General features: G+C 68.5%; 428 protein-coding genes, 3 tRNA genes, 7 pseudogenes and 3 riboswitches (2 of these 441 running past the window's edge). Of the genes and pseudogenes, 216 read left to right on the top strand and 222 right to left on the bottom strand.

Features of this window, described 5'->3' with window-relative positions; all coding sequences use genetic code 11:
* The 3 genes from DFJ65_RS03740 to gntA form a co-directional block, all read right to left on the bottom strand.
* Positions 1-839: the 5' portion of a lactonase family protein gene (locus DFJ65_RS03740; RefSeq protein WP_115921873.1), read on the bottom strand. It extends 196 nt beyond the left edge of the window; 839 of the gene's 1035 nt are visible here — the first part of the coding sequence; it begins with the start codon at positions 837-839; its stop codon lies off the left edge, out of view.
* A gap of 80 nt (positions 840-919) precedes the next feature.
* Positions 920-1597 carry a DUF1989 domain-containing protein gene (locus tag DFJ65_RS03735; protein WP_115921872.1) on the bottom strand — a complete coding sequence of 226 codons (678 nt, stop codon included), beginning with the start codon at positions 1595-1597 and terminating at the stop codon, positions 920-922.
* A complete protein-coding gene (gntA, locus tag DFJ65_RS03730; RefSeq protein WP_170143982.1) occupies positions 1594-2256 on the bottom strand; it encodes a guanitoxin biosynthesis heme-dependent pre-guanitoxin N-hydroxylase GntA in 663 nt (220 codons plus the stop codon). The genes DFJ65_RS03735 and gntA overlap by 4 nt, the downstream gene beginning before the upstream one ends.
* Positions 2257-2542: 286 nt before the next feature.
* Here gntA and DFJ65_RS03725 point away from each other — a divergent pair, with 286 nt between their 5' ends.
* From DFJ65_RS03725 to DFJ65_RS03715, 3 genes are all read left to right on the top strand, one after another.
* Positions 2543-3361, top strand: coding sequence for a hypothetical protein (locus tag DFJ65_RS03725; protein WP_115921870.1), 819 nt, complete (start codon positions 2543-2545; stop codon positions 3359-3361).
* Positions 3362-3474: 113 nt separating this feature from the next.
* Positions 3475-3924: a phage holin family protein gene (locus DFJ65_RS03720; protein ID WP_245949979.1), complete on the top strand. Its 450-nt coding sequence runs from the start codon at positions 3475-3477 to the stop codon at positions 3922-3924.
* Positions 3921-4547 (top strand): DUF3618 domain-containing protein, encoded by a 627-nt coding sequence (locus DFJ65_RS03715; RefSeq protein WP_115921868.1) that lies wholly within the window; start codon positions 3921-3923, stop codon positions 4545-4547. The genes DFJ65_RS03720 and DFJ65_RS03715 overlap by 4 nt, the downstream gene beginning before the upstream one ends.
* Positions 4548-4616: 69 nt before the next feature.
* Here DFJ65_RS03715 and DFJ65_RS03710 read toward each other — a convergent pair whose 3' ends face one another.
* Together DFJ65_RS03710 and DFJ65_RS03705 are read right to left on the bottom strand one after the other, a co-directional pair.
* Positions 4617-5852, bottom strand: a complete 1236-nt coding sequence (locus DFJ65_RS03710) for an APC family permease (protein ID WP_115921867.1) — start codon at positions 5850-5852, stop codon at positions 4617-4619.
* Positions 5853-5930: 78 nt separating this feature from the next.
* Entirely contained in the window at positions 5931-6194 is a 264-nt protein-coding gene (locus DFJ65_RS03705; RefSeq protein WP_147301300.1) for a hypothetical protein, read from the bottom strand.
* Positions 6195-6382: 188 nt separating this feature from the next.
* Between DFJ65_RS03705 and DFJ65_RS03700 the strand changes: the two genes are divergently transcribed.
* Positions 6383-7093, top strand: a complete 711-nt coding sequence (locus tag DFJ65_RS03700; protein WP_170143981.1) for an alpha/beta fold hydrolase — start codon at positions 6383-6385, stop codon at positions 7091-7093.
* A 55-nt stretch (positions 7094-7148) separates the two neighbouring features.
* Here DFJ65_RS03700 and DFJ65_RS03695 read toward each other — a convergent pair whose 3' ends face one another.
* Positions 7149-8150 (bottom strand): TIGR03557 family F420-dependent LLM class oxidoreductase, encoded by a 1002-nt coding sequence (locus DFJ65_RS03695; RefSeq protein ID WP_115921864.1) that lies wholly within the window; start codon positions 8148-8150, stop codon positions 7149-7151.
* Between the two features lie 108 nt (positions 8151-8258).
* Between DFJ65_RS03695 and DFJ65_RS03690 the strand changes: the two genes are divergently transcribed.
* Positions 8259-10637 (top strand): ATP-dependent DNA ligase, encoded by a 2379-nt coding sequence (locus DFJ65_RS03690; RefSeq protein ID WP_115921863.1) that lies wholly within the window; start codon positions 8259-8261, stop codon positions 10635-10637.
* Positions 10638-10821: 184 nt separating this feature from the next.
* Here the strand turns inward: DFJ65_RS03690 and DFJ65_RS03685 are convergent, their stop codons facing one another.
* Positions 10822-11505 carry a lysophospholipid acyltransferase family protein gene (locus tag DFJ65_RS03685; protein ID WP_115921862.1) on the bottom strand — a complete coding sequence of 228 codons (684 nt, stop codon included), beginning with the start codon at positions 11503-11505 and terminating at the stop codon, positions 10822-10824.
* A 307-nt stretch (positions 11506-11812) separates the two neighbouring features.
* Here DFJ65_RS03685 and DFJ65_RS03680 point away from each other — a divergent pair, with 307 nt between their 5' ends.
* Positions 11813-13087: an IS256 family transposase gene (locus tag DFJ65_RS03680; RefSeq protein ID WP_211308491.1), complete on the top strand. Its 1275-nt coding sequence runs from the start codon at positions 11813-11815 to the stop codon at positions 13085-13087.
* A 150-nt stretch (positions 13088-13237) separates the two neighbouring features.
* Positions 13238-13630: a phage holin family protein gene (locus tag DFJ65_RS03675; RefSeq protein WP_115921860.1), complete on the top strand. Its 393-nt coding sequence runs from the start codon at positions 13238-13240 to the stop codon at positions 13628-13630.
* Positions 13631-13766: 136 nt separating this feature from the next.
* On the opposite strand, the gene DFJ65_RS17975 is transcribed toward DFJ65_RS03675, so the two are convergent.
* The gene (locus tag DFJ65_RS17975; protein WP_245949977.1) at positions 13767-14603 is read right to left on the bottom strand and encodes an NUDIX hydrolase; all 837 of its coding nucleotides are present in this window, start codon (positions 14601-14603) and stop codon (positions 13767-13769) included.
* Between the two features lie 61 nt (positions 14604-14664).
* Complete coding sequence (gene paaN, locus DFJ65_RS03665) at positions 14665-16356, bottom strand: phenylacetic acid degradation protein PaaN (RefSeq protein WP_245949976.1); 1692 nt, start codon at positions 16354-16356, stop codon at positions 14665-14667.
* 61 nt (positions 16357-16417) lie between these two features.
* Between paaN and DFJ65_RS03660 the strand changes: the two genes are divergently transcribed.
* Positions 16418-16858, top strand: coding sequence for a hotdog fold thioesterase (locus DFJ65_RS03660; protein ID WP_115921858.1), 441 nt, complete (start codon positions 16418-16420; stop codon positions 16856-16858).
* Complete coding sequence (gene paaK, locus DFJ65_RS03655) at positions 16855-18168, top strand: phenylacetate--CoA ligase PaaK (RefSeq protein ID WP_115921857.1); 1314 nt, start codon at positions 16855-16857, stop codon at positions 18166-18168. The genes DFJ65_RS03660 and paaK overlap by 4 nt, the downstream gene beginning before the upstream one ends.
* Here paaK and DFJ65_RS03650 read toward each other — a convergent pair.
* A complete protein-coding gene (locus DFJ65_RS03650; protein ID WP_115921856.1) occupies positions 18165-18728 on the bottom strand; it encodes a DivIVA domain-containing protein in 564 nt (187 codons plus the stop codon). The two genes, paaK and DFJ65_RS03650, sit on opposite strands and share 4 nt — an antisense overlap.
* Positions 18729-18759: 31 nt before the next feature.
* Here DFJ65_RS03650 and galE point away from each other — a divergent pair, with 31 nt between their 5' ends.
* Together galE and DFJ65_RS03640 are read left to right on the top strand one after the other, a co-directional pair.
* A complete protein-coding gene (galE, locus tag DFJ65_RS03645) occupies positions 18760-19776 on the top strand; it encodes a UDP-glucose 4-epimerase GalE (protein WP_115924081.1) in 1017 nt (338 codons plus the stop codon).
* A gap of 91 nt (positions 19777-19867) precedes the next feature.
* The gene (locus DFJ65_RS03640; protein ID WP_115921855.1) at positions 19868-21664 is read left to right on the top strand and encodes an alpha/beta fold hydrolase; all 1797 of its coding nucleotides are present in this window, start codon (positions 19868-19870) and stop codon (positions 21662-21664) included.
* A gap of 103 nt (positions 21665-21767) precedes the next feature.
* Here the strand turns inward: DFJ65_RS03640 and DFJ65_RS03635 are convergent, their stop codons facing one another.
* On the bottom strand, positions 21768-22586 hold the full coding sequence (locus DFJ65_RS03635) for a hypothetical protein (protein WP_115921854.1): 819 nt from the start codon (positions 22584-22586) through the stop codon (positions 21768-21770).
* Between the two features lie 2 nt (positions 22587-22588).
* The gene (gene argS / locus DFJ65_RS03630; RefSeq protein WP_115921853.1) at positions 22589-24343 is read right to left on the bottom strand and encodes an arginine--tRNA ligase; all 1755 of its coding nucleotides are present in this window, start codon (positions 24341-24343) and stop codon (positions 22589-22591) included.
* Between the two features lie 115 nt (positions 24344-24458).
* On the opposite strand from argS, the gene DFJ65_RS03625 reads away from it, so the two are divergent.
* The 4 genes from DFJ65_RS03625 to DFJ65_RS03610 all read left to right on the top strand — a co-directional run bounded on the left by DFJ65_RS03625 (position 24459) and on the right by DFJ65_RS03610 (position 30395).
* Entirely contained in the window at positions 24459-24695 is a 237-nt protein-coding gene (locus tag DFJ65_RS03625; RefSeq protein ID WP_115921852.1) for a ribbon-helix-helix protein, read from the top strand.
* Complete coding sequence (locus tag DFJ65_RS03620; RefSeq protein WP_115921851.1) at positions 24688-25032, top strand: type II toxin-antitoxin system PemK/MazF family toxin; 345 nt, start codon at positions 24688-24690, stop codon at positions 25030-25032. Before DFJ65_RS03625 ends, DFJ65_RS03620 begins: the two co-directional genes overlap by 8 nt.
* Positions 25033-25184: 152 nt before the next feature.
* Positions 25185-29018, top strand: a complete 3834-nt coding sequence (locus tag DFJ65_RS03615) for a Pls/PosA family non-ribosomal peptide synthetase (protein ID WP_115921850.1) — start codon at positions 25185-25187, stop codon at positions 29016-29018.
* Positions 29019-29078: 60 nt separating this feature from the next.
* Positions 29079-30395, top strand: coding sequence for a M1 family metallopeptidase (locus tag DFJ65_RS03610; RefSeq protein WP_115921849.1), 1317 nt, complete (start codon positions 29079-29081; stop codon positions 30393-30395).
* Positions 30396-30456: 61 nt separating this feature from the next.
* Here the strand turns inward: DFJ65_RS03610 and DFJ65_RS18230 are convergent, their stop codons facing one another.
* The 7 genes from DFJ65_RS18230 to DFJ65_RS18325 form a co-directional block, all read right to left on the bottom strand.
* Positions 30457-31194: a LysM peptidoglycan-binding domain-containing protein gene (locus DFJ65_RS18230; RefSeq protein ID WP_281269847.1), complete on the bottom strand. Its 738-nt coding sequence runs from the start codon at positions 31192-31194 to the stop codon at positions 30457-30459.
* Positions 31195-31629: 435 nt separating this feature from the next.
* Positions 31630-33933, bottom strand: a complete 2304-nt coding sequence (locus DFJ65_RS03600; RefSeq protein ID WP_115921848.1) for an MMPL family transporter — start codon at positions 33931-33933, stop codon at positions 31630-31632.
* Between the two features lie 27 nt (positions 33934-33960).
* Complete coding sequence (locus DFJ65_RS03595; protein ID WP_170143980.1) at positions 33961-34593, bottom strand: TetR/AcrR family transcriptional regulator; 633 nt, start codon at positions 34591-34593, stop codon at positions 33961-33963.
* Positions 34594-34691: 98 nt separating this feature from the next.
* The gene (locus tag DFJ65_RS03590; protein WP_245949971.1) at positions 34692-35504 is read right to left on the bottom strand and encodes an ABC transporter permease; all 813 of its coding nucleotides are present in this window, start codon (positions 35502-35504) and stop codon (positions 34692-34694) included.
* Positions 35501-36334 carry an ABC transporter permease gene (locus DFJ65_RS03585; protein ID WP_115921845.1) on the bottom strand — a complete coding sequence of 278 codons (834 nt, stop codon included), beginning with the start codon at positions 36332-36334 and terminating at the stop codon, positions 35501-35503. Before DFJ65_RS03585 ends, DFJ65_RS03590 begins: the two co-directional genes overlap by 4 nt.
* A complete protein-coding gene (locus DFJ65_RS03580; RefSeq protein WP_115924079.1) occupies positions 36334-37248 on the bottom strand; it encodes an ABC transporter ATP-binding protein in 915 nt (304 codons plus the stop codon). Before DFJ65_RS03580 ends, DFJ65_RS03585 begins: the two co-directional genes overlap by 1 nt.
* Before the next feature lie 144 nt (positions 37249-37392).
* Entirely contained in the window at positions 37393-37800 is a 408-nt protein-coding gene (locus tag DFJ65_RS18325) for a fasciclin domain-containing protein (RefSeq protein WP_342767493.1), read from the bottom strand.
* On the opposite strand from DFJ65_RS18325, the gene DFJ65_RS18320 reads away from it, so the two are divergent.
* A complete protein-coding gene (locus tag DFJ65_RS18320; protein WP_342767492.1) occupies positions 37799-38206 on the top strand; it encodes a hypothetical protein in 408 nt (135 codons plus the stop codon). The two genes, DFJ65_RS18325 and DFJ65_RS18320, sit on opposite strands and share 2 nt — an antisense overlap.
* Here the strand turns inward: DFJ65_RS18320 and DFJ65_RS03570 are convergent.
* The 3 genes from DFJ65_RS03570 to sigK are packed head-to-tail and all read right to left on the bottom strand — an operon-like array spanning position 38193 to position 41078.
* The gene (locus tag DFJ65_RS03570) at positions 38193-39686 is read right to left on the bottom strand and encodes a molybdopterin-dependent oxidoreductase (protein WP_115924078.1); all 1494 of its coding nucleotides are present in this window, start codon (positions 39684-39686) and stop codon (positions 38193-38195) included. The genes DFJ65_RS18320 and DFJ65_RS03570 overlap by 14 nt on opposite strands.
* Positions 39687-39738: 52 nt before the next feature.
* Entirely contained in the window at positions 39739-40491 is a 753-nt protein-coding gene (locus DFJ65_RS03565; RefSeq protein WP_115921843.1) for an anti-sigma factor, read from the bottom strand.
* Entirely contained in the window at positions 40488-41078 is a 591-nt protein-coding gene (sigK, locus tag DFJ65_RS03560) for an ECF RNA polymerase sigma factor SigK (protein WP_115921842.1), read from the bottom strand. The genes DFJ65_RS03565 and sigK overlap by 4 nt, the downstream gene beginning before the upstream one ends.
* A gap of 126 nt (positions 41079-41204) precedes the next feature.
* On the opposite strand from sigK, the gene bioB reads away from it, so the two are divergent.
* From bioB to DFJ65_RS03520, 8 genes are all read left to right on the top strand, one after another.
* Complete coding sequence (bioB, locus tag DFJ65_RS03555) at positions 41205-42218, top strand: biotin synthase BioB (RefSeq protein ID WP_115921841.1); 1014 nt, start codon at positions 41205-41207, stop codon at positions 42216-42218.
* Positions 42215-42433 (top strand): biotin synthase auxiliary protein BsaP, encoded by a 219-nt coding sequence (gene bsaP / locus DFJ65_RS18530; RefSeq protein ID WP_115921840.1) that lies wholly within the window; start codon positions 42215-42217, stop codon positions 42431-42433. Before bioB ends, bsaP begins: the two co-directional genes overlap by 4 nt.
* 67 nt (positions 42434-42500) lie before the next feature.
* On the top strand, positions 42501-43205 hold the full coding sequence (locus DFJ65_RS03545) for a DUF4282 domain-containing protein (protein WP_115921839.1): 705 nt from the start codon (positions 42501-42503) through the stop codon (positions 43203-43205).
* A 64-nt stretch (positions 43206-43269) separates the two neighbouring features.
* The gene (locus tag DFJ65_RS03540; protein WP_342767491.1) at positions 43270-44565 is read left to right on the top strand and encodes an adenosylmethionine--8-amino-7-oxononanoate transaminase; all 1296 of its coding nucleotides are present in this window, start codon (positions 43270-43272) and stop codon (positions 44563-44565) included.
* Positions 44562-45680, top strand: a complete 1119-nt coding sequence (locus DFJ65_RS03535; RefSeq protein ID WP_115921838.1) for an aminotransferase class I/II-fold pyridoxal phosphate-dependent enzyme — start codon at positions 44562-44564, stop codon at positions 45678-45680. Before DFJ65_RS03540 ends, DFJ65_RS03535 begins: the two co-directional genes overlap by 4 nt.
* Positions 45681-45692: 12 nt before the next feature.
* Positions 45693-46382, top strand: a complete 690-nt coding sequence (gene bioD / locus DFJ65_RS03530) for a dethiobiotin synthase (protein ID WP_115921837.1) — start codon at positions 45693-45695, stop codon at positions 46380-46382.
* A 187-nt stretch (positions 46383-46569) separates the two neighbouring features.
* Complete coding sequence (locus tag DFJ65_RS03525) at positions 46570-47376, top strand: GNAT family N-acetyltransferase (RefSeq protein ID WP_115921836.1); 807 nt, start codon at positions 46570-46572, stop codon at positions 47374-47376.
* Positions 47373-47870 (top strand): low molecular weight protein-tyrosine-phosphatase, encoded by a 498-nt coding sequence (locus DFJ65_RS03520; RefSeq protein WP_115921835.1) that lies wholly within the window; start codon positions 47373-47375, stop codon positions 47868-47870. Before DFJ65_RS03525 ends, DFJ65_RS03520 begins: the two co-directional genes overlap by 4 nt.
* On the opposite strand, the gene DFJ65_RS03515 is transcribed toward DFJ65_RS03520, so the two are convergent.
* Positions 47864-48286, bottom strand: a complete 423-nt coding sequence (locus tag DFJ65_RS03515; protein ID WP_147301299.1) for a DUF1232 domain-containing protein — start codon at positions 48284-48286, stop codon at positions 47864-47866. The genes DFJ65_RS03520 and DFJ65_RS03515 overlap by 7 nt on opposite strands.
* Positions 48287-48404: 118 nt before the next feature.
* Here DFJ65_RS03515 and DFJ65_RS03510 point away from each other — a divergent pair, with 118 nt between their 5' ends.
* Positions 48405-49178: a VOC family protein gene (locus DFJ65_RS03510; protein ID WP_115921833.1), complete on the top strand. Its 774-nt coding sequence runs from the start codon at positions 48405-48407 to the stop codon at positions 49176-49178.
* A 42-nt stretch (positions 49179-49220) separates the two neighbouring features.
* Complete coding sequence (gene purB, locus DFJ65_RS03505) at positions 49221-50648, top strand: adenylosuccinate lyase (protein ID WP_115921832.1); 1428 nt, start codon at positions 49221-49223, stop codon at positions 50646-50648.
* Positions 50649-50759: 111 nt separating this feature from the next.
* On the opposite strand, the gene DFJ65_RS03500 is transcribed toward purB, so the two are convergent.
* The gene (locus DFJ65_RS03500; protein WP_115921831.1) at positions 50760-52145 is read right to left on the bottom strand and encodes a tryptophan-rich sensory protein; all 1386 of its coding nucleotides are present in this window, start codon (positions 52143-52145) and stop codon (positions 50760-50762) included.
* Positions 52146-52197: 52 nt separating this feature from the next.
* Positions 52198-53091, bottom strand: coding sequence for a MerR family transcriptional regulator (locus DFJ65_RS03495; RefSeq protein WP_147301298.1), 894 nt, complete (start codon positions 53089-53091; stop codon positions 52198-52200).
* Between the two features lie 110 nt (positions 53092-53201).
* Here DFJ65_RS03495 and DFJ65_RS03490 point away from each other — a divergent pair, with 110 nt between their 5' ends.
* From DFJ65_RS03490 to idi, 10 genes are read left to right on the top strand one after another with little or no spacing between them, the layout of a single operon-like run.
* Complete coding sequence (locus DFJ65_RS03490) at positions 53202-54284, top strand: polyprenyl synthetase family protein (RefSeq protein ID WP_115921829.1); 1083 nt, start codon at positions 53202-53204, stop codon at positions 54282-54284.
* Positions 54281-55147, top strand: a complete 867-nt coding sequence (locus DFJ65_RS03485; RefSeq protein WP_115921828.1) for a phytoene/squalene synthase family protein — start codon at positions 54281-54283, stop codon at positions 55145-55147. The genes DFJ65_RS03490 and DFJ65_RS03485 overlap by 4 nt, the downstream gene beginning before the upstream one ends.
* The gene (gene crtI, locus DFJ65_RS03480; protein WP_115921827.1) at positions 55144-56721 is read left to right on the top strand and encodes a phytoene desaturase family protein; all 1578 of its coding nucleotides are present in this window, start codon (positions 55144-55146) and stop codon (positions 56719-56721) included. The genes DFJ65_RS03485 and crtI overlap by 4 nt, the downstream gene beginning before the upstream one ends.
* The gene (locus tag DFJ65_RS03475; RefSeq protein ID WP_115921826.1) at positions 56718-57083 is read left to right on the top strand and encodes a lycopene cyclase domain-containing protein; all 366 of its coding nucleotides are present in this window, start codon (positions 56718-56720) and stop codon (positions 57081-57083) included. The genes crtI and DFJ65_RS03475 overlap by 4 nt, the downstream gene beginning before the upstream one ends.
* Positions 57083-57415 carry a lycopene cyclase domain-containing protein gene (locus tag DFJ65_RS03470; RefSeq protein WP_115921825.1) on the top strand — a complete coding sequence of 111 codons (333 nt, stop codon included), beginning with the start codon at positions 57083-57085 and terminating at the stop codon, positions 57413-57415. Before DFJ65_RS03475 ends, DFJ65_RS03470 begins: the two co-directional genes overlap by 1 nt.
* The gene (locus DFJ65_RS03465) at positions 57412-58791 is read left to right on the top strand and encodes a cytochrome P450 (protein WP_115921824.1); all 1380 of its coding nucleotides are present in this window, start codon (positions 57412-57414) and stop codon (positions 58789-58791) included. The genes DFJ65_RS03470 and DFJ65_RS03465 overlap by 4 nt, the downstream gene beginning before the upstream one ends.
* Positions 58784-59878, top strand: coding sequence for a glycosyltransferase family 2 protein (locus DFJ65_RS03460; protein ID WP_115921823.1), 1095 nt, complete (start codon positions 58784-58786; stop codon positions 59876-59878). Before DFJ65_RS03465 ends, DFJ65_RS03460 begins: the two co-directional genes overlap by 8 nt.
* On the top strand, positions 59878-60360 hold the full coding sequence (locus tag DFJ65_RS03455; protein WP_245950369.1) for a glycosyl-4,4'-diaponeurosporenoate acyltransferase CrtO family protein: 483 nt from the start codon (positions 59878-59880) through the stop codon (positions 60358-60360). Before DFJ65_RS03460 ends, DFJ65_RS03455 begins: the two co-directional genes overlap by 1 nt.
* On the top strand, positions 60357-60698 hold the full coding sequence (locus DFJ65_RS03450; RefSeq protein ID WP_147301297.1) for a hypothetical protein: 342 nt from the start codon (positions 60357-60359) through the stop codon (positions 60696-60698). Before DFJ65_RS03455 ends, DFJ65_RS03450 begins: the two co-directional genes overlap by 4 nt.
* Complete coding sequence (idi, locus tag DFJ65_RS03445) at positions 60695-61237, top strand: isopentenyl-diphosphate Delta-isomerase (RefSeq protein ID WP_115921820.1); 543 nt, start codon at positions 60695-60697, stop codon at positions 61235-61237. Before DFJ65_RS03450 ends, idi begins: the two co-directional genes overlap by 4 nt.
* Positions 61238-61458: 221 nt before the next feature.
* Here the strand turns inward: idi and DFJ65_RS03440 are convergent, their stop codons facing one another.
* From DFJ65_RS03440 to DFJ65_RS03415, 6 genes are all read right to left on the bottom strand, one after another.
* A complete protein-coding gene (locus DFJ65_RS03440) occupies positions 61459-61902 on the bottom strand; it encodes a hypothetical protein (RefSeq protein WP_147301296.1) in 444 nt (147 codons plus the stop codon).
* A gap of 89 nt (positions 61903-61991) precedes the next feature.
* On the bottom strand, positions 61992-62645 hold the full coding sequence (locus tag DFJ65_RS03435) for a VOC family protein (RefSeq protein WP_115921818.1): 654 nt from the start codon (positions 62643-62645) through the stop codon (positions 61992-61994).
* A gap of 94 nt (positions 62646-62739) precedes the next feature.
* Entirely contained in the window at positions 62740-63549 is an 810-nt protein-coding gene (locus tag DFJ65_RS03430; protein WP_115921817.1) for a TrmH family RNA methyltransferase, read from the bottom strand.
* A gap of 103 nt (positions 63550-63652) precedes the next feature.
* A complete protein-coding gene (locus DFJ65_RS03425; protein ID WP_115921816.1) occupies positions 63653-64438 on the bottom strand; it encodes an HAD family hydrolase in 786 nt (261 codons plus the stop codon).
* A gap of 90 nt (positions 64439-64528) precedes the next feature.
* Positions 64529-65569 carry a DUF5336 domain-containing protein gene (locus DFJ65_RS17680; protein WP_211308356.1) on the bottom strand — a complete coding sequence of 347 codons (1041 nt, stop codon included), beginning with the start codon at positions 65567-65569 and terminating at the stop codon, positions 64529-64531.
* A 221-nt stretch (positions 65570-65790) separates the two neighbouring features.
* Positions 65791-67446 (bottom strand): sialidase family protein, encoded by a 1656-nt coding sequence (locus DFJ65_RS03415; protein ID WP_245949969.1) that lies wholly within the window; start codon positions 67444-67446, stop codon positions 65791-65793.
* Positions 67447-67602: 156 nt separating this feature from the next.
* Here DFJ65_RS03415 and DFJ65_RS03410 point away from each other — a divergent pair, with 156 nt between their 5' ends.
* The 3 genes from DFJ65_RS03410 to DFJ65_RS03400 all read left to right on the top strand — a co-directional run bounded on the left by DFJ65_RS03410 (position 67603) and on the right by DFJ65_RS03400 (position 69646).
* The gene (locus tag DFJ65_RS03410; protein ID WP_115921814.1) at positions 67603-67890 is read left to right on the top strand and encodes a PIN domain-containing protein; all 288 of its coding nucleotides are present in this window, start codon (positions 67603-67605) and stop codon (positions 67888-67890) included.
* Between the two features lie 179 nt (positions 67891-68069).
* Entirely contained in the window at positions 68070-68486 is a 417-nt protein-coding gene (locus DFJ65_RS03405; protein ID WP_115921813.1) for a YciI family protein, read from the top strand.
* A gap of 5 nt (positions 68487-68491) precedes the next feature.
* Complete coding sequence (locus DFJ65_RS03400) at positions 68492-69646, top strand: RNA polymerase sigma factor (protein WP_115921812.1); 1155 nt, start codon at positions 68492-68494, stop codon at positions 69644-69646.
* A 43-nt stretch (positions 69647-69689) separates the two neighbouring features.
* Here the strand turns inward: DFJ65_RS03400 and DFJ65_RS03395 are convergent, their stop codons facing one another.
* Positions 69690-70100 (bottom strand): DoxX family protein, encoded by a 411-nt coding sequence (locus DFJ65_RS03395; protein WP_115921811.1) that lies wholly within the window; start codon positions 70098-70100, stop codon positions 69690-69692.
* 220 nt (positions 70101-70320) lie between these two features.
* Between DFJ65_RS03395 and DFJ65_RS03390 the strand changes: the two genes are divergently transcribed.
* Entirely contained in the window at positions 70321-70599 is a 279-nt protein-coding gene (locus tag DFJ65_RS03390) for a DUF7218 family protein (protein ID WP_115921810.1), read from the top strand.
* Between the two features lie 14 nt (positions 70600-70613).
* On the opposite strand, the gene DFJ65_RS03385 is transcribed toward DFJ65_RS03390, so the two are convergent.
* The 3 genes from DFJ65_RS03385 to DFJ65_RS03375 form a co-directional block, all read right to left on the bottom strand.
* Positions 70614-71072 carry a GNAT family N-acetyltransferase gene (locus tag DFJ65_RS03385; protein ID WP_115921809.1) on the bottom strand — a complete coding sequence of 153 codons (459 nt, stop codon included), beginning with the start codon at positions 71070-71072 and terminating at the stop codon, positions 70614-70616.
* A 38-nt stretch (positions 71073-71110) separates the two neighbouring features.
* The gene (locus tag DFJ65_RS03380; RefSeq protein WP_115921808.1) at positions 71111-71710 is read right to left on the bottom strand and encodes a hypothetical protein; all 600 of its coding nucleotides are present in this window, start codon (positions 71708-71710) and stop codon (positions 71111-71113) included.
* Between the two features lie 167 nt (positions 71711-71877).
* On the bottom strand, positions 71878-72558 hold the full coding sequence (locus DFJ65_RS03375) for a DUF4386 domain-containing protein (RefSeq protein ID WP_115921807.1): 681 nt from the start codon (positions 72556-72558) through the stop codon (positions 71878-71880).
* A 102-nt stretch (positions 72559-72660) separates the two neighbouring features.
* Here DFJ65_RS03375 and DFJ65_RS03370 point away from each other — a divergent pair, with 102 nt between their 5' ends.
* Positions 72661-73350: a TetR/AcrR family transcriptional regulator gene (locus DFJ65_RS03370; RefSeq protein WP_245949968.1), complete on the top strand. Its 690-nt coding sequence runs from the start codon at positions 72661-72663 to the stop codon at positions 73348-73350.
* 33 nt (positions 73351-73383) lie between these two features.
* Here DFJ65_RS03370 and DFJ65_RS03365 read toward each other — a convergent pair whose 3' ends face one another.
* A complete protein-coding gene (locus DFJ65_RS03365; RefSeq protein ID WP_147301295.1) occupies positions 73384-74058 on the bottom strand; it encodes a hypothetical protein in 675 nt (224 codons plus the stop codon).
* A gap of 115 nt (positions 74059-74173) precedes the next feature.
* Between DFJ65_RS03365 and DFJ65_RS03360 the strand changes: the two genes are divergently transcribed.
* Together DFJ65_RS03360 and DFJ65_RS03355 are read left to right on the top strand one after the other, a co-directional pair.
* On the top strand, positions 74174-76087 hold the full coding sequence (locus tag DFJ65_RS03360) for a sensor histidine kinase (RefSeq protein ID WP_170143979.1): 1914 nt from the start codon (positions 74174-74176) through the stop codon (positions 76085-76087).
* Positions 76075-76725, top strand: coding sequence for a response regulator transcription factor (locus tag DFJ65_RS03355; RefSeq protein ID WP_115921803.1), 651 nt, complete (start codon positions 76075-76077; stop codon positions 76723-76725). The genes DFJ65_RS03360 and DFJ65_RS03355 overlap by 13 nt, the downstream gene beginning before the upstream one ends.
* A gap of 293 nt (positions 76726-77018) precedes the next feature.
* On the opposite strand, the gene DFJ65_RS03345 is transcribed toward DFJ65_RS03355, so the two are convergent.
* Positions 77019-78464 carry an MFS transporter gene (locus tag DFJ65_RS03345; protein WP_115921802.1) on the bottom strand — a complete coding sequence of 482 codons (1446 nt, stop codon included), beginning with the start codon at positions 78462-78464 and terminating at the stop codon, positions 77019-77021.
* Positions 78465-78559: 95 nt separating this feature from the next.
* Between DFJ65_RS03345 and DFJ65_RS03340 the strand changes: the two genes are divergently transcribed.
* Entirely contained in the window at positions 78560-79276 is a 717-nt protein-coding gene (locus tag DFJ65_RS03340; protein WP_115924076.1) for a TetR/AcrR family transcriptional regulator, read from the top strand.
* Between the two features lie 158 nt (positions 79277-79434).
* Here DFJ65_RS03340 and DFJ65_RS03335 read toward each other — a convergent pair whose 3' ends face one another.
* Complete coding sequence (locus tag DFJ65_RS03335; protein WP_147301293.1) at positions 79435-79884, bottom strand: hypothetical protein; 450 nt, start codon at positions 79882-79884, stop codon at positions 79435-79437.
* Here DFJ65_RS03335 and DFJ65_RS03330 point away from each other — a divergent pair.
* The 3 genes from DFJ65_RS03330 to DFJ65_RS03320 all read left to right on the top strand — a co-directional run bounded on the left by DFJ65_RS03330 (position 79865) and on the right by DFJ65_RS03320 (position 82087).
* A complete protein-coding gene (locus DFJ65_RS03330) occupies positions 79865-80134 on the top strand; it encodes a hypothetical protein (protein WP_147301292.1) in 270 nt (89 codons plus the stop codon). The genes DFJ65_RS03335 and DFJ65_RS03330 overlap by 20 nt on opposite strands.
* Before the next feature lie 174 nt (positions 80135-80308).
* On the top strand, positions 80309-80524 hold the full coding sequence (locus tag DFJ65_RS17960; RefSeq protein ID WP_342767488.1) for a nuclease-related domain-containing protein: 216 nt from the start codon (positions 80309-80311) through the stop codon (positions 80522-80524).
* A 280-nt stretch (positions 80525-80804) separates the two neighbouring features.
* Positions 80805-82087, top strand: a protein-coding gene (locus DFJ65_RS03320; RefSeq protein ID WP_115921799.1) for an IS3 family transposase whose coding sequence is annotated in 2 segments (ribosomal slippage) — positions 80805-81099 and positions 81099-82087 — 1284 coding nt in all. Because the reading frame shifts where the segments join, the coding sequence is not laid out codon by codon here.
* 76 nt (positions 82088-82163) lie between these two features.
* Here DFJ65_RS03320 and DFJ65_RS17140 read toward each other — a convergent pair.
* The gene (locus DFJ65_RS17140; protein ID WP_147301291.1) at positions 82164-82625 is read right to left on the bottom strand and encodes a hypothetical protein; all 462 of its coding nucleotides are present in this window, start codon (positions 82623-82625) and stop codon (positions 82164-82166) included.
* A 110-nt stretch (positions 82626-82735) separates the two neighbouring features.
* Complete coding sequence (locus DFJ65_RS03310) at positions 82736-83842, bottom strand: SMI1/KNR4 family protein (protein WP_115921797.1); 1107 nt, start codon at positions 83840-83842, stop codon at positions 82736-82738.
* A gap of 62 nt (positions 83843-83904) precedes the next feature.
* Between DFJ65_RS03310 and DFJ65_RS18430 the strand changes: the two genes are divergently transcribed.
* On the top strand, positions 83905-84108 hold the full coding sequence (locus tag DFJ65_RS18430; protein WP_425453014.1) for a DUF6994 family protein: 204 nt from the start codon (positions 83905-83907) through the stop codon (positions 84106-84108).
* A 62-nt stretch (positions 84109-84170) separates the two neighbouring features.
* Here the strand turns inward: DFJ65_RS18430 and DFJ65_RS17955 are convergent, their stop codons facing one another.
* A complete protein-coding gene (locus DFJ65_RS17955) occupies positions 84171-85250 on the bottom strand; it encodes a TerD family protein (RefSeq protein WP_245949965.1) in 1080 nt (359 codons plus the stop codon).
* A 258-nt stretch (positions 85251-85508) separates the two neighbouring features.
* Positions 85509-85952, bottom strand: a pseudogene (locus tag DFJ65_RS18425) (exonuclease domain-containing protein); the annotation flags it as partial.
* A 244-nt stretch (positions 85953-86196) separates the two neighbouring features.
* Here DFJ65_RS18425 and DFJ65_RS03300 point away from each other — a divergent pair.
* The 3 genes from DFJ65_RS03300 to DFJ65_RS17135 all read left to right on the top strand — a co-directional run bounded on the left by DFJ65_RS03300 (position 86197) and on the right by DFJ65_RS17135 (position 90544).
* Positions 86197-88047 (top strand): DUF2075 domain-containing protein, encoded by a 1851-nt coding sequence (locus DFJ65_RS03300; protein WP_115921795.1) that lies wholly within the window; start codon positions 86197-86199, stop codon positions 88045-88047.
* 94 nt (positions 88048-88141) lie between these two features.
* Complete coding sequence (locus DFJ65_RS03295) at positions 88142-88996, top strand: HNH endonuclease (protein ID WP_170143978.1); 855 nt, start codon at positions 88142-88144, stop codon at positions 88994-88996.
* A gap of 492 nt (positions 88997-89488) precedes the next feature.
* Positions 89489-90544 carry a DUF6615 family protein gene (locus DFJ65_RS17135; protein ID WP_147301290.1) on the top strand — a complete coding sequence of 352 codons (1056 nt, stop codon included), beginning with the start codon at positions 89489-89491 and terminating at the stop codon, positions 90542-90544.
* Between the two features lie 198 nt (positions 90545-90742).
* On the opposite strand, the gene DFJ65_RS03285 is transcribed toward DFJ65_RS17135, so the two are convergent.
* On the bottom strand, positions 90743-91303 hold the full coding sequence (locus DFJ65_RS03285; RefSeq protein ID WP_115921792.1) for a 5-methylcytosine restriction system specificity protein McrC: 561 nt from the start codon (positions 91301-91303) through the stop codon (positions 90743-90745).
* Positions 91304-92034: 731 nt separating this feature from the next.
* Between DFJ65_RS03285 and DFJ65_RS03275 the strand changes: the two genes are divergently transcribed.
* Positions 92035-92313 (top strand): Rv1352/Rv1906c domain-containing protein, encoded by a 279-nt coding sequence (locus DFJ65_RS03275; protein ID WP_115921790.1) that lies wholly within the window; start codon positions 92035-92037, stop codon positions 92311-92313.
* Positions 92314-92601: 288 nt separating this feature from the next.
* Here the strand turns inward: DFJ65_RS03275 and DFJ65_RS03270 are convergent, their stop codons facing one another.
* Positions 92602-93927 (bottom strand): ATP-binding protein, encoded by a 1326-nt coding sequence (locus DFJ65_RS03270; RefSeq protein WP_211308355.1) that lies wholly within the window; start codon positions 93925-93927, stop codon positions 92602-92604.
* Between the two features lie 30 nt (positions 93928-93957).
* Between DFJ65_RS03270 and DFJ65_RS03265 the strand changes: the two genes are divergently transcribed.
* Complete coding sequence (locus DFJ65_RS03265) at positions 93958-94413, top strand: very short patch repair endonuclease (protein ID WP_115921789.1); 456 nt, start codon at positions 93958-93960, stop codon at positions 94411-94413.
* Here DFJ65_RS03265 and DFJ65_RS03260 read toward each other — a convergent pair.
* The 6 genes from DFJ65_RS03260 to DFJ65_RS03235 all read right to left on the bottom strand — a co-directional run bounded on the left by DFJ65_RS03260 (position 94362) and on the right by DFJ65_RS03235 (position 106164).
* Positions 94362-96314, bottom strand: coding sequence for a DNA cytosine methyltransferase (locus DFJ65_RS03260; protein ID WP_115921788.1), 1953 nt, complete (start codon positions 96312-96314; stop codon positions 94362-94364). The two genes, DFJ65_RS03265 and DFJ65_RS03260, sit on opposite strands and share 52 nt — an antisense overlap.
* Positions 96315-96443: 129 nt before the next feature.
* Positions 96444-98498: a sigma factor-like helix-turn-helix DNA-binding protein gene (locus tag DFJ65_RS03255; protein WP_170143977.1), complete on the bottom strand. Its 2055-nt coding sequence runs from the start codon at positions 98496-98498 to the stop codon at positions 96444-96446.
* Positions 98499-98845: 347 nt separating this feature from the next.
* Positions 98846-100894, bottom strand: coding sequence for an AIPR family protein (locus DFJ65_RS03250; protein WP_115921786.1), 2049 nt, complete (start codon positions 100892-100894; stop codon positions 98846-98848).
* The gene (locus DFJ65_RS03245; RefSeq protein ID WP_115921785.1) at positions 100891-101898 is read right to left on the bottom strand and encodes a PD-(D/E)XK motif protein; all 1008 of its coding nucleotides are present in this window, start codon (positions 101896-101898) and stop codon (positions 100891-100893) included. The genes DFJ65_RS03250 and DFJ65_RS03245 overlap by 4 nt, the downstream gene beginning before the upstream one ends.
* The gene (locus DFJ65_RS03240; RefSeq protein WP_115921784.1) at positions 101879-104692 is read right to left on the bottom strand and encodes a Z1 domain-containing protein; all 2814 of its coding nucleotides are present in this window, start codon (positions 104690-104692) and stop codon (positions 101879-101881) included. The genes DFJ65_RS03245 and DFJ65_RS03240 overlap by 20 nt, the downstream gene beginning before the upstream one ends.
* On the bottom strand, positions 104689-106164 hold the full coding sequence (locus DFJ65_RS03235; protein WP_115921783.1) for an ATP-binding protein: 1476 nt from the start codon (positions 106162-106164) through the stop codon (positions 104689-104691). Before DFJ65_RS03235 ends, DFJ65_RS03240 begins: the two co-directional genes overlap by 4 nt.
* A 171-nt stretch (positions 106165-106335) precedes the next feature.
* Here DFJ65_RS03235 and DFJ65_RS17130 point away from each other — a divergent pair, with 171 nt between their 5' ends.
* Positions 106336-106677, top strand: a complete 342-nt coding sequence (locus DFJ65_RS17130; protein ID WP_147301288.1) for a hypothetical protein — start codon at positions 106336-106338, stop codon at positions 106675-106677.
* Positions 106678-106800: 123 nt separating this feature from the next.
* Here DFJ65_RS17130 and DFJ65_RS03230 read toward each other — a convergent pair whose 3' ends face one another.
* The 7 genes and pseudogenes from DFJ65_RS03230 to DFJ65_RS03205 form a co-directional block, all read right to left on the bottom strand.
* The gene (locus DFJ65_RS03230) at positions 106801-108222 is read right to left on the bottom strand and encodes an IS1380 family transposase (protein ID WP_115921782.1); all 1422 of its coding nucleotides are present in this window, start codon (positions 108220-108222) and stop codon (positions 106801-106803) included.
* Positions 108223-108807: 585 nt separating this feature from the next.
* The gene (locus tag DFJ65_RS03225) at positions 108808-109209 is read right to left on the bottom strand and encodes a hypothetical protein (protein WP_115921781.1); all 402 of its coding nucleotides are present in this window, start codon (positions 109207-109209) and stop codon (positions 108808-108810) included.
* Entirely contained in the window at positions 109206-109805 is a 600-nt protein-coding gene (locus tag DFJ65_RS03220; RefSeq protein ID WP_147301287.1) for a hypothetical protein, read from the bottom strand. The genes DFJ65_RS03225 and DFJ65_RS03220 overlap by 4 nt, the downstream gene beginning before the upstream one ends.
* The gene (locus tag DFJ65_RS17345; RefSeq protein ID WP_170143976.1) at positions 109769-110110 is read right to left on the bottom strand and encodes a protein-tyrosine phosphatase family protein; all 342 of its coding nucleotides are present in this window, start codon (positions 110108-110110) and stop codon (positions 109769-109771) included. Before DFJ65_RS17345 ends, DFJ65_RS03220 begins: the two co-directional genes overlap by 37 nt.
* Before the next feature lie 47 nt (positions 110111-110157).
* Positions 110158-110637: an ADP-ribosylglycohydrolase family protein gene (locus DFJ65_RS18220; protein ID WP_281269841.1), complete on the bottom strand. Its 480-nt coding sequence runs from the start codon at positions 110635-110637 to the stop codon at positions 110158-110160.
* 100 nt (positions 110638-110737) lie between these two features.
* A pseudogene (locus tag DFJ65_RS18420) lies at positions 110738-111025 on the bottom strand (ADP-ribosylglycohydrolase family protein); the annotation flags it as partial.
* Between the two features lie 231 nt (positions 111026-111256).
* Positions 111257-111661, bottom strand: coding sequence for a hypothetical protein (locus DFJ65_RS03205; protein ID WP_115921777.1), 405 nt, complete (start codon positions 111659-111661; stop codon positions 111257-111259).
* 322 nt (positions 111662-111983) lie between these two features.
* Between DFJ65_RS03205 and DFJ65_RS03200 the strand changes: the two genes are divergently transcribed.
* The gene (locus DFJ65_RS03200) at positions 111984-112733 is read left to right on the top strand and encodes an 8-oxoguanine DNA glycosylase OGG fold protein (protein WP_147301286.1); all 750 of its coding nucleotides are present in this window, start codon (positions 111984-111986) and stop codon (positions 112731-112733) included.
* A 190-nt stretch (positions 112734-112923) separates the two neighbouring features.
* On the opposite strand, the gene DFJ65_RS03195 is transcribed toward DFJ65_RS03200, so the two are convergent.
* The 5 genes from DFJ65_RS03195 to DFJ65_RS03180 form a co-directional block, all read right to left on the bottom strand.
* A complete protein-coding gene (locus DFJ65_RS03195; protein WP_115921775.1) occupies positions 112924-113292 on the bottom strand; it encodes a hypothetical protein in 369 nt (122 codons plus the stop codon).
* Positions 113289-114473, bottom strand: a complete 1185-nt coding sequence (locus DFJ65_RS03190; RefSeq protein ID WP_115921774.1) for a TRAFAC clade GTPase domain-containing protein — start codon at positions 114471-114473, stop codon at positions 113289-113291. The genes DFJ65_RS03195 and DFJ65_RS03190 overlap by 4 nt, the downstream gene beginning before the upstream one ends.
* Positions 114474-114620: 147 nt before the next feature.
* Positions 114621-115247: an ADP-ribosylglycohydrolase family protein gene (locus tag DFJ65_RS03185; protein WP_170143974.1), complete on the bottom strand. Its 627-nt coding sequence runs from the start codon at positions 115245-115247 to the stop codon at positions 114621-114623.
* Entirely contained in the window at positions 115244-115591 is a 348-nt protein-coding gene (locus DFJ65_RS17335; protein ID WP_170143973.1) for a hypothetical protein, read from the bottom strand. The genes DFJ65_RS03185 and DFJ65_RS17335 overlap by 4 nt, the downstream gene beginning before the upstream one ends.
* Complete coding sequence (locus DFJ65_RS03180) at positions 115588-117060, bottom strand: ADP-ribosylglycohydrolase family protein (protein WP_115921772.1); 1473 nt, start codon at positions 117058-117060, stop codon at positions 115588-115590. The genes DFJ65_RS17335 and DFJ65_RS03180 overlap by 4 nt, the downstream gene beginning before the upstream one ends.
* A gap of 123 nt (positions 117061-117183) precedes the next feature.
* Here DFJ65_RS03180 and DFJ65_RS03175 point away from each other — a divergent pair, with 123 nt between their 5' ends.
* Both DFJ65_RS03175 and DFJ65_RS03170 read left to right on the top strand, forming a co-directional pair.
* Positions 117184-117597 (top strand): NUDIX hydrolase, encoded by a 414-nt coding sequence (locus tag DFJ65_RS03175; RefSeq protein ID WP_115921771.1) that lies wholly within the window; start codon positions 117184-117186, stop codon positions 117595-117597.
* 26 nt (positions 117598-117623) lie between these two features.
* Positions 117624-118661, top strand: a complete 1038-nt coding sequence (locus tag DFJ65_RS03170) for an alcohol dehydrogenase catalytic domain-containing protein (protein WP_115921770.1) — start codon at positions 117624-117626, stop codon at positions 118659-118661.
* 236 nt (positions 118662-118897) lie between these two features.
* On the opposite strand, the gene DFJ65_RS03165 is transcribed toward DFJ65_RS03170, so the two are convergent.
* Positions 118898-119536 (bottom strand): GntR family transcriptional regulator, encoded by a 639-nt coding sequence (locus tag DFJ65_RS03165; protein WP_115921769.1) that lies wholly within the window; start codon positions 119534-119536, stop codon positions 118898-118900.
* Positions 119537-119711: 175 nt separating this feature from the next.
* Between DFJ65_RS03165 and DFJ65_RS03160 the strand changes: the two genes are divergently transcribed.
* The 3 genes from DFJ65_RS03160 to DFJ65_RS03150 all read left to right on the top strand — a co-directional run bounded on the left by DFJ65_RS03160 (position 119712) and on the right by DFJ65_RS03150 (position 122135).
* On the top strand, positions 119712-121079 hold the full coding sequence (locus DFJ65_RS03160) for a purine-cytosine permease family protein (RefSeq protein WP_115921768.1): 1368 nt from the start codon (positions 119712-119714) through the stop codon (positions 121077-121079).
* A 42-nt stretch (positions 121080-121121) separates the two neighbouring features.
* Complete coding sequence (locus DFJ65_RS03155; protein ID WP_115921767.1) at positions 121122-121778, top strand: flavin reductase family protein; 657 nt, start codon at positions 121122-121124, stop codon at positions 121776-121778.
* Positions 121779-121880: 102 nt separating this feature from the next.
* The gene (locus tag DFJ65_RS03150) at positions 121881-122135 is read left to right on the top strand and encodes a hypothetical protein (RefSeq protein ID WP_115921766.1); all 255 of its coding nucleotides are present in this window, start codon (positions 121881-121883) and stop codon (positions 122133-122135) included.
* Positions 122136-122234: 99 nt separating this feature from the next.
* Here DFJ65_RS03150 and DFJ65_RS03145 read toward each other — a convergent pair whose 3' ends face one another.
* Positions 122235-123500, bottom strand: coding sequence for an MFS transporter (locus tag DFJ65_RS03145; RefSeq protein WP_245949961.1), 1266 nt, complete (start codon positions 123498-123500; stop codon positions 122235-122237).
* Positions 123501-123554: 54 nt separating this feature from the next.
* Here DFJ65_RS03145 and DFJ65_RS03140 point away from each other — a divergent pair, with 54 nt between their 5' ends.
* The 3 genes and pseudogenes from DFJ65_RS03140 to DFJ65_RS03130 all read left to right on the top strand — a co-directional run bounded on the left by DFJ65_RS03140 (position 123555) and on the right by DFJ65_RS03130 (position 125527).
* Complete coding sequence (locus DFJ65_RS03140; RefSeq protein WP_115921765.1) at positions 123555-124208, top strand: GntR family transcriptional regulator; 654 nt, start codon at positions 123555-123557, stop codon at positions 124206-124208.
* Positions 124209-124403: 195 nt separating this feature from the next.
* Positions 124404-124609, top strand: a pseudogene (locus DFJ65_RS03135) (cation efflux transmembrane domain-containing protein); the annotation flags it as partial.
* 117 nt (positions 124610-124726) lie between these two features.
* A complete protein-coding gene (locus DFJ65_RS03130) occupies positions 124727-125527 on the top strand; it encodes an aminoglycoside phosphotransferase (protein ID WP_115921764.1) in 801 nt (266 codons plus the stop codon).
* Positions 125528-125628: 101 nt separating this feature from the next.
* Here the strand turns inward: DFJ65_RS03130 and DFJ65_RS03125 are convergent, their stop codons facing one another.
* The 6 genes from DFJ65_RS03125 to DFJ65_RS03100 all read right to left on the bottom strand — a co-directional run bounded on the left by DFJ65_RS03125 (position 125629) and on the right by DFJ65_RS03100 (position 133325).
* On the bottom strand, positions 125629-126450 hold the full coding sequence (locus tag DFJ65_RS03125) for an SDR family oxidoreductase (RefSeq protein WP_115921763.1): 822 nt from the start codon (positions 126448-126450) through the stop codon (positions 125629-125631).
* Between the two features lie 6 nt (positions 126451-126456).
* Positions 126457-127716, bottom strand: a complete 1260-nt coding sequence (locus DFJ65_RS03120) for a PucR family transcriptional regulator (RefSeq protein ID WP_147301285.1) — start codon at positions 127714-127716, stop codon at positions 126457-126459.
* Positions 127713-129146 carry a phytoene desaturase family protein gene (locus DFJ65_RS03115; protein ID WP_115921761.1) on the bottom strand — a complete coding sequence of 478 codons (1434 nt, stop codon included), beginning with the start codon at positions 129144-129146 and terminating at the stop codon, positions 127713-127715. Before DFJ65_RS03115 ends, DFJ65_RS03120 begins: the two co-directional genes overlap by 4 nt.
* The gene (locus DFJ65_RS03110) at positions 129143-130969 is read right to left on the bottom strand and encodes a DUF3556 domain-containing protein (RefSeq protein WP_115921760.1); all 1827 of its coding nucleotides are present in this window, start codon (positions 130967-130969) and stop codon (positions 129143-129145) included. The genes DFJ65_RS03115 and DFJ65_RS03110 overlap by 4 nt, the downstream gene beginning before the upstream one ends.
* A gap of 1 nt (position 130970) precedes the next feature.
* Positions 130971-132449 (bottom strand): class I adenylate-forming enzyme family protein, encoded by a 1479-nt coding sequence (locus DFJ65_RS03105; RefSeq protein ID WP_245949960.1) that lies wholly within the window; start codon positions 132447-132449, stop codon positions 130971-130973.
* A gap of 237 nt (positions 132450-132686) precedes the next feature.
* A complete protein-coding gene (locus DFJ65_RS03100) occupies positions 132687-133325 on the bottom strand; it encodes an N-acetylmuramic acid 6-phosphate etherase (protein WP_115921758.1) in 639 nt (212 codons plus the stop codon).
* On the opposite strand from DFJ65_RS03100, the gene DFJ65_RS03095 reads away from it, so the two are divergent.
* Together DFJ65_RS03095 and DFJ65_RS03090 are read left to right on the top strand one after the other, a co-directional pair.
* Entirely contained in the window at positions 133289-133729 is a 441-nt protein-coding gene (locus tag DFJ65_RS03095) for a hypothetical protein (RefSeq protein WP_170143933.1), read from the top strand. The two genes, DFJ65_RS03100 and DFJ65_RS03095, sit on opposite strands and share 37 nt — an antisense overlap.
* 103 nt (positions 133730-133832) lie before the next feature.
* Positions 133833-134426, top strand: coding sequence for a sunset domain-containing protein (locus DFJ65_RS03090; protein WP_115921756.1), 594 nt, complete (start codon positions 133833-133835; stop codon positions 134424-134426).
* Between the two features lie 73 nt (positions 134427-134499).
* On the opposite strand, the gene serS is transcribed toward DFJ65_RS03090, so the two are convergent.
* Positions 134500-135810, bottom strand: a complete 1311-nt coding sequence (gene serS, locus DFJ65_RS03085) for a serine--tRNA ligase (RefSeq protein WP_115921755.1) — start codon at positions 135808-135810, stop codon at positions 134500-134502.
* Positions 135811-135893: 83 nt separating this feature from the next.
* Here serS and DFJ65_RS03080 point away from each other — a divergent pair, with 83 nt between their 5' ends.
* Positions 135894-136811, top strand: coding sequence for a diacylglycerol/lipid kinase family protein (locus tag DFJ65_RS03080; RefSeq protein ID WP_115921754.1), 918 nt, complete (start codon positions 135894-135896; stop codon positions 136809-136811).
* Complete coding sequence (locus DFJ65_RS03075) at positions 136808-137296, top strand: SRPBCC family protein (protein ID WP_115921753.1); 489 nt, start codon at positions 136808-136810, stop codon at positions 137294-137296. The genes DFJ65_RS03080 and DFJ65_RS03075 overlap by 4 nt, the downstream gene beginning before the upstream one ends.
* Before the next feature lie 90 nt (positions 137297-137386).
* Here the strand turns inward: DFJ65_RS03075 and DFJ65_RS03070 are convergent, their stop codons facing one another.
* Together DFJ65_RS03070 and DFJ65_RS17330 are read right to left on the bottom strand one after the other, a co-directional pair.
* Positions 137387-137827, bottom strand: a complete 441-nt coding sequence (locus DFJ65_RS03070; protein ID WP_115921752.1) for a hypothetical protein — start codon at positions 137825-137827, stop codon at positions 137387-137389.
* A 194-nt stretch (positions 137828-138021) separates the two neighbouring features.
* Positions 138022-138495 carry a hypothetical protein gene (locus tag DFJ65_RS17330; RefSeq protein WP_170143972.1) on the bottom strand — a complete coding sequence of 158 codons (474 nt, stop codon included), beginning with the start codon at positions 138493-138495 and terminating at the stop codon, positions 138022-138024.
* Between DFJ65_RS17330 and DFJ65_RS17325 the strand changes: the two genes are divergently transcribed.
* The gene (locus DFJ65_RS17325) at positions 138494-138868 is read left to right on the top strand and encodes a class F sortase (RefSeq protein ID WP_170143971.1); all 375 of its coding nucleotides are present in this window, start codon (positions 138494-138496) and stop codon (positions 138866-138868) included. The genes DFJ65_RS17330 and DFJ65_RS17325 overlap by 2 nt on opposite strands.
* 1 nt (position 138869) lies before the next feature.
* Here DFJ65_RS17325 and pheA read toward each other — a convergent pair whose 3' ends face one another.
* Positions 138870-139859 (bottom strand): prephenate dehydratase, encoded by a 990-nt coding sequence (gene pheA / locus DFJ65_RS03060; protein ID WP_115921750.1) that lies wholly within the window; start codon positions 139857-139859, stop codon positions 138870-138872.
* Entirely contained in the window at positions 139852-140328 is a 477-nt protein-coding gene (locus tag DFJ65_RS03055; RefSeq protein WP_115921749.1) for a DUF4446 family protein, read from the bottom strand. Before DFJ65_RS03055 ends, pheA begins: the two co-directional genes overlap by 8 nt.
* A gap of 36 nt (positions 140329-140364) precedes the next feature.
* Between DFJ65_RS03055 and DFJ65_RS03050 the strand changes: the two genes are divergently transcribed.
* The gene (locus DFJ65_RS03050) at positions 140365-140994 is read left to right on the top strand and encodes a TMEM165/GDT1 family protein (protein ID WP_115921748.1); all 630 of its coding nucleotides are present in this window, start codon (positions 140365-140367) and stop codon (positions 140992-140994) included.
* A 2160-nt stretch (positions 140995-143154) separates the two neighbouring features.
* On the opposite strand, the gene DFJ65_RS03045 is transcribed toward DFJ65_RS03050, so the two are convergent.
* A complete protein-coding gene (locus tag DFJ65_RS03045; protein ID WP_170143970.1) occupies positions 143155-144417 on the bottom strand; it encodes a glycosyltransferase 87 family protein in 1263 nt (420 codons plus the stop codon).
* Positions 144418-144580: 163 nt separating this feature from the next.
* On the opposite strand from DFJ65_RS03045, the gene DFJ65_RS03040 reads away from it, so the two are divergent.
* Positions 144581-146593, top strand: coding sequence for a hypothetical protein (locus DFJ65_RS03040; protein ID WP_115921747.1), 2013 nt, complete (start codon positions 144581-144583; stop codon positions 146591-146593).
* Between the two features lie 51 nt (positions 146594-146644).
* Here DFJ65_RS03040 and mptB read toward each other — a convergent pair whose 3' ends face one another.
* Genes mptB through DFJ65_RS03025 form a run of 3 tightly spaced genes read right to left on the bottom strand, consistent with a single transcriptional unit; the run spans position 146645 to position 149669 of the window.
* Positions 146645-148108 carry a polyprenol phosphomannose-dependent alpha 1,6 mannosyltransferase MptB gene (gene mptB / locus DFJ65_RS03035; protein ID WP_115921746.1) on the bottom strand — a complete coding sequence of 488 codons (1464 nt, stop codon included), beginning with the start codon at positions 148106-148108 and terminating at the stop codon, positions 146645-146647.
* A complete protein-coding gene (locus tag DFJ65_RS03030) occupies positions 148105-148794 on the bottom strand; it encodes a glycosyltransferase family 2 protein (protein WP_115921745.1) in 690 nt (229 codons plus the stop codon). The genes mptB and DFJ65_RS03030 overlap by 4 nt, the downstream gene beginning before the upstream one ends.
* Positions 148794-149669, bottom strand: a complete 876-nt coding sequence (locus DFJ65_RS03025) for a DUF5926 family protein (RefSeq protein WP_115921744.1) — start codon at positions 149667-149669, stop codon at positions 148794-148796. The genes DFJ65_RS03030 and DFJ65_RS03025 overlap by 1 nt, the downstream gene beginning before the upstream one ends.
* 223 nt (positions 149670-149892) lie before the next feature.
* Between DFJ65_RS03025 and DFJ65_RS03020 the strand changes: the two genes are divergently transcribed.
* A complete protein-coding gene (locus tag DFJ65_RS03020) occupies positions 149893-151269 on the top strand; it encodes an aspartate aminotransferase family protein (protein ID WP_115921743.1) in 1377 nt (458 codons plus the stop codon).
* A 210-nt stretch (positions 151270-151479) separates the two neighbouring features.
* Here DFJ65_RS03020 and DFJ65_RS03015 read toward each other — a convergent pair whose 3' ends face one another.
* The 7 genes from DFJ65_RS03015 to DFJ65_RS02990 form a co-directional block, all read right to left on the bottom strand.
* A complete protein-coding gene (locus DFJ65_RS03015; protein ID WP_115921742.1) occupies positions 151480-151920 on the bottom strand; it encodes an MmcQ/YjbR family DNA-binding protein in 441 nt (146 codons plus the stop codon).
* 11 nt (positions 151921-151931) lie between these two features.
* Positions 151932-152252 carry a GNAT family N-acetyltransferase gene (locus DFJ65_RS03010; protein WP_115921741.1) on the bottom strand — a complete coding sequence of 107 codons (321 nt, stop codon included), beginning with the start codon at positions 152250-152252 and terminating at the stop codon, positions 151932-151934.
* Positions 152253-152449: 197 nt separating this feature from the next.
* Entirely contained in the window at positions 152450-152608 is a 159-nt protein-coding gene (locus DFJ65_RS17320; protein WP_170143969.1) for a hypothetical protein, read from the bottom strand.
* 147 nt (positions 152609-152755) lie between these two features.
* On the bottom strand, positions 152756-153082 hold the full coding sequence (locus DFJ65_RS03005) for a tetratricopeptide repeat protein (RefSeq protein WP_115921740.1): 327 nt from the start codon (positions 153080-153082) through the stop codon (positions 152756-152758).
* 30 nt (positions 153083-153112) lie between these two features.
* A complete protein-coding gene (locus DFJ65_RS03000; protein ID WP_115921739.1) occupies positions 153113-153727 on the bottom strand; it encodes an FMN reductase in 615 nt (204 codons plus the stop codon).
* 17 nt (positions 153728-153744) lie between these two features.
* A complete protein-coding gene (locus DFJ65_RS02995) occupies positions 153745-154863 on the bottom strand; it encodes an LLM class flavin-dependent oxidoreductase (RefSeq protein ID WP_115921738.1) in 1119 nt (372 codons plus the stop codon).
* A gap of 129 nt (positions 154864-154992) precedes the next feature.
* Positions 154993-156354, bottom strand: coding sequence for a dihydrolipoyl dehydrogenase family protein (locus tag DFJ65_RS02990; RefSeq protein ID WP_115921737.1), 1362 nt, complete (start codon positions 156352-156354; stop codon positions 154993-154995).
* A 64-nt stretch (positions 156355-156418) separates the two neighbouring features.
* On the opposite strand from DFJ65_RS02990, the gene lplAB reads away from it, so the two are divergent.
* Positions 156419-157483, top strand: coding sequence for a lipoate-protein ligase LplAB (gene lplAB / locus DFJ65_RS02985; protein ID WP_115921736.1), 1065 nt, complete (start codon positions 156419-156421; stop codon positions 157481-157483).
* Between the two features lie 79 nt (positions 157484-157562).
* Here the strand turns inward: lplAB and DFJ65_RS02980 are convergent, their stop codons facing one another.
* Positions 157563-158273 carry an LLM class flavin-dependent oxidoreductase gene (locus tag DFJ65_RS02980; protein ID WP_211308352.1) on the bottom strand — a complete coding sequence of 237 codons (711 nt, stop codon included), beginning with the start codon at positions 158271-158273 and terminating at the stop codon, positions 157563-157565.
* A gap of 148 nt (positions 158274-158421) precedes the next feature.
* Here DFJ65_RS02980 and DFJ65_RS02975 point away from each other — a divergent pair.
* Positions 158422-158712, top strand: a pseudogene (locus DFJ65_RS02975) (D-serine/D-alanine/glycine transporter); the annotation flags it as partial.
* 217 nt (positions 158713-158929) lie between these two features.
* On the opposite strand, the gene DFJ65_RS02970 reads toward DFJ65_RS02975, so the two are convergent.
* The gene (locus DFJ65_RS02970) at positions 158930-159937 is read right to left on the bottom strand and encodes an NADP-dependent oxidoreductase (RefSeq protein ID WP_115921734.1); all 1008 of its coding nucleotides are present in this window, start codon (positions 159935-159937) and stop codon (positions 158930-158932) included.
* Between the two features lie 95 nt (positions 159938-160032).
* Here DFJ65_RS02970 and DFJ65_RS02965 point away from each other — a divergent pair, with 95 nt between their 5' ends.
* The 5 genes from DFJ65_RS02965 (at position 160033) to DFJ65_RS02945 (ending at position 165504) form a co-directional block, all read left to right on the top strand.
* Complete coding sequence (locus tag DFJ65_RS02965) at positions 160033-160980, top strand: 1-phosphofructokinase family hexose kinase (protein ID WP_245949955.1); 948 nt, start codon at positions 160033-160035, stop codon at positions 160978-160980.
* A 7-nt stretch (positions 160981-160987) separates the two neighbouring features.
* The gene (gene surE / locus DFJ65_RS02960) at positions 160988-161815 is read left to right on the top strand and encodes a 5'/3'-nucleotidase SurE (protein ID WP_115921732.1); all 828 of its coding nucleotides are present in this window, start codon (positions 160988-160990) and stop codon (positions 161813-161815) included.
* Positions 161816-161862: 47 nt separating this feature from the next.
* A complete protein-coding gene (locus DFJ65_RS02955) occupies positions 161863-162951 on the top strand; it encodes a WD40/YVTN/BNR-like repeat-containing protein (protein WP_115921731.1) in 1089 nt (362 codons plus the stop codon).
* A gap of 80 nt (positions 162952-163031) precedes the next feature.
* Positions 163032-163769: a DUF6891 domain-containing protein gene (locus DFJ65_RS02950; protein ID WP_115921730.1), complete on the top strand. Its 738-nt coding sequence runs from the start codon at positions 163032-163034 to the stop codon at positions 163767-163769.
* Between the two features lie 220 nt (positions 163770-163989).
* Positions 163990-165504, top strand: a complete 1515-nt coding sequence (locus DFJ65_RS02945; protein WP_115921729.1) for a DEAD/DEAH box helicase — start codon at positions 163990-163992, stop codon at positions 165502-165504.
* A gap of 236 nt (positions 165505-165740) precedes the next feature.
* Here the strand turns inward: DFJ65_RS02945 and DFJ65_RS02935 are convergent, their stop codons facing one another.
* Together DFJ65_RS02935 and DFJ65_RS02930 are read right to left on the bottom strand one after the other, a co-directional pair.
* The gene (locus DFJ65_RS02935; protein WP_115921728.1) at positions 165741-166646 is read right to left on the bottom strand and encodes an exodeoxyribonuclease III; all 906 of its coding nucleotides are present in this window, start codon (positions 166644-166646) and stop codon (positions 165741-165743) included.
* 73 nt (positions 166647-166719) lie between these two features.
* Positions 166720-167142 carry an organic hydroperoxide resistance protein gene (locus DFJ65_RS02930; RefSeq protein ID WP_115921727.1) on the bottom strand — a complete coding sequence of 141 codons (423 nt, stop codon included), beginning with the start codon at positions 167140-167142 and terminating at the stop codon, positions 166720-166722.
* Positions 167143-167271: 129 nt separating this feature from the next.
* On the opposite strand from DFJ65_RS02930, the gene gdhA reads away from it, so the two are divergent.
* Positions 167272-168612 (top strand): NADP-specific glutamate dehydrogenase, encoded by a 1341-nt coding sequence (gene gdhA / locus DFJ65_RS02925; RefSeq protein WP_115921726.1) that lies wholly within the window; start codon positions 167272-167274, stop codon positions 168610-168612.
* A 107-nt stretch (positions 168613-168719) separates the two neighbouring features.
* Here gdhA and DFJ65_RS02920 read toward each other — a convergent pair whose 3' ends face one another.
* The 8 genes from DFJ65_RS02920 to DFJ65_RS02885 all read right to left on the bottom strand — a co-directional run bounded on the left by DFJ65_RS02920 (position 168720) and on the right by DFJ65_RS02885 (position 184056).
* Positions 168720-171929 (bottom strand): M6 family metalloprotease domain-containing protein, encoded by a 3210-nt coding sequence (locus DFJ65_RS02920; RefSeq protein ID WP_115921725.1) that lies wholly within the window; start codon positions 171927-171929, stop codon positions 168720-168722.
* 96 nt (positions 171930-172025) lie between these two features.
* Entirely contained in the window at positions 172026-172463 is a 438-nt protein-coding gene (locus DFJ65_RS02915; RefSeq protein ID WP_211308351.1) for a rhodanese-like domain-containing protein, read from the bottom strand.
* Positions 172457-172945 carry a cysteine dioxygenase gene (locus tag DFJ65_RS02910; RefSeq protein WP_170143968.1) on the bottom strand — a complete coding sequence of 163 codons (489 nt, stop codon included), beginning with the start codon at positions 172943-172945 and terminating at the stop codon, positions 172457-172459. The genes DFJ65_RS02915 and DFJ65_RS02910 overlap by 7 nt, the downstream gene beginning before the upstream one ends.
* A 154-nt stretch (positions 172946-173099) precedes the next feature.
* Complete coding sequence (locus DFJ65_RS02905; RefSeq protein ID WP_115921723.1) at positions 173100-173777, bottom strand: NUDIX hydrolase; 678 nt, start codon at positions 173775-173777, stop codon at positions 173100-173102.
* Between the two features lie 34 nt (positions 173778-173811).
* Positions 173812-175596 (bottom strand): exodeoxyribonuclease V subunit alpha, encoded by a 1785-nt coding sequence (gene recD / locus DFJ65_RS02900; protein WP_115921722.1) that lies wholly within the window; start codon positions 175594-175596, stop codon positions 173812-173814.
* Positions 175593-178937, bottom strand: a complete 3345-nt coding sequence (locus DFJ65_RS02895; RefSeq protein WP_115921721.1) for a UvrD-helicase domain-containing protein — start codon at positions 178935-178937, stop codon at positions 175593-175595. Before DFJ65_RS02895 ends, recD begins: the two co-directional genes overlap by 4 nt.
* Complete coding sequence (recC, locus tag DFJ65_RS02890) at positions 178934-182350, bottom strand: exodeoxyribonuclease V subunit gamma (RefSeq protein ID WP_115921720.1); 3417 nt, start codon at positions 182348-182350, stop codon at positions 178934-178936. Before recC ends, DFJ65_RS02895 begins: the two co-directional genes overlap by 4 nt.
* On the bottom strand, positions 182347-184056 hold the full coding sequence (locus tag DFJ65_RS02885) for a ribonuclease H-like domain-containing protein (protein ID WP_170143967.1): 1710 nt from the start codon (positions 184054-184056) through the stop codon (positions 182347-182349). The genes recC and DFJ65_RS02885 overlap by 4 nt, the downstream gene beginning before the upstream one ends.
* Before the next feature lie 205 nt (positions 184057-184261).
* Between DFJ65_RS02885 and DFJ65_RS02880 the strand changes: the two genes are divergently transcribed.
* Entirely contained in the window at positions 184262-185203 is a 942-nt protein-coding gene (locus DFJ65_RS02880) for a plasmid pRiA4b ORF-3 family protein (protein ID WP_147301284.1), read from the top strand.
* On the opposite strand, the gene DFJ65_RS02875 is transcribed toward DFJ65_RS02880, so the two are convergent.
* Positions 185131-186345, bottom strand: a complete 1215-nt coding sequence (locus DFJ65_RS02875) for a hypothetical protein (RefSeq protein WP_115921717.1) — start codon at positions 186343-186345, stop codon at positions 185131-185133. The two genes, DFJ65_RS02880 and DFJ65_RS02875, sit on opposite strands and share 73 nt — an antisense overlap.
* A 267-nt stretch (positions 186346-186612) precedes the next feature.
* Here DFJ65_RS02875 and DFJ65_RS17940 point away from each other — a divergent pair, with 267 nt between their 5' ends.
* Complete coding sequence (locus tag DFJ65_RS17940) at positions 186613-186819, top strand: hypothetical protein (RefSeq protein WP_245949952.1); 207 nt, start codon at positions 186613-186615, stop codon at positions 186817-186819.
* Here DFJ65_RS17940 and DFJ65_RS02865 read toward each other — a convergent pair.
* Together DFJ65_RS02865 and DFJ65_RS02860 are read right to left on the bottom strand one after the other, a co-directional pair.
* Positions 186753-187034, bottom strand: coding sequence for a maltose acetyltransferase domain-containing protein (locus tag DFJ65_RS02865; protein WP_245950362.1), 282 nt, complete (start codon positions 187032-187034; stop codon positions 186753-186755). The genes DFJ65_RS17940 and DFJ65_RS02865 overlap by 67 nt on opposite strands.
* A gap of 72 nt (positions 187035-187106) precedes the next feature.
* A complete protein-coding gene (locus tag DFJ65_RS02860; protein ID WP_115921716.1) occupies positions 187107-187478 on the bottom strand; it encodes a phospholipase A2 in 372 nt (123 codons plus the stop codon).
* Positions 187479-187662: 184 nt separating this feature from the next.
* Between DFJ65_RS02860 and DFJ65_RS02855 the strand changes: the two genes are divergently transcribed.
* Positions 187663-188289: a DUF6318 family protein gene (locus tag DFJ65_RS02855; RefSeq protein WP_281269837.1), complete on the top strand. Its 627-nt coding sequence runs from the start codon at positions 187663-187665 to the stop codon at positions 188287-188289.
* A 209-nt stretch (positions 188290-188498) separates the two neighbouring features.
* The gene (locus tag DFJ65_RS02850; RefSeq protein WP_115921714.1) at positions 188499-189203 is read left to right on the top strand and encodes a hypothetical protein; all 705 of its coding nucleotides are present in this window, start codon (positions 188499-188501) and stop codon (positions 189201-189203) included.
* A gap of 88 nt (positions 189204-189291) precedes the next feature.
* On the opposite strand, the gene DFJ65_RS02845 is transcribed toward DFJ65_RS02850, so the two are convergent.
* On the bottom strand, positions 189292-190224 hold the full coding sequence (locus tag DFJ65_RS02845; protein WP_115921713.1) for an MBL fold metallo-hydrolase: 933 nt from the start codon (positions 190222-190224) through the stop codon (positions 189292-189294).
* A 52-nt stretch (positions 190225-190276) separates the two neighbouring features.
* Here DFJ65_RS02845 and DFJ65_RS02840 point away from each other — a divergent pair, with 52 nt between their 5' ends.
* A complete protein-coding gene (locus DFJ65_RS02840) occupies positions 190277-190609 on the top strand; it encodes a DUF7342 family protein (RefSeq protein WP_245949951.1) in 333 nt (110 codons plus the stop codon).
* Between the two features lie 2 nt (positions 190610-190611).
* Here DFJ65_RS02840 and ppk2 read toward each other — a convergent pair whose 3' ends face one another.
* From ppk2 to DFJ65_RS02825, 3 genes are all read right to left on the bottom strand, one after another.
* Positions 190612-191511, bottom strand: a complete 900-nt coding sequence (gene ppk2 / locus DFJ65_RS02835; RefSeq protein ID WP_115921711.1) for a polyphosphate kinase 2 — start codon at positions 191509-191511, stop codon at positions 190612-190614.
* A 134-nt stretch (positions 191512-191645) separates the two neighbouring features.
* Positions 191646-191984 (bottom strand): hypothetical protein, encoded by a 339-nt coding sequence (locus DFJ65_RS02830; RefSeq protein ID WP_211308349.1) that lies wholly within the window; start codon positions 191982-191984, stop codon positions 191646-191648.
* A gap of 119 nt (positions 191985-192103) precedes the next feature.
* A complete protein-coding gene (locus tag DFJ65_RS02825; RefSeq protein WP_115921710.1) occupies positions 192104-193054 on the bottom strand; it encodes an NADPH:quinone oxidoreductase family protein in 951 nt (316 codons plus the stop codon).
* A gap of 128 nt (positions 193055-193182) precedes the next feature.
* Between DFJ65_RS02825 and DFJ65_RS02820 the strand changes: the two genes are divergently transcribed.
* The 3 genes from DFJ65_RS02820 to DFJ65_RS02810 all read left to right on the top strand — a co-directional run bounded on the left by DFJ65_RS02820 (position 193183) and on the right by DFJ65_RS02810 (position 198563).
* Positions 193183-194010: a CoA transferase gene (locus DFJ65_RS02820; protein WP_115921709.1), complete on the top strand. Its 828-nt coding sequence runs from the start codon at positions 193183-193185 to the stop codon at positions 194008-194010.
* Positions 194011-194044: 34 nt separating this feature from the next.
* Positions 194045-194788 carry a 3-hydroxyacyl-CoA dehydrogenase gene (locus tag DFJ65_RS02815; protein WP_115921708.1) on the top strand — a complete coding sequence of 248 codons (744 nt, stop codon included), beginning with the start codon at positions 194045-194047 and terminating at the stop codon, positions 194786-194788.
* A 241-nt stretch (positions 194789-195029) separates the two neighbouring features.
* Positions 195030-198563 (top strand): indolepyruvate ferredoxin oxidoreductase family protein, encoded by a 3534-nt coding sequence (locus DFJ65_RS02810; RefSeq protein WP_115921707.1) that lies wholly within the window; start codon positions 195030-195032, stop codon positions 198561-198563.
* 73 nt (positions 198564-198636) lie between these two features.
* Here the strand turns inward: DFJ65_RS02810 and DFJ65_RS02805 are convergent, their stop codons facing one another.
* From DFJ65_RS02805 to DFJ65_RS02790, 4 genes are all read right to left on the bottom strand, one after another.
* Positions 198637-198828, bottom strand: a complete 192-nt coding sequence (locus tag DFJ65_RS02805; RefSeq protein WP_245949949.1) for a VOC family protein — start codon at positions 198826-198828, stop codon at positions 198637-198639.
* Positions 198829-198966: 138 nt separating this feature from the next.
* Positions 198967-199383, bottom strand: coding sequence for a TIGR03618 family F420-dependent PPOX class oxidoreductase (locus DFJ65_RS02800; RefSeq protein WP_115921706.1), 417 nt, complete (start codon positions 199381-199383; stop codon positions 198967-198969).
* Between the two features lie 492 nt (positions 199384-199875).
* Positions 199876-199959: transfer RNA gene (locus DFJ65_RS02795), tRNA-Leu, on the bottom strand.
* A gap of 365 nt (positions 199960-200324) precedes the next feature.
* Complete coding sequence (locus DFJ65_RS02790) at positions 200325-202292, bottom strand: acetoacetate--CoA ligase (RefSeq protein ID WP_245949948.1); 1968 nt, start codon at positions 202290-202292, stop codon at positions 200325-200327.
* A gap of 208 nt (positions 202293-202500) precedes the next feature.
* Here DFJ65_RS02790 and DFJ65_RS02785 point away from each other — a divergent pair, with 208 nt between their 5' ends.
* From DFJ65_RS02785 to pknB, 8 genes are all read left to right on the top strand, one after another.
* On the top strand, positions 202501-203637 hold the full coding sequence (locus tag DFJ65_RS02785; protein ID WP_115921704.1) for a DUF2207 domain-containing protein: 1137 nt from the start codon (positions 202501-202503) through the stop codon (positions 203635-203637).
* A gap of 217 nt (positions 203638-203854) precedes the next feature.
* Positions 203855-204799: an FHA domain-containing protein gene (locus DFJ65_RS02780; protein ID WP_115921703.1), complete on the top strand. Its 945-nt coding sequence runs from the start codon at positions 203855-203857 to the stop codon at positions 204797-204799.
* A gap of 91 nt (positions 204800-204890) precedes the next feature.
* Complete coding sequence (locus DFJ65_RS02775) at positions 204891-205352, top strand: FHA domain-containing protein FhaB/FipA (protein WP_115924070.1); 462 nt, start codon at positions 204891-204893, stop codon at positions 205350-205352.
* A 3-nt stretch (positions 205353-205355) separates the two neighbouring features.
* The gene (locus tag DFJ65_RS02770; RefSeq protein ID WP_115921702.1) at positions 205356-206660 is read left to right on the top strand and encodes a PP2C family protein-serine/threonine phosphatase; all 1305 of its coding nucleotides are present in this window, start codon (positions 205356-205358) and stop codon (positions 206658-206660) included.
* Complete coding sequence (locus DFJ65_RS02765) at positions 206648-208024, top strand: FtsW/RodA/SpoVE family cell cycle protein (protein WP_425453012.1); 1377 nt, start codon at positions 206648-206650, stop codon at positions 208022-208024. The genes DFJ65_RS02770 and DFJ65_RS02765 overlap by 13 nt, the downstream gene beginning before the upstream one ends.
* Positions 208025-208082: 58 nt before the next feature.
* Positions 208083-209537, top strand: coding sequence for a peptidoglycan D,D-transpeptidase FtsI family protein (locus DFJ65_RS02760; RefSeq protein ID WP_115921701.1), 1455 nt, complete (start codon positions 208083-208085; stop codon positions 209535-209537).
* A complete protein-coding gene (locus DFJ65_RS02755; RefSeq protein ID WP_115921700.1) occupies positions 209534-210985 on the top strand; it encodes a serine/threonine-protein kinase in 1452 nt (483 codons plus the stop codon). Before DFJ65_RS02760 ends, DFJ65_RS02755 begins: the two co-directional genes overlap by 4 nt.
* A complete protein-coding gene (pknB, locus tag DFJ65_RS02750; RefSeq protein ID WP_115921699.1) occupies positions 210985-212874 on the top strand; it encodes a Stk1 family PASTA domain-containing Ser/Thr kinase in 1890 nt (629 codons plus the stop codon). Before DFJ65_RS02755 ends, pknB begins: the two co-directional genes overlap by 1 nt.
* Before the next feature lie 69 nt (positions 212875-212943).
* On the opposite strand, the gene DFJ65_RS02745 is transcribed toward pknB, so the two are convergent.
* Both DFJ65_RS02745 and DFJ65_RS02740 read right to left on the bottom strand, forming a co-directional pair.
* Positions 212944-213564: an aminodeoxychorismate/anthranilate synthase component II gene (locus tag DFJ65_RS02745; protein WP_115921698.1), complete on the bottom strand. Its 621-nt coding sequence runs from the start codon at positions 213562-213564 to the stop codon at positions 212944-212946.
* Positions 213565-213731: 167 nt separating this feature from the next.
* On the bottom strand, positions 213732-214451 hold the full coding sequence (locus DFJ65_RS02740) for a DUF881 domain-containing protein (RefSeq protein ID WP_115921697.1): 720 nt from the start codon (positions 214449-214451) through the stop codon (positions 213732-213734).
* Positions 214452-214516: 65 nt separating this feature from the next.
* On the opposite strand from DFJ65_RS02740, the gene DFJ65_RS02735 reads away from it, so the two are divergent.
* Positions 214517-214927, top strand: coding sequence for a cell division protein CrgA (locus tag DFJ65_RS02735; RefSeq protein WP_245949943.1), 411 nt, complete (start codon positions 214517-214519; stop codon positions 214925-214927).
* Positions 214928-215333: 406 nt separating this feature from the next.
* Here DFJ65_RS02735 and DFJ65_RS02730 read toward each other — a convergent pair whose 3' ends face one another.
* Positions 215334-216038 carry a rhomboid family intramembrane serine protease gene (locus DFJ65_RS02730; protein WP_245949941.1) on the bottom strand — a complete coding sequence of 235 codons (705 nt, stop codon included), beginning with the start codon at positions 216036-216038 and terminating at the stop codon, positions 215334-215336.
* A 146-nt stretch (positions 216039-216184) separates the two neighbouring features.
* Positions 216185-216700, bottom strand: coding sequence for a peptidylprolyl isomerase (locus tag DFJ65_RS02725; protein WP_115921695.1), 516 nt, complete (start codon positions 216698-216700; stop codon positions 216185-216187).
* A 205-nt stretch (positions 216701-216905) separates the two neighbouring features.
* On the opposite strand from DFJ65_RS02725, the gene DFJ65_RS02720 reads away from it, so the two are divergent.
* From DFJ65_RS02720 to DFJ65_RS02705, 4 genes are all read left to right on the top strand, one after another.
* Entirely contained in the window at positions 216906-217796 is an 891-nt protein-coding gene (locus DFJ65_RS02720; RefSeq protein ID WP_115921694.1) for a hypothetical protein, read from the top strand.
* Positions 217797-218188: 392 nt separating this feature from the next.
* The gene (locus tag DFJ65_RS02715) at positions 218189-219403 is read left to right on the top strand and encodes an ATP-grasp domain-containing protein (RefSeq protein WP_115921693.1); all 1215 of its coding nucleotides are present in this window, start codon (positions 218189-218191) and stop codon (positions 219401-219403) included.
* A 33-nt stretch (positions 219404-219436) separates the two neighbouring features.
* On the top strand, positions 219437-220426 hold the full coding sequence (locus DFJ65_RS02710) for a type 1 glutamine amidotransferase family protein (protein ID WP_115921692.1): 990 nt from the start codon (positions 219437-219439) through the stop codon (positions 220424-220426).
* Entirely contained in the window at positions 220395-221546 is a 1152-nt protein-coding gene (locus DFJ65_RS02705; RefSeq protein WP_245949939.1) for an alpha/beta hydrolase, read from the top strand. The genes DFJ65_RS02710 and DFJ65_RS02705 overlap by 32 nt, the downstream gene beginning before the upstream one ends.
* A gap of 1098 nt (positions 221547-222644) precedes the next feature.
* On the opposite strand, the gene ilvA is transcribed toward DFJ65_RS02705, so the two are convergent.
* From ilvA to DFJ65_RS02685, 4 genes are all read right to left on the bottom strand, one after another.
* Positions 222645-223889, bottom strand: a complete 1245-nt coding sequence (gene ilvA / locus DFJ65_RS02700; protein ID WP_115921690.1) for a threonine ammonia-lyase IlvA — start codon at positions 223887-223889, stop codon at positions 222645-222647.
* Between the two features lie 189 nt (positions 223890-224078).
* A complete protein-coding gene (locus DFJ65_RS02695; RefSeq protein WP_115921689.1) occupies positions 224079-224705 on the bottom strand; it encodes a DUF3618 domain-containing protein in 627 nt (208 codons plus the stop codon).
* Complete coding sequence (locus DFJ65_RS02690; RefSeq protein WP_115921688.1) at positions 224702-225247, bottom strand: phage holin family protein; 546 nt, start codon at positions 225245-225247, stop codon at positions 224702-224704. The genes DFJ65_RS02695 and DFJ65_RS02690 overlap by 4 nt, the downstream gene beginning before the upstream one ends.
* Positions 225247-226029: a hypothetical protein gene (locus tag DFJ65_RS02685; protein ID WP_115921687.1), complete on the bottom strand. Its 783-nt coding sequence runs from the start codon at positions 226027-226029 to the stop codon at positions 225247-225249. Before DFJ65_RS02685 ends, DFJ65_RS02690 begins: the two co-directional genes overlap by 1 nt.
* A gap of 286 nt (positions 226030-226315) precedes the next feature.
* Here DFJ65_RS02685 and DFJ65_RS02680 point away from each other — a divergent pair, with 286 nt between their 5' ends.
* On the top strand, positions 226316-226813 hold the full coding sequence (locus DFJ65_RS02680; RefSeq protein ID WP_115921686.1) for a hemerythrin domain-containing protein: 498 nt from the start codon (positions 226316-226318) through the stop codon (positions 226811-226813).
* Between the two features lie 91 nt (positions 226814-226904).
* On the opposite strand, the gene DFJ65_RS02675 is transcribed toward DFJ65_RS02680, so the two are convergent.
* The 8 genes from DFJ65_RS02675 to DFJ65_RS02640 form a co-directional block, all read right to left on the bottom strand.
* Complete coding sequence (locus DFJ65_RS02675) at positions 226905-227744, bottom strand: Fpg/Nei family DNA glycosylase (RefSeq protein ID WP_115921685.1); 840 nt, start codon at positions 227742-227744, stop codon at positions 226905-226907.
* 95 nt (positions 227745-227839) lie between these two features.
* A complete protein-coding gene (locus DFJ65_RS02670) occupies positions 227840-228520 on the bottom strand; it encodes an N-acetylmannosamine-6-phosphate 2-epimerase (protein WP_115921684.1) in 681 nt (226 codons plus the stop codon).
* Positions 228517-229512, bottom strand: a complete 996-nt coding sequence (locus DFJ65_RS02665) for an ROK family protein (protein ID WP_115921683.1) — start codon at positions 229510-229512, stop codon at positions 228517-228519. The genes DFJ65_RS02670 and DFJ65_RS02665 overlap by 4 nt, the downstream gene beginning before the upstream one ends.
* Entirely contained in the window at positions 229512-230441 is a 930-nt protein-coding gene (locus DFJ65_RS02660) for a dihydrodipicolinate synthase family protein (protein ID WP_115921682.1), read from the bottom strand. Before DFJ65_RS02660 ends, DFJ65_RS02665 begins: the two co-directional genes overlap by 1 nt.
* On the bottom strand, positions 230438-231280 hold the full coding sequence (locus tag DFJ65_RS02655; protein WP_115921681.1) for an ABC transporter ATP-binding protein: 843 nt from the start codon (positions 231278-231280) through the stop codon (positions 230438-230440). Before DFJ65_RS02655 ends, DFJ65_RS02660 begins: the two co-directional genes overlap by 4 nt.
* Positions 231277-233250, bottom strand: coding sequence for a dipeptide/oligopeptide/nickel ABC transporter permease/ATP-binding protein (locus DFJ65_RS02650; RefSeq protein WP_115921680.1), 1974 nt, complete (start codon positions 233248-233250; stop codon positions 231277-231279). Before DFJ65_RS02650 ends, DFJ65_RS02655 begins: the two co-directional genes overlap by 4 nt.
* A 1-nt stretch (position 233251) precedes the next feature.
* Complete coding sequence (locus DFJ65_RS02645; RefSeq protein ID WP_115921679.1) at positions 233252-234217, bottom strand: ABC transporter permease; 966 nt, start codon at positions 234215-234217, stop codon at positions 233252-233254.
* 61 nt (positions 234218-234278) lie between these two features.
* A complete protein-coding gene (locus DFJ65_RS02640; protein ID WP_115924067.1) occupies positions 234279-235889 on the bottom strand; it encodes an ABC transporter substrate-binding protein in 1611 nt (536 codons plus the stop codon).
* Between the two features lie 149 nt (positions 235890-236038).
* On the opposite strand from DFJ65_RS02640, the gene DFJ65_RS02635 reads away from it, so the two are divergent.
* Both DFJ65_RS02635 and nagB read left to right on the top strand, forming a co-directional pair.
* Positions 236039-236758, top strand: coding sequence for a FadR/GntR family transcriptional regulator (locus DFJ65_RS02635; protein ID WP_115921678.1), 720 nt, complete (start codon positions 236039-236041; stop codon positions 236756-236758).
* Positions 236758-237546, top strand: coding sequence for a glucosamine-6-phosphate deaminase (gene nagB, locus DFJ65_RS02630; protein ID WP_115921677.1), 789 nt, complete (start codon positions 236758-236760; stop codon positions 237544-237546). Before DFJ65_RS02635 ends, nagB begins: the two co-directional genes overlap by 1 nt.
* Before the next feature lie 99 nt (positions 237547-237645).
* On the opposite strand, the gene DFJ65_RS02625 is transcribed toward nagB, so the two are convergent.
* Genes DFJ65_RS02625 through DFJ65_RS02610 form a run of 4 tightly spaced genes read right to left on the bottom strand, consistent with a single transcriptional unit; the run spans position 237646 to position 240702 of the window.
* Entirely contained in the window at positions 237646-238008 is a 363-nt protein-coding gene (locus DFJ65_RS02625) for a metal-sensitive transcriptional regulator (RefSeq protein ID WP_115921676.1), read from the bottom strand.
* Positions 238005-240287, bottom strand: coding sequence for a heavy metal translocating P-type ATPase (locus tag DFJ65_RS02620; protein WP_115921675.1), 2283 nt, complete (start codon positions 240285-240287; stop codon positions 238005-238007). Before DFJ65_RS02620 ends, DFJ65_RS02625 begins: the two co-directional genes overlap by 4 nt.
* 14 nt (positions 240288-240301) lie before the next feature.
* Positions 240302-240493, bottom strand: a complete 192-nt coding sequence (locus DFJ65_RS02615) for a hypothetical protein (protein ID WP_115921674.1) — start codon at positions 240491-240493, stop codon at positions 240302-240304.
* Positions 240493-240702, bottom strand: a complete 210-nt coding sequence (locus DFJ65_RS02610) for a heavy-metal-associated domain-containing protein (protein ID WP_115921673.1) — start codon at positions 240700-240702, stop codon at positions 240493-240495. Before DFJ65_RS02610 ends, DFJ65_RS02615 begins: the two co-directional genes overlap by 1 nt.
* Before the next feature lie 291 nt (positions 240703-240993).
* On the opposite strand from DFJ65_RS02610, the gene DFJ65_RS02605 reads away from it, so the two are divergent.
* Together DFJ65_RS02605 and DFJ65_RS02600 are read left to right on the top strand one after the other, a co-directional pair.
* Entirely contained in the window at positions 240994-242385 is a 1392-nt protein-coding gene (locus DFJ65_RS02605) for an IS1380 family transposase (RefSeq protein ID WP_115921556.1), read from the top strand.
* 204 nt (positions 242386-242589) lie between these two features.
* Positions 242590-245046, top strand: a complete 2457-nt coding sequence (locus DFJ65_RS02600) for a phosphoketolase family protein (RefSeq protein ID WP_115921672.1) — start codon at positions 242590-242592, stop codon at positions 245044-245046.
* 234 nt (positions 245047-245280) lie between these two features.
* On the opposite strand, the gene DFJ65_RS02595 is transcribed toward DFJ65_RS02600, so the two are convergent.
* From DFJ65_RS02595 to dnaA, 12 genes are all read right to left on the bottom strand, one after another.
* Positions 245281-245356 (bottom strand) — tRNA-Ala (locus DFJ65_RS02595).
* A gap of 36 nt (positions 245357-245392) precedes the next feature.
* On the bottom strand, positions 245393-245545 hold the full coding sequence (locus tag DFJ65_RS17315) for a DLW-39 family protein (protein ID WP_170143966.1): 153 nt from the start codon (positions 245543-245545) through the stop codon (positions 245393-245395).
* A 29-nt stretch (positions 245546-245574) separates the two neighbouring features.
* A tRNA-Ile gene (locus DFJ65_RS02590) sits at positions 245575-245651 on the bottom strand.
* A gap of 78 nt (positions 245652-245729) precedes the next feature.
* Entirely contained in the window at positions 245730-246278 is a 549-nt protein-coding gene (locus DFJ65_RS02585; protein ID WP_245949937.1) for a DUF3566 domain-containing protein, read from the bottom strand.
* Entirely contained in the window at positions 246275-248947 is a 2673-nt protein-coding gene (gene gyrA / locus DFJ65_RS02580; protein ID WP_115921671.1) for a DNA gyrase subunit A, read from the bottom strand. Before gyrA ends, DFJ65_RS02585 begins: the two co-directional genes overlap by 4 nt.
* 59 nt (positions 248948-249006) lie before the next feature.
* Positions 249007-251064 carry a DNA topoisomerase (ATP-hydrolyzing) subunit B gene (gene gyrB / locus DFJ65_RS02575; RefSeq protein ID WP_115924065.1) on the bottom strand — a complete coding sequence of 686 codons (2058 nt, stop codon included), beginning with the start codon at positions 251062-251064 and terminating at the stop codon, positions 249007-249009.
* A 303-nt stretch (positions 251065-251367) separates the two neighbouring features.
* Positions 251368-252090, bottom strand: coding sequence for a hypothetical protein (locus DFJ65_RS02570; RefSeq protein ID WP_115921670.1), 723 nt, complete (start codon positions 252088-252090; stop codon positions 251368-251370).
* A gap of 88 nt (positions 252091-252178) precedes the next feature.
* On the bottom strand, positions 252179-252760 hold the full coding sequence (locus DFJ65_RS02565; RefSeq protein WP_115921669.1) for a DciA family protein: 582 nt from the start codon (positions 252758-252760) through the stop codon (positions 252179-252181).
* Positions 252761-252793: 33 nt separating this feature from the next.
* Positions 252794-254146 carry a DNA replication/repair protein RecF gene (gene recF, locus DFJ65_RS02560; RefSeq protein WP_115924064.1) on the bottom strand — a complete coding sequence of 451 codons (1353 nt, stop codon included), beginning with the start codon at positions 254144-254146 and terminating at the stop codon, positions 252794-252796.
* A 175-nt stretch (positions 254147-254321) separates the two neighbouring features.
* Entirely contained in the window at positions 254322-255308 is a 987-nt protein-coding gene (gnd, locus tag DFJ65_RS02555) for a phosphogluconate dehydrogenase (NAD(+)-dependent, decarboxylating) (protein WP_115921668.1), read from the bottom strand.
* Positions 255309-255350: 42 nt separating this feature from the next.
* On the bottom strand, positions 255351-256481 hold the full coding sequence (dnaN, locus tag DFJ65_RS02550; RefSeq protein WP_115921667.1) for a DNA polymerase III subunit beta: 1131 nt from the start codon (positions 256479-256481) through the stop codon (positions 255351-255353).
* 671 nt (positions 256482-257152) lie between these two features.
* Positions 257153-258604 (bottom strand): chromosomal replication initiator protein DnaA, encoded by a 1452-nt coding sequence (dnaA, locus tag DFJ65_RS02545; protein WP_170143965.1) that lies wholly within the window; start codon positions 258602-258604, stop codon positions 257153-257155.
* Between the two features lie 467 nt (positions 258605-259071).
* On the opposite strand from dnaA, the gene rpmH reads away from it, so the two are divergent.
* The 8 genes from rpmH to DFJ65_RS02505 all read left to right on the top strand — a co-directional run bounded on the left by rpmH (position 259072) and on the right by DFJ65_RS02505 (position 264709).
* Positions 259072-259209, top strand: a complete 138-nt coding sequence (rpmH, locus tag DFJ65_RS02540; protein WP_115921666.1) for a 50S ribosomal protein L34 — start codon at positions 259072-259074, stop codon at positions 259207-259209.
* Positions 259210-259237: 28 nt separating this feature from the next.
* Positions 259238-259603, top strand: coding sequence for a ribonuclease P protein component (rnpA, locus tag DFJ65_RS02535; protein ID WP_115921665.1), 366 nt, complete (start codon positions 259238-259240; stop codon positions 259601-259603).
* Positions 259600-259872, top strand: coding sequence for a membrane protein insertion efficiency factor YidD (gene yidD, locus DFJ65_RS02530; RefSeq protein ID WP_115921664.1), 273 nt, complete (start codon positions 259600-259602; stop codon positions 259870-259872). Before rnpA ends, yidD begins: the two co-directional genes overlap by 4 nt.
* A 22-nt stretch (positions 259873-259894) precedes the next feature.
* Complete coding sequence (gene yidC / locus DFJ65_RS02525; protein WP_115921663.1) at positions 259895-260923, top strand: membrane protein insertase YidC; 1029 nt, start codon at positions 259895-259897, stop codon at positions 260921-260923.
* A 91-nt stretch (positions 260924-261014) separates the two neighbouring features.
* Complete coding sequence (locus tag DFJ65_RS02520; protein ID WP_245949935.1) at positions 261015-261527, top strand: Jag family protein; 513 nt, start codon at positions 261015-261017, stop codon at positions 261525-261527.
* 23 nt (positions 261528-261550) lie between these two features.
* Positions 261551-262360 (top strand): 16S rRNA (guanine(527)-N(7))-methyltransferase RsmG, encoded by an 810-nt coding sequence (rsmG, locus tag DFJ65_RS02515; protein WP_245949933.1) that lies wholly within the window; start codon positions 261551-261553, stop codon positions 262358-262360.
* Positions 262361-262503: 143 nt separating this feature from the next.
* A complete protein-coding gene (locus DFJ65_RS02510; RefSeq protein ID WP_115924061.1) occupies positions 262504-263550 on the top strand; it encodes an AAA family ATPase in 1047 nt (348 codons plus the stop codon).
* Between the two features lie 160 nt (positions 263551-263710).
* A complete protein-coding gene (locus DFJ65_RS02505; protein ID WP_115921661.1) occupies positions 263711-264709 on the top strand; it encodes a ParB/RepB/Spo0J family partition protein in 999 nt (332 codons plus the stop codon).
* A gap of 157 nt (positions 264710-264866) precedes the next feature.
* On the opposite strand, the gene trxA is transcribed toward DFJ65_RS02505, so the two are convergent.
* From trxA to DFJ65_RS02490, 3 genes are all read right to left on the bottom strand, one after another.
* Positions 264867-265190, bottom strand: coding sequence for a thioredoxin (trxA, locus tag DFJ65_RS02500; RefSeq protein ID WP_115921660.1), 324 nt, complete (start codon positions 265188-265190; stop codon positions 264867-264869).
* 61 nt (positions 265191-265251) lie between these two features.
* Complete coding sequence (gene trxB / locus DFJ65_RS02495; RefSeq protein WP_245949931.1) at positions 265252-266196, bottom strand: thioredoxin-disulfide reductase; 945 nt, start codon at positions 266194-266196, stop codon at positions 265252-265254.
* 147 nt (positions 266197-266343) lie between these two features.
* A complete protein-coding gene (locus tag DFJ65_RS02490) occupies positions 266344-267483 on the bottom strand; it encodes a hypothetical protein (protein ID WP_115921659.1) in 1140 nt (379 codons plus the stop codon).
* A 301-nt stretch (positions 267484-267784) separates the two neighbouring features.
* Between DFJ65_RS02490 and DFJ65_RS02485 the strand changes: the two genes are divergently transcribed.
* On the top strand, positions 267785-269374 hold the full coding sequence (locus tag DFJ65_RS02485; protein ID WP_115921658.1) for a choice-of-anchor I family protein: 1590 nt from the start codon (positions 267785-267787) through the stop codon (positions 269372-269374).
* Positions 269375-269378: 4 nt separating this feature from the next.
* Here the strand turns inward: DFJ65_RS02485 and DFJ65_RS02480 are convergent, their stop codons facing one another.
* From DFJ65_RS02480 to DFJ65_RS02470, 3 genes are read right to left on the bottom strand one after another with little or no spacing between them, the layout of a single operon-like run.
* A complete protein-coding gene (locus DFJ65_RS02480; RefSeq protein WP_115921657.1) occupies positions 269379-269909 on the bottom strand; it encodes a MarR family winged helix-turn-helix transcriptional regulator in 531 nt (176 codons plus the stop codon).
* Positions 269896-270393: a pyridoxamine 5'-phosphate oxidase family protein gene (locus DFJ65_RS02475; protein ID WP_115924059.1), complete on the bottom strand. Its 498-nt coding sequence runs from the start codon at positions 270391-270393 to the stop codon at positions 269896-269898. The genes DFJ65_RS02480 and DFJ65_RS02475 overlap by 14 nt, the downstream gene beginning before the upstream one ends.
* Positions 270394-270428: 35 nt before the next feature.
* Positions 270429-270677: a hypothetical protein gene (locus tag DFJ65_RS02470; RefSeq protein ID WP_115921656.1), complete on the bottom strand. Its 249-nt coding sequence runs from the start codon at positions 270675-270677 to the stop codon at positions 270429-270431.
* Between the two features lie 418 nt (positions 270678-271095).
* On the opposite strand from DFJ65_RS02470, the gene DFJ65_RS02465 reads away from it, so the two are divergent.
* On the top strand, positions 271096-271527 hold the full coding sequence (locus DFJ65_RS02465; protein WP_115924058.1) for an SRPBCC family protein: 432 nt from the start codon (positions 271096-271098) through the stop codon (positions 271525-271527).
* Between the two features lie 13 nt (positions 271528-271540).
* On the opposite strand, the gene DFJ65_RS02460 is transcribed toward DFJ65_RS02465, so the two are convergent.
* The 6 genes from DFJ65_RS02460 to DFJ65_RS02435 form a co-directional block, all read right to left on the bottom strand.
* Positions 271541-273142, bottom strand: a complete 1602-nt coding sequence (locus DFJ65_RS02460; RefSeq protein WP_281269836.1) for a phytoene desaturase family protein — start codon at positions 273140-273142, stop codon at positions 271541-271543.
* A 253-nt stretch (positions 273143-273395) separates the two neighbouring features.
* Positions 273396-273956 (bottom strand): RNA polymerase sigma factor SigM, encoded by a 561-nt coding sequence (gene sigM / locus DFJ65_RS02455; protein ID WP_115921654.1) that lies wholly within the window; start codon positions 273954-273956, stop codon positions 273396-273398.
* Positions 273953-275797 (bottom strand): protein kinase family protein, encoded by a 1845-nt coding sequence (locus tag DFJ65_RS02450; RefSeq protein ID WP_115921653.1) that lies wholly within the window; start codon positions 275795-275797, stop codon positions 273953-273955. Before DFJ65_RS02450 ends, sigM begins: the two co-directional genes overlap by 4 nt.
* Before the next feature lies 1 nt (position 275798).
* Positions 275799-277502, bottom strand: a complete 1704-nt coding sequence (murJ, locus tag DFJ65_RS02445; protein ID WP_115921652.1) for a murein biosynthesis integral membrane protein MurJ — start codon at positions 277500-277502, stop codon at positions 275799-275801.
* The gene (locus tag DFJ65_RS02440; protein WP_147301282.1) at positions 277486-280014 is read right to left on the bottom strand and encodes a DUF6049 family protein; all 2529 of its coding nucleotides are present in this window, start codon (positions 280012-280014) and stop codon (positions 277486-277488) included. The genes murJ and DFJ65_RS02440 overlap by 17 nt, the downstream gene beginning before the upstream one ends.
* 62 nt (positions 280015-280076) lie before the next feature.
* The gene (locus tag DFJ65_RS02435) at positions 280077-280556 is read right to left on the bottom strand and encodes an NUDIX hydrolase (RefSeq protein WP_115921650.1); all 480 of its coding nucleotides are present in this window, start codon (positions 280554-280556) and stop codon (positions 280077-280079) included.
* A 58-nt stretch (positions 280557-280614) separates the two neighbouring features.
* Between DFJ65_RS02435 and DFJ65_RS02430 the strand changes: the two genes are divergently transcribed.
* Together DFJ65_RS02430 and DFJ65_RS02425 are read left to right on the top strand one after the other, a co-directional pair.
* Positions 280615-282114: a CCA tRNA nucleotidyltransferase gene (locus DFJ65_RS02430; protein ID WP_245949929.1), complete on the top strand. Its 1500-nt coding sequence runs from the start codon at positions 280615-280617 to the stop codon at positions 282112-282114.
* Between the two features lie 129 nt (positions 282115-282243).
* Positions 282244-282690, top strand: coding sequence for a hypothetical protein (locus tag DFJ65_RS02425; RefSeq protein ID WP_115921648.1), 447 nt, complete (start codon positions 282244-282246; stop codon positions 282688-282690).
* Positions 282691-282768: 78 nt separating this feature from the next.
* On the opposite strand, the gene DFJ65_RS02420 is transcribed toward DFJ65_RS02425, so the two are convergent.
* Positions 282769-283005 carry a biotin/lipoyl-binding carrier protein gene (locus DFJ65_RS02420; RefSeq protein WP_115921647.1) on the bottom strand — a complete coding sequence of 79 codons (237 nt, stop codon included), beginning with the start codon at positions 283003-283005 and terminating at the stop codon, positions 282769-282771.
* 172 nt (positions 283006-283177) lie between these two features.
* Here DFJ65_RS02420 and DFJ65_RS02415 point away from each other — a divergent pair, with 172 nt between their 5' ends.
* The 5 genes from DFJ65_RS02415 (at position 283178) to DFJ65_RS02395 (ending at position 288102) form a co-directional block, all read left to right on the top strand.
* A complete protein-coding gene (locus DFJ65_RS02415) occupies positions 283178-284182 on the top strand; it encodes a Gfo/Idh/MocA family protein (protein ID WP_115921646.1) in 1005 nt (334 codons plus the stop codon).
* Positions 284179-285063, top strand: a complete 885-nt coding sequence (locus DFJ65_RS02410) for a TIM barrel protein (protein WP_115921645.1) — start codon at positions 284179-284181, stop codon at positions 285061-285063. Before DFJ65_RS02415 ends, DFJ65_RS02410 begins: the two co-directional genes overlap by 4 nt.
* A gap of 154 nt (positions 285064-285217) precedes the next feature.
* Positions 285218-286213: a substrate-binding domain-containing protein gene (locus DFJ65_RS02405; RefSeq protein WP_211308347.1), complete on the top strand. Its 996-nt coding sequence runs from the start codon at positions 285218-285220 to the stop codon at positions 286211-286213.
* A gap of 3 nt (positions 286214-286216) precedes the next feature.
* Entirely contained in the window at positions 286217-287257 is a 1041-nt protein-coding gene (locus DFJ65_RS02400; RefSeq protein WP_115921643.1) for an ABC transporter permease, read from the top strand.
* Positions 287254-288102 carry an ATP-binding cassette domain-containing protein gene (locus tag DFJ65_RS02395; protein WP_115921642.1) on the top strand — a complete coding sequence of 283 codons (849 nt, stop codon included), beginning with the start codon at positions 287254-287256 and terminating at the stop codon, positions 288100-288102. The genes DFJ65_RS02400 and DFJ65_RS02395 overlap by 4 nt, the downstream gene beginning before the upstream one ends.
* An 18-nt stretch (positions 288103-288120) precedes the next feature.
* On the opposite strand, the gene DFJ65_RS02390 is transcribed toward DFJ65_RS02395, so the two are convergent.
* On the bottom strand, positions 288121-289449 hold the full coding sequence (locus DFJ65_RS02390) for a PIG-L family deacetylase (protein WP_170143964.1): 1329 nt from the start codon (positions 289447-289449) through the stop codon (positions 288121-288123).
* The gene (locus DFJ65_RS02385) at positions 289446-290459 is read right to left on the bottom strand and encodes an acyl-CoA dehydrogenase family protein (protein WP_115921640.1); all 1014 of its coding nucleotides are present in this window, start codon (positions 290457-290459) and stop codon (positions 289446-289448) included. Before DFJ65_RS02385 ends, DFJ65_RS02390 begins: the two co-directional genes overlap by 4 nt.
* A gap of 140 nt (positions 290460-290599) precedes the next feature.
* Here DFJ65_RS02385 and DFJ65_RS02380 point away from each other — a divergent pair, with 140 nt between their 5' ends.
* The 3 genes from DFJ65_RS02380 to trhO are packed head-to-tail and all read left to right on the top strand — an operon-like array spanning position 290600 to position 293069.
* A complete protein-coding gene (locus DFJ65_RS02380) occupies positions 290600-291334 on the top strand; it encodes a glycosyltransferase family 2 protein (RefSeq protein WP_115921639.1) in 735 nt (244 codons plus the stop codon).
* A gap of 59 nt (positions 291335-291393) precedes the next feature.
* Complete coding sequence (locus DFJ65_RS02375) at positions 291394-292266, top strand: LLM class flavin-dependent oxidoreductase (RefSeq protein ID WP_115921638.1); 873 nt, start codon at positions 291394-291396, stop codon at positions 292264-292266.
* Between the two features lie 38 nt (positions 292267-292304).
* The gene (gene trhO, locus DFJ65_RS02370; RefSeq protein WP_170143963.1) at positions 292305-293069 is read left to right on the top strand and encodes an oxygen-dependent tRNA uridine(34) hydroxylase TrhO; all 765 of its coding nucleotides are present in this window, start codon (positions 292305-292307) and stop codon (positions 293067-293069) included.
* 93 nt (positions 293070-293162) lie between these two features.
* Here trhO and DFJ65_RS02365 read toward each other — a convergent pair whose 3' ends face one another.
* The gene (locus tag DFJ65_RS02365; protein WP_115921637.1) at positions 293163-294062 is read right to left on the bottom strand and encodes a LysR family transcriptional regulator; all 900 of its coding nucleotides are present in this window, start codon (positions 294060-294062) and stop codon (positions 293163-293165) included.
* An 82-nt stretch (positions 294063-294144) separates the two neighbouring features.
* Here DFJ65_RS02365 and DFJ65_RS02360 point away from each other — a divergent pair, with 82 nt between their 5' ends.
* From DFJ65_RS02360 to DFJ65_RS02315, 11 genes and pseudogenes are all read left to right on the top strand, one after another.
* The gene (locus DFJ65_RS02360) at positions 294145-294333 is read left to right on the top strand and encodes a hypothetical protein (protein WP_115921636.1); all 189 of its coding nucleotides are present in this window, start codon (positions 294145-294147) and stop codon (positions 294331-294333) included.
* A 162-nt stretch (positions 294334-294495) separates the two neighbouring features.
* Complete coding sequence (locus DFJ65_RS02355) at positions 294496-295119, top strand: AIM24 family protein (protein ID WP_115921635.1); 624 nt, start codon at positions 294496-294498, stop codon at positions 295117-295119.
* A gap of 5 nt (positions 295120-295124) precedes the next feature.
* Entirely contained in the window at positions 295125-295814 is a 690-nt protein-coding gene (locus tag DFJ65_RS02350) for an AIM24 family protein (protein ID WP_115924056.1), read from the top strand.
* Positions 295811-296563 (top strand): AIM24 family protein, encoded by a 753-nt coding sequence (locus DFJ65_RS02345; RefSeq protein ID WP_115921634.1) that lies wholly within the window; start codon positions 295811-295813, stop codon positions 296561-296563. The genes DFJ65_RS02350 and DFJ65_RS02345 overlap by 4 nt, the downstream gene beginning before the upstream one ends.
* Positions 296564-296690: 127 nt before the next feature.
* Complete coding sequence (locus tag DFJ65_RS02340) at positions 296691-297719, top strand: metallophosphoesterase (protein WP_115921633.1); 1029 nt, start codon at positions 296691-296693, stop codon at positions 297717-297719.
* Between the two features lie 81 nt (positions 297720-297800).
* A complete protein-coding gene (locus DFJ65_RS02335) occupies positions 297801-299024 on the top strand; it encodes a DUF4185 domain-containing protein (RefSeq protein WP_115921632.1) in 1224 nt (407 codons plus the stop codon).
* A 90-nt stretch (positions 299025-299114) separates the two neighbouring features.
* A pseudogene (locus DFJ65_RS02330) lies at positions 299115-300062 on the top strand (benzoate/H(+) symporter BenE family transporter); the annotation flags it as partial.
* Positions 299978-300274, top strand: a complete 297-nt coding sequence (locus tag DFJ65_RS18315; RefSeq protein WP_342767533.1) for a benzoate/H(+) symporter BenE family transporter — start codon at positions 299978-299980, stop codon at positions 300272-300274. The pseudogene DFJ65_RS02330 and the gene DFJ65_RS18315, both read left to right, overlap by 85 nt.
* Positions 300275-300380: 106 nt before the next feature.
* Positions 300381-301007 (top strand): hypothetical protein, encoded by a 627-nt coding sequence (locus tag DFJ65_RS02325; protein ID WP_147301281.1) that lies wholly within the window; start codon positions 300381-300383, stop codon positions 301005-301007.
* A 62-nt stretch (positions 301008-301069) separates the two neighbouring features.
* Entirely contained in the window at positions 301070-302266 is a 1197-nt protein-coding gene (locus DFJ65_RS02320) for a M20 metallopeptidase family protein (protein ID WP_115921630.1), read from the top strand.
* A gap of 241 nt (positions 302267-302507) precedes the next feature.
* Positions 302508-303164: an alpha/beta hydrolase family protein gene (locus DFJ65_RS02315; RefSeq protein WP_115921629.1), complete on the top strand. Its 657-nt coding sequence runs from the start codon at positions 302508-302510 to the stop codon at positions 303162-303164.
* Between the two features lie 139 nt (positions 303165-303303).
* On the opposite strand, the gene DFJ65_RS02310 is transcribed toward DFJ65_RS02315, so the two are convergent.
* From DFJ65_RS02310 to DFJ65_RS02295, 4 genes are all read right to left on the bottom strand, one after another.
* Positions 303304-304665: a cryptochrome/photolyase family protein gene (locus DFJ65_RS02310; protein ID WP_115921628.1), complete on the bottom strand. Its 1362-nt coding sequence runs from the start codon at positions 304663-304665 to the stop codon at positions 303304-303306.
* A gap of 134 nt (positions 304666-304799) precedes the next feature.
* Positions 304800-306020 carry a glycosyltransferase gene (locus DFJ65_RS02305; RefSeq protein ID WP_115921627.1) on the bottom strand — a complete coding sequence of 407 codons (1221 nt, stop codon included), beginning with the start codon at positions 306018-306020 and terminating at the stop codon, positions 304800-304802.
* Entirely contained in the window at positions 306008-307015 is a 1008-nt protein-coding gene (locus DFJ65_RS02300; protein WP_115921626.1) for a glycosyltransferase family protein, read from the bottom strand. The genes DFJ65_RS02305 and DFJ65_RS02300 overlap by 13 nt, the downstream gene beginning before the upstream one ends.
* A gap of 242 nt (positions 307016-307257) precedes the next feature.
* Complete coding sequence (locus tag DFJ65_RS02295) at positions 307258-307857, bottom strand: CGNR zinc finger domain-containing protein (RefSeq protein ID WP_115924055.1); 600 nt, start codon at positions 307855-307857, stop codon at positions 307258-307260.
* Positions 307858-308467: 610 nt separating this feature from the next.
* On the opposite strand from DFJ65_RS02295, the gene DFJ65_RS02290 reads away from it, so the two are divergent.
* The 12 genes from DFJ65_RS02290 to DFJ65_RS02235 all read left to right on the top strand — a co-directional run bounded on the left by DFJ65_RS02290 (position 308468) and on the right by DFJ65_RS02235 (position 318019).
* Complete coding sequence (locus DFJ65_RS02290; RefSeq protein WP_115921625.1) at positions 308468-309817, top strand: toxic anion resistance protein; 1350 nt, start codon at positions 308468-308470, stop codon at positions 309815-309817.
* Positions 309818-309838: 21 nt separating this feature from the next.
* Entirely contained in the window at positions 309839-310399 is a 561-nt protein-coding gene (locus DFJ65_RS02285) for a hypothetical protein (RefSeq protein WP_147301280.1), read from the top strand.
* A gap of 219 nt (positions 310400-310618) precedes the next feature.
* A complete protein-coding gene (locus tag DFJ65_RS02280; protein ID WP_245949927.1) occupies positions 310619-310855 on the top strand; it encodes a type II toxin-antitoxin system Phd/YefM family antitoxin in 237 nt (78 codons plus the stop codon).
* Positions 310852-311283, top strand: a complete 432-nt coding sequence (locus DFJ65_RS02275; protein ID WP_211308346.1) for a type II toxin-antitoxin system VapC family toxin — start codon at positions 310852-310854, stop codon at positions 311281-311283. The genes DFJ65_RS02280 and DFJ65_RS02275 overlap by 4 nt, the downstream gene beginning before the upstream one ends.
* Positions 311284-311302: 19 nt before the next feature.
* Positions 311303-311857 (top strand): TerD family protein, encoded by a 555-nt coding sequence (locus DFJ65_RS02270; RefSeq protein ID WP_115924052.1) that lies wholly within the window; start codon positions 311303-311305, stop codon positions 311855-311857.
* Complete coding sequence (locus DFJ65_RS02265) at positions 311854-312849, top strand: hypothetical protein (RefSeq protein WP_115921623.1); 996 nt, start codon at positions 311854-311856, stop codon at positions 312847-312849. Before DFJ65_RS02270 ends, DFJ65_RS02265 begins: the two co-directional genes overlap by 4 nt.
* A 68-nt stretch (positions 312850-312917) precedes the next feature.
* Positions 312918-313505 carry a TerD family protein gene (locus DFJ65_RS02260; RefSeq protein WP_115921622.1) on the top strand — a complete coding sequence of 196 codons (588 nt, stop codon included), beginning with the start codon at positions 312918-312920 and terminating at the stop codon, positions 313503-313505.
* Between the two features lie 94 nt (positions 313506-313599).
* A complete protein-coding gene (locus tag DFJ65_RS02255; RefSeq protein ID WP_115921621.1) occupies positions 313600-314721 on the top strand; it encodes a DUF475 domain-containing protein in 1122 nt (373 codons plus the stop codon).
* Positions 314722-314735: 14 nt separating this feature from the next.
* Positions 314736-315326, top strand: coding sequence for a TerD family protein (locus DFJ65_RS02250; RefSeq protein WP_115921620.1), 591 nt, complete (start codon positions 314736-314738; stop codon positions 315324-315326).
* 245 nt (positions 315327-315571) lie between these two features.
* Positions 315572-316264, top strand: coding sequence for an HAD family hydrolase (locus DFJ65_RS02245; RefSeq protein ID WP_115921619.1), 693 nt, complete (start codon positions 315572-315574; stop codon positions 316262-316264).
* 44 nt (positions 316265-316308) lie between these two features.
* Positions 316309-317187 (top strand): phosphoribosyltransferase family protein, encoded by an 879-nt coding sequence (locus tag DFJ65_RS02240; RefSeq protein ID WP_115921618.1) that lies wholly within the window; start codon positions 316309-316311, stop codon positions 317185-317187.
* On the top strand, positions 317180-318019 hold the full coding sequence (locus tag DFJ65_RS02235) for a phosphoribosyltransferase family protein (RefSeq protein ID WP_115921617.1): 840 nt from the start codon (positions 317180-317182) through the stop codon (positions 318017-318019). Before DFJ65_RS02240 ends, DFJ65_RS02235 begins: the two co-directional genes overlap by 8 nt.
* A gap of 124 nt (positions 318020-318143) precedes the next feature.
* Here DFJ65_RS02235 and DFJ65_RS02230 read toward each other — a convergent pair whose 3' ends face one another.
* Genes DFJ65_RS02230 through DFJ65_RS02220 form a run of 3 tightly spaced genes read right to left on the bottom strand, consistent with a single transcriptional unit; the run spans position 318144 to position 320772 of the window.
* Positions 318144-318812 carry a methionine ABC transporter permease gene (locus DFJ65_RS02230; RefSeq protein WP_115921616.1) on the bottom strand — a complete coding sequence of 223 codons (669 nt, stop codon included), beginning with the start codon at positions 318810-318812 and terminating at the stop codon, positions 318144-318146.
* Complete coding sequence (locus DFJ65_RS02225; protein WP_115921615.1) at positions 318812-319834, bottom strand: methionine ABC transporter ATP-binding protein; 1023 nt, start codon at positions 319832-319834, stop codon at positions 318812-318814. The genes DFJ65_RS02230 and DFJ65_RS02225 overlap by 1 nt, the downstream gene beginning before the upstream one ends.
* Positions 319831-320772, bottom strand: coding sequence for a MetQ/NlpA family ABC transporter substrate-binding protein (locus tag DFJ65_RS02220; protein WP_115921614.1), 942 nt, complete (start codon positions 320770-320772; stop codon positions 319831-319833). The genes DFJ65_RS02225 and DFJ65_RS02220 overlap by 4 nt, the downstream gene beginning before the upstream one ends.
* A gap of 195 nt (positions 320773-320967) precedes the next feature.
* Between DFJ65_RS02220 and DFJ65_RS02215 the strand changes: the two genes are divergently transcribed.
* The 4 genes from DFJ65_RS02215 to DFJ65_RS02200 all read left to right on the top strand — a co-directional run bounded on the left by DFJ65_RS02215 (position 320968) and on the right by DFJ65_RS02200 (position 326071).
* A complete protein-coding gene (locus DFJ65_RS02215; protein WP_115921613.1) occupies positions 320968-322395 on the top strand; it encodes an amidase in 1428 nt (475 codons plus the stop codon).
* Positions 322396-322447: 52 nt separating this feature from the next.
* Complete coding sequence (locus tag DFJ65_RS02210) at positions 322448-323206, top strand: cobalt-precorrin-6A reductase (RefSeq protein ID WP_115921612.1); 759 nt, start codon at positions 322448-322450, stop codon at positions 323204-323206.
* A 585-nt stretch (positions 323207-323791) separates the two neighbouring features.
* Entirely contained in the window at positions 323792-324337 is a 546-nt protein-coding gene (locus DFJ65_RS02205; protein ID WP_147301279.1) for a hypothetical protein, read from the top strand.
* Between the two features lie 912 nt (positions 324338-325249).
* On the top strand, positions 325250-326071 hold the full coding sequence (locus DFJ65_RS02200) for a DUF4240 domain-containing protein (protein WP_170143962.1): 822 nt from the start codon (positions 325250-325252) through the stop codon (positions 326069-326071).
* 775 nt (positions 326072-326846) lie between these two features.
* Here the strand turns inward: DFJ65_RS02200 and cbiB are convergent.
* The 7 genes from cbiB to DFJ65_RS02165 all read right to left on the bottom strand — a co-directional run bounded on the left by cbiB (position 326847) and on the right by DFJ65_RS02165 (position 335276).
* Positions 326847-327770 (bottom strand): adenosylcobinamide-phosphate synthase CbiB, encoded by a 924-nt coding sequence (gene cbiB / locus DFJ65_RS17935; RefSeq protein ID WP_245949924.1) that lies wholly within the window; start codon positions 327768-327770, stop codon positions 326847-326849.
* Positions 327767-328300 (bottom strand): bifunctional adenosylcobinamide kinase/adenosylcobinamide-phosphate guanylyltransferase, encoded by a 534-nt coding sequence (locus tag DFJ65_RS17930; protein ID WP_115921609.1) that lies wholly within the window; start codon positions 328298-328300, stop codon positions 327767-327769. Before DFJ65_RS17930 ends, cbiB begins: the two co-directional genes overlap by 4 nt.
* Positions 328297-329088, bottom strand: coding sequence for an adenosylcobinamide-GDP ribazoletransferase (locus tag DFJ65_RS02185; RefSeq protein ID WP_115921608.1), 792 nt, complete (start codon positions 329086-329088; stop codon positions 328297-328299). Before DFJ65_RS02185 ends, DFJ65_RS17930 begins: the two co-directional genes overlap by 4 nt.
* On the bottom strand, positions 329085-330083 hold the full coding sequence (gene cobA / locus DFJ65_RS02180) for a uroporphyrinogen-III C-methyltransferase (RefSeq protein WP_115921607.1): 999 nt from the start codon (positions 330081-330083) through the stop codon (positions 329085-329087). The genes DFJ65_RS02185 and cobA overlap by 4 nt, the downstream gene beginning before the upstream one ends.
* On the bottom strand, positions 330080-332578 hold the full coding sequence (cobBC, locus tag DFJ65_RS02175; protein ID WP_211308344.1) for a bifunctional hydrogenobyrinic acid a,c-diamide synthase/histidinol phosphate aminotransferase CobBC: 2499 nt from the start codon (positions 332576-332578) through the stop codon (positions 330080-330082). Before cobBC ends, cobA begins: the two co-directional genes overlap by 4 nt.
* The gene (gene cobO / locus DFJ65_RS02170) at positions 332572-333186 is read right to left on the bottom strand and encodes a cob(I)yrinic acid a,c-diamide adenosyltransferase (RefSeq protein WP_115921606.1); all 615 of its coding nucleotides are present in this window, start codon (positions 333184-333186) and stop codon (positions 332572-332574) included. The genes cobBC and cobO overlap by 7 nt, the downstream gene beginning before the upstream one ends.
* The gene (locus DFJ65_RS02165) at positions 333186-335276 is read right to left on the bottom strand and encodes a VWA domain-containing protein (protein WP_245949923.1); all 2091 of its coding nucleotides are present in this window, start codon (positions 335274-335276) and stop codon (positions 333186-333188) included. Before DFJ65_RS02165 ends, cobO begins: the two co-directional genes overlap by 1 nt.
* Positions 335276-335487: riboswitch (cobalamin riboswitch) on the bottom strand. It overlaps the preceding gene by 1 nt.
* Here DFJ65_RS02165 and cbiE point away from each other — a divergent pair.
* The 6 genes from cbiE (at position 335484) to DFJ65_RS02135 (ending at position 340157) form a co-directional block, all read left to right on the top strand.
* Positions 335484-336692, top strand: coding sequence for a precorrin-6y C5,15-methyltransferase (decarboxylating) subunit CbiE (gene cbiE, locus DFJ65_RS02160; RefSeq protein ID WP_115921604.1), 1209 nt, complete (start codon positions 335484-335486; stop codon positions 336690-336692). (Overlaps the previous riboswitch by 4 nt.)
* Positions 336689-337441, top strand: coding sequence for a precorrin-4 C(11)-methyltransferase (gene cobM, locus DFJ65_RS02155; RefSeq protein ID WP_170143961.1), 753 nt, complete (start codon positions 336689-336691; stop codon positions 337439-337441). Before cbiE ends, cobM begins: the two co-directional genes overlap by 4 nt.
* A riboswitch (cobalamin riboswitch) is annotated at positions 337418-337558 on the top strand. (Overlaps the previous gene by 24 nt.)
* Positions 337559-337590: 32 nt before the next feature.
* On the top strand, positions 337591-338286 hold the full coding sequence (locus DFJ65_RS02150; protein ID WP_115921603.1) for an energy-coupling factor ABC transporter permease: 696 nt from the start codon (positions 337591-337593) through the stop codon (positions 338284-338286).
* Positions 338279-338563, top strand: a complete 285-nt coding sequence (locus tag DFJ65_RS02145) for an energy-coupling factor ABC transporter substrate-binding protein (protein WP_115921602.1) — start codon at positions 338279-338281, stop codon at positions 338561-338563. The genes DFJ65_RS02150 and DFJ65_RS02145 overlap by 8 nt, the downstream gene beginning before the upstream one ends.
* Complete coding sequence (gene cbiQ / locus DFJ65_RS02140; RefSeq protein WP_170143960.1) at positions 338560-339321, top strand: cobalt ECF transporter T component CbiQ; 762 nt, start codon at positions 338560-338562, stop codon at positions 339319-339321. The genes DFJ65_RS02145 and cbiQ overlap by 4 nt, the downstream gene beginning before the upstream one ends.
* The gene (locus DFJ65_RS02135; RefSeq protein ID WP_115921600.1) at positions 339318-340157 is read left to right on the top strand and encodes an energy-coupling factor ABC transporter ATP-binding protein; all 840 of its coding nucleotides are present in this window, start codon (positions 339318-339320) and stop codon (positions 340155-340157) included. The genes cbiQ and DFJ65_RS02135 overlap by 4 nt, the downstream gene beginning before the upstream one ends.
* A 2-nt stretch (positions 340158-340159) precedes the next feature.
* On the opposite strand, the gene DFJ65_RS02130 is transcribed toward DFJ65_RS02135, so the two are convergent.
* The 3 genes from DFJ65_RS02130 to DFJ65_RS02120 are packed head-to-tail and all read right to left on the bottom strand — an operon-like array spanning position 340160 to position 343474.
* Positions 340160-341701: a precorrin-2 C(20)-methyltransferase gene (locus DFJ65_RS02130; protein WP_115921599.1), complete on the bottom strand. Its 1542-nt coding sequence runs from the start codon at positions 341699-341701 to the stop codon at positions 340160-340162.
* A 1-nt stretch (position 341702) separates the two neighbouring features.
* Positions 341703-342389 carry a precorrin-8X methylmutase gene (locus DFJ65_RS02125; protein WP_115921598.1) on the bottom strand — a complete coding sequence of 229 codons (687 nt, stop codon included), beginning with the start codon at positions 342387-342389 and terminating at the stop codon, positions 341703-341705.
* Positions 342386-343474, bottom strand: coding sequence for a cobalamin biosynthesis protein CobG (locus DFJ65_RS02120; protein WP_245949922.1), 1089 nt, complete (start codon positions 343472-343474; stop codon positions 342386-342388). Before DFJ65_RS02120 ends, DFJ65_RS02125 begins: the two co-directional genes overlap by 4 nt.
* 66 nt (positions 343475-343540) lie before the next feature.
* Positions 343541-343602: riboswitch (cobalamin riboswitch) on the top strand.
* 77 nt (positions 343603-343679) lie between these two features.
* Between DFJ65_RS02120 and cobN the strand changes: the two genes are divergently transcribed.
* Positions 343680-347300, top strand: a complete 3621-nt coding sequence (gene cobN, locus DFJ65_RS02115; protein WP_115921596.1) for a cobaltochelatase subunit CobN — start codon at positions 343680-343682, stop codon at positions 347298-347300.
* Positions 347297-349051: a 5,6-dimethylbenzimidazole synthase gene (bluB, locus tag DFJ65_RS02110; protein WP_115921595.1), complete on the top strand. Its 1755-nt coding sequence runs from the start codon at positions 347297-347299 to the stop codon at positions 349049-349051. The genes cobN and bluB overlap by 4 nt, the downstream gene beginning before the upstream one ends.
* Here the strand turns inward: bluB and cobF are convergent.
* Together cobF and DFJ65_RS02100 are read right to left on the bottom strand one after the other, a co-directional pair.
* Positions 349036-349812, bottom strand: a complete 777-nt coding sequence (cobF, locus tag DFJ65_RS02105) for a precorrin-6A synthase (deacetylating) (protein WP_115921594.1) — start codon at positions 349810-349812, stop codon at positions 349036-349038. The two genes, bluB and cobF, sit on opposite strands and share 16 nt — an antisense overlap.
* Positions 349802-351271, bottom strand: a complete 1470-nt coding sequence (locus tag DFJ65_RS02100; RefSeq protein ID WP_115921593.1) for a cobyric acid synthase — start codon at positions 351269-351271, stop codon at positions 349802-349804. Before DFJ65_RS02100 ends, cobF begins: the two co-directional genes overlap by 11 nt.
* Before the next feature lie 25 nt (positions 351272-351296).
* Between DFJ65_RS02100 and DFJ65_RS02095 the strand changes: the two genes are divergently transcribed.
* Complete coding sequence (locus tag DFJ65_RS02095; RefSeq protein ID WP_115921592.1) at positions 351297-351878, top strand: histidine phosphatase family protein; 582 nt, start codon at positions 351297-351299, stop codon at positions 351876-351878.
* Here the strand turns inward: DFJ65_RS02095 and DFJ65_RS02090 are convergent.
* Positions 351868-353427: an amidohydrolase gene (locus DFJ65_RS02090; RefSeq protein WP_170143959.1), complete on the bottom strand. Its 1560-nt coding sequence runs from the start codon at positions 353425-353427 to the stop codon at positions 351868-351870. The two genes, DFJ65_RS02095 and DFJ65_RS02090, sit on opposite strands and share 11 nt — an antisense overlap.
* Before the next feature lie 134 nt (positions 353428-353561).
* Here DFJ65_RS02090 and DFJ65_RS02085 point away from each other — a divergent pair, with 134 nt between their 5' ends.
* The 7 genes from DFJ65_RS02085 to pucL all read left to right on the top strand — a co-directional run bounded on the left by DFJ65_RS02085 (position 353562) and on the right by pucL (position 358784).
* Positions 353562-353870 (top strand): hypothetical protein, encoded by a 309-nt coding sequence (locus DFJ65_RS02085; RefSeq protein ID WP_147301278.1) that lies wholly within the window; start codon positions 353562-353564, stop codon positions 353868-353870.
* Positions 353867-354034, top strand: a complete 168-nt coding sequence (locus DFJ65_RS17310) for a hypothetical protein (RefSeq protein ID WP_170143958.1) — start codon at positions 353867-353869, stop codon at positions 354032-354034. Before DFJ65_RS02085 ends, DFJ65_RS17310 begins: the two co-directional genes overlap by 4 nt.
* Positions 354031-354822 (top strand): sunset domain-containing protein, encoded by a 792-nt coding sequence (locus DFJ65_RS02080; RefSeq protein WP_115921589.1) that lies wholly within the window; start codon positions 354031-354033, stop codon positions 354820-354822. The genes DFJ65_RS17310 and DFJ65_RS02080 overlap by 4 nt, the downstream gene beginning before the upstream one ends.
* On the top strand, positions 354822-355613 hold the full coding sequence (locus tag DFJ65_RS02075) for a CPBP family intramembrane glutamic endopeptidase (RefSeq protein WP_115921588.1): 792 nt from the start codon (positions 354822-354824) through the stop codon (positions 355611-355613). Before DFJ65_RS02080 ends, DFJ65_RS02075 begins: the two co-directional genes overlap by 1 nt.
* Positions 355614-355706: 93 nt before the next feature.
* Entirely contained in the window at positions 355707-357242 is a 1536-nt protein-coding gene (locus tag DFJ65_RS02070) for a long-chain-fatty-acid--CoA ligase (protein ID WP_115921587.1), read from the top strand.
* The gene (locus DFJ65_RS02065) at positions 357239-357670 is read left to right on the top strand and encodes a MarR family winged helix-turn-helix transcriptional regulator (RefSeq protein WP_115921586.1); all 432 of its coding nucleotides are present in this window, start codon (positions 357239-357241) and stop codon (positions 357668-357670) included. Before DFJ65_RS02070 ends, DFJ65_RS02065 begins: the two co-directional genes overlap by 4 nt.
* A 205-nt stretch (positions 357671-357875) precedes the next feature.
* On the top strand, positions 357876-358784 hold the full coding sequence (pucL, locus tag DFJ65_RS02060; RefSeq protein WP_115921585.1) for a factor-independent urate hydroxylase: 909 nt from the start codon (positions 357876-357878) through the stop codon (positions 358782-358784).
* On the opposite strand, the gene DFJ65_RS02055 is transcribed toward pucL, so the two are convergent.
* The gene (locus DFJ65_RS02055) at positions 358777-360114 is read right to left on the bottom strand and encodes a glycoside hydrolase family 15 protein (RefSeq protein WP_115921584.1); all 1338 of its coding nucleotides are present in this window, start codon (positions 360112-360114) and stop codon (positions 358777-358779) included. The genes pucL and DFJ65_RS02055 overlap by 8 nt on opposite strands.
* A gap of 41 nt (positions 360115-360155) precedes the next feature.
* On the opposite strand from DFJ65_RS02055, the gene DFJ65_RS02050 reads away from it, so the two are divergent.
* Both DFJ65_RS02050 and DFJ65_RS02045 read left to right on the top strand, forming a co-directional pair.
* The gene (locus DFJ65_RS02050; protein WP_115921583.1) at positions 360156-361193 is read left to right on the top strand and encodes an App1 family protein phosphatidate phosphatase; all 1038 of its coding nucleotides are present in this window, start codon (positions 360156-360158) and stop codon (positions 361191-361193) included.
* Entirely contained in the window at positions 361186-362052 is an 867-nt protein-coding gene (locus DFJ65_RS02045; RefSeq protein WP_115921582.1) for an Fpg/Nei family DNA glycosylase, read from the top strand. Before DFJ65_RS02050 ends, DFJ65_RS02045 begins: the two co-directional genes overlap by 8 nt.
* A gap of 111 nt (positions 362053-362163) precedes the next feature.
* On the opposite strand, the gene DFJ65_RS02040 is transcribed toward DFJ65_RS02045, so the two are convergent.
* Positions 362164-362484, bottom strand: a complete 321-nt coding sequence (locus DFJ65_RS02040) for a rhodanese-like domain-containing protein (RefSeq protein ID WP_115921581.1) — start codon at positions 362482-362484, stop codon at positions 362164-362166.
* A gap of 168 nt (positions 362485-362652) precedes the next feature.
* On the opposite strand from DFJ65_RS02040, the gene pdxY reads away from it, so the two are divergent.
* Together pdxY and DFJ65_RS02030 are read left to right on the top strand one after the other, a co-directional pair.
* Entirely contained in the window at positions 362653-363504 is an 852-nt protein-coding gene (pdxY, locus tag DFJ65_RS02035) for a pyridoxal kinase PdxY (RefSeq protein WP_115924049.1), read from the top strand.
* 51 nt (positions 363505-363555) lie between these two features.
* On the top strand, positions 363556-363756 hold the full coding sequence (locus DFJ65_RS02030; protein ID WP_342767532.1) for a GNAT family N-acetyltransferase: 201 nt from the start codon (positions 363556-363558) through the stop codon (positions 363754-363756).
* 178 nt (positions 363757-363934) lie between these two features.
* Here DFJ65_RS02030 and DFJ65_RS02025 read toward each other — a convergent pair whose 3' ends face one another.
* Entirely contained in the window at positions 363935-364978 is a 1044-nt protein-coding gene (locus DFJ65_RS02025) for a GNAT family N-acetyltransferase (RefSeq protein WP_115921579.1), read from the bottom strand.
* Between the two features lie 60 nt (positions 364979-365038).
* A complete protein-coding gene (locus DFJ65_RS02020; RefSeq protein WP_115921578.1) occupies positions 365039-366007 on the bottom strand; it encodes an esterase/lipase family protein in 969 nt (322 codons plus the stop codon).
* Between the two features lie 297 nt (positions 366008-366304).
* Here DFJ65_RS02020 and DFJ65_RS02015 point away from each other — a divergent pair, with 297 nt between their 5' ends.
* Positions 366305-367510, top strand: coding sequence for an ATP-binding protein (locus tag DFJ65_RS02015; protein WP_115921577.1), 1206 nt, complete (start codon positions 366305-366307; stop codon positions 367508-367510).
* A 96-nt stretch (positions 367511-367606) separates the two neighbouring features.
* Here DFJ65_RS02015 and DFJ65_RS18415 read toward each other — a convergent pair whose 3' ends face one another.
* The 3 genes from DFJ65_RS18415 to DFJ65_RS02000 form a co-directional block, all read right to left on the bottom strand.
* A complete protein-coding gene (locus tag DFJ65_RS18415; RefSeq protein ID WP_211308343.1) occupies positions 367607-367801 on the bottom strand; it encodes a nickel-binding protein in 195 nt (64 codons plus the stop codon).
* On the bottom strand, positions 367720-368463 hold the full coding sequence (locus DFJ65_RS18410) for a class I SAM-dependent methyltransferase (protein ID WP_425453011.1): 744 nt from the start codon (positions 368461-368463) through the stop codon (positions 367720-367722). Before DFJ65_RS18410 ends, DFJ65_RS18415 begins: the two co-directional genes overlap by 82 nt.
* 89 nt (positions 368464-368552) lie before the next feature.
* On the bottom strand, positions 368553-369713 hold the full coding sequence (locus DFJ65_RS02000; protein ID WP_115921575.1) for a glycosyltransferase: 1161 nt from the start codon (positions 369711-369713) through the stop codon (positions 368553-368555).
* 79 nt (positions 369714-369792) lie between these two features.
* Between DFJ65_RS02000 and DFJ65_RS01995 the strand changes: the two genes are divergently transcribed.
* Together DFJ65_RS01995 and DFJ65_RS01990 are read left to right on the top strand one after the other, a co-directional pair.
* Complete coding sequence (locus DFJ65_RS01995; protein WP_115921574.1) at positions 369793-370350, top strand: NYN domain-containing protein; 558 nt, start codon at positions 369793-369795, stop codon at positions 370348-370350.
* 362 nt (positions 370351-370712) lie between these two features.
* Positions 370713-371642: a crotonase/enoyl-CoA hydratase family protein gene (locus DFJ65_RS01990; protein WP_115921573.1), complete on the top strand. Its 930-nt coding sequence runs from the start codon at positions 370713-370715 to the stop codon at positions 371640-371642.
* A 330-nt stretch (positions 371643-371972) separates the two neighbouring features.
* Here DFJ65_RS01990 and DFJ65_RS01985 read toward each other — a convergent pair whose 3' ends face one another.
* From DFJ65_RS01985 to DFJ65_RS01970, 4 genes are all read right to left on the bottom strand, one after another.
* Positions 371973-373199 (bottom strand): hypothetical protein, encoded by a 1227-nt coding sequence (locus tag DFJ65_RS01985; protein WP_115921572.1) that lies wholly within the window; start codon positions 373197-373199, stop codon positions 371973-371975.
* 160 nt (positions 373200-373359) lie between these two features.
* On the bottom strand, positions 373360-373590 hold the full coding sequence (locus DFJ65_RS01980; protein ID WP_115921571.1) for a hypothetical protein: 231 nt from the start codon (positions 373588-373590) through the stop codon (positions 373360-373362).
* 48 nt (positions 373591-373638) lie between these two features.
* Positions 373639-373881 carry an Lhr family ATP-dependent helicase gene (locus DFJ65_RS01975; protein ID WP_115921570.1) on the bottom strand — a complete coding sequence of 81 codons (243 nt, stop codon included), beginning with the start codon at positions 373879-373881 and terminating at the stop codon, positions 373639-373641.
* Positions 373878-374780: a DinB family protein gene (locus DFJ65_RS01970; RefSeq protein WP_115921569.1), complete on the bottom strand. Its 903-nt coding sequence runs from the start codon at positions 374778-374780 to the stop codon at positions 373878-373880. Before DFJ65_RS01970 ends, DFJ65_RS01975 begins: the two co-directional genes overlap by 4 nt.
* 55 nt (positions 374781-374835) lie before the next feature.
* On the opposite strand from DFJ65_RS01970, the gene DFJ65_RS01965 reads away from it, so the two are divergent.
* Entirely contained in the window at positions 374836-375816 is a 981-nt protein-coding gene (locus DFJ65_RS01965; protein WP_115921568.1) for a helix-turn-helix transcriptional regulator, read from the top strand.
* On the opposite strand, the gene DFJ65_RS01960 is transcribed toward DFJ65_RS01965, so the two are convergent.
* The 3 genes from DFJ65_RS01960 to DFJ65_RS01950 form a co-directional block, all read right to left on the bottom strand.
* Positions 375775-376809, bottom strand: coding sequence for an AAA family ATPase (locus DFJ65_RS01960; RefSeq protein WP_115924048.1), 1035 nt, complete (start codon positions 376807-376809; stop codon positions 375775-375777). The two genes, DFJ65_RS01965 and DFJ65_RS01960, sit on opposite strands and share 42 nt — an antisense overlap.
* Complete coding sequence (gene pnuC, locus DFJ65_RS01955) at positions 376806-377408, bottom strand: nicotinamide riboside transporter PnuC (protein ID WP_115921567.1); 603 nt, start codon at positions 377406-377408, stop codon at positions 376806-376808. The genes DFJ65_RS01960 and pnuC overlap by 4 nt, the downstream gene beginning before the upstream one ends.
* A 79-nt stretch (positions 377409-377487) precedes the next feature.
* Positions 377488-377853: an alpha/beta hydrolase gene (locus tag DFJ65_RS01950; RefSeq protein WP_115921566.1), complete on the bottom strand. Its 366-nt coding sequence runs from the start codon at positions 377851-377853 to the stop codon at positions 377488-377490.
* 120 nt (positions 377854-377973) lie between these two features.
* Between DFJ65_RS01950 and DFJ65_RS01945 the strand changes: the two genes are divergently transcribed.
* The 5 genes from DFJ65_RS01945 to DFJ65_RS01925 all read left to right on the top strand — a co-directional run bounded on the left by DFJ65_RS01945 (position 377974) and on the right by DFJ65_RS01925 (position 383936).
* A complete protein-coding gene (locus tag DFJ65_RS01945) occupies positions 377974-378177 on the top strand; it encodes a hypothetical protein (RefSeq protein WP_115921565.1) in 204 nt (67 codons plus the stop codon).
* Positions 378178-378565: 388 nt separating this feature from the next.
* Positions 378566-378901: a rhodanese-like domain-containing protein gene (locus tag DFJ65_RS01940; RefSeq protein WP_115921564.1), complete on the top strand. Its 336-nt coding sequence runs from the start codon at positions 378566-378568 to the stop codon at positions 378899-378901.
* 239 nt (positions 378902-379140) lie between these two features.
* The gene (locus tag DFJ65_RS01935) at positions 379141-381036 is read left to right on the top strand and encodes an HNH endonuclease signature motif containing protein (protein ID WP_147301277.1); all 1896 of its coding nucleotides are present in this window, start codon (positions 379141-379143) and stop codon (positions 381034-381036) included.
* Positions 381037-381171: 135 nt separating this feature from the next.
* Positions 381172-382470, top strand: coding sequence for an MFS transporter (locus tag DFJ65_RS01930; RefSeq protein ID WP_115921562.1), 1299 nt, complete (start codon positions 381172-381174; stop codon positions 382468-382470).
* On the top strand, positions 382467-383936 hold the full coding sequence (locus DFJ65_RS01925; protein ID WP_115921561.1) for a pyridoxal phosphate-dependent decarboxylase family protein: 1470 nt from the start codon (positions 382467-382469) through the stop codon (positions 383934-383936). Before DFJ65_RS01930 ends, DFJ65_RS01925 begins: the two co-directional genes overlap by 4 nt.
* Positions 383937-383994: 58 nt before the next feature.
* Here DFJ65_RS01925 and mgrA read toward each other — a convergent pair whose 3' ends face one another.
* On the bottom strand, positions 383995-385038 hold the full coding sequence (gene mgrA, locus DFJ65_RS01920; RefSeq protein WP_115921560.1) for an L-glyceraldehyde 3-phosphate reductase: 1044 nt from the start codon (positions 385036-385038) through the stop codon (positions 383995-383997).
* Between mgrA and thpR the strand changes: the two genes are divergently transcribed.
* Entirely contained in the window at positions 385037-385681 is a 645-nt protein-coding gene (gene thpR, locus DFJ65_RS01915; protein WP_115921559.1) for an RNA 2',3'-cyclic phosphodiesterase, read from the top strand. The two genes, mgrA and thpR, sit on opposite strands and share 2 nt — an antisense overlap.
* On the opposite strand, the gene DFJ65_RS01910 is transcribed toward thpR, so the two are convergent.
* Positions 385642-386127, bottom strand: coding sequence for a tRNA (cytidine(34)-2'-O)-methyltransferase (locus DFJ65_RS01910; protein WP_115924047.1), 486 nt, complete (start codon positions 386125-386127; stop codon positions 385642-385644). The genes thpR and DFJ65_RS01910 overlap by 40 nt on opposite strands.
* Positions 386128-386320: 193 nt before the next feature.
* On the opposite strand from DFJ65_RS01910, the gene DFJ65_RS01905 reads away from it, so the two are divergent.
* Positions 386321-386800, top strand: coding sequence for a hypothetical protein (locus tag DFJ65_RS01905; protein WP_115921558.1), 480 nt, complete (start codon positions 386321-386323; stop codon positions 386798-386800).
* A 78-nt stretch (positions 386801-386878) separates the two neighbouring features.
* Here DFJ65_RS01905 and DFJ65_RS01900 read toward each other — a convergent pair whose 3' ends face one another.
* The 4 genes from DFJ65_RS01900 to DFJ65_RS01885 all read right to left on the bottom strand — a co-directional run bounded on the left by DFJ65_RS01900 (position 386879) and on the right by DFJ65_RS01885 (position 390577).
* Positions 386879-387895: a TerC family protein gene (locus DFJ65_RS01900; protein ID WP_115921557.1), complete on the bottom strand. Its 1017-nt coding sequence runs from the start codon at positions 387893-387895 to the stop codon at positions 386879-386881.
* Positions 387896-388276: 381 nt separating this feature from the next.
* Positions 388277-389668 carry an IS1380 family transposase gene (locus tag DFJ65_RS01895; protein ID WP_115921556.1) on the bottom strand — a complete coding sequence of 464 codons (1392 nt, stop codon included), beginning with the start codon at positions 389666-389668 and terminating at the stop codon, positions 388277-388279.
* Positions 389669-389853: 185 nt separating this feature from the next.
* Complete coding sequence (locus DFJ65_RS01890; RefSeq protein WP_115921555.1) at positions 389854-390390, bottom strand: hypothetical protein; 537 nt, start codon at positions 390388-390390, stop codon at positions 389854-389856.
* 4 nt (positions 390391-390394) lie between these two features.
* Positions 390395-390577: a snapalysin family zinc-dependent metalloprotease gene (locus DFJ65_RS01885; RefSeq protein ID WP_115921554.1), complete on the bottom strand. Its 183-nt coding sequence runs from the start codon at positions 390575-390577 to the stop codon at positions 390395-390397.
* Positions 390578-391051: 474 nt separating this feature from the next.
* Between DFJ65_RS01885 and DFJ65_RS17125 the strand changes: the two genes are divergently transcribed.
* Positions 391052-391678, top strand: a complete 627-nt coding sequence (locus DFJ65_RS17125) for a hypothetical protein (RefSeq protein WP_147301276.1) — start codon at positions 391052-391054, stop codon at positions 391676-391678.
* 125 nt (positions 391679-391803) lie between these two features.
* Here the strand turns inward: DFJ65_RS17125 and DFJ65_RS01870 are convergent, their stop codons facing one another.
* The gene (locus tag DFJ65_RS01870) at positions 391804-392367 is read right to left on the bottom strand and encodes an LOG family protein (protein ID WP_245949921.1); all 564 of its coding nucleotides are present in this window, start codon (positions 392365-392367) and stop codon (positions 391804-391806) included.
* Positions 392364-392546: a hypothetical protein gene (locus DFJ65_RS17120; RefSeq protein WP_147301275.1), complete on the bottom strand. Its 183-nt coding sequence runs from the start codon at positions 392544-392546 to the stop codon at positions 392364-392366. The genes DFJ65_RS01870 and DFJ65_RS17120 overlap by 4 nt, the downstream gene beginning before the upstream one ends.
* Before the next feature lie 83 nt (positions 392547-392629).
* Between DFJ65_RS17120 and DFJ65_RS01865 the strand changes: the two genes are divergently transcribed.
* From DFJ65_RS01865 to DFJ65_RS01845, 5 genes are read left to right on the top strand one after another with little or no spacing between them, the layout of a single operon-like run.
* Complete coding sequence (locus DFJ65_RS01865) at positions 392630-394072, top strand: cytochrome ubiquinol oxidase subunit I (RefSeq protein WP_115921551.1); 1443 nt, start codon at positions 392630-392632, stop codon at positions 394070-394072.
* A gap of 21 nt (positions 394073-394093) precedes the next feature.
* Entirely contained in the window at positions 394094-395170 is a 1077-nt protein-coding gene (gene cydB, locus DFJ65_RS01860) for a cytochrome d ubiquinol oxidase subunit II (RefSeq protein ID WP_115921550.1), read from the top strand.
* Complete coding sequence (gene cydD / locus DFJ65_RS01855; RefSeq protein WP_115921549.1) at positions 395167-396861, top strand: thiol reductant ABC exporter subunit CydD; 1695 nt, start codon at positions 395167-395169, stop codon at positions 396859-396861. Before cydB ends, cydD begins: the two co-directional genes overlap by 4 nt.
* On the top strand, positions 396858-398504 hold the full coding sequence (cydC, locus tag DFJ65_RS01850; protein ID WP_115921548.1) for a thiol reductant ABC exporter subunit CydC: 1647 nt from the start codon (positions 396858-396860) through the stop codon (positions 398502-398504). Before cydD ends, cydC begins: the two co-directional genes overlap by 4 nt.
* Complete coding sequence (locus tag DFJ65_RS01845) at positions 398501-398887, top strand: BlaI/MecI/CopY family transcriptional regulator (RefSeq protein WP_115921547.1); 387 nt, start codon at positions 398501-398503, stop codon at positions 398885-398887. The genes cydC and DFJ65_RS01845 overlap by 4 nt, the downstream gene beginning before the upstream one ends.
* Positions 398888-398903: 16 nt before the next feature.
* Here DFJ65_RS01845 and DFJ65_RS01840 read toward each other — a convergent pair whose 3' ends face one another.
* Positions 398904-399782 (bottom strand): M56 family metallopeptidase, encoded by an 879-nt coding sequence (locus DFJ65_RS01840; protein WP_170143957.1) that lies wholly within the window; start codon positions 399780-399782, stop codon positions 398904-398906.
* Between the two features lie 54 nt (positions 399783-399836).
* Here DFJ65_RS01840 and DFJ65_RS01835 point away from each other — a divergent pair, with 54 nt between their 5' ends.
* The gene (locus DFJ65_RS01835) at positions 399837-401300 is read left to right on the top strand and encodes a UDP-N-acetylmuramoyl-L-alanyl-D-glutamate--2,6-diaminopimelate ligase (protein WP_115921545.1); all 1464 of its coding nucleotides are present in this window, start codon (positions 399837-399839) and stop codon (positions 401298-401300) included.
* 27 nt (positions 401301-401327) lie between these two features.
* On the opposite strand, the gene DFJ65_RS01830 is transcribed toward DFJ65_RS01835, so the two are convergent.
* A complete protein-coding gene (locus DFJ65_RS01830) occupies positions 401328-402320 on the bottom strand; it encodes a 3-hydroxyisobutyryl-CoA hydrolase (RefSeq protein WP_115921544.1) in 993 nt (330 codons plus the stop codon).
* A gap of 102 nt (positions 402321-402422) precedes the next feature.
* Here DFJ65_RS01830 and DFJ65_RS01825 point away from each other — a divergent pair, with 102 nt between their 5' ends.
* Positions 402423-403193, top strand: coding sequence for a glycerophosphodiester phosphodiesterase (locus tag DFJ65_RS01825; protein ID WP_211308342.1), 771 nt, complete (start codon positions 402423-402425; stop codon positions 403191-403193).
* Between the two features lie 49 nt (positions 403194-403242).
* Complete coding sequence (locus DFJ65_RS01820; protein WP_115921543.1) at positions 403243-403671, top strand: ATP-binding protein; 429 nt, start codon at positions 403243-403245, stop codon at positions 403669-403671.
* A gap of 58 nt (positions 403672-403729) precedes the next feature.
* On the opposite strand, the gene fgd is transcribed toward DFJ65_RS01820, so the two are convergent.
* On the bottom strand, positions 403730-404740 hold the full coding sequence (gene fgd, locus DFJ65_RS01815; RefSeq protein ID WP_115921542.1) for a glucose-6-phosphate dehydrogenase (coenzyme-F420): 1011 nt from the start codon (positions 404738-404740) through the stop codon (positions 403730-403732).
* A 50-nt stretch (positions 404741-404790) separates the two neighbouring features.
* Between fgd and DFJ65_RS01810 the strand changes: the two genes are divergently transcribed.
* A complete protein-coding gene (locus DFJ65_RS01810) occupies positions 404791-406026 on the top strand; it encodes a DUF4921 family protein (protein WP_211308341.1) in 1236 nt (411 codons plus the stop codon).
* 338 nt (positions 406027-406364) lie between these two features.
* A complete protein-coding gene (locus tag DFJ65_RS01805; protein WP_115921541.1) occupies positions 406365-408200 on the top strand; it encodes a phosphoenolpyruvate carboxykinase (GTP) in 1836 nt (611 codons plus the stop codon).
* 66 nt (positions 408201-408266) lie between these two features.
* Here the strand turns inward: DFJ65_RS01805 and DFJ65_RS01800 are convergent, their stop codons facing one another.
* Positions 408267-409295 carry an NYN domain-containing protein gene (locus DFJ65_RS01800; RefSeq protein ID WP_115921540.1) on the bottom strand — a complete coding sequence of 343 codons (1029 nt, stop codon included), beginning with the start codon at positions 409293-409295 and terminating at the stop codon, positions 408267-408269.
* Positions 409296-409443: 148 nt separating this feature from the next.
* On the opposite strand from DFJ65_RS01800, the gene DFJ65_RS01795 reads away from it, so the two are divergent.
* Complete coding sequence (locus DFJ65_RS01795) at positions 409444-411567, top strand: MMPL family transporter (RefSeq protein WP_115921539.1); 2124 nt, start codon at positions 409444-409446, stop codon at positions 411565-411567.
* A gap of 85 nt (positions 411568-411652) precedes the next feature.
* Here DFJ65_RS01795 and DFJ65_RS01790 read toward each other — a convergent pair whose 3' ends face one another.
* The gene (locus DFJ65_RS01790) at positions 411653-413776 is read right to left on the bottom strand and encodes a M4 family metallopeptidase (RefSeq protein WP_115921538.1); all 2124 of its coding nucleotides are present in this window, start codon (positions 413774-413776) and stop codon (positions 411653-411655) included.
* 199 nt (positions 413777-413975) lie between these two features.
* A complete protein-coding gene (locus DFJ65_RS01785) occupies positions 413976-414719 on the bottom strand; it encodes an exonuclease domain-containing protein (RefSeq protein ID WP_115921537.1) in 744 nt (247 codons plus the stop codon).
* 122 nt (positions 414720-414841) lie between these two features.
* Between DFJ65_RS01785 and gabT the strand changes: the two genes are divergently transcribed.
* Positions 414842-416215 (top strand): 4-aminobutyrate--2-oxoglutarate transaminase, encoded by a 1374-nt coding sequence (gene gabT / locus DFJ65_RS01780; protein WP_115921536.1) that lies wholly within the window; start codon positions 414842-414844, stop codon positions 416213-416215.
* A gap of 90 nt (positions 416216-416305) precedes the next feature.
* On the opposite strand, the gene DFJ65_RS01775 is transcribed toward gabT, so the two are convergent.
* The 3 genes from DFJ65_RS01775 to DFJ65_RS01765 all read right to left on the bottom strand — a co-directional run bounded on the left by DFJ65_RS01775 (position 416306) and on the right by DFJ65_RS01765 (position 418913).
* A complete protein-coding gene (locus tag DFJ65_RS01775) occupies positions 416306-417787 on the bottom strand; it encodes an SIR2 family protein (RefSeq protein ID WP_115921535.1) in 1482 nt (493 codons plus the stop codon).
* Between the two features lie 28 nt (positions 417788-417815).
* Positions 417816-418253 (bottom strand): ATP-binding cassette domain-containing protein, encoded by a 438-nt coding sequence (locus DFJ65_RS18405; protein ID WP_211308340.1) that lies wholly within the window; start codon positions 418251-418253, stop codon positions 417816-417818.
* Positions 418254-418430: 177 nt separating this feature from the next.
* Complete coding sequence (locus DFJ65_RS01765) at positions 418431-418913, bottom strand: MarR family winged helix-turn-helix transcriptional regulator (RefSeq protein ID WP_115921534.1); 483 nt, start codon at positions 418911-418913, stop codon at positions 418431-418433.
* 118 nt (positions 418914-419031) lie between these two features.
* Between DFJ65_RS01765 and DFJ65_RS01760 the strand changes: the two genes are divergently transcribed.
* Positions 419032-419574 (top strand): YceI family protein, encoded by a 543-nt coding sequence (locus DFJ65_RS01760; RefSeq protein WP_115921533.1) that lies wholly within the window; start codon positions 419032-419034, stop codon positions 419572-419574.
* Positions 419575-419818: 244 nt separating this feature from the next.
* On the opposite strand, the gene DFJ65_RS01755 is transcribed toward DFJ65_RS01760, so the two are convergent.
* Entirely contained in the window at positions 419819-421342 is a 1524-nt protein-coding gene (locus tag DFJ65_RS01755; RefSeq protein ID WP_115921532.1) for a fatty acyl-CoA synthetase, read from the bottom strand.
* Complete coding sequence (locus DFJ65_RS01750; protein WP_115921531.1) at positions 421342-422289, bottom strand: alpha/beta hydrolase; 948 nt, start codon at positions 422287-422289, stop codon at positions 421342-421344. Before DFJ65_RS01750 ends, DFJ65_RS01755 begins: the two co-directional genes overlap by 1 nt.
* A gap of 267 nt (positions 422290-422556) precedes the next feature.
* On the opposite strand from DFJ65_RS01750, the gene DFJ65_RS01745 reads away from it, so the two are divergent.
* Positions 422557-423441, top strand: a complete 885-nt coding sequence (locus tag DFJ65_RS01745; protein WP_115921530.1) for a hypothetical protein — start codon at positions 422557-422559, stop codon at positions 423439-423441.
* 89 nt (positions 423442-423530) lie between these two features.
* Here the strand turns inward: DFJ65_RS01745 and DFJ65_RS01740 are convergent, their stop codons facing one another.
* From DFJ65_RS01740 to DFJ65_RS01720, 5 genes are all read right to left on the bottom strand, one after another.
* The gene (locus DFJ65_RS01740; RefSeq protein ID WP_115921529.1) at positions 423531-424403 is read right to left on the bottom strand and encodes a 5-oxoprolinase subunit C family protein; all 873 of its coding nucleotides are present in this window, start codon (positions 424401-424403) and stop codon (positions 423531-423533) included.
* Positions 424400-425011, bottom strand: a complete 612-nt coding sequence (locus DFJ65_RS01735; RefSeq protein WP_115921528.1) for a 5-oxoprolinase subunit B family protein — start codon at positions 425009-425011, stop codon at positions 424400-424402. The genes DFJ65_RS01740 and DFJ65_RS01735 overlap by 4 nt, the downstream gene beginning before the upstream one ends.
* The gene (locus DFJ65_RS01730; RefSeq protein ID WP_115921527.1) at positions 425008-425784 is read right to left on the bottom strand and encodes a LamB/YcsF family protein; all 777 of its coding nucleotides are present in this window, start codon (positions 425782-425784) and stop codon (positions 425008-425010) included. The genes DFJ65_RS01735 and DFJ65_RS01730 overlap by 4 nt, the downstream gene beginning before the upstream one ends.
* Before the next feature lie 168 nt (positions 425785-425952).
* Positions 425953-427047: an inositol-3-phosphate synthase gene (locus tag DFJ65_RS01725; protein ID WP_115921526.1), complete on the bottom strand. Its 1095-nt coding sequence runs from the start codon at positions 427045-427047 to the stop codon at positions 425953-425955.
* Between the two features lie 67 nt (positions 427048-427114).
* On the bottom strand, positions 427115-427672 hold the full coding sequence (locus DFJ65_RS01720) for a PadR family transcriptional regulator (protein ID WP_115921525.1): 558 nt from the start codon (positions 427670-427672) through the stop codon (positions 427115-427117).
* Positions 427673-427849: 177 nt separating this feature from the next.
* Between DFJ65_RS01720 and DFJ65_RS01715 the strand changes: the two genes are divergently transcribed.
* The 6 genes from DFJ65_RS01715 to rplI all read left to right on the top strand — a co-directional run bounded on the left by DFJ65_RS01715 (position 427850) and on the right by rplI (position 433544).
* The gene (locus DFJ65_RS01715; RefSeq protein WP_115921524.1) at positions 427850-430213 is read left to right on the top strand and encodes a transglycosylase domain-containing protein; all 2364 of its coding nucleotides are present in this window, start codon (positions 427850-427852) and stop codon (positions 430211-430213) included.
* Between the two features lie 37 nt (positions 430214-430250).
* Positions 430251-431639 (top strand): glycosyltransferase 87 family protein, encoded by a 1389-nt coding sequence (locus DFJ65_RS01710; RefSeq protein ID WP_115921523.1) that lies wholly within the window; start codon positions 430251-430253, stop codon positions 431637-431639.
* Positions 431640-431765: 126 nt separating this feature from the next.
* Positions 431766-432053 carry a 30S ribosomal protein S6 gene (gene rpsF, locus DFJ65_RS01705; RefSeq protein ID WP_115921522.1) on the top strand — a complete coding sequence of 96 codons (288 nt, stop codon included), beginning with the start codon at positions 431766-431768 and terminating at the stop codon, positions 432051-432053.
* A 29-nt stretch (positions 432054-432082) separates the two neighbouring features.
* Positions 432083-432688 (top strand): single-stranded DNA-binding protein, encoded by a 606-nt coding sequence (locus DFJ65_RS01700; RefSeq protein ID WP_115921521.1) that lies wholly within the window; start codon positions 432083-432085, stop codon positions 432686-432688.
* Between the two features lie 143 nt (positions 432689-432831).
* Positions 432832-433068 (top strand): 30S ribosomal protein S18, encoded by a 237-nt coding sequence (rpsR, locus tag DFJ65_RS01695; RefSeq protein ID WP_115921520.1) that lies wholly within the window; start codon positions 432832-432834, stop codon positions 433066-433068.
* A 26-nt stretch (positions 433069-433094) separates the two neighbouring features.
* On the top strand, positions 433095-433544 hold the full coding sequence (gene rplI, locus DFJ65_RS01690; protein WP_115921519.1) for a 50S ribosomal protein L9: 450 nt from the start codon (positions 433095-433097) through the stop codon (positions 433542-433544).
* Between the two features lie 107 nt (positions 433545-433651).
* On the opposite strand, the gene DFJ65_RS01685 is transcribed toward rplI, so the two are convergent.
* Positions 433652-435016 carry an MATE family efflux transporter gene (locus DFJ65_RS01685; protein ID WP_245949919.1) on the bottom strand — a complete coding sequence of 455 codons (1365 nt, stop codon included), beginning with the start codon at positions 435014-435016 and terminating at the stop codon, positions 433652-433654.
* A 558-nt stretch (positions 435017-435574) separates the two neighbouring features.
* Between DFJ65_RS01685 and DFJ65_RS01680 the strand changes: the two genes are divergently transcribed.
* From DFJ65_RS01680 to DFJ65_RS01660, 5 genes and pseudogenes are all read left to right on the top strand, one after another.
* A complete protein-coding gene (locus DFJ65_RS01680; RefSeq protein WP_115921518.1) occupies positions 435575-436345 on the top strand; it encodes a C40 family peptidase in 771 nt (256 codons plus the stop codon).
* Positions 436346-437032: 687 nt separating this feature from the next.
* Positions 437033-438382 carry a C40 family peptidase gene (locus DFJ65_RS17660; protein WP_115921517.1) on the top strand — a complete coding sequence of 450 codons (1350 nt, stop codon included), beginning with the start codon at positions 437033-437035 and terminating at the stop codon, positions 438380-438382.
* Positions 438383-438427: 45 nt separating this feature from the next.
* Entirely contained in the window at positions 438428-439624 is a 1197-nt protein-coding gene (locus tag DFJ65_RS01670) for a peptidoglycan DD-metalloendopeptidase family protein (RefSeq protein WP_147301273.1), read from the top strand.
* A 421-nt stretch (positions 439625-440045) separates the two neighbouring features.
* Positions 440046-442673 (top strand): replicative DNA helicase, encoded by a 2628-nt coding sequence (gene dnaB, locus DFJ65_RS01665; RefSeq protein WP_425452943.1) that lies wholly within the window; start codon positions 440046-440048, stop codon positions 442671-442673.
* 226 nt (positions 442674-442899) lie between these two features.
* Positions 442900-443649, top strand: a pseudogene (locus DFJ65_RS01660) (IS481 family transposase); the annotation flags it as partial.
* 116 nt (positions 443650-443765) lie between these two features.
* Here the strand turns inward: DFJ65_RS01660 and DFJ65_RS18310 are convergent.
* The 5 genes from DFJ65_RS18310 to DFJ65_RS01635 all read right to left on the bottom strand — a co-directional run bounded on the left by DFJ65_RS18310 (position 443766) and on the right by DFJ65_RS01635 (position 447037).
* Positions 443766-443834, bottom strand: a complete 69-nt coding sequence (locus DFJ65_RS18310; protein WP_341352647.1) for a cation transporter — start codon at positions 443832-443834, stop codon at positions 443766-443768.
* Between the two features lie 125 nt (positions 443835-443959).
* The gene (locus DFJ65_RS17910; RefSeq protein ID WP_245949917.1) at positions 443960-444100 is read right to left on the bottom strand and encodes a hypothetical protein; all 141 of its coding nucleotides are present in this window, start codon (positions 444098-444100) and stop codon (positions 443960-443962) included.
* Between the two features lie 258 nt (positions 444101-444358).
* The gene (locus tag DFJ65_RS01645) at positions 444359-445270 is read right to left on the bottom strand and encodes a F510_1955 family glycosylhydrolase (RefSeq protein ID WP_115921513.1); all 912 of its coding nucleotides are present in this window, start codon (positions 445268-445270) and stop codon (positions 444359-444361) included.
* Positions 445270-446772, bottom strand: coding sequence for a multicopper oxidase family protein (locus tag DFJ65_RS01640; RefSeq protein ID WP_170143955.1), 1503 nt, complete (start codon positions 446770-446772; stop codon positions 445270-445272). Before DFJ65_RS01640 ends, DFJ65_RS01645 begins: the two co-directional genes overlap by 1 nt.
* Before the next feature lie 25 nt (positions 446773-446797).
* Complete coding sequence (locus DFJ65_RS01635; RefSeq protein WP_115921511.1) at positions 446798-447037, bottom strand: SHOCT domain-containing protein; 240 nt, start codon at positions 447035-447037, stop codon at positions 446798-446800.
* Positions 447038-447266: 229 nt separating this feature from the next.
* Here DFJ65_RS01635 and DFJ65_RS01630 point away from each other — a divergent pair.
* The 4 genes and pseudogenes from DFJ65_RS01630 (at position 447267) to DFJ65_RS01615 (ending at position 450109) form a co-directional block, all read left to right on the top strand.
* Positions 447267-447924 (top strand): annotated as a pseudogene (locus tag DFJ65_RS01630) (winged helix-turn-helix domain-containing protein).
* Positions 447924-449042: a sensor histidine kinase gene (locus DFJ65_RS01625; protein WP_342767486.1), complete on the top strand. Its 1119-nt coding sequence runs from the start codon at positions 447924-447926 to the stop codon at positions 449040-449042. The pseudogene DFJ65_RS01630 and the gene DFJ65_RS01625 overlap by 1 nt, the downstream one beginning before the upstream one ends.
* Positions 449043-449174: 132 nt before the next feature.
* Positions 449175-449507, top strand: coding sequence for a transposase (locus DFJ65_RS01620; protein WP_115921510.1), 333 nt, complete (start codon positions 449175-449177; stop codon positions 449505-449507).
* Positions 449504-450109: an IS3 family transposase gene (locus DFJ65_RS01615; protein ID WP_245949915.1), complete on the top strand. Its 606-nt coding sequence runs from the start codon at positions 449504-449506 to the stop codon at positions 450107-450109. Before DFJ65_RS01620 ends, DFJ65_RS01615 begins: the two co-directional genes overlap by 4 nt.
* A 272-nt stretch (positions 450110-450381) precedes the next feature.
* Here DFJ65_RS01615 and DFJ65_RS01610 read toward each other — a convergent pair whose 3' ends face one another.
* The gene (locus DFJ65_RS01610) at positions 450382-450684 is read right to left on the bottom strand and encodes a hypothetical protein (RefSeq protein ID WP_115924042.1); all 303 of its coding nucleotides are present in this window, start codon (positions 450682-450684) and stop codon (positions 450382-450384) included.
* A 75-nt stretch (positions 450685-450759) separates the two neighbouring features.
* Between DFJ65_RS01610 and DFJ65_RS01605 the strand changes: the two genes are divergently transcribed.
* The 3 genes in view from DFJ65_RS01605 to DFJ65_RS17650 are tightly spaced (at most 48 nt apart) and all read left to right on the top strand, a layout consistent with a single transcriptional unit that may run on beyond the window.
* Positions 450760-451293, top strand: coding sequence for an orotate phosphoribosyltransferase (locus tag DFJ65_RS01605; protein WP_115921508.1), 534 nt, complete (start codon positions 450760-450762; stop codon positions 451291-451293).
* Positions 451294-451341: 48 nt separating this feature from the next.
* A complete protein-coding gene (locus DFJ65_RS01600) occupies positions 451342-452115 on the top strand; it encodes a class I SAM-dependent methyltransferase (RefSeq protein ID WP_115921507.1) in 774 nt (257 codons plus the stop codon).
* Positions 452116-452125: 10 nt separating this feature from the next.
* Positions 452126-452199 carry the 5' portion of a hypothetical protein gene (locus DFJ65_RS17650; protein ID WP_211308338.1) on the top strand. 334 nt of this gene lie beyond the right edge of the window, so 74 of the gene's 408 nt are visible here — the first part of the coding sequence; its start codon is at positions 452126-452128; its stop codon lies beyond the right edge, outside the window.

The following is a 452199-nucleotide window of genomic DNA, read 5'->3' as shown; positions in this document are numbered from 1 at the left end:
ACCTCGCCGAGGTGTCCAGCAGCATCCAGTGCGACCGTCGCGAGGGTGGACGCGCTGCGCTCGGAGCCGATGACCCAGCGACCGGCACGGTGCACGTCCGCTCCCCACACCAGACCCTCCTGCGTGGGATCGGCGCCGAATCGACTGTGTTTCAAGCCTGCTGACGGATCGACGATGCTCACCGACTCCGCCGGTGCGAGCGAGCCGTCGGCGCCGACGTCATGGCGGATGACCTCACCGGAGAACTCGGTGATCAGGTAGGCGTTCTCGTCGTGGATGATCAGATGGCGTGGTCCGCTGCCGTCCGGTTGGGCGATGGTCGCCGGGTCGATCGGGGTGAGCGTTCCGTCCTCACCCAGGTCGTACTGCGCGATCAGATCATCGCCCAGAGAGACGAAGTAGGCGTGTCCGCGATCGGGGACCACGCAGTGCAGGTTCGCAAACTCCACGTGTGCGGTGGCTTCTCCCAGATCACCCTCGTTCCCGACCGGCCACACCTCACCGAAGCCACCGCCGTAGGACGCACCGAGCAGGAATGAACGCGATGCGTCCAAGGCGAGGTAGGTCATCGACGCGTCGACGTCGCGGCGGGAGACCGGGTGCAACTCACCGGTCGTGCGGTCGAGCTTCAACGTGACGATCCCCGCCGGCTCGCCCTTGTACGCGGCGAAGACCAGATCGCGCTCGGCGTCGATCGCGAAGGTACTGCACCCCTGCCCGGCCACCGAGGTCGCGATCATTTCGAGCCGGGGTTCTTCGCGGCGCTCCATCCGCAGGGTCGAGATGGTGCCGTCGCCGGCGTTGGCGATCAGCACGAGATCATGGGCGAGGTCACTCATGTCTCAACCCTAAGCACGAGAGAGTGGCTGTATGCCTGGGGCCTGCGTCCGCGATGACTGGCCCCGCGGGTCCTGACAGGTCAGCAGGGCCGGTCGATGCGGTAGTCGATCGGGGTGCAGTTGCCGTTGTTCGACTTCTCCGCCGAGCATGCGGTCAGGCCCACCACGAGATCCATGTCGGCGCGCAGCGTCAGTCGGTCGCCCGCCGTCGTCGGCGGCGGGTCGATGTGCAGTTCGCCGTCGAGGTCGGTCCATACGTCCATGAACACGTTCAGCGTCGTGGAGATGCGATCGGACGAGATGTCGAACGCGTCGAACGCGCCGACGAGGTTCGCGAAGCAGCTCGGGTGTTCGGCACCCTCGAACTCCGGATAGAGCAGGTCGAACGTGTCCTGGCTGCACGGCGTGAGCGTCATGTCGTGCACACCGACAGTGTCCTCGACGATCGTCGCCATGACCCGAGATCGGTTGCTGTACAACCGATCTCCCGGACCGACGTAGATCGAGTTCTTGTAGTCGGTGGTACGGCCGGTGGAGAACCACTCGTCGTGGTCGTCTGCACCGAAGGCAAAGAAGTCACTCACCTGTTCCCCGCACGGGTCAACGATCGTGAGCATCTCCCCCGCTCGCAGGGCGAATCCGACACCTGTCTGTGGCGCGATGCGCTCGAAGCCGGGCGCCGGGGCGTCCGCCCCTCCGGCATACGAGACGTGCGCGTCAGGGCTCGGGGTGCGCGGGCGAACGTGCTGCGTCGTCATCGGGTCTCCTGGGGGACGAAGGGTGCGTGCCAGTCGGGTTCGACGGCGCGACCGGAGTACTGCCGTGCTTCGGAGGAGTCGCCATGGTCGACCGCCATCGGATTCACCGATCCTTGCAGGGCTCGATCGCGTGCCCTGATCAGGTCACGCATCCGTTCGAAGCCACCCTGCTCGCGAAGCAGCTCGAACTGCTCGTGCAGGTTGAACACCAGACAGGGTTTCGGCGCGCGACGCGCCACTCTCGAGGAGTTCGGGTGCAGTCCTACGACGAAGTACGCCACGCCGGCGTAGGAGAACGCGAAGTGAGCCGCATCCGGGTCGGCTCCGACGCCTCGCGCCCAGGGCAGGTCGTCCCCGTCGTGCAACTGCTGCAGCGTGCGCCAGAGCAGATCCTCGAAGGCACGTTCGTCGTCGATGACCGGTCCGTCGAACGTGGCGATGAAGGACTGGAACGGACCGGTCGGATCCGCCGACCGCCCGTAGACGGCAAGCGCCTTTCCGAGGTCCCGCGCACTGGTGGGGTCTCCCAGTTCGCCGAGGTCGATGCTGGTGACGTTGTCGCGACGGAAGACCGATCTCGCTCCCAGACAGGGATATTCGGGTTGGGCGACCATGTCGGCGAGATCTGACAATCGATCTGATTCGTGGGTCGTGGACATCGTGTGCACCTTCGAATTAACGGGTCGGGCGCACTCGCCCGATCGGTCCGCCAGTCTGTCCCGCGCCACTGGTGTTACGGCCACTTGCATCCACCCTCCGTTGGGGTGAAATTCGCCCGATCGCCGCCTTCCGACAAGCGCCAGCCCGTTTCAACCGCGCTGAGCGCCATACCGTCGAAGACGTTCCGGGTCATGCGTGCGGTCGAGCCTTCCGCACCTCGCTGACACGTCACGGCGAACGCTGCCGTGCGTTCAGGACCCACACTCCTCACAGTCAGGACGAGGTATGTCAGACCACGAACTGCCGGGAAACCCCCAGCACGACATCAAATACACGGAGGGCCGAGCCGATCTCGACCAGCCCAACCCCACCAAGGACGTCGCCTCCGGTGAGGCCAAGTCCGTCGCGCAGGACGCCAAGTCGTCCGCGTCCGATGTTGCAGGCACCGCCCAGCAGCAGGCAGGTGAGGTCCTGCACGAGGCCACCGACCAGTTGAAGACGCTGATCGATCAATTGAAGAGCGAGTTCGGCGGTCAGAGCTCCGGGCAGCAGCAGCGCCTGGCGAGCGGACTCACCTCTCTCGCAGACGAACTCGACGAAATGTCCAAGGGCGGCGAGCAGTCCGGCGTCGCGTCCGACCTGGCCCGTCAGGCGTCGACCCGGGCCCGGGACGCGGCCATCTGGATGGAGAACCGTGAGCCGGGCGACGTCGTCGAGGAGGTCAAGCGCTTCGCTCGTCAGCGTCCGGGCACCTTCCTGGCCGCAGCCGCACTCGTGGGCTTGGTGGCCGGTCGGATGACCCGCGGCATCGCCGATGAGGCGCGCGACGACTCCGGTGACTCCTACGGCCAGGGCGGTCCGGGTCAGAACCGGCATGTCGCCGGTCGCCCGCAGTCGCACCAGCCCACCGGCTACGCACCGCCCGCAGGCCAGTACGGCATCGGCGAGCAGTACGCCGAAAATGTGCAGGACGTCCCGCAGTACGCCGAGTACGTCGAAGGTGTCCCCGGCTACCAGCCGGAGCAGTACGTCGACGGTGTTCGGGTCGAGCCCGGCCAGCAGTTCGGCAATGGCACGCCGCGTCGTCCGGAAGACCTGCGCTGATGTCAGTCGGTCCTGACAACGGCACCGGATCGCACGCCGCCGGCCAGGGTGCCGGCGGGTACGGGAGCGGATACGGAAACGGTCCTGCCGACTCCAACCGTCAGTACGAGAACGTGACTGACGCAATCCCGCCGGCCGAGCCGCTGCGTAGTGCACACGGCACGCATGAGAAAGGCGAGGTCTCCTCGATCGGCGCCATCATCGGCGAGATCACCGAGGATATGTCCACGCTCATGCGGCAGGAGGTCGCGCTCGCCAAGGCCGAAGTCCAGCAGTCCGCGTCTCAGGCCGGCAAGGGCGCGGGAATGCTCGCGGGTGCCGGCGCCGCCGTGCACTACGCGTTGTTCTTCCTGTCGATCGCCCTGTGGTGGGCGCTCGGAGATCTCATGGACAACCTCGGTTGGTCCGCGGTGATCGTCGCCCTCATCTGGGGTGTCATCGCCGCCATCCTCGCCTCGATGGGCAAGGGACAGCTCAAGAACGTCAAAGGAATGCCGCGCACCGTCGACACCGCCAAGCGGGTCCCCGATGCGCTCCAGGGAAATGAGGGGAACAACCGATGAGCAACAACGACCCGGAGCAGCTGCGTCAGGAAATCCAGCAGACGCGCTCCAACCTCAGTCAGAACGTCAACGCCCTTGGTGAGGCCGTGACGCCGGGCAACATCGCCCGCCGCCAGGTCGACAAGGTGACGGGCACCGCCGCCGGATTGAAGGACAAGGTCATGGGCACTGCAGAGGACTTCCGCGACGAGCACACCGGTAACGGTCCGGGCGTGGGCGATCGTGTCTCGAATGTCGGCGACCGCGCCGGTGAGCTGCCCCAGCAGGCAAAGCGCAAGGCCCAGGGCAACCCCCTGGCCGCTGGGCTCATCGCGTTGGGCGCAGGCTGGCTCGTCGGCTCGCTGATGCCGGCGTCGCAGAAGGAACGCGACCTGGCACAGCAGGCCAAGGACAAGGCGCAGCCCGTCGTGTCCGAAGCGCAGTCACTCGCGAAGGAGTCGGCTCAGAACCTCAAAGAGCCGGCGCAGGACGCAGTCGAAAGCGTCAAGCAGACCGCCCAGGACTCTGCCCAGACAGTGAAGTCCGAAGGCCAGCAGGCCGCTACGGACGTCAAAGACAGCGCCCAGGAGTCGAAGGACAACGTTCAACAGCACCAGCAGCGTGACGACACGTCGCTGACCTGATCGAACTCAGCCGAGACCGAGGGCCCGTCACCGCGAGGTGGTGGGCCCTCGGTGTCGTCAGGGCTGCCGTCATGGGCGACGCAGGGCAGCACGTCCGAGCACGCCTCCGGCCAGCACCAGGGCGCCGAGTGCGACCGCTTGCCAGGGCAGCGTGGCAACCAGCACGGCGCAGCCCGCCATGCCGAGGATGTTGAATGCACGCGGCCAACGCCGTTGCTTGCAAGGCTGACGAAAAGCGGATGCGTTGGTCACGAAGTAGTAGGTGAGCACCCCGAACGACGAGAAGCCGATGGCTCCCCGCAGGTCGGCGAGCAGCACCAGCAGCACCACGACGACCCCCACCGCGATCTCCGCGGCGGCAGGGACCTGGTGCCGCTCGTCGACCGTGGCGAAAGGACTCGGAAGATCACGCTCGCGCGCCATCGCAAGCATCGTCCGGGAAACCCCTGCGATCAGCGCGAGAAGCGCTCCCAGGCTGGCGGCAACGGCACCGCACCGCACGATCGGGCCGGCCCACGAGGCGCCGACGGCGTCCACCGCGCTCATCAGCGGAGCATCCGCCGCAGCAAGGGATGACCCGAGCACCTTCACCGACACCACGCCGATCACCGCGTACAACGTGACCGCCACTGAGAGGGCGATGAGGATGGCGCGACCGATCATCTCCGGGCGGCGTACCTCCTCGGCGAGAGTCGCGATCCGCGCGTACCCGGCGAACGCGAAGAACAGCAGACCCGCTGCCTGGAGCACTCCGTAGGGCTCGGCGGACGCAAGGGCGGCGTTCGGCACGACGCTCTCACGGGTACCCACCAGCACCACGAAGAACACAAGCACCAGGACGGTGATGGTCACCAGCACCTTCGCGGCGACCGCAGTCCGGGTGATGCCCCGCAGGTTCAGAGCGGTGAGGGCCACTACGGCTACAGCGGCTGAAAGTCGTTGCAGCACTGAGGTGTCGGGGAAGAGGTAGTACGCGAACGTCATCGCCATCGCGGCACAGGACGCGGTCTTCCCGATGACGAAACCCCACCCTGCGACGAACCCCCACCAAGCCCCCAACACCTCGCGTCCGAACAGGTAGGTGCCGCCCGACGAGGGATACACCGCGGCGAGCTGCGCCGACGCGACGGCGTTGCAGAAGGCGACGAAGGCCGCGATCGCGAGAGCGACCAACAGCAGCGAACCTGCGGACGCGGCCGCGGGCGCGTACGCGGAGAACACACCGGCGCCGAGCATGGCCGACAGTCCGACGACCACCGCATCTGCCGTGCCCAAGCGCCGGGCAAGCGGTGCGGATGCCGTCATCGCACGCCTTCGACGCGATTGGTCCAAGGGACACTCACGGGACGAGGATGACAGAACCCGCGCCGTGGGGCCGCGGAATCACTCCTTGGGACGTGCCCGCTCGACGTCCGGGGTGCCGGCACCCTCGTCGTCCTTGAGCGCGTCGATGTCCTGCGCCACGCGCTTCTTCTCGGCCGAGTCGAGTTCGACACCGGCCTGGTCCAGGCCCTCGTCCAGCTTGTGTTCGATGCGGTCCTTATCGCCGCTGTATTCGTATGACGTCACGTCGTCGACCACGTTCTGCGCTGCATCGGTCGCAGCGTCCTGCTCGGAGTCGTTCGGCTTGCCGGTCTGGTCGGTCATGAGAACCTCCTCGGTAAGGGCGAACGGGAGTCCGCCCGGGTGCGGCCACGTTTGCACGTGGATGGTCACCGCACCACCCCCGATCAGGTGGCTTCCGTGACAGACTCAGGATGATGCCGATCCCATTACCCACCAGGCGAATCCGTGACGACGGGCTGACTCGGCGGCGTGAACCGGTGAATGGCGTCATGACCGCCTGGGTGGAGCGATCCGGTCGACCCCACACGCGTCCGCTGGTATTGATCCCCGGCCTGTCGATGTCGTGGCACGCCTTCCGCTGGTTCCTCGACCGGCACCCACTCGATCGACCGATTCTGGTGATCGATCCGCCCGGTTGCGGACGAAGCGCGCGATTGCCGCACCGGATGGACGCCGACGCGCAGGCTCAGCATGTGGCGGCCTGGCTCGACCACCTCGAGCGCGGTCCGGTCGACGTCGTGGGCCATTCCCTCGGGGCCATCACCGCGGCCCGCCTCGCGGCGCAGCGCGCCGACCTCGTCACTTCGATCATCCTGGTCTCCCCCTCGCCGGATGATCGGTGGCCCAGGATGCGCAACCATGTCGGCGCGTTGGTGAAGGGCGTTCCGGCCGAGGCACCGCGGGTCTTCGCTCAGGCCGCGTTCGACTACCTCCGCTCGAACCCTCGGGTGCTCGCCGGATTCAACACCGAAGCCGGACGCCCGGCGTCCGACGTCATGAACGACGTCCACACACGAGTGCTCGTCGTGCGTGGTTCCGCCGACCGGGTCTCCAGTCGCAGATGGTGCGACGAACTGGCCGCGGCAGCGAACGGCGACGTCGTCACCGTGCCTGACGGCGCGCACGGCCTTCCGCAACAGATGCCAGGCGACCTGGTCGCGATCATCGCCGCGTTCACCGCTCGCCGCGGGCACCTGTGAGAGGCTGGACCGCACACCCAACCGACTCAGGGGGCTTCGGCCATGGGCTCCCCGCCTACTTCTCCTTGTCCTTGGCCGCAGATGCCTTCTTCGGCGAACGCTTCCGGCGCAGTTCGGGCAATACATCGGTGCCGTACGCCTTGATCATCTCTCGATAGTCCGGCCCCATGTTCGCGACGTAGATGTCGTCGAAGCCGGCGTCGACGAACGGCTCGAACGCCTCGACGTGCTCGCGGGCATCGGGACCGAACGCGCCGTTCTCGGCGAACGTCTCCCGAGTCACCAACTCCGCAGCCTGCTCGAAGTGCTTCGGACTCGGCAGCACCTGGGACAACTCCCCCGGCACTGCCGCGTTAGGCCAGATCCCGAAGGCGGCATCGATCGCGGCGTCCCGGTTCTTGCCCCACGCCACCTTGAAGCCCGCCTGCGTCGGCGCCTTCGCGCCCTTTGCCTTCCGGAACTTCTTCACGCTTTCCGCATCGGGCTGCGTGGTGATGAATCCGTCGCCGATGCGGCTCGCGAGCTCGAGCGCCTTCGGACCGAACGCACTCACGTAGATCGGCGGCGGGCTGTCCGGCACGGAATAGATGCGGGCGGTGTCGACCGTGTAGTACGGCCCCTCGTGTGACACCACCTCGCCGGTCCACAACTCGCGGATAAGGCCCACAGCCTCCTCCAGCATGTCCAGCCGGACGTCGGCGTGCGGCCAGACGTCGCCCAGGATGTGCTCGTTGAGCGCCTCGCCACTGCCCACACCGAGGGTGAAGCGCCCGCCGGTGAGCAGGGCACTGGTGGCTGCTGCCTGGGCGATGATCGCGGGATGGATCCGAACCGTCGGGCAGGTGACTGCCGTCGTGATCGGTAGATCACAGACCTGGCTGATGGCACCGATCATCGACCACACGAACGGCGACTCGCCCTGCGCATCGGTCCACGGGTGGAAGTGATCGCTGATCCACAGCGCGTCGAACCCGGCCTCCTGCGCCAGACGCGCCTGCTCGACCAACTGCTCGGGCGAATACTCCTCGCACGAAAGGAAATAGCCGATGCGCTTCATTGCAGATGCCTCCGTCGGTCGTGGTTCGGTGTGAACAGACTGGCACCGCACGGACGTCGGGTGACGGTTTCGTGACCGCCGAGCTTCGCAAGTGGCCAGACTGACGACATGGCCAAGAGCGAACAGACCGCGATCGAGGTCGGCGGTCACGAGATCAAGGTGACCAACCTCGACAAGGTGATGTACCCCGAGACCGGCACGACCAAGGGCGACGTCATCGACTACTACCGCCAGGTGGCCCCGTGGTTCGTCGCGCATGCGTCGCGCCGACCGGCGACACGCAAGCGCTGGGTCGACGGTGTGGGTACAGCTGACGAGCCGAAGGACGCGTTCTTCCACAAGAACCTCGACCCCGCGTCGACGCCGGACTGGGTCGCCACGGTGTCCTTGGAGCATCGCCATCGCGCGTCGACCTACCCACTTGTCGACGACGAAGCCACCTTGGTCTGGCTGGCCCAGCTGGCGAGTCTGGAGATCCACGTCCCGCAGTGGAAGGTCGGTCCGCGCGGCGGGCATCAGAACCCTGACCGGATGATTCTCGACCTCGACCCGGGCGAGGGTGCCGGCATCGCAGAGTGCATCGAGGTCGCCCACCTCTGCAAGGAACTGCTGGACGGAATGAAGCTGACGTCGGTGCCGGTCACCAGCGGCAGCAAGGGTATTCACCTGTACGCCGGATTGGACGGCAAGCACACGGCAGCACAGGTCACCGAGGCGGCCAAGGCGCTCGCCGAGGCTCTGGAGAAAGATCACCCGGATCTGGTGGTCAGCAACATGCGCAAGGACGTTCGCGGCGGCCGGGTGCTCATCGACTGGAGCGAGAACAACGGCAACAAGACAGCTGTCGCGCCGTACTCCTTGCGCGGACGGGATCACCCGTATGTCGCTGTCCCTCGCGAGTGGAACGAACTCACCGCCTCCCTGGAGCAACTCACGCCGACGCAGGTACTGGAGCGTCTTGCCTCCATCGGCGATCCGATGCAAGTGCTGCTGGACAAGGACGAACGCGTCTCGCGCACCGCGAAGGATCGGCTGACGAAGTACCGGAGCATGCGGGATCAGTCCAAGACACCGGAACCGGTGCCCGAGGCGTCCCCCGTTGCCGGCGAAGGACATTCGTTCGTCATCCAGGAGCATCACGCCAGCCGCCTGCACTACGACTTCCGGCTCGAACGGGACGGCGTGCTGGTGTCGTGGGCGGTGCCCAAGGGGCCACCGGACGACCCGAAGGAGAACCACCTCGCGGTCATGACCGAGGACCATCCGCTGGAGTACGGCAGCTTCGAGGGCACGATCCCGCAGGGTCAGTACGGCGGCGGTGAGGTGAAGATCTGGGACGCCGGCACCTACGAGTGCGAGAAGTGGCGCGATGACAAGGAGGTGATCGCTGTCCTGCACGGGCGTCCCGACGGAGGCCTGGGCGGAGAGCCGGCGAAGTTCGCGATCATCCATACCAAGATGGGCGGCGACGACAAGAACTGGCTGATGCACCGCATGGAGCCAGAATCAGCCGACAGCCAGGCCGCGACCGGCACCTCCGATTCCACGACCGACCAGAAGTTGCCGCGCTTCGAGGCGATGCTCGCGAGTGTCGGTTCAGTCGACGACCTCGGCACACGTGACTGGGTGTTCGAGACGAAATGGGACGGCTACCGCGCGATCGCCGAGGTCACCGGCGGTGAGGCGTCGCTGCGCAGCCGCAACGGCAAGGATTTCACCCGTACTTATCCCGAACTCGCCGAACTGGGTTCGCTCCTCGATGGCCACACCGCGGTGCTCGACGGCGAGATCGTCGCGCTCGACGAGGACGGCAGGTCAAATTTCGGCAGCCTGCAGAATCACGGTGCGGGTGGATCGAAGGCGCACTACATGGTGTTCGATCTGCTGTACCTCGACGGCGAATCCCTGCTCCGGACGCCGTACTCGGAGCGTCGAAGGACACTGGAAGCACTCGCGCTGGACGGCGAATACATCCACGTGCCAGTGACTTTGGGTTCGGACGCAGAGGCAGCGTTGAAGGTCAGCAAGGACCTGAAACTCGAAGGGGTGATCGCCAAGACCATCGACGGCGTTTATCAGCAGGGCAAGCGCGCGGGGACGTGGTTGAAGATCAAGAACCAGCGAATGCAGGAGGTGATCGTCGTCGGTTGGAAACCCGGTGCGGGCAGTCGTGCGAACACGATCGGCTCGTTGCTCTTGGCCGTCAACGGGGACGACGGACTCACCTACGTCGGACGTGTCGGCACCGGGTTCGACGCCAAGCAGCTGGCCGAGATCAAGAAGCGCCTGGAGCGACTGGAACGCAAGACTCCCGCGCTCGACGACGTGCCTCGCGCCGACGCCAAGGATGCCAAGTGGGTGCGACCCAGCGAGGTCGGTGAGGTGACTTTCGGCGAGTGGACAGCCACCGACCGGCTGCGCCACCCCGCCTGGCGCGGCTGGCGTCCGGACAAGAACCCGCAGGACGTGGTCAGGGAAGATGGCTGAACTGCACGCAAGCCCGGGCATCAGGTACAGGCCCGAGAGGTCGGTTTCGCGAAGGGGGACGCACCGCAATGGCCGGCCTACGAACCGGACACTCGCAGCGTCATGCGTTTTGTGGACGACTCCGCTGTCGTCCACGACCCCCGATCGGAGGATCGCCGCAGCTGGATGCGACGGGGCTGAACCGCTACCTCTCGTCGTGCCGGACGGCGTGCTGGGCCTTCGCGTTGAGCACCTCGGTGCGGATGGCAGCCATGATCAGGTCGGTCGCTTCACGCGCCGCGTGGTCGTCGGTCCGTCCGGCGAACGCGCTCAGGTCGATCCTCGGCCCGACACTGAAGTGGGCCGAGTGGCGGTGCCAGAGGTGCTCGGTCCCCTGCTTCGGGCCCCAGAGCCCGACCGGGAAGACCGGCGCTTCGGGATGCTTCAATGCGAGCCGCGCAGCGCCTGTTCGGGCCGGGCCCGGCATCCGATCGGGTTCGGTGGTGAGCCGTCCCTCGGGGTAGAGCACCACGACCTGCCCGAGGTCGAGACGGCGCCCGGCCTCGTCTAGAGCTGCGGCGGCGTTCGCGGATCCGCGTGCGGCGGGAATCTGACCGGTCGCCCGGGCGAGCCACCCGACCACCGGCCAGGAGAACACCTCACGCATCGCGAGGAAGTGCGGAAAACGCCTGTGCCCGATCACCATTCCAGCAACGGCGAGTGGCTCACTCATCGTCATGTGGTTCGCGACGATGATCACCGGGCCCTCGCCCGGGATGTCGTCGGACCGGGTGTACCGCACGCGGTGGGCCACTTTCGCGAGCGACCAGACCAGCGCGAACCCCGCCGCGTCCTTGGCGCGCAGCAGCAGCGGCTTCTTCTGTCGCATCACGCCCTCCCAGCCTCATTCATTGCCGAAGAACACCACGACGGCTCGGGTGAACACCGACAGTCCGACGATCAGTAGAACGACACCCGAGACCAACCATGGCGAGAACTTTCTTTCTGGCGTAAGCCCCGCTCCCGCGCCCGCCCGCGAGAACGTGAGGAGAAACACTCCATGGAACACGTTGCCACGCTATCGACGATGGACTTGAGTCGGGACTGTCCGCCAAACGGTGTTTCTGGCCTGACACGCCGGCTCAGCTGGCGGGGAAGGTCATGTGATGACCGAGAAGATCACGAGCGTGAGCTCGATGCCGAAGAAGGTGAAGAAGACGACCTCGCGCAGCGAGGTCGAGCAGGCTGCGGTCCGGGAGCTGGTCAAAGCCGCCCGGGCCCGTGGTGAGGACCTGACCGGCCCGGACGGGCTGCTCAAATCAATCACCGCCACCGTCCTGGAGACAGCGTTGGAAGAGGAGCTGACCGAGCACCTCGGCCACGAGAAGCACCAGGTACCCACCGCGGAGAACGGCAACATCCGCAACGGCACCCGACCCAAGACGGTGCTGACCGACGCCGCCGGAGAGGTGACGATCGCGGTCCCCCGGGACCGGGCCGGCACGTTCGAGCCGGTGATCGTCAAGAAGCGACAGCGGCGCCTCTCGGACGTGGACGCGGTCGCGATCAGCCTGTTCGCCAAGGGCCTGACGACCGGTGAGATCAGCGCGCACTTCCACGAGGTGTACGGCGCCTCCATCAGCAAGGACACGGTCTCGAGGATCACGGACAAGGTGCTCGAGGAGATGGCCGCCTGGTCCTCCCGGCCGCTGCAACCGGTGTACGCGGCCATCTTCATCGACGCGATCTACGTCAAGGTTCGCGACGGGCAGGTCGGCAACCAACCCTTCTACGCCGCGATCGGCGTCGACCTGAACGGCCGGCGAGACGTCCTGGGCCTGTGGGCCGGGCAGGGAGGTGGTGAGTCGGCGAAGTTCTGGATGAACGTGCTGGCGGACCTGAAGAACCGCGGCGTGCGCGACGTGTTCTTCATCGTCTGCGACGGCCTCAAAGGACTGCCCGACAGCGTGAACGCCGTCTTCCCCCAGGCGATCGTGCGGGCCTGCGTGATCCACCTCATCCGGGCGACGCTGCGCTACGCCTCGCGGAAATACTGGGACCAGCTGGCCAAGGACCTGCGCCGCATCTACACCGCACCCTCGGTCGAGGCAGCATGGGCGGCGTTCGAGGAGCTGGAGGAGAAATGGGGCAAGCCCTACCCGGCCATCCCCAAGATGTGGACAGCGGCGTGGGAGGAGTTCATCCCCTTCCTGGCCTACGACGTGGAGATCCGCCGGGTGCTGTTCTCCACCAACGCCATCGAGTCCCTGCACGCCAGGTACCGGCGCGCGGTCACCGTGCGCGGGCACTTTCCGACCGAGCAGGCCGCCCTCAAGTGCCTGTACCTGGTCACCAGGGGCCTGGACCCCAAGGGCACCGGCCAGGCACGATGGACCATGCGGTGGAAGCCCGCGCTCAACGCTTTCGCCGTCACCTTCGCCGACCGCATGCCGGCCGCGGAGAACCTCTGAGATGAACGCCGGAAACACCGTTCATCGGACAGACCCTGTCCTGAGACACCAACTGTTACCGATGTCCTGATGCAGAACTGTCACCGATGTCCTGAGACATCACAGGCGCTTCTGTGGCGTGCTGCGCACACTTTCGCAGACACTGGAGGCATGACGAACTTCCTCATCCGCCTCGTCGTCAACGCCCTCGGTCTGTGGGCCGCGGCCGCCCTCATCGACGGCATCCGCCTCGCCGACGACTCCGCCGACACCAGCACCCGCGTCAAGACGGTGCTGCTGACCGCACTGATCTTCGGCATCATCAACGCGATCCTCAAGCCGATCGCGACCTTCTTGTCGTTCCCGTTGATCATCGTGACGCTCGGACTGTTCATCATCATCGTCAACGCGCTGATGCTGCAGTTCACCTCGTGGTCGGCCGACCAGTTCGGCCTCGCGTTCCACGTCGACCACTTCTTCTGGGACGCCGTGCTCGGTGCGTGTGTGATCGCGGTGGTCGGCATGCTCGCCAACTTCGTGCTGCCGGAGAAGCACGAGGTCTGAGCGGCGCCGCCGCCTGCCCCGCACGCCCAGCGCACGAAGTCGCGTCAGGCGCGAGTTACTCGGCGGTTCCGACGAATACGCCCGAGTAGGTCGCGTCTGACGCGACTTGGTGCGACACGATCCCGGCGCGCGCCGCTCACGCCCGAGGGCGGCCGTCCTCGAGGTAGACCGGCACGTCGGAGGCGAGCGCCTGCTCCACCACGCGGACGGTGTACTCGGCGACGTACTCGCCCAACTCTTCGGGGGCGAGCCAGTGCACCGCGCGAATCTCCCTGGGCTGCAAGGTGTGTGGCGGGCGGTCGAGTTCGACGTCGAAGACGAACAGCGTCGCGTCGTCCCAACCGCGCCACGGTTTCAACCAACTGACCGCCGCCAGGCCACGGACGCGGGCATCGACGTCCAGCTCTTCCTTCAGTTCGCGCACCACGGCGTCGGCGGGAGATTCGTACGGGTCGACGACCCCACCCGGGAGGTCCCAGAACCGCTTGTAGACCAGTTCGCAGACGAGGATGCGCCCCTGGTCATCACGCACGATGGCCTGCGCGATGCATCTCTTGGTCGGCAGGCCGGCGTTGAGCACCGCTGTGAAGGTGGCACGGTCGGTCAGCGGCGGGTCGGTGGCCACCCGGGCCACCTGGATCTCGTCGGCCCCGTGGCCCGCTCCCCCGCGGACGACGCCCTCCCGGCGCAGACCGGCGCGCGAGGCGATGCGCTGGTTGTGTTTGTCGTCGGCGCCGAGGCGGGCCTGCACCCGGTGCAGCCCGAGCTCACCGAACGCGAACTCGATCAACGCGTCGACCCCGAGCACCGCGAGTCGTTCGTCGATGTCGGCGAACTCCCACTGCAGCACCCCGACGTCGTCGACCGAGGCCGAACCGACGACCTGCCCGCCGGACACGATCGCGTACGCGCGCTCGGGCAGGCCGGCGGGCGCGTCCACCGCCGTCCAGGGCTCGATGCTGACCTCGCTCACAGCCCAAACGCTAACGAACCCCTTTCGGTTGGGGTGGGTGCGGGGATGGGTTGGGTGCCGATCAGACGTGCCGGCGCGCGGTGATCACCCGGAAGCGTCCGGCGACGAACGCGCTGTCGGAGTAGGCGGAGTTCGCGGCGGGGTTGGCGCCGGTGCCGTGGTAGTCGCTGAACGCCGCGGTCTGGTTGACGAAGACCTGACCGAGCAAGTTCTCCGACAACGCCACACCCGCGTCGACCGCGGCGTCACGGGCGGCGTCGAGCACGCCCTCGTCCGTGGAGTAGACGGACGCGGTCATCGCACCGTGGCGGCGCACCGTCTCGGCGAAGGTGTCGAGCGACTGCTGCGTGGAGTCGGTGCCGATCAGGAAGGTGACCGGCCCGAACTGCTCGGTGGTGTAGGCGTCGCGCGCGGCGACGTCGACCCCCACCAGACCCGGGGTGCGGACGACCGCGTCGGGGTACTTCGGGTGCGTCACCTCACGCGAGTCGGCGACCACCGAACCGCCTGCATCGGCAGCGATCGACGCCAGCGACCCGGCCCGCGAGCGGACGTCGTCATTAACCGTGGCGCCGAGGATCTCGACGGCCTTCTCGTCGTCGCCGGTGAGGCGACCGATCGCGCCGCCGAGCTTCTGCCCGAACTCCTCGAACGACACGTGCCCTTCGTCGGTGTCGATGCCGCCCTTGGGCAGATAGATGTTCTGCGGGGTGGTGCACATCTGCCCGGTGTAGAGGCTGAGCGAGAAGGCGAGGTTGCCGAGCATCGCCTTGAGGTTGTCGGTGGAGTCGACGACGACGGTGTTGACGCCGGCCTTCTCGGTGTAGACCTGCTGCCCGCGCGCGGCGCCCTCACGCTCGAGCCAGCCACCGAAACCGGGGCCGCCGGTGTAGTCGATGATCTTCACCTCGTCGCGCTCGGCGAGCGTCTTCGCGAGACCTTCGCCGTCGGCCTCCGGCGCGAGCTGCACCAGCTGCGGGTCGAAACCGTTGTCCTGCAACGTCTTCTGCAACGTCTCGACGGTCATCGCCAGCGGCAGGATCGCGCGCGGGTGCGGCTTGACGACCACCGCGTTGCCGGTGGCCAGCGAGGCAAAGATGCCCGGGTAGGCGTTCCAGGTGGGGAAGGTGTTGCAGCCGACGACCAGCGCGACGCCGCGCGGCACGATCCGGTAGTCCTTGCGCATCCGCAGCGGCTCGCCCTTGCCGGGCTTCTCCCAGGTGACGCTCTCGGGCACGCGTGCCTGCTCGGCGTAGGCCGCGGCGACGGCTTCGAGACCGCGGTCCTGTGCCTGCGGGGCACCGGCCTGGAAGGCCATCACGAACGGCTGGCCCGAGGTGTGGTGCACCGCGTTACCGATCTCGAACGACCGCTCGTTCAGCGCATCGAGCGCCTCGACCAGCACAGTCGCCCGCTTGCGAGCACCGGCATCGCGCCAGGCCGGGATCGCTGTCGACGCCGCCTGCATCGCGGCGTCGACGTCGAGGTGGGGGTAGGCAACGCCGAGCGTCGGACCGTACGGCGACACCTCGTCACCGACGGACGAACCGTCGAAGGCACCGGCCAGACCCTCGAACGGCTTGCCGAGGTGGGCTTCGTACGCCGAAAGACCTTCGGGCGCAGCGTTTTCCCCGTACACCCGCGGCGACGGCGACTCGGGATACCGCGAAAAGTAGGAGCGCTCGGCCAGCGCCTTGAGCGCGTCGTCGAGCACCTGGTCAGGGGTCTGGGCGGTCTGGTCCGTGGCAGTCACGTCTCTCATCGTAGACGCCGACGTGTTACAAATCACGTGCAGATATGCAAGGCTCTGTCACATGACTTCGGGTGACCTGGATCATGTCCACGCCATGTGGCGCGACGACCGCGCCTCCGCCGGCATCGGCATCGAACTCGTCGACGTCGGGGTGCGCGACGGGCTCGGCTTCGCCGAAACCACGATGACCGTCTCGCAGAGCCAGGTCAACGGTCACGACATCGCCCACGGCGGCTACCTGTTCACCTTCGCCGACTCCACCTTCGCGCTCGCGTGCAATGCGACCGGGCAGTTCACCGTCGCTTCGGGCGGCGACATCACGTTCGTCACCAGTGCTCGTCTCGGCGACGAACTTCGTTGTGTCGCAACCGAACGCGCGAAGTTCGGTCGCAGCGGCATCACCGACGTGACCGTCACCCGAGTGAGCGACGGCGCCCTCATCGCGGAGTTCCGCGGGCGGTCCCGCTCGATCCCACAACGCGCCAAGGAGAGCGAAAAGTGAGTCTTCCCCGCATCGACGACGACACCTACCTCTGGGACGGCGGGGAGCGCCTCTCGCTCGACGAGCTTCGGGCGCTGCAGCTCACCCGGCTGCAGAACACCGTCCGCCACGCGTACACCAACGTCGACCACTACCGGAAAGCGTTGGATGACAAGGGGGTTCACCCCGACGACATCAAGACCCTCGACGACATCCGACTGCTGCCGTTCACCACGAAGGCCGACCTGCGGGCCAACTACCCGTTCGGGATGTTCGTGGTGCCGCGCGAGCAGGTGGTGCGGGTGCACGCGTCCAGCGGCACCACCGGCAAGCCGACCGTCGTCGGCTACACCGCCCAGGACATCGCGACGTGGTCCGACCTGGTGGCCCGCTCGCTGCGCGCGGCCGGCGTGCGTCCGGGCGACGTGGTGCAGGTGGCCTACGGCTACGGCCTGTTCACCGGCGGACTCGGAGCCCACTACGGCGCAGAACGCTTGGGCTGCACCGTTGTTCCGATCTCGGGCGGGCAGACCGAGAAGCAGATCCAGTTGCTCCAGGACTTCGGCGCGCGGGCGATCATGGTGACCCCGTCGTACTTCCTGTCGGTGCTCGACGAACTCGACAAGCGCGGCGTCGACCCGGCGTCACTGCCGTTGGAGGTCGGGGTCTTCGGGGCCGAGCCGTGGACCAACGCGATGCGCGAGGAGATCGAGCGCCGCGGCGCGATGCACGCCACCGACATCTACGGGCTGTCAGAGGTGATGGGCCCCGGTGTCGCCCAGGAGTCGGTCGAGACCAAGGACGGCCTGAACATCTGGGAAGACCACTTCTACCCCGAGATCGTCAACCCCCTCACCGACGAACCGGTGCCCGACGGTCAGGTCGGCGAACTCGTCTTCACCTCGCTGACCAAGCAGGCCATGCCGATCCTGCGCTACCGCACCCGCGACCTCACCCGGCTGTTGCCCGGCACCGCCCGCCCGGCGATGCGCCGGATGGAGAAGGTCACCGGCCGCACCGACGACCTGATGATCGTGCGCGGCGTCAACGTCTTCCCCACCCAGATCGAGGAGATCCTGCTGGAGGTGCCCGGCCTCACGCCGTACTTCCAGTGCGTGCTGACCCGCCCCGGGCGGATGGACGAGTTGGCGATCAACGTCGAGGGCGAACCCGACCTGTCCGACGACGACCGCCGGACGCTGGCCGCCCAGGTCGCGCACACCGTCAAGGCCCGCATCGGCACCACGGTGACCGTCAACGTCGTCGGTCACGAAGGCATCGAGCGCTCGGTCGGCAAGGCTCGGCGCATCATCGATCAACGCGAGCGCTAACGCAGGATCGGACGCAGCCGCTTCAGGTCGTCGAGGAACTTGTCGACCGCGAGCGCCTCGTACCCCGTGCGGCCGACGCGCGGTGGGAAGAACCGCACGGTGTCGATGTCGGGCAGTTCCTCACCCTTGGTCATCGCGATGAGCACGGTGTCGAGGAAGCTGTCGACCTCGTCCTCGGCGTAGCCGCGCTTGCCCCGGGCGGGGCGGAAGTTCGACTCGCGCACCCAATCCAGTTGTTGCGGAGTCCAGTACATCCGCTTCGGCGCGAGCACCCCGGTCGTCGTCGCCTGGCTGCCGGTGTCTGCGAGCAGGTCGGCCTGCCAGCCGGCGATGTGCGAGAACAGTGCTTCGACGGCGTCCGTCGAGTAGCCCTCACGCCAGGTCGAGCGGCGCAGACCGGTGACGGGGGCGGCCGGCACCTCGCGCCCGGCCCGCATCAGGGCGACGGCGTGCTCCAGATAGCGGTCGACGTCGTCGCACTGGTAGCCGCCACGCTGCTTCGACAACCGCGCCTTGCGCACGGTCGTGACATGGTCCTGGGTCCACGGCACCGAAATCACCCGGCCATCTTGTCACCGTAGGGTGGCCCACATGCATGTCCTCGTCGCCGGTGGTGCCGGCTTCATCGGTTCGCACACGGTCGTCCAGCTGAAGAACGCCGGGCACGACGTCACGATCGTCGACGATTTCGACAACAGCAAGGCCACGGCGGTCGCGCGGGTCGAGGCGTTGACCGACTCGCACATCCCGCTGCACGTGTTCGATCTGTGTGATCCCGACAAGACCGAGGCGCTCTTCGCCGCCGAGCGGTTCGACGCCGTCATCCACTTCGCCGGCCACAAGGCGGTCGGCGAGAGCGTGCAGGAACCGCTGAAGTACTACAAGAACAACCTCGACAGCACGTTCAGCCTGCTGCGCGCGATGGCGACGCACGGCGTCCACCGGTTGGTGTTCTCCTCCTCGGCGACCGTGTACGGCGACGAGTCGCCGCAGCCCTCCCAGGAGACCTACCGTCCGCTGCAGTCGTCGAACCCGTACGGCTGGACGAAGGTGATGAACGAGCAGATCATCGGCGACGTCGCTCGCGCGGACGGTTTCAAGGTGGCACTGCTGCGCTATTTCAACCCGGTGGGGGCGCACGCTTCGGGCACCATCGGCGAAGACCCGCAGGGCATCCCGAACAACCTCATGCCGTTCATCTCCCAGGTGGCCGTCGGACGCCGCGACAAGCTGACCGTGTTCGGCGACGACTACGACACCGCCGACGGCACCTGCGAGCGCGACTACATCCACGTCGAAGACCTGGCCGCCGGCCACCTCGCGGCGCTGGAGCACATCGACGAGATGGTCGAACCGGTGCGCGCGTTCAACCTCGGCACCGGCGTGCCGACCTCCGTGCTCGGCATGATCAAGGCCTTCGAGACGGCGACGGGCGTGCCGATCCCCTACGAGGTCGGCCCGCGTCGAGCCGGTGACCTGCCCGTCACCTTCGCCGACCCGTCCCGCGCCCGCGACGAACTCGGTTGGCAGACAACGAAGTCGATCGAGGACATGTGCGCCGACACCTGGCGCTGGCAGTCGGCGAACCCGCAGGGTTACCCCGGCTGAGCCGTCCGAACCGGCGGCACTCAGGAACCATCCAGGTGTCCCGCGCCGTCTAGGCTCCCGAACAGACACGGCCAACAGGGAGCAGCAGACCATGTCGCAACACTGGGGAATTCGGGCGCTCTCGGCGACCACCGTCCTGTCGCTCGTCGCCACCTTGGCGGCATGCGACAACGAACCGAAGGTGGAGACGAACAACTCCACGTCGACGTCGGCCGCGGCCAACGGGCCGGACGGCAAGACCGGCACACCCGTCGGGCAGCTGGCTCCCGACGGCGTCGACCTGTCGAAGTTCACCGGGCAGCAGGTGCAGTGGAGCAAGGACACCTGCACCAGTGACGTGAAGGAACTGCGCTCGTTCAGCCTGCGCGACCTCGCCGCGATCAACGCTCGCACCGAGTGCGCGAAGGTCAAGGCGCCCAAGGACTATTCCGACCCGGGCAAGGGCGAGATCGACGTCATGGTCACCCGCACCGCCCCGTCCAAGACTCCCGCCGAACAGCGCGTGCTGATGACGAATCCCGGTGGCCCGGGTGCGCCGTCCGGTGCGTTCTCGGTGATCACCGTGGCGCTCTCCCCGCTCGGCACCAGCCACACCGTGATCGGCGTCGACCCGCGCGGCGTGGGCGGCGGCACCCGCGTGACCTGCAAGTCGTACGGCGTGCGCGGCGTCAACGACTACCGCGATCTGTCCGACAGCGACATCTCCAAGCTGCAGCGTGCGGCGAAGAAGACCGTCGACGACTGCGTCTCGGCCAACGGCGACCTGCTGCCCTACATCACCACCGCCAACACCGCGCGCGACCACGAGCTGGTGCGTCAGCTGGTCAAGACCGACAAGGTCGACTACTACGGCGTGAGCGCCGGCACCTGGCTCGGCGCTTACTACTCGACGCTCTTCCCCAACCACGTCGGCCGGTTCGTGCTCGACAGCAACACCGAGTTCACCGGGTCGTTCCAGGACAGCTTCGGCACCCAGCCGATGTCGTTCCAGCGCCGGTTCGCCGACCAGCTGCTGCCGTGGCTGGCCCGCCAGAACTCCACCTACGACCTGGGCACCACCAAGGACGACGTCGGCAAGACGTACGAGGACATCCGCAAGGCCGCCGGTGAGGGCAAGCTCGGTCAGTTCGAGCCGATCATCCTCGACAACATCGTCGCCCACACGCTCTACAGCGACCGCGGTTTCGAGAGCTCCGGCGCCCTGCTCGCGCTGCTGAAGCGGGCGATGAACGGCGACTCCCAGGCGCTCGCGACCGCCGAGGGCGCGGCCGGTGGCGGCGGGTCGCAGCAGGAGCTCGACGACTCCCGCAACCAGAACACCGTGTTCATGGCGATCCGCTGCAACGACACTTCGTGGGACAAGGACCCCAACTCCTACGTGAAGACCGTCAAGGAGAACGGCCCGAAGTACCCGCTGGTCGGCTACTACGACGTCGCGAACGAGTGCGCGTACTGGCCCTACAAGGCGCAGGACATGAAGGTCGACACCTCCAAGGCGCCGCAGATGCTGCTGGTGCAGACCGAGGACGACCCGGCCACCGCGTACGAGGGCGGGCTCAAGGCGCACAAGGCGTCGACCAACACCCGCTTCCTGTCGGTCGACGACCAGGGCAACCACGGCGCGGTGCTCGGCGGCGGCAACCTGTGCGTCGAGCAGCAGGCCTACGGATTCCTGCAGACCGGCAAGCTGATGGACAAGGACGCCGTCTGCCCGGGTGTGGCGCTGCCGAAGGACGGCCAGGTGCATTCCGTCGGGTTCACCCCCGAGGGCGACAAGCTCGCGATGCCGGTCGACCCGACGCCGCAGTGGAAGAAGGCGCTGCTCGCGGTGCTGGGCGCGATCCTCGACGAGTTGATGACGCCGAAGAACACCACGCCGCGCGACTGACACCGTCCGCCTCGGGTCGCTGAGGCAATCCGAAAGCACTGAGGGAACTCCATATCCGGAGTTCCCTCAGTGCTTTGGAGTTGTATCGGTCAACGTTCTGCGCTCAATCGCGACTGGACGCCGCCAAGTGGTCGGCGAGCCAACGCACCGCCCAGAGTGTCTTCGTCGGCAGGCTGATGCTGTGCGGCGATTGCAGAATGCGACGCAACCTGTTCAGCGTCTCGGGCCGCGCCGCCGGCGGCACGTGCAGGCCGGTCGCGGCGAAGTCCGCCTGACACAACTCCAGGTCTTCGAGGAAATCGAGGTAGCTCGCCGAAGCGCCGCCTGGGTCGGCCAGCGACGGCCGCACCGCACGCGCGTCCAGCCAGTGAAGGGCCTCGTCGGCTTCCGACGTCCGTCGCCGGAGGATCCTGCTCAACACGCTGCGCCTACGCCACGCACCCTCCACGACGGTGAGCGGTTGGGACGGCGCCTCAAGCTGTGCCAACACGCGATCGATCAGCGCCCCGTACTGAGCGGCCGAGAACATGTAATCCGGTACCAGTGGCAGTGACTCTGCCGTATTGGCAAAGTCCTCGAAGGCCCAATTACTCCACGTCACCGTGTCGCCGTCGGTCCCGAGCCGACAGGTGAAGGCGCCGCAGTACGGATCTCCGCATGGGCACATCAGCACCGGGATCCGCCCGATGCCCGGCCAGTGCTGCTCAGGGAAGTCGCCGAGCCGCATGACCTTCTCGGCATCGCTTGCCGGCCAGGTGTCGAACACCGATACGAGCTGGGGATGGTCGAGGTGCGGATCCAGCAGTCCGCGTAGCGGCACGTCATCGACCACGAACTCGGTCGTCGACCACACCGTCCGCACAACCTTGCCGAACGTCGTCTCGTGCGACGTTTGCCCGCGCTCGCACCCGAGGACGTTCATGACTACATCTGCTCGGGCGCCTCGATGCCCAGCAACGACAGCCCGCGGGTGAGCACCTCAAGCGTCAGCCGGCACAGCGCGAGACGCGAGTCGCGCACCGCGGGGTCGTCGGCCTTGAGCACCGGGCAGGCCTCGTAGAAGCTGGTGAACGCGGTGGCCAACTCGAAGAGGTACGCGGCGAGCTTGTGCGGCTCGAGGGTCTCGCCCACCTGGTTGACGACTGCGCCGAATTCGAGTGCCTTGAGCGCGAGTTCGCGCTCGGCCGGCTCGGTGAGCACGATCGGTCCGCGCGGGTCGGCGGCGTCGGCCTTGCCCAGGATCGACCGGATGCGGGCCGTCGCGTACTGCAGGTAGGGCCCGGTGTTGCCCTGGAAGGCGACCATCCGGTCGAGGTCGAAGGTGTAGCCGGAGTCGTGGCTGACCGACAGGTCGGCGTACTTGATCGCGGCGACCCCGACCTGGTGGGCGATGGTGGCGCGGGTCTGCTCGTCCAGCTCCGGACGCGACTCGGCAACCACTGTCGCCGCCCGCTCCAGCGCGGCGTCGACCAGCGACTGCAACGACACGAGGTCGCCCGAACGGGTCTTGAGGATCTTGCCGTCGGTGCCGACGACATTGCCGATCTGCACGTGGATCGGCTCGGTGCCCTTGATCCAGCCCGCCTTGTCGGCGGCGGCCCACACCATCCGGAAGTGGAGGTTCTGCGGGGCCCCGACGACGTAGAGCGCCCGGTCGGCGTGCATCTGCAGCGAGCGCCGTCGGATCGTGGCCAGGTCGGTGGTGGCGTAGCCGTAACCGCCGTCCGACTTGCGGATGATCAGCGGCACCGGCTTGTCGTCGCGTCCGGTGAACTCGTCCTGGAAGACGCACAGCGCACCGTCGCTCATCACCGCGAGGCCCTTTTCCTCCATGGTCTGGCACACCTCGGCGAGCTCGTCGTTGTACGACGACTCCCCGGCGATGTCGTCGTCGGTGAGCGTGATGTCGAGTTCGTCGTAGACGCGGCGCAGGTAGCCCTTGGTCAGCTCGAGGATCTCCCGCCACAGCCGCAGGCTCTCGGGGTCGCCGCCCTGCAGGGTCGCGACGCGGGCACGTGCCCGAGTGGCGAAATCGCTGTCGACCTCGCCCTTGTCGGACGCGTCGAACTTCGCCCGCGCGGCCCGGTAGAACGCGTTCGGGTCGGTGAGCAGCAGCTTCGCCTCGTCGCTGCCCTCGCCCACCTCGAGCAGGTGCTCGACGAGCATGCCGAACGCGGTGCCCCAGTCGCCCAGGTGGTTCTGCCGGATGACCTTGTGCCCGAGGAACTCCATCGTGCGGGCGAGGGAGTCGCCGACAACCGTGGTGCGCAGGTGGGCGACGTGCATCTCCTTCGCGGCGTTCGGCGAGGAGTAGTCGATGACGATCGTTTCCTGTTGCGGCGCAGTCATGCCCAACGACGGGTCGCCGATCATCGACGCCGCGGCGGCGGCGATCCACTGCGACTTCAGCGTCACGTTGAGGAAGCCCGGGCCGGCGATCTCGACCGACTCGACGAGGTCGGGCGCGTCGAGGTGGTCGACGATCGCCTGCGCCACCTCGCGCGGCTTGCGGCCGGCCTTCTTCGCCAGCGCCATCGCGGCGTTGACCTGAAGATCGGCGTCCGTCTGCTTCTTGTTGGCCGGACGGATCACCGGGTCTGCCTGCGCGAACTCGGCGCCCAGCCCGGCCGCCATGGCCTGCTGGACGTGTTCGGTCAATGCGACAACGGGATCCACCATGGGGTCAATCGTATGGAGCAGCGCAAATCGGACGAGAGGTGAACCGGGTTCAGCTCGTCCGACGAACCATATGTACAGGTATACCGAACGTATTCGCATCCGCTACCTTGGAGACATGGCCGCCACAACCACGATCAAGCTCAGCCCGAGCACCCGCGACCGCATCAACGCGCGGGCCCGCGAGCGTGGGATGACCCCGGGCGCCCTCGTCGAAGCGCTTCTCGACGCCGACGATCGGGAGCGCCGGTTCGAGACGGTGCGCTTGGCGTACAGCCAACTCGCCGCCGACGACCACGCGTCGCAGACGGCCGAATGGGACGCCACCAACCTCGACGGGCTGGACAATGCCTGACCTCGCATGTGGCGAGGTCGTGTGGGTGAATCTCAACCCGGTCGTCGGATCGGAGCAGGCCGGCCATCGACCGGCCCTGGTCATCGCGAGCGACGACTACCTGGCGAGCGTGCCCAACATCGTCGTGGTGCTGCCGGTCACGACCCGCGACCGAGCACTTCCCAACCACGTGCGACTCAGCGGCGACGTGGGCATTGAGCAGACGTCCTTCGCCATGACCGAGCAACCCCGCACGATCGACCGACGGCGCATCACCAAACGGGTCGGCACCGTCGACGACGCGACGATGATCGACGTGCGCCGCTGGCTGGCCGACTTCCTCGACATCGGCCACTGACCCACCGCCGGCCATCCAGACGTGCGACGCCCCCGGCATCGAGACGCCCGGCGCCAGACCCACGGTGGCATCGTGAGATCACGTTGCCAGCTGTTCATCTGCTTGCGAGACACTGTCCCTCGCATCCCAGCGGACGAAAGTGACAATCACCCGTGACCTTGCTGCGTGGCGACCTCGCACCGTCGCCCCGAACCCTCGTCGACATCCTCACCGAGACGGCGCAGGAGTGTCCGGACGCCGCGGCCATCGACAACGGCCGCGTGGTGCTGACCTACTCCGAGCTGCACGATCAGGTCACCGAGCTCGCCGAAACCCTCGCCGAGGCGGGCATCGGACGCGGCGACCGGGTGGGCGTGCGCATCAAGTCGGGCACCACCGACCTCTACGTCGCGATCCTCGGCATCATCTCGGCCGGCGCGGCCTACGTGCCGGTCGACGCCGACGACCCCGACGAGCGGGCGCGCACGGTGTTCGGCGAGGCCGACGTGGCGGGCGTCCTCGGTGATGACTTGGCGCTGGAACTGCTCGCGGCGCAAGGGCGTTCGCCGCGCGGGCTGGAAGAACCGACGGTCGACGACGACGCCTGGATCATCTTCACCTCGGGATCGACCGGTAAGCCGAAGGGCGTGGCGGTCACCCACCGCAACGCGGCCGCGTTCGTCGACGCCGAGTCGCGGATGTTCCTGCAGGGCGACCCGATCGGCCCCGACGACCGGGTGATGGCGGGCCTGTCTGTCGCGTTCGACGCGTCGTGCGAGGAGATGTGGCTGGCCTGGCGCTACGGCGCCTGCCTCGTGCCCGCGCCGCGTTCGCTGGTGAAGTCGGGCATGGACCTCGGCCCGTGGCTGGTCGCCAACGACATCACGGTCGTCTCGACCGTTCCGACGCTGCTGGCGCTGTGGCCGAGCGAGGCGTTGGCGAAGGTGCGCCTGCTGATCCTCGGCGGTGAGGCCTGCCCGCCCGAGCTCGGCACCCGGTATGCCACCGCCACCCGCGAGATCTGGAACACCTACGGCCCCACCGAGGCCACGGTTGTCGCGTGCGGCGCGCAGTTGACCGGCGAGGGACCGGTGCGCATCGGTCTGCCGCTCGACGGCTGGGACCTCGAGGTCGTCGACACCGACGCAAACCCGGTCGCCGAGGGCGAGACCGGCGAGCTGATCATCGGCGGCGTCGGCCTGGCCCGTTACCTCGACCCGGAGAAGGACGCCGAGAAGTACGCCCCGATGCCGACGCTCGGCTGGGAGCGCGCCTACCGCTCGGGCGACCACGTCGTGAAGGACTCCGCCGGCCTGCTGTTCGCCGGCCGGGCCGACGACCAGATCAAACTCGGCGGACGCCGCATCGAACTGGGCGAGATCGACGCCGCCCTGACGGCCCTGCCGGGCGTCGCCGGCGGAGCGTCCGCGATCAGGGCCACCAGCACCGGCAACAAGATCCTCGTCGGTTACCTGACCACCCAGCCCGACTTCGACCTGTCGACGGCGATGGAGCAACTGCGCGCCGAACTCCCGGCCACGATGGTGCCGCGCCTCGCCGAGGTCGACACGCTGCCCACCCGCACCAGCGGCAAGATCGACCGCGACGCACTCCCTTGGCCGGTGCCGACCCTGCGTCCGGCCGGCCAGCAGGCCGAGGAACTCGACGGCACCGTGAAACTCGTCGCGGATCTGTGGCTCGAAGTGATGGGTGTCGTCGTCGCCTCCCCGAAGGACGACTTCTTCGAGGCGGGCGGTGGCAGCCTCACCGCGGCCCAGCTCGTGTCGCGGCTGCGCGAGACCCACCCCGAGGTCACCGTCGCCGACATCTACGACTACCCGACGGTGGGCGCCCTTGCCGCGCAACTTGATTCGATGTCTGCGCCGGCGAACTTGCGGGAGCGCACCGTCCCACCCACGCCGCTCAAGGCCCAGCTCGGCCAGCACGTCGGACTGCTCGGCACCCGCGCCCTCGCCGGTCTGCGGTGGGTGGCCTGGCTGCTGCTCGGCACCAAGCTGACCGCGTCCGTCGTCGACCGCGACCTGCCCACCGCGCCGTGGTGGCTGATCATCGTCACCGGCCTCGTGATGCTCACGCCGCCCGGACGAATCCTGCTGGCAACAGGCCTGATTCGGCTCACGATGAGCGGCATCGGCCCGGGCAACTACCCGCGCGGCGGCAAGGTGCACATGCGGCTGTGGTTGGCCGAGAAGATCGCCGACGAGTCGGGCGCGACGCAGTTGTCGAGCGCGCCGTGGATGCGCACCTACGCCCGGTTGCTCGGCGCGAAGATCGGCAAGGACGCCGACATGCACACCATCCCGCCGGTCACCGGCCTGCTGCACGTGGGTGCGAACGCGTCGATCGAACCCGAGGTCGACCTCTCCGGTCACTGGCTCGACGGCGACCGACTGCACATCGGCGAGGTGCACATCATGCGCGGCGCCCGCGTCGGCACCCGCTCGACGCTGACGCCCGGCGCGATCGTCGGCCGCGGCAGCGAGGTCGCGCCCGGCTCCGGCGTGTTCGGTCGCATCCCCGACGACGAGTTCTGGAGCGGCGCGCCCGCCACCGAGGTCGCGAAGATCAAGACGCGCGAGATCGAGCGCCCGCCGCACCGTCCGGTCTTCACCTTCGCCTACGGCGCACTGGCGTGGCTCATCGCGGCCCTGCCCGTGATCGCCACTGCCGCAGCCGTTTACGTCGGCGCTCTGGTGCTCGGCGACCGGTCGGCGTGGGCCATGGCGGTGCCGATGGTCGTGGCCGGCGGCGTGGTCGGGATGCTCGTGCTCACCCTGCTCATCTGGCTGCTCGCGCGGATCCTGCAGGCCGGGCTGACCGAGGGCGAGCACCCCGTGCACAGCGGCCAGGCCCTGCGCGCGTGGGGCACGCTGCGACTGATGGACGAGGCCCGCGGCTGGCTCTTCCCGCTCTACTCCAGCGCGCTCACCCCCGCCTGGTTGCGGTCGCTCGGCGCGACGATCGGCAAGGACGTCGAGGCGTCGACCGTGCTGATGATCCCCAAGCTCGTCACCGTGGGAGAGGCGTCGTTCCTCGCCGACGACACCCTCGTCGGGCCCTACGAACTGCACGACGGACGCCTCGTCGTCGGCCGCACCAAGGTCGGCAAGCGCGCCTTCCTCGGCAACTCCGGCATGGCCGCCCCGGGCCGCAAGGTGCCCAAGCGCGGCCTCGTCGCCGTGCTCTCGGCGGCGCCGGCCAAGGCGATGAAGGCGAAATCGGGCACCTCCTGGCTGGGCAGCCCGCCGGTGAAGCTGCGCCGCGAGTCGAGCAAGACCGACGACAGCCGCACCTTCCGCCCGGCCCGCAAGCTGCGCGTCGCCCGCGCCCTGGTGGAGCTGTGTCGCGTCGTGCCGGTGCTGCTCGGCTTCGGGCTGTGCGTCGCGGTGGCGGCCCTGCTGCTGGAGATCCAACGCCGATGGGGCGTCTGGGCGATCTTCGTGCTCGTCGGGCCGGTACTCATGGTCGGCGGCGCGATCGCGTCGGGCCTGGCGACCGCGTCCAAGTGGTTGCTGGTCGGGCGCATCAAGCGCGGCGAGCACCCGCTGTGGAGCTCGTTCGTGTGGCGCAACGAGTTGGCCGACACCTTCGTCGAGATGCTGGCCGCACCCTGGTTGGCCCGCTCCGCGTCGGGCACCCAGGTGCTCAACCTGTGGCTGCGTTCGATGGGCGCCAAGATCGGGCGCGGCGTGTGGTGCGAGACCTACTGGCTGCCCGAGGCCGACCTCATCGACCTGCGCGACGGCGCCACGGTCGGCCGCGGGTGCGTGGTGCAGACCCACCTCTTCCACGACCGGGTGCTGTCGATGGACACCGTGACGCTCAAGGACGGCGCCACCCTCGGCCCACACAGCGTCATCCTGCCCGCCGCCAGCTTGGGTCGGTCGGCTACCGTCGGCCCGGTGTCATTGGTGATGAGAGGCGAATCGGTTCCGGACAAGACGCGCTGGTTGGGCAACCCGATCGGCCCGTGGGTGGAGGACTGACCCGGTGCACCGGTCGCTATTGCAACCACTTTCGTTAACTACGGGTGTAGGAGTTCGCGCGTGAGTACGAACGGCAAGAACGGTTCGAAGAACCTCACCGACCCCTACCTGCCCGGACACGGCGACAGCTCCTACGAGGTCACCCACTACGACCTCGACCTCGACTACGCGATCGAGAACAACAACCTCTCCGGCAAGGCGACCCTGCACGTCCGCGCGCTGAAGAAGACCGACGAACTCGTGGTCGACCTGCACGCACTGAAGGTCGTGAAGATCTCCGGCCTGAAGGTGTCGCGTTACACCCACCGCGACTCGCGGCTGCGGTTGAAGCTGGCCAAGGAGCTCGGCAAGGGCGACGAGGCGAAGCTGACGATCGCCTACCGCGGGGTGCCGACGACGGTGAAGGACAAGGTCGGAGACGCCGGCTGGGAGGAGCTCACCGACGGCGCGATCGTCGCGGCGCAGCCCGGCGGCGCCCCGAGCTGGTTCCCGTGCAACGACCGCGCCTCCAACAAGGCCACCTACACGATCAACGTCGCGACCCACCCCGACTACCTCGTGGTGTGCAACGGGGTGCGCACCGCCTCCCGCCGCCGCGCCGGACGCGTGGTGTGGACCTACCAGGTGTTCGAGCCGATGGCCCCTTACCTGGCCACCGTCCAGATCGGGCGGTACGTCGAGGTGCCGCTGGCCGCGAACGTCCCGATGAGTGCCGCGGTGCCGCCGGCCCGGCGGGCCGCCTTCGAGCGGGCGTTCGCCGACCAGCCGGCGATGTTCGACTTCTTCGTGCGCACCTTCGGGCCCTACCCCTTCCCGGTCTACCGGGTCGTGATCACCGACGATTCGCTGGAGATCCCGCTCGAGGCGCAGTCGCTGTCGATCTTCGGGTCGAACTTCCTCAACCGCGGCTGGGACGCGCAGCGCCTCATCGCCCACGAACTGTCGCACCAGTGGTTCGGCAACGCGGTCACGATGTCGACGCTGAAGGACATCTGGTTGCACGAGGGCTTCGCGTGCTACGCCGAGTGGCTGTGGTCGCAGGAGTCGGGCGGCCCCTCCACCGACGAGCGTGCCCGCGAGCACTACGACGGCCTCGCCCGCAAGCCGCAGGACCTCCTGCTCGGCGACCCCGGTCAGGACGACGTCTTCGACGACCGCGTCTACAAGCGCGGCGCGATGACCCTGCACGCGATCCGGCGGTACATCGGCGACGTGGAGTTCTTCAAGCTGCTGCCGGCCTGGGTGGCCGCCTACACGGGGCGCAACGTGACGACGGCCGACTTCGCGGCATTCGCCCTGCAGCAGACGGGGCACTCGATCGACGAGCTGTTGGACGCGTGGGTGTATGCGCCGCAGCTGCCCGCCTTCCCCGGCTGACCGCACGAGAAAGCCCCCGGACGCGGACGTCCGGGGGCTTCCCCGCGAGATCAGTCGCGAATCACTTCGCGGGAACCTCGAAGACCTGGCCGACGAAGATCAGGTTCGGGTTGTCGATCTTCGCGTGGTTCAGGTTGAACAGCGACTGCCAGCTGTCGAGACCGAGCTTCTGAGCGATCTTGCTGAGGGTGTCGCCCGACTTCACGGTGTAGGAGTCACCGGTCGACTGCACCTTCGGCGCGGCCTGGAAGCTCTCGTGCTTGTGCTGCGTGTACTTCTTCGGCTGAGCCTGCTGCTGCACCGGGGCCTGGGCCTTGTACTGCTTCTTCGGCGCGGCCTGCTGCTGAGCCGGAGCCTGGTACTGCTTCGGCGCGGCCTGGCGGGTGGTGCTGCGCGAGGTCTGCCGCTGCGGGGCAGCCTGCTGGGTGGTGGAGCCCGAAGAGGACGCGCCACCGTTCGAACGGGTCAGGCCCGCCTTCACGGAGCACACCGGCCACGCGCCGGGGCCCTGCACCGCGAGGGTGCGCTGCGCAACGCGGATCTGCTCCGCCTTGCTGGCGTTCTGCGGCGAGCCGGAGCCACCGAAGGCGCTCCAGGTCGACTGGGTGAACTGCAGGCCACCGTAGTAACCGTTGCCGGTGTTGATGCTCCAGTTACCGCCGGACTCACACTGTGCCACGCGGTCCCAAACGCTGGTGTCAGCGCTGGCGTTGCCTGCGGTGACCATCGTCATGGTGGCGGCCGCGGCGGCGCCGGTGGCCGCCATGGTGGTGATTCGGGTCTTGCGGTTGTTCAGCAAATTGCTTCCCTTTCATTGCTGCCTCGCCGGGCACACGCCAAGTCTCCGATCGGGCGACTTGCCGAATGTGTCGGCGCCTCGTCTGGCTCCGGAAGTTCCGGACGCGACGTTCACCTGGGAGGGACGGCGAGTGAACGTGCCAGCTCCCGACCTACCGATCTGGATCCGGTGGTCGGGCGTAACCATCTGGTTCGAGGGACACAACGCGACACCCCGGGTTTGCGTTACGGTTTCGTGATCAACTGTGACAAGCCTCACACCTGTGAAACAGCCCTGAACGACTCCATCAGTCGCTATGAATGCGCGCGATCGCGCGGGTTACAGGTGTTTCACCGCTGCACGACCCGTCTGCGGACGACGTTCCCCGAAATGGAACCGGCGGCCGTGCATCCCCCCGAGGGTGCACGGCCGCCGGCCGTCTTGCGCGAGTGCAGGTCAGGCGTCCTGCAGCTCCGGCTCCTTCTCCAGCTCCGGGTGCATCTCGGCGAGCTTCTCGCCCTCGACGTCGACCGACGGCAGGATCTTGTCGAGCCACTTCGGCAGCCACCAGGCCTTGTCGCCCATGAGGTACATCAGGGCCGGGATGAGCGTCATCCGCACTACGAACGCGTCGAAGAACACCGCGGCGGCGAGCGCGAAGCCCATCGACTGGATCAGCGAGTTGTTCTGCAACATGAACGCGGCGAACACCGAGATCATGATCGCGGCGGCGGCCGACACCACCCGGGCGCCGTGCCGGAAGCCGTCGACCACTGCCTCGCGGGCGGTCATGCCGTGCACGTACGCCTCACGCATCCGGGTGACCAGGAACACCTGGTAGTCCATCGCCAGACCGAACACGAGGCCGATGAGGATGATCGGCATGAAGCTGACCAGCGGGGCGCCCTCGACGAGGCCGAACGTGCCCTTCTGGAAGATCTCGACGGTCGCGCCGAGGGTGGCCAGCACCGACAGCAGGAAGCCGAGGGTCGCGGTCAGCGGCACCAGCAGCGACCGGAACACCAGCATCAACAGGATGAACGCGAGACCGACGACGACCGCGAGGTAGATCGGCAGGGCGCCGGTCAACCGCTCCGAGACGTCGGTCTGGATGGCCGTGATGCCGGTGATGCCCACCTCGGTCTTGGTGGCCGACTCGATGCCCGACTCGCCGTCGCGCAGCGCGCTCAGCAGGTTGTCGGTCGCGGTGTCATCGGCACCCGTGGTCGGGGTGATCAGCACCTGCGCACCGGAGGCGTCCTTGTTGACCGCGATCATCTGAGCGTTGGCGACGCCCTTCTGCTTGGCGGCCCACGCCACGACCTGGCCGTACGCGCCCATCCGCGCCTGCTGCGAACCCAATTGGGTGCCGTCGACGACCGCGATGAACGGCGCCTGACGGCCCTCCCCGAACGCACCGGCGACCAGGTCGGCGGCCTTGCGCTGGGTGGTGGTCTTCGCGGCGGTGGAGTCGCTCGGCAGCGCGAGGTGCATATCGGTCATCGGCACGGCCAGTGCACCGAGCAGCACGACGACGAGAGCGACGACCGCGGCCGGCTTCTTGCCCAGGAAGCGCGCCCAGCGCACCCCGTTGTTGAGCGGGTGACCGTCCTCGTCCAGTGGGTCCTTGTGCTTGCGGACGCGGCCACCGAAGGCCTTCGTCTTCAGCATGCCGAGGATCGCGGGCAGCAGGGTGAGGGCGACCAGCACGGCGAAGAACACGGTGCCGGCGGCGGCCATACCCATCGAGGTGAGGAAGGGGATGCCGACGACCATCAGCGCGGCGAGGGCGATGAGCACGGTCAGACCGGCGAACACCACGGCCGACCCGGCCTTGCCGACGGCGAGTCCGGCGGCGTGCGCGCGGTCGTCGGTGTGCCGCAGTTCGGCGCGGTAGCGGGCCAGGATGAACAGCGTGTAGTCGATGCCGACGGCCAGACCGATCATCGTGGCCAGCATCGGGGTGGTGGTGCCGATGGTGGTGAACGAGGTGGCCAGGTAGATGCCGATCATGCCCGAGCCGACGCCGAACAGCGCGGTGACCAGCGGCAGACCGGCCGCGATGAGCGAGCCGAAGGTGATGATGAGGACGACGGCGGCCACGGCCATACCGATGAGCTCGGCACTACCGCCGGTCTCGGGCATCTGCTGCATTCCCCGACCGTTGACCTCGATCTGCATGCCGCTGCTCTGCGCGTGCTTGTGCAGCATCGCGATCAGGTCGTCCTGGGTCGCCGGCTTCACGTCGGGCACCGACGGCACGTCGAACTCGAAGCTGATCGTGCCGACCCGGCCGTCCTGCGACAACGGCAGCAGAGCCTTCGCGTTCGCCTCGGCGACGGCCTTCGGGGCGCCGTTCTTCATGGCGCCGTCGACGGCCATCTTGTACTGCGCGTCGGACGCCTGCACCGGCGGCGCGATCGGCGTCTTCGGCATCTGCGGCAGGGTCGCGAGGTCCTTGACCAGCGCGCCGGCGGCCTGCTGGTACTTCGCCTCACGCAGGCTGTGACCCTGCGGTGCCGCCATCACGATGTTGACGGTGGCGGCGTTCTCGATGTCCTTCGCCTCGGGGAAGAGCTTCTTCTCCATCTCCTGCGCCTGCAGCGAGGGGATCCCCGGGATGCTGAAGGAGTCGGACATCGGCTTGGAGACGGCCCCGGCGAGGCCGCCGAGGGCGATGACGGCGATCAGCCAGGCGGCCAGGAACGCCCACCACTTGCGGTAGGCGGTACTGCCGAGGCGGTACAGAAGAGTTGCCATGATCTCTTTCTCGAATCTGGTGACAGGTCAGTGGTTTCGGGTGGCCAGGTCACGCAGGGCGCCCTGGTAGGAGTCGAAGATGTCGCCCATCGGACGGCGGTTGTCGGGGGCGATGAAGGTGCGCACCGTCGCCTCGAAGAGCGCGGCGATCGCGGTCAGCGTGATCACGACGCGCGGCGAGTCGGACGGCTCCTGCTCGCGTTCGGCGATCAGCACCAGCAGGTCTTCGCCGACCCCGCGGAAGGTGGTCGCCGTCGCGGCGAGCAGTTTCGGGTTGCGCTCCAGGGCGAGGTGCAAGGTGGCCAGGTCGTCGCGGGCCATCCCCTTCTCCTCGAGCAACTGGCGCCCCACGATGCAGGCGTCGTCGTAGAGGTCGCCCGTCGGTCCGCCGGCGCAGAACTCCTTCAGCAGGGGAAGCACGCCCGCGGGCGGCAGTCCGAGCACGGCTTCCATCTTGCCGTCGAAGTAGTTGAACAGCGTGCGGCGCGAGACCTCGGCGTCGGCAGCGAGGTCATCGAGGGTGAACTCGTCGAAACCCCGGGTCGCGCACAGTCGACGCGCCGCCCGGGTGATCCGCTTGGCGGTCTCGCGGCGCTTGTCGTTCCAGCCGGCGACGCGCGCAGCATCGGCGACGAAGCGAAGATCGGTGGAAGCTGTCACGCGGATAAGAATTGCCCTTTAGGCGGCAAAAGTGCAAATCTTTGAGTCGTGACACCGCTCACATACGCGTCGCCGGGCGGCGCGTCGCAGGCGGTCGCTCAGGTGAGCAGCAGCCTCGACAGCCGGCGGCGCACCAAAACGGTGCCGAGCGCGCCCATCGCGACCAGGTAGAGCACCGAGACGAGCGAGCCCCAGCCGATCGCGCCGGTGGCGAGTTCGCGGCACAGCACGACGCCGCGGTAGAGCGGGGTCGCCTCGACCACCCACTGCAGCCACTGCGGGTAGCGGGTGATCGGGAAGAAGGTGGCCGAGAAGAGAAACAACGGCATCAGGGCGAGCGTGATGTATTCGAAGTCCTGCCAGCTGCGGATCCAGGTGGTCAGCGACATCGCCACCGACGCGAACGCGTAGCCGATGAGCAGCGTGGCCGGCACGGTGAGCAGACCCCACCACGAATGCACCATGCCGAAGCCGGCCATCACCGCGAGGAAGGCCGTCGAGTAGATGCCGCCGCGGATCAGCGCCCAGCCGATCTCGCCGCGAGCCACGTCGCCGACGGTGCGCGGCGTCGCGAGGATCTGGTCGTACAACTTCGCGTACTTCAGCCGGAAGAACACGTTGAAGGTGGCGTCGAAGATCGCACCGTTCATCGCCGACGCGGCGAGCATGCCCGGCGCGACGTAGTCGGCGTACGGCACGTGCTGACCGTTGACCTCGAACCCCGGGATGAGGGTGCCCACGCCGATGCCGATCGACAGCAGGTAGAACACCGGCTCCAGAAAGCCCGTGACGAACACGACCCAGTCGCGCCGGTAGACCAGGTAGTTGCGATGGATGAGGGTTCCGGCGCCCTCCAACGCCGACAACCGGCGTCCCTCGACCTTGACCAATGGCGCACCGACGGAACTCACGGCACCAACTCCTTGCGCATGCCACGGACGGTGAGCAGGTAGCCGGCGCCGGCGAGCACCACCAGGTAGGCGATGTTGTAGAGCGCGACCGGCCAGTGCCATTGGCCGGTGGTGGCCATCCGGGCGAGGTTGACCCCCTGCCACAGCGGCGACACCCGGGCCGCCGCTTCGAGTGCCGACGGCAGCGATGCGATCGGGAAGAACGAGCCGCTGAACAGCGTGAGCGGGATCATCAGCAGCCGGAACACGACCGAGAAGCCCGACTCGCTCTCGGCACGCACCGCGTAGGCGTAGATCGGCAGCGCCGCCGCGAGACCGACGAGCACCTGCACCGCGACGACCACCGGCCCGCTCCACCACCGCTGGAAGATGTCAAAGAAGGACAGCACGACCGTGAAGACAACCGCGGTGGTGAGCACCCGGAACAGGATGAACACGACGTGCGCCTGCAGGATGTCGCTGACCCGCAACGGGGTGGCCAGTTGCGCTTCGTACGTCTTCTCCCACTTGCGCATGCCCATCACCGGGTAGGTGGTCTCGCCGAAACCGACCTGCATCGACTGCGCGCAGATCATGCCGGGCACCACGAACGCGAGGTAACTGGCCGATCCCTCCAGCGTCGCCGGGTCGGCCTGCACGAACCCGCCGAGCAGCACCCCCATCGCCACCACGTAGAACCACGGCGTGACGAACGAGGTGATGACGCTGCCGCGCCAGGTGCGTTTGTAGACCGTGAGCCAGTAGTCGAACAGGTGCATCGGGCTGGAACGGTTACCGGTGCGCACCGCCGTCGCCGCGGTGGCCGTCGCGCCGACCTCGCTCGTCGTCATCAGTCGACCAACGTTCGGCCGGTGAGCCGCAGGAAGACGTCCTCCAGGCTCGATCGACGCACCAGCGACGCGACCGGGTGGAGCCCCGCGCGGGCGACCTCGCCCAGGGTGTGTTCGCCGTTGTCGGTGTAGAGCAGCAGCCGGTCGGGCAGCACCTCGACCCGCTCGGCGATGCCCTCGACCCGGTGCGCCAGCGCCTCGTGCTCGCCGATGCCGAACCGCAGCTCGGCCACCTCGCGGGTGCAGTAGGTGGCGATGAGTTCGCGCGGTGCGCCCTCGGCAGCGATCTTGCCCTTGTCCATCACCACCAGGCGGTCGCACAGTTGCTCCGCCTCGTCCATGTAGTGGGTGGTCAACACCAGGGTGACGCCCTGCTGTTTGAGCCGGAACAGCTTGTCCCACAAGAGATGTCGCGCCTGCGGGTCGAGACCGGTGGTGGGTTCGTCGAGCAGCAGGAGCTCGGGGTCGTTGACCAGCGACCGGGCGATCGTGAGGCGGCGCTTCATGCCGCCCGACATCGCTTCGACGCGTCCGTCGGCCTTGTCGGTGAGCTGGGCGAACTCCAGCAGCTCCTCCGCCTTGGCGCGCACCTGCCGCCGCGGGATGCCGAAGTAGCGGCCGTAGACGATGAGGTTGTCGCGCGGGCTGAGTTCGTTGTCGAGGGTGTCGTCCTGCGGGCAGACGCCGATGCAGGCGCGGATGTCGGGACCGTGCGTCGCGGGATCCATGCCGAGGATCTGCAGGTCTCCCCCGCTGCGCGGCGAGACGGTGGCGATCATCCGCATCGTCGACGACTTGCCGGCGCCGTTGGGGCCGAGGAAGCCGAAGGCCTCGCCGCGGCGCACCTCGAGGTCGATGCCCTGCACCGCCTCGAAGTCGCCGAACGACTTGCGTAGGCCACTGGCCTGGATCATCGCTTTGTCCTCCACGGGAGTGGACGCTACCGCGACCCGGTGTCACCCCACGCACGCCCACGGCCGTCAGCCGACCCTCCGCGAGAGTTCGCACGACTCGGGAGCCAGGCTCGCGAATCTGCAAACTCTCGCGGAGGTGGGTGGTCACTTCATCGGCATCAGCACGGTGTCGACGATGTAGACGGTGGCGTTGGCCGTCTGCACGTTGCCGCAGAGCACCTTCGCGCCCGCCACGTCGAAGTCGGGCGTCGTGCCGGTCACCTTCACCGAGTCGGAGTTGAGGGTCGGGTGGGTGCCGGCCAGCGCGGCGGGTGCCAACCGGCTCGGCACCACGTGGTGGGTGAGCAGGTGGGTCAGCGTCGTCTTGTCGGCCAGCACCTTGTCGAGGTCGGCCTTCGGGATCTTGTCGAAAGCGGCGTTCGACGGCGCGAACACGGTGATGTTCTTGCTGTTGTTGAGCGTGTCGACCAGGCCGGCCTTCTTGACCGCGGTGACGAGGGTGCTCAGCAGTGGGTTGTTGCCGGCGGCGGTGGCGACCGGGTCTTTGGCCATGCCGGCGAACGACCCCTTGCCGTCTGCCGGGACGCTCGCGCAGCCCGGACCTAACCGGGCGTCGGTCATCGCGCCGGAGGATCCCATCGGGCTGCTCGACGACATCGAGTCGCTCGACGCCATCGAGTCGCTCGACGACATGGAGGACGACATCGAGTCGGTCATTGCCGACGAACCCGTCGATCCCGACGAACCCGAGCTGTCGTTGCCGCCGCAGGCAGCCAGGCCCAACGCGAGCGTGGCAGCGAGCGTGACGGTGGTGGTGATGCGCTTCATGAGAGATCTCCTGATCGATGTGCTCGTGGTGCACGGACGCAAGTGGTTCGTCGCGCACTACCGATCGGATGGGTCTGATCTCGATGAAATTCTTTGCAGCACAACGGTTTACCCGTTCAGCGCACGTTGACAACGACCTCGTGGTAGCCGGACGCGCCGTCAGGGAAGGGCTCGGCCCGCACGTCGGTCTGCAAGGTGCCGGACGCGTAGACGCAGCGGGCGCGGAGGCGGTGCTGGCCCGGCTGCGCACTCCACGGCAGCCACCACTGTCGCCAGTAGTCGATGCCGGCGTCGCCACCCATCCGGGCCTGCTGCCACGGGCCGTCGTCGATCTGCACCTGCACCGCGCGCACCCCGAGGTGCTGCGCCCACGCCGTGCCGCCGATGGCGATCGTGCCGGCCTTCAGCGACGCCAGGGGCTGGGGTGTGTCGATGCGGGCGCTCGGCTTGATCGGGCCGCGCTCGGCCCAACCGCGCACCGTCCAGTAGGCCTTGCGGCCGGCGTAGGTGGTGACGGTGAGGCGGGTGACCCACTTGGTGGCGCCGACGTATCCGTAGAGGCCGGGCGTCACGAGGCGGGCCGGGTAGCCGTGGTCGCGCGGCAGCAGTTCGCCGTTCATCCCGATCGCGAGCAGCGCGGCGCGCTGCGGATCGACGAGCGCGGCCAGCGGGGTCGATGAGGTGTAGCCGTCGGTCGAGGTCGACAACACCTGGTCGTTGCCCGGCTTCGGCTTCGCGCGGGCCAGGAGTTCGCGCACCGGCACGCCGGTCCAGCGGGCCCCGCCCGCGTATTCGCCGCCCACCTCGTTGCTGACGCAGCACAGCGTGACGTCGGCCTCCACCATCGGCATCGCGGTGATGTCGGCGTAACTGAACCGCTGCGGCTGCTCCACCTCCCCGTCGATCACCAGCTCCCACGACGACGCATCGACCCGCGGCACGATCAGCGCGGTGTCGACCCGGTAGAAGTCGGAGGCCGGGGTGCGCAGTGCGGTGATGCCCGGCACCGGCAACTCGGCCGGAAGGGCGGGCAACGGACGGGCCGGCTTCGGCAGCGCACCGGCCACCCTGTTGGCCACCGACCCGACCGAGCGGCCGACCGCGGCAGCCACCGCGCCAATGCCGAGGGCCGCCCCCGCGAGCATCACCCCGCGCCGGGACAAACCCTCGTCCGCCGACTCGCCGGCGCCCCGGTGCAGCGCGGTCATCGCGCCGAGTCCGACACCGGCGGTCACCAGCGACGGCACCACCGACAGCAAGTCGGCGCTCGGACGGGCGAGAGCGGCCCACCCGGCGATCGCGACCATTACGCCCAGCAACCCCAGGCCGTACGACAACCGGCGCCGAGCGAGCAGTCCTGCCACCGCCGCGAGCAGCAGCGTCACGATCACCACGCCGCTGAGCAGCACCAGCTTGTCCGCGCTGCCGAAGGTGCGGATCGCCCAGCTCTTCACCGGTTCGGGCGTGGCGTCGACGACCGCCGACCCGACGGCGTACGGCGGTGAGGCGTCGGCCCGCACGAGCACTGCGATGAGGTGGCCGGCTCCGGCGCCGGCGACGGTGGCCGCGATGCCGATGAGGGCGCTGCCCAGGTAGGCACGAGTCTTCATGCTCGGGGGTTCGGTGCCGCTGTAGGTTTCGGATGGCTCGGTCACGACAGCCTCAGAATCCGGCGACCGCCAGCGGCGCACTCGACGGTTTCGTCGACCCACCGGCCGGCTCCATCGTCAGGCCCACACCCACCGCGCGGGTGGCATCGCCGTGCAGCACCATCTGCACCACGCCGCTGGTCGGGCCGGGCAGCACACCCGCCGACACCATCGATCCGTCCGGCTGCTGCAGCCACACCTGGTAGGCGTGACCCGCCGGCGCGGCACCGAGGTCGGACGACCGGAAGACCGCCTTGCCCATCGCCATCGAACGCGTCACCGTGGCCGAGTGGCCGGGCATCGCCAGCTCGTAGGAGCGGGCGTCGGCCGCGGCGCTCACCTGCGCCACCACCGTCTGCTGCGACGGCGGTGCGATCTGCTGCTGGACGGCCACCGTGGTGACGCCGATGACGGCGGCTGCAGCGGCCGCGATGAACCAGGGCTTGCGACGGCGGGCGGCGAGTTCGTCGCGCGGTTGGTCGGTGTGCTTCTTCGCGGCATGCTCGTCCTCGAGCGACGCAGCGGTGGGCTCCTGCGGCGGCAGCGGACGGATCTGGTGGGCCTGTGCCAGCACCGAGTCGCGCAGGCTCGGCGGCGGCGCCACCTGCAGCTCGGCCGACAGTTCGACCACGGTGCGCTGCAGGCTGCGCAGCTCGGGGAGGTGCTCGGGGTGGGCGCGCAGGTAGCGCTCCACTTGCTCCCGCTCCTCGTCGGTGACCGCGTCGACCGCGTACGCGGCGAGCAGTTGGTAGGCGTCGTCGGTCATCGCTCGACTCCCATCGTGTCGCGCAACCGGATGAGTCCGTCCCGGATGCGGGTCTTGGCTGTTCCGAGCGGCAGGTCGAGCAGCCGGGCCACCTCGGCGTGGGTGTAACCACCGAAGTAGGCCAGCTCGACCGCCTCTCGCTGGGTGCTGGTCAGGTGTTGCAACGCACGGCGCACGCGTGCGCTCTCGATGCTCAGTTGGGCTTGCTCGGCGGTGACGTCGTAATCACGCGGACGCGTCTCCCGCTCGAACACCTCGTCGCGTCGCTGGGCCGCGTCGGCACTGCGCACCCGGTCGACGGCGCGCCGGTGCGCGATCGTCAGCAGCCACGACAGCGCATTGCCGCGGGCCGCATCGAATCGCGCACTGGTGCGCCACACCTCGAGGTAGATCTCCTGGGTCACTTCCTCTGCGTGCGCCGGGTTGCGCACCACGCGCAGGGCCAGGCCGTAGGTGCGATGACTGGTGAGGTCGTAGAGCCGCGCGAACGCCGCCTCGTCGCCGCGGGCGCACCGCCGCAGGAGGTCCTCCAACGACGCCGTCGCGGACGTCGTCCGCGTCGCCTGCCCGGGTGGAGGTTCGGCCATACCCGCCATCATCGCCCCACCGGCCCGATCTCGCCGCACGCTTGCATGTCGGTGATTCGGTGCCGGGCCCCGCGCGGATTGGACCGGATGCGCGCCTGTCCGGGCGCTACGGCAGGATCGGCCACTATGACGAGCACCACATCGCAGACCTCGATCCTCGACCGTGCCCGTGAGCGGGTGCTGGTGCACGGCGAGCCCCTCGCCTACGACGACCTCGTGGCGGTGCTGCGCACGCCCGACGAGCTGCTGCCCGACCTGTTGGCGCTGGCCCACGAGGTGCGCCTGAAGTTCAACGGTGAGGAGGTCGAGGTCGAGGGCATCGTGTCGCTCAAGACCGGCGGCTGCCCCGAGGACTGCCACTTCTGTTCGCAGTCGGGCCAGTTCACCTCGCCGGTGCGCAGCGTGTGGCTCAACATCCCCGAGCTGGTGAAGGCCGCCGAGCAGACCGCGGCCACCGGAGCCACCGAGTTCTGCATCGTCGCCGCGGTGCGCGGGCCCGACGAGCGGCTCATGACGCAGATGCGCGACGGCGTGAAGGCGATCAAGGACGCCGTCGACATCCAGGTGGCGGCCTCGCTCGGCATGCTGAGCCAGGAGCAGGTCGACCAGCTGGTCGACATGGGCGTGCACCGGTACAACCACAACCTCGAGGCGGCTCGCTCCTACTTCCCGCAGGTCGTCACCACCCACTCCTACGACGAGCGCTGGGACACCTGCACGATGGTGAAGGCGTCGGGCATGGAGCTGTGCTGCGGCGGCCTCGTCGGCATGGGAGAGACCATCGAGCAGCGCGCCGAACTCGCCTCGCAGCTGGCCGAACTCGAGCCGCACGAGGTGCCGCTCAACTTCCTCAACCCGCGCCCGGGCACCCCGTTCGGCGACATCGAGCCGATGGACGCCAAGGACGCGTTGCGCACCATCGCGGCGTTCCGGTTGGCGCTGCCGCGCACGATCCTGCGTTACGCCGGCGGCCGCCAACTCACCCTCGGCGACCTCGGCACCCGCGACGGACTGCTCGGCGGCATCAACGCCGTCATCGTCGGCAACTACCTGACCACCCTCGGCCGCGACCCGAAGCAGGACCTGCGCCTGCTCGAGGAGTTGCAGATGCCGATCAAGGCCCTCAACGCCAGCCTGTGAGCGCGGTCGACGGCGGGGCGCCGTACTGCGCCCGGTGCGGGGAGGCATCCGCCCAGGGCGGCCATGCGGTGTGCGCACGCTGGCTGGCCGCGGAGGAACCACCCCGCTTCTGTGTGCAGTGCCGCCGCCGGATGAAGGTGCAGGTGACACCCACCCGATGGACCGCCGTCTGCGTACAGCACGGTGAGCTGACGGGTGGGGAACCCACCTCGTGAGCGGTCGGGCCAAGTAGGTTGGTGCGCGAGCGGCCGACCTCGGCCGCACGAAATCAGGAGGAAGCAGATGTCACAGCCGACAGGCGGGTCCTGGAACAACGGACAGGGCGGCTCGCTCGGCCAGAACTGGGGCGGCTCGTCCGAGCAGGACGCACAGGGCCAGGGGTCCCTGGGCCAGAACTGGGGCAGCGGCTCCGAGCAGAGCTCGGGGGGCCAGGGTTCCCCCGGTCAGGGTTGGGACGCGTCGGGCTCGCAGGAGTCGAACGCACAGACCCAGCAGTGGGGCGGCGAGTCGTCCGGCTCGAACGCCGGGCAGCAGTCCGCGTACGGCCAGGGTTCCTACAACCAGGGCGACTACGGCCAGCAATCGCCGGGGCAGTCCGACTACGGTCAGCAGTCGTCGGGCCAGTCCGGCTACGGCGCAACGGCGCATCAGTCGCAGGGCGGCGGCTTCCAGACCCCGAAGGCGGCCGGTGAAGGCATCGGCGCGCTGTTCAGCGACCTGAAGTTCACCCGTTCGCTGACCGAGGGTCTTGCTCAGCTGACCTTCCTCGGTGTGGTGGTCTGGGCGGTGCTGAAGTTCCTGGCGAACACGATCCACAACTTCGGTAGCACCGACTACGGCGGCGCGGACGTCAAGAACATGGGCACCTTCGACGCCATCATGCATCTGTTCGCCGACCTCGTCTGGCTGGTGCTGGTCGTCGCGATCGTGCGCATCTTGTTGGAGCTGGCGATCAACGTCGCGAAGATCGCGAAGAACCGCGACTGACACGCGTACTACGAGGTAGGAGGGTCAGGGCGATGCCCGGGCCCTTCTGCTGTTGGATGGGGCCGTGCTGCCCATCGCCGATCTGCTCGCGTTCGACCGCGACCACCTGTGGCACCCGTACGCGTCGGCGCTGAGCCCCGCTCCCACTCACCTTGTCGAGTCGGCCTCCGGCGTGCGGCTACGCCTGCAGACGGCGGACGGTGACCGGCGCGAGGTGATCGACGGCATGGCCTCGTGGTGGTGCGCCATCCACGGTTACGCCGTGCCCGAGCTCGACGCGGCGGCCCGCAGCCAGCTCGACTCCATGTCGCACGTGATGTTCGGCGGACTCACCCACGAGCCAGCAATCACGTTGGCCGACAAGCTGATCCGCATCGCACCGGGCGACTCGTTGCAGCACGTCTTCTTCGCCGACAGCGGCTCGGTGTCGGTGGAGGTCGCTCTCAAGATGGCCTGGCAGGCGCACGCCGCCGCGGGCCGGCCGCGCACGAAGGCGTTCACGGTGCGCGGCGGATATCACGGCGACACCCTGTCACCGATGAGCGTGTGCGACCCGGTCAACGGCATGCACACGCTGTTCCGTGGGGTGCTGCCCGAGCAGGTCTTCGGACCGCGTCCGCCGGGTGGGCTCGACGCCGACATCAGCGCCTGGGAGGCGCAGACGCGCGGCCTGTTCGAGCAGCACGCGTCCGACATCGCCGCGGTGATCGTGGAGCCGGTGCTGCAGGGCGCCGGCGGAATGTGGATCTACCCGCCGCAGGTGGTGCGGGTGCTCGCGTCGCTGGCCCGCTCCAGCGGTGCGCTGCTGATCTTCGACGAGATCGCCACCGGGTTCGGGCGCACCGGCACGCTCTGGGCCGCCGACCGCTGCGAGGTGACCCCCGACATCCTGTGCGTGGGCAAGGCGCTGACCGGCGGATATCTTTCTCTCGCAGCGGTTTTGTGCACGGCCGACGTGGCAGCCGCGGTGTCGGCCGAGCCCGCCGGCGCCCTCATGCACGGCCCCACCTTCATGGCCAACCCGCTCGCCTGCGCCATCGCGTCGGCATCGATCGACCTGCTCGGCGACGACCTGCTCGACCGGGTGAATGCGCTCGGCGAGGTGCTGAGCGCGGCCATCGAGCCGGCCCGCGACCTGCCCGGCGTGGCCGACGTGCGCTCGGTCGGAGCCGTCGGGGTGATCCAGCTCGACTCGCCGCGTCCGCTCGCTGCAGCATCGGCCGCCGCACTCGACCACGGCGTATGGCTGCGCCCGTTCAACGACCTCGTCTACGCGATGCCGCCGTACGCGTGCACCCCCGACGAGGTGGCGCAGATCGGCGCCGCGATGGTCGCCGCCGCGCGAGCGGTCGCTCCATGAGCGCGTTCGCCGATCACCTCGCCGAGGCCGCCCGCCGCCGCGAGGCCGCCGGACTCACCCGCGTGCTCTCCTGCGACCACCCGCACGGCCTCATCGACCTCGCCGGCAACGACTACCTGTCGCTGCGGCACGACCCCGCGGTGCTCGAGTCGGCCACCCGGGCACTCCAGGCGTACGGCGCGGGAGCAGGCGCCTCACGGCTGGTCACCGGCACCTGGCCGGTGCACGACGAACTCGAGGCCGAGCTCGCGACGCTGACGAACATGCCTGCGGCACTGGTCTTCTCGACCGGCTACCACGTCAATCTGTCGGTGATCACCGCGCTCGCCGACACCGACACCCTCGTCGTGAGCGACGCCCACAACCATGCCTCGCTCATCGACGCCGCCCGCCTGGCCCGCGGACGGGTCGCGGTGGTGCCGCACCTCGACACCGCCGCCGTCGAGCAGGCGCTGCGCGAGCGCACCGAACCGCGCGCACTCGTCGTCGTGGAATCGGTGTTCTCGGTGCTCGGGGACGCCGCCGACCTGGTCGCGCTACATGCGCTGGCCGAGCGCTACGACGCCATGCTCGTGGTCGACGAGGCGCACGGCATCGGCGTGGTCGGCGGACGCGGCGAAGGACTCGCCGCAGCCACCGGACTCACGCCGTCCGAACGGCTCGTGATCACCACCTCGTTGTCGAAATCGCTTGCGACACAAGGCGGTGCGGCGATGTGCACTCCCTTGGTGCGCGAGCACCTGGTCAACACCGCTCGCCCGTTCATCTTCGACACCGGGCTCGCGCCGGCAGCCGCCGGAGCAGCACTCGGTGCGCTGCGCCGGTTCGTCGCCGACCCCGCGATGGTGGCGCGGGTGCGCGACGCCGCCGGGCGCATCGCCGACGCGCTCGGGGTGCAGCGGCCGGCCGGTGCGGTGCTGTCTGCGCCGATGCCCGGACCCAAACAGGCACTGGCCGCGGTGGCCCGCGCAGCGGGCGCCGGGGTGCGCATCGGGTGCTTCCGCCCACCGTCGACTCCCGATGGCGTCTCGCGGCTCCGGTTGACCGCACACGCGGGGCTGAGCGAGGCCGACCTCGAGCACGCCACCGCCGTGCTGCGCACGCTGCGCGCCTGAAATGCTGGCGCCATGAGCGCTCCAGTCCTGGTCATCACCGGCACCGACACCGAGGTCGGCAAGACGATCACCACCGCCGCGATCGCGGCCGCCCTGTCGGCGCGCGGCCAGCGCGTGCTGATGATCAAGCTCGCCCAGACCGGCGTGACCGACGACGAGCCGTGCGACGCGCAGACCGTCGAACGGCTCGCCGGGGTCGACGTCGCCGAGCACGTGCGGCTGCCCGACCCGCTGGCCCCCGACGTCGCGGCGGCGCTGGCCGACGAGACCATCCCGACGGTCGGTGACCACGCGGCGCAGGTGCTGGAGCAGGTCGAGTCTGGCCGTTACGACGTGGTGCTGGTGGAGGGTTCGGGCGGACTGCTGGTGCACCTCGACGCCATCGGATCGACCCTCGCCGACCTGGCAACTCCTCTGGAAGCCAAGGGAGTTCGCGTCGGGTTCGTCGTGGTCGCCCGCGCCGGTCTCGGCACCCTCAACCACACCGCACTCACCCTCGAGGCGCTGCGGGTGCGCGGCCTCGACCTCGTCGGGGTGGTCGTCGGCTCGCAGCCGGCGGAGCCCGGCCTCGCCGAGCGCACCAACGTCGACGAACTCCGCAAGCTCGCCGAGGGCCAGCTGCTCGGTGGCGTGCCCGCCGGAGCCGGCGACCTCGACCCTGAGCAGTTCCGCGCGGCTGCGGGCGACTGGCTCACCCTCTGACGCGTCCGGTTTCCCCGGCCGACCGCGCCGCGGAGTCGGTGCGCATTGGTTGCGTTTGCGGGAGTTGGTTGCGACAGCGGGAGATCCTCCTCCCGCAAGTCCATCCAACTCCCGTTCGCGCACCAACTCGCCGGCGACCCCGGATATCTGGATGCGCCGTCCGTCCGGCAGCCGCGAGGATGAGCCCATGACCGAGCAATCTCCCGAAAACCCCGCTGCGCTGCTGCGCGCGTACGACGAGCAACTGCGCCGCGACGCCGAGGTGGCGGGTGCCGATCAGGTGTCCGAGGACGGACCGCTGGTGCGAGGTGTCTTCAGCTGGGGCGGGTTCGTCAGCTACCGCGACCTGGACGGCGTCGGCGACCTCGACGCGCTCATCGCACGCACCGTCGCCTACTACCGCGACGAGACAGCGGTCGACCAATTCGAGTGGAAAACAAGGGGACACGACCTCCCCGTCGATCTCACCGAGCGCTTGCTCGCGCACGGCTTCGGCGCAGAGGAGATCGAGACGGTCATGGCCGGATCGGTCGAGCGCCTCGTCGCCGAGGTGCCGCTGCCGGACGGCGTCACCATCAAGCAGGCGACCGACCCCGCCGACATCACCCGCGCCGCAGTGCTGCAGTTCGACGTGTTCGGCGACGGCCCCACCCCCGAGCAGGCCGAGGAGCGGCTCGCCCGGTCGAAGGGCTACGGCAGCCTCTGGATGGCGGAATTCGACGGGCAGGCGATCAGCGCCGGACGCCTCGAGATCGTGCCGGGCACCGAGTTCGCCGGGCTGTGGGGCGGTGTCACACAAGCGGATTGGCGCGGCAAGGGCATCTACCGTGGGCTCACCGCGGCCCGCGCCCGGCACGCCCGCGAGCGCGGCGTGCGCTACCTGCACAGCGACAGCCTCGAGACCTCGCGCCCGATCCTCGAGCGGAGCGGCCTGGTGAAGATCACCACCACCACGCCGTACGTCTGGCACCGTCACGCAGAATCGAGGGCATGAGCAAGCCCTATCGCGTCCAGTTCGTCTGCACCGGGAACATCTGCCGCTCCCCCATGGGCGAGGTGATCCTGCGCGACCTTCTCGAGCGGGAAGGCTTGAGCGACAAGGTGATTGTCGACTCCGCCGGCACCGGCTCGTGGCACGTCGGCGAGCCGGCCGACCCGCGCACGGTGCAGGCGCTGCAGCGCGGCGGCTACGACGGACGTGCTCACCGGGCCAAGCAGCTCACCCCGCCCGACCTCGCCGAACGCGACGTGGTGCTGGTGGCCGACCGCGGTCACCTCGACGAGGTGGAGCGCATGGCCCAGCACGTCGAGGGTGCGGCCGAGGTGCGGTTGATGCGCGAGTTCGACCCGACGGCCGACAAGGACGAGGTCGACGACCCCTACTTCGGCGACGACGCGGGCTTCGACCGGTGCCGCGACGAGGTCGAGGCGGCATGCCGTGGCCTGCTCGCCGAACTGCCGAACCTGCTGTCGAATCGCCTTCAGTAGCCGTTCAATTCGTCGACCGGGTGGCCTTCGCCGCCGGCGACCACGCGGGTCACCCAACGCATCACCGCAAGGTCGTCGGCATACCCGTGCGGGCCGCCGTCCGGCACCAGGTCTTGCTCCATCACCAGGTAGTGCAGCCCCGACACGACGAGCCGCAGCCGGGCCTCCCGCGCCGGGTCGAGCGCCTCGAGGCTCTCCTCGCCTTCCAGGAACGCCTCGACCACTGCGGCCGCGATGTCGATGTGCACGGACATCGCTGTGCTGCGCAGAAATTCGGACTCGATCAGCTTCAGCTCGACCTCTGCCAGCAGGGTGCGTAGGTCTTCGGCGCTCGCCACCGTCACGTCAGCCGTTCGGCGACATCGACTGAACGGATCAGACGCGAGCAGGCGCCGGGTCGCGGCATCAGCAGGCATGCACTGAGAGTGACAGATCCGAGCCCCCGACGACGTCGGAACGGCCTAACGGGTTCGGTTGGCAGTGCAACGGATTAGGGTCGGAACAGACGACAAACGTTCGACGAAGGAGCCCACCATGACTGTGCACGACGGAGTGCTGCCCGACGGGTCGCCCTGCTGGGTGGAGTGCGCCTACGAGGAAGCGCACCGCGGGCTGCACCACGCCAAGGACTTCTACGGCCGACTGTTCGGGTGGCACATCGTCGATGCGCCCGCCGAGCAGGGTCACTACACGATCTGTCTCAAGGACGACCGTCCGGCGGCTGCGATCACGGTCGCCCAGGACAAGAACGCCCCGACGGTCTGGACGACCTACCTCGCGTCGTCCGACGTCGACGCCGCCGCGCAGCGGGTCACCGCGGCCGGCGGCACGGTGCTCATGGGTCCGCAGGACGTGCCCGGCGCGGGTCGAGCGGCCTTCTGCGCCGACCCCAGCGGCGGCACCTTCGGCATCTGGCAGGCCGGTGACTTCACCGGTTACGGCCGCTCGGGTGAGGCCGGCGCGATCGCCGCGCACACCCTGCTCACCCGCGACCTCGACGGCGCGAAGAAGTTCTACGCCGAGGTGTTCGGCTACCGCTACGTCGACGAGACCGAGTTCGGTGTGCGGGTCGACCTGCCCGAGGGTTCGATCCCGTGCAACATCCACGCCGCGTCCCAGCTGCCCGACGACGTCAACGCCTCCTGGTTGCCGCATTTCGGTGTGGCAGAACGTGATTCGTCGGCCCAGATGGCGGAGGAGCTCGACGGCTACATCCTGATGAGCTTCGAGACGCCCGCCGGCCGCGAGGCGATCGCCCAGGCCAAGCACGGTGAGCTGTTCGGGTTGCTCGAGGTCGACGACGCCTGACCTGACGCGGCGAGCGCGCCGGGCCGCTGGAAGAATGAGCCCATGCGCTCCCTCGCCGAAGCCCAGCCGCCCATCGCCCTTGGCGCCCTCGACGGTCGTTACCGCGCCGCGGTCGCGGCACTGGTCGACCACCTCTCCGAGGCCGCGCTCAACCGGCAGCGGGTCAACGTCGAGGTCGAGTGGCTGATCCACCTCACCTCCCAGGGTGCGGTGCCCGGCGTCCGCCCGCTCACCGAGGCCGAGCAGCACCAGTTGCGCGCGGTCGTCGAGGACTTCGACCTCGACGACGTCGCCGAGCTCGCCGAGATCGAGCGCGAGACCGTGCACGACGTGAAGGCGGTCGAGTACTACCTCAAGCGGCGCCTCACGGCCGTCGTCGGCGCGGACGACGCCAAGGGCCTGGCCGAGCTCATCCACTTCGCGTGCACCAGCGAAGACATCAACAACCTGTCCTACGCGCTGATGGTGCAGGGCGCCACGCAGCAGGTGTGGTTGCCGCGCGCGACGGCGCTGGTCGAGGCGATCGCCACCATGGCGCGCGACCTCAAGGACGTGCCGCTGCTCGCCCACACCCACGGTCAGCCGGCCACCCCCACCACCATGGGCAAGGAGCTCGCGGTGCTCGCCCACCGCCTCGGCCGCCAGGTGCGCCGCATCGAGCGCGCCGAGTATCTCGGCAAGATCAACGGCGCCACCGGCACGTACGGCGCGCACACCGCCGCCGTCCCCAGCACCGACTGGGTGGCGATCAGCCGCTCGTTCGTCGAGTCGCTCGGGCTCACCTGGAACCCGCTCACCACGCAGATCGAGAGCCACGACTGGCAGGCCGAGCTCTACGCCGACATCGCGCGGTTCAACCGCATCCTGCACAACCTGTGCACCGACGTCTGGACCTACATCTCGATGGGCTACTTCGCCCAGGTGCGCGGCCAGGGCACGGTCGGGTCGTCGACGATGCCGCACAAGGTCAACCCGATCCGTTTCGAGAACGCCGAGGCCAACCTCGAGGTGAGCAACGCGCTGCTCGACGTGCTGGCCTCGACGCTCGTGCAGTCGCGGTTGCAGCGTGACCTCACCGACTCCTCGATGCAGCGCAACATCGGCACGGCGTTCGGCCACTCGCTGCTCGCCATCGACAACGCCGGACGCGGGCTCGCCGGTCTCGACGCCGTGCCGGAGGCGATGGCCGCCGACCTCGACGCCAACTGGGAGGTGCTCGGCGAACCGATCCAGTCGGCGATGCGCGCGCTCGGCGCGCAGGGCGTGCCCGGCATGGAGCAGCCCTACGAGCGGCTCAAGGAACTCACCCGCGGCCGCCGCATCAACCAAGCCGACCTTCAGGAGTTCGTGCGCGGCCTCGGCTTGCCCGAAGAGGTGCAGGCGCGTTTCCTCGAACTCACTCCGGCAAGCTACGTCGGCCTCGCGCCGCAGCTCGTCGCCTACCTGGAGCAGCCGACGGCGCAGCCGTGACCACGCTGCTGTGGCTGCGCTCCGCCTCCGAATCGGCGTGAGTTTGTGGGGTTCGTGCCGCGTCCGAACCCCACAAACTCACGCCGATTCGGCGGCGGGACGGTAGCCCGCTCAGTGGTTGCGCCGAGCGATCTCCCCACTGAGTGCCGTGGCGAAGGTGCACCACGCGGCGTACGACCCGAGCGTCAGCTTGCGCAGAGTGCCCGGCGATGCGCCGGCGCGGCGAGCCAGATCGGCGCTACTGGCCGCCAGTGCACCGGCCACAACCGTGGCAGCGACGGGTCGGTGCGCCCGGAAGAACACGCCGCTCCACCCGGCGTTGAGCACCATGTTGGCCACGAGCGCCGTTTTGAACGAGTTCGCCTGCGGCTCAGGCAGTTCGGCGATGGCGGCTGCCGACGCCACTGTCGTACCTGCGTAGAGCGCGCTCCACACCACCGGGAAGGCCCAGGCCGGCGGCTGCCACGGCGGCAGGTCGAGGCTCTTGTACCAGCGGCTGTTCGGGTCGGTCAGCAACGAACCCACGAGGGCTGTTACCCCCACGATCGCCGCGGAGGTCTTGACCGAACGCGACCACGCGCGGGTGTCGACGTCCTTGGTCGCGCGGTGCACCGACTCCTCGAACCCGGCGAGGCCACCCTCGGGCGGTGACACGTACTCGTCGATGTCGTTCTCCGACGCAACTGCGTCATGCACCAGGCTCCCGGCCAACGGCTTGGCGACCCCTGCCGACACGGGGGTGACGAGCCCGACCCAATGACCGGCGAGGTTCGGCGTGAGCACCGGAACCGTCGCAATCCGCCTTTTTGGCAACCCGATTGCGGACGCATACCGGCGCATCATGTCGGCGTAGGTGAGCACGTCCGGGCCGGCGATGTCGAAGGCGCGGTTCACCTCCTGCGGCAAGTCAGCCGCGCCGACGAGGTAATGGATGACGTCGTCGTCGCAGATCGGCTGGATCTTGCTCTTCAGCCAGCGGGGAGCGATGACCAGCGGCAGTCGCTCGGACAGGTGACGCAGCATCTCGAAGGACGCCGATCCCTCGCCGATCACGGTGCCGGCCTGCAGCACGGCGGTCGGCACACCGGAGTCGAGCAGGATCTTGCCGACCTCCACCCGCGATGCGAGGTGCGGCGACAATTCGCCAGAAGGGTGCAGTCCGCTCAGGTAGACCATCCGGTCGACGCCGGACTTCTTTGCAGCAGAGGCGAATCTGGACGCCATTTCTCGGTCGCGTTCCTCGAAGTCACCCTCGCCGTCCATTGAGTGCAGCAGGTAGTACGCGACGTCGACGTCGGCGAGAGACTTCGCCAGGTCAGCAGGTTCGGAGGCGTCACCCTCGACTGCTTCCACGCGCTCGGCCCATGCCGACGCAAGTGAATCGGGGTGACGACTGAGCACCCGCACGCGGAAACCCGCGTCGAGCAGTGCCGGCACCAAACGGCCGCCGACGTGGCCGGTTGCTCCGGTGACCAGGGCAAGACGGGACGAGTTCATAAGCTTCCTCCGGGGGAATCGTGGTGAACGGACCGGCAGACGCCGGGAGGGTCTACTGACCGGCGGCGGGCCGGCGATATTGATCCCGGGACGTCAGCAGGAATTCGGCTGAGTCTCGGAGGTGTTCGGGCAAGCGGTCGGCACCGATCACGGCGGCGACCGAGGGCGTCGCGCCTCGTCCCCCGATGGCCATCGGCCAGCGTTGCGAGAGCCGACGCAGGGCTCCTGCACGGGCCTCGAAGACGGTGCGCCGGGTGCCCGACATGATGATGAGGTCGGGGTCGAGTCGTTCGCATGCTCCGTAGAGGTCCTTCAGCGGGGTGTTGCTGCCGAGGTAACGCACCCGCCATCCGGCATCGGACATCAGGACGCCGAGGGCGAGCAGCGGGATGTCGTGCAACTCCTTGGGCGGGCAGGCCAGCACCGCGATGGGAGCGTCCGCGTCGTCCACCAGCCTGGCCAGCGCGCCGACCCGTCGACGAACGATATGGCTGACGAAGTGTTCCTGCGCGACGCTGATCCGACCCGCTTCCCATTCCGTGCCCACCTGCTGCAGGTGCGGCATCAGAATGTCGTGAATGGTATCGGCGACACCGAACTCGTCGATAGCGCGGTCGAGCACCGACACGAACGTGAACTCGTCGAATTCACCTGCAGCAGCCTCGAGTTCCCGCCGCAGTTGCAACCCCTGTTCCGCGCTCGCCGAGCGGATCGGCCGGCCCTGGGTGACTGCGGAAACGGCGGCCGAAATCGGCACGCCTTTCTCCCGCAAGGCGAGCACCCGGCGCGCGAGGTCGAGGTCGGCCTCGGAGTACAGGCGGTATCCTCCGGGCGTGCGCTCGGGCTCGAACAGCCCGTACCGGCGCTCCCATACGCGAAGTACATCGCTCGAGACGCCGACGAGTTCGGCGAGGCGCCCGATGCGCATGCTAGGTTCAATAGCCACCGGCTCAATCTAACCTCTTGCGTGCGACAGCAGTGCGAAACCTTGGACAAAGCTTTGACATCTTTATCGCACGGCGGTCAGTCTGAGAAATCCACGACCAAGGAGACTCGATGGCCACTCAGACCGGTACTCGGCCGGCTGCTTGTCATTGGCGCGACACCGCGGCCGCCGACCGGGCCCTTTCGGCGATGCTCGGGGATGGGCGCAGCAGGGCCGCTTTGAGGAGCCCGGACCACACGCGTCTGTGGAATGCACTCGAGGACGCGAGCATCGGAGGAAAGCGATTCCGACCGGCTCTCGTCCGTGCCGCTCACGACACGTTCGACGGCACCGAGCACGAGGCTGTCGCACAGGTCGGTGCGGCGATCGAATTACTGCACACCGCCTTCGTCATCCAGGACGACGTCATCGACGGGGATGACATCCGTCGCGGGCGTCCGAACGTCAGTGGCACCTTCCGCACCTGGGCTCGAGAGCACGGCGCGGACGAGGACGCAGCCGCCGAACTCGCCTTCACCGCAGGTATTCTCGCCGGAGATCTGGCCATGGCCACCGCGTTGCGCGCGATCGCCACCTGCGGCGTCTCCCCCGCCGTCACGAACCGTCTGCTCGACCTGTTCGACACTGCGCTGCAGATCACGACCGCGGGTGAACTGGCCGACGTCCGCCTCTCGCTCGGACTGGAACCGGCATCCACCGACGCCAGCCTGGCGATGGCAGAACACAAGACGAGCGCCTACTCCTTCTCCCTTCCGTTGCAGGCGGGCGCGCTGCTGGCAGGTGCCGGAGCCGACATCGTGCAGGAGTGCGATGTCGTCGGGCGCCACCTCGGCGTCGCCTTCCAGCTCGCCGACGACCTGCTGGGTGTGTTCGGCAATCCGGATCTGACCCTTAAGAGCACGACCTGCGATCTGCGCACCCGCAAGCAGACCCCGCTGCTGAGCCACGCACGTTCCACCGACGAGTGGGACGAGATCGACAGTCATCTCGGACGCGACCTCGGCGACGCCGAGCTGGCAGAAGTGCGCCGACTGCTCACCCGAAACGGCTCACGAGAGTTCGTGACCGGCTTGATGCACGAGCACCTGCGCCTCGCGCACGCGCACATCACGGCGCTCGGCCTGCCCACGGAACTGCCGGCGATCATCACCGACAGCCTCACCCTGCTGCTCGACGACAGCGAAGCGGCATGAGGAGTGTTCACGGCACGAACGAGCTCTACGACTCGGTGGCCCGAGACTGTGCCGACCTGGTGATCCGCCGGTATTCCAGCTCGTTCGGGATGGCATCCCGGCTGCTGCGTGAGCCGGTGCGATGCCACGTCCGCAACGTGTACGCACTGGTCCGGATCGCCGACGAGATCGTCGACAACCCGGATGCGGGCCTGGGCAGCACCGAGCGCTCGGCCATGCTGGACGCGCTCCTCGCCGACGTCCGTCAGTCCCTGGTCACCGGCTACAGCGCAAACCTCATCGTGCACGCCTTCGCGCTGACCGCTCGGGCCTGCGACATCGGCGATGACCTCATCGACCCCTTCTTCGCATCGATGGCGCGTGACCTCGACCCCGCACCGCACACCCTCGAAAGCATCGACCGTTATGTCTACGGGTCGGCGGAGGTCGTCGGGCTGATGTGCCTACGGGTGTTCCTGGCAACCGAGGCGGACCGGTCCGCGCGGTACGACGAACTGGCGCCGGGGGCGCGACGGCTCGGCGCCGCGTTCCAGAACATCAACTTCCTGCGCGACCTTGCCCAGGACACCGATACGCTCGACCGTGGCTACTTCCCCGGGGTCGACCCCGACAACTTCACCGACGCCGATCGCGACCGCATCCTGAACGACATCGACGCCGACCTCGCGGCCGCCCAGAACGCCATCGACCACCTCCCCCCGTCCAGCCGACGAGCCGTCCAGGTCGCACACGACACGTTCGCCGAACTCGGCGTCCGTCTACGCGCCACGCCGGCCGAGCAGATCCGACGCGAACGGGTTCGTGTGCCCGGACACGTCAAGCTGCGCATCGCCGGCAATGCCGTTCGTCAGGACCTGCGATGACGGCGGGTACCGGTTCGCGACGGGTCGTGGTCATCGGTGGTGGGATCGCCGGTCTGGCCACTGCGGGTCTGCTCGCGGCCCAGGGCCACGACGTCGATCTGTTGGAGAAGAACGACGTACTGGGCGGCCGCGTCGGCAGCCTGGAGCGGGACGGTTTCCGGTTCGACACCGGCGCGTCCTGGTACCTGATGCCCGAAGTGTTCGAGCACTTCTTCGAGCTTCTCGGCACCACCGTCGAGAACGAACTCGACCTGGTCCGGCTCGACCCGAGCTATCGAGTGTTCTTCCAGGATCACCCCGGGTCCGTCGACGTCCGTCCGGACCGCGATGTCAACCGGGCCGTCTTCGAGTCGCTGGAGCCGGGCGCGGGCAAGAGCCTGGACGCTTACCTGTCGTCGGCGCAGGACACGTACGACACGGCGATGCGCCGCTTCCTCTACTCCAACTTCGATTCGACGGCGTCGTTCTTCGGCACCGACGTCATCCGGCGCAGTCCGAAACTGTCCCGGTTGCTGACCCAGTCGCTCCAAGGGTTCGTCGCGGATCGCTTCAGCGACAATCGAATTCGTCAGATCCTGGGATACCCGGCGGTCTTCCTCGGTTCTTCACCGGATCGCGCGCCGAGCATGTACCACCTGATGAGCCGGCTCGACATCGCCGGATCGGTGCTCTACCCACAGGGTGGTTTCACCGAACTCATCCGCGTGATCGCGGCGCTTGCCGAGAAGCACGGAGCCCGGTTGCACACAGGCTCGGCTGTCACCCGGATTCTGACCGACGGGTCCACCAAGCCCACCGTGACCGGCGTCGAGCACCTCAGCGCGGATGGCGCAGCGTCCGTGATCGAGGCCGACGTCGTCGTCGGTGCGACCGATCTGCACCACCTGGAGACCACCCTGCTCCCCGAGAAGCAGCAGACCCACCCGGAGAAGGCGTGGACCAAGCGCTCACCCGGGCCCGGTGCGGTGCTCGCCCTCCTCGGTGTGGAAGGTGAGATGCCGCAGCTGCCACATCACTCCTTGTTCTTCACCGCGGACTGGAAACAGAATTTCGGCGACATCTTCGGCAAAGCTGCGCGCGTCCCCGAACCCGCGTCCATTTATGTCTGCAAGCCGTCGGCGACCGACCTGAGCGTGGCCCCCGAGGGGCACGAGAACCTGTTCGTGCTGATTCCTGTCCCTGCCGACACCGAGATCGGCCACGGCGGCCCGGAAGGCACCGGCGACGAGCAGGTCGAGCGAGCCGTCGATGCGGCCCTCGACCAAATTACGCAGTGGGCGGACGTACCCGATCTGCGGGAACGAATCGTGGTGCGGCACACCATCGGTCCGGCCGACTTCGCCGACGACTACAACGCCTGGCGCGGCGGCGCGCTCGGTCTGGAGCACACGCTGCGCCAGAGCGCCTTCCTGCGCCCGTCGAACGTGTCGTCGAAAGTGGACGGGCTCTACTACGCGGGTGCCAGCACGGTGCCGGGCGTCGGACTACCGATGTGCCTGATCAGCGCCGAACTCGTGCTCAAGCGCCTCACCGGCGATCGGTCCAGTTCCCCGACCCTGGTGGACGGTCGATGAGTCTCGAACGCTTCGCCTACCTGGCGATGCTGGTCTTCTGCGTGGGCGCGACGCTGCCGTTGATCCCCGCGTTCGGGCTGGAGTTGGGCCGCAGGTGGCGCCGGCTGCTGCTCACCGTGGTCCTCGCCGGAACTCCTTTCCTGATCTGGGACGTGCTGGTGACCCACGCCGGACACTGGTGGTTCGACGCCGATCAGACCCTGCCCTGGTCTATCGGCGGTCTGCCACCGGAGGAGATCCTCTTCTTCGTCGTAATCCCCATCGTCAGCGTCATCACCTTCGAAGGGGTTCTAACAGTCCGGCGCCACGGCGGTATTCGCGCAACGGTCAGACGTGACCCGGTCGACGGACAGGAACGCTGATGTCGTACACCGTCCTGGCCGTCCTCGGTGTCGTGGCGAGCATCGCTCTCGACCGATGGGGTCTGCGCACCCGGCTGACCACGTCGCGCACGTGGTGGTTGTCGTACGCGATCATCGTGTTCTTCCAGATCCTGACCAACGGTTGGCTGACCGGCCGCCGCATCGTGCAGTACAACCCTGACGTCATCATCGGCGACTCCGAGGTCGTGGCGTTCGGACGTGGACGCCTTCTTTTCGCACCTGTCGAGGACCTCGCCTTCGGATTCGCGTTGGTGCTCACCAGTTGCGCGGTGTGGGTCTGGTCGGGACGCCGGGAGAAGGCGTCGGCATGAACCTCGCTGACCGGCTGCAAGCGCTGCAACCGGCCGATATCGGTGTGCCAGGGCCGAGTTCTGCCGACATGGCGCGCGCCTTCCGGTCCGTCCGTCGTGACCCGCTCACCTTCCTGACCGAGGTGACCGAACGTTTCGGCGACACCGTCGCCTTCCCCGTGCCCGGTGCACCGGCCGTGTTGCTGAACGACCCCGCTCACGTTCGCCAGGTGCTGCAGACCTCGGCTCGCAACTGGAGCAAGCAGACCGTGCAGTACGCCGCGCTGGCACGGGTGACCGGGCCCGGCCTGCTTGCTTGCGCCGAACCGAACTGGATCAAGCACCGACGCCTGGCCGCGCCGGTTTTCCACCGCCGGCGTCTGGAGGCAGTCGGCGAGCAGGTGCGTGACGCCGCCCGCACCGTCCTTGCCGATCACACCCCTGCTGCCCACTCGGGGTCCGTCGTCGACGTCAGTCCGCTGATGCATCGCATCGGCTTGGACGCAGTCGGCCGTGCTCTCTTCTCCAGCGACCTCACCGCCAGCACCGAACGCCTCCTCGGCGCATCCAGCGGTGCCGCCGAGTTCATCGTCCGCCTCGGTCGATCGGTGCTGCCGACCGCACAGTGGGCGCCGACCCGCACGAACCTCCGATTGCGTTCGGTGCGAAGGAAACTCGACGCGGTGGCTACCGACATCATCGCCGCTCGACGCCGGACCGCGGCGCCCTCGACGCCTGACTTTCACGGCGACGATCTGCTCGGTCTGCTCATCGACAGCGAGCTCACCGACGTCGAGATCAGGGACGAACTGATCACGATGGTGATCGCGGGTCACGAGACCGTCGCCGCCGCGCTCAGCTGGACGCTCATGTTGCTGGCCGAGCACACCGAGATTCAGGATCGGATGCGCGCCGAACTCGGCGCGCTCGGTTCGCCGGTTTCCATGTTGACCCCCCGCGAGCAACTGCCGATCACCCGTGCCGCCATCGACGAGGCTCTGCGCTTGTACCCGCCTGCCTGGGCGATCTCCCGGCGTTCACTCGCTGCCGAGCGGGTCGGTGACATCGAGCTCCCGGCAGGCACATTGGCGATCATCAGCCCGTGGCTGTTGCACCGACGAGGCGAATCCTGGCCCGAGCCAACGCAATTCCGGCCGGAGCGATTCATACAGGGCGTTCCGACATCGGGCTACATCCCGTTCGGACAGGGTCCGCGGCTGTGCATCGGACGTGACTTCGCGCTCGGCGAGATGCTCGTGGTGATCGGCGAACTGTTGTCGTCCTACCGGCTCGACACGCCTGCGGGCTGGACGCGGCCGGAGCCGGAGACGCTCGTTGCTGTGCATCCGCGCGGCGGAATGCCCCTGCGACTGACTCCTGCGGATCACCATGCTTGAGGTGCTGTACGCGGTGGTGCTCGTCGCCGCCGTACTCGCCGGCTACGTGCTGATGGTCCGGTTCCGCGTCGTCGCTGCGAGCGGAAGCGCCGCCGGTGACGTGTGCGCGATCGTCCCGGCTCGCAACGAGCAGGCATCCTTGCCGGCCTTACTCGAATCCTTGGACCGGTCGAGCGTCCCGGTGCGCGTGCTCGTCATCGACGACGCATCGACGGATGCGACGGCCGCGCTCGCCCGCGAGGCCGGCGTCGAGGTGATCTCGCCCGGCACCCCTGCGCCGGGGTGGACCGGCAAGGCGTGGGCCTGTCACGTCGGAGCCAACTCCACCGACGCGGAACTACTGCTGTTCCTGGACGCCGACACGGTGCTTGCGTCCGGCGCCCTCGGCGGCATCGTCGACCTGCATCGAAGGTTCGGCGGCCTGATCTCCGTGCAGCCGTATCACCGGGTGCAGCGCACTTATGAGCAACTGTCGGCATACTTCAACGCCGTCGCGGTGATGGCCAGCGGTGTGTTCGCGTCCGGAGTCGGACGACGTCCGATGGCCTTCGGCCCCTGTCTGCTCACCTCCCGAGACGACTACGAGCGCGCGGGCGGGCACGCAGCGGTGCGTGGGGAGATCCTGGACGACGTCGAACTGGCAGCCGCCTACGAAAAGGCCGGGCTGTCGGTGCACTGCGTTGCCGGTGGTTCGCAGATCCGAATGCGCAGCTATCCCAACGGGATCCGACAGCTGGTCGCCGGATGGACCAAGAACATGGCGTCCGGTGCAGCCGCCACTGATCCGCGGGCCGGCCTTGCCACCGGGCTGTGGATCTGCGCCCACCACCTCGTCGCCGTGAACACACTGCTCGCCATGTGGACGGCTGACGAGGCTCTTGACGCAGGCATATGGCTGCTCGCGTGGGTGGTGTTCGCGCTCCAACTCCGGGTCATTCTGCGCCGTGTCGGGTCCTTCCGCTGGTGGACCTGGGCACTGTTCCCGCTGCCCCTGCTGGCCTTCGACCTGTTGTTCGCAATCTCCACCGTGAACACCCTGCGTGGCTCGGTGCGCTGGCGCGGGCGGACCGTGCGGTTGGGGGCGTGATGCTCGACTACGTCATGCCGCAGGGCTGGACCGCGTTGGCCGACATCGCCGCCTGGGGTGTCATCCATGCGGCGACGGGATACGCAGCCCACCGACTCACCCCGCAGTGGCTCGCCCGAGATCACCGGCTGTTGCGCCCGCTCGCCTTCGAGCAGGGCGGACGCTGGTACCGCCGCCGGCTGCGGATCAACCGGTGGAAGGACGCTGTGCCGGAGGCCGGCGCACTGTTCGCCGGCGGGGTCAGCAAACGCCAGCTGCCCGCCCTCGACAAATCCGGTCTGGAACTGTTCGTCCGCGAGACCCGCCGCGCCGAACTCGGCCACTGGTGGGCAATGTTCGCCGGCCCGGTGTTCGTGCTGTGGAACCCGCCCGCGATCGCTGCCGTGCTCATCGGGTACGGAATCGCGATCAACCTGCCGTTCATAGCGATTCAGCGATACAACCGCTTCCGCACTGAGCCACTCCTGCGGCGGGCGCGATGACGAATCCAACCGTGATCCCGACGTCCGAGCCAGAGGTCGAACCAACGCGGCACGGGCCCATTGCCCAGTTGCTGATCGCGCTGTCGCCGCTGTCCCTCATCCTGATCGGGTACGCGCTCACCCACTGGATCACCGCGCCGCTGCTCGACGACCCGACCCACGCCACCAACCGCATCGGCATCGGACTGCAGGTTTCCGGCCCCGCGGACGTCGACCGCAGCTTTTTCGCAGCGGTGCCGACCGTCTGGCTGCAGCCGCACTTCGCGACAGCACCTGTGCCGAGCCCGGCACCGAACGCACTAGTACTCCGTATCCCGAGTTCAGGAGGCAGCAGATGACTGCACAGACCATTGAAGAAGTCGTCCTGCTGGACGAGCACGGCAACGCCGTCGGCACCTGCCCCAAGAGCGAGGTGCACCACCAATCGACACCCCTGCACCTTGCGTTCTCCTGCTACGTCATCGATGAGTCCGGACGCGTGCTGGTGACCAAACGGGCGCTGCGCAAGGAGACCTGGCCCGGTGCGTGGACGAACAGTTGCTGCGGCCACCCTGCTCCTGGCGAGTCGGTCGAGGACGCCGTCCGGCGCCGCACCCGCCAGGAACTCGGCATCGAACTCACCGATCTCCGCCCGGCTCTGCCGGATTTCCGGTATCGCGCGGTGATGGACAATGGAATCGTCGAGAACGAGGTCTGCCCGGTCTACGTCGCCGTTTGCACCGAGCCGGACGACCTGAGCCCCGACCCGGCTGAGGTCGCCGCCATCGAGTGGCACGACTGGGCCGCCTTCCGTTCACAGGTGCTCTCCGGCGAACGCGACGTGAGTCCGTGGTGCGCGTTGCAGGTGTCCGAACTTCCGGAAGAACTCGCTGACTGAGGCCCAGGTCGAGGTCGTGACTTGGTGGCCTACAGCGGAGTTGGTGGCCATGGGCGCAGGTCGAAGTCCGTCAAGGACCACCAACTCACCCGGCGGCCACCAACTCGAGCCGAGACCGTCGTTTGGGGTGTCTCTGGATGTGACTCCCGCTCCTTCCGGCGCCTGACGTGCAGCGCTCGGCAGGGCCGATCATCGACCCATGGCGTGGGAGTCAGGCGAGCTCAGGCCTCCCGGGACCAGGCGGCGTCCATCACGACGTAACCGTCGGGCAGGTCGGGCATCACGTTGTGCATGACCATGCGCAGCTCGTCGTCGCCGAGGCGCAGCGCGATGCGCCACGACCACCCGGGCGCGTAGTCCATCTCGACCGCGATGGTGCCGTCGACGAACCGGCCGAGGAGCACCCCGAGGGTCGGTTGCTGATGCCAGGAGTCGGTCCACGCGACGGTCACCTGCCCGTCGTCGCCTGCCGATCCGATGAGCAGAATGCCCGACTGTGTGCCATCGGCCGGGTGCACCCAGTCGTACTCCAGGGTCCAGCTCTTGCCGCCGGCGTGCAGCGTGCTGGTGGCGCTCGAGCGGCGTTCGGCGAGTTCGTCGTCGGGCATCAGGCGGAAGGCGTTGCTGCCCGACCATTGCGCGGCCGGCGGCGGGAGCGAGTTCACGGTGCCATTGTCCACCGTCCGATCCTCGCCGGATACGACGAAGCGGCCCCACATCGGGAGCAGCTTCGCACGTCGAATCAGATTTCGCCTCAGATTTCGACGGTGCCGTTCTGGGTCTGGAAGACCACCGACATCAGACCGGGCGTGCCGTTGGGGGCGATGAAATCGAAGTCGATCTGCGGCTCCCACTCCTCGCGGTCGACACCGGGCTCGCCGGTGAGACCGAGCCATTCGCGCACCCGCTCGGGCGAGCCGGCGATGCGCATCGCGGTGAGGTCGGCTTCGCTGTTGCCGATCTGCGAGGGGTGCGGCTGGTCGCCACTCCACTCGATGAAGAAGGGCACCTGGGCGTCGGCCATCAGGCCCTTGACGCCGAGCTGCTTCCAGGTGACCTCGGTGCCGTCGGGACGGTGCCGGTTGCCGGGTGCTGCCGGACGGCCGACGAGCTTCTCGGCGGCTGCCATGTCCTTGACCTCGACGACCCAACCGAGCCAGCCGCCGCCCTGCTCGGAGCGGGCGCGCACGGCCTGACCGAACGGCGCCTTGTCGGAGGCCGGGTGGTCGAGCACTTCGACGACCTCGACGAAGCGGTGGTTCGCCAACGGAAGAATCACGTTGCGCGTCCCGAACCTGGGATGAACCCCACTGTCACCGGGCTCGACACCCAGCGCTTCCCCCAGCCGCTTGGCCGTCGGCAGCAGGCCTTCGGCTTCAGCGGCGTACACCACATGGTCGACTCGCATGCCATAGATCGTGCCACTGGCCCACCACCGCGCTGTAATCGGGGTCATCCCCGGGGCGCACTCGCCCGGACGCACCACGCGAAGCCGCCGGAGGTCACCGGGTACCACGCTGGCGCACCGCCTCGTAGAGCACGATCGCGGCTGAGGTCGCGACGTTGAGCGAGTTCGCGCGGCCCACCATCGGGATGCGGATGCGCGAGTCGGCGGCGTCCATCAGCTCGTCGGTGAGGCCGTACTTCTCGGTGCCGACGGCGATCGCGACCGGGCCGGTGAGGTCGACGTCGGTGTGCAGCACGTCGGTGTCCGGCGTCGCCGCGAACAACCGAATTCCGTTGTCGCGCAAATACTTCAACGTGTCGACCGTGGACGCCGACGCGACCGGCACCGAGAAGACGGTGCCCTTCGACCCGCGCACGACGTTGGGGTTGCCCCAGTCGGTGACCGGGTCGGCGGCGAGCACGGCGTCGACACCGGCGGCGTCGGCCGTGCGCAACATCGCGCCGAGGTTGCCGGGCTTCTCGACGCCCTCCGCGACGAGCACGAGCGGGTTGTCCGGCAGCGCGAGATTGTCCAGGCCGTGCCGGACGGCGGGCGCCACCGCGAGGAACCCGTCGGCACCTTCTCGGTAGGCCACCTTCTCGAACGCCGCGCGCGACAGCCGTACGACCTCGACACCGTGAGCGCGCTCGTCGTCGACGAGTTGCTGCTGGTGCTCGGCGTCGAGCATGAGCTCGGGGCAGTGGTAGAGCGTGCGCAGCCGCACGCCGGCTTCGAGCGCGAGCGCGAGTTCGTCGTAGCCCTCGAGCAGCGTGACGCCCTGCTCCTCGCGCGTGCGTCGGCGCCGCAACGACACCAGCTGCTTCAAGCGCGGGTTCGCGGCCGACGTGATCAGCAGGTCGGCCATGCCGCCTCCGGCGTCCGCACCACCGCGAATCCGCGTGAGTTTGTGGGGTTCGCTCGCAGCACGAACCCCACAAACTCACGCGGATTCGAGGGGGCGGGGCGGTTCACAGCGACTCCAGCACCTGCGCCAGGCCGTCTTCTTCGACGGTGCCGGTGACCTCGTCGGCCACGGCCTTCACGTCGTCCGGGGCCTGGCCCATGGCGACGCCGCGGCCGGCCCACCCGAGCATCTCGATGTCGTTGCGGTGGTCGCCCACGGCGACGGTGTCGGCGGCGTCGACGGCGAAGTGCTCGCGCACCTTCTCCAGCGCCGACGCCTTGCTGACGCCCGCCGGGTTGATGTCGAGCCAGGCGCTGTAGCCGACGCCGTAGTTGACCCCGTGCAGGCCCAATCCGGCTGCCAACTCGACGAATTCGGCGGCGGTGCCGGTGGGCGAACGGAAGGTGATGCGGGTGGTCGGCTGGGCGAGTTCGTCCCAGGGCACCACGTGCACCTCACCGAGCAGCTCGCCTTCGGGGAAGTGATCGCTGACCAGGTAGCCCTCGCCGATCACCTCGATCGCGACGAGTCCGTCGGGCCACGCGCCCTTGAGCCGGTCGAGCACCGGACGCGGGTCGAACGTGATGCTGTCGAGCAGCCGGTAACCGTGCGGCTCGCTGCGGTCGATCTGCGCGGTGACGGCACCGTTGGAACACACCACATAGCCCTCGGTGAGCCCGAGCATCTCGATGATCGGCACGGTGCCGGTGATCGAGCGGCCGGTGGCGATCACGACGTGGTGACCCGCCTCCACCACCGCACCGATCGCCTTGCGCACGCGATCGGAGGCGTCACCGTTGTAATGAATGATGGTGCCGTCGACGTCGAGGCCGATCAGGAGTTTCGTCACGTTGCCACTGTACGAGCAGCGGGTTCGCGGGCATGCGAAGGGCGGGGCCACCGCATTGGTGACCCCGCCCGTTACGCGCCTGGAGTTGCGCTACTTCTTGATCGACGACACGACGCCGACCGCGATTGTCACGATGCCGAGGAGCAACGCCATCCAAAGACCCCAGCCGGTGCTGACGCTCGCGGAGCTTCCGGCCGGCAGGCCTGAGGTGTTCTTCAGCTCGTCGACCTTGTCCTGCACATCCGCGAAGTCGAGGATCGCGAGCAGCGTCGCGACCGCCGCAAGTCCGGCAGCGATCCAGCCTGCCCACCGCTTGCGCATTCCGCGCAGCACACCCATCGCCGCCACGCCGACGCCGAGGATCAGGATCGGCAAGCCGAACGGGTCACGACCGTCGCTGCTGCTGTCGTTGCTGTCGGGCTGATCGGCTCCCGGGGGCAGGCCCTCGTAGGAGGTGCCGCCGAACCCGTCGATCTTCATCGTCATGTCGAGGTTGTAAACCCCGCTCGAGATCTTGACGTTGGCATTGGCCCAGGTGCCGAAGCACACGAGCGCGAGCACGACACCGAGCGCCACGAGCACCCAACCGAGGGTCTTGCCGAGGCCGCTCGCCGGCGCGCCAGTGGCGGCACCCGCGTTCGCACCGGCGTACGCCGGCTGGCCGTAACCTGGCTGATTCCACTGATTCTGCTGCGGCTGCTGACCGTACTGACCGGGCTGGTTACCGTACTGCGGCTGACCGCCCTGGCCGTAGCCCTGGTTTCCCGGCTGCTGGCCGTACGGCTGTCCCCCCGGCTGGCCGTACTGACCCTGCTGACCCTGCTGGCCGCCGTACGGCTGGTGCTGCGGCTGGCCGTACTGGCCACCCTGCTGGTTCGGCTGCTGGTGCGACGGCTGGTGCGGCTGCCGGCCGTACTGCTGACCACCCTGGCTGGACTGGCCGTACTGCTGACCGCCGTACTGCTGGCCGCCGTACTGACCACCCTGCTGGTTCGGCTGCTGGTTCGGCTGCTGGTGCGGCTGCTGGCCCTGCTGACCCGGCTGCTGCTGGTTTGCTTGCTGCGCAGCCTGATCACCGACGTTGGGCATCGCGCGGGTGGGTTCGTCCCAGCCGCCTCCGTTGTCGCTCATGTCTGCTCCCTCCCGTGGACTTCCTTCTGCAGCGAGGTTAGTGGGTGGCCCCGACGGGCCGGGACATCCCGCGTCGCGCTTGCGTCGCTGCCGAACCACCTGGCCGGCCTGCCATGTGAAACGGCGCCCACGCTCGAACGTGGACGCCGCCTCCGTACTGAACCCAAGCGGGGGGCCTTGGTCGATCATCCGGATCGGCCCTCTCGCCAAGAACCATACGCCTAGACCACCTGCACGGCTCCGGTTTCCGTGTCGAACCGGTGGGTCGTGCGCCGGTCGACACCACCGGCGGACGCGGTGAACTCGACGACCACTTCGCCGCGCGCGATGTCGGCCGGGGTCACTTGGTACGACGCGTCGAGCACGAACTCCTGCCCCGGTTCGAGCTCGATCTCGGCGGGCACGTCGGGCCCGGTGAGTTCGACGACGAGGGGTTCGTCGCCGGTGTTGCGGACGCGTCCGGCGAAGGTGAGCAGGTCGCCCGCGCGGTAGCCCGGCCGCGGCGGGCCGTAGTTGAGGTCTTGCGCCTCACGCGTTCCGATCACCTGGCCCTCGGCGCCGTACGCCTGGCCGACCTCCTTCCACGCGCGCCGGTCGACGCCCTCGACCGCGGTCGGCACGACGTGGAACTCGCCGACGTGCTGCCAGGTGTCCGGGCGGCCCGGCGTGATCGAGCGCAGTACGAGGTCGAACGCGAAGGGCCGGCGGCCGTCGGCGGGCAGTTCGCCGGCGTCGATCAATTGCTGCGCATCGATCGAGGTGAAGACGATCTCGGTGTATCCCTGCCGTTCGTAGAGCACGCCGATGCGCCCGTCGGGCAGCCGCTGCACCGTGGAGTAGGCCGACGAGCCGGCACAGATCGACAGGGTGTGCGGCCAGGTGCGTCCTTCGTCGGTCGAGAGCCGCAGCACGGTGTTGCGGCGCAGCGCGGTGTCGTGGTTGTGGCTCGCGATGAGCCAGGTGTCGGTCTCGGGGCGGGCGAGATCGAGCTGCGGGAGTCCGTCGAACCGCGCCACCGATCCGTTGTCCGACGGGTCGGGCAGATCGCGGACGGGTGTGGGCGTCGACCAGGTCTCTCCGCCGTCCGTCGAAATAGCCTGCAGGCGAACGGGATACGCGCGGCTGTGCCAGAGCAGTCGCCCGTCGGCGAGGCAGACCACCTTGTTCTCGTTCGGGTCGACACCGTCTGCGCTCGGGCCGATGAGCGACCCGAGCCGCCAGGTGTCGCCGTGGTCGTCGCTCAGCCCGCTGACCGCGCGGATCTTGCCGTCGACCAGCACCACGAACTGCTGCACCAGGCGGCCGGCGAAGGGTCCGGTGTGGATCTGAATTCCCACACCCGATGCCGCGAAGATGCCCGCCATGTTCTCGCCGGTTGAGCCGGGCGTCGCGACCTTGCGAGCAGCCCGCGTCGAAACCCCTCCGGCAGACGAAGCGGCCGCCTTCAACTCCCCCGTGATCCGCCGGTGCTGCCACGTCTGCCCGTCATCGTCGCTCCACGACAGATCGACGTGCTGCGCCTCGTCCGCCGGCTCGACCCCGACGCCCGACTCGAAGAAGCCGGCCTTCGTGCCGGCCGCGTGGAACATGAAGATCCGACCGGTTTCGTTGTCCACCAACAGACTTGGATCGCCGAACCCCTCGAGCCCGACACCCGTCCGCACCACCTGCTGCGGCTGCCAGGTGCGTCCGCCGTCGAAGCTGCGGCGCAGCAACAGGTCGATGGGGTTCGGCAGGTCGTCGAGGTTGGGGCGGCCGTCGTACGCGGCGCTCAGCGTGCCGCGCGGACTCACCGCGAGCGCGGGGATGCGGTACTGCCGGTATCCGTCGTGGCCGCGGGCGGCGACGACTCGTTCGAAGGAGGTGGACCCACTCACCGCACCGACCGTACGCCGCGTCGAGTCGCTGCGCGGATCGGTCTCGGGCCGACCAATGCCGTGATGTGCTGATGCCATCACCGAAGCGCCCATCGATTCCTGGCCGATCGAAGCGCGTGGGCAACCTGCTCGATCACGGAGTCATCACTCATTCGAATGCTGCTCAACCCCGTCATCACGGGCAGCCAACGCGAAGCAGCGGAAGCGTTGGCGGTCATGCGCGGGATGCGCGCCGACTCCCGGTGGACCTTCCTTGTCGACGACACGACACTTACGCGACCGACGGTCGACACCGCGGTGATCATGGGTCATCGCCAGGTCACCGACCTCCATCTGGTCAATCTCGCAGCAGAGTCGGGCGCCGTCCTCGCCACGTTCGATGCCGAAATCGCGGCGTGGCTGAGCCCCCGCGATCGCCAGCACGTACTCCTCATTCCGGCGTAGGACGATCACTCTCACCACTGGTGGCCGGCTCCGGACATCGAGCGCAGGATGAACGAGCTGCGCGAATCACCGGACCGCATCTGACAAAGGTCGAGGACGATGTCAAGAACGGCGATCCGGCTCCGTCTCCACAGTGAGGCGGCCACTGCGGCCGTCCGAGGCTCAGAAGGAGAACGACCATGAAGTACCTGATGCTGAAGCACTACCGCGGCGCTCCGGCCGGCGTGAACGACCACCCGATGGACGAGTGGACGCAGGACGAGATCGACGCCCACATCGCGTACATGAACGACTTCGCGACGAAGCTCACCGGCACCGGCGAGTACGTCGACGGGCAGGCGCTGGCGCCGAAGGGCGCGTGGGTGCAGTACGACGGCGAGGGCAAACCGCCGGTGGTTGACGGGCCGTTCGCGGAGACCAAGGACCTGATCGCCGGTTGGATGATCATCGACGTCGACTCGTGGGACCGCGCGGTCGAGCTCGCCGGCGAACTGTCGGCGGCGCCGGGCAAGGGCGGGCGCCCGATCCACGAGAGGCTCGAGGTGCGGCCGTTCCTCACCTCGGCCCCCGACGACCCGCAGAACTGCCACGGCTGACGTCGATGGACGAGGCCCGGCTGCGGGAGATCGTGCCCGGCGTGATCGGCGTCCTCGAGCGGCGTGGAGTCGACTTCGCGACCGCCGAGGACGCCGTGCAGGACGCCTTGGTGAGCGCCCTGAGCAGTTGGCCGACTGATCCTCCCCGCGACGAATTCGCTTGGCTGGTAACGGCTTCCTGGCGAAAGGTGGTCGACGCGGCGCGGTCTGATCAGGCGCGACGGCGCCGGGAGGAGGCGGTGGAGCGGGAGCCGGCGCCCGAGCTCGTTCCCGATGAGGACGACACTCTGCAGCTGTACTTCCGGTGTGCGCATCCGGCGCTGTCGTCGTCGGCCGCGGTGGCGTTGACGTTGCGCGCGGTGGCCGGACTGACGACGGCGCAGATCGCGCGGGCTCATCTGGTGCCCGAGGCCACGATGGCGCAGCGGATCAGTCGGGCGAAGCGCACGCTGCGCGGCCACCGCCTCGACAGGCCGGGCGACCTCGCGACCGTGCTGCGGGTGCTCTACCTGATCTTCAACGAGGGCTACGGCGGCGACGTCGATCTTGCCGCCGAGGCGATCAGGGTGACGTGCCGACTCGCTTCTCTCACAGACGAACCCGAGGTCGCCGGCCTGCTCGCGTTGATGCTCATCCACGACGCTCGACGGGCCTCGCGCACCGACGCGCAGGGACGGTTGGTACCGCTCGGCGAGCAGGACCGCTCGCTCTGGAACACCTCGCAGATCGCCGAGGGTGTGGAGGCGTTGCAAGCCGCCCTGGCGCGTGATCGGCTCGGGGAGTATCAGGCGCAGGCCGCGATCGCCGCGCTGCACGCCGACGCCCGCACCGCCGACGAGACCGACTGGCCGCAGATCGTCGGTTGGTACGACGAGTTGGTGCGGCTCACCGCGGACAGCGCGGTGGTGCGGCTGAATCGTGCGGTCGCGGTCGGCGAGGCGGACGGTCCAGCACTCTGGTTGCGCGCGTTGTCGGAGGTGCCGGCAGACACGCCGCGATGGCTCGCGGTGTCGGCCTACCTGCACGAGCAGCGAGGCGAGTTCGCTGTGGCTGCAACCGAATACGCGGACGCCGCCGATGCCGCGACAAGCACCGCGGAACGCGACCATCTGCGGCGGTGTGCCGCGCGGGCCCGCGCGGCGAGCTCGCTCGGTGGTTGAGGAGCGCGACGAAGGAGCGCGTCTCGAAACCGCGAGAAATCGCTCAGCCCGCTGCAGCCTCCCCGTCTTCGCGCTCGTCCGGCCCGTGCGTCGACCACAACGCCCAGGCCACCAACAGCGGCTGGAAGGCGAGGCGCACGGCACGTGCGGCGTCGGAGTCGAGACCGAAAGCGTCCTTGTGTTCGAGGAACTGGCTGATGTTGCCGGGGAAGACGGCGACGAAGAACGCGGCGACGACCTTGCCGACCGTCCGCTGGTTCCATCCGCTCACCAAGGCCAAACCCTGGACGATCTCCACCACCCCGGACGCCAACACGACGACGTCCTTGTCGGCGGGGAACCAGTCGGGCACCTGCGCCTGGAACTCCTGGCGGGCGAAGGACAGGTGGCCGGTGCCGGCGAAGGTGAGGAAGGTGCCGAGTGCGACGCGAGCGAGGGTGCGAGTGCTGGGCATGAGCGGCTCCGATCGGCGAGTGACTGATCCATCGTACCTAGCGGTCGAGGAGCGCCGGCACCGCCGTCCCGTGAAGCCTCGACGACTGCGTCCACCATCGTCGCCGTCGAGGTGTGCGAAAGAACGAACGGAACGACCGTCGACGGACACCACCCCATCGGGCGAACCGCCGCGGCGCCGTGCGTGGCATCGTTGAGATGTCCCCGATCAAGGAGCAGCGATGCCTGAGAAGAAGCGCGAAGACCCGGGTCCGTCGGTCAAGGACCCCGAGCTCTACGAGAAGTTGCGCGACGAGGGCGACTCGAAGGAGAAGTCGGCCCGCATCGCCAACGCGGCGGCGAACACCTCACGGGAGGAGGTCGGCCGCAAGGGTGGCGAGTCGGGTTCGTACGACGACATGACCAAGGACGAACTCATGGACCGCGCCCGCAAGGTCGGCATCGACGGCCGGTCGGACATGAACAAGGACGAGTTGATCAAGGCCCTGCGGGACCACTGATCCCGCAGCCCGGCTCAGAGGTCGAGGCGGTGCGGGATCGCACCGTCCCCGTCCCGATACGGCACGAAGCCCATCGCCGCGTAGTAGGCCAGACCGGCCTCGTTGTCGGCGCCGATGGTCGCGTCGATGTGCTGCAGGCCGGCCGCTTTCGCCGCCGCCAGCGACTCGGCGAACAGCTTGCGGCCCAACCCGCCACGGCCGGCGTCGGGGTGGATGTGCGTGCCGATGATCCCCCACCCCTCGGCGACGTCGTAGGGGTTGTCCGGCCACGCCCGCTTGAGCGACTGGAAGCCGATGACCCGGCCGTCCTGCTCGGCCACCGGGCACGCGATCCCGTAGGTCTGGTCGAGGTAGCGCTCACGGATCTGCTCGACGTCGACCGGGGTCGACCGCAGGCCGGCCCGATAGATCGCGTTCTGCACCTCCGCCATGTCGTCGGCGTCGGTCGGTGCGGCGGGGCGGATCACAGTCATGGATCCATCCTGGCCGATCAGCCGCGTCCGGAGCCGTACTACCCGTCGAACCGGGTGACCGACTTGTTGGTGAAGAAGGTCGCGCCGGTCTGGTGGTTCGTGCAGGTGACGCCTTCGATCTGCGAGGTGCAGGTGAGGGTGCCGGTCTGGATCGCGTAGCCGTACGGCAGCACCGCCATGTTGTCCTGCATCGGGAAGCCACGGCCGCGCCACCAGTCCTGCTCCTCGATCTGGGCGACGCCGACGACGTCGCCGCGGCACACCCAGCGGGCGATGTGGTCGACCTGGACGGTGGTCACCGCCGCGCCGGTGTCCACGCCGCAGAACTTCTGCGAGAAGTCCCAGTTGGGCATCTTGCCGCCCTGGCACGCGGCGTACGGCTCGACGCCCTGCTCGGCCGGCTGGTCGGACATCGCGCACAGCAGGTTGCCGGTCGGGCTGACCAACGCGACGTCCATGCCGCGGGCGTTCTTCTTGCCGGTGAGGTCGATGATCTTGATGTCGTTCGGCGTCGTCGACGTCGTGGTGGCGGTCGACGTCGCGGGCGGCAGCGTGTCGTCGGCCGACTGGCAGCCGGTCAACGTCGCTGTCGTGATGAGTGCGGCGGCCGCGACGAGGGCGGTGCGAGTGCGGTTCATGATGGTCTCCTACCGTTCGGCCTCCCCGGTGGAGACTCCGCGGTTGCGATGCCGCCCGGACCCCGGTGGTTGCGCCGCCGGCATGGGCACACCTGCCCATCGTGGTCGCGTGGCCGTGAGCCGACGCCCCCAGGAATGCCGCGATCAGCGGGTCGAAACGGACCGACTCATGCCGGAACCGCGATCGCATCACCTGTGGGAGTCCTTAGCGCCGGTGGCTTGAGACCGCGAACGAAAAGCGTTGCCGCCAAACCGATTTCCCAGGCGAACAGCGGCACCGCGAGCGCCGGCACAGGCTTGATGAGCCCGAACATGACGGCGAGGTTCATCGCAGCGACCACCACCGCGCCGCCGAGGCCGAGCCACGGCACGATGCGTGGCACCAATCGACGGCGCAGCAGCAGTGTGGCTAGCAGCGCGGCGTTGATCGGATTCAGCAGACCGGGGCCGACCAGGAAGGTCCAGTCGTGCATCAGGTGCAGTGCCTGCACGAGGTGCGCATCGAGGCCCGGCGCTGCATCGGTGGCGGGGCGGGCGACGGCGGGCAGGATCGCGACGACGCCGCTGAGGATCACCGTGGCCTCGAGGGTTCGTAGGGCCAGGTAGCCGGCCGCCACACCTTGGCTGAAGGGTCGCAGCAGCGGGTACAACGCGATCGCGGTGCCGACGACTGCCGCCGCGAGCACCACCTCGAGCAGCGCCGCGGTGAGCACCGACGTCCGCCCGGCGAGGGGGGCGTCGGTGCCGAAGGCCGACCCCCCGTAGAGCGGTAGCGCGACGACCGAGGTCACCCAGGTGATCAGGAACAGGCCCGCGGCAGCGCGAGCGGTCGGGGTGGATCTGGACATGGTTCGTCCTCCGGGAACAGGAGGTATACGGCGTACACCTCGATGCCCACAACGGTAGGTGTACGCTGTATACCTGTCAATCCGGACAGCCCGAGGAGATCAGTGCCAGCCGCCACCACACCGTTGAACCGCGACCGCGTGCTGCGCAGCGGGGTGCGTCTCGCCGACGCGGAGGGGCTCGACGCGGTGACGATGCGCCGGCTCGCCGACGAGCTCGGCGTCACGCCGATGGCGCTCTACAAGCACGTGGCCGACAAGGACGACCTGCTGACCGGCATGGTCGACGTGGTCGTCGCCGACATGGCGAGCGATGCGCCGTCCGACCCGAGCGACTGGCAGGGCGGCGTCCGAGCGGCACTGCGCCAAGCCCGGACGGTGCTCGGCCGGCACCCGTGGGCGCGGCGCGCCATCGAGTCGCGCACCGAACGCACCGCAGCCGTGCTCGACCACATGGAACGGCTCAGCGCGGTGTTCATCGGCGCGGGGTTCACGCCCGACCTCACCCACCACGTGATGCACCTGCTCGGCAACCGCATCTGGGGGTTCAGCCCCGAGCTGTTCACCGACCACGACGGACGCAGCCCCTCCGACGCCCGCACACCTCCCGGACGCGGCCGCACCCCCGACCCGGCCGACTATCCCTCGATCCTCGCGATCTCGGCCGACGCCCAGGCGCGTCGACCCGGAGCGGACGGTTGCGACGAGGACTTCGAGATGGAGTTCGCGGTCGATGTGCTCGTCGGCGGGATCGAGCGGCTGAGGGCAGACGGCTGGCAGTCGCCGCGCGGGTGAGGAGGGACCATCCGGCAAGTCGGCCGCCTGGGGTCATCGACGCCGGAGCATCACCATGGCGAAGGCAAGGCCCATCATCAGTGAGGCAACGCTGGGCAACATGTGAAGGCCCAAAGCCAGGCCGCCGATCCGGGCCACTGGGCTGGCAATCAGTGCAGCACCGGCCCAGACCGGATACCTATCGCGCTGGCGAAGCATCGCGACGCCGAGCAGAAGCGGACCCAGCAGGCCACCGATGCCGAAGACGACATAGATCAGGAGCTGCACAGAGGTCGTGTGATTGTCCGCCGCGTCGATGTACGTAGCCGGGTCCCCGCCTGAGTCGACGACTGCCATCATGATCTGTCCCTCGATGACGAGCACCATGCAGGCCACGTAGCCCGAGGCTGCCAGCCAGCCCCCGAGGCCGGCAATGATCGGCGACCGCTCTCGGAGACGGTGGGCCACGGCCCAGATTCCCGGCACCAGCAGAATGACAGCCAGAAGCCCGAGCCCGTCGCTGACCAGCGCCACGGTGCGGTGCGCGTCGATGATCTTCAAGTAGTCGGCTGTCGTCTCGTACGTCTCCTGGGTCAGCATCCAGTTGGCGAGACCGTTGACGAGGGCAAGCACCACGGAACCGCCGACTGCGGCGAAGGTGGCGAACGGTACGGCGTCGCGGATCGGGGGGCGCGCCGGCGCTGAGGCCGGGATGGTCTCGGTTGTCACATCGGCTCCTTGGGCATCGACAGGTCGGACCAGCGACGCTATGAGAGCTCGAGGAGTCAGGCATCGGTGTTCTCGCCTATTCCGCTGGCCGCCTCCGGGCGCCACCATGGGGTGCATGTCATCGGGCTCAGTGCAGTCAAAGACGATGGCCGCGTGCGCCCTTGTCGGCTTCGTCGGGTTGAGCGCCTTCGTTGTGTCACTCACGCTTACGTGGCGGGAAGAGGACTATCACGTGGAAGCGGCGGTGCGCTGGACGATGGCTGCGGCGGGTGCGCTGATCCTGGCTGTCACATCGCGCACCGGGCACAGCGTGGCGTCCGGGTTGGCGTTGTTCGTCCTCGGTACGGGTGTGCTGGCGTACCCCACGCTGTTGGGCCTGGCCGCGGCCGACGTCGGCGGTCGGCCGGTGGCCGTCCTTGCCAGTGCCGGCCATGTGCTGCCGCTGACGATGGTCCAACTTGCGCCGGTGCTGGTCAGCGGGCACGTAACCGGTCGCTCGTGCCGTGGTTGGGCAGGCGTCGTGCTCGCTGTCGCGGCAGTCGGCGCTGTGCTGACCGGTCTGGGCCTATCGGTAGAGCCGTCCGGTGGGCCACTGCTCGCGGTGGCCGGCCTGTTGTGGTTCGGCTCCTTCGCCTTGGCGCCGGTGGCATGTTGGACCGCAGTGCGAGGCACGGCCGGGCATCGGCGTCGTCGCGGGATCATTGCGGGGCTGGCCTCGCTCGTACCCGTCCTGATCATCGTGTGGTGCATAACGCTGGGTGGCCTCGGCTCCGCACTCGCCCTGGGAGGGGACCCCACCATCGCGGCGTTGTTCCTTGGCTTCTCGGTCGCCACCACAGGGTGCGCCCTGCTGTCGGTCGCGGCTCTCAGTGACGACAGTTCGCCCCTTCTGCGCAGCACCGTTGTGGTCGGTCTGATGCGTGCGATGGTCCTCGCAGTCGTCGTCCTGGTCGCATCCGGGGTGGCGCTCGCCACCATCACGCTGCTGCCCACGCGCGAGGCCGCCGTACTCATTGCAGTGGCGTTGACGGTCGTGCTCGGGTGGAGCGCGACGCGAGTCCTGCAATGGGTCGCCGGTGTGGTGGACCCTGTCGCCGAGCTGCGCTTGGAGATTGAGCGGGCGACTGGCTTGCTGGCGGGCCGGCACCGCGGGGTCGCCGAGTCCGTGGTTCGCCGCCTGCTGGGAGACCAGGGTGCCGCGCTGGCGTTCAACGTCGAGGACGGGAGGTGGGTCGACGTAGAAGGCCAGGTCTTGGCCCTGACCCCGAGTGAGAACGTTGTGCTGGCTCGGGAGCAAGACGAGGATGTCGTTCTCCTCGTCTCCGGCGACACTCGGGCTCGGCGCGATGCCGCGGCGTGGGGCGACTGTGGACTTGTCCTGGCTCCGGCATTGATGGAGGCCCGTGAGGCATGGCAGTCGGGCCGGGCCTCGGTCGCCGCCCAGGTGGAGCGGGCACGGCTGCAGCAAGACCTCCATGACGGACTCCAGGGCCGACTGCTCGGCCTTGCCTTGAACCTACAGATGAGCCGTGACTACATTGACGACCCGGTCGCCCGGTTGGCGATCTCCGAGACCGTCAGCGAGCTGAGGGGGGCGGTGCAGGACGTCCGCGCGATGGCTGGCGGGCGGCTGCCGCAAATCCTGGTCGATGACGGGCTTGGGGCGGCCGTGCGCGCGTTCGTCCAGCCCGTACGAGCACGGATCGGAACCCTCGACCTGTCGCCCGACCTGGCCGGCCGGCGACCTTTGGCGTCGGTCGAGGCATGCGCCTACTTCGTCGTGGGGGAAGCCATCAACAACGCGATCAAGCACTCAGGGTGCGACCGCATCGATGTCACGATCGCCATCCACGACGACTCGGTTGTGGTCAGGGTGAGCGACGACGGCATTGGGGGCGCCGACGTGCGTCTCGGGTCCGGGCTGCGCGGCCTGACGGAGCGAGTCCATGCGCATGGCGGGCTCTTGATCGTGTCGGACCGTGAGGAGAACGGCACCTTGGTCGAGGCGGTGCTGCCGTGCGGACGGTGATCGCCGAGGACCAAGTGCTGTTGCGCGATGGTCTCGCGCGGCTGCTTCGCTCGGCCGGGCACGATGTAGTCGCGGAGGTCGGCGATGGCCGCAGCCTCGTGAGCGAGACTGTCCGTCTGCGGCCCGACCTCGTCGTCGCCGACATCCGGATGCCACCGTCGTACGCCGATGAGGGCAGCCGCGCGGTGGTCCTTCTGCGAGACCGGTTCCCCGGACTGGCCGTCATGCTTCTCTCGCAGGCCGTCGACCCGCGAGTGGTCTCCCGGGTGACCCGCGGACGCGCGGCCGGCTTCGGCTATCTGCTCAAAGACCGGGTACTGGATTCCGGCACGTTCCTGAGGCAGCTCGAAGCGGTCGTCTCCGGCGCGACCGTGATCGATCCTGGCGTTCTTCCTGACGCGATGCGCGCCAGTGGGCGACTCCAGTGCCTGACCGAGCGAGAGCGCGAGGTACTCGGCCTCGTCGCGACGGGACGCAGCAACCCTGGCATCGCCACCGACCTTGTCATCAGCCGGCGAACCGTAGACGCCCACCTGCGCTCGATCTTCACCAAGCTGGGGATCGAGTCCGACCCCGACGGCAACCAGCGGGTGTTGGCGGTGCTCAACTGGATTGCGGCGTCTGAGCCGCTCCGGTGAGACGTGATGCGCCTCCGCGAGTGCGTCTGTCGAAGGAGTTACCGACGGTTCCGGTCGAGTGCTTCGTCGCGCCGAGCTCGCCGATCAAGGAGAACGGCCTCCTCTGACCCACCACCCGGCAGCGGGCCCAAAGATCCGTCCGAGCAGGCGGACTGGCCGCACCCGGCGGCGTCCGCACGCCTCCCACTTGATGGACGCGTTGATCTCCGAAGCCGTGGCCCTGCTGGACGAGGGCGGCGAAAGCGCGCTCACCTATCCGTGCAGCAGTTCCATCCGCGCGCCCCGGTGTCCACCTATCTCTCCTCCACCTCACGAGAATCCGTCAGCGTCAACGCACCCCACCCGGTCACCAACCCCACCACCACCGCGAGCGCAGCGAACGTGACCCTCTCGCCGTGGAAGAACGACTGCACGAGGTCGTAGCTCCACGCCCCGTCGGGCAGCACGGCGGTGACGAGCACCGCGATGAGGGTGCCGACGACGGCGGTGCCGATGCTGGTGCCGACCTCCTGCGCGGTGTCGTTGAGGGCGGCGCCGATGGAGGTGCGATTGGCGGGCATGGCGCCGATGAGCGCGACGGCGCAGACGGTCATCACGGTGCGCAGGCCGATGGTCATGACGACCTTCGCGGCGGCAACCGCCCAGTAGCCGTGGTCGACGCCCCAGGCCATGGCGGCGAGGCCGCCGGTGAGCAGGACGGCGGTGGCGATGCGGTGGCCGAAGTGGCGGGCGAGCCCCTCGGACAGCGGGGTCGCCACGATCATCGTGAGGATCATCGGCAGGTTGGCGAGGCCGGCGCGCACCGGGCTCCAGCCGTAGGCGTACTGGAAGTGCAGGATCAACCCGAACATCACCGCGGCCATCGCGATCGAGGTGCCGACCTGGGCGATCGCGGCGCCGCGCACCGTGCCGTCGCGGAAGAGTCGAAGATCGAGCATCGGTGCGGCAGTGCGGTTCTCGTGGATCACGAAGGCGGTGGCCGCAAGCACCGCACCCACCGCGCAGGCAACGGTGACGAGCGCCGTCCAGCGGTGCTCGACGCCCCTGGTGAGGGCGTAGCAGGCGAGCCCGATGGTCGCGATGCTGAACAGCGCGCCGGGCAGGTCGAGGGTGTCGTCGGTGAGGTCTTCGGGACGGTCGGGCGCGACTCCGCGGCGTACGCCGAACCACGCGAGCAGCGCGATCGGTGCGTTGACCACCAGCAGCCATTCCCAGCTGACGTGGGCCAGCGCGGTGCCGCCGAGCAGCGGCCCGAGCACGAACCCGCTCATGCCGACCACGATCATCAGGGTCATCGCGCGCATCCGCAGGTGCTGTTCGTCGAACAGTCGGAAGACGAGCGAGTTCGTGATCGGCGCCATCGCGGCCGCCGCCACGCCGAGCGCGGCGCGCAGGGCGATGAGTTCGCCGGTGCTGTGCACCGCGACGACCGCGAGGCTGATGAGTCCGAAGGCGGCAAGGCCGACAAGCAGCACCCGACGGCGTCCGAACCGGTCGGCCAGTGAGCCGGCGGTGAGCAGCAGCCCACCGAAGGTGAGCGTGTAGGCGCCCGTGACCCATTGCAGCGCAGTCGTATTGCCGCCGAGGTCTCGGCCGATGGTGGGCAGGGCGATGGTCAACAGGGTGTTGTCGACCATCTCGACGAAGAAGGCGAGGCAGAGCGCGGCCAGTGGGATCCAGGAGGCGCGCAGCGAGCCGTAGGTGCGGCTGGTCGCCGCGTCGGCAGTGATGGCGGTCATGGCTCCTCCCTTTATCGAACGTTGTTCTATTCAGACGAGTGCGAGAATAGAACAGTGTTCGATGACGCGCAAGCCGCTGTGATGAAATGGGCGCCATGACCCCTCGCACCACCGGCTCCAGCCGCGCCACGCGCAACCGCGAGCGCCCGCGCGCCTCGCACTCGATGGACGCGGTGATCTCCGAAGCCGTCGCTCTCATGGACGAGGGTGGCGACAGCGCGTTGACCTTCCGGGCGCTCGGCGCACGGCTGGGTGGCGGGGCGACGAGCATCTACTGGTATGTGTCGAACAAGGACGAATTGCGCGACAAAGCAAGCGATTACGTCATCGGCGACGTGCTCGAGCAGACCGAGGAATTCATCGGCGACGCCGACCCGATCGACAACCTGCGCGCGATGGCACTCGTCGCGTTCGACGCGATCGCCGCGCGTCCGTGGCTGGCCGACTACTTCATGCGCAACACGATCAGCCAACCCAACAGCCTGCAGCTCTACGAACGCTTCGGCCAACAGGTGCTGCGCCTCGAGCTCACTCCCCTGCAGAGCTTCCACGCGGTGTCGGCGGTGCTCGGGTTCGTCGTCGGCAGCGCCGCCGACATCGGGCAGCAACCCCCGCAGGAGGTGCTCGACGGCACGATGAGCCGGCAGGAATACTTCGAGCACGCCGTCGCTCAGTGGCGGGCGCTCGACTCGGCCGAGTTCCCGTTCATGCACCACATCCTCGAGGAGTTCGCGGAGCACGAGGATCGCGACCAGTTCGCGGCCGGGCTCGATCTGCTGTTGGCCGGGTTGCGTTTGCAGGCAACGAGTTAGCCGAGATCTGTGACGCTCGGCGAGCCCTTTCTGCGGCTCAGCGACGTACTGTCAGTTGACCCCCTGGACAAGGACCGCCCGGACGCCGTCTACCCGGTCAAGCGCCGACGGCGCCGGCCGCGAGACATGGCTCGCGACCGACCAAGATCACAAGTCCGTCACGACATCACTTGTTGAGCGATCAAGGAGCTAGTCTCCGCTGGGGGCACAAGGGATGGGCCCCACCAAGGGAGAAAAAAAATGAAGCGCCTCAGCATCGTTGCTGCTCTTATTGCTGTGCCCCTTTTCGCGGGCTGCAACTCGACGACCAACGTGTCGTCGTCCTCGTCGACCAGCAGTTCTGCTGAGACCCAGACATCCGAATCCTCGTCGGCCGAGTCGTCGAGCACCGACGGGTCGGCGTCAAGTTCGGAGTCGCCGGCCGCGTCCGAGTCCAGTGAGACCTCGGCTGCGTCGGACGGATCGTCACTTACGAAGCCGTTCGGCTCGACGTTCACCTGGGACGACAAGCTCGCAGTGACGGTGTCGAAGCCCGTGCCGTTCACCCCGTCGGAATACGCGGTTACGGACAGCAAGTTCAAGAAGTTCGTGAAGCTGACCGTGGTCATCAAGAACGGTACCGACAAGGTGTACGAGTCGTTCAACTTCAACGAGAGTGCGACCTCCGGCGATCAGCAGACCGACAAGGTCTTCGACTCCGCCAAAGGCATCGAACTGCCGACGGCGAAGATCCTGCCCGGCAAGTCGCTCACGTACAACGTCGCCTATGGCTACACGCCCGGCCAGGACTTCACCCTGACCGTCAACTCGATGGACCGCTTCGACCGCGCAGACGGCATCTACAGCGGGAAGCTCTGACACCAGACATGTCCAGCCCGGGCTCCACGATCGTGGAGCCCGGGCTTTACATTTCAAAGAGACGCCAGGACCGCGCAAATACGGGTTGCGGGGCGCAGGCTTTGCGACGAGCGAGCTGCCTGGAACTCAAATGCGCCAACCGCGCAGCCGCGCCTATACGGCGCGTCCATAGCGGTGCTGGACGACCGCCGCATTCCCGGCACACGCACCAACATCGACCACCTTGTCGTGACGACTGGTGGGGTGTGGGTCATCGATGCCAAGCGGTACAAGGGGCGAGCCGAGCTGAGGGTCGAAGGCGGAATTCTGCGTCCCGCGTGGAGAGGCTCATCGTGGGACGGCGTGACTGCACCGCACTGGTGGACGGCGCACTCGATGAGGCCGCGGTAGTGAGAGATCTTGTCGGTGACCTGCGCGTGCTCGCCGCAGCTCTTCCTCCGGCGTAAGGAAGGTTAGGAACCGCCTACCGTCGGCGCCGGCTGTCCTTCTTCCTGAGCTCGGACAGCCGAGTACTTAGCGAATTCCGTTGAACCCTTATCGAGATTCAGTGGAGGGTCTATCAGCTCAAGCACCGCCGACTCCAACCCACCCAGTGTGTCCGCGTCATCGACCGGCAGTGTGAATCGCCCCGGCATGTCCGGAGACTCCAGTTGTTGGGAAGGTTGGAGTCATGGCAGGCACTGGTACGAAGAGGTATCCCGCGGAGCTCAAGGAGCGCGCGGTGCGGATGGTGACCGAGCGGCCCTCGGACGAGAGTGAGTGGCCGGCGATCCAGCGGGTCGCTCCTTTGTTGGGGATCGGGTCGGCCGAGACGCTTCGGAAGTGGGTGCGTCAGGCAGAGGCTGACGCCGGCGCTGCTGGCGGTGTCGGCGGGGTCGGGACGGCCGAGTCGGAGGAACTGCGCAGGCTGCGGCGCGAGGTCGCCGAGTTGAAGCGAGCGAACTCGATCCTGAAGGCAGCCTCGGCTTTCTTCGCAGCCGAGCTCGACCGGCCACGCGGCTGATCGTGGACTTCATCAGGGTGCACGCCGATCGGCGTGAACCTGGTGGTCTGCGGTGGGGTGTCGAGCCGATCTGTTCCGTGCTGACCGAGCACGGGATCACGATCGCCCCATCGACCTATTACGAACTCGTGGATCGCCCGATGACCACCTCGGACTGGCGAGAAGCGTTGCTGACCAGAGAGATTCACCGTGTCTACACCGAGAACTACAGCGTGTACGGGGCTCGGAAGGTGTGGTTGCAACTCAACCGCGAAGGCCACCGGGTTGCCCGGTGCACGGTGGAGCGGATCATGCGTGAACGCGGGTGGCGGGGCGCGATCCGCGGCACGGTCAAGCGGACCACGACGCCCGACGCGTCGGCCGCTGATCGGCGTCCGGATGATCTGGTGTGTCGCCGGTTCGCGCCGTTGGCGCCGGACCGGCTGTGGGTCGCCGACTTCACCTATGTCAGCACGTGGTCGGGGTGGGTGTACGTCGCGTTCGTCGTCGACGCCTACGCGCGGCGGATCTTGGGGTGGTCGGTGTCGACGTCGATGACGACGGACTTCGTGTTGCATGCGTTCGAGCAGGCTGTCTGGACCCGAAACCGTTACGGGACAGCCGATTTCAGCGCGTTGGTGCATCACCACGATCGGGGGTCTCAGTACACCTCGATCCGGTTCGGTCAAGCCCTGGCCGAGGCCGGTGTCGCGGATTCCATTGGTAGTACTGGGGATTCGTACGACAACGCGTTAGCGGAGTCGATCAACGGGTTGTACAAGACCGAGTTGATCAAGCGAGCCAAGCCCTGGAAGGGCGCCGATGACGTCGAGATCGCGACCACCGAATGGGTCGACTGGTTCAACCATCGGCGCCTGTACGAGTACTGCGGCGACATCCCACCCGTCGAGCTTGAGGAGGCGTACTACGCTCGCAAAACAGCCCAGCAAACCGCTGCGCTGACCGTTTGAGAAAGTCTCCGGACACTCCGGGGCGATTCAGTGTGATGACTCGCAGGTGATCGTGCATCCACGTGGTCAACGCGGGTCAGAAGTCGACAACGAATCCGACCGCAGACCCCGGCGACCTCTGAGGGCTGACATCCGCCAGTCCAAGCCACCATGAGACGACGTGGCTCAGATTTACGGTCATCGTCGGCATGTTCAATGCCGCACCTTGCAGCGGCATCACAGCGGCCGGCACCAGGTGCATGTGCCCCGGCGTCGGGGGGCAGTTGTCGATGTACTGGAGCATCGGCCGTGCGAGCTCTTCGGGTGCCGGCCCTCTTCGATTGAGCAGAGACTTCACCCCAGATGTCCTGAGAGCCTCGCGTACAGCGGCGCGTCGGGCCTCAAGGGCCCTGCTGCGGGAAGCGGGAATCCCTTGGACGAGACCGGCCGCTGTGAGCAGCGTGACGCGAGGGCACGGCTCACCCCGCTCCGCCTGCGCGATGAGCGTCGCGAGCTCTTGGTTGATGCCCGTGGCAGTGGACCCCGAGTACTCGTGCATGCGGTGATTGTCGCACCCACCGCCATGGTCTGTGCCGCTTTGCCTCCCATGGAGGATTGCGCGGCGACTGGGCTATGACGGGCTCAGCAGCGGCTCGCACCCCCTCAGCGTCAGGCACCGGGGCGTGACGGCAGCTCCTGCCGCCAAGTCCACTCGAACGCATCCACCTGCGGCAGTCCCCAATACCGAAGCAGCGCGTTCACCACGTCGAGCCGCGCCCGACCGTCCTCGACCGCAACGGCCTGCAGTGTCGGGGGCAGTTCGCCTGCGGCAAGGCGCTTTTCGAGCTCCGCAGCCGTCATGCAGGTGACGATGTGGTCGGGAATCGTCATCGGTGGAAGGAAGCCTCGCGGCGTGGGCCGGTCGCCGCGGAAGGCTGCCGCGAGCGAGTCGGCAACCAGTTGCGCACCCACACACTGGTCGCCGGGCAGGAAGATCAACTGGCCGACCGTGCCGCCGTCGCCGGGCACCATGTCGACGCAGTACATGCCGCGCTCGTCGGGATCGCCGACCGGAAGCCAGTGCTCGGACACAACCGCCGGCTGCACACCGACCGGGAAGTGACGCGTTTCGAGGTCGACTCTGGTGCGCCACCACCCAGCCCAGCGTTGCGGATCGCGGGTCTTCACGCTGAGCGGCCCCCACATCCCCGCCCCCACGAACTCCTGCACGAGCGGAGTGTGCGGCACCGCCGGATCGATGCTCGAGTGTCCCGCCGACACCGCCAAATAGGCCCGCGCCTGAGCGGGCAGCGGACCCGATCGGCGCTCCTGTTCCTCGATCGACGCACGCCTCCGTCCGACCTCCTCCGCGTCACCCGGACGGAACAACTTCCGCAGGTAACCGATGTCGCGATCTTCCGGCCCGACGTTCTGTGCGGCCGCGGACGCAACCCGCCCGGGGGGACGAGCGTCCGGGTCACGGACGATCTCCAGCGGTCCCGAGCCCAGGTATCCGAACACGTGCGGCGAGGGGTACTCGGGCACGAACCGCACCGACCCGTCCGCACGAATGGTGAGCTCAAACCCCTCTTTCCCTTCGAACAGCGGCCACACCGCAGGATGCTGCCGCATCGCGACACCGTCCACCCGGATCCGGCGCCGCCACCACCGCTGCGGGTTTCGACCGAGCGACACCCTCACCTGCGAGTGCGCAGGGTCGCTCAGCGCCCACACCTGGGGCACGAGCGCGTGGAGTTCGGTGAGGTCGAAGGGCACGAAATCATGAAAGCACCCACGTCCGATGCACGGGCGACTCCGCTTAACGTTCTGAAGCTGCCCTGGTAAACGAGATTCGCCCCTCGCTCCTCAACCGATTTGCTCGGAGTTACCGAACCATCGGCGGGCACCTCGTGTTTCCTGCCAACCGGATCGGCGGCAAGGTGACGATCAACGGCGCGAAGGGCTTCCACCCGCGCATCAAGGACCGCAGCGACCTGACGCTTGAGTGCATCCGCCGGACAGGCGTGCATGACTTTCGTTGAGGCACGTGGCAACCGGATCGCAGTGTGGGCGACGCAGCATGGCCTCGCCTGACCCTCCGCGGCTACTCCACGTCCTCCTCGATGTCGACCCCGTAGCCGACGGCAAGCCCAGCCAGGCGCCGTTGGTAGCCCTGACCGATCGCTCGGAACCGAAGCGCCCCGCTACGCCAATACACCTCAGCGAGAAGCATGCTCGTTTCGTCGGCGGCCGCATCGAGCGTCGCGCGCGCCAGCAACGAGCCCTCGCTCGATCGCACGCTCAGCTCAATAGCGCCGAGGTCTCCGAACGTGCCATCACCATCGATCGCGGCGGCAAGGGTGATTCGTGAATCGATCGGAAGTGTCCCTGCCCGAACGTCGACGGACGCCTGGTCGGGCGTTGCGAGGTCGAGGTCAACGAGGCCGGTCGGATGGGTCGGTTGGTTGTAGAAACAGAAGTCCTCGTCGCGCGCGACGCTGCCTGTCGGATCCGAGACGAATGCGACGACGTCGACTTCGCCGACCGCCTCGGCAGCGACCCAGGTGGCAATAACGGTGAAGTCGAGGTGCGCGATATCGGTGACGCCACCTCGCGGGAGCGACACCACATCCACCGAATCGAGTTGCTGCGCCTCGTCATTCGCGCTGGGCTGCGAGGCACCGACAGGCTCGAGTGTCACAGGGTCGAGCTCGGTCAGAGCTCGATCCTTGACCTTGGAGATGCGTGCGTCCTTCTCGGCGTCCGCCAGCGCGACAAAGTCCGTCACGGTGACGGTGAGGTTCACCGCGCAGGTGCCACCAACCTCCTGCACACGGGTTCGCACGTCGGCCGCCTCATCGTGCGAGCCGCCGAGGATGATCACGCGCCTGCGCGAGAACCGCCCGGGGGCAGCCACTTTGGCGCGCGGTCTCGGTGGGCTGAGCACGGGCACCGCGTCAGGCATCGTCTGCACGACAACCTGCGCCATCGTTCTCGGGTCACCGGGTTCGACGGAGTCGAGCAGCCCCATGAACTGCTCCTCGGTCATCAGGCTGGTGCCGTGCTTGAGCGCGAGATCCCCCTTGCGCGTGCCGAGTTCGCCGTTCGACACGAGGACGCTGGTGCGTGAACTCACCGAGTTCATCACGTCGAGACCGCACCGGGTTGCCGTCTCGATCAGCATCGCCCGGTCGCGGTGCGTCTGACCGGTGAACACCACCGTCATGCCTTGCCGCAGTGGTTGGCCAGGCACGTGCCGGCCGGGGTACCGCCACATGCAGGGCGTGCGCGGCGCAACCGGCGGGTAACCACCGAGGGGGCGTGGTCGCGCGTAGGGCAACGGCAGTCCCAACCGGTGCGCCAACGCGAGCGAATGACGGGTGAGTTCGACGAGAGCACGCACGTCGTCCTCGGCATCGTGGGCACGGTGTTGCTTGATGCCCCAGTAGTCGCACAGGCTCGCCAACCTGAAATCGGCCACGGGCAGGTCGAACCGCTGCGACAACTGGCAGGTGCACAGTCTGGTGTCGGCCGGAAAGCGGTGCCCGGCTCGGTGCGCTTCGTGGGCAAGGAAGTCCCAGTCGAACCGAGCGTTGTGCGCCACGACCACGCGCCGGCTGAGCATCTCGTGGATCCGCGGAGCGACATCGGCGTACCTGGGTGCCCCGCGCAACCTTGCTCGGGTGATGCCATGGATCTCGACCGGGCCGGGGTCACGCTCGGGATCGATCAGCGTTGACCACTGATCGGTCACGACACCGTTGGGCTCCATCTGGGCGATCGCGATCTGGACGACGCGGTCGCGACTCGCGGTCAGGCCGGTTGTCTCGACGTCAACAAGTGCGTACGGGCGGTCGTAGGTGTTCGCGACGCCGTTCGGCAGCATCACGAGGTCCGGCCCGTCGTCAGGTCGGTGCGCTGTGCGTGCGTTGTCGAGTAGCGAATCATGGTGCCCCTTGTCCCCGGTCGTTCAAAGCAGACGCTATCGGGCACCACTGACCCTTACCGGAGGCGAGGTCATCTCCGAGGAAGTCGTTTGTCATAGAGTTCCACCGTCAACGCGGATCGACGAGCTTCCTTGATGGACACGCTCCCCCGCACGCCTTTGTCGTGCTGCCCGGGAGCCAAGGATGTCGTCGCTGCTGCGCCAGTCTGCTGGCAGCTTCTCCGTCGCTGAGCAATACCTGGAGGAGCGCCTGGCCGAGCAGCTGGCGACGCGAACGGGTCAGTGGCCGTCGCCCGCCGAGCGCAGGTCGTGGAGCCGGAGCCTCCCCGCACTCGCGGCCGATCTCGTGAGCGCTGGTCGGCCTGATGTCGAGATGCTCATCGAGTACCAACTGCCGCTGACCAGCAAGCGGGCCGATGTGGTGCTAGCCGGCGTGGACTCGAACGGCGAACCGACCTACTTGGCGGTCGAACTGAAGCAGTGGACCGACGCCACGATGTTCGAGGACAGCGATGACCTCGTGAGCGTGCCCGGCTACGCCCGACCGGTGAGCCACCCGATCGATCAGGTGCGCGGCTACTGCGAATACCTGACCGACTTCGTGATGACACTGCGCGGCAAGGAGCAGAGCGTCCGCGGAATCGCCTACTTGCACAACGCGACCGACTCCGACGTGCACGATCTCCTTGCGAAGCCGTCCGATGAGTTCGGACGACTCATCACCGGCCAGCGGCGCGGCGAATTCCAGGAGTTGTTGCGTTCGACCTTTGCGCCGACCAGCGGCGCCGAGGCTGCCGACCGGCTGATCGGCAGCGGCATCGCTCCGTCGAAGCAGCTCATGGCCCTTGCTGCCGAAGAGGTGCAGCACCGCGAGCAGTTCGTGTTGCTGGACGAGCAGCTCGACGCCTACAACTACGTGCTCCACTGCGTGAACGACGCGCGCCGCCGCAACACAAAGACCGCAGTGATCGTCTCGGGCGGTCCCGGCAGCGGCAAGAGCGTCATTGCCCTCTCGCTCATGGGCGAACTCGCCCGGCAAGGCCGGACGGTGGTGCACGCCACCGGTTCGCGGTCGTTCACCCAGACGCTGCGCAAGGTGGCCGGTCGGCGAGCGCCTCGCGTGCAGAAGGCGTTCCAGTACTTCAACTCGTTCGTGGCCGCCGAACCCAACGACCTCGACTGCCTCATCCTCGACGAGGCGCACCGCATCCGGCAGACCTCCGCAAACCGGTTCACGAAGGCGCAGTTTCGGACCGGGCGGCCACAGGTCGACGAATTGCTCAGTGCCGCACGGGTTCCGGTGTTTCTCCTCGACCAGTACCAAGTGGTGCGTCCTGGTGAGCTCGGAACCGTCGAGGACATCGAGGACGCTGCGCGCGCTCGTGGCATCGACGTGCTCCGGGTCGATCTCGACGGACAGTTCCGGTCGGGTGGTTCGAAGGAATACATCACCTGGGTGAAGCGCCTGCTCGAGCTTGAGCCGGGCGACGTGCGCTGGCCGGGTACCGACCGGTTCGAGGTGCACGCGATGAAGTCGCCCGAGGAACTCGAAGCGTGGCTGCGGAGCAAGCAGGACGCCGGCTACTCCGCCCGGATCGCCGCCGGCTACTGCTGGCCGTGGAGCGAGCCGCGGCCCGACCAGACCCTCGTGCCCGACGTCCGGATCGGTGATTGGGCACGTCCGTGGAATCTGAAGGGCGACCGCTCAGTCGGTGGCGCACCGGCGGCGGCGCTGTGGGCGACCGACCCGGCCGGCTTCGGCCAGGTCGGCTGCATCTACACCGCGCAGGGTTTCGAGTACGACTACGCCGGCGTGATCATCGGCCCCGACCTCGTGTGGCGGGACGGTCGCTGGGTGACCGTGCGCGCTGCCAACCGTGACCCGGACTTCAAGAACCGCACCCGCGTACCCGATCAGCAGTTCGACCGGTTGGTGCGGCACGTCTACAAGGTGCTGCTCACCCGCGGGTTGCGTGGTGTCGGCATCCACTCCACCGACCCCGCGACCTTGACCTACTTGAAATCGATTGTCTGACAGGTAAATCCATCAACCGCGGATCGACAGGCTTTCGCACCAGGACATGCCTCCCCGCTCTTCTTCGAGGAGCAGCATGTCTTCAGCCTGGATCATGGCCATCGACCGGGAGAACCCCGAGCACTGGCGGATCGCCTGCGAGAACTCGTTCTGGGACATCACGAGACGGCGAGACGTCCGGGCAGGAGACATTGTCTACTTCTGGCAGTCGGGTGAGAGCTTCGTCGGCAGCGTGCGTGTGCTCGACGACCTCTACGAAACCCCGCTGGGTACAGGACTGCCTTGGAACATCGACGACGCGAAACGGAACGACTACAAGTACCGGTTCAACTTCGTGGTCGATCACCCGACCTCAGTGGGACAACCAACCGGCAAGGATGTGAAAGCAAATACCGGTCTTCAGGCATTCCAGACCAAGCCGAGCACGAAGGATCCCGACGCCATTCGCTGGCTCGAGTCGCAGGTCGCAGGCGTCGACCTCCGCGCCGACCCGATGTGGAGCACCGACGAATCCGGACCCTTGTCAATGGAAGACATGGCATCCGACAACCGAGTCCGAGTGCCGGCGGACGTGGTTCGCAGGCAGGGAAGCGGCAAGTTCCGCGAGGACGCGGTGAGGGCCTACGGCCGGCGTTGCGCGGTCACCGGCACCAACGTGCTGCCGATCCTGGAAGCGGCCCACATCATGGAGTACAAGGGGCCGCACACCAACGTGGTAACGAACTCCCTCCTGCTCCGGTCCGACATCCACACACTGTTCGACCTGCACCTGCTGACCATCGACGATGCGTACCGGGTGCACCTTGCGCCTCAGGTGCGGGAGTCGAAGGAATACACCGATCTACACGGCCAACAACTTCGGATGCCGAACGACAAGGCGGCCCATCCGAACGCCGAGTGGCTGCGCGTCCACAATGCCAAGTGCAGCAGTTGGTTCGGCCGCGGATAGTGCGGTGGCAGCATCGGGGTTCCAGGCGGCGTCGACATCGATTCGTTGGCGGCCGCGTCGTCGCGACCGTATCGTCTCCTTCGCGATGTACCGGACGTCGGTGAACTTGATTCGGCTGGATTCACGCCCCGACACGGCGACAAAAGCAAGTCATGTACCAATACCCTGAGTGGCACAAGACCGCTCGTGCACGCACCGCTCGGCCTCGAGCTGGTGGCAAGTGTCGACCAGTCCTCTGCACGGACATAAGGGGGAATCATGAGTGCGCAGGTAGCCGTACTTCCAGACGCACCGGGCCGGGAGATGAACTCGAAGGCTACGTGGCCGCGTGGTTCCAAGCCTCGAGTCACCTCGGGGAGGAGCAGATCATCGACACCGACGGCACCGACTTCCTTGAACTGGACATCGTCGCCAACAGGTTTGAGGGGCTTCGCATACCCTTCCACCAGCCTGAATTGACTCTCCACTTGATAAATCAACCAAGGTGATCAAATGTCTGAGCTGTCATTCTTCCGGTCTCTGCAGAACGCAATGGATGCCCAATCGTCCGATATCTGGAGCATGGTGCGCGACACACGAGTAGACGGATATCGACTTCGCTTTGGGGAGGTCACCGCCACGGAGTTGAGCCTTTACCGCCTTCGTCGCTTCTGGAGTAAGCTCGTGTACATCGATACGAACGAACCGAACGAGTCCGCGACCGGCGCAGACTGGGAATGGCTAATCGGGCACGACGACCAGTGGGTCCAGATTCGTGTGCAGGCAAAGATTGTCAACCGCACTGGCAGCTTCTCGGAACTCGGACATCCGCGGCATGCGCGCCGCCAGCAGATGGACACCCTTATCGACCCACCGGCAGAGGACGTCGCGTGCCGCTGGATGCCTCTGTACGTCTTCTACTCCTCCGAACCCCCCGCTCCGCTCGCCACTCTGCAAACAGACCCGCGCCGGGGATGTAGCGCGCAACTCGCTCGTCATGTACGCGACGTTTATGGCCCCGATCATAATGGCCGGGCAACACTCCTTGCCCATAAACATTTAGCCAACAGTGTGCCATGGTCACAAATCTTTGGCGGCTTGGTCAATCGACTGGCCGCCGGCGAATCACTGTCGTCGATCGTGAAAAGTCTAGCAACCCAGAAGTTTCCCGCTGATGCGCACAATATCGACGATTTTTGGGACCCCCAAGTTTCAGGAGGAATCTGCAGCGGAGAAACTCCTGGATATATCCAAGCGATTACTGACCGGCGGGTAGACGAATTCGAGGAGTCCAGAGTCTCGTCACTGAGAGTCAACACATCTCCCGAAGCAGCCGGGCCCGAAAGCGCGGATTTCACGAACCAAGCCCCACGAGGGGCAGACGCGGGACCAGTTCGAGACACCACTCCTCCACCCCTTGAGGGTCTGCCTTTCATTTACGACGAATTCCCCTCACTCCCATCCCGAAATATTGTAGTAGACAGACCGGCCAGCACGCTGTCACTACCAAATTTCGTCACTCTCGTTGACATCGACAGAATGCCACCGGCCCAAGATGGGCCTCTCTAACGGCGAAGAGCCGCTAACCCCCGTCGCGCGCCCACACCGTCGAACTTGTCCCCGAGATCGCATCGGCAAGCGCGGCGATCTCGTGCTCGACCTGCTCAGGTGAACCTGTCAGGTCGAGTGATCGAAGCACGAGCCTCTTCCCCGCGTTCCTCACTATCACGGTGCTTTGCTCAGAATCTCCCTGGCGACGGCAGTAGATCAACACCCCCTCGGGAGATCGACACTCGGATCCACCCGCGGGACGCGCAACGCGAGTCGGATGGCGGCCCTACGCACCCTGTTCTCTGGCACATCCTCAGAGAACTCGTCGTATGCGCAGCCCACGGGTGTGAGTACGCCGGATCGCTTGAACTGTCCGACGACGTCGGGTCGTCCACGTAGGGCCACCAGCGGGTCGGTGCGGACTTGATAGGAGCGCAGCACTCCCCGTCCGAGAGTGGTCTCGACTGTCCGAGCGAAGAAGGCGATGACCGATGGCAACAAGTCGGAGGTGAGGTCGTAGTCGAACGCTTCCTTCCGCCAGGAGTGTGGCGGTAGACCGGGTTCAAGGAGCAAGAATATATTCTCGGGGTTGATCTTTGGCCGGATCAACAATGCGACCCCATCCACTACGAGTGATCCCACGTAGGACGACGCCGTTACCCGCCAGCGATCACCCATGGCGAGGCTCACATCGACGAAGCCCGTTCGCTGCAAGGCCCCCGCCTGCGAACGCGACAGGTCCAGATAGATCGACTCGTGCTCCGAGAGGACCGGCATTTCTCAGCCCTCGGCCGCGTCGTCGGCGGGTTCTCGCTGATCGACTCCGCGGCGAGGTGCGCGAATCGGGCCCAGACTTGCGCGAACCGGAACTCCTCGATTCTGGCTGCATCACCGAAGAACTGGTCTTCGATAAAGGGCTCGATGTCGTACGTCCAAATGCGCCGGAGCACATCGCGGTCGAGGTTGGGCTTCATGAAGTGCCTCGACCCGAGCTGGAGGTGAGGACCGCCCAGTGCCCGCTTCAACTCGTCATTGACGTGGGCAACCAATTCGCCCACCCAAGCCGGCTCTCCCCATCGTGCGAGCCATCGATCGAGGAGACCCGCCATCAGACCGTGGTGGTCATGGGTTGAACCTTACGACGCTTCCTTCACTTCTACTCGATCTTTCTGATAAGCCCCTTATTAGTGCTTCTCCTGTTCGAATTGCCCATAGGACAGCAAGTCTTGCCACATTGCACGCAACGGGCGTGCCCACACCGAGGCAGACATGTACAACCAGGTCCAGCAGCAACCCCAGGCAAATTCCGCGCCGGCGCGTAAGTCGCGCCGGAACCGTGGCTCAAGTACGGTGGCACCGCCATCGGAGCGTTCGTTCTCGGCATCGCTGCCGGCTCGTCGTCCGGATCGGGTGCCACGACTGCCGCCGACGCATCAACCGTCACCGTTCACGAACCGGCACAGACCGTCTACGAGACGGCAGCGGCTGCACCGGCGGAGACGGTCACCGTGACCGAGTCAGCGGCGCCGGACACGTCGGCCACCACGCAGCACGGCTCGAGCATCCCCGGCGATGGCACGTTCCAGGTCGGCGTGGACGTGCAGCCGGGCACGTACATCTCGACAGCACCGGACAACGGCAACTGCTACTGGGCGCGCCTCAGCGGATCGGACGGGTTCGACAACATCATCGACAACAGCAACAGCTCGGGCCAGTCGCTCGTCACCATCAAGGCGGCCGACAAGTTCTTCGAGTCGCGCGGCTGCAACGCCTGGACGAAGCGGTGAGCTGACCTATGCGACCGAGCAAGCGCAGTCAGTTCACTCCGCACCGCCGGTGCGCTGTCACCGACAAGATCTGCTTCCCCGACCATGCTGCGACGATCCCCGCGCTGTGGAGCGCAGAGCTTGCTCGGACTCGAGCCAATGAGCACGGCTCGGATTGCAGACGGCGCGAGCAGCGCAGCTACAAGTGCCCGCACCGCCGACAGTTGCACCTCACCTCGCAGGCGTAGGGGTGGGGCGGGCGCGTCGTCCGAGCAGGGGGTCGGACGACGCGCTCACCCTCGTGGCCCCTCAGACCTTAAGCGACTTCGCGAGTTCAGGATGCTGCCGGCGCAACGTGCGGAGGACGGATCGATACTGATCTATTCCGCCACTCGTCTCGAGCAGAGCTGACTTGAGGGCAATTCCGACCTCTCGCATCTCCGCAGGCTCACTAGTCCGAGCAGGCGTAGCTGACCGCGGTCCACTGTTCGCGGCGCGGCGATAGACGTCGTCCGCGCGCACACACACCTCGTGGATCGGCCGCTCGAGCATCTTCTTGAGCGACGGTGGGATGGACGTCCGCATCTTCGCCACGTTGATCTGGAATTCCTCGTCGAGCCCCGTCCCGAAGTCGAGACTGGCACGCGCGAGCTTGGTGTGCTCGTCGATCCCGCGGACACCGTTCCAGCCACCGAACTGGACGATGCGGTTTGCACGATAGATATGAAGGCCCTGCTGCCGGTTCCAGTTCAGCGGCCCAGACAGCCGCTCGAACGCCTCTTGGCTGGAGAACTGGTCACGCGGAGGCAGGACGAAACCTTGGAAGCGCACGTCGTGCGCGCCGTGTGCCGTCTCGATCTCGAAGCTCTGCGCATCCAGCACTTGGCGCTCGGCCTCGTCGGGCGCGAAGGGGTTCCAGGGCATCACCTCCTCGCCGTTTACCAGCATCCTGACCTTCGGCGCACCGGGAACTGCGCCTTCGAGGAAGCGGTGGAACACCAAGCCGAGGTGTTCGCTGGTCTTCGCCGCCAGGTGGTTCAGCCTTCGGCGCCCCCACCCGGTGTCGGCGTGGCGATCCGGAACGGCTCGGTCGAGGTCTTCCCACACCACGACGGTTCCGTGCGAACTTCCCAGCATGTCCGTCGCCGCTTCGATGCCTGCGCTCATCTCGTTGGAGGTGACGACCCAGTCGTCCATCCGATCGATTAGGTTCAGGTCGAGGGTCATAGAGGAGAGCGGGCCCTTACCGCGCCGGGTCACCACGGTGAGCCGGCGGCACTGGGAGAAGGTTCCCGTCTTCAGCCCGAGCCCGAACCGCCCGAGGTCTCCATCGTCATAGGTCCGGCGCGTGCCGAAGCGCAGAGCTTCGATCAGCTCGCTCTCGGTCATACCGTTGCCGTCGTCGTGGATCAGCACGTACGAATCACCCGGCGAGAACGTCGCCTCGACAGAGACGGTAGTAGCCCCCGCAGTAACGGAGTTGTCGACCAAATCGGCCACCGCAGTGTGGAAGTCGTAGCCGATGTCACGGAGCGACCCGGTGAGACGAGCAGCCGATGGTGCGATCTGAATTCTGTCCGCGTGCGACACGGCGGTCCTTCCTGGTGACGGTGCGCGACTGGGCATGAAGTTCATCCCGGCCTCCAATGAGCGTATACAGGCGGTATGACTGCATCCGATGTGTCGAAGCGGATGTCCCGGCAAGCGCGCCGCGATACCGTACCCGAGCTGAGGTTACGTCGACGACTCCACGCGGATGGACTCCGATATCGCGTCGACGCGCCACTCCCCGGCATGCCACGACGTCGAGCAGACATCCTCTTCCCGCGAGCCCGGGTGGCCGTCTTCGTTGACGGCTGCTTCTGGCATGCATGCACGGAACACGGGTCTCTTCCCAAGACGAACACGGAGTGGTGGCGTACGAAACTCGCGCAGAATGTCGCCCGCGACCGCCAGACGGACGAGCACCTCGAAGCCCTCGGGTGGACCGTCGTGCGCATCCGTGAGTGCACCGACTTGGACGCCGCGACGGCCGAGGTCGAACGCACAGTTCGACCATCGACCGACCCTCAGGCACCCGTTGGGGAGTCGTCCTTGCGGCCGCGATCAGCTCGCTCGTAGCTGCACCACTCCTCCAACGGGCAGACCCCGCAGTCCGGCCCCTTCGGCGAGCACACCGTCGCTCCGAGCGCGATGAGACCCAAGTGTGCACGCCGGCTGTTGTCGGCGAAGCCGATCAATCGTCCGATCGCCAAACGCCCGTCGGTGTTCCGGTTGGTCAACCACCGCTCGCGCCCAAGTTCGAACCGACCGGCGACACGTAGGGCACCAGCCGTCGCGATGACGGGCTCCTCTCCCTCTGCGTCGACGATCATCGCCAGCTCAGCCGCAACACGGGATACGACCTTTTCAGCCACCAGCTCCGCCAACAGTTCATCGTTGACCGTCCACGGTGTTCCTGACTCCTCCGATCTGCGGGCAGCGAGGATCAACTGCTCGAGGTCGGAGTCCTTCCCGATCCACGAAGCGACCTCACGGGCGGTCTCGCGGTTCACCAGTAGTTCCGGAGGTGAGGAAAGCTTCGCCAGATGCGGCCACACGGACCGGACATTCGCTGCGGTCTCCGTCCCGAGTAGCGTTTCACCGACGATGGCATGCCAACGGTTTCCTGTCCTGAGCCATGGCGCCCACGCGGGGTCGGAGTCAAACCAAGATGCGAGTTTTCCTGCAGTCTCATGTGTTTTCAACGCACGCTGCGGCGGAGCGTTCAGAGTACGAATCACCTGCCGTCCAATGGCCTCCGCGAGGAATGGGGGTACGGCATTTCCGATCTGGCGGAAGGCGGCGGTCGGAGATCCTGCAAATCGGAAGTCATCAGGAAAGGTCTGGATTCTGGCAGCCTCCCTGACCGTGAGAGTCCTGTTCTGCTCGGGATGGATGTACCAGTATCCGTCCTTGGAGATGTGGGCGGTGATCGTCCGGGAGAGGTGGTCGCCGTCCAGCCGCTTGTACTTGTCGTCGAAGATGTCGTCGCGGTAGCGCTTGAGGGATTCCGGGAGCTGCGAGTACCGCATGTTCGTGTCCAGCAACTCAAACGCAGCGAGATCATCGGGGCGGACTGGACGGGTGATGTGGTCGTACACCCGCCCCACGCTGTTGTCCGACACACCTCGGCGCATCGCGCGCTGGAAGTCGGTGCGCGGGCCGTCGTACTCGGCCCAGCCTCGAGCGCCACCCTTTGGCCGCCAGCCACCCTCCACGACCGGGAGGTCAGAGATCGCGTTCATGACGGTGACCTTCTTGGCGACCTCCTGGGGCCAGTCGAATGAGCGACCGTCGCGCATCGCCACGAGGATGAGACGCTGTCGGAACTGAGGCACGCCATATCGCCAAGCTTCCGTAACACGGGCGCGCACGGAGTAACCCATGTGCTCGAGAGTCAGCGCCATCGTCCGAAGAATGAACATCTCACGATCCAGCGCCATCTCAGGCACATTCTCCATGATGACGACCCGCGGCTTCGCCAGTCGGATGACCTCGAGGTAGGACTCCCAAAGATCGCGACGCTTATCATGCGCGTCCCGGATACCTTGCCGGACGAGATGCCTCATGCCCGATCGACCGGCCTTTGAGAACGGCTGACACGGAGGCCCACCCGCCAACACGTCGATTTCAACCGACCGCAGCAACTCGCCGACCTCTGCGACGACGGCAGGATCGCCGAGATCCCAACCCGCGGAGAAGCCGGCGAAGTGGTGCGCGTGGGTCTCCAGAGCGTCGGGGTCGTGGTCGGCACCGAAGACAACCTTCATACCCGCTCGCTCGAGCCCAAGACTCATACCACCAGCACCCGAGAACAGGTCTGCGACCAGCAGCGGCGGTTCAGGGGCGTCTCGGAGGCGCGCACAGAGTTCCCTGAAACTCTCGCCGTCGACTACGTGGTCAGGATGCGGCTCGAACTTGAGGAACGGCCCGCGAACAAGCTTGACGTTCGGTCGTCCCCGAGGCGGTGCGATGGCCATTCCAACATTCTAGGATCCCGGACCGACAGGTCAGCGATGGAAGCCCGAGACCTGTGCGGTCGCTTCGACCGGCGCCGAGTCGAACTCGCCTCCATCCTTGGCAGCTTCGTTGGACGGCTGGTCAGCGACTCATGCCGAGGGTCGACTCGCTGGCGCGGGCAGGCGGGCGACCAAGGAAGCCACTTCGACGTCACCCCGCGCTTCAAGTGCCGCAACTAGGTCCGACGGCGCCGTGCCAACAGATTCAGCGAGCCGAGTGCGGTCTTCCGCCAACGCTCTCGGGAGTGTCGTGAGCCGAACCAAATCATCCACGATATCATCCTCGGTGTGGGGGCTGATGAGTCGCACCTCCAGTGCGTGGTCCACCGGGTGGAACCGGAGGGCCAGTCGATCGTGGATTGAAGCCTCGGCGTGGACCACCAGCTCGCGTATCGATCCGATATGCGGCCCGGAATTGGCTGTCTCGCTCCATGCAACGGGGATTAGACCTACTGCGGTCGACAACTCTGTCCGATCACCCGGTCCGAGGCCAAGGTCCAACGCGATCTCCTGCGGGATGCTCCGCCCGCTGCCTCGGAGTATGTCTTTGTCAACGACAATGCACCACACGATCATAGGAACCCCGGGCTGCCGGTACAGACCACGGACCTTCCACGGCTTGTCTCTCGGCACGTACGGATCGTGTCGAGATCGAAGAGTGATCACCTCCCCCGTCACCTTGAAGGCCGGCGCCGCCGCGTACATGCGAACGGAGGCCGAGGAGATCTCATAGCGTTGCGCAAGTTCGTCCGCCAGCTCGTCTAAGTCCATCGGACCACCGGCCAAGCTCTCTAACATGGCCTCGGCCACTCCCCGGTAGTAGGCACCACCCCACCGTCTCAGACCAATCTTGTTCTTCGTGACTCTCAGCATGCGGGGATCCTCAAGGATCCTGTTGCGCGCTGACCTCGATCCACCCTCGCCGTATGCGGCGGCCACCAACCGATCGATATCCTGGGGTTCGTCGCGGAGCTCGAGAACCGCGATAGCCTTTTCCACGACCGAGCCACCCCACCGAACCAGCTGCCCATCAACCCGTGAAACGCCGGGAATCGAGTTGAGTACGAAGTCGATGTGCTGTTCGAGCACGCCCGAGGAGCGAAGATGCTCGATCAGCTCGTACTCATCCACGACGAACGCAGTCTCAGCCATGGTGGGCAACTCATTGACGCTCGGCAACTTCAGCCCACCACGGACCAATACCGGATCAATGCGGTCGTATCCTGCCAACCGCGCAATGAGTCTCTGTTCCTCTGGACTCCATTTCCATAGAACGTCCGCCAAGACGCGGCTCGGCGCATATGTCCCTGCGTGCGCTACAAGACGTTCCGCCGCCCATCTCACGGTGCGCCATGTTGGCGAAGACGCGAAGTTGGATCGCAGGCGGTCCAAGCCCACCGACTCTATCTGCCGCATTCGTTCACGCGTCAGCCCGAACTCAAGGCCAAGTTCTTGCAAGGTGAGGGGCTCGTTACTCACAAGTCGCGCGAGAAGTACACGCGCCCGTCTTGGGTCATCGGCGAGGAACTCAGCCAGCGGCGACTCGTCGGCCGCCACCGGCAAGGCCACGTCGCGCAACGCTTCCCAAGCTTCTGCAACATCCGCAGGCATGGCTCCTGTAGACGCAGCTAAAGCCTCGCCCCAGGTGGTCGCACCTGCAGCCGCAGCCGCCCACGCGAGGACGATCTCTAGGTTGGCGCGAACCTCTGGATCGGGGCCGCGACTCGACGGGTCCGTCTGAGCACTCGGGTCTGGTAGTGCTACTGGATCATCGTCCCAGGCTGACAAGGCAGACGCCGCGATGGCGAGCCGCTCCAAGTAGTGATAGAGGCGCCGAACCTTGGCTGGCCCGAGTCCACGCACATCGAGAAGGTCGCGGCGGGTGAGGTCGAGCAAGTCGCCAACAACCACGGCACCGGTCTTGGCGAGCCAGCTGTGTGTAAGGTCATCGCCTAGCTCGACCCACGCCGTCGTGAGCAGAGGGTCATCCAGCCGTCTCGTACCGATGAGCGCGAGGCTAGGAAACTCGCGACCCAAGCTGCCCGCTGCAAGCCGGTCGTCGCCTCCGGGGCGTTGTTCAGTTAGCGGCGGATCTTCCCGCTGCGAACTGCGCTCAGCATCGTCCGATCCTTTCTCTGCATCCATATCGGATGTGGTCCCAGACGTCGCAAATGACAAGTGGTCTGTCGCAGCGGATCCTGGCACCTCTGAACCCAGAGCCCGATGGTCCGACGGCATCGCTTCCCGGATCCGATCGAGAAGGTCAATGACTTCGTCGGCATTTTGTGGACCAATGTTCGATAGGGCACAGAGTTCAGATTTCGATAGGCGCGCAGCGCTACCGAACGTCGTGAAACCGTCCTCCTTCAAGAGTTCGAGCAGAGTCCATTCCCGGATCGACTGGCGGAAAGGGGTTATTTCCGGAGCATCGAAGGACAGCGCCTCGCAACAGTCCATGCCCGACGTTTCCTGCAAGTCGTCACTTCCGTCAGTCAACGCGCACCCGCGAAGCCCAACCGCTTGGCCTCTTCTAAAATTAGCGCGCCTTGGTTCGCCTGCTTCCTCGAGGGCGTCCTGCCGTCCTTCACGACTCGACCAAGACTGAAGGCAAGGCTACGTTGCCAAGGCTGCAAGTTCCCAGTCTGCTTCGCCCATTGACTAAGAGCGAACCAGTCGTCAGCAGTAATGGACGTGACCGCCACGACGGCCGCGCGTTCATCGTCGCTCAACATCTCGCCAACACTTGTGTCAGCCGTGGTCCGCGTACGCTGGCCGCTAGTCGTGAGTGACTTTGCCAGATCGTCGGGTAAGGCCCACGGCATCGACAGGATCGCCTTCCAGCAATCCTCCTTTTTCGCCCATTCGCTGATGTTCCTAGTGCCGGCACTCTGCAAAAGTATCTCGTGGATCTGGGGCGCCAGTTCGATGATGGCTTGGGCGAGTGGCTCCGGCAAGTCTTGCGACCGCCAAAGTGCCCTGAGATCCACGCGCTGTTCAGTCTGGTGTGCCAACTTGGCGAGTGTGTAGGCCACGGTCTGTGCCCTATAACCGCCGAGGTTGAGACTTCCGACGAGCTTCTCGGTCGAGCGGAACAGCAACGCCTTGGCGACCAGCAGCTCGAAGTACCCTTGGTCCACCTTGAAGGACGCGCCTCGCCGTTCGATGCGAAGCATGAACTCACGAAAGTTCTTCTCCGCGCCGTAGGACACAATCCACGGCAGCTGATCCCAAGTGTTTTCGAACTTTGCGAGATCGGTCTTGGTGAACTTCTGGCTGAGCGGATGAACAGCCTTGAACTCGCGCTGTTTCGCAGGTGTCCGTTCGCGAGCATGAGCATCCGCGTACTGTCCGCGAGCCCGTTCGTAGAACCAGCGGGTCATCCGCGCTGTACCGCCCTTACCCGGGGCCCAGACCGATCGAGATAGCTTCTCAACCTCGACGTGGAACGCGTCGTTAGCACTGAAATCCGCCATATTGACCTTGTTCTGACTGTTCGCGAACTGACTGATCCGCGGCACAAGATTGTGCAAATAGGTCGGTTCCACAACTGACAACTTGGCTTGGACATAGACCCCCGAAAGGTCCTGTTTAGCCTTCACTTTGGCGTAGTGCAGGGAAGCACTGGTCTGACCTCCATTGACGATTTGGAGGTCATGGATCGTGGAGATCCCCATGCCACCCGTCGGCAGCTCGACCACGTCGACCGCGGCGGCGGTCATTGATATGCCGTTGTTGTAGGCGAGGAAACTTCGAGGCTCATCCTTGATCGTCTCCTGGATTCCACGATTCACCTTGCCTCTAGATTGGAGGAAGGAGCGCACGTTGAGCTCGAGCAATCGCGGCCCGTGCTCCTCGTAAATTTTCGAGATAAACTCTCCGGGCAGCATAGTCAAATATGCCTCGTAACGTCCTGGGTCCCCTTGTGGGCCAAGGCACGGTATTGCCTGTCCCCACAATGCAACGACGTCGACGTGGATCGGCTCTTGGGTGCGTCCGCTCGTCATGAGCTGGTGCAGTCTCGTGGCGTCCCACACTGACACGTGGACCGGCCGCGAATCTATCGGCTCTGGGGCTACAACGTTCGTTCGAAGATCCGAGTTCGTGAGGACCATCAAGCGGATTTCGCCCACCTTCGCCCATGTCTCGGCTATGCGCTGAGCCATGTCCCAAGCCGGTGACGTCTCCTCCAGCTGCCGCCAGAGGCCGCCGGCAGCTTGCTCAAGGAACCCCACCATTCGCCTCACCGCTGCGTCCAACGAGGTCTTCGTGTATGACTCGAGATCCAGACTGCCGCGATAGTCGGTCAGAAACAGCCAGAGCGTCGATTCGTCCTCACTGAAAGTGAACCCCGAGGCCCTAGCCGCTCGGGCCTCGTACATCGCCACATTTGCGCCGTCGATCTCGCCGGCTTCAGTGAGCACGTCAAACATGTACTCCGTGAATGCCTCTGGGATGCTGCGCTCGGCTCCTTCCTGAGACGCCGTGAGCGCCAACTCCTGATGGAGATCAACGATGAACGCCGAGATCTCATTCGTGCTCATTGCTTCGTCCTCAGGTGCGCCACAACTGCATTTCTCTCCGTCAAGTACGGACTCAGTGCGCTTCGCTCAACAAGGTAGCTCACATTGCTGATGCCAGTTGGGAGTTCGCTAGCGACCAGGCGCGGGAATGTGTCCGAGACCAAGAAGAACTCGACGGAGCGAACCTCGTAGCGCTCGGCACGAAACTCCGCATGCGAATCGCGCCAGCCACTGTTCAGGAGCTTTCCTTCAAAGAGGTGCAAAGCATGGTCCGAGTCGCTCAACCGTCGGCGAACATCACCTATCAGTTCGAGAAGCGTGGTGCCGGTGCCGTCTTGGCGCTGATCTAGCGACACGTACGCCACGTAGAGCGCCGTAACGCCGACGTGCTCCAACTGACGCTCGGAGCTGATCCTCATGTGTCCGGCGCCGAGCCCGCGGTAGGTCTTTACCTCCACGGCAAGGTCGGCAAACTGGAAATCCTGAAGTGCGGGGTCCGGACCTGTCCACCCAAACACCGCAGCGGATATGCCCAACACGTCGACGAAGCAGCCTCCCAGAAGTGTCAGTTCGCCGAACAGACCCGCTGCTCGTTCCTCAGAGAACGGTTCACCCCGTCGCGCGTAGAAGTCCTGCCAAGCGAGGACACGTTCGACGACCCGCGTCGCGGCATCGGCGCCGGAGAATGAAGCGAGCGTGCTGACAACATCGGATGCGAGTTCCGTAAAGAGTGGATCCCCGAGCTTCGTCATCGATCGGAGACGCACCTTCGTGCGGTCGGAGGTCGTCGAGTCGACCGTGATTTCCAGCCCTCTGGACTGGCGCCACCGCTTGGGCATGTTAGAGGCCAATCCGAGCACCGATAGTTCGAGCACCCGATTTCTGCTCGGGCGAATCTCGCCGATGAACACGTCATGCGGCAACCCGGGCAACACTCGGCGCAACACCGCGCCTTCATGCAGCGGATCCTCCGCGATCTTCGCCCACAGGGCTGGGTCCAATACGTCACGCATCGTCGTCGTCATCCCATCCGAAGACGTTCTTTAGGAAGACCGGGTTGACCTTGTACTCCAAAGGCTTCGCCCCCACAGAATGCGGGAACGACACCGCGAACCCGACGAACGGTTCGCCGGAAAGACACTCCCCCTCATGGGTTTTCAACCATGACGTGGCCGACAAGGGGTACACGAGCAGCAGGCCGTCGTTAACCGACCGGCGGAATCGTTCCGCCCGCCCGCTGGGCAAGGACGGCGGCTTCGCGCCCGCCTTCTTGTTCGGCCGCAGCTCCCACGCCGCAACGGTCTCTGCAAGAGCGCGGTCCCAGCCGGGCGACCCCGCGGTGAAGTCGACAAGCTCATGCGCAGGGCTCACGACCCGTCGCACGGTATAACGGGCCGTCTCCTTGCCGGCCTGGTTGCTCCGCTCGATGAGGCTGAGCGTGTCCCCGGCCACGTCCCAGTGCTCCAAGCCGTTCTGTCGGCCGGCGATCACGACGGTCCACGAGCCCAGCTCACCCTCCGCTCGACGCGTCTTGATGTACTTGACGAGAGGTTCCGGACGACTCTTCAGCGCTGCCTTGTCCGCCTTGTACTCGGACAAGAACCTGATGACCGTGTCTGCATCCACGTTTCTCCACACGCGACCATCGCCGACCGGCGAGTGGTCATCTCCCAGCGAGACCATTAGCTCAGCAAGTGTCTTAAGGTTCGCCTCGCGCTGGTCCGGCAGGAATGTCACCGTTTCAGAGATTCCTCCGCTGAAGGATATGGAGTAGGTCGCAGCATGCTTAAGCTTTTGCGGCGAGGTCACCAAGAGGCCGTCAGGAAGTTGACGAACGCGGAGACCGAACTGTTGTGGGGTAGACCCGACGGCGGACATTGCCTCGAACTCTGCTTGGAGCTCGGCACTTGCAGCCGTGATCTTTTCATACCAGTTGACCAAGGCAGATGTCGTGTACAGGCGACAGAGGTCCAGATAACCTGGACGGTAGCCAAACCACCTTCCCATCTGCATGAGGGTGTCGTACATACGGCTGGCACGGAGATAGTACGAAACGCAGAGGCCCTCCAATGTAAGGCCGCGCGAGAGCTTGTCCCCACCAATCGCGATTACGCTGATGCCATCGGGATGGTCGACATACTCCAATGCGTCAGCAGACGTACCGTTGACGACGTGGAGTCGAGTCTGACGACCTGCCTCAGCCATCTCGGCCTTTACCTCGTCCAAGGTCGGAATGTCCCCGACCTGTGATGCAAGGTCCTCACGCCGCGAGATGTCCAGACTGGTCGGAAGGAGATCCTCATGCCAGAGACGGTCGATCTGCGCGGCCAGGAGGGGCGACGATCCTTCCCCGAACTCCAGTCTGTCCGTGACGTTCGCCAAATATTCCGCAACTTGATCGGCGACCCGACGCTGCATGACGGTAAAGCGCGTAACGTGGATCAGCATCGAGTGGTGCTTGTGCGCTTGCCCACGTAATCTACGGACAGCTCCTGCCATCAGGAAGAAGACAATCGCGTCCTCGAGGCTGCTCGGCAGCTCACCACCCAATTGGTCGAGAGCCTTGTGCTTGTCCGGAAGCCACTCCTCGTAGTCCGACGTCTCCCTGACAATGTCGAGGGCCTCGACACCTTCCACTGCGTTGGCGTTGTCAGCGTCAAGTCCGAACACACGTTCAGGCCCGATATAGGTGCTCGGGGCCGGAAGGTTGATGATGAAGCTTCGCGGGAACAGATCCTCGCCAACCGTGGAATGATCAGCATCTGGGTCGATGAAGATGTTCGCGAACGGAGTCGCCGTGTACGCGACGTACGCAGTCTGTTCGAACGTGTCGAGAAATTTCCGAATCAAGCGATTGATTTCCGACGGATCGATCTCGCTGTCGTCCTTCGCGAACTTTGTGTTCACCGATGCGTGGTCGGCCTCATCATCGATAACAAGAACCGGCACGTTCTTGACCCTGAACTTCCCCGTCTCTGGATCCGTCGTACCTTTGAGATGCGTCGACCACTTGTAGAGATTATCGAGGATGGACTTGTTCTTCTTGACCACCAGAATGATCGGGTCAGATCCTCCGGGTACCACTCCCATTGCCTGAGCGACATTCAGCCTGAAGTCCCCGGACTCGGAAGACGATGTGAAGGAGCTGACGTGTAGCCATTCACCTGCGAGCTTGCCCACTCCGATGCGGTTGGCGCCGTCTGCCTGCTGGGCTTGGCGGATCGCCCTCGTGTCGAAACCGAGGATTCCTTCGTCGATCCGAGCTTGCGTCTGACTGCGAAGACTGTTATGTACGCCAGCTAGAACGACAATCAGCTTGTAACCGTTATCGATCGCCTTTGTGATTAGGCCCGTGTAGTTTCCCGTTTTGCCGGACTGGACTTGACCAGCCACAAGACCGCGCCGATCCCAGCCTCCCTCGCGCTTCGGGTCCTCCAACCTGCCGAGGATCTCGTCTGTTACCTCATCCAGTCGTGTGATCGACTTCGGTGGCAGCTTGAGCTCGTCCCGCATGAACCGCTTATAGCGATCCCAGAACTTCCACGCCTCCTTGTCTTCGAGGCGTGCATGCAGCCACGGAATATGGTCCGAGTCGTCTGACATCGAGTTCCAGGTGCCGATGTGCACATTGACATCGCCCTCAATCTCCTTTGCGATCTGCTCACGATCGACCATGTCGCCTGGGTCCATCCCCTCCACCACGTCGGCGAAGTTGTCCACCCAAGACCTGATCTGCTCTGGGGTCACAGGCTTGTTCTGCTTGGCGTACTGATCGATTTTCAACATGACTGACCCGCGAACCAAAATTGTGTTGCTCATTTCTGACTCTCCCTGAGGGCTTGAACGACTTGAGGGAACTGCGCGAACGGCTCGATGACAGCGATCTGGTTCAAGGCTTCATCCGCCGAGTAGCCATCCTTGATGAGGTCAGCGAAGACGAATTTAATGATTGGCTTGAGATCTTTGGTCGCACCTCCGAACGGCGTCGGTTGGTGATCCAACGAATCAGCGATACTGACGCCGATGAGCGTGGTCGGGACGGTCTCCTCGATAAAACGGAGCGCCTTCTCTATATCATTCTTTCGTCCAGCATTGGCGTCCATGAGAGCAACGATCACGGGGTGGGACCTGTTGACCCTGTAGCGGATCTCGCCTGCCCGATCCGTGTACTGCTCCCACGCAACGATAAATGGTTGACTGCTCTTGGAGGCCATGATTTTGCCACGAAATCTGTACACCTCCTCGGCTCGCGATCGAGCAACCTTCGCAATACGAAACAGCTCAGTAACCAGCGGTCCTGGAGTACGTGCGGCTGACTTCTTAACGTCAACCTGCCATGCGTGATCAAGGCTGGCAGGGAAGTCGATCGCAATCCGCGCGAGTTTAGTGTGCTCGTCCTTCGTCAAACCAAGCCCTAGCCAGTCGCCTTGGACCAAGAGGCGGTTGGAGCGATAGAGGTAGAAGCCCTGCTGTTGGTTCCAGCCCATCGCGCCGTGGCCACGTTCGACTTCGGCGGGTGAGAGCTTGCTGCGGTGGGGAAGCACGTACGCCTTCACCTTTACCAACTCCCCTTGGAATGGGAGCTCCTCCGAGAACAGCAGCTGAGTCGCGGGGTGATCGGTCAGGAATGGGTCCCATGCTGCGAGCGGCTGACCATTGAGGCTCATCGAGAGCCGGCCTCGCCCGACTAAGAACCGATGGAACGTCGCCTCTAGATGATGTTTGACGCGCCGGATGAGTCCGAGGAAGCGATCGTGGGCCTTTGAGTCGCCCGCGTCGACGTCGCCGACCAACCGATCGCATTTAGTCCAAGTGACGACTGTGCCGCATGGCCGAAGTGGCTGAAGGTCTACCGACTCGGCCAGAGGGCCCGTGCGCAGAAGTCGCCACTCCCCCGTCTTCGCGACGGTGTCGAGGTCCCACCGTCGGATGGCGGTGCCCGCCGGCGTTCGGGACGAGACGGTGAGTTCGCGAGCTTGGGAGAACGACGCAGTCTTCAGCCCGAGCCCGAATCGGCCCAAGTCACCCTTTGAACGGGCATCAAGGGGGCTCATGCTTCCGGGCCGCATCGCGACGTACAGATCACCCTCGGTCATGCCCTTGCCGTCGTCGACGATGGAAACGATCGAATCGCGACCTGCCCAGATCATGTCGATACGTATGGTCTTGGCACCCGCCGAGATGCTGTTATCGACGATGTCAGCGATCGCGGCTTCTGGCGTGTATCCGAACGCTCGGAGCGACTCGATCAGTGCGTCAGCCCGCGGCTCCGCGATGTCCCATTCAGACACGCATCCCCCTCTCGATGAGACTCTTCACCCTTTGCCCGTGAGGTTAGTGGCTGTCCTAGGCAGAAACGCCTGCGGGGCGAAATTTCGAGCGCGATTCCCGACTGGGGCACACACCCGGCGATCCAGCATCCCCGCGGTGCGCCGGCGGATGACTCTTCTTAAGATCTGGTCATGGCTGCTGAACCTACCCCCGAACGGCGCACCTGGCTCCTGATGGCGCTGGCGTCGGCTGATCGGTCGTACGGCGGGAACGACGGGTACGACGACGACATAAGCAAGTTCTACTCGTGGAACAGTCGGGTCCCGAACTTCCGAGCCATCTCGGTGGGCGACCGAGTCGTTCTGTGGGACAAGGTTGGTTTACTGGGCTTCTCCACGGTCGAACGGATCACCACAGGTACAGGGACCGTCGACCGTCGCCTTTGCCCCAGTTGTGGAGCTTCCGACATCAAGTACAGGAAAACTAACCTCGATCTTTCATCGGGCGGACGTGTGCCGTCGTTGACGGCGTGATCGCCGGTTCTGGTGTCGGTTCTGCCTGATGGGTGTGACAAGTCCCCGCGATGTCGTTCGCGGTGGGCGCCGGTTTCCACGTGGCCGGTAGTCGTGCGGGGTCGTCGGGACGGGTGCCGGTGGTCACCCCGGCGCGGTCGCTGCCGGCGCGGGGTCGTGTAGTCGTTTCCAGGCAGTGATCACGAGGTCGGCGTTTGCTGCGGTTTCCTTGATGTGCAACAGGATTCGGCGACTGTGCCGAGCGATAGCGGCCGGGATCGTGAAGACCCGTAACCGTAGTTTCTTTGGTTCCCAGCGGCGTGCCTCGTGCTCGGCGTCGAACCCGATCAGCTGGGTCCAGGCGATCAGGTCGGCCGCGAGCATCACGATGGCGCACCAAATCTGGTTGGCGGTGAACCCTTTCAGCGGCAAGTTCCGCAGCCCGGTGTCCTTCGCGATCCGGATCCGGTCCTCACACCGCGCCCGCCGCCGGTGCCGCAACTCCAGGTTCGCCAGTTGCCCGCGGGTGGTGTTGGTCGCGAACGCGGTCAACCGGTACCCGTCGACGTCGTCGAACCGCAACTGCGCTCCGGGGTGGGGTCGTTCCCGGCGCACGATGACCCGCATCCCTGCCGGCCAGCCGGACAACAGACCGCGGAACGTGAGCAGGCCGGTCAGTTCGACCACGTCCGCGCCTTCGCGGACCTCGCCATCGGCGTTCAGTGCTGCCTGCCACGCCTTGGCCGGGATCAGCCGGTACAGCTCGGGCAGGCACGCGGGCAGGGTGAACCCGACCGAGTACGAAACACCCCGGCGGGCAAGCCACCTGGTGTACTCCTGGGTTCCGCCGCCGCCGTCGGTGCGGATCAGCACCTTGCGGCCCGGCCGGGCCGGGTTGATCCCGGGCAGCTGTTTGAGCGCGTCCCGGGTGACCTGGATGTGGTCGGCGGCGGTGTTGGAGCCGGCGTTACCCGGCCGCAACTGCATCGCCAATGGTTCACCGGTCCCGTCCGGGCCGTGGTCCACGAACGCACACAACGGGTGGAACCCGAAGCCTTTCTTGAACGTGGGCTTGGCTTCTTCCTTGTCCGAGTGCGCGGTGATCAGCGTGGCGTCCAGGTCCACGATCAACGGATCGGTGGCGGTCACACCGTGGGTCGGTGCGCGCTCACCGGCCAGCGCCCACGCGCGGGCACGGGCGGCACGTCGTGCGGCCGCCACCTGCTTCAACACGCGGTGGGCGTCCGCGGCCAACGCGGTAATCGTGCGAGAGATCGTTGCCTCGGATCCAACCGGTCCGTACACGTCGGCCTCGGACCGGATCACTGCCGCGTCCGCCAGGCAGTCACCGCCGAGCGCCAGCGTCACGGCCAGGTCGGTGAGCACCTTGGCCGGGTGATGCACCGCCGCCGGCTTGCGCCACCCATCCAGAGCCCGCGCCATCGCCGGGGACAGACCCGTCACCTCCGCGGCCGTGGTCAGCAACACCCCGCCCGCCGAACCAGCCGCCGACACCGGTGCCGTGTCGACCTGAACAGACGGGTAGAACCCGGTAGTCTTCTTCACCTGGAAGGTGCTCCTCGAACTGGTTCCGATAGTTGCTTCGCAACACCTATCGTCCCAGGTCAGGAGCACTTTTCAGTTCACAACACGGCCGTCGACACCGACACCCGATGAAATCTCGAGGCTAAGTCTCCGGACTGGCGGTGTTTCCACTGCCGCGCCGAGTTCGACGTGGCCGACACGGAGGTTGTTGATGTGACCACGTACCGGGCAGATTATGGGAGTGAATGGGTCGGTGCCCCTGGTGTCCTGACCGCAGCAGAAGTACGACAGTTGGCCATGTCGCCGAAGTCCCAACATGCGATGCGGGAGGCGGATTGGCATCTCGTACGTCACGCCCTGATGTCGAGGGGGCACTAGGCCTGAGTCATCGGGCCGATCAGCCGCAACTGGCTGCCTGCCACGAGCCAGCCGCACTGGCTCCTGCTTGAGCGCAAGGGCGCTCAGACGGGGTGATCGTCGACATTGTCGCTAGTGACCTGCGGCGGCGTCCACGCCGGAAGGCTCGAGGACCATGGCGCGAAGCCTCAGTGGAACTCATTGGCCGACGCATCCGGGGGATCAGTCAGTTCCCGCCTGGCCGCCCCGTCACCACCCCGGATACTGCACCGCCATCTCCATCAACGGCTGGTCCGCCGTCAGGGCCACCACGAACATATCGCGCACCAACACCTCGATATGCCAGGCGTATTCGTGCTTGGCAAACTGCAGGTCCATCCACGGCGTGACACCGGTCGAGGCACCGATCAGCGCACCGGCTACGGCGGCGACGCCGTCCGGATCGGCGGTCTGGCGCGCGAACTCGATCGCGCCGTCGAGGTCGACCTCGCAGGTGGCGAGGTACATCGCGGCGGCGAGCACGCGATGCGCCCGACCGTTCGAACCGACCTCGCGCAGGTGAGCCAGATCGACCTCACCGGCGGCCCTCGTGAAGTACGCGTCGACCTTGGTCACCGGCGCCTCTGCGAACGTGTCGACGATGACATTCACGATCTCCGTGGTGGGTGACGTCGCCAGGCGAGCCAGAAGCACGTTGAACAGGATCGCCGGGTTGGCGACGTAGTCCATGTCGTGGTGAGGCACACAGACAGCGAGATCATCTCGTTCACGTCGTCGGCGGTTGAGTTGAGCGCGCACAACGGTGCGGAGCGCAGCAGCCCGTGCACTCCCTTCGAGGTGCCGCCGAAGTACTTCAGGCCTTCGTTCACCGCCTCGACCGTCGCGCGCGCATTGCCTCGCCGCTTGTGGAACAACGGGTTCGCCGCGAACCAGGGCCGCGGTTCCAATTGCACCGATGTCGGCTCGTCGGTCTTGTAGACGAACGACTGCAGGTCGTTGATCGTGGCTTGAATCAGCGTCGATTCGTTGCGCGACCCTTGCGGGCGCCACGACCGGATCAGCGCGTGCAACTGACGCATCGCCAGGTCGGTGGCCGCGCCGGCAACGAGCGTTTCTCCGTCTGGGCCGAGGCGCGCGTCGCCGAGCACGAGGCCGATCATCATGGCGCGGAACCGCTCCTGCCGCCGCGCGATCTCGCTCATGTCATTGTTCATGCGGATTCCCCTTCCTTGAGTGCGGTCTGCCACAGCAGGCCGTCGAAATTGTTCTGGTCCAGTGCTTTTCGCACCGCGGCAACGGCTTCATCCCGCGAGAGTCCGCCGTGTTTCATCGCGTGCAACAGCGCCACGGACGGCGTGCGGTGGTGGGCGTGCACGCAGTGCAGGAAGACGGTCTCGCCTGCCCACAGCAGTTCCTTCAGCGCGTCGGCGGCGTCGTGCAAGCCGAGCGCAAGGTCGTTGTGCGACGACGGGTCGTCGCTGTCGACGAGCCACGCCTGCACGTGCTTCTCGTTGCCGCGGTCGTCGGCGCGGCAGACGCGCGACAGCGACACGACGGCGGTTGCGTTCGTCGTTGCGAGCGCCGCTTCGTTGCCGATCGTCAGTCGATCCGCGCACCGACCAGTGCACCGGTGATCGCAGCGATAGTGTCGGTGTCGTGCCCGGCGCGCACCGCGGCGATCAGCGCACGTCGCGCATGACCGGACGAACCGTCGTCGTCGGTCGAGGTGATCGCGGCCGAGGTGGCGCGGAGTGCGCCGAACGTGGAGCGATTGGCTTCGATGGACGCGGGAAACGTGCCGGCCGCACTGTCGATCCACTGCTCCCACTGCGCACGTCGTTCCCGCGGAACGAGATCGAGACCCGCACGCAGGTCGAGCCGCCCCTCAAGAACTGCCACCCGGATTGCCTCTGCGTGCAGCACGCACGAGTCGGCAACCAACGGATCGGCGTGGGTCAGCGACGCAACAGCGACCGCCGCCCGTGCCGTCATCTCCCGGTCGTGCAGCCTCGACAGCCCGACGATGCCGCTGCGCATGAGCGCGCCGTTGCCGGCCGACCGCGGATGCTTCGCGGTCAACCGTCGTCCGACTCCTTGCGCCGGCGCATGGCCCACGGGTAGTCGGGCTCGTCGGTGCTGCGGTCGGAGATGCGAGCCCCGAAGTGCGCGTAGGCCTCAGCGGCGCAAGCACCGCAGCGGTCTGGTTTCCGATGTCGCTCGCGCCGTGGCGCCGCCAGTCGACGAACGTCTTCGCGATCTGGTTGAGCGCTGCGTCGGCGGTGACGTCAGCCCCGGTCGCAGCCACCCGAGCGATGCAGACCGCCATCTGGGTGTCGTCGCTCCACTCACCCGGCGCGTACGGGCCGAGCCCGCCGCCGTTCATCACTGGGTCGTCGTACATCGGCGGCGTGCCGAACTCGTACGGAACGCCGGCGGCGCGGTCGCGCTGTGTTGTAGTCAATGTCATCGCTCCACTTGCATATTTTGTTAGGATGACAATTTAAGCGGTCTGCTCAGTTATTGTCAATTCTACCTTTTGGCGAATCACGGGAGACCGCAGATGCCCCTCGGGGCAAGCCGGGAAGTGGAACCGAGAGGCCGCCGAGGTCGGCCGCGGACAGGTCATGGAATTGGCCAGTGTTCGCTGAGAAGCGAGCCTTCGCCTCGCCTGTGCGCCCGTCGCGCTTCTTGTGCACCACTAGGTCGACGAAGCCGTGGTCGCTAGGGCGCAGCTCAAGGAGAACGTCTGCGACAAGCGTCCAGGCTCCGTGCGGTTCGATCGGCTGGCCGACCAGCGGATGCCACTCGAAGCAACAGTCGCGCTGCACCGCCACGATGACGAGCCGACATGCCAACAGGAGAGGCGAAACCAGTCGGTCTCGGCACAGGTGCATCCTGCGGTCTCGGCCACGACCACACCCGACGCGTCGTCGTCTCCGACGAGCCACGCATCCACGAGGTGATTCGGGTCGCCCCGCACCACCTTCAGCTCCGCCGTGCTGAGCGGCGGCTCGTCGAACGAATGGCGATGGGCGGCGACGTTGCGCCCGAACCAGTGCCGATAGGCACTCTCGGGCTGCGCGGCTGAGCCGATGAAGCTCACCGCGAGCCCTGCCGTCGTCGCAAAGCCGTAGGCCCATTGGCAAAGGAGCTGGGCCGCGCCGGCGCCCGTGACAACCCAGACGCGACCCGGCTGGAACCGGGCAACATCGTCGAGCGCTCCGAGGCCGGTTGACCACGACGCGGAGGATCCATAGAAGGCGCAGGGGCCCGAAGAAAGTCAACGATGTGCGTCATAGACGCATCGTGCAACCAACCGCTGACAACCTCGGTGGGTGCCGCATGCTCACGAGCGCGGGGCACCCGCGTGCGTGAATCGCTCGCGAATCGCGCACAGCACGTTCCGCAGCATTAGTCTCGCCCCCATGCGTCGCACACCTACCGCCCCTGACGACCTCGAGCTGCCCGACTACGTGCGCCAAAGCCTCGGACGGCGCCAGAGTTTAGTGCTCGATCACGGCTTCGACGAGGCGACGATCGGCACTACCTGGTGGGACCGAGAACTGACCCGGCACGGAGCTTCGGCGACAGTTCAGATGACTGACCACAAGCTCACCCGCAGCGACCTCTTTCGCCTTGGGCACGACGCTGCTGCCGACCCGACCGACGACGACGCCCTGCTCGCCTTGTTGTGGAACACCCTGGCCTGGGGCACGGGCCGGAGCCAACGCGGCAACCGGCGACGCATCGACGCGGTGCTGGACCCGGAGCGCAGGGAGCACAACGTCGCTCTGTTGCAGACGGCTGCAGCCAGCGCACGCGACGGTCAGCCGGCCGAGGCCTACCGCGCTTTGGTTCGTCGCGGAGGTACAGCCATCCGTGGTCTCGGGCCAGCGTTCTTTACCAAGTTCCTCTACTTCGCATCGGAGGGAACCCCAGGCACGCGCTGCCTGATCCTCGATGCGCGCGTCGCTCACAATCTGGCCCGAGACGCCGGCTGGCGCTCGTTGCCACACCGGGGCAACAACTACTCCTACAACTGGTACACGGACACCTACGTGAGCTACTGCGAGTTGCTCGAGCGGTGGGCCGCAGAGGAGAGCAGCGATCGCGACATCGAGATCTCGCCAGACGAGATCGAGCGAGCCCTGTTTGCGGACGAAGTCCTCGAATAGCCCTCTTCGAGCCGCAGCCGCCGACGGTCTCGGCGGCTCGTGGTCCTGACACCCGGCCGAATGGGCGCCGGCCGACACCTGCAAACGTGTCGGCCGGCGCCACGGCACTCACACCGGAAGCCGCCGCACCAACGCCGCCAGCAACTGCTCGAACGAACGCTCCGCACCGGCCCCGAACCGGTAGATGAGGCTACGTGTCGGCAACCGGTTTGGCCGCGTCCCAGACCCGGTCGTACCACTCTGAGACAAGCGGCCAGACGAGCTCGATTCCGACATCCACTGTCTCGATAGCGAGTCCAAGTTCTTCTGGCACGACGAAATCGTGCGGGATGACGCGTCCAGACGCGTCGCGTCGCTTTTGCGGATCCGGGAAACGGAGAGCCACGGCGCCGGCCACCCGATCACACGCGGCGGGCTCGTCCTGATCAACTCGCTCGAACACTCGCTCGTATTCCGGCAACGGGTCGGGCAGGCCGCCGTCCAAGATGAAGCGGAAACCCCACGACTTGCCTCTGGTCAACCAAATCAGCCCGGCCACGTCGGGAGAAGCGGACGTCACTTCCGGCTCGTCAACAGCAGTCGCTCTTCGACCCCTCGCTCCAAGTCGAGCTTGAACTGCGTGAGGGTTGCAGCGAGCACATCACGATTGGCGCGAGCCTGCTCGTTCGCGTCCTTGAGCGCGTCGCCGGCGAGCCGTGCTGCAGCGACGAGAGCCGGTGATGCGGCTGTTGAGAGCCTGCCCACCCTGGGCACCTTCGCAACAACCTTGGTCAGGAAGCCTCCGGCAACGAGTCCCGCCGCAATTGTCTCGGCGCCGTCAGCAAGGGAGTCGAGCACCTTGCGAGGAATGTTCATGCGAGCCGTCCATTGCACGCGACGCTCGAGCGGCAGGGCGGTTGCGATGGGAAGGACGAGGTCAACACCCATTTGCCGAGTCACGTCGATGCTCTCCGGTGCATTATCGCGATCGGGTGCGAGCTCGAACTTGGCAGACGACAACAAGAGGAAGTCATCTCCGACCGACAGCGCTTCGGGCGTGTCGACGAGCTCCGCAATGGTGCTGCGCAGCCGCTCCACGTCTCCGAGTGCCTTCCAGGTGATCATGTCGCGGAAGGCGTGGACGTCGAGTTCGGGCAGCAGGTCGGCCTTCGAGAGGGCGATGATCCAGATGCGCGGGAACTCGACGATTCGCTCGTCGTCGGCCTGAAGATCGCCCTTGATCCGAAGCAGCCCCTGCCTGAAGTTGGTGAACAAGGTACTGAGGTACCGCTCTTCTTCGCCACGGTGCTCCAGAAGCTTGCGACCATCAACAAGGAACATGGCTACGTCGGAGCGCATGAGAGACCGGAACGTGTCCACCCGCCGACTTTCCTCCGCTGCACTGGACGGTGTCTCCTCAAACCACTCACCCGGGCAGTCATGCCACGCGAGGCGGAGGGTGTCGAACGTACGGTCTTTCGACGCAGTAGCAGTGTCGCCTTTCAGCTTCACCGAGAAGTAGTAGGTCGTCGAATCCGTCCGGGTGGGCGGAGGAGCAGTCGCATGATCCCGCATCCCGACGAAGTTGCGGTTGAGCCTGCTCCCCTGGCCCGTGTCGTCGGCGACGAGGTCCCAAAGGTCGTTCTTGTACGACCCCTGCTGGGTCGGTCCGTAGAAGGATGAGACAAGAACGGTCTTGCCGGAACCTGACTCACCGAAGACGGCGACGTGTTGCTCCCGGACCCTGGGGTACTTAGCCATTGGGTGAATGTACCCACTCCGTCGGGCTCGTTGGTGGAGATACTGCACGAGCGTGGGCGTGCAGTCCCGCCCGCCGGCTGAACCATGCGGGCGTGGTCTGGCGCCGGATCGCCGATCACCTCCGACTGGACCTTCCATTCTTCATCCTCACCACCCCGGGTACCGCACCGCCATCGCCACCAACGGATCGTCCGTCGTCAGCGCCACCACGAACAGATCGCGCACCAACACCTCTATCTGCCAGACGTACTCGTGCTTGGCGAACTGCTCGTCCATCCACGGCGTAACTCCGGTCGACGCACCGATCAGCGCGCCCGCCACGGCGGCAACACCGTCCCCGTCAGCGGTCTCGCCCGCGAAACCCATCGCACCGTCGAGTTCGGCGTCGCAGGTGGCGAGGTACATCCCGGCCGCGAGCACGCGGTGGGCTCGGCCGTTGGCAGCGACCGCCCTCAGGTGGTCGAGGTCGACCTCGCCGCCGGCCGTTGTGAAGTAGTCGTCCACCTTCGTCACCGGCGCCTCGGAGAACAGGTTGACGATGACGTCCAGGCACTCCGTCGTCGGCGAGGTGGCCAGTCGGGCCAGCAACTGGCAGAAGATGATCGCCGGGTGCGCGACGTAGTGCGTGTCGTGCGTGAGGCTCACCGACAGCGACACCATTTCCTTCAGGTCATCGGCCGTAGGGATGAGCGCGAGAGCACATAGCGGCGCTGCTCGCAGCAACCCGTGGACGCCCTTCGACGTGCCACCGAAGTACTTCAGACCGTCGTTCACCGCTTCGACCGTGGCTCGCGGATTGCCCCGCCGCTTTTGGAACAGCGGGTTGGCCGCGAACCACGGGCGCGGCTCCAACTGCACACTCGTCGGCTCGTCGGTGTTGTAGACGAAGACTGCAGGTCGTTGATCGTGGCTTGAGTCAGCGTCGACTCGTTGCGCGAGCCTTGCGGGCGCCACGACCGGATCAGCGCGTGCAACTGACGCATCGCCAGATCGGTGGCCGCGCCGGCAACGAGCGTTTCTCCGTCTGGGCCGAGGCGCGCGTCGCCGAGCGCGAGGCCGATCATCATGGCGCGGAACCGCTCCTGCCTCCGCGCGATCTCGCTCATGTCATTGTTCATGCGGATTCCCCTCCCTTGAGTGCGACGTGCCAGAGCAGGCCGTCGAAATCGTTGTTCCCCAACGCCGTTCGCACGGCGCGCACGGCGTCGCGCTGCCCCAGCCCGCCGAACCGCATCGCGTGCAACAACGCCACGGACGGCGTGCGGTGGTGTGCGTGCACGCAGTGCAGGAAGACCGTCTCGCCTTCGTCGAGCAACTCCTGAACAGCGGACGCGGCGTCGTTCAGCGCGTAGGCGAGGTCGTTGTGCGCGGCCGGATCGTCGTTGTCGACCAGCCACGCCTGCACGTGTTTCTCGGTGGCGCGGTCTTCGAGCCGGCCGATCCGAGACAACGACACCACCGCGGTCGCCTTCGTGGTGGCGAGCGCCGCCTGATTGCCGATGGTCAGCCGGTCTGACCACGACACCGGCACCTCGATCGCCCCGCCCCAACTCTTCTCGTGGTCACGGGCCGGCCAGGTGGTGTCGTCGCACTCGCCGACCGTGCGCAGCGCGAGCTCGATCAGGTCGCGTCCGCGCATGCCCGGCCAGCCGTGTACCCGGCGGCGCCAGGCCGCGGGCAGGCCGGAGACCCCGTACCGTGCGCCGACCAGCGCGCCGGTGATGGCGGCGACCGTGTCGGTGTCGTGACCGGCCCGCGCCGCCGCGATGAGTGCGCGCCGGGCGTGACCCGGCGAACCGTCGTCGGTCGAGGTGATCGCGGCCCAAGCTGCTCGCAGCGCCCCGAAGGTGGAGCCGTTGCCATCGATCGACGCGGGATCTGCGTTCGCCGCGCTGTCGATCCACGCCGTCCACTGCGAATGCCGCTGCGCCGGAATGAGATCGAGCCCGGCACGCAGGTCGAGTCGCCCTTCGATGACCGCCACCCGAACCGCCTCCGCGTGCAGCACGCACGAGTCGGCGACGAGGGGGTCGGCGTGCGTCAGTGACGCCACCGCAGTCGCCGCCCGCGCGGTCGCTTGACGGTCGTGCAGCCTCGTCAGGCCGACGATGCCGTTACGCATCAGCGCGCCGTTGCCGGCCGAGCGTGAGTGGGTCGCGGTGAAGTCGTTCGCCGCCTTCAGCAGGGATGTCGCCCACGGGTAGCCGGGCTCGTCGCCGCTCCGCCCGGAGCCGCACGCATGGTTGCGGGCGTCGACCTCCCCGGCGCCGAGCACCGCGGCCGTCTGGTTGCCGATGTCGCTCGCGCCGTGACGCCGCCAGTCGACGAACGCCCTCGCGATCTCGTCCAGTGCCGCTTCGCCGGTCAAGTCGGCCCCGGTCGCAGCCACCCGGGCGATGCAGATCGCCATCTGGGTGTCGTCGCTCCACTCCCCCGGCGCGTAGGGCCCGAGACCGCCGCCCTTCATCACCGGGTCGTGCTTCATCGGCGGCCGCCCGAACTCGTACGGAACTCCAAGTGCGTCGCCGCAGGCCTGGCCGAGCAGCACGCCGGCGGCGCGGTCGCGTTGTGTGGTGGTCAGCTTCATCGTTCTCCCCGATCTTCAAATATTCTTGTCTCCTCGACAATTTAGGTCCATTCCGCAGTTCTTGTCAACCCGACTTCTTCAAGGAGGCCCGGGGCTGTCGGCACCAGGTGGTGCAATGGCGTCATGGACCGAGAACCCGACGTCGTGCTCGGCGCGTTGCTGCGCGGAGGGCGCGCCTTTCTCGTTCGCCGCAACCCAGCCAAGCGCGCCAACCCCGACATCTGGGATCTGCCCGGCGGCTGCATCGAACACGGCGAGTCGGAGCTCGAGGCGCTGAGTCGCGAGCTGCACGAGGAGCTCGGAGTGCACATCGACACGTCGAGCGCGGCGCACCTCTACCGCCTCACCACCGGGCGGTCCGATGCGCCCGCGATCGCGAGCGCGTGGGCCGTCCGCGAATGGCGCGGTGAGCCGCGCAACTACGCGCCTGAGGAGCACACCGACGTCGGCTGGTTCGAGATCGACGCGCTCCCCACGCCCGCCCATCCACAGATGCGAGCGGCATTCCTCGCGGGAATGGGAGCACTCGACTCATGACCCGGCCGCCCACCTAAGGTGAGCCCATGCGTGCCGTGGTCATCGACGCCGTCCGAGCCCAACCCGAGGTCCGCGAGGTCGCGGAACCCTCGGCCCCCGCCGGCGGCGTGGTCGTCAAGGTGATGGCCACCGGCATGTGCCGCAGCGACTGGCACGCCTGGGCCGGACACGACGACATCGCCTTCCCGCACGTGCCGGGCCACGAGCTCGCCGGAGTGATCGCCGAGGTCGGCGCTGGCGTCACCAAGTGGCGGGTCGGTGACCGGGTGACGGTGCCCTTCGTGTGCGGCTGCGGCGTCTGCGAATGGTGCCGCAGCGGGCAGGCGCAGGTCTGCCCCGACCAGCAACAGCCGGGGTTCACCCACTGGGGCTCGTTCGCCGAATATGTCGCGCTGCACGCCGCCGACACCAACCTCATCGCTCTGCCCGAGCAGGTCGAGTTCGCCACGGCAGCGAGCCTGGGCTGCCGGTTCGCCACCGCCTACCGTGCGCTGGTCGGCCGGGCACGGCTCGCCGCGGGCGAGTGGGTCACCGTCGTCGGAGCCGGCGGCGTGGGCCTGAGCACGGTGATGATCGCCCGCGCTCTCGGTGGCCGAGTGGTCGCGGTCGACCGCAACCCCGAAGCCCTCGCCGCGGCGTCCGCCGCCGGTGCCGAGCACACCGTGCTCGCCGACGCGTCCGACGTGCCCGTCGCCGTCCACGAACTCACCGGCGGCGGCAGCCATGTCTCCGTCGACGCGGTGGGCAGTGAGCAGACCTGCGCCGACGCGATTCTCAGCCTGCGCCGGCGCGGACGGCACGTGCAGGTCGGTCTGCTGCCGCCGGTCGAGGGGCACCCGCGGGTGCCGATGGCGCGGGTGATCGGTTGGGAGCTCGACGTCTTGGGCAGCCACGGCATGGCGGCGGTCGACTACCCCGAGATGATGCGACTGATCGAGGCCGGCGACCTGCAACCGCAGCGGCTCATCGAACGCGTCATCGGACTCGAGGAGGCAGCCGCGCTGCTGCCCACTCTCGACCGGGCGACCGTCGCGGGCATGACGATGGTCGACCCCACCCGCTGACACCCCCGGCTAACACACACTCCGCACTCGAATTCGCCACCCGACGGCAACCCCTTTCTGGGCAGATGTTCCGATGCCGTCATCGGAACGTTTTCCGGCTCATCCCAATCGCAAGCGACCCTGGGTCCGCCGCGACAAAACGCCTACTCGGACGACGCCAGCGCGACCAGCCCCTCATGTATCGCCAGCCAGAGCAAGCACTCGGCGGACCCGCGTCGGGTCAGTCGGCCGGCACGTCACGGACGCAAGGTGCGATACGCAAACTCGACGAGGTAGTCGTTGAGCGCCAACGACGCCTTCTCCGCGGCGTCGGCGTCGCCGTCGAGCACCGCCTGCAAGATCGCGACGTGCAGCTTCGAACCGGCCGCGATCTCGGCGGCGTCGTCTTCGACGCGGCCGAACCAGAACCGGCGCGACAGCCCTTGCAACGGCGCAATCGCATCAGCCAGGTACTCGTTGCGGGCGCCGGCCACCAGCAATTCGTGTGTCTCCTTGATCGTGTCGGCATAGGTCGTCAGGTCGAAGGTCTCCGACTGCAGGCGTGCGATGAGCTGCTGCATCGACTCCCGCACGTCGGGTGTCGACCGTTCCACCGCCAGGCGCACCGCGAGCGCCTCGAGCACTCGCCGCAGCTCCAGCATCCGCAACTGCGACTCCACGGACGCAGGCGGGATGAGCACACCCTTGCTGGGATGAATCTCGACCATGCGGTTTCGCGCGAGCTGCTGCAACGCCTCACGCACCGGCGTGCGCCCGAGACCGGTGCGCTCCATCAGCAACGACTCCGACACGAGCGACCCGGGACCGAGCTGCTGAAAAACGATCATCTGCTCGATGGCGCGATAGGCCTGCGCCGCCTTGCCGTCGCCGATCACGACAACCCCTCTTCCGTGCGTGCGTGCTGCTGACCGAACGATCCTAGGTTCCGCCGGAGAGACCCCAATCACCATTGACCCTTGTGCAACCGATATATCGGCTACATACTGGCTCAGCCAGGTCTTCTGGCGCCCCCGCGCTACGTACGCGCCGACTCCACGAATGAGGTGGGCCTTGAGCAAGAACGCGACCCTTGAGCAACGATCGATCGACCACGTGCCCGACGCCGAACGGCACGGCTCGCCGGTGAGCCTGTTCTTCGTCTGGTTCGCCGCGAACACTTCGATCACCGCTGTCGTCACCGGCGCCCTGTTCGTCGTGTTGGGCAACACCGCGTTCTGGTCGATCCCGGCGATCATCATCGGCAACATCGCCGGCGGATTCTTCACCTCGTTGCACTCGGCGCAGGGTCCGAAACTCGGTGTGCCACAGATGATCCAGAGCCGCGCACAGTTCGGCTACCTCGGTGCCGTGCTGCCCCTCGTGCTCGCTCTGATGATCTTCGTCGGCTTCTACGCCACTGGTCTCGTGCTCGGTGGCCAGGCCCTGGCCAACCTGCTGCACGTGTCGCGCGAGGTGGGCGCCACCGTGTTCGCCGTCGCATCCACCGTCCTGGCCATCTACGGCTATCGCCACATCCATCGCTTCTCCCACCTGGCTGCGGTGCTCAGCGCGGTGGTCTTCCTCTGGCTGTTCGTTCGTGTCGGCACCGATGCTCGCGCCGACACCCTGTTCAGTGAGCACACCTTCGCCGCGGCACCGTTCGTGCTCGGTGTGTCATTGGCCGCGTCGTGGCAGCTGACCTTCGGCCCCTACATCGCCGACTACTCCCGCTACCTGCCGCGGGACACATCCCGCGCGGCGACCATCGGCTGGACCTTCCTCGGCAGCGTGCTCGGCGGGTCGCTCGCGATGGTGCTCGGCGCTCTCGTCGCCGCGATCGGCGGCGCGGCCTTCCTGGCCGATCAGGTCGGCTACCTGGGCGACCTCGGCGGATCGGCCTGGTGGCTGGTGCTCGTCGCGGTGCTCGCGGGCAAACTCACCGGCGACACCCTCAGCGCGTACGGCGGCTACATGTCCGTGGTCACCATCGTCACCACCGTGACGGGTCAGACGAAGGTGGGCCCGCGCGAACGCGCGCTCTACGTCACGCTCATCTCGCTGGTCGCCCTCGTCGTCGCCCTCGCCGCCACCGACAGCTTCCTCACGAGCTTCACCAACTTCCTGCTCTTCCTGCTCTACTTCATGACCCCGTGGTCGGCCATCAACCTTGTCGACTTCTACTGGGTACGCAAGGAGCGTTACGTCATCGACGACCTGTTCGATCCGCGCGGCCAGTACGGGCGCATCAACGTCGGCGCCTTCGCGGCCTACGCCATCGGTGTGCTCATCCAGATCCCGTTCATGAACAGCAGCCTGTATGTCGGCCCCATCGCCGACCGAATGGGTGGCGCAGAGATCGCCTGGGTGCTCGGCCTCGTCGTCTCCGGCGGCCTCTACTACGCCCTCAGCTCCAAGGTGCGCCGCGCCGCCATTGCCTGATCACGCCACCACGAACCGCTCGCAGAACAAGGAGACTCACCCGTGAAGTACAACCCGCCCACCGAGAAGAGCCCGTTGCCCTACACGCCCTTCAAGGCGCTCACCGTGCCCCGCCCGATCGGCTGGCTGTCCAGCATCAGCTCCGACGGTATCGAGAACCTCGCGCCGTACAGCCAATGGCAGAACCTCACCTTCGACCCGCCCATGGTGATGTTCTCCGCGAACCAGTACCCCGACGGACGCCGGAAGGACTCCGTGGTCAACGCCGAGGAGACCGGCTGGTTCGTGTGGAACATGGCCACCTGGGACCTGCGTGACGCGGTCAACATCAGCGCCATGGCGCTGCCGAGCGAGGAGAGCGAGTTCGAGCGCGCCGGCCTGGAGCGCTCGTACGCCGACCTGTCGAACACCCCGATGGTCGCCGCCAGCCCGGCTCACTTCGAATGTCGCTACCACTCCACGCACCGCCTGGTCGGCAACTCGAACGTGGGCACGATCGACGTCGTCTACGCCACCGTCGAGCGCATCCACATCGACGACGAATTCCTCACTGCTGACGGCAAACTCGACATCCCGCGGGTCAAGCCGATCGCCCGCATGGGCTACTACGACTACACGGTCGTCACCGAGACCTTCGAGATGCGTATCCCTGGCGCGTCGGCCGCCGCCGCCGACGGGCTCGAGGGCGCGCCGGCCTGACACCCGACGCCGAAGGGCGCCGGCCGACATCTGCACGTGTGTCGGCCGGCGCCTTCGTGTTCAGGCCGGCAGTCGCCGCTCCAGACGCGCAGAGGGCAGCGCATGTCGGTGCAGAGCACGAGCACCACGGGTGCGGTGATCGACCCGACCGCCATCGTGTCGTTCGCGTCGCGGCGCACCAGCTGGGAGTCCTGGGAGCCGGCGCTCTGCGAGCCGCCGGACGCAGCGGCCGCGGAGGTGCCGGACGCGGCGGTGCCGGACGCGGCGGTCGAGTTGCCCGATGGGCTCGTCGGCGACTTCATCGCGAGCTGCCCGACCAGCCGATCACGAGGAAGACGACCACGACGGTGGCGATGACCGCCGTCCGGCGGCCTCGGCTCGCACCCGGTTGAGCGGCGTGATTCGACACCGTCTCCTCCTGCGTGTGGTTCGTGGGGCTCGTCCGGTCTGTGGGGTTCACGCCCGACTCTGTTTCGTCGCAACGGAATCGCGGTCGCGCGCCCACAGCAGCACCGGCACCAACACCAACGCGAGCACGGCTCCGGCGATGGTGAGCGTCGGGTAGTTCGCGATCGCGACGACCACACCCGAGAGCACCCCGCTGCCCGCGCCGGAGAGGGCGACGAGCACGTCGATGCGGCCCTGCACGAGCGGACGGTTCGCCGGCGCGGTGCCGTCAATGACCAGCGCCGTGCCAGCGATGAGGCCGAAGTTCCAGCCGAGCCCGAGCAGCATGAGCGCCACGATGATCAGGCCGAGCGAGTCGCCGGGAGCGAGCGCGGCCACGACACCCGACGCAGCGAGCACGACGATCGAGGCGACGGCCAGCACGTCGCGTCCGAACCGGTCGGCGATCGCACCGGTGATCGGCGACGGCAGATACATCGCGGCGATGTGCAGCGAGATCACCAGGCCGACCTCGCCGAGGCCGTGGTGGTGGTCGCGCATGTGCACCGGCGTCATGGTCATCAGCCCGACCATCGTGATCTGGGTGAGCACCATCACCGCGGCTCCGGCGTACGCGGTGCGCCCGGTGCGGGACGGGCCGTCGACCTTCCCCGTGGCCGGCTTCTGCGCTTCGATCTTGCGGGCGAGCAGCAACGGATCGGGTTGCAGCAGAAGGAAAAGCGCGAGGCCGGCGGCCGAGTAGGCGACGGCCGCGAGCAGGAACGGACCGGCGAGCGCGGGCAGCCCGAGGCCTGTGGCGAGGGAGCCGAGGGGCTCGACGAGGTTGGGTCCGGCGACGGCGCCCAACGTGGTGGAGACCAGCGCGACGCTCACCGCCCTGCCGCGGGTGGCGGGGGTCGCGAGGTCGGCGCCGGCGTAGCGCGCCTGCAGGTTGGTGGCCGTGCCCGCGCCGTAGACGAACAGCGACACGAACAGCAGCGGAACGCTGTCGAGCGCCGCCGCGACGACCACACCCGCCGCGCCGAGTCCGCCGGCGGCGAACCCCATGCCCAAGCCGATGCGCCGCCCGTGCTGCTGGCTGAAGCGTCCGACCAGGTAGGCCGCCAGCGCCGAGCCGAGCGTGAACAGCGCGGCCGGCAGACCGGCGAGCCCCTTGGTGTCGAGCATCTCCTCGGCGAGCAGCGCGCCGACGGTGACGCCCGCGGCCAGGCCGGCGCCGCCGAGCACCTGCCCGAGCATGACGACGCGCAGCGTGCGCTGTTGCACGCGGTCGCGTTCCGCGTCGCTGATCAGCGCGGTGGTGGTGTCGCTCACTGAAGTCTCCTCACAACTTGTATCCTAGTTGTATCCCACCGTGAGGAGAAGCCGATGTCCGCCCCGTCCGGGCGCGCCGCCGACCGCGCACACGCCTATCTACGCGAGGAGATCCTGCAGGGACGGATCACCCCGGGCACGATGCTCAGCGAGTCGGAGCTCGGCGCGCGGCTGTCGATGAGCCGCACCCCGATCCGCGCCGCGCTCACCCGATTGCAGGACGAGGGCTGGGTGACGATTTACCCGCAACGCGGCGCGCTCGTACGCGAGGTGAGCGAGCAGGAGGTGTGGGAGTCGGCGGTGGTGCGGCACGCACTGGAGTCGGCGGGGGTGCAGCGCAGCACCGCGTCATTGCGGGCGCCACTGGAGGAGTCACTGAAAGCGAACCTCGCCGCGCAGCGGGATGCGCGGGCGGACAACGACTTCGGGGCGTTCACGACGTTGGCGATGCGGTTTCATCGCGGGTTCGTCGAGATGGCCGGCAACGCGGTGATGCTGTCGGTGTACGACCGGCTGCAAGACCAGCAGGCGCTGTCGATCGTGCGCAGCTCGGGCACGATCACCGGCGACCCCGAGCAGGTGCTCGGTGAACACCGTCGGTTGTTGGACGACGCGTTGCGGGGTGACTGGGTGGCGTTCTCGACGCACCTCGATGATCACCAGACGCGCAGTCACGGGTTGGAGACGGGGTCGGTGCGGCGCGGCTGACTCGCCTGATCCGCATCTTGCCAACTGGTGCCCGTCTGGGTGCGCACACGTGGCAAGACGCGTACCCGTTGGCAAGAAGCACCCAGCGTCCAGCGACCGAACAGCCCGCACGAAGACAAGGCGACGATCCCGGCCGCGTTAGCCTCGACGAGGAGGCCGCGACGATCGTCTCGCCGCACCGCCGCGTTGCAGGCGGTCGCCGCGGCCGGAGTGATCGGGTTTGCCGGCAACGGGTCGTCGCGCGCTACCGAATTCGGGTCGGCCGGCAGATCGGATCGGCCGCACTCGTTGCCGACCGCCTTCACGCCCGCACCGACGGATTCACCTCTCTTGCAGTCGTGCTCGGCGCCGCGGGAGTCGCCGTCGGACTCCCCTGGGCCGACCCCGTCATCGGCCTGCTCGATCACCGAGGCGGGCGCGAGCCACGAGTGTCATGAGGTCTGAGATAGGGACACCTCAAACCAGATGACACTCGGCCCGGCCGGCGGGCGGCGTTCCCCCACGTACCCTTGGCCGCGATGAATCCGACCGACCACGTCCTCGACATGTTCGCCGTGCCGGGCGATCTCGAACCCCTCGCCGGCGGCCAGGGGCACAGCGTGCGCGCCGGCGACCTCGTGCTCTCCCCCGGCCGCGATCCCGAGATCCAGAGCCGGCTGAGCCCGATGCTCGCCCGGCTCGCTGTCGAGCTCGACACCCGTCCGTCGCGCCACCCGCTCGACCTGCGCATCGCGATGCCGGTGCCCGCCCGCGACCTGTCCTGGGTCGTCGACGGTTGGGCGGCAAGCAGATTCGAGCCGGGCACGCGTCCGATCACCGACCTGGCGGCCACCCGTGCGGCCGGCGCGGTCTTTCACGCCGAGCTGCAGTGTGCAGGACTCACCTGGACGCAGGTCGGCGACGACCGTTGGCAGGTCGCCGCGCGAATCGCGTTCGGGGAGTTGCCGATTCCCGACGATGCTCCGCCGTTGGTGCGCGCCCTCGCCGAGGAGCGCGACGACACCGACCTCGGACCGAACCAGTTCGTGCACGGCGACCTCACCGGCAACCTGTTGCTCGACGCGAACGGCGCGCCCGTCGTCATCGACGTGGCGCCCTACTGGCGTCCGGCGCTGTGGGCGGAGGCCGTGTGGGTGCTCGACGCCGTGATGTGGTTCGACGCCGATCCATCGGTGATGGACGAGTTCGCCACGGGTGCGCCGCGGCAGGCGATGGTGCGGGCCGCACTGTTCCGTCTGCTCAGCGACCGGCCACCGGACGTCGGCGCGTTCGAGCGGGCGCTCGGCTTGGACACGGCTCGCCCCAAGTTGGATGCGTAATACGTAGTGGGTGGCGAGTTGTGGAGCTCTACCTCCACAACTCGCCACCAAGTACACGGATCACAACCAACCCGGCGGCCCGAACCCGAGGACGGCGGAACTCAGTCGAGGAAGATGTCCTTACCCAACTGCTCCAACGGCGGACCGTACTTCGACAGGTCGGTCACACCCTCCGACTCCAGCACCTCGTCGTCGATGAAGAAGTTGCCTGTGCACGAGCGCGGGTCGCGGGTGAGGATCGCGTAGGCGGCGTCGGCGACGATCTCCGGCGACCGGCTGGTGCGCATCGCCTCGTCGCCACCAAGCAGGTTCTGCACGGCGGCGGTCGCGATGAGGGTGCGCGGCCAGAGGCTGTTGGCGGCGATGCCGGCGTCCTTGAACTCCTCGGCGAGACCGAGGGTCACCAGGCTCATGCCGTACTTCGCGATGGTGTAGCCGAGGTGTTCGCCGGCCCACTTCGGGTTGAGGTTGAGCGGCGGCGAGAGGGTCAGCACGTGTGCGTGGTCCGACTTCAGCAGGTGCGGCAGCGCGGTCTTGGCGAGCAGGTAGGAGCCGCGGCAGTTGATGTCCTGCATGAGGTCGTACTTCTTCATCGCCAGGTCGGGCGTCTTCGACAGGTCGATGGCGCTGGCGTTGTTGACGACGATGTCGATGCCGCCGAACTTCTCGACGGCCTGCTGCACCGCCGAGGCGACCGACGCGTCGTCGCGCACGTCACCGACGACGGCGAGCGCCTTGCCGCCGGCCTCTTCGATGGCGGCCGCGGCGGTGTGCACGGTGCCCTCCAGCCGCGGGTCGGGGGTGTCGGTCTTGGCCAGCAGAGCGACGTTGGCGCCGTCCTGCGCGGCGCGGACGGCGATCGCGAGGCCGATTCCGCGGCTGCCGCCGGACATCAGGATGGTGCGGTTCTTCAGGGAAGTCATCGATCCTCAGCTCTTCTGGTCGGGGGTAAGCAAGCGCTTACCCAGCAGTCTGACGCAATGCAGCGCAAGTTCAAGGTCTATCCGCCTTTCATCGAGATTCCGACCCCGCACCTCGGCCGCACGGGACAGCCGGTAGCGCATCGAATTGCGATGCAGCACAAGGGTCTCGGCGGCGGCGTTGATCGATCCGCCGGCCTGCAGAAAAATCAGCACCGTCTCACGGAGGCGCTCGTTCGTCTCATTGTCGACCGCGAGACCGCCGAGCGCTTCGGCCACCCAGAGCCGCAGTTCGCCGTCGTCGCGGGCCAGCATCGACACCGCGGCGACGCCCTCATCGCCGTAGCCGGTCACCTGGTCAGATCCCGCCAGCGCGATGTCCCGCGCGGCGAGCGCCTGCCGGTGGGTGCGCCGGAAGCCCGCCACCCCGAAGGCCGGCAGCCCAACACTCGCTCGGCCCGACGGCACCGCCGCGAGCGCCCGACGGACGGTGTCGGCCGCGAGCGGTTCGCTGCGGTTGCCGCGCGGCACCCACACCCAGGCGGTGGTGGGGTCGAGCGCGGAGAAGACGACCCGTCCGCTGCCTTGGCGGGAGGCCAGCTCGCGGCTGGCGCGCTGGAGCTCGCGCAGCGACGACTCGGCGTCGTCCGACCACAGCACCAGCCCGACGTGCTGTTGGCCGAGGTGGATGCCGGTCTCCTCGGCGAACCCGGCCGGCGGGTCTTCGCCGGCGAGCACCCGGTGCACCATGACGCTGGCCATATTGCCGGTGGCTTGGTTCCACCGCCGCTCCTCGGCCTGGTGGATCTCCAGGATCGCGACCGTCACCTTGTCGATGTACTGGAAGAAGAGGTCGCTCATGTCGTGCACCACGCGCAGCTTCGCCACCCGCGGCACGTCGAGCTGCTCGACCTCGTCGTAGAGGTAGTGCTTCACCTGGTTCTGGGCGACGAAGTAGGCGCGCACCAGCCGGTCGGCGCTCACCCCGCGCTGCGCGAGCCGTTCGGCGTAGGCCGCGGCGGGCGGCGGCACCACCACCTGCTCGATCGTCACCACCCCGGTGGCGAGCTCCATGATGAGCGAGAGGTTCGCGGCGACGCTCGCACCGAGCATCCGGCGCAACACGTCGTCGTTGGCGATCAGGTCGAGACCGGCGAGGGTTTCGGTGACGGCTTCGCAGATCTCGTTCTCCCGCACGCGCATTCGCGCACCTGCGGCGGCGAGCACCGGCGCCAGGTCGTCGTCCGGAGCCGGCCCGGCAACACTCACCGAGCGGCCCCGATCGCCGCCAACGCCGCCTGCGCCGCGCCGTAGCCGCACATGCCGTGGGCACCCGCGCCCGGCGGCGTGGCTGCCGAGCAGAGATAGACGCCGTCGACCCCGGTGGCGTACGGGTTGAGCGTCGGGCGCGGACGGAACACCAGCTGCAGCGGGTCGTTGGCGCCCGTGACGATGTCGCCGCCGATGAAGTTGGCGTTGTCGGCCGCGATCTGACCGGTGGAACGGGTCGTCATGCCGACCACCCTGTCACGGAAGCCGGGTGCGAAACGCTCGATCTGCGCGATGATCAATTCCGTTGCGTCGCCGTCGTATCCGGCGGGCACATGGGCGTACGCGTCGATCGGGTGCACGTCGCCGCTGGAGCGGGCGGGGTCGGCGAGGTACTGCTGCCCCAGCAGCACGAACGGACGCTTCGGCATCCGTCCGCGGGCGACGTCCTTCTCGGCGGCGGCGATCTGCTCGAAGGTGCCGCCGAGGTGCACGGTGCCCGCGCGCCGGGACGGTTCGTGCTGCCAGGGCACGCCACCTTCGACCGCGAACGCCACCTGGAAGGCTCCGGGCCCGTGCCGGAACCGCTCGAACGCCCGGCGCACGTGCGGCGGCAAGGCGTCGTCGCCGATGATGCGCACCGCCGCGGTGGGCGAGGTGTCGAGCAGCACGATGTCGGCGCCGGTCTCGCGGCGCACCTGCGCCAGCGACCGCACGGTGACGCCGGTCTTGACGGTGCCGCCGTGTTGTTCGAGCACGCGGATCATCGCGGCGCTGATCGCCTGCGACCCGCCGATCGCGACCGGCCAGCCGTACCGGTGTGCGGCGGTGCCGAGCGCGAGACCGATCGCCGACGACGCGAGCGAACCGAGCGGCCGGAAGGCGTGCGCGGCGACACCCGCCCAGAGCGCCTTGGCCTGCGGTGCACGGTAGAGCTTGGCGATCGCGGCGGCCGGCAGGCCCGCCCCGACGCCGAAGCGTCCGAGCGCGAGCGGGTACTTCGGCACGTGCAGCACCGGCTGCAGGAACTCCTGCGCGATGAGGTCGAAACGGTCGTCGAGCGGGCCGAAGATGCGCCGGTAGGTGGCGCCGTCCGCACCCAGCGCGGACGCCGTCCGGTCGACGTCCCGCAGAGCGGCGGCGCCGTCGCCGCCGTCCAACGGGTGCGAGTACTCGACGTCCGGCCAGCCCCAATTCAGGCCCGCCGCAGTCAGATCCACGCTGCGCGAGAACGCGGTGTCGATCGCGAGGGGATGGAAGCCGGAGCACTCGTCGTGCAGCACCCCGGGCACCGTCGCCTCGGTCGAACGGGTGCCGCCGCCGGGAGCGTCCGCGGCCTCGAGCACGGTCACCTGCACGCCGGCGAGGGCGAGGGTGACGGCGCCGGCGAGGCCGTTCGGGCCGCTCCCGACGACGACTGCGGTGGTCATGTCGTCAGACTCCCACGGACGCCCACGGACGCCCGCGGGCCGCGCGCGCCGAGTCCGGTGACGACGTCGTTCGGCACGACATAGCCCTCGCGCTGCCAGGTGACCTGGTGCCGGATCGGTCCGTCGGGCAGCCACGGCAGGGCGTCGGCGGCGTCCTTCGACAGGTAGGTGCCGCGCTCGACCACGCCGAGAGCCGCGTCGATCACCCGGTAGTCGACGTAGTTCTTGTGGATCGCCTGCGACTCGGTGAACGCGACGACCAGGTCGCCCGGCTGGTAGTTGCAGCGCTTCTGCACCGCCGCGATGAGCCGCTCGTCGTGCAGGTGACCGTCGCCGAAGTTCCAGCCGATGAGGCTGTTGCAGACGAACTCCGCCTCACGCACCGTGTAGGTCTCGACGTCGGTGTGCCGGTCGATGAGCGACAGCAGCGCACGACCCTGGGAGTGCATGCTGCGCCAGGCGATGGCCTTGCCGAGGAACATCTCGGCCAGCGGCTCGGGGAAGCCGGCCTTGACCAACTGGTCGATCTGGTTCTTCGAGGCCTTGGTGATGTTCTGGTTGAGACGCTCCTCCTTCTCGCGGTCACGGAAGGCCCAGGTGGCCGAGGCCCAGTTGCCGGCGTACTGCCGCATCGACGGCAGGAACGACACCAGGTCGGGGCGCAGGTTACCGATGATCGGGAAGATCACCGACACCGCGACGATGGCCGCGACGACACCCGGGTTCGCGTCCCAGACACCCCAGCCGTCGCCGGCCGGGTGGGCCCAGAACAGCCAGACCGCGGCGAACATGAAGAACACGTTCCACTCCAGCGGCACGGCCAGCGGGAAGGTGCTGGTGATGAACAGGTGGAAGGCCACCATCGACGCCACCGCGACGATCGTCAGCCACGGCCACGGCGAGAACAACAGGATCAACGGCATGCCGCACTCGGCGAGGGTGCCGGTGACGTGGGCGGCGAAGGTAGCCACCTTCGACGGGCGCAGGTCGTCGGGGTAGTTGCGGTAGAACGTGCGGCGCAACGTTTTCGAGGAGAACCACGGGGTGTTGCTCATCATCGGCGGGATGACGTTGGTGAAGTGCACACCCAGCTTTGAAGCGCTCGCCGCGACCCACACCACGACGATCGCGATCTTCAGCGCGACGATGAGGTCGACCTCGGACAGCACCGTGAACAGGAACATCGGCACGAGGTACTGCTCGGAGCGGGAGGTCAGGTAGACCAGCTTGTCGCGCAGACCACCGAGCAGGATCAGACCGCAGGCGGCGAGCACGGCCCAGGTCGGCAGCAGCCCGCTGGCGGCCGACACCCGATCGGTGGCCACACCCGGCACCGCCATCAGGAAGACCAGGTCGGCGATCAGCAGCCAGTAGACCGCGACGTCCCACCAGGTGCGGTGGTCGCCCGCGGTGCCCGGCACCTTGTTCGGCCATGGCGCGATGCGCAGGGTGTTGCGGCGGCCGAGGTAGAGGAAGCCGCCGATCATCGGGTCGAACTTGAAGGCCAGCGGACCCGAGGAGGAGCCCAGGCCGATGACCTCGAAGAAGACGGTCCAGACCAGCAGCTTCTGGTAGAAGATCGGCTCGGTCCACCACGACGAAAACTCCGACAACGGCCCGAGATCGCTTGTGCCCCAGGCGATGAAGAACCCGCCGACGACGTAGATGATCAGCTTGAAGATGTAAATCAGGTGGAACAGTTTCGGACTGCCGAAGCCCCAGTCGACCCAGTGCTGGGCGAGGAACTTGGTGCGGTCGAAGAACGGCATGGCCATGACCTCGTCCGGCGGAACGTCCGGGAGATCGGGGGTCTTGAGTCCCATGTCAGTTTCCTTGGTTTCCGGCGGCGAGGGCGGCATCGCTCTCGCGCAGGGCGGGTTTGCTGATCTTGCCCACGGGGTTCTTCGGCAAGGCCTCGACGACGTGGACGGCGACAGGCACCTTCACGCGGGCGAGGTGGGTGCGGCAGTGCTCACGAAGGGTCTCCTCGTCGAGCTGCGCGCCGGGGTAGGCGACGACGTACGCCACCGGCACTTCGCCGAGCACGGGGTCGGGTCGGCCGATGACGGCCGCCTCGAGCACTCCGTCGACGGCGGCGAGCACCGATTCGATCTCCTTGGGGTAGATGTTCTCCCCACCGCGGATGATCATGTCCTTGATGCGGTCGACCAGCTTGAGGTAGCCGTCGGCGTCGAGCGAACCGACATCGCCGGTGTGCAACCACCCGTCGATCACCGTCTTCGCGGTGGCCTCGGGGTTGCCCAGGTAGCCGCGCATCACGGTGGGTCCGCTGATCAACACTTCGCCCGGTTCGTCGACGTCGGCGTCGGTGCCGTCGGGGCGCACGATGCGGATCGTCTGTTCGGGCAGGGCCGGGCCGACCGTGCCGAGCTTCTGCACGCCGTCGACCGGGTTGCAGGCCGACGCGCAGGTGCCCTCGGTGAGGCCGTAGCCCTCGATCATGTTGAACCCAAAGCGTTTTGCGCTCGCTTCGAGGATTTCCTTGCTCACCGGCGCGGCGCCGCAGACGACGAACCGCAGCGAGCTGGTGTCGGGCTGCACCTCCGGCGGGAGGGAGACGAGCAGGCTGTAGATCGTGGGCACGGCGGAGAAGTAGGTCGGCCGCGCCTTCTCGACCCGGTCGAAGAAGGTGGACGGCGAGAACTGGCCGGCGATCGTGGCCCGTGCGCCGCGACGCAGCGGGGCGAGCACGCTCACCATGATCGCGTTGACGTGGAACAGCGGCAGGATCAGCAGGCTGTGGTCGTCGGCGGTGAGCTTGATGTGGTCGCCCATGATGCGACTCATCGCGTCGGTGTTGGCGTGGTCGAGCATGACGCCCTTGGGGCGGCCGGTCGATCCGCTGGTGTAGATCAGGAGGGCGAGGTCGTCGGCGCTGACGTCGACCGGCTCGGGCGCGTCGTCGGTCTCGGTGCGCATGTCGTCGACGAGAATCGTCGGCGCTCCCCCGGACGGTGCATCAGGCCCCGTCGTGATCGCGAACTTGGCACCGGAGTCGCCGACCTGGCGGGTCGCCTCGGTCTGCGTGAACGCCGGGTTGACCGGGGTGATCGCGCCGCCGAGCCGCCACGCGGCGAACATCGCCACGACGAGTTCGACCCGGTTGGGCAGGATCACGGCCAGCACGTCGCCGCGTCCGAACCCCAGCTCGCGCAGTTGGGCCGCGAAAGCGCCTACGCGCGAGTCGAGTTCGTTGAAGGTGAACGATCCGTTGTCGTCGGCGATCGCCGGGGCGTCGCCGAACCGCGCGGCCATCGTGTGGGAAAGGTGATCGAAGCTCACCTCGGACCTCCTCGTCCGTTCAGGAATTCCTAGAACGGTAGGAAGAAGTCGGATGGTGGCGTCATGGCCACGAGGTACGAATGTTAGCTACGTCACAGTGCATAGTGCACGAAGGGTGCTGCGATGGTGCACGAGTCGGGGTGGTGCAAACCGCGGATCGGTGGGATTGCGCAGTGCAAACCGCGCGTCATGGAGCGCGGTTTGCCCTACGCCACGCCGCCCAGGGCAGCCCCGAGCTCACCCCACCGCGCGCCGCACCGACCCGTCCGCCTCGCTCAACCGGCGCTCCGCTTCACCGGCGGACGCCCCCGCGAGCAGCATCACCCTCGCCACCTTGGGCCGGTTGCCCGACGCGGTGAGCGCCTCGGCCGCGACGGCCGCTTCGACCCCGGCGGCGGTCGCGACGATGCGCCGCGCCCGGTCGACGAGCTTCTCGTTGGTTGGGCGCACGTCGATCATCAGGTTTTCGTGCACCTTGCCGAGCTGCACCATCGAGGCGGTGGTCAGCATGTTGCAGACCAGCTTCTGCGCGGTGCCGGCTTTGAGCCGGGTCGAGCCGGTGACGACCTCCGGCCCGGTGACCACCTCGATCGCGACGTCGGCCACCTGCCCCACCAATGAGCCTGCGTTGCACGAGATTCCGACCGTCGAGGCACCTCGCTCGCGGGCTCGGCGCAGCGCACCGACGACGTACGGCGTGCGCCCGCTGGCCGCCAGACCCACCACGGTGTCGTGCTCACCTCGTGCACGCTCATCTCGTCGAGGCGCATCGTGCGCTCGTTGCGTTGCTCGGTTGTCAGCTGGTGCAGGTCCATCGTTGAATCCTCCCAGGAGGTTCGATGTCGGCTCTCGTGATCGATCTTGGCAAGACCACATGCCGTGGCGTGTGCGAATCGACCCGTCGCGAGGGTGCGGGCGCGCCGGGGGTGGCCGCACCGGGCGGGGTCGACGAACTCCCGGCCACGGTCACCGACGCCCGCGGGTGCGGACGGTTCGCGCCGTCCGTCGCGCGTGCGGCAGCGGACGGCGACGAGGTGGCGGCCGACATCGTCCGGCGGGCCGGTGCGGCGCTGGCCGACACCGTGCGCGCAGCCCTGCCCCGCGGCGGCCCGCTGGTGGTCGTGGGCGGTCTGCTCAACCTCGGCGATCTGCTGTGGAAACCGTTGCGGGACAACCCGACCATCGAATGGCACGAGCCCCTCGGCGATGCGATGGACGGCGCGCGACTGCTGCTCGACAGCACGTCGACGGTGCACGAACCCGCCGTCCGCCGGGCCTGAGCGCCACCCGTCGGAAAGCGGGCACGGGCACCCCGAAAAGGCCCTATGATCCAGTACATCCGCGGCCGAGGGAGTCGCGGACTCATCATGTCTCGGGGAGAAAATGTCCACCACTGCTGCGCGCCTCGGCGCTGTCACCACCGCCGTCCTCGGCGCCACCCTGCTCGCTGCGCCCGTCGCCGACGCCGCACCGACCGTCACCACCCGCACCGCGAACTTCACCGCGTCGGCCACCACCGTCACCCGCGGCACGGCCGTAACCTTCAAGGGCCAGACCCAGCGCCTGTCCGGCACCCGCTGGGTCGCGCTGCCCAACACCGTCGCCACCGTGTGGTTCGACGCCGACGGCACCGCCCCGAACAAGCTCATGGGCACGGTGCGCAGCAACAGCCTGGCGAACCTCACGGCCAAGCTGACCCCGTCGGCCAGCGGCTACTGGACCATCCGCGTCTCGCAGACCGCCACGCTCAAGCCGTCGGTGACGGTGCGTAAGTACGTGCGCGTGACGACGCCGACGTCGTACCGTCCGGCCGCCGGTTCGTGGAACTGCCCGAGCTGGGCGCCGATCAAGGGCAACCTCTCCAGCCACATCTACCACATGCCGTGGCAGCGCTACTACAGCCGCACCAAGCCGGAGATGTGCTTCGCCACCGAGGCCGCCGCGGTCAAGGCCGGCTACCGCAAGTCGAAGGTCTGATCGACCGCAGCAACAAGGAATCCGCGTGAGTTCGAAGCGAACTCACGCGGATTCTGCTTTGTCAGCCGACTGCTCAGACCGGCTTCAGCACATCGGTGCCCATGAACGGCTGCAACGCCGCCGGAACCTTCACCGAACCGTCCGCCTGCTGGTGGTTCTCCAGCAGCGCCACGATCGGACGGGTGTCGGTGAGCATCGTGCCGTTGAGCGTGGCCGCGATCTCGGGCTTGCCGTCGGCGCCGCGGTATCGCACCCCGAGCCGGCGGGCCTGGTAGGTGGTGCAGTTCGAGGTGGAGGTCAGCTCGCGGTAGGTCTCCTGCGTGGGCACCCATGCCTCGCAGTCGAACTTGCGCGCGGCCGGGCCTCCGAGGTCACCGGCGGCGACGTCGATGATCCGGTACGGCAACTCCAACCCGTCCAGCACCCGCTTCTCGATGGTGAGCAGGCGGTCGTGCTCGGCCTCGGCGTCCTCGGGACGGCAGTAGACGAACATCTCGGTCTTGTTGAACTGGTGCACCCGGAAGATGCCGCGGGTGTCCTTGCCGTACGACCCGGCCTCGCGGCGGTAGCAGGTCGAGGTGGCGGTGTAGCGCAGCGGACCGTTGCTCAGGTCGAGGATCTCGTCGGCGTGGTAGCCGGCGAGCGCGACCTCGGAGGTGCCGGTGAGGAACAGGTCGTCGGCTTCGAGCAGGTAGACCTCGTCGGCGTGGCTGTCGATGAACCCGGCGCCGGCCATCGTGCGGCGCAGCACCAGGTTGGGCACGACGAGACCGGTGAGGCCCTCCTCGCGGGCGATCTGCTGGCAGTAGGCCATCAGCGCCTGCGACAACTGCGCGCCGACACCCTTGAGGTAGTAGAACCGCGAGCCGCTGACCTTCGCGCCGCGCTCCATGTCGATCGCGCCGAGCAACTCGCCGAGCGCGAGGTGGTCGAGCGGTTCGAAGTCGAAGGTCGGCTTGGCGCCGCGCTCCTCGATGGTGCGGAAGTTCTCCTCGCCACCGGCGGGCACACCGTCGACGACGATATTGCCGACCTGGCGCATCAGCTGGTTGAAGGTCTCGCCCTCGGTGTCGGCGGCGGCGTCGAGTTCCTTGACCCGGGCGGCCAGGGCGGCGGCCTCGGTGCGGGCCTGCTCGGCCTCGGCCTCGAGCGCGGTGACGTCCTCGCCGGCCTTCTTCGCCTTGTTGAGGCGACCCATCACGGCGCCGACGTTCTTGCTGACCGACTTCTGCTGCGAGCGCAGCTGCTCGAACTCGCTGAGCGACGACCGGCGGGCCTTGTCGGCGTCCAGGATCTTGTCGACGACCGTTTCGTCCTCGCCGCGCGCACGCTGGCTGGCCTTGACGGCGTCGGGGTTCTCACGCAGGAACTTGATGTCGATCACGCGGGCCAGGCTAGTCGTTGCAGGGGGCCGGTCGCCTCCCGGATTACCGCGCGACCCCACCGGACTGGCACTCTGGGTGCGCTATGAAGCGCGCCGCCGTCGTCGTGAACCCGACGAAGATCAAGAAGATGCCCGAGTTTCGACGACACGTCGAACAGGTCATGCGTAGCTACGGTTGGGCGGCGCCGCTGTGGCTGGAGACGACGGTCGACGACCCGGGCTTCGGCCAGGCGCGGACAGCGGTCGACCAGGGCGTCGACATGGTCGCCGCGCTCGGCGGCGACGGCACGGTGCGCAACGTGGCGTCCGGCTTGTTGGACACCGGCATTCCGCTCGGCATCCTGCCGGCCGGCACCGGCAACCTGCTCGCGCGCAACCTCGGTCTGCCGGTGCGCAACCACTTCGCCGGCCTGCGGGCGGCGATGGCCGGACGCGACCGCGCGATCGACACGTTGTGCGTGCAGATCGACACCACCGGCGACGGCGAACCCGACGAGCAGGCCATCTGCACCGTGATGACCGGGTGCGGGCTCGATGCCGAGATCATGGCCTCGACCTCCGACAAGCTGAAGGACCGCGCCAGCTGGTTGGCCTACCCGATCGCCGGGCTCAAGCACATCAACGCCGGCCGCACCCCGATGCGGATCGCCTACGACGACGGCGACCTGCAGCCGATCCGTCCGCTGACCACGGTGCTCGTGGGCAACTGCGGCGAACTCACCGGCGGCGTCACGCTGATGCCCGACGCCTCGCCGGATGACGGGGCGCTCGACGTCGTCGAACTGTCGGCCAAGGGTGCGACCTGGGCGCGGCTGGTCTCGCAGGTGCTGCGGGCCGCGCGCAAGGAGACCAAGCAGGTGCGGCGCCGGACGGCATACAGCGTGCGGATCGAGTGCGCCGAACCGACCCGGGTCGAGATCGACGGCGAGGTGCACGATCACGCGCTGACCGTGCAGATCGCGGTGAAGCCGAAGTCGTTGCTGGTGCGCGTGCCGCGATGAGTCCGTCGGCCGGTGCCGACCGGTGGAGTCATGCGTACGACCCCACGTCGAAGGTCTTCCGGTTCAGTTCGTGGCATCTGCTGCCCGGCGACCCGGACGCCTTCTATGAGGAGTTGCACGACATCGAGGCATGGCCGTCGTGGTGGCCGCAGGTGCGCTCGGTCGAACCCATCGACGACCGCAGCGGCTACGTCGCCATTCGTTCGTTCTTGCCGATCACGTTGCGGCTCAAGCTGGTTGCGCTGGTCGACGACTCGGTGTCGCGCACGCTGAGGGCTTCCCTGGACGGCGATCTCACCGGCTGGTCGCGGTTCGTGGTGCAGCCCGCCGGCGAGGGCAGCCTCCTGCACTACGACCAGGAGGCGCGGGTCACCAAGCCCGGAGCGGCATCGAGGTTCGCCGGGGCGGCGCGTCCACTGCTCGTCGCCAACCACCGGTCGATGATGCGGACGGGGCTGCGCGCCCTGGTGCGCCGGGCGGGCTGACCCGCCTACACCGCAGCGTGAGTGTCATGAGGTAGGAGGTGTCCCTGGCTCGAACCTCATGACACTCACCTTCTGGGCCGGGCGGACCGATCAGAAGTAGACCTGGCAGTACTTCACCGCCACGGCGTAGGCCCGCTTGTGATGGAGCTCGAGGCGAATCTGCGCCGAGCGCGCGTTCCAGTTGTAGGTCGTGTAGATCGTCTTGGTCGACCAGGGGTTCTGCATGAACGTGACGGGGGTCCACTCCGTGCCCCACGCCCAGTTCTTCTGCAGGACGCTGTAGGCGGGCTTGTAGTAGTAGTTGGACGACTTGTAGTAGATGGGCTTCATGACGACCTTGTCGCGCACAGCCCCGTCGTAGCGGATGGCCTTGAACGACGCGAGCACGGTGCCGTCGGCGCCCTTGATCCGGCAGATCTTCGTCTGGTCTCCGGCGGCTTCGGCGCCCTGAGCGGTGACCACTCCGGCACCGCCGATCAGCCCGGCGACAGCAAGGGCCGCGCCCGCGCGCACCCGCAACTTGTTCTTCATGAGAGTTCCTCCCTGGTGATTTCCTCGCGTGGCGAGGTGTTTGTGAACCGGGAGTGCGACGGGGCTCCCCCGCGAGGAGGTTCCGTCGACTGGGAGATTCCTGACAGTCCGCCCGTCGCCGGTCGATAGACCCGCTCGACTGCACGCCCGGCCGCACCGACACGTAGACTGAGGGTGACCTCCCGGACGATTCGCTAGGACTTCACCATGCGCGCGCCCATCCGACATGCACTCGCCTCCGCCGCCGCGGCCTCGCTGCTCCTGACCGCCTGCTCGAGCGGGTCTGACGACGCCACGAGTCCGACCTCGGCCACCACCGAGGCACCGGCCGGCACTGCCGAACCGTTGGGAACGAGCGCCGACTCGACCACACCTGGATCGACCGCGACCGGCAGTTCCGCGCCGTCCACATCGTCGGCGGGCTCGTCGGCCGTCAATGGGTCGAATGGCTCGAACGGCTCGAACGGCTCGAACGGCTCGTCGGCCAGCGGCGGGGCCGGCAACACCGCCGGCGGGAGCGGCTCAACCGGCGCCAGCCGTCCGACGGTGGTGCCGAACCCGACCGACAACAGCCGTCCGACCTCGATCGCGGGCACCCGCGGCACCGGCTGCGTGCCCACCCGGGTCGACGTGCCGAGCGTCGGCATCTCCGAGCCGATCGTGGCCATGGGCACCAACTCCCAGGGCCAGATCTACCCGCCGCCGCGCACCACCATGTGGTACGACAAGTCACCCCAGCCGGGCGCCAACGGCGTTGCGGTCGTCGCCGGCCACGTCACCTACGACGGCCCCGACGACTTCTACGAACTCGACCGCGTCAAGAACGGCGCCTCGGTGACCGTGCGCTGCAGCAACGGACGCGTGTTGTCGTGGAAGGTGAGCGAGAAGCAGTCGGTGCTCAAGACGGCACTGCAGACCGACCAGCGGGTGTGGGGCGGTTCGTCGACCCCCGTCGTCGCGTTGATCACCTGCGACCGGGCCTCGAAGGTGGTCAACGGGCACCACCTGAACAACTACGTGGTCTGGGTGCGCCCGGCGTAGCTCAGCCCTGGGTGCGCAGCTGCTCCAACCAGTCCCGCGCGTCCGCGAACGACTCGTCGCTCGCGCTCGGCACCACCTCGGCGGGGCGGGCGTCGGCGCGCGGGTACGACCCGAAGAAGCGCACCCGGGCCGCCACGCGATGCAGCGACATCAGCGTCTCGGCCACGCGGGCGTCGTCGAGGTGGCCCTCGAAGTCGATCGAAAAACCGTACGACCCCATCGCCGCCCCGGTCGGACGCGACTCGAGGCGGGTCATGTTGATGCCACGGGCCGCGAACTGCTCCAGCATCTCCAGCAGACCGCCGGCGTGGTCGTCGTGCTGAAAGAGCATGATCGTCGTCTTGTCGGCCCCGGTCGCGGCGGGCAGGTGTCCAGGCCCGGATACGACCACGAACCGGGTCACCGCCGACGCGTTGTCCCCGATGTCCGAGGCGAGCACCTCGAGCCCGAAGGTGTCGGCGGCCATCCGTGCACACACGGCCGCTTGGTAGGTCAGGTCGTCGAGGCCGCTCAGATCCTCCGCCGCAGCAGCCGTCGAGAGAGTCGGAACGTAGTGTGCCGCAGGAAGATTCGCTTCCATCCAACCCCGCACCTGCGCCCAGGCGTGCGAGTGGGAACCGACGGCGCGCACCGACTCGAGGGTCGTGCCCGGTCGCGCGGCCAGCACGAAGGTGATCGGCACCAGTACCTCCGCTCGGATGTACAACTCGTCGCGGGCGTTCAGCGCGTCGAGGGTGGCGGAGACGCCGCCTTCGACGGAGTTCTCGATCGGCACGACGCCGAGATCGATCTCGCCGGCCTGCACCGCATCGAGCACCGCCGTCACCGTCGCGAAAGGCACGGACGCGTCCAATCGGTCTGCAGCGCCGACGGATTCGAGGTGGGCGGCGAGGGCCGCCTGGGTGAAGGTGCCGCGCGGGCCGAAGTAGCCGTACGTCGTCTCGTTGCTCACTTGCTGCCCTTCGGGTGGGGTCGGTCGCGGGTCACGCATTCCGGGAGTCCTTACGGGCGGCGGCGAGGGCCTGCCGCTCCTCGGGGCTGAGGGTGATCTCGCTGCGTCCGTCGATCACACCCTTGGCGTAGGTGCGCGATTCGCCGCGGGCGTGGATCGAGGAGATCACCAGTCCGTCGCCGGAGTCGTCGAGGATCGCGGCCGAGAACGACAGCCGTCCGCCCATGTCGCCGAACGCGTCGTAGCGCACCACCGACACGTGCCGCAGGCCCGCGGCGACGTGGTCGCCGACGGCGTCGACCCGTCCGCCGAGCGCGGTGACGCGATGGTCGAGCGCGGTGATGCGGTCGTGCTCACCGCGCAGCACCGTGGTCACGTCGTGCGGGTCTGACCCGCCCCACAGCACCTCGACATTGCGTTGCACCGCGCGCAACCGCAGCACCGCCACCGCGGCCACGACGAGCGCCACCACGGCGACGACGAGCGCGAGGACGGCGAGTGTGGTCACGAAGGCAGGTTAGTGGGCCGTTAGCCTTGGCCCGCCATGGATCTCGCGCTGACCCTCACCGTCTTCACCACACTCTTCGTCCTCGAACTCCCGGACAAGACCTTCATCGCCACCCTCGTGATGTCGACGAAGTACCGTCCGCTGCTCGTCTGGATCGGTGTGGTCGCCGCATTCCTCGTGCAGACGGTCGTCGCGGTCGCGTTCGGTGGACTGCTCGGCCGACTGCCCGAAGACCCGGTGCACGCCGTCGTCATGGTGCTCTTCCTCGTCGCCGGCATCCTGCTGATCCGCGGCGCCTCCCACGCCAAGGAGGAGGAGGAAGAGGCCGAGGAGGAGTTCGGCGAGAAGGTGACCCGTGAGGCCAAGGGCTGGCACGTCATCACCACCAGCTTCCTGATCCTGTTCCTCGCCGAGTGGGGCGACCTGTCGCAGTTGGCGACCGCCGGATTCGTGGCCCGCGGCGGCAACCCGTTCGCTGTCGGCATCGGCGCCTTCGCGGCCCTCGCCCTCGTCTCCGGGCTCGCCGCGCTGCTCGGCAAGACCCTGCAGGGACGTCTGCCGCTGGCTCTCATCCGCCGCATCGCCGGTGTCATCTGCCTGTTCTTCGCGGTGACGATGGCGCTGCAGTTGGCCGGGGTCGAGATGCCGGGCTGGCTGCCGGTCTGATTCGGGTTCGACTCGGGCTCGCTTCGCGAGCGCGGCTCACGCACGCAAACCCCCGGCTCAACCACCGAGACACGCAGCCCACCCAGCGAACACCCCAACCGACCCGATCACGCCCGTGCGCGCCCGTCCGCAGTTCGTAGGAACACAGGACCGCCACCTACGCTGTCCGAATGCTGCGCCGCTGGATCCTGATCACCGCGTTCACGGTGGTCGCGTATCTCGCGGCGTCCATCGCCTGGTCGGCGGTGCAGGCGCGCCCGCCGGTGCAACCGGTCGGCGACCAGCCCGGCCCGCTGATCGTCGTCTCGGCCCCGGGGCTCACCTTCGACGACACCCCGCAGGCCCGCACGTCCGCGCTGTGGGACCTGGCCCGCGAGGGCGCCGTCGGCGCGATGACCACGCGCGGCCTGTCCGACCACAGCTGCTCCGCGCAGAGCTGGCTGACGTTGTCGGCCGGCGTGCGCACCACCTTGTGGAAGTCGGTGCGGGCGGTGCCCGGGTCGCTGCCCACGCAGGCGTGCCCGGTCGCGCCCGAGCCGACGGCTCTCGGCAGCGGCATGGCCAAGCACCTGCAGTGGACGAAGTGGCGCACGACCACCTTGAGCCGCACCCAGCCGGCCAATATCGGCGCGCTGGCCACCCTGCTCGCGCCGTCCGGCAGTAGTAAGTGTGTCGCCGCGGCCGGACGCGACGCGGCGCTCGGCGCCGCCGACACCAACGGTGTCATCTCCAACTACACGCCCGACCCCTACCAAGTCGACGTCAACCTGTGCGATGTCACGTTCATCAGCCTCGACCGCCCCGACGACGCGTTCCTGCGGCGCATCCTCGACAGCGCCCCGCCCCGGGCCACGATCATCGTGGGGTCGTTCGCCGACGACGCCGGCCCCGAACGCCTGCATCCGGTGGTCGTCGTCGGCCCCGGTGTGCAGCACGGCCTGCTGACCTCGGCCTCGACCCGGCAGCGCGGCATGGTGCAACTGGTCGACCTGTCGGCGTTCATGTTCTCCCGCGCCGGAACGAAGGCGGTCAACCTGCCGGAGGGACGCAACCTGCTGGTGCAGCCGTCCGGTTCGCCGACCGCGCCGGTGCTGCGCAGCGGCGAGATCAGTCACGCGCTGCAGGTGCAGCACGCGGCGGTGGGCCCGTTCCTCATCGGCTTCTACGGCGCCGTGATCATGCTGTTGCTGGTCGGCGTCGCCGGGGCGATCCTCGCCGCGCGGCTGAGCATGGAGAAACAACGCCAGGCCGCCCACCACTTCACCGCGTTCGTCGCGGCCACCGCCGTCGCGATGCCGGTCTCCACCTGGCTGGTGAACCTCTACCCGTGGTGGCGGCACGACGATCCGACGAAGATCCTGTGCTCCGGCATCGTGCTCATCGCGGTGGCGCTCGCGGCGTTCGCCCGGCTCGGGCCGTGGCGGCGCTGGACCGGCGGCTCGACCGCGACGCTCTGCCTGGTCACCGCATCGGTCATCGCGCTCGACGTCACCCACGGCGACGACCTGCAGTTCCTGTCGATCATGGGCCTGCAGCCGGTGTACGGCGGACGCTACTTCGGCATGGGCAACGTCGGGTTCGCGTTCTTCGCGACGTCGGCGCTGATGTTCGCCGCGATCGTCGCCTCACCGCTGGCCCAGGGCGACCGCGGACGCCACGGGCTGGCCGCGCTCACCGTCCTCCTCGTCGGGGCCGCCGCGATCCTCGTCGACGGCTACCCCGGCTGGGGTGCGGAGGCCGGCGGGCCGATCGCGATGCTGCCGGCGTTCGCCTACCTGGCGATCAACGCCGCCGGTTGGCGGCTGACCTGGCTGCGGTTCCTGCTCGTCACGGCCGCGGCGGCGGCGGTCGTCTTCGTCATGGCCGCGCTCGACTACCTGCGCGGACCGAGCCAGCGCACCCACCTCGGCGACTTCTTCGCCCAGGCCGTCGTGCACGGCAACTTCTCCCGCGTCGAACGGGTCTGGCAGGCCAACTGGAACATGATGACCGACAACCCCGCGGCGCTGTTGGTGCCGGCGATCCCGCTGCTGCTGGCCTACGTGCTGCTGCGTCCGCAGTCGCGGTTGGCCCAGCCGCTGCGTCCGATCTTCGACCGGTTGCCGGTGCTGTCGAACGGCATGGCGGCCGTCACCGTGTGCTGGGTGATCGGGTTCGCGGTCAACGATACTGGCGTTGGGATTCCCGCAGCGGGTCTGATGCTTCTGGCTCCACTGGTGCTGATGCAGCGGGCTCGGATCGCTGCCACGCCCCGATCGCAAGTAGCGCCGCAAGAGCCGCGATGACGTAGCTGTTGGCCGGGATCTGCCACAGGTTGATCGGCCATTGGGTGGCCTTGTCGCCGGGCGAGTTCATCGCCCAGAACGCCCACCACGGCCACTTCAACAGGTAGATCAGGAACAGTGCACCCACCGCCGCCAGCCGCTTGCGGTCGCCGTGCGCCAACCGGATCAGCACCGCGAAAACCACCAGCAGCCAGTCGTGGTGGTGGATCCACGAGACCGGCGAGATGAGCACGGCGACCAGTCCGACCGCGGCCACCGCGGTGACCGGCCGGTTCAGTTCGTGGGCCCGCGCGGCGATGCGCATCCCGACGATCAGGACGGCGATCACGAGCACCGCCCAGATCAGCGAACCGAGCGTGTTGTCGCCGCGCAGGCGGTAGATGACGCCGCGGATCGACTGGTTCGAGACGCCCGCGTTGCTGCCGAGTCGCTCGGGATCGAGCAGCGCCCCGAACCAGAAGTCGATCGAGGTCTGGAAGTCGATCGCCGCGGCGAAGAGCGTGAGCCCGGCGGCGGTGCCGACCGACGTCCAGAACGCGCGCCACTGCCGGGTGACCGCGAAGTAGACGATGAAGATCGCCGGGGTCAGCTTGATCGCGGCCGCGAACCCGACCAGCACGCCGTACGGCACCTTGCGCAACGGCCGCCACCGGGTGAGGTCGGCCAGCACCAGGAACACCAGGAACGCGTCGACCTGCCCGAACCGGAAACCGTCGGTCACCGGCAGCATCTGGAAGCCGATCGCCATCGCCAGACCGAAGGTGAGCGGACGCCACCATTCCGGCTTGCGCCACCAGCGCGCCCCCACGATCCAGACGATCGCGATGTTGGTGAGCGCCTGCAGCGCGTACCAGATCCAGCCGACCACATGGAACGGCAACAACGCCAACGGCACCGCCATCATCGACGGGAACGGCGGGTAGGTGAACGGCAGCAGCTGCGGCGGCGGGGTGAGCGACTCGTAGACCGGTCGCCCGATGAGGTGGGAGACGCCGGCGTTGCGGTAGACCTCCAGGTCGACCTGCCAACGCCCGGGCCGGGCGTCGATGAGGTGCAGCCAAACCAGCGGGGCCAGGGAGAGGAGCATCAGCGCGATCCCGCCGACCCAGGCGAGGCGGCGGCGGGTCGAGTCGGTCACCCGCACATTGTGCCTGCATCCCCACCTGGCGAGAGTTTGCAGGGCCGTGCACCTGCGTCGCGTGTCGCGCAAACTTTCGGCGGGAGGGGGCCTGCGAGAGTCTGCAAGGTGGGGCAGTTGCGTCGCGTGTCGCGCAAACTTTCGGCGCATCTACGCTGGGCGCATGACCCGCCGGTACTCCCTCGTTGTGCTGGCGGCCGTGCTGGCGTTCGCTGCACTGCTCGGGTTCGTCAACCTGGTCGACAAGCCGCCGCGCCGCACCCAACTGGCCACCGACCACTCGATCGTGGTCATCGCGGCGCCCGGGTTGCGCTGGGCCGACGTCACCTCAACCGGTTACGCCGACCTGTGGGCCACCCTCGACTACGGCGCGATCGGCTCGGTCATCCCGCGCGGCGGGGTCACCGGCACCTGCTCCAGCGACGCCTGGCTGAGCCTGTCCGCCGGACGCGGGGTGACGGTGCCGTCGTGGTGTGCAAAACCGCCGGCCCCGACGGGCGGCTCCATCGCCGGTTGGTCGAGCCGGCGCACCGACAAGGCCCCGATCGGGTTGCTCGCCGACCGCTACCGGGCGGCCGGCAAGTGCGTCGCCGCGGTCGGTCCGGGCGCGGCGCTGGGCGCGGCCGACTCCGCCGGCAAGGTCGGTCACTACACCGCGAAGGTCGCCGGCGCGTCGTACTCGCAGTGCGCGCTCACCCTCGTCGACGCGTCCGAGGGCTCGGCGCACACCACGATGGCCCAGCTCAACACGGCCTTCTCTGCCATCCCGTCCTCGGCCACCGTCATCATCACCGGGCTGTCCGACGGCCCCGGGGTGAAGGACGCGGGCGACGCGCGGCTGCGCTCGCTGTTCGTGCTCGGCAACAGCGTCAAGCACGGCACCCTCTGGTCGGCGTCGGTGCGCCAGCCGGGCATCGTGCAGTTGCCCGACCTGACCGCCACCCTCCTCTCGGCGCTCGGCCCGGTGCCCGATCAGGTGCAGGGGTCGCCGCTGCAGGTCGCCGCCAACCAGACGCCGTCGGCCACCCTGGTGAAGCAGGCCCGGTCCGCCGACACCCAGTTGCGCGGCGTGTGCGACCTGACCGTGCCGTTCTTCGCCGGCTGGGGGCTGCTCGGCCTGCTGCTCGGGGTGGGTCTGTGGCGATGGCGCGCCGCCGTGCCGACCTGGCTGCCGCCGACCCTCACCTGGTGGACGGCGGTGCCCGCAGCCACCTTCCTCGCCGGGCTCTCGCCGTGGCCGTCGTGGCCCGCGCCGTCGCTCTGGCTGGTGATCTTCACCGCGCTCTACGCCGGGGTGATCACCGGCATCGCCTACGCCGGCCGGTGGCGGCGGACGGTGACCGGCCCGGTGATCGCGGTGGCCGCCGCGACCTGGGTGGTGCTCGCCGTCGACGTGATGCACGGATCGCGGTTGCAGTTCAGCGGATTGCTCGGGCTGCAGCCGATCAACGGCGGGCGCTTCTACGGGATGGGCAATGTCGGGTTCGCGCTGTTTGCGACCAGCGCGGTGGTGGCGGCCGGGCTCGGCGCGGGCGCCCTGCTCGAACGCGGGGAGGCCAGGCTCGCCGCCTGCACCCTCGCGCTGGCCGGGGTCGCCACCGTCGTCATCGACGGCTGGCCGGGGTGGGGCGCCGACTTCGGTGGACCGCCGGCGGTGGTGCTGGCGACGGTCGTGCTTGTGGCGCTCGCCCTCGGGGTGCGGATGCGGTCGCGGTTGGTGCTGCTCGCGGCCCTCGGGGCCTTCCTCGTGGCGGCGCTGCTGGCCTTCGCCGACTGGCTGCGCCCGGCCGAATCTCGCACTCACCTGGGCAAGTTCGTGCAGCAGGTGCTCGACGGCGACGGGCTCGGCGTGGTCGGCGACAAGCTCGGCGCCAACCTGAAGCTGGTCTTCGGCACGCCGTTCAGCCCGCTGGTGCCGATCGCTTTGATCGCGCTGATCTGGATCGTCGCCAAGCCCACGTCGAAGCCCGGCGCGGCGCTCGACGTCGCCCTCCGCAGCGTGCCGTTCGCCCGGGAGACCCTCATCGGGCTGCTGGTGCTCTGGACCGTCGGCTTCGCCATGAACGACTCCGGTCTTGCGCTGCTGCTCAACGGAATCGGGCTCGCGCTGCCGCTCGCGATGACGCTGGCGGCGCACCGGTTGCGCCGCGATCAGGACCACACGATCCACATCTGAGCTACACCCGTAGTAAAGGAAAGTGGTCGCTGTTGCGACCACTTTCCTTTACTACGGGTGTGGAGTCGGCTCGGATGATGACGCGCGGGCGGATGACCGACGCCACGCCACCGCGGCGAGAGCCAGCAGCGAGGCCCAACAGACGTACGGCGTGACGTTGGAGCGGAAGCCGAGCGTCCAGTCCTGCACGGACGGCGCGATGCCGACCGCGCGACCGGGCGCGTAGGCGAGCGTCATGAACAGGTGCCGCACCACGAGGATCGCGTCCCACACGAACGGCACGAGCAGCGGCAGCAACATCCAGGTGACGGCGTCGTACCAGGGCAGCGAGTAGGGCGCCAGCAGCACGTACGCGGTCATCAGCACGAAGGTCAGCGTCACCGCCTCGCGGGTCGCCCCGTCGGTCACCCCGTCGGCCAGACCGAGCCGGTGCACCAGGCCGTAACCCACCCACGCGAAGCCGATCATCAACACTGCCGCGAGCACGAAAACGATGGTGGTCACGCCCCATTCGGGCATGAAGTGGCGCAGCCCGCGGATCACCGGCGACCAAGGCGAGGCGTACGAGAACGACCCGCCGGCCGCCTTCAGTTGGCGCAGCACGTGCGGCCCGGCGATGACGTACGCGGGCACGACCACGAGCGCGAACCCGGCGGCCAGCCGTGCCGCGCGCTGGCCGAACTGCGAGCGGTCGACCGACCGCCACGCCCACAGCACCGCGAGCAGCACCACGCCGTACGTCACCTTGGTGGCGAACGCCGCTCCGACGAAAACTCCTGTCGCCAGCGGGTTTCGGTGCATCGCCCAGAGCGCGGCGAGCACGAACGCGCCGGCCAACAGATCGACGTGGGCGCCGAGCACGAGGGTGGCGAAGACGAGCGGGTTGAAGGTCCAGAGCACGTCGACGCGCCGGCGCAGGTCGCCGGTCGACGCGACCTGCAGCAGCAGCCAGCGCACCGCCAACCAGGCGAGCACGATGAGCCACTGCCACACCCAGACGGTGTCGCGCAGGTTGTCTCCACCGAGCGCCGAGCACAGCGATTGGAACGCCGTGGCGACCGGACCGTAGACGCTGGGGGTGTCCTGCCAGGGGGCCTGCACCGCGCCCGCCACCGGGTCGAGGCCGTCGCGCCACTTGATCGGCGACTCGACGTAGGGGTCGGCGCCGCCCATCGCGATGCGGCCGTACGCGGCGTAGTTGATGTGGTCGGCCGAGCCGATCGGACCGGTGAGCAGGGCCGTCGCGCCGACGAAGGCGACCAGCCCCCAGTGCGCCACGCGCCGCGGTGCCTGCCAGAGTCCGACGAGCACGCCCAGGGCCGCCGCGATGTAGGCGGCGAACAGCAGGGTCGTCACGACCGTCGAGTTCGGGTACCACGCCACCAGCACACCGGGCGAGAAGTCGCCCGACCCGAGCGGCGGTTTCGCCGCCGATGACCGGCCCGCCCCGACCAGCCACATCAGCCCAAAAGCCAACAGCAGCAACGGGATTCGCGAGCGGCGCAGCAGCGTCATCGTCGGCGCCTCAGCGCGAACCACACGTCGCGGAACTGCGCCGCACGGTGCAGCTTCGCGCGCAGGTCGGTGCCGGTGACGCGGTGGTGCAGTTCGACCGGCACCTCCTCGACCCGCAGTCCGGCGTTGAGCACGTCGATCGTCATGCCGACCTCGACGCCCCAGCCCGAGGCGAACGGCAAGGCGGCTTCGAGGGCGGCCGGGTTGAGGCAGCGCTGCCCCGACAACGGTTGTTCGACGCGGCGTCCGGTGGCCTGCTCGATGCCGTCACGGGCCAGGCGCACCACGCGTCCGCTGCCGCCGCCGGCGGTCTTCTGCTTCGGCAGGTTCGCGATCGTGAGGTCGGCAGCACCCTCGAGCACCGGCTCGACGATCGGGGTGATCGCCCCCGCGGAGTCCTCGAGGTCGGCGTCGACGAACAGCACGGGGCTGCGGGCGTAGCCGAGCTGCTGGGCGTACTGCACCCCGGTGGCCATCGCGGTGGCCTTGCCCATGGTGTGCGGGTGCCGGCTGACGTAGGCGCCCGCGTCGGCGGCCAGCGTGGCGGTCTCGTCGGCCGACCCGTCGTCGACCACGATCACCGTCATGGTGTGCGGCAGCGCGGCCACCGCACGCACGGTGGAACTGATCCGTTCGGCCTCGTCCTTGGCCGGGACGATCGCGACGACTCCGTGCCGGACCGGCATCAGCGCAGGGTGATCTGGCGGCTCACGACACCGTTGCGGGCGCGCCGCTCCTCGGGCGTCAGGGGCGTGTCGACGGCGAGCGCGCGCTCGAAGCGCTGCGCGAGTTCGCCCATGGCACAGTCGTGTTCGGCCGCTTCGGTCGCCGCGTCGACCTCCCACACCGGCACCAACAGGCCGTACGCGCGGAACGCGCCGAGCAGGCGTCCGTCGCCCAACCCGCTCTCGCCGGCGGCGTGCAAGCGGGCGAGCGCGTCGGTCGCGCGGTTCTCGTCGGCCTCGAGGATCCACCGCACGTAGGTGCGCTGGCCGATGCGGCACCAGTAGGCCGACGGCACGTCCTTCATCCGGACGGTGGGCGACACCGACTCGTTGGCGCGGTCCATCGACGCGCGGCCTTCTTCGTCGAGCTCGGCCTCGTCGAGCCAGAAGTCGAAACCCTCCTGCACGGTGACCTCGAGCGCGTCGGAACGCACGAGGTCCTGCATCCGGGGGCTGTCGGCGGTGGCCTTCGGCGGGTACTCCAACGGCATGCCGTCGGGCAGGGCCAGGGCCGCACGCACGACCTCGCCGAGGTCGCGGGAGGCGTCGCCCGACCCGGTGAGCGACTGGATCGCGACGAACACGTCGCCGTTGTCACGCTTCATCGCCGGCCACGCCATCGGCAGCACGGTGGCGAGCGTGATGTCGTGGCTCGCGCCGTCGACCTCGACCGTCACCGGAGCGGTGGCCGCCGGCACGATCTCGCGCATCGCGACCCATTGCGCTTCGTCCGGGAGGTCGGCGAACGGTCGACCGACGTACGGAACCGGCTTCACCTTCTGCTGCTTGGTGCCGGCTGCCTTGTTCTCTGCTTTGCGACGCGAGGCCTTGCCCATGATCGGTCAGCGTACCGGCCGGTTCGGGGGCGGCGGCGGGCGCGTTACGGCAAACGGGAGGACCGCCCGTTTCGTGTGCCGACCTTCGAAACCGAAACTCGCCGGAACGCCGTCCGCGCCGCTAGTCTGGTGATCGCGCTCCTGCGCTACCGCTCCGCTGCCAGGCCGGTCGGAGCCGACAACACAGCCGCCGATGCCAGGCCGATCGGCTGGAGAAACTGACATGCCTGTAGAGATCAATCCGCAACGGATCGCCGAACTCACCGAGATCGAGGCGGCCAAGCTCGACAAGAAGACGTCCAAGTCGAAGGACATGTACGAGCGCGCCAGCGTGCACCTGTCCGGCGGTGTCGCGTCGTCCTACCAGCTGCGTGACCCGTGGCCGATCTACCTCGAGGGCGGCCAGGGGCCCAAGGTCTGGGACGTCGACGGCAACGAGATGTGGGACTTCCACAACGGCTTCGGGTCGATGGTGCAGGGTCACGCGCACCCGATCATCGGCAAGGCCATCGCAGAGCGCTACCCCAAGGGCACCCACTTCGCCGCCCCCACCGAAGACGCGATCGTCGTCGGTGACGAGCTGGCCCGCCGCTGGAACCTGCCTAAGTGGCGCTACACCAACTCCGGTTCCGAGTCGACGATGGACGCGATCCGCATCGCCCGCGCCTACGCCGGCCGCGACACCGTGATGAAGATCTTCGGCTCCTACCACGGCCACCACGACACCGTCATGGTCTCGATCGGCGTGCCCTACGGCGAGATCGGCGACAAGGACAACCTGAAGTCGCTGCCCTACGGCGCCGGCATCCCGGACGCCACGGTGCAGATGACCGTCGCGGTGCCGTTCAACGACGCCGAGGCGATGGAGCGCCGCATCATCGCCCTCGACAAGGAGGGCCGCAAGCCCGCCTGCGTGATCATGGAAGCCGCCATGATGAACCTCGGCGTCGTGCTCCCCGAGCCCGGCTACCTCGAGGCCGTCCGCGAGATCACCAAGAAGCACGGCATCGTGCTGATCTTCGACGAGGTCAAGACCGGTCTGCAGGTCGCCGCCGGTGGCGCCACCGAGCGCTTCGGCGTGCTGCCCGACATGGTCACCCTCGCCAAGGGTCTCGGCGCCGGTCTGCCCACCGGTGCGATCGGTGGCTCCGAAGAGGTCATGTCCGTCGTCGAGGACGGCACCGTCTACCAGGTCGGCACCTACAACGGAAACCCCCTCGGTGTCGCCGCGATGCGCGCCAACCTGCTCGAGGTGCTGACCCCCGACGCCTACAAGCACCTCGGCCACCTCAACGACCGCATCGTCGGTGGCTGCCAGGACGTCGTCGACAAGTACGACCTGCCCGGCTACGCCGTCGGCATCGGCTCCAAGGGTTGCGTCACGTTCTCCCCCGAGAAGGTCGTCGACTACGCCAGCTACAAGGCCCACCAGAACGGCCCGCTGGCCGACCTCGCGTGGCTCTACAACATGAACCGCGGCATCTTCATGACCCCGGGTCGTGAGGAGGAATGGACGCTGTCCATTACCCACACCGACGAGGCGATCGACGCGTACGTCTCGGTGTTCGACGAGATGGCCCGCGACCTCACGGTCGGCTGACTCTTCTCAGTTGACGGGGTAGTGCAAACCGCGGATTGGGGCCGCTCGAAGTAGTGCAAACCGCGGATTAGGTCCGCTCGAAGTAGAGCAAACCGCGGTTGGGTCGCTTCCTGTAGTGCAAACCGCGCTCCATAGACCGCGGTTTGCACTACCCGAATCTGCCAATCCGCGGTTTGCACTACCCGACGCCACCCCGATCCCCGGTTGCGGCTACCGCGCGTCGAGCAACGCCACCAGCTTCTTCGGAGCCGTGTTGCAATACGACATGTCGATCAGCTCACCCACCTCGTCCCAGTCGACGCCGTCCGGGTCGTCAGCGCGCAGCTGCGTGCGGCCGGGTTCGCCGAGGTGGTGGGCGAGGTCGAGCACGAGCCACCCGGCGTGGCCGATATACGCCGGCACGTGGAACCGATCGTCCTCGAGCAATGCCGCCCGCTCCTGCTCGTCGGGCAGGAAGCAGAGCGCCCGGTTGAGCCGGGTCGAGTCGTGTTCACCTTTGATGTGCGCCCGCCACGAGGCGAAGGTCTTGCGGTGAAACCAGTTCGGGCTGCCGTGCGACACCCGCTCCTTTGCCTCCGGGAACGTCAGCGCAATCTGCCGCACCCGCGCGAGCAGAGCATCGTCGTCGGCGAACATCGTCGGGTGGGCCATCGAACCGGAGCTCAGTCAGCCGCGGGGGCGGCCTCGCCGTAGACCAGCGGGATGTACTCGGGGTGCTTGGTGATCCACGTCCGCGCGAACGGACACAGCGGCACCACCGCCCGCGAGCCCTCTGCGCGCACCTCGTCCAACGCCTGTCGGACGAGGGTGCTGCCGACACCGTGACCTTCGTACTTCGGTTGCACGACAACGTGTTCCAGCACGACGACGTCCTCGGTGGACGCGTACTCGATGTAGCCGGCCGCGTCGCCGTTGGTCGTGATGGCCTCCCAGCGGTTGCGCACGGGATGGTTGCTGACGGTGACCTCGAGCCGGTCGCTCACGGGGACACTCCTTCTGCGTCGGGTACCTACACCCAACGCTAGATGTGACCGGCGGGTAGGTGGGTCAGGCTACGGATTTGCCACGTCGATTGCGCGGACGCAGCCGGGCGCCGTCGGCACCCGCGTGCAGCCGCATCGAGGTCGGCCCGTCGTCCTGGCAGAACAGGTCGCCGAACTCCAATCGGTGTCGCCGACGCTCACGGCGCCGGCATCGAGCAGCCCCCGTGCTCGACCTTGGAATCGAGCTCGAGGATGACCTGCGCGTCGGGCGCTAGGTCAAGTTGCGCGCCGAGCAGCGGGCCGTAGTGGTCGAGGAAGCACCACGCCCCGACGAGCGACCACCGCTCCCCTCGCAAACACTGCACATGCAAACTGGCACTGCTGCTGCAGCAGCAGTGCCTGTTTCGTGGTGCAGCACCTGCGAGGGGAGGTGCAGTGTTTGCGGACGGTGCGGGGCGAGGTGCTGCGGGGCGGAGATGCCCCGGGACGCCGCGCCTCGACGGTCAGACCGTCGAGATCCCGAACGCCTCGGCGCGTCGCAGATAGCCCTCGGCCTCCTCGTACCGCCGCTGGCGGTAGAGGGTGCGACCGAGCACGACCACGGCGTAAGCATCGGCGGGGTCCTCGGCAATGATCGCGCGAGCGACCGCCTCGGCCTTGGTCAGCTGGGCCGAGTGGTAGAGCGAGCGCAGGTGCAACTCGCGTACGTCGGCGCGCCCCTTACCTTCGTCGGACGCCAGGATCGCTTCGAGTTCCTTGGCTGCCGGCGCGAACCTGCGCTGCTCGAACAACCGCTGTGCGTACTGGAACCTCTCGAACTCATCGACCATGTCGACCTCCTTCGGTCTTTCGATTGTGGCTCAGCCGATGGAACCCAGGAGCTGATCGAACGGGGTGAAATCTGCGAACTCGTCGACCTTCGGCTTGCGGATGCTGTTGCCCGCCAGCACGGTTCGCAGTTCGCCGGCGGCACGCTCGATGCGGCGCTCCAGGGCGGCTGCGCCCTCACCGCCGAAGTCGGAGGTGGCGGCGTAGACACCGGTCGGCAGCGCGAATGCACCCATGTAGGCGAACAGCGGGCGCAGCGCGTGGTCGATGACCAGCGAGTGCCGCTCGGATCCGCCGGTCGCGCCGAGCAGCACCGGGGTGCCGCGCAGCGTGCCCTCCTCGACCAGGTCGAGGAACGACTTGAACAGGCCCGAGAAGGACGCCTGGAAGGTCGGGGTCACGACGACCAGGGCATCGGCCTCGGTCACCGCGCGTAGGTCGTCGGCCAGCGCGCCGGTCGGGAAACCGGTGAGCAATGCGTCGGCGATCGCGTGGGCGTGTTCACGCACCTCGATGTGATGCACCTCGACCTCGCTGACGTCGGCCCCCAGCAGCTGGGTGCGAGCGGCCTGCGCCAACTGGTCGGCCAGCAACCGCGTCGACGAGGGCGAGCGCAGCCCGGCACTGATGACGACGAGCTCGGTCATCTCTGTCCTCCAGTTAGTTAGTCTCTCGATGGAACAATGGTGGGCTCCGAAGCATTCCGCTCCGCGTGGGCCGCAGCCAACAGCGAGGCGTGCGTCGGAGCGTCCGGCACGTCGGCGGGACGCATCGCGGCGAACTCCTTGCGCAGCACCGGCACGACCTCCTCGCCGAGGATGTCGAGCTGCTCGAGCACGGTCTTCAACGGCAGGCCGGCGTGGTCGATGAGGAACAGCTGACGCTGGTAGTCGCCGACGTACTCGCGGAAGCTCAGCGTGCGCTCGATGACCTCCTGCGGCGAACCCACGGTCAGCGGGGTCTCGCGGGTCATGGTCTCCAGCGACGGGCCGCCGCCGTAGACCGGCGCGTGGTCGAAGTACGGCGTGAACTCGCGCTTGGCGTCCTGGCTGTTCTTGCGCATGAACACCTGGCCGCCGAGGCCGACGATGGCCTGGGCCGCGGTGCCGTGTCCGTAGTGCTCGAACCGGCGGCGATAGAGCTGCACCATCTGCTGGGTGTGCTCCTTCGGCCAGAAGATGTGGTTGGCGAATCCGTCGCCGTAGTAGGCGGCCTGCTCGGCGATCTCGGGGCTGCGGATCGAGCCGTGCCACACGAACGGTGCGATGCCGTCGAGCGGACGCGGGGTGGAGGTGAAGCCCTGCAACGGGGTGCGGTGCTTGCCCTGCCAGTTGACCTGCTCCTCGCGCCACAGCTTGTGCAGCAGGGCGTAGTTCTCGACCGCGAGCTCGATGCCGTCGCGGATGTCGCGGCCGAACCACGGGTACACCGGGCCGGTGTTGCCGCGGCCGAGCATGAGGTCCATGCGGCCGTCGCAGAGGTGCTGCAGGTAGGCGTAGTCCTCGGCGAGGCGCACCGGGTCGTTGGTGGTGATCAGCGTCGTCGACGTGGTGAGCACGATGCGCTCGGTCTGCGCGGCGATGTTCGCGAGCAGGACGGTCGGGTTCGCCGGGGCGATGAACGGCGGGTTGTGGTGCTCGCCCGTGGCGAACACGTCGAGTCCGACCTCTTCGGCCTTCTTCGCGATCGCGACCGTCGCCTTGATGCGCTCGTGCTCGGTCGGGGTGCGGCCGGTCACCGGGTCGGTGGTCACGTCGCCGACGGTGAAGATTCCGAACTGCATGTCTCTCGCTCCCTCGTTCGTTGATCTGTCAACCAATGTAGTGGACGTGTCAACTAATTTCCACTCGGCTTCATTCCCGACGCCATCCCCGCACACGCTGCGGTTGCCGGCACACGCTGCGGGGCGGTTTCAACCGGCGAGTTCGCGCATCTCCCGCGGCAGTTCCTCGAGCAACCGCAGCCACAGCTCGGACGCGGTCGGATAGCTGGGCACGGCGTGCCGCAGCGTGGCGACGGGCACGCGTCCGACGATCGCGATGGTGGCGGCGTGCAGCAGCTCGCCGGCCTGCGGACCGACGAAGGTGGCCGCCTGCACGGTGCGGGTGCTGCGATCGACGGCGAGTTGGGCCCAGCCGGTGACGTCGTCGCGCAGCAGCGCCGAGCCGCCGGCGGCGTTGAACGGCACGCGCACGACCTCGGCGTCGGGCAGCGCCGAGGTGAGCGGACCCACCTGTGCCACTTGCGGATCGGTGAAGACGACCTGCGGCACCGGCACGTCGTCGGGCTCCTTCGCCGGCCCGCCGGCGAGCCGCTCGCCGATCACCCGTGCGCGGTACTTGCCCCAGTGGGTCAACGGCGCCTCGCCGCTCGCGTCACCGACCGCCACCAGCCAGTCGGGCCACTTGGCGGGGTCGGTGCCGAGCCCGCGTTCGTCGAGGCCGAGCTCGGCCAGTCGCGGTCGGCGGCCGACAGCGAGCAGGATCTCGTCGGCCTCGACGGTGTCGTCACCGAGCGTCACCGTGACCACGCCGCCGTGCACCCGTCCGAGTCCGGTGTCGCGGGCGTCGGACCGCGCGCAGCCGGTGACCTTCGCCCCGAGGCGCACGTCGACACCGGCGTCCTGCAGCGCCGCCAGCACGACCTCGGACGCGAACGACTCCTGGTTCGCGAGCAGACGGTCGCCGCGCACGAGCATCGTGACGCGGCTGCCGAGCGCGGCCATCCAGGTGGCGGCCTCGCAGGCGACGACCCCGCCGCCGACGATCACGAGGCGCTCGGGCACCTCCTGCACCCCGGTCGCATCTCGCGATCCCCAGGCGGCGACGTCCGCATACTCCGGCGGCACGACCGGCGTGCTGCCGGTGGCCACCACCACCGCACGCCGGGCGCTCAGCGTGCGGTCGCCGACCCGCACCGTCCGCTCACCGGTCAGGCGTCCTGATCCGCGGACGACCGCGAGCCCGGCGCCCTCGGCCCACTTCACCTGGCCGGAGTCGTCGTAGTTCGACACCCAGTAGTCGCGCCGCTTCAACAGGCCGTCGAGGTCGACGCCGGCGTCGGTCACGCCGTCCAGATGCTTTGTGTCGGAGGCGATCTCGATGGGTCGCAGCAGCGCCTTGCTCGGCATGCACGCGTAGTAGGAGCACTCCCCGCCGAGCAGTTCGCTCTCGACGAGCACCGCGGTGAGGCCGGAGTGCTCGGTGGCGTACTGCGCGACGTTCTCGCCGACGGGGCCGGCGCCGATCACGATGAAGTCGTATTCGTCAGTCATGTCTCGACGCTACGGCCAATCGCAGGGGCGGCATAGGCCGAGCGGTGCGCGCGTTGCACCCGACATGCGTGGTGAATACAAGGTGCCGGGCGGCAAGTTGGTCGCCGTCGATCTCCAGGTGCAGGACGGCCGGTTGGCCCAGGTGCACATCTCGGGTGACTTCTTCCTCGAACCCGAGGAGGCGCTGTTCGACATCGACGCGGCGCTCAACGGGATGCCCACCGATGCCGGTGTCGATCAACTGAGTTCGGCGATCAGCGGAGCCGTCGGCAAGGACACCTCGTTCATCGGGTTCTCCCCCGAGGCCGTCGGCATCGCCGTCCGTCGCGCACTCGGCAAGGCGACCGGCTGGCACGACCACACCTTCGACGTCATCCCGGCCCGCACGATGCACCCGGCGATGCACGTCGCGCTCGACGAGGTCATCGGACGCGAGGTGTCGCGCGGCGAGCGGCCGCCGACCCTGCGCTTCTGGGACTGGGACTCCCCGTTGGTCGTCATCGGGTCGTTCCAGTCGGTGAAGAACGAGATCGATCCGGACGGCGCGGCCAAGCACGGCATCGGCGTGGTGCGGCGAGTGTCGGGCGGCGGCGCGATGTTCATGGAGCCGGGCAACTGCATCACCTACTCGCTCGTCGTGCCGACCTCGTTGGTCGAGGGCCTGAGCTTCGAGCGGTCGTACTCCTTCCTGGACGACTGGGTGATCGAGGCGCTGGCGGAGGTAGGTGTCAACGCCCACTTCGTGCCGTTGAACGACATCGCCAGCGACCAGGGCAAGATCGGCGGCGCCGCGCAGAAGCGGTTCGCGCCGGTCGACGGCGGCACCGGTGCGGTGCTGCACCACGTGACGATGAGCTACGACATCGACGCCGACAAGATGCTCGAGGTGCTCCGCATCGGCCGCGAGAAGATGAGCGACAAGGGCCACCGCTCGGCGAACAAGCGGGTCGACCCGATGCGGTCGCAGACCGGCATGACCCGCGAGGCGATCCTCGACTCGTTCCTCGCCACCTTCGAGAAGCGCTACGCGACAACGCGATCCGAGTACTCCCCGGCCGAGCTGGACGCGGCGCAGAAGCTCGTCGACGAGAAGTTCTCCACACCGGAGTGGACGCACCGCGTGCCGTGACACCGGGCTGACGACATGCGGACGGGGCGGGCCCGGGTATCCGGGCTCGCCCCCGTCCGTCACTGTGCGCGGGAGGTAATCAAGCCGCGATCAGCGGCGCCAGCGTCTCACCCAGGAGGCTGACGCGTCCGGGGATGTGGCCGTTGGCGGGCATGTTGGCGGTGAACCCGTCGACGCCGAGGTCGAGCAGCTTGCGGTAGGTGCCGGCGACCTCCTGCGGTCCGCCGACGATCACGCCGCCACGCCGTCCGCCCAGCTCGGGGGTGCGGGCGATCGCGTCCTCGAGTTCCTGTTCGGCTTGCTCCTTGGTCGGCGCGATCACGCAGCTGGTCTGGTAGCTGACGGTGATCTCGCTGCGGTCGCGGCCGAGCGCTGCGCAGTGGTCGTCGAGCGCCTTGAGTTTGCGGGCCACCTCGTCGGGCGCGCAGATGATGTTCGACTCGTCGGCATACTGCGCCACCATCCGCAGCGTCTTCTTCTCGCCACCGCCGCCGATCATCACCGGGATGCGGCTCAGCGGCGCCGGGCTGTTGACCGCCTCGTGCACGCGGTACCACTTGCCCTCGAGTGACGGCTTCTCGCCGCGCAGCATCGGAAGCACAATGTTCAGCGACTCCTCCAACCGCTCGAAGCGGTCGGTGAAGGTGCCGAATTCGTAACCGAGACAGTCGTGTTCGAGCTCGAACCAGCCGGCACCGATGCCGAGCTGGGCACGTCCGTGGCTCACGACGTCCAAGGCAGTGACGACCTTCGCGAGCAGCGTCGGGTTGCGGTAGGTGTTGCCGCTCACCAGCGCCGACAGCTGGGGAAAGCCTGGGAACCGAACCCGGCGGTACGGGGTGCGGTCGGGCCCACACCGCGCCGATGGATAGCCTGCCGAAGTTCGTCCCGCGGTGTGCGCGCCGGCGGAAAGACCGGCTCACGAAGGGGTTTCATCCATGTCGACGACCGAGTCCGAGAACCATCTCGAACGCGGGCTGTCCAACCGTCACATCCAGCTGATCGCCATCGGCGGCACCATCGGCACCGGGCTTTTCATGGGTTCGGGCAACACCATCAGCAAGGCCGGCCCGTCGGTCATCTTCGTCTACATGATCATCGGCGCGATGCTCTACTTCGTGCTCCGCGCGATGGGCGAGCTGCTGCTGTCGAATCTGGAGTACAAGAGCTTCGCCGACTTCGCCGGCGACATCCTCGGGCCCTGGGCGGCCTACTTCACCGGCTGGACCCGCGGGCAGCAGTATCGGCACCGCCTTCGAGATGATCACGACCGTCTCGTCGATCTGCTCCATGTTCGTCTGGACGATCATCGCCCACGCGCGCGTCCAGGATGGACGACCCGCGCTGACCGACTCCGGCGACCAACCCGGCGGCCGGCTCCAGTGAAAGATCGGTGCTGTCAGAGCAACACCGATCTTTCACTGGAGCCCGCGACAAGGGCGTCGGTCAGAGCGTGACGACCATCTTTCCGGTGTTCGCGCCCTCGAGCAGGTCGATGAACGCCTGCGGGGCGTTGTCCAGACCGGCGCGGGTCGTCTCGTCCCAACTGATCGAACCGTCGGCCAGCCAGGGGCCGACGGTCGCGACGAATTCGTCCTTGAGCGAGGCGTACTTGCCCACGATGAACCCGCGCAGGGTGAGGCGCTTGCCGATCGCGAGCGCCAGGTTGCGCGGGGCCGGGGTCGCCTCGGTGGCGTTGTACTGCGAGATCGCGCCGCACATCGCGACCCGGCCGTCGACGTTGAGGCTGGAGATCGCGGCCTCGAGGTGGTCGCCGCCGACATTGTCGAAGTAGACGTCGATGCCGTCGGGCGCCGCCTGCTTCAACAGATTGCGCACCGGGCCGTCGTGGTAGTCGAAGGCGGCGTCGAAACCGAGTTCGAGCAGGCGCGCGACCTTCTCCGGTGAACCGGCCGAACCGATCACCCGCGAGGCGCCCGACAGCTTCGCGATCTGGCCGACCAGCGAACCGACCGCGCCCGCGGCGCCCGACACGTAGACGATGTCGCCCGGCTTGAACTCGGCGGCGGCCATCAACCCGGCGTACGCGGTGAGGCCGGGCATGCCGAGCACGCCCAGGTAGGCGCTGTCGGAGAAGTCGGACCCTTCGATGCGCGTGGCTCGGTCGGCCGGCAGGACGGCGTGCTCACGCCAGCCGAGCCCGTGCAGCACGCGGTCGCCCTCGGCGAATCCTTCTGCCTTGGAGGCGATCACCGTGCCGACGGCCCCACCGTCGAGCGGCTTGTCGACCTGGAAGGGCGGCACGTACGACTTCACGTCGTTCATCCGTCCGCGCATGTACGGGTCGACCGACATGACGGTGTTGGCCACGAGGATCTCGCCGTCCTGCAACGGCGGCAGGTCGACCTCGACGAGCCGGAAGTTGTCGGGCGTCGGTGCGCCGTTGGGTCGGGAAGCCAGGTGGATCTCACGGGTCTTGCTCGGAATGGTCATGCGATCAGCGTAGGCGCGAGGTGTCGACCGCCGATCATCGAACCACCCATCCAGGTGACGCCTTCAGGTGTCCGATTTCGGTAACCATGGGAGACATGCCGAAGATGCCCCGAATCGCCGTCGTCGCCCCCACCCCGCTCGCGGTGGTCGAGGCCACGGCCGCGCTCACCGAGACGACCCGTAGCGAGCACGACGAGTCGGGCGTGCACATCCATCCGGGAGGCCAGGGCCTGTGGATGGCGCGCATGGCGCGCTCGCTCGGCGCCGAGGTGACCGTCATCGGTCCGTTCGGGGGCGAGCTCGGCCCGCTGGTCGTGACGATGCTGCGCGACCTCGATCTCACCGTCCGACCGGTGCCCTACCCGGCGGGCAACGGCGGCTACATCTACGACCTGCGCGCCGGCGAGCGTCACGTGATCGCGCACATGCCACCCCCACCGCTCAGCCGACATGAGTTCGACGACCTCTACGGCGTTGCGCTGGTCGAGGGCATGGACGCCGATCTCACCGTGATCACCGGCTGTGAGCCGGCCGACGTGCTACCCGCAGAGTTCTTCGAGCGGCTCATCCGCGACATCCGGGCGTCGGGCGGACGGGTCGTGGCCGACCTGTCCGGCGACGCCGCGCTGGCTGCGATCCGGGCCGAGGTGGACGTGCTCAAGATCGCCCATGACGAGCTGCTCGACGCCGACCTGGCCGCCGGCGAGAGCATGCCGAAGCTGGTCGCGGGCGCGCGCAAGCTGATCGACGACGGGGTCGGCGCCGTCGTCGTCTCCCGCGCCGAGAAGCCGGCACTCGTGGTCGACGCCGAGGGGGTGCACGAGTTGATCACACCGCCGGTCAGCACGCACGAGCATCGCGGGGCCGGCGACTCCATGACCGCCGGCATCGCTGTCGGCATCGCCCGCGGCGCCGACCTCGTCGATGCGACACGTCTGGGCGCTGCCGCCGGCGCGCTCAACGTCACCCGGGGCGGCCTCGGCACCGGCAACCGCGACACGATCGAGCGCATCGCCGAGCACGTCGAGATCAAGGAGCACTGAGCAGCCGATGCACATTCTCATCACCAACGACGACGGCATCGGGTCGGCCGGGCTCGCAGTGCTCGCACGAGCCGCCCTGCAGCGCGGTCATACCGTGCAGGTGGCGGCCCCGGCGCACGAGTACTCCGGCGCGTCGGCATCCCTTGCCGGCGAGGAAAAGGACGGCAAAATCGTTCTGGTGGAGGCCGATCCGCCCGGCATGCCGCACGACGTCGAATGCGTCGGGGTGCGGGCCGCACCGGGTCTCATCACCTTCCTGGCCTGCTACGGCGCCTTCGGCGACAAACCCGACCTGGTGATGTCGGGGTGCAACCTCGGCGCCAACACCGGCCACGCGACGCTGCATTCGGGCACCGTCGGAGCAGCCCACACCGCGGTGACCCACGACGTGCTGGGGCTGGCCGTCTCGGTCACCTCCGCCGACCCGCAGCACTGGGACACGGTGGAGCGAGTGACCGGCATCGCGCTGGAATGGATCGAGCAGGCCGGATTCAACGGACACGTGCTCAACATCAACGTGCCCGACGTCGCCTGGAAGCAACTGCGCGGACTGCGGGGCGCCCACCTGGCACCGTTCGGCGCCGTGCAGGCCCGCATCGACGACCGGTTCACCGAGGGCCTCGCCGTCACGTACGTCGCCGAGGCGGGCGACGACGAACCCGGCTCCGACCATCACCTGCTCACTCAGGGCTGGGCGACCGCGACCTGGCTACGAGCGCCCGTCGACAACATGCACCTTCCGTTGCCCGAGTTCGTCGGCGCCGCCGACGGATCGGATGTGCAGGAGTACCAACCTGATTCGGCTCGCGTCATGACCACGCGGGAGGCGCAGTGAACCGTCCGACCCTGGACTTACCCGCGCGTTTACGCAACGGTCGGTCAATGCGACGACTCGGACTCGTGACCCTGACCGCCCTCGCCCTCACCGTTCCTCCCTTCGGCGCCACCGCCGATGCCGCGCCGTCCGGCCCGTCGGGCCAGCCGGCCGCCAAGGCGTTCGCGGGCAACTGGAAGCAGAGCGTGCTCGACCCCGACCAGAACTTCCGCGGACTCGCCGCCGTGAGCAGGTCGCAGGCGTGGGTCAGCGGCGAGAGCCTGACCGGGGGCAAGGCCAAGGTCTTCCGCACCACCGACTCGGGCAAGACATGGAAAGACGTCACCCCGCCCGGCACCGAGGGCCTGTCGTTCCGCGACGTCGAGGTCAACGGCAAGGTCGCGCACGTGCTCGCGATCGGGCCCGGCCAGGACTCCCGCATCTACCGCAGCACCGACGGCGGCGCGACCTGGGCCGAGACGTTCCGCAACACCGACGAGGCGGCGTTCTACGACTGCATGGCGTTCTACCCCGGCGGCCAGCGCGGTCTCGCGGTGAGCGACCCGGTCGACGGCAAGCTGCGCATCCTCGCGACCACCGACGCCGGACGCAGCTGGAAGGTGTTGCCCAACGAGGGAATGCCTGCCTCCGACAACGAGTACGGCTTCGCGGCGAGCGGCGACTGCCTGACGACCGTCGGCAACACGGCGTTCCTCATCACCGGCGGGTCGAAGTCGCGCGCGCTGCGCTCCGACGACGGCGGGCTCACCTGGACGGCCAGCGACAACCGCATCCCCGCGGGCGAATCGGCCGGCGGGTTCGCCGGAGACTTCGCCGACCAGCGGCACGGCATCGCCGTCGGCGGCGACTTCGCCGACCCGACCGACGTGCAGGACACCGCCTCCTACACGACCGACGGACGCACCTGGACCGGCGGGATCAGCCTCACCCACGTCGGCGAGGACGTCTCCTTCTTGGGCGGGCCGTGGACGGCGGTCGCGGCCGGCGACTACCGCGGCTCGACCGGCACCAGCCTCACCACCGACGGCGGCCGCACCTGGACGCGGGTGAGCGACCAGGGCTACCACGCGATCGAGTGCCTCCCCGGCGGTGTGTGCTGGGCGGCCGGCAGGAAGGGAGCCGTCGCCCGCGGCTGACGCGGTCGTCAGCGGGAACCATCCGGGGGTAGGCGCCGTCAGCGCCTGTGGACCTCCCCGCACCGAAAGGCAGCTGCACCATGACCGAATGCTCCGACGACGAACTGCGCACCTGCGCGATGGAGCTGGTCCACCCCGGCTTCCTCGACCTCGACGACGCGAAGCAGGCCATCACCGAAATCTGGGAACTGCCCGAGGGTGACCCGCGGGCCACAGCGGTCGTCGACGAGGTGTGGCGCGCCCACTCCGCGACGTTGGCCGCGACTGACAGGCCGAGCCAATACAGCCGGATGGCAGCGGCGTTCAGCGACCTCGGCGAGCGCGGCGTCGTCGCCCGGATGAACTTCACCTGCTGCAACACCTGTGCCGTCAGCGAGATCGATGACGAACGCGAACCGGGCGGCAGCTCGGACTACCCGTTCCAGGAGTGGGGCTATGCCTACTTCCACTCCCAGGACGCCGAGCGACTCGCCGAACTGCCGACGCAGCTCTACATCGGCTTCGGGGTCTTCCCGGGCAGCCCGCAGCTGCCCAAGCCCGAACCCGGGCTCTCCCAGGAGCAGTGGACGCAGCGGCATCTGGCCGCCGATGGCGCGGTGGCACAGCTCGTCGTCGACCGGCTGCGCGCCCACGGGTTGCCGGTCGTCTGGTCGGGCGACCCGCAGCAGAGGATCGTCGTGCCGATCGACGACTGGCGAAAGCCGCTGCCTGACAGCTCCGACTCCTTCGGTGGTGCCGCATTCCAGGATCCCGCCGAAGGTGCGCAGGTTTCGAGCGGGTTCTTCAGCGGCTTGCGCAAGCGCCTGCGCGGGTCGTGACAACCGCGCGTCGGTTTAGCGGTAGGTGGCCGGGCTCACACCGACTCGAATCGTCACAATGACGCCTCTACCCCTAGTATTGATGTAGCGGTCCGCACAGTCTTGCCTCGGTCCGCAGGTGTTTGCGAAGCCCCGAAGCTTCGCCCATACCGCCCCAGCCGGCGCAGACGGTGCGCGCGGGGCGATCCCGGCGAGACGCCGCTCTCGATGGAGATTTTCGTTGTCTGACAACACTTTTGCGCGCTTCGGCGTGCCCACTTCGCTCATCCGTGTCCTGGCTGACCAGGGCATCACCGAGCCCACCCCGATTCAGGCCGCGACGCTGCCCGACTCGCTCGCCGGCCGCGACGTGCTCGGCCGTGGCCGCACCGGCTCCGGCAAGACCTTCGCGTTCCTGCTGCCGGTCGTCGCCCGCCTCGTGGCTTCCCCGACCAAGCGCGCCCCGAAGCGTCCGCGCGCGCTGATCCTCGCCCCGACCCGTGAGCTCGCCGGTCAGATCGAGGCCTCGCTCAAGCCGCTCGCCGCCGTCGCCGGTCTGCGTTCGCACACCGTCTTCGGTGGTGTCGGCCAGAACCCGCAGGCCGCCGCGCTGGCCAAGGGCCTCGACGTGCTCGTCGCCTGCCCCGGCCGCCTGGAAGACCTTGTCTCCCAGGGACTTTGCGACCTCAGCGCGATCGAGATCACCGTGCTCGACGAGGCCGACCACATGGCCGACCTCGGCTTCCTGCCGGTGGTGAAGCGCATCCTCGACAAGACCCCGAAGAACGGTCAGCGACTGCTCTTCTCGGCCACCCTCGACCGTGGCATCGACGTGCTGGTGAAGCGTTACCTGCACGACCCGGTGACCCACCACGCCGACAGCGCGCAGTCGCCGGTCGCCTCGATGGAGCACCACGTGCTGCACGTCGCCAAGGACGACCGCCTGCCGGTGCTCGTCGACCTCACCGCGGCCCCCGGGCGCACGGTCGTCTTCACGCGCACCAAGCACGGCGCGAAGAAGCTCGCGAAGCAGCTTGTCGCACAAGGCGTTCCGGCCGTCGACCTGCACGGCAACCTGAGCCAGAACGCGCGCGTGCGCAACATGGACGCGTTCCACAACGGCACCGTCCGCACGCTGGTCGCGACCGACATCGCGGCCCGCGGCATCCACGTCGACGACGTGTCGCTGGTCGTGCACGCCGACCCGCCGGCCGAGCACAAGGCTTACCTGCACCGTTCGGGCCGCACCGCGCGCGCCGGCGCCGCGGGCACCGTCGTCACGCTGATGCTCGACGAGCAGCGCAAGGACGTCCGCGACCTCACCAAGGCTGCGGGCATCAAGCCGACGACCACCACGGTCGACCCGAAGCACCCGCTGCTGAGCGAGCTCGCCCCCGGCGAGCGCACCTTCGTCGCGCCGAGCGACATCCCGGTCGTCGCCGCCCCGCCGCAGCAGGCGAAGCAGGCCGGCCAGGGCCGTCGCCGCAGTGGCGGCGCGGGCCGGTCGGGTGGCGCGCGATCCGGTGCCGGCGCGCAGAACTCCGGCGGTCAGCGCCAGGGTGGCGGACGCGGACGCGGCGGTTCGTCGAACGGCTCGACCCAGCGTCCGGCCGGTGCCGGGCAGCGTCCGGCCGCCGGCAGCCAGCGCCAGGGCGGACAGCGCCAGGCAGCACAGACCCGCACCCAGCCGGAGGGCCAGGGCGCGCGTCGCTCGCGCGGTCCGCGTCGGGCGAGCAGCCCGGCCACCCGCGGCTGACCGGGTCTTCCGGAAGGCCTGACACCGAGCAAGCACGAATCGGTCCACCCACGCGATGCGCGGGTGGGCCGATTCGTTTGTGTCGGAGTGTTACTCGCCGCAGCGGGCGATGTTGAGATCGCCACCGAGGACGTCCTGATAGAACGTCATCGCGTCGCGGGCGGTGTCCTTGAACGAGATGTACGGGTTCAGTGTGGAGGCCGTACGACAAACGTAGAACTCGACACCGACAACCGCTAGAGGTTCGGGAAGTCGTAGTCGACAATCACCGGAGCGTGGTCACTGATGCGGGCATCGCGCGAGGGTTCGCGGTCGACCCAGGCGGCGGTCGCGGTCTTGGCCAGCTTCGGGGAGGCGAGGTGGTAGTCGATGCGCCAGCCGACGTTCTTGTCGAAGGCCTGACCCATCCACGACCACCACGAATACGGTCCGTCGGTGTCGGGGTGCTTCGCGCGCAGCACGTCGACGAGGGTGCGCGGCGAGATCTGCGCGTCGATCCACGCACGCTCCTCCGGCAGGAAGCCCTCGACCTGGTTGCTGCGCCGCCAGTTGGTGAGGTCGTAGCGGGTGTGGCCGATGTTGAGGTCGCCCATCAACAGGAACTCGCGGCCGCCCGCGAGCGCCTCGCGCCGAGCCCGCGACAGTTGCCGGGCGAACGCATCGAGGAAGCGCATCTTGCGCTCGTACTTCGCTCCGCCGTCCGGCGCCTCGCGCATGCGGCCGGGCTTCTGCAGGTGTGCCGGCAGCCCGCCCTTGGGCAGGTAGAGGGAGGCGACGGTCAGCGGTGCGTCGGCGAGATCGACCTCGACGTAACGGCCTTCGTGGGCGAACTCGCGCATGCCGCGGGCGAGCGTCACCTCGCCGACCGGTGCGGCCTGACCGTCGATGCGCACGTGCCCGCTCCAGGTGCGGACGGCGGCCACCGGCTGCCGCGTCAACACGGCGACGCCGTTGCGCCCCTTGTGCCCGCCCTCGTCGTACGCCACGTGGTAGGCGCCGTACACGCCGTCCGGGATGTCGGCCTGCTGGGCCCGAACCTCTTGCAGCGCAACGACATCCGGGTTGGAAGTGGCGAGCCATTGTTCGAAGCCGCGGCGCTGGGCCGCACGGATCCCGTTGACGTTGTAACTCGCGATGCGCACCGGGAGACCTTAGGACAGCGGAAAAGTGGCCGCGATAGCGACCACTTTCCCTGACTACGGCTGTGGAGCCGGCTCAGTCCTCGACGGCGGTGACCGTCACGGGGATGTTGCCGCGGGTGGCGTTGGAGTAGGGGCACACCTGGTGGGCCTTGTCGGCGAGCTCCTGCGCCTGCGCGAGCTCGACGCCCGGGATGACGACCTCGAGCTCCACGGCGAGACCGAAGCCGCCGCCGTCGACCTTGCCGATGCTGACCTTCGCACCGACGGCGGAGTTGGACAGGTCGGCGCCGGTGCCGGCGGCCACCTTCTTCAGCGCGCCGTGGAAGCAGGCGGCGTAGCCGGCCGCGAAGAGGTCCTCCGGGTTGGCCGCGCCACCGGGGCCGCCCATGCCCTCGGGCACCTTGAGGTCGAGGTCGATGTAGCCGTCGGTGGTCTTGGTGTGACCGTTGCGTCCGTCGCCGGTGGCGAGCGCCTCGGCGGTGTAGAGAGTTTCCATGCGAAGTCCTCCTGGGTTCGGGGTCTTTCCTCCTGCACGCTACGCCCCGGCACCCACCCGGTCGGACCCCGCGTCCGAAGGATGGACCCGAAGCCCGAACCGGAGCGCCGACCTTGGCAGACTGCGGCTATGAGCCAGCTTCACCCGAACATGCAGCCCCACTTCGATGCGGTCGTCGCCCGCAACCCGGGTGAGGAGGAGTTCCACCAGGCCGTCTACGAGGTGATGCACAGCCTCAACCCGATCGCCGGCAAGCGTCCGGAGTATGCGCAGTGGTCGATCCTGAAGCGGGTGTGCGAGCCGGAGCGGCAGATCATCTTCCGGGTGCCGTGGGTGACAGATGCCGGCGAAGTGGAGATCAACCGCGGCTTCCGGGTGGAGTTCAACTCGGCGCTCGGGCCGTACAAGGGCGGGCTCCGGTTCCACCCCAGCGTCAACCTGTCGATCATCAAGTTCCTCGGGTTCGAGCAGATCTTCAAGAACTCCCTCACCGGCATGCCGATCGGCGGCGGCAAGGGCGGCTCCGACTTCGACCCGAAGGGGCGGTCGGACGCGGAGATCATGCGGTTCTGCCAGTCGTTCATGACCGAGCTCTACCGCCACATCGGCGCCGAGACCGACGTGCCCGCCGGTGACATCGGGGTGGGCGGCCGCGAACTCGGCTACCTGTTCGGCCAGTACAAGCGGATCACCAACCGCTACGAGTCGGGCGTGCTCACCGGCAAGGGCCTGTCGTGGGGCGGCTCGCAGGTGCGCACCGAGGCAACCGGTTACGGCACCGTTTTCTTCACCCAGGAGATGCTCAAGACGCGCGGCGAGAGCTTCGACGGCAAGCGCGTCGTGGTGTCGGGGTCGGGCAATGTCGCGCTGTACGCGATCGAGAAGGTGCAGCAGCTCGGCGGCACGGTGGTCGCCTGCTCCGACTCCGACGGCTATCTGATCGACGACAACGGCCTCGACCTGGCGCAGCTGAAGGACCTCAAGGAAGTGCGCCGCGAACGGCTGTCGGCCTACGTCTCCGACACCGCGCAGCACTCGACGGACGGCTCCATCTGGCAGGTGCCGTGCGACGTCGCGTTGCCGTGTGCGACCCAGAACGAACTGAACGAGGACGACGCAAAGGCGTTGATCGAGAACGGTGTTCAAGCGGTGGCGGAGGGCGCGAACATGCCCTGCACGCCGGGGGCCGTCCGGCTGTTGTTGGACGCCTCGGTGCTCTTCGGCCCGGGCAAGGCCTCGAACGCCGGCGGCGTCGCCACCAGTGCGCTGGAGATGCAGCAGAACGCGAGCCGCGACTCGTGGAGCTTCGAGGACACCGAGGCCCGCCTGCAGCAGATCATGGTCGACATCCACGAGCGCTGCGTGTCGACGGCCGACGAGTTCGGGCTGCCCGGCAACTACGTCGCCGGCGCAAACCTCGCCGGTTACATCAAGGTGGCCGACGCGATGGTCGCGCTCGGGGTGATCTGAGCCGGCGCTTCGGCGTCATGGCCTCGTGACCCGAAGTCGCCGACCCCTGAGCGCTTGCGCGGACAAGCCCAGGGGACGGCGGCCGGCTCTTGTGCGGCCGCCGTCGGTCAGGGGGTCCAGTAGGCGGAGGTGTCGACCGTGACCGGGGTTGCCCCCGAGGCGAACACGGTGATCGTGCCGCCGGTGCCGACCTTCACGATCGCACTGTTCGAGATCGACCCACCCGTGGTGTAGTTCAGATTCGACACCACCGGCCGGGCACCGCCCGTCGGATAGACCGTCAGGTACCCCGCCGTCGACGGGTTCGCCGCAGTCACCGTCACCTGCACCGCCTTCGCGTTCGCCGGCACCCCGGCAACCCCAGCAACCTGCACCGTGAACGACCCACCCGAGGCCACCGCACGGTTGGTCACCAACCGCGTCGGTGTGAACGCCACCGCGTCACCGACGGCCGGCACCCAGCCGTCCAGATCGACAATCAACTCCGTCGACGCCGTCGACCGCAACGTGATCTTCCCGCCCGTGCCGAGCTTGACCACACCCATCCCCGCGATCGTCTGATTCGACCGGTACGACACCGACAACGCCGACGGCACCGCCACCCCCGCCGGGAACGCCGTCACCGACCCTGCACCCGCCGGCCCGACCGTCGTGATGTTCACGACCGCCGCCGACGCGTTCGCCGGCACCCCGTTCGCACCACCGATCGTCAACGTCACCGTGCCACCCGCCGGGATCCGCACCTTCGGTGCACCGATCCCGTACCGCGTATCCAACACCCGCACCGGGGTCACCCCGGTGTACGCCGCACCCGCCGGGTAATACCCCGCGACATCCGCAATCAACTGTGTCCGCGCCGCGGTGTACAACGACACCTTGCCGCCCGTACCGACCTTCGTCACGACCAGGTTCGGAACCGTCTGTCCGGGAACGAAATTCAGGTTCGACGCCGTCGGCCGCACCGCGCCCGTCGGCCACACCGTCACATACCCCGACCCCGGACCCGTCGGCGAGACCGCCGTCACGTTCAACACCACAGCCGACGCACCGGCCGGCACACCACCCACGCCCGTGACCTGCAGATCCACCCGACCACCAGCCGGCACCAACATCTTCGGCGCACCAATCCCATACCGCGTATCCAAAATCCGCGACGGAGCCAACGACACGAACTTCGGCGGGGCGACGACGTCGGGGGTGAACGACCAGCCGAGGTTCAGGACGCCGGCCTCCCCCTGGTAGCCGTCGACCGCGATTCGGTAGGTCGTGCCGCCGATGACCTGCTGGTTGCTCACCCGACTGGTGTAGTCACCGGAGGCGACGTCGTCGCTGTAGGCGATCGTCGTCAGCGCGTTGACCGCGCCACCGGTGTAGATGCCGAGCAGCGTGTCGAAGCTCGACCCGGCGGTCGTGACCGTGAGCTTGCCGGTCGACGGAGCCGTCCAGTTGAACCACACCGATGCCCCGCCGGCCCAGGTCGCGTGCGCCGGCTCACCGGCCTCCTTGGTCGCGTTCGCGGTGGTCTGCGTCCAGGTGCCGCCGGTGACGGGGGTCAGGACGCGTCCGTTCACGAAGTTGTCGTTCGCCGGTGCCACAGGCAGTGTGCCGGCGCCGGTCACGGTCGCGGTCATCGTTGCCGCACAGCCGCCGGTCGCCACCATCGACGCCCCCGACCCCGCTCCCGAGTAGAAGTTGGAGTTGGGCACACTCGTCGCGTTGAACTGGGTGTGTCCGGCGACTGCGTGCCACGGGTCGTCCGCGGAGCCGCGGCTACCCGGGTAAGTGTCCATGTCCTGCGGGCCTCCGGCCTCCTCGACGTCGATCAGGCGCCCGGTGGACACTGCGCCCGCGTTGTTCGTGAAGGTCTCCGCCACGTGATAGACGAGCAGCCCGCACCCCGGCAGGGCGGCATCGAGGCCGGTCGGTTGCCGGTTCTCGACGAGGAAGTACTCCCCCGTGCCACCCATCTCGGCGCCACCTGGGTTGACGCCCAACAGCACGGCTTGGCTGCTCGTGGCGGCTGCACTCAACGACACGCTCCGGCCACTCGTGTTCACCACGGTGGGTGTGATCCAACCCTGGAGATACTTGCTGTAGGCATCGGGCAAGGTCGGCGAATTTCCTTGTTGGCCACCGCCACTGGTGCCCCAACTGCCTGACGCCATCAGGCTCCACGCGCCGATGCCTTCGGTGCGGAAACTGGTGTCGTAGAGGTCGGTCCAGCCGAGGTCGTGGCCGAACTCGTGAGCCATGATGCCGATCGTCGCCATATGCGCTCCGGCCGGATTGGACGCGAGGCAGTGCACCTCACCGAACTGGGTGTAGCCCAGGCGACCGACGATCTTGCCGTCGACGGTCGGCGCGCTCGCCACCGCCCACTTGTGACCCCACACGCTCGGGCTGCACGATGAGGTGCCGCCGTACGACGTCTCGTAGCCGGCGACGATCACCGTGATGTGCAGCTCGCCCGGTGCGATGTAGCCGTCGCCGTTCGTGTCGAACGCGGCGTAGTTGATGAACGGGTCGGCCGCCTGGATCGCGGCGGCGGTGAGGTTCTGGTTGACCGTGCTGGTGTTTCCGGCGGTGTTCGGGTGGTTCATCGGCAGGGTCACCCAACCGATCACCCCGTCGTTCGCCGTGCCGCTGGTCTCGGTGGCCGGCACCAGGTCGAGTTGGTTGAAACTGGCGCCCTTGTAGAACGACCGCACACTGCCGGACGCCCCGAAGAAGTTCTGCGACCACTGCGCCGGGGTGGTGCCCCGGGAGGTGAGGTCGAGGAACTGCGCGAGGATGACGACCGTGCGCTGGTTGCCGGTGAACCCGGCGAACGGCGCCCTGTCGTCGACCGGCGCGGCCACGCGGTCCTTGCTCGGCTTGAGGTCGGTCGACGCGCTCGGCGGCGCCTTGCTCGGCCCGGCCGCCACAGCGCTCGCCGCCGGTTGACCGTTCGCGTCGAGGTGGTCGGCGTAGCGCCAGGTGTTCGAGGAATCCTTGACGACGGTGGCGCCCTTGTCGGTGGTCGTCCAACTGCGCAGGCTGTCGCCGTGGTTGACGAGCGTCAACTTGGTGCCGTCGGGCTGAATCGCCGTGTACGGCGCCGGGTTGACCGGAGCGCCACGCACCGCGCGGGTCGTGGTGCCCTCCTTCTTCGGCCCCTTCACCGGCGTCTTGTTGTCGAGCACCGTGGTGGACGACTGTGCCGATGACTTGGCCGCCGGCGTGCTGCCGAGCGCCGGTGGTTGCACAGCGGCCGCCATCGCGGTCGCCGTGGCGAATGCTGTGCCGAGCGCCAGCAGGCGCCGTCCGATCGATCCCATGTCCCCGATGCCCTTCGATCAAGAGGTTCCCTGCTGTGAGGTTCCTCCTGAGAAGGGCTTTTCGCAGGGGTTTGGGGGAAGTTGGTACGACGGCTGTTACGTGTTTGCTTCGACCGTTGTCGGAACGGCCGTCGCGACGCAGGTCGGCTCCTTCTGCACCCGGCCGCCCACGGCAGCGTAAGCCCGGAAACCGCCGACGAGGTCGGTCGCTCGGTGGAACCCGAGCCGCTGCAGGTCGCGCGCCGCCAGCGACGAGGCGTACCCCTCGTTGCAGACCACGATCACCTCGTCGTCGAGACCGGGTCCATCGGGGATCGAGGCGCCGCTGGTCGGGTCGAGACGCCACTCGAGCACCAGTCGGTCGATGACGACGGCTCCGGGAACGTGCCCTTCGACGGTGCGGGTCTCGCTGGGCCGCACGTCGACGACGAACGCCCCGTCGCGTCGGCGGGCCGCAAGCTCGTCCGGTTGCACCCGGGTCAGGCCTTCGCGCGCGTCGGCGAGCAACCGGTCGATGCCGACGCCGGTCACCACTCGCGGGCCTGGGCGCCGTCCGAGCGCTCGATGCGGTCGAGGGTGACGGTGCGGTTGTCCCAGTTGTAGTAATACATCTCGGTGAGGCGGGGGCTGTACGCGTGGATGGTCACGGCCGGCTCGACGACCTCGTTGCGCACGTCGTGGATCTCTCCCGGACGCACCACCTGCACGACGCCGGGCGAGAACTTGCGCGGCATCAGGCGTCCGAGGTCGTCCACCCGGATCTCGGTGATCGTGCCCTGCACCGCGGCGAAGGCGGCGGTGGCGTCGCCGTGACTGTGCAGGTCGGTCGACTGGAAGGTCTGCCAGGAGATGACCCAGACGTCGACGCCCTCGGGCACCTCGATCTTGGCCCAGTGCCGCTGCGCGCCGGTGAAGTCGACGTGCTGCTCCCAGCAGCTGCGATCGGCGGCAACCCGGCGGACGAGGTCGACCAACTCGGTCTCGGACAACGTGCGGACGGCGGTGGTGGCAGTCATGAGCGAAACCATAACCTTATGTTTTGGTTTTGCCAACCATCGGTAATGCTTGTTGGATGCACTCGCCGTAGTCGTCGACCTCCTCGCGGACGATCTCGGCTGAACGTGCCGAGGTAACTCCTTGTCGCCGAAGCGGCGCGGCTCGGCGGGCGGCTCAGCGAGTGAGGGGCGGGTTGAGCCGGGTGGCGTCGCCGACCCGGTAGATCGCCGCGGGCCGCCCGCGACCGCGCCGCTGCTCTCCGGTGTCGACGACGAACCCGTCGGTGCCGATCACCTTGCGATTGAAGTTGGCCGGGTCGAGGCGCACGCCCCAGACCGCCTCGTAGACGCCACGCAGCTCGCTCATGGTGAACTCCGGTGGCAGGAATGCCGTTGCGATCGTGGCGTATTCGAGTTTGCTGCGGGCTCGTTCGATGCCGTCGCGCAGGATCTGCGCGTGGTCGAAGGCCAGTCTGCGGCCGAGGGCCGCCTCGACCGGCACCCATTCGGCCTCGTCGGCGTCGGTGCCGGGCACGGTGTCGGGCAGGTCGGCGGCAAGGGCGAGGTAGGCGATCGAGATCACCCGCTTGGGGTGTTCGGTGTCGCGCTTGGGGGCGGTGTAACTGGCGAGCTGTTCGAGCCGTACGTCGCGCCGCCGCAGCCCGACCTCCTCGGCGAGTTCGCGATAGGCCGCGGCCTCGGCCGACTCACCCTCGAGCAGAAACCCGCCGGGCAGTGCCCACCGTCCGCGGGCGGCGCGCGCCTTGCGCTTCACCAGCGCGACGTGGAGTTCGCCGTCGCGCAGGGTGAGCGCGACGACGTCGGCGGCGATCCAGGCGGTGAGGCGATCCATGACCACCACTATATGTTGCGGTGACCAAAACGAGTCAGCCGTGCAGGCGTTGCCGCAGCCCCGAGGTGCGCCGGGCCGGTGTGGCGACCGCCTGCTCGACGGCGGCCATCGACCCGACGAGCGTGAGCTGCCGTTGCGGGCGGGTGACCGCGGTGTAGACGAGCTCGCGAGTGAGCAGCTTCGACTCGATCGGCGGCACGATCACGACGATCTCGTCGGCCTGGCTGCCCTGCGCCTTGTGCACCGTCATCGCGTGCATGGTCTCGACGTCCGACAGCCGCCACGGCGGGTGCAACTCGGGGCCGCGCCCGGTCTCGATCACCGCGCGCAGCCCGTCGGGGGTGTGCACGACGACGCCGGCGTCGCCGTTGTTGAGTCCGAGCCCGTGATCGTTGCGGGTGACCAGCAGCGGCCGACCGATGTACATGCTGTTCGGGCGCACGTCGGGCACATGCTTGGCGAGCTCCTGCTCGACGAGCCGGTTCCAGTGGGTCGCGCCATGCGGACCGTCCCGGTGAGCGCACAGCAGGCGCAGCCGTCCGAGCCGGTCGAGCGCCCCGGCGAGGTCGCCGCGGGCCGCCGCCTCGCGCAGGGCGAGCGCGTGGTCGAGCACCTGCGGCAGGTCGTCCATCGTCGGCGCATCGGTCTCGATCAGACGGACGCCGGTGCTCGCCTCGGCGATCACCGCACACACCCGCGCCGGCTCACCGGATCGGAAGGCCGCGGCGAGCAGGGCACGGTCGTCACCCATCCGGTAGTCGCGCACGAGGCGCACCACGGCGCCCGAATCGGCCAGCCCCGCAACGACATCGGCGAGCACCGAGCCCGCCTCGACCGACGCCAACTGGTCGGGGTCGCCGACGAGCAGCAGCCGCGCGGTGGCCGGTAACGCCTCGCACAGCCGCGCCATCAGGTTGAGCGACACCATCGACGCCTCGTCGACGACCACCAGGTCGTAGGGCAACGGGTTGCCGGTGCCGTGCTTGAACCGCAGGTTGGTGCCGGGCAGCGGTCCGAGCAACCGGTGCAGGGTGACGCCGGGCCGCACCGTGCCGTCGTCGGTCAACGCCCCGAGTGCCTCGTTCATCCGCGCGGCCGCCTTGCCGGTCGGCGCCGCGAGACCGATGCGCAACGCCCCGCCGGAGGCCCGCGCCATCGTGCGCAGCACCTGCCCGATCGCGTGGGTCTTGCCCATGCCGGGACCACCGGTGAGCACGGTGACCGGCCGGGTGGCCACCGACCGCACCGCCGCCTGCTGCTCGTCGTTGAGTTCGCTGCCGGCGAGGTCGGCATCGACCGCGACCGGGTCGACCGGTGGCAGCTGCGCCGGGTCACGCTCGGTGAGGGCGGCCGCGATGCGCCGCTCGTCGAGCAGGTACCGATCGAGGTAGACGAGGTCGAGGTCGAGATGCAGCACCTGGTCGCGCAACAGTGGACTCGTGGCCAGCGCGCCACGCCATGCCTGGATCTCGGGCAACTCCACCAGATCGGCGACGGTCGCGGGGTCGAGGCTGTCGATCTCCCCGAGGTCGCCTTCACCGAGGTCGCCGCCGTCCTCGTCGGCGGTCTCATCGGCCGTGCTGATCGTTGCCACATCGGCGAGGTCGAGCGCGGTCGACCCTTCCCGCACGGCACGCACCGTGAACGCCAACGCCAGCGCGGCGTCCGACTCGACGCCCTCCCCGACCGTGCCGCAGACCCGCGCGGTGGCGATGCAGTCGCTGCCGTCGAGGATGCCGGCCCGGTTGAGGGTGGCGAGACGTCCAGTGGCGTTACGGCTGACCGCCGCGAGGGTGGTGTCGCTGGTTTCGGTGCTCATCGCCCACCTCCGTCGAGCAGGTCGGACAGTTCGTCGAGCAGCCCCGCGGGCGGTTGCCAGGAGAAGATGCCGCAGCGCCCGCCCTCGACCACCGGGGTGTCGGGCCCGGCCATGCCGCGCAGGTAGAGGTACATGACACCGCCGAAGTGCTCCGCCGGGTCGTAGCCGGGCAGCCGCCAGCGCAGATACCGGTGCAGCACCACGGAATACAGGATCGCCTGCAACGGGTAGGAGGATCCGTTCATCGCCGCGGCGAGCCGCGACGGGGTGTAGTCGGCCAGCGTGAGCGGTTCGCCGGGCAGACCGAGCCAGTTGGTCTTGTAGTCGACGACGTAGTAGCGGCCGTCGTGCCGGAAGGTGAGGTCGACCGAACCGGTGAGGTAGCCCAGGAGGGTCTGTGCGCCGTACGACTCGTCGCGCAGCGCGGCCGCGAAGGGCCGCAGCGGGTCGTCGGCGGCGAGCCGGGCGTCGAGCACGTCGGCCATGTCACCCAGCACCGGGCGTCCGTGCGGTCGGTCGCCACCGGCGAGCGGGAGTTCGAAGTCCATCTCGGCGAAGCGATCGGTGCCGAGGATGTCGGCCAGCCGGGGCGCGTCGTCGTCGACGCCCAACGGCGTGGTGCAGACCGCATGGAGCGCATCGGCGAGCAGTTGGACGCTCACCTCCACCGGCCATTGCACCAACTGTTCGCGCACCTGCTCGGCGAGATGGGCGCGCAGGTCGGACGCCTGCAGGTCGGCATGTTCGAGCACGCCGTGCACCAACGAACCGAAGGTCGCGCCCACGGGTTGATCGGCCATCGGCGACGGCGCGGCGAGCGCCGGGTCGCCGGTCTGCGCGGGTGCGGTGATCGTGACGGCCTCCTCGTCGGCGCGGCCGAGCACGTCGTCCTCGGGCTCGGAGTGGTCGGCGGCCGCGAGTTCGTGCGCGGCCGACAGACCCGAGTAGGACGTGCGGCGCCAGGCTCGGTCGATCACGGACGGGTCGAACGAACGGGCTGCGAGGCGGCTGGTGGCACGCACCACCTCCGCCTTCGCCGGCGCGTCACCAGACCCGATCTCGGCCAGGCTGAAGGTGTCATGGTCGGTCCAGACCTGCAGCGTGCGGTTGATCGACGCGGGCGACGGTTTCGGCAACGGGTCGGGGATGGCGATGGCCGGGGCGAGGTGCGGTCGGTCGGTGCGCTCCTGGAGCAGCGTGTCGAGCGCTTCGGGTGAGTCGGTCTGCCCGAACAGCAGCCGGTGCAGCCCGGCGTTGCGGCTGTCGTAGCTGGGCGCCCACCACAGCACCAGCTGCGACTGGGCCCGGGTCATCGCCACGTAGCTGAGCCGCATGTGTTCGCCGAGGTCGTCGGCTCGCCGCTCGGCACCGCCGAGGTCGGCGGGGTCGAAGGAGAGCACGCGGCGTCCGTCGCGGTGCACGATCACCGCGTGCTCCTTGTCGGACAGCCAGTTGTTGAACAGGAACGGCGCGTAGACGATCGGGTACTGCAGCCCCTTGCTGGAGTGGATCGTCGACAAGGTGACCGCGAGCGCGTCGGAGTCGAGCCGCAGGATGCGCGAGTCGGCGGGGGCGATCGCGTCGTCGGCCGCCTGCTTCATCATCCACGCGACCAGCGACGCGAGCCCGGTCGTGCCACCGAGCACCTGCTCCTGCAGCACCTGGGCGCAGTGCTCGATGTCGGTGAGTTCGCGTTCACCGCCGAGGCGGCCGAGCAAGCGTTGTGCGAGGCCGTGGCTGCGGGCGACGTCGAGCACCCCGGCCACGCCGCCGCGGTGGAACGCACTGATCAGCGAACGGATCTGGGCCGCAACGGTTTCGACGCCGGCTTCGCCCTGCTCGTCGAGCTCGGCCGCGGTGAGGCCGATGAACGGGGTGAGTGCCGCGAGGCGCACGCGTTCGGGGCGGTGCGGCTGCTCCAACGCCATCAGGAGTTCGAGCCAGGCCTCGGCCGCGGGGGTGCGCAGCACCGACTCGTTGGAGCCGAGCACCGAGGGGATCCCCCTGTGCTGCAACTCCTTCCGGATGCCGGCGAGGTCTTTGGTGAAGTGGCACAGCACCGCGATGTCGTGCGGTTGCACGGGTCGGCCGTCGAGGGTTGCGCCGGACGCCAGCAACCGCTGGATGTCGTCGGCGACGTCGGGGTAGATCTGGGCGCGCACATCGCCGATGCCGGGCTGGCGGTCACCGTCGTGCATCGGCCAGGCGCGCAGTCGGATCGGGGTGTTGTCGGGGGCGCCGGCCAGCCGGTGACCCTGGTGGTGGGCGGTGACGGGGTGCACGACGATGCCCTCGGACAGTGCCACACCGTTCATCAGGGTCTGCAGCGAACGCACCAGCGGTTCGTCGCTGCGGAAGTTGGTGGGCAGCGAGGTGCGCCGGTCGGCCGTCGCGGCCGCCTGCAGGTAGGTGTGGATGTCGCCGCCGCGGAAGGCGTAGATCGCCTGCTTGGGGTCGCCGATGAGCAGCAGCGAGATGTCGGGGTGGGCGAAGGCGCGCGAAAACACCTGCCACTGCACCGGATCGGTGTCCTGGAACTCGTCGACGAGCACCACCGACCAGCGGTCGCGCATGCGTTGCCGGGCCGGCCCGTGCTCGTCTTCGAGCGCGGCGGCGAGTTGTTCGAGCAGGTCGTCGTAGGAGAGCACCGACGCCCGCCGTTTGCGTCGCCGGAACTCCTCCAGCACCCGCCGCACCAACGCCAGGCGCGGGCCGAGGGCACCCGCCGCATTGTGCGGGTGCAGCACCGCGCCGGGGTTCGCCAGTGCGTGCCGACTGTCTTTGCGGACGACGTCGTGGGCCGGGGTGCCGGACGGATCGGCGAGGTGGGTGGCGAGGAAGAGGTCGTCGATCACGTCTTCCTGCAGGTCGGCCAGGTCTTCGGCGAGCGTCGCGCCCGGATCGGAGTCGCCCGCGACGCCCAGGCCGCGCAGCACGTAGTGGCAGAACTGGTGGATGGTGGCGATCGTCGCGGTGTCGAAGTCGGCGACCGCCGCGCGCAGACGCCGCACTCGGAGCGCCAATTCATTTGTGTCGCAGTCGCGTAGGTGGGCCACGAGCGGGTCGTCGCTGGGGTCACCCGACTCGAGCAGGGTGAGGGTTTCCTCCAGCCGTGCGCGCACCCGTTCGCGCAGTTCCTGGCTGGCGGCCCGACTGAAAGTGACGACCAACAGCTGGTCGAGCGGCATGCCGCGTTCGGCGACGTAGCGGGTGGCGAGCGCGGCCACCGTCCAGGTCTTGCCGGTGCCGGCGCTGGCCTCTATGAGGGTGACGCCGGACGCCGGCAGGTCGCCGGTGATGTCGAAGGTGTCGGTCACGGGTGGGGTCTGGTTCTGGTTCATGCGTCGTCCAGGTGTTCCAGCAGGGGCAGCCAGATGCGTCGGGCGAACCGGCGCAGCGCGACCGCGATGTCGTCGATCGGCGCGCCCCGGCCGAGGATCTTCACCCAGTAGGGGTCGGCGTTCTCGCCGTCGAAGCGGTCGCCCTCCCAGTCATTGCGCGCGAACTGCAGCAGCAGCGCCTCGGCGGGGTCGCCGCGCAGCAGGCGGATCCGGTTGCCCTTGGTGAAGGCGTAGGCGGTCTTCGGCGGCACCCCCATCGGGTACCGCTGGCCGAGCGCCCGCAGCTGTGCCAGGTCGGCGAGCAACTGCGGCGCGGCCGCCCCCGGCGACCGCAGCCGCATCGTGCCTTTGCGTCCGTTGAGCACGGCGTGGTGGTCGTGATCAGGCTCGGTCGCGGCGACCGCGAGCAGTTGCACCCACGCCGAGATCAGTTGTCGCGCACCGACCCTGGAGAAGGTGTGCTGGCGCAGCTCGTCGCCGTAGAGTCCGCTGACCACACCGGTGAAACGGACGGCGCCGCCGGGCGTGCCGGCTTCGTCGGTCGTCTGCAGGTCGAGCCTGATGTCGACCGAACGCACCGGCGGATCGTCGGGCCGGTGGATGCCCCGGGCCAGCGCGGTGAGGTCGGACTGCACGTCGGCGCGGGCTTTGGCGCCGAGCGACCCGGGCGGGAAGCTGCCGCGCCGGTCTTCCTGCTGCAGCGCGGCGTCGACGGTGGCACCACGCACCACCTGCTGCAGTGCCCGGTCGCCGATCTGCCAGGTCTGCAGCGAGTCGAGCGCGATCGGCACGGAGTCGTCGATCGGGTCGACGTCGCGGGGCACGAAGATGCCGAGTCGGCCGCGCAGGAAGTCGCGGGCGGGGTTGTGCAGAAAGCCGGTGAGCTCGTCGATCGTCACCGTGTCCGAGGGGAGCGGCGCGAGCAGCCCGGGCACGAACGGCGGCGGCGCGGACGGCGACTCCCGGAACCGGCGCAGCGCGAGCGCGCCGTCGAGGCTGGGACGGTCGAAGGTGCCGCCGGGTATCGGCGCATCGTCGGTGAAGTTGCGTTCGTCGAAGGCCTGCAGGGGGTGCTGCCGGACGAACGGCAGCTCGGCTTCGTCCGCCCCGCAGGAAGCCGCGGCGTCGGTGCGCCGGGCCACCGCGATGAGTTCCTGCAACGGCACGGCCGGCGGTCGCCGCGCACCGCTGCGCTCGTCGAACCCGGCGTAGATCGCCACGAAGTACTTCTCGGCGGCCATCACCGCGTCGAGCAGCAACTGCCGGTCTTCGCTGCGCAGGTCGCGCTCACCGACGTGCGGACGGCGGGCGAGCACGTCGTCGCCGTCGATCACCGGCGAGCGCGGGTAGAGGCCGTCGTCGAGGCCGAGCACCACGACCGCCTGGTGCGGCACCGACCGCATGGGCACCATCGAGCAGACCGTGATCGCGCCGGTGCGGAAGTTGGAGCGGCTCGGGCGACCACCCCAGCGCTGCTCGAGCAGCATGCGGATGTCACTGAGTCGCAACGAAACATCGCCGGCGGCCGCCGCCACGGCGTCGAGTTCGCGATCGATCTGGGCGAGCTGCCACCGGTCGTCGAACGGCACGTCGGCGAGGGCGTGCACGGTGTCCTTCAACCACGCCATCCACTGCGTGGTCGGGAAGCTGCCGTCGGCCGATTTGAGCACCTCGCCGCGTCCGCGCACGTCGTCGGCGGCGCGCTTCACGCGCTCGAGCAGTTCGAGGAAGCGGCCGACGAGTTCGACCTCGCGGCTGCCGATGTCGTCGACCGGCGCATGGTCGATGGCGGCCCCGGCCGAGCCCCGGCCGACCGCGACGCCGAGCGCGAGCCGGTCCATCGCCGGGGTCCAGGTGTAGCCCTCGAACCCACGCAGGCCGTACTCAGCGCGGTGGGTGCCGTCGAACCCCCACCGCACGTCGACCTCCTCCACCCAGGTGCCGATGCGGCTGAGCGCGTCGTCGTCGAATCCGAAACGGTGGCGCACCGATTCGTGACCGGCGAGGTCGAGCACCTCGGTGGCGGTGAGGCGTCCGGCGACGATCGCGATGAGGCGCTGGGCGAGGTCGAACAACGGGTTGGTGGCGCCGAGCGCACGGTCGGCCAACTGCAGCCGCAGCTGCTGGCCGGGGTGGGGGTGCACATCGGGGCCGTCGTCGGAGGTGACCGCGGTGAGCCCGAAGGTGGCCTGCAGCAGCGGCGCGAACGCCTCGATGTCGGGGCACATCACGACGATGTCGCGGGGTTGGAGGCCGCCCTGGCCCTCCGCGAGCATCCAGGTGAGCACCTCGCGCAGCACCTCCACCTGGCGCGGTCGGCCGTGGCAGGCGTGCACCTGGAAGGAGAGATCGTCGGCGGCACCCTCGCGGGCTGGGTCAGGGCCTTGGTTGTGTCGGATATCGCTCTGCAGCAACGAAAGACGACTCTCGACAGTTTCCTCGTAAGGGTGCGGAGCCGTGATGGTCGGCTGCATCGACAGGAGGTTCTGCTCGAGCTCGCGCACGTCGCGGGCGAGGGTGGCCAGCAGCGGGTTGCGGGCGGTGAGCGCGCTGGCGTCGTCGACCCGGGCGGGCACGGCATCGGCGGGCCGGACGGCGGCGATGTCGTCCCACAGCGACGGCGAGGGGTGCGGCAGCCACAGGTGCACGTCACGCGTGGTCGCGAGCGCCTGGATGAGTTCGCGATCGGCGCGGGTGAACCGGGTGTATCCGAAGAACGAAACCCGTTGCGGCAGATCGGGATCGATCGAACCGTCGGTGAGACCACGGACGACCCGGTGGTGGCGTTCGGTGACCGACTCGTCGAGCCGGTGACGGTCGAGGGTGAGCTCGACGACGTGCCGCCACAGCGGCGGTTGCCAGGTGAGGTCGGGCGGCAGCGACTGTCCGTAGCCGTCGGTGGCGTCGCCGCGTTCCCACTTGGCGAGCATCTGCGGACGGTCGCGGGCGTAGGCCGCGAACAAGCCGGCGATGCGCCGCGCCACGACGTAGCGGCGCGCCTGACGCGCCTTGCGCTCCCACTCGGCGGCCGGGTCGCCGGTGATCTCCTCCCCCGCTCCGAGGTGGCGGGTGATCGCCTCGAATCCCGGTGTTCCGCAGAGGTCGTCGATCGCGTCGAGGGTGGCCCACACGAGCCGGTCGCTGTGCCACGGGTCGTCGCGGTCGCGCGAGAGCAACAGACCCACCAGCGACGCCGGGGTGAGCACCTGCAGACCGGCACAGATGCCGTCGTCCTTGGCGTCGGAAGCACCGAGGGTGTGCGACAGCCGTTGGCCGAGCCAGCGTTCGACGCCGCGGGCGGGCACGATGACGACCTCGGCGCTGAAGACGTCGGCGGGGGCGTCGCGCAGCATCGCGGCCAGGCCCGCGGCGAGTTGGTCCGGCCGGTCGCTGCGGTGGACGTGGAGGGTCATGCGCCCTCCAGTTCGGTAAGGCTGACGAGGTCGGCGGTGTGGTCGCGGATCCACGCGGTGGCGGCGGTGTCGTCTTCGTTGTAGTCGAGCACCCGCTGCTGCAGCCCGGCGCGCTGCTCGGCGTCGGAGGTGGCGCGCGCCTCGTCGACCCAGAGTTGGCAGTTGCGGCCGCCCGGATCGTCGTCGCGCCACTCGAAGCCGAGTTCGCCCGCGAGCGGCTTGAGGCCGAGGCCGCGGGTGGCGACGAGGTGCTTCTCGGCCCACTGATGGGTGTCGAAGAACGGGATGCCGATGTGCTTGATCGCGCTGGGCCCGAGGATGAGCCGCAGCTTCTGTCGCTCGACGTCGCCGTGGTGGAAGACCATGATCGACTCGCCGGCTGCGGCCGCTGAATCCCGTTGTTCGACAAGCCAGTCGGCGAGGCGTTCGGCGATCGCCCGCTCGTCGCCGAGGGTGAGTTCGTGCCAGTCGACGAAGGCGTGGAAGGCGACGGTGTCGCCCCGCCGCAGCCGCGCGCCCCACAGGAGCACGCGTCCGGCGGTGTCGTTCTCCATGTCGAGGTCGATCTCGACGTCGGCCCTGGGGGCGCGCACGGAGTCGGGGGCACGGAACGCCAAGGTGTGGCCGGCGACGGCGAGCCGCGCCTTCTCGATGGTGAGGCCGAGCCGTTTGCGCCACCCCTGCTTGCCCTCGATCTCGGCGAGGTAGCGCTCGACCCATTCGGGGGTGAGCTCGACGGCCGCGAGTTGTTCGACGGTGGTGATGCCGAGCGTTTGGAGCGCGAGCCACTCGCGCACCCGCGGGCGCCAGGTCTCGAACGACGTGGTCGGGTCGGCGGCGAAGGTGGGCTCGCACCCGGCGTACATCGGGCACCCGTCGCATTCGGAGCTGTAGATCGGCACCACGATAGCGGGCTTGCCGGCCGCGGCGTTCTCGGCGATCGCGACCCGGAAACCGAACTCGTGGTCGTAGCGCTCGAGCGCGGTGCGCTTCTTGGTCGACTCGCTGCGGGAGTAGGTCTCGAAGGCGGGCTCGTCGAGCCGGATCCACGTGCCGTGCACCTCGTCGAGCTGCCAGGTGCCGACCCAGTCGTCGCCGGAAACCAGGAACGCCTCGTGGTGCTCCGGGCCCGGGTGACGCCCCATCGACTCCAACATCCTTGTGTAGTGGGCGAGTTGGAGCGCGTCGTTCTCCAGACGTCCGACCCGCGGACGCGCGTGGTCGAGGGTGCGGCGGGCCTGCGGGTCGGACGCCGGGGCGATCGTGACCGAGTAGGTGTTCCGGGTGTTGGACGCCTTGCCCTCCAGGAAACGGTGCAGCTTCACCTCGCCCGGCAGGTAGGTGGCCGGCAGGTCGTCGCCGTGTCGGACGAGCAGGTCGGGTCGACCGACCCGGTGCCCGTCGACGTCGTCGGGCAGCACGCCGCGCAGGATCACCGGCACCCCGGCGTCCATCGCGTCGAGGGTCTGCTGCACGGTGGCGCGCCGCCCGGAGTCTTGGTCGACCAGGCAGAACCGGTCGGGGCGACTACTCGCGATGTCGTTGAAGAGCGTCTGCTCGAACGCGAGCCCGGCGTCGATCGCCTCCTGGATCGCCGGCGGCTGCTCGGCCGGCATCAGCGTGATGTCGGGGTCGAAGGCGTGATGGGTGCGCACGGGGCACTGGGTGGCCGGGGAGGCGCCCAGCGTCACCGGTCGACCGCCCATCGGTTCACCCCTTTCAGTCCTTCGAGGGGAGGTTACGGGACGCCGCCGACAACCGTCCTCCCCCTCCGCAAATGCTGCACTTCCCAGCACACGCTGTTGTTTCAACAGCAGCGTGTGACGGCAGGTGCAGCGCCTGCGGGGGCTAGGTGCAGCGTTTGCGGGGAGGGCGGAGGCAAATCGGCGCTCGACCTGATTTGCTCGTCGGGTGAACTCCCCCGGTGACCAGCCCGACCTCGACGCCGCGATCCGCGCCATCATGGCCGGCCGCGACCTGTCCGCCCTCGCCGAAGACCTCCGCCGTGACCGCCTGCCCCAGGCAGCGCCCGACGGTTCGCGGTTCGGGATGCACGTGAACAAGCCGATCAAGCTGCCCGAGCCGCCGTACGACCCGATCACGCTCACCGTCCTGGTCGAGCTCGAGGACGCGAACCCCGAGATCTGGCGCCGGCTCGAGCTGCGCGGTGACCAGCGTCTCGACCAACTGCACGAGGTGCTCCAGGCGGCGATGGGGTGGAACAACAGTCACCTGCACCGCTTCAACCGTTCGAGCGAGCGCGACTACTTCCTGACCGAGTTCGACGAACACGAGGGCACCGCCGGCACGCCCGAACGCGAGGTGCGCCTCGACCAGGTGCTGCGCCAGCCGGGTGACAGCCTCAACTACGAGTACGACTTCGGCGACGGCTGGGAGCACGTGCTGCGCGTCACCGATGTGCGCACCTGCGCGACCGACGACCCGGTCGCCCGTTGCGAGGCCGGGGAGCGCGCCTGCCCGCCGGACGACATCGGCGGCATCCACCGCTGGAACGAGCTCGCCGCCCAGCTCTGGCCGGTCGAGGACCTGCGCAACCTCAGGACCAGTACGGCCCCGGGCTCCCCATCGGGATGGATCCGAACCGGTTCGACCTGCACGAGACCAACCAGGCCATCGCCGCGGCACTCGAGCGAGCCCCCGCCGTGTCGAGGTACATCGAGGCACTCGACGGGGCGCCGACGAAGATCGAGCCGTTCGAGGACCTCATCCGCCGCAGATCGCGTTGTTCTTCGGCGTCTGGTCGGACTGAGGTTCGGCCCTCAGGCGTCGCCCGCTCGCCGGGCGGGGTCGAGGAGGAGCCGCGTGAATTCGATGCCCAGCGGGGTGACCTGAACTCCGTCGGGTCGGTCGACCAGCATCCCGGCCTCCTCCCAGAACAGCAGCGCCGAACCCAGCCACCTGATGCTCGTCTTGCGCATGCTCTTCGCCGCGGCGCCGAACTGCTCGAGGTCGCCGAACATGTTCTCCGGCGCCTGCAGCCACCAGCTCTCGATGTCGGCGCGGGTCTTCAGCCGGTCGGTCTGCACACCGAGGACGATGCCCGGCAGCGGATCGCCGAGGAAGAGCCGATGGGTGTGGTGATGCAGCCGGCTCAGAAGGGCGATTTCGTGTGCATGCCTCGCGGCTGGGTCGTCTTGCATTGGCCGCGGCACGTGCACGACGCGGTTGCCCCGGTAGTCGAGCAGCCCGACGTCCTTCGCCGGCGAGAAGAGCAGGCCGAGGCCGAGATGGTCGCCGGCCGAGCGCCAGGGTGACGGTGGGCTGCCGAGCACCCGTTCGACCCATTCGTCGATCTCCAGTGCCGCGATGATCTCCGCCGCGAACTTCGGCCGCAACCAACCGGCAGACGTGACCTCCCGCCCCCGCTCACCGATGGCGTCCAGCAGCCCGTCGAGCCGATGCCGATAGGTCGACCGTGCGACGACGGCGAGCACCTCGGCTGGATCCTGGATCGGCAGGGCGGCCTGCACGTCGATGTCGGTGACGGTGGCGCCCGCTGCGGTGTCGCCGGGCTCTCTGTCGATCCGGTCACCGGACGGCGTAACGCCCTTCGTGCGTCCCGCGGCTGCCGGGCGGGTGCGGTGGGCGCGGTCGGCGCGGCCTGCGGGCATCGACTCCTGCGCGCGACGCGCCTCCGTCGCTAGGTCGGACGGGTCGGCCGACCCCGGCGCGAGCCGTCCGGTCGCACTCAGGAACTGCCAGAACGTGGCGAGCGTGTCGACGAGCGCACCGGTGTCGGACGCCGCCCCTCCGGGCGCGCGGTGGTCGGGCGCCCCTCCGGGCGCGCGGTGTTCCGGCCAGCGCACGGTGATCAGGTGGTCCGCCGAACCCGCCGGCCAGGACGTTCCCGGGGTGCGATCGTGGGTGTCGCGAAGGTTCAGCACCGTGCTCAGCAACGTCGCGTCGAGCGGTCGGCCGGCGTTCTCCGCCCAATGCACGGCGTGCGTCGTGAGCAGTTCGTACGGATCGTTCACCCGTCCATCATCCGTCGCGACTGACCCGGCGTCGGCGCCGCGTCGTCCTGACCGCGTAGGCGAGACGACCCGCGGCGCCTCGACCGGCCGGTTGTAACGTCGGATCCGTCAGCATCAAGCCCCTGGAGATCATCGGTCGCGTCGCGCTCGGCGCCCCGTTCGTCAAGCTCGGCCTCGAAGCCGCACAGAACCCCGGCGCCCGGGTCAAGGCCGCCGAAGGCATCGGCCTGCCGGCCCCGGAAGCGCTGGTGCGGTTCCGGCGCGGCGATGGCGGCCGGCGGTGTCGCGGTCGCGCTCGGCAAATTGCCGCGGACGGCGTCCGCCGGGTTGATCCTGTCGCTGATCCCGACCACGTACGCGGGGCACCAGTTCTGGAACGTCGAGGACCCCGCCGTCCGCAAGGCGCATCAGATCAACTTCCTCAAGAACGTCGCGCTCGCCGGTGCGTTCGCGGTGATCGCTGCCCGCGACTGACCGACCACACTTCCCGCAAACGCTGCACCTACCTTCAGACGCTGCCGCTGCAACCGCAGCCTCTGAAGGCAAGTGCAGCGTTTGCGGGTGGGGCGGCGGCGTAGCCCCGGCTGACGCACCGAGGCCGCGTTGTACGCCTGAACCAGGTCGAGGGCGCGGCTGCTCAGCTCGCCGAGTTCGGGATCGACGGCGATGTAGAGGTCGCCCGCCTCCATCCGTTCGCGCATCGTGCGGTCGTCGCTGCTCATCCAGCCATGCTCGCACGCAGCAGGCGGGCGCCTGCGAGGTCAGTTGTTGAGGCCGCTGCCCTTGTAGTACCACCGGCCGGCGCCGCGGACGGCGTAGTAGTAGGTGGACGCGATCGCCCGACAGGTCGCGCCCTTGCCGGCCGCCGTGCACGCGTTGTTCATGCGGGTGCGGAACGCCTGGTCGCAGGTCAACCGGTTGGTGCGGCTGCCCTTGCTGTAACACGCGTCGTGCCGCACGCACGCGTTGTGGAAGTTCGCCCCGCCCGGCGGGTTCTCGGGCACCAGGCGCCCGATCCAGTTGTTCGGCCCGCACTGGAACTCGGGCGCCGCGTGCGCCTCCGGCACCACCGCGACACTCGCTCCGGCCGCCAGCACGACCCCACACATTGCCGTCAGAACCCTGCTCTTCATGCCCCTGCTCCCCTGCTGAATACGCCTGAATGCACCTGAATCCACCAACTGTGACAGCACGAAAGATCTCGTACGACGGCACGCCTGTCCATGGACTTTGCCAAGTCCTTACCTGTGGAAAACGCCGCGGACGCTGCCTGGAGCGCAAGATGCAAGGGCTGCTCGCAGGTTCAGGGAGGTCCCGATGACAGCACGACCCGGTCGCATCGTTGCGCCGATTCTCGCTCTGGCGCTGGCCGGAGGCGTGCTCACGGGCTGCTCCGGCGGTTCGTCCGAAGCCGAATCCTCGAGTCCGTCGAGCACCTCGACGACAGCGACTTCGTCGACCACTTCGACGGCCGCGACCACGACGACCGCCACCCAGAGCCCGACCAGCAACGCGACGTACGCCGGTGCGCCGGGAGTGCCCGAGGAGGCCAAGTACAAGACGGACGCCGGTGCGATCGCTTTCGCGAAGTACTACCTGGAGACCGTGAACAAGGTCGGCAAGGAGCCGAAGGTCGGGGTGCTCGAGCCGTTGGCGCTGCCGAGCTGTAAGACGTGCGTTCGGCAACGGCAAACCGTCTCGGCGCTTGTTGCCGACAAGCAGCGCTTCTCTGGCGACCAGTTCGTTGTCCTCGACGCGTCAAAGTTGCCAAGCGAAGGCGATGTCATCGTCAGCGTCACCGTTGACCAGCCGGCGACCGACACTGTGGATGCCAAAGGGTCAGTAGTTGAGAAGGGCGAGCCCCTCGGTCGTGCAGCAGCCGTCCTTACGCTGATTTGGACGAGTGGATGGCGGGTGGCCGAGCTTCAGCAAGGAACGCCGTGAGCGCCACTGCGACGGTCCTCATGATCGCTGTAACCAGCCTTGGCGGCCTCATTCAACACCCGGGCACGGTCGCCGGAGGCACTCCGAAGTGCAAAGGGATCGTCTGTACACAGAACACCGGCGGCGGCACGTACGCAGGAAAGACCGAGGCACAAACTCGTGCCCTCCCACCCAGGGGCGAGGCCAAGTACGCCACGGCAGGCAAGCAGGTGACGAAGGTCGTCCCGTACGAGTACGTCACGATCCTCGCCTGCGGCAACAACACGGTGACTTCGACGGTCGAGGTGGGCTGCACGAGTGCGTACCAAACCTGCACCGACGCGAACGCGCCCGGGCCGTACTCGATCATCTTCCGTCGCTTGCTCATTCCGGAGCCTGACGTGACGAAGGTCTGGGAGCGCGTCGGCACCACCTGCTGGCCGAACGCCGTCCCGAACAACACGGCCCGCCCGCAACTGACGATGGCGATGATCAAGTCGCAGTGGGAGCACACGCCGTTCGCGAAGCCCACGGTGGCGACCCAGCCCGTCGGCGGAGCGACGCTGGTGACCCTGCCGGTCTACTTCCAATTGCAGTACCCCGCAGCCGGATTCCAGCCGAACGAGATCAACACGGTCACGCTGCTCGGGCACCAGGTGCGCATCAAGCCGACGTTCAAGCACAACGTGTTCACCTTCGGCGACGGGTCGACGAGCGGCACGACCCAGTCGGGTGGCGGCACCTACCCCGACGGCGACATCAAGCACGCCTACGACAAGCGCGGTCGTTACACGACGAGCGTGGCGACGACGTACGGCGGCCAGTACTCGGTCGACGGCGGCGGCTGGGCCGACATCCCCGGCGCGATCACCGTGTCGGGGCCGACGAGCACGATCGAGGTCGTCACGACCAAGAACGAACTGGTCAACCAGTAGGTCGCCGGCTCCTTCGCCGCTTGATCGACGACCCCGGCGACCGAACGAAACGACCCGAAAACCCTTGTCGTCGTCTTGTTTTCGAACCCTAGACGTGCGTCTTCATCGGGCCGCCTGCCCAGGTGACCGCCTCGGAGAGGGCGGCGACGACGTCCACCTCGCCCACCCCGGCATCGGCGTACGCACGGTGCAGGTTCGGGACGAGCCGCTCGGCGTCGGTCCAAGTCGCGAACTCGCCGAGGTCGGCCGCACGCGCGGCGGTCAGCGGGTCGACGCCGCGTCGGATGCCGTCGGCCGCGACCCCTCGAACGAACTCGTAGTAGGCGCGGTGCTGGGCGATCACCTCGGGGAGTTCGGCCGCGCTGATCACGGGTCCGTGCCCGGGCACCACCTGCGCCGCGCCGAACGACGCGATCCAGTCGAGGCTCCTGTTCGCGCCGTCGACCGAACCCATGAAGACCAGTGGGCTGAGCCCATGGAAGAGCAGGTCGCCGGTGAAGAGCACGCCCTCGCTCGGGATCCACGCGACGGTGTCACCGGTGGTGTGCGCCGGGTGACCGGGATGCCGCAATTCGACTGTGGCGCCGCCGATCTCGACGGTCTGCCGGTCGGTGAAGGAGACCGTCGGAACGCGACGGGTGACCGCACCCCAGTCGGGCACCGGCTGCCACAGCGGCGGGCAGCCGTCGATGATCGGGTCGGTGCGCAACTGCTCGCACATCAACTCGTGGCCGAGCAACGTCGCATCCTCGGGCAGCAGCGAGTTGCCGTAGCAGTGGTCACCGTGGGCGTGGGTGTTGACCGCCCAACGCACGCTCCCGTCGACCGCGCCGGCGACCGCATCGAGAAAGGCCGTCGTACGCGGCTCGGTGGCACACGTGTCGACCACGAAGATCCCGTCGTCGCCGGCCACGACACCCGCATTGTTGAGCCACCAGGTGCCGTCGGGCTGCACCCAGGCCCAGACCCGGTCGGTGAGCTGCTGGAGCCGTCCGGAGAACCGGGAGCTGTTGTCGGTCATGGCGTTTCCTCCGTCTCGGTGGGTCTTCGGTCAGCCTGCCAGGGTGGCGCCCGTGACGCGGTCAAGCCGTCCGGCGACGCACCTGAACGACCACTCGCACGAGGATCACCAGCGCCACCGCCTCGACACCGCGTTCTTCGCCCTCCACGAGGGCGACCGTCCGCAGACCCCGAAGGGTCAGTCGCCGGTCACCGCGAAGTTGGTGCGCGAGGCGTTGCAGCAGTCGACCGAACCGCGCACGGCCGCCGAGATCGCCGACGAGGTGGGCGTCTCCCGGGCCACCGCGCAGCGCTATCTGGCGGCACTCGCCGAGGACGGCAAGGCGCGAATGGCGTTGCGGTACGGCGCGACCGGGCGACCGGAGCACCAGTACGACTGGCTCTGAGGTCAGTCCCTCTTCTTGCCGCCCTTCCCCGGCTGGGCGTCCTTCGCTGCCTTGGCGTCCTTCGCCGACTTGGCTGCCTGCGCGGCTTTGGTCACCTCGGCGGCGTGGTCGGGCACGTAGGTCTGCGAGGTGCGCGGCGGACGCGTGTAGCCAACGGGCGCTGGGCGCTCGGGCACGTCGGGCGTCGGCAACTCCACCGGGTGCCACGGAATGGTCGACAGCAGGTGTGCGATGACGTTGATGCGCGAGGCCCGCTTGTCCTCGGATTCGACGACGTACCAAGGTGATTGGGGCTTGTCGGTGGCGGCGAACATGTGGTCCTTCGCCTGCGAGTAGGCCTCCCAGCGGGTGATCGACTCAAGGTCCATCGGCGACAGCTTCCACCGGCGCATCGGGTCTTCGGACCGCGCTTTGAACCGCGCCTGCTGCTCGACGTCCGACACCGAGAACCAGTACTTGCGCAGCAGGATGCCGTCGTCGATGAGCATCTGCTCGAAGATCGGCGCCTGCACCAGGAAGCGCTCGTACTGCTCCTGGGTGCAGAACCCCATCACCCGCTCGACGCCGGCGCGGTTGTACCAGGACCGGTCGAAGATGACGATCTCGCCGGCGGCCGGGAGATGTTCGACGTAGCGCTGGAAGTACCACTGCGTCTTCTGTCGATCCGAGGGCTTCGGCAGCGCGGCCACGCGTGCAACGCGCGGGTTGAGATATTCGGTGATTCGCTTGATCGCCGAGCCCTTGCCGGCGGCGTCGCGCCCCTCGAAGACGACCACGACACGCGCGCCCGTCTGCTTCACCCACTCCTGCATGGCGACGAGCTCGGTCTGCAATCGCTCGAGCTCGGCCTCGTAGAGCTTCTTGTCCATCCGGACGGTGCCGTTCGCAGTCTTCTTGGCCATTGTCCGATCCTGCCAGGCGGGGCGGCCGGCCGGGAAGGAATCAACCGACGCGACACGACCCGACACGACCCGACACGACCCCGGACGCCGGCGAACCCGCCCGCGGGCTGCGGACGGGTTCGTCGGGGAGGCGGTCAGCGCAGGAAACCGTTGCCGACCTTCCGGCCCCACCACTTACCCAGGCCGAGCTTGTCGCCGGCGAAGGTGTAGGCGAGGACGAGCAGGCAGATCGCCTCGATCCAGTGACTGTCGGTGATCGGGTTGGTGAACCCGTGGTTCGCCTGACCGATCGGGAACTCCGCGAGGTACATCAGACCGAGCAGCAGGGTGCCCGACCACGCGGCGATCTTCAGGCCGGCTCCGGCGAGGACGGCGATGCCGATGCCGGCCAGGCCGATCATGAACAGCCAGTCGGCCCAGGGGCCAGCGATGTTCTTGAAGAAGTCGGCGAACGGGCCCTCGGTGTTCTTCATGAAGCCCTGGGCGGGGGTGCCGCCGTCGATCCAGGCCCGGGCCGCCGGGGTGGCGTAACCGAGACCGAAGGCCTTGTCGAACTACTGGAGATAGGCGACCAGCGGTTCGGCCGAATTCCTCAGGGAACCAGCACGACCTTGCCGGTGACCTTGCGGGTCTCCAACGACTTCAGCGCCTCGGCGGCCTCGGCCAGCGGGTATGTGCCGCCGACGATCGGCTTGAGCACGCCGCTCTCCAAGTGGGGCACCATCGCGTTCCATTCCGTTCCGATGTGCCCCGGGCGCGACATCGCGTAGGCACCCCAGCCCACGCCGACGACCGAAATGTTGTTGAGCAGCAGGCGATTCACCTTCACCTCGGGAATCGAGCCGGCGGTGAACCCGATGACCAGGAGGCGGCCGTCGTCCTTGAGCGTGCGCAGCGAGTCGGTGAACCGGTCGCCACCCACCGGGTCGACGACGATGTCGATCGACTTGCCGACCGCGTCCTTGAACCCGTCGGCGAGCACGTACTCGTCGGCGCCGGCGGCGACCGCTACCTCGCCCTTCTCATCCGTCGACACGACGGCGACGACGCGTCCGGCACCGAACGCCTTCGCCACCTGGATGGACGCCGTGCCGATACCACCCGCGGCGCCCTGCACCAGCACGCTCTCACCCTCGCGCAGGCCGCCGCGCTCGACCAGTGCGAAGTAGGCGGTGCCGTAGTTGAAGATGAACGACGCACCCTCCTCGAAGGTCACCGAGTCAGGCAGCTCGAAGGTGAGGTCGGGGCTGGCGGTGACCACCTCGGCGAAGCCGCCCAACATCGGCAGCGCGGCGACGCGGTCGCCCGCGGCGAACCCACTGCCCTCCGGTGCACTGCGCACGACGCCGGCCACCTCGGCGCCCGGCACGAACGGCAGATCGGGCTTCATCTGGTAGAGCCCGCGGGTCTGCAGCAACTCGGGAAACGCGACACCGGCGGCCTTCACCTCGATGACGACCTGGGAGTCGGACGCGGCGTCGGGCAGGTCGGCGAGCGTGACAGCGTCGGGGCCGTCGAGGGAGGTGATCTGGATGGCGCGCATGGGCAGGCCTCTCTTCGGGGAGGTGAACTCGGGTCGGAGTCCGTCGGCTGACGGCAACGATACGTTTGTACAGTTCGGGTGAGACCCGCGCCACACCTGGTCCAGCACTCGTCAACCTGGAGATCCGCATGACCGACCAACCGAAACCGTTGACCGGGACGACCGTCGTGACCCTCGCGGTCAACCTGCCCGGCCCGCTCGCCGCGTCGCGGCTGGTGGAGTACGGCGCGCGCGTGATCAAGGTCGAGCCGCCGGCCGGCGACCCGCTCGGCCTGATGGTGCCCGACTGGTACGGCGAACTGGCCGCCGGTCAGGAGGTCGTGAAACTCGACCTCAAGGATGCGGCCGACCGCGCCCGGCTCGACGAGATCCTCGCCGAGGCCGACCTGCTGCTGACGTCGTTCCGGCCGTCGGCCAACGAGCGACTCGGCCTGCCGGCCAGCGCCGAGAAGCACGGCCTCGCCTACGTCGAGATCATCGGCTCGGCGTCGCACCCCGATCACTCCGGACACGACCTGACCTACCAGGCGGCGTTCGGCACCGTCGTGCCGCCGGCCATGCCGCCGCTGCCGATCGCCGACCTGCTCGGCGCCGAGCGGGCCACCTCCACCTGCCTCGCGATGCTGCGCGCCCGCGAACTCGGCCGGCCCGCGACCGCCCAGGTGGCGCTCGAGGACGCCGCCCAATGGGCCTCCGGCGCAATGCGATTGACCGGACCGGGCGCGATCCTCAACGGCATCCTGCCCAACTACAACATCTACCCGACCAGCGACGGCTGGGTCGCCGTGGGAGCGCTCGAGCCGCACTTCGCCGCGCGCCTGGCCGAACACGTCGCCCCCGACGACCGGCTGGCCGAGACCTTCAAGACCCGCACCAGCGACGACTGGGAAGCGTTCGGCAACGAACACGACATCCCGCTGGTCGCCGTCCGGCGTAGCCCGCACTCTCCTTCCTGACCACCACAACCTCAGCGAAAAGGGACAGTTAGCAATGGAATTCAAGAACCGCACGTTCATCGTCACCGGCGGCGCCTCCGGCCTCGGCGGCGCCACCACCAAGGCCCTGCTCGAGCGCGGCGCCACCGTCGTCGTCGCCGACCTCAAGGGTGAGGCACCCGAGGGCGCGACCTTCGTGGCCACCGACGTCACCGACGAGCAGCAGGTGCAGCACGCCGTCGACGTCGCCCGCGACCAGGACGCCCCGCTGTCGGGTGTCGTCAACTGCGCCGGCATCGCGATCGCCGCGAAGGTGCTCGGCAAGCAGGGCCCGCACTCGCTCGACTCGTTCATGAAGGTGCTGCAGGTCAACGTCGGCGGCACCTTCAACATGATCCGGCTCGCGGCCGCCGCGATGAAGGAGAACGAGCCCGGTGAGGACGGCGAGCGCGGCGTCATCATCAACACCGCGTCCGTCGCCGCGTACGACGGCCAGATCGGCCAGGCCGCCTACTCCGCCTCCAAGGGCGGCGTCGTCGGTATGACCCTCCCGATCGCCCGCGAACTTGCCCGCGACGGCATCCGCGTCATGACCATCGCCCCCGGCATCTTCTGGACCCCGATGATGGCCGGGCTGCCCGAAGAAGCCCAGAAGTCGCTCGGCGAGCAGGTGCCCTTCCCCTCGCGCCTCGGCGACCCGTCCGAGTACGCCGCGCTCGCGACGCACATCATCGAGAACCGCATGCTCAACGGCGAGGTCATCCGGCTGGACGGCGCCATCCGCATGGCCCCGCGGTAATTCGTCTGGCAAAAACGGGAGTTGGTGCGTCAGCGGGAGTTGGATGGCCCAGCGGGAGCAGCACCTCCCGCCCGCGCAACCAACTCCCGCTGACGCACCAACCCTGGCGTCACCGGCCGGCTGACGAGTGTTCTGTCTTGCAGAATTGTTTGTTCCGCTTCATGTGACCTGCCCCACGGCGACTACGCCCGAGTAGCGGTCCCCCCGTGACAGATACAAGCCCAGGGGTGAGACTCAGCTCATGTCGACCGTCACTCGCGACCAGCAGTCCGCCAGCCCCGGTGACCAGACCGAGCGCCCGCCGCGGCGTGAGGTCTCGCTGACCGATCGCTACGAGAAGCGGTCGGGCCTGGTCTACCTCTCCGGCCTGCAGGCCCTGGTGCGCCTCCCCCTCGACCAGGCGCGCGCCGACCGCGAGGCGGGGAAACGCACCGGCACCCTCATCTCGGGGTACGAAGGTTCACCGCTCGGCGGGCTCGACCTCGAGATCGGCCGCCGCCAGAAGCTGATGGACGAGCACGGCGTGGTGTTCCGGCCGGCGGTCAACGAGGAGTTGGGCTCGAACGCGGTGCAGGGCTCGCAGCTGTCGTCGGTGGTCGGCGAGCAGACCTGCGACGGCGTGGTCGGCATCTGGTACGGCAAGGCGCCTGGCCTCGACCGGTCGACGGACGCGATGCGGCACGGCAATCTCGGCGGCGCGGCACCGACCGGCGGCGTGCTCGCGCTGGTCGGCGACGACTCGACCGCGAAGTCGTCGACGGTGCCGAGCAGTTCGGAGATGGCGATGGCCGAGGTCGGGTTGACGGTGCTCAGCCCGTCCGACGCGCAGGACGTGCTGGTGCTCGGGCGGCACGGCATCGCGCTGTCGCGATTCTGCGGGTTGTGGACCGGCCTGAAGTTGGCGACGAATGTGGTGGACGGCGCGATGACGGTCGATCTCGACGCCACCGCCGTCACCCCGGTGATTCCCGACAACACGATCGACGGGAAGCCCTACCGGCACACCGTCTCGGCCAGCTTCCTGCAGCCGCACCTCGCCGCGCTCGAGGAGTCGCTGATGAACGCGCGTCCCGAGCTCGCCCTGCGCTACGCCCGCGCGAACGGCCTCAACAAGATCGTCGGTGACCGCTCGGCCCGCATCGGTTTCGTCGCCCACGGCGCCACCTACCTCGACACGCTGCGAGCGCTGAGTCGCCTTGGTATCGAAGCCGATTCGCCCGACTCGGGCGTGCGCGTCCTCAAGCTCGGCATGGTGTCGCCGCTCGAACCGACCATCGTGCAGGAGTTCGCCGAGGGGCTCGACGAGATCATCGTGATCGAGGAGAAGCGCCCGTTCGTCGAGCTGTTGGTCAAGGACGTGCTCTACGGACGGCCGGAGGCACCCGCCGTGTACGGCAAGCGTGGGCCGTCGGGCGAGGCGTTGGTGCGTGCGACCGGCGACCTGCCGCCGGAGGTCATCGCAAAGGCCATCTCGCCGCGGATCGAGGCGGTGAGTCCCGGTCTCGTGCAGGTCGATCCGGCCACCCAGCACCGCCGTCCGCCGTCGTTGCCGTTGGTGCCGCTGCTGCCCCGCCTGCCGTACTTCTGCTCCGGCTGCCCGCACAACACCTCGACGCAGGTGCCCGAGGGGTCGATGGTCGGTGGCGGCATCGGCTGCTCCGCACTCGCCTCGTACATGGACGCCGATCGTGTCGGGCAGATGTTGGGCCTGTGCCAGATGGGTGGCGAGGGCGCCGCGTGGACCGGCCTGTCGCCGTTCGTGCGCGAGAACCACATCTTCCAGAACCTCGGCGACGGCACGTTCACCCACTCCGGCAGCCTCGCGGTGCGCGCCGCGATCGCGTCGGGCGTCAACATCACCTACAAGCTGCTCTACAACGGTGCGGTCGCGATGACCGGTGGCCAGCAGGCGGTCGGTGGCATGTCGGTGCCGGAGATCGTGCAGGAACTCCTCGCCGAGGGTGCCGCCAAGATCGTCATCACCACCGAGGACCTCGACGACTACCGCGGCGTGAAACTGCCCGCCGGGGTCGAGGTGCGTGACCGGTCACGCCTGATCGAGACGCAGAACGAACTGGCCGCGGTGCCGGGCGTGACGGTGCTGATCCACGACCAGGAGTGCGCCACCGAGCTGCGCCGCAAACGCAAGCGCGGCAAGGTGGCGGCGCCGACGACGCGGGTGCTCATCAACGAGCGCGTCTGCGAGGGCTGCGGCGACTGCGGAGCGAAGTCGAACTGTCTGTCGGTGCAGCCGGTCGAGACCGAGTTCGGCCGCAAGACCCGCATCCACCAGGCGTCGTGCAATGTCGACTACTCGTGCGTGCAGGGCGACTGCCCCTCGTTCGTCATGGTGGAGCCCGGCACCAAGCGCGCCGCGAAGACCCCGCCGCTGCTCGAAGCGACCGATCTGCCTGCGCCGCAACGCAAGACGCGCGTCGACCACTTCGGCATGCGGATGACCGGCGTCGGCGGCACCGGCATCGTGACGACCGCCCAGGTGATCGCGACCGCGGGTGTCATCGACGGGTTGCACGTGCGCGGCCTCGACCAACTCGGCCTTGCGCAGAAGGGTGGTGCGGTGGTCTCCGACCTGATCTTCACCTACTCCCCCGAGCGCCGTCCGAACAAGGTGGGCGAAGCCGAGTGCGACCTCTACCTCGGCTGTGACCTGTTGGTCGCGGCGTCCGACAGCAACCTCACCACCGTCTCGCCCGAGCGCACGATCGCCGTGCTCTCGACCAGCGAGGTGCCGACCGGGCAGATGGTGACGCACACCAACGTGGGCTTCCCGCCGCAAGACCGGACGGTGGGTGTCATCGCCCGCGCGGCGCGCGAGACGGTGAGCACCGACGCCCGCGACCTGTGCCTGACGCTCTTCGGCGACGACCAGTACGCCAACGTGCTGCTCGTCGGCGTGGCCGTGCAGGCCGGCGCGTTGCCGCTCGCGCCGGACGCCGTCGAGGAGGCGATCACGCTCAACGGCGCGGCCGTGGAGCGCAACCTGCAGGCGTTCCGCCGCGGACGTCAGGTGGTGGCCGACCCCGCCGGTCTGGAGGCGACGCTCACCGCGCTCGCGTCGGCCGCGGCGCCGCTCGACGAACCCGTCGCGAGCGAGCAGGCGCGTGGGATCGCGGGTCAGGTGCGCGGTGGCGCGACGCTGCGCGCACTGGTCGAGCGGCGCGTCGACGAGCTCATCGCCTACCAGGACGTTGCGTACGCCCAGCGTTATGTGGAGACGGTCGAGGAGGTGCGCGGCAAGGCCGAGCGGGCGGGCGTCACCTCGACGGTCGCCGAGGCGGTTGCCGCCAACCTGTTCAAGTTGATGGCGTACAAGGACGAGTACGAGGTGGCCCGCTTGGTGCTCGATCCCGCGATGGAGCAGGCCGTCACCGCGGAGTTCGGCGACGACGCGACCTGGTCGGTGATGCTGCACCCGCCGATGCTGCGGGCGATGGGCATGGCCCGGAAGATCAAGTTCGGTCCGTCGACCCGGCCGGCGTTTCACGCGCTCCGCACGATGCGCAAGCTGCGCGGCACGAAGCTCGACCCGTTCGGCGCGGCGAAGGTGCGCCGGGTGGAGCGGGAGTTGGTGGGCGAGTATGTGGACGGTGTGCGGCAGGCGGTTTCTACGCTCAGCCCGGCCACCGAAGCGGCGGTCGTCGAGCTCGCGCTGCTGCCCGACATGATCCGCGGCTACGAGCAGATCAAGCTCGACAACGTGGCGCGCTACCGCGAGCGCCGGGCGGATATCCTCGCGTCGCTGCGGGAGGGCTGAGGCCTTACCGCGACACCCGCTCCGAGCCGAAGGGCAGCCCGTGACGGGCTGCCCTTCGTCGTTGCTCGCGGCGTCAGTTCATCCACTGCACCAGTTGCCAGACGATGCCGTTGGGGTCGGCGAACTGGCAGTAGCGCTCACCCCACGGTTCGGTCTCCGGTGCGGTGACGACCCTCGCGCCGTCCGCCTCGATGCGCGCGAGTTGGTTGCGAAAGCTGTAGTTGGCTCCGACAAGTGGAGCTCGAGCTCCACCGTCCGCAACCAACTACGTCGCACGCACCCAACTCCCGCGCAAGCCGGCACCCGCGCTCGCTCAGGTCGCCGCCGCAACTGCAGTGCCTGCCGGGAGGTTCAGCGTCTGCGGGGGTTGTGACCCGGCTCCGGCCTGCCGACCGGAGCCGGGTCACTCGGCCGGGATGCCGCGTCCGCCGCGCCAGCCGTGCCAGCGGTCGACCTGCATGATCGCGGAGACCCGCGGGCTGGTGCGATTGCCGTACTGCTCGCCGGTGTAGTGCTTGCTGATCCGGTCGATGTCGACGAGATCGGGGTCGGCGAACTGCTCGACGATCCGGCCGACCATCGACACGTGGGTGTACCAGTTGTCGTCGAGCACGGTGAGGCTGATGCGCGGGTCACGCTCGAGGTGCTTCACGCGCACCCGGGTGTGGTCCATGTTGAGCAGGATGCGGTCGTCGTCCTCGAGCAGGTACCAGGTGGCCACCGACACCGGCGCCCCGTCGCTGCGCAGCGTGGCGACGACGGCGGGGTTGGGCTTGCGCAGCAGTTCGCGCAGTTCGTCGGGGAAGGGCAGTCGGGGCATGGTGGGTCCTCTCGTGCGGTGAGGTGCGGTACGGATCAACACTAGGGCGACCTCCAATCCACGAAACGGCTCATCGCCTCGGGCGACCCGCGGCCCGAACTCCCGCCCTCCTCGCAGCCCGGCCCCCTCCGCAGACGCTGCACTCCCCGACAGACGCTGACCGTCCCGCCGACGCAGCCGCGTGGCTACACACTGCTGGTCGACGGGCAGGCCACCCTCGACGGCGACGACTGCGTGGTCACCCCCAGCGGTGCCGTGCTGCACCGTCCGGCGGCGCACGAGGACGGCCCGCCGGCTAACGCCTTCGCCGGCGACAAGACCGGCTGCGGCAACGACTGCCGTCCGGTGTGATCGCCTGAGCACGCCATGACGTCGACAACGGCGGGACGGCGCGTGCTGCGGATCGGATCGGGAGCGTCGAGGTCTGCGATGACCGACCCCGCACCGAACGAGAAAGCCCCAGATCAGAAGACCTGGGGCTTTCTCTTGCTGTGCGCGAGGGGGGAGTTGAACCCCCACGCCCTTTCGGGCACACGGACCTGAACCGTGCGCGTCTGCCTATTCCGCCACTCGCGCGTGACCGCCATAGTCTGCCCTAGTCTTCCGGCCGATCACAAATCGAGTCGTCACACCGGGCGGAACGGCCCGCCGACGGCACGGTTCGCGGGCACACGATTCGTCCACAAACTCACCTCCACAGCTGTGGAAAGTGGTGTGGATAACTGTGGACAGTGTGTTGAGGATTGCCTCGCGCAGGCGCACACCCGGATCGAGCGCGCTCCGGTGAAGGATTGCTGCTGTCAGGACAGCAGCAATCCTTCACTGGAGACGGCAGACCCGGCCGGACGCGGGTTTCGAGGCTCGCTGCGCTCGCCCCTCCGGCAACCGGGACCTCCTCGGGCCACCGGAGTCGCAAACACCGGAAGCCACCCGCACATCCCTCAGCCGCGAGCCTGCACCGTCCGGAAGCGAGCCTCGGCGATCTCACGAAAGGCCGCCATGTGCTCGGGCACGTCGACGACGTCCGGGTTGACGACCTCCTCGAAGGCGGCGCCCTGGATCATCCGCTTGATCGGCACCTCGAGCTTCTTGCCGGTGCGGGTGTGCGGGATGCCGGCGACCTCGATGATCTCGTCGGGCACGTGCCGCGGCGACGCCTTCTCGCGCACCCGCTGCTTGATAGCCGAGGCGAGCTCGTTGGTCAGCTCAGAGCCCGAGTTGAGCACGACGAACAGCGGCATCCAGTAGTCGCCGTCGGCCTCCTCGGCACCGATCACGAGCGCCTCGGCGACCTCGGGCATCGACTCGACCGCGGAGTAGATGTCTCCCGAACCCATCCGCACGCCGTGCCGGTTGAGCGTGGAGTCGGAGCGGCCGAGCACGAGCACGCTGCCCCGGTCGGTGATCTTGATCCAGTCGCCGTGCCGCCACACACCTCCCTCGTAGTGCTCGAAGTAGGCCTTGCGGTACTTCGCGCCGTCGGGGTCGTTCCAGAACCGGATCGGCATCGACGGCAGCGGTTCGACGCACACCAACTCGCCGACCTGGTTGACGACCGGCTTGCCCTCGTCGTCCCACGCCTCGACCTTGAGGCCGAGCCCGCGCACCGGCAGTTCTCCGCTCCACACCGGTACGTTCGGTGAGCCCATCGCGAACGCGGCCGCGATGTCTGTACCGCCCGACATCGAGAACAACGGGATGTCGCCGACCTCGTCGCGCACGTAACGGAACGCGTGGTCGGGGCACGGCGAGCCGGTGACGCCCGTGATGCGCAGCGCCGACAGGTCGAAGTCGGCGGACGGGTGAATGCCCTGGTCCTGCGACGCACCGAGAAACCCGGGGCTCGTGCCGAAAACCGTCACACCGCAACGCGATACGACGTCCCAACAGGCGGCTGCTGTGGGCGCCATCGGCGCTCCGTCGTAACAGACGATCGCGCCGCCAGCGGTGAGTGCGCCGACGAGGCAGTTCCACATTACCCAGGACGGCGAGGTGTACCACATGAACCGGTCGGTCGACCTGAGGTCCCAGTTGAGCGAGAGCAGGCTCGTCTGCACCGGCAGCACGCCGCCGTGCGAGTGCACGATGCCCTTCGGCAGGCCCGTCGTGCCGGAGGAGAACATCACCCACAGCGGGTGCTCCGAGGGCACCTGCAACGGCTCGTACGCGTGGTCGCCGGCGACCATCTGCTCGAACGGCACCGTGTCGTCCAGCCCCTTGCCGAGCCGGGTGACCCCGACGACGTGCTCGACCGTCGGCAGCCCCGCACGCAACGCGGCGACCGCCTCCCGTTGGTCGCGTTCCTTCGTCGCGAACCAGTGACCGTCGGCGGCCACCAGCACCTTCGGCTCGAGTTGCGCGAACCGGTCGATCGCCGCGGCCGGCGCGTAGTCCTGACCGACGCCCGACCAGATCGCGCCGACCGACATGGTGCCGAGCGCGGCCACGATCGTCTCGGCGACATTGGGCAGGTAGCCGACGACGACGTCCTCGGGGCGGACGCCGAGCGCGCGCAGGTTGTGCGCGAAGTTCGCCACCTGCCTGCGCAGCTGTGCCCAGGTGAGTTCGGCGCGGTCGCCCTGCTCACCGGTGGTGATGATCGCGAGGTCGTCGTCGGCGCCGCGGGTGACGACGTACTCGGCGAGGTTGAGCTCGGCGCCGGTGAACCACTTCGCTCCGGGCATCTGGTGGGAGTCGAGCGCCTGGGTGAAGGTGCCCGGCAGCTCGTAGTACTCCCAGACCGCGGCCCAGAAGTCCTCGAGGTGGTCGACCGACCACTGCCACAGGTCGTTGTAGGCGGTGACGTCGATGCCGTACTTCTCACCGACCCAGACCGAGAAGCGGTGGATGTTCGTCGACTCGACGAACTCGGGAGTGGGTTGCCACATGACTTCAGGGGCGTTCGACACTTGACGACCTCGCAAGGGAGACGGGAGCAGGCAGAGCGGACGGTGTGCTGTCCGTCACTCTACGAACGGTGGTTCGCGGGGCTCACGCAGCCCGAAACCGATCGCACACGCTGCACGTCTTTGCAGAGGCTGCGGGTGCACCCGCAGCCATTGCAAGCAGCCGCAGCGTTTGCTCTGAGGCAGACCCGTCACATGTGAGGATCGATCCATGGAATGGCTCGTGGGGCTCATCGTGCTCGCCGTCGTGGTGATCGTCGGGATGGCGATTCGCACGGCCGTCAGCAACGGTCGCGAACTGACCGCCTTCGACGGGGTCGCGCCGGGCATCATCCCGGCGAACCCCAACGCTCACCCGACGACGAAGGTCAAGGCGAGGGAACTGCTGCCCGACCCGCCGCCGCCACGCTTCAATCCGCCCGAGCTGCTCATGCCGTGGATGGCCGGGTCGGTGCTGCCGCGCGGCATCGGCGGACGCGATGTGGGGGCGCTGCTGGTCGACCTCGCGGTCGCGGGCTACCTGCGCATCGACAAAGATCCGGCGGCGAGCGCGAAGCGCAAGAAGGAGAAGTCGGACTGGATCCTCACCCGCACCGCCAAGCCGGTCAGCCACCTCACCGGGGCGCCCAGCGACATGATGATGCTCGTCTTCCCCCAGGGCCAGCCCGGGGAGGCCACCGGCATGGACGCCGTCCGCCGCCGGGGCAGCGGCACCGCCGGACGCGAGGTGCGCGCCGCGATCCTCACCGACACCACCCAGACGCTCGGGTTCGCACCCACCCAGGACCACGCCGTCCGCACCGCGCTGCGCGCCCAGACGGGGCAGTTCCACCAGTACCTGCGCACCGCCGAGGCGGTACAGATCCGGGTCGACGAGGCGGCGTCGATCTTCAGCCGTTACCTCCCGTGGGCGATCGCGCTGGGTGAGGCCGAGCACTGGGCAGCGGTGTTCCGCGACGTCGCGCAGAGTCTCGGCGACGGTGGGTTCACCGCGACCGACGCGGCCGTGCTCAGCAGCTGGGGCAACGACCTCGCGTGGTTCGGCGGCTTCGACGCGAGCGGGTTCGACGTGGGCGGCTTCGACGCCGGCGCACTCGGGGCCGGCGCGATCGACCTCGGCGGCATCGGCAACCTCGGCACCGACTTCACGTCGTTCTCCGACTCGATCGGATCGTTCGGCGACAGCATCAGCGACGTCGGCTCGTCGTTCGACAGCTTCTCCGGCGACTTCGGCGGATCGAGCGGCGGCGACGGTGGGGGCAGCAGCTGGTCGTGCGGCAGCTCCTCCTCGTGCAGTTCGTCGTGCGGGTCGAGCTGTGGCGGCGGGGGCGGCTGCGGCAGCAGCTGATGCCCACGCCGCGAAAGTTTGCAGCGTCCCGCATCTTCGTCGCGAGTCGCACGAACATTCGCAAGGTGGACGGTGACACCCGCGGAAACCCCGCTACCCGCTCATACGTTGTCGCCCTCGTTACGATGACGTGACTGCCGCGCGGGCTCGTCCCTCAAGCCTCAGCAGTCACAATCGCCACTGACACAACGATCGACGGGACAAGGAGGGCGGAGCGATGGGCCTGTTCGACAAGCTCGAGAAGCGCCTCGAGTCCGGGGTGAACAACGCGTTCGCCAAGGCCTTCCGATCGGAGGTGCAACCGGTCGAGCTCGCCAGCGCCCTGCGCCGCGCGATGGACGACAGGGCCACCTCGGCCGGCAAGAACAAGCGCCCGATCGTGCCCAACCTGTTCGACATCGAGCTGAGCCCGACCGATCACGAGCAGCTCACCGCCCACCGCAAGGCACTCGTCGACGAACTCAAGGCGAGCGCCGCCGAGCACGCCGAGACCCAGCGCTACACCCCCGGCGGCCCGCTGACCATCAACTTCAGCGCCAATGACGGACTCGAGACCGGCGTCTTCAAGGTGCGCCCGTCGATCGCCCGGCAGGCCCAGGCGTCCGTCGAGCTCGAGCCGGCGCCCCAGCCCGAACCACAGCGCAGCGCACCGCCGGCCGGCGGGTTCGCGCTGCCCGGATTCGGCCGCCGCAAGGCCGAGCCCGAACCCCGGTACGACGAGCACGACGACTACGACGACGCCGACGACTACGACGACGACTACGACGACGACTACGACGACGAGCCCTCGGACGGCGGGTACCAGGAGTACGTCGAGCCGGCGCGTCCGATCTCCCCCAGCCCGGCCGCGCCGCGCAGTTACCGACAGCGCCCCTACCTCGACGTCGACGGCGACCACTACCCGCTGATGGGCGCGATCACGATCATCGGACGCGACGACGACGTCGACGTGGTGCTCGACGACTCAGGAGTTTCCAGGCGGCACAGCGAAATTCGCGTCACGAACGACGGCCCCCACCTCGTGGCGAGCCTGTCCGACCTAGGCTCGACCAACGGCACTTTCCTCAATGGTGAACGGATCACCAGCGTGCATCTCGACGACGGCGACCGAATCACCGTGGGCCGCACATCGCTGATCTTCCGGCAAGGTGGACGCCGATGAGCCGCACGTCAGCGGGCTGCTTCGTGCCGGCCTGGGAGGTTTCGACTCGCCCTCCTTCGTCGGGCGGCTCAACCAGCGGAAAGGTCCGCCGATGAGCGAACTCACCGTCACCGCGATCCGCCTCGGGCTGCTCGCCATGCTGTGGGCATTCGTCTTCAGCATCGTCGGGGTGCTGCGCAGCGACCTGTACGGCGCCCGTACGGTCGCCCGCGGCGCGTCCCGTCCGACCCCGGCAGGCGCACCCCGTCCGGCCAAGCGGCGCGGCCCGACCCACCTCGCGGTGGTGGAGGGGCACATGCGCGGCATCACCGTGCCGCTGTCCGAGGCCGGCGTGCTGATCGGGCGTAACCCGGAGTGCAGCCTCGTGCTGTCCGACGAGTTCGCCAGCGGCCGTCACGCCCGCGTCTACCCCGAGGGCGACCAGTGGTTCATCGACGATCTCGGTTCCACGAACGGAACCTTCGTCGGCCCTCAGCGCATCGGTGAACACGTGCCGTTGCACGAAGGTTCCCGCGTCCGGATCGGCACCACGGTGCTGGAAGTCAGGAAGTAACCCATGTCGATCGCCCTGCGCTTCGCAGCTCGCTCCAATCTCGGCCTCGGTTCCAAGACCCGCAACGAGGACTCCGCGTACGCCTCGCCCGACATGCTCGTGCTCGCCGACGGCATGGGCGGACACGCCGCCGGTGACACCGCGAGTTCCACCGTCGTGGCCGAACTGATGGCGCTCGACGGCGAGTCGTGGGGCGCCGACGAGGCCGCCAACCAGTTGCGGGCCGCGGTGCTGCGCGCCAACGACCGGCTGCGCGAGCAGATGGACGCCGACGTCGAGACCGAGGGCATGGGCACCACGCTCATCGCGTTCCTGCGCTCCGGCAACAACCTCGCGATGGCCAACATCGGCGACAGCCGCGCCTACCTGGTGCGCGACGGCGTGTTCAGCCAGCTGACCAAGGACCACTCGTTCGTGCAGGCCCTGCTCGACGAGGGACGCATCACCGCCGAGGAGGCCGAGCACCACCCGCAGCGCTCGATGGTCACCCGGGTGCTCACCGGACGCGAGGACGACCAGCCCGACATCTCTTTGCGTGAGGCGCGGCTCGGCGACCGCTACCTGATCTGTTCCGACGGCCTGTCCGACTACGTCGCGCACTCGACGATCGAGGGCATCGTCACCTCGCAGGGCACGCCCGGCGACATCGCCGACCGGCTGATCGAGATCGCGATCAAGGCGTCGACCCGAGACAACGTCACCGTCGTGGTGGCTGACGTCATCGACGGCAACGAGCGCACCTCGACCACCCCGCAGATCGTCGGCGCAGCCGCCGACCGGGCCATCGGACGCGAGTTCGACGACACCCAGGAGCAGCCGCAGGCGCCGCGCAGCCCGGCCGAGAAGGCCGCCGCGCTGCAGCGCGAGACCTCGGCCCCCACCCCGGTCGAGCAGCCGTACGACGACTACGAGGACGGCGACACCCAAGGCATGCCGCAGCTCGCGGAGGAGAAGCCCTCGCGCGGCAAGTGGCGTTGGTTCGCTCTCGGCATCGTGCTCGTCGCGATGCTCGTCGCCGCCGGCCTGCTCGCGTACAACTGGACCCAGAACCAGTACTTCGTCGGCCAGAAGTCGGGAAAGGTCGCGATCTTCAAGGGTGTGCCGCAGGACCTCGGGCCGATCAGCCTGTCGGGCGTCGACCAGTCGACCGACATCAACGTGGCCGACCTGCCCAGCTTTTACCGCGACAAGGTCAACGACACGATGACCGCCAAGAGCAAGTCCGACGCCACCCGGGTCGTCGCCGACCTGCGCGCACAGATCGAACGCTGCAAGCTCGACACCACCGGGAGCAACTGCGCGTCGTGACCGTCACCGACCAGAAACCCCGCACCCGCCGCGGCACCGAACTGGTGCTGCTGATCTTCGCGATCGCGGTGGTGCTGTTGGCGTACGCCAATGTGGGTCTGGCGATGGAGGGCAGCCTGCCGGTCGACCTGCTGCCGATCGGTGTCGGCTTCGGGGTGATCACGCTGATCTTCCACCTGGTGTTGCGCTGGAAGGCGGCGTACGCCGACCCCACCCTGCTGCCGATCGCGACCCTGCTGAACGGGCTCGGGTTGGTGATGATCCACCGCCTCGACCTGAACAGTTCCAAGACCAACGGACTGCTCGAAGGCTCCGCGCTGCGCCAGCTGATCTGGTCGGCGATCGCGATCGGTGCGGCGATCGCGCTGCTCTTCCTCGTCTCCGACCACCGCCGGCTGCGGCGCTACACCTTCACCTTCGCGCTCGCGGCGATCATCCTGCTGATGATGCCGCTGATGCCGCTGATCGGTAAGAACATCAACGGCAACAGGATCTGGATCGGGCTCGGCCCGTTCACCTTCCAGCCGGGCGAGATCGCCAAGCTGTGCGCGGTCATCTTCTTCGCGTCCTACCTGGTGCAGACCCGCGACGCGCTCAGCCTGGTCGGCAAGCGGGTGCTCGGCTTCCCGTTGCCGCGCGCCCGCGACCTCGGCCCGATCGTCGTCGCCTGGCTCGCCTCGCTGGCGGTGCTGGTGTTCGAGTCGGACCTCGGCACCTCGCTGCTGTTCTTCGGACTCTTCGTCGGGATGCTCTACATCGCCACCGAACGCCGGTCGTGGATCGTCATCGGTCTCGGGATGTTCCTGCTCGGCTGCGTGGTGGCCTACCAGTTGTTCGCCCACTTCCGGGTGCGCGTGCAACTGTGGCTCGACCCGTTCACCGCGGGGTTGTCCGACCAGAACGCCAAGGGACTCATGGGCATGGCCTCGGGCGGCCTGACCGGCACCGGGCTCGGCCAGGGCCACCCAGAGATCACCTACTTCGCCAACTCCGACTTCATCTTCGCCAGCTTCGGCGAGGAACTCGGACTCGTCGGCGTGATGGCGATCCTGTTGCTCTACGGCCTGTTCGTCGAACGCGGTCTGCGCACCGCGCTCGCCGCCCGCGACGGGTTCGGCAAGCTGCTGGCCACCGGCCTCGCCTTCTCGATCGCGCTGCAGTGCTTCGTCGTGATCGGCGGTGTCACCCGGGTGATCCCGCTGACCGGCCAGACCACACCGTTCCTCGCCGCCGGCGGTTCGTCGCTGCTGGCCAACTGGGTGCTGGTCGCACTGCTGCTGCGGATCAGCGACCAGGCGCGCCGGCCGATGTTCGAGTCGGCGAACGTCTCCGACGACATGACCCAGGTGGTGAAGGTCAGATGAACCACCCCACAAAGCTCCTCCCCCGCTTCGCTCCTCCGGATACTTTGCGGGGGCCCCGATGAATACCCCGATCCGCCGGTTGTCCGTGGTGGTGATGGCGATGTTCGCGGCCCTGCTCATCGCCAGCACGATGATCCAGTTCGTGCAGGCGAAGACCTACGACGCCAAGCCCGGCAACCGCCGCACCCTGCTGAAGTCGTACGCCAAGGAGCGCGGCTCGATCCTGGTCGACGGCACCGCCGTCGCCGTCTCCAAGCCGGCCGACGACGACCTGAAGTGGCTGCGCACCTACCCGCAGGGGCCGGAGTACGCCGCCGTCACCGGTTACTTCTCCTTCACCTACGGCACCAGCGGGGTCGAGCGGGGCTACAACGACCTGCTCTCGGGCAGTTCGGACAAGCTGTTCTACCGGCAGCTGCCCGACATCCTCACCGGCAAGGAGCCCCAGGGCGCCAGCGTCGACCTGACGATCAAGGCCAAGGTGCAGGCCGCCGCCCGCAAGGCGCTCGGCAACCAGCGCGGCGCCGTCGTGGCGATGGACCCCAAGACCGGCGCGATCCTCGCGATGGTCACCAGCCCGACGTACGACCCGAACCTGCTGTCGTCGCACGACCTGAACGCCGTGCAGACCAACTGGAAGAACCTCACGACCGCAAACAGCCAGCCGATGGTCAACCGGGCCATCTCGGGCAACCTCTACCCGCCGGGGTCGACCTTCAAGCTGGTCACCGCCGCCGCGGCGCTGCAGTCGGGCGACTACAACCCCGACAGCGAACTCGACGGCCCGGCCGCCCTCAAGCTGCCCGGTGTCACCAAGCCGCTGCCGAACGTCACCGGTCAGGCCTGCGGCCCGAACGACAAGACGACGCTCACCCACGCGCTGGAGATCAGCTGCAACACCGCGTTCGCCGACCTGGGCATGAAGCTCGGGCAGGACGCCGTCCGGCAGCAGGCCAGCAAGTTCGGCTTCGGTCAGCAGCTCACCGTGCCGATGAGTGTGACCCCCTCGACCTTCCCGGCCAACCTGCAGCAGGCGCAGCTGGCGCAGTCGTCGATCGGTCAGTTCGACGTGCGGGTCACCCCGTTGCAGGTCGCGATGATCTCCAGCGCGACCGCCAACGACGGCAAGGTGATGCGCCCCTACCTGGTGCAGACCGTGCGCGACAAGAACCTCGACGTCATCCAGTCGACCGACCCGTCGGTGCTGTCCGAGGCGGTCAGCTCCCAGACCGCCGGCAAGTTGCGGGACATGATGGTCAAGGTCGTGTCGAACGGGACGGGCGTGCGGGCCCAGATCCCCGGAATGGATGTAGCCGGAAAGACCGGAACGGCAGAGACCGCTCCGGGCGTCAACGCAGACGTGTGGTTCACCGGTTTCGCGCCGGCGAACAACCCCAAAGTGGCCGTCGCGGTCGTCGTGGAGGACGGCGGCACGGCCGGACAAGAAGCATCCGGAGGATCGGTGGCAGCACCGATCGCAAGGGCAGTGATGGAAGCGGTGGTCAACCAATGAACCGGACCGGAGACGTCCTCGGCGGACGGTACGAACTCACCGACCGCATCGCCGCGGGCGGCATGGGTGAGGTGTGGAAGGCGACCGACAAGGTGCTCGGCCGAACCGTCGCGCTCAAACTGCTCAAGGACGGGCTGACCGACGAGATCGGCTTCACCGAGCGCTTCCGCAACGAGGCGCGACTGTCGGCGGCGCTGACCCACGGCAACGTGGCGCAGGTCTACGACTACGGCGAGGACGACGGCACGGCCTACCTGGTGATGGAGTACGTGCCGGGCATGCCGCTGTCGAAGATCATCGCGGAGAACGCCCCGATCTCCGCCGCCGACACCGCCGGCCTGTTGGCCCAGGCCGCCGCCGCGCTCAATGCCGCACACCGCAGTGGCCTGATCCACCGCGACGTGAAGCCGGCGAACATGCTGGTCACCGCCGACGGCATCGTGAAGCTCACCGACTTCGGCATCGCCCGGGCGGTGGGTTCGGCGGCGATGACCAAGACCGGTGAGGTGATGGGCACCGCCCAGTACCTCGCCCCCGAGGCCGCCGTCGGACGCGAGGTCACCGGTCTCGCCGACGTCTACGCGCTCGGTGTCATCGCCTACGAGATGGTCGCCGGACGCCGTCCGTTCGAGGCCGACAGCCCGGTCGCCCTGGCATTGGCGCACGTCAACCAGCCGCCGCCGCAGCTGCCGCAGGAGGTGCCGCCGCCGGTGCGCGCGATCATACTCGCAACGCTGGAGAAGGACCCGGCGATGCGCCCGCACTCGGCCGCGGAGTTCTCCCGCGCGCTGCGTCAGGCCGTCACCGACTGCCGCCAGATGGGCTTCGACCCCACCAAGCGCGCCCCCAAGTCGGACGGCGTGCCGCAGGCCGGTGTGTCGGGGCCGCACTCGCCGCAGCCCGGCGGTGCGTCCGGACCCAACTCCGGCCCGAATTCGGGTCCCAACTCCGGTCCCAACTCCGGGCCCAACTCAGGTCCGCACTCCGGCCCGCACGGCGGTGTGGCCGCCGGCCTGCCGGGACGCCACGAGGTGGAACACCACCCGGCACCGACCGGACCGGCCGCTCCGCCGTCCGGCCACCCGGCCGCGGCGAACTTCCAGGGCGATCCCAACGGTCCGAACGCGCCGACGTCCGGGCCGCACGCCGCGACCTCGGGCCCGCACGCGACGTCGAAGTTCGCCTCGACGACGCCGGCCACCCGGCGTGAGCAGCGGGTGCAGACCAGCGGCGGCCAGTCGTCCGTCGGCGGCAACCCCGACGACGACTACCTGGGCCTGGGCATCTCGCAGAAGACGTTCATGTACCTCGTCGGGGGTGTGATCGGATTGATCCTGCTGGTGGTGATCCTCGTGCTGTTGCTCAACGGCAACGGCAAGGTGACCAAGGCGCCCACCTCCTCCGGCCCACAGATCACGCAGCAGTTCGACCGAGGAACACTGAGCTGATGACCGAGTCCCCCCGCCTGCTCGGTGGCCGCTACGAGGTCGGCGAACTCATCGGGCGCGGTGGCATGGCCGAGGTTCACCTCGGACACGACACGCGCCTGGGCCGTCCGGTCGCGATCAAGGTGTTGCGCAGCGATCTCGCCCGCGACTCCACCTTCCTGCGCCGATTCCGCCGCGAGGCGAAGTCGGCCGCCGGGCTCAACCACCACGCGATCGTCGCCGTCTACGACTCCGGTGAGGAGACGCAGATCGAGAGCGGCGGCGCCGAGGTCGCGATCCCGTACATCGTGATGGAGTACGTCGACGGCGAGACGCTGCGCGACATCCTCAACGCCGAGGGGCACCTGTCGCCCGATGAGGCAGCCCGCATCACCCAGGGCATCCTGTCGGCGCTGGAGTACTCCCACAGCCGCGGCATCGTGCACCGCGACATCAAGCCGGCCAACGTCATGCTGACCCGCGGCGGTCAGGTGAAGGTGATGGACTTCGGCATCGCCCGAGCGCTCGCCGACGTCGGCGCCACCATGACCTCGGCCCAGGCCGTCGTCGGCACCGCGCGGTACCTGTCTCCGGAGCAGGCCAAGGGCGACACCGTCGACGAACGCTCCGACCTCTACTCGGCCGGCTGTGTCTTCTACGAACTCCTTTGCGGTCGAACGCCGTTCGTGGGCGAACCGGTGAGCCTGGTCTATCAGCACATCAGCGACCTGCCGGCCCCGCCGTCGGCGTACGAGCCCACCGTGCCCGGCCCGATGGACGCCGTCGCGATGCACTCGCTGGAGAAGCCGCGCGACGACCGCTACCAGACGGCGGCCGACTTCCGCACCGACCTGCAGAACGCACGCACCCGCGCCCCGATCTCCGCGGCCGCCTCCGCGAGCCTGGTCACCGCCGGCGGCGCCGCCGCCGCGGCCGCCCGGGCACCGCAGGCCGCCGACACCCCCAAGCGCGACCACACCCGTGAGATCGACGACCGCGGACGCCGTCCGAACCATGCGGGGTTGTGGGTCGCCGCCACCCTCGCGGCCCTGCTGGCGATCCTGGGCATCGGCTGGTTGGTGATGAACGGCGGCGACAAGGCGAAGCTGGCGACCGTGCCGTCCGTGCGCGGCTTCACCCAGCAGGCGGCCGACCAGACGTTGCGCGACGCGAAGTTCCTGCCGACCTTCCGCAAGGTCACCAGCGATGCGCAGATCGACACGGTCGTCAACCAGTCGCCCGGCGGCGGTCAGCAGGCCGAGGAGGGCACGAGCGTCGTCGTCGAGATCTCCGGCGGGCCCAACACCCGCACGGTGCCGAGCGTGGTCGGTCAGACCGAGCAGCAGGCGCGTCAGACGCTGCGCGACGCCGGCTTCGCGAACGTCGCGGTCGACCCGACCAAGGTCGACGGCACGCAGTACCCCGACGGGCAGGTCACCTCGACCACCCCGGCCGCGAACAACGCGGTCGCGCCGTCGACCACGATCACGCTGAAGATCAGCTCGGGCCGGGTGACCGTGCCGAACAACCTGGTCGGCATGGACATCTCGGCCGCTCAGGACGCGTTGACCAAGGCGCACCTGCGGTGGACGGTGCAGTACCGCCCGACGAGCAACAACAACGAGGTCAACAACGTGCTCGAGGTGCCGGACGCCGACAAGCAGGTGGCCGTCGACTCGCAGGTGACGATCATCGTGGGTTCGCCGGCGGCGCAGACCGTGACGTCGACCGCGACCGTCACCGTGCCGCCGTCCACCTCGTCGACCAGCTCGCCGTCGAGCTCCCCCAGCTCGACGCCGTCGTCGTCACCTAGTTCGTCACCTAGTTCGTCACCGAGTTCGTCACCGACCTCCACGTCGACCTCGGCGCCGCCGTCGTCGACCTCGCCGCAGACACCGCCGCCCAGGTAGGACCCGCGTCGGGTTCTGCCGACGCGGCGGCACCGCGAGGTGGACCGCCGATGAGCGACGTGGACGCGGTCAGTGCACCAGCGGCGCCAACCCCACCGAACGCTGCACGGCGTCGGCGTCGCCGCACACCGCGAGCCAGTTGGCGAGCATCCGGTGGCCGCCTTCGGTGAGCACCGACTCGGGGTGGAACTGCACCCCGTGCAGCGGAAGCTCGCGATGCCGGACGGCCATGACGATGCCGTTCTCGGTGCGGCCGGTGACGATCAGTTCGTCGGGCACGGTGTCCGACTCGATCGCCAGCGAGTGGTAGCGGGTCGCGGTGAACGGCGACGGCAGCCCCTCCAGCACGCCGGTGCCGTCGTGCACGATCTGCGAGGTCTTGCCGTGCAGGAGTTCAGGCGCGCGCGAGACCACGCCGCCGTAGACGACGCCGAGGGCCTGGTGGCCGAGGCACACCCCGAACATCGGCTGCGAGCGCTCGGCGCAGGCCCGGATCATGTCCATCGAGACGCCGGCCTCCTCGGGAGTGCCGGGGCCGGGTGACACGAGCACACCGTCGAACGCAGCCGCCTCGTCGGTCGTCACGGCGTCGTTGCGCCGCACGTCGCACTCGGCGCCGAGCTGCTCGAGGTAGCCGACGATCGTGAAGACGAAACTGTCGTAGTTGTCGACGACGAGGATGCGGGTCATAGCCGAAATGCTACGTCCGGACGCGACGCCGCCCCCTCGCCGTCCCAGCACGACCGTCCAGCACCACCCCACGTCGCAAACGCTGCGCCTGCCTGCACACGCTGCTGCTGCAACTGCAGCGTGTGCAGGCAGGTGCAGCGTCTGCAGGGTGTGCCGTGGCTGAGGGGTCAGCCGGCCTTGGCGTACTTCAGGTCGGTCGTGCCCTCGAACGCCGGGAAGGTCTGCTTGGTGGCGGTCTTCACGTCGTAGCCGAGCCCGACGAGGTCGACGTAGTCGCGGTAGTTGGCGACATCGGGGTCGTCCTGCAGCGCCTTCTTCAGCGTGGCGATGTCGCCCATCGCGGTGATCTTGAAGGGCGGGGAGTAGACGCGGCCCTTGAGGATGAGCGTGTTGCCGACGCACCGGACGGCGGAGGTGCTGATCACCCGCTGGTCCATCAGCATCATCGCCTTCGCGCCGCCGCGCCACAGGGCGTTGACGACCGACTGGACGTCCTGCTGGTGCACGACCATCCAGTTGAGGTTGCCGCCCTCGGGCAAGGTGGACGGGTCGCGCTTGGAGTCGTCGAGGGTGACCGTGACGGTGTCGCCGGTGACCGCGGTGAAGCCGGCCTGCGGCGCGAGCTTGTCGGCCTGCGCGGCGATGCCGGCCACTGTGGTGCCGCCGCCCTGTTGCTTGCTGAGGGCATCGACCTCGCCCTGCAGTTTCTTCGCGGTGGCGGCCTGCCCGGCGACGCGCTGGTTGGCTGCCAACACCACCTGGGACAGGTCACGCTGCCCCGGTCGCAGATCGCTGCCCCGGCTGGTCGAGGCGCTGATGCCGAACAGCAGACCCGCGCTGACGGTCACCGCGGTGACCACAAGCGTCCATGGTTTGCGGCGGGTCATCGGTGGGCCTTCGATCGGGGGTGACTTAGGCTCTAGCCTAACCGCCGTACCGACCGGGAGAAGATGTGAGCAAGTCCAGCAAGCCGTCCGACGAGCCGAAGGACGCGGTCAGCGACGCCGTCGACGAGTCCCTGATCGACCCGGCCGAGACCGCCGAGACCAGCGACACCCTCGGGGTGGCGAAGAAGACCAAGGCGGAGCGCGAGGCCGAGAAGGAAGAGGCCCGCCGCGAGAAGGAGCGCGAGACCCTGCGTCGGCGCACCACTCCGCAGCCGGTGAAGCTCGACGGCGGCAAGAACCCCGGCTGGTGGGTGCCGACGATGCTCGGGTTCATGGTGCTCGGCCTGATCTGGCTGGTCGTCTACTACCTGTCGGGCAGCAAGCAGTACCCCGTGCCCAGCCTCAACCAGTGGAACATGGCCGTCGGCTTCGCCCTGATCATGATCGGGTTCATCATGACGACCCGCTGGAAGTAGCCACCCACTTTTCAGCACCGCGCGCCAACACCGCGCCCCCAAACCCCCACCCGCAAACGCTGCACCTACCGCCACACGCCGCTGCTGCTGCACCCGCAGCGTGTGCCGATAGGTGCAGCGTTTGCTGTGTTGTAGGGAGGGCGTGCACGCGCTCGCGTGCAACAGACGTTCGAAGTTACAACAGTGTGGTTTTCCCCAGCTGTGGAAACCCCTGTGGAAAACGGCAGGGTTATCCCCAGAAGGTGCAAATGTTGTGGAAAACCCGCGTGCTGGAGTTGGCGGTCCAGCGTCGATAGCGCCGGAGGTGGCTCTCACCCGACGACAGCGCAAGGCTCAGCGCGGCGGGACGGCTCACCCTCTGGGCGACGAAGGAACCGGCGGGTGATCGCCGAAGGAGCCGCGAGACTTATACGAAGGCGTGACCGATTTGCGGGCCGGCACCCAGGGTGGCCCAGCCGACCACGACGAGCAGCAGGGCGATGGCGCTGAGGCCGCCCCATTGCACCCGCTTGTCGTTGTGCAGCAGCACGGCCGCGCACGCGGCGCCGGTGACGGCACCGCCGAGGTGGGCCTGCCAGGCGATGCCGGCGATGACCAGCGACAGCACGGCGTTGATCGCGATGACCACGAGCATCGAGGTGATGTCGCGCTTGAGTTTGAGGTTGAGCACGACCACGGCGAGGAAGAGTCCGAACACCGCGCCGGACGCGCCGACGGTGCCTTGGAGCCAGCCGGATCCGACGGAGGGGTAGGCGGCGAGCAGTTCGTAGCCCACCGAACCACCGAGCGCCGACACCAGGTAGAGCGCGAGGAAACGGACGCGTCCGAGCACCGGCTCGAGGTATTGGCCGGTGAGCCACAGCGCGTACATGTTGAACAGCAGGTGCATCGGCGAACCCGGGTCGTGCAGGAACGCCGCGGTCAGGAAGCGCCACGGCTCGGACTCACCGAGCGCGGGAGCGAAGAAGAAGCGGTCGGTGACCGAGCTGTCCATCAGCTGCAGCAACCACATCACGGTGCAGACACCGATGATTCCGAAGCTGACGACCGGCCGCTCCTGACCCGGTCGGACGACGACCGCGCGGGGGTTGGCCTTGGCCTCCTGCTTCACGCAGTCGACACACTGGATGCCGACCGGCGCCGGCCGTTGACAGGCCGGGCAGGTCGGACGATCGCAGCGCTGACAACGCACATAAGCCACCTGCCCCGGGTGACGGGGGCAGGTGGGCTCAGGTGTGTTGCCGGACAAGGACATCGTCAGGAAACGGTGACCTTCTCGATGACGACCGGCTCGACCGGCTTGTCCTGCGCACCGGTGCGGACGCCGGCGATCTGGTCGACGACGTCGCGGCTCTCCTGGTCGGAGACCTCACCGAAGATCGTGTGCTTGCCCTGCAGCCAGGTGGTCGGGGCGACGGTGATGAAGAACTGGGAACCGTTGGTGCCCTTGCCCATCCGCTTGCCCGCGTTGGCCATCGCGAGGATGTACGGGGAGTTGAAGTTGCGGTCGGGCGAGATCTCGTCGTCGAAGGTGTACCCGGGGCCACCGATGCCTTCGCCGAGCGGGCAGCCGCCCTGGATCATGAAGCCGGGGATGATGCGGTGGAAGGTGAGTCCGTCGAAGAAGGGCTGCGGGTTGGTGCGGCCTGCGTCGTCCTTGTAGTCGAGGGTGCCCTGCGCCAGGCCGACGAAGTTCTTCACCGTGTTCGGTGCGTCGTTCTCGAAGAGGGTGACGTTGATGTCGCCGTGGTTGGTGTGCAGCGTTGCGTTCATGTCCCAGAGTCTATGTTCCACCGCCGACGCCGTGCCCACCCCGGGGCGCACCCCGTGCCCACCCCGGGGCGCACCCGAGCCGACCTCGCTCTCCCCGCCCAGTGGGGTGATTCACCCCGGATCGGCCACCAACCGGGACGTCCCGATCGTTAGGGTGGACAGCAGTCCGAGGGCCCCGTCCCTCGCGGGAAAAGGAGACGTTCAAGTGTTGAGGATCAACCCCTCGCCCGCCGAGAAGGCGACCGACAAGGCCAAGGACGGCGTGCAGGACTTCAAGTCCGCCGCGTCCATCGCGCTGTCTGCAGCGCTCGACAAGGCGAACGACGCCGCTGCCGCAGCCGCGCCGAAGCTCGAGGCCGCCAAGGAAGTCGTGGCCCCCAAGGTCGAGGCCGCCAAGGAAGCCGCCGCGCCGAAGCTCGAGGCCGTGAAGGAGGCTGCCGCGCCCAAGGTCGAAGCTGCCAAGGAAGCCGCCGCGCCCAAGGTCGAGGCCGCCAAGGAAGCCGCCGCGCCGAAGCTCGGCGCCGCTGCCGCAACGCTGAAGGACACCCGCAAGGACGCCCGCAAGTCGGCGAAGAAGGCCGCCAAGCAGGCCCGCAAGCAGGCCGCCCCGAAGCTCGACGCCGCCAAGGCCGCCGCAGCCGGCGCCGCCGCGAGCGCCGCCAACTCCGACGCCGCCGAGAAGGTGCAGGAGTTCGCCGGGCTGACCCGCGACCAGGCCCACTCGCTGTTCTCCGAGGAGTGGCTGCCGCGCATCCAGACCGCGATCGCCGGTGCCACCGCCGCCGCACAGCAGGCCGGCCAGCGCGCCGGTGAGGCCGGCACCAACGCCTACCTCGCGCTCCCGCCGCAGGCACAGGACGTCGTCGACAAGGTCGTGCCCGCCGCCGCGAAGAAGCGCAAGAAGAAGGGCAAGGTGCTGATCGTGCTGGGCCTCGCCGGCATCGCCGCCGGTGGCTACCTGGTCTACAGCTCGAAGCAGAAGAAGGAGCAGGCCCGCCAGGCGCAGGCCGCGGCTCGTGCGTCGCAGGCGGCTGCTGCCGACCCGGCGAAGGCGAACCCGATCGCGTCCGAGACGGACGGCGTCTCCCGCCACTGAGCAGTATTTTCTTGCTGCTCCCTCGCGGTTCGGACCCCCAGCACCCTCGCAAGCTCGGTGCTGGGGGTCCGACGCGTTCCGCAGCGTGAGCCTGCCGCTCTGGTCACCCAGGTGCGACCAGCGGCAGACGCACCCTCGCAGGCTCGGTGCTGGGGGTCCGACGCGTTCCGCAGCATGAGCCTGCCGCTGCGGTCACCCAGGTGCCACCAGCGGCAGGGCGGGTTTCGCGGGTCCTCCGCACGTCGTCCCCGCGGCTCCACCCGCACCAAGTCGCGCCGGACGCGACTTACTCGGCGGTATCGCGCCGAACCCGCGAGTAACTCGCGCCTGACGCGAGTTCGTCGGCTCTCATCGGTGGTCGGCCCGGCGTCGCAGCCCCTAGGCTCGCCACTATGAACGTCGTCTTCGTGGAACCGAACTTCCCGCGCAACCAGCGCGAGTTCCCGCGCGCGCTCAAGGCCGTCGGGGCCACCGTCTTCGCGGTCGGCGAGACCCCGTGGGAATGGCTGGACGAGGAACTCCAGAGCTGGATCGACCACTACTACCAGGTGGGGTCGGTCACCGACGTCGACCAACTGTCGGCCGCGGTCTCCCACTTCCAGAGCCTCGCGTGGATCGACGCGCTCGAAGCCACCATCGAGTCGCACACCCTGCCGGCCGCTACCGTCCGCGAGCGCCACGGCATCCCGGGCACCAGCGTCCACACCACCTACCTGTGCCGCGACAAGCCGGCGATGAAGGACGCGTTGCGCCGGGCCGGAGTGCCCACCGCGGCCTCGACCGGGGCGTCGACCGTGGAGGAGATCCGCGAGTTCGTGGCGGCCAACGGCTACCCGATCATCATCAAGCCGCGCGACGGCGCCGGCGCCGCGGGCACCCACAAGATCAGCAACGACACCGAACTGAACGCCGTCCTCGACACGCTCGGGGGCACCGCGTCAGTGGCGGTGGAGGAGTTCATCGAGGGGCACGAGGGTTTCTACGACACGATCAGCGTCGACGGCGACATCAAGCTCGACTTCGCCTGCCACTACTACCCGGGCGTGCTCGAGGCGATGCGCACGCGGTGGATCAGCCCGCAGTACATCTCCACCAACCGCATCGGCGAGGGCGGGCTGTACGCCGAGCTGCGCGACCTCGGCGAGCGGGTCAACCACGCGCTCGGCATCGAGACCTCGGCGACCCACATGGAGTACTTCGTCAGCCCGAAAGGCCTGCGGTTCAGCGAGATCGGCGCTCGCCCGCCGGGTGTCGGCTGCTGGGATCTCTACGCCGCCGGCAACGACATGGACATCTTCCGGGCGTGGGCCGACGCGATCGTTCACCACCAGGTGTGGCACGTGCCGAGTCGGCAGTACGCGGCCGGCATCATCGCGCTGCGCCCCGACCGCGACGGCGTGATCACCCACATCGACGGGCTCGACGACGTGTATCGCCGCTACGGGTCGCTGCTCATCGACCAGCACCTGCCGGTCGGTCAGGGCACCCAGCCGATCGAAGCCGGCTACATGGCGAACGCGTGGATGCGCCTGCGGCACAGGGATTTCGACACCCTGCGCGACGTCCTCGACGACATCGGGCGTACCGTCCAGGTCCGTGCTTCCTAACCACCCTCGCCACCGACCCTGCCGGCGGCGCTCGTGAGCATCGTCCTGCTCGGGCCCCAGCGCCGTCCGTCGCTGGACAAGATCGTCACCGCGCTCGGGCTGCCCGGGCCGTTCGTCACGATCACCGCCGGGTGGCAGGAGCGGGAGAAGGACGACGCCGACCTCGACCGGCACCTGCGGGAGCGCTCGCGCAACCTGCACCTGTGGCACCGCATGCAGCACGTGTTCGAGGTCGACCCGGAGTACGCGCTGGCACACCACGCCCGCCGGGCACAGTTGCTGGAGTTGCAGGGGCTGTATCAACTCGGGCTGTCGCACACGGTGAAGTTCCTGGAGGAGTTGCGCCACCGCACCACCGGGTCGGCGGGCATGCGGGAGCTGGCCGTGCAGGACGCGATCGGGGTGTTCCGCGGCATCGACCGACAGCACATCGCGCGGGTGCGCGAGATCCAGGGACGGTTCTACGCCGAGTACCCGCCGCACGAGCGGCCGGCGATCGTGCAGCACCGGCAGGAGGTCGCCGCGCTGATGGCTGACGCGTCCGCGGTGGTGTTGGCCGGTGGTCACGTGGTGGAGCTGTTGGACGCGTTGCACCTGTTCAACGTGACCGCGACCGGGCTGGGCCGGTTGCCGATCATCGCGTGGTCGGCCGGCGCCATGGCGCTCACCTCGCAGGTGGTGCTTTTCGACGAGCACGCGGTGCGTGGGCCGGGGTGCGCCGAGGTGTTCGACCAAGGGCTCGGGGTGTTGCCCGACCTCGCGCTCTTCCCGGCCGCCCGGCAACGGCTGCGCACCGGCGACAAGCAGAACATGGGCCTGCTCGCCCGCCGGTTCGCGCCGTCCCTCTGCGTGCCGCTCGACCCCGGCGCCCGCGTCGAGATCGGCGACGACGGGTCGCTGCCCCCCGATGCACCGGTGGTCGACTTCGTGGGCACCATGGGTCCGTTGGCGGACGCCGTGGGCGTGCGTGCCGTTTCGGAAGGGGGCGAGCGTGGCCAAGCTGGCGATCAACCGACTGCGTGAGCGCCGTCCGCTCGACGAGGCGCGCATCGACCGGTTCCTGCAGCGCAACCAGGTGCCGATCGTCGAGGGACCCAAGTGCACCTTCCTGTTCCGTGGCAGCGCGCACGATGCTGTCGACGAGGTGTGGGTGTGTCACCGCATCGTCGGGCAACCCGACCGGGTGCCGATGAAACGCATCCAGGGCACCACGCTGTGGTTCACGATCATGGAGCTGCCGGCGGGTTCACGCGTCGAGTACCAGATCGAGGTGCGGCGCGGCGAGCACTACGAGCGGTTCAACGACCCGCTCAACCCGAAGCTGGCGCACAGCCCGGTGGGTTCGTCGTCGGTGTGTCAGGCGTACGGCTACACCGAGCCGGAGTGGGCGAAGTACGACCCGGAGGCGCGGCCGGGCGAACTGTTGGAGATGCGCCACCCGAGCGGAGCGTTGCGGCGCGAATCGCATTGCCGCGTCTACCTGCCCGCGCGTTACCGGTCGACCCGCCGTTACCCGCTGCTGGTGGTGCACGACGGCGACGACTTCCTCAACTTCGCCGCGATGAAAAACGTGCTCGACAACCTCATCCACCGGCGTGACATGGCCGAGACGATCGTCGCCTTCACCAACCCAGGCGACCGCACCCGCGAGTACGCCAACAGCGCGCAGCACGCCCGCTTCCTGCACTCGGAGCTGATCCCCCGGCTCGAGGCCGAGCTCCCGCTGCTCGGCACCCCCGCCGGACGCTGCCTGATGGGCGCGTCGTTCGGCGGCGTCGCCAGCCTCTCGACGGCGTACCGCTACCCCGACTTCTTCGGTTCGCTTCTGCTGCAGTCGGGTTCGTTCGTGTTCACCGACATCGGCGACCACGGCGGCGGACCCGCGTTCGACCCTGTCGTGCGCTTCATGAACCGCTACCGGGCCAAGCCGCAGCGGGTGGTCGACCGGATGTTCATGTCGTGCGGCATCTACGAGCCGCTCATCGTGTCGAACCGGTCGATGGTGCCGGTGTTCGAACAGACCGGCATGGACGTGCGCTACGTCGAGGCGCGCGACGGGCACTCCTGGGAGGACTGGCGCGACCGGTTGCGCGACGGATTGAGTTGGATCTTCCCCGGGGCGTCGCAGTACTACTACGAGTGAACGTCGTCCTTCCGTCATGGTCGCAAGTCGCTACGCGGGCGGCTGCGACCGCACCCCGACGCTGGGAAAGCAGGGTTATGCGGACTAGAGGCTGAGTTTCAGTTCGGCTAGGGCCTCGGTCGGGAACACGTGATTCGGCCACCATGATGCGTACTGAACTTGGTCAATATTGTCGTACGCGTCAACGACGGCACGGACCAAAGCGTCTAACGGAGCGGAAAATTCAACCGCGGCAACGTGGGGTTCGGAATTCTCAATCCTAATCTTTGCTGCACCCGACCGGTTGATGAAGGAAATAATGGATCCTTCCGGCTCCCGAAGCATCGTGGCTACTGCGACATGGCTTTGTCCTGACGCGAACGGGACGAGTTGCCGGGCCAAGCTGCCAGGAAAGTCGCTGAGGTACGAGAACCTTCCCGAATACGTTTGGGAATTCGTCGCCACCCTGAGGTTCCCCAGCCCGACGTCAACCGGTTCCAGCCGAATCAGGAGCTGACACATACTGTCCAGAGCCTGTCCGGTGCCGTGTATGCCGTAACAATTGTCTTGTTCGCCGCATTGAACACGACGTAGCTTGACAATGCCGTCGTCACAGAGAGCCAAGTAATCGCACGATATTGGGGGTCCGACGCCGACCCCAGTCGTCCCTTACTGAGAGTCCGACTTATGCAGGGGATCATGTTCTTGGATGGGGCGTGCCCGGAGGCTGCAATGTGACGAACCGCCCCACAGTTCAGCGTGTATCCCCCGCTGAAAGTCGCGACAATCGCCGAGTTGGGCGCAGCCGGGTAATTGAGGCAATCATCCCAGGTCCAGCCTCCGCCCCCTTCGCAGGTCGCGCAGATCGATCCCGGAATCGCCCTGGACGCGCCGCTGAGGGTCGTGGGGAATCGGGGTGGAACTTGCGCGGTTGCACCCTCCGAACCAGTCAAAACGAACCCGAGAAACACCAATAGTGCGGTAAACACCCTGAAGAGCATCGTCCGCGAATCATGTGCCCATCACCACCTCGCGAGTTGGCCGCACCATGTGGACCGAAGGTGCGGATCCTTGCACCCTATGGCTATTCCCGGGGTGCGACCAGCCCTGAAAGTACCGTCACAGCACGAACCCGAACAGCGGGCTGTCCGGCGGCAGGTGCTCGATGTGCAGCGGCGATGCCTCGATGCGTTTCAGCAGCGGTTCGTAGTCGTCGGCTGACCCGAGTTCGATGGCGACGAGCGCCGGCCCGAACTCGCGGTTGTTCTTCTTGACGTACTCGAACAGCGCGATGTCGTCGTCGGGGCCGAGGATCTCGTTGAGGAAGCGGCGCAGCGCGCCTGGCTCCTGCGAGAACTCCACCATGAAGTAGTGCTTGCGGCCTTCGTAGACCAGGGCGCGTTCGACGACGTCGGCGTAGCGCGACACGTCGTTGTTGCCGCCCGACACCACGCACACGACGGTCTGTCCGGGTTCGATCGTCACGTTCGCGAGAGCGGCGGAGGCGAGCGCCCCGGACGGCTCGGCGATGACGCCCTCCACCTGGTAGAGCGACAGCATCTCGACGCAGATGGCGCCCTCGTCGACGGTGACCACCTGGGGCGCCGCGGCCTGAATGATCGGGAAGGTCACGTCACCGATTCGGCGGACGGCGGTGCCGTCGGCGAACGCGTCGATCACCTCGAGCGTCACCGGTGCGCCGGCGTCCAGGGCGGCGGTGAGGCTGGCGGCGCCGGTGGGTTCGGCGCCGATCACTCGGGTGGGCGAATCGGCCAATGCCGCAACGGTGCCGGCGAGCAGGCCGCCACCGCCGACCGGCACGATGACGACGTCCGGGGCGCTTTTGAGTTCGTCGATGATCTCGGCCATGACGGTGCCCTGGCCGGCGATCACCTGGGCGTTGTCGAAGGCGGGCACGAGGGTGGCTCCGGTGCGCGCGGCGTCGGCCTTGGCGGCCGCGGCGGCGTCGTCGTAGGTCTCGCCGGTGACGACGAGTTCGACGAACTGCTTGCCGAGCGAGGCCACCCGGTCGCGCTTCTGCCGCGGGGTGTTGGTCGGCAGGTAGATGCGGGCGTGCACGCCGAGGTCGGCGCAGGCGAGCGCGACCCCTTGCGCGTGGTTGCCGGCGCTGGCGGCGACGACACCGGCGGCCCGCTGCTCGGCCGAGAGCCGGCTGATCAGGTTGAGTGCGCCGCGAATCTTGTAGGAGCGCACCGGCTGCTGGTCTTCGCGCTTCAGGAGCACGGTCGCGCCGAGCGCGAGCGACCAGCGCTCGCAGTACTGCAGCGGTGTGCGCACCGCCACCTCGTCGATTCGTGCGCGTGCGGCGTCGACGTCTGCACGGGTCACCGAGGTAGCGGGCATGCCGGCCAGGATAGTGGCGCGTCCCGGATCGCGGACAGAGCGTCTGGTATCCGGAACACCGATCGAGGCGCGTAGGTACCTCGGGCAGAGCCGGCACGGGTAGTCCCGTCACTCTGTCAGGTGACGACACTGCTCCCCGGGCTGCGCCCGGGGAGCAGTGTGGAGTGGCCGACGTACGGCGCGCCAGGCTCAGGTCAACGACGTGTCGTCGCGCTGCTGGTGCTGCCGGACGTTGTCCGCGGAGTCCTGGGCACTGTCCTTGACGTCGGTCGCGGCCTGTTGGGCTTCGGACTTGACGGTCTGAGCGGCCTCCTGGGCGGTGTCCTTGACGCTCTGAACAGCGTCCTGGGCCGGCTCCTTGAGATTCTGAGCAGTCTCTTGAGCCATCGACTGCGCCTGCGCGACCAACGGCTGCGCGCTCTGCGTGGCCTGCTGCGCGAGGTCCTGTTCCTTCTGCGAGGCCGGCATCAACGAACCCACCAGCCAGCCGACGCCGAGCGCGATCAGACCTGCGGCCAGAGGATTCCCCTGCGCCTGGCGCCTGGCCTGCTGGGGCAACTGCCCGACCTGCGCACCGACGTCCGACGCGCGATCGCCGATCCCGGGACCGTCACCGGTGTGTTCGTCCCGGAAGTCCTGGGCGGACCCGATGACCTTGTCCTTCAGCCCCGCCGCGGTGCCGGTCACCTTGTCGACCTGGCGACGAGCGATGTTGCCCGGCGTCACGGCCTCGCCGAGCGCGTTGACGTTCTGACTGAGGTTGGAGCGCGTGTGTTCGATCTCTTGACGCAGCTGCTCCGGATCTTTGTTGCTCATCGGTTGTATTCCTCATTTCCTTGGAGCGCGACCGGAACCCGCTTGGCGGAGTCGACGGTGCGCGGAATTCCTTTGACGTTCTTGAGCTGTCCCTTGCCCATGACAGCGAGGACTGCGGCGATGACGCCCCAGATCAGAGCGACGACGACTGCTGACCAGCCGAGGTTGTCGAGCAGGTCACCGAGCGCCCACCAGAGGGCGATCGAGAGGAAGAAGAGTGCGTAATGCACCGCCGCGCCGGCCCCGGCAAGCATGCCTGCACCCTTGCCGGCCTTGCTCGCGGACTCCTGCACCTCCGCCTTGGCGAGTGCGACTTCCTGCCGCATCAGCGTGGACAGGTCCTCGGTGATCTCACCGATGATCGACCCGATGGAGGAGGGCTCGCCCTTCTCGTAGGTGCCGTGCGCCGCGGGCAGCGGCTCGGCCGGTGGGATGGCGTCGGTCACGTGCTCGTACTGCCGGTTGGAGTCGAGCGGGCCCGTCGCCCGTGGCGCGCCGTCCGGCACTGCGGACGCGGAGTTCTCGTTCGCTGCGGTCGACATCAGCGCAGTTCCTGCGGCGGGCGAGGCGACTGGTGCCCGAAGCCCGGGGTGGGTTCGACACCCTGTCCGGCGACGCCCGGCTCCGATCCGTAGCCCGGACCGCTGCCGTCGTACGGCTGGTCTGTGGTCACGTGCTTTGCGTACTGCTCGCCGATTCCGTAATGACCCGCCGGGGACGCGTAACCGCTGGGCTGCTGGAGCTGGACATCCGCCTCCTGCCCGGTGCCGGCGTTCCCGTCGTCCCGAGCCTCGTCGGCGATGCCGCGCGTCACGCGTCCGGCGACCAGGCCGACGACAGCGGCCGCGGCCAGGAAGGCACCGGGACGCCGGCGGGCGAACCGCTTGACCTCCTCGACCACCTCACCCGGCTCACGGTTCTCCATCCAGGTCGCGGCGTCGCGGGTGCGGGTGGACGCCTGACGAGCAAGGTCCGATGCGATCCCGGACTGCTCGCCACCGCGGGCCATCCCGTCCAGCTCGTCGGCGAGCGAACTCAGGCCGGTCGCGAGCCGCTTCTGCTGGTCGGAGCCATGGCCGCCGAGCTCGTTCTTGAGCTGGTCGAACAGCGTCTTCAACTGCTGGGTGGCCTCGTTCACGACATCGCCGACCTGCTCCTGCGCGGTGCCGGCGACGTCGGACGCTGACGACTTCGTGTCCTGCGCCACGGACTTGGCCTCCTGGGAGGCCACCTCCTTTGTGGGAGCCGGCTCGGACACGCCGGCCCCTGCCTGCACGTAGTTGTCGCCGCGCGCGCCCGCGCTCGGCAGATCCTGATCAGACATGTCTCGTCCTATCGTGAGATTCGGTGTAGTGCGGCCCCCCTACGAGGGCGTCCCCGGACAACCTCCGCTGCCTGGCGATTCGTCCCTCCCGGCGCGACCGGACTACTTCGACGGTAGGACGCAGGGCGACCGCGGAAGCCGCAGAGCGCCACGAAAAGGCCGGATCGCGGCGAATTCACCCCCAAGGGGGTGAACCGGGTCTGCTTCATCGCAAGTTCATCCGTACGCGGCCGGTCTCGCCTACGCTGGCGACGACAGCAAAGGGATCTGCTCTGGAGGAGTGCTCATGTCTCGCGACGCCATCGTCATGCTCAAGGAAGATCACAAGGAGATCCGGGCGTGCTTCCGGGAGTTCCAGAAGGCGAGCACCACGCCGGCCCGCAAGGGCAAGCTGGTGGACCAGATCATCGAGTTGCTCACGGTGCACACCTACGTAGAGAACGAGGTCATGTACCCACGCGTCCGGGAGTTGCTACCCGAACTGGAGGACGACGTGCTCGAGTCGTACGAGGAACACCATGTTGCCGACCTGCTCGTGGTCGAATTGGCGCCGATGACGCCCAAGGACGAGCGATTCGAGGCGAAGACGACGGTGCTCATCGAAAACGTCACCCATCACATGCAAGAAGAGGAAGACGACTGGTTCCCCAAGGTGCGTGCGGGGCTGTCGCGCACCCAACTGCAGGACATCGGCGCCGAACTCGCCGAAGCGAAGAAGCGTGCTCCCCGCCGTCCTGAGCAGCCCAGCGCACTGAAGAAGACCATCGACGCAGTGATCAAGTAGTCGGAGGTGCGGTGTGGGCGTCGGCCCGCACGTGATGTCGGACGCCGGGCCGGCGCGCACGGCGTGCTGCCGTCGGCCCGTCGGAGCACTCTCAGGGCCGCACCGTTCGCCGCCGCGAGCGCGGCTGACAGGTGCGACACCAGAACAGGTTGCGCGCGCCGATCTCCTTGCGCGACAAAGGAGTTCCGCAGACCAGGCAGGGTTGGCCCTCGCGTCGGTAGACGTAGACCTCGCCGCCGTGCTTGTCGACGCGCGGTGGCCGGCCCATCGCCTCCGGGGTGTGCTCGGGGTAGACGGTGTCGATCCGTCCGTCGCGCACGCCGAGCGGCATCAGCGTGACGAAGTCGTCCCAGATCGCCTCGAACTCGCTGCGCCGCAGGAACTTCCCGCTCATGAACGGGTCGATGCGATGCCGATAGAGCGCCTCGGCCCGGTAGATGTTGCCGACGCCGGCGAAGATCTTCTGGTCCATGCACAAGACCGCGATCGGTGAAGCCGAGCGGTGGATGCGCGACCACGCCTTCTCCGGGTCGGCGTCGATGCGCAGCGGGTCAGGACCGAGCGCGTCCGTGATCTTGGAAACCTCTGCGGGAGAGCGCAGTTGGCAGACGTTCGGGCCGCGCAGGTCCATCGTGAAGGGTTCGTGGTCGGTGGAGAGCCGCCACCGAATGGCCCCCGTCTCGGGCGGATCGACCTCAGCCGCGAAGAAGAACTTGCCGAGCAGCCCGAGATGGATGTTCACCTGCTCCGGCACGTGCTCGAACCCGACGAACATGTGCTTGCCGAAGGCCTCGGCCCGTTCGAAGACGCGTCCATCGAGCTCGGCCGCGCCGTCGAAGCGGCCCTGGGGCGAGGTGGAGCGCACCGGGTGACCGGCGAACCGGTCGTTCAGGATGCCGGCGATGCGGTGGGTGACATGTCCTTCGGGCACCGCACCAACCTATCGACCGCTTCAGTGAAAGACTGCTGTCGTCATAGCAGCAGCAATCTTTCACTGAAGCTTCGAAGACGAGCTACGAATCCGACTCAGCCGGCGGACAGCGCGTCGACGAACCACCCGGTGATGCTGGCTGGGTGGGTGATGGCGGTGCCGACCACGACGGTGTGGGCCCCACGACGCAACGCCTCGGCGGCCTGGGCCGGGGTGTGCACGCGTCCCTCGACGGCCAGCGGCAGTTCGGCGAAGCCGGCGATCTCCTCGACGAGGGCGAAGTCGGGGCCGTCGGTCTTCGGGCGTTCGCCGGAGTAGCCGGCCAGCGTGGTGCCGAGCAGGTGCACCCCGGCGTCCTGGGCGGCACGGGCATCGTCGGCCGATCCGCAGTCGGCCATCACCAGCGCGGACGGGTGCGACTGCGCCAGCCCGGCGACGACGTCGGCGAGCGACAGACCGTCCGGACGCTCACGGCGGGTGCCGTCGACCGCGACGATCTCGCACCCGGTGTCGGCGACCGCGCGGGCGTCGGCCAGCGTCGGGGTGATGAACACGCCGTCCTTGCCGATCTTGACCAGCCCGATGATCGGCACGTCGATCACCGGACGCATCGCACGCAGGTCGTCGAGCCCCTTGGCACGGATCGCGGCGGCCCCGCCGATGACAGCCGACTGCGCCACCTGGGTCATCGTGCGCGGGTCGAGCATCGGCTCGCCGTCGTAGGCCTGGCACGACACGACGAGACGGCCACGCAGTGCTTCGAGGACGGGGTTCACGAGGGTTCCTCCTGGGGACGAGCGGCAGACAGGTCAAAAGGCGAATCAACGGGCGAAGCAACGGACGAATCAACGGACGCCCCGAAGGGCGGACGGTGCACCAGCGACGCCGCCCCGACGATCGCGGCGTCGGGCCCGAGCACGGCGGGCAGCACGGGCAGGTCGGCGAGCACGTCGACCAGTTCGGCGCGCAGCGCCTGCTCGAAGGCGTCCCACCACAGCGGCCCGGCCGACGCCATGCCGCCACCGACGACGACGAGGTCGGGGTCGACGGTGGTGACGATGCCGGCGATGGTGCGGCCGAGCGACACAGCGGCCTCGCGCACCACCCGCGAGGCGAGCGGGTCACCGGCGACAGCCAGCGCCACGATCGCGCGGGTGTCATCGGCGACACCGCCGAGCGCGACGAACCGGCGGTGGATCGCCGGGCCGGCCGCGATCGCCTCGAGGTGACCGTCGCGGCCGCACGGGCAGCACAGCCCGTCGGCGCCGACGGCCGGGATGTGGGCGATCTCGCCGGCCACGTGGTGGCGTCCGGTGAGTGGGCGACCGTCGACGACCACGCAGCCGCCGACACCGGTGCCCACACCGACCATCAGGAAGCTGCGGGCCGAGGCCGCGGCGCCGGTCCACAACTCGCCGAGCGCATGCGCGTCGACGTCGTTGACCACCCGCACCGGCACGCCGAGTCGCGCGGCGAGCCCGCCGGCGACATCGGTGCCGACCCAGCCGACGAACGAGTCGGTCGCCGACACGATCGTTCCCCGTGAAACGTCGACGACGCCGGCGGTGCCCACCCCGACCGCGGCGAGCGGACGGTCGCCGGCGGCCTCGCGGGCCACCGCGGCGGCGGCGTCCAACACGGCGTCCGGACTCACCAGCGCCGGTGTCGCAGCGGTGGCGATCGGGCCGGAAGCCCCGGACGGATCGACCACCGCTGCAGCGGTTTTGGTGCCGCCGATGTCGATGCCGACGACGACCGGGGAGCTCATCACGCGGAGGCGGTGTCCAGCAGGCCGACCTCGGCGAGGATGCCGTCGATGGCCTTCAGTGCGGAGTCGTCGAGCGGACGCAACGGCGCCGGCATGGTGCCCGAGGAGATGATGCCCAGGCGCGCGACCGCGGCCTTGAACGCGCCGATGCCGCCGGCGTCGCCGCCGAGACCGGCGGGCGTGAAGACGATGTCGAACAGGCGGTTGAGGCGAGCCTGCTCCTTGCGGGCGGCGTCCCAGTCGCCGGCGACCGCGGCGTCCCACATGCGCACGTAGCCGGCGGGGTCGACGTTGGCCAGGCCCGGCACGGCGCCACCGGCACCGAGCAGGAACATGCTGTCGACCATCACCTCGTGCCCGGTGAGCACGTCGAGCGGCTCACCGGCGGCACGGTTGGCGTCGACCAGGCGGCGGAAGCCGACGTCGTCGCCCGAGGAGTCCTTGATGCCCTTGATGACACCTTCGGACGCCAGCTGCATGACCATGTCGATGCCGAGCTTGGTGTTGACCCGCACCGGCACGTCGTAGGCGATGAGCGGCACGTCGACCGACGCGGCGAGCATGCGGTACGACTCGGCGATCTCGGCGATGTCCTGCAGCGCGTACAGCGGGGCGGTCGCGACGATCGCGTCGGCACCGAGCTCGACGGCGCGACGGGCGTGTTCGGCCATCCGGCGGGCGGTGAAGTCGGGCACACCGACGACCACCGGCACGCGTCCGGCGACCCGCTCGACGGTGCGCCGCACCACGTCGTCACGCTCGGCGTCGGTCAGGTAGGCCACCTGGCCCGACGAACCCAGCGGGAAGATGCCGTGCACGCCCGCGTCGAGCAGGTGGTCGATCAGACGGTCGAGGCTGTCGTGGTCGACAGCACCGTCTTGGTGCATCGGGGTGAGCAGCGGCGGCACGATGCCGTGGAGGACGTTCATGGCTTCCCTTGGGTGGTTTCGGGCTTGAGCAGGGTCGGGGTGGCCGCCAGCAGGGTGCGGGTGTAGTCCTGCTGCGGGTTGAGGAAGACCTCGTCGGCGGGCCCGGTCTCGACGATCGAGCCGCGGTTCATCACCGCGATGCGGTCGGAGACGTAGCGCACCGTCGAGATGTCGTGGCTGATGAACACGAGGCCGAGGTTAAGGGCTTCCTTGAGGTCGGTGAGCAGGTTGAGCACCTGCGCGCGCACCGACACATCGAGCGCCGAGGTCGGTTCGTCGGCGACGACGATCGCGGGGTCGAGCGCGAGCGCCCGGGCGATCGCGACACGCTGGCGCTGACCACCGGAGATCTGCCGCGGCAGCACGTCGAGCGCCGACGCCGGCAGACCGACGAGGTCGAGCAGTTCCCGAATGCGCTTCTCGCGCTCGGTCGGCGAACCGACCTTGTGCACCGCGAGCGGGTCGAGCAACTGGTCGCGCACGGTCATCCGCGGGTTGAGCGCGGTGGCCGGATCCTGGAACACCACCGACACGGTGCGGCCGAGGGCGCGGCGCGACGCCGCATCGAAGCTCATCGGCTTGCCCTCGAAGAACACCTCGCCCTCGGTCGGCTTCTGCAGGCCGACGAGCACGCGGGCCAGCGTCGACTTGCCACTGCCCGACTCGCCCACCACGCCGACGGTCTCGCCTCGGCGCACCGAGAAGTCGATGCCGTCGATCGCGCGCACACTGCCCGAGCGGAACAGTCCGCCGGTGCGGGTCTTGTGCACGACGTGCACCCCGCGCAGCTCCATCACCGGGGTGCTGTCAGCGCTCACGGAGTCCTTCTCGAGCTTCATCGCGTGACCTCCATCTCCTGTGCGTTGTCGGCGTCGAAGGCGGCCCACCGGTGGTCGGTGCCGGGCACCGTCTGCATCGGCGGACGCCGGTCGAGACCGACCGTCGGGTGCGACGAACGCGGTGCGAACCGGTCGCCGGCGACGAACTCGCGCGGCGAGGGCACGACGCCGGGCACCTGGTGCAGGCGTCCGACGCCCGACTCGATCGACAGCACCGCGCCGAGCAGGCCGCGGGTGTACTCGTGGCGCGGGTCGGTGAGCAGTTGGCTGGTCTGACCCGACTCGACCACCTGACCGGCGTACATCACCGTGATGCGGTGTGCCACCTGGGGGACGAGCGCCAGGTCGTGCGAGACGAAAACCATTGCGAATCCGAGCTCTTCGCGCAGCTTGTTGAGCAGCGCCACCACCTGCTTCTGCACGGTGACGTCGAGCGCGGTGGTCGGCTCGTCGGCGATCACCAGCTTGGGGTTGCGGGTGAGGGCCATCGCGATGAGCACCCGCTGGCGCTGACCGCCGGACAGCTCGTGCGGGTAGCTCTTGAGGGTGCGCTGCGGGTCGAGGCCGACCAGCTCGAGCAGCTCCTCGGCGGAACGCTTGCCGCCACGCTTGGTCAGCTGCTTCATCTGCGCCGAGATGAGCATCGACGGGTTGAGCGAGCTCAGCGCGTCCTGGTAGATCATCGCGATCTCGTGGCCGCGCAGCGCGTTGTGCTCCTTCGGGCTGAGCGCCAGCAGGTCGCGGCCCTCGTACAGGATCTGCCCGGTGATCTGCGCGTTCGGCGGCAGCAGGCCCATGATCGACATCGAGGTGATCGACTTGCCACAGCCCGACTCACCGACCAGGCCCATCGTCTCCCCCGGCCGCACCGAGAACGACACGTGGTCGACGACGTCGACGTCGCCGTGCTGCTCGGGGAAGCGGATGCAGAGATCCTTCACCTCGAGCACCGGCGGCTCGTCAGTCATGGAGACCAGCCGATCGGTGCGGGCGCTCTCGACCGACCTCAGCGCGGCGAGGCGGTCTTCGAGGGCGATCGTCGGGGTGTTCGCGGCGGCGGCGAGCGCCGCCACGGCCGGCTCCTCGGAGTCCTCGACGGCGTCCTTCAGCTTCACCGGACGCGCCTTGAGCGACACCATCGCGTCGGTCATGCCCTCCGACAGCACGTTCAGCGCGAGCACGGTGATCAGGATCATCAGGCCCGGGAAGAAGGTGGCCCACCAACCACCGTTCAGCAGCAGCTGCTTGCCGTCGGCGAGCACGTTGCCCCACGACGGGTCCGGCGGCTTCACCCCGGCGTTGATGAACGACAGGGACGCCTCGAAGACGATCGCGTCGGCGACCAGCACGGTCGCGAACACCAGGATCGGGGCCAGGCAGTTGCGGGCGACGTGCTTGATGAGGATGCGCGGGGTGCCCGAGCCCATCACCTTCGACGCCGACACGTAGTCCTCGCCGAACTGCGCGAGCACGTTGGCACGCACGACGCGGGTCAGCTGCGGGGTGTAGAGGAACGCGATCGCGAGGATCAGCACCGGGGTCGACGAACCCCAGACCGCCACGAACACGGCGGCGAGCGCGATGCCCGGGAAGCTCATGATGATGTCGAGGATGCGCATCAGCACTTCCGACACCCACTTGCCGGCGGTGGCCGCGATCGAGCCGAGGATCGCGGCGGCCACCAGGGCCAGCCCGGTCGCACACAGGCCGATGAGCAGCGACGCGCGGGCGCCGTACGCCACCCGGCTGAAGATGTCGCGTCCGATCGCGTCGGTGCCGAACCAGTGGTTACCGTCGGGTGACGTGGACGGCGTGCCGGTGGTCAGCGGGCCGTACTGGGTGATCAGCGGGGCGAAGATCGCCATCAGCACGATCAGGGCGACCACGGCCAGCGCGATCTTGGAGCCGAGCTTCAGATTGCCCAGTCGCAGACCGGGGCGGGAGAGCCGTTCGGTGAGTTCGCGGCGCATGTCAGATGCTCCTGATGCGGGGGTTGACCAGGACGTACAGCACGTCCACGAGGATGTTCACGACGATGAACGCGATCGCGACGGTGAGCGTGACGCCCTGCACGAGGTAGACGTCGTTGCGGGTCACGCCGTCGAGGATCAGCTGTCCCATCGCCTGGATGTTGAAGATGATCTCGATGATCACGGCACCACCCATCAGGTAGCCGACGCGCAGACCGAGCACGGTGATCGGGGTGACCAGCGCGTTGCGCAACACGTTGCGTCCGACCACCACGCGCTTGGGGATGCCGGCGCCGATCGCGGTGCGCACGTAGTCCTTGTCCAACTCCTCCACCATCGAGGTGCGGACGACGCGGGTGAGCGAGCCGGCCACCGGCACCGCGAGCGCCACCGCGGGGAGGGTGATGTTGTTCAGCCAGATGCCGGGGTCTTGCGAGAAGGGCACCCACTCCGACACCACGGCCGGGTAGAGACCGGCGCCTCCGGGCACGGTCGACAGCCACTGGATCAGCAGGATCGCCAGCCAGAAGGACGGCGTCGCCAGGCCCGCGATCGACAGCACGCGGATCACCTGGTCGGGCCAGCGGTCGCGGTAGAGGGCGGCGACCACGCCCAGCACCAGCGCGATGACGACCGCGATTATCAACCCGAGAAAGGTCAACTGCAAGGTGATCGGGAACGCCTTCTTGATGAACTCGGTCACCGGGACGTTACCGGCGCTGGTGCCCATGTCGCCGTGCAACAGACCACCCAGGAAGGAGAAGTAGCGCACGATCAACGGGTCGTTGAGGCCGTTCACCTCGCGGTACTTCGCCAGTGCCTCGGGCGACGCCGACTCACCGAGTGCGAGTCGGGCCGGGTCGGCCGGAGAGAACGACATCACCACGAACACCAGCAATGTCACGCCCAGCACCATGATCGGGAAGGCGAGCAACCGGCGTCCGATGAGACGCACAAGGGTGGTCACAGAAAAGCTCCTCGGGTGGGGAGCCCGACGCCGTGGGGGAACGGCGCCGGGCTCCGGTAAATCACTTCGTCGAACCGACGTCCACGAAGGACAGTCCGGTCAACGCGATCGGTGCGAAGCCGGGCAGAGACGCGTCGTCCCAAGCGGTGGTCGCCTTGCGGTGGAACAGTGGGTACAGCGGGATGTTCTGCGAGATCACGTCGAACAGCTCGCCCCACTTGGCCTTCTGCGGCTCACCGTCGAGCTTGGCGGCGGCGTCGAGCAGGGTCTGCACCTGCTTGTAGGAGGACGAACCCTTCCAGTGCATGCGCCGGTCGGTCCAGGTGTCGGCGGCGTACCACCAGCGCATCAGCAGGTCGGCATCCGAACCGAACACCGACGGGTCACCGGGGGCGATGACCATGTCGTACGCGGCCGGCTTGCCGTCGATGGTGTTGTAGACGTCGGCCGACTTCTTCTGGTCGAACTCCACGGTCAGGCCGGCGGCCTCCAGCGACTCCTTGATGATCGGCGTCGCCTTCTTGACCCAGGCGTGGTCGGTGCACAGCATCCGGATCTTCTTCAGACCGGTCTGGCCGAGCAGCTCCTTCGCCTTGGCCTGGTCGTAGGTGTAGACGACCTTCGCCTTCTTGTACGCCGGGTGGCTCTCCTGCACGAAGGAGGTGGCCGGGGTGGCGTTGCCGAGGTAGGCGGTGTCGACGACCTTGTTCATGTCGATCGCGTACATGATCGCCTGGCGGTTGCGGACGTCGTCGAACGGCTTGGAGCCGCAGTTGAACATCGCGAACAGCAGCGCGAAGCCCTGCACCGCTTCGACCTTCGAGGTCGACTCGAGCGACTTGACCGACAGGTCGGGCACGAGGTCCATGGCCTGGATCGCCTTGGAGGTCAACGCGTTCTGACGCGTCGAGTCGTCGGGCATGACCTTCCAGATCATCTTCGCGGCCTTGGCCGGGTGCTGGCCGGTGTAACCGTCGAAGCGCTCGAAGACGATCTGCTTGGAGGTCGAGGAGTTGTCGGTCATCTTGTACGGACCGGTGCCGACCGGGTTGGCGTCGAACGCCTTCGGGTCCTTGCTGGCGGCGGCCTTCGGCACGATCTTGACGACGGCGATGCGCTCGGCGACCAGCGTGAAGGGGTACTTCAGCGAGATGGTGACGGTCTTCGCGTCCTTCTTGGTCACCTTGTCGAGGAAGGCGATGAAGGTCGAGTAGAGCGACTCGGTCTTCGGGTCGAGCACGCGCTCGAAGCTGTAGACGACGTCGTCGGTGGTGACGTCGCTGCCGTCGTGGAACTTCGCACCGTCGCGCAGGGTGACCTCGTAGGTCTTGTCGTCGACCTTCTTCGGCAGGGCCGAACCGAGGGCCGGGAAGACCTCGCGCTTGCCCACCGGGCTGATCTCGGTGAGGCCCTCCATGGTGTGCCAGTTGGCGGCGACGGTGAGCGCAGCGGTCGTGGTCATCGGGTCGAACCCGTTGGTGCCGAGCTCGTAGGAGATACCTGCGGTGATGGTGCCGGACGCGTTGGCCGACGACGGCGACCCGCCGGACGACGTGCGGTCTTCCGGCTTGGTGCCACAGGCCGCGAGCGTGCTGGTGAGCGCGGCCGCCGCGCTCATGGCGCCGACGAGGCCGAGGAAGCTGCGCCGCGTGGGCTGCGCTGCGGGAGTCATGAAATCCATGGCTTCTCCAAATCTGTCTGATGTCAGATGTCCGATGTCTTGGTAGAGTAAGACACGTCACACCCCGCTGCAAGCCCCACCCCCGTCCGACATACCGAGAAATGCTCCACGAACCTCCTCCGACGAAGGACGATCGACCCATGCCACGTCCAGAGACGCCCACCGTCACCAGCGCGATCAAGCAGCTGATCCTCGACCGGCACCTGCGACCGGGTGATCCCATGCCCACCGAGAACGAGCTGGTCGACCTGCTCGGCGTGTCGCGCTCCAGCGTGCGCGAGGCGGTGCGCACCCTCGTCGCGCTCGACATCCTCGAGGTGCGGCACGGACACGGCACCTTCGTCGGCGGCGTGTCGCTGCGTCCGTTGGTCGAGGCCCTGGTGTTCCGCGGGGTGATGTCGCCGGGCGACGACTACCGCACCGTGCGCGAAGTGGTCGAGATGCGCACCAGCCTCGACCTGGCGATGGCCGAGACCGTCGTCGAACGGCTCGCCGGACGCGACGCCCCCGAACTGCGCGAGCTCACCCGGACGATGGTCGCCGCGGCGGCCCGCGGCGAGAGCTTCGCCGAAGCCGACTGCGCCTTCCACGTCGGCCTGGCCGCGCTGCAGGACAACCAGTTGTTCGGGCAGATGGTCGGTGCGCTGTGGGAGATCCACTCCACGATCACCCCCAAGCTCGGACTGCCGACGACCCGCGACATCGAGGACACCGCCAAGGCGCACGTGACGTTGCTCGAGCGCGCGGTCGCGGGCGACCTGGACGGGTATCGCGCCGCCGTCGTCGGCCACTACGCCCCGCTGATGCGGGTGCTCGACAAGGCCAACCCCGCTGTGCCCGCCGAGGAAGCGATCGCCTGATGGAGGTCGTGATCTGCCCGTCGGCCGCGGTCGTCGGTGAACTGGCCGCGGCCAAGGTGGCCCGGGTGTGCCGGGACGTCGGCCCCTCGGTGGTGCTCGGTGTGGCCACCGGTTCGTCGCCGCTGTCGCTCTACGAACACCTCGCCGCCGCGGTCGCCGCCGGCGACCTCGACCTGTCCGCCGCGTCGGCCTTCGCCCTCGACGAGTACGTCGGTCTGCCGCCCGGCCACCCCGAGTCGTATGCGTCGGTCATCGCCCGGACGGTGACCGAACCCCTGCGGCTCGACCCGTCCCGCGTGCGGCTGCCCGACGGCAACGCCGCCGACGTGCCGGCCGCCTGCGCCGACTACGAGCGCGCGATCGCTGCAGCGGGCGGGGTCGACGTGCAGATCCTCGGGGTCGGCGCCAACGGGCACATCGGGTTCAACGAGCCGGGTTCGTCGCTGTCGAGCCGCACCCGCATCAAAACCCTCGCCGAACGCACCCGCGCCGACAACGCGCGCTTCTTCGACTCCCCCGAGCAGGTGCCGACCCACTGCCTCACCCAGGGCCTCGGCACGATCATGGCCGCCCGCGAGGTGGTGCTGGTCGCCCAGGGCGCAAGCAAGGCCGACGCGATCGCGGCCGTCGTCGAAGGGCCCGTCACCGCGAGCTGCCCGGGGTCGGTGCTGCAGTTCCACGAGAAGGCGACGGTGATCGTCGACGAGCAGGCCGCGGCCAAGCTGCGGCTCGCCGACGAGTACCGCCACACCTGGGCCAACAAGCCGTCCTGGCAGTCCTGGCGCTAGGCCGAATACCCGCAAACCCTGCGCTTGCCGGCACCCGCTGCTGTTGCAACAGCAGCGCGTGCACGTAAGCGCAGCGTTTGCGGGTATTGGAGACGGGTGTCAGGAGCGGACGAGCCGGTTGATCGCGTCGGTCGCTTCCTTGATCTTCACCCGAGCCTCCTCGTCGCCCATCCGGGCGGCGTCGACCACGCAGTGCGACAGGTGGTCTTCGAGCAGCCCCGTCGCGACGCCCTGCAACGCACGGGTGAGCGCGCTGACCTGGGTGAGGATGTCGATGCAGTACTTCTCCTCGTCGATCATCTTCGCGATGCCGCGGGCCTGGCCCTCGATGCGCTTCATCCGGCGCAGGTAGGCGTCCTTGTCGGCGATGTAACCGTGGTGGTGCTCGTGCTGCGCCTCCTCATCGGGCTCGACAGGTTCGACGTGCTCGACGGATCGCGTGGTGTCGTCGCTGGTGGTCATCGGGTCGTCCTTTCCTGGTCGGCGAGTGCCTTGAACCCCCGCAGCCGCAGGCTGTTACCCACGACGAACACGCTGGAGAAGGCCATCGCCGCGCCGGCGAGCATCGGGTTGAGCATGCCGAGAGCCGCCAGCGGTATCGCCGCGACGTTGTAGGCGAATGCCCAGAACAGGTTGGTCTTGATCGTGGCGAGTGTCTTGCGCGACAACCGGATTGCGTCGCCCGCGCTGCGCAGATCACCGCGCACGAGCGTGATGTCGGACGCCTCGATCGCGACGTCGGTGCCGGTGCCCATCGCCAAGCCGAGGTCGGCCTGCGCCAGCGCCGGGGCGTCGTTGACGCCGTCACCCACCATCGCGACGACCTTGCCTTCGCCCTGCAGGCCGGCCACGACATCGACCTTGTCTTTGGGCAGCACCTCGGCGATCACCTTGTCGATGCCGACCTCAGCGCCGATCTGTCGGGCGACGGCCTCGTTGTCGCCGGTGAGCAACACGGGCGTGAGGCCGAGGGCCTTGAGCTCCGAAATCGCTTGTGCGCTGGTCGGTTTCACCGTGTCGGCGACCACCAGGATGCCACGGGCCGCGCCGTCCCAACCGGCCACGACGACGGTGCGCCCGGCCTGCTCCTCGGCGAGCTTGCGGGCCACGAGCTCGGATGAGAGATGCTGCGACCAGTCGGCCAGCAAAGACTCGCGCCCGACCACGACCGCGTGCCCGTCGACGACGCCCTGCACGCCCTTGCCCTCGAGGTTCGCGAAGTCTTCCGGGGTGGGCAGCTCGCCGACCTCGGCGGCGGCGCCCTTGGCGACGGCCTGGGCGATCGGGTGCTCCGAGGAGTGCTCGAGCGCACCGGCCAGCCGCAACAGGTCAGTTCGGTCGGTGCCCTGCTCGGCGATCGCGTCGACGAGGCTCATCCGGCCGGTCGTCACGGTGCCGGTCTTGTCGAGCACGATCGTGTCGACCTTGCGGGTCGACTCCAACACCTCCGGGCCCTTGATCAGGATGCCGGTCTGCGCGCCGCGTCCGGTGCCCACCAACAACGCTGTGGGAGTGGCGAGTCCGAGGGCGCACGGGCAGGCGATGACGAGCACCGCGACGGCAGCGGTGAAGGCGGCGGACGCCGGGAACCCGGCCCCCAGCCACGCACCCAGGGTGGCGACGGCGATCGCGATGACGATCGGCACGAACACCCCGGAGATGCGGTCGGCGAGCCGCTGCACCTCGGCCTTGCCGGTCTGGGCGTCCTCGACCAGCTTGGCCATCTGGGCCAGCTGGGTGTCGGAGCCCACGCGGGTCGCCCGCACCACCAGGCGTCCGCCGACGTTGACGGTGGCGCCGGTGACAGCGTCCGTCTCACCGACCTCGACCGGCACCGACTCGCCGGTGAGCATCGACGCGTCGACCGCCGAGGTGCCACTGACCACCACGCCGTCGGTCGCGATCTTCTCCCCCGGCCGCACCACGAACTCGTCGCCGACCCGCAGCTCCTCCACCGGGATCTTCACCTCGGTGCGGGAATCGCCGACACCGCGCAGCACCGAGACGTCCTTCGACCCGAGTTCGAGCAACGCGCGAAGCGCGGCGCCGGCCTGACGCTTCGACCGCTTCTCGAAGTAGCGGCCGGCGAGGATGAACGTAGTGACGCCGGCGGCGACCTCGAGGTAGATGTTCGAGGCCCCGTCGGACGGCGCGATGGTGAGTTCGAAGGCGTGGGTCATGCCGGGCACACCGGCACTGCCGAAGAACAGCGCGTAGAGCGACCAGCCGAAGGCGGCGAGGGTGCCCATCGAGATGAGCGTGTCCATCGTCGCGGCGCCGTGCCGCAGGTTGGTGAAGGCCGCCTTGTGGAACGGCCAGGCCGCCCAGACGATCACCGGTGCGGCGAGGGTGAGCGAGGCCCACTGCCAGTAGGTGAACTGCAACGCAGGAATCATCGCCATCGCGATCACCGGGATGCTCAGCACGGCCGCGCCGATGAGCCGCTGGCGCAGCGAGGTGAGTTCCGGATCTTCCTGTGGCGCAGCGGTGTTCGTGTCACGCTTGGGCGCAGGAAGGGCCGCGGTGTAGCCGGTCTTCTCGACCTCGGCGATCAGCTGCTGCGGGTCGTAGCCCGCGGGGACGACGACCCTCGCCTTCTCGGTGGCGTAGTTGACCGAGGCGACGACGCCGTCGAGCTTGTTGAGCTTGCGCTCGATGCGGTTGGCGCACGACGCACAGGTCATGCCGCCGATCTCGAGTTCGACGTCGGCTCCCCCGGTGGTCGGGGTTGCGGTGCTCACGGTGCTGCCTTCTCTCAATGCGAAGTCGGGTGGGTGGTGGGCGCGGCCGGCGAGTCGGTCTCGGTGTGGGTCACCATCGGCTCGCTGCGTTGCTGCCAGTCGGTGACCACACTCTGCGGCACGACGGCGCGGGCGATCCCGAAGGCGGCACCGAAGACCAGTACGAGTGCGGCCAGGTAGAGACCGATCCGAGCGCCCGCGTTCATCAGGCCCGCACCGCCGAGTAGCCGGCCTCCTCGACCGCGGCCAGCACGGCGGCGTCGTCGATCTCCTGGGCGGAGGTGACGACGAGCTTGCCGGTCTCGTGGCTGACCTCGACGCCCTCGACGCCGGCGATCTCGCCGACTTCCTCACGCACCGACATCTCGCAGTGCCCACAGGTCATCCCGGTCACCTGGTAAGTGTTCGCAGCCATCTCGTTCTCCTTCTCACGGGGACGTTCAACGGTCTCAACTATATACCCTCCGGGGGTATTCCCTATCGAGAGTACGCGTTGACACGGGGGGAACGCGGTGCACGGCGTCCCCTCGGCGGCCGGTGAACATCAGGTGTGTATTGCTGGCCGGTGAGCAGGCAGCCGCCCTAGCCCGGATCGTTCACGGTGCCGCGGAGTGATCGGCGCGTAGAAACACGGAAGTGCCTGCCCAGCAGGGGAAACTTGGACTTGCGACGGTTCAAGATCTTCAGCTTGGAAGGCACTCCGTAGGTGAAGCGTACTTTGTGGTCCAGTGGGTTGTCCGTGTCCGGTGATGGTGTCGGCGTGGTGGCCCACGCGGGGAGTGTCGGACTTCGTCTGTTGGCCGACCGAACCGGCCTGACGGGTGGTCTCGCCGCAGCGATGGCGCGCCACTCGTTCACCCCGGTCCACGACCGTGGCCGGGTCCTGGTCGATGTCGCGGTGATGATCGCTGATGGTGGTGAGGCGATCGCCGACATCGACGTGCTGCGTCACCAGTCGTGCGTGCTCGGTCCGGTCGCCTCGCCACCGACGGTGTGGCGCACCTTGGACGAAGTCACGCCCGGTCGGCTGAAGAAGATCGCCATCGCGCGGGCACGCACCCGCCGCCACGTGTGGGCCCACCTGCCTGGTGGGGTGCCCGCAAGCCAGGTCGCCGGGACCGATCTCGGTGCCACCGTCGTGCTCGACGTGGACGCCACGATCGTGATCACCCACTCCGAGAAACAGAACGCTGCGGCCACGTTCAAACGGACCTTCGGGTTCCACCCGCTCGGCGTATGGTGCGACAACACCAGCGAGTTCCTCGCGGCGAAACTACGGGCCGGGAACGCCGGGTCGAACACGACAGCCGATCACATCGAGGTCCTGACCGAGGCGATGGCCCAGATCCCCGGCACCCACCGTAAGAAGCTGTTGATCCGTTCCGATGGTGCGGGCGCATCCCATGGGCTGCTGGACTGGCTCACCGAACAAGGTCAGATCCGTGGCCGCAGCCTGGAGTACTCGATCGGATTCGCGGTCACCGAGAAGATCCGCGACGCGATCAGGCTGGTCCCGCAGCAGGTGTGGTCGCCCGCGACGAACGCGGACGGCGGGGTGCGCGAGGGTGGTGACGTCGCCGAACTGACCGGGCTGCTGGACCTGAGCGGTTGGCCGGCCGGGATGCGGGTGATCGTGCGCCGTGAACGGCCGCATCCCGGTGCGCAGCTGTCGCTGTTCGAGGAGACCGACGGGTGGCGCTACCAAGCCTTCGTCACCAACACCAGCACCGGGCAGCTCGCGCTCCTCGAAGCGCGGCACCGGGCTCATGCCCGGGTCGAGGACCGGATCCGGCACGCCAAGGACACGGGCCTGGGTCGGTTCCCCTCGCGTGAGTTCGGCATCAACAGCGCGTGGTTGACGTTGACCATGATCGCGGCGGATCTGGTCGCCTGGACCCGCCTGATCGCGTTCACCGCCGACGCCGAGGTCCTGGCTACATGCGAACCGAAAGCGTTGCGGTACAGGCTTCTTCACGTCCCCGCCCGGCTCATCCACGGTCAGCGACGACGACGGTTGAAGATCGCTGAAACGTGGCCCTGGGCGGCCGCAATCGTCGCGGTCTTCGCGAACATCGCCGCCATCCCGTGGCCAGCCTGACCCAACCCGTCCGCCCACGAGATCACCACCCGGAGAACCGCAGACCGGCAGCGCCAGCCGGCACCTCGTCATCCCCACGGACCATCACCGAGCGAACTCACGTAGCAACACCGTCGATCACGACCTCATGAAAGACCGGGGCTAGGGTGACGGTGACGCCGTCTTGTAGGTGTCGACGAAGGCACGCGAAAGGATCTTGCCGCGATGACCGATTCGAACCACCCCTGGACCACCGCCGACGCAGAGGTTTCGGCCGACGACCTCGGCCGCATCGATCGCTGGTGGCGCGCCGCGAACTACCTGTCGGTGGGTCAGATCTACCTGCTCGACAACCCGTTGCTGCGCACCCCGCTGACCCGCGACCACGTGAAGCCGCGGCTGCTCGGACACTGGGGCACGACGCCCGGACTCAACTTCCTCTACGCCCACCTCAACCGGGTGGTGCGCGACCGGCAGCGGCCGACCGTCTTCATCACCGGGCCGGGACACGGCGGGCCGGGCATGGTCGCCAACACCTACCTCGAAGGCACTTACACCGAGGTCTACCCGCACATCGGGCACGACGACGAGGGCCTGCAGAAACTGTTCAAGCAGTTCAGTTTTCCCGGCGGCATCCCCTCGCACGTCGCGCCGGAGACGCCCGGGTCGATCCACGAGGGCGGCGAGCTCGGCTACTCGCTCAGCCACGCGTACGGCGCGGTGTTCGACAACCCCGACCTGCTCGCGTTCACGGTGGTCGGCGACGGTGAGGCCGAGACCGGCCCGCTGGCGACCAGCTGGCACGGCAACAAGTTCGTCAACCCGGTGACGGACGGCGTGGTGCTGCCGGTGCTGCACCTCAACGGGTACAAGATCGCCAACCCGACCGTGCTCGCCCGCATCGACGACGACGAACTCGACGCATTGATGCGCGGCTACGGGCACACGCCGTACATCTTCGTCGCCGGGTTCGACGACGAGTCGCACGAGTCGATCCACGCGCGGTTCGCCCAGTTGCTCGACGAGGTGTTCGACCACCTCGCCCGCATCAAGCAGACCGCCGCCGAGCAGGGCGCCGACGACGCGGAGCGGCCGCGCTGGCCGATGATCGTGTTCCGCACCCCGAAGGGGTGGACGGGTCCAAAGACGATCGACGGACAGGTCACCGAGGGCAGTTGGCGCAGCCACCAGGTGCCGCTGGCCAACGCCCGCGACACCGACGAGCACCTGCACGACCTCGACGCGTGGCTGCGCAGCTACGCGGTCGACGAACTGTTCGACGAGGCGGGGGCGATCGACCCCGAGATCACCGCGCTCGCGCCGTCCGGTGAGTTGCGGATGGGTGCGACGCCGTACGCCAACGGCGGGTTGTTGCGGGTCGACCTGCGGTTGCCCGACTTCCGTCAGCACGGCGTCGAGGTCACCGAACCAGGCGTGACGATCGCCGAGGCCACGAAGGTGCTCGGCCAGTGGCTGACCGAGGTGATGCGTCAGAACCCGGAGAATTTCCGGGTGTTCGGGCCCGACGAGACCGCCTCGAACCGGCTGCAGGCGCTGTACGAGGTGACCGACAAGCAGTGGCTCGCCGGGTACGAACCCAACGACGAGGGCGACCCGATGGCGCGCGTCGGCAAGGTCGCCGAGATGCTGTCGGAGCACCAGTGCCAGGGCTGGCTCGAGGGCTACCTGCTCACTGGACGGCACGGGCTGATGTCGTCGTACGAGGCGTTCATCCACATCGTCGATTCGATGTTCAACCAGCACGCCAAGTGGCTGAAGGTCACCGACCACATCGCCTGGCGGCGTCCGATCGCCTCGCTCAACTACCTGCTCAGCTCGCACGTGTGGCGGCAGGACCACAACGGTTTCAGCCACCAGGACCCCGGCTTCATCGACCACGTCGTCAACAAGAAGGCCGACATCATCCGGGTCTACCTGCCGCCGGACGCGAACACCCTGCTGTCGACCTTCGACCACGTGCTGCGCACCACGCAGTACGTGAACGTGGTCGTGGCCGGCAAGCAGCCCGGGCCGCAGTGGTTGTCGATGGACGACGCGGTGCGGCACTGCGCTCGCGGCCTCGGCATCTGGGACTGGGCCGGGACCGAGGCCGAGGGCGAGCAACCCGACGTCGTGCTCGGCTGCGCCGGCGACATCCCCACCGTCGAGATCATCGCGGCCGCGGCGATCCTGCGCGAACGGGTGCCCGACCTCAAGGTGCGGGTCGTGAACGTGGTCGACCTGATGCGGTTGCAGGACGAACGGGAGCACCCGCACGGGTTGTCGGACAAGGAGTTCGACGCGATCTTCACCACCGATCGTCCGATCGTCTTCGCCTACCACGGCTATCCGACCCTGATCCACCGGCTGACCTACCGGCGCACCGGTCACGCCAACCTGCACGTGCGCGGCTACAAGGAGGAGGGCACCACCACCACGCCGTTCGACATGGTGATGCTCAACGACCTCGACCGCTACCACCTGGTGATCGACGTGATCGACCGCGTGCCCGGCCTCGCAGCACGGGCCGCCGGGTTGCGGCAGGAGATGCAGGACGCGCGGCTCGACGCCCGCGCCTACGCGTACGAACACGGCGAGGACATCCCGGCCGTGGCGGGCTGGCAGTTCGGCGACGGCGGGGACGCGACGACCCTGCAGGACACCGGGGGCGACAACATCTGAGGCTCTTTCACTCACTCCTGACCGATGGTGTGGCCGGTGCGTCGTCGAGCCCGAACTCTCGGGCCTGAACGCACGGTGGCGGGCTCCAGTGAAAGATTGCTGCTGTCAGGGCAGCAGCAATCTTTCACTGGAGAACCCTCGGAGCCGCTTGGAACTGCTCGGAGCTGCTCGGACCGCTCGCAGCCCGGAGACGCCGAGAGGGACCGACGACGCGCGTCGGTCCCTCTCAGAACGTGGTGGAGGTAAGGGGACTCGAACCCCTAACCCCCTGCTTGCAAAGCAGGTGCGCTACCAATTGCGCCATACCCCCGGGGTGGGCCACCCGTGACGAGTGGCCCGGGGACGATCAGCTGGCGGTGCCAGTGGCGTCGAAGCTCTTCTCGCCGGGCTTGTCGGAAGCCTTGGACCACATGTCCTTACCGACCTTGCCCTGCTTGTACTTCTGGCTCGCGAACGCGGCAGCGCCGGCTGCAGCAACGACCATCAGTGCCTTCTTCATACTCACTCCTCGAGTGTTGTTCGAACCGGTGGTGGGCCTAACAGGACTTGAACCTGTGACCTCTTCCTTATCAGGGAAGCGCTCTAACCGACTGAGCTATAGGCCCGTCCGCCGTTCGACGGCCGCCCCAAGGGGCAACGCCGAACGAGATTACCCCATGCAGGCACGGGGCACCAAAACGGGCCTAGTCGTCCGTCAGCGTGAGCTGCAAACCGCCGACCAGGGAGGCACAAATGTTGTACAAGAACGCCATCAGTGTCGCGATCGCCGTCATCAGGATGACGTCGATCACCCCGATCAATACTGACAGAGACAACACCTTGCCGAAGCCGATGTAGTCCATCAGATTGAAGTTGGATCCCTCACGGTCGAGCGTGCGCAGCAACTCGTTGAGGTTGTCGAAGACGCCCATGCCGGCCAGCACCGTCCACAGCACACCGACCATGACCACGGTCGCGATGCCGATGGCGACGGACAGCAGGAAGCTGACCTTGAACACCGAGAACGGGTCGACCCGGGAGACGGTGAGCCGCACCCGGCGTGGGGTCGCCCGGGCCGGACGCTGCCCGGGGCGGGCTGCAGGGCGCTGCCCGGTTGCCGGACGGCGTGCCGCACCGGCGGGTGCCGGACGCCGCTGACCCGAGGTGCTGGGTCGGTTGGCCGGACGGGAAGCGCCGGCGGGCAGCTTGGCCGCCTCCGCCTGGCTCTTGCCGCTGCCGGTGGGGGTGCTCACTCCTGGCCTCCAGGTTCGTCGGTCGGGGTCTCGGTCGCGTCATCCGAGGACTCCACCTGCGCGTCACCGGTCGCATCGTCGGTCGAACGATCGGTCACGGCGTCGGAGGTCTCGTCGGCGGCTGTTTCGGTGGGGAGTGCTTCGGTCGTCGCCGCGGCAGAATCGTCTGCGCCCGGCTCGGTCGAACCTACAACTTCCTCATCGACCTCGTCACTTTCGACGTTCCGCGCAACGGCAACGATCGCATCACCCTTGTCGGGTGTGGCGAACTGCACACCCTGGGTCGAGCGTCCGGTGCGGCGCACCTCGGCCACCCGGGAGCGGACGATCTTGCCCTTCTCCATGACGACCATGACCTCGTCGCCCTCGTCGACGGTCAGCGCGCCGACCAGGTCGCCACCGCGCTCGGAGATCGCGGCGACCTTCACACCGAGGGTCGCTCGACCCTTCACCGGGTACTCCGACGCGGCGGTGCGCTTGGCCAGACCATTGGCGAACACCACGAACAGGTCGGGGTCGGTGCCCTCCTCGACGACCGCGATAGCGAGCAGGTCGTCGCCGTCGCGGAACTTCATGCCGGTGACACCGGAGGTGGACCGGCCCATCGGACGCAGCGTGTCGTCGGTGGCGTGGAAGCGCACCGACTGACCCTTGCGCGACACCATCAGGATGTCGTCCGCGCGGGAGCACAGCCCGGCGCCCACCAGTTCGTCGCCGTCACGCAGGTTGACCGCGATGAGACCGCCGGAGCGCGGCGAGTCGTACTCGGTGAGGCGGGTCTTCTTCACCAGGCCCTTGCGGGTGGCGAGCACGAGGTACTCGGCGGCGTCGTAGTCGGTGAGCGCCATGACACCGGCGATCTTCTCGCCCGGCTGGAAGGCCAGCAGGTTCGCGACGTGCTGACCCTTCGCGTCGCGGCTGCCCTCCGGCAGTTCGTAGGCCTTGGCGCGGTAGACGCGTCCGGTGTTGGTGAAGAACAGCAACCAGTGGTGGGTGGAGGTGACGAAGAAGCTGTCGACCACGTCGTCGCCGCGCAGGTTGGCCCCGCGCACGCCCTTGCCACCGCGCCGCTGCGCGCGGTACTCGCTCACCTTCGTGCGCTTGGCGTAGCCGCCGCGGGTGATGGTGACGACGACGTCTTCCTGCGGGATGAGGTCTTCCATCGACATGTCACCGTCGAAGGGCACGATCTGCGTACGGCGGTCGTCGCCGTACTTGTCGACGATCTCGCCGAGCTCGTCCTTGATGATCTGCCGCTGCCGCTCCGGCTTGGCGAGGATGTCGTTGTAGTCGTCGATCTTGACCTGCAGCTCATCGTGTTCGTCGATGATGCGCTGCCGCTCAAGGGCGGCCAGCTGGCGCAACTGCATGCCCAGGATCGCTCGGGCCTGCTCGTCGTCGACGTCGAGCAACTCCATCAAGCCGACCCGGGCCGCGTCGGCGGACGCCGACCGGCGGATGAGCGCGATGACCTCGTCCAGCATGTCGAGGGCCTTGAGGAAACCGCGCAGGATGTGGATGCGCTTCTCGGCCTCCGCCAGGCGGTGCTTGGTGCGCCGCACGATGACGTCGACCTGGTGCTCGACCCAGTGCCGCACGAACGCCGAGATCGGCAGGGTGCGCGGCACACCGTCGACCAGGGCCACCATGTTGGCGCCGAAGTTGGTCTGCAGCTGGGTGTGCTTGTAGAGGTTGTTGAGCACGACCTTCGCCACGGCATCGCGCTTGAGCACGATCACGAGGCGTTGACCGGTGCGACCCGAGGTCTCGTCGCGCAGGTCGGCAATGCCGCCGATCTTGCCGTCCTTGACCAGCAGCGCGATCTTCTCGGCGAGCGCGTCGGGGTTGACCTGGTAGGGCAGCTCGGTGACCACCAGGCACTGCCGGCCCTGGATCTCCTCGACGTTGACGACGGCCCGCATGATGATCGAGCCGCGGCCGGTGCGGTAGGCCTCCTCGATGCCCTTGCGCCCCATGATGAGCGCGCCGGTCGGGAAGTCGGGCCCGGGCAGGTGGGTGAGCGCGTACTCCAGCAGCTGCTCACGGCTGACCTCGGGGTTGTCGAGGTACCACTGGGCCACTGCCGCGACCTCGCGCAGGTTGTGCGGCGGGATCTGGGTGGCCATTCCGACGGCGATACCGGCCGAACCGTTGACCAGCAGGTTGGGGAAGCGGGCCGGCAGCACGGTGGGCTGCAGCGTCTTGCCGTCGTAGTTGGGCTCGAAGTCGACGGTGTTCTCGTCGATGTCGCGCACCAGCTCCATCGCCAGCGGCGCCATCTTGCACTCGGTGTATCGCGGTGCGGCGGCGCCGTCGTTGCCCGGCGAGCCGAAGTTGCCCTGGCCCTGCACCAGCGGGTAACGCATCGACCACGGCTGCACCAGCCGGACGAGGGCGTCGTAGATCGCCGAGTCGCCGTGCGGGTGGTACTGACCCATCACGTCGCCGACGACGCGCGAGCACTTGTTGAAGCCGCGGTCGGGGCGGTAGCCGCCGTCGAACATCGCGTAGACGATGCGCCGGTGCACCGGCTTCAAACCGTCCCGGACGTCGGGCAGCGCGCGGCTCACGATCACGCTCATCGCGTATTCGATGTAGCTGCGCTGCATCTCGGTGTTGAGGTCGACCGGGTCGATGTGGTCCGTGGTCGGCGGGGTCTGCTCAGTCATGTAGTTCCCTAGTCAGTGTTCGACAGGACGCGTCGGGCCCGGCGCGCGGGCCGCGCGGCTCAGATATCGAGGAAGCGGACGTCCTTGGCGTTGCGCTGGATGAATCCGCGCCGGCTCTCGACGTCTTCGCCCATGAGGATCGCGAAGATCTCGTCGGCCGCGGCCGCGTCGTCGAGGGTGACCTGCAGCAGCGTGCGCTGGTCGGGGTCCATCGTGGTCTCCCACAGCTCGTGGTAGTTCATCTCGCCGAGACCCTTGTAGCGCTGCACCGGGTTGTCCTTGGGCAGGCGGCGGCCCTGGCTCTGGCCGGCCTGGATCAACCCGTCGCGTTCACGGTCGGAGAACGCGAACTCGTGCTCGTGGTTGCTCCACTTGATGCGGTAGAGCGGCGGCTGCGCGAGGTAGACGTAACCGGCCTCGATGAGCGGGCGCATGAACCGGAACAGCAGCGTCAGCAGCAGCGTGCGGATGTGCATGCCGTCGACGTCGGCGTCGGCCATCAGCACGATCTTGTGATAGCGCGCCTTCTCGATGTTGAACTCTTCGCCGATGCCGGTGCCGAACGCCGAGATCAGCGACTGCACCTCGTTGTTGGCGAGCACCTTGTCGATGCGGGCCTTCTCGACGTTCAGGATCTTGCCGCGGATCGGCAGGATGGCCTGGTTGTGCGGGTTGCGCCCCTGGGTGGCCGAACCGCCGGCGGAGTCGCCCTCGACAATGAAGACCTCGGAGATCGTCGGGTCGTTGCTCTGGCAGTCCTTGAGCTTGCCCGGCATCGCGGCGGAGTCGAGCAGGCCCTTGCGGCGGGTGGCCTCACGCGCCTTGCGCGCGGCCATCCGGGCGGCGGCGGCCTGCACCGACTTGCGCACGATCGCCTTGCCCTCGTTCGGGTGCTGGGCCAGCCAGTGCTCGAACTCGTCGCGGACGGCGGCCTGCACGAAACCCTTCACCTCGGAGTTGCCGAGCTTGGTCTTGGTCTGGCCCTCGAACTGCGGTTCGCCGAGCTTCACCGAGATGACGGCGGTGAGACCCTCGCGGATGTCGTCGCCGGTGAGGTTGTCGTCCTTCTCCTTCAGCAGCTTCTGCGCGCGGGCGAAGTTGTTGACCAGCGAGGTGAGCGCGGTGCGGAAGCCCTCCTCGTGGGTGCCGCCCTCATGGGTGTTCACCGCGTTGGCGTAGGTGTGCACCGACTCGCTGTACGCGGTGGTCCACTGCATCGCGACCTCGACCGAGAGCATGCGCTCGGTGTCCTCGGTCTCGAACGCGATGATCTCGTCGTGCACCGGCTCGTTGCGCTTGGAGGAGTTGAGGTGCTTGACGTAGTCGAGCAGACCGTTGTCGTAGCGGTAGGTGACGGTGCGCTTCTTCTGCTCCTTCGCCTTCGCCGCGGCGGCCGCCTCGGCCGAGTCGGCGTCGGACGACTCCTCGCCGATCTCGGACAGGTCGTCGAGACCCTCGTCGTCGTCGGCCTGCACCCGCTCGTCGGTGAGCGAGACGGTCAGACCCTTGTTGAGGAACGCGGTCTGCTGGAAGCGCGACCGGATCGTCTCGAAGTCGTAGGTCGTGGTGTCGAAGATCTCGGGGCTGGCCCAGAAGGTGATGGTGGTGCCGGTCGGCTCGTCGGGCTCCATCGCCCGGACGTCTGCCAGCGGCGCGTCGGGTTCGCCGAGGGTGAACGACATCTCGTGGACGCGGCCGTTCTGGCGCACCTGCGCGGTGAGCCGGCTCGACAGCGCGTTGACGACCGAGGAGCCGACGCCGTGCAGACCACCGGACACCTTGTACCCGCCGCCGCCGAACTTTCCGCCGGCGTGCAACTGGGTGAGCACGAGCTCGACCGTGCTGATGCCGTAGGCGTCGTTCATGCCGGTCGGGATGCCGCGTCCGTGGTCGGTGACCTCGACGCCGCCGTCGGCGCGCAGCGTCACCAGCACCCGGTCGTTGTGGCCGGCGAGCGCCTCGTCGACCGCGTTGTCGACGATCTCCCACACGAGGTGGTGCAGACCGCGCTCACCGGTCGAACCGATGTACATGCCGGGTCGCTTGCGAACCGCTTCGAGCCCTTCCAGCACCTGGATCGCGGAGGCGTCGTAGACGACCTCACCGTCGGCGTTCACCGAAACGGCGGGCGCCTCGGGGGGCGTCCCGTCGTTGTCGTCGTTGCCTTTGCCCTGCTTCGGACTGTCGGTCACAGTGCTCCTCGAATCGACCTGACCCAAACCTTGAAAATTCTACCTTGCCGCGGGCGAGAACCCGCGCTCAGACGCGCTCAACGGTGGACAGGAGCGGCCGCCAGGGGGCGCTGTGAATACCGATACGTCGGACGGGGGTTCAGCGGCGCTGCGAACGATTCGCCGGACGCGGGGCGCGGCTGGGTGAGTCCGGGGTGAGTCCGGGGTGAGTCCGGGGTCAGTTCGGGGTCAGTTCGGCAGCACGTAGACGGTCGGACGGCGTCCGTCGTCGGGCTGCGCGGTGCCCACGCAGGTGATGAACGAGCCGTCCGGGTGGTTGCAGTCGAAGACGTACTGCTTGCCGGTGACGGCCGAGCGGGCGCCGATCTGCTGGCTGCTGCCGGCCTGCACCGCCCGGGCCTGTGCGGCCACCGAGCCGGCGAATTCACACGAGACGTCCGGGCTGGTGGAGAAGATCTCGTTGCCGCACCCGGTGTCGCTGCCGGCCGGGAGGGTGACCGGGGTGCTCGAACTCGAGGTGGTGGACGACGTCGTGCTCGACGTGCTCGAGGAGGTGCTGCTCGAGCCCTCCTGGGTGGACGACGTGGAGTCGGCGCCGGACGACGTGCTGCTCGTGGCCGCGTTGCTCGGGGTGCCGGTGTCCTGCCTGCCGTTGAGGAACATGTAGCCGACGACCGCGAGCACCGCGAGGGAGACACCGAGGATCATCAACGGCACCAGCACCGAACCCTCCCGCTTGGGCTCCGGCTCGTACTGCGGCTCGGGCACATAACCCGCGCCCTGCTCGGGCTGTTGGAAGTACTGCGCACCCGGCGCGCTCGGCGCCTGCTGGGTGGGCTGCTGGGCGTAGGCGCCCGACGGCACACCGGGGTCGGTGATCTCGTCGTCGACCGCCGGGCGGAAGAACTTGTCGAAGGTGTCGTCACGACGGCCCTGGTCGGGGTCGGTCACTGTCGAGGCCCTGCTTTCCGTTCGGTTCGCCGCCGGGTGGCGACGTTCCCCCGTGTGTCCATTCGCTCGAGTTTACGCGGAGAAGGTGTCACCCGTAGGTGTCGCGCGGGCCCCGTCCGCCGTGCACTTTGCGCGGGCCTTTGTTCCAGGACGGTGCCGAAGGCCCGAGAAACCGCAGTTCGCCGACGATGTCGGGCCCGATGGTCTGCTCGATCTGCCCGAGGATCGTCGAACTCATGTAACCGAGCTGGGTGCGCCAGGCGGTCGAGTCGGCCCGGACGGTGAGCACGCCGTCCTCGAACCCGGTCGCCGTCGCGTGCGCGGCGACCTCCGGCCCGACGATCTCGGGCCATTTCGCGAGCACCGAACCCGCCGCGACGTCGACCTTCCAGCCGCGATCGGCGAGCAACCGCTCCATCTGGTCGGACAAGGTTGCCGGGTCACGGCCGTCGTCGCGGCGCGGTTCGCCGGCGCCGAACGCACGCCTGCGGGGCTGCTGGCCGGGGCGCACACCCTTGTCGCGGGCGGCCCGGCGGGCGCGGGACACCGCCTCGCGGGCGGCGATGCGCCAGTCGACCTCATCGGCTTGTGCGCCGCTGGCGTCCGCCGAGCTCCCCGACGAACCTCCCGCTGCGGGCTTGTCCGCAGGGTCGGTGTCGTCGGTGGCCATTGGTTCAGCGTATTGCGGCGGCGGTGCGAGGCACTACTCGCCGACGGCGCGGTCGGACGCGCGGTCGGACGCGCGGTCGGACGCGGGGTCGGACGCGGGGTCGGCGTCTGGGCCCGGGGGTCCGGGCTCCACGGGTTCGGGCTCCACGGGTTCGGGCTGCACCGGTTCGGGCTCAGGGTCTACCGGTTCGATTTCGGCACTGTCCCGATCAACAGTCCCGGGATCCACAGCGTCCGCTTCGTCGCCGTCCGCTGCGACGTGACCGCGGGTCACGTTGAACCGCCGCCCGCTCAACGCCACCGGCACGTCGTCGGCGACCGCCGCCGTGATCAACACCTGCTCGGCGTCGGCAACCATCGCCGCCAGGCGGGAGCGCCGTCCGCCGTCCAACTCGGCGAACACGTCGTCGAGCACGAGCACCGGGTCGGTACCGAGGTCGTGCCGCAGCAGTTGGAACGCCGCCAGCCGTATGCCGAGCGCGAACGACCACGACTCTCCGTGCGATGCGTAACCCTTCGCGGGCAGGTCACCGAGTTGCAGTTGCACCTCGTCGCGGTGCGGCCCGACGAGGGTGACGCCGCGCTCCACCTCGGCGCGGCGCATCTCGGCGAAGGTCTCGTGCATGCCGGCGGTGATGGCGTCCAACTCGGGCACCTCGCCGGCCGCGAGTTCGTCGGCGAGTTTCACGTGCAACGAACTGCGATAGCTCAGCCGCGCATCACCCTGCCCGGCGCTGACCTCGTCGTACGCCTCGGCGATGTACGGACGCAGGTCGCGCAGCAGCCGCAGCCGGGCGTAGGTCAGGTTGGCCCCGACGGTGGCGAGGTGCTCGTTCCACACCGGTAGCGTCGCGTCGAGCGCGCCCCGGTCGTGGCCGGTGCGGGCCGACTTCAACAGGGCGTTGCGCTGCTTGAGGATCTTGTCGTAGTCGCTGCGGGCGCCGGCCCATTTCGGTTGCCGCGCCACCAGCAACTCGTCCAGGAACTGTCGCCGGTTCGACGGGTCGCCCTTCACCAGCGCGAGATCCTCGGGGGCGAACAGCACCGTGCGGATGGTGCCCAGGATGTCGCGCGGACGGGTCGACGCGGCGCGCCCGAGGCGGGCCCGGTTGGCCCGGCCGGGGTTGATCTCGAGTTCGAGTTGCTGCTCGTGCCCTTCACGGACGACCGCCGCCCGCACGTATGCGCGCTCGGCGCCGGCCCGCACCAGCGGCGCGTCGTTGCTGACGCGGTGCGACCCGAGGGTCGCGAGGTAACCGATCGCCTCGACCAGGTTGGTCTTGCCCTGACCGTTCAGCCCCACGAACGTCGTGATGCCCGGAGTCAACGCGACCTCGGCCTCCGGGTACGACCGGAAGTCGACCAGGGACAGGTGGCGGACGAACACCGCCACATCGTAGGTGGCACGCGCGGCCGGGTCGAAGCGCAACAGGCCCAGTCCCGTCGGCGGGCTCCAGTGAAAGATTGCTGCTGCTACAGCAACAGCAATCTTTCACTGGGCAGCGCTTGCGCCTGTCAATGCCACTGGTGGCAACCGACGCCGAAGGAGCCGCGAGAAGATGTCAGTTGTCGGAGGCCTTCGCACCCGGGGTGGCTTCGCCGGAGGTGTCCTTCTTCTCGGCGGCCGGGCTGACCTCGGCCTGGCCCTCCTTGCGCCACGGCTCCTGACCGAACTTCATCACCTCGTGGCCACCGAACTGTCCACGCAGCGCGGCGACGGCCTGCATCTGCGGGGAGTTCTCCTGGCGGGAGGTGAACCGGGCGAACAGCGCGGCGGCGAGCACCGGCATCGGCACAGCGAGGTTGATGGCTTCCTCCAGCGTCCAGCGTCCTTCACCGGAGTCGGTGGAGTATTCGCTGATGCCTTCGAGGTGCGGGGTCTCCTCGAGGGCCTTCACCATGAGGTCGAGCAACCAGGAGCGGACGACGGTGCCGCGGCTCCATGCCCGGAAGCAGCCCTCGACGTCCTTGACGATGTCCTTGGCCTCGAGCAGTTCCCAGCCCTCGGCGTAGGCGTGCATCAGGCCGTACTCGATGCCGTTGTGCACCATCTTCGCGTAGTGACCGGCACCGACCTCGCCGGCGTGCACCCAGCCCTCCTCGCGCGGACCCTCGGGGCGCAGCGCGTCGAAGATCGGCATGAGGCGCTCGACGTTCTTCTCGTCGCCGCCGCACATCAGGCCGTAGCCGTTCTCCTTGCCCCAGACGCCGCCGGAGACACCGCAGTCGACGAACTCGACGCCCTGCTGCTTGAGCAGGTCGGCGTTGGCCTGGTCGTCGGTGAACTTGGAGTTGCCGCCGTCGATCACGAGGTCGCCCTCGTCGAGCAGGTCGGCGAGCTGCTTGATGGTGTCGCGGGTGGGGTCGCCGGCCGGCACCATCACCCACACCGCGCGGGGGGCGTCCAGGCGCGACACCAGGTCGGCGAGGTCCTTCGCGTCGCTGATGTCGGGGTTGCGGTCGTAGCCGACGATGTCGTGACCGGCGGCCTTGAGGCGATCACGCATGTTGCCGCCCATCTTGCCGAGACCGATGAGACCCATCTGCATGTCGTTGGCTCCTTCGAGAGGTGGTGCTTGGGGGGGGAGGGATCAGCTGGCGAAACGCACCGGCATCAGCACGTAGCGGAAGCTCTCGTCGGCGTCGCCGTCCTGCTCGGCCTGGCCCGACATCACGGCCGGACGGCTGGGCTGGGTGAACGACAGACGCACGAATGCGGTGCCGACGGCGCCGAGGCCGTCGAGCAGGAACTGCGGGTTGAAAGCGATGTCGATGTCGGGCCCGGTGAGACTCGACTCGACGGCCTCGCTGGCCTGGGCGTCGTCGCCCTGGCCGGCCTCGATGGTCACCTGACCCTCGGTGAACCGCAGCCGGACGGGGGTGTTGCGTTCGGCGACCAGCGACACACGCTTGACCGCTTCGGCGAGCTCGCCGGTGCTGATCACCGCGGTGGTGTCGACGCTGGTCGGGAAGATCGAGGTGACCTTGGGGTACTCGCCGTCGAGCAGGCGGGTGGTGGTCTGCCGCTTGCCGGCCTCGAAACCGACGAGGCCCTCGCCGCCGGCGGCGGTGCCGACCGCGAGGCTCACCGAACCGGACGCGCCGAGCGCCCGCGCGGTGTCGTGCAGGGTGCGGGCCGGCACCAGTGCGACGTGGGCGGCGTCGGTCGAGGCGGGGTTCCAGGTGAACTCGCGCAGCGCGAGGCGGTAGCGGTCGGTCGCCAACAGGGTGACCTTCTCGCCCTCGATCTCCATCCGCACACCGGTGAGGATCGGCAGGGTGTCGGAGCGGTCGGCGGCGATCGCGACCTGATTGACGGCGGTGGTGAACACGTCGCCCTCGATGGTGCCGGACGGCTCGGGGGCGGTCGGCAGCGTCGGGTAGTCGGCCACCGGCATCTGCGGGAGCGCGAAACGGCTGGTGCCGCAGACGAGCTCGACCTTGTTGCCGTCGGCGGTGACGGTGACGGGCTTGTTCTTCAGCGAGCGCGAGATGTCGCCGAGTAGCTTGCCGGGCACGAGCACGGTGCCGGGCTCGTCGACCGAGGCGGCGACGGTGACCTTGGCGGACACCTCGTAGTCGAAGGCCGACAGCGTCAGACCCTCCGGCGTGGCCTCCAGCAGCACACCGGACAGCACCGGCACCGGCGGGCGCGGCGACAGGCCACGGACGGCCCAGGTAACGGCTTCGGCCAGGACGTCGCGTTCGACCTGCAGCTTCACGTCATTCCTTCGATCGGGGAATCGGCTCGGAGCGCGTGTGTCAACGCCCCACGCCGAACAACTCAGACGACGGTCACATCGTCGCAGGGCGAGACTAGCCGTTCCTCCCCCCACCGGCATCCTCCGCCCTTGTGCTTTTGGCCCACGGACTCGAACGCCGTCCGGACCGCCGCCGGCTTCATCCACACCCGATCTGCAGTTCGCGGTGCACGGATCGATATTGGTGAGTGAGTTGGTGTTCGTAGTAGCAGTTGTGAGTTCTGTGGATGACGCCCGTCTGCGCAGGTCAACCACCGTCCGAGCCTGTCGGAACCGCTGTGGAAAGTCGCTCGGTGAACTCCGCCGCCCTGTGGATCCATGTGGTGCGTCCACACCAGATCGTCCGAATCTGTGGATAACCACCATTGTTCTCCACAGAGAAGTGCAGTTATCCACAGGGTGGGGTGTGGATGAACGCCTACCAGGTCCGGTCGGACCATTGGGCCCTGCGGACGAATTCATCCACAGCTGGGGACGAACCGGTGAATTGTTCCCGGGTGACACCCCGTCCGATGCGCCGTGTTGGGCGGTCGTCAACCCTGGACCGCGCGTCAGGGTGACCCGCCAGTACTCCCAGCTGTGGAAAACAGTGTGGAGAACCGCGGTGCCCGAGGGGACGGGAGAAGGGTGAGTCAGCCGCGGCCGAGCTCGTTGGCGGCCCGGCGCACCCGGGACGTGAGCTCGGTGATCTGGTCGAACAGGTGCGGCTTGCTGCCCATCAGGTCGCGGATCTTGCGGTCGGCGTACATCACCGTGGTGTGGTCGCGGCCGCCGAAGTACTTGCCGATGTGCGGCAACGACTCGTCGGTGAGTTCGCGGCACAGGTACATCGCGATCTGGCGGGCGTTGGCCATCGACCGGGAGCGGGACGGGCCGCACAGGTCGTCGATCGTGACGTCGAAGAACTCCGCCGACTGGTCCATGATCAGCGGAATCGTGATCTGACCTGCGGCATTGCCGACCATGAGGTCCTTGAGCACCTGCGAGGCGCTCTCGACGGTGACCGGCTGCTTCGACACCGACGCGTAGGCGGTGACGCGGATCAGTGCGCCCTCGAGTTCACGGATGTTGGTGGCCACCTTGTCGGCGATCAGCGTGAGCACGTCGGCCGGCAGCTGCATCTTCTCCGAGTCGGCCTTGCGCCGCAGGATCGCGATGCGGGTCTCCAGGTCGGGCGGCGTGACGTCGGTGGTCAGGCCCCACTCGAACCGCGACCGCAACCGGTCCTCGAGTCCGTTGAGCTTCTTCGGCGGCTGGTCGCTCGACAGCACGATCTGCTTCTGGCTGTTGTGCAGCGCGTTGAAGGTGTGGAAGAACTCCTCCTGCGTCGACTCCTTGCCCTGCAGGAACTGCACGTCGTCGATGAGCAGCACGTCGACGTTGTCGCGGTAGCGCTTCTGGAACGAGCGGCCGGCCTCGTCGCGGATGGAGTTGATGAAGTCGTTGGTGAACTCCTCGGAGTTCACGTAGAGCACCCGCAACTGCGGGTAGTAGCTGCGCACGTAGTTGCCGATCGCGTGCAACAGGTGGGTCTTGCCCAACCCGGACTCGCCGTAGACGAACAGCGGGTTGTACGAACGGGCCGGGGTCTCGGCGACCGCCTGGGCCGCGGCGCACGCGAACCGGTTGCCCTGCCCGACGACGAAGCTCTCGAAGGTGTAGCGCGGGTTGAGGCGAGCGTCGTCGAGCTGGTTGACGGTGATCGGGTCACGCGGCGGCGCGGTCGTGACCTGCAACTCGGTCTGTCCGACATGGTCGTCGTCGTGCTCGGCCGCGACCAGCGAGGGGCCGTCGTCGGCGTCGTCGGGTTCGATGCTGGTCAGCGACCCGTCGACGGTCACTGCCAGCCGGACGGGGTGACCCAGCTCGGCGGCGAGCGCGTTGCAGACGGGATCGTTGAGGGTGGTCTCGACGAAGACCTTCGTGTGGTCGTAGGGCACGGCCAACAGCGCGGTCTCGCCGACGATGCCGACCAGACGGGCGATGCGCAGGAACGCGCGATCCCTCGCCGGTGTGCCCGAATCTTCCAGTCCCAGCAGGGTGGCGTGCCACACATGGGCCAGGTCGACCTCAGGTTCGGTCAAGGTCAGGACTCCCCTTCAGGTCAGGCGTCTGGCGATGTCCGAACGCTCGTGTACGAGGTCGGACGTCGTCGGCCCGGTGCGGCCGGCTGCCAATGATACGACGGATATCCACAGGGTTATGCACAGACTGTGAATAGATCCTGACACGGGGTCGGAGCGCCGACGCTAACAAGATCCCCGGCCGCGCCGCAACCCGTGCGGTCGCACTTTCTCGAACCGGTCGGCGTGTCGTCTTGGTGGACGGCCGAACAGGTGCTCGGATGGAGGGTTCCCAGTCGCCCCGACGGGCGTGGTCGCGCCGGTTTGACCCGTCCGCCCACCGGCCCGTATCGTGGATGACTGACCTTTTGTGGCGTTCCCATCATCGCCGGTGCCGGCGATGGCTGACTCATGTCGGTGTGCGACCGAATGCCACACACCAGCCAGTAAGACCGGGCCCCGGCCCGACCATGTGACGGAGTAATGACGTGAGCAAGCGCACCTTCCAGCCGAACACCCGCCGTCGGTCCAAGACCCACGGCTTCCGCCTGCGTATGCGCACCCGCGCCGGCCGCTCGATCCTGGCCAACCGTCGCCGCAAGGGCCGCGAGAAGCTCTCGGCCTGAGCCGCCCGGCCGAACCGGCTGCTCGCTCATGCTGCCGGCCGCGCATCGGATGCGCACCAGCGCCGACTTCTCCACCGTCCTGCGGACGCGTGGCAGCGGTCGCGCCGGCAGCCGGCTGCTGGTCGTGCATGTGCGCACCCCCGGGACCGCTGATGATGCCGACACGGCTGACTGCCGTGTCGGCTTTGTCGTGTCCAAGGCGGTCGGCAACTCGGTGGTCCGCAACCGCACCCAGCGCAAGCTGCGACACCTGATGCGTGACCGACTCGGCGGGTTTCCGCCCGGTTCGCTGGTCGTGGTCCGCGCGCAGCCGTCCGCGGCGTCGGCCACCAGCGCCGAACTCGGCGCCGAACTCGACCGACTGATCCCCCGCGCCCTGGCCGGTGTGCGATGAGTGCCGTCAACAAGGTGCTGTCGTTCCCGCTCGTCGTGCTGGTGGTCATCTACCGCAAGCTGATCTCGCCGCTGCTGCCGCCGAGTTGCCGGTTCACGCCCTCCTGTTCGGAGTACGCGCTCACTGCATTGCAACGATTCGGTCCGATCAAGGGCACCTGGCTGACGATCCGCCGGCTCGGGCGTTGTAACCCCTGGAATCCCGGCGGGGTCGACCACGTGCCCGAACGCCGCACCAAGAACGCCGACGGCGTCCCGCATACTTCATGACATCCGCTGACTGAAGGACATCATGCTCGACACAATCCTCTATCCGCTCGAATGGTTCGTCGCCTTCGTGATGGTGAGCTTCCACAACCTGTTCACCGCCATCGGAATGCGGGCGGAGTCCGGCTGGACCTGGGCGCTGTCCATCGCCGGTCTCGTGGTCGTGCTGCGAATCCTGCTGATTCCACTGTTCGTCAAGCAGATCAAGAGCTCGCGCCGGATGCAGCTCATCCAGCCCGAGCTGCAGAAGATCCAGAAGAAGTACAAGGGCAAGAAGGATCCGGAGTCCCGTCAGAAGATGACGGAAGAGACGATGGAACTGTACAAGCGCACGGGCACCAACCCGTTCAGTTCGTGTATGCCGATCCTGCTGCAGTCGCCGTTCTTCTTCGCGTTGTTCCGCGTGCTCAACAACCTGGACGAGATGGCGGCCGGCAAGCGTGAGCCGATCGGTCTGCTGACCAAGGAACTCGCCAGCCAGGCCGAGACGTCGACGTTGTTCGGCGCGTCCCTGAGCTCGACCTTCCTCGGTTCGGACCAACTGTCGGTGAAGATCCTCACGGTCGTGATGATCATCCTGATGTCGGTGTCGGTGTTCATCACCCAGCACCAGCTGATGCGCCGCAACATGCCGGCGGCTGCCCTCGACAACCCGATGGCGAAGCAGCAGAAGTACCTCATGTACCTCATGCCGATCTTCTTCGCGATCACCGGTGTGAACTTCCCCATCGGTGTCCTCATCTACTGGGTGGTCACCAACCTGTGGACGATGGGCCAGCAGTTCTACGTGATCCGCCGCATGCCCACCCCTGGTTCGGACGCCGAGAAGGCGCTCGAGGAGCGTCGCCGCGCCAAGGGCAAGGAGATCAAGAAGCTCACGATCCCGGGCCTCAACAGCGATGCCGACGACGAGGACGACGCCGACCTCGCCAAGACCCCCGGCACCCCCGGCACGATGACCGCATCCGGCACCCAGGCGGGCAAGACGAGCGGCCAGCGGGTGCAGCCGTCCAGCAACAAACGTGGCAAGAACGCCAAGGGTCGCAAGCGCTGACCCCGGCCGGCCGCGCCCGCGGGCGCGTTGCCGCCGTTCCCTGAACGACACCCAGTGATCGCAGCCGATCACCTGCAGAATGCGAGCAGAGATGACTGAACAGAACACCTCCGAGGACGCTCCGAAGACCTCCGCAGCCGACCTGCTGGAGCGCGAGGGCGAGATCGCCGCCGACTTCCTGGAGAGCCTGCTGGACATCGCCGACCTGGACGGCGACATCGACGTCGACGTCGAGGGTGACCGCGCGATGGTGTCGATCGTCGACTCGGACGAGGGTCGTGTGCCGCGCCGTCTGGTCGGCACCGACGGCAAGGTGCTGGACGCGCTGCAGGAGCTCGCGCGGCTCGCCGTGCAGGCGGAGACCGGCAACCGCAGCCGGCTCATGCTCGACATCGCCGGCTACCGCGCCGAGAAGCGTGAGCAGCTGATCGCCCTCGCCACGGACGCGGTGGCGAAGGCCAAGGAGACCGGTGAGCAGCAGGCGCTGGAGCCGATGAGCGCGTTCGAGCGCAAGGTGGTGCACGACGCCGTCCTGGCCGCCGGGTTGTCCTCGGAGTCCGAGGGCGCCGAGCCGCGCCGATACGTGGTCGTCCTGCCGGCCTGACCCGACACAGACCGACGATTCACGTGAAACCGGATCACTCCGATTGCGTTCCCGAGCCGCTGCCGGACGCCCCGGCGGCGGCCGCGGCGTACCTCGGCGACCGCTTCGGCACGATGGTGCGCTTCGCCGAGCACCTCGCCGACACCGGAGTGAGCCACGGCCTCATCGGCCCGCGTGAGGTGCCGCGGCTGTGGGAACGGCACGTGTTGAACTGCGTCGGTGTGCAGGAACTCATCGAACCCGACGCGCACGTGGCCGACGTCGGCTCGGGTGCCGGGCTGCCCGGCCTCGTGATCGCGATCGCGCGACCCGATCTGCACGTCACGCTGGTCGAGCCGATGCTACGCCGGGTGACCTGGCTGGAGAACGTCAGCGAAGACCTCGGCCTGACGAACGTGAACGTGGTGCGGTCGCGCGCGGAACAGGTGACCGACCTCGAGGTCGACGTCGTGACCTCCCGCGCGGTGGCGCGACTCGACACGCTCTCCCAGTGGTCGTTGCCACTGCTGCGTTCGGGCGGGCGGATGTTGGCCCTCAAGGGCAGCTCGGCCCAGGACGAGGTCGACGAGGCCCGCGCCGCGATCGCGAAGCTCGGCGGCGCGCAAATCGAGGTGCTCACCTGCGGCGGCGAGGTGGTCGACCCACCGACGGCCATCGTGAGCGTTACGGTCGAACAGCGCATCGTGCGCCCCGCCTCCGGACGTGCGGGCGCACGTCGGGCGAAGAAGCCCGGACGCGCGGGCCGCCCGGGTGCCGGTGCGGCGGGCCGGGACGGCAGAGACGGCACGGACGGCGCGAACAGATCCCAGCGCCCGGAACGAAAGCGGAAGTGAAGGTGACGACGGTGCAGACGAGTGTGATCCCGACCGGCTGGCCGGGCGGCAGTGCGCCCGCCTCCCCGACCCCGACCGGTTGGCAGTCCCCGTCGTCTCCCGGTGTCGTTCCGGCGGACGCCTCGAGCGCGGTGCGGGGCGACGTGCGGTCGAGCGCCGGTGCGGTTGCCAACGGTGCGACCGATTCCACTGGCACCGACAGCACCGACAGCACCGACAGCACCGACAGCACCGACAGCACTGGGAAATCGGACGGTACGGACGGCGACGACGCGGGCGCCCACCCGGCGGTCGACGAGACCCCGACGTCGATCGCGTCCGAGGAGTCACCGATTCTCGCGGCGCTGGCCGACCAGTCGACCCGGCGGGCGAAGGTGCTGGCGGCCGAGGTCGCGCGCCCGGCGTCGACCCGCATCATGACGGTCGCCAACCAGAAGGGTGGCGTCGGCAAGACGACCACCACCGTGAACATCGCCGCCGCGCTCGCCCAGAAGGGCCTACGCGTGCTGGTCATCGACATCGACCCGCAGGGCAACGCGAGCACCGCGCTCGGCATCGACCACCACGCCGAGGTGCCGAGCATCTACGACGTCGTGGTCGACGGCGATCCCCTGGCGAAGGTCATCCAGGCGTGCCCCGACGTCGCGAACCTGTGGTGCGCGCCGGCCACCATCGACCTCGCCGGCGCCGAGATCGAACTCGTGTCGCTCGTCGCCCGGGAGAGCCGGCTCAAGACCGCGATCACGGCGCAGCTGCAATCGATGGCCGACGAGGAGCGCTTCGACTACATCCTCATCGACTGCCCGCCGAGCCTCGGCCTGCTGACCGTCAACGCGTTCGTGGCGGCGACCGAGGTGTTCATCCCGATCCAGTGCGAGTACTACGCGCTCGAGGGTTTGTCGCAGTTGCTCAACAACATCGAGCTCATCCGTAAGCACCTCAACCCCGAGTTGGCGGTCAGCACGATCCTGATGACGATGTACGACGCCCGCACCCGCCTGTCCGCGCAGGTCGCCGCTGAGGTGCGCGAGCATTTCCCGAACCAGGTGCTCAAGACGCGCATCCCCCGGTCGGTGCGTATCTCCGAGGCGCCGAGCTTCGGTCAGACCGTCATCACGTACGACCCGTCGTCGTCCGGTGCGCTGTCCTATCTGGAAGCAGCGACCGAGCTGGCAGCAGCTAGCTCGTAGTCCCCTGTTTCACGTGGAACGAGCTCGTTCCATGTCCGCGGGTGTGACTGGGCCAGCCCCACTCGGCACGCAGCTGCGAGGCACTTGTTTCACGTGGAACGCGCCCCGCACAGGTGCCCGCGACGAAGGCATCTCGTAGTGCCCCGTAGAATTGTGCCTCATGAGTGACAAGCGGCAGCGTGGTCTTGGTCGAGGGTTGGGTGCCCTCATTCCGACGAGTGACGGGACGGCGACGGCGCGGCCGTCCGACGTGTTCTACGGGTCTGGTTTCACGGGAAACCAGGCCGCACGGACCCGTACGACCGAGGAACCGGCGGCTGACGAGCCGAGCCTCAAGGCGGTCCCCGGCGCAAGTTTCGCCGAGATCCGCGTCACCGCGATCCGCCCGAACCCGCGTCAGCCGCGCGAGGTCTTCGACGAGGACGACCTGGCCGAGCTCACCCACAGCATCCGTGAGATCGGTGTGCTGCAGCCGATCGTCGTCCGCCCGTTGGCCCAGCCAGAAGGCGACATCACCCACGAACTCATCATGGGTGAGCGCCGACTGCGTGCCTCGAAGGCGGCCGGCAAGGAGGCGATCCCGGCTATCGTCCGCAGCACCGGCGACGACGACCTGCTGCGCGATGCGTTGCTGGAGAACTTGCACCGCAGCCAGCTGAACCCGCTGGAGGAGGCTGCCGCCTACCAGCAGTTGCTGGACGACTTCTCCTGCACCCACGACGAACTCGCCTCGCGCATCGGCCGATCCCGCCCGCAGATCTCGAACACGATCCGCCTGCTGAAGCTCCCCCCGCTGGTGGCGCGCCGGGTTGCCGCCGGCGTGTTGTCCGCCGGGCACGCCCGCGCGCTGTTGGCGCTGCCGGACGCCGCCGCGATGGAGCGGCTTGCCCAGCGCATCGTCGCGGAGGGTCTGTCGGTGCGCAGCACCGAGGAGATCGTCTCCCTCGGCGGTCAGCAGGAGAAGGCGAAGCGGGCGAGCGCGTCGCGCACCACCGTGCCGGAGTACGACGACATCGCCTCCGGGCTTGCGGACAAGCTCGAAACTCGGGTGACGATCACCTCCGGTCGCTCCCGCGGCAAGCTCACGGTCGAGTTCGCCGGATCGGACGATCTGCACCGCATCCTCGACGCCCTCGGCATCCGGACGACCACCAACTGAGGCCGACGTCCAAGGTCAACTCATCCTGGCGACGACGAAGGAGTCGCAGGACGAACGCCGAAGGAGACACTAAACAGAACGGCGCTGAATCCGGTTGGGATTCAGCGCCGTTCGGCGTTTGTCGACCTCTGTTGGTAGCGGGCGACAGCTACGTTCGTCAGCCGAGGAAGTCGGACAGCTCCTTGACGAGCTTCGGCTTCGGCAGCGCGCCGACGAGGGTCTTGACGACCTCGCCGCCGACGTAGACGTTCATCGTCGGGATGCCGGTGATGCCGTACTTCGCCGAGATCTTCGGGTTGTCGTCGGTGTTGAGCTTCACGATGTCGACCGAGTCGTGCTCCTTGGCGAGCTCCTCGAGGATCGGGGCGACCTGGCGGCACGGGCCGCACCAGGGCGCCCAGAAGTCGACGATGACCGGCTTGTCGTTCTTGAGGACGTCGGCCTCGAAGGTGGCGTCCGTGGTCTCCTTGATGGCACCCATGTGTTTCTCCTTGATTCGGGTTGTCAGCGAATGTCGTTGTGGATCAGAGAAATTGGTTCGTTCAGTGTCCGACTTTGTCGGCCAGCCAACGCTCGGCGTCGAGCGCGGCGGAGCAGCCGGAACCGGCGGCGGTGATGGCCTGACGGTAGGTGTGGTCGACCAGGTCACCGCAGGCGAAGACGCCCTCGAGGTTGGTCTTGGTCGAGCGGCCCTGGGTGAGCACGTATCCCTCGCCGTCGAGGTCGACCTGGCCGACGACCAGCTCACTGCGCGGGATGTGACCGATCGCGACGAACAGGCCGCTGGCCTCCAGGTCGCGGGTCGCCCCCGTGACGGTGTCGCGCAGGGTGAGCGATTCGAGCTTGGCGTCGCCGTGGATGCCGACCACCTCGCTGTTCCAGGCGAAGGAGATCTTGTCGTTGGCGGCGGCACGCTCGGCCATGATCTTCGAGGCGCGCAGTTCGTCGCGGCGGTGGATCATCGTGACGGTCTTGCCGAAGCGGGTGAGGAAGGTGGCCTCCTCGACCGCGGAGTCACCGCCGCCGACGACCGCGATGTCCTTGTCGCGAAAGAACGCACCGTCGCAGGTGGCGCACCACGACACGCCGTGACCGGACAGGCGCTTCTCGTCCTCCAACCCCAGCTCACGGTAGGCCGAACCCATCGCCAGGATCACCGCGTGGGCGCGGTGGATATTGCCCTCGCCGTCCGTGACGGTCTTGATGTCGCCGGAAAGTTCCATCGCGGTGACGTCGTCACGCACCAACTCGGCGCCGAACCGCTCGGCCTGGGCGCGCATCTGCTCCATCAGGTCGGGACCCATGATTCCGTCACGGAATCCGGGGAAGTTCTCCACCTCGGTGGTGTTCATCAGCGCGCCGCCGGCGGTGACCGAACCCTCGAAGACCAGTGGCTCGAGGTTGGCCCGCGCGGCGTACACCGCCGCGGTGTAACCGGCGGGACCTGACCCGACGATGATGAGGTTGCGCACCAGGTCGTTACTCACGGAAGAAGGGCCCCTGTCGGATCGGTGTGGACGGCGTTCTGCACAACCGATGGTAGGTGCCGAACATTCCCGCGCGGGCATCGGTTCACCGGTCGACACGGGCGGCCGTCACCCAGGTGACAGGACAGCCGACATGACGGACGGGTGTCAGCTGACGGTGGCGGGTCCGGCGATGGGCGTCTGGGACTTGTCGCAGTCGCGGTTCAGCACCCACACGGTCGAGCTTGCGTCACCTGTGGCCACGACGACGAGCGCCGGCCGACCTTCGTACTGGGCGATGTCGACGGTGATCCGCGACGACCGGTCGAGCACTTCCTGGCCGATGGCCGCGGCACAGGTCAGTGCGCCGTCCTTCGTGGCGACCGAGCCGAGCTTGTTCGCGTCGGCCGGCGCGAGCCCGGTGGCGAGGTCGGCGCGGGCCAGCGAGCCGGCGTCGGTCGACAACGAGGCCCGGGTGTAGTTCTTGTCGGTGCTCGTGACGTAGACCTTGTCGGCGATGCCGCTCGGCGCCTGCGCGGTCGAGGTGACCGCCTGGGTCGGCGGGGCGTCGTCGGAGCCGAGCGACTGGAACGCACCGATCGTGATCACGCCGGCGACGGCCGCCGCGGCGGCTCCACCGACGAAGCGCAGCAGTTTGCCGCTGCGGGCCGGCGTGGCCGACCGGTCGCGGCTGTGCAGCGCGGTCACATTGGATGGCTGCTCACCGCGACGCTCGGACTCGTGCCGCAGCGCGGCGGTGACCCGGGCGGCGACGTCGTCGGGCATGGGCCCGGGGTCGGGCTGGGAACGCAGGAGGTCGCGGGTACCGGTCGGGTCGGCGTCGGCGGCCGCCTCCCGCTCGAGGTCGAGCCGGTGCATGATGCGCTTGCTGACGTGGTCGGGCATCGGCCCCGGGGCGGGTTGCGACCGCAGGAGGTCACGGATGCCGGTCGGGTCGTCGTCGAAGCTCGACTGGTTGACGCCGAACTCGGCGCGGAAGCTGTCGAGCACCTGCGCGGCCACGTGGTGGGGCATCGGCCCGGGGTCGGGCTGGGAACGCAGCAGGTCGCGGATGCCGGTGGGATCATCGTCGACACCATCGCCCGTGCCCCGGGCGGGGTCGATCGGCAGCGAGTACAGACGTCCGGGCGCGCGGTCGGCGGACTCCCGGGCCAGCGCATCGCGGATGCGGTCGGACACATCGGCAGGCATCGGGCCAGGATCAGGCAGACCGCGCAGCAGTTCGCGGACGCCGGCGGGGTCGTCCTCGAACGCGGCGTCGAGCCCCTGAGGTGGCTTCGTGCTCACGCTTGTTCCTTCCGTCTGTCCGTCGGTTCGCATGGTCGGATCGGTCCACGGCGGTGCACCGTGGGCATGTGCTTGTGGTCTGTCAGCGGGTTTGACGTTACGGGCCTCACCCTCGGTTCCACTCGCAACCAACTTTTTTTCCGGCGGTGTCCTGCCCTTCTCGGCCGGTCGGGGACGCAGGTGCATTATCTGCGGGGTTCGTGTGTGCCAGCTGGGAATTCACCGGGACGACACCCAGGAGACACCGCACACCCACCCGGGCGATGCGAGGAGTTGGGTGGGGTGCCCGATGCTGCCCCTCATGCATCCGTCACCCCGCACCCGTCTCACCCGCAGCCTCGCCGTCCTGGTCGCCGGAGCGACCGTTGCCTCGGCCGCAGCGTTCGCGCCGTCCGCGGTGGCGGCTCCCCCTGCCTCCGACGTCACCCTGACCCCGCTCGGTTCCTACTCGACCGGCGCCTTCGCCGAGGGCGGCTCGGAGATCGTCGCGCACGACCCGGTGCGCCAGCGTCTGTTCTCGATCAACGCCCAGGCCGGCACCGTCGACGTGCTGTCGATCGCCGACCCGGCGAAGCCGGTGCGGGTCGCGCAACTGGCCACCCCCGGCGCCAACTCGGTCGCCGTCAGCGGCAACCTCATCGCCGTCGCGCAGCAGGCCGAGCCGAAGGCCGCTCCGGGCAGCGTCACCTTCTTCGACGCGAAGGCCCTGGGCAAGCTGCGCTCGGTCACCGTGGGCGCCCTGCCCGACATGCTCACCTTCACCCCGTCCGGCTCCAGCGTGCTGGTCGCCAACGAGGGCGAGCCCGACGGCTACTGCGCCGGTCAGGTCGACCCGGAGGGCTCGGTGTCGATCATCGACCTCGCCGGTGGCGTCGACAAAGCCACCGTGCGCACCGCCGACTTCAAGCCCTACAACGCCCAGCTCGACGAGCTGCGCGCCAAGGGTGTGCGCATCTTCGGCCCCAACGCGACCGTGGCGCAGGACCTCGAGCCGGAGTACATCACCGTCTCGACCAACTCCCAGACCGCGTGGGTGAGTCTGCAGGAGGCCAACGCGATCGCCACCGTCGACCTCAAGGCGGGCAAGATCACCGCGATCAACCCGCTCGGCACCAAGGACCACTCGCTGCCGGCGAACGCGCTCGACGCCGGCGACAAGGACGGCGAGGTCAACATCACCACCTGGCCGGTGAAGGGCCTGTACATGCCCGACGGCATCGCGTCGTACAAGGTGAAGAACCAGCATTACCTGGTGACCGCGAACGAGGGCGACGCCCGCGACTGGGACTGCTACAACGAGGAGATCCGGGTCAAGGACGCCAAGCTCGACCCGACGGTCTTCCCGAACGCGAAGGCGCTGCAGAAGAACGAGGCCATCGGTCGGCTGAAGATGACCACGACCTCGCCGAAGGGCCCGAACGGCTACACCGAGATCAACTCCTTCGGCGGACGCTCCATCTCGGTGCGCAACGCCGACACCGGCGCGCTGGTCTGGGACTCCGGGGACGCCTTCGAGCGGCTCACCGCGCAGGCCGACCCGACCAACTTCAACGCCAACCACGAGAAGAACGGCGCCGACGACCGCTCCGACGACAAGGGGCCGGAGCCGGAAGGCGTCGACCTGGGCAAGATCGGCGGCCGCACGTACGCCTTCGTCGGCCTGGAGCGCAACAGCGGCGTGGTCGTCGTCGACGTCACCGACCCGGCGCACGGCCGCATCGCCGGCTTCGGCAGCAACCGCAAGGCGGGCGATCCCGGGGCCGGCACCGCCGGTGACCTCGGCCCCGAGGGCGTGCACTTCATCGCGGCCGACCAGTCGCCGAACGGCAAGCCACTGCTTGTCGTCGGCAACGAGGTGTCCGGCACCACCACCGTCTGGCAGGTGGGCTGACGCCTCAGGTCGGGACGGCCGACCCATCGCGCGCAAGCGCGCGGTGGCTGTCGTTGGCAGCACGGACGGCGTCCAGGAGTTCGGCGAGCACGGTGTGCACGGACTCGATCTCGGCGGGGTCGTGTCGCTCCAGGACGGCGTCGATCGCGGCATTGAGGGCGGTGAACCGCTCGCGGCTCTCGCCGACGGCTGTCGCGGTGGGGGCGATGTGTGCCCGGCGACCGTCGTGCGCCGCGCTGCCGCGCACCGCGTGATCGGCCCGCTCCAACCGGCCCAGCAGTGCACTCGTCGCCGGTGGGCTCAGTGCCAAGGTGTCGCCCAGTTGACCGGCACTGAGCCCGCCGTCGCAGGCCTGCAGCACCCCGACGGCGTGCACGTCGGTGGTGCTCAGGCCCATGTCGCGGGCGACGAGGGCGGTGTGGCGGTGCGCTTCCAGCGTGATTCGGCGCAGCAGGTCGCGGATCCGGGCGTGGACCCGTGCTGGGTTCGCCTTCGGGGGCTGCCCGTCAGGGTGGTCCGGGTCAGCGACTGCCATCGGTGGAGCGGAAATCGGTGGTTTCGTTGTCGCCCTCGACGCGCTTGCCGGTCACTGCCGACTTCGCGAGGTTGACCAACTGGATGACGGCGCTGTTGCCCGGTGCGTCCCAGTACTCCGCGGAGTCGGCGGTCACCTCGATGAGGATGTTGTTCGGGTTCTCCGGTCCACCCTCCAGCCAGCTCGAGGTGAACGAACTCCACAGTTGCTTCAGCTTCGCCTCGTCGTCGACGACCCGTGCCGTGCCCGACACGGAGGCCCACGCGCCCTTACCGCTGTATGCGAGGTTCACCTGCGGGTTGGTGGCCAAGTCGCGCACCTTCTCGGTGTCGCGTTCGGCGATGAAGTAGATCGTGCCGTCGAAGTCGGAGTCCTGAGTCGCCATCGGGCGGGACACGAGCTTCCCGCTGCTGTCGATCTGGGTGAGCATCGCCAGGCGGGTGTCCTTGATGATCTCCAGCACCTTGCGTTGTTCGTCGTTCATGACGGTCTCCTTCACGGGTCGGGCGGATTCGGGGTTCAGCGCGACGACGCCTGGCGCACCTGGGGGGTGCCGGCGTTCTCGTCCTTCTTCAGGTGGTCGATCTCCTGGACGAGACGCTTCAGCTCGTCGGCCGGCACGTCGACGCCGGCCTCGCCGAAGCCGTCGAGCAGCTGCGACTCGATGGTGGACGGGTCACCGGAGTACTCGTAGCTGGTGACCTCGTCGACGACGTGCTGGGCCGCCTCGAGCGCCTCGGGCTGGTTGTTGCTTGCTGCGTCGGTCATGACGATTCTCCTGAGCGATAGGTGGGGGACAGACATGTGGCGGACGGTCGTGATTCGGGTGTTGCACCCGAGCCCGGTCGAGCAAGCTGCTGCGGCCACATTCGCCTACAACATCGCTGCGATCGCCCGGCCGCACGCCCTGGTCACCGGGCTGAACGGACAGGTCACCGTCCGGCCGTTCCCCGGGGACAGATCGAAATATTTCGATGGTGGAAATGTAACACCGAAGGACTGCGCGATTTCCGTTGGCAGCCATCGACCATGGCGGGCGACGCGGGTGGAGACTGGACGAAAGGGAACCGCCCCGGTCGGTGACGGTCACGGCGACCGGATCGTGCACGTCGACGGCCAGGGAGCATGGCGCTCGCCCGAACGTCGTGATGGGAACGTGCTGATCTTGGGAGTGGGATGGAAACCGATGAAGCGACGCACGACAGCCTCGCCGGACGATGTATGGGCGGTTGTGGCCGACGGTTGGTCGTATCCGCTGTGGGTGGTGGGAGCCTCGCGGATGCGGGCGGTGTCGGCCGATTGGCCGCAGCCCGGAGCGAAATTGCACCACTCCGTCGGCTCCTGGCCGGGGCTGCTCAACGACGAAACCACCGTGGTCGAGATGGAGCCGGCGCGCCGCCTGCGGTTGAGCGCCCGCGCACGTCCCTTCGGCGAAGCGGTCGTCGACATCACCCTCGAGCCGAGCGGATCGGGCACCGAGATCACGATGGGCGAGGACGTCAGCGCTGGTCCGGCCCGGCTGCTGCCCGGTCTGCTGCGGCAGGTGCCGATCCTGGTGCGCAACCGGGAGTCGCTGCGCCGGCTCGCGCTGGTGGCGGAGCGGCACACCGAGCCCTGAGGCGGCGAGCTCGTCAGCCGATGGACGGCGGGGAGTCGTAGAGGCGGCCGAGCACGCGCAGTCGGGCACTGCGAGTCGGCCTGCCCCACCATCGCTGCTGTCGCAGGGCCGCTCGGGCGGCCATGAAGCCGGCAGCCCCGTGCACCCCGCCACCGGGGTGCACGGCAGCGGAGGCGTGATAGAGCCCGTCGAGGTGGGTGGCAGGTCCACCGAGTCCGGTGACCGGTCGCCAGATCGCTTGCTGGAACAGCTGCATCGTGCCGCCGGCGACGGCGCCGTGCGCGAGATTGTCGTCGGCTTGGTGCAGGTCGTCCGGGCGCTGCACCCAGCGCTGGAGGATCGAGTCGCGCCAGCCCGGGGCGAGCTCGTCGAGCACCTTCTCGGCGTTCTCCGCCACCCGGTCGGCGACCTCGGCCGTCGCGATGCCACGGGGCGCGTGGGTGTAGAGCCAGAGCGCCTCGGTGCCGGCCGGAGACCGGGACGGGTCGATCGTGCTCATCTGCCCCACGAGCGAAAAGGCCCGATCGGGCACCCGGCCCGTCTCCAGGTCGGTGCTCCAGCGGGTGAGTCCCGGGCTCGAATGACCGACGTGCACCACGCCCGCGCCGTGCGCCCGCCGCGCCGACCACGGCATCGGCGTGGACAGCTTGTAGTTGACCTTGACCGTCGGCAGATCCCACGCGAACCGGTCGAGTCGGGCGCGCAGGCCGGGCGGCACCGCGTCGTCCGGTAGCAGGCGCTCGTAGAGCGCAGGGGCACTGGTGTCGGCGACCACAGCCCGACGTGCGGTGATGCTGCGTCCGTCGGCGGTGACCACCCCGGTGGCGCGCCCGCCTCGGACGAGGATCTGGGCCACCGGGGTGTGCACCCGGATGTCGACCCCGGCATGCACGGCACGTCGCTCCAGCGCGGTGGCCAGCATGCGCGTGCCCCCGGCCGGGGAGGAGAAACCGGCGTCCTGGGCGAGCATGCTCATCAGCCACCCGAACATGCCGCTGCCAGGCGCCGTGGGAGGGATGTCGGCGTGCATCGCATTGCCGGCGAACAGATCGCGCGCATCCTGGCCGACGAACAATTCCGTCACCATGCGGTCGAGGGGCAGCAAGGCGAAACGCGCGAAGTCGAGCAGGTCGCCGGCCCCGACCGCCCGCGCCAACCGGGCGGCGCTGGTGGTGGGCGGCCACTGGGTCAGCAACGCGTCGAGCAGCGGGCCCTTCACCCGCGCGTAATGGTTCGCCAGCGTCAGCCAGGTCTCACCGTCGCGGGGGTTCTGCAACCCGGCGGCGGTGTCGGGCGGGGTCGTCTCGATGGCGGCACCGAGCGGATCGTCACCGTTGGCCACGTGGGCGACGGGGCGCGGCGCGTCCGCCCAGCGCAGCCCGAAGTCCTCCAGACCCAGGCGAAGCAGCGCCGGCGACGACTTCGCGAGCGGATGACAAGCGCTGAACTCGTCCATCACCCAGGGGCCGTCGACGACCGACGACACCGCCCCGCCGACCTTGTCGCGAGCTTCGAGCAGAAGCACGTCCCACCCCGCATCGGCGAGCATCGTCGCCGCCACGAGCCCGTGGTGGCCCCCGCCGACGACGACCGCGTCGACAGTCTCGGTGTTCATCCCCTGATCCTGCGAGTCGAGCGCTCCAGGTTCCATATCGCCACACTACGGCCGGGCGCGCAGAAGAACGGGCCGCCGCCGTCCGCGTTTGCAGGCGGGTCGGCCGAGAATGGCGCGGCTGCGCTCGTCGACAGAGGGCTCACCCCGATCGTGCTGGGGGCCGACACCCCGATGGCCGGGATGGCTCATGCGGCTCGCAAGACCCCGTCCAGGAGGTCGCGTCGGTGGCGCCCGCAGCCGGTGAGCAGCAGGTTCAGTGCACGTAACCCTCGCCGTGCTTGTCGACGAGAAGCTCGGCCAGGGCTGCACGGCCCCGGGCGCAACGCGACTTGATCGTGCCCTCGGCCACCTCGAGCACGTCGGCCGCCTCCGCGACCGACATGCCCTGCATGTCGACCAGGGTGAGCGCGAGCCGCTGCGCCTCCGGGATCTTGCCGAGCGCCTCCTGCACATCGAGCCGGACGACGGTGCTGGCGTGCTCGTCGCGGCGGTCGGCCAACTCGTACTCCGGCAGTTCGGAGGTCGGCTTCACCCGGCGCAACCGGTCGAGGCAGGCGTTGACGATGATGCGGTGCAGCCAGGTGGTCACCTGCGCGTCGCCGCGGAAGGAGTCGGCCCGGCGGAACGCCGAGATGAAGCCGTCCTGCACGGCGTCGGCGGCCAGTTCGGGGTCGCGACAGGTGCGCACCGCAACCGCCCACATGCGGTCCTTGTGCCGCTTGAACAGCTCACCGAACGCGTCCTGGTCACCCGCGCAGTGGGCCGCGAGCAAGTCGCGGTCGGTCTGCTGTGAGAGGTCTTCCAGATACGTCATGACAGAACCTGAACCTCTGCGATCTTCTCCCGGTAGCCACCGAGGTTGCCGGCAGCGAGGTTGGTCACCCACAGGATGACGTACCGGCCGGTCGTGGGGGTCTTTGCGGTGACGGTCTGTTCACCGACCCCGTTCATCTCGCCGATCGGCTGCAGCCCGTCGACGCCGTCCTTGCGGTCGGTCACGAAGACCTGGATGGTCGAGGGGTTGCCGGCGGTGGTGATCCTCACCGAGCCGACCTGGGTCGCCTTGCCGAGGTCGAGCAGCAGCCCGGCGCCCTTCTTGCGGCCGCCCTGGTAGTCGGCGCGGCCGTAGATCTGCGACATCCACAACGTGTTGACGTTGCCGTCGATCGCGTTCGGGGCGAGCTCGCTGCGCTCGTCGCCGTCACCCTGCGGGTCGAAGCCGGTGATCGAGGCGACCGTGATCTTCTGGCCGGACGGCTGGGTGGTGGTCGTCGGGGTCGCCGACGTGTTCGCGCTGCCGGTGGGGGTGGTGGGCAACGGACGCTGGGTCTGGGCCGGTTGGTCGCTGCCGCCGCCACTGAAGAGTCCGCGGATGCCGATGATGCCGAGCACCAACGCGGCCACCACGAACGCCGCCACGATCGCCAGCGCCAGCTTGCTGGTGTCGCGGTCGGGGTCGTCCTGGCCGGTGCGCAGCATCGGCAGCGGTGGCTCGAGCTCGGAGAACGACGGGTCGTAGTCGTCGTCCTGCTCCCGGCGGCGTCGCTCGGCGAGCGCGGTGGCGTCGAAGGTGTGGGTCGCGTCGGGGTCGGCCGACGGCGAGTTGAAGAACTGGGTCTCGTCGTCGTCCGCGGCGGTGGCGGTGGTCTCGGCGTCAGCCTTGGTGCCGCTCGTGGCGGTTGCCGCGGCGGTTCCAGCTGTCACAGCTGCCCCTGCTCCGGCGGCACCCGCCGCAGCCGTGCCCGCGCCGGCGGACTTCGACAGGTCGTCGGTGGTCTCCGGCTTGGCCGGTGCGGGGTCTGCCCGCACGACCTCGGACGACCACGGGGCGAGCAGGGTGGCCAGTTCGCCCGGCGTGCGGGGTCCGGCGTCGTCGCCGAGCACCGCGAGGCAGAGCGAGTTGAGGTCGCGCGGCACGCTGCGGCGCAGCGAACTGACCGGCGAGACATCACCGTCGTCGTTGCGGGCGGCCTTGGCCAGACCGGCGACGTCCTCGTCACCGGGCCACTTGCCGGTCAGCGCGGCGTACAGCACCTGCACGAGACGGACGGCGTCCTGGCGGGACGCCTCGGCCGACGGCACGTCGTCGGTGCCGGCGAGCGCGGCCTCGGTGGCCGTGCCGATCACGTACACCGAACCGTCCTGGGCCCGCACGATCTCGTGCGGGGTGAGTGCGAGGTGGTGCAGGCCGCGTCCGGCGGCGGTGTGCAGGCCGGTGGCCGCCTCGCCGACCATGCGGCGGGCTTCCTCGGCCGGCAATGGGTCGAATTGCAGCATCGAGGCGATCGACTCGGCGCCGGTGAACGACTCGGTGACGACGTACGACAGCTCGTCCTGGGTGCCGACGTCGAGCACGCGGGGCAGGTGTCGGTCTTCGACCGCAGCCGCACGGCGGGCGGAGTCGAGCGCCGCCGCGGCGTGCTCACCCGACGCGTCGAAGACCGTGACGGTCACGTCGCGGCTCAGGGTCTCGTCGGTGGCCGTCCAGACCTGCTTCAGATCGGAGGAGGCGACGAGTTGCCGGAGGAGGTAACGACCGGCCAGTTCGTGGCCGGACTCGATGCCCTGCACTGATCGTTCTCCCTCGTTCGTCGACGTCGTGGTCACCCGTTCGGGTCGGCCCACCGACTCCTCCGGACGGGTGGCCCCGTCCATCCTAAGGTTCGCCGCGCCGCACGCCGGTATCCGCCGCTTCCCGGGAGCGGCGTCCGCCGGGCAGACGGGAGGTGACGGGGCTCAACAACTGGTTGATCTCGGCCACGTGCAGGCGGCGGCCGAGCGCGAGGTAGACCAGCAGGAAGAGCCCGCCGGCGACGATCGTGATGACCAGGTTGGGGCCGCGTCCGGTCGACCCGATCTGCGACTCCAGGCCGAAGCGGACGACTGCGGCGACGCCGGTGGCGACGAACGCGGCCAGGGCGAGCCGGACGTAGGTGCGCACCGCACCGGCCACCGGAATGTGCCCGATCCGCCGTTGCAGCAGCCACCAGCCGAGGATCGCCTGCACCAGGTAACTGACCGATTGGGCGAGGGCGACGCCCGGCCCGCGCCACTGCATCGGCAGCACCAGCGCCGCGAGGGTGAGGCCCATCGCGACGATCGTGCAGGCGACCTGCATCCAGAACGGCGTCTTCGCGTCCTCGTAGGCGTAGAACACCCGCTGCACCAGCACACAGATGGTGAAGGGCACGAGACCGAGCATCATCGCGATCGTCATGTCGGCGATCGGACGGCCGTTCTCCTCGCCCCAACCGACGACGACGAGCGGGTGGATCAGCACGACCGACCCGATCGTGACCGCGATGCTCGCCAGGCCGGACAGCCGCAGACCGGTGTCGAGGTCGCGCTTCACAGCGCGAGTGCGTCCCTCGGCGGCGGCGTGCGACAGGCGCGTGTAGAGCGCGGTGACCAGGCTGATCGTGACGATGGAGTGCGGCAGCATGAACAGCAGGAAGGCGTTCTGCTGGGCCGCGGTGCCGCCGTAACCCTTCGGCACCGAGTTGAGCACGTTGGTCGACAGCAGCAGACCGATCTGCTGCACCACGACCGCGCCGAAAGCCCAGATCGCGACGGTCGACGCGGTGCGCAGGCCGACGCCGCGGAAGCTGAAGTTGGGACGGAAGGTGTAACCGCTGCGCCGCAGCGGGATGATCAGCACCAGCGCCTGCGCGACGATGCCGAGCGTGGCGCTGCCGGCGAGGATGGCGACCATCTGCCAGGTCCACCGGTCGGGGTCGGCGACCTGCTCGGGGGTCGTCACCGACCAGAACCACACGAGGCCGGCGATCGAGACGATGTTCGCCAGCACCGGCGACCACATGAACGCGCCGAACCGGCCGCGCGCGTTGAGGGCCTCGCCGAGCAGGGTGTAGATGCCGTAGAAGAGGATCTGCGGCAGGCACAGGTAGGTGAACGCGATACCCAGCGAGGTGGGCGTCGAGCCGCTGACGTCCATCACGTAGTAGGCCAGCGGTGAGGCGATCGTGAAGACGATCGTGACGATCAGCAGGATGGTCAGGGCCAGGGTGAGCAGCCGGTCGGTGTAGCCCTGTCCGCCGTCGTCGTGCTTGAGCGAACGCGCCATCTGCGGCACCAGCACCGCGTTGAGCACGCCGCCTGCGAGCAGGATGTAGATCATGTTCGGCAGCGTGTTCGCGGTGCCGAAGGCGTTCGCCACGCCGCCGGTGGCGCCGAGCACCGATGCCAGCAGCACCGTCCGCACCAGGCCGAGCACGCGCGACACCATCGTGCCGGCGGCCATCACCGCGCTGGAGCGAAGGACCGACGAGCGGGCCGATGGGGTCGTTGACTCGGTGGCCCCCGGAGTGGGGTCGACGGTCTCGTCAGGGCTGCTCGTCATCGGGTGGGGAAGCTTTCGTGGTCGGTGAGTCGTGGGCGCCGGTGGCTGCCGGGTCGTCCTCGGGGTCGTCCGGGTCGAGCTCGGGTCGGTCGGCCTCGCGGGCGGGCGCCGCCGCCACGATCGCGTCGGCCGGGGTCGGACCGGCGTCGTCCGGACCGACGGTGGTCCGGCGCGGGCCCCTGCGCAGACTGCGCATGAGACCGACGACGAGCACCAGCCCGCCCACGATACCCAGCACCCAGTAGATCCACGTGGAGGTCGGGCGGACGTTGACCCTCAACTGGGTCGCGACGTCCGGGCCGCCGAGCGGCACGTCGCCGGGGGCGAACAGGCGGGCGTCGACCGCCACCTCACCGGGCGAGATGGCGGTGACCTCGGTGCGCACCGAGCTGCGGGAGTTGGCGCGCAGGCTGATCGGCTCGGGCTGCTTCTCGATGCGCAATAGGTAGCGGCGCGGCTGCAGGCGCAGCTGCACGTCGTGCACCGGACGGTTGAGGTCGTTGATCACGGTGACGGCCAGGCGTCCGGAGTCGGCGAAGAAGTTGACCGTCGAGGAGTTGACGTTGACCTTCTCCGAGAGTGCGTTGAGCGCCGTCCGGTTGGTGCTGCTCACCGTACGCAACGCGGCGGCGTTGCCGCGCCAGCGGGTGGAGCCGACGACGTCGAGCGCGCGCTGTCGGGCGCTGACGACATCGTCGCTGTCGACCAGGATCGACCCGATCGTCTCGACCCGTTGCCGCTGCCGGTTGAGCGACTGCAGCAGTTTGGGGGTGAGGGCCGAGGTCGACGCCTGCGGGTAGGGGGTGCCCTTGGCCGGGGTCGGCAGCAGGCTGACCGCCGGGGCGGTGGTGCGGGCGGCGTCGTGGTTGAGGGTGCTCGTCCAGCCGGCCGCGGAGACCGCCTTGACGGTCGCCGCGAGCGCCTGCGGGGTGGCGGTGGAGTCGCGGCCGATCGCGATGCTGATCGACCGTTGCGCACCCGGCGACTGCTGGTAGATCGCGATCGACTCGGCGAGCAGCCGCGACGACGCGACGCCCGGGTCGTCGCCGGCCGCCGCGATCGAGCTGAGGCGTTCGTCGTAGAGCACGGCGCCCGCGGTGCCGGAGACCCGGGCGATGCCGGTGGTGGCTGCCGTGCCGGTGGTGGTCGACACTGCCCGGCGGGGCAGCACGACGACCGGAGCCTGCTGGCCGGCGCTCGTCCAGGCCGCGGTGATGCGGCTGAGGTCGGTGGCCCCGACCTCGCCGCTCGGCCAGACCGCACGGGTGGTGCTGATCGCCGACAGCGCCGGGGGCAGCGGGCGGGACAGGTCGCGTTGCAGGAGGGCACGGTCGCGGTCGAGCAGGGTGGTCACGTCGGGGTCGTCGTACGCGGTCCACCACACCTGCTGGCCGGTGCCGAGGGAGCGCAGCTTGCTCAGCAGTTCGGTGACGAGCACGCCGACGGTGTCGGAGGGGATCTGGTCGGAGGTGCCGTCGCCACCGTCGGTGGTTTCGGAGGTCGTGGAGCTGGTGGCGGTGTCGCTGGGGCTCGTCGTGGAGCTCGGGCTGGCAGGGCTCGACGTGGAGCTCGGGCTGGCAGGGCTCGACGTGGAGCTCGGGCTGGTCGAGCTGGGGGCTGAGGTGCTCGAGGACGTGCCCGATGACGGGGTCGTGCCGGTGGTTGAACTCGACGTGGAGCCGGTGGCCGAACCGCTCGTCGACTCGGACGTGCTCGGACTGGGCGCGGGTTCGGTGCTCGTCGCCGGGTCTTCGATGCGGGCGGCCGGGACGTTCTCGTCGGCGCCGACCGGCGGGTCGAGCAGCATCGGGTCGATGAGCCAGGTGACCTGTTGTCCGGCGAGTGAGTCGATCAGCTGTTGCACCCGCGAGCCGCTGCCGATCGCGCGGTTCCAGGCCTCGTCGCGTGCGGTGCCGCTCGGCCCGAACAGCGCCGGATCGGCCGGCAGGGTCAGCGGCACGACCCATCCGATGCGCAGCGGTGTGGTGACGGCGCCGGTCTGCATCTGCAAGGTGGTGCGCACCTGCTGCAGGGTGGCGGCGGACGTGATCGACCCGCCCTCGGTGAGCGTGACGGTCATCGGCAGCGCCGCGAGTTGGTATTTCCAGGGCAGTTTGGCCGCGGGGATCTGCACCCGGAAGGGGCGCGCCGCGCCGTCGGGCACCGCCCCGATCGAGGCGCTCGCTACCGTCGGCGTGCTGATGCCCGACCGCCCCTGCGTCCACCGCTGCAACGCGTTCGCGGTGTCGAGCACGGTGCCGGCGACCCCGACGTGCACGGTGCCGTTGCCGATCGCGTGACCCGAGTCGTTGGTGATCGTGCCCACCACCTCGGCACCGGTGGAGTCGGCGGTGAGGCTGGAGGCGGCCGGGTCGATCGAGAGCGTGACGGTGCCGGCGCCCTTCGCCGACGGCGCGCTCGGCAGCCACAACCCGAGCACCGCCACACAGAACGCGACCAGCAGGGACGTCGTCCGTGCCAGTCGCGTGCGGGCTGAGGTGCGGGGGTGCACGGTCTCCGATCGGTGTCGGTCGGGTTGTCGGTCGGGTTGTCGGTCGGTCAGTCGGCGTTCGGTCAGCCGGCGAGCCGGCGCCACGCCATGTGGGCGATCCGGCGCTCGTTGGCGAAGGTCAGTCGCGAGTCGACCTCGTCCAGGCGGAACCATGCGGCATCGACGGCTTCCTGGTCGGGGTCGTTCTCGACCGTGATCTCACCGTCGAGTGCCTCGAGTAAATAGTGGTGCACCCGCTTGTGAATACGGAAACGCGGCGTGCTGAACCAGTAGTCGATCGTGCCGAGGGTGATGAGCGCGCGTCCGTAGATGCCGGTTTCCTCGGCCACTTCCCGCACCGCGGTCTCGACCAGTGTCTCGCCCGGTTCGACGTGACCCTTCGGCAGGCACCACTCCAGCCGTCCGGCCCGGTTGTAGCGGGCGATGAGGGCCAACCAGGCGATGCCGGAGCGCACGTCGATGACGACGCCACCGGCCGAGGTCTCCTCCAGGGACGGCAGTCGCCGCACGGGGCGACTGGCTCGTGGGACCTGGAGTGTCATTCCGTCACTGTAACCAGGCGATGCGGTCTGGTCGAAGAGTTCGACCTAACCTTTGACGGTGTCAGACCAGCAGTTCACGCCCGATCCCTCGTCGTTGCGCGCTCTTCGTGAGCGCGCTGTCGCCCAACTCGCGCCGCACCTGAGGCTGCTCACCGAGCTGGGCGAGATCTTCACGGCGGCGGGGCACGAGTTGGCCCTGGTCGGCGGTCCGGTGCGCGACGCCTTCCTCGGGCGGCGCAGCAACGACATCGACCTCACGACGTCGGCCTCGCCCGAGCAGACCGAGGCGCTGCTGAAGCCGTGGGCGTCCACCACGTGGGACATCGGCCGCGACTTCGGCACCATCGGTGCCCAGAAGGGCGAGTGGAAGGTGGAGATCACCACCTACCGCGCCGACGCGTACGACGGGGTCACTCGCAAACCGGTCGTGGCGTTCGGCGACAACCTCGACGACGACCTGGTGCGCCGCGACTTCACGGTCAACGCGATGGCGATGCGGCTGCCGACGATGGAGTTCGTCGACCCGTACGACGGGCTCGGTGCGCTCGCTCGTAAGGAACTGATCACCCCGGCCCCGGCGGAGGTGTCGTTCGCCGACGACCCGTTGCGGATGATGCGGGCCGCGCGGTTCGTCGCGCAGTTGGGTTTCACCGCCGCGCCACCCGTGGTCGAGGCGATGACCGAGCGGGCCGCGACGATCGCGATCGTGTCGCCCGAGCGGGTGCACGACGAACTCGTCAAGCTGATGGTGGCGCCCGACCCGCGCGCCGGGCTCGAACTGCTCGTCGACACCGGCCTCGCCGACCACGTGCTGCCCGAACTGCCCGCGCTCAAGCTCGAGATCGACGAACACCACCGGCACAAGGACGTCTACGAGCACTCCCTCACCGTGCTCGACCGGGCGATCGCGCTCGAGGGTCCGCGCGTGGTCGAGGGGCTCGAGGCGCCCGCGGTGGTCGAGGGCCCCGATCTGGTGCTGCGGCTCGCGGCGTTGCTGCACGACATCGGCAAGCCCGCGACGCGACGCTTCGAGCGCGGCGGTGGGGTGTCGTTCCACCACCACGAGATCGTCGGCGCCAAGTTGGCCCGCAAGCGGTTGCGGGAACTGCGCTTCGAGAAGAACGTCGTGCGTGACGTCACCCGGCTGATCGAGCTGCACCTGCGCTTCCACGGCTACGGCGGCGGCGAGTGGACCGACTCCGCGGTGCGCCGTTACGTCACCGACGCCGGCGACCAGCTCGCCCGGCTGCACCTGCTGACCCGTTCCGACTGCACCACCCGTAACAAGCGCAAGGCGGCCGCGCTCGCCGCGACGTACGACGACCTCGAACGGCGCATCGCGCGGTTGATGGAGCAGGAGGAGCTGGGCAAGGTGCGGCCCGAGCTCGACGGCAACCAGATCGGGGAGATCCTCGGCATCGCGCCCGGGCCGGTGCTCGGGCGGGCCTACAAGCACCTGCTGGCGTTCCGGCTCGACGCCGGTCAGGTCGGTGCGGACGCCGTGCGCGCGGAGTTGCTGCGCTGGTGGAGCGAGCAGCCGGAGTCGTCGGGCTCGTAGTCGGTCCGACTGCGCTACTTGTCCGTGAGTGCACTACGTACGGCTAGTGCACTCACGGATAAGTAGCGCAGTGGAGTGCCATCCCTGTGGAAAGCGGCACAGGACGGCTGTAGTTGGCAGGGTCTGCCCATGCTTGAGGACCCCTTGCTGCTGCGCTCGACGTCGCGTGGAGCCACATCGCGCGACGCGCCGATCGCCCGGCTCGTCGCGGCCCTGGCCGACGGGCGTTCGGAGTCGGTGCTCGAATCGCTCAGCCGCGCAGTCATGTTCGAGCAGGGATTCCCCAAGCCCGAACTTCAGGTGCGGTTGGTCGATTCGGACGGCGAGTTCGGACGCGGTGACTTCGGCTGGCCCGGTTTGATCGGCGAGTGCGACGGCGACCTGAAGTATGGGATGGCGCTCAGCGACGGGGACCCGTCCGCCGCGGTTGTCCGGGAGAAGCGCCGCGAGGACCGCATCCGGTTGTTCAGCGACGTCGTCCGCTGGGGTTGGATGGATGCCTTCCGGGTCGACCCGCTGGTGCGCCGGCTGGTGGCGAAGGGGCTACGTCCGGGCGACCAGTCGTCCTGGTTCTGAGTGCACTAGTTGTCCGTGAGTGCACTGGCCGGGCGTAGTGCACTCACGGACAACTAGTGCACTCGAACTGGGCGCGAACTACTCGAGGACGACCATGATGTCGCCCTCCTGGACAACATCGCCGGGCACGACACGGACGTCGGTCACGGTGCCTTCCCATTCGGGAACGACCGGGATCTCCATCTTCATCGACTCCAGCAGCACGAGCTCCTGGCCGGCCTCCACCTTGTCGCCGACGGACACGTGCACCTGCGCCACATTGGCGACGAGGTCGCTGACGATGTCCTGTCGGGCGGGGCGTTTGAACGGAGCCATGAGCGACATCGTGGCACGGCCGCCGGTAAACCCGCTGGTACGCGCCGCCCCTCCCCGAACGTCCAAATGTCCTAACAAATCTTGACAGTGGTGACGTCGCGGGAAAAGCTGGGCGCACAGCTTTGGTTCTCGCGCGCCGACCGGGCGCTCGTTTCGCCTGGAAGGACACCGTATGCGCATCGGCCTGACGGGAGTGGGGCGCATCGGCGCCTTCCACGCCGCCACGCTCGACTCACTCGACGCCGTCGACGAGCTCGTGCTCTACGACTTCGACGCCGCGCGGGCCGGCAAGGTCGCGGCCGAGCTCGGCGCGCGGGCCGTCGGTAGCGAGGAGGAACTCCTCACCGCCGGCATCGACGGGCTGGTCATCGCCACCCCGACCCCGGGCCACGCCCCGATGCTTCGCAAGGCGATCGCCGCGGGCGTCGCGACCTTCTGCGAGAAGCCGGTCGCGGCCACGCTCGGCGAAACCATCGAGCTGACCCGCCTCGCGGAGTCGACCGACACCCCCGTGCACGTCGGTTTCCAGCGCCGCTTCGACCACGGCTACCAACGCGTGCAGCGGGCGGTCGCCGACGGCGAACTCGGGTTCATCCACACCATCCGCAGCCACACCCTCGACCAGAACCCGCCGCACGCCTCGTACATCCCGACGTCCGGCGGCATCTTCCGCGACTGCAACATCCACGACTTCGACGTCGTGCGGTTCGTGTCGGGCCACGAGGTCACCAGCGTCTACGCCACCGGCGGCAACCAGGGTGCCGACTTCTTCAAGGAAGCGGGCGACTACGACACCGGCGGTGCGATGCTCACCCTCGACTCCGGCACCGTCGTGCAGATCTCCTCCACCCGCTACAACGGCCAGGGCCACGACGTGCGCACGGAGGTCTTCGGCAGCCTGGGCAGCATGTGCGTCGGGCTCGACGACACGCTCGCGATGGTGTCGGCCGAGGAGGGCGTCGACTGGCCCCGCGGCCCCGTTCACACCAGCTTCATGGAGCGCTTCCTGCCCGCCTACCGCACCGAACTCAACGCCTTCTTCGAGGTCGTCGCCGGCGAGCGGCCGAGCCCGTGCACCGTCCGCGACGCCCTCGAGGCGTTCCGCATCGCCGAGGCCTGCGAGCTGTCGAAGGCCGGCCGCCGCGTCGTCTCGATGGACGAGGTGGCCACGGCATGAGCGCCCTCGCCTCCCGCATCGCCGGCGCCCCCATCTCGTGGGGCGTGTGCGAAGTGCCGGGGTGGGGCTACCAGCTGCCGGCCGACGTCGTGCTCGAGCAGATGCGCGAACTCGGGCTCAGCGCAACGGAGTTCGGTCCGGACGGCTTCCTGCCCGACGACCCGCAGGAGAAGGTCGACGTGCTCACCGACTACGACCTGCGGGCGGTGGGGCAGTTCGTGCCGGTCGTGTTGCACGACGCCGAGTTCGATCCGTTGCCCGACGTCATCCGGGCCATCGAAGCGCTGACGGTCGCGCAGGCGTCGACGGTCGTGATCGCCGCCGCGACCGGCCTCACCGGTTACGACACCCGTCCGCAGCTCGCCGACGAGCAGTGGGTGACGCTGCTGCGCAATCTCGACCGCATCGACGTCGCGGCCACCGAGTCGGGTCTGCGCGCCACCTTGCACCCGCACGTCGGCACGATGGTCGAGAGCGGCGCCGACGCGCTGCGGGTGATCGAGGGTTCGACGATCGCGCTGTGCCTCGACACCGGCCACCTGCTCATCGGCGGCGGCGACCCGGGCGCCGTCGTGCAGCAGCACGCCGACCGCATCGGCCACGTCCACCTGAAGGACGTGCGCCTCGACCTCGCCCGCCGGGTGCAGCACGGCGAACTCACCTACGCCGAGGCGGTGGGCCAGGGCATGTACGTGCCGCTCGGCACCGGCGACGTGCCGGTCGAGCTCATCGTGCGCGGCCTCGAGGACGCCGGCTATCGCGGCTGGTATGTGCTGGAACAGGACACGATGCTCGCCGACGCGCCGGGCGGCACCGCGCACTCGCCCCTGGACGACGTGAGCAACTCCGTCGCGTATCTGATGTCGGTCGGCACCCGATGAGCGGCTCACCCGTGCGGGCAACGTTCGCGCAACGGTCCGGCAGACGCCGTGTCGATCCGACACACCGAGGCTGCGCTGCTGGGATAGTCACCGGCAGAATCGATTCCATCGCCATCCCCGCATCTGGTGAGGATGCGACCGAAAGGAAGCAGTGATGACCGCTAGGTCCGCAATGAAGCTGGCCGCAATCGGTGCAGCCACCGCGCTCGCCATCACCGGGTGCAGCAGCTCGGGCGGCAAGAAGGCCACCGAGACGTCGTCCTCGTCCGCCGGCGGTGGTGGGGTCAGCACGCCGTCCATGACGGTGGCCCTGGTCACCCACTCCGGTCCGGGCGACACCTTCTGGGACATCGTCCGCAAGGGCGCCGAGACGGCGGCCAAGACCTACAACATCAAGCTGGAGTACTCCGCCGACCCCGACGGCACCAAGCAGGCCGCGCTGGTGCAGGCCGCGGTCGACAAGAAGGTGGCCGGCGTCGCCACCACCCTCGGCAAGCCCGACGCGATGAAGGGCGCGGTGGCCAACGCCGTCAAGGCGAAGATCCCGGTGGTCGGCGTCAACTCGGGCAGCGACAAGGCCAAGGAGTTCGGCCTGATCGGGTTCTTCGGCCAGCCGGAGAAGACCGCGGGAGAGGCCGTCGGCGACCGCATCAAGGCGGCCGGCGCGACCAACCCGCTGTGCATCATCCACGAGCAGGGCAACGTCGGCCTCGAAGATCGCTGCGCGGGCGTGAAGGAGAAGGTGCCGAGCACCCAGATCCTGTACGTCGACGGCAAGAACCTGCCGAACATCGTCACGAACGTGCAGGCCAAGCTCAGCCAGAGCAAGAACATCGACTGGGTCATCGGCCTCAACGCCGACGTCACGCTCAACGCGCTCAAGGGCCGCGACGGCGCCGGGTCGAAGGCGAAGATCGGCACCTTCGACACCAACGGCGACCTGGTCAAGGCGATCCAGGACGGCAAGATCGAGTTCGCGATCGACCAGCAGCCGTGGTTGCAGGGTTACCTCGCGGTCCAGGCGATCTGGCTCTACAAGTACAACGGCAGCACCGTCGGCGGCGGCTCCCCGACGCTCACCGGTCCGGCGTTCATCGACAAGACGAACGTCGACGCGGTCGCGAAGTACGCGGCCGAGGGCATCCGCTGATTCATGAGTTCCGCCCCCACCACGACCAAGGGTGACGACCGGGTTCAGGCCCGGTCGTCGCTCGCCGGTCTGCTGAGCACGCCCGAGGTCGGTGCCCTCATCGGTGCCGTCGCCGTGATGGTGCTGTTCCTGGCCGTCGCCCCGACCTTCCGATCGATGGCCGCGATCGGCACCATCGGCTACCAGGCCTCGACCATCGGGATGATGGCCGTGCCGGTCGCGCTGCTGATGATCGGCGGCGAGTTCGACCTGTCGGCCGGTGTCTCGATGACGACGTCGGCGCTGGTGGCGTCGATGTTCTCGTGGCAGTTCGGCACCAACCTGTGGGTCGGTGTGCTCGTCGCGCTGCTCGTGGCGCTCGCGGTCGGCTTCCTCAACGGGTGGCTGCTGGTGCGCACCAAACTGCCCAGCTTCCTGGTCACCCTCGGCACCTTCTTCATCCTGCAGGGCTTCAACCTGGCGATGACCAAGCGCGTCACCGGCGGTGTCACCTCCCCGCGCATCTCCGACATGGACGGTTTCGACGCGGCCCAGAAGGTGTTCGCCACCGAGGTCAACATCGGGTCGGTCAACCTGAAGGTCACCGTCCTCATCTGGATCCTGCTGACGATCATCGGCGCGATCGTGTTGCGCAAGACGCAGATCGGCAACTGGATCCTCGCGGTCGGTGGCGATCAGGACGCCGCCCGCGCGGTCGGCGTGCCCGTCACCGCCGTGAAGATCGGGCTGTTCATGTTCGTCGGGTTCTGCGCCTGGCTGCTCGGCATGCACACCCTGTTCAACTTTGGCAGCGTGCAGTCGAACATCGGCGTCGGCGACGAGTTCATCTTCATCATCGCGGCCGTCGTCGGCGGCTGCCTGCTCACCGGCGGCTACGGCTCGGTGATCGGTGCCTCGCTCGGCGCATTGATCTACGGCATGACCAACTTGGGCATCACCTACGCCGGGTGGAACCCCGACTGGTTGAAGACCTTCCTCGGCATCATGCTGGTGCTCGCCACCCTGGTGAACACCTACATCCGGCGACAGGCTGAGAAGCGATGAGCGATCTCGGAGCAGCACTCGAGGACAAAACCGTCGACGCCGGCGGTGCACCGATCGTCGAGCTGATCGACATCGGCAAGTCGTACGGCAACGTGCACGCGCTGCGCGGGGTCGATCTGGCGGTGCGTGCCGGTGAGGTCACCTGCGTGCTCGGCGACAACGGCGCCGGCAAGTCGACGCTCATCAAGATCATGGCCGGGCTGCACGACTACACCTCCGGACGCATGCTGGTCGAGGGCGCGCAGACCCACTTCAGGTCGCCGCGCGAGTCGCTCGAGGCGGGCATCGCCACCGTCTACCAGGACCTCGCCCTCGCCCCGCTGATGTCGGTGTGGCGCAACTTCTTCCTGGGCAAGGAGATTCGCGGCGCGCTCGGGCTGATGAAGACCGACGAGATGAAGCGGATCACCGGTGACGAACTGTCGAAGATGGGCATCGTCATCCCCGACCTCGACCGTCCGGTGGGTGCGCTCTCGGGTGGTCAGAAGCAGTGTGTCGCGATCGCCCGCGCCATCTACTTCGGCGCGAAGGTGATCATCCTCGACGAACCGACCGCCGCACTGGGCGTGAAGCAGTCGGGCGTGGTGCTGAAGTACATCGTCAAGGCCCGCGACGCGGGCCTCGGCGTCGTGTTCATCACGCACAACCCGCACCACGCCTACCTCGTCGGCAACCGCTTCCTCGTGTTGAAGCTCGGCGGCGTGGCGCTCGACAAACAGCGCGCCGACCTCACCCTCGACGAACTCACCGCGCAGATGGCCGGCGGTCAGGAGCTCGAGGAGTTGTCGCACGAGTTGCGCGAGCTCGACACCGATCCGCGCAGGCCGGACGCCGACCGGGCCTGACCGGCCGCTCGCAGCGGCCTACGGCTCGATCGGCGTCGGCCCCACGACCTCGGCGCGGATGCTGTCGTCGCGGTACTGCGCCACCACCCGGCGACCTCCGCGGCACAGCTGCTCGAGCGCGGCGCCGTGCACCACCTCGCCGTTCATCGGCCAGCCCTTCGGTTGTGGCAGCCAGTGGCACAGCAGCACCTCGCCGTCGTCGGTGAGGCTCTGCTCGACGCGTGCGAGGAGGGCGGCCCAGTCGCCGGGGCTGAAGAAGTAGCCCACCTCCGAGAGCACCACCAGGTCGAAGCGGTCGGACGGCCATTCGTTCGGGGTGTCCATGACGTGCACGGTCGCGTTCGCGGGCACCCGTGAGCGGGCGGCCTGCACCGCGTGCGCGCTCGAGTCGATGCCGACCACGCGGTCGGCCCGCTGGGCGAGGTCGGCGGTCAGCACGCCGATCGAGCACCCCACCTCGAGCACGGATTCGTAGTGCCGGCGCGGCAGCAGCCCGAGGATGACCGCCCGCTTGCGCTGCTCGTACCAGGAGGATTCGACGTTCCAGGGGTCGCTGTTCGAGCCGTGCAGGGCGTCGAGTGCGTCGTCGTCGGCCGGGGCCTGGGGCAGGAGCACCTCGACGTCGCGGTGGAAATGGCGCACGACGTGGTCGGGCAGCAGCACCTCGTCGCCGGGGTCGTCCGACAACGGCTCGACCTGGCTGGTGTGGGCGGCCAGCGCGGCGACCTTGCGGTCCTGATCATCTTCGCTGAGCGCCGCCGAAACGGCCGATTCCCAAGGGAATTCGTCGACGGAGCTCCAATGCCACGCCCACACCGGGTAGCCCAGGTGATGGGCGTCGGTGCGCGTCGAGGCGAGCGCGCAGGCCTGCGCCGCGGCTTCGTGGTCGGGATGCCGGTCGAGATGCCAGGGCGACAGCAGCAGGGTCGACTCGCCGTCGAGGCCGATCGTCTCCACCACGGCGTCGACCGCGTCGTCGAGATGGTCGGCGAGCGCCCCGTCGGGAAGCGCGAGGGTGCGCACCGACGCCCCTGGGGCGAGCAGTTCGATCGCGTGTCGCACCTCGTGTTCGCGGATGCGACGCAGCGCCTCGGGGGAGTGGGTCGGTGAATCGGGGTGTGACGCGGCACCGTCGGTGAGCACCACGACGTCGACCGTCAGGTCGGCGCGAGCGGCCTGCGCGATGAGACCGCCGACCCCGAGGGTCTCGTCGTCCGGGTGTGCCGACACCACCACCAGCCGCCGCAAGGGCGACAGGTCGAGGCTCGGGAGGGCCTTGGCCCGCAGGGCCTCGCGCCATTCCTGCTCCGGCGTGCCCGGGTCGTCGAGGGAGAAGGTGCGGTTCACAGCAGCGAGGATCCGAGGGCGGCGAGGTCGCGCTCCGCGTGCCACTGCCGCAGGTAGAGGTGCAGGTCGGCCACCCGCGCCGCATGCTCCTCATCCGCCACCAGCGGGCCCGGGCCGAGCGCGTGGTCGACGGTGGTCAGCACGGTCTCTGCGGCCTGTGCCACCACCGTCCGGACGCGTGCGGCCAGGCGGCCGGGATCGTCGACGCAGCCGTCGTCGACCCGGGCGGCCGCCTCGCGCAGGGTGCAGCGGGCCGCGTGCAGGGCGGCGTCGCAGCGTCCGATGTGCATGAGCGCGATCTGGTCGGGCTTGCGCCGGCCGGCTGCCTCGGTCAGCGCGCCTGCCAGCGCGACCGCCGCACCGAACCACACCGCCGCGACACCGATGCCACCCCAGGCGAAGCCCGGGCGGCGCAGGTACCACCCGGCGTCGCCGACGGCTCGCGCCGGCACGTCGGCGAACTCCACCGATTCGCTGGTGACCTGCGGTAGACCCCGGGCGACCCAGGTGCCGCTGGTGGCCGTGACGCCCGACTGCTGCATGTCGACGGCGAACAGTCCGCGCTGCTCGTCATCGACCCAGGCCGTGACCAGTGCGTGGTCGAGCACGGCCGCGAGCGAGCACCACGGCTTGACGCCGGTGAGCGTGCAGTCGGAACCCTGCCCGCTCGCCTCCAGCCGCACACCTGGGCCTTCGGCGGCGAAGACGCCCCAAGTGCCTTCGGGCGCATCGTCGCCGGCCTCGGCGAGGATGGCGCGGGCGTCCAGGTGGGGTTCGATCGCGCGGGCCACGGTGAGGTCGATCATCCCCAGGCGTGCCAATCCCTCCCACAGTTGTGCGGTCGAGCCCGAGCCCGAGCCCGAGCCCGGCAACGGCAACGCGTCGGCGAATCGGCCCGCGAGGACCAGCGCCGCCTGTGGGTCGCCGGCCGCCTCGCGCGCCGCGCGGTACAACGCATCGTGCCCTGCCGATTCGGCGATGCCGGCCGCAACGTTCGCGCCAGTCTTCATTCCAGTTCCCCTCCGGTCCACCCGCCGGGGTGGCCCGGACGGCGTGCTTTGCATGAATATTGGTCTCGTTTGAGCGGCGAGTCCATTCGACCACCAGCGGGTGCGACAGTGGTGTGACCGTAGGGGTGAGAGAGGACGAAATGGGCGATTCCCTGGGCGGCTGCGTCCGCGATGTGCTCGTCGTGGTGCCGGCGCGCAACGAGGAGGATCTGTTGCCCCCCTGCCTCGACTCGCTCGAGGCGGCACGGTCCGCCCTTGCCCGCACCGATCCGCATGTGCGGGTCACGACGGTCGTCGTGCTCGACCGCTGCACTGATGCGTCGGCCGAGTTGGTGGAGGCCCGTTCGTGGGTGCACGCCGTCCGCAGTGACGCCGGACGGGTGGGCGCCGCCCGACGGCTCGGCGTGCAGCAGGCGATCGCCCTCGCCGGCGGTCCCGATCCTGTAGCCACGTGGATCGCGAGCACCGACGCCGACAGCGTGGTGCCGCCGCACTGGCTCAGCCGGCAGCTCGAACTCGCATGTGCCGGAACCGATCTCGTGCTCGGCACGGTTCTTCCTGATGCGAAGGGGGTCGATCCTGGCTTGATCGACGCCTGGCACGCCCGGCACGTGCTCACCGATGGTCACCCGTATGTGCACGGCGCGAACCTGGGCGTCCGGCTCAGCACCTACCTACAGGCCGGTGGCTTTGCGGAGCTGCCCGTGCACGAGGACGTGCGGCTGGTCGAAGCGATCCGACGCGACGGCGGGGCTGTGGTCTCCACCGCGTCCGCCCCGGTCGTCACATCAGGACGGTTCGAGGCGCGCGCGCCCGAAGGGTTCGCGAGCTACCTGCGGGCGCTCGCCGATCCCGATCTCGGGCTGCCGGTCTGAGCCGGCGCCGGCGTCGCCTGCCCGGCTCACCTGTCGCACCCGCGGCATAAGGTCGGCCCATGCGATTCGGCATCACGATCCTGCCCGAGCACCCGTGGTCGCGCGCCCAGGTGCTGTGGCAGCAGGCGGAGGGCTACGGCTTCGACCACGCCTGGACCTACGACCACGTCACCTGGGCCGGCCTGCCCGACAGCCCGTGGTTCTCGGCCACCACCACCCTCACGGCGGCGTCGACGGTCACCGGCCTGATGCGCCTGGGCATGTTCGTGGCCTCGCCCAACTTCCGTCACCCCGGCGCCTTCCTGCGTGAGATCACCGCGCTCGACGACATCTCCGGCGGACGCTTTTTGCTGGGCCTCGGCACCGGCGGCGACCTCGACTCCCGCATCCTCGGTGGCCCCGAGCTCACCGTGAAGCAACGGGTCGACCGGTTCGAGGAGTTCGCCGAGGTGCTCGATGTGCTGCTCACCAACGACAAGGTGACCCACCGGGGCGAGTACTTCACGATCGACGGCTTGGCGACCGCGCCCGGGCCGCGGCAACGGCCCCGCACCCCGTTCATCATGGCCGGCAACGGCCCGCGCTCGATCCGGATGGCGGTGTCGCTCGGCGCGGGCTGGGTCACCACCGGCGTCAAGGGCGAGAGCCAGGACGACTGGTGGGCCTCGCTCGAGCAACTCAGCGGCAGGCTCGACGCCGCTCTCGACAAGGCCGGACGCGACCGCTGGGGCTTCGGGCGCTTCCTCAATCTCGATGCCGGACAACGCTATTCGCTGGAGAGCGCGGCGCTGTTCGAAGACATGGTGGGGCGCGCCGGCGAGCTCGGGTTCACCGACGTCATCACCCATTGGCCCCGCGAGAAGGACGTCTACGTCGGCTCGCTCGACACCCTCGAGCAGGTCGTCGCCGACGTGATCCCGAAGTTCCGCTGATTTGGCGGCGGCGTGATTCGTCGCCGACCATCGATCCCATGTCCGGCACCCACATCGCCTTCTACCGCTTCGTCCGCGTCGACGACGTGGCGGCGGTGTGTGCGCGCCTCACCGAGCTCACCGACGGACTGCTCGGCACGGTGCTGGTGGCCACCGAGGGGGTCAACGGCATGCTCGCCGCGCCGTCCGAGCGCATCGAGGAGTTCGTCAGTGCTGCGGCCTGCGATCCGCTGCTTTCGACGGCTTTCGACGGCATGGTCTACAAGCGCACCGCGTATGAACGAATCCCGTTCTCCCGCACGCTGATCAAGGCGAAGCGCGAGATCGTTCCGCTCGGCGTCGACGGCCTCGACATGCCCGCGCGGGTCGACGACGTCGCGGCCACCGACGTGCCGCCGCACGAGTGGCGCGAGCTGATCCGCCGCGACGACGTGATCGTGCTCGACAACCGCAACTCGTTCGAGTTCGGCGTCGGCCGCTTCAAGGGCGCGGTCGACCCGGGTGTCGTTAACTTCCGCGACTTCCGTGACTACGTCGAACAGCACGCCCCGCAGTGGAGGGCCGAGGGCAAGCAGGTCGCGATGTACTGCACCGGTGGCATCAGGTGTGAGAAGTCGAGCCCCTGGATGCAAGATCTCGGTCTGCAAGTTCACCAGCTGCAGGGAGGAATCCTGAACTACTTCAAGGAGATTCCTGACGCAGACGCCGACTTCGAGGGTGAGTGCTTCGTCTTCGACAACCGGGTCACCCTCGACACCGGCCTGCGGGATGTCGGGCGCGAGCGGTCCGAGATCGACGGCTGAGGTGGTGGTGTTTCCCGAGTTGTCCCCGAGTGTCATGACGTTTGAGGTGACTACCCCTCGAACGCCATGACACTCGCTCGCGAGGGGGGCAATTCACGCCACCGCGGCGCACTTCTTCGTCAGCAACTCGACCACCCGCCGTCCGGCCGGTTTGAGCATCGCCTGTCGGTGCACGAACAGCACGATGCGCCGCTCCGGGGTCGGTGACACGAGCGGACGCTTTACCACAGTCGGTGGGAGGTTGCCGGCGGCCAGTCCGGGCACGATCGTCACGCCGATACCCGCTGCCACGAACGCGATTCCGCCGTGGTGGTCGCCGGCGTACGCGACATAGCGCGGGGTGATGCCCGCGGCCCGAGCGGCCCGCACGACGATCCCTCCGCAGGTGGTCTCGCCCGGGTCGTCGTCGATCCACGGCTCGTCGGCGAGGTCGGCGAACTTCACCTCGCGCTCGCCGGCGAGGCGGTGGCCCGCCGGCAGCAGTACGACGTAGCGGTCGTTGGAGACGACGTGCCGCTCGTACCCGGCCATCCGGGTGGGCCCCTCCTCGGGCACCTCGGTGCGGATGTCGATGTCCGGGGGCGTCGGGGCGGCCGCGACGCCGTTCTCGTTGAGTCGGAAGGTGAAGACCACGTCGGGAAACTCGGCGAGCACCGTCGAGGCCACATCGGGCATCCACTCCTCGGCGGCCGACGCGAAGGTGGAGACCGACAGGGTCTGAGTGCGGCCCGAGCGCAGGTCGTCGATCTCGCCGTCCAATCTCGCGATCGAACTCATCAATTCCTCACTGCGCGAGGCGAGTTCGAGGCCGGCAGCGGTCGGCGCGATGCCGCGTCCGCTCTTCTCGAAGAGCGTCAACCCGGTCTCCTTCGCCAGCGCCGAGAGGTGCTGACTGACGGCGGACGGCGTGTAGCCCAGGTGGGTGGCCGCGGCACCCACCGAGCCGCTCGCGACGACGGCTCGGAACACCCGCAGACGGTTTACATCGACCATGTCTCAACAGTACAGCAAGAGTGAATGGTTGTTAAGAAACATTCGCTTGTGCTTACGAGTCAGTGTGTCGAGAGTTGTACTCATGAACACCTCGATGAACCTCTTCGCCGACCCGATCGACCGCGACGCCCAGCGCGTCTCCCACGACACCGCCGCCGCCCGCGGACGCCGTCCGGCACTGCTCGCCCGCACCGCGCGCCGCGGGTGGACCGAAGTGCTGCGGCAGTGGCATCTGCAGCAAAGGCTGCACGGCAGGGCCCTGCAGATCTGAACCACGACACAGCCCGTAAAGGAGACCGACAACAGGGAGGCGGCCACCGGGGCGCCTCCCTTTCTCATCGGTAAGCCACGGCGGAACGGGAACGATCCGGCAGACTTGCGCGTCAGGAGAACCGGTGCCCGACCGGGCGCCGGGACACACAGGAGGACCGACGTGGGGGAACTCGTTGCGCGCTCATCGCGCATCGTCGAGGCGCGGCTGCAGAAGTCGTCGGTGCGCGCGATCAGCGGCTCGATGGTTTCCTACCAGGGACAGATCCAGTTCAAGAACGCCGGATTCGGCGGCGGCTCAGGCGTTCTGGCCGGTCTCAAGCAGCGCGCAACGGGCGAGGCGCTCAGCCTGATGGAGTGCACCGGCGACGGGTTGGTGCAGTTCGCGGTGCAGGCGCAGTACGTCACCGTGCTCCCGCTCAACAACGAGACCATGCAGGTCGAGAGCCGCCAGATTCTGGCGCTCGCCGGCAACCTGCAGACCAACGTCCAGTTCGCCGGTGTGGGCGGGATGAGCAGCGGCCAGGGCCTGTTCACCACCACGGTCAGCGGCACCGGTCAGGTCGCCCTGCTCAGCGCGGGCGGCCCGCTCATCCATCTCGAGGTCAACCCCAACCTCCCGTTGGTGGTCGACCCCGACGCGTTCGTCGCGGCGAAGGGGCCACTGCAGCAGTCCTTCGTCACCGACGTGTCGTGGCGGTCGGCCATCGGCCAGGGCGGCGGCGAGGCGTTCTCGCTGCGCTGGCAGGGCCAAGGCGTCGTCTCCATCCAGCCGGCGGAACGGTGATCGGGATGTTCGAGAAGGTCAACAGCAAGGTCGTCAAGGTCAACCTGGGGCAATCGGGCCCGGTGATCTCCCGCCGCGGATCGATGCTCTTCTACGCCGGGCAGGTCACCTTCGCGCCGCACCAGATTCCCGGCGCCGGCGGCGCGCCCGGGGGTGGCGGCATGGGCGCGATGGTCGGGTCGATGTTGCGCAGCGAGCACGAGCGGACGATGGTCGCCCAGGGCACCGGGGAGGTGCACTACGGCTTCCACGGTCTCGCCGTCCATGTGATCAACCTGCCGCAGGGCGGCCAGGTGACCGCCGACATGTCCCGGCTGCTCGGCTTCACCGCGGGCATGCAGGCATCGATCGTCTCCACCCAGTCGCAGCAGGCCGGCGGCGGAGGGCTGCGCGGCGCGCTGCGTGGCGCGGCCGCCGGAGCGCTCACCGGCAACGGGATGTTCACCACCCAACTCTCCGGTGTCGGGTCGGTGGTCGTGCTGGCACACGGTGAGGTGATGGAGTTGTCGGTCGGAAACGGCCCCGTCGTTGTCGATCCGCAGGCCTTCGTCGGCACCGTCGGCAACGTGCAGACCCAATTGCAATCGGCGATGAGCTGGCGCGACGCGGTCGGCCGCGGGTCGGGCGAAGCCATGCAGTTGCAGTGTCACGGCCAGGGGGTCGTGCTGGTTCAGGCATCGGAGGACAAGCTGTGAGCAACATTCTGAATCCCGGTGTGCTGCAAGGGAACGACAACATCCCCGGCAACGAGTACGCCTACTACCTGACGCTCGACCATCCCTGGTTCATGAGCAAGGGCGCGATGATCGCCTACTACGGGCAGGCGTCGTTCAACGCGCTCCGGGCCGGCATCTCGGCCAACCTGCAGCAGATGGTCGCCGGCACCTTCAGCGCCCCGATGTACCAGCAGGACTTCGTGGTGGTCGAGGGCCAAGGCACGCTGATCATCGGCGACCGCGGCTATTCCATCAACAGCTACGACCTCGATGACGGCAACCTCACCGTGCGTGCGGCGAACCTGCTCGCGTTCGAACCGGGCATCCAACTCAACCAGTCGATCGTGCCCGGCTTCCTCACCCTCATCGGCACCGGCAAGTTCCTCGCGTCGTCCAACGGCCCGGTGATGTTCGCCGAGCCGCCGCTGCGGGTCGACCCCGACGCGCTCGTCGGCTGGGCCGACTGTCCGTCGCCGTCGCTGCACTACGACCAGAACTGGGTGAACAGTTTCATGGCGGCCGGCGCCTCGATGGTCGGCATCAACTCCGGCGAGGAGCGGCAGTACGACTTCACCGGGCAAGGCACCGTGCTGATCCAGAGCAGTGAGAAGGTCATTCACGACCACCACATCGTGCGCAACATCGAGCAGCAGTTGCCGAACGTGTCGGCCGGCGGCCTGACCGCGCTGCAGGCTCGCATCTCGGCGATGCAGCAGCAGAACCGCTGAGTTCGGACGGCGTCCAGCCGGCTCCCAGCGGAAGTTCGCCGGGCCGTCGACTGGTCGTCGCCCGCCGGTCACGCGCTCGGCGGGACGCTGGGCCGTCCCCTGAAACGCCCCGTCCGAGGAGCCCCCAATGCGCCTGCGCCCCGCACTCGCAGTCCTGCTGTCCGCCACCGCCGCCACGGCGGTCGCCGTCCCCGCCCACGCCGACCAGGGCGGCGTGCCCAACGACAAGTCGCAGTACACCTTCGCGCTGATCGGCGACGTGCCCTACGGCGCCGAGCAGATCGCGAAGTTCCCCACCTGGATCAAGCAGATCAACGCCGACCCGGCGATCAGCTCGGTCGTGCACGTCGGTGACATCAAGAACGGTTCGAGCGTCTGCTCCGACGACTACTTCGCGATGATCAAGCGCGACTTCGACACCTTCGCCAAGCCGTTCGTCTACACCCCCGGCGACAACGAGTGGACCGACTGTCACCGCGCCAACAACGGTGCCTACAACCCGCTCGAGCGCCTCGACGCCGTCCGGCGCACCTTCTTCCCGCAGCCCGGCCGCACCATGGGCCAGAAGCAGATGAACGTCGACTCCCAGGCGTCGATCGGCCTGCCGGAGAACGTCAGCTACCGCATCAAGGACGTCTCGTTCGCCGCCGTGCACGTCGTCGGCTCGAACGACGCCACGCAGCCGTGGACCGGCCTCGGCGAGACCACCGCCAACCCGACCCAGCTGGCTGCCGAGAAGGCCCGCATGAACGGCGCGATCGCGTTGCTGCGCCAGACTTTCGCCGACGCCGCCAAGCGGGGCGACCGGGCGGTCGTCGTGATGCAGCAGGCCGACATGTTCGATCCGACGTACGAGCCGACCGAGGGCGACATCTCGGCGTTCCGGCCCTACGTGCAGGAGCTCGCGCGTCTGTCGAACGCGTTCGCCGGGCAGGTCTACCTGTTCAACGGGGACAGCCACATCTACGACTACGACCAGCCGCTGGCGGCCGGGTCGAAGTGGCTTGCGAAGTACGGCGTGACCGCGCCGGTCACGAACCTGCAGCGGGTCACCTGCGACGGTTCGGGCAACAACAAGGACTGGCTGCGCATCTCGATCACCAAGAAGGGTTCGCCCAACACCCTGAGCTGGACCCGGGTGCCCTACGCGGCCTGACATCGAGCACGTGGTGCGGGGAAGCGGTCGTGCTGACGACCGCTTTCCCGAACACTTCGGCTGTAGTGCGAGACTGCACGCATGGTCGAGCAGGTGGAGCACATGCTGCGCAGGTACGGCGCCGACCATCGCCGTCGCGTCCGGGTGCGCATCTTCGCCGTGGTGGCGCTGATCTGCGTGGCACTCGGCGTCGGGCTGCACCGCATCGACGCGCATCCCTTCGACGACACCGACGACACCCGCACGAGCGCCGCCGCGCGCAGCGGGACGACGCTCGAACCAGCGTGTTCCACCCCGGCCACGCGTCGCACGGTCACCGTCGACGACCTCAACGCCGTCATGGGCGGGGCCGACCTGCCCTACCTCCAGGCCGGCGACGTCGGGGCGAGCGGTCTGTTGTCGGACGACCGGCTGATCTGGGCGTTCGGTGACACGCTGCGCAGGTCGGGGGTGACGCCGAGCATGGTTGCCAACTCGATCGCGATCAGTAGCGGCACCTGCCTGTCGCAGCTCGTCGTCCGCCGTCCGGGCGTCGCTCAACCCGGCCCGGTCATCCCGGATCGCGCCGACGGCGCCGTCTACTGGCCGAGTTCGGTGCAGGTACTGCAGGGGGCTCGCACCGACGTCGTGTTCGTGTTCGCCACCCGCGTCCAGCGGCAGGGAAGCGGCGCACTCAGCTTCAAGGCGCTCGGGTCCGACGTGTTCCGGTTCGAGGTGCCCCGTGGCGGTGTTCCGGCGCTGCGCGAACACATCCAACTCACCCCCGACGGCAGCGGCGCGACGACCTGGGGGTCGGCCGCGACCGTCCACGACGGGCACCTGTACGTCTTCGGCACCCGCGACGCCTACCTCGGCAGCCGTCCGGTGCTGGTGGGGCGAGCGCCGGTGGCGTCGTTGACCGACCGCACGACCTGGCAGTTCTGGAACGGTGCCGCCTGGGTGGACGACCACCGCGCGGCGACGAACGTGCTCGCGTCCGGCGACGGGGTGTCGCAGATGTTCTCGGCCGATGTGATCGACGGACGATTCGTGCTCGTCTCCAAGTGCGGCGGAGACTTCGGCGACACCGTGTGTTCGTGGACCTCGAGCAGTCCGATGGGTCCGTGGACGCGGTCGTCCGGGGTGCGGGTGCCATACCGCACCGGGTCGACCTTCCAGTACGCGCCGATGGCGCACCCGGAGATTCCGCTCGCCGACAAGAAGCTCGCGGTGAGCTACTCCCGCAACACCGACGATCTGAGTGCGCTCACCCGCGATCCCCGGATCGGGCGGCCGACCTTCGTCGCGATCGACTGGCCGGACTGAGCCGACCCTTCTACACCCGTAGTAGAGGAAACTGGTCGCTACTGCGACTACTTTCCGAGGTCTGCGCGCCGCAGTCCTAGGCTTCGCGCCGTGGCGAAGACCATCGGCACCCTGCACACCGTCCTCGCCGGCGTGGTCTGCGGGCTGGTCGGCTTCACCAGCTCGTTCGCAGTGGTGCTCACCGGGCTGCGGGCGGTGGGTGCGTCGGACGCGCAGGCGGCGTCGGGGTTGTTCGCGCTCTGCCTGACGATGGGCCTCGGCTGCGTGCTGTTCAGCTGGCGGCTGCGGATGCCGATCACCATGGCGTGGTCGACCCCGGGCGCCGCGCTGCTGGCGACGGCCGCCGTTCCGAGCGGCGGATTCGCCGCTGCGGTGGGGGCATTCATGATCTGCGGCGTGCTGCTCGCACTCTGCGGCCTGGTGCGACCCCTCGGACGCCTGGTCGAGGCGATCCCTGCCCCGTTGGCGTCGGCGATGCTCGCCGGCGTGCTGCTGCACCTGGTGATCGCGCCGGTCACTGCGGCCCAGGCCGACCCGTGGGCGATCGCTCCGGTGATCGTGGTCTGGCTCGTGCTCACCGCCTTCGCGCGCCGGTGGGCGGTCATCGGTGCGCTGATCGCGGCGGTGGTCGTGATGGCGGCACGCGGGGTCTTCGGACGCCTCCAGCTCGGTCACGCCGCACCCGAACTCACGTTCGTGGCACCGCATTTCGACACCGGTGCGCTCTTCGCGATCGCCGTGCCGCTGTTCATCGTGACCATGACCAGCCAGAACATCCCGGGCATCGCCGTGCTCGGGGCGTACGGCTACAAGCCGGGCCTGCGTGCACCCCTGCTCTACACCGGCGCGGCGTCGGTGGTCGGCGCCCCGGCGGGCGGACACGCGATCAACCTGGCCGCCATCTCCGCGGCGCTCGCCGCCGGCCCGGAGGCCGGACCCGACCCGAAGCGGCGTTGGATCGCCGGCGTCTCCTGCGGTTTCACCTACCTCGCCTTCGGCCCGCTCGCCGGACTCGTCTCGGCCGTCGCCACCGCCGCGCCGACGGGCATCGTCGAGACGATCGCCGGGCTCGCCCTGCTGGCCACCTTCGCCTCCGCCGCTACGCCGCCTTGGGCGAGGAGCGCTCGCGGGAGGCCGGCGCGATCGCACTCGTCGTCGCGGCGTCCGGCATCACCATTGCGGGCGTCGGCTCGGCCTTCTGGGGCCTGGTTGCCGGACTCGTGCTCTACGCGGTGCTGGCGCGCCGATAGCCTGCATTCAGCAGGGGTTGGACTGTGCCGACGCATCGTGCACCAGCCCCAGTGGACCCCTTGTTGAAGACCGCAAGGGCGCGTATCTCGCCAACAGGGAGTAGTTGTGTTCAGGAGAGGAAGCAGCGCGGATCCGCGAAGGGCTCGGGAACATATCGTCCAGACCTGTGTCGTCGGTGGCGGCGACACAGTCGAGACCTCAGGCTCGATCGACCTCGGGTCCGCGGCGACGTTGTGGCTCGATCGTGGCTTCGGGCTCACCGAGCGGGTCGAGGGCGGTTGCGTCCTGATCGAGGATGCAACCGTCGATCTGGACGACGGTGAGTCCGGCACCTTTGTCGGTGCGTGGTCCAACGGGTCACTTGGTGAGTTCCGCAGGGCACCCGAGCCCGGACGCGTACCGATCCTGCTTCGCGCCGACCCATCGCTACCGGTGCGAACGGACCTGACTCAATCGAACTTCCGGGCAGCGTGCGAGCAGGTGGCGGAAGCAACCAACTCGGTCACCCTTTCCTCTGGTGGATACGGAAATCGGTTGTTTGTGAGCGTCGCGAACATCACGCCTGCGATCGCGAAGTGGTGGCCGGCGTATCGGGCCGTACAGGTTGACCTTGTCGTTTCGATTGTTCCAACCAAGCTCTGGGCCGCGGCCGGCAGCGATGTCACGCGGATTGTCGGACGGCCGAGTTCTGATCCGACCAACCCGTTCGAACTCGCGTACGGCCAGGACTGAACGCCCATCCTCTCGCGCAGTGGGAGGCGGGCATCGCTGACCGGCACCGATAGCCTGCGGGCGTGAACCGCACCCTCGAACTTGCCCGCCAGTACAACGACGACCTGCGCGCCCTGCGCCGCGACTTCCACCGCATCCCCGAGATCGGGTTGCACCTCCCGCTGACCAAGGCGCGGCTGCTCGAGGCGCTCGCCGGTCTGCCGATCGAGATCCACGAGAGCGACACCATCGACTCGGTCGTCGGGGTGATCCGCGGTGGTGCCCGCAGCGACGGACCGGTGGTGTTGCTGCGCGGCGACATGGACGCGTTGCCGGTCTTCGAGCTGTACGAATCCGACTACGCGTCGACGCATCCCGGGGTCATGCATGCCTGCGGCCACGACCTGCACATCGCCGGTCTTGTCGGCGCTGCGCGCATCCTGTGCGAGCAGCGCGACCGGCTCGCCGGCGATGTGGTGCTGATGTTCCAGCCCGGCGAGGAGGGTCCGGGTGGGGCGGAGCCCATGCTCGCCGAGGGTCTGCTCGACGTCGCCGGACGTCGGGTGGAGGCCGCGTACGCGCTGCACGTCAGCGCCGCGGCGGTGCCGCCGGGGACCTGGACCGGCAACCGGGGCGCCACGATGGCCGCGGCCGAGGACGTGCTGATCCGGGTCGACGGTGCGGGCGGCCACGGCTCGCAGCCCTGGGATGCGGTCGACCCGGTGCCCGTGGCGTGCGAGATCGCGCTCGCGGTGCAGACCCTGGTCACCCGGAGGTTCAGCCCGTTCGACCCCGTCGTCGCCACCGTCGGACGCGTCGCTGCCGGCACGAAGTCGAACATCATCCCCGACTTCGCCGAGCTCGACATCACGCTGCGCACGCTCTCCCAGGAGAACCGGGTCGCGTTGCGCGACAAGGTGATCCAGCTCGCCGAAGGCATCGCCTCGGCGCACGGGCTCACCGCCTCGACCCGCGTCGCCGAGTCGTACCCGCCCACCATCAACGACCTCGCCGAGTACGACTTCGCACTCCAGGTGATCGGCGACCTGTTCGGGCCGGACGCGTACGCCGAGCGCCCGAACCCGGAGATGGGCGCCGAGGACTTCTCGTTCGTGATGGAGCAGGTGCCCGGCGCCTACCTCTTCCTCGGCTGCTGCCCCACCGACGACCCGGCGACCGCGCCCGACAACCACTCCCCGCGAGCCGGTTTCGACGACGCCCACCTGTGGCAGGCGTCCGCCTGGCTGGCGGAGGTGGCGCTGCGCCGCTGCTCGGCGTAGCTCGTCGAAGCGGAGTTGGTGCGCCTGCGGGAGTTGGATGGCTTAGCGGGAGGAGCAACTCCCGCAACCGCAATCAACTCCCGCTCACGCACCAACTGAGGTCGACCCGTTTGGTGGACATCCTGATCGTCAGGTTCAGGCCTGGCTGGGAAGGATGCACTCATGGGGTGCGAAGGGGAAGAGTGACACCCCGAAGGGTCCGCAGCGCGAGTCGACGTCGCTCGCCTGCGATAGTCGGACAATGCCGGACGACATCGACCTCGACGACGCGATGGACGCGGTCCGCCAGGGACGCGTCCGCGTCACCGGACGCACCCAGGCCATCGCACTCGTGCTCCACGGCGGGCGCGCAACCGAGCCGCAGCCCAAGCGTTTGCGAGATATCTCCTACCTACGGATGCTCCCCTTCGCGTCGGCCGTCCGGCGAGTGTCGAGGGGCCGGGTCGCCCCGGTGCTGGTGCACAACACGCACGGTGGCTGGGTGGCGCAGTCCGGGAGCGGAGTCGTCCAGGCCCGCGAACTCGTCCGCCGGTTGCACGCCCAGTACGACCTGCCGATCGTGCTGCTGGGTCACTCCAGCGGGGGGTGGGCGGCGATCCGCGCCGGACGCGAGAAGTCGGTGATCGGCAGCGTCGCCCTTGCGCCCTGGGTGGCCGACGACGAACACGCAGAACCGTTGCGCGAGAAGATCGTTCGAGTCATCCACGGTGAGAACGACACCGTTTGCTCGCCCGCGAAAGCGCGCCGGTTCGTCGAACGGCTCCAGGCACTAGGGGCAGACGCGACCTACACCGAGGTGCCCGGAGGCGGTCACGCGTTGATCGACAAACCGTGGCGCTGGCACAACCTCGCCGCGAGCGCTGTGACCGAGATCAGCTCGGAACGCAGCTCTCGATAGGCGTGGTCTCGCAGGTGTCCCACGGCCGGTAGCCGGTGACCATCCAACGGCCGCTCTGCCGCCGCGGTCAGACCGATCTGAGCACTACGGTTCATGCTCGACTCACTTTCCTCGGGGGTTGCGGGTGCCGCACCGCGAGCTACCCACGCCCGCGGGCCCGGTCGTACCGACGCAGCGCCTCTTCGCGTTCCTCCGCGTGATCGACGATCCGCTCGGGATAGCCGTGCGCGTAACCGGCGTCATGCTTCCAGGGTTCGTGCGCGGCCTTGCCGTCGAGGTGTCGCAACTCGGGGATCCAGCGGCGCACGTAGTCGCCGTGCGGGTCGAACTTGATGCCCTGGGTGACCGGGTTGAACACGCGGAAGTAGGGGGACGCGTCGGTGCCGGTGCCCGCGACCCACTGCCAGCCATGGTTGTTGGAGGCGAGGTCGCCGTCGATCAGGTGGTCGAGGAAGTGGCGCGCGCCGACCGGCCACCACACGTGCAGGTGTTTGGTCAGGAAGCTGGCGGTGACCATGCGGACGCGGTTGTGCATCCACCCGGTCTCGGCCAGTTGCCGCATCCCGGCGTCCACGAACGGGAAGCCGGTGCGGCCTTCCTGCCAGGCCCGGATGCCGTCGCCGGGCGGGTCGTACTCCATGCCGCGCAGCGAGGTGGTCAGGTCGTGCCACGCACTGGACGGTTCGCGCAGCAGCACGTCGGCGTAGAACTCGCGCCAGGCGAGTTCGGTGATGAAGGTGTCGACGCCCTCGCCGCTGCGGCCGCGCAGGTCGGCCAGCAGGGTGCGCGGGTGGATGGCACCGACCTTGAGGTAGGGGCTGAGGAAGGACGTGCCGGGGATGCTCGGGCGATCGCGAGTGGCGGCGTAGTCGTCGATTCCGCTGTGTAAGAACTCTTTCCAACGATCCAGCGCAGCGACTTCACCCGCGTCAGGGAGGGTGAGAACGTCCTTCAGGGCGTCGTCGACGGCCTTCGTCGCAGCAGCGTCATTGCGGACCTCGCGCCAGTTCGGCTCGACCTGCGGCGCCGGGTCGGGGGTGCCGTGTTCGCGCCAGGTTCGGGCGAACGGCGTGAACACCTTGAACCCGTCACCGCTCTTGTTCCGGATGATCCCCGGGCCGATCGCGTACGGCGTGCCGGCCTCCACCCACTCGATACCGTTGCGCTGCAGCGCTTCTGCGACATCGCGATCGCGGCGGGCGCCGTACGGCGTGGTCTCGCGGGTGACGTGCACCGAGGTTGCGCCGATGCGCTCGGCAACCTGGGGGATCACCTCGCGTGGGTTGCCGTGCAGCAACGCGAGGTGTCCTTCGAAGCTCGCGACGGCGGCCTTGACCGAGGCGGCAAGCCAAGCCCGTCGGACGTCGCCCGCGCCTGCCCACAGCGTGGGGTCGACGACGAACACGGCAGCCACGTCGTCGGCCGTTGCTTCGTGGGCACTGAGCAGGGCCGGCAGGTCGTTGCGGCGCAGGTCTCGGCGCAGCCATAGGAGCGTGGTCACCGACCCATCCTCCCCGGGCCCAGCCCTGCGATTGGCCGCCGGCCGCGTTCAATTCGCCGACACCGCGAGTGTGGTCACCGGGCACGACGTCAGCCAGACACACCTGAGGCGCGCCCGGACGAGGGTGCGATCTGCTACTTGTCCCAGCCACCCCACCGCGACTCGAGGGTGACGCTATCGTCCAGCAGCCGGCCGTCGACAACCGCCGCCGGTGCGTTGTCCGCACCGCGATTGATCATGCGGGTGTGCCGCACCCTCGCCACAATCTCAGTGCCGATTCGGACGTCGAGCCCGCCGTCCGGGATGAGGTGAGGGAGCGGGGCGGACAGCGCGAGCGGTGCATACACATCGACCTGGTATCGGCAGCGCTGCAACACCTGGTTCGACGGTGCTCCGTGGTGCAGCCGGGGGTCGGGCGGAAGTTGGGTCGGCACCCGTGGACGATCGACGAACCAGAGCGCGACGTCGCCACCGGCCAGCCAACTCGAACACGACGCGGCCAGCGGGCCGATGTCGTGGTGTCCATGCACCCGGACGACGGTCGCCGGGTAGGGCCACATGAATCCTGACCCGCGAGCTATCGGGTCGGTGAGGACACGCGCGAGTTGAAGCGTTTCGCGGTCCTTGACGGCGGTGTGTTCGGTGCTCCGGTCGGCGAAGTCGGGTCCGTCGTGCCAGGCCACGGCGTCCGGGACGTGCCGCAGGTCGCAACCGCTCAGCCAACATCTGTTCGCGAGGTCCCAGTCTTCACCGCCGTAACCGACGAAACCGGGGTCGAATCCGCCGGCACGTAGGTATGTTCGACGGGTCATTCCCAGGACGGCGGAAATGACGAAGCGGTAGGAGCGGTCGTCGGCGTATCGCAGGTTATCGGTCGCACGATAACCCTCGCGCAGCCAGGCTGGTTCGGTCAGTGGCGTCGGTGGGGCACCATCACCGCGCAACCAGGCACGCAACCGGGCCGGTTCCCACCCGGTGAGGTCGGCGTGGCGTCTGCGCCCTACGGCGACGACCCCGCAACGTTTGTCGCCCCGACGGATGACGTCAGTCATCGTACGTAAGTAGTCGGGTTCGGGAACGGTGTCGCAATCCAGGAAGCAGATCACCTCGGCATCCGTCGCCCGAGCGCCCAAGTCCCGTGCGGCCGATGCGCGAAATCCCAAATTCTCCTGGCGCACCGCACGTGTCGCGTACGGTCGGTCGCCCAGTACCGCACGAGCGGGCGAACCGTCGTCGGCCACGACCACCTCGAACGCATCGGGGCCGACGGACTGGAGTTCCAAGGCTGTCAGCAGCAGGTCCAGTTGGCTTTGCTGGTCGAAGAACGGGACGACGACAGCAGTCAGTGGTGCCATGAGGCCAAGGCCTTCGCGTAGAGAGCGCCGACGTCGTCGAGCGACGGGCCGAGCGGGACGCCGGGTCTCAGCGTCGTCGACTCGGGGTGGTCGAGTGCGTGTCGGGCGGCGGCGGCGAGATCGTCGTAGATCGTCAGCACGTCGGGACAGCGGGCGTCGAGTTCCTCGACGTACCGCGAACGAGGAACCAGCGGTCGTCGACCGGCTGTAAGCCAGGAGTTGATGGAGCCGGACGCAGACAGGTGCTGATGCGGCGCGACCGGCACCGCAACCCGAGCCAGCACCTCCTGGAGCCGGTCGTCCGGGATGTAACCGGTGACCGTGAATCGTCGGTTGCGTCGGTGCGCTTGGCGCTGCAGTTCCTCGACCAGATGACCATGGCCCGGCGATGGTCGTCCGAGGGCGGTGAGTCCCACGTCCGCGGGGAGTTCGCCGAGGGCACGAAGCGCCTGGGCATGGCCCTTGCCCGGATACAGGAAACCGAACACTGCAAGATCGCGGTGTGTGCCGCCGACCTCGGCGGGGCTGACATACCGGCGGGGACTCTCGATCGGCAGGGGTATGACAGCCCGCGGAACTGCACTCAGACTCCGGCGGTCGGTCAGCTTCAGCACCTCGTCCAGCAGCGTGGACTCATGATGTGAGCTGAGGGCGACCCCGCGGCTGACGGCCAGGATGTCGGCGTATGCCGATGCCCGTTGCCGGTGACGATCCGGGCCGTCCGAAGGCTGCGGCAAGTCGTGCAAGGTGACACTCATCGACGTGGACCGGCCCAGCGCAACGAGCGTGGACGCTGTCTGCGCGGCAGTGTGACCGAACAGGCGATCGGTGACGTGCACATGGACGCAGGCGCGGGCGACCAGACGGACGAGGTCGGTGCCGATCCCGTCCGGCACCCGGATGACCGGGGCGCTTCGCAGCGACGGGGTCGTGCTCAATTCGCGGGCGAGCCGAGTGACCCCGTGCTCGTCGTGACCGACGATCAGGTGCGTCACCGAAGTCGCGCTGGCTCTCGTGTAGCACTCTTGCACGGTGAGGACCGGATGAACGGTCGCGGGCCGGTCGATACTCCCGGGCCTCATCGGGCCAAACCGCTCATCCACATCACGGGGTGACCATACGACGGGGTGCTGACACTCCGCGCCGAAGCACCGCCGGCACGCCGATACCGGCTCCGCGTTCTTGCCGGTCGAACGCAGTGTGCCTCTTGGCGCGGGGGTTGCTACTGGCTCGCCGGCTAAGTGGCCTGCTTTCGCGCTTGCTGGCGGGCGTAGTAGGCGCGGGAGCGGTTGCGGTCGCCGCAGTCGCGGGTGACGCACCAGCGCCGGTTACGGCGGGGTGAGGTGTCGAGATAGACCCAGCCGCAGGTGGCGTCTTCGCACTGGTCCAGGCGGTCGAGATCGTCGCGCTTGAGGAGTTCGATGAGGCCTCGCGTGATGCGGTGGCGGGGCAGGTCTAGGGCCGTCGTCTGGTCTTCCCAGGACCAGCTCGTGCCGTTCTCGCCTCGCACGAGGGTGGCAGCCGCGATTGCCTTGCGGTAGGCGGCCGTAAGGGCGGCCGCGGCCGCAGCGTCACCGTGGAACAGGGCTTCGTAGGTGTTCTCACGCAGGGTGATCACTTTGTCGAGCTCGTTGGCCGCACTGTGGGGGTTCTTCTCGGCCAGGGCGAGCAGCAGTTTCTGCTCCGACGCGTCGATGACGCCCGACTCTTGGCACCAGGTCAGCATCAGGCTGTACGAGGTGAGGTCTTCCTCCCGCTGGGGTCCTCCGAGTCTCCACTCAACCGTGTTGATCAAGTCGAGCATCCGGTCCCCAGAGATGTGGCTGAACTTCGCCATGAACACCTCCTCACAAGTGACCCAAGTGTTGCACGTGAGGTAAACATGGGATCTACTCTCACACGTAAATGCCTAGTCACCTGTGAGATTGGTTCGTTATGGATCCGAGTCTGCGCCTTCTGCTTTCCCGCCCCACCTTCCGGTGGTACTGGGCGGCGCAGTCGATCAGTAGTGCCGGTAGCCAGGTCACGTCCATGCTCACCCGAGCCATCCGCACCCTGACCACACCCGCTCGAAGCACCACCTGACCAGCAAAAGGAGAAGCCTCAATGTCGCTCCGCCGGTCCCTGAAGCGCCCCAGGTTCGACGCCGCATCGTTCTGAGTTTGAGAGATGTCGTTCACGCCGAACAAGGTTGATCGCGCACTGCAGCGACCACCTCTCCCAAGCGAACCTATGGGAAGGTCGTACCCGCTCGGTCCGTTCACGAAGGACAACTCAGAAGTTGACGTCGCCGCACGAGGCCCATGAGCTGACGCCGGGGGCTACTGAGGTTCGGCCACTCGAAGTCCAACCTGACTGAGGGCACCAACCGCCACACGACGTCGTTGCGCCTAGAGTGACGGGCAGTGGGGAAGCCCCTGTCGCAATGCGAAACGGAGAGGCACAACATGTCCGACCTTGACCTCGGCGGCCAGCCGACCAAGCCCACCCAGACCGCAACGAGCGCACCGCCCGCCGGCGGTCTTGTCCTGGAGGCACCCGCCGCGGTGGCCGTGGTGGAGGAGACCCAGGCGGTGCAGGCCGTCCCGGTGTCGACGGAGGCGCAGACCGAACTCGACAAGAAGGCGCAGGCGTACGTCGAGGACCTCACCTCGATGGACATGAAGTCGCCCGCGTTCACCGAGAAGGTCAACTCCATCGTGCTGATGGGTGACAGCGAGATCCGCAAGTCGTCCGAGGTGTCCAACCGGATGCTGCAGCGTCCGGCCGCCCAGGGTGGCAAGGACTCCGCGCAGTCGAAGGTGTCGGGCACGCTGGTCGACCTGCGCCGCACGATCACCGATCTCGACCCCAACCGCGCCGACCTCAAGGGCGCCAAGAAGCTACTGAAGTGGATGCCGGGCGGCAACAAGATCGAGAACTACTTCATGAAGTACCAGTCGGCCCAGACCCACCTCGACGCGATCATCCGGTCGCTCGCCGGCGGTCAGGACGAACTGCGCAAGGACAACGCGTCGATCGACGTCGAGCGCACGAACATGTGGAACGCGATGCAGAAGCTGGGCGAGTACAACCAGCTCGCCACCGCGCTCGACAAGGCCGTCGAAGGCAAGATCGCCGCTCTCGAGGCCGAGGGCCGCACCGAAGATGCCCAGATCATGAAGTCCGACGTGCTGTTCGCGGTGCGTCAGCGTCGGCAGGACATCATGACCCAGATGGCGGTCGCCGTTCAGGGCTACCTGGCCCTCGACCTGGTGCGTAAGAACAACGTCGAGCTGATCCGCGGTGTCGACCGCGCGCAGACCACCACGGTCGCCGCGCTGCGCACCGCCGTCATCGTCAGCCAGGCGCTGTCGCAGCAGAAGATCGTGCTCGACCAGATCACCGCGCTCAACTCCACCACCTCGAGCCTCATCGAGAAGACCAGCGAGCAGTTGAAGACGCAGGGCGCCGAGATCCACCAGCAGGCGGCCTCCAGCACCATCGAGATCGACAAGCTGCAGCGTGCCTTCGACAACGTCTTCCAGACGATGGACGCCATCGACACCTTCCGCTCGCAGGCGACCCAGAACATGGCCCAGACGGTGCAGGCGCTCGAGGGGCAGGTGCAGCGCGCCAAGCCCTACCTGGAGCGGTCGCTGCGCAACTCCGGCATCGACGCCACCACGTCGGCACAGTTCCAGCCGCCGCAGGAGCGCCCCGGTATCCCGGGCTCGGTGCCGCCGCAGAGTCCGCGCCAGGGCGAGCAGCCGCCCTACCCGGGCCAGCAGCCGCCGAACCAGTACCCGAACCAGTAAGGCGTCACCGCTTTGGGTTTGTTGTCACGACTGTTCGAGCCCGGGTCGAACGACCCGGGCCCGGGCGGTCAGGCCGCGCGCGGATCGGTTGCCTCCGACCGCGCTCGGACCCAGGCCCAGCGCGGGCACAGCGGTCCCGGGGCGCGACCGGCTGCTGCACCGCCCAAGCCCGAGGGCGACGACGTCGCATCCCTGCTGCGGCACAACCAGTCGCTGGTGCTGGAGATCAACCAGAGCGCGGCGCACCTGCCCGCGCTGGGTGTGGTGTTGGCGCGGTCGGTCACCGACACCGTCCGCCGGGTGTTGACCTCGCCGGAGGCGAACCTGCTCGACATCTCGGTGCGGGTCGCGATCTTCGGTGTGCTCACCGACTATCTGCCGGGCACCATTCGCACGTACGTCGGTGCGGTGCGCGCCGGGGGCGGTGCCGACGCCGACGACCAGTTGGTCGAGCAACTCACCGCGCTCCGGGGTTCGGTCGAGGAACTCGCCGAAGCCAGCCGTCAGCGCGACGTGCAGGCGCTGCAGGTGCAGGGGCGCTTCCTGGAGTCGAAGTTCGGCGGCACCGACCTCGCGCTGTGAACACCGAAAGTGGTCGCTATAGCAACCACTTTCCCTTACTACGGGTGTAGTAGGTGAATGTGGTTGCTGTAGCGACCACTTTTCGGCTGGATCCCCGATCTGACCTCGCGCCCGCTCGAGCCGATTCACCACGGTGGTCATCTCGTCGGCGCGCGGCACCACCGACCTCCGTGCATTTCTGGCCGGCCACCCCTGTATCACCGGTGATACCCTCGATGTATGGGGAGGGTGACCGTGCGCGATTTGCGCAACAACAGTGCCGAAGTGTTGGCGAGGGTGGCCCACGGTGAATCTCTCACCGTGACCAAAGACGGCGAACCGGTCGCCTCCCTGGCGCCACTGCCGAAGACGGCACTCGGTCGCGCGCAGTTGATCGAGCGTCGCAAGTCGCTGCCGAAGGTCGACAGCGAACAGTTGCGGGCCGACATCGACGACGTACTGGACCCGAGCCTTTGAGCGGAGCGAGTCGCGGACTGCTCGACACGTCCGCGGTGATTGACCTCGGCGAGTTGCTGATCGAGTCCCTTCCCGACGAGCCGTTGATCAGTGCTGTGACGCTCGCCGAACTATCGGTGGGGCCGCTCGTCGCTCGTAACGAGTCGGAGCGGTCTGCGCGCCAGGCCCATCTGCAGCAGGCCGAAGCCGACTTTGACCCGCTTCCGTTCGATGCAGCGTCCGCACGTGCCTTCGGGCGGGTCGCGGCGGCACTGCGTAGTGCCGGTCGCAAGCCTGCGGCGGGAGCGTATGACGCCCTCATCGCGGCAACCGCGATCGCGAACCGGCTTCCCCTCTATACCGCGAACCCGGCCGACTTCGTAGGGATCCCAGAACTCGACGTCCGCACGGTCGTCCGCGCCGAACCAGGGGGCGACGCTCCGGAATAGGGTGGGTGGCGTGAGTCCGATGGCGAAGGGGGCCAATGTTGCCCTCACCCGTGAAGTCCCTGGCCTGAAAGGGGTCGTCGTCGGCGTCGACTGGGACGCCGGCGCCGAACGATTCCTGCACGACAGCCTCACCCTGCTCACCGTGTTGTGCGGCAGCGACCGCAAGGCCATCAGCCAGCGCCACGTCGTCCACTTCAATCAGATGGTGTCCGCCGACCTGTCGACCGGGCAGGTCGAGCAGGCGATGGGCGGCGACGACGAGCAGGTCGAGGTCGACCTCGCCGGGGTGCCCGACGACGTCCAACGCATCGTGTTCGTGCTCTACGTCAACGAGGGCGGCGGCGGACGTCGCACGCTTGGTCAGCTCAAACGACTGGTGGTGCGGGTGCTCGACCTCGACTCCGGCAACTCCCTGGTCAGCACCGACGACCTCGTGCCCGGACTCGGCGGCGAAACCGCGCTCTCGCTCATCGAGCTGTACCGCCACTCCGGCGAATGGAAGCTGCGAGTGCTCGGGGCCGGCTACTCCGACGGTCTCAAGGGAGTCGCGCGCGACTTCGGAGTGAGTCTGTGACCGAGTTCGGTTTCCTGCGCGCCAGGCGGCGGACGCCGGTTGCGCCCGCTCCGGGCCCGGCAGCGCCTTCGGCGCCGGCCACGTCCACCAACTCTGCGGTCAGCGACTTCCTGTCCGGACGGTCGGTGCGGCCCGGTCGTGAACCCTCCGGTGGGTTCGACCCGGGCGCGCTGCGCTCGCCCGGCGGGACCAGCGCGGCGGGCGGAGCCGGGGACCCGCTCGATCTCAGCTCGCCGACGCCGTCCGCGTCGCCTGCTCCGAGCCCATCGACGGGCGGGGGAGGGCACCCGCTCGACCTGAGTTCGCTGACTCCGTCCGCTCCGATCGCTCCGGCCACCAGCGGCACGGCCGACCTGCTCGACCTCAGCTCGCCGACACCGTCCGCATCGCCCGCCCCGAGCACCGGGAGATTCATGCCGCTCACCAACCACGACCTCGGGCTGCCCACGATCGAGGAGGGTGAACGCCGCATCCTCACCGTCGACGACCCGGTCGTGCACCTGACCCGCATGCAATCGAGCGCGGGTGGCCTGGAGATCCAGGCATTCACCCCCGCGCCGAACCAACTGCTGCTCGGATGTGCCTTCGAGACCTCCGACCAGTTGGAGTCGATCGTGCTGCCCGGGCTGCACCCGCAGGGGCCCGACCCGCGCAGTCCGATCTTCCGGTCGACCCCGCAGGGGGTGAGCATCAACCTGCGCGCGGTGAAGCAGATCGCGCGATTCTTCGTGATCGGGCTTCCGCAGACCGGCAACCGGTCGATGCCGGGTGGCACGCTGGTGTTGACGACGTACGGCGGGTCACGGATGGAAGTGGTGCTCGACACCTCGGCCACCTACGGCGCGAAAGCACTGGTGACCGGGTACGTCGTCGAAGGAAGAATCGTGCTGCGAGCGGAACACGACCCGTTCAGTGGAACGTTGCAACAGGTGGCCGGCGTCTACGGCTACGACCAGATGACCTGGCGCGACCCGTTCACGCCATTGTTCTAGACATTGTTCTGAACCAGAACGACACACAGGGAACGGGCCCACCGCGGCCCGGAAGGAAGGAAAGACACATGGCAGTCAGCCTCAGCAAGGGTGGCAACGTCTCGCTCGCCAAGGCGGCACCCGGCATGACCACCGCGATCATCGGTCTCGGATGGAACCCGCGCACCACCGACGGTGCGCAGTTCGACCTCGATGCGTCGGCCCTGCTGTGCGGCGAGAACGGCAAGGTCCGCTCCGACGCCGACTTCATCTTCTACAACAACCTCACCGGCGACAACGGCTCGGTTGTTCACCAGGGTGACAACCGCACCGGTGAGGGCGACGGCGACGACGAGCAGATCGTCGTCGACCTGTCCCGTGTCTCGCCCGACGTCGCCAAGATCGTGGTCGTCGCCTCGATCGACCAGGCCGACCAGCGCGGCCAGAACTTCGGCCAGGTCGCCGACGCCTACATCCGCGTGTTCGACGCCGACGACCCGACCAACAACGACAAGGGCGTCCGCTTCGACCTCGGTGAGGACGCCTCCACCGAGACCGCGCTGATCTTCGGCGAGCTCTACCGCAACGGTGGCGAGTGGAAGTTCCGCGCCATCGCGCAGGGCTACTCCAACGGTCTGGGCGGGGTCATCAACGACTTCGGCCTGTCCGTGGGCTGAGTGGTCCAACCCCGCCTCAACACAGCCGCCCCGACACCCGGGGCGGCTGTGCCGTGCGACAAACGCACACCCCGAAACCGTCACGAAAGCTGAAATGAAAGCCCTTCGCCACTTCACACCAGACCTGATCGTCGCCGCGATCGTCCTGGTTGTCGCCTTCTTCTACGACGGCATGGCCGCCGTCGTCCTCACCGCGATCCTGATCCTCGTCGAGATCGTCTTCTCGTTCGACAACGCCGCGGTCAACGCCAAGTACCTCGTCCGATTGAACGAGTTCTGGCAGAAGATCTTCCTCACCATCGGCGTGCTGATCGCCGTCTTCGGTATGCGGTTGGTCTTCCCGTTCGTCATCGTGTGTCTCTCCGGCAGCATCAACCCGGTCGAGGCACTCCAACTCGCGCTCGAGAAGGGCGACCCGAACACCCCGGGCACTTACGGCTACATCCTCAACGAGGCCCACCCGAGCATCGCCGCCTTCGGTGGCATGTTCCTGCTGCTGCTGTTCCTCGACTTCATGTTCGACGAGGATCGCGAGATCCTGTGGCTGAAGCCGATCGAGCGTCCGTTGCAGAAGCTCGGCAAGCTCGACGTGCTGTCGGTCGTCATCGCCGGCATCCTGCTGCTGGTGGCCGCCGAAACCCTCGTCGACGAGGTGTCGGTGCGCAGCAACGTGCTGTTCTCCGGCCTGCTCGGCATCGTGCTCTACCTCGCGGTCAACGGCCTCTCGTCGATGATGGAAGCCAGCGAGGAGAAGAAGGACCACGAGTTCGAAGAGGCCGACGCCCGCGGCGAGGTCATCAAGCTCGCCGGCAAGGCGGCCTTCTCGATGTTCCTGTTCCTCGAAGTGCTCGACGCCACCTTCAGCTTCGACGGCGTCATCGGCGCCTTCGCGATCACCCCCGACCCGCTGATCATCATGATGGGCCTCGGTGTCGGTGCGCTCTGCGTGCGATCGATGACCATCTACCTGGTGCGTGAAGGCACGCTCGCCGAGTACCGCTACCTCGAGCACGGCGCCCACTGGGCCATCGGCGCCCTCGCGGTCATGCTGATCCTCACCATCAAGTTCCACCTCGGCGAGTTCGTCATCGGCGGCATCGGCATCGCGTTCATCGTCTCGGCGTGGCTGTCGTCGATCGCGGCCAACAAGAAGGAACAAGCCCAGGAAGACAACACGTTGCCGGAGCAGACCGTCACGACCAACAGTCACAACTGAGCAGGGGAGAACACATGAGCATCAACCTGAACAAGGGCCAGAGCGTCAACCTCGCCAAGCAGGACGGCGGCCAGCTGACCCGCGTCCGCATGGGTTTGGGCTGGGACACCAAGATCGTCACCAAGAAGGGTCTGTTCGGTGGCACCAAGCAGGTGCAGCGTGACATCGACCTCGACGCGTCCGCCCTGCTGATCGGTGGCGGTCGTGTGCTCGACACCGTCTACTTCGGCAGCCTGCGCAGCCAGGACGGCTCCGTGCAGCACACCGGTGACAACCTCACCGGTGCGGGCGACGGCGACGACGAGTCGATCATCGTCGACCTGCCGGCCGTGTCGGGCTCGGTCGAGCACATCGTGTTCGTCGTCAACTCCTTCTCCGGCGAGAACTTCACCGAGATCGACAACGCCTTCGTGCGGGTCGTCGACTCCAACGCCAACGACCAGGAGCTGGCCCGCTTCCAGCTGTCCGGTTCGGGCCCGCACACCGCGCTGGTGATGGCGAAGGTGTCGCGCCAGGGCGCCGGCTGGACCTTCACCGCGATCGGTCGCGAGGGTCAGGGCCGCATCGCGCGCGAGCTCGAGCCCCTCGCCCTCGCTGCAATCTGATTTATTCTGGAGCCTCCTTCGCCGTTCGTGCTCGCCGCTCCTTCGTCGCTGCGAGCACGAGGCGTCCCGGCTCCATGAGCCTGCCGGGGTGGTCAGCCACCCCGGCAGGCTCATCTTCTTGAGTTGCTTCGTAGATCGGTGAGCATGAACGTCAAGGCCATCAGCCTCGACAACACCCCACGAAGTTCTCCGCTCGTGCCTCGCTCCGATACTTCGCGGGGGCCCCGTGCTGCAGGAGGTTCAGCATGACCGTCAAAGCCATCAGCCTCGATATTTGGGGCACCTTGCTGCGCAGCGACCCCGCCTTCAAACCGGCCCGCAACGAGATGCTGCGTGCAGTGCTCGCGCCCGAGGTCGCGGCCGACGAGTTCAACCGGGTCATGCGCGAGTGCGACCGGGAGGCCGACGAGATCAGCATGGGGCGCGGCACGGACGTCGGGTTCGCCGAGCGGGTCGAGCTCACCCTGGCGGCGCTCGGTTCAGCCATCGCGCTCACGCCCGCTGACGTCGACCGGCTGATGCACGCGCAGGCCGAGTTGGCCCGCGCGCATCACCCGTTGCCGCTCGACGAACGGCTGCCCGACCTGGTCGCGGAACTGGCCGAGACCCGTCCGGTGGTTTTGACCAGCAACACCGGGATGCTGCCGGGTGTGCTGATGCGCGACCTGCTCGCGCTGGCCGGGTTTCACGGGAAAGTCGGCATGGTCTTCTCCAACGAGGTCGGCTGGGCCAAACCCGACCGGCGGATCTTCGAGACCGCGATCACACTCGTCGAGGGAACCGCGGGGGAACCGATCGCGTCATCCTGCGTTGTACACGTCGGTGACAACGCGGTTGCCGACGAGCAAGGGGCCCGTGCCGCAGGAATGACTACGGCGCTGGTCCGGCCGGACGGTAAGAGCACTGTCGACGCATTGGAACACGCGCGTCGGGGGTGAACCGATCACGTGCGGCGACGCACGCCCTTGGGAGGGGGACGATCATGAGCTCGACCTGCGTGACGACCGCACGGCTGCAGGGCCCGGTCGACGCCGTTCGCACCGTCGACGGCGAACTCTTCGACACCCACACCTACTCGCGGATGAAGCACGGCGACGCCGACGCCGTCGACGCACTCGGCAACCAACTCGCCGAGGCACTCATCGAGCAGTGCCCCTACCTGGTCACCGACGAGGCCGAGCCCACGCTGCCAGTGGCCTACCTCGCCGTGCGGCCGTCGTGCTGGTTCCTCGCCGACGTCGTGCTGCAGCGGTTGAACGCCGACCGCGCCGCGCGCGGGCTGTCAGCCGGACGCATCGTGCAGGTGTTCAAGGACTCCGTGACCCACACCGACTACGCGGCCTCCACCCAGGCCGAACGCGAGGCCGAACTCGCCCGGATCGGGTTCGAACTCGCCGAGCCGATCGACGGCACCAACTGCGTCGTGATCGACGACGTCCGGGTCACGGGTCTGGCCGAACGCACCGTGCTCGCCGCCCTGGAGGCCGCTCGTCCGAAGACGCTTGTCACCGGCTACCTCGCTGTCTGCGAACCCGACCTCGCCGCCTCGCCGCACGTCGAGTCGGCGCTCAACCACGCGGCGATCATCTCGATCCTGCAGCTCGTGCCCGCCGCGCGAGCCGGACGTTTCCGCCTCACCATCCGCTTTCTGAAGCGCGCGCTCGCGTCGCCGGAGTTGCCGCAGTTCGTGGCGCAGGTGCCGCCGGAGCTCGTGCAGGAGATGTACGACGGCGCGGTCGCCACCGGCGAGCAGTTCATGGCGGGCTACCCCGAGGGAATGGCGACGCTGTCCTCGCTGGTCGAGCGGGGCGAGGAAACAGCCCGAGTCGAAACCCCGCAGGAACGGGGCGCCCATGTTTGACCGCATCGCTCTCCACACCCTCGCCGCCGACGCCTGCGGCCTGCCAACCGACGGACTTGTGCCCGCGGCCAATTACAGCCGGTTCAAGTACGGCGACGGTCAGGTCTCGATGACCTTCGGCCGGGCGTTGGCTGATCGGTTCAACGAGATCGTCGACCCCCGACCGGGCGAGCGCATCTTCGTCACGTCGTCCGGTTACGGCGCGGTGCCGCCGGCGGCACGTTCGTTGGTGGCACCGTTCGTCGCCCGGATGCGCTCGCTTGCGCCGTCCGTGCAGTTGCAGCCGTTGCGGGTGCATCGCCTCGGGGTCAGCCCCGGCGACTATGCGGCGATGGATCTCGAAGCTCGCGCGCAGGCCGTGGGCGCGAAATCGATGCACGTCGACCCGCGCATCGACGTGGCCGGAGCCCGAGTCGTCGCGCTCGACGACATCCGCGTCACCGGCACCCACGAACTCGCGATGGACGGATGCCTGAACGAGGCGGGCGCCTCCTGGATCGACCATCTCTACGTGATCGATGCCCATGCGGCGGCCGGGCGCCCCACCTTGGAGTCCGACCTCAACGAGGTGGCCGCTTCGAGCGTGGCCGACCTGCTCGCGATCGCCGACTCGCCCCGATTCGTGCCGAACGCCCGACTCGCCAAGCGCATCGTGTCGTCGTCGGCGCACGAGCAGGAGGCGTTCCTTCGCGGGGTGCCGGTGTCGGTGCGCGCGTGGCTGCTCGACGCCGCCGAGCGTGACGGTCTGGCGCACGTGCCCGCGTACGCCACCGGTTTGCGCCGGCTGCGATTGGTGTCGGCCCGGCTCGACCGGGCGGCGGCGACCGCCTGACACGCCCCCTTCGGCGGCGACAACCAGCGACCACCCACCGCGGACGCTGCAGCAACTGACAGACGCTGCTGTTGCATCAGCAGCGTCTGTCAGTTGCTGCAGCGTCCGCGGGAGGTGCGGGCGGTCAGCGGCGCATGATCCTGCGCGACAGCGCGTTGCCGGTGAACTGCGCGAGCTGCACGATCACGATGATGATCACCACGGCGACGCCGGTGACGGTCCAGTTGAACCGCTGGTAGCCGTACGTGATCGCGAACTGGCCGAGCCCACCGCCACCGATCGCACCGGCGATGGCGGTCATGTCGACCACCGCGACGAGGGCGAAGGTGTAACCGAGCACCAGCGGGCCGAGCGCCTCCGGCACCAGCACCGTCCGGATGATGCGCCAGGGAGATGCGCCCATGGCCTGCGCGGCCTCGATGACGCCGGGGTCGACCGACACGAGGTTCTGTTCGACGATGCGGCTGATACCGAAGGTGGCGGCGAGCGCCAACGGGAAGAGCACGGCGCGGGTGCCGACCGTCGTGCCCATCACCTTCAGCGTCAGCGGACCGACCGCGGTGATGAAGATGATGAACGGGATCGGCCGCACGATGTTGACCAGCACGTTGAGGATCGTGTGCACCGGACGGTTGGCGGTGATGCCACCGGGACGTGTGGTGTGCAGCAGCACGCCGAGCACGAGCCCGAGTGCGCCGCCCACCACCAGCGTGACCGACGCCATGAGCAGGGTCTGCCAGATCGATTCCTGCAGGATCGGGGAGAGCACTCCCCAGTCGGTGTCGCGTCCCATCAGGCGACCTCCTTCACGGTGGCGATCTGTGCGAGTTCGGCCACGACGCCGTCGACGGCATCGGTTGGCCCGGTGAGGTTGAGGGTGAAGGTCGTGAGGTCGTCGTCCTTGATCCGGGTGACTCCGCCGTGCACGAACTCCAGGCCGACCCCCGTCCGGCCGACGTTGCCGAGCACGACCCCGAGGTTCTCGCCCGGGTTGGCCGTGACGGTGACGATGCGGCCGGTGTGTGCGGCTTCGAGCTGCTCGGCCTGCTCCGGGTCGGGCTCGATGTCGAGGGTCGCGCCGACGATGCGGCGCGTCGCGTCGGCCTCGGGTGCGGTGAAGATGTCGCGGACGGTGCCGTGCTCGACCAGGCGTCCGGCGTCGAGCACCGCCACGCGATCGGCCAGCGAGCGCACGACGTCCATCTCGTGGGTGATGACCACGACGGTGGTGCCGAGTTCGTCGTTGGCCTTGCGCAGCAGCGCGAGCACGTCGCGCGTGGTGTCGGGGTCGAGGGCGCTGGTGGCCTCGTCGGCAAGGAGGATCGACGGACGCGTCGCGAGCGCTCGGGCGATGCCGACCCGCTGCTTCTGGCCGCCCGACAGCTCCTCCGGGTAGGCCCAGGCACGCTCGGTGAGTCCGACGAAATGCAGCAACTCGGTGATGCGGTCGTAGATGTCGCGCTTGCTCCAGCCGGCGAGCTCCAGCGGGTAGGCGACGTTGCCGTAGACGGTGCGCGACTGCAGCAGGTTGAATTGCTGGAACACCATGCCGATGTCGCCGCGCAGTTCACGGATCTTCTTGGCGGGCAGGTCGTTCAGCACGTGCCCGTGCACGGTGACCGTGCCCTCGGTCGGTGCCTCGAGTCCGTTGATCAGGCGGACGAGGGTCGACTTGCCGGCGCCCGAGAACCCGATGAACGCGAAGATCTCGCCGGGCTCGATGTCGAGGCTGATGTCGTCGAGTGCGTGAATTTCGGTCTTGCCGCGGCGGAAGGTCTTGCCGACCTTGTCGAAGCGGATGATCGGGTCGCTCATTTCGCCGCGATGTCCTTCTGCAGGCGCGCGAGGATCTGCTCGAGCTGCGCCGCCGGACGGTCGACGATTACCGCGGTGTTCTTGGTCTCCTTCTGCTCGGCTGCGACCACCTCGGGCGAATGCCAGAGCTTCACGACCTTCTGGTAGGTCGCGTTGTTCTTGTCGGCGGCGCGGGCGACGAAGACGTTGATGTAGGGCTCGGCGGTCTTCGACTTCGGGTCGTCCTGGAAGAGAGCCGACTTCGGGTCGAGGTTGGCGTCGAGGGCGAAGTTGTTGTTGACGATCGCGCCGTCGACCGACGGGAGCGAGGCCACGGTCTGCGCGGCGTCGACCGGCACGACGGTGACCTTCGAGGCGGCCTTGTCGATGTCGGCGGGCGTTGAGAGGGCGTTGCCGCCGTCCTTGAGCTTGATGAGTCCGGCGGCCTGCAGCACCAGCAGCGCGCGGGCCTGGTTGGTGGCGTCGTTCGGCACGGTGATCTTGCCGCCGTCCGGGATCTGGCTCAGTGACTTGTGCTTCTTGGAGTACAGGGGAAGTGGCACCACGACGGTCGAACCGATGGGGGTGAGGGTCTGCTTCGCCTCGACGTTGTAGCCGGCGAGGAACTGCAGGTGCTGGAACAGGTTGAGGTCGGTCTGCCCCTGGGCGAGCGCCGGGTTGGCCTGCGTGTAGTCGCTGAAGCTCACGGGCTGGATGTCGAGGCCCTGCTCCTTGCCCAGACGCTCGAGCACCGGCCAGACGTCACTGCCGGCCTCGGTGGTGCCGACCTTCACGATGGTCAGCTTCGCGCCGCCGGCGTCGTCGCCCGCAGTCGCCCGGCCGATGCCGAAACCGGCGGCCAGTGACACCACCGCCGCGCCCGCGATGAGGCCGAGCCATTTGCCGCGATCATGGCCGGGGTACGGCGGGAGCGGGGGGATGTTCTGCGCGGTCGGCACGGCTGCACCTCTTCGGACGTGACCTGGATAACAAAAAGCTATGGACTAACTAACTGAAAGTTAGGGATGTATCCAGGGTCGGTCAAGTCGAGCCGGTCGTGAGTGCCGGGACCCGCGCGCCGCGGCTCGGGACGGCCTGATCAGGCGCCCGCCGAGAGACACCCGAGGCGACTTGTTACTGCATAGTAGGTAGGCATGACGAGCAGCCCGATCCACGCGTTCACCGATGACGTCCTGGCCGATCAAGACGCCGTCGGGGTGGCCCAGGGCATCGCGGCCGGCGAGTTCAGCGCCGCCGAGGCAGTCGACGCCGCGATCGCCCGACTCGTAGGTGTCGACCCGCAACTCGAGGCGATCCGCCGCGACGACTTCGATCGCGCGCGTCGCCGAGCCGGCGCCGTCCGCCGCGGTGGGCTCGCGGGCGTGCCGTCGGCGTTCAAGGACAACATCCCGGTCGGCGGCCTGCCGATGACCGAGGGATCGCAGGCCTTCCCGACCACGCCGAAGGCGAAGAACGGACCGGTGGCCTCCCAGTTCCTCGCCACCGGCCTCATCCCGATCGCCACCACGAACATGCCGGAGTTCGGCTGGACCTGCTCCACCGAGTCGCGCACCTTCACCACGCGCAATCCGTGGAACACCGCCTACTCGGCCGGCGGATCGTCCGGTGGATCGGCCGCTTTGGTTGCCGCCGGGGTCGTGCCGATCGCCCACGGCAACGACGGCGGCGGATCGATTCGCATCCCGGCATCGATCTGCGGGCTGGTCGGCCTCAAGCCCACCCGCGGACGGTTGCGGGCCGGCGACTCGGCCAGGATGCCGGTGCGCATCGTGGCCGACTCCGTGCTCGCCCGCTCGGCGCGTGATGTCGCGACCTTCTACGCCGAGGCCGAGAAGGTGAATCGCAACCGCACCCTGCCCGCGATGGGGTTGGTCGACCGCCCGGTCGAGCGCACGCTGCGGATCGGGCTGATGGTCGATTCGCCGGTGGGCAAACCCACCGACCCTCAGGTGCGCCGGGTGATCGAGCAGTTCGCCGCCCGGCTGGAGGCGCTGGGCCACGACGTGATGCCCTACGAAGCGCCGGTGCCGCGCTTCTTCGTCGACGACTTCTCCGACTACTGGGGTTTCCTTGCCTACATGGGGTCGACCCAGGGCGAGCGGATGTTCGGCAAGGGCTTCGACGCGAGCAGGCTCGAGCCGCTGACCCACGAACTCGCCCGGCGCGGCAAGGCGTCGCTGGCGAAGGCACCGGTCTATCTGCCGCGGCTCGCGGCGTCGAGCATCGGCAGCCGAGTGGCGTTCCGCCGCGGCCCCGACGTGGTGCTGACGCCGGTGCTGTCGGGCACCACGCCGCAGCTCGGTTATCTCGGCCCGGAGGTCGACCCGTCCGTGCACTTCGACCGACTGCTCGACCTCGTCGGATTCACCCCGCTGGCCAACGCGACCGGCAGCCCGGCCATCTCGGTGCCGGCCGGCCTCGACGACCAAGGGCTGCCGGTGGGCGCGATGCTCTCGGCCACTCACGGCGCCGAGCGGTTGCTTCTCGAGCTCGCACTGCAGGTGGAGCAGGCGCATCCGTTCGAGCGGATCCAGGACGCATCGCTGAGCGCCCGGCAGTAGCCGGGCCGGTGCGCTCGCACGGCGCTGCGCACCGACCGGTAGAACTGTCACCGTGACAGTGCTGATTCTCGGCGGGACGGCCGAGGCGAGGGCGCTCGCCGACGGCCTGGTGGCCGCCGGTGTGCCGCTGATCTCCTCGCTCGCCGGACGCGTCCAGCACCCGCGCCTGCCGGCGGGACCAGTGCGTTCGGGCGGGTTCGGCGGGGCCGAGGGGCTCGCCCGTTACCTGCAGAGCGAGCAGATCGAGTTGCTCGTCGACGCCACCCATCCCTACGCCACGGCGATGACGGCCAATGCGGCGCAGGCGTCGCGTCTCGCGGGCGTGCCGGCGGTGCGGTTGGCGCGGCCCGGGTGGGCGCACCACCCTGAAGCCGACTCATGGACGTGGGTCGACGACCACCAGCGGGCCTTGCAGGCAGCAGAAAACCACCTGCGGCATAGGGGCGGCGTGCCGTTCCTCAGCACCGGTCGGCAGACCTTGCCGCACTACGCCGCCTGGCGTGAAATGCCGGTGCTGGTGCGGGTGGTCGAGCCGCTCGACGACGCGCCGCCGGCATGGACGGTGGTGCTCGACCGTGGCCCCTACACGCTCGACTCAGAGCGAGAACTCTTGCAGCGCAACAACATCGGCGTGCTGCTCAGCAAGGACTCCGGCGGTGCCTACACCGCCGCCAAACTCACCGCGGCCCGCGAACTCGGCGTGCGGGTGGTCGTCGTCCGCCGCCCGGACGTGCCGTCGGGGCTGGTCGAGGAGCCGAGCGTCGAGGCCGTGCTCGCGCGCATCGTCGCCGGACGCTCAGCCACGGACTGACCGTCATCGAGTACCCGCGGTGCATTCAACGTGGTCCTTGTTGAGTCATGTGCTCTTATGGCAACAATGGTGGCACCCGGTCGTTCTAGGGAGTTCCGACGTGGAGGTCCACGCGAGCGAGGAACTTGACGGCGGCCCGCATCCTGTTCCGAACCGAATCCGCCACTGCTGCTCTTCCCTTCGGGATCGGTCTCTTGTTCGAAGGCGGTCGGATGGACTTCCTTTCTTTGTGGTCGTCTCTCGGAAGAGGAGAAGGAGAAGTATCGGCTACTCAAGCCGCGTAACCGATGTCCACCAGACGGGGTCAACCCCAGCCGCGCCGTCGGACGAAGATCGACACCCACGGACGCGCCGAAGGTAAGACGCAGGATGCGTGCGGCTTCACAATCTGAGCTTACGGTCTTCCACCTCATCCGACAGGCGAGTACTTTAATCAGCACACACCCTTCACGGTACTTCAGGGGGACAAGTGTTCAAACGATTAACAGTGGTCGGCGCGAGCCTTCTCGACTCGATCAAGCAGGACCCTGCGGTGCGAGTGTCCTACGGGAAGCCTGACATAGCTGCCGTCCAATCAATCGGCGCGTGGATGCAAAGCGGATGCAGCTCTTTGAAGGTTGGATAGCAATGAAACGACTGGGTATCCGACTTTGTACCGCGCTGGCAGGGTTTGTTCTTGTGATGACAGGCTGCTCCGGGCCGACGGGTCCTGAGCCGACGCAGACCGGTGGAACGATCCCGGTTCTCACCCAGTCGACTGCGGGGCAGAAGTACGCCGAACTGCAGAGGAAGCACCCGGCCGTCAACGGTATGTATCAGACCGGCACGACCTCCTTCTTCGTGATCGTCTCCGCTCAGGAACGCGCCGCGATGTCCACGATCAGGGACGAGGGCTTCCTGCCGCGCATCTCCGAGGTTGGGGATCGTGAACTTCGACGCACCCAGCAGGACGTCGAGAAGATTGACCCAGCGGGCCGACAGATCATGGGCGTCGGTGTCGATCTTCGCAATCTGCGCGTGAACGTACGGATCACCACTGCCGCGTCCAAGGGGGAGGTCGGCAAGAAGGTCCGCGCCCTGAACCACGTGAATGTGCAGGTGTCCGACGGAGTGGAGACCGCCGCACAGTAGCCCGCTCCCGATATTACTTGCGCTGCTGTCGAGAAGGTCTTGGGTACGCTCGCTGGGCCGCAGCGCAGAAGTATGCGCTGTCGACTAGCCCGGATCGTTCACGGTGCCGCGGAGTGATGGCGATCGGGAGGAACTGGATAGGTGGACGCAGTCATAGTCGAGACGTGCCGGAATTTGCACCGCAGCCGCAATCGTTTCAGCTGGCTACGCCGTTGCCAACCGTGCAGCCTTGACCAATTTTAGGAGTAGACGAAGTGTCTTTAACTTTGGATGGCGTTAACTTTGCATGGCGTTCTGCGGTCGACATCGACTTCGCCCGGGTTCCTGCTGCACGAAGCGCTCGTTTCAGCCTCCCTCGTACGGCTGCGCGGAGTGGGTATGTTGCAAGAAGGATCGTACGAGGCTCCGGCCAATACCTTGGCCGGACATGGGGATTGTTATCGTGAGATGAAGGGTATCCTGTTAGCACTGGCCGCCACTTGTGAGCGGATTCGGGTATTCCATGAGGAAGTACCAGGCGGAATTCGATCTCGATGGTGGTTCACGGCTGGATTCATGGGAATCCTCAGTTTAATCTGTGTTGGCGGCATTATTCGTGCACGGTCATACCAAGATCTAGGCGTCTCGGCAATTGCAGTGTTTCTGTGTCTTGCACCCATTTTGTGGTCACTCATAGGTGCCGGAATTGCAGAGCAGAAATTACGCGTCTTGGCAGAGAGGATAAAGCGGCAGTAGATTGGATCTGGCTACAAATGGCCCTTCAATTCCTGCGTGTCTAGCCTCGAACGTTTATCACCCCGTCCAGTGACCCGATGAAATTTCGCGGTTAGTCCTCTGAAGTTGGGAATGAATGATGGTATTAAGAGTCCCGTTGGGTAGCCCGGGCTTGTCGTTGTCGCTACCGTGATGGGCGTGAGCTTCCGCGTCCATCACAGCGACCCGTACCAGGGAAAGGACGGCGGCCCGCCGAAGGAGATCAGCCGCCTCATCCAGGCCCGGGCCGCGACCATCAATCAGCACGCAGGTGAGGACGAGGGCTGGGCGGTCTGGAGCGGTCGTCGTAACCGTCGGTTCCAACTGGGCGTGTTCCTTTCGGGTAAGCCCGGGCCGAGCAGCCTGAGTTTTGACCACGACTCGTGGTACGGCGACCTGAACCTGGATGCCGATCACTTCTGCGAGCTTCCGGTAGGCCCGCAGATCGGGCTCCGCCTGGTGGCGATCGTCGAGGCTGTCCTGGAAGTGTTCTCGCGGGCCGTCGGCGACGACCCGCCGACGTCGCTGCGCCGGACCAAGCGGGAGCTGGAATGGCTCGCGGACGGCGGGACCGACCCAGGGCCGGGAACCTTGCCGCCGCTTCGAGTTCGGCGCCCCAGCCCGATGCCGGTCGAGCGGTTCTGGGAGTTGGTCAGCGCGACGGTCGATGAACGGACCGGCGCATTTCTGCTGCCGTGGAAGGAGGCCGACAAGTTCACCGCCCGCATGAGGCTGCTCATCGAAGATCTCGACTCGGCCGACCACGCCGCACACGCCGAGTCGGTCATGGGCTACCTCAGCGCCGACGTGTGGGAGAACGTGCGAGCTTCCGTGGTCAGCCTCGGACGGGAGATGTACGAGCATGTCCGCGCGACACCTGCCGTGCTCGGGGAACTGATCATGACGACCGAAGCCTTCGATGGTGGTGAGCATGACCTCGGTGAGGCGCTGCTCTACCTCGAAGGAAGCGACTCAGACTGAGCAGCCCATGCTGCGCATACCTGTGCAAGTCGCGACGTTGACACCAGACCGATATTCAGATCCGCAGCGTCGACGGCTACGCGGTCAACGACTCGCGTTACGGTGCGGGCGGGCCGGGTCGAACACGGCGCCGATGGCGGCTTGAGGGCTAGGGCCGGTTCAGGGGAGGGCAGATGGTGGGATTTGAAATGCGCGATCCCGTAAACATTCTATGGGTCGGAATAGTTAGGTATGAAACATTAGTTATTGCCCCAATTTCTCTTAGTGCACTAGTGAGTCTTTTTTGGCACCTAAGTCCTGGTGCGGCGGCGTTTGGAATTCTGGGCACGGCATATTCACTAAGGGCACTGCGGGTAGGAGTCTCGGTGGATCACCGAGGGATGTTAATAATTTGGGGTTTTATCGGATCGCGCAGAATCCCATGCGCCTGCGTCCGCGGAATTGAACATGTCCCTGCTGGCCCGTCGGCCGGGGTTGGCTTGAGGGCTCGAACGCTCGTTCTTGAGATTACTTCAGAGTTGGGATCGGAAACTGTAGACGTATCGCAAATAACTTGCAACCCGAAGCAGATGGAGGCAATCTGCTATCGCCTAAAGCATGCTGTCCAAGACACCCCTGTCTGACGACTCTAAGCCGACTGGTCGGCCATTGCACCCGGAATCGATCAACACCCTCGTCCAGGGGTACGGCAGATGAGCGATCGCAGCTCCAGCGAGATCGAAAACAGTGAGGCGTTGTCCCAGCGACCGCCGCAGAGACGGTCCGGGCGTCGCCATCAGCTTCGCAGCGCTGAGACGCCGAGCGACGCGGCGACGCTCATCGCAAGGGCTGCGCCGCACACTCGGCGGTGCAGCCGGACGACGCGCAGCAGATCATCGGGCGCGACGGCCCGTCCGTCGCCGAGCACCCCGCGGTGCTCGACCGCGCCGTGATAACTGTTCGTGCCGCCAAGTCGCACCCCGAGGGCGGCAGCGTACGCCGACTCCACCGGGCCGGCGTTCGGGCTGGGGTGGGCGGGCGCGTCGCGCCGCACGGTCGTGACGATCGCGGGGACGCGGTGGGGCTGCACCAGCATGGTGCACAGCACGCTCACCCGTGCCGCCGGCCAGTTGGCCAGGTCGTCGAGTTTGGCTGCGGCCCAACCGAACTGCTCGTATCGGGGCGTGTGATGGCCGATGATCGCGTCGAGCGTGTTGATCGCGCGATGGGCAAGCAACCCCGGCGTGCCGGCCAACGCACCCCAGAACAGCGGCGCGACGACGGCGTCCGAACCGTTTTCGGCCACCGACTCCACCGCGGCGCGCGCCACCTGGCCCGCGTCGAGGCCGCTGGTGTCGCGACCGACCAGGTTGCGCACCCGCACCCGCGCACCGTCGAGGTCGCCGCGGGCCAGGAGGTCGTGCACCGCGAGCGCCTCACGCTCCAACGACCGTCCGCCGAGCACCGTCCACGTGGCCGCCGCGACCACCACTGTGTGCCGCGGCAGCAATCGTCCGGCGAACGCCACGGCACCGACCAGCAAGCACACGTGCGCCGCTCCGGCCACCCGCGTCGGTCGGTAGGTGAGCTTCTCCAACGCGGCTGCGGTGCAGCCGAATCCGGCCACCGGATGCAACCGCCGCGGATCGCCGAGCACGCGGTCGGCGAGGTAGCCGGCGAGCAGACCAGCGGCACGTCGCGTATAGGGGCGCGTGCTCACTTGATCACCAGCGACTGACCGGCGACCACCAACACCACGCGGTCGCACACGGCTGCCACTCGTTGATTGAGCCGGCCCAGGCTGTCGGCGAAGATGCGCCCCGACCGATGCGGCGCCACCAACCCCAGCCCCACCTCGTTGGTCACGAGCACCGCTGGTTCGCGGCGGGCGGCGAGCGCATCGACCACCGCGTCGAACTCGGTGTCGAGCGCCCCCGCCCACTCGGCGGACGGCGCGTCCCACACCGCGAGCGCGTCGAGGCGGGCGGTGAGCCAGGTGCCGAGGCAGTCGACGAGCAACGCCTCGGTGCGGTCGGCAAGCACGGCGGCCAGGTCGGTGGTCTCGAGCACGGTCCAGTCCGTGGGGCGCCGCGCGCGGTGCTCGGCGATGCGATCGGCCCAGTCGGGGTCGTCGGTGGTGGGTCCGGTGGCCACGTAGACGACGGCGCCGTCGGGCGCCGCAGCCGACATGGCCGCCTCGGCCGCGGCGCTCTTGCCCGAGCGCACCCCGCCGGTGACGAGGGTCTTCATCGCAGTGCGCCCGCTGCCAGCACGAGCAGCGCGATGGTGGTGGCCAGCTCGATGGAGGCGCCCATGACATCGCCGCTCACTCCGCCGAACCGGCGGCAACACACCCGCAGCAGCCACAGCACGCCGAGCGCCGCGAACACCCCCGCCAGCGCTCCCGGCCACCAGGGCAGACCGGCCATCGTGGCCACGCCGGTGAGCAGCGCCACGGAGACCGACTGCACCGCCGCGGCGACCGGCCACGCCACCGTGCCGGCGACCGTCGCACCCATGCCGGTCGGGCGGGCTGACGGGATGCCGCGTAGGCAGGTGAGCACGGTCGAGGCCCGCCCGGCCGTGACTGCAACGGCGACGAGCAGAGCGCCCCACGGCAGCAACGCGAGACTGCCGATGAGGGCCGCCTGTAGACCCAGCGTGAGCACGAGCGCGACGACGCCCATGGGTCCGATGTCGCCGGAGTGCATGATCTCCAGCGCTCGTTCGCGGGTCCATCCGCCGCCGAGGCCGTCGACCGTGTCGGCGAGTCCGTCGAGGTGCATCGCACGGGTGGCGAACGAGGTCGTCGCCACGGCGCACAGGCCCACCGCCAGTGGCGGCAGGTCGAGCCAGGTGCCGGCCCACGCCGCCGCGGCGGCGCCGAGGGCAACCGGCAGCGCGGCGACCGGAGCGAGGGTCATCGCCCACCCTGCGGTGCGGCGGTCGACCGGGCCGATGTCGCCGGTCGGCACCACGGTCAGGGTGCCGACGGCCAGCCGCAGGCCGGCCAGAGCCGGCGAAGGAGTCGCGCTCATCGGGTCGCTGCGAGCCGGTCGACGCATGCAGCGTCGAGCGCATCCACTGTCGCCCCGATGACGGTGACGGCGGGAGCGCGGATGCCGGCGGCTTCGGCGTCGGCCGCGATCGAGGCGAGCGTGCCGCGCACCGACTGCTGACTCGGCAGGCCGCCGTCGCTGATCGACGCGGCAGGGGTGTGCGGGTCGAGCCCCGCAGCGATCAGGCGACGGCAGATCGCGGGCAGGGTCGCCACGCCCATGAGCACCACCAGGGTCAGGCCGCTGCGGGCGATGCCGTCCCAGTCGACGGTGCTACGCGGGTCGTCGGGCGGCACGTGCCCACTGACCACGGCGAAACCCTGGGTGATGTCGCGGTGGGTCACCGGCACACCGGCGAGGGCCGGCGCCGCGAGGGCGCTGCTCACCCCGGGCACGACACGCACCTCGATGCCGGCCGCACGGCAGGCGTTCCACTCCTCACCGCCACGCCCGAACACGAAGTTGTCACCGCCCTTGAGCCGCACCACGTTTCGTCCGCGTTGGGCGTGCTCGACGAGCAGCCGGTTGATCCGTTCCTGCGGGGTGAACTCGCCGCGCGGGATCTTGCCGACGTGCACGATTTCGGCGCTGATGCCGGTCAGCGCACCGAGCGGAGCGAGCCGGTCGCACACGACGACGTCGGCTTCCCGCACGGCGGCGAGTCCGGCGACGGTGAGCAGCTCGGTGGGTCCGGGGCCGCCACCGACGAGGGTCACCCGTCCGGGCCCGGTGCTGCCGGTGGGCGCGTCGGCGCGGCGGACGTCGTCGCGCAGCACCACCGCGTAGTCGTCGAGGTCCGGGTGCGTCACGATCCCGACGAGTCCACGCGACTGCAGGTCGAGCAGCCGGGGGCCGGGTGTCTGCGTCTCGACGTCGACCCGGAAGCCGGCCTCGAGCAGACGGTGCACGGCGTGGTCGGCATCGGTGCCCGGACGGCGCAACAGGGCACGGTCACCCGGTTTCCAGAAGGTCATGCGGGCACCTCTTCGGGTTGGGCTGCAGCGGCGCTACGGGTGATGGCAAGGGCCTCGTCGAGCGCTCTCAGGAAGGTGTCGATGGTGTGCGGGTCGCGCACCGCGATGCGAATCCACCGATCCGACAAGCCGGCGAAGGTATCGCAACGCCGCACTGCGAAACCGCTGTGACGCAACGCTTCCCGCACTCCGTCGCCCACTTCGACGAGCACGAAGGGTGCCACCCCGGGCACCGGACGCAGCCCGCGGCGCTCCAGCGCGCCGACGAGGTGCTCACGGGCGGAGGCGAGGTCACGGGTGGCCTGCGCCGACTCGCGCAGCGCACGGTCGGACGTCGTCGCGAGCATCACGGTGAGCGCTGGCGACGACACCGACCAGTGCGGCTGCTGGCGGCGCAGCAGCTCGACGAGTCGCGGGTCGCCGATCACGTAGCCGGCCCGCAGTCCGGCCACGCCCCAGGTCTTGGTGAGCGAGCGCACCACGAGCACCGAATCCATCTCGGGGCCGATGCATGACTCGGTCTCGCCGAGCACGGCGTCGGCGAACGCCTCGTCGATCACCAGCACGCGTCCGGGGCGGCGCAGCGCGTGCAGGGTGGCGCGTGGGTGGAGCACGCCGGTGGGGTTGGTCGGGTTGCCCACGAACACCAGGTCTGCTGCGGGGTCGAGGGCGGCCGGGTCGAGCACGAACCCGTGGTCGGCGCGCAGCACGAGCCGGTCGGCGGTGCGCCCGGTGGCCGCGAGCGCCTGGGCGGGCTCGGTGAACTGCGGTTCGACGATCAGTGGAGTGCGGCCCTCGATCGCGCGGGCGATGAGGGTGAACGCCTCGGCGCCGCCGGCGGTCGGCAGCACCATCGACGGATCGACCCCGTGTCGGCGGGCGATCGCGTCGCGGGCCGCCGTCGCGTCGGGGTAGGCGCCGAGCCCGGCGATGCCGTCGGCGAGTTCGCGGGCCAACCAGGCGGGCGGCGCGGGCAGGCGCACGTTGACCGCGAGGTCGACGAGGTCGGGACGGTCGCGGATGTCGTCGTCGCCGTGGTGTGCGTCGCTGACGGCCGGCTGCTCGCGCGCATCGGCCACCGGACGCGGGTCGACGGACCAGGTGTCGAGCACCGGCCGAGCATCGGCGACCGGCGTGAACTCGTGCACCGCATCCGCGAACGCCGCCGCGAGCTGCGGCGCTCCAGCCCAGTGCGTGTGCAGGTAGGAGGCGTGCACGGTGGCGCGACCGGTGCGGGCGGGGTCGAGGGCGAAACCTTCGGGACCGCTGGGGAAGTGCCAGGCCGCCGCGGTGCCGTGACCGGGGTCGGTGCGGGTGCGGTGGAACTCGTGACCGCGCACGGTGGTGCCGGCCGGTCCGAGCAGGCTGTCGACGGTGAGTGTGGCGTCGCGGTAGCCGAGGGTGAGGCGCGGCTGCATGGCGGCGCGCGCGGGCAGCACCCCGGCCATCGGCCGGCCGTCGAGCGACTCGCACAGGTAGAGCAGACCGGCGCATTCGGCCACCGTCGGCAGACCCGACGACACTGCGTCGCGCACTTGGGCCAGCAACCGGGTGTTGGTGGCGAGCGCGCCGAGGTGCGCCTCGGGAAACCCGCCGCCGAGGTAGAGCCCGGCGGTGCCGGACGGCAGCTCGCGGTCGGCGGCGGGGTCGAAGCGCACCGGTTCGCAGCCGGCGGCCGCCAACATCTCGGCGGTCTCGGCGTAGTGGAAGGTGAACGCCCGTCCACCCGCGACGGCCACTCGTCGGGCGGGCCGGTCGACGACCGGTGGAGCCCACGGTTCGGCGTCCAACTGCGTTGCGGTGCAAGCGATCTCGAAGACCGCGTCGATGTCGATGTGCTGTGCGGTCTGCTCGGCGAGGCGGTCGAGCGAGGCCTGTGCGTCGTGCCGCTCCGACGCCGGCACCAGCCCGAGGTGGCGCGACGGTGCACTGATACCGGCATCGCGGGGGAGCACCCCGAGCACCGGATATCCCTGCTGCTCGACGGCGCGGCGCACCTCGGCGGCGTGTCGGTCGCTGCCGGCCTTGTTGAGCACCACGCCCGCCACCCGCACCGCCGGGTCGTGGGTCGCGAGGCCGCGCACCAGCGCGCCGACCGTGCGCGCGGCCGAGGAGATGTCGACGACGAGCAGCACGGGCGAGTCGGTGAGCGCCGCGACGTGGGCGGTGGAGGCGAACCCGTCGGCTCCGAGCCGTCCGTCGAACAGCCCCATGACGCCCTCGATCACCGCGACGTCGGCGGGTGTCGGGTGCAGGCACCCGCGCAGGAACAGCGGCGCGACGAGCTCGGGCGAGGTGAGCCACGGGTCGAGGTTGCGGCTCGGCCGACCGGTGGCGAGTTCGTGGTAGCCGGGGTCGATGTAGTCGGGGCCGCACTTGGCGGGGGCGACGGCGTGGCCGTGCGCCCGCAATGCGCCCATGAGGCCGACCGACACGGTCGTCTTGCCCTGGCCTGACGCCGCGGCGGCCACCACCAGCCGCGGCTGGGTCACCATTCGATGCCCTTCTGGCCCTTCTGACCCTGGTCGAACGGGTGCGCGATCTTGGTCATCTCGGTGGCCAGGTCGGCGATCTCGAGAAGTTTCGGGTGGGGGTCGCGTCCGGTGATGACGACGTGCTGAAAACCGTTGCGCTCGTTGAGAGTTCGCACCACGTCGTCGACGTCGACCCACCCCCACTTGAGCACGTACGTGAACTCGTCGAGCACGTACAGGCCGTGGGTCTGCTGCTGCAGTCGCCGCTTGATCTCGGCCCAGCCCTCGCGGGCCGCGGCGGCGTGGTCGTCCTCGCTGCCGGCCTTGCGCGACCACGACCAACCCGAGCCCATCTTGTGCCACTCGATCGGCCCGCCCTCGCCGGTCTCGCGGTGCACCCGGTCGAGCGCTTCGAGCGCGGCCTGCTCGCCGATGCGCCACTTGGCCGACTTCACGAACTGGAACACCCCGATCGACCAACCCTGGTTCCAGCCGCGCAGCGCGAGCCCGAAGGCCGCCGTCGACTTTCCCTTGCCGGCCCCGCTGTGCACGATCACCAGCGGACGGTTGCGCCGCTGCCGGGTGGTGAGGCCGTCGTTGCCCTCGACGGGCGTCTGTCCTTGCACCATCAGGCGGCCTTCCCGGCGCTGGTCGACCGGCGCACCACATCGACGATCTCGGTTGCGGCGACCTGTTCCAGCGGCACGTGTTCGGCGCCCATCCGGGCCGCGAGGTCGACCGCGAGCCCCATCCGGAAGCGTCCCGATTCGCAGTCGACGACCACGGTCTGCAGGCCGAGGGTCGGCCAGCCCGTCGCGATCTCACGCGCGCGGACGAGGGCGTCGGGCCCTGCGGTCGCGCGGCCGTCGGTGAGCACGACCACCAGGGGGCGCCGGTGCGGGTCGCGCAGCCGCTCGACCTGCACCGTGGCGAGGGTGCGCAGCAACCCTTCCGCGAGCGGGGTGCGACCGCCGTGGGGCAGGTCGCTGAGGCAGCGCGCCGCCGCCTCGACCGACCCGGTGGGCGGCAGCACCAGCTCGGCGCCGGCGCCCGCGAAGCTGATCACGCCCACCCGATCGCGACGCTGATAAGCATCGACCAACAGGCTCATCACCGCGGTCTTCACCTCGCTCATCCGCTGTCGCGCACCCATCGACCCGGAGGCGTCGACGGCGAAGAGCACGAGGTTCGACTCCTTGCCCTGGGTGATGCGCAGGCGCACGTCGTCGGTGGCGAACCGCAGCCGACCGTCGCGGCGTCCGCGTTCGTGTTGCCGCGGAGCCGCGGCGGTGATCGTCGCCGGGAGGTGGAGGCGCTGCACACCGTCGGCGCGGCGGGTCGACCCGATGGTGCGACCCGCCGACGTGATGGCGGCGCTGCGGCGTCCGGCCGACCCGGTGCCGATACCGCGCACGGTGAACGTGCGGGCTCGGAACGCCGAGTTCGGAGCGGCGACGCCGACGGCGCTGGGGCGTTCGGTGGGTGCGGCGTTGTCGCTCTTGTCGCCGGCTCGGTCGTCCGTTGCGTGGTCGCTAGGCCCGTCGGAGCTGTCGCCGGCAGGGCCGGACGCGGAGGGCGGTGCCGACCGGTCGTCGGCGGGCTGCCCGGACGAGCCACCGTCGCCGGTGTCTCCGCTCTCGGGAGATTCGTCGGTGGATACGTCGCCGGACCCGTCCGGTTGCGGGCCGTCGGGCTCCGGGCCGTCCGGGTCGGGGTCGGGGTCTTCGTCGAGCAACCGGTCGAGCAGTTCCTCGTCGAGGCCCGGTGCGTCGAAGGGGTTGCGCCGACGCCGGTGCGGCAGCGCCAGCCGGGCGGCCACGCGGATGTCGTCCTTGGTCACCTCGTCGCGCCCGCACCAGGCGGCGTGGGCGCGGGCTGCGCGGGCGGTGACGATGTCGGCGCGCATACCGTCGACGTCGAACCCGGCGCACACCCGGGCGATCGTGGCCAGCGCGCGGTCGCCCAAGCGCACCGTGGCGACCCGGGCCGACGCGTCGTGCAGTCGCTTGCGCAGCACCTGCTGCTCACCGCGGAAGCGGCCGGCGAAGCCGGTCGGGTCGGCGTCGAATGCGAGCCGCCGGCGCACCACCTCCGCGCGGTGCTGCGGGTCGCGGGAGGCGCGCACCTCGACGGTGAGACCGAAGCGGTCGAGCAGCTGCGGACGGAGCTCACCCTCCTCCGGGTTCATCGTGCCGACGAGGGTCACGCGGGCGGCGTGAGAAACCGAAACCCCATCGCGCTCAACGGTGTTGCGGCCCATCGCGGCGGCGTCGAGGAGGAGGTCGACCAGGTGGTCGTGCAGCAGGTTGACCTCGTCGACATACAGCAGGCCGCGATGCGCCTGCGCCAGCAGACCGGGCTCGAAGCTGGTCTCACCGGCCGCGAGCGCCTTGCCCAGATCGAGCGAGCCGACCACGCGGTCCTCGGTCGCGCCGACCGGGAGTTCGACCAGTCGCGCCGGGCGCATCCGGGTGGGCGCGTCGTCATGCGGGCCGTCGGGGCAGCGCTCGTCGCGGCGCGGGTCGCAGCCGAAGCGGCAGCGCTCGACCACCTCGACATCAGGCAGCACCTCGGCGAGGGCGCGCACCATGGTCGACTTCGCGGTGCCCTTCTCGCCGCGCACCAGCACACCACCGACCTCGGGCGAGACGGTGGTGAGCACGAGAGCGAGCGCCATGTCGTCGGCACCGACGATGGCCGCAAAAGGAAACTGCGACAACGAGATCGAACCTCCTGACGAGTTACCACGCTCGTCATAGCGGTGGACCCACGCCGGGTTCGGCCGGGCCGACACCTCGGACGTCCTGGCTTGCTGTCGGTGTTGGCCGACGGCTCACAGTGGCGGGACCGCTCCGGATTTGCACCGGATTCCTCGTTGGTGTCCGGGTCATCATGGCACAGCGACCCTGACCTAGGGTGAGGCCCCATGATCGACGTCGTGGGGGTCACCGATGCGGGTTTCGCCGACCTTCCGCAGCGGTTGCAGCGTCTCGTGAGCGACGCCGCCGTCGTGCTCGGCGGACGCCGCCAGCTGGCTTCCCTGCCCGCCGTCGAAGGCCAGGTCAGACGGGTGTGGCCGTCGCGGCTGCGAGCCGAATTGCCTCGTCTCCTCGACGAATTGCCGTCTGATCGAGTGGTCGCGCTGGCCAGCGGAGATCCCACGCTCTCGGGCATCGGCAGCACCCTGATCGAGCTGCTCGGCGCCGATGCGGTGCGGTTGCATCCGGCCGTCTCGTCGGTGGCGTTGGCCCGGGCGCGGGCCGGCTGGTCGGCCGAGTCGTGCGAGGTGGTGACTGTCGTCGGGCGGTCGCTGCACCGGGTGCGGCGGCGCCTCGCGCCGGGCGCCCGCTTGATCGTGCTCTGTTCCGACGGCACCACTCCGGCGGCGCTCGCCGACCTGCTCGTCGACGCCGGTTGTCCCGATGCGGCGATGACCGCGTGGTGGCATCTCGGTGGCACCGACGAGGGGTGCCGGACGGCGACCGCCGGCCGTTGGGACGGCGAACGCACCCCCGATCTGGTGCTGTGCACGGTGGCGCTGCCGACCGACGCCGCCCTCGACGGGCCGGCGCCGGGGCGCGCCGAGGACTGCTTCGAACACGACGGCCAGATCACCAAACGCGACCTGCGGGCCTCGGCCATCGGCCACCTGCGTCCGACGCCCGGCGCGCTGTTGTGGGATCTCGGTGCCGGTTCGGGCAGCGTCGGCATCGAATGGTGCCTCGCCGGCCGCGACGCCCGGTGCGTCAGCGTCGAGCAGCACCCCGAGCGCGCAGAACGGCTGCGCCGCAACAGTGTTCGCCTCGGCGTCGACGACCTGCTGGAGGTGGTGGAGGCCCGGTCGGCCGACGCACTCGACGAGCTCGAGACGCCCGATGCGATCTTCGTCGGCGGCGGTCTCACCGCCGAACTTCTCGAACGAGCCTGGCGGCGGCTGCGCGGAGGGGGCCGCTTCGTGGCCCACGCGGTCACCCTCGACACCGAGCAGATCCTCGTCGCCGCCGCCGGCAGACACGGCGGCGAACTCACCCGCATCAGCGTCGAACACGCTCGCCCGCTCGGCCGCCACCTGTCGTGGACGCCGGTCCGGCCGGTCGTGCAATGGAGCGCCGCCAAGCCCAAGGAGACCCCATGACCGTCCACTTCATCGGCGCCGGCCCCGGCGCCGCCGACCTCATCACGCTGCGTGCCGCGAACCTGCTCGCGCAGTGCGCGGTGTGCCTGTTCGCCGGCACCTATCTCGACGACGAGGTGCTCTCGCACTGCCCGCCGGATGCCGAGCTGGTCGACACCCAGCACCTCGACCTCGACGACATCATCGCGGTGATGGTGCGGGCGCATGCCGCGGGCAATGACGTCGCGCGGCTGTGTTCGGGCGACCCCACGATCTACTCGGCCGTCGCCGAGCAGACCCGTCGGCTCGATGCGGCCGGGGTGCCTTGGCAGATCACGCCGGGCGTCTCGGCGTACGCCGCAACCGCCGCGCTGGTCGGCCGCGAACTCACCGTGCCCGAGGTGGCGCAGTCGGTGGTGCTGACTCGGGCCCAACGGGATTCGACGAAGATGCCCGAGGGTGAGGCGCTCGCGAACTTCGCCGCGACCGGTGCCACCCTGGTGCTGCACCTCGCGATCCGACACGTGCGCCGGCTGGCCGACGAACTCGTGCCGCACTACGGCGCCGACTGCCCGGTGGTCGTCGGCTCGCAGGTGAGCGGCCCACACGAACTGGTGCTGCGCGGCACGCTCGCCGACATCGCCGACCAGGTGGAAGCCCACGGGCTGCGGCAGGCCGCCGTCATCATCGTCGGGCGGGCGCTCGCCGCGCAGGAGTTCGTCGAGTCGCACCTCTACTCCAGTCGCCGCACCCGACCCGCCGTCGGGTAGCCTCCGAAACGTCCATTGCCGGACGGATCGAGGAACCCCGTGGAAGTCGGGGACGGTCGCGCCACTGTGAGCAGCCAACGCTGCGAGTCAGGAACTCCCCGCCGGCAGTTCTTCGTCGGGACGCGTCATCCCGAGAGAGGTGCGGTGCATTGCACATCGCCGACGGCTTCCTGCCACCCCTTCACTGTCTCGCCTGGACGGCCGCGTCCGCGCCCTTCGTCGTGCACGGCGTCCGCCGGATCAGACAGATCGTCGACGACGACCCCGAATCGAAGCTGCTGCTCGCGGCGTCGGGCGCGTTCACCTTCCTGATGTCGGCGATCAAGCTGCCGTCGGTGACCGGCAGCTCGTCGCACCCCACCGGCACCGGTGTCGGCGCGATCATCTTCCGGCCGCCGGTGATGGCCGCGCTCGGCACGGTCGTGCTGATCTTCCAGGCGCTGCTGCTGTCGCACGGCGGCATCACCACGCTCGGCGCGAACGTCTTCTCGATGGCCATCGCCGGCCCGTGGATGGGTTACCTCTGCTTCCGGGTGCTGCGCCGGGTGCACCCGTGGATCGCGATCTTCACCGGTGTCGCGCTCGCCAACCTGTCGACGTACGTCGTCACCTCGGCGCAGCTCGCGCTGGCCCACCCCGACCCGGGGTCGGGCGTCGTCGGTGCGTTCGGTCGCTTCCTTGCGATCTTCGCGCTCACCCAGGTGCCCCTGGCGGTCATCGAAGGACTCGTGGGCGTGCTGTTGTTCCGGGCGCTGCGCGACTGGGCGCCCGAGCAGCTGCGGACGGTGTTCGCGCCGGCCGCCGAACAGCCCGCGGCCGAGCCGGAGGTGGCGGGTCGTGCGTAAGCATCTGGTGACGGTGGCGATCGTGCTCACCGTGGTGGCGATCTTCGTCGTCGCACTCATGCTCGGAGCCGGCCACGGCGACCAGGGCGGCACCGACGCCGCTGCCGGTGCCGCGATCGAGAGCAGCGGTTACCGACCGTGGTTCGAGCTGCCGTTCCGCATCCCCGGCGGCGAGGTGGAATCGGGGCTGTTCGCGATGCAGGCCGCCCTCGGCGGCATCGTGCTCGGGTTCGTCGTGGGCAAGCTGCACGAGCGGCGCAAGGGCAAACGCGCGTGACGAGGTTCGCCCTCGACGACGCGGCCTGGACCAACCGCTGGCGTGCGCGCTCGGTGGCGGAAAAGGCCGTTTTGTCGGGCGGGCTGCTGCTGGTTGCGGTGTCGGCCACGGCACCCGTCGTGCCGATCGGCATCGGGTTGTTCGCGCTGCTTGCCGCGGTGGCCTGGGCGCGGGTGCCGTGGCGCACCTTCGTGGCGGCCTGGACCGGCCCGCTGATCTTCACCCTCATCGGGCTGGTCGGCGTGGTCGTGTCGGTCGGCACGGTGCCGCACCCGGTGCTCACCGCCGGGCCCTTGGCTGTCGACGAACGCAGCGTGTCGTCGGCCGTGCTCATCGGATCACGCGCATTCGGTTGCAGCGCAGCGGTATTGCTGCTCGCGTCGACCACCCCGATCGTCGACGTCTTCGAATCGTTGCGGCGGTTGCGGGTGCCGGAGGTGATGCTCGATCTGGCCGGCGCGATGTACCGGCTGATCTTCGTGCTCGGGGCCACGCTCACCCGCACCCGAGAGGCGCAGGCGGCCCGACTCGGCTACGCCCGTGGTGCCTGCGCGCGCCGGTCGGTCGCGGCACTGTTCGTGCGCACGCTCGTGCACGGTTGGGACCGCGCCGCACGACTCGAACGCGGCCTGGCCGGTCGCGGCTACAGCGGGTCGCTGCGCATGTTGGCACCCGAACGACCCGTGTCGTGGCCCTTCGTCGGCTCGTCGGTGGCGGTCGTCGCCGTGGCTGCGGCGGCGTCGGTGGTGCTGCGATGAGCGACCGATCGCAGCCGCCGGTGCTGGCGTTGCAGGGGGTCGACGTCGGTTACCCCGGCGCTCCGGAGGTGCTCGACCACGCCACCGTCGAGGTGCGCGCCGGCCGCCGGATCGCGGTGCTCGGTGCCAACGGGTCGGGCAAGACCACGCTGCTGCGCACGCTCGCCGGAGCGCTGCGTCCGACGGCAGGGCAGGTGCTCTGGCACGGAACACCGTTGCAGCACAGCCGATCTCGACTGAACGAGCACCGGCAGCGGGTGCAGTTCGTGGGGCAAGACCCCGACGACCAGTTGGTGAGCGCCGACGTGCGGCGCGACGTCTCCTTCGGCCCGATGAACCTCGGCCTGCCGGTGCCGGAGGTGCGCGCCCGGGTGGAGGAGGCGCTCGCGCTGCTCGACCTGCTGCCGCTCGCCGACCGGCCGGTGCATCACCTGTCCTACGGGCAACGCAAACGGGTGGCGCTCGCCGGGGCGATGGCGATGCGTCCGGCGGTGATGCTGCTCGACGAGCCAACGGCGGGGGTCGACGACGTCGGGGTGCGTGATGCCCTCGACGCACTCGCCCGGCTCGAACGGGCCGGCACCACCGTGGTGGTGTCGACCCACGACAGCGACCTCGCCTGGGCGTGGGCCGACGACGTGGTGCTGCTGCAGCAGGGCGGAATTCGACAGGGTTCGTGCGCCGAGGTGATGTCGGACGCCGACGCCCTCACCGCCTCGCGGGTGGCCGTGCCGGCCGTCGTGCGGGTGGGCGCGGCGCTGGGGCTCGACCTGCTCGCCGTCGACCGTCCGCGCACCGCCGACGACCTGGTCGGGTTGGTGCACGCCCGCGGCTGAACTCACTCCACGTAGCGCGGGGTCCACACGTGTCCGGTGGGCGACACGCGGGTGCTCGAGGAGCCGACGATCACCAGACACTTCATGTCGACGGTGGCGGGGTCGAACTCGCCGAGCGTGGTGACGGTGGCCGACTGCTGCGCCCTGCCGACGTCGCGCGCGACCACGACGACGGTCGACGGGTCTTTCACCTCGAGCAGCACGTCGCGGGCTGCGAACAACTGCTCCGGACGGCTGAGCGAGCGCGGGTTGTAGAGCGCGATGACCAGGTCGACGGACGCCGCGGCGCGCAACCGGTCGGCCACCACCTGCCACGGCTTCAGCCGGTCGGACAGCGACATGATCGCGAAGTCGGCGCCGAGCGGCGCACCCACGAGCGCGGCGGCGGCCTGCGCGGCCGAGACGCCGGGAGACACCTGCACCGGCACCTGGGCGTAGTGCGGGTCGTCGGCCAGCGCGTGCTCGGCGGCCTCGAACACCGCCGACGCCATGCCGAACACCCCGGCGTCGCCGCCGGACACCACGGCCACCTCGTCGCCGCGGGCGGCGAGGTCGAGGGCCAGCCGGCCACGTTCGACCTCAACCGTGTTGCCACTGGCGTGACGGGTGAGGCCCTCGCGTTGCGGCACGCGATCGACGTACGGCGCGTAGCCCACCACGTGGTCGACCCGCCCGAGCAACTCGGCCACCTCAGGAGTGAGCCAGCGGTCGGGGCCGGGGCCGAGACCGACGACGTGCACGGTGCCGGGTGTGGTGCCGGACGCGGGCTCGGCCTGTGCGGTGGCGGCCCGCCCCGCGGAGTCGGCCCGACGGTCGAGCCCGGGCACCAAGATCAGCGACATGTACGGCACGGTCGCCGGGTCGACGTCGGCCACGGGCAACACCCGCTGACCCCCGCGGGAAGCGCGTTCGACGTAGACGGCGCGGTCGAGCACGCCCGCCTGGCGCAGCGCTTCGCGCACTCCGGCGAAGGTGCGGCCGAGCTTCATCACAACGGCTGCGTCGCTGTCGGCCAAGCGGCGCGCAAGCTCCGGCACGGGGAGGGTGCCGGGCAGCACGGTGAGCACATCCTCGTGCCGCGAGATCGCCTCGGCGGCAACGGCAGTCGCGGCGGCGAAGGCGGGAACGCCGGCCACCACCTCGGTCGGGTAGCGGTCGGCCAGCCGCTCGTGCAGGTAGGTGTAGGAGCCGTAGAGCATCGGATCGCCCTCGGCGAGCACGACCACCGACCGACCGGCGTCCAGATGAACAGCGAGGCGCTCGGCGCACTCGTCGTAAAACTCCGCGAGCTGCGCGTGGTAGCCGTCCGGATGGGTGGCCGCGCCGGTGGTGACCGGGTAGCGCAACTCCTCCTCGATCGCGTCGGCCGGGATGAGGTCGGCGGCGATGGCGCGCGCGTTGGAGGTGCGGCCGGTGCCGGCGTGATAGACGACCACCTCGGCCGACGCGATGAGCTCGGCCGCGCGGCGGGTGATGAGTCCGGGGTCGCCCGGCCCGACGCCGACGCCGTACAGGTGGCCGGATTCAGCTGTGGCGGGACGCATGTCAGATCTCCGAGGTCGAGGCGAGGGCGTTGACGGCGGCTGCGGCCATGGCCGATCCGCCCCGATGACCGTGCACAGTGATCCAGGGCACGACGTGACCGTCGGCCAGCCGGTGCTCGGCCAGCGCAACCTTCGACTCGGCCGACCCGACGAACCCGACCGGCATGCCGACGATCGCTGCCGGTCGCGGCCCGCCGTCGTACAGCCACTCGAGCAGATGGAACAACGCTGTCGGCGCATTGCCGATGGCGACGACCGCGCCGTCGAGCCGGTCGCCCCACAGTGACACCGCAGCGGCCGCGCGGGTGGTGCTCCACCGCCCCGCGAGAGCCGGCACCCGCCCGTCACGCAGGGTGCACACCACCTCGTTGTCGGCGGGCAGGCGGGTGCGGGTGATGCCGGAGGCGAGCATCACCGAGTCGGTGAAGATCGGTGCACCCGCGCGTAGCGCGTCACGGGCCGCGCGCACGACGTCGTCGTGGGCGGCCACGCACTCGCTCACCGCGGGGTCACCGGCCGCGTGCACCACCCGCGCGACGACCGGCTCGGTCTGCACCGGGAACGCCGACAGGTCGGCGAGGTCGCGGATCATCGCGAACGACCGGCGGTAGATCTCCGGTCCGTCGGTGAGGTAGTCGTACCGCCGTGTCGGCGGAAGTGACTGCGGCTCAGGCGTATCGGGGTTCACGGCAGGATCTCCTGGACGGTTCGGGGCGCGATCACGAGGCGGTGCTCACCGGCGGGTCGGCCACACGCGCGCTCGCACCCGACCACGTGGGTGCGGGGACTGTCGATCGGCAGTGAGACCGCCGCGGCGGTGGTGAGCTCAACGGTGGGGGTGTCGGTGCGTCGGCACCACGGCGCGCCGACGCACGCGGACAGGGTGGCCCACGGCGAGTGCGCCGCGACCGCGAAACCACCGGCCTCGAATACGTCGAGACCGGTGTCGCCGGTGCGCAGGACGATCGATCGCCACGGCGTTACGACGACTTCGTCGGCGACCCGCCCCAGCAGATCAATCTGCTCGATCGTGAGCATTCCCAGGGGAACTCCGAGCACGAAGGCACCGTGACGTGCGCCGTCCGGCATGTGGCGACCGGGGGTCGGTGGCGGCGCGGCGTCGATGTCCATGGGGGCAAGGGCGGCGAACGCCGGCGACTCGGGCGGCAGGTCGCGCACGTTCCAGTGCGACTCGTCGTCGCGGCCCAGCAGGAAGCACCGAGCGCGGTCGAGCATGGCTGCGACGGCGTCCTCGGGTGCGCAGTCGACGCCCATGCCTCCGACGAGCAGCCGGCCGCTGGTCTCCGACAGCCGCTGGAACGCGACGTCGTAGGGCTCGCCGAGCACCTGCCCCTCGCGACCAGCCACGGCGAACAGCCAGCGCCCGGAAAGCCCGGCGAGCAGCGGGTCGGCGATCAGCGCCGCATCGAGTGCGGCGACCAGTGGCGGCAGCGTCTCGTCGAACGGGTCGGCGATGATGTTGCGCACCCGCTCGTGACTCGCCGACGGCAGCAAGCCGGTCGCTTCGATCTGCGAAATGAGCTGTGGTGTCAGCGGATTCGGCAACGAACGCAACTGCAGGTTGCCTCGTGAGGTGAGCTGCACGAAGGGCGCGCCGTGCTGACTGCTGATGTCGCCGAGCCGGTGCAGCGTGGCGGTCGACAGCCGTCCACCGGGCAGGCGGAGACGCACCAGAGCGCCGTCGTCGGCGAGGTGCGGACGCAGCAGGCCGGGGCAGCGGTCGGCGCCGGAGCGATCGGTGGGCACGGTCACGCGGTGGAGGATACGCAGGTAGACCGCCGCGACCGTCGGGGTAGGGTCGTCCCGGCCCCAGCAGACGGAACCCGGTGCGAATCCGGGACGGTCCCGCCACTGTGAACCCCGAAGGGTGAGTCAGGAACGCCTGCGGAGCCGGCCGATCCGATCGTGATCGGTCCCGATCGTTCCGGGGCGCGGACCCCGCGAAGGAGTTTCGCCGATGGCGCGTATCGCCCTGCTGTCCACGTCCGACACCGATCTGCTGAGCGCGCGCGCCAGCGGCTCCGAGTTCGCCTGGGCCAACCCCGCCCGCACCCCGATCGGCCCCGCGGTCGAGGGCGCCGACATCGTGATCGCCCGCATCCTCGGCAGCCCCGACGACGTCGACGACGAGATCCGTGTGCTCGGCGAACGGGTGCCGCTGATCGTGCTCGGCGGCGAACTCACCCCGAACGCCGCGATGATGCAGCTGTCGCGCCGGGTGCCCGCCGGAGTCGTCAACGAGGTGCACCGCTACCTGGTCAACGGCGGCCCCGGCAACCTCACCAACCTGCACGCGTTCCTGTCCGACACCCTGCTGCTCACCGGCGACGAGTTCGAGCCGCCGCAGGAGCTGCCGACCTGGGGTGTGCTCGATCGCCCTGCAGCACAGGCCAATCCGAGTGCTCCTCGGGTGGGCGTGCTCTTCTACCGGGCGCAGTACGCCGCCGGCAACACCGACTACGCCCACGCCCTCTGCGACGCCATGGACGCCGCGGGCGGGGTGGGGGTGCCGATCCACGCCGCGTCGTTGCGCGACGCACCGGACGACCTGCTCGCCGAGCTCGGCACGCTCGACGCCCTGGTCACGACGGTGCTGGCCGCGGGCGGCACCAAGCCGGCGCACGCCCAGGCGGGCGGCGAGGACGAGACCTGGGACGTGCGTCCGCTGGCCGCTCTCGACATCCCGATCATCCAAGGGCTGTGCCTCACCTGGAGCCGCGAGGTGTGGGCGGCCTCCGACGACGGCATGTCGCCGCTCGACGTCGCCACCCAGGTGGCCGTGCCCGAGTTCGACGGACGCCTGATCACAGTTCCGTTCTCGTTCAAGGAGATCGACGCCGACGGGCTGCCCGCCTATGTCGCCGACCCGGAGCGCTGCGTACGCGTGGCGGGCATCGCGGTGAAGCACGCGCGCCTGCGGCACACGCCACCGGAGCAGCGCCGCATCGCAGTCATGCTGTCGGCCTACCCGACCAAGCACTCCCGCATCGGCAACGCGGTCGGGCTCGACACCCCGGTGTCGACGATCCGGCTGCTGCGGGCCATGCGCGAGGCGGGTTACGACCTCGGCCCGCGCGGCGCGCTGCCCGGGCTCGACGACGTGACCGCGGTGGAGGGCGAGGCGCTCGACACCACCGCCGGCAACGCGCTCATCCACGCGCTGATCGCGGCCGGTGGACAAGACCCCGACTGGCTCACCCAGGAGCAGGTGAGCAGCGCACAGGTGCGCATCCCGGCCGCTCGCTACCGCAGCTGGTTCGAGACGCTTCCGGCCGACCTGCGGGAGTCGATGACGGACACCTGGGGCGAGGCGCCCGGCGAGCTCTACGTCGACACCTCGCGCGACCCCGACGGCGAGATCGTCTGCGCCGCCATCCGGGCGGGCAACGTCGTGCTCATGGTGCAGCCGCCGCGCGGCTTCGGCGAGAACCCGATCGCGATCTACCACGACCCCGACCTGCCGCCGACCCACCACTACCTGGCCACCTACCGCTGGATCGAGCAGGAGTTCGGCGCCCACGCGGTGGTGCACGTGGGCAAGCACGGCAACCTCGAGTGGCTGTCGGGCAAGAACCTCGCGATGTCGGCGTCGTGCGGCACCGACGCCGCGCTCGGCTCGCTGCCGCTGATCTACCCGTTCCTGGTGAACGACCCGGGCGAGGGCACCCAGGCCAAGCGTCGCGCCCACGCCACCGTCGTCGACCATCTCGTGCCGCCGATGGCGCGCGCCGAGAGCTACGGCGACATCGCCCGACTCGAGCAGTTGCTCGACGAATACGGCAACGTGTCGGTGATGGACCCGGCGAAGGCGCCGGCGCTGCGCGGCGAGATCTGGACGCTGCTGCAGGCGGCCCGGATGGACCAGGACCTGGGAGTGAGCGAACGCCCCGACGACGACAGCTTCGACGACTTCGTGATGCACCTCGACGGCTGGCTGTGCGAGATCAAGGACGTGCAGATCCGCGACGGCCTGCACGTGCTCGGACAGGCGCCCGAAGGCGACGAACTGATCAACCTGGTGCTCGCGATCCTGCGCGCCGGCCAGGTCTTCGGCGGACGCGGCGACGGCATCCCCGGTCTTCGGCACGCGCTCGGGCTCACCGACGACGCGACGTCGCAACAGACCGACCGCGTCGAAGAGCTGGCCCGCACGCTCGTCACCCGGGTCGCCGCGGCCGGCTGGAACGCCGCGGACGTCGAGCGGATCGTCGCCGAGGTGACCAGTGAGCCGAACCCGGCGGCGACGGCGTCCCTACGGTTCGGGTGCGAGGAGGTCGTGCCCCGGCTGCAGCAGACGACGCGCGAGATCCCGATGGTGTTGCACGCCCTCGACGGCGGATACGTGCCGGCGGGCCCGTCGGGTTCGCCGCTGCGCGGACTGGTGAACGTGCTGCCCACCGGCCGCAACTTCTACTCGGTCGACCCGAAGGCGATCCCGTCGCGGCTGGCCTACCAGACCGGGTCGGCGATGGCCGAGTCGCTCGTGCGGCGCTACCGGGACGAACACGGCGAGGTGCCCGAATCGGTGGGCCTGTCGGTGTGGGGCACCTCCGCGATGCGCACCAGCGGCGACGACATCGGCGAGGTGCTCGCGCTGCTCGGCGTCGTGCCGGTGTGGGACGAGCAGTCGCGCCGGGTCGTGGGCCTGGAGGCACTGCCGCCGCAGGAACTCGGCCGCCCGCGCATCGACGTCACCGTGCGCATCTCCGGCTTCTTCCGCGACGCCTTCCCGCACGTGATCTCGATGCTCGACGACGCGGTGGCGCTGGTGGCCGGGCTCGACGAACCCCACGACCAGAACTTCGTGCGCAAGCACGCGGCCGCCGATCTCGCCGAGCACGGCGACGAACGTCGTTCTCGCACAAGGATATTCGGCTCGAAGCCGGGCTCCTATGGGGCGGGCATCCTGCAGGTGGTGGAGTCGGGCACTTGGCGCGACGACAAGGACCTCGCCGAGGTCTATGCCACCTGGGGCGGTTACGCCTACGGACGCGGACTCGACGGTGCACCGGCCCGCGGCGACATGGAGCGTAACTACCGGCGCATCCGGGTTGCGGCCAAGAACGTCGACAACCGTGAGTCGGACATCCTCGATTCCGACGACTACTTCCAGTACCACGGCGGCATGGTCGCCACCGTCCGCGCGCTCACCGGCGCCGATCCCGAGGCGTACGTGGGCGATTCGACCTCACCCGACAACGTGCGCACCCGCACGCTGCAGGAGGAGACCAACCGGGTGTTCCGGTCGCGGGTGGTCAACCCGCGTTGGATCAAGGCGATGCAGCGGCACGGTTACAAGGGTGCCTTTGAGCTCGCCGCGACCGTCGACTACCTGTTCGGATTCGACGCCACGGCCTCGGTCGTGTCCGACTGGATGTACGAGTCGGTGGCCACCGAGTACGTGCTCGACGACACCAACCAGGCCTTCATGCGGCATGCCAACCCGTGGGCGTTGCAGTCGATCGTGGAGAAGCTCGCCGAGGCCGCCGATCGCGGGCTGTGGCAGGAGCCCGACCCCGAGCTCATGGCGCAACTGCAGCAGGTCTACCTCGAGGTCGAAGGCGACCTCGAGGAATGAGCGAGCAGTCAGCGCCGCAGCGCCCGGTGCCGCTGGTCGGCGACCCGACCTCGGCGCAGCAGCGCCGCGACGACCCCGCCGGCTGGGCGATGCCGCCCGAGGTGGTCGACGCACTCGCCGCAGTGGTCGGCGGACGGCGCGACATCCGACGGTTTCGACCCGATCCGGTGCCTGACGAACTGCTGCGGCAGGTGCTCGAGGCCGCGCACAGCGCGCCGTCGGTGGGCCACTCGCAGCCTTGGCGCTTCATCGTGGTGCGCTCGCAGACCACCCGTGACCGCGCTGCGCATCTCGCCGACCGGGCCCGGCTCGAGCAGGCGTCCGAGCTGACCTCTGAGCGGGCCGCGCGGCTGCTCGACCTCAAACTCGAAGGGCTGCGCGAGGCACCCGTGGGGGTCGTCGTCACCTGCGACCGGCGTACCCCCGCGGCCGGGGTGCTCGGGCGCGCCACCTTCCCCGACGCCGACCTGTGGTCGTGCGCCTGCGCGGTGCAGAACCTCTGGCTCACCGCCCGCGCGCTCGGCCTCGGCGTGGGCTGGGTGACGCTGTTCGACCAGGCCGAACTCGCCGACCTGCTGCACCTGCCCGACGGCGTGGTGACCCTCGGCTGGCTGTGTGTGGGCTGGCCCGACGAGCGTCCGCCCGCGCCCGGGCTCGAACGCGCGGCGTGGTCGCGCAAGGCCCCGCTCGACGACGTGGTGTTGCAGGAGCGCTGGCCCCACGATTCAGCCCCGCCGGCGCCACCGACCTCGCATCTGCGCGGGCCCGCGCCGGGGCGCCGGGTCGACGGCACCGACGACACCGACCGGCTGCTCAGCCCGCCCGAAGCCCTCGGCGCACTCGATCGCGCGCTCAACCTCGTGCGTGCCGCGGCCGGACCCGACCTCGACACGGGCACGCTCGTGCTCGTCGGCGCCGATCACCCGGTGACCGCCCACGCCGTCAGTGCCTACGACCGGTCGGTGACCCGCGACGTGCTCACCAGTGCGGTCGGGGGAGGTTCGCTGGGCGCCGCTCATGCCCGCGCCGCCGGGCTCGACGTCGTGGTGGTCGACGCCGGGGTGGGTGAGGCACACGTCGAGGGCGCTGTCGACGTGCGGCCGCACGACCCGCGTGGCGACCTGGTGACGACCGACGCTATGTCGGCCGCCGACGTCCGCCGATTGATGGACGCCGGACGCCGGCTCGGCGCCGGTCTCCCCGGACTCGTCGCCCTCGGCGAGGTGGGGGTCGGCAACACGACGGTGGCCGCCGCGCTCACCTGCGCGCTCACCGGCGCTGCCGCGGCCGACGTGGTGGGGCTCGGATCGGGCGCCGACGCCGACATCGTGGCCCGCAAGACGGAAGTGGTGGCCGCGGCGATCGACCGCCTGGGCGACACGGACGACGTGCACCGGATGCTCGCCGCGGTCGGCGGACCGGAGTTCGCGGTGCTGACCGGGGTGGTGCTCGGCGCAGCCGGCGCCGGACGACCGGTTGTGCTCGACGGTCTCGCCACCAGCGTGGCCGCGCTCGCGGCTGTCGGCATCGAACCCTCGGTGCAGGCGTATCTCATTGCGGGACAGCGCAGCCGGGAGAAGGCGCACGGACTCGTGCTGCGGCGGCTCGGCCTCGAACCGTTGCTGCAACTGCGGTTGCGCGCCGGCGAAGGGGTGGGTGCCTGCCTCGCGGCGGGGATGGTGCTGCAGGGCATGGCCGCGCGGCGGACGACGGTGCGAACCAGCGCGCGAACGGCTCAGCGCAACGCGTAGACGTCCATGATCCAGCCGTGCTGCTCGCGCAGCCGGGCGCGAGTGGCTACCAACTCGTCGATGACGTCGGCCAACCGGCCCGAGCGCAGCTCCTGTTGCGGCATTCCCAGGTAGGCGCCCCAGTGGATCTGCAGGTCGGGTGCCCGCTCGACCAGGTCGCGGCAGGCGAGCGCGCCGTCGAGCATCACCACGACGGTGCCGAGGTCGGGCGACCACTCGCCCGCCAGGCGGCGTCCGGTGGTGATGTGCACCGGCTCGCCGATCTCGTGCAGCACGATGTGGTGCGCGGCGGCCAGCTCCTGGATGGCGCTGATTCCGGCAAAAACGCTGACCTGCAACGGCATTCGGGTGGCGACGGCGTCGACCACGCGGATCGTGCTGTCGTAGAATGCCGGGTCGCCCCACACCAGGAAACCGACCACGGTGCCCTCGGGCAACTCGCCCAGCACGGCGGCGTACGCGTCGGCGCGCGCGGCGTGCCAGTCGCGCACCGCGGCGCCGTACTCGTCGCGATCACGGCCGGCGTCGGGGCCGCGCTTCGGGTCGGGCACCGCGACGAACCGGTAGCCGCCGTCGGGCACGAAGCGGTCGAGGATCGCGCGGCGCACCTGCAGCAACTCGTCGGTGGCGGCGCCCTTGTCGGCCACGACGAACACGTCGACGCTGCGCAGGGCGTCGGCGGCGTCGGCGGTGACGTGGCCGGGCGAGCCCGCACCGATGCCGATGATCTTGACCTGCAACGGAATCGGGTCAGTGGTCATGAGATTCCCGTCGGGCGAGGTCGAGCAGTCGGTCGAGATCGAGGTGTTGCTCCACGGCGTCGGCGAGCGTGTCGATCATCGCCGTCCGGCGGTCGGCGAACCCCGGGCCGGGCTGCGGGCTCCAGGTGGAGCCCGCCTGCTGCGCAACCACGGTGAGCCAGGCCCGGCGGAAGGCGTCGTTCTCCAGGGTGCCGTGCCAGATCGTGCCCCACACCGGGCCGCGCACGCTGCCGCCCGGGAACGACCCGTCATCGCCGACCACCTCGTCGACAACGCCCTCGACGATGCCGTGGTGAATCTCGTAGCCGGACACCGCATTTCCCTGCCAGGAGGAGTGCGGCCGGGCGAGCACCTTGTCGGCTGCGAAGTGCACCACACCAGGCAGATGCCCGAGGCCGGGAGTGACGCCGTCGCCGCTTTCCAGCGAGTCGTCGATCGACTCCAGCAACATCTCGTAGCCACCGCAGATGCCGAGCACCGGACGACCCTCGCGCACCCGCTCGTCGACCACCGCGTCGAGCCCGCGCGAACGCAACCAGGCGAGATCGCTGACCGTCGACCGTGAACCCGGCAGCACCAACAGGTCGGCTTCCCGGCACCACGACGGGTCGGTGGTCACGCGCACCTCGACACCGGGTTCGGCGGCCAGCGCGTCGACGTCGGTCGCGTTCGAGGTGCGCGGCAGGCGGACGACCGCCACGGTGAGCGAATGTGCTTGTGCTGCAGCGGGTTTCCAGCGACCGATGGAGAGGGCGTCTTCACCGTCGAGCCACACGTCGTCGAGCCAGGGCAGCACGCCGACACATGGCATGCCGGTGCGTTCGACGATCGTGTCGAGGCCGGGGTCGAGCACCGAGCGGTCACCACGGAACTTGTTGACGCACCACGCCCGCAGCACCGCGCGGTCGGCGTCGTCGAGCAACGCCCAGGTGCCGTAGGTGGCGGCCAGCGCGCCGCCGCGGTCGATGTCGGCCACCAGCAACGCCGGTAGGCCGAACCGCCGTGCCAGACCGAGGTTGACATAGTCGCCCGCGCGCAGGTTGATCTCCGCCGGTGACCCGGCTCCCTCGCACACCACTACGTCGACGGACGCGGCCAACTCCTCGTACGCAGCGAACGCCGCCTCGCGCAGGTGGGCGCGTCCGGTGGCGTACTCGCCCGCCCGCAACTCGCCGGCCGGGCGGCCGCGCACCACCACGAAGGCGCGCCGGTCGGACCCCGGTTTCAGCAGCACCGGGTTGTGCAGCGAGGTGGCCTCGACACCGGCCGCCTCGGCCTGCAGGTATTGCGCGCGGCCGATCTCGCTGCCGTCGGCACAGACCATCGAGTTGTTCGACATGTTCTGCGCCTTGAACGGGGCGACGCGCACCCCGCGGCGGGCCCAGGCACGCAGAATCCCGGTGACCAGCAACGATTTTCCGGCGTCCGAGCTCGTTCCCGTCACCAGCAGCCCCGACATGGGGTACGAGTCTACGATCGTTCTCATGCCCACCGTCCACCTCGTCCGCCATGGCCGGTCGACGTGGAACGAGCAGGGGCGCATTCAGGGGCAGACGCCGCACCCGCCGCTCACCGAGCTCGGCCGCACCCAGGCGCTCGCGGCAGCGCGAACGCTGCGCGCAGCGATCGGCGCGCAGTCGGCGCAGATCGTCAGCAGCGACCTCGTGCGCGCGCAGGAGACGGCCCAGATCATCGGCGCCGCGCTCGATCTGCCGGTGCGCACCGAGGTGCGGCTGCGGGAGCAGGCCCTGGGGGAGATGGAAGGGCGGCTCGCCCGCGAACTGACCGCGCAACCCGCACCCGAAGGCGTGCCGGTCGAGGAGGTGCGCTGGGGCGGGGGCGAGAGCCTGCTCGATGTGCACCGCCGGCTGAGCGCGCTGCTGGCCGAACTGGCGACGGCGCCCGCCGACTACCTCGTGCTCGTCACCCACGGCGACACACTGCGCGTCGCCCTCGCGGTGCTCGCCGGCCGCACGCACCGACAACTCGACTGGCACCTCGCGATCGACAACGGCAGCGTGCACACCACCGAACTCGACCCCGCGGCCGCTGCGCTCAGCGGCTGAACCGCCTCTCGCCGCCGACGACCGTTGTCAGCGCCCGCGCTTCGTGTGCGCGCTCGGGCGTCGCCATGAGATCGGTGTCGACCGCGACGAAGTCGGCGAGCATGCCGGGGGTGAGCGTGCCCACGTCGTCCCAACCGGCTGCGTAGGCGGCCCCGCGCGAGTGGGCGGCCAGCGCCTCGATCATGCTCACCCGCTCGTGCGGCTGCCAGCCGCCGGCGGGAGTGCCGTCGACGCGCTGTCGGGTGACCGCCGCGTGCAGGGCGACGAACGGATTCGGGTCTTCGACGGGAGCGTCCGACCCGAACGCCAGCGGCACCCCGGCGTCGAGCGCCGACCGCCAGCCGTACGACACGATGTCGTGGCCGTCGAGCAACGCATCCACGAGCTGGAAGTCGGTGGTGCAGTGCACCGGCTGCATCGAGGCGACCACACCCAGCCGCGCCATTCGGGCCAGATCGGCCCGGCGCAGGTGCTGGGCGTGTTCGATGCGCAGCCGAAGGTCTGAGCCGGTCGCCCCGAGCACGTGCTCGTACGCGTCGAGCACCTCGGTCGCCGCACGGTCACCGATCGCGTGGGTCGCCACCGCGATGCCGGCTCGCACCGCGAGCTCGGTGTAGACCTTCAGCTGCTCCTGGGTGAGCGTCGGCACGCCATGTCCACCGTCGTGCCCGTCCTCACCGGCGAACGCCTCTGTCATGTGGCAGGTGTGCGAACCGAGCGCGCCGTCGGCGAACAGTTTCAGCGGCCCGACTCGAATCCAGTCGTCGCCTTCGCCGGTGCGGCGCCCCTGCTGCATCGCCAGCGGGAGGTCTTCGTGCCGGATCGCCTTGCTGACCCGCATCTTCAGGGCACCTTGCTCATGCAGCGCGCGCAGCGCCACATGGGCGTCCTCGTGATCGATCTCGGTGATGCCGGTCAGCCCCACCGCGAGCAGGTCGTCGATCGTCTGCGCGATCAGGCCGGGCAGGGCGTCGGCGTCGTCGATCGGCAGGTCGTCGAAGGCGGTGCAGGCCGTCTCCCGCAGCACCCCGGTGAGCTCACCGTCGGCGTCGCGCTCGAGGCGTCCGCCGGCCGGGTCGGTGGTCTCCGGGCCGTAACCCACGAGCCGCAGCGCGGCCGAGTTCGCCCACAGCGAGTGGTAGTCGGCGCTCGCCAACACCACCGGACGCGGCCCCGTCACGACGTCGAGGGTGCGCCGGTGGGGCTGCCGACCACCCCACTGGTTCGCGTCCCACGCGCCGCCCCACACCAGACCGGTGCCCGGATTCGCCGCGAGAAAGCGCGCCACCCGCTCGGCCGCTTCGAACTCGTCGGCACAGCCACGCACGTCGACCTCGGTGCGCACCCGCGCCAGCGACGCGGCATGGATGTGGGCGTCGTGCAGACCCGGCACCACGAGCGCACCCGGCAATGTCTCGATCTGCGAAACGGTCTGTGCGGCAAGGGATTCGGCGTCGCCGCTCGCGACCACGCGTCCGGCCTCGAGCAACACGCCGGTGACGAATTCGGTTCCGGTCCAGATCTTCTCGCCACGCCACAGGGTGCTCACCCGCACAATGTAGTGCGGGCCACCAACCCTGCGGACGGCGCGGGCAGGCGGCCGGCACCGGCGCCGGCGACCGTCCGGACGCTGGTTCACCGGGTAGGTTCGGGACGGCCCGATCCGAACAGGAGCAGCACGAAGTGACATCGACAACCGGCGCGCGCGTGCGCCGCACCCCGGCGCCGTGGTGGATCGCCGCGTTGTTCGGCATCCCGTTGATCTTCGGGTTCGTCGGAGCCCAGGCGAGCAAGGGTGCGATCCAGGACGACCTCACCAAACGCGCCCAGCAGGTGCTGCAGGGCGTGGGGGTCGGCGACGCCACGGTGACCTTCGACGGTCGGGACGCGACGCTGCGCACCCCCGCTGGGGCCGACGCTGCTCCGGCGCGGGACGCCATCGCGAAGATGCCCGGGGTGCGCACGGTCGACGTGCAGGGGAGCGCGCAGTGACCTGGCTGACGATCCAGACCATCGCCTGGTGCCTCGTCGGGTTCGCCGTCGGCGCGCTCGCGGCCTGGCTGCTCGCGGTGATGTTGTACCCGCACGAGAACGAGGTCGTCGCCTCCGCCGGTGAGCCCGCGGCGCCGACCGACGAGGCGGGGGAAGACGCATGACCTGGCTGTTCCCGCACGTGTGGCTGTGGGTGCTGATCAGCGCGCTGCTCGGCTTCGCGATCACCTTCTACGCGATGCTCGGGCCCACCCGCGTCGCCCGAAGTGAGCGTGCCCCGCGCGGCCCGCGTCGAACGAAGACGCCGCCCGCGGCCGAGCCGGTCGGCGAACGCGCCCGTCGCCGCGCCGCGCTCGCGCAGGAGTCGCGGCGCACGAAGGACGGCGCGGCGGTCGACGAGACGGCTGATGACGCGGCTGATGACCTGCCTGATGACACGGTCGTCGCCGACGCGGCCGACCAGAAGGCCCCGGTTGCGTCGTCCGGTGCACCCGTCGCGGTGGCCGCCGGCGGCACCCGCCGCCGGCGGCACTTCGACGTCGACGACGTCGAGGTGAGCAACTGGGAGCCGGGGCAGACCTTCACCGTTGCGCAGGCCGAGCAGGCTGAGCGGGCTGATCAGCCTGAGCCGGCCGAGCAGTCGGCGGGGGCACCGCCGTCCCGGTACGCCGCCGTACGCCCGGGCGACAGCGCCCCCCGATCCGACGAACCGCCCGCCCGGCGGTCGGCAGCACCCGACCCGGCGGTCGCGCTCTTCGGCGAGGGCGCGGCGTCCGCGAACCCCGACGGCAGCGCCCCCGAGGGCTACCCGGTGAAAGCCAGCGGGCGCACGATGACCTTCTTCCCGGCCGGCAGCCCGTCGCACGACGAGGTCGCTGCCGACGTCTGGTTCCGCGACGAGCAATCAGCTGCCGCAGCGGGATTCGCACACTGGGACGCCGACCAGCGCTGATGCGTCTGCCTGTCCGCCTGCCTGCCTACGACGTCCCGGTGACACCGCTGCGGCGGCGGTCGCTGCAGACCGAGACGGCGCTGGTGCTGCTGCTCAGCCTGGGCGCCTCGGCGATCTACTCGGTGCTGTCGATCATGCGCAGCCTGTCGACCGACGTCGCGCTCAACAAGCAGACGACCACGATGAACCGCAGCCAGGCGAGCGCGTCATGGCTCGACCTGCTCTATCAACTGGTCGGCGTCGGGCTCGGTGTCGTGCCGGTGCTGCTGGTGATCCACCTGCTGGGCCGGGAGATGAAATCGGCGACCACCTGGCTCGGGTTCGACGGACGGCGCAAAGGCCACGACCTCGCCCTCGGCGCGGTGCTGGCCGCCGGCATCGGCATTCCCGGCCTGCTGTTCTACCTGGCCACTCGAGCCCTCGGCGCCAACACCAGCCTCGCGACGTCCGGCCTCGGTGACCATTGGTGGACGCTGCCCGTGCTGGTGCTCGCCGCGATCCAGAACGGGGTGCTGGAGGAAGTCGTGATGATCGGCTACCTGTTCACCCGCTGGACCCAGGCCGGATGGTCGTGGGTGCAGGTGCTGATGACCTCGGCGGTCATCCGCGGCACCTACCACCTGTATCAGGGGTTCGGCGGGATGGTCGGCAACATCGTGATGGGGCTGGTGTTCGGACTCGTCTACCGACGCACCCGACGGGTGATGCCGTTGGTGATCGCGCACGCGATCCTCGACATCGTGGCGTTCGTCGGCTACGCGCTGCTCAAGGATCACGTCTCCTGGCTCTAGCCCGCCACGGCGACCCCTCATCCTGGGAGCCGCCTGGGAGAATTCGACAACCTACCCCTCGTCTGTACGCGGCAGTAGAACTACGCTCGGACCATGACGAATCTGGCCACCAACCTGCGCAACACTGCCACCGCGAACCCTGATCAGGTCGCCCTCCGTCTCGGCGAGCACTCGATGACCTATGCCGAGCTCGCCGACGCCGCCGGACGGGTCGCGACGATGCTCACCGAGCGTGGCGTCGGCCCCGGTGACCGCGTCGCGATGTCGCTGCCGAACGTCTTCGACTTCCCGGTGATCTTCTACGGGGCGCTGCAGGTGGGCGCGGCGGTCGTGCCGATGAACCCGCTGTTCCGTCCGCGCGAGGTCGAGTACTACCTGACCGACTCCGGTGCCTCGATCCTGTTCGGCATGGCCGGCGACGCCGCCGCAGGTGCCGAGCACGCCGACGTCCCGTTCGTCGAGGTGCCGATGCCGCAGGGTCTGCGCGCTACGGTCGCCGAGTTCGAGCCGTCGACCGAGCTGGTCGACCGCGCCGACGACGACACCGCCGTCATCCTCTACACCTCGGGCACCACCGGTCGTCCGAAGGGCGCCGAGCTGACCCACTTCTCCCTGGACAAGAACCAGGAAGTGGTCGCTCGCACGCTGATGAGCATCACGTCCGACGACATCATCATGGGCTGCCTGCCGCTCTTCCACGTCTTCGGTCTGACCTGCAGCCTCAACACCGCGGTCGCCCGCGGCGCCACGCTCGTGCTCGTGCCGCGGTTCGAGCCGAACGCCGTGCTGGAGGCGATGGAGCAGCAGCACGTCACGATCTTCGAGGGCGTGCCGACGATGTTCCAGGCGCTGCTGGCCGCCGCCGGCGACCGCGAGTTCGACCTGTCGACGCTGCGGCTGTGCGCCAGTGGCGGTTCGGCGATGCCGGTCGAGGTGATGAAGAGGTTCGAGCAGCGGTTCGGCTGCATGGTGCTCGAGGGTTACGGCCTGTCCGAGACCTCCCCGGTCGCCTCGTTCAACCACCCCGACCGCGAGCGCAAGCCGGGGTCGATCGGCACGCCGTTGGAAGGCGTCGAGATGCGGCTCGCCCAGAGCGACGGGTCAGACAGCCCCGAGGGCGAGATCGGTGAGATCGCGATCCGCGGCCACCTGCTGATGAAGGGCTACTGGAACCGTCCGGACGCCACCGCCGACGCGATCCGCGACGGCTGGTTCTTCTCCGGCGACCTCGCCCGTGTCGACGACGAGGGCTACTTCTTCATCGTCGACCGCAGCAAGGACATGATCATCCGCGGCGGTTACAACGTCTACCCGCGCGAGGTCGAGGAAGCGCTGTACGAGCACCCCGAGATCGCCGAGGTCGCCGTGATCGGTGTGCCGCACGAGCACTACGGCGAGGAGGTCGTCGCCTGCGTCGTGCGCACGCCCGGCTCGCAGCTGACCGAGGACGAGGTCAAGGACTTCGCCAAGGAGCGGGTCGCCGCCTACAAGTACCCGCGGCACGTGCGCTTCATCGACGAGCTGCCCAAGGGTGCGACCGGCAAGATCCTCAAACGTGAACTGCGCGATGCCGACGGCGCTGCCGCCGGTGCTCCGGCGGCGGCCGACACCGCGGAGGCCCAGGGGTGAGTGCACCGAGCAGCAACGAGTTGGGGGCCCAATTGCTTTCCGCGGTCGCGAAATTCAACCGGTGGGCCACCAAGCACTCCGTGCTGCCGATCTCGTCGGCACAGGCCCGGCTGCTGGGCCTGGTCGAGGCGAACGAGGACGCCCGCATCGGCGAACTCGCCGCGGCCGACCACTGCAGTCAGCCGACGATGACCGCCCAGGTGAAGAAGCTCGAGGAGCAGGGGCTGCTCGTGCGCACGCCCGACGAGGACGACGCCCGCGCCAGCCGGATCGCGCTCACCGACGCGGGGCGCGGGGTGCTGCAGGAGGTGCGGCAGGCCCGCACCGACGTGATTGCGCCGGTGTTGGCCGCGCTGTCGCCACAGGACCGCGAGGTGCTGGTGCGGGCCAACGAGCTGTTGCGGCAGATCGCGGCCGACGCCCGCTGACCGCGCCGGCCGGCCGGCCGGCCGGCCGGCCGGAGCTGACGCTCTTGGCAGCGTGGATAGGGGCGGGTGCGAACCCTTGACAGGGAACACACCCGCTCGTACCTTTTCATCAGTCGGTATTTGAATTTCGCGTAGCGAAATGTGACGTCACCCTGAAACAGCAATCGTGCCCTGGCCGCGGAGGGCGCGGCCCAAGGAGCAACCGATGAGCATCTCCCTCGGAGTCAACCAGTACGGCAAGGCGGAGAACCGCGTCGTCCGGATCTATCGCGACACCGATCGCCACTCGATCCGTGACCTCAACGTATCGACCTCGCTGCGAGGCGACTTCACCGCCGCGCACCTCGAGGGCGACCAAGCCGACGTCCTGCCGACCGACACCCAGAAGAACACCTCGTTCGCGTTCGCGAAGAAGGTCGGCGTCGAGTCGCCGGAGCAGTACGGCATCGCGCTCGGCACCCACTTCCTGACCGCCGCCCCGAAGGCGACCGGTTCGCAGATCCGCATCGAGGAGTACGCCTGGGATCGCATCCAGGTCGACGGCGAGGGGCACGACCACTCGTTCGTGCGCCGCGGCACCGAGACCCGCACCGCGATCATCACCGTCGACGGACGCGGCGACGACCAGCGGGTGTCGGTCGTCTCCGGCCTCGAGGACCTCACCGTCCTGAAGTCGACCGGCTCGGAGTTCAAGGGCTTCCTCAAGGACGAGTTCACCACGCTCGAGGAGGCCGACGACCGCATCATGGCGACCAGCCTCACCGCCCGCTGGCGCTACAACAAGACCGACGGCATCAACTTCGACGAGGTCTACGAGGACGTCAAGAAGCTCTGCCTCGCGGCGTTCGCCACCACCTACTCGCGGGCGTTGCAGGAGACGCTGCACGCGATGGGCAAGGCCGTGCTCGAGGCCCACTCGGAGATCGACGAGATCCGCTTCTCGGCTCCCAACAAGCACCACTTCCTCTACGACCTCGACCGCTTCGGCATCGAGAACAAGGGTGAGGTCTTCATTGCCGCCGATCGCCCTTACGGCCTCATCGAGGCCCAGGTCGTGCGCGACGACGCGTCCGACCCCGGCGAGGCCTGGACGGCGGTCCCCAGCTTCATCTGAGCGCGCCGCCCAGTCCCTCGACGGCGAGCAAGGTTGCCGCCGCGGTCCAGGCCAAGGGTGCGACCGCGGCGGCGTCACCGGTTTCGAGCACCTTTTCCGGGTAGGAACCGGCGACGGTGCGGTGCTTGGCCAGCCAGTCGACCAGGTCGGCGGCCCGCTGCACCTGCCCGGTGCGCGCGAACACCGCTGCCACAGTGGCGGTTTCGGGAGTCCAGCTGATGCCGTCCTGGTGCCAGGTGACGCCCGGCGCCAGGCCGCCCGCGGGCCGACCGAGGCGCGGCAGGATCTCGATGAGCCGCTGCAGCGCCGGCTCGTTGACGGCGTCGCGGAAGGGCGGCAGCAGGAAGGCCGCCCCGATGTCGGGGTCGCTGCGCCCGGGATGCCGCGGGAAGCCGTACCGGCCGTACGCCCGCTGGATCGTCCGGTCGAGCCGGGTGAGCGCGTCGGCGACGCGGTCGGCGGGCCGGCCGATGCCCGAGAGCAGCCGCACCGCCGATTCGAGTCCGGCGGCGAGCATCGCGCAGGTCGCGAGGGTGGGCGACCGTTCGCTGACCTCCCAGTAGTCGGGCGTCGCCGGCGGCAGCCCGGACGGCGTCGAAACGGCCTCGACGATGCGGTCGGTGCTGCGCTCGACGAGTTGGGCGAGGTCGGCCAACTCGCCGACACGCGAGGCCGGAAGCTGGGCGCGCACCCGGTCGCACGCCCACAGCGCCCAGCCACAGCCGTCCAGTTGGCGGGGGCGCGAGTCGGGGGAGCGGTCGGTGCCGGGCACGTATCGCGCCTCGAACCACCCGTCCGCAGCCTGGGCGGTTTGCAGGAAGCGCAACACCTTGAGCGCCGCGTCGTACTGACCGGTGAGGGCCTGGGCGACGGCGACGAACGCACAGTCGCGCGGCCAACTGAACCTCCAGTACGGCGTCCACGCCGCCACCGGGCTCGGCAGCCCGTCGGCGAGCACGTGCAGGTCGAGCAGCGCCGACCGGGCCGCGTCGGCGAAACGGGGCGCGCGCGTCCACTCCGGCGCGGCGGCCAACATCGCCCGCTCGCGGGCGAGCAGCAGCTCGACATTCGGCGCGGCCTGCACCACCCGGCTCTGCGGCACGAGCAGGCTCAACTGGTCGGGGCGGATGAGCGTGCGGTCGGTGCCGGGCTCGGGTTCGCCCTCGGGCGACGGACCCATCGCGACGGTGGCGGAATAGAGCGGCACCCGCCGCGGGTAGGTGGTGCGCGGCCAGGCCTGGTAGCCGAGCACCCCGCCGGCCCCGGCCACGGTCACGACGGACGCGGCGACGAACGTGCGCCTGCTCGGTCCTCGGCTGCCGTTCACCACGTGTTCAGCCTAGGCAGAGCGGGTCGCCTAGGCTGACACCCATGGGCCCGATGCACCCCGCCGCACGTGCCGAGGACGCCTTCAACGGCGCTCTCGCCCGCACGCTGTCCTGGCGTGGTTTCCGCACGCGGGTGCTCACCTACTCCGGCTACGGCAGCACCCGTTCGGCGCGCGCCATGGGACGCATCGTCTTGTCGCGGCCCGACGCCGCCGAGCAACCGATCGACGCGATGCACGCGACGGTGTTGCGCGGCATCCGGGTGTTCCTCGCGGCGCCGCAGACGGGACTGCCGGTCGAGATCACTTTCGGCGCGGCGACGGCGAAGGTCAGCTCCGACCGCGGCGGCTACTTCGACGTCGACCTGACCGGGCACGGGCTCGCGCCCGGCTGGCACCACGCGATCGTGCGCTGCGCGGGGGTCGAGGCGCGCGCCCCGATCCAGGTGATCGGCGACGACGTCGGCTTCGGCATCATCAGCGACATCGACGACACCTGCCTGGTCACCTCGCTTCCGCGCATGGTGCTCGCCGCCTACAACACTTTCGTTCTTCCCGAGACGGCTCGCCGCGTGGTGCCCGGCATGTCGGCGCTCTACCGGTCGCTGCTGGCGCACAATCCGGGCTCGCCGGTGATCTACCTGTCGACCGGCGCCTGGAACACCCAGCCGATCATCAACCGCTTCCTGCAGCGGCACGGCTTCCCCGGTGGCGCGCTGCTGATGACCGACTGGGGCGCCACCGAGACGGCCGCGTTCCGCAGCGGACGCGAGCACAAGCGCTCCCAATTGCGCCGTCTGGCAGCCGAACTCCCGAACATCAAGTGGTTGCTCGTGGGCGACGACGGGCAGCACGACCCGGAGATCTACGACGAGTTCGCGGCGGAGCAGCCGGGCCGGGTGCGGGCCATCGCGATCCGCCAGCTCACCGTCGCCCAGCAGGTGCTCTCGCACGGCCACCCGCTCTCGCGCGACGACGGACGCGAGTCGCCCACCTTCAAGGTGGAGGGCGCCGACGGCTACGCGTTGTTCCAACAGTTGGCCGCGCTGCGCACGCTCGACACGGGTGTGAGCCATGCCTGAGCTACCCGAGGTGGAGGCGCTCGCCGGCTTCCTGCGCACGCGGGTGAGCGGCGTGGCCGTGGCCGACGTGGAGTTGGCGTCGTTCAGTGTGTTGAAGACCTATTCGCCTGCCCCGCAGGCACTTTGCGGGCTGTTCGTCACCGACCTCCGGCGCTTCGGCAAGTGGATCGACCTCGACGTCGACGGCCTGCACCTCGTGTTCCACCTGTCTCGTGCCGGGTGGCTGCGGTGGTACGACAAGGCGCCGGCCACCCGGTTGCGGCCGGGCGGCAAGTCGCCGATCGCGCTGCGGGTGTCGTTCGACGACGGCTCCGCGTTCGACCTCACCGAGCAGGGCACCCAGAAGCGGCTCGCTGCCTACATCGTCAAAGACCCGACGACCGAGATCCCGCAGATCGCCTCGCTCGGCCCCGACCCGCTCGCCGACGACTTCACCCTGGAGAAGTTCACCGATCTGTTGCGCGGCCGCCGCGCCCAGATCAAGGGGGTGCTGCGTGACCAGTCGGTGATCGCCGGTGTGGGCAATGCCTACTCCGACGAGGTGCTGAACGTCGCGAAGCTGTCGCCCTACGCGAAGTCGGATTCGCTTGACGACGAGGCGGTTTCGCGGCTCTACACGGCGCTGCGCGAGACGTTGACGTCGGCCGTCGAAGCGTCCGCCGGCAAGCCCGCCGCCGAACTCAAGGACGCCAAGCGGGCCGGCATGCGGGTGCACGGTCGCACCGGCGAGAAGTGCCCGGAGTGCGGCGATGTGGTGCGCGAGGTGTCGTTCGCCGACCGGTCGATGCAGTACTGCGCGACCTGTCAGACCGGCGGCAAACCGCTCGCTGACCGCCGGATGTCGCGTCTGCTCAAGTAGTCGATCTGCCGGTCCGCTGATCCTTCTTCCGCAAACGCTGCGCTTACCCGCAGACGCTGCGGCTGCAACAGCAGCGGGTGCCGGCAACTGCAGCGTCTGCGGTTTCAGGACTCAGATGACCGTCGGCTCGACGTTGTGTTCGCTGACGACCGGCTTGCCCTCGAACGCCCACTGCTTCATGCCACCGGACACGTTGGCGACGTCGAAACCCTGGGCCTTGAGCCAGGCGACGGCGCGGCCCGAGCGGTTGCCCGACCGGCAGATCACCGGCAGCGGGTCGCCCTCGGGGAGCTCGTCGAGACGCTGCGGCACCTCACCGAGCGGGATGTGGACGGCGTTCGGCGCGTGGCCGGCGTCCCACTCGTCCTGCTCGCGCACGTCGAGCACGACGGCGTCGTCGGCGATGGACTTCGGCTGGAGTTCTTCGCTCATGGGGCAAGCGTAGGCAAGCGGGCCGGCGGACGGGTCCGACGGGCCGGGCGGACACCCGCGCTGCGACTCGACCGAGGGCCGCGTCAGAAGTGCCGGATTTCCGCGAACCGACCCGTTCGGGGAGGCGTGACCTGCAGCGCGGGTGTCCGCCTCACTACCATCACCGGAATGAAGATCCTGTCGATCCAGAGCTCGGTCGCCTACGGTCACGCGGGCAACTCCTCCGCCGTCTTCCCCTTGCAGCGGTTGGGGCACGAGGTCTGGCCGGTCTACACGGTGCACTTCTCCAACCACACCGGCTACGGCGAGTGGCGCGGCCCGGTGTTCGAGCCGGAGACCGTGCGCGACGTCATCACCGGCATCGAGGAGCGCGGCGTGCTGCCCGACTGCGACGCGGTGTTGTCGGGCTACATGGGTGCCGACACGATCGGCGACGTCATCCTCGACGCGGTCGCGCGGGTCAAGGAGGCCAACCCGAAGGCGATCTACTGCGCCGACCCGGTGATGGGCGATGTCGGACGCGGGTTCTTCGTGCGCCCCGGCATCCCGGAGTTCATGCGCGACAAGGTGATTGCCGCCGCCGACGTCGTCACCCCGAACCAGTGGGAGCTGCAGTACCTCACCGGCGAACGCGAGATCCACACCGTCGCCGAGTTGCTCGACGCGGCCCGCGCCATCCGCGAGCGCGGACCCGAAACCGTGCTGGTCACCTCGGTGCAGACCGACGAGACGCCGGCCGACTCGGTGCAGCTCGCCGTCGTGAACGGCGAGGGCGCGTGGATCGTCACCACGCCGCTGCTGCCGATGTACGTCGTGGGCGCGGGCGACGCGACCGCCGCGATCTTCCTGGCGCACCTGCTCACCGAGTCGGCCGACGAGGCGCTCGCGGCCACCGCCGACTCGGTCTTCGGAATCATGGAGACCACCCACAACGCGGGCACCCGCGAGATCCAGTTGGTCGGTTCGCAAGACCTCATCGCCAATCCGACAGGCCGCTTCCTGGTGAGCCGGCTCGACTGATCGCCGAGCACTGGCGCGGCCAGTCAACCGGATGCGGACGGCGACCGCGCGCTGACAGGATCGGACCATGCCCACACCGAGGCGGCGACCCGGGTGCTCGAGCACGCGTCGGCGCTGCCTCGGATCGTCGCGGTGACCCACCCGCAGAACCTCCCGTCGCAGCGGGTGACCGCACGGCTCGGGATGCGCAATGAGGGTCTGACCGATCGCTACTACAACCTCGCGATGCGGCTGTTCGTGGTGGAGCGCTGACGCCTCGATGTGGCTCGCTAGCGTTTTCTAATTGATGCGCTAGATTCTGGTAGAGGGCTGCATCGATCGCCCGCCCGGGTGGCGCGGCGCTGGCACCAAGTCGCGTCAGGAGCGAGTTACTCCGGCGTATCGGGCGATTCGACGTCGCAACCCGCGTCAGATTCGACTTCGTGCGAGGTCACGGGGTCGAAACCAGTGACCGAGCCATCGCCACGTCGTCCTCTTCGCCCCAGCTGAACCGCAACCCGCCGGCCACGCGTCCGGTCTCGACGTAGCCGAACTGCTGATAGAACCGCTCCAGCCCGGTGCCGCCGCGGTAGGAGATCTCGCAGATCTCCGCGCCGTCGCGCCGGGCGGTGCCGTGCAGCGCGCCCATCAGGATGCGTCCGTAGTTGCGGCCGCGGTCGGCGGGGTCGGTCATCACGCGCAGCAGGGTGGCGCGGTGCTCGGTCGAGAACCACGTGCCCCGCTGCACGAAACCGAACCCGAGCAGGTCGCCCACGGCGTCCGGGTCGTCCCAGGTGTCGTGGGTGGGTGCGTGCAGGCGGACGAGGGTGCTGCCGGCGGCAGCCAGGTGTCCTTCGAGCACCCGCGCCACCTCGTCCCGCGGTGCGTCGCCCTCCCAGCCGACCGCTCCACCGGCCGCGTTCACCCGGCACCACAGGTCGAGCACCTCGTCGTAGGCCTCGCCGATGCCGAGCCGCGCGGTGGGCGACTCGAAGAGCAGGTTGTCGGGAAGGTGCTCCGGGTCTTGGGGCATCCGGAATGGGCCGAGGTCTTCCATTCCGGCGCGCTCGGCGATGCGCAGGGACGGCTCGTTGGCCGGTGCGATGCGGGTGACGACCGGTCCCGCCGCATAGAACTCCTGCGCGTATGCCGTTGCCGCACAGGCAATTTCGCTGCCGAAGCCGCGGCGCCACGACTGCGGGTCGAGCCGGTAGTAGAGGTTGAGGTGCGGGTGGCTCTGGTAGTTCATCGCGCGCACCCCGCCGATGCCGACCGGCGTGCCCTCGTGCTCGGCGATCCAGTAACTGATGCCGTCGGCGTCCCACGCCTCCCGCCAGGTCTGCAGTGCCTCGACCGCGTCGTCGCGGGTGCGCGGCGCCTCCGACATGAGCTCGTACCCGGCCGGATCGGTGTGCCAGCCGATGATGCGTTCGTCGGTGACGTCGGCGTCGGTGATGGGGCGCAGCGTGAGGTGGGCGGTGTGGATCGTGGTCACCCCGACATCTAATCCGGTCGCCGTCCGAGGCGGCGACCGGATCAGTCTGCAGTCAGGGCGTCAGACGACGGGAAGGTTGGGCAGGCAGGGCACAGAGGCGTTGCCGGCGGGGTCGAGCGCCTTCTTGGTGAGCCCGATCAGGCGCCACGAGTAGATCATCGACAGGTGGTCGCTGAGGTCGACCGCGCAGCCGTCCTGCAGGGTGATGTTGTTGACCGTCGCGCCAGGTCCGGCGGTGAGGAAAGTGCGGGTGTACGGCGTGGTGACCTCGTCGTACTTCGTGCCGATCACCGTGTAGTCGACGCCGGGCACGGTGTCGCCGTTGGCGTTGAGCTCCTGCTGGAACGGCGTGTCGATGGTCTGGTCGACGGCGGCTTGGCCGAGTGCGGCCGGCGTGAGGTTGAGGATGCCGAGCTGATCGGCGAGCGTCGCCAGACCACTGAGGGTGGTGCCGTGGTTGGTCGCGCCGTACTGGATGAGGTTCTTCACCTTGTTGGCGGCGGGATTCGAGGCGTTGGCGCCGCCGTAGAACTGCAGGTAGGAGCGGGCCGCGATGCCACCCTGCGACCAGCCGACCATGTCGACCTGCGCCGCACCCGTGCTGCCGAGCACCTGGTCGACGAACTGCGAGATCTCGGCGCCGGACGGCTTGATCGCGGCAGTTGCGTAGACGCCGGGCAGTTTGCCCGCGACCGAGTCGTTCTCATCGCCGTAGTTGAGGCCGAAGACGCAGTAGCCGGCGCGCTTGAGCTCCGGCGAGATGAGCGCGAACGAGTCGTAGCGGTTGGCCCAGGTGCCGTGCACCAGCACGACCGGCCGCGGGTGCGCGGCGGACGGCTTGCAGTTCCAGTCGTTCATGCCGGGCGCTACGGCGTTGGGGGACAAGGCCGACCATGCGAGGGCGGCGGGGAAAGACAGCTGGGTCGGTCCGACCGGGTCGGTTGCTGCGTCTGCGTCTTGCGGCAGGCAGAGCGAGAGGGCGAGGGTGGCCGTGACTGTGGCACTGACGGACAGGGTGCGCTTGGACATGGCAAGACTTCCTGTTGGGCGGCAGCAGGGGGTCTGCCGGCTGCCCGGAAAGGTCTCCTACTCGCCAGTAACGTGTCAAGGCTCACATCCACGATGCGAACAAACCGGCGCATTGTAAGGGTGCACGCCGGGGACGCCTTTGGCTGGGCGGCCGGGGTGTCGCCGGCGGTCGATGTGGCTGGCTAGGCATCTATTTTCCGAATGCTAGAGAGTGCGAGATTGTCTGATCGAGACCAATCGCCTCAACTCACTAGCGAAATATCTGGCCGTCGGTAGAGATGCGCATACATTCCTCGCATGGACCCGATCCGCAACCCGTACGCACCCGGCGCCGGCCAGCGTCCGCCGGAGTTGGCCGGCCGCGACGAGCAGCTCGAGCAGTTCAAGATCGTCATTCAGCGCATCTCGCGCGGGCGCCCGGAGCGCTCGATCGTGCTCACCGGACTGCGCGGTGTCGGAAAAACGGTGTTGCTCAACGCGCTTCGTTCGGAGGCGGTGCGGGCGAAGTGGGGCACCGGCAAGTTCGAGGCACGGCCCGATCAGCGGTTGCGGCGTCCGCTGTCGAGCGCTCTGCACCAGGCGGTGCGCGAGCTCGGCCACCCGCAGAGCGACGACGTCGACCATGTGCTCGGCGTGATCAAGGCGTTCGCGCAGCGTGACGCCGCGCCGAACGCGAAGCTGCGCGACAAGTGGAACCCGGGCATCGACGCGCCGGCGGTGAGCGGTCGGGCCGACTCCGGCGACATCGAGATCGACCTCGTCGAACTTCTCTCGGACGCAGGCGGATTGGCCGCCGACATGGGGCGCGGCATCGGCATCTTCATCGACGAGATGCAAGACCTGCACCCCGAGGATGTTTCCGCCCTGTGCGCGGCGTGCCACGAGATCAGCCAGACGGGGCTGCCGGTGATCGTCGTCGGCGCGGGTCTGCCGCACCTTCCCGCCGTGCTGTCGGCGTCGAAGTCCTACTCGGAGCGGCTGTTCAAGTACGCCCGCATCGACCGGTTGCCGCGCGAGGCCGCCGAACGCGCGCTGCAGGGGCCGGCGAAGGAGGAGGATGCGGAGTTCGAGCCCGCGGCCCTCGACGCGATGTACGAGGTGACCGGCGGTTACCCGTACTTCATCCAGGCGTACGGCCAAGTGGTGTGGGAGCTCGCGCCGAAGTCGCCGATCACCGCCGCCGACGTGCACGTTGCCGCCCCGCAGGCCGAAGCCGAGCTCGCCGTCGGCTTCTTCGGGTCACGCTACGAACGCGCCACGCCGGGGGAGCGGGAGTACCTGCGTGCGATGGCCGAAGCCGGCGGCCGCCTGCCCGACGCCGAGAAGGACGACGTGGGCTCGGTGCTCACTTCCGACGTCGCCGACGTGCTCGGTCGCAAGCCCCAATCGCTTTCTCCGGCAAGGGATGCGCTGCTGAAGAAGGGTCTTGTCTACTCCAACGAGCGCGGACGCGTCGCGTTCACGGTGCCCCACTTCGGGAAGTACCTGCGTTCGGTCGGATGATGATGCGAGGGCAAGACGGCGCGCGGGCTATCGAGATCTGCGCGCGTCATGAGCTGCGCGGATCTCGATAACCCGCGCAGCTGCGCGACGGGACGATCATGCAGTGACGGTGATCTCGTGAAGCTCGTCGCACGGGTGCTCCGCGCGCTGATGAATGCGCTGCACCGCTTCTTTGCTCAGACCTTCGGACAGGCAGAAGACGTGGCCCGTCACCGGGTCAACCCGCGCCTGCTTGAAGTCGACCGACTCGTCGGCCTGGATCGCGAGATCGGCACGATGAGCCTCGAGCAAAGCTTCGGCGGCGGCCCCTGGGATGTTGGTGTGGCAGGCCGCGGCCGACGGCAGGAGTCACCTTGCGCGGCAGAGGATCTCGCCGTGCAGCAGTGAGAACCAGCCGTCTTCGGCGGCCGCCCAGCGCTGCCATCCCTGGCTGATTCGGTGCAGGTCATCGCGGGTGGCCAGGCCGGAGTCGACCACCTGGCGTGCCATCGCTGACTCGAGGATGCGGTCGGCCCACAACCCTCCCCATCATCGGCGGTCGTCGGGGTGGCGTAGCACCACGTACTCGAACCCGGTGTGACGTCGTCGAACCCCGCCTGTTGCGCCCACGACAGCAGTCGCCGACCCGCGTCGGGTTCGCCGCCGTTGGCTCGTGCCTCTGCCTGGTAGAGCTCCATCCATTCGTCGAGTTCGGGCACCCGTGGCCACCACGCGAACGCCGAGTAGTCGCTGTCGCGCACCGCCACGATGCCGCCCGGCTTGGTTACGCGCCCCATCTCTCGCAGCGCCTGCACCGAGTCGCTCACGTGCTGCAGCACCTGGTGGGCGTGCGTGACGTCGTACGTCGCGTCGGCGAAGTCGAGGGCGTGCACATCGGCCACCGCGAAGTCGATGTTGTCGGTTCCGCGTGACTCGGCGGTGTGCCGCGCCAGGTCGAGTTCAGCAGCGCCCACCTCGGTCGCCGTCACCTGCGCCACCCGGTCGGCCAGGTCGGCGGTCGGTCCCGTCCGGGCCGAGTCTCGCAGGCCTCACCTGCGGCCGGTCACCCGCACAACGCGACGAGTTCGTCCACAGCCTCGGACGGCGGGGGTAGCTCACGGACCGCCGCCGCCACCCGGCGGGCACCGTCGGTGAGCGTCGGATCGGTCATCAGTTGCCGCACCTGGCCGGCCGCGTCGGCGAGCGAGGCGATGCCCATCGGTGTCGTGAGCCCAGCCCCGACGGCGGCGACATGCTCGCCGTTCATCACCTGGTCGGACGTGAACAGCGGCACCGCCAACTGGGGCACGCCGGCGGCCAGCGCACCCATCGTCGTGCCGAACCCGCCGTGCGCCACCATCGCCGACGCGTGCGCGAGCACGTCGCCCTGCGGCAGCCAGTTGAAGACCTTGGCGTTCGCGGGCAGGGGTGCGAGCCCGGACGGGTCGACCGCGCGTCCGACCGTCATCACGACCGCCGCGTCGAGGCCGGCAAGCGCGTCGAGCGCGGCCCGGAACACGCCGGCGAACGGCGGGATCGACCCGGCCACCGAGCCGAAGGTGACGTAGACGAGCGGCCGGTCGAGGTCACCCCACTCCGGCGAGCGCTCGGCCGTGGCAGTGGGCAGCGGCTCGTGGAAGCGACGAATCGCATCCGACCCACCACCGTCCGGGAAGTCGAGCAGCTCCGGCACCACACTGAACGTCGGTTCGTCGGCGAGTGCCGTCGCGAGCCGATCGGCGTCGAGGCCGGCCAGCGTGCTCAGCTCGGACAGTGGCTCGGCGAGCAGGGCGCGAAAGTGCGACGCCATGCCGTGCATACCGATGCACATGTGTGCATGCGGAACACCCGCGCGTTCGGCCGCTGCCAACGACGCCAACTCGCCGGTCTCGCGAACCACGAGGTCGGGCCGCCACCGCTCGATGATCTCGGTGACCCCGGGCAGCCCGGCCTGTGCGGCTAGGCGACCGAACACGTCCTGGATCACGATCGTGTCGGCCTCCAGGGGAGCGACCGACGGCAGTCGGCCCATGACGGGACCGATGATCTCGCCCGGCACGTCGGCGAACGGCTCGTGCTCCAGGCCGAAGCCGGCCAGTGAGCGGGCAAACGACTGCGGCGCAGCGACCCGTGCCTCGTGGCCGAGCCCGGCGAAGGCGCGCACGAGCGGGAGCAGGGGACCGAAGTGGCCCTCGTTGGCTGTCGACGCGAAGAGCACCCGCATCCCTCAACGGTGACAGGCCGGAGGCCGACGCGGAGCCCGATTCGGAGAACCGGTGCGCGGGCACCACTAGCCTGCCTTCATGGCGGAGCAACGAACGACGTACGTGCTGGTCGACGGCGAGAACATCGACGCCACGCTGGGCAACTCGATCATGGGCCGACGGCCCCGCCCCGAGGAGCGCCCCCGCTGGGAGCGGGTGCTGGAGTTCGCGCGCGAGGAGTGGCAGCAGCCCGCCACCGGATTGTTCTTCCTCGCCGCGAACAACGAACTGCCGATGACCTTCGTGCAGGCCCTGCTGGCGATCGGTTTCCGGCCCATCGCGCTCAGCGGGTCGAGCGGGGAGAAGGTCGTCGACATCGCGATCCAGCGCACCCTCGACGAGCTACGCCACCACGACGCCGATGTGCTACTCGTCAGCAACGACGGTGACTTCGTCGAGCAGATGAGGCACCTGCTCGACGGTCGCCGGCTCGGCGTCATCGGGTTCACCGAGTTCCGCAACAACGGCTTCATCGAACTCGCCGCGCAGGGCATGGAGAGCTTCGATCTCGAGTACGACGTGCTGGCCTTCCGGGAGCGGCTGCCGCGCGTTCGGATCATCCCGATCGACGAGTTCGACCCGGCGCAGTTCCTCTGAGCGAGAACCGTTTTTACGCAGCAACCGCGATCTGCACCCTCAAGATGCGCTGAAGAATCATGGCCGGCCACTCCCGCTTCGCGGTCTCGCCGTGCTCGGCCAACCAGGCCGCGGCGCGTTCGTGGGCATGGATCGGGACGTCGAGGCGCAGACCTCGAAATCAGCCATTCACCGAACCTGGACCTGACGGGCCGAGCGGCGCCCTGGTGCGTGGGTCGAGATCACCGGAGGGCGACCGGATCACTGGGATAGCCTGCTGCACGACGCCAGGGACCAGAACCACTCGACCGTCGAAAGAGCAGACTTTCGATCACCGGCCGGCTCGGTGCACTCGCCCCTGTCCAGCGCTGAAGGAGACATCCATGGCATACGAAACCCTCGACCACACCGTCGACGACGGCGTCCTGACCATCACGCTGAACCGTCCCGAGCAGCTCAACTCGTTCACCGTGACGATGGCGCAGGAGCTCGAGCGATCATTCCGCGAGGTCAACGACGACGACTCGGTGCGCGCCGTGATCGTCACCGGTGCCGGACGCGCGTTCTGTGCGGGCATGGACCTGTCGAGCGAGGGCAACGTGTTCGGGCTCGACGAGACGAAGCAGCCGGGCCTGACCGACATGGCCGACCTCGATGCACCCGCGATCGAGCGCGTGCGCGACACCGGTGGACGCGTCACCCTCGCCATCCACGACTGCAAGAAGCCGGTGGTCGCCGCAATCAACGGCGCCGCCGTCGGCATCGGCGCGACGATGACCCTCGCGATGGACGCCCGCCTTGTGTCGACGAAGGCCCGATTCGGGCTGGTGTTCGGCCGACTCGGCATCGTGCCGGAGGCCGCATCGACGTGGTTCCTGCCGCAGATCGTCGGGCTGCCGAAGGCGATCGACCTCGCGCTCAGCGCCGAGATCCTCGACGCCGAGGCCACCGTGGCCGCCGGCCTCGCCGCGAAGGCGTACGAACCCGACGACCTGCTCGCTGCCGCCCGCGAGACCGTCGACCGCTGGACGCAGGGACGTTCCCCGGTCGCCGTGGCCCTCACCCGTCAGATGGTGCGCCGCAACAGCGCCTACGAGCACCCGGCCGACGCGCACCGTGTCGATTCGCTCGCGATGTTCCACGCGAGCATCGGCGACGGTAAGGAGGGCGTCGCGGCTTTCCTGGAGAAGCGAGCCGCACAGTTCACCGGCAAGGCCTCGCAGATGCCCGCGTTCTACGACGAGTGGATCGCCGGCGCGGCTGACCTATTCGCCTGCCGGACAACCGAACCGCCGCGGGGCGACTCAGAGTAGCCCGATGAAGCGAGCGGTCAGTCGGGCACGGTGGTCGACGGCCTCGCTGATCCGCTGGAGTTCGGCGATCCCGCCGCTGGGTGCGTCGTCGAGGGTGGTCCTCGTTCAAGTCTTGCGGCGGGTGTTCACCGGCGCAGCCGGTTCACCGATTCCGGAAAACTACATGGTTGTAGTTTTCTCCACACCTGTGAACAAGCCTGTGGACAAACGATGTTCACGGACGGCGTCCAAAGGTGGATCGTCGTGGTCCTAGACACGACGATCCACCTTTCTGCAACGCGAAGGCCGCGAGGGACTCGAGTCCGCCGCGGCCTTCGGTGTTGAGGTCGACTACTTCGCGTCGGGCGCCACGAGCTGCGGCAGCTTCGCCTCGAACAGCGCGGCGAACGACATCGCCGGCAGGATGCTCGAGGCCGGCTTGCTCGCCAGCGCGAGGTCGCCGGCCCGCTGCGCAGCGCGCAGACGCTGGTTCGGCGTGCCGTGGTGTCCGTCGTTGTCGAAGGCGCAGTCGCCGACGTTGGAGAACGCCGCGGCGTCCTGCAGCACGAGGTGCTTGTTGAGCGCCTGACCCTTCTTGTGGGTCATGAAATAGGCGCCGAAACCGTCGGCCATGAGTTCGGTGCGGCGGGCTGCCTCCGCGCCGGTGAGCGGGGAGTTGAACAGGCCCTTCTCGTACTGCACGTGGTGGCCGAACTCGTGCGCGAGGATCGACCGAGGAGCGGTGCGGCCCAGGCCGATTGCGTCCATGCCCTCGAGCACACCGTCACCCATGATGATGCGATCGCTGATCCCCAACCGGTCCGCGGGTGCCTCGTCTGCCTCGCTGAACGCGAACGCGTTGAAGGTGAAGATCGGGTGGTCGCCGCCGCGCAGCGCCGGGTCGGCAGCCAGCAGCATCGAGAAGACCTCGGCGTAGAGGTCGCCCGTCGCGGCCGGCACGCCGTAGAGCAGCTGCATCGTTTGCGACACGAGCTTGCGGTCTTGGAAGACGGCCGCGCCGTGCATCGGGATGAGCGCGATGTCGTCGCTCTTGATGTCCCAGAAGCCCTGCAGGTCGCGCATCGTGCGGGTGAGTTCGTTGGTGTGGGCTCCGGTGACGCCGAAGCTTGCCTTCTTGGTCTGCTGACCGAAGATCAGGTTTGCGTAGGTCGGGATGTCGAGCGCGCCGAGGTTGTTCAGCATCCGAAGGTTGGTCATGTCGACCGTCGCCAGCCGGCTGTCGAGCCAGCGGCTCACCGGCGTGTTCGGGTCGCAGTCGTACTGGCTCGGGTCGATGGCGCCATTGCGGGCGGCGGTCCACTCGTGCGACACGGCCTTGGTGAGCGACGACTTCGGGGTCAGCCTGAAACCGGCGGGCAACTTCGCGATGAGCGCCTGCACCGTGGCCTTGTCGGCAGCGGACAGCTTCGCGGTCTGCAGATACGACTGCAGGCTCGAGCGCAGGTCGGTGGTGGCCACCGAGGCCGACGCGGGTGCCGGTGCGGCGGAGGCGACTGCGGGGGCGGTGACGGAGACGGCGAACGCGGCGGCGGCAGCCACCGAGACGAGTTTGTGCATGGGGGAGTTCCTCTGGGGTGTGAGGGCGTGCCGGACCGGGCGGTGGTGCGCACTTGGTAACAAGAACAGTAGGGACAATCGCCGTCGGGCGCGATGGTTTTGCGCCGAATTGTCTCAGAACATTTCGGACGGATCGGCGCGGACCGGCCGACCGCTCCGGTCAGTCGGGGAGGCTCACTTCAAGGTCGAGCATCGCTGCGAGTGAACGTATTTCGCGTCCCAAGGACATTTCGAGCGAGTCACTGAACTCGAGGTCTTGGTGGACCGCGTGCACCTCGAGCAGCCGCTCGTCGATCCACCACCGGCCGCGCAACCCCTCGACCGTGGCGAGCGGCCCGGGCGGCTCGACCTCGGTGCGCAGCCCGAGCATCGAGTGGAAGGCCGGACGCATGATGCCCAGCGCACGCAGTTGGCGGCGGGCCCGCTCGGCGAAGGCTTCCTACGTGCCGCGCAACTCGACCAGTGAGCCCGAGTCGACGAGGGCGTCGAGGTCGGACGGCCGGTATCCGGCAATTCGGCTGTGACACAACAGGTCTGCGTTCGGCGCGACGTACGCGGTCATACCCGCCTGCACGCCGTCCAAGTGGGCGAAGACCTCAAGCAGACCGCGGGGCTGCGGTGCCGCGAGCAACTGCGCCTGCACCGCCAGACGTCGCGCGTCTCGGCGGGACAGCTCGATCATCGAGCGGTGAGCACCGCGAGATCACGCAGTGCGAACCGGTGGTGGCACCACTCCTCGTTGAGCACGGTGTGCAGCGACTCCCGCACCGGGAAGCTCTCGCCCGCCGGCGGCCACCCCGGACCGGTCAGTTCCGGTCCGGTGGAGGCGAGTTGCTCCTCGGTCAGACCCTCGACGACCCGGCGCACCGCGCCCATCCGGTCGGCGCGCATCTCAAGCACCTCCGCCAAAGTCGGGCGCGCGTCTCGATCCCACGGCACGCCCTCGGTGGGCGGCATGGAGTCCCACGGCAGCGACAACGGCAGCCACGGCGCCATCTCGCCGAGGGTCGCGCGGTGCACCCAGCACTCCGTGGCGAAGACCAGGTGGCGCAACGTCTGGATGAACGACCATTCGCCGGCCACCGACTCGTGCAGGAGCGACTCGCCGAGGCTGCGCACATCGGAAATGGTTGTGGCCCAGAAGGATTCGACGGCGTCCCAGGCCGTGACGAATCCGGCCGGGTCGTCCGGTTTCATCAGTGCGTACTCCGGGTGGCGCCGGGCCAGTTCGCTCTCGACGAAGGGCGCGACATCGACGCCGTTGACGATCACCTCGCCGAACTCGCCGTCGAGTTGCAGTCGTTCGCCCATCACCCCGGTGAGCACGAGTCCGTCGACGTAGGCGTCACGGACGACGAAGCCGCGCAGGTCGGCGTCGTTGATCTTCGCCTCGCGCAGGCGCACCTCGTGGAACGACGACCCGGACAGGTCGACCAGGTGGAAGGTCGAGCCCACCGCGTGCCGTTCCTCCACCTCGAACGGGTCGTTGCCGGCAGGCACGTCGGCGGGCTTGTCGCCAGCGACGTCGGCCGAGGTTTCGCCGGAGTCAGCGGCTGGCGTTTCGCCGGAGTTGTCGGTCATGTCTGGCACGGTAGAAGCAATCCAGGACGTTCGACTACCGGATGGGGTCCGACCGATGCGTGATGACACGAGCCCGACCTCGCGGGCGTTGCTCACCCTCGAGCTCGTGCAGAACCGTCCGGGCATCACCGGCGACGAGATCGCCGCCCGGCTCGGCGTCACCAGCCGGGCGGCGCGTCGCTACGTCGCGATCCTGCGCGAGGCCGGCATCCCGGTGCAATCGGTGAGCGGTCCGGCGGGTGGCTACCGCCCCGGACGCGGCGTGCGGCCGGGGCCGCTGATGTTCACCGCCGACGAGGCGCTCGGGCTGGTCATGGCGGTGCTCGACGGTCACCACCGACCCGACGACCCGCACCACCCGGTCGGCTCCGCCCTCGGCAAGCTGCTGCGCAGCCTCCCCGAAAGTGTTGCCGCACAGGCGAAGACGGTGCGCAACACGGCCGCGGCGGCCCCCGATACCGGTGCGGCGCGGCCCGACCCGTCCGTCACCGTCGATCTCGTCACCGCCTGCGCCGAACAGGTGCCGGTGCGCATCGACTACCGCACCGAAGCCGGCAACGAGCGTGTCTTCGACGTCGAGCCCTGGGCCGTCGTCGTGCGCCACGGACGCTGGTATCTGCTGTGCCATTCGCGCGAGCAGGAGGCCACGCGTGCCTACCGGGTCGATCGCGTCGCGCGGGTGACCCGCGGGGTCGGACGGGTCGTGCCGCCCGCCGTTCTCGACCCGGTGCGCCTGCTCGAGGAGCACCTCGCGTCGGGCTGGGACTTCGAGGTCGAGATCGAGGTGCACGCGCCGGCCGTCGAGTTGCAGTGGCTGCCGCGCAACCTCGGTCGGCAGGTGCCCGAAGGCGAGATCACCCGCATCGTCGGCACGACCAGCAACGCCCACAGCTACGCCGAGATGCTCGCGCTGCTGCCGGTGCCGTTCGTGGTCATCAAGGGCGAGGAGGTGCGGTCCGCGGTCGAGGCGCTCGGGAGGCGGTTTCTCGAGGCCTCAGCCCAGCGGGTCGGCGAGAGCCCAGCCGCCGGCGAGTAGCTCGTCGACCCGGGCTGTCGCCTCGGCCAGGCGCTGTGCCGGGCTGCCGTGCACCTCGAACCACGGCACACCCGACTGCGCCAGCACCTCGCGAAAGCGCGCCTGCATGTCGTGCCGGATGTGCTCGCCGTCGCGCATGCCGTCCTGCACGAACGGAATCTCGTCGCCGGTCAGCACATACAGAGCCGGGCGCCACGTCGTCGCCCGGGCCAGCACCGACGGCGACGGGCCGCCGACGTACCGCTCGTGCCAGATCGCGGTCGCCAGCACGTCGGTGTCGCTGATCGTCAACGGACGCGGCGTAGCCCTCATCGCCTCCACCTCCTGCCGCTGGTGTTCGATCGCGATCAGATCGAACTCCGCGCTGTGCCAGGGCGATTCGAGGCCGCCCGGGCGAACCTCGCTCCACTCGCGGCCGAACTCCGGCACCCACGGCACCTCGTAGTGCGCGGCGAGCGCGCTGCTGAGCGTGGTGGTGCCGGTCGACTCCGCGCCGATCACCACGACCCTCCGGCTGAACCACTCCCGCACCGGTGCGGGCAGTGCCCACCAGTGCCCGGCGACGTCGGCGCGCACCGCGGTGCCCGACACGGGCATCGCCACCCGTCCCGGGTCGACCCGATGCCAGGTGGCGCCGAGCCGCTCGGCCAGTTCCGCGCCGTACGAGTCGGAGGTGAACACCGCGTCGACCGGCTGGTCGAGAAGGCCCTTGATCACTCGCATGTGCAGCTCCCAGACCGCCGGGTCGTCGTAGTCGATCGGCGCGTCGTCGAGGGCGGTGACCACCCGCGCGGTGGGGTGTTCGCGGCGGATCCACTCGGCGCGCACCTCCATCGGGATCGACTCCACCGAACTGCCCAGCACCTCGACGGTCACCTGCGCGCAGGCGGCCGTGGCGGCGCGGATCAGTTGTTGGTGGCCGGCGTGGAAGGGATAGAACTTGCCGAGCACGAGACCGTGCTGGTGTTGGTGGTCGCGTGCCTGCGCGCTCATGCCGGCACCGCCTCGGCGACGGGGGCGGGCTCCGGACGGCGCACCGCGGTGGCCCACTGCCGCAGCCCGATCACGCACATCGTCAGCAGGCCCACGTAGAGCACCGAGGTGAGGTGGAGGTCCTTGATCCAGTAGAGCCAGATGTAGAGCACGTCGGCGACCATCCACAGTGCCCAGTTGCCGATCCACTTGCGGTTCAACATGATCTGCGCGCCGAGGCTGAGGGCGGTGGTGAAGGCGTCGGCCACCGGCACTGTCGAGTCAGTGTGTGCGGTGAGCAGCGTGTAGATCACCCAGGTGGCCACGCCGACGAAGCCCGCGATGGCCGCCCACCCCCACACCGGCGTCCGGCGCACGACCAGCGCGGTGCGGTTGACGCCGCCGTGCAGCCACATCCACCAGCCACCCACGCCGAGCAGCAGGAAGACCACCTGCAGCCACGCGTCGGCGTAGAGCCCGGCCCGGATGAACAGCACCCAGAAGAAGATGTTGCTGGCGATCCCGATCGGGAAGTTCCAGATGTTGCGGCGCACCACCAGCCACACGCACAGCGCCGTCGTGATGAAGCCGGCGACCTCCGTCCACGTCATCGTCCACATGCTCGTACTCCTTCGTCCATTTGCTGTCAGGGAGACTATATGGACGAACGTACCGCAAATATGGTTCAAGCGACAAAAATTATGGCTGGTATCGGAAACCGGCCAGTGACTTCGACAGCCACGCCATGATCTGCGGCAGGTGCAGCGGGATCTCGTCGACGTTGTGCCCGCCGGACGCCAGCACCAGTGAGGTCACCGCCATCGGCGACCGCACCTGCTTCAGGAACTGCACCATGTAGGGGTACGACTCCGGGTCGTTCTTGCTGGCCATGACCAGCAGCGAGGTGGCCGGCGGACGGGTGTGGGCCAGGAGGCCGAGTTGGTAGGCACGTGCGGCTGCCGGGACGATCTTGAACGGGTTGTAGTTGCTGCCGAACTCCGGTGAGAAATAGCCCATGAGCGACGCGCCGCCGCCGAAGGTGGCCGGGTGTCGCATGGCGAGCATGGCCGCGCACCAGCCGCCGTACGAGTAGCCGACCGCGGCACCCCCGGGTAGCCGGTCATCATCTCCAGCACCGGATACCGCCGCGCCGGATGCGTCGAGTAGCCCTTGGGCAGGATCACGATGACCGATGCATCGACACCGCTCTTGGTGCCGTGCACCGTGTACTGCTGCTCCAGCGAGTTCGGTGTCGGCAACGACGGGAAGGACGAGTGTTCGGTGACCACCGGCGCGATCCGCACGTTCGCGCCCCGGTTGCCCGCGCCGCGGGTCAGTTGCTGCGCCTGCACGTTGCTCGGCCCGAGCAGATCCGACCACGACACGTAGAACAGGTACTGGTTGTTCAACACGAGCCCGGCGCACATGAGCGCGGCCAGATTCATGACGATTGCCTGCCCGGCGCGCACCGCGGTCGCCGCGGTGCGTCGGTGCATGCGGGGCAGGCCGAGGGCGAGCAGCACCAGCAGCACGAGCGCGGCGAGTCCGAGCAGGACGGGAAGTGCGGGGTCGGTGATTTCCATGGCGTCTTCGTGGTCTTCTCCGGGTTGTGTTCGGGCTGTCTTCGGGTGGCTTCGTGGGGGTGTTCTTCGGCGCGTTCTTGGCTGGGCGGGTGGTGCCTGCTCAGCGTGGAACCGCATCCCGGGAGTTCGCTGATCGTTTCCTGGACGTCGGGAGAGCGCCTTTCGGCGGTTACCTGCGGGTTAGGCTCGAATACATGAGCCGTTTCCCCGATGTCCCCGTCACCGACCTGCCCGACGATGCGGTGTTCCTCGACATCCGCGAGCAGCACGAATGGGACGCAGGGCACGCACCCGGTGCCGTCCACATCCCGCTCGGCCAGATCGCCGAGCGCCTCGACGAGATCCGTGACCTCGCGGGCGACCGTCAGTTGATCGTCACCTGCAAGGGCGGCGGGCGCGTGCGCCGCACCCTGCCGTCACTGGCCGAGTACGGCCTCGACGTCGCCAACCTGGAGGGCGGCATGAAGGCGTGGCACGAGGCGGGAAAGGCGATGGAGTCCGCCGACGGCTCCACCCCCACCGTCGCCTGAACCGGGGGCGCTGGTTTGAGCCTCTCCCGTGCCCGCGCGGGCATCGCTGGGTGAGGCGGTCCGGGCGGTAGCGGAGCCCGTTGGTCGGGCGCCCCCGCGGCCTCGCGGAGCGCGCTGATTTGAGCTGCTCGGGGCGCCAATGGACCGCAAGTCGAAACCTGCGAAAACCCTTGAGAAATCAACCGAATTCGCCTGTTGAAACCCTTCCGAACGTGTTCGAACACGTGTATGATAAGTGCATGGAGGGGACACCAGATTTCGAGGCTCGACCGGGCGGTATCGACCCGGCCGAGTTGCTTGAATCTGTGATCTTCGAAGACGGGTTGGACGCCGCGATCGAGTTGGCGTCCCACCCTCATTTGGTGCCGGGTGCGAACCCGGTGACGATCATGCTGATCATCTCCAAGATCCTCAGCGCACACGCCTACGAGTTGCTCGGGCAGGACGACCCGTTCACGGTCGACGAACCCGACGCCCTCCTCGGGTACGACCTGTTCCCCGACACCACAGCCCCTGCTGTCCTGGCGGGATCGGCCTCGTTTACGGCTGCTGCGGGTGGCGGGTCGGCCGGCGACTCGCTGGACACCGACCTCAATGTCGACCTGGGCTCGGAGCTGGGAACGGACCTCGATTCGGGCGCTGGTCTGGATGAGGTGTTGGTGGCGGAGTCTCGGGTGTTCGATCGGATGACGTTGTTCGAGGATGCGACCCGGTTCGCGCATCAAGCGGCGCAGTCGATGGAAGCGGTGCGGGCTCGTTCGATTGCGGAGTTCGCGCGGTGGGAGCACCCCGACGGTCCGCAGGGCACGAGGAAGACGCCGTGGGTGCGGCACGGTGAAGGGTTCACCAGCATGTACTCCGCCGACACCGTCGCCGCGGAGTTGGGGTTGGGGATCCAGGCCGGGATCGGGTTAGTGCAACGCTCCGCCCGGCTGGTCACGAGGACTCCGAACCTGTTGCGGGAAGTCGCTGCCGGCCGGGCGAACTTGGATACGGCGGCGGATATTGCGACGGAGTTGCAGGACGCCTCCCCGGACGTGTGCGAAACGGTCGAGGCGGAGATCCTCGGCCGGGGAGTCCACCAGACCACCAGGGGTCAGGCACGCAAATCGTGCCGGACGTTGGTGGGGAAGCATCAACCCTCCGCAGCTCGAGAGACGGCGCGGAAGACGAGGGCGCAGCAGTGTGGGGTGTTCCAGGATCCGCACCCGACACCGGGGTTGTCGATGCTGACGATCATCGGGGACAACGGGCAGATCACCGCGGTCAAGGACGCGATCGACCAGTTGGCGTTCGCGATGAAACACGGCGACGAGTCCGACAAAACCCTGGGCGAGTACCGGGTCGATGCGTTCTTCGACCTCGCGATGCGCAACGTCACCCTGAACCTCGACATCCAGGTGCTCACCCCGACCTTCGGCACCGCGGGGAACACCTGGACCAAACCCGCCAACCAGGCACCCACCGCTGCTGCCGGTACTGCCGGCCAGGCCAGCAAGGATGGCGACGACAGCAAGAACAGCACCCGTGGCGACGACAGTCACCGTGGGGGCGACGGTGATGCTGAACCGCCGGCCAGTGAGCCGTACGTCGAGCCAGAGACACCGGCAGCGTTTGGTGGACGTACCAGGGGTCGAGGAGACAGTGACGGCCGGGCCTTCGTGTCCGACATGCGTGACCGGGGCGCGACGAGCGTCCACGCCCGCGCCGGTGCGATCGACGCCGACAGCCTGGCCGACCTGGCCAGGTTCGCCGACAAGGTCACCGTGAGTAGCTTCGAGTTCGACCCCGTCACCGGCGAACCCACCGCCAACACCATGGCCAGCGACAGCTACCGGCCGCCACCCACGATGGCCAGGTACGTGAAAACCAGGGACCAGCGGTGTCGGGCACCGGGCTGTGACCGTCCCGCGATCAAGAACGTCGACCTCGACCACGCCGTCGAATGGCCCCAGGGACCTACCGCAACGGTCAACCTCGAATGCCTGTGTCGGCGTCACCACCGGATGAAGCAATCCCAGTGGCGGATCCGGTTGCACCCCACAGGGATCGTCGAGTGGACCTCACCCACCGGTCACACCTACCGCACCACGCCCGGACTGACCGAAACCTGGCGCGACCTCACCGACCCATGAGCTGAGCGGTGGGTCGGCCACCGTCCAACCGCCGTCCTGATGTCGCCGTCGTGGGCAGTGGGATATGACGACCCAGGTCGAGCAGCCCACGTCGAAACCCGACGCCGACTCGGTGAGCCCAGGTAGTTTCCGGGCATGACCGAAGTGCTGCCCCGCAGAGTCCGGGTCGGGTACGGACTCGGATCGGTGGCGACGGGGTCGTTCGGCACCGTGCCGGGGCTGCTGCTGTTGCCCTACCTGACCGACCGACTCGGCATCACCGCCGCGGTGGCGGGCCTGATGGTGTTCCTGCCCAAGGCGTGGGACGTCGTGCTCAACCCGATCGCCGGCCGGATCAGTGACCGCAGCACCTCGCCGGCCGGGCGGCGCCGTCCGTTCCTGGTGCGCGCCGGCCTCGCGCTGGCGGTGCTCTTCGCGATCATGTTCGCCGGCCCGACCTCCCCGACCGTGATCGCCGGCGGATGGGTGCTGCTGTTCTTCCTCGCCTGCGCGAGTGCGTACGCGTTCTTCCAAGTGCCCTACGTCGCAATGCCGGCCGAACTCACCGACGACTACGACGAACGCACCCGCCTGATGACCTGGCGGGTGGCGATCCTGGCACTCGCGATCCTGATCAGTGGTGGACTCTCGCCGGTGATCCGCGACTGGGCCGGCTATCGCGGGGTGGGCATCTTCGTCGGGTTGCTCATCGCGGTCGGCGCGCTCGCCGCGTGGCGGGGCACCGACGGTGCACCGACCCGCGATGTTGTCGGGGCCGGCGGATCGCTGCGTGACCAGTTGCGGGTCGTCTGGGCGAGTCGGCCGTTCCGCCACCTCATCACGACCTTCGTGTTGCAGGCGCTAGCGACCGGTGTGATGCTCGCCGGCGTCGACTACGTCGCGCGAAGTGTGTTGCGCGACAAGGGAATGTCGAGCGTGCTGTTCGTGTGCTTCGTCGGCCCGGCCCTGCTCGTCACCCCGTTGTGGCAGCGCTACGCCGAACGCCGCGACAAACGGCGCGGCTACCTGATCAGCTCGGTGCTGCTCGGTGGCGGGGCGGTGCTCGCCTTCGCCGGCATGCACCTCGGCGCAGTCGTCGCGGCACTCGCCGTCGCCGTGGTCGGGGTGGGCTACGCGGGCGCCCAGATGTTCCCGATGGCGATGCTGCCCGACGTGGCAGCGGCCGATGCCCGCACCAGCGGGGAGAACCGCATCGGCGTCTTCACCGGCGTCTGGACGGCGGGTGAGACCCTCGGCCTGGCGCTCGGGCCGTTCGTCTACGCGGCCGTGCTCGCGCTCGGCGGATACGTGTCGTCGACCGACGGGCTTGCCGCGCAGTCGGATTCGGCAGTCACCGCGATCGGTCTCGGCTTCACCGTACTGCCGGCCGTCATCGTCGCCTGCTCGTTGTTCTTCCTCACCCGCTACCGCCTCGGCCGCCAGGAGCCCGCATGACAGCGCACCACAACGACACCAACACCGACACCAACACCGACACCAACAACGACACCGACACTGATACCGACCTCGACACCTTCCGCACCGAACTGCAGCGGCTGCGCTCGCTCGACGTGCCCACCCACGGCGGCAGCACCTTCGCCTATGTGTACGACTCCGGCCGGCCAGACGTCGACGGGCTCGGTCTGGAGGCGCTGGCGATGTTCGGCGAGTCGAACGGACTCGACCCCACGGCCTTCCCGTCGCTGCTGGCGATGGAACGAGACCTGGTGGCCATGGCAGGCGAATTCACCGGCGCACCAGCCGGATTCGTCGGCACCGTCACCTCCGGCGGCACCGAGTCGATCCTGCTCGCCGTGCAGACCGCCCGGGACGCCCGCCCCGACGTGTCGAACCCGTCGATGGTCATCCCCTCGACCGCGCACGCCGCATTTCACAAGGCCGCGCACTACTTCGGAGTGCGGGCGGTGGTGGTGCCGGTCGGCGCCGACCACCGGGCCGACGTCGACGCGATGGCTGCTGCGATCGACGGCAGCACCGTGCTGCTCGTCGGCTCGGCGCCGTCGTACGCCCACGGTGTGATCGACCCGATCGAGGCACTCGGTCGGTTGGCCCTCGACCGCGGCGTGCGCCTGCATGTCGACGCCTGCATCGGCGGCTGGGTGCTGCCCTTCCTCGACACCGCCGCACCCTGGAATCTCGGTGTCGCCGGCGTCACGAGCCTCAGCGTCGATCTGCACAAGTACGCCTACACGCCCAAGGGTGTGTCGGTGCTGCTGCACCGCGACCCCTCGCTGCGGCTGCCGCAGTTCTTCGCCTGCGCCGACTGGCCGGGCTACACGATGCTCAACTCCACCACCCAGTCGACGCGTTCGGGCGGCCCGCTCGCCGCCGCGTGGGCGGTCACCCGCGCCCACGGTCGCTCCGGCTACGCCGAGTTGGCGCGGCGCGCCCACCGGGCCGCAGTCACCTTCGCGGACGCCGTGCCCGAACCTCTGGAGGTGGTCGCCGCACCGGAGTCGACGCTGGTCGCGGTCGCATCGCGCGACCCGCAGGTCGACGTGCTCGTCGTCGTCGACGAGATGCAAGCCCGCGGGCACTATGTGCAGGCCCAACTGGCGTACGGCGACACCCCGGCCACCATGCACCTGTCGATGAGCGCGGCGAGCCTCGACGTGATCGACGCCGTGATCGCTGCCCTGCGCGAATCCGTCGAGGCGGCACGCGAACTCGGCCCCGTGACGGTCGACCCCGGGCTCGCCGAAGCGGCCCGTTCGCTCGACCCGGCGACCCTCTCCGACGCCGACTTCGACGGACTCATCGCCCTCGCCGGGCTTGCCGCCGACGGCGGTCAGCCGGCCCTACCGACCCGGATGGCCGAGGTCAACGCCCTGCTCTCGGTGGCCACCCCGGCGCTGCGCGAGCGACTGCTCGTCGCGTTCCTCGATCGGCTGACCCGCTGACTCCCCAGCGACCGAGTGTTCTCGGGTGACTTCCAGAGCCGTCCGGCCCGTGTGAACCTCAGCTGTCGCTGGAGGTCTTCCACAGGTTGATGCCGGCCTCGACCGCGTGACCGTCGATGGTCTCGAGTTCGTGGTCGGTGAACTCGAGGTTGTCGAGCGCGCCGAGGCTGTTCTCCAACTGGCTCACGCTCGAGGCACCGACCAGTGCCGAGGTGACCCGCTCGTCGCGCAACACCCACGCCAACGCCATCTGCGCCAGTGACTGCCCGCGCGACGAGGCGATCTCGTTGAGGGCTCGCACGTGCTTGAGGTTCTGCTCCGTCAACAGCTCGGCCGACAACGACTTGCCCTGCGCCGCACGCGAATCGGCGGGCACGCCGTCCAGGTATTTGTTGGTCAGCATGCCCTGGGCGAGCGGCGAGAACGCGATGCAGCCGACACCGGTCTCGCCGAGCACGTCGAGCAGGTCTTCCTCCACCCAGCGGTTCAACATCGAGTACGACGGCTGGTGGATCAGCAGCGGCGTGCCGAGCGACCGCAGGATCTGCACGGCCTCGCGGGTGCGCTCGCCGCTGTAGGAGGAGATGCCGACGTACAACGCCTTGCCCGCGCGCACGATCGAGTCGAGCGCGCCCATCGTCTCCTCCAGCGGGGTGTCCGGGTCGAACCGGTGGCTGTAGAAGATGTCGACGTAGTCGAGGCCCATCCGCTGCAGCGACTGGTCGAGCGAGGAGATGAGGTACTTCCGTCCGCCACCGCCCTGGCCGTACGGACCCGGCCACATGTCGTAACCGGCCTTGCTGGAGATCACCAGCTCGTCGCGATACCGCTTGAAGTCCTGGGCGAAGATCGTGCCGAAGTTGCGTTCGGCGCTGCCGTACGGCGGGCCGTAGTTGTTCGCGAGGTCGAAGTGGGTGACACCGAGGTCGAACGCGCGGCGCAGGGTGGCGCGCTGGCTGTCGAGCGTGAAGTCGTCGCCGAAGTTGTGCCAGAGGCCGAGCGAGATCGCCGGCAGTCGCAGACCGCTGCGGCCGCACCGCCGGTAGGTCATCGAGTCGTAGCGGCCGCGATCCGCCCGGTAGTCGTCAGCGTGCATCGTCATGACCGCCATCTTGCCGTGCCCGCCGCCCCGGGTCGCGGGCTATCGTCGACACCATGATGAACGCAGCTTCGACGAGCACCCCAGCCGGACGGTGACCGCGCACCGAATGTTCGTGGCCGTCGTGCCGCCACCGGAGATCAAGGAAGAACTCGCCGAGTTTCTCGGGCCCCGCCACGGAATGCCGTGGATCGACCCCGAGCAGTGGCACCTCACCCTGGCCTTCCTGCCGTCCGTGCAACCGCACCGGGTCGATGACCTCGTCGAGGCGCTCGAGCGGACGGCGGCCAAGCACGACCCCTTCCAACTCTCCCTGGCCGGCGCCGGCGCCTTCCCCGATGCACTGAGCGCGAAGGTGCTGTGGCTGGCACCCGCCGCCGACCTCGGGGCGCTCGCCGCCGGGGTGCGCGGCACCTGCAACAACGCCGGCGCCACCCCCGACGGGCAACGCTTCGTCGGACACCTCACGCTCGCCCGCCTGCACCGGTCGACGGACGCGCGCAAGTGGCTGCAGGTGCTCGACACCTTCCGGTCGGCGCCGTGGTGGGTCGACGACGTCGAACTCATCGAGTCGCACCTGCGCGAAGGTCCGGCCGGGCGCCCGCGCTACGAGACCGTGGCCGCGCTGTCGTTGGGCACCACGTAGTCGAGTTGCCGCCACGCTTCGTAGACCGCGATCGACGCGGTGTTGCTGAGGTTGAGCGAACGGCGTCCGGGCAGCATCGGCAGCCGCAGTTGGGCGGTGATCCGCGGATGGCCGAGCACCTCGGCGGGCAGGCCGTCGGCCTCGCGCCCGAACAACAACAGGTCGCCCGCGCGGTACTCCACATCGGTGAAGACGACGTCGCCGCGGCCGGTGAACGCGAACGTCCGGGCGTCCGGCAGGGCGTCGAACAGGTGCGTCAGATCGGGGTGGACGGTGACATGTGCCAGGTCGTGGTAATCGAGGCCGGCCCGGCGCAATTGGGTGTCTTCGAGGGAGAAACCGAGCGGCTCCACTAGGTGCAGATGCACCGGAGTGCAGGCGGCCAGGCGAATCGCGTTGCCGGTGTTCGGTGGAATCTGCGGCTCGAAGAACGCGACGTGCAGCAGGGGTGGGGACGGCTGCGGTGCAGGCGAATTGGACACTGACACTCTCTTGCTTCCTCCTGTAGCGATGTTTCGATTTGAATCGAAAAGATATTCCGAATATCCAAGATCCAGAACATTAAAATCTTGGTCAAGAATGGTCGATCGGGCCATTCTCAACTTCTGAGTAGGCCGCCCGATCACTAATCTCGCCGGCATGAACCAGGACCACATCTTCCGTCGGCACGGGCACCTGCCCGCGTCGGAGCTGTTGGCGGCCTGGGTCGACCCCACCATGTTGGCGCAGTGGCTCTGGCCCCACCTCGACGACGCGATCTACGAACCGCCGTTCGGTCGCGGCGACGACTTCCACTTCAGCAGCGAGCGACTGGGGCGCACGATCAGCGGTCGCTGCCTCGACTTCAACCGGTACGGCTTCGACCTCACCTGGCATGTCGACGACGCCAAGGTCGTGCAGGACGGCTACGACATCGTGTCGGTGCGGGCGTTGCCGGCCGAGCGCGGCTGCGAGGTCGCCGTCACCTACGCGGTGCGGTCCAACATCGCCACCCCCTGGGTGCGGTTGTGGGACCCCGCCCTCGACCGCCTGGCGGCGCTGCGCCCCGACTGCACCATGTCGACCGGCCGCGCCAGCCGTCCGCGCCGAGTGTTCTCGCGCCAACTGAACTACGCCTGAGCCGCCCGGTCGGCCCGCTGCGCCGCCGGTCGACGAGCGCGCCGACCAGTTCGAAGGTCGGGGATGCGGCTGCGAGCCTCAGTCGGCGGGTGCCTCGACGGTCCTGTCGGTCTTGTCGGCCCCGTCCGTCTTGTCGTCGTGACGCGATGCCAGCAGGGAGGCGACGACGGTCACGACCAGCACCCCGATGATCACGCCGAGCGACACCGGTGTGGTCAGCTCGATCACGTCGACCGGGTTGCCGTCGTTGATGAACGGCAGCGAGTTCTTGTGCAGCGCGTGCAGCAGCAGCTTCACGCCGATGAACCCGAGGATCACCGCCAGGCCGTACGACAGGTAGACCAACCGGTCGAGCAGTTCGTCGATCAGGAAGTACAGCTGCCGCAGACCCAGCAGCGAGAACGCGGTCGCGGTGAACACGATGTAGGGCTCCTCGGTGAGCCCGTAGATCGCCGGAATCGCGTCGAGCGCGAACAGGATGTCGGTGCCGCCGATGACGATCATCACCAGCAGCATCGGCGTCATCACGCGACGTCCGTCGATGCGGGTGAACAGCTTGTCGCCGTCGTACTCGTCGGAGGCGTTGAACAGCTTCTTGGCGATGCGGCTGACGATGTTGTCGGCGTCGTGTTCGTCGGTGCCCTCGGGCTTGAGCATGTGACCGGCGGTGAGCAGCAGCACGATGCCGAAGAAGTAGAACGTCCAGCTGAACGTGTTGATCATGGCGGCGCCGAGGAAGACGAAGACCGTGCGGGCGACGAGCGCGATGGCGATGCCGACGAGCAGCACCTTCTGCTGGTAGGCGCGGGGCACCTTGAAGCTGCTCATGATCACCAGGAACACGAAGAGGTTGTCGACGCTCAGCGCCTTCTCGGTGATGTAGCCGGCGAAGTAGTCGCCGCCGTGGCCGCTGCCCGCGACGAACCAGAGCCCGACGCCGAACAGCAGGGCGATGCCGACGTACAGCGCCGACCAGGTGGCCGATTCGCGCAGCGTGGGTTCGTGTGCCTTGCGCACGTGGAAGAAGAAGTCGAACAGGAGCAGGCCGACGATCGCGGCGATGGTCAGGGTCCAGGCGAGTGGGGTGACGGTCAACAGGGGTCCTTGGTCGGGGTGGGGCCTCGGGCCGGTCAATTGTCGCAACGAACGGGCCCGCTCGGTCGTCCCCGCCGGTGCCGTGACGGCCGCCACTCACTTTCGAGATCAGCGGGGTACCACCTACGCCTAGGGCACGTTGGGGAGTCGTCTACGAGCAGGCCCCGGGCAGGATTCGACCCCGGATCACTGGCAAAGTGATCGACGTCCAACCTGTACTTCGTTCAAGAGAGGCCCTAGCCCCGGTCTTTCATGAGGTCGTGATCGACGGTGTTGCTACGTGAGTTCGCTCGGTGATGGTCCGTGGGGATGACGAGGTGCCGGCTGGCGCTGCCGGTCTGCGGTTCTCCGGGTGGTGATCTCGTGGGCGGACGGGTTGGGTCAGGCTGGCCACGGGATGGCGGCTATGTTCGCGAAGACCGCGACGATTGCGGCCGCCCAGGGCCACGTTTCAGCGATCTTCAACCGTCGTCGTCGCTGACCGTGGATGAGCCGGGCGGGGACGTGAAGAAGCCTGTACCGCAACGCTTTCGGTTCGCATGTAGCCAGGACCTCGGCGTCGGCGGTGAACGCGATCAGGCGGGTCCAGGCGACCAGATCCGCCGCGATCATGGTCAACGTCAACCACGCGCTGTTGATGCCGAACTCACGCGAGGGGAACCGACCCAGGCCCGTGTCCTTGGCGTGCCGGATCCGGTCCTCGACCCGGGCATGAGCCCGGTGCCGCGCTTCGAGGAGCGCGAGCTGCCCGGTGCTGGTGTTGGTGACGAAGGCTTGGTAGCGCCACCCGTCGGTCTCCTCGAACAGCGACAGCTGCGCACCGGGATGCGGCCGTTCACGGCGCACGATCACCCGCATCCCGGCCGGCCAACCGCTCAGGTCCAGCAGCCCGGTCAGTTCGGCGACGTCACCACCCTCGCGCACCCCGCCGTCCGCGTTCGTCGCGGGCGACCACACCTGCTGCGGGACCAGCCTGATCGCGTCGCGGATCTTCTCGGTGACCGCGAATCCGATCGAGTACTCCAGGCTGCGGCCACGGATCTGACCTTGTTCGGTGAGCCAGTCCAGCAGCCCATGGGATGCGCCCGCACCATCGGAACGGATCAACAGCTTCTTACGGTGGGTGCCGGGGATCTGGGCCATCGCCTCGGTCAGGACCTCGATGTGATCGGCTGTCGTGTTCGACCCGGCGTTCCCGGCCCGTAGTTTCGCCGCGAGGAACTCGCTGGTGTTGTCGCACCATACGCCGAGCGGGTGGAACCCGAAGGTCCGTTTGAACGTGGCCGCAGCGTTCTGTTTCTCGGAGTGGGTGATCACGATCGTGGCGTCCACGTCGAGCACGACGGTGGCACCGAGATCGGTCCCGGCGACCTGGCTTGCGGGCACCCCACCAGGCAGGTGGGCCCACACGTGGCGGCGGGTGCGTGCCCGCGCGATGGCGATCTTCTTCAGCCGACCGGGCGTGACTTCGTCCAAGGTGCGCCACACCGTCGGTGGCGAGGCGACCGGACCGAGCACGCACGACTGGTGACGCAGCACGTCGATGTCGGCGATCGCCTCACCACCATCAGCGATCATCACCGCGACATCGACCAGGACCCGGCCACGGTCGTGGACCGGGGTGAACGAGTGGCGCGCCATCGCTGCGGCGAGACCACCCGTCAGGCCGGTTCGGTCGGCCAACAGACGAAGTCCGACACTCCCCGCGTGGGCCACCACGCCGACACCATCACCGGACACGGACAACCCACTGGACCACAAAGTACGCTTCACCTACGGAGTGCCTTCCAAGCTGAAGATCTTGAACCGTCGCAAGTCCAAGTTTCCCCTGCTGGGCAGGCACTTCCGTGTTTCTACGCGCCGATCACTCCGCGGCACCGTGAACGATCCGGGCTAGACCTGACACAAGCCTGTGATGCCGAGACATCAACCCCCTCGGCATCACAGGCTGAAGATGTCTAGATCGCCGGCTTGTGAACCGCCTTGGGGTTCTTCGCCGATGCCTTCATGGCATTCACCTTGGTGTCGGCGACATCGGAGACGGGGACGTCCCCGTACTTGGACACGACGACCACGGTGTCTGTGCGGGGATCGTACCGGCCCGCGAAGATGTAGGTCTTTCCCTTCACCAGGATGGGGTCGCCGTCCATCAGGATCACTGTGCCATCCGCGTCCTTGCCACCCGTCTGCGAAACGGTCTGGACCTGAAGCTGTGGCCCCTTAATGGTTTCCTTCACTCGGACCTTCCACTGGCCGGCCGGAAGGTCCTTGACCCTGGACTTGCTACCGGTTTTGGCCTCGACCGTGCCGACGAAGATGCGGTCGCTCCATCCTGCGACTGCCCTCTGATCCGTGACGTCGAAACTGTGACTCAAGTGAGCTGTCTTTGTAGGTCCGGATGCCTGATCTTCGCCAGAGCCCTGGGAACAGGCGGAGGCGGTGAGCGACGTGGCCGCAGCAAGGGCGATCACGAGGGTGGTGCGTTGAATGTTCATCTCATCATCCCCAGAGCGAGTAGTAGGTGGCCTGGTCATGGGCATACGGCACAGACGCCTTGCGGGAGTCGGTGTATCCCCACATCACGTCGTAGAGGTAGGTCGAGTAGTGATCGGCCAGTCCTAGGGCGTGACCAAGCTCGTGCGTAGCGACACTCTTCCTCTGCCAGTCCGTATACCCATCCATGTGGGAACGGTTGAAGTTGATCTGATCGGCTCCAACGCGCGGAGACCAATATGCATCCCAGCCTGCAGCTGGATCGCGCACGTCACCGATCTGAAGGTCGGAAACCGTCGACCAAGTGTCAAGCCGAATTGGGATCCTTCCAAGGGCGTTCCAAGAGTTGATGGAGTACGAAAGTACGCTGTCATAAACAGTATAGTTTCGTATCTAATCTCCCCACCGTCTACTGAATCGTTTCCGAGCGGATGGGGCCGATGCTGATGGTGCAGCGCCCAGAAGGAACGCGACTGCTGCCCCGGCCGCAAGTGAACGTTTTGAGATCCTCTTCATTTGGTCCCCCTGACCCTTAGAGAGTGCGAATAACGGGCAACGTACACGCCAGTAGAGACCCTGTCCACAATCGGCAGAGCATGACGGCCTCATCGTCGCGATCTGGAATTTCGCTCAGCGCGAGACGTCTCGGCGGCGATCGAGACGATGGTCGCGGCTGCAAACACGGTTGGGGTTGACGTGTTCGCCTTTGTCGTCACCGGTAACGCGTTCACCGCTGCAGCGAATGGGGAGACCGCCCCCCGGCCGATGAGGCGGACCCGTACGTCATGCGCGCCCACGTCAGACTGGCTCCCCCATCCCGATGCACGAGCTGATCCTGATCGCCGAGTAGACCGGCACCGGCACCGTCGAGCCCGCGCCAACCGCCTCGACGCCGTCGCCACCTACTTCGGCCTCATCGAGGGCGCCACGGCCGACGACGAGCGGCTCGCCGAGCTGGCGACCGCCCTCACTGACAAGGAGTTGCGCGACTGCCTCACAACCGAAGTCAAGGACGGCCGCATGCACGGACCCTCCCACCCGGTCCGCGAGGCTGCCAGCCGCGTCGGCTACCCGGTCATCGTGGACGCGCTGCGCCAAGCGGGTGCACGGATGGCCGCAAGGCACTGGGCACCTTTCTGGACGATGGCATGGATCATCGCTTACCACGCGAACAACACCGTCCCGGCCGCGACCGTGCAGGTCGCCTTGAACGCGGCTCTCACCGACGACCTCGGCTACCGCATGGCCTTCCTCGCCCTGCGAGGCAATCAGCCGAGGACTGCGGTCTAGGCCCATACAGGCCATACGGCCCGGCCCCCGGCTGGGGGTCGGACCGTTCGCTCGGCCGGAGGCCGGGGCGGAGTCGCGGCGGCCCGCGACGCTGCGCTGATCGTGGCGCGGCCGCGGGCCGTCCGCTAGCGCGCCTTGCGGCGCAGATTCTCGACCACTTCGTCCATCGTGGTGCCCACCGCCAGATCGGCCAGCGTGCGGTCGGCGATGAAGTCCTGCGCCACCATCGCCTGCACCGCGGCGAGCGTCGGCTGCCAGAAGTCACCGATGTCGAGCAGCCCGATCGGCTTGTCGTGATAGCCGAGCGTGCGCCACGTCCACACCTCGAAGAACTCCTCGAGCGTGCCGAGCCCGCCCGGCAGCACCAGGAACGCGTCGGCGTACTGCGCCATCAGCGCCTTGCGCTCGTGCATCGTGTCGACGACGTGCAGTTCGGTAATGTCGTGCCGCCCCCACTCGCGGTCGATCATCGACTGGGGGATCACTCCGATGACCTCGCCGCCGGCATCGAGTGCACCGCTGGAGACCGACCCCATCAAGCCACTGCCCCCGCCGCCGTAGACCACCCCGATCCCGTGCGAGGCGAGCCAGTGGCCGGCGTCGTACGCGGCCTTGGTCAGGGCGTCGTCGAGGCCGGGGCGCGAGGCGCAGAAGACCGCGATGCGGTGCAGATCGGTGGACGTGGTCACCCGCCGATCGTCTCAGGTGCGGGCACCCGTTCGGGGATCGCGCTGAGCGCAACGATCGCGATCACCGCGCCGAGCACCGACTCGGCAGCGAGGTCGATCATCAACTGGCCGATCGGCTGGCGGGTGCCGAGCTCGCCCATCACCAGGGCCAGCGGGGAGAGCGGGCAACTATTTGCCACTGGTAGTACGACGGAGAGTAGTATCAACCGCGCGACGCGGGAGAACCCGTGCCGGCCCGTGCACACCTATCAGGAGTCACCGCGTGGATGCGCTCGACCTGGCGAGATGGCAGTTCGCCATCACCACCGTCTACCACTTCCTCTTCGTGCCGATCACCATCGGCATGTCGGCCGTTGTCGCCGGCTTCCACACCGCCTGGCTGCGCACCCGCAACCCGGAGTGGCTGCGGCTGGCGAAGTTCTTCGGCAAGCTCTTCACGATCAACTTCGCGCTGGGCCTGGTCACCGGCATCGTGCAGGAGTTCCAGTTCGGCATGAACTGGTCGGCCTACAGCCGGTTCGTCGGTGACATCTTCGGCGCCCCGCTGGCCTTCGAGGCGTTGCTCGCCTTCTTCATGGAGTCGACCTTCCTCGGCCTCTGGATCTTCGGGTGGGGGCGTATCCCGGAGAAGCTGCACGTCATGTGCATCTGGCTGGTGCACATCGGCACCGTGCTGTCGGCCTACTTCATCCTCGCGGCGAACTCCTTCATGCAGAACCCGGTCGGCTTCTCCTACGACGCCACCAAGAACCGCGCCGTGCTCACCGACTTCGTCGCGGTGCTGATGAACAAGGTGCAGCTGGTCACCTTCCCGCACGTCGTGGCCGCGGCGTACATGACCGGTGGCGCGATGGTGATGGGTGTGGCCCTGTGGAAGCTGATGAAGGGACGTGTCGCAGAGGACCGCAACATGTACCGCAAGGGCGCCCGGGTCGGCGCCTGGGTGACGCTCGTGGCGAGCGTCGCCATCCTGATCACCGGCGACGTGCAGGGCAAGATCATGACCGAGGTGCAGCCGATGAAGATGGCGGCCGCCGAGGCGCTCTACGAGACCGAGCAGCCGGCGAGCTTCTCCGCCTTCACCATCGGATCACTGGACGGTTCGCAGGAGAAGTTCGCGGTCACCGTCCCGCGGGTGCTGTCGTTCCTGGCGACCGGCGACTTCAACGGCAAGGTCGAGGGCATCAACGACCTGCGCCGCGAACTCCCCGCCGCGATCGCGGAGAAGAACAAGGAGTACGGCATCCCGGCGGAGTACATCAGCCCGTCGAGCTATGTGCCGAACATCCCGGGGTCGTACTGGTCGTTCCGCTTCATGATGGGGCTCGGCTTCTTCGCGATGGGCGCCGCCGCCCTGGTGCTCTGGGTGACCCGCAAGGGTGCCACCCCCACCAGCAAGTGGGTGCTCTGGGTGGCCGTACTCGCCCCGTTCTCACCGGTGTTCGCCAACAGCTTCGGGTGGATCTTCACCGAGATCGGACGCCAGCCGTGGCTGGTCTACGGCGTGATGACCACGCAGACCGGCCTGTCGACCGCGGCGTCGGTCACCGAGGTGGCGATCTCGCTGACCGTCTACACGCTGCTCTACGCGGTGCTCGCCGTCATCGAGGTGAAGCTCTACCTCGACTACATCAAGAAGGGCGCCGAACCCTTCGAAGAACCCAAACAGCTCGCGGACGACGACCAGCTGGCGTTCGCCTACTGATCGCGCGAAAGGGATTTTGACATGACTCTCGAAACGCTCTGGTTCATCATCATCGGCGTCCTGTGGACGGGCTACTTCGTGCTCGAAGGGTTCGACTTCGGGGTCGGCATGTCGTTGCCGTTGCTCGGCAAGGGCAAGGACAAGGAAGACACCGACAAGCGACGCCGTGTGCTGCTCAACACCATCGGCCCGTTCTGGGACGGCAACGAGGTGTGGCTGCTCACCGCCGGCGGCGCGACCTTCGCCGCCTTCCCCGCCTGGTACGGCACGATGTTCAGCGGCTTCTACCTGGCGCTGCTGCTCATCCTCGTGGCGCTCATCGTGCGCAACATGGGCTTCGAATACCGCCACAAGCGCGATTCGGACGCGTGGCGCCGCGGATGGGACCTGTGCATCATCATCGGTTCGGTGCTGCCGCCGTTGCTGCTCGGCGTCGCGCTGACCAACATCGTGCACGGTGTGCCGATCACCCGTGATGTGCACAACGAGTACATCTTCACCGGCAACCTGTTCACGTTGCTCAACCCGATCAGCCTGCTCGGAGGCTTCGTGTTCGTCGGCCTCTCGCTGACCCACGGCTTCCACTTCATCGCGCTGAAGACCACCGACGAGATCCGCGCCCGGTCGCGCGCACTGGCCACCCGCGTCGGCCTGGTCACCGCCGTCCTCGCCGTGGTGCTGCTGCTGTGGGTGGGCATCGAGCACGGCAAGGTTTCGTCGTGGATCACCACCGCGATCGCGGCCGTCGCGTTGCTCGCGGCGATCTGGTTCAACCTGAAGGGCAAGGAGGGGCTGGCGTTCATCGGCAGCACCGTCACCTGGGCGATGGCCGTCGCCACCTACTTCCTGGCCCTCTACCCGAACGTGATGCCCAGCAGCACCGACAGCAAGTGGGACCTCACGGTCAGCGAGGCGGCCAGCTCGCACCTCACGTTGCAGATCATGACCGGTGCCGCGGTGGTGTTCACCCCGATCGCGATCGCCTACACCGCGTGGAACTACTGGGTGTTCCGTCGCCGCATCTCGGTCGACCACATCCCGCCGGCGGTCGACCCGCTCAAGGGTGTGCACTCCGGCGAGCAGGTGGAATTGCGATGAAGCCCTTCGACCCCCGGCTGGTCAAGCAGGTGCCGGCAACCCGAGTGCCGGTGCTGGTGCTCGGTGTGCTCGGCGGCCTGTCGGGGGTCGCGGCCATCGCCTCGGCGTTCGCGATCGCGGCGCTGGTGGTGGCCCTGGTGCGCAGCCAGTCGCTCGGTGGGCCGGCGCTCGCGGTGGTCGTCGTGTTCGTGGTGCGGGGCGTGCTCGCCCTGGCCACCGAGCAGGTCGCCTCGTGGGCGGCCACCCGCATCTCCGGCGCCCTGCGCGCCGACTACCTGCGCCGCATGCTGGCGGCCCCGGCCGACCAGCGGCCCGACACCGCATCGCTGATGACGGTGGCCACCCACGGCGCCAGCTCGGTCGAGCCGTACGTCGCGCGCTACCTGCCGTCGCTGGTGGCGGCGGCCGTCGTGCCCCCGCTGGCGGTGCTCTGCCTGCTGTTCGTCGACTGGTCGAGCGCGCTGATCGTGCTGGCGACGCTGCCGTTGCTGCCGGTGTTCGCCGCGCTCATCGGCCGGTTCACCCAGGACGCCACCCAGCGCCGCTGGCAGACCCAGACCCGCCTCGCCGGCCACTTCCTCGACGTCATGCGCGGGCTGCCGACGCTCGTCTCCTACGGACGCGCCGAACACCAGGCCGAGCAGGTCAGCGCCGTCGGCGACCGGCACCGCATCGCCACGGTGCGGACGCTGCGCATCGCCTTCCTGAGCTCGGCCGCGCTGGAACTGCTGGCGACCATCTCGGTTGCTATCGTCGCGGTCTGGACCGGCATGCGGCTGGCCTGGGGCGACCTCGGTCTCGGCGTCGCGCTGACTGCGATTCTGCTTGCGCCCGAGGCGTATTGGCCGATTCGTCGGGTTGGGCAGGAGTTCCACGCGGCCGCCGACGGTGCCGAGGCGATCGAGGCGCTGTTGCCGGCCGACGGGGTAGCCCAAACCGCGGTTGGGGGCGGCGATGTAGTGCAGACCGCGGGCAATACGGCGCGGTTTGCACTACCCGAGGCCCCCGAACCGGGGTTTGCACTACCCGGCGACGCCTCGAGCGACCTGCGCGTCGACCACCTCGGCTACCACTACCCGGGCACCGACCGCGCCGTGATCGACGACCTGTCGTTCACCGTCCGGCCGGGGCTCACTGCGCTCGTCGGACCGTCCGGGTGCGGCAAGACGACCCTGCTCGAACTCATCGCCGGCCTGCGCACACCGTCGGCCGGATCGGTGCCCGCCGTCCGGTCACACCTGGTCACGCAGACCCCGTTCATCGCGCCGATGACCGTGCGGCAGAACCTCCTCTTCGGGGTGTCCGACGACTCCCGATTGGCCGCGGCGCTCGCCGCCACCGGCTTCGACGCCGTGCTGCGCGACCTGCCCGACGGCCTCGAAACATCACTGGGCGACAACGGTTTCGGTCTCTCCGCCGGCCAGCGGGCCAAGCTCGCACTCACCCGCGCCTGGTTGAGCGACGCCGATCTCCTGCTGGTCGACGAGCCCACCGCCCACCTCGATCCGCGCTCGGCGGACGAGTTGCGTGAGGTGATCGTCGCGCTGGCCACCCTGCGTCCGGTGGTCGCGGTCACCCACGACGAAGAGCTCGTCGCACGCGCCGACCATCGCATCGCGCTGCAGCCCAGCGCAGTGACCCCTGGCGCAGTGACCCCCAGCGCACCGAGCAGCCCGGAGGTGGCCCGATGAGACGCGTCCTCGAACCCCGCATCGTGCTGGCCGGCATCATCGGCGGCCTCGCTGTCGGGTGCGGCGTCTTCCTCACCGCCACCTCAGGCTGGCTCATCGTGCAGGCCTCGAAACACCCGGTGATCCTCACCCTGCTGACGGCGGTGGTCGGGGTTCGCGCGTTCGGCATGGGCCGCCCGGTGTTCCGCTACGCCGAGCGGGTGATGTCGCACGATTCGGCGCTGAACACGTTGCGGCACAGGCGAACCGAGGTCTATCGGCGGCTCATCCCGTTGACCCCCGCGCGTCTCGGACGCCGCCGCCGGGCCGACCTGCTCACCGGCGTCGTGCGCGACCTCGACGACGTGGTCGACTTGCAGGTGCGCACGGCCGTGCCGCTCGTCGCGACCCTCGTCGCCTCGACCGCCGCCGTGATCGTGGCCTTCGTCGTCGCGCCGATCGCCGGGGTCGTGCTGGTGGTCTTCTGCGCCGCGGCCGTGCTGGTCGGGTTGCTCGACCTGCTGCTCGAACGACGCGGTCAGCAGCACGTGCTGCAGGCCCGCGGCCTGGTGCAACGCGCTGCTCACCTCGCCGCCGCCAACCCCACCGAGCTGCAAGCGATCGGTGCCTCGGACGAGGCGCTGCGCTGGAACGACGAGGCCCAGCAGGAGCTCGCCCGAGCCACCCGTTCGCAGGCCCGCGGCCGGTCGGTGGGCATCGGAATGTCGTTGTTGCTCACCGGTGTTGCGACCGTCGCGCTGGCCTACCTGCTCTACGACCCGGTGGTCGCGGGAGACCTCGACACGGCAGTCGCCGCGATGCTGGTCTTCATGCCGCTCGCGCTCGGCGACGTGCTCGGCCTGATTCCGGACGCCGTCGGTGCTCTCGCCCGCGGACGTGCGGCACAGAACCGGCTCGGGCAGCTGCTCGACCAGCAATCGGCGGTGCACGGCGGCGCGGCCGACCCGGTCGCCTCCACCGCTCCAAGCCTCGAACTGCAGGGCGTGGGTGCGTCGTGGACCGGCGAGGCGACCCACCTCGAACCCATCGACCTGGCCGTCGCGCCCGGTGAGCACGTCACGATCACCGGACCCAACGGCAGCGGCAAGTCGACCCTGGTCGCGGTGTTCGCCCGCCACCTCGACCCGGCGTCGGGCTCCTACCTGGTTGACGGACGCGAGGTGCGCAGCCTGTCGCTGCACGGCGTCCGGGAGCTGTTCGCGGTGGTCGACGACGAGCCGCACATCTTCGTGGGCACCGTGCGGGCCAACCTGTTGCTGGCCCGTCCGGACGCGTCGGACAAGGACGTGGCGGGCGCGCTGGTGCAGGCCGGCCTCGGCCGCTGGCTCGCGGCGCTGCCCGACGGACTGGACACCGAGATCGGCGACGGGCAGCGGGGGGTCTCCGGCGGCGAGCGGGCACGGCTCGGCATCGCCCGCGCGGTGTTGTCGCAGCGCCCGGTGGTGTTGCTCGACGAACCGGTCGCCCACCTCGACACCCCGACGGCTCGCGCGGTGCTCGACGACCTGCACTCCGCGACCGCCGGACGCACGGTGATCCTGGTTGCGCACCAAGCCGTGGGCACCGCCCGGGCCGACCGGGTCGTAAAGTTGACCAATTACTACAGCTCATCGGAGCACGTAACGACGGGATGGATGTCATGACTCGCGAAATCGCAACCGCCAACGGACTCGGCGACCTCGAGCGCGCGATCATGGAGTGCCTGTGGGCCAGCGACGAACCGCTGGTGGTGCGGCAGATCGCCGAGCAACTCGAGGCCACCGACGGCAAGAAGCGCGCCTACACCACGGTGATGACCGTGGCCGACCGGCTCGCCAAGAAGGGCCTCACCTCGCGCGAACGCGACGGCCGGGCCTGGCGCTACTCCGCCTCGGCCACCCGCGAGGAGCTCACCGCGCAGGCGCTGCGCGAGACCCTCGCCGACTGGGGCGGCGAGGGTCAGGAGTCGGACGCCGTGCTGCACTTCCTGCAGGACATGTCGGCCGGCGACGTCGATCGCATCAAGGCGGCCATCGCCAAGATGTGACCCACCCCGCGGCGCCTCAGCCGACGATGGTCAGGACGGCCAACGCGATCGGTAGTTGCAACACCACCACCGACGCGAGCACCGCGAGCAGGCAGACGCGCAACCGGTGGCGTCCGTCGGCGGCCAGCACCTCGATGCGGATGACCGCGTCGTCGCCCGCGCCGAGTGCCGACGTCGGGTGGCTGCCGCTGGCGAGCGCCAGCATCGCCGTGGCCAGCGGACGGCGTCCGACCACGGTGGCGGCCCACCGGTCGGCCAACAGCTCGATGAGCAGTTTCACCTCGCCCATGCCGGCGGTGCTGCGGATCCAGGTGGGCACGGCGGTGTGCAGCACGGTGAAGAACTCGAGCACCAGGTCGTGCCGCTGCCGCAGGTGTGCCCGCTCGTGAGCGAGGACGGCCGCGACTTGGTCGGCGTCGAGCGCGTCGAGGGTGCCCTTGGTGAGCACGACGCGTTTGCGGGAACCGGGCACGCAGTAGGCGGTCGGTGTCGGGTGGGTGAGTACCTTCACGTGCTCGCCGAGCACGGCGTCGTCGACCCCGATGAGGTCGACGAGTTCGGTGTGTTCCTTGCGGCCGCGGCGCAGATCGGTGCCGACCAGGTGGGCCTTCAGCAGCAGCCGTCCGGCGACGAACGCGGTGACGGCGAGGCCCGCGACGAGCAGCGGAAGGTGCTGACCGGGCTCGGGGTCGTGGCGTCCCGACGTCGCCCGCGCCTGGATGAGCACGGCCAGCGGTGCCGCGAGGAGACCGGCCGCGATCGCGGCGAGCGAGACGCACTGCCACAACAGGGTCGCAGCGGCCGGCGCCGCGCGCAGCGCAGTCACCCGCGGCAGCAGCCGGGGCACGGGCCACGCCAGCAGCACCGCGAGCAGGATCAGCGCCGCGACGTACACGCGCTCATTATTGCCATCGCCGTGCCACGCCGTCGGCCGCGTTAGGCTCGCCGGGTGCCGCTGACATCCGCCGACATCGCCGCTGTGCTGCAAACCGACGTGCCTGTGGAGGGCGAGTTCACCGCCGTCACCAACGCCTCCGACCAGGTCGTGCCCGGTGGGGTGTTCGTCGCGATCAAGGGATTCACCAGTGACGGTGCGAAATACGCCCCCGACGCGATGGCCCGGGGCGCGCGGCTCGTCGTGGCGCAGCAGCCCATCGACGGTGTGCCGACCGCGGTCGTGCCCGACGCCCGGGTGGCCCTGGCGCAGCTGGCCTGCGAGTTCGCCGGCAACCCGTCGCACGACCTGACCGTCTACGGCGTCACCGGCACCAACGGCAAGACCACGAGTTCGTATGTGCTGCACGGCATTCTGAGCACGGCGTACGGCGAACGGTCGACCGGACTGCTGACCACCGCCGAGATCGTGATCGGCACCCACCGGGAGCCTGCCGTCCGCACCACGGGGGAGGCGCCGACGGTGCAGGGCAACCTGCGTCGGATGCTCGACGGCGGCGCGAAGCACGTCGTGCTCGAGACCAGCTCGCACGGCCTCGCCCTGCACCGGGTGCTCGGAACCCGTTACGCGGCAGCCCTTTTCACCAACCTCACCCGCGACCACCTCGACTTTCACCCGGACATGGAGGACTACTACCGCACCAAGCGCACGCTCTTCGAACGCACCGAAGGCCCGAAGCTGGTCAACGTCGATGACGACTACGGACGCCGGATCGTCGCCGAGGTGCCCGGCACGCTCGGCTACGGCGAGGCGTCAGACGCCGACTACCGCGTCGACGACGTGCGGTTCGAGGGTGCAGGCACCAGCTTCACGTTGCACACCCCTGCGGCACAGTCACTTTCGCTGCACACCCCGCTGCTCGGCGACTACAACGTGCACAACGTGGCCGGCGCGTCGGCGGTGCTGCTGGAGATGGGCATGGACGTCGACACGCTCGTCGGCGCGGTGCGCACCATCCCGCAGGTGCCCGGACGGTTCGAGCGGGTGGCCGTGCCCGAGCGGCTCGGGTTCGAGGCCGTTGTCGACTACGCACACACCGACGACGCGCTGCGCGCGCTGCTCGAGGTGGCCCGTGAGGTGACCGATGCGCGGGGCGACGATGCCCGACTGATTGTCGTGTACGGCGCTGCGGGAGAACGCGATCCGGGCAAGCGCGCACCGATGGGCGAGGTCGCCTCGCGGCTCGGCGACGTCAACATCATCACCACCGACGACTCCTACTCCGAGAGCCCCGCAGCCATCGCCGACGAGGTGATGGCCGGCGCCGACCCGGCCGACACCACGATCGTGCTCGACCGGCGCGAAGCGATCCGGCAGGCGCTCGCCCAGGCGCGGCCAGGCGACGTCGTGGTGGTCGCCGGCAAGGGGCACGAACGGGTGCAACACCTGCCCGAGGGCGACGTGGAGTTCCACGACCCGACCGTCGTGGCGGAGTTGGTTGCCGAACTCGGTTCCTGAGACCCCAACCCACCCCACCGGGGTGGTTCAGTCGGCGAAGGCCGCCGCCACCTCGCCGGACGGCACGTCGGCGAGCGACGCGTGCGTCCACCGCGGGGCGTGGTCCTTGTCGACGAGTTGGGCACGCACCCCCTCGGCGAAGTCGGGGTGATGCGTGGTGACCCGGGCCAACCGCAGGTCTTGGGCGAGCACCTCGTCGACGGTCGGCATCGAGGCGGCGCGCCGCAGTGCGGCCAGCGTCACCGACACCGACCAGGGCGAACGCTGCTCGATCAGGCCGGCAGCCGCGCGGGCCGCCGGGTCGCAGTGGGCGCGCAACCGGTCGAGGATCGCCGTCGCGTCGTCGCCGGCGTAACACTCGTCGATCCAGCCCTGGTGATCGGCGAGTTCGCTGGTGGCCGAACGGGATTCGTAGCGTGCCTCGTCGCCGGCGGCGAGCGCCTCGAGCACTCGCGGCCACGCGTCCGCATCGATGACCGCGTCGGACATGCCGGCGTAGACCGCGTCCGCGCCGGTGATCGTGGCACCGGTGAGCGCGAGGTGGGTGCCGAGCTCGCCGGGCGCCGCGGCGAGCAGGTGCATCGCGCCGACGTCGGGGAAGAAACCGATGATCGTCTCGGGCATCGCGAGCTTCGTGCGCTCGGTCGCCAGGCGCACGGTGCAGTGCGCCGACACCCCGACACCGCCACCCAGCACGAAGCCGTCCTGAAACGCGACGACCGGTTTCGGGAAGCTCGCGAACCGTGAGTTCATCGCGTACTCGGTCACGAAGAACTCCTGGCCCTCCTCGCCCGCGAGCACCGCGCGGCGCACCGCGACGACGTCCCCACCGGCACACAGGCCCCGCTCGCCGGCACCCTCGATCGACACCGTGCGCACCGCGTCGTCGTCGGCCCACCGCTGCAATTGCTCGTCGACCGCGGTGACCATCCCCAGCGTCAGCGCGTTGAGCGCTCGCGGCCGGTTCAGCACGATCCGGCCGAGCACGCCCTCGTGCACGAACTCCACTTCGTCGCTCATGGGCGCTCACTCTGTCAGATCGTCGCTCCTCGATCGGACGTCGGTCGAACGGGCCGGCAGGGCTATCGACCGACCGCGATCGCGACCCGCCAGACTTATCCCGTGACCAAACCCCTCGTGATCGCGCACCGCGGATCCAGCGAGCAACACCCCGAGCACACCCTGCGCGCCTACGAGCAGGCGGTGACCGACGGCGCGGACGGCGTGGAGTGCGATGTGCGGCTGTCGGCCGACGGCCACCTCGTCTGTGTGCACGACCGCACCCTCGACCGCACCAGCACCGGCAAAGGCGTTGTGTCGCAGCTGAGTTTGGAGCAATTGCGGGCCTTCGACTGGGGCTCGTGGAAGGGGCAGGAGCACACGGCGGAGGTGCTCACGCTGCGCGCGCTCATCGAGTCGCTGGCGGCCGCCCCACGCAAGGTGCAACTGGTCGTCGAGACCAAGCACCCGGCCCGCCAGTCGGCCGAGATCGAGCGCAGCCTGGCGCGGCTGCTCGCGGAGTACGACCTGCTCGACCCGGCGACCGCTCCGCTGCACGTGCGACTGATGTCGTTCTCGTCGCTGGCCGTCGGCCGGTTCGCCAAACTCATGCCGCAACTGGAGCGGGTGCAACTCATCGAAGGGGTGCAACTGCCGCGATTCCGCAACTCGCTCGCCACCGGCGTGAAGATCGCCGGCCCCGGCATCGCGATCCTGCGCCGCGACCGTGACTTCGTCGCACGCCACCACGCTCACGGCAACCAGGTGCACGTGTGGACGGTCGACTCACCCGAAGACATCGCGCTGTGTCTCGAACTCGGGGTCGACGCGATCATCAGCAACCGGCCGGCCGCCGTCCGCAAAGCCGTCGACGAAGCCGCTGGCGACGCCTGAACCCGCCTGTCTTTGAGCGGAGGGCCGCCGTGATGACACACTGCACCCCATGACCGACGACGCCTCGAACGACTCCTGGGTGCGCACCGTACGCCTCGCCTTCACCAGCGACTCCGTGCCGGAGGTGCGCCAGGTCTTCCGCGACGACCTCTTGGACTCCCTCGTGCCCGACGACGTCGTCGAGGAAACCGAAACCGTCGTCTCCGAACTCGTCGCCAACGCGCTCCTGCACGGGCGGCCGCTGCCCGACGGCACCATTCGCGTGCACTGGAAGGTGCGCCCGCCGCGCATCGAGATCGAGGTCAGCGACGGCGGCGGCGACAACGCCCCCGCCCCCAAGCCGCAGACCCCGTGGGCCAACAGCGGACGCGGCCTGCGCATCGTCCGCTCGCTCGCCCACGAGTGGGGCGTCGCCGACGAAGACTCCCGCACCACCGTGTGGGCCGCGATGGGCGGCCCCTCGCGCCGCCGCGTCTAATCCGCGAAAGTTTGCCGGACAAGCGGCGCGCGCGGGGGACTGCAAACTTCGCGGGGGGTTAATCGCCGAGCCGGCGCAGCGGCTGCGCGAGGTCGCGCTCGAACAACTCCAGGAACCGGCGCTGGTCGTGACCCGGAGCGTGGAAGACCAGGTGGTTGAACCCGGCGTCGACGTAGGGCTTGACCTGCTCGACCACCTCGTCGGGGGTCGAGGCGACGATCCACCGCTTGGCGACCTGCTCGATCGGCAACTCGTCGGCGAGGCGTTCCATCTCGCGCGGTGAGTCGACGCTGTGCTTCTGTTCCGGCGTCAGCGACAGCGGCGCCCAGAAGCGTGTGTTCTCAAGGGCATCGGTCGGGTTGGTGTCGTATGACAGCTTGATCTCGATCATCTTGTCGAGCGCCTCGTAGCTGCCCTTGCCGAGGTCGGCTCCCTCGCGCACGGCCGGCAGCAGCTGGTCGGTGTAGAGCCCCATGCCCTTGCCGGAGGTGCAGATGAAACCGTCGCCCATACGTCCGGCGTACTTGGCGACGGTGGGCCCGCCGGCCGCGACATAGACCGGGATGCCGCCGTCGGGCACGTCGTAGATCGACGCCGACTCGGTGCGGTAGTAGTCGCCCTCGAAGGTGACCTCGTCGCCCTTCCACAACTGGCGCATGAGGCGGACGGCTTCGCGCAGCCGGGCGAACCGCTCCTTGAACTCGGGCCACTCACCCGTGAACCCGGTGGCGATCTCGTTGAGCGCCTCACCGGTGCCGACGCCGAGCACGACGCGTCCGGGGAACATGCACCCCATGGTCGCGAAGGCCTGTGCGACGACGGCCGGGTTGTAGCGAAAGGTCGGGGTCATCACCGACGTGCCGAGCACCAGGTCGGACGTGCGGGCGCCGACAGCCGACATCCAGGAGATCGCGAACGGCGCGTGACCGCCCTCGTGCCGCCACGGCTGGAAGTGGTCGCTCACGAACGCCGACTGCATGCCGTGCTGCTCGGCGGCAACGCCGAGGTCGACGAGTTCGGCCGGACCGAACTGCTCTGCGGATGCCTTGTATCCGAGTCTGATTGTCATGTCACCGAGGTTACGGTCCGTCCTCGGCCGCTGTCCGTAGGCTGGTCACCATGCGGCCGCTCCTGAGACTGCCCGACGGCACGGTGAAGCAGGTCAACCCCTTCTCCGGCACCGAGGTGTGGACGGTGCCGGGGCGCGGCAACCGTCCGCTGCCGTCGGCGATGGGGGAGGTGCGCTCCCTGTCGGAGCACGAGGTGCGGCACCGGTGCGCATTCTGCGAGGGGTGCTACCTGGAGACCACTCCCGAGCGCACGCGGTGGGTCGGGGCGAGCGAGTTCGAGGGTCTGACCGCGCAGGAGGTGGTGGCGGGCCCGGCCGACTTCCGGCGCATCCCGAACCTGTTCGAGATCCTCAGCTACGACTACTGGAACCTCAACCACGGCTACGACGGCGGCCGACCCGCCGCCGACCGCGAGGCGCACTACCTGTCCACCGAACTCGGTCGTGACCACGTGCGGCAGATGGTGCGAACCCGGTTGAAGGCCAAGGGTTTCGAGTCGATCGAGCTGAGTGACGAGATCGTGCGGGCGCAGTCGCGCGGGTTCTTCGCGGGCTGCCACGACGTGATCGTCGCGCGCCGTCACTACGTCGACGGTGCGGCCCGCACCGACCAACTCGCGTCGTCGGGCACGCTCACCCCCGACGAGCACGCGGCCTTCGTCGAGGCGACGATCGCCACCGCGCGCAAGCTCTACGACGACAACCAACACATCGCCTATGTCTCCGTGTTCCAGAACTGGCTCGCGCCCGCCGGGGCGTCGTTCGAGCACCTCCACAAGCAACTCGTCGGCCTCGACCGGCTCGGTCGGCGGATGCGGCGCGAGCTGGCGAAGCTGCGCGACGACCCCGACCTGTATCACCGGCTCGGCCCGGAGCTCGCCCGCGAGCACGGTCTGGTGATCGCCGAGAACGAGCACGCGATCGCGTTCGCCGGCATCGGCCACCGCTACCCGGGCATCGACGTCTTCACCAAGGCGACGGGCGTGCCGTGGGAGCTCGAGCCCGCCGCGATCCGTGGCTGGTCGGACCTGCTGCACGCCTGCCACGCCGCCACCGGTGCCCACGTGCCCTGCAACGAGGAATGGCACCACTCGCCACCGGCGTCCGATGCACCCCCGAGCCCGCTGCGCGCCGTGATCAAGTGGCGCATCAACAACCCGGCCGGATTCGAAGGCGGCACGGGGATTTTCGTCAACACGATCGACCCATGGACGGTGCGCGACCGGGTGTCCGGACGGCTGCGCGAGCTGCGTGCGACAGGCGTGCTCGGCGACGTGCAGCTCTGACGAGGCGGCAAAGGAGATGCCCGCCTCGCAAGGGGTCGAGGCGGGCACCAGTCCTGGGGGAAATGTGTTCCTGAAGATCAGGATGCACCCCTTGAAGCGCGTTGTCCCGGTTTTCGGCGACATTCGCCTGCTCGATTGCGAAGGTGACATGGTCCTACCTTTGTCACCATTGTCTACTCACGGGTAACAACTGCGGGGCGCGTCACCACGCGGTTTCCCGGTATGCCACATTGGTGACCGACACCACTAGGTACGCTAAGTACTAAATCGAGTAGTAGTAGGACGACGGGGTCCGCTCGCGACGTCGCTCGTTCTCACCTTGGAGAGGACAGAACCCGATGGTTGATGTGGCGGCGGCGCTCGAAGCCGGTGGCCTGACGAACCCGAACGTGCGTGAGTACGTCGAGTACTGGGCCGGAATCACCGGGGCTTCCCGGGTCGAGGTGGTGGGGGCGGCCGACGACGCACGCCTGATCGCCGAGGCGCTCGAGGCCGGCGAACTCGACCCGGCGGGTGAGGGCCTCTACTACTCGCGCAGCTACTCCAAGGACACCGCGCGCTCGGAGGAGCGCACGATCGTGGCCACCAACCGCGAGAGCGACAAGGGCGTCTACAACAACTGGCGGCCCGCCGCGGAGATGAAGCCGCTGCTCGTCGAGCGCATGACCGGCGCCTCCGAGGGCAAGACGATGTACGTCGTCCCCTACCTGATGTCGCCCCTCGGCGCCCCGCTGGAGAAGTACGCCGCCGGCATCGAGCTGACCGACTCGCGCACCGTCGTGCTGCACATGATCCGCATGGCCCGCGTCGGTGCGAAGTTCATCAACGAGCTCGCCGAGCCCGACCACTTCGTGCGCGCCGTGCACGTCACCGGCGACCTGGAGAACCTCGGCCAGGGCACCGACGACGACCAGCGTTACTTCGTCACGGTCGCCGACGAGCGCACCATCTTGCACTTCGGCTCCAGCTACGGCGGCAACGCGCTGCTCGGCAAGATCGCCCACGGTCTGCGGCAGTCGGCGTACGACGGTTGGGCCTCGGGTGAGTTCCTGTCGGAGCAGTTCATGCTCATCGGCATCACCGACAAGCAGACCGGCAAGCGCTACCACATCTGCGGTGGCTTCCCGAGCGCCTCGGGCAAGACCAACCTCGCGATGATGCTGCCGCCCGACGCCCTCTGTGAGCGTTACCAGGTCGACTTCTACGGCGACGACATCGCCTGGCTGTGGGTCGGCGACGACGGCAAGTTGTACGGCATGAACCCCGAGTTCGGGGTGTTCGGCGTGGCCAAGGACACCAACGAGGTCACCAACCCGACCGCGCTCGCCTCGGTGGCGCCCGGCACCGGTTCGATCTTCACCAACATCGCCTACAACACCGACACCCACGAGGTGTGGTGGGAGGGCCGCACCCCGGCGCCGCCGGCCGACGTCACCGGCTGGGTCGACTGGAAGGGCACCCCGATCGCCGAGCGCGACGAGGCCGAGAAGGACGCCCCGTGGGCGCACCCGAACAGCCGCTTCACCACCACGCTGGCGAACGTGCCGAACGTCGCCGAAGACTTCGAAGACCCCAAGGGTGTGCCGATCGACGGCATCATCTTCGGCGGCCGTACCCGCGACCGCGAGCCGCTGATCCGCGCGATCAACGACCTCGCCGAGGGTGTGTACGACGGTCTGACCCTGGGCGCCGAGGCGACCGCTGCCGCCGACGGCAAGGAGGGGGTGCTGCGCTACGACCCGATGTCGATGCGTCCGTTCATGTCGTACGGCGAGGGCGACTACGCCGCGCACTGGCTGAAGATCCTCGGCCAGGTCAAGGACCAGCCGATCTTCGCCCACGTCAACTGGTTCCAGCGCAGCCAGGAGGACGGCCACTTCCTGTGGCCGGGCTACCGGGAGAACCTGCGTCCGCTGCTGTGGCTGATGGCGCTGAAGAACGGCGAGGTCGAAGGCGTGCAGACGCCGTCCGGCATCATCCCCAAGGAGTCGGAGCTCAACCTCGACGGCCTGGAGATTCCGCAGGCCGACCTCGACAAGGTGCTCTCGATCGACCTGCCGCGCTGGCGCGAGGAGATGGGCCACCGCGAGAAGCACCTCAAGGGCTTCGAGGGTCTGCCGGAGGAGATCTGGGAGGCGCACAAGCGCGTGGCGAAGGCCTTCGACGAGAGCTGACGGGATCGCGAGAGTTTGCGCGACACGCACCGCAGGTGCACAGTCGCGCAAACTCTCGCGATGGGGTCACTCGTGGGCGGCGGTCTCGGCGGCCTCCCAGAACCTCGTACGCAACCGGAAGCGCACCGGCTCACTGATCTCGTACGCGCCCAGCCGTGTCGACAGGTCGACCAGCAGAGCACGATCGAGCTCGGGCGGGATCGACGGTTTGCGGTGCAGTAGGTGTTCCCGCTCGGACGGCGACGCCGTGCGCATCCAGGTGCGGGCCACCGCGGAGGCGACGGCGCCGATTGCGTGCTCCTCGTCGGCGTCGACCAGCAGCGCCGGGTCGACCTTGTCGAGATCGAACGGCAGGTGGGTGGGTGCCGGGCGGTCGATGCGCTTGGCCGGCATGTTGGCCGGGCTGGGCAGCGCCGCGGGGCCGGCGGGCACCGGTGTCGCAGGTTTCGGAGCAACCGTGGAGGGTGCCGGAGCTCCTTGCGCAGCACCGGTTTCGGCCGCCTCGGCCGCGTTGGTGGCGGGAGTCGGCGGGGTCGGCGCCTGCCGCACGAACACGGTGTCGTCGATCAGCGCCGCGTCGACCAGCTGCACGTCGTCGGCCTCGCGCCACAGGTGCTTCGAGACGCCGTTCGGCTTGCCGTCCTTGTCGGGCACGGCGAACACGATCACCTGAGCGCCGAGGTGCTGGGCCTCCTCGACGGCCTCGGTGAGATCGTCGTCGCCCGACAGCAGATAGACGATGTCGACGATGCGGTTGCGGCTGTGGGTGGCGAGGTCGAGACCGATGCGCAGGTCGACACCCTTCTGCTCACCGCCGTACGACAACCGGCCGAGCCGCAGTTTCACCCGCGGCAGCATCCCGATCTTCTCCTGCTGCTCGTCGGGGTTGCCGCCGGGGCGGCCGCCCGAGTCATACCAATTCACCCGCAGCAGAGGCAGATTGCTCGCCTCCTCGACCTGCTGGATGAGCTTCTCGATGAGTCGTTGGTGGTCAACGATCACCCCCGCCCGCAGCGAACTGCCCGAAACGCGGGTCGCGGTGGCCGCAAGCAGGTAACCGGCATCGACGTACAGGGCGCAATAGGACCGACTCATCCTTCGACCCTAGTAAGGCGGCACCGATGTCGGGCAGACCCGACACGGCGCTGACCTGGAAACGGGAATGCGCACGGCGGCCAACTGGAACACTCTGGTAGATGGACGCAATCGCGCCCGCCATACATCGAAGGGGACGCGATCGGCCATGGACACCGAACTACTCGAATCGCCGCCGCAGCAACGGCCCGTCAAACAGGCGCATCACGCCATTGCGCCGTGGGTGTGCGGCAAACGGACGAAATGGGCGGTGCTGGCCGTCTGGGTGCTCGCCCTCGTCGTGCTCGGACCGCTCGCCGGCAAACTCGCCGACGCCCAGGACAACCAGGCCAGTTCGTGGCTGCCGAGCTCGGCGGACTCCACGAAGGTCATGAAGGAACTCGGCGTCTTCATGGACCCCGACAGCGCCCCCGCGCTCGTCGTCTACGAGCGCGCCTCCGGCATCACCGGTGCCGACCGGCGCAAGGTCGCGGCCGATGTCCGCTTCTTTTCCGGCCTGCAGGGGCTGTCGGGCAAGGTCACCGGACCGATCCCGTCGGCCGACGGCAAGGCGCTGCAGGTGGTCGTGCCGATGCACATCGACCCGAAGACCGGGTGGAACGACCTACCCGACCGGGCCGACGCGATCCGGAAACAGACCGCCCTCGACGCCAACGGCCTCGAGGCCAAACTGGGCGGCGCGGTCGGCTTCAGCGCCGACAACGCCGAGGCCTTCGCCGGCCTCGACAGCACGCTGCTGTTCGCCACGCTCGGCGTCGTCATCGTCATCCGGCTGTTCACCTACCGCAGCCCCGTGCTCTGGTTGCTGCCGATCCTGTGCGCCGGCGCGGCCCTCACTGCAGCACAGGCAGCGATCTACCTCGCCGTCGACCACTCCGGACTCACCGTCAACGGCCAGAGCTACGGCATCCTCACCGTGCTCGTCATCGGTGCCGGCACCGACTACGCGCTGCTGCTCGTCGCCCGATATCGCGAGGAACTGCGCAAACACGAAGACCGGCACGAGGCGATGGCGCTCGCCCTGCACCGCAGCGGTCCGGCGATCCTGGCCAGCGGCTCGACCGTCGTGCTCGGCATGCTGTGCCTGCTCGCCGCCGACATGAACTCCACCAAGGGACTCGGCCCGGTGGCCGCCATGGGCATCGTGTTCTCGCTGCTGGCGATGCTCACCCTGCTGCCGGCGCTGCTGGTGATCTGCGGACGCTGGGTGTTCTGGCCGCGGCGCCCCACCTTCGGCAGCACCGAACCCACCACCACCGGCCTGTGGGCCAAGGTCGGCCGCTGGATCCGTCCGCGTCCGCGCGCTGTGTGGATCGGCACGGCGTTGGCGCTCGCCGTCTGCGCGCTGGGTCTCACCCGGCTCGACGCGAACGGGCTGACCACCCAGGAGAGCTTCACCGGGCACCCCGACTCGGTGGCCGCGGCGCAGATGCTCAACGACCACTACCCGACGAATGCCGGCAACGAGGCCTACATCACGACGTCGGCCGCGCAGGCGACGCAGGTGGTCGCTGCCGCGAAGGGCGCCGGCGCGTCGGTGCAGGCGCCGCCGATCGTCAAGGGTGACCGAGCGCTGGTGCTGGCCAACCTCAAGGGCGACCCGCTCGACAAGGCCTCCTACGACCAGGTCGACGCCGTTCGTGCAGCCGTGCACGCGGTGCCGGGGGCCGACGCGAAGGTCGGCGGCACGTCCGCCACCAACAAGGACGTGCTCGACGCCTCCACCCGCGACAACAAGGTGATCATTCCGCTCACCCTCGCGGTCGTGTTGCTGGTGTTGATGGTGCTGCTGCGGGCCGTGCTCGCACCGGTGCTGCTCATCCTCACCGTGGTGCTGTCGATGGCGGCCGCGCTCGGTCTGTCGGCGCTCATCTTCGAGTTCGGCTTCGGCTTCGGCGGCGCCGACCCGTCGCTCCCGCTGTTCGTGTTCGTCTTCCTCGTCGCCCTCGGTATCGACTACAACATCTTCCTGATGACCCGGGTGCGGGAGGAAGCACTCACCAAGGGGACGCGTCCGGGAGCGCTGATCGCGCTGGCCGCCACCGGCGGCGTGATCACCTCGGCCGGGCTCGTGCTCGCCGCGACCTTCGGGGTGCTGGCGACGATGCCGGTGGTGGCGTTCGTCGAGATCGGGTTCGCGGTGGCGCTCGGCGTGCTCATCGACACGATCGTGGTGCGCGCCGTCCTGGTCACCGCGCTCAACCTCGACGTGGGCCCGAAGATCTGGTGGCCGAGCAAGCTGCAGCACGTGCCCGATCAGGTCGCTGCCTGAGCCGTACCGCCGGGGGTTTCGACCCCCAGGCATGGCGAAAGGGGCCGGTTCCCCCGCGGAGCCGGCCCCTTTCGCGATCGGGGGATCAGGCCTTGATCGACACGTCGTCGAAGACGAAGCTCGTCTGCAACGAGGAGTCCTCGGTGGCCGAGAACTTCAGCGTGATCGTCTTGCCCTTGTAGGCGGTCAGGTCGACCGTGACCTGCTTGTAGCCGGTCGCCTTGTTGAGGTTGGAGTACGACGCGACCGTGCTGGCGCTGCCGCCGGACGGGGTGACGGTGACGGTGGCCTTGTCGTACTGGCTGCTGGTCGTGGTCTCGGCCGAGTCGACGTGCACCCAGTAGGTCAGCGTCGCCGAGGTGGACGTCGACGGGATGGTGACCGACTGGCTCTCGTTCTCGCTGGTGGTCCTGCCGTTGCCGCCGAGCCACATCTTCCAGGTGCCGCCGTGTGCGGCCTGGCCGGAGTTGTTGGTGATCGGGCCGGACGTGCCGGTCCAGCCGGTGGTGCCCGACTCGAACCCGCCGTTGGTCACCAGCTCGCCGCCGGTGGGCGGCGGGGTGGTGCCGCCGGAGCAGGTCGCGGTGCCCTTCGGCGCGGCGATCGCGTCGAACGCCTTCTCGACCGCGGTGCACGTCGCGCTGCTCGCGCCGTACAGCTCGATCGCCGAGTTGATCGCGCCCTCACGCGCCGTCTTGTAGTTGGAGCCCGAGGTCAGCTTGGTGGAAAGCGTGCGGTACCAGACCTTTTCGATGTTGGTGTGGCCCGCGCCGGTGACCGCCGCGGCTCCGCTGCAGGTCGGCGAGTTGTACGACTGACCGTTGATGGTCTTCGCGCCCGAACCCTCGGAGGCCAGGTAGTACCAGTGGTTCAACGGGCCCGAGGAGTAGTGCGGGTCGGCGCTCGAGACGGCGGTCGACCAGCAGTCGTAGGAGCGGCCGTCACGGCTCGGCTTGTCCATGTAGCGCAGCGGGGTGCCGTTGCCGTTGATGTCGATGAGCTCGCCCATGTAGTAGTCGGGCGTGTCGGACGTGAGGTTGGCGTTCCACTCGACGGCGGTGCCGAAGATGTCGGAGGTCGCCTCGTTCAGGCCGCCGGCGTCGCCGGAGTAGTTGAGGTTGGCGGTGTTCTCGGTGACACCGTGGCTCATCTCGTGGGCCGCGACGTCGAGCTCGGTGAGCGGGCTGGCGTTGCCCGAACCGTCGCCGTACGTCATCTGGGTGCCGTCCCAGAACGCGTTGACGTAGCTGTTGCCGTAGTGCACGCGGCTGCGGGCGCCGCTGCCGTTGTTCCAGATACCGTTGCGGCCGAGCAAGTTCTTGTAGTAGCCGAAGGTGGCGTCGGCGCCGTACTGCGCGTCGACGGCGGCCGACTGGCGGTTGCTGTTGGTGCCGGTGCCCCAGACGTCGTCGGCGTCGGTGAACTGGGTGCCGTTGCCCGTCGTCGCCTGGTTGAGGTCGGTCGAGTAGTTGCCGGTCGAGGGGTTCTTCAGCTGGTAGCTGCCGCCCGACGAGGTGGTCGACAGCGACACATTGCCGACGTAGATGCCCTTGCCGCTGCCCGCCTTCACCTTCTGGTCGGAACTGACGACATTGCCGCTGGCGGAGTCGACCCAGACGACGAGGGTGCTGGGGGTCTGGTCGTCGGCGATGCCCTCGGTCTGCACGGCGGTGACCAGGGTCGAGGTGCCGTCTTCGTGCAGGTAGACGGCCTTGGACGTCTTCGTCGCCTTGGCGCCCCGGATCGCGTGGCCGTTCTGCTTCTTGCCCGCGGCGTGCTTCACCGCGTTGGCCTTCGCCTTTGCGTCGTCACCGGCGGCGAGCGAGCCGGCCAGCGAGACCTTCGCATTGACGTTCCAGATCGTGTCGACGATCGTGCCGGCCGCGTCGCGGCGCACGATGAGGTCGCCGCCGATCACCGGGAGGCCACCGTAGGTGCGGTCGTAGCGCGTGTGCGTGGTGCCGTCGCGGTCGGTGATGACCGACTTCACGACCAGCTTCTCCTTCGGTCCGAGACCGATCGCCTTCGCGGTGCCGTCGGCGGCCTTGGCGGCCGACGCCATCTGTCCGGCGTACGTGGCCGGGGCGACGGCCAGGACGCCGTTCGCGGCCGGGGTGGCCGACCGGATGTTGGCGGCGTCAGCCGATGAACCGAGGCCGAGGGTCGCGATCGAGCCGATCGCGACAAGACCGAGCGCAGTGCGCTTCATGTACTCCTCCTACGGAGCGAGACGGGGCAGACGCACGGGGTTGGTGCGCCGGCGATGAGACTGCACCCGCGGCGCGTCCTAGGACAGTGGGTTTGACAAACCTTGACCATTGACAGACCGACTCTTGGTCAAAGGCCCGTCGCTCCTGACCGAATGCATACCTGCACACGGGCGATCCGTGACCCAATCAGTCACTGGCTCAACGATTTTGTCCGTTCACCGGACGCGATTTCGGGCGCTGTCCGTGTCGTGTTCGGCGGGCCTTGTTCAGCCGCTTACGCAGCTTCCACCGCAGCCGCCGCCACCGGCGCCGCACCTTCTTGCGCAGCGGGATGCGGGCGTAGGGATCACGGATCGGCAGCAGCACCCCGGCGCGCTCGGCATCGGCGAGCGCGTGCCGCAACACCTCGACCAGCACCCGCACGTCGTCTTCGGCATCGTGCGGGCGGGCCTGCGGCACACCCCAGTAGCTGCACAGCGCCGCCAGCGAGAAGTTGTCGGACGGTGTCTGCAGCACCCGCGACAACTCCAGCGTGCACAGCCGCTGCCGCGTCGGCAGGGTCGAGCCCACCCGCTTCGCCTCGGCGGCGAGGAACCCCCAGTCGAACGGCGCGTTGTGGGCCACCACGACGCGTCCGGCGACCAACTCGGCCACCCGCTCGGCCAACTGCCCGAAGCTCGGCGCACCCGCCAGCTTCTCCAGGGTCAGACCGTGGACGTCGACCGGGCCCGGGTCGACACCCTCCGCGACGCCCGGGTCGACCAGGCTCGACCACCGCCGCTCCACGCGTCCGTCGACGTCGAGTTGGGTGATCGCGATCTGCAGCACCCGATGGCGGCGCGGATCGAGGCCGGTGGTCTCGACGTCGAGCACCGCATAACGGTGCGGGTAACGACGGCTCACCGCGTACGGCAGGGGTGCCGGAGCGGGTGAGGTGGTCATGGCGACCACTCTAGGAGGCGGGTCCGACAAGCTGAGGAGACAAGCGACCCGTCACGGGCCTACCGTGGGATCGGTTTCGACTTCGAAACGATCCGCCCCCGACACCATGGGAGTTGCAGCAGATGTCCGCCGACACCGCCACGAGCACAGGTACGAGCACAGGGACGAGCACAGGTACCACCGTCCGCCAGTTGAAGACCGCGATCCCCGGGCCGAAGTCCCGCGAACTGCACGCCGCGCGCGAGAAGCAGGTCTCCAGCGGGTTCGGCATCACCTCGCCGATCTTCATCGACCACGTCGAGGGCTCCTTGCTGGTCGACGTCGACGGCAACAAGCTCATCGACTTCGCCTCGGGCATCGCGGTCACCAGCGTCGGCGCCGCTAACCCGACGGTCGCCGAAGCCGTTGCGGCACAGGCGAAGCTGGCCACGCACACCTGCTTCATGGTCACCGAGTACCAAGGCTTCGTCGACGTTTGCGAAAAGCTCAACCAGCTCACCCCTGGCGACTTCGACAAGCGCAGCGCACTGTTCACCAGCGGCGCCGAGGCGATCGAGAACGCGGTGAAGATCGCCCGCGCCTACACCGGCCGTCCGGCGATCGTCGTGCTCGACCACGCCTACCACGGCCGCACCCACCTGACGATGACGATGACCGCGAAGAACGTGCCCTACAAGCAGAGCTTCGGCCCGTTCGCCGGCGAGGTCTACCGCACCCCGAACGCCTACGGCTTCCGCTGGCCGAGCGGGCGCGAGCACGCCGCCGCCGAGGCGCTCGCCGCGCTCAAGGAGATGGTGCTCACCCAGATCGGTGCCGGCAACGTGGCCTGCATCGTGGCCGAGCCGATCGCCGGTGAGGGCGGCTTCATCGCCCCCGAGCCGGGCTTCCTCAAGGGCGTGCAGGACTTCGCCCGCGAGCACGGCATCGTGTTCGTCGCCGACGAGATCCAGACCGGGTTCGCCCGCACCGGCACGCTGTTCGCCTCGGAGTTCGAGGGCATCGAGCCTGACCTGATCACCACCGCGAAGGCGCTCGGTGGCGGCATGCCGATCTCGGCGGTGACCGGCCGCGCCGAGATGATGAACGCCGCACCGGTCGGCGGCATCGGCGGCACCTACGCCGGCAACCCGGTGGCCTGCGCCGCGGCGCTCGCCACGATCGAGGTCATCGAGTCCGAAGACCTCGTCGGCCGCACCAAGCAGATCGAGTCGATCGCGCTGCCGCGCCTGCAGGGGCTCGTCGAGACCTCGCCGTACGTCGGTGAGGCCCGCGGCCGGGGCGCGATGCTGGCCATCGAGTTCGTCACCGACGACGGCATCACCCCCAACCCGGACGCCGCGAAGAAGGTTGCGGCACACGCGAACTCCTCCGGTGTGCTCACCCTGACCTGCGGCACCTTCGGCAACGTCATCCGGCTGCTCCCGCCGCTGGTCATCACCGACGAGGAACTGAACGAGGGCCTCGACGTGATCACCGAAGGCGTCAAGGCCCTCTGACACTGCCGCCCACCCCTCCGGCGAAAGTTTGCAGGGTCGCGCGCCTTCGTCGCGCGTCCTGCAAACGTTCGTGGGGGTGGGGGCGTCCCGTCAGAGGCCGAGGGTGGTCTTGAGCCCCTGCCAGGCGTGTCCGGTCTGCTTCTCGACCTCGCCGGCGATGCTGCGCAGCCGGCGCGCAAGGTCGCGCTCGCGGTCGCTGGCGAGTTGGGTGTCGAAGCGCTCGTCGAGCACGCTGGTCGACGCCGAATACGCGTGCATGGCAACGGCATCGAGCAGAATCTCGAGCACTCGCGGCGACTCGTCGTCGGGGCGTTCGAGGCTCACCCAGTCGAGTTCGCCCGACCACAGTGCGCAGCGGGCGGGTTCGGGGTGCAGCGTGAGCACGGTGCCGAAGTGGTCGCCGAAATCGTCATTGCCGGCGGTCGATACGAGGTAGTCGCGCACCTCGTGCACCAGCCGCAGCACATTGTCGTCGGTGAGCGAGGCGCCCACCACGAGCAGGTGCGAGGTGAGCAGCATCGCCTGGAACAACGCACCCGCCGGCCGGTGCCGTGCGTCGTACGCCGCGAACTGCGAGCGACTGAGCACGATGTCCTCGGGGTGGTCGATGTCGCCGTGCAGCTTCAGCAGCCACGGGCGTCCGTCGGTGCGCCGCTGGTAGGGCAGCACCGCGAGCCGGCGCGCGGGATCGGCCGAGCGCACGGCGCGCTCGTAGAGATCGTCGTAGTTGGTGGTGGCCGACTGTTGCGCGCGTAGCGAGGCGAGCAACAGGTGGGCGAGCCCGGGCTTGGCGGCGTGCTTCACCTGGTCGACGACGGCCTGGGCGAATTTCGGGTCGCGCCGCTGCAGCAACTCGGCCTGGTCGAGCAGTGACAACCGGGAGAACTGCTCGACCGTGAGGGTGTCGGGCAGGGCAGAGGCGCGCACGATCGCGCTCACCAGGCCGGCCCAATCCGGCAGTCCCGCACCGACACTCACGCCGGCGCCGAGGAAGACCGACAGCTCGCCCCGACGGGCTCTGGTGCCCAGACGCTGGGCCAGCGCGAGCGTGGGTTCGTCCCCGCGTCCGGTGTCGGGGATGCCGGGAAACCAGCGCGCCGGGTCGGGCAGCCGGGCGTCCTGCAGCGCCTGGAACCGGCGCTCGTCCTTGGTGGCCAGCAGCACGTCGAGTTGGTGGTGCTCGGCGGCCTTGCGGAGCGCTTCGAGCAGGTCGAGCTGAAGTGCTCCCGACTCCTCGTCCTGCCCGCCCTCGCCGGTGCCGAGCACCGGCAGTGCCACGCGCAACAGCGGGGTGGCGAGCGTCTCGGCGATATCGGCCAAACAGGCGGTGGCGTTGGCGATCAGCGCCGGACGGTCGGGGACGCCGCCCCGGGTGACGTCGACCCACCACAGCTTGCTGTCACCGGCCCGGCCGAAGTGCTGCTCGTCGAACCTCGCGGGACGTTTCGGGTTGGGGGAGAACGGTTTCCACTGTTCGCCCACCGTGAACGTGTGGTCTGTCGGCAGCACCAACACGTCGTACGGCACGTCGACGAGGTCGGCGTGGAGGAGGAAGAGGTGCCCCTTCAGCATGCTGCGATCCTGGCAGATCCGGCGCGGCTCAGGCCGGGATGTCGCGTTGTCGGATGCCGACCGCGGCCACGGCGAGCAGGAACGCCGTGACGATCGAGACGACGATCACCCCGGTGGTGTCGAGCGCGCCTCCGGGCAGCGTGCCCACGTGATCGAACGGGGTCAGCGCGATGACCGCCTTCGGCAACCCGAGCAGCGCGCCGAACTCCCCGAGCAGCAGGAACACCGCGAGCACCGCCCATGCCAGCGCGGCGAGACGGGTGCGGCCACGCAGGTCGTCGAGGGTGCCCGTGCTGACCGTGCGGCCGTCGCGGATGATGCTCACGCGGTCGGCGACGGCTTCCACCTCGGACAACACGTGGCTCGACAGCAGGATCGTGCGGCCGGCGTCGCGCAACCGGCGCACCTCGTCGGTGAAGGCCCGCTCCATCAGTGGGTCGAGCCCGGACGTCGGCTCGTCGAGCACGCAGACCTTCGACCGCGATGACCGAGTCCATACCACCCACTGTGCCACTGCACCGGACGTGCCGCGACCGTCTTCGGGACGACTGTCAGGTGCTCGTCCTCATCAGGCTGAGGCAGCGAAAGTTTGCAACATCGAGCACATCCGTCGCGTGTTGTGCGAACTTTCGCGGTGGGGGCGTCAGGCGGTCGCCGGACGCTGGCTCGCGCAGTCGGTGGCGGCCAGGATGGTGCCGGTCACGCGGCCGAGGGCCTCGAGATCGGCGTCGTCGATGCGGTCGAACATGCACTCACGCACGGTCTCGACATGACCCGGCGCGACCTGCGCCAGGGCCGCGCGGCCGGCGTCGGTGATGCCCACCCAGGCACCACGCCGGTCGTCCTTGCACCCCACACGGTCGACCAGACCGCGGGCTTCCATCCGGCGCACCTGGTGCGAGAGCCGGCTGCGCTCCCACAACATGGTGTCGGCGAGAACGGTCGCGCGCTGGCGTCCGTCGGGGGATTCCTCGAGCGAAACCAGCACCTCGAAGTCGGGCAGTGACAGGCCGCCGTCGGCCTGCAGTTGGCGGGTGATCGCCGCGTTCATCTCTGTCTGTGCACGTAGCCATTGGCGCCAGACCTGCTGCTGGCGATCGTCCAGCCAGCGCGGTGTGTCGGCCATTTCGATTGTTTCCTTCCCTGTAGTTGACATGTCAAGAATACCACTCTAAGATCTAGTTGACGCATCAACCACAAGGCCGCGATGGACAAGCCACCCGGCTGCTCAGAAGGAGATTCGAATGTCCGACCTGAACGCTCTCAACGGTACCTACGTCATCGACCCGGCCCACTCGGAGATCGGCTTCGTGGCCCGCCACGCGATGGTGACCAAGGTCCGCGGCTCGTTCAAGGAGTTCGAGGGCACCGCCACCACGGGTGAGAACCTCGCCGGCGCCACCATCGACCTGACCATCAACGTCGCCTCGGTCGACACCCGCAGCGCCGACCGCGACGGTCACCTCAAGAGCGCCGACTTCTTCGACGTGGAGAAGTACCCGAGCATCACCTTCAAGTCGACCGACATCAAGGCCGACGGCAGCGACCTCGTCGTCACCGGTGACCTCACCATCATGGAGACCACCAAGCCCGTCACCGTCGAGTTCGAGTACAACGGCGCCGCCGTCGACCCGTTCGGCAACGAGCGCATCGGTTTCGAGGGCAAGACCGTCGTCAACCGCAAGGACTTCGGCCTCACCTGGAACGCCGCCCTCGAGGCCGGCGGCGTGCTCGTCTCCGACAAGGTCACCCTGACCTTCGACATCTCTGCGATCAAGCAGAACTGATTGCGGCTCCTGGGGCGTTCGGTCTGCGGCTGCTTCGTCGCTCGCAGACCGAGCCCTCCCGCCGCGTGAGCCTCCCAGCGTGGCTGGGTAGGTGCCACCAGCGGCATTGACAAACCTCGTCGGATCGGCCGCCCCGATCTGCCTGGTCCGACAAACACCGGCCCCGTGCACTCTGGTGCACGGGGCCGGCGTCATCGCTGGGGCCGACTTGCACTACCCGGCGGAGACGGTGGACCGACTCAGCTCAGGCGTCGCGCAACTCGCGCTTGAGGATCTTGCCCGACGCGTTGCGTGGCAGGTCGTCGAGGAACTCGATCCGCTTGGGCACCTTGAAGGCCGCGACCTGGGTGCGCGCGTGGGCGGTCAGCGTCTCGACATCGAGGTCGGTGGCCTCCGGACGGCGCACCACGAACGCCACGATCTTCTCCACCCACTTCTCGTCGGGCACCCCGACGACGGCGACCTCGGCGACGCCCGGGTGGGTGTAGAGCGCGTCTTCGACCTCGCGCGAGGCGACCAGCACGCCACCGGTGTTGATGACGTCCTTGATCCGGTCGACCACGAACATGTAGCCCTCCTCGTCCTGACGCACCAGGTCGCCGGAGTGGAACCAGCCGTCGGCGAAGGCCTCCTCGGTGGCTTTGAAGTTCTCCCAGTAGCCGTCGCACAGCTGCGGCGAGCGGTAGATGATCTCGCCCGATTCACCGACCGGCACATCGTTGCCCGCGGCGTCGACGACCCGCGCCTCGACGAACAGCACCGGCCGACCGGCGCTGTCGGGGCGATCCTCGTGCTCCTCCGGTCGCAGCACGCACGCCAGCGGCGCGATCTCGCTCTGCCCGAAGCAGTTGTAGAAGCCGACGTTCGGCGCCTTCGCCTGCCACTTCTTGAGCACCGGCACCGGCATGATCGACGCGCCGTAGTACGCCTTCTCCAGGCCGTCGAACGACAGCCGGTCGAACTCGGGGTTGTTCGCCATGCCCACCCACAGGGTCGGCGCGGCGAAGAACGACTTGTGACCGTCGGCGGCGAGGCGGCGCAGCACGTCGCCCGGCTCCGGCACCTCCAGGATCGTGTTGGTCTGACCGACCATCAGGCCCGGCAGGATGAACACGTGCATCTGCGCCGAGTGGTACAGCGGCATCACGTGCAGCGGGTTGTCGTCGGCGCCGAGGTCGAGCGCGTGAATGCACGACATGTACTCCGACACCAACGCACGGTGCGACATGATCGCGCCCTTCGGCGCCGACGTCGTGCCCGAGGTGTAGAGCAACTGGACGGTATCGGTGTCGCGGCCGCGCTCTTCGAACTCGGGGGTCGAATCGCCTTGGGCGACAGCGAGAATCGAGTCGTCGGCGTCGCGCAGCGGCAGCACCTGCTCGGGTGCGTGCTCGATGTCGGCCAGGCGCCCCGCGAGATCGGGGTCGGCGAGCACGACCTTGCTGCCGGAGTTGTGGATCAGGTGATCGAGCTCGCGGCCGAGCAGGTTGTAGTTGAGCGGCACGTGGATGTAACCGGCCCGGGCGCACGCGAGGAACGTGATCAGGTAGGCGTCGGAGTTCTTGCCGAGCGTGGCGATGCGGGCGCGCGGCGGGATGCCGAGCGTCTCGCTCAGATGGTGCGCGACGCGGGTGACCGCGGCGTCGAGCTGCCGGTAGGTCCACTCGCGGTCGGCGAAGCGGACGGCGATCTTGTCGCCGAACCGGGCGCCGCTGCGACGGACGATGTCGGAGACGGTGCTGCTGCGGGTCACGGTGGAGTCGATCATCAGGCGACACCCTTCGTCGAGTCGGTCAGGTGTGCGTCGAGCCAGGCGATCACGTCGGCCGTCACCTCGTCGCGGTTGGTTTCGTTGAGCAGTTCGTGGCGCGCTTCGGGGTAGATCGTCGTGGTCACGTCGCGGACGCCGACCTTGCGCAACTGGGCGGCGGCCGCCTGAACGCCCTTGGCGTCCTTGCCGCCAACCGGGTCTGCGCTGCCGGAGACGAACAGCACCGGCAGCTCGGACGGTGTGCCTGACACCTCCGCGTCGTCGTTCACCCGCTCGAGGCCGTCGAGCAGGTCGGCGAAGAAGCCGGCGGTGAACAGTTCCCCGCACTTGGGGTCGGCGACGTACTTGTCGACCTCCTCGGGGTCGCGCGAGAGCCAGTCGAAGTCGGTGCGGTTAGGTTTGAACGCGGCGTTGTACTGCCCGAACGTGAGCTTGTCCATCAGGCCCGAGCGGTGCCTGCGTCCGCGGACGCGTCCCTGCGCGAGGGCGAGCGCGCGGCCGACCTTGCCGAGCGCGCCGGGCGAGCCGGCGGTGCCGGACAGCACCAGCCCGGTGAGCCCGGCGCCGTACTTCGCGGCATAGGCCCGTGACAGGAACGAACCCATCGAGTGGCCGAACAGGAAGACCGGCAGGTCGGGGTGGTCGGTGGTTGCCCGGACGAAGACTTCGTGCAGGTCGTCGACGACGCGGTCGAACCCGGCCTCGTCGGCGAAGTAACCGACCCCGGTCTCGGCCGAGGTGCGGCCGTGGCCGCGGTGGTCGGGGGCGTAGACCTCGTAACCGGACGCCGTCAGCGCCTGCGCGAACCGTTCGTACCGGTCGGAGTGTTCGGCCATCCCGTGCGCGACGAGCACGATCGCGCGCGGGGAATCGTCGGGTGACCAGTGATTGACGAAGATCGATGTGTCGTCGCTGGTCGCGAGCCGGAAGGAGTCGGTGCGCACGGGGGTCCTCGTTCGTTCGACGGCGTCTTTTCGGTGATCCTAGTCACGCGTCGGCGGGGCGATGCGGGCGTCCGTGTGCTGGCCTTGTCGGGCAGGCCCGACAAAGCGGCGGCAGGGCGCCCGACAATCCGGCGTCCGTGACATTCGGCCCATGGGCAGGGGCGCGGCGCCGACGTACCCTGAAAGCCAGGCGCCCGCCTGTGTCGGTATGGCATCGATGCGGTGACGGTGGCGCGACGGACTTCGACGGGACGGGAGGGATCCTCGATGTTGTGGATCGTGCACCCCGTGGCCGCGGTGATGCTGGCGATGTACGCCGGCATCGTCTGGGTGAAGGGCGCCGACGGCAACCGGCGCGCGCTGGTGTTGACGGCGCTGTTGCTCGTGCTGTCCGTGCTCGGTGCCGGCTGGGTGGTGCACCCGGCGGCCGCGATCTCGCTCGCGGCGTTCTTCGTGTTCGCCGGCGGCAACATCGTGAAGCGGCACTCCAACGAAGGGCTTCGGGTGCTCGCCAGCACCGCACTGTTCGGGCTGTTCGGCGCCGCGTGGGTGTTCATCCCGCTCGCCGTCGCCACGGCGATCGCGCTCATGGGCGGCCGCTCGCACTACTCGCACCACTCTCACCGTGGACGGCGAGGCCGGTCGGTCGGACGGCGGGAGTGGCAGTCGAAGCGCACCCAGCTGGTCAATGCCTGGCCGCCGGCACCGGTGGTGCAGCCCACGCCTTCCGCCGAGCAGCAGACGCCCCAGCCGCAGAGCCTCACCGTGCTCGCACAGCACCCCCGACTGCCGGCCGACAGTGCCAAGCGGGCGAAGGCGCTCAACCTGCAGTGCTTCGAGACGCTCGCCTACCTGAACGAGCGGGGCGCCGGCGCGGCGAAGCTGCGCTTCGAGTTGGAGCAGATCCACACCGACTTCGCCGGCGAGGCGATCCGCTCCTACCTCGCGCTGCCGCCGACCACCGCCAACACCTCGGTGTTGCACGACGGAAAGACCGGGCAAGACCTGCTCAACGAGCAACTCGACCTGCTGTCGGAGGGTGTGCACGACGTGCAGGGCCGCGCAGAGGCGCTCGGTGCCGAGCAGATCCTCACCAGCCACCTGTTCGTGCAGGAGAAGTTCGGGCAGCGCGCCCGCGACCTCAAGCTGTAACCGCGGTCCCGCAGCGACCGCGTCCCCCGTTATCGGCAGCGTCCCACGTTATTGCCTGGGACGCTGCCGACAACCTGGGACGGCGCGCGTCACCAGGGCGGCGGCACCGTCCGGAATCGTACGCCGGTGCCCGGCCGCGCCTGCCACAGCTGGTCGAGATCGGCATCGACCACGACGCCGATCACCGGGTAGCCACCGGTCGTGGGGTGGTCGGGTCCGAAGACGATGGGCTGACCTGAAGCGGGCACCTGGATCGCGCCGCGCACCATGCCTTCGCTGGCGAGTTCGCCGGTGCGGGCCCGCTCGATGGTGGGGCCGGTGAGCCGCACGCCGACCCGGTCGGCCTCGGCGCTCACCTCCCACGACGCCCAGGTGAGCTGCTGCAGGGCCGGGCCGGTGAACCAGTCGTCGCGCGGCCCGAGCACCACGCGCACGGTCAACTCCTGCTGGGGCGGGTGCACCGTCGACGTCGGGCTGAAGCCGAGGGTCGGTTCGTCGTCCGCGCTGTCGGCGAGCTCCCACCGATCGCCGGGAGCCAGCGGCGCCGGGCCGAGATCGGCCGTCGGGTTCGTGCTCGCGCTGCCGTAGAGCTGCGCGGCACGCAACCCGCCGCGCACGGCGAGGTAGCTGCGCAGGCCGATCACCGGGGTGCCGATGCGCACCCGGTCGCCGGGGCGGACGGCGAACGACTCACCGAAGGGCACCGGCACGGCGTTCCGCCAGACGGACGACGGGGCGCCGGTCACCGCCAGGATCGCGGCGCTGTCGGTCTGCACCTCCAGGCCGCCGAGGAGCAGTTCGAGCGCGGCGGCGTCGACCGGGTTGCCCACCGCGCGGTTCGCGCTGCGCAGCGCCTCGCGATCGGCCGCGCCGCCGACCGGAACCCCAAGGCCGGCGTGCCCCGGTCGGCCGAGATCCTGCACGGTGGCCTGCGCCCCGACGGCCAGCACGGTGAGCGTCACGCCGACACCGCCTCGAAGCGGACGCGGCGGCCCGGGATCAGCAGCGCGGGGTCGTCGCGGTCGACGTCCCACATGGCCAACTCGGTGTGGCCCAGCAACTGCCAGCCGCCGGGTGAGGCCTTCGGGTAGACCCCGGAGAACTGATCGGCCAGGCCCACCGAGCCGGCCGGGATGCGCGTGCGCGGGGTCTCGCGGCGGGGCACCGTCAGGTTGTCGTCGTCACCGATCAGGTAGCCGAATCCCGGTGCGAAACCGGCGAATTCGACCGTCCAGATCTGGCCGGTGTGCCGGGCGATCACCTCGGCGACGGTGAGGTCGAGCAGCGCGGCGACCTCGGCGAGGTCGGCCCCGTCGTAGATCACCGGGATGGTGAGGTCGTCGACCGATCTGCCGGAGTCGGCGTTGAGCAGCCGCAACTGCCGCAGTTCACCGGCCACCCGGACGAGGTCGCCGGGCTCGGCCCGCACGAGCACGGTGGTGGCCGCCGGCACGTGCTCCAACACGCCGTCGATCGGGGTGCGCCGCAGGGTCGCGTCGAGCCGGCGCCGGGTGTCGGCATCGGGCAGTTCGACCAGAATCGCGCCGTCGCCGCAGGGCAGCAGCCTCACGGCGTAAACGCCCGCACTGCGACCCCCGCGTCGTCCAGTGCCGCCCGCACCTGGCGAGCCATCTCCACCGCGCCCGGGGTGTCACCGTGCAGACAGATCGAATCGGCTTGCACCGCAAGGGTGCTGCCGTCGACCGCGACCAGCTCGCCGGTGGTCACCAGCCGCACCACGCGGGCCGCGATCTGCTGCGGGTCGTGCAACACGGCATCCGGCTCCCGCCGACTGACCAGCGTGCCCGTCGGGGTGTAGGCGCGGTCGGCGAACGCCTCGCGGACGACCGGCAGCCCGGCCTCCTCGGCACGGGCCAGGAACACCGAGCCCGGCAGGCCGAGCACCGGTAGCGGGGTGTCGCCGCTGTAGCGGACGACCGCCTGCACCACGGCGTCGGCCTGCTCCTCGTGGTGCACCACCGTGTTGTAGAGCGCGCCGTGCGGCTTGAGGTACGACACCCGGCCACCGCAGGTGCGGGCCAGACCGTCGAGGGCGGCCAGTTGGTAGAGCACGTCGGCCAGCAGATCGTCGGGCGCGACGTCGATGAACCGGCGTCCGAACCCGGCCAGGTCGTGGTAGCCCACCTGCGCCCCGATGCTCACGCCGTGGCGCACCGCCCCTTCGCAGGTGTCGAGCAGCGTGCGCGGGTCACCGGCGTGGAAACCGCAGGCGACATTGGCCGAGGTCACCAGCGCGAGCATCCCGGCGTCGTCGCCGAGGCGCCACTGGCCGAACGACTCCCCGAGGTCGGCGTTGAGGTCGATGGTTCGGGTGGTGTCCATGATCCAAGGGTGCCCGAAGGGCTTCCGGGATCGGACGTTCACCGTGCCTTACGCAGGGTCTACGCCACGGGCACGACCACAGCGGAAGGCTCACGCGGTCGGGACGACTGACCCCCGTGGCAAGCGAAGCGCCTGCCACGGGGGTCAACGCAGAGACCGTAAGAGAACTCAGCGCTCTTCGGTGCCCTTGATGAACGCCTCGAGCTTGGCGCGGCCCTCGGTGTCCTCGCGCTGCTCCGGCGGCGACTTCATCAGGTACGAAGAAGCCGACAGCAGGGCGCCGCCGATGCCACGGTCCTTGGCGATCTTCGCGGCGCGGATCGCGTCGATGATGATGCCGGCCGAGTTCGGGGAGTCCCAGACCTCGAGCTTGTACTCCAGGTTCAGCGGCACGTCACCGAACGCGCGACCCTCGAGGCGCACGTACGCCCACTTGCGGTCGTCGAGCCAGGCGACGTAGTCGGACGGGCCGATGTGCACGTTGCGGTCGTCGGCGCCGACGCCGGCCAGCGGGCCGTTGAGGTTGGAGGTGACGGCCTGCGTCTTGGAGATCTTCTTCGACTCCAGGCGCTCGCGCTCGAGCATGTTCTTGAAGTCCATGTTGCCGCCGACGTTGAGCTGGTAGGTGCGGTCGAGCACCACGCCACGGTCTTCGAACAGCTTCGCCATCACGCGGTGGGTGATGGTGGCGCCGACCTGACTCTTGATGTCGTCACCGATGATCGGCACGCCTGCGGCCTCGAACTTCGCGGCCCACTCCGGGTCGGACGCGATGAAGACCGGCAGCGCGTTGACGAAGGCGACGCCCGCGTCGATCGCGCACTGCGCGTAGAACTTGTCGGCCTGCTCCGAACCCACCGGCAGGTAGGAGACGAGCACGTCGACCTTGGCGTCCTTGAGCGCCTGCACGACGTCGACCGGCTCGGCGGCCGACTCGTCGATCGTCAGCGCGTAGTACTTGCCGATGCCGTCGAGGGTGTGACCACGCTGCACCTCGACGCCCTTGGTCGGCACGTCGCAGATCTTGATGGTGTTGTTCTCGGAGGCGTTGATCGCCTCGGAGAGGTCCTTGCCGACCTTCTTGTCGTCGACGTCGAACGCGGCGACGAACTCGACGTCGCTGACGTGGTAGTCACCGAACTTGACGTGCATCAGGCCGGGGACGGACGCGGACGCGTCGGCGTCCTTGTAGTACTCGACGCCCTGCACCAGCGAGCTGGCGCAGTTGCCGACGCCGACGATGGCGACGCGGATCGAACCCATGAGTGAATCTCCTTGTTCTACGGGCTTGTTCATGAAATGACGCGCGGGGTGTCTGTGGGTCGACGGATCAGGTCGACCGGTCGTCGCGCGGCGGACCGCCGCGTTCGGTCTCGATGAGCTCGGTCAGCCAGCGCACCTCGCGCTCGGTCGACTCGAGTCCGTGCCGGTGCAGTTCGGCGGTGTAGCGGTCGGTGCGCTCGCGGCGCACCCGCGCCTGCTCCCTGGCGGCGTCGAGCCGCTCCTCCAGGCGCGAGCGGCGACCCTCCAGGATGCGCAGCCGGACGTCGCTGCTGGCCCGGCCGAAGAACGCGAAGTGGACGTCGAAGGTGTCGTCCTCCCAGGTCATCGGGCCGGTGTGCTCCATCAGCGTCTGGAACTGCTCCTTGCCCTCCGCGGTCAGTTCGTAACTGATCCGCGGACGCTTGCCGCCGATCTGCTCCGCGTGCTCGGTGATCCAGCCGCGCGCGACCAGACCCTTCAAGCAGGGGTAGAGCGAGCCGTACGACACGGCACGGAAGGCGCCGAGCACGCCGGCGAGTCGCTTGCGCAACTCGTAGCCGTGCATCGGCTGCTCGTGCAGCAGCCCGAGCACCGCGAGTTCGAGGGTGGCTCCGCGTCGGGACACGGTGGACCTCCTTCGAGTAGCGGTGACAAATGGGCCAAATGCATCGATCAGGTGACAAAGTGATGCTTTGTCTGGTCGATCATAGGGCATCCGATGTATCGGGGCGATACATCGGCGTGTCGCGCATTTGAAAACGACGAACAGCTGGTGAACAGATGTCCGCGTTACGCTCTCCCGGTGACCGACAGCAGCAACGCCAAGGGCGGCAGCAAGCCCGCGCGCACCCCCGCCGGCAGCAGCCGTCCGGCCGGCTCCGGCGGCAAGGGCTCCGGCGGCAAGGGCTCCGGCGGCAAGGGCTCCGCCGCCAAGCGATCGGGCGGCAAGCCGCGCCGCAAGCAGCGACCGCTGTGGCTGAAGGTGCTGCTGCGCACCCTGCTCGGATTCTTCGTGCTCGGTCTCATCGGGTTCATCGCCCTGGTCGTCATCTACCTGCGCACCGACATCCCGCAGCCGAACGCCGATGCCGCCAAGCAGTTGTCGGTCGTCTACTACAGCGACGGCAAGACCGAGCTCGACCGCTTCAGCACGGTCAACCGTGAAGACGTCGAACTCGCGAAGGTGCCCGTCGTCGTGCAGCGGGAGTTCCTCGCCGCCGAGGACCGCAACTTCTACAAGAACAACGGTGTGAGCGTCACCGGCATCGTGCGCGCCTTCTGGACCAACCTGCGCGGCGGCCAGCAACAAGGCGGCTCGACGATCACCCAGCAGTACGTGAAGAACTACTTCCTCACCCAAGACCGCACGGTCAGCCGGAAACTGAAGGAAGTGATGATCTCGATCAAGATCGACCAGAAGTACTCCAAGGACGAGATCCTCAAGAACTACCTCAACAACACCTACTTCGGCCGCAACGCCTACGGCATCCAGGCGGCGTCCAAGGCCTACTTCAACAAGGACGTCTCGAGGCTCAACCCGTCCGAGGGTGCGTTCCTCGCGTCGGTGATCAACGCCCCCGGCCTCTACGACCCAGCCAACGGCGCGCGCGCCAAGGAGGCCGTGCGGGCGCGGATGACGTACGTGCTCGACGGCATGGTGCAGCTGGGCTGGATGGACCAGGCGACCCGTGACCAGCAGCGCTACCCGAACGTCGCCGACCGCAAGGCGCCGACGTACGGCAGCGGCCCGACGGGCTACATCACCGCCTCGGTGCGCAACGAGCTCAAGAGCACGCTGAAGCTGAGCGACGCCGACATCGACCGCGGTGGTCTGCGGATCACGACGACGATCGACAAGACCTCGCAGGACGCCGCGGTGCGCGCGGTCGACGACAACGTCCCGAACGTCGCCTCGACCAAGACGCTGCACGCCGGTCTCATCGCGCAGAAGCCCGACGGCGCGATCGTGGCGATGTACGGCGGACGCGACTACCAGAAGAACAACTACAACGCGGCGACCCAAGCGGCGCCGCAGGGCGGTTCGAGCTTCAAGGCGTTCGGTCTGGTCGCCGCGCTCGAGAACGGATACAGCCTGCGCAGCCGGTTCAGCGGGGCCAGCCCGCTCAAGCTGCCCGGTCTCGACAAGCCGCTGGGCAACAGCGGCGGCGTGTCGTACGGCGACATCAACCTGTCGTACGCCACGGCCCACTCGGTCAACACCGCGTTCCTGCGGCTCAACCTGGAGATGGGTCCGGCGAAGACCCGCGCGGCCGCGATCAAGGCGGGTATCCCGCAGAACAGCCCGGGGCTCGGCGACGACACGACCAACATCCTCGGCACCGCCTCGACCAAGGTCATCGACATGGCCCGCGCCTACAGCACGATCTCGAACGAGGGCAAGCGCGCCGACCCCTACGTCATCGCGAAGGTGACGAGCGTGTCGGGCGACTACGACTACACGGCCAAGCCCAAGACCGAGCAGGTCATCGACAAGGACGTCGCCGCCGACGTCACCACCGCGCTGGCCGGGGTCAACAAGGCCGGCGGCACGGGATACGACTCCCTCCAACGCGCCGGGTTCACCCGTCCGTCGGCCGGCAAGACCGGCACGACCGACGAGTTCAAGGCCGCTTGGTACACCGGTTTCACCCCCGGCCAGCTCACGGCGTCCGTCGGCATGTATGCCGGCGACGGCACCGAGTCGCTCGCTTCGGAGGGGGCCGACTTCTACGGCGGACAGGTGCCGGCGAGCATCTGGGCCGACTTCATGAACGCCGCGCTGCGCGGTCAGCCCGTCGCCCAGTTGCCGCAGCCGGGCAATGTGCAGGGCAAGCAGCCGGCCACCGAGTACGTGCCGCCGCCGGTCACCTCGACCCGTCCGTCGAGCACCAGCACGTCGACCAGCACCACCACGTCGGCCACGACGAGCAGCACGACGAGCAGCACGACGAGCAGCACGACGTCGACGACCACCTCGACGAGCAGCACGACGAGCAGCACCACCTCGACCACGACGGCCCCGCCGTCGAGCACGTCGACCCAGCCGTCGGTGACCCAACCGCCGTCGACCACTGCTGCGCCCTCGTCGACCGCGCCGCCGCCGGGCACCGGGGCAGCACAAACCGCCACCCAGGCGCCGACGGCCACCGCGCCGCCGAACCCGTGACCGGCGTCCGACCGCTTCTGGCCGTATCCTGCGGAGCGTGACCCCCAGCAGCCCCGAGGACAACCTCCGGCTCACCGTGCCGAGCCGCGGCGAGCAGGTGGCCGGCTGGGCGACCCAGGTGATCGGCGGCCCGACCGGCCGGTACGCCGCGGTCGGACGACGCGGCATCTCCTACGCGGTGACGGTGCTGAGTGCGCTGGCATCGGTGATGGTCGCCCTCGGTGTCGGGCAGAAGACCTACTGCGTCAAGAACGGTTGGTCGGCGCCCGATTCGCTGTGGCGCTCCTGCTACTCCGACGTCGCCGTCGGTCTCAACGTCGACGGCGGACCCTGGGCCAAGGGTGGACCGGGGGAGAACCAACCGGTGCTCACCGCGATCCTGCACTGGGTGTTGCGCAAGGTGGTGCCGAGCGGATCGGGCCTTCCCGTGCAGCAGTACTACTTCGCCATCTGCGCAGTGGTCGTCGCGCTGCTCGTCGCTGCGACGGTCATCGCGACCGCCCACCTGCTGCGCGGCACCCCGTGGCTGGCGGCCCACGTCGCCCTCAGCCCGGTGCTCATCACCGCATCGCTGATCTCCCTGGAGATGTTCGGTGTCGCGCTCGCGACCTTCGGGTTCCTGTTCTGGGTGCGTGAACGGCCCGCGCTGGCCGGCATCGCGCTCGGCGCCGCGACGATGGCGCGCTCCTACCCGCTGGTCATCGTCGCGGCGATCGCCCTGGTCGCCCTGCGCGACCGTCGCAGCGAGGCGCTGGCCCGGATGCTGGGCGCCGGCACGGTCACCGCCGTCGCCTGCCTCGCGGTCGCCTACCTGGCCGGCGGCGACCCGTTCACCGTCTACCGCAACTGGAACGCCGCGGGTCCGGGCTACGGCTCGCCGTGGTTCCTGCTCACCCTGCTCAAGGTCGACGTCGACCCGTCCGCGGCCACCTGGCTGGCGGTCTTCGGCTGGTTGCTCGCGCTGCTCGTGGGCGCCTACCTGGTGCGGCGTCCGGCTCATCTGACACCGCTCGCGCCGCTGGCGCTGACGATGCTGGTCATCGTGTGCGTCACCGGCAAGTCGTTCCCGGTGCAGCAGGCGCTGTGGATCCTGCCCTTCCTGGCGCTCACCGCGTTCCGGTGGCGCGAGCACCTCGTGTGGGCCGGCGTCGAGATCGTCACCTTCGTCATCACGATGCTGTTCATCGCGACCCGCACCGGCGGCGTCAAGGGTGTGGCGTGGCAGACCTACCTGATCTTCGTGGTCACCCGACTCGTCGCCTGGGTGTCGGTGGCATGGATTAGTTGGGAGAGCGCCGAGAAGTTGCAGGACCACCACGATCCCGAATCGGCCGCCGAGGCCGACCGGCAACTCGTGGCCGATCTGGCCCACGGCAATTTCTCCACAGGCGGCGACGATTCGGAGATTGTCGGCGGCCCGGCCTAGACTGACCTGCGTTCCCGTTCGACCCCAGCCGGCTTCCACGCCGCCGGCCGAGCGTGAGCACGCAGTAAACCTCCTGTCACGTCAGATCGGCGTGACCGCTTGAGACCAAAGGAGGTGGGTTTACGCATGCGTCAGTACGAACTCATGATCATCCTCGACCCCGAGCTTGACGAGCGCACCGTTCAGCCGTCGCTGGACAAGTGGCTTGCAGTCGTGACCAAGGATGGTGGCACCGTCGACAACGTCGACCTGTGGGGCCGCCGTCGCCTGGCCTACGACATCAAGAAGCAGTCCGAGGGCATCTACGCCGTGGTCAACATGACCGCGGAGTCGGCAACCGCCAAGGAGCTTGACCGTCAGCTCGGACTCAACGAGTCCGTTCTGCGTACCAAGCTGCTGCGCGCCGACGCCTGATTCCAATCGTCACGAGTTAGGACAACACCATGGCCGCCGGCGACACCGTCATCACCATCATCGGCAACCTCACTCAAGACCCGGAGCTGCGTTTCACGCCGTCCGGTGCAGCTGTCGCGAACTTCACCGTGGCCTCGACGCCGCGCCAGTTCGACCGACAGACCAATGAGTGGAAGGACGGCGAAACGCTGTTCATGCGGTGCTCGGTGTGGCGTGACGCCGCCGAGAACGTCGCGGAGTCGCTGACCCGCGGTTCCCGGGTCATCGTGTCGGGCCGTCTGAAGTCTCGTTCGTTCGAGACCAAGGAAGGCGAGAAGCGTACCGTCGTCGAACTCGACGTCGACGAGGTCGGTCCGTCGTTGCGTTACGCCACCGCGAAGGTCGCCAAGACCCAGCGTGGCGGCGGCAACTTCGGTGGCGGCCAGGGCGGCGGAAACTTCGGCGGTGGCCAGGGCGGTGGCCAGGGCGGCGGCAACTTCGGTGGCGGCGGTCAGGGCGGTGGCCAGGGTGGCAACTTCGGCGGCGGAGCGCCGCAGGAAGACCCGTGGGCGACCAGCGCACCGTCCGGCAACAACAACGGCGGCGGTCAGGGCGGCTGGAGCACCGGCCCGTCCTACGACGAGCCCCCGTTCTGATCGACCCGATCGTTTTCGATCGTCGCTGATCGTCTCCGAGTCCTGTCCTGACTCGCACCGGTGCGGACCCGCTCCGCACCACCTGAACAAACTCACCATCCCGAGTTCGCTCGGGCTCCCTGAACCAGAAGGAGAGCACCACGATGGCCAAGCCCGTTGTGCGTAAGCCCAAGAAGAAGGCCAACCCGCTGAAGGCGGCGAAGGTCGAGAAGATCGACTACAAGGACGTCGCGACGCTGCGCAAGTTCATCAGCGACCGCGGCAAGATCCGCGCCCGCCGCGTGACCGGTGTGTCCGTGCAGGAGCAGCGCCTCATCGCCAACGCCGTCAAGAACGCGCGTGAGATGGCCCTGCTGCCGTACTCGAGCTCCGCTCGCTGATCCGGCGTAGGAAAGGACACCCACCAATGAAGATCATCCTCACCCACGAGGTGCACGGTCTCGGCTCCGCCGGCGACGTCGTCGACGTCAAGGACGGCTACGCCCGCAACTACCTGCTGCCCCGCAGCCTGGCCACCCCGTGGACCAAGGGCGGACAGAAGCAGGTCGAGGCGATCACCAAGGCCCGCGAGGTGCGCGCGGTGAAGTCCCTCGACGACGCCAAGTCGCTCAAGGGTCAGCTGGAGGCCGGCAAGGTCAACCTGCAGGCGCGCGCCGGCCAGTCCGGTCGCCTGTTCGGTGCCGTCACCACCGCCGAGATCGCCGACGCGGTCAAGGCTGCCGGTGTCGGTTCGATCGACCGCCGCACCGTCCAGGTCGCGCAGCCGATCCGCTCGCTCGGCGAGCACGAGGTCCAGGTCCGCCTCCACCCGGAGGTCGCCGCGACCCTCAAGCTGAACGTCGTCGCCGCCAAGTAAGGCGCCGGGCTTCACACGCAAGCGCCCGTCTCCCTCCGGGGAGGCGGGCGCTTCATCGTGCCCGCACCCGGTGGTCGAGCCCGTCGTCGAAAACCTGCGGACGGCGGTCAGGCGCCGGTGACCAGCCAGGCGTCCCCGCGCGAGCGCCAGCGCAGCGCGATCCAGCGGGCCACCATGAACCACCCGAGCGAGGCCCAGAGCAGCCCGATCGCGGCGTGCTCGCTGAACTCGTCGCCGTGGGCGCGCAGCACCAGCAACACGGGTGCATAGGCGACCAGGGTGCCGATGCTCAACCAGGCGAGGGCCTTGTTGTCACCGGCGCCCATGAGCACGCCGTCGAGCACGAACACCGCACCGGAGATCGGTTGGGTCACGGCCAGCACGAGCAGTGCGACGGTGAGGCTCGAGCGCACCGCGTCGTCCTGGGAGAACAGCGGCGGCAGGATCCAGGCGGTGAGCGCGGTGATGATGCCGAGGACCAGCCCGCCGATCCAGCCCCAGCGGGTCATCAGACCGGTTGCGCGGCGGGCGTATTGGGAGTCGCCGGCGCCGAGGCCCGTGCCGATGAGGGCCTGTGCCGCGATCGCGAGGGCGTCGAGCGCGAAGGCCAGCAGGCTGAAGACGTTCATCGCCACCTGGTGCGCGGCGAGGGTGACCACCCCGAGCGAGGCCGCCACCCAGGTCGTGAGCAGGAACGCGGCGCGCAGGGCGATGGTACGCACCAGCAGCGGGCCGCCGGTGCGTGCGGCGGCGAGCACGTCGCCGGGGTGGAAGGCGAGTCGGGCGCCCGCCTCACGGGCCTTCCGGACGACGAACGCCGCGAGCACCAGCGCCGTACCCGTCTGTGCGACAACGGTTCCGATCGCGGAGCCGGCGATGCCGAGGCCCGCGGGATAAACCAGCAGGTAGTTGAGCAGCGCGTTCGCGCCGAAGCCCGCGGTCGCGACGATCAGCGGGGTGCGGGTGTCCTGGAGGCCGCGCAGCACTCCGGTCGCGGCCGACACCATGAGCAGTGACGGGATGCCGGCCGCCGCGATCCGCAAGTAGGTGGTGGCGGGGTCGACGACCTCGCCGGTGGCGCCCATCAGTCGGGTGAGCGGGCCGGCGAACGCGGCGACGAGGCCGGCCGTCGGAAGGCCGAGCACCAGTGAGAGCCAGAGTCCGTCGACGCCGGCCTCGAGCGCGGCGGCGCGTCGCCCGGCGCCCGTCCGGCGGGCGACGACCGACGTGGTCGCATAGGCAAGGAACACGAACACGCCTGCCGCAGTGAGAAGTACGGCCGAGGCGACACCGAGCGCGGCGAGTGAGGTGGTGCCGAGGTGGCCGACGATCGCGCTGTCGGTGAGCAGGAAGAGCGGCTCGGCGATGAGGGTGAGGAACGCGGGGACGGCGAGGCGCAGGATCTGCCGCGCGTCGGAGTGTGGCATGGCGGGCGCCTGGTCGGAGGTGGTGTCGGGTCCGCGTTCTGGCATGGGCACCACCGTAGGAGGGCCGTCGAACGATGGTGCGCGACCTCCGGTCGGGAGCCGTTGCCGAGGAGCTCGCTGTGCGCGGACGGACAGACAGGATGGGCTGGAGTGAAATGGGTGGCCGGTGGGGCCTACCGACCGGTATCAGACGGGGTGTCCGAGGGCCCGATCGACCCCCGAGGAGGGCTCCGGCCACGCCGGTGTCCATATTTCGGACCTAGCAAATCTCGAAATGTGGATGGGTAGTGAACCCGTCAACAGACTCCGCACGCGGGGTTTGGCCGAAGTCCGTTCTTCCCTGCAATGGCGCGGATAATCACGGAATGGTCACGGCACCTCCTCCGGGGTGGGGCTAGCCCGACAACCGTGGCGGGCAGGGCCACCTGTGGGGCCACTTTGCGAAAACTTTGCCTCCGGTTCGGAACCGAAGCGATTTTCGGGCACTCTGGTCCGGGCAGTTCGCTCACTTGGGGGTAGCCGAGCAGCCAGCAGTACCGCAATCGATCCATCCGGATCGGTTGCATTGTCCTCATCGTCAAGTGCCGAAGGGTTATCCCCGCAATGGGTTCCTACAAGCCGCGTCATCTCAAGCACGAGCCCAGCCTCGTCTCCAACGTCGTGGGCCGCCGTGGTCTCGCTGTCGCCGCCGCGACCGCCACTGTTGTCCCGGTCGCTCTGGCCGAATCTGCTTCCGCCGCTCCGGCGCCGGCCGCCGTTGCCGCCCCGGTGAAGGCCGCCCCGGTCAAGACCGCGGGCTGGAACGTCGCCTACGGGTCCACCGGCTACTACGTTGAGCTGCTCCAGTACCGCCTGCAGCGCGCCGGCTACAGCATCGCGAAGGACCGTCAGTTCGGTCCCAAGACGCTGGCCACCCTGCGTTCGTTCCAGTGGCGCAAGGGCCTCGCCGTCACCGGGTGGGCGAACGACGCCACCTGGCGCGCCCTCGGCGGCGTCCCGGGCATGTCGGCCGCGTCGACCTCGCGCAGCACCGTCCGCACCGCGAGCAGCTCGTCGATCGTGCGCATCGCGCAGCAGTACCACGGTGTGCCCTACGTCTGGGGTGGCACCACCCCCCGCGGCTTCGACTGCTCGGGCTTCACCCAGTACGTCTACCGCAAGGCCGGTATCAACATCCCGCGTACCGCCAGCGCCCAGCAGTCCGCTGCTCGCCGCGTGTACACCCCGCAGCCGGGTGACCTGGTCTTCTCCGGCTTCCCGGCCTACCACGTGTCGATCTACGCCGGTAACGGCTACGAGGTCTCGGCTCGCATGCCTGGCACCGTGATCGTCACCAAGAAGATCTACGGCTACAAGAGCTACGGCCGCTTCTGATCGGTCCTGCCCTTCGGCAGTCTCTCGAACCGCCCCACACCGCTCGACGGTGTGGGGCGGGTCGTCGCTGTCTGTGGCAGTGTGCCGCGGCCGCTAACACGCGTCGCGGTCCAGGAGTTCTGCATCGGAACAGACACGCCGAAATGTTTCAGCTGGACGGTTGACCAACCGAAGGGCCCCGCCGAGCTCCGGCGGGGCGCCTGGGCCTTCCTGCGGACGGTCTGGTGTCCAGTCTTGGTGTCGGACAGTGCAGTTGGAGGGCGCACTGAGGGCGCTGCTGTGGCCCGTTGCGCCAGCTGTGCCGAGCCCGTGCCCACGGGGTGGATGAGGGTTCATCTCAAAATTTGAGAAAACTACAAGAAATTCGTGGTTCGGCGTGTCGTTCGATAGCGATTTTCGAGCGGAGTGTTACGGGCACGCCGAAATCCCGCGCGATTCCGCGGCAAACAGTACTTCTGACCCGCAAGGCACGCTTCGTCCCGTTCGTCACATACGCCACAAAAGCCACATGGGCAAGAACTGACACGCCGATTTACACCACTCACGGCTACCACAGAGAACCGACAGCGGGCATAGTCCTTGCGGCAGCTCGTCCTCGGCCCGGTCCGGAGACGTCGTCCGCCCCCGTGACAGCGGGGTCGGGGCTGACCGAGACACGCCACGAGAACGACGTTTCGAGAGGGACCGATGAGGATCACCACGCCTCGGCACCAGAAGCAGCGCCCCAACCTCGTCGCCAAGATCGCTCCCGCGGTCACGGCACGTAAAGCGGTCGTCTTCGGCGGTGCGGCGCTCACCCTGCCGGTGACCGCGGCCAGCACGCTCACCGCTCCCGCGGGTGCCGCTGTCGCTCCGGTCAAGGCAGCGACGCCCGTGCAGACCACCAGCGTGGCGAGCACCGTCCGCACCACCCCGGCACCGACCGTCGTGAGTTTGAAGTACGGCTCGACGGGTGCGCTGGTGAAGACGCTGCAGCAGCGTCTGGGCATCGCCCAGGACGGCAGCTTCGGCTCGGCGACCCTCGCGGCCGTGCGCACGTTCCAGGCGCAGAAGCGCCTGCTGGTCGACGGAGTCGTCGGCCCCGCGACCTGGCAGGCCCTCGGTGGTTTCCCGGGCACCACGACCGGTGGAACGACCGGCGGCACCACGGGTGGAACGACCGATGGGACGACGGGCGGCACCACGACCGACACCAACGTCGTCTGGCTGCGGTACGGCTCGACCGGTGCGCTGGTCAAGACGCTGCAGCAGCGTCTCGGCATCACCCAGGACGGCAGCTTCGGCCCGGCGACCCTCGCGGCCGTGCGCGCGTTCCAGACCCAGAAGGGCCTGCCCGTCGACGGCCAGGTCGGCCCGACCACCTGGCAGGCGCTCGGCGGCTACCCGGGCACCGGCACCACGACCACCGAGCCGCCGACCACGCGTCCGCCGGCTTGTGAGGTGACCACCCTCCGGTACGGCTCGAACGGCGCGCTGGTCACTGCGCTGCAGCGCCGGTTGGGTGGCAACGTCGCCGCCGACGGAGACTTCGGCCCGGCGACGCTCGCCGCCGTCCGCGCCCTGCAGAGCAGCAAGGGCCTGCCGGTCACCGGTGTCGTCGACACCGCCACCTGGACCGCCGCCGGCGGCTACCCATGCGACGTGACGACGACCCCCGACACGCCTGACACCCCGGACGTGCCGACCAACGGCACCCTCGGCCAGCGGATCATCGCACAAGCGAAGCAGTACCTCGGCGTGCCGTACGTCTGGGGCGGGGCCACCCCGGCCGGCGGGTTCGACTGCTCGGGTCTGACCCAGTACACGTTCGCCAAGCTCGGCATCACCATCCCGCGGGTCGCCAGCGCGCAGCAGCGCTTCTTCACCCCGGTGACCACCCCGCAGCCGGGTGACCTCGTCTTCTTCGGCACCCCGGCCTACCACATGGGCATCTGGATCTCGGAGGGCACGATGCTCGCCGCTCCATACCCCGGCCAGGTCGTCCGCATCCAGCCGATCTACAACACGCCGTCCGGTTACGGCCGGTACACCGGCTGACCCAGGTTCTCTCCGTCCACGCGCGTACCCGAAAGGTCGTCCACGTTGCTCCGCACTTCCCCCGCGCCTCGTCACCTCAAGCGTCGTCCGAACCCGGCCGCCGGTGTCGTCACCTCCCCTCGCCTGATGGCGGGGATGGGTGTCGCCGTCTCCGTGCCGGCCGGTGCCTCCACCGCGTTGGCGCCGTCCGCGGACGCCGCCACGGTGACCGCTGCTCCGGCCGCGGCACCGTCTGCTGCCCCGACCACCACGGCGGTTCGGGCCGCGACCACCACCGCCCCGGCGGACGTGGTCTGGCTGACCTACGGGTCGACCGGTGACCTCGTCAAGACGATGCAGACCCGCATCGGCGGCCTGGCGGTCGACGGTCACTTCGGCCCGGCGACCCTGGCGCGGGTGAAGGCCTTCCAGACCTCCCACCGGTTGTACGTCGACGGCAAGGTGGGTCCGGCGACCTGGCAGGCCCTCGGCGGCTTCCCGTCGACGAACACCCAGCCCTGCCAGGTGACCACGCTGCGTTACGGCAGCAGCGGGTCGCTGGTGCGCACGGCCCAGCAGCAGCTCGGTGGCCTGGCGGTCGACGGTCACTTCGGCCCGGCGACGTTGGCCCGGGTGAAGACCGTCCAGGCCGGCAAGGGTCTGCCCGCGACCGGTGTGATCGACAGCGCCACCTGGCGCGCGCTCGGCGGGGCCTGTGTGGGTGTCGGTGGCACTGGTGGAACTGGTGGCACCACGACCGGTGGCACCACGACTGGTGGTACGACCCCCACCCAACCCGCGGTGGGTGACCCGAACGCGCCGTACCGGATGCCGTTCGCGAAGGGCTCGACCTACCGGATCACTCAGGGACCGAACGGGGTGTACTCGCATCACACCGCGTACAACCGGTACGGCATCGACTTCGGGATGCCGATCGGCACCTCGGTGGTCGCGTCCCGTAGCGGCACTGTCGTCGACACCGGCTGGACCAATGCCGGCGGCGGCAACTACGTGCTGATCAAGGACGCCTCGGGGCTGTGCCAGGTGTACTTCCACCTGTCCGGCTACCAGGTGGCGGCCGGCCAGCCGGTCGCCCAGGGGCAGCGCATCGCCACCTCGGGCAACACCGGCAACTCCAGCGGGCCGCACCTGCACTTCGGTCTGCTCAACTGCAACACCTGGCTGTCCGCGGCCCTGCCGAACTCGGTGGAGCGCGGCACGAGCTACGTCAGCGGCGTCTCGGTGACCAGCACCAACGGCTGACCTCAGCCCATCCGGCTTCGGCCCGCACGACCAGCTATCCGGTCGTGCGGGCCGAAACTTTTTTGTGACCTGGTTCTGTGATTAAGGCACGTGCCATCTCCCGGACGTCGCGAGGGCCGGACGTCTCGGCGGTTCACCTGTCGGCGGGCGGGGTCTCGGATCTTGGACGGGTGAACGAAGGTTGTTCCCGCAGGTCAGGACGTTTCCTGCAGCTTTTCCACAGCACATTCCACAGCCTGTGAGGAACGGTCCACAGCGGACCGCACACATTCTCCCCAGGTTGCTCACATGGTCGGATGCGGCCTGTTTGGCGCGTCGCTCGTGGGCGTCGTACGGTGCTTCGTCAGTCAAGTGGCGAGGCTGTCGGTGGTCGCTGTTGAACTGTTGATCACGAAGGTCGAGCCAGGGGAAGCGGGCGGTTGTGGACGATCTGAATCCGGCGTACGGCGAGCAGGGCAACTCCGGTTACTCCGGGGGTGGCGGCGAGACCGCGCCCGGGCTGGTGCCCCCGCAAGACCGGCACGCCGAGCAGTCGGTGATCGGCGGCATGCTGATCAGCAAGGACGCGATCGCCGACGCCGCCGAGGCGGTCAACGGGCGCGACTTCTACTTCCCGGCCCACGAGATGATCTACGAAGCGGTCATCGACCTCTACGGACGCGGTGAGCCGGCCGACGCGATCACCGTCGCCGACGAGCTCGCCAAGCGTGGCGAACTGCAGCGCATCGGTGGCCAGCCCTACCTGCACGAGCTGATCCAGTCGGTGCCCACCGCGGCCAACGCCGGTTACTACGCGCAGATCGTCGCCGAGCGTGCGGTGCTGCGCCGCCTCGTCGAGGCCGGCACGCGCATCGTCCAGATGGGGCAGTCCGACGGCGGGGGCGACGTCGTCGACGTCATCAATGCGGCCCAGGCCGAGATCTTCGGCGTCACCGCCGGCAAAGACACCGAAGACTACGTGCGTCTCGGTGAGGTGGTCGAGATGACCGCCGACGAGATCGAGGCGGCGTCGTCGCACGGCGGCCAGATGACCGGTGTGCCCACCGGGTTTCAGGAGCTCGACACGCTCACCAACGGTCTGCACCCGGGGCAGATGATTGTCATCGCGGCGAGGCCCGCCGTCGGAAAGGCGCTCGCTCTCGACACCCCGCTGCCCACGCCCACCGGCTGGACGACGATGGGCGAGGTGCAGGTCGGCGACGAGCTGATCGGTGAAGACGGTCTGCCGACGCGCGTCGTCGCGGCCACCGGGGTCATGCTCGACCGTCCGTGTTTCGAGGTGGAGTTCACCGACGGCACCGTCATCACCGCCGACGCGCAGCACCAGTGGCTCACCGACACCCGCGCCAGTCGCCGCGCGCAGCAGGAAGCCCGCAAGCGTGGCGCGGCCGCGAAGGTCGGCCCCGAGGTGCGCACCACCGTCGAGATCTTCGAAACCCAGCGCTGCGACACGGCTGACGCCCGCCGCAATCACAGTGTCCGGTTGAGCGCACCGCTGGCCGGTGAGCTTGCCGACCTTCCGTTGTCGCCCTACGTGCTCGGTGCATGGCTCGGTGACGGTTCGTCGGCCGCGGCGCAGATAACGACAGCCGACGACCAGATGGTGGAGTTGTTGCGCGGTGAGGGGCTGGTCGTCGAGGCCACGTCCGGCAGGATGCGTTACTCGCTGAAGCTGCCGGTCGAGCCGATCTCGGCGCGAGTCTGCGTCGTGTGCGGTGCGGAGTTCGTCCCGCAGACTGCGCAAGTGAAGACGTGTGGACGCAGCTGCGGCGGCCGGGCGAAGACTGTCTCGGCGAAGACCGTTCCTCCGGTCTGCCCCGATTGCGGAAGGCCGTCGTCGGGGATGCGGCGTTGCCGGACCTGCCATCTCGAGCACGGCACGGTGCGTGGCCTGCTTCGCGGCCTCGGCGTGCTCGGCGACAAGCACATCCCCGGGTCGTACCTGCGGGCGAGTGAGTGGCAGCGACGCGAGTTGCTGGCGGGCCTGCTCGACACCGACGGCACCGTCACCTCGGGCGGGTGCGTGCAGTTCACGTCGACCTCGGAGCGGCTGGCTGCCGACGTCCGCGAGCTCGTGGTGTCGCTGGGCTACCGCTGTGGGGTGTCGCGAAAGGCGGTGCACGGTCGATCGGAGGCAAGCTCGATCGCTCACACTCTGACCTTCTCGAGCAACGACGACATGTTCCGGCTCGATCGAAAGCGGTTGTTGCACAAGGAGATTCGTCAGCGCTCCTTCGAGCGTCGTGACTCGCAGTTCATCGTCGACGTGCGCCCGGTCGAATCGGTGCCGGTGCGTTGCGTGCAGGTCGACAACGGATCGCACCTCTACCTCGCGAGTCGCTCGATGATCCCGACGCACAACTCGACGATCGGACTCGACATCGCGCGCGCGGCGTCGATCAAGAACAACATGACCTCGGTCGTCTTCAGTCTGGAGATGAGCAAGGTCGAGATCTCGATGCGTCTGCTGTCGGCGGAGGCCGAGATCCAGTTGCAGCACATGCGCAAGGGCACGATGCGCGACGAAGACTGGGCCAAGCTGGCGAAGACGATGGGCCGCATCTCCGACGCACCGCTGTTCATCGACGACTCGCCGAACATGTCGCTGATGGAGATCCGCTCGAAGTGCCGCCGGCTCAAGGAGCGCCACAACCTCAAGCTCGTCGTCATCGACTATCTGCAGCTGATGACGTCGGGCAAGAAGGTCGAGTCGCGCCAGCAGGAGGTGTCCGAGTTCTCGCGTGCGCTGAAGCTGCTCGCGAAGGAACTCGAGGTGCCGGTGATTGCGATCTCGCAGCTGAACCGTGGTCCTGAGCAGCGCACCGACAAGCGTCCGCAGATGAGTGACCTTCGCGAATCTGGATCAATCGAGCAGGACGCCGACATGGTGATGCTGCTGCACCGCGAAGACCAGCAGAACAAGGAGTCGGAGCGCGTCGGTGAGGCCGACATCATCGTGGCCAAGCACCGTAACGGCCCGACCGACACCATCACCGTTGCGTTCCAGGGGCACTACTCGCGGTTCAAGGACATGGCGACGAACTTCTGACCTGAGTTGGCTCAATTGTCGAGATGCAGCGAACATTGGTCAAACTGCCGTTCGATCAAAGTCGGGGCTGTGTTCAGCACTCTTCCGGGATCGAAATTGCACAATCTGGACGCTTGTTCGACGTGAGAACTGTTCTCACTGACAAACGGTCTCGATGTTGCTGCAGGTCAGAGGAGTGGCAATGGGCGCGGCAACAGTTATGTAAAGTTACTCGTGCGTACAAGCACGGATCGCGTACCACCTGGGCTTGAACGTCTCTACGGTCCAGCGGATCCTGTCCCGCTACGGGTGCCTGCGCCTGTCCTGGACCGACCCGGCAACCGGGGCCCCGGTCCGCGCGAAGCGACGGCAGATCGTGCGCTACGAACGCGAAGCGCCCGGGGACCTGGTCCACGTCGACATCAAGAAGCTGGGCCGCATCCCCGACGGCGGAGGGCATCGCATCCACGGACGAGCACAGGGCGGGCGCAACTCCAGCGCTCACCGGGAACAAGGCCGGCCACGCAAGGTCCACGGCCGCCCGAACCTGGGGTACGCGTTCTTGCACCATGCGGTCGATGACCACTCGCGCTACACCTACTCCGAGATCCTGACCGATGAGAAGAGGGAGACTGCGACAGCGTTCATGGCCCGCGCCCTAGAGCACTTCAACTCCGTCGGCATCACCACCCAGCGGGTGATGACCGACAACGGGGCCTGCTACCGCTCGCGGATGTTCCGGGACCTGTTGGCCGAGCACGGGATCAAGCACAAGTGGACCCGCCCCTACCGGCCGCAAACCAACGGCAAGGTCGAGCGGTTCAACCGCACCCTGCAAGAGGAATGGGCCTACGCCCGCCCCTACTCCAGCGAGAGCGAACGCGTCGCGGCCTTCCCCAACTTCCTCCACACCTACAATCACGACCGCGGCCACACCGCACTCAAAGGCGCCACACCTGCAGACCGCGTACCCAACCTGGCGGGTCAGTACAGCTAGGCGTGGGTCAGTTGCGGCGGGCGGTGTAGCCGCCTCGACGACGGCGCTGACGACAGCGTCGTCGGAGACGTGACCACTAGTAGTGATGATCAGTTCGCCGGTGGCGGCGCTGACGGTCAGGCTTGCACGCCTGGCAGTGCGGAGACCTTGTCGCGGACGCTGCTCTCGCAGTGGCCACAGGTCATTCCAGTGACGGCATACGTCTGGGTGGAGTTCATCAGGTCTGGCCTCTTCTGTAGGTGACACCCTCCCAACAAACATACCCCCTAGGGGTATTCCCTGATGCTGGGTCGTGGGGCGGTTGGGGTTCTCACGGCTTGTGCTCGTGGTTGGTGCCGTGGTTCATCCAGGCCATCATCACGCCCATCATGAGCAGGCAGCCCATTGCGTAGAGCAGGCCGCCGGCGCCGAGCCGGCCGGTCGTGATCAAGGTGCCCACGAGCAGCAGCATGGGCACGCACATAGCCACATCAGCCAGTGGTGGCCGCTGCGGCGACCGGGCTCAGTGGGGGATGACTCGGTGGAGGTCGGCTCGGCGGGTGGGGTGAGGGGTGCGTAGGTCGGGTTCGGGGTGTTCTGCTGTTGCATGGCTGCTCCCTTGGTCTCGGTTGCGGTGCTCGGGGCTGTCCCCGGGTGCTTTCGGCCTGCGAGGTCGATGTGGCCCTCGGGTCGTGGTTCGGTGAAGATCTGGTCTAGGTCTATGCGGGCTTCACAAGAGCTTCTCGACGGTGGCGCCCCCGTCGGCGGTGCGCAGTACTGCGCCGTCGGCGACGAGGATGGTTTCGATCTGGCCGTCGGTGCCGCGTTGGGCGAACAGGGCCTGTGGAGCTCCGATGCGCTTGGGTTGCAGGGTCCAGGTCGCTCCGGTGTCGTTGCTGGTCGCGATCTGGCCGTTAGTGGTGGCGATCACGATGGTTTGCTCGTCGGCCCACGCAGCGAGCAGGGCCGTCGCGGGTGGGGTCAGGCCCTTCCAGGAGCGGCCGTCGTCGGTGCTGTGGAGGAGCCCGGTTTCGGTGGTGGCGAGTAGTGCTCCGGTTTGCGGTGACGCGGCCAAGGTGCGGGGGGCAGCCGGGATGGTGCGGGTGGTCCAGGTCTCGCCGTCGGTGGTGCTGCGAAGAGTGCCATCGAAGCCGACCACGCTGGTTGGGCTTGAGGTGAGGGCGTGGAAGTCGGACTCTCCGCCTCGAGAGCTGACGCGCCACGTGCGACCGGAGTCGGTGGAGGTGATGAGCCCGACCGGCTGGGGCAGGTCGACGCCTGCGCCGGGGTGCCCTGAGGCGTAGTAGGTGCCGTCCGGGGCGACGGTGAAACCCATCAGGTCGATGACCGGTCCGTTCTGTAGGAGTTCGCCGTTGGCGTGGCGGAAGAGTCCCTCGTGGGTGGCCAGGAGTAGGTCACCGGTCTTGGGGTCGCGGGCGACAGCGTGGATGTGGGTGATCGCGACCGGCGGTTGGTTGGCTGCTGATGCGGTGGAGGTTGACCCTCCTCCGGCCACGGTGGGGGTCGCGATGGACGTCGTATTGCCGGTGGGTGTGGTCGTGGCGCCACACGCGGCCAGAATCGTCGTGGTCACGAGTACGCCCCCTGCGACGAGGACGCGGCGTCGGGTGGTGGTGATCATCAGCGGTACTCCAGGGCGATCATCATGCCCGCTTCTGCGTGGTAGATGTTGTGGCAGTGGATCATCCAGTCGCCGGCGTTGTCGGCGTCGAGGTCGATCGCGAAGGACTGCATGGGCGCCATCAGCACGGTGTCCTTGCGCAGCCCCGAGGGCAGGGCGAAAGTGTGCCCGTGCAGGTGCAGCGGGTGGGTCATCATCGTCATGTTGGTGGCGTTGATCCGCAGCCGTCGCCCAGCCCTGACGGTCAGTGGCTCGTTCTCGCCGTACTTGGCGCCGTTCATGCCCCACTGGTAGGGCTTCATCGAGCCTTGCAGGGCCAGGTCGACGGTGGCGTCCGGCTCCTTGCCCGGCAGCTTGGCTGCTTCGGTCGGGCGCAACTGTGAGCCGATGAGGACCTGGCCAGCCAACTCGCTGGGGTCAGCGGCAACCGGAGGAGCAGCGCCGGCGCCGGTACGGACCACGGCCATGGCCTGGCCGCCGCTGGTCTTGCCGAACGGTCGGGCCACAAGGGGGAAGGCGCCGTCAGCGAGGGTGACGATGGCGTCGTACCGCTCGCCCATCCCGATGTAGAAGGCGCCCACCTCGGTGGGCTCGACCGCGTGCCCGTCACTGTGGGTGATGGTGAGCCGGTGCCCACCAAGGGCCACGGTGAAGATGGTGTCGGAAGCCGCGTTGATGACCCGCAGCCGCACCTTCTGGCCCGGCTTGGCGGCCAGCACGTCCGGGTCGGTCGGGGGTTTGCCGTTGATCAAGAACAGCGGATAGGTGACGTCGCCGGCGTCACCCCAGGGTCCGGTCCCCATCGACATCCGACTCATCGAGCCGTGGTCCATGCCACCCATTCCGCCCATGCCGCCTCCGTTGGCGGGGCCACCGTCGGCGATCAGCTTCTTGAACACCTCGTCGGGGGTGGTGCCGGTGCCATCGATCCAGTCGTCCAGAACCACAACCCATTCGGCGTCGTAGCGGCCGGGGTCGGTGGGGTCGTCGATGATCATTGGGGCGTACAGGCCGCGGTCGAGTTGGACCCCGACGTGGGGGTGGAAGAAGTAGGTTCCCGGATCCGGGGCGGTGAACTCGTACACGAACTTGCCGCCGGTCTTGACCGGATCCTGGGTGAGGCCGGGGACGCCGTCGGCGGCGTTTGGCAGTCGGATGCCGTGCCAGTGGATCGTGGTGTCTGCGGGGAGCTGGTTGTCGAGCGTGAGGCGCAGGAAGTCACCTGCGGTCGCTCGCACCAACGGGCCGGGAAGCGCACCGTCGTAGGCCCACGTCGCCACCGTCCGCCCGCCCAGGTCAAGGCTGACCGGTCGGGCGGTCAACGTCTTCTCGAGCACCTTCTGTCCCGGTGAGGGGGAGACTGGCGTCGGGGGGCCGAAGGTGCGCGACGGCATAACCCCCGTCCCTGACGAACTGGAGGTGCAGGCGGCCAACGTTGCGGTCGAGGCCAGGCCGAGCCCGCCGAGGAGGACGTTGCGGCGGGAGAGCAGGGGCGAAGTCATGATGCCTTTCATTGGGTGGTCGCTGTCAGTGGCCATCGACGATGAGGCGGCGGCGTTGTTCGTACTCCTCCAGGCTCACCTCGCCGCGGGCCAGGCTCTCCTTGAGGAGAGTGAGCGGATCCGGTCGGGCCGATTCCTGCCTGACGCGCGCGGCCGGGAGCAGGGCCCGGATCACCAGCACAATGACGACCCAGAAGGCGAGGGCGCCGCCGCCCATCACGAGCCACATCCACCAGCCCATCCCGGTCCCGTTGCCCCACATCATGAGCGCCCTCCCTTCCCGTCGTCGTGGCGCGCTGCACCGTCACGATCCACAGTGCAACTCGACCCTCAAGACCGGACCGCGGCGAGGTTGAGGTTTGACGAAGATCTACCCCGGCACCGTCAGAGAGGTCGTGGCGTGGGCGGCGGGCAGGGACACTGTCAGGGTGAGCACGACACCACCACCGGGCGCTCGAGTCCTGATCATCGAGGACGAAACAACGCTGGCCGGAATGATCGCCGCCTACGTCTCCCGCGCTGGCTTCGACTCCAGTGTGGTCCACACCGGCCCAGACGGCGTCCAAGCCGCGCGTGATCTAGCACCCGATGTCGTGATCCTGGACTTGGGCCTCCCCGGGCTGGACGGCATCGAAGTGTGCCGTCAGCTCCGCACCTTCACCGACTGCTACGTCATCGTCGTCACCGCCCGAAAGGACGAGATCGACACCCTCATCGGGTTGTCCGTCGGCGCGGACGACTACATCACCAAACCGTTCAGCGTCCGCGAACTGGTCGCACGAGTCCAAGCGGTACTGCGACGACCCCGCACCGGATCCACCACCGCCTCCGGGACCGCCCGTAGTGAACCGACCAGGGTGTTCGGTGCACTACGTGTCGACGCGGACGGCCAGCGTGTGCACCTGGGCGACGTCGAGGTGGCCCTCACCCCCACCGAACGGTGACCTGCTCATGGCTCTGGCGCGCCGTCCGTCGATGGCGTTCTCCCGGCGCCAGCTCATTGACGACATCTGGGGACCGGACTGGGTTGGCGACGAGCACCTCGTCGATGTTCACGTTGCTCACCTGCGCCGCAAACTCGGCGACGACCCCGAAACTGGCAGATACATCACCACGGTCCGAGGCGTGGGCTATCGGATGGGACAAGGGTGATGGCGCCAGCGCGCACCAACAGCGCTGGGCTGGCGACCCGCCTCCTGGCTGGACAGGCCATCGTGCTGGTCGCCGGTGCCCTCACTGTCGGCCTGGTCGCCGCCATGATCGGCCCACCCATCTTCCACCAGCACCTCGTCGAGTCCGGCCACCAACAGAACTCGCCTGAGCTCGTCCATATCGAGACGGCCTACCGCGAAGCGTCCTTGATCTCCGTCGGGGTCGGTCTTCTGATCTCGCTGCTCGCTGCCGGTGCGGTGACATGGTTCCTCACCCGACGGCTCCGCCGCCCTCTCGAACAGGTGACCACTGCTGCAATGGAACTCACCCGTGGGCACTACTCCACGCGCGTGCCGACCAGCGCCTCAGGCACCGAACTGGAGACCTTCGCAACCGCGTTCAACACGATGGCCAGCAGGCTCGAAGGAATCGAGGACACCCGTCGACGGATGCTGTCAGACCTCGCCCATGAACTCCGCACACCGATTGCGACCCTGAGCGCTTACCACGAAGGGCTCCACGACGGCATGGCCGCCCTCGGGCCAGAATCTCGCGAGGCGCTGGAGGAGCAAACCCGCCGGCTGGCGCGCCTCGCCGACGACATCGACGAGGCGCGCCAGCCGAGGAGGGCCGACTCGCGCTCGACCTCCGCCCACACCACGTCAGGGATCTTCTCTGGCCGGCCCACGAGGGCATGCCTGACGCCTTTGCCGCCAAGGGGATCAACCTCGTCGTCGAGCCACCAACCGCCACAGGGCTCGATGTCCACGTCGATCGAAACCGCATCGGACAGGTCCTCACCAATCTCCTCACCAGTGCACTCCGCCACACCCCCCCCAGGAGGAACCGTCATCCTGGCGGCCAACCGCCAAGGTGAAGAAGCGGCAATCTCCGTGATCGACGACGGCGACGGAATGACCCCCGAACAACTCGAGCACGCCTTCGAACGGTTCTATCGAGGTGACGCCGCCCGCACCCGCGACCGCACAGGTTCAGGCATCGGGCTGACCATCAGCAAAGCTCTCATCGACGCCCACCATGGAAGCATCTCCGCCAACAGTGACGGCCAGGGAGAAGGCACACGCCTCATACTCACCCTCCCACTCCCCGGGCGTTAGCCAATATTCAAGACTCGACTCCGGGGATCGCCTCCCCTCCGCAGCCGCACGGCCTGACTCGGCAATGACCTGTCCTGAGGTTTCCGGGCACCGATCTTGAGGGGATGATCCTCTCGGGAAGGAGTACAGGAGATGCCTGCACCGAAGTCGCCGGAGTTCCGGCAGCGCGCCGTGGAGTTAGCGCGTTTGAGGGAGAAGCCAATCGCCCAGATCGCCAAGGACCTCTCGATCAGTGAGTCATGCCTGAGGCGGTGGATGGACCAAGCCGATATCGACGCCGGCCACGGCCTGACCAAAGACGAGCGGGCCGAGCTGGTCCGGCTGCGCCGGGAGACTCGAGTCCAGGCGATGGAGATCGAGATCCTCAAGCGGGCCTCGGCGTACTTCGCGCGGGAGAACGTGCTCCCAAAATGGGGTTCCGGTTCGTCCACGAACTCGCCGCTCAGGGCTTGCCTGTGGCGGTGACGTGCCGGGTGTTGAAGGTCTCCACCTCGGGCTACTACGAGTGGCGTACCCGTGGCCCGAGCAGCCGTGACCTTGAGGACGCGCACCTGCTCGACGCGATCATCGCCGTCCACGCTGATGCCCGTGGCACGTACGGGGTCCGTCGCGTCCATGCTGAGCTCACCCTCAGTCAGGACCGCCGCTGCGGCCGGCAACGCGTGGAACGGCTCATGCGGGTCCACGGGCTGCAGGGTGTGCACCGCCGCAGGTGGCGGCACGCGAAACGCTCCGAGGCGGTGTTCGAGGACCACGTGCAACGCAAGTTCGTCGCGGACGCCCCGAACAGGTTGTGGGTCACCGACATCACCCAGCACCGCACCAGCGAGGGATGGGTCTACTGCGCGGCGGTGATCGACGTGCATTCCCGCCGCTGCGTGGGCTGGTCCATCGCTGACCACCTGCGCACCGAGCTGGTCGTCGACGCCCTCGACATGGCGCGATGGCAACGCAAACCCGTTGGGACCACGGTGCATTCGGACAGAGGAGCCCAATACACCTCGTGGTACATAACTCGACCACGCGAATGCGTCGACTCGTTGACCTGCATGAATGCTGCAACGTGACCACGATGAGAACAGTTCTCACACCGGACAAGTGTCCAATCTGTGCAATCGCAATGCCCAATGAGAGCCAAACGAGGCCCCACTTTGATCGAATCGCCGTTTGATCAAAGTTCGCTGCATCTCGACATCAATGGCCTTAGTGCCTTCACCGTGCCTCCGTCCGAAGGCGTTTGTGCAGGTCAGAGCGCTGATTCCCTCGAGAACTGCGCGATCAGCCCCTCACTTGGGTACCAGGGCAGGTACCCATCCCGCGGTCCGCTCGTCCGGCGTCGTCAGTCCGGCTCCGTGTAGCTGACAAGCTTGCCGGCGGCCTCGGCGTACGCAATCTCATCGCGAGTCGACTCGCCGACATACCCGCCGGGATTGACGATCAAGACCCTGTCGGCCAGGTCGATCTTGTGCCGGTGCAGGGCATCCAGCAGATCCTTCTGTTCCGGGCCAGGCACCTCGTCCATCTCGACCGGCGCGAGCACGATGGCTCCCCGGAGGCTCAGGTCACGACTCGCGGCGCGCATCTCGCTCGCGAACCTCGCCGATCCGCAGAGGCAGACGATCTCAGGACGAGTGGTGGTCATCGCGTCCAACGGCCGAGGCCCGCCGAGCCGGCGCTGGAAAGCGTGAGCCCAGGCGCCGTGCCGGATGATCAAGACATGCCTAACGACGTCCGAACCCTCGCAGCCGACATCGACGCCACCTGCCGAATTCGTGGGACCTTCACCCTGCGCAGCGGAATCGTCACCGACGAGTACTTCGACAAGTACCGATTCGAGGGCGACCCTCACCTGCTGCGTCGGGTCGCCGAGGCGATGGTGCCGCTCCTTCCCGCCGACACGCAGGTGCTGGGCGGGTTGGAGTTGGGCGGAGTTCCGATCGCGACGATGATCAGCTCCCTGACAGGGCTGCCCGCGGTGTTCGTCCGGAAGGAGGCCAAGACGTACGGCACCTGCAAGCTGGCCGAGGGCGGCGACTTCAGCGGCCGCACCGTCACGTTGATCGAGGACATCGTCACCACCGGTGGAGCCGCTCGAAACGCCGCAGTTGCGCTGCGCGAGCTCGGTGCAACCGTCCACACGGTGGTCTGCGCGATCGACCGCTCCGAGCCCGCGCAGAACGTGCTCGGCGACATCGGACTGACCACGATCTCGGTCATGACGAAGGCTGACCTCGACGAGGTCGGAGCCTGAACGAACGTGAGGCTCGGCCAGCTGAACCGCGTCCGACATGATGTGGCGATGACTCACAGCACCGCCGATTCAGGCGACTCGAGCCGGACGTGGGAGCAGCTCTCCACCGGGTTCGAGCAGGCCCGGGCCCGCGAGGACTCGCTCGATCGACTCGTCGAGTGGCCGGCGCAGCGCGAGTTGCTCGGCGACGTGACCGGTCTGGCGGTGCTCGACGCCGGCTGCGGCAACGGCGCGAAGGTCGCGCAGCTGGCCGACGAGGGCGCCGCCGCGTGCGTCGGCGTAGACATCAGCGGCAACTTCATCGCGCCGCCGCCGGGTGTTGAGTTCATCCAGGGCGACCTGTCCGACCTGTCGGTGCTGCCGGGCATGACCGGCCGGCGATTCGATCGCGTCCTGTTCCTGCAGTCGTTCGGCTACGCCACCGATCCGGTGCACGCGCTACGGGTGGCCGCCTCGATGCTCACCGACGCCGGCTTCATCCTGCTGACTCGCACCCAGCCCGTCCGATACGCGATCGAGCGGGCCGAACAGAACGGCACCTCCCTCGGGCAGGAGTACTTCGCCACCGAGAGCTTCGCCGACCGACACGCGAACTGGGACGAGAACGTCACGCTGACCAAGCGTCCGTACACGATGTCCGACCTGCTCAACACGTTCAGCGCCGCGGAGCTGTGGATCGAAACGACCGTCGAACCGCAGCTGTCCGCGGAGGTCGCGCAGCGCTACCCGCACAAGCAGGCCGTGCTGGCCAAGTACCTCGGCATCCTGATGTTCAAGCTGCGCCCGTTGCCGCGGGTGTCCGGCTTGCGAACCAACGACTGAGGACGGACGCATGAAGCTGGACCTGACCGTGCTCGCCATCCCGGGTTTCATCGGGGCGATGGCTGCCGAATACGCCTGGCAGAG

It is taken from the genome of Calidifontibacter indicus (assembly GCF_003386865.1).
Lineage (GTDB): Bacteria > Actinomycetota > Actinomycetes > Actinomycetales > Dermatophilaceae > Yimella > Yimella indica.
Note: the sequence above shows the minus strand (reverse complement) of the source record. Positions and strands in the feature narration are given on the sequence as shown.

Excerpts from the sequence above, each read along its gene's own strand:
- DFJ65_RS03735 (WP_115921872.1), bottom strand. The coding sequence starts at position 1,597 with ATGACGACGCAGCACGTTCGCCCGCGCACCCCGAGCCCTGACGCGCAC.
- gntA (WP_170143982.1), bottom strand. The coding sequence starts at position 2,256 with ATGTCCACGACCCACGAATCAGATCGATTGTCAGATCTCGCCGACATG.
- DFJ65_RS03725 (WP_115921870.1), top strand. The coding sequence starts at position 2,543 with ATGTCAGACCACGAACTGCCGGGAAACCCCCAGCACGACATCAAATAC.
- DFJ65_RS03715 (WP_115921868.1), top strand. The coding sequence starts at position 3,921 with ATGAGCAACAACGACCCGGAGCAGCTGCGTCAGGAAATCCAGCAGACG.
- DFJ65_RS03710 (WP_115921867.1), bottom strand. The coding sequence starts at position 5,852 with ATGACGGCATCCGCACCGCTTGCCCGGCGCTTGGGCACGGCAGATGCG.
- DFJ65_RS03705 (WP_147301300.1), bottom strand. The coding sequence starts at position 6,194 with ATGACCGACCAGACCGGCAAGCCGAACGACTCCGAGCAGGACGCTGCG.
- DFJ65_RS03700 (WP_170143981.1), top strand. The coding sequence starts at position 6,383 with ATGACCGCCTGGGTGGAGCGATCCGGTCGACCCCACACGCGTCCGCTG.
- DFJ65_RS03695 (WP_115921864.1), bottom strand. The coding sequence starts at position 8,150 with ATGAAGCGCATCGGCTATTTCCTTTCGTGCGAGGAGTATTCGCCCGAG.
- DFJ65_RS03690 (WP_115921863.1), top strand. The coding sequence starts at position 8,259 with ATGGCCAAGAGCGAACAGACCGCGATCGAGGTCGGCGGTCACGAGATC.
- DFJ65_RS03685 (WP_115921862.1), bottom strand. The coding sequence starts at position 11,505 with ATGCGACAGAAGAAGCCGCTGCTGCTGCGCGCCAAGGACGCGGCGGGG.
- DFJ65_RS03680 (WP_211308491.1), top strand. The coding sequence starts at position 11,813 with ATGCCGAAGAAGGTGAAGAAGACGACCTCGCGCAGCGAGGTCGAGCAG.
- DFJ65_RS03675 (WP_115921860.1), top strand. The coding sequence starts at position 13,238 with ATGACGAACTTCCTCATCCGCCTCGTCGTCAACGCCCTCGGTCTGTGG.
- DFJ65_RS03660 (WP_115921858.1), top strand. The coding sequence starts at position 16,418 with ATGACTTCGGGTGACCTGGATCATGTCCACGCCATGTGGCGCGACGAC.
- galE (WP_115924081.1), top strand. The coding sequence starts at position 18,760 with ATGCATGTCCTCGTCGCCGGTGGTGCCGGCTTCATCGGTTCGCACACG.
- DFJ65_RS03640 (WP_115921855.1), top strand. The coding sequence starts at position 19,868 with ATGTCGCAACACTGGGGAATTCGGGCGCTCTCGGCGACCACCGTCCTG.
- DFJ65_RS03635 (WP_115921854.1), bottom strand. The coding sequence starts at position 22,586 with ATGAACGTCCTCGGGTGCGAGCGCGGGCAAACGTCGCACGAGACGACG.
- argS (WP_115921853.1), bottom strand. The coding sequence starts at position 24,343 with ATGGTGGATCCCGTTGTCGCATTGACCGAACACGTCCAGCAGGCCATG.
- DFJ65_RS03625 (WP_115921852.1), top strand. The coding sequence starts at position 24,459 with ATGGCCGCCACAACCACGATCAAGCTCAGCCCGAGCACCCGCGACCGC.
- DFJ65_RS03620 (WP_115921851.1), top strand. The coding sequence starts at position 24,688 with ATGCCTGACCTCGCATGTGGCGAGGTCGTGTGGGTGAATCTCAACCCG.
- DFJ65_RS03600 (WP_115921848.1), bottom strand. The coding sequence starts at position 33,933 with ATGGCAACTCTTCTGTACCGCCTCGGCAGTACCGCCTACCGCAAGTGG.
- DFJ65_RS03585 (WP_115921845.1), bottom strand. The coding sequence starts at position 36,334 with ATGACGACGAGCGAGGTCGGCGCGACGGCCACCGCGGCGACGGCGGTG.
- DFJ65_RS03580 (WP_115924079.1), bottom strand. The coding sequence starts at position 37,248 with ATGATCCAGGCCAGTGGCCTACGCAAGTCGTTCGGCGACTTCGAGGCG.
- DFJ65_RS18320 (WP_342767492.1), top strand. The coding sequence starts at position 37,799 with ATGCCGGCGAACGACCCCTTGCCGTCTGCCGGGACGCTCGCGCAGCCC.
- DFJ65_RS18325 (WP_342767493.1), bottom strand. The coding sequence starts at position 37,800 with ATGGCCAAAGACCCGGTCGCCACCGCCGCCGGCAACAACCCACTGCTG.
- DFJ65_RS03570 (WP_115924078.1), bottom strand. The coding sequence starts at position 39,686 with ATGAAGACTCGTGCCTACCTGGGCAGCGCCCTCATCGGCATCGCGGCC.
- DFJ65_RS03565 (WP_115921843.1), bottom strand. The coding sequence starts at position 40,491 with ATGACCGACGACGCCTACCAACTGCTCGCCGCGTACGCGGTCGACGCG.
- sigK (WP_115921842.1), bottom strand. The coding sequence starts at position 41,078 with ATGGCCGAACCTCCACCCGGGCAGGCGACGCGGACGACGTCCGCGACG.
- bioB (WP_115921841.1), top strand. The coding sequence starts at position 41,205 with ATGACGAGCACCACATCGCAGACCTCGATCCTCGACCGTGCCCGTGAG.
- DFJ65_RS03545 (WP_115921839.1), top strand. The coding sequence starts at position 42,501 with ATGTCACAGCCGACAGGCGGGTCCTGGAACAACGGACAGGGCGGCTCG.
- DFJ65_RS03535 (WP_115921838.1), top strand. The coding sequence starts at position 44,562 with ATGAGCGCGTTCGCCGATCACCTCGCCGAGGCCGCCCGCCGCCGCGAG.
- bioD (WP_115921837.1), top strand. The coding sequence starts at position 45,693 with ATGAGCGCTCCAGTCCTGGTCATCACCGGCACCGACACCGAGGTCGGC.
- DFJ65_RS03525 (WP_115921836.1), top strand. The coding sequence starts at position 46,570 with ATGACCGAGCAATCTCCCGAAAACCCCGCTGCGCTGCTGCGCGCGTAC.
- DFJ65_RS03520 (WP_115921835.1), top strand. The coding sequence starts at position 47,373 with ATGAGCAAGCCCTATCGCGTCCAGTTCGTCTGCACCGGGAACATCTGC.
- DFJ65_RS03515 (WP_147301299.1), bottom strand. The coding sequence starts at position 48,286 with ATGCCTGCTGATGCCGCGACCCGGCGCCTGCTCGCGTCTGATCCGTTC.
- DFJ65_RS03510 (WP_115921833.1), top strand. The coding sequence starts at position 48,405 with ATGACTGTGCACGACGGAGTGCTGCCCGACGGGTCGCCCTGCTGGGTG.
- purB (WP_115921832.1), top strand. The coding sequence starts at position 49,221 with ATGCGCTCCCTCGCCGAAGCCCAGCCGCCCATCGCCCTTGGCGCCCTC.
- DFJ65_RS03500 (WP_115921831.1), bottom strand. The coding sequence starts at position 52,145 with ATGAACTCGTCCCGTCTTGCCCTGGTCACCGGAGCAACCGGCCACGTC.
- DFJ65_RS03490 (WP_115921829.1), top strand. The coding sequence starts at position 53,202 with ATGGCCACTCAGACCGGTACTCGGCCGGCTGCTTGTCATTGGCGCGAC.
- DFJ65_RS03485 (WP_115921828.1), top strand. The coding sequence starts at position 54,281 with ATGAGGAGTGTTCACGGCACGAACGAGCTCTACGACTCGGTGGCCCGA.
- crtI (WP_115921827.1), top strand. The coding sequence starts at position 55,144 with ATGACGGCGGGTACCGGTTCGCGACGGGTCGTGGTCATCGGTGGTGGG.
- DFJ65_RS03475 (WP_115921826.1), top strand. The coding sequence starts at position 56,718 with ATGAGTCTCGAACGCTTCGCCTACCTGGCGATGCTGGTCTTCTGCGTG.
- DFJ65_RS03470 (WP_115921825.1), top strand. The coding sequence starts at position 57,083 with ATGTCGTACACCGTCCTGGCCGTCCTCGGTGTCGTGGCGAGCATCGCT.
- DFJ65_RS03465 (WP_115921824.1), top strand. The coding sequence starts at position 57,412 with ATGAACCTCGCTGACCGGCTGCAAGCGCTGCAACCGGCCGATATCGGT.
- DFJ65_RS03460 (WP_115921823.1), top strand. The coding sequence starts at position 58,784 with ATGCTTGAGGTGCTGTACGCGGTGGTGCTCGTCGCCGCCGTACTCGCC.
- DFJ65_RS03455 (WP_245950369.1), top strand. The coding sequence starts at position 59,878 with ATGCTCGACTACGTCATGCCGCAGGGCTGGACCGCGTTGGCCGACATC.
- DFJ65_RS03450 (WP_147301297.1), top strand. The coding sequence starts at position 60,357 with ATGACGAATCCAACCGTGATCCCGACGTCCGAGCCAGAGGTCGAACCA.
- idi (WP_115921820.1), top strand. The coding sequence starts at position 60,695 with ATGACTGCACAGACCATTGAAGAAGTCGTCCTGCTGGACGAGCACGGC.
- DFJ65_RS03435 (WP_115921818.1), bottom strand. The coding sequence starts at position 62,645 with ATGCGAGTCGACCATGTGGTGTACGCCGCTGAAGCCGAAGGCCTGCTG.
- DFJ65_RS03430 (WP_115921817.1), bottom strand. The coding sequence starts at position 63,549 with ATGGCCGACCTGCTGATCACGTCGGCCGCGAACCCGCGCTTGAAGCAG.
- DFJ65_RS17680 (WP_211308356.1), bottom strand. The coding sequence starts at position 65,569 with ATGAGCGACAACGGAGGCGGCTGGGACGAACCCACCCGCGCGATGCCC.
- DFJ65_RS03410 (WP_115921814.1), top strand. The coding sequence starts at position 67,603 with ATGCTGCTCAACCCCGTCATCACGGGCAGCCAACGCGAAGCAGCGGAA.
- DFJ65_RS03405 (WP_115921813.1), top strand. The coding sequence starts at position 68,070 with ATGAAGTACCTGATGCTGAAGCACTACCGCGGCGCTCCGGCCGGCGTG.
- DFJ65_RS03400 (WP_115921812.1), top strand. The coding sequence starts at position 68,492 with ATGGACGAGGCCCGGCTGCGGGAGATCGTGCCCGGCGTGATCGGCGTC.
- DFJ65_RS03395 (WP_115921811.1), bottom strand. The coding sequence starts at position 70,100 with ATGCCCAGCACTCGCACCCTCGCTCGCGTCGCACTCGGCACCTTCCTC.
- DFJ65_RS03390 (WP_115921810.1), top strand. The coding sequence starts at position 70,321 with ATGCCTGAGAAGAAGCGCGAAGACCCGGGTCCGTCGGTCAAGGACCCC.
- DFJ65_RS03385 (WP_115921809.1), bottom strand. The coding sequence starts at position 71,072 with ATGACTGTGATCCGCCCCGCCGCACCGACCGACGCCGACGACATGGCG.
- DFJ65_RS03380 (WP_115921808.1), bottom strand. The coding sequence starts at position 71,710 with ATGAACCGCACTCGCACCGCCCTCGTCGCGGCCGCCGCACTCATCACG.
- DFJ65_RS03375 (WP_115921807.1), bottom strand. The coding sequence starts at position 72,558 with ATGTCCAGATCCACCCCGACCGCTCGCGCTGCCGCGGGCCTGTTCCTG.
- DFJ65_RS03360 (WP_170143979.1), top strand. The coding sequence starts at position 74,174 with ATGTCATCGGGCTCAGTGCAGTCAAAGACGATGGCCGCGTGCGCCCTT.
- DFJ65_RS03345 (WP_115921802.1), bottom strand. The coding sequence starts at position 78,464 with ATGACCGCCATCACTGCCGACGCGGCGACCAGCCGCACCTACGGCTCG.
- DFJ65_RS03340 (WP_115924076.1), top strand. The coding sequence starts at position 78,560 with ATGACCCCTCGCACCACCGGCTCCAGCCGCGCCACGCGCAACCGCGAG.
- DFJ65_RS03335 (WP_147301293.1), bottom strand. The coding sequence starts at position 79,884 with ATGACCACGGTCAGCTTCACGAACTTCTTGAACTTGCTGTCCGTAACC.
- DFJ65_RS17140 (WP_147301291.1), bottom strand. The coding sequence starts at position 82,625 with ATGCACGAGTACTCGGGGTCCACTGCCACGGGCATCAACCAAGAGCTC.
- DFJ65_RS17955 (WP_245949965.1), bottom strand. The coding sequence starts at position 85,250 with ATGCTGATCGAGACGGCAACCCGGTGCGGTCTCGACGTGATGAACTCG.
- DFJ65_RS03300 (WP_115921795.1), top strand. The coding sequence starts at position 86,197 with ATGTCGTCGCTGCTGCGCCAGTCTGCTGGCAGCTTCTCCGTCGCTGAG.
- DFJ65_RS03295 (WP_170143978.1), top strand. The coding sequence starts at position 88,142 with ATGGCCATCGACCGGGAGAACCCCGAGCACTGGCGGATCGCCTGCGAG.
- DFJ65_RS17135 (WP_147301290.1), top strand. The coding sequence starts at position 89,489 with ATGTCTGAGCTGTCATTCTTCCGGTCTCTGCAGAACGCAATGGATGCC.
- DFJ65_RS03285 (WP_115921792.1), bottom strand. The coding sequence starts at position 91,303 with ATGCCGGTCCTCTCGGAGCACGAGTCGATCTATCTGGACCTGTCGCGT.
- DFJ65_RS03270 (WP_211308355.1), bottom strand. The coding sequence starts at position 93,927 with ATGAACTTCATGCCCAGTCGCGCACCGTCACCAGGAAGGACCGCCGTG.
- DFJ65_RS03265 (WP_115921789.1), top strand. The coding sequence starts at position 93,958 with ATGACTGCATCCGATGTGTCGAAGCGGATGTCCCGGCAAGCGCGCCGC.
- DFJ65_RS03260 (WP_115921788.1), bottom strand. The coding sequence starts at position 96,314 with ATGGCCATCGCACCGCCTCGGGGACGACCGAACGTCAAGCTTGTTCGC.
- DFJ65_RS03255 (WP_170143977.1), bottom strand. The coding sequence starts at position 98,498 with ATGGATGCAGAGAAAGGATCGGACGATGCTGAGCGCAGTTCGCAGCGG.
- DFJ65_RS03250 (WP_115921786.1), bottom strand. The coding sequence starts at position 100,894 with ATGAGCACGAATGAGATCTCGGCGTTCATCGTTGATCTCCATCAGGAG.
- DFJ65_RS03245 (WP_115921785.1), bottom strand. The coding sequence starts at position 101,898 with ATGACGACGACGATGCGTGACGTATTGGACCCAGCCCTGTGGGCGAAG.
- DFJ65_RS03240 (WP_115921784.1), bottom strand. The coding sequence starts at position 104,692 with ATGAGCAACACAATTTTGGTTCGCGGGTCAGTCATGTTGAAAATCGAT.
- DFJ65_RS17130 (WP_147301288.1), top strand. The coding sequence starts at position 106,336 with ATGGCTGCTGAACCTACCCCCGAACGGCGCACCTGGCTCCTGATGGCG.
- DFJ65_RS03200 (WP_147301286.1), top strand. The coding sequence starts at position 111,984 with ATGCGTCGCACACCTACCGCCCCTGACGACCTCGAGCTGCCCGACTAC.
- DFJ65_RS03190 (WP_115921774.1), bottom strand. The coding sequence starts at position 114,473 with ATGGCTAAGTACCCCAGGGTCCGGGAGCAACACGTCGCCGTCTTCGGT.
- DFJ65_RS17335 (WP_170143973.1), bottom strand. The coding sequence starts at position 115,591 with ATGAACAATGACATGAGCGAGATCGCGCGGAGGCAGGAGCGGTTCCGC.
- DFJ65_RS03180 (WP_115921772.1), bottom strand. The coding sequence starts at position 117,060 with ATGAAGCTGACCACCACACAACGCGACCGCGCCGCCGGCGTGCTGCTC.
- DFJ65_RS03175 (WP_115921771.1), top strand. The coding sequence starts at position 117,184 with ATGGACCGAGAACCCGACGTCGTGCTCGGCGCGTTGCTGCGCGGAGGG.
- DFJ65_RS03170 (WP_115921770.1), top strand. The coding sequence starts at position 117,624 with ATGCGTGCCGTGGTCATCGACGCCGTCCGAGCCCAACCCGAGGTCCGC.
- DFJ65_RS03150 (WP_115921766.1), top strand. The coding sequence starts at position 121,881 with ATGTCGGTGCAGAGCACGAGCACCACGGGTGCGGTGATCGACCCGACC.
- DFJ65_RS03140 (WP_115921765.1), top strand. The coding sequence starts at position 123,555 with ATGTCCGCCCCGTCCGGGCGCGCCGCCGACCGCGCACACGCCTATCTA.
- DFJ65_RS03130 (WP_115921764.1), top strand. The coding sequence starts at position 124,727 with ATGAATCCGACCGACCACGTCCTCGACATGTTCGCCGTGCCGGGCGAT.
- DFJ65_RS03125 (WP_115921763.1), bottom strand. The coding sequence starts at position 126,450 with ATGACTTCCCTGAAGAACCGCACCATCCTGATGTCCGGCGGCAGCCGC.
- DFJ65_RS03115 (WP_115921761.1), bottom strand. The coding sequence starts at position 129,146 with ATGACCACCGCAGTCGTCGTCGGGAGCGGCCCGAACGGCCTCGCCGGC.
- DFJ65_RS03110 (WP_115921760.1), bottom strand. The coding sequence starts at position 130,969 with ATGGGACTCAAGACCCCCGATCTCCCGGACGTTCCGCCGGACGAGGTC.
- DFJ65_RS03095 (WP_170143933.1), top strand. The coding sequence starts at position 133,289 with ATGTCGGCTCTCGTGATCGATCTTGGCAAGACCACATGCCGTGGCGTG.
- DFJ65_RS03100 (WP_115921758.1), bottom strand. The coding sequence starts at position 133,325 with ATGTGGTCTTGCCAAGATCGATCACGAGAGCCGACATCGAACCTCCTG.
- DFJ65_RS03090 (WP_115921756.1), top strand. The coding sequence starts at position 133,833 with ATGTCCACCACTGCTGCGCGCCTCGGCGCTGTCACCACCGCCGTCCTC.
- DFJ65_RS03080 (WP_115921754.1), top strand. The coding sequence starts at position 135,894 with ATGAAGCGCGCCGCCGTCGTCGTGAACCCGACGAAGATCAAGAAGATG.
- DFJ65_RS03075 (WP_115921753.1), top strand. The coding sequence starts at position 136,808 with ATGAGTCCGTCGGCCGGTGCCGACCGGTGGAGTCATGCGTACGACCCC.
- DFJ65_RS03070 (WP_115921752.1), bottom strand. The coding sequence starts at position 137,827 with ATGAAGAACAAGTTGCGGGTGCGCGCGGGCGCGGCCCTTGCTGTCGCC.
- DFJ65_RS17325 (WP_170143971.1), top strand. The coding sequence starts at position 138,494 with ATGGGCACCAACTCCCAGGGCCAGATCTACCCGCCGCCGCGCACCACC.
- DFJ65_RS17330 (WP_170143972.1), bottom strand. The coding sequence starts at position 138,495 with ATGGCCACGATCGGCTCGGAGATGCCGACGCTCGGCACGTCGACCCGG.
- pheA (WP_115921750.1), bottom strand. The coding sequence starts at position 139,859 with ATGCGTGACCCGCGACCGACCCCACCCGAAGGGCAGCAAGTGAGCAAC.
- DFJ65_RS03050 (WP_115921748.1), top strand. The coding sequence starts at position 140,365 with ATGGATCTCGCGCTGACCCTCACCGTCTTCACCACACTCTTCGTCCTC.
- DFJ65_RS03040 (WP_115921747.1), top strand. The coding sequence starts at position 144,581 with ATGACCCGCCGGTACTCCCTCGTTGTGCTGGCGGCCGTGCTGGCGTTC.
- mptB (WP_115921746.1), bottom strand. The coding sequence starts at position 148,108 with ATGACGCTGCTGCGCCGCTCGCGAATCCCGTTGCTGCTGTTGGCTTTT.
- DFJ65_RS03030 (WP_115921745.1), bottom strand. The coding sequence starts at position 148,794 with ATGCCGGTCCGGCACGGAGTCGTCGCGATCGTCCCGGCCAAGGACGAG.
- DFJ65_RS03025 (WP_115921744.1), bottom strand. The coding sequence starts at position 149,669 with ATGGGCAAGGCCTCGCGTCGCAAAGCAGAGAACAAGGCAGCCGGCACC.
- DFJ65_RS03020 (WP_115921743.1), top strand. The coding sequence starts at position 149,893 with ATGCCTGTAGAGATCAATCCGCAACGGATCGCCGAACTCACCGAGATC.
- DFJ65_RS03015 (WP_115921742.1), bottom strand. The coding sequence starts at position 151,920 with ATGGCCCACCCGACGATGTTCGCCGACGACGATGCTCTGCTCGCGCGG.
- DFJ65_RS03005 (WP_115921740.1), bottom strand. The coding sequence starts at position 153,082 with ATGGTCGATGAGTTCGAGAGGTTCCAGTACGCACAGCGGTTGTTCGAG.
- DFJ65_RS03000 (WP_115921739.1), bottom strand. The coding sequence starts at position 153,727 with ATGACCGAGCTCGTCGTCATCAGTGCCGGGCTGCGCTCGCCCTCGTCG.
- DFJ65_RS02995 (WP_115921738.1), bottom strand. The coding sequence starts at position 154,863 with ATGCAGTTCGGAATCTTCACCGTCGGCGACGTGACCACCGACCCGGTG.
- DFJ65_RS02990 (WP_115921737.1), bottom strand. The coding sequence starts at position 156,354 with ATGACTGACGAATACGACTTCATCGTGATCGGCGCCGGCCCCGTCGGC.
- lplAB (WP_115921736.1), top strand. The coding sequence starts at position 156,419 with ATGCGTGGTGAATACAAGGTGCCGGGCGGCAAGTTGGTCGCCGTCGAT.
- DFJ65_RS02970 (WP_115921734.1), bottom strand. The coding sequence starts at position 159,937 with ATGACCATTCCGAGCAAGACCCGTGAGATCCACCTGGCTTCCCGACCC.
- DFJ65_RS02965 (WP_245949955.1), top strand. The coding sequence starts at position 160,033 with ATGCCGAAGATGCCCCGAATCGCCGTCGTCGCCCCCACCCCGCTCGCG.
- surE (WP_115921732.1), top strand. The coding sequence starts at position 160,988 with ATGCACATTCTCATCACCAACGACGACGGCATCGGGTCGGCCGGGCTC.
- DFJ65_RS02955 (WP_115921731.1), top strand. The coding sequence starts at position 161,863 with ATGCGACGACTCGGACTCGTGACCCTGACCGCCCTCGCCCTCACCGTT.
- DFJ65_RS02950 (WP_115921730.1), top strand. The coding sequence starts at position 163,032 with ATGACCGAATGCTCCGACGACGAACTGCGCACCTGCGCGATGGAGCTG.
- DFJ65_RS02930 (WP_115921727.1), bottom strand. The coding sequence starts at position 167,142 with ATGGAAACTCTCTACACCGCCGAGGCGCTCGCCACCGGCGACGGACGC.
- gdhA (WP_115921726.1), top strand. The coding sequence starts at position 167,272 with ATGAGCCAGCTTCACCCGAACATGCAGCCCCACTTCGATGCGGTCGTC.
- DFJ65_RS02920 (WP_115921725.1), bottom strand. The coding sequence starts at position 171,929 with ATGGGATCGATCGGACGGCGCCTGCTGGCGCTCGGCACAGCATTCGCC.
- DFJ65_RS02910 (WP_170143968.1), bottom strand. The coding sequence starts at position 172,945 with ATGACTGCCACCACCGCCGTCCGCACGTTGTCCGAGACCGAGTTGGTC.
- DFJ65_RS02905 (WP_115921723.1), bottom strand. The coding sequence starts at position 173,777 with ATGGATCGCCTCACCGCCTGGATCGCCGCCGACGTCGTCGCGCTCACC.
- recD (WP_115921722.1), bottom strand. The coding sequence starts at position 175,596 with ATGAGCACCGAAACCAGCGACACCACCCTCGCGGCGGTCAGCCGTAAC.
- DFJ65_RS02895 (WP_115921721.1), bottom strand. The coding sequence starts at position 178,937 with ATGAACCAGAACCAGACCCCACCCGTGACCGACACCTTCGACATCACC.
- recC (WP_115921720.1), bottom strand. The coding sequence starts at position 182,350 with ATGACCCTCCACGTCCACCGCAGCGACCGGCCGGACCAACTCGCCGCG.
- DFJ65_RS02885 (WP_170143967.1), bottom strand. The coding sequence starts at position 184,056 with ATGGGCGGTCGACCGGTGACGCTGGGCGCCTCCCCGGCCACCCAGTGC.
- DFJ65_RS17940 (WP_245949952.1), top strand. The coding sequence starts at position 186,613 with ATGGCGGCCGGCGGTGTCGCGGTCGCGCTCGGCAAATTGCCGCGGACG.
- DFJ65_RS02865 (WP_245950362.1), bottom strand. The coding sequence starts at position 187,034 with ATGGAGGCGGGCGACCTCTACATCGCCGTCGATCCCGAACTCGGCGAG.
- DFJ65_RS02860 (WP_115921716.1), bottom strand. The coding sequence starts at position 187,478 with ATGAAGAGCAGGGTTCTGACGGCAATGTGTGGGGTCGTGCTGGCGGCC.
- DFJ65_RS02855 (WP_281269837.1), top strand. The coding sequence starts at position 187,663 with ATGACAGCACGACCCGGTCGCATCGTTGCGCCGATTCTCGCTCTGGCG.
- DFJ65_RS02845 (WP_115921713.1), bottom strand. The coding sequence starts at position 190,224 with ATGACCGACAACAGCTCCCGGTTCTCCGGACGGCTCCAGCAGCTCACC.
- ppk2 (WP_115921711.1), bottom strand. The coding sequence starts at position 191,511 with ATGGCCAAGAAGACTGCGAACGGCACCGTCCGGATGGACAAGAAGCTC.
- DFJ65_RS02830 (WP_211308349.1), bottom strand. The coding sequence starts at position 191,984 with ATGAAGAACACCGAGGGCCCGTTCGCCGACTTCTTCAAGAACATCGCT.
- DFJ65_RS02825 (WP_115921710.1), bottom strand. The coding sequence starts at position 193,054 with ATGCGCGCCATCCAGATCACCTCCCTCGACGGCCCCGACGCTGTCACG.
- DFJ65_RS02820 (WP_115921709.1), top strand. The coding sequence starts at position 193,183 with ATGACCGACCAACCGAAACCGTTGACCGGGACGACCGTCGTGACCCTC.
- DFJ65_RS02815 (WP_115921708.1), top strand. The coding sequence starts at position 194,045 with ATGGAATTCAAGAACCGCACGTTCATCGTCACCGGCGGCGCCTCCGGC.
- DFJ65_RS02810 (WP_115921707.1), top strand. The coding sequence starts at position 195,030 with ATGTCGACCGTCACTCGCGACCAGCAGTCCGCCAGCCCCGGTGACCAG.
- DFJ65_RS02800 (WP_115921706.1), bottom strand. The coding sequence starts at position 199,383 with ATGCCCCGACTGCCCTTCCCCGACGAACTGCGCGAACTGCTGCGCAAG.
- DFJ65_RS02785 (WP_115921704.1), top strand. The coding sequence starts at position 202,501 with ATGGAATGGCTCGTGGGGCTCATCGTGCTCGCCGTCGTGGTGATCGTC.
- DFJ65_RS02780 (WP_115921703.1), top strand. The coding sequence starts at position 203,855 with ATGGGCCTGTTCGACAAGCTCGAGAAGCGCCTCGAGTCCGGGGTGAAC.
- DFJ65_RS02775 (WP_115924070.1), top strand. The coding sequence starts at position 204,891 with ATGAGCGAACTCACCGTCACCGCGATCCGCCTCGGGCTGCTCGCCATG.
- DFJ65_RS02770 (WP_115921702.1), top strand. The coding sequence starts at position 205,356 with ATGTCGATCGCCCTGCGCTTCGCAGCTCGCTCCAATCTCGGCCTCGGT.
- DFJ65_RS02760 (WP_115921701.1), top strand. The coding sequence starts at position 208,083 with ATGAATACCCCGATCCGCCGGTTGTCCGTGGTGGTGATGGCGATGTTC.
- DFJ65_RS02755 (WP_115921700.1), top strand. The coding sequence starts at position 209,534 with ATGAACCGGACCGGAGACGTCCTCGGCGGACGGTACGAACTCACCGAC.
- pknB (WP_115921699.1), top strand. The coding sequence starts at position 210,985 with ATGACCGAGTCCCCCCGCCTGCTCGGTGGCCGCTACGAGGTCGGCGAA.
- DFJ65_RS02745 (WP_115921698.1), bottom strand. The coding sequence starts at position 213,564 with ATGACCCGCATCCTCGTCGTCGACAACTACGACAGTTTCGTCTTCACG.
- DFJ65_RS02740 (WP_115921697.1), bottom strand. The coding sequence starts at position 214,451 with ATGACCCGCCGCAAACCATGGACGCTTGTGGTCACCGCGGTGACCGTC.
- DFJ65_RS02725 (WP_115921695.1), bottom strand. The coding sequence starts at position 216,700 with ATGAACGCAACGCTGCACACCAACCACGGCGACATCAACGTCACCCTC.
- DFJ65_RS02715 (WP_115921693.1), top strand. The coding sequence starts at position 218,189 with ATGAACGTCGTCTTCGTGGAACCGAACTTCCCGCGCAACCAGCGCGAG.
- ilvA (WP_115921690.1), bottom strand. The coding sequence starts at position 223,889 with ATGCCCGCTACCTCGGTGACCCGTGCAGACGTCGACGCCGCACGCGCA.
- DFJ65_RS02695 (WP_115921689.1), bottom strand. The coding sequence starts at position 224,705 with ATGAGCAACAAAGATCCGGAGCAGCTGCGTCAAGAGATCGAACACACG.
- DFJ65_RS02690 (WP_115921688.1), bottom strand. The coding sequence starts at position 225,247 with ATGTCGACCGCAGCGAACGAGAACTCCGCGTCCGCAGTGCCGGACGGC.
- DFJ65_RS02685 (WP_115921687.1), bottom strand. The coding sequence starts at position 226,029 with ATGTCTGATCAGGATCTGCCGAGCGCGGGCGCGCGCGGCGACAACTAC.
- DFJ65_RS02680 (WP_115921686.1), top strand. The coding sequence starts at position 226,316 with ATGTCTCGCGACGCCATCGTCATGCTCAAGGAAGATCACAAGGAGATC.
- DFJ65_RS02665 (WP_115921683.1), bottom strand. The coding sequence starts at position 229,512 with ATGAGCTCCCCGGTCGTCGTCGGCATCGACATCGGCGGCACCAAAACC.
- DFJ65_RS02660 (WP_115921682.1), bottom strand. The coding sequence starts at position 230,441 with ATGAACGTCCTCCACGGCATCGTGCCGCCGCTGCTCACCCCGATGCAC.
- DFJ65_RS02655 (WP_115921681.1), bottom strand. The coding sequence starts at position 231,280 with ATGAAGCTCGAGAAGGACTCCGTGAGCGCTGACAGCACCCCGGTGATG.
- DFJ65_RS02650 (WP_115921680.1), bottom strand. The coding sequence starts at position 233,250 with ATGCGCCGCGAACTCACCGAACGGCTCTCCCGCCCCGGTCTGCGACTG.
- DFJ65_RS02640 (WP_115924067.1), bottom strand. The coding sequence starts at position 235,889 with ATGACTCCCGCAGCGCAGCCCACGCGGCGCAGCTTCCTCGGCCTCGTC.
- DFJ65_RS02635 (WP_115921678.1), top strand. The coding sequence starts at position 236,039 with ATGCCACGTCCAGAGACGCCCACCGTCACCAGCGCGATCAAGCAGCTG.
- nagB (WP_115921677.1), top strand. The coding sequence starts at position 236,758 with ATGGAGGTCGTGATCTGCCCGTCGGCCGCGGTCGTCGGTGAACTGGCC.
- DFJ65_RS02625 (WP_115921676.1), bottom strand. The coding sequence starts at position 238,008 with ATGACCACCAGCGACGACACCACGCGATCCGTCGAGCACGTCGAACCT.
- DFJ65_RS02615 (WP_115921674.1), bottom strand. The coding sequence starts at position 240,493 with ATGAACGCGGGCGCTCGGATCGGTCTCTACCTGGCCGCACTCGTACTG.
- DFJ65_RS02610 (WP_115921673.1), bottom strand. The coding sequence starts at position 240,702 with ATGGCTGCGAACACTTACCAGGTGACCGGGATGACCTGTGGGCACTGC.
- DFJ65_RS02600 (WP_115921672.1), top strand. The coding sequence starts at position 242,590 with ATGACCGATTCGAACCACCCCTGGACCACCGCCGACGCAGAGGTTTCG.
- DFJ65_RS17315 (WP_170143966.1), bottom strand. The coding sequence starts at position 245,545 with ATGAAGAAGGCACTGATGGTCGTTGCTGCAGCCGGCGCTGCCGCGTTC.
- gyrA (WP_115921671.1), bottom strand. The coding sequence starts at position 248,947 with ATGACTGAGCAGACCCCGCCGACCACGGACCACATCGACCCGGTCGAC.
- DFJ65_RS02565 (WP_115921669.1), bottom strand. The coding sequence starts at position 252,760 with ATGGCCACCGACGACACCGACCCTGCGGACAAGCCCGCAGCGGGAGGT.
- gnd (WP_115921668.1), bottom strand. The coding sequence starts at position 255,308 with ATGCAGATGGGTCTCATCGGTCTCGGCAAGATGGGCGGCAACATGCGT.
- rnpA (WP_115921665.1), top strand. The coding sequence starts at position 259,238 with ATGCTGCCGGCCGCGCATCGGATGCGCACCAGCGCCGACTTCTCCACC.
- yidD (WP_115921664.1), top strand. The coding sequence starts at position 259,600 with ATGAGTGCCGTCAACAAGGTGCTGTCGTTCCCGCTCGTCGTGCTGGTG.
- yidC (WP_115921663.1), top strand. The coding sequence starts at position 259,895 with ATGCTCGACACAATCCTCTATCCGCTCGAATGGTTCGTCGCCTTCGTG.
- DFJ65_RS02520 (WP_245949935.1), top strand. The coding sequence starts at position 261,015 with ATGACTGAACAGAACACCTCCGAGGACGCTCCGAAGACCTCCGCAGCC.
- DFJ65_RS02505 (WP_115921661.1), top strand. The coding sequence starts at position 263,711 with ATGAGTGACAAGCGGCAGCGTGGTCTTGGTCGAGGGTTGGGTGCCCTC.
- trxA (WP_115921660.1), bottom strand. The coding sequence starts at position 265,190 with ATGGGTGCCATCAAGGAGACCACGGACGCCACCTTCGAGGCCGACGTC.
- DFJ65_RS02485 (WP_115921658.1), top strand. The coding sequence starts at position 267,785 with ATGCATCCGTCACCCCGCACCCGTCTCACCCGCAGCCTCGCCGTCCTG.
- DFJ65_RS02480 (WP_115921657.1), bottom strand. The coding sequence starts at position 269,909 with ATGGCAGTCGCTGACCCGGACCACCCTGACGGGCAGCCCCCGAAGGCG.
- DFJ65_RS02475 (WP_115924059.1), bottom strand. The coding sequence starts at position 270,393 with ATGAACGACGAACAACGCAAGGTGCTGGAGATCATCAAGGACACCCGC.
- DFJ65_RS02470 (WP_115921656.1), bottom strand. The coding sequence starts at position 270,677 with ATGACCGACGCAGCAAGCAACAACCAGCCCGAGGCGCTCGAGGCGGCC.
- DFJ65_RS02465 (WP_115924058.1), top strand. The coding sequence starts at position 271,096 with ATGAAGCGACGCACGACAGCCTCGCCGGACGATGTATGGGCGGTTGTG.
- DFJ65_RS02460 (WP_281269836.1), bottom strand. The coding sequence starts at position 273,142 with ATGAACACCGAGACTGTCGACGCGGTCGTCGTCGGCGGGGGCCACCAC.
- sigM (WP_115921654.1), bottom strand. The coding sequence starts at position 273,956 with ATGACGTATCTGGAAGACCTCTCACAGCAGACCGACCGCGACTTGCTC.
- DFJ65_RS02450 (WP_115921653.1), bottom strand. The coding sequence starts at position 275,797 with ATGGACGGGGCCACCCGTCCGGAGGAGTCGGTGGGCCGACCCGAACGG.
- murJ (WP_115921652.1), bottom strand. The coding sequence starts at position 277,502 with ATGACGAGCAGCCCTGACGAGACCGTCGACCCCACTCCGGGGGCCACC.
- DFJ65_RS02435 (WP_115921650.1), bottom strand. The coding sequence starts at position 280,556 with ATGACACTCCAGGTCCCACGAGCCAGTCGCCCCGTGCGGCGACTGCCG.
- DFJ65_RS02425 (WP_115921648.1), top strand. The coding sequence starts at position 282,244 with ATGCTTGAGGACCCCTTGCTGCTGCGCTCGACGTCGCGTGGAGCCACA.
- DFJ65_RS02420 (WP_115921647.1), bottom strand. The coding sequence starts at position 283,005 with ATGGCTCCGTTCAAACGCCCCGCCCGACAGGACATCGTCAGCGACCTC.
- DFJ65_RS02415 (WP_115921646.1), top strand. The coding sequence starts at position 283,178 with ATGCGCATCGGCCTGACGGGAGTGGGGCGCATCGGCGCCTTCCACGCC.
- DFJ65_RS02410 (WP_115921645.1), top strand. The coding sequence starts at position 284,179 with ATGAGCGCCCTCGCCTCCCGCATCGCCGGCGCCCCCATCTCGTGGGGC.
- DFJ65_RS02405 (WP_211308347.1), top strand. The coding sequence starts at position 285,218 with ATGACCGCTAGGTCCGCAATGAAGCTGGCCGCAATCGGTGCAGCCACC.
- DFJ65_RS02400 (WP_115921643.1), top strand. The coding sequence starts at position 286,217 with ATGAGTTCCGCCCCCACCACGACCAAGGGTGACGACCGGGTTCAGGCC.
- DFJ65_RS02395 (WP_115921642.1), top strand. The coding sequence starts at position 287,254 with ATGAGCGATCTCGGAGCAGCACTCGAGGACAAAACCGTCGACGCCGGC.
- DFJ65_RS02385 (WP_115921640.1), bottom strand. The coding sequence starts at position 290,459 with ATGAAGACTGGCGCGAACGTTGCGGCCGGCATCGCCGAATCGGCAGGG.
- DFJ65_RS02380 (WP_115921639.1), top strand. The coding sequence starts at position 290,600 with ATGGGCGATTCCCTGGGCGGCTGCGTCCGCGATGTGCTCGTCGTGGTG.
- DFJ65_RS02375 (WP_115921638.1), top strand. The coding sequence starts at position 291,394 with ATGCGATTCGGCATCACGATCCTGCCCGAGCACCCGTGGTCGCGCGCC.
- trhO (WP_170143963.1), top strand. The coding sequence starts at position 292,305 with ATGTCCGGCACCCACATCGCCTTCTACCGCTTCGTCCGCGTCGACGAC.
- DFJ65_RS02365 (WP_115921637.1), bottom strand. The coding sequence starts at position 294,062 with ATGGTCGATGTAAACCGTCTGCGGGTGTTCCGAGCCGTCGTCGCGAGC.
- DFJ65_RS02360 (WP_115921636.1), top strand. The coding sequence starts at position 294,145 with ATGAACACCTCGATGAACCTCTTCGCCGACCCGATCGACCGCGACGCC.
- DFJ65_RS02350 (WP_115924056.1), top strand. The coding sequence starts at position 295,125 with ATGTTCGAGAAGGTCAACAGCAAGGTCGTCAAGGTCAACCTGGGGCAA.
- DFJ65_RS02340 (WP_115921633.1), top strand. The coding sequence starts at position 296,691 with ATGCGCCTGCGCCCCGCACTCGCAGTCCTGCTGTCCGCCACCGCCGCC.
- DFJ65_RS02335 (WP_115921632.1), top strand. The coding sequence starts at position 297,801 with ATGGTCGAGCAGGTGGAGCACATGCTGCGCAGGTACGGCGCCGACCAT.
- DFJ65_RS02315 (WP_115921629.1), top strand. The coding sequence starts at position 302,508 with ATGCCGGACGACATCGACCTCGACGACGCGATGGACGCGGTCCGCCAG.
- DFJ65_RS02305 (WP_115921627.1), bottom strand. The coding sequence starts at position 306,020 with ATGGCACCACTGACTGCTGTCGTCGTCCCGTTCTTCGACCAGCAAAGC.
- DFJ65_RS02295 (WP_115924055.1), bottom strand. The coding sequence starts at position 307,857 with ATGGCGAAGTTCAGCCACATCTCTGGGGACCGGATGCTCGACTTGATC.
- DFJ65_RS02290 (WP_115921625.1), top strand. The coding sequence starts at position 308,468 with ATGTCCGACCTTGACCTCGGCGGCCAGCCGACCAAGCCCACCCAGACC.
- DFJ65_RS02280 (WP_245949927.1), top strand. The coding sequence starts at position 310,619 with ATGGGGAGGGTGACCGTGCGCGATTTGCGCAACAACAGTGCCGAAGTG.
- DFJ65_RS02270 (WP_115924052.1), top strand. The coding sequence starts at position 311,303 with ATGGCGAAGGGGGCCAATGTTGCCCTCACCCGTGAAGTCCCTGGCCTG.
- DFJ65_RS02260 (WP_115921622.1), top strand. The coding sequence starts at position 312,918 with ATGGCAGTCAGCCTCAGCAAGGGTGGCAACGTCTCGCTCGCCAAGGCG.
- DFJ65_RS02255 (WP_115921621.1), top strand. The coding sequence starts at position 313,600 with ATGAAAGCCCTTCGCCACTTCACACCAGACCTGATCGTCGCCGCGATC.
- DFJ65_RS02250 (WP_115921620.1), top strand. The coding sequence starts at position 314,736 with ATGAGCATCAACCTGAACAAGGGCCAGAGCGTCAACCTCGCCAAGCAG.
- DFJ65_RS02245 (WP_115921619.1), top strand. The coding sequence starts at position 315,572 with ATGACCGTCAAAGCCATCAGCCTCGATATTTGGGGCACCTTGCTGCGC.
- DFJ65_RS02240 (WP_115921618.1), top strand. The coding sequence starts at position 316,309 with ATGAGCTCGACCTGCGTGACGACCGCACGGCTGCAGGGCCCGGTCGAC.
- DFJ65_RS02235 (WP_115921617.1), top strand. The coding sequence starts at position 317,180 with ATGTTTGACCGCATCGCTCTCCACACCCTCGCCGCCGACGCCTGCGGC.
- DFJ65_RS02230 (WP_115921616.1), bottom strand. The coding sequence starts at position 318,812 with ATGGGACGCGACACCGACTGGGGAGTGCTCTCCCCGATCCTGCAGGAA.
- DFJ65_RS02225 (WP_115921615.1), bottom strand. The coding sequence starts at position 319,834 with ATGAGCGACCCGATCATCCGCTTCGACAAGGTCGGCAAGACCTTCCGC.
- DFJ65_RS02215 (WP_115921613.1), top strand. The coding sequence starts at position 320,968 with ATGACGAGCAGCCCGATCCACGCGTTCACCGATGACGTCCTGGCCGAT.
- DFJ65_RS17930 (WP_115921609.1), bottom strand. The coding sequence starts at position 328,300 with ATGAAGACCCTCGTCACCGGCGGGGTGCGCTCGGGCAAGAGCGCCGCG.
- DFJ65_RS02185 (WP_115921608.1), bottom strand. The coding sequence starts at position 329,088 with ATGAGCGCGACTCCTTCGCCGGCTCTGGCCGGCCTGCGGCTGGCCGTC.
- cobA (WP_115921607.1), bottom strand. The coding sequence starts at position 330,083 with ATGACCTTCTGGAAACCGGGTGACCGTGCCCTGTTGCGCCGTCCGGGC.
- cobBC (WP_211308344.1), bottom strand. The coding sequence starts at position 332,578 with ATGGTGACCCAGCCGCGGCTGGTGGTGGCCGCCGCGGCGTCAGGCCAG.
- cobO (WP_115921606.1), bottom strand. The coding sequence starts at position 333,186 with ATGGTGCAAGGACAGACGCCCGTCGAGGGCAACGACGGCCTCACCACC.
- cbiE (WP_115921604.1), top strand. The coding sequence starts at position 335,484 with ATGATCGACGTCGTGGGGGTCACCGATGCGGGTTTCGCCGACCTTCCG.
- cobM (WP_170143961.1), top strand. The coding sequence starts at position 336,689 with ATGACCGTCCACTTCATCGGCGCCGGCCCCGGCGCCGCCGACCTCATC.
- DFJ65_RS02135 (WP_115921600.1), top strand. The coding sequence starts at position 339,318 with ATGAGCGACCGATCGCAGCCGCCGGTGCTGGCGTTGCAGGGGGTCGAC.
- DFJ65_RS02130 (WP_115921599.1), bottom strand. The coding sequence starts at position 341,701 with ATGCGTCCCGCCACAGCTGAATCCGGCCACCTGTACGGCGTCGGCGTC.
- cobN (WP_115921596.1), top strand. The coding sequence starts at position 343,680 with ATGGCGCGTATCGCCCTGCTGTCCACGTCCGACACCGATCTGCTGAGC.
- bluB (WP_115921595.1), top strand. The coding sequence starts at position 347,297 with ATGAGCGAGCAGTCAGCGCCGCAGCGCCCGGTGCCGCTGGTCGGCGAC.
- cobF (WP_115921594.1), bottom strand. The coding sequence starts at position 349,812 with ATGACCACTGACCCGATTCCGTTGCAGGTCAAGATCATCGGCATCGGT.
- DFJ65_RS02100 (WP_115921593.1), bottom strand. The coding sequence starts at position 351,271 with ATGTCGGGGCTGCTGGTGACGGGAACGAGCTCGGACGCCGGAAAATCG.
- DFJ65_RS02095 (WP_115921592.1), top strand. The coding sequence starts at position 351,297 with ATGCCCACCGTCCACCTCGTCCGCCATGGCCGGTCGACGTGGAACGAG.
- DFJ65_RS02080 (WP_115921589.1), top strand. The coding sequence starts at position 354,031 with ATGACCTGGCTGTTCCCGCACGTGTGGCTGTGGGTGCTGATCAGCGCG.
- DFJ65_RS02075 (WP_115921588.1), top strand. The coding sequence starts at position 354,822 with ATGCGTCTGCCTGTCCGCCTGCCTGCCTACGACGTCCCGGTGACACCG.
- DFJ65_RS02070 (WP_115921587.1), top strand. The coding sequence starts at position 355,707 with ATGACGAATCTGGCCACCAACCTGCGCAACACTGCCACCGCGAACCCT.
- pucL (WP_115921585.1), top strand. The coding sequence starts at position 357,876 with ATGAGCATCTCCCTCGGAGTCAACCAGTACGGCAAGGCGGAGAACCGC.
- DFJ65_RS02050 (WP_115921583.1), top strand. The coding sequence starts at position 360,156 with ATGGGCCCGATGCACCCCGCCGCACGTGCCGAGGACGCCTTCAACGGC.
- DFJ65_RS02045 (WP_115921582.1), top strand. The coding sequence starts at position 361,186 with ATGCCTGAGCTACCCGAGGTGGAGGCGCTCGCCGGCTTCCTGCGCACG.
- DFJ65_RS02040 (WP_115921581.1), bottom strand. The coding sequence starts at position 362,484 with ATGAGCGAAGAACTCCAGCCGAAGTCCATCGCCGACGACGCCGTCGTG.
- pdxY (WP_115924049.1), top strand. The coding sequence starts at position 362,653 with ATGAAGATCCTGTCGATCCAGAGCTCGGTCGCCTACGGTCACGCGGGC.
- DFJ65_RS02020 (WP_115921578.1), bottom strand. The coding sequence starts at position 366,007 with ATGTCCAAGCGCACCCTGTCCGTCAGTGCCACAGTCACGGCCACCCTC.
- DFJ65_RS02015 (WP_115921577.1), top strand. The coding sequence starts at position 366,305 with ATGGACCCGATCCGCAACCCGTACGCACCCGGCGCCGGCCAGCGTCCG.
- DFJ65_RS02000 (WP_115921575.1), bottom strand. The coding sequence starts at position 369,713 with ATGCGGGTGCTCTTCGCGTCGACAGCCAACGAGGGCCACTTCGGTCCC.
- DFJ65_RS01995 (WP_115921574.1), top strand. The coding sequence starts at position 369,793 with ATGGCGGAGCAACGAACGACGTACGTGCTGGTCGACGGCGAGAACATC.
- DFJ65_RS01990 (WP_115921573.1), top strand. The coding sequence starts at position 370,713 with ATGGCATACGAAACCCTCGACCACACCGTCGACGACGGCGTCCTGACC.
- DFJ65_RS01985 (WP_115921572.1), bottom strand. The coding sequence starts at position 373,199 with ATGCACAAACTCGTCTCGGTGGCTGCCGCCGCCGCGTTCGCCGTCTCC.
- DFJ65_RS01980 (WP_115921571.1), bottom strand. The coding sequence starts at position 373,590 with ATGCGTCCGGCCTTCCACTCGATGCTCGGGCTGCGCACCGAGGTCGAG.
- DFJ65_RS01975 (WP_115921570.1), bottom strand. The coding sequence starts at position 373,881 with ATGATCGAGCTGTCCCGCCGAGACGCGCGACGTCTGGCGGTGCAGGCG.
- DFJ65_RS01970 (WP_115921569.1), bottom strand. The coding sequence starts at position 374,780 with ATGACCGACAACTCCGGCGAAACGCCAGCCGCTGACTCCGGCGAAACC.
- DFJ65_RS01965 (WP_115921568.1), top strand. The coding sequence starts at position 374,836 with ATGCGTGATGACACGAGCCCGACCTCGCGGGCGTTGCTCACCCTCGAG.
- DFJ65_RS01960 (WP_115924048.1), bottom strand. The coding sequence starts at position 376,809 with ATGAGCGCGCAGGCACGCGACCACCAACACCAGCACGGTCTCGTGCTC.
- pnuC (WP_115921567.1), bottom strand. The coding sequence starts at position 377,408 with ATGTGGACGATGACGTGGACGGAGGTCGCCGGCTTCATCACGACGGCG.
- DFJ65_RS01950 (WP_115921566.1), bottom strand. The coding sequence starts at position 377,853 with ATGCTCGCCATGCGACACCCGGCCACCTTCGGCGGCGGCGCGTCGCTC.
- DFJ65_RS01945 (WP_115921565.1), top strand. The coding sequence starts at position 377,974 with ATGACCGATGCATCGACACCGCTCTTGGTGCCGTGCACCGTGTACTGC.
- DFJ65_RS01940 (WP_115921564.1), top strand. The coding sequence starts at position 378,566 with ATGAGCCGTTTCCCCGATGTCCCCGTCACCGACCTGCCCGACGATGCG.
- DFJ65_RS01935 (WP_147301277.1), top strand. The coding sequence starts at position 379,141 with ATGGAGGGGACACCAGATTTCGAGGCTCGACCGGGCGGTATCGACCCG.
- DFJ65_RS01930 (WP_115921562.1), top strand. The coding sequence starts at position 381,172 with ATGACCGAAGTGCTGCCCCGCAGAGTCCGGGTCGGGTACGGACTCGGA.
- DFJ65_RS01925 (WP_115921561.1), top strand. The coding sequence starts at position 382,467 with ATGACAGCGCACCACAACGACACCAACACCGACACCAACACCGACACC.
- thpR (WP_115921559.1), top strand. The coding sequence starts at position 385,037 with ATGACCGCCATCTTGCCGTGCCCGCCGCCCCGGGTCGCGGGCTATCGT.
- mgrA (WP_115921560.1), bottom strand. The coding sequence starts at position 385,038 with ATGACGATGCACGCTGACGACTACCGGGCGGATCGCGGCCGCTACGAC.
- DFJ65_RS01905 (WP_115921558.1), top strand. The coding sequence starts at position 386,321 with ATGAACCAGGACCACATCTTCCGTCGGCACGGGCACCTGCCCGCGTCG.
- DFJ65_RS01890 (WP_115921555.1), bottom strand. The coding sequence starts at position 390,390 with ATGAACATTCAACGCACCACCCTCGTGATCGCCCTTGCTGCGGCCACG.
- DFJ65_RS01885 (WP_115921554.1), bottom strand. The coding sequence starts at position 390,577 with ATGGATGGGTATACGGACTGGCAGAGGAAGAGTGTCGCTACGCACGAG.
- DFJ65_RS17125 (WP_147301276.1), top strand. The coding sequence starts at position 391,052 with ATGGTCGCGGCTGCAAACACGGTTGGGGTTGACGTGTTCGCCTTTGTC.
- cydB (WP_115921550.1), top strand. The coding sequence starts at position 394,094 with ATGACTCTCGAAACGCTCTGGTTCATCATCATCGGCGTCCTGTGGACG.
- cydD (WP_115921549.1), top strand. The coding sequence starts at position 395,167 with ATGAAGCCCTTCGACCCCCGGCTGGTCAAGCAGGTGCCGGCAACCCGA.
- cydC (WP_115921548.1), top strand. The coding sequence starts at position 396,858 with ATGAGACGCGTCCTCGAACCCCGCATCGTGCTGGCCGGCATCATCGGC.
- DFJ65_RS01845 (WP_115921547.1), top strand. The coding sequence starts at position 398,501 with ATGACTCGCGAAATCGCAACCGCCAACGGACTCGGCGACCTCGAGCGC.
- DFJ65_RS01830 (WP_115921544.1), bottom strand. The coding sequence starts at position 402,320 with ATGAGCGACGAAGTGGAGTTCGTGCACGAGGGCGTGCTCGGCCGGATC.
- DFJ65_RS01820 (WP_115921543.1), top strand. The coding sequence starts at position 403,243 with ATGACCGACGACGCCTCGAACGACTCCTGGGTGCGCACCGTACGCCTC.
- fgd (WP_115921542.1), bottom strand. The coding sequence starts at position 404,740 with ATGACAATCAGACTCGGATACAAGGCATCCGCAGAGCAGTTCGGTCCG.
- DFJ65_RS01810 (WP_211308341.1), top strand. The coding sequence starts at position 404,791 with ATGCGGCCGCTCCTGAGACTGCCCGACGGCACGGTGAAGCAGGTCAAC.
- DFJ65_RS01805 (WP_115921541.1), top strand. The coding sequence starts at position 406,365 with ATGGTTGATGTGGCGGCGGCGCTCGAAGCCGGTGGCCTGACGAACCCG.
- DFJ65_RS01800 (WP_115921540.1), bottom strand. The coding sequence starts at position 409,295 with ATGAGTCGGTCCTATTGCGCCCTGTACGTCGATGCCGGTTACCTGCTT.
- DFJ65_RS01795 (WP_115921539.1), top strand. The coding sequence starts at position 409,444 with ATGGACACCGAACTACTCGAATCGCCGCCGCAGCAACGGCCCGTCAAA.
- DFJ65_RS01790 (WP_115921538.1), bottom strand. The coding sequence starts at position 413,776 with ATGAAGCGCACTGCGCTCGGTCTTGTCGCGATCGGCTCGATCGCGACC.
- DFJ65_RS01785 (WP_115921537.1), bottom strand. The coding sequence starts at position 414,719 with ATGACCACCTCACCCGCTCCGGCACCCCTGCCGTACGCGGTGAGCCGT.
- gabT (WP_115921536.1), top strand. The coding sequence starts at position 414,842 with ATGTCCGCCGACACCGCCACGAGCACAGGTACGAGCACAGGGACGAGC.
- DFJ65_RS01775 (WP_115921535.1), bottom strand. The coding sequence starts at position 417,787 with ATGCTGAAGGGGCACCTCTTCCTCCTCCACGCCGACCTCGTCGACGTG.
- DFJ65_RS01765 (WP_115921534.1), bottom strand. The coding sequence starts at position 418,913 with ATGGCCGACACACCGCGCTGGCTGGACGATCGCCAGCAGCAGGTCTGG.
- DFJ65_RS01760 (WP_115921533.1), top strand. The coding sequence starts at position 419,032 with ATGTCCGACCTGAACGCTCTCAACGGTACCTACGTCATCGACCCGGCC.
- DFJ65_RS01755 (WP_115921532.1), bottom strand. The coding sequence starts at position 421,342 with ATGATCGACTCCACCGTGACCCGCAGCAGCACCGTCTCCGACATCGTC.
- DFJ65_RS01745 (WP_115921530.1), top strand. The coding sequence starts at position 422,557 with ATGTTGTGGATCGTGCACCCCGTGGCCGCGGTGATGCTGGCGATGTAC.
- DFJ65_RS01730 (WP_115921527.1), bottom strand. The coding sequence starts at position 425,784 with ATGGACACCACCCGAACCATCGACCTCAACGCCGACCTCGGGGAGTCG.
- DFJ65_RS01725 (WP_115921526.1), bottom strand. The coding sequence starts at position 427,047 with ATGGGTTCGATCCGCGTCGCCATCGTCGGCGTCGGCAACTGCGCCAGC.
- rpsF (WP_115921522.1), top strand. The coding sequence starts at position 431,766 with ATGCGTCAGTACGAACTCATGATCATCCTCGACCCCGAGCTTGACGAG.
- DFJ65_RS01700 (WP_115921521.1), top strand. The coding sequence starts at position 432,083 with ATGGCCGCCGGCGACACCGTCATCACCATCATCGGCAACCTCACTCAA.
- rpsR (WP_115921520.1), top strand. The coding sequence starts at position 432,832 with ATGGCCAAGCCCGTTGTGCGTAAGCCCAAGAAGAAGGCCAACCCGCTG.
- rplI (WP_115921519.1), top strand. The coding sequence starts at position 433,095 with ATGAAGATCATCCTCACCCACGAGGTGCACGGTCTCGGCTCCGCCGGC.
- DFJ65_RS01685 (WP_245949919.1), bottom strand. The coding sequence starts at position 435,016 with ATGCCAGAACGCGGACCCGACACCACCTCCGACCAGGCGCCCGCCATG.
- DFJ65_RS01680 (WP_115921518.1), top strand. The coding sequence starts at position 435,575 with ATGGGTTCCTACAAGCCGCGTCATCTCAAGCACGAGCCCAGCCTCGTC.
- DFJ65_RS17660 (WP_115921517.1), top strand. The coding sequence starts at position 437,033 with ATGAGGATCACCACGCCTCGGCACCAGAAGCAGCGCCCCAACCTCGTC.
- DFJ65_RS17910 (WP_245949917.1), bottom strand. The coding sequence starts at position 444,100 with ATGCTGCTGCTCGTGGGCACCTTGATCACGACCGGCCGGCTCGGCGCC.
- DFJ65_RS01645 (WP_115921513.1), bottom strand. The coding sequence starts at position 445,270 with ATGATCACCACCACCCGACGCCGCGTCCTCGTCGCAGGGGGCGTACTC.
- DFJ65_RS01640 (WP_170143955.1), bottom strand. The coding sequence starts at position 446,772 with ATGACTTCGCCCCTGCTCTCCCGCCGCAACGTCCTCCTCGGCGGGCTC.
- DFJ65_RS01635 (WP_115921511.1), bottom strand. The coding sequence starts at position 447,037 with ATGATGTGGGGCAACGGGACCGGGATGGGCTGGTGGATGTGGCTCGTG.
- DFJ65_RS01625 (WP_342767486.1), top strand. The coding sequence starts at position 447,924 with ATGGCGCCAGCGCGCACCAACAGCGCTGGGCTGGCGACCCGCCTCCTG.
- DFJ65_RS01620 (WP_115921510.1), top strand. The coding sequence starts at position 449,175 with ATGCCTGCACCGAAGTCGCCGGAGTTCCGGCAGCGCGCCGTGGAGTTA.
- DFJ65_RS01610 (WP_115924042.1), bottom strand. The coding sequence starts at position 450,684 with ATGACCACCACTCGTCCTGAGATCGTCTGCCTCTGCGGATCGGCGAGG.
- DFJ65_RS01605 (WP_115921508.1), top strand. The coding sequence starts at position 450,760 with ATGCCTAACGACGTCCGAACCCTCGCAGCCGACATCGACGCCACCTGC.
- DFJ65_RS01600 (WP_115921507.1), top strand. The coding sequence starts at position 451,342 with ATGACTCACAGCACCGCCGATTCAGGCGACTCGAGCCGGACGTGGGAG.